The sequence below is a fragment of the Mucilaginibacter sp. MD40 genome, assembly GCF_002288635.1.
GTDB lineage: Bacteria > Bacteroidota > Bacteroidia > Sphingobacteriales > Sphingobacteriaceae > Mucilaginibacter.
Map to the genome: position 1 here is coordinate 3,196,237 of NZ_NRSW01000001.1, position 461,373 is coordinate 3,657,609.

Below are 461,373 nucleotides of genomic sequence, written 5' to 3' on the forward strand. Positions count from 1 at the left end.
TCCGTACGCCTATTATTAACCAATACCCTAAACTATCGCTGGAATATACCGCCGGTTTAAAGGTGCTTGACGGGCAATACCGCTACCATAAACTTGATTTCAGGGGCGAGAAACGCTTTTATGAAGCTCCGTTCGGTTTTTCGGACGTGATACTGGAAGCTTCACGTACTTTCGGGCAGGTGCCTTATCCGCTGCTGAACATATCGCGTGGTAACCAGACCTTCGCTTATGTAATAGACCAGTATAACCTTATGAACTTCCTGGAGTTTGTGAGCGATAAATCGGCCAGTATCATTGTCGACCATCACTTTGGCGGTTTCTTCTTTAACAAGATACCTTTGTTTAAAAGGCTTAAATGGCGCGAAACCGCTTCAGTTAAAGCTTTATGGGGAGGACTGAGCCGGGAAAATACACCTGCATTTAATGGAAACCTTTACCAGTTCCCGGTAGATAACAAAGGTGTACCTATCACTTATGCCTTAGGTAACAAACCTTATACAGAAATTAGCTTTGGTGTCGAAAACATTTTTAAATTCATTAGGTTAGACTACGTTAAACGCTTAACTTATCTGGAAAACCCCGATGTAGCTAAATGGGGTGTCCGTGTGAAAATCAAATTTGACTTTTAAGCGATAATAGTTAATTTAGGTTTATCTACATTTACCTTTGAAATGGCACAACAAACAACATCACTACGCACTAATCTACAACTGGGTATATATAAGGTAATTGATCCATTTGTTAAATTACTTATTAAACTGGGTTTAACGCCCAACGCCGTTACTTCAATAGGTTTTGTATTAAATGTAGGTGTGGCGGCAATTTTTATTGTTGGCTCTGAACACGGTAACCGTGGCGATTTCAGCTACATTGGCTGGGCCGGGGGCCTTATCCTGTTCGCGGGGCTGTTTGATATGCTTGATGGGCAGGTAGCCCGCTTAGGCAACATGAAATCGGTATTTGGTGCCCTTTATGACTCTGTTTTAGACCGCTACAGCGAACTGATCATGTTCCTGGGTATATGTTATTACCTCGTTGCTCATCATTACTTCCTGAGCTCTATATTCGCTTTCATTGCCCTTATCGGTTCTATGATGGTAAGCTACGTACGTGCCCGCGCGGAAGGTTTAGGTGTGGAGTGTAAAGGCGGCTTGATGCAGCGCCCCGAGCGTGTAATTACCATAGGCCTGTTCGCTATTGCCTGCGGTATCAGTTCATCGTACATTGGTGGAGATTATAAGTTGTTTATCCCGGGGATAAAGTACCATGTGTTTGAAACCATGTCTATCTTCACCTTCCCTATAGCCATACTGGCCGTATTAACTAACCTAACTGCTTTTGGCAGGTTAATGGATGCTAAAAAAGCTTTGTCTGATAACGAAGAATGAATAAAATACTGCTAAGGTTTTTGTTAATTTTTTGCTTATTTACAGCAACAGCTTACAAAGCCCATGCAAGCATACCGGTAACTTGTGATACACTGAGTACGGATACTGTTCCGCCGGCCTACAAAACTCAGGATGGCAAGGTCTATCCTCCCGTACCGGATAACCCTAACAGGCTTTTTTATCTGCAACGCTCTAAAAACATCAATGCTGTTTGTTATGATGTAAACATCAACCCCGAAACAGGCCTGGCAGATGAAAAATCGCCGATAAACATTTACTGGTTAAGGTTTGCCGAGGCCAATGGTGAAAAAGAAGAGTTAACCTATATACAGCGCAAGTTTGCCTATGGTATCAACTCCAAATCGCTGGGTAATGGCAGTTTCGATATCAGGTTAGTGTCATACGATAAAATTCCGTTTAAATTGATGCAGGGCACCGACGGAAAATATCATATCTTCGCAATTGTTTCAAAAAAGCGCATACTGCTTAAAAGTATTTTTATTAAGACAGACGGTGGCTCTATGTGGTCGCCAAATGTTATTTTTGTAGAAATGAAGGGTACCGATCCTGAAACCGGAAAAGAGGTGACCGAACGTTTTAAACCCTGATGATTATGGCTAAGAAAAATTTTGTTTCCAACTCCACCGAATCGGTGAGGATGTTTAAAAGCGATTTCCTGGAAAGTTTATCAAAAGTACACTACTTTGTACCTATTATAGTTTTTGTACCGGTTATACTGGCTTGCGGTTATTTCGCGTATGAGAAAAACATTGGTTTAGTTAATTTCATATGGCTTTTCGCAGCCGGTCTTTTTGTGTGGACCTTTACCGAGTACGTATTACACCGCTATGTGTTCCATTTTGTACCTAAAGCCAAATGGGCTTTAAGGTTACACTTTATTTTCCACGGTGTACACCACGATTATCCAAGTGATGCCAAACGTTTGGTAATGCCGCCATCGGCAAGCATCCCATTGGCTACCGGCTTTTACTTTTTGTTTAACGCCCTCCTGCCTGCAAACTATGTACTTGGTTTTTTCCCTGGCTTTATTTTGGGTTACCTGGTGTATGATATATCGCATTACGCTATCCACCATTTTAACTTTAAAGGCAGTTTCTGGAAAAAGATCAAACAGCACCATATGCTGCACCATTACCAGGACCCTACCAAAGGTTACGGTGTAAGCTCTCCAATGTGGGACAAGGTGTTTAACTCAGATTTCATTAAAAAACAGAATGACTAATGCGCATAGCAATGATATCCGTATCAATGCCAAAAGCGTCAGCATTGTTACCGGTGTATCTGTTGCCTACCTGATCCTCTCCTCCCTGCTGGTTGGCTTTAAAACAGACCAGCTGGTACTCATAGGTATTTTTAACGTACTCTTTTACGCCTCTGTAGTTACCCGGAAGTTTATCCTGGGCTTTACCATATTTATTGTATACTGGATCATTTTTGATTACATGAAGGCCTTCCCTAACTACAACTACAATGATGTAGCTGTGGGTGGGCTTTACGGCGCCGAAAAAGATATTTTCGGCATCAGCGTTCAGGGTAAAACCGTTACCCCTAACGAGTACCTGCGCATGCAAAGCACCGACTTTCTGGATGCTATTACCGGCTTCTTTTATCTATGCTGGATACCGGTACCTCTTGCCTTCGCTGCTTATTTATTTTTTAAGAACAAACGCCAGTTCCTGTATTTCTCGTTAACCTTTGTACTGGTTAACCTGCTGGGCTTCATAGTATATTATGCGTACCCTGCTGCACCGCCCTGGTATGTCCAATACCATGGCTTAAATTTTCATCCGTTAACACAAGGTAGTACAGCCGGCCTCTCGAGATTTGACAGGCTCTTCCATATCTCGCTGTTTAAATCTATCTACGAGAAAGGCTCCAATGTGTTTGCCGCTATGCCTTCACTGCATTCATCATACCCAATTGTGGTATTGTATTACGGCATTAAAAACCGCTTGGGCTGGGTTAATATTTTCTTTGGATTAGTAATGATAGGGATTTGGTTTACAGCGGTTTATGCAAGCCATCATTATGTACTGGACGTACTGGCAGGTATATTATGTGCCACTATAGGTATTTTACTCTTCAACTGGATCTTATCGGCATCAAAAAAATTCAGGGATTTTTTGGGCAGATACGAGGCCGTTATCCGCTAAATTGTATAGTAAAATATACTTCTTACCGGATTATTGCTTCCTAAGCAATCTTCATTAATACTTCTACATTATCCTGTAAATACTTATTAATCAATACAATTAGGTATTTATATTAGTTTATTGTAATTTGCGCCTCCCCTGCAACATCAATAATTAATCGGGGCACGCATTTTGAATAAGTTGTTCTACATACTTATCCGGAATCAAATCACCAGATGAAGAAGATTATTACACTTATTTGTTTAGTAGCCGTTACATTTGTTTGTAAAGCCAATAACGATGCGTTAGACAGCTTGAAGCACAAGCTGCAAACCACTACAAATGACACACTTAAGGGCCCTATCTATACCCAGATTGCAGCTGAATACCTTAAGTTCGACACGATCATCAACCGTAACCTGCGTAATTATTATCAGACTGAAGCCATACACTGGTCACTACAGGCACTGCACAACTATTCTTTTTATGAAGACACATTAGGCATGAGGCGTTGCTTTGACGACCTGGCCAAGGTTTACACTGCTCAGCACCGTTACAGCCAGGCTAAATGGTTCCTGCTGCAATCAAAAAACATTTCACGCAAGCGCAATGATGTAGCATCAGTAGTGATGACCCTGGTGAAACTGGCCAACGTAAAAATGGATAACAAAGAAGCCAAACTTGCTATGCGCGACCTTAACGACGCGCTAAATCTCTCCGTAAAAAATAACCTGCTTAGAGAAGAGGCTTTAGTACAGCAAAGCTATGCCTTCCTGTATAACCGGCTTAACCAGAATGATAAAGGCGATATCGCTTCCAAACGTGTGGCCGAGATCAACGAAAAGCTACAGCAGATACAGGCCGAAAAACAACTGGCCGAAACAATGCCTAAAGATTCGGTGATCATCAAAAAAACTGAACCTGTTAAGAAAAAGAAGGCAACTCCCGCCAAAAAGCTCGCTAAGCTAAATACCATTAACACTACTTCGGTACGTAAGCTGGCTGTAGTGTATCCTGCACAAGCTAAGCTGTAATTTAAACCTACGGGCGGGTAAAGCGTCATATACCGGTATGAAGCGATACACCAGCATATTTTGTATAGTAGCCGCCGCGTTTACTTTATCGTTACTGGCTTTCAGGCAGGACGACGACGGATATTCCTCTTTCAAGGACAGATTCCTACAACTCATCAACCAAACCCGTACAAGGGGTTGTAACTGCGGTGGTACCTGGTACCCGCCGGCCCCACCATTGGTGTGGAATAACCAATTGGAAGATGCCGCCCGTGGGCATGCCAAAGACATGGCCCGCAGAAATTACTTCAGCCACGATAGCAAAGATGGACGCAGCATGACCACCCGCATCGTGCAGGCCGGTTACCACTTCAAAGGGTGGAAAAGCTTTATGAGCGGCGAAAATATCGCTTTTGGGCAACAAACTATAGAGGAAGTACAGGCCGGCTGGTTCAAAAGCGAAGGCCATTGTAAGAACCTCATGAACCCCGGCTTTAAAGAAGTGGGCGTAGCCGAGAAAGACCACTTTTGGGTGCAGGATTTTGGCGGCCGTGAGCCCTTTAGTCCCGAACAGCAAAGGCTGATGAAAGAAGGCAAGCTACGTTTGATACAGCGCGATTAGTTTGAAGGTCAAACTATCCTATGAGATTGCCACGCTGGCGCTCGCAATGACATTTTATTCTGACTTTCTATTTTTGACTTTTTAATTTTGACTTTTGACTTCCGTTTTAGGCGGCATAGGGCCGCGTAAGTGGATCACCAAGCCATTCAGAAAATTACGCAATAACTGATCCTTGCATTTCACAAAGTTGGGGTGGTCTTCGGCACGGAAGATAGCGCTTAGCTCGGTTTTAGTGGTGCGGAAATTCACCAGCGCCAGGATATTGATGATATCCTCATCGCGCAGTTTTAGGGCCACGCGCAGCTTTTTCATGATCTCGTTATTGCTCATAGTGCAAATATACATTATTACCAACCATCGTTGCTCCAACCCATTAATTGCATTACGGCATTAAACTGGGGCTGCAAAGCAGCGGAGATATGGGTTTCAACCCCGCTAACCGGATGGATGAAACTGAGTTCAAGCGCGTGCAGCAACATGGTTTCCATCTCCCATTTATCTTTAAACAGCTTGTTCTGCTTATTACAGCCGTGGGTGCGGTCGCCAATTATGGGGTGGAACACATGCGCGAAGTGTTTACGTAACTGGTGCATGCGGCCTGTTTCGGGTTTAGCTAAAACCAGTGAATATCTGGAGGTATCGTGCTTACCCAAAGGCACATTTAGCTCGGCTCTTTTGAGTGTTTGGTAGCGGGTTAAGGCATCCTGTAAAGTGCCGTTCTCCTTACGCAGCGGGTAATCAATGGTTTCCTCATCAGGCGTAAAACCGCGTACTACAGCCAGGTATTTTTTATTGACCTGGTTATTCATAAACATTTGCTGCATAGCCACTTCTGCTTCCTTATTTAAAGCGAAAATAAGTACACCGCCGGTCTTGCGGTCGATACGATGGGCCGGATAAACCTTCTGGCCTATCTGGTCGCGCAAGAGCTGTATGGCAAATTCTGAAACATCAGCAGCTATGGATGACCGGTGTACCAGTAAGCCGTGCGGCTTGTTAATAGCGACGAGATGTTCGTCGCGGTAAATGATCTCCAACATTAGCTTAAAGCAAATTGGAACTGGCCGGTTACCTGGTTAATGGTGTGGCTTTCGCCGGGTGCCAGCGGTGGTGGGTCTATCACAAAAACCTCGCTCTCCTCGTATCTCGATGCCACACTCACATGAGTAGCACCTGCATGTTCGGCAAAGAGCCGTACAGCCAGCTCGGGGTTGTTGTTATCTTTGGAGAGGTGCGCCAGCAGCACATGGCTCATGTACGGCGGCCTATGTTCAATAAACATCTCCAATGCCTGCCTGTTGGAAAGGTGGCCCTTGCCCCCACGTATGCGCTTCTTTAAAAAATACGGGTATCTGCCCTGCTCCAGCATATCTTCATCGTAGTTAGCCTCCAGGAAAACCGCGTGGCACTGTGTAAAATGGCGTATGAGGTGTTCGCAGGGCGCGCCGATATCGGTAAACACACCTATACGTGTTTCACCATTGGTGATCATGAAACTGTGCGGCTCCACCGCGTCATGGTGTTTAGGAAATGGCATTACTTGTAAATTACCTATCTGTACACACTCGTATGATCTTAAGCTAAAGCAAAGCTCACGCGGCACATCGCCGCAATGGTGTACGGTGCCATCGGTAACATAAACGGGCAAACTGTATTTTTTTGCCAGCACGGCTAAACCACGTATGTGATCGCTATGCTCGTGAGAAATAAAAATGGCTTTAACTTTTTTGATGGAAAGACCCAGGCGCAGCATGCGCTTTTCTGTTTCGCGGCAGGAGATGCCAGCATCTATCAATACTGCTTCATGCTCGTTACCAACATAATAACAGTTGCCGTTACTCCCCGAATTCAATGACGCTATATACACCGGCATAAGCTGCAAGTTAAGGGTTTATCATCAAATACTAAAAGTTTTAGTTAATAGATTTTTCAACACAGGATTAATCATCAAAACTGTATCACATTAACGAGGCAGGGCTTGCAGCCGACAGATTATGAGTATAATTGTATAGAAAAACAATACCTATGCTCTCAGAACCTACGTATTTACCGGCCCGCATAGTGGCCCCAAAAATAGAAGCGCATTTCACTACACATCAGCAGGCGGCAAGGGGAAGCAATGGCGATAATGTAGCCAGCGCGCCCCAGCTGGAAGTTATTGAGGCGGTAATTGATGTTGCCTTTTGGGCAAGCATGCGCCGCGAGGAAGGCCGGTCGCCCAATATTTCCCTGGCTTTGCTGCAACCCTCACAGTCTGATAAACCGCTGCTGTTTGGCGAAAAGCTGCGCCTTACTCCACAAAACCTCATAAAACTGGCACCAGCTGTTGAACAGCCCGGCATACACCTGGGCGTTTGGCCCGATGGCGACGACCTGTGCATATGGGGCACCACACACAGCGTACCTGCGCTTTGCTTTGTGTTGGAAGTGGTTGAACCGGGTTTGCTGGTGGTTAAGCACCGCCGGGTGGGTGGCTTTGGTAAATATGTGAACGTTGCCGTATTACAGGGCGACCAGATAAAGGTATTGGACGAAAACACCATGGGCATTGCCGATTGCCCGCAGCTGATAAAATCATTACAGGCCATGCCGCTGCCGGCTTACATGGGCGAATCATTTAACATACTGGTGCAACTGGCCGCGTCAATGCGCCTGCATAAAAGGGGCGGACTGGTATTTATTGTGCCGACGGGTACCGAAAAGTGGCGCGAATCTATTGTACAGCCGGTAAAATACCCGGTTGAGCCGCCCTACACCGCTATTGACGACCTGATGAAAAGCAAGGCCAGCGCTGCCGATAAACTGGAATGGCGCGAATCGTTACTGGAAGCGATTGACCTGATTGGCGGCTTTACCGCTGTTGATGGCGCTACGGTTATTACCGATAAGTACGACCTGCTGGCCTTTGGCGCAAAGGCGGCAAGGGCCGCGAACAGCCAGCCGGTGGGCGAAATTATTATGACGGAGCCTGTAGCTGATGGCCGCGCGAGGCGTGTACACCCTGCCCAGAGTGGCGGAAGCAGGCACCTGGCCGCCGCCCAGTTTGTAAGCGACCAGCACGATGCCATTGCCCTGGTAGCCTCACAGGACGGGCAGTTTACGGTGTTCGCCTGGTCTGAACAGGTTGGGCGGGTACACGCGCACCGGATAGATGTGTTGTTGTTGTGATCTCTAAAAATTCAACAAGTAATTTTAATAGAGCTGTTACATAAAGTGTGACAGCTTTTTTTTTAACAGTGTTTGAAAACAACAGTAGCGTATTTTATGAATGATTAGTTATATTTATTGTTAATAACTTAAATCTATATCATGAAAAATCTCGATGTCTTCTCAAAACGCATTATGTCTTTGTCAATCGCATTAGGCATTGTACTTTCAACGGCAAGCCTTTTTGTCTTTTCCCTTTCTACTATTTCAAAATCGTATGCTCAACCGCAAGGGCAACATCCCGTACAGCCAACGCCTACATACAAGGGATATGCCATCGTAGGAGTATATCCGGCAAACGGCAATGTTTATCTCGTAGGCGTTAATGAAAAAAACGTAATCAGCCCTATCGCAATATTTAAAAAAGACAATTAATAATATTGGTAAGAATACGACGATAATGTATAGAGCTATATACCCAAAGTTGATAGGTTTGGCCAATAATGGCTATATCTTCTGCTCAACTCAATGTTAAGCACCCACTTCTTTCGTTTGTCTAAATAAAATATGGCTTATACTATCGAATTTTCGACCGTGAGGAAATAACAATAAAAAGCCGCGAGGAATTACTCCCTGCGGCTTTTATCATCATCAAACTCAACCTAAGCTACTACTCTGTTCCACTCAGGGTGTTTCTTTAAAAATATTTGTACGTAAGCGCAAAGCGGAACCACTTTTAGCCCTTTGCTTTCAATGTAAGTAAAAGCCTTATCTACCAAAGCCTCCGCTACGCCTCGGCCCTGTAGCGCTTCGGGCACTTCGGTATGGATCAGATAAATTTTCTCACCACGCACCTGGTAATCAATAAACGAGCGGTGGCCATCTACCATCAATTCAAAATTGTGTATGGCTTCGTTATTCACCAGTTCAATATCTTCAAATTTCATATCGTTTTTTATTTCGATTTAACTATCAGTTCGTTAGCCAGTTTAAGCTCATCATAGGTAATGGTGTGCGGCCTGCCGGGATATACTTTCAGGGTAACATCCGCGCCCAGGTTTTTCAAAACCTCCACGCTCTCCTCTACCCTGCTTAAGGGCACATGCGGATCCGGGTTACCGGTAGCGATTAGAACCGGCGTGTTATTGAAATCGCCTTTGTAATGGCTTAAATCCAGTTGCTCACCTATCAGCCCACCTGTAAAAGCAGCCACGCCGCCATATTGTTTGGCATTGCGGGCAACATACTCTAAACACAGGCACGCGCCCTGCGAAAAACCGGTAAAATAGATATTTTCCGGGGCGATACCGTCGGCTATTGCCTGCTTAACGGTTTCATCTACCAAAGCCAAAGCTGATGATAAAGCGGGCTCGTTTTGTTCAACAGGGGCCATAAAACTATAGGGGTACCAGCTGTTATTAGTGGCCTGCGGGGCGTATATGGCGGCGTTAGCTATTTTAAGTTCTTTGGCCAGCCCTGTAATATCCTGCGCGCCGCCTCCCCTGCCATGCAGGGCGATGATGGCTGCAGTTGCACCGGCGACTGGCGCGCCGCCGGTGTATATCTGTTTGCTATGGTTGTACATATCAGTCTAATTTGGGTAAAACGGTTACCAGTTTATCACGGTACTGCTCGTATTGGGCAGGTAATTTTAAATGGCTGCCTAATTCTTCCACGCTTTCGTCAACCGCGAAGCCGGGGTTATCGGTAGCTATCTCAAACAACACGCCACCCGGTTCACGGAAGTATAATGAATAGAAATAGTTACGGTCGATCTTTTCGGTGATATGTAAGCCAAGCGCAGCTATCTTATCACGATATTGCATCAATACCTCTTCATTTTTAACCCTGAAGGCTACGTGGTGTACAGAGCCACCTGCTACGTGTCCGGCAATTTCGCCCGCAACTTCTACCAGGTCAACAATGTTAGCGTTATCTACAGCGTCGGTTACAAAGCGGTAACGATTAACGTTCTGCTCCAGTAATTTATAGCCGAACACATTGGTGAGTATATCCGCCGTAGGCTGCATTTTGTTGGTGGTGATAGTCACATTATGGAAGCCTTTAGTGGCGTTTTCCGCTTTGATCTCGTCAGTTTCCCATGGCAGGCGGTTATCAGCTATTTTTGAAACGATCAGTTCCAGCTTTAAACCGTCGGGGTCAAGAAAAGTAAGGTATTCCTCGCCAAACTTCTCGGCCGGTTTGTTATAGATCACGTTATGTTTCTCAAAGCGGTTGATCCAGAAATCCAAGCTTCCCTGTGGTACAGAATAGCCAATTTCGGTAGCCTGCCTTGCCCCCCTGCGGCCGGCGCTGATGCCTTCCCATGGGAAAAATGTTAATATGCTGCCGGGGGTACCTACCTTATCGCCGTAATAAAAGTGATAAGTTTCGGGGTCGTCAAAATTTACCGTTTTCTTCACCAGCCTTAAGCCAAGTGTTTTGGTGTAAAAGTCGTAGTTACGTTTTGCGTTACCGGCTATCGCGGTAATGTGGTGGATGCCGTTTATGGTGTTATTTTCCATGATATTTAAATGTTATGTTTATGAGTAAATGTTATGTGTAAATTAATATTCAAGTGTGCCAAAAACGCCTTCCCGGTAATCCTGCATAGCCTGCTTTACTTCTTCGGGCGTGTTCATTACAAAGTTATCCTTTGCCGCAACGGGCTCATTAATGGGCTCGGCCGATAAATAAAGCAGTTGCGTGTCTTCATTGGCGGTTATAATTATTTCTTCGTTATCCTGTTCAAATACAACCAAATGGTGCTCGCTTATCTCCTCCTGGTTGATCATTACCCTGCCTTTGGCAATATAAAGAAGTGTCCAGTAACCGGGGGTAGCCATTAACTGTACCTGCCTGCCCTGTTCTATCTCGCCGGATATGGACACCAGGGGTGTAAAGCTTTTAAGCGGACCAACTTTACCATCGTAATTACCGCTTGCCAGTCGTAAACTTACACCCGGCTGCTGTAATACCTCCGGCTGTTGCTGTTTGGTAGCCGATTGGTAAAAAGGCTCATCCCATTTTTTCGCTTTGGGTACATTTATCCAAAGTTGTATCAGCTCTTGCGTGCCACCGGTCTTCAGCATGTCTTCAGAAGGGCCTTCGCTGTGCAGTATGCCTTTACCGGCAAACATCCACTGCACATCGCCCGCCTTAATGGTGCCTTTGTGGCCGGCGCTATCCATATGATAACCTTCGCCCTGCAACTGAAAGGTAACCGGCGCGAAACCCCTGTGCGGATGCGGATGGATACGCAGCTTTTGCCCCGGCTCAATTGGTTTGGCCTGCAGGTGATGCAGCACGATGATGGGGTTGGCAAACCTGAAATCGATATGCGGAAGGGGCTGCAAAACGCTCTCCTCTTTGGTGATCTGCTTTTCGCGACCTTTAAGGATATGCCTGATCTTCTTTTTCATACTTCTTTTCCGTTTGGTATGATACAAAGGTAGCGGCAATGTGCAGGCGGCCCAATAATGTAGATTAAGGCAAAAACTTAATGTAGATTAATAAAACTGTGGAGAAAGAAAGGCGTTCCGAAAGCGTTCCGAAACAGTTTCCAAAAGCGTTCCGCATGGAACGCTCTCTTAAATCCAATTATCTGCTGAAAAACAGCATGATACAAGCATTATATAAACAAATTCACTACTCAGTTATAGAAGTCAACTATTTGATTAACAGCGTGTTCTGTCCGTCCCATTCCAGTATATACTCACAGTGGAACGGTGGTTATTTAACCAGGGTGGTGTTTAACATTTTACTCAAAAATTCGGGGGTAACACCGATATACGACGCCACCTGTTTCTGGGGTAAACTAAGAATGAGCGAGGGATATAATTCGCAAAAATTACTGTAGCGCTCCATGGCGGCCAGTACGCTGTTATCTATCTGCCGGTGCTGGTAAGTGGCCAATGCCTTTTGGGCCAGCACCCTATTAAAATGCTCAAATTTAGGGATGCGTGTGTTGAGTTCCTCAAAGTCGGCTTTACTCACATAGAGCACTTCTGTTTCTTCGATGGCGTCAATGCTTAGGCGGGCAGGCTCGCCGGTAAGATAGCTGCGCATGTCGGTTATCCACCAGCCGGCAGGGGCAAACTGCAGCACATGTTCGGTACCGTTTTTATCTACGGCATAGCTGCGCAAACATCCGGAGATCACAAAAATAGAGCGGTTGCTTACATCACCGGCCTCCAATAAAAACTGCTTCTTCTTTATTTTTTTATAATGAAAGCGCGAGACGATCTCCTGCTGTTCATCGGCAGTAAGCGATACGTATTTGGCGATATTATCTAACAAAAGCTGGTGCTGCATGCACGAATATACGCATTTACGCTTTTTTGAATACCGCTATACCATTATGCCCTCCAAAACCAAAGGTATTGCTCAACGCAACATTCACCTGCTTATCTATGGCCTCTTTGGTAACAATATGCAAACTGGCAGGTACTTCAGGGTCTATTGTGTGTGTATTAATGGTTGGTGGTATAATGTTATCCTGTATAGCTTTAACAGCAACTATGGCCTCTATAGCACCCGCAGCCCCTAACAAATGGCCGGTCATGGATTTAGTTGCGCTTATCGCGAAGTTTTTATTATCACCGAATACCGCGTTAATAGCTCTTGCCTCGCTCAGATCGCCTACAGGGGTTGAGGTAGCATGTGCGTTTACATAATTTACATCATCGGCATTAAGTCCGCCATCTTCAAGAGCGAGTTTCATGCCACGGATAGCCCCCTTGCCTTGCGGATGAGTGGCGGTGATATGGTAAGCGTCAGACGTCATGGCGGCACCGGCAACTTCCGCGTATATCTTAGCGCCGCGGGCTTTGGCGTGTTCGTACTCTTCCAGTATTAAAACGCCTGCACCCTCGCCCATCACAAAACCATCGCGCTCCACATCAAAAGGGCGTGATGCAGTCTGTGGTGAGTCGTTACGGGTTGATAAGGCTTTAAGCGCGTTATACCCGCCAATAGAGCCTTCACTGATAGGCGCATCGGCACCACCGGTTACTATGATCTTGGCCTTGCCCCAGCGGATGTAATTGAACGCGTCCATTATGGCAGTATTAGCCGATGCGCAAGCGGAAACGGCCGAAAAGTTTACTCCCATAAAACCAAACTTAATGGAGATAAGGCCGGAGGCCATATTCACCAGTGTTTTGGGTATAAAAAATGGGTTAAAATGCGGTGTATGGTCTGTTGCGGCATATTCTTTCAACTGCTGCTCAAAGGTTTCGAAACCACCCTGTGCAGACCCCATGATAACGCCTATATCAAACGGATCAACGCTGTTGGTATCAAAGCCGGAGTCTTCTACCGCCTGCTTGGCAGCTACCAGTGCATATTGGCTGTATAAGTCGCTGCGTTTTATTTCGTTACGATCGAGGTGATCAGCAGATTTAAATTCTTTGATCTCGCAAGCAAAATGTGTTTTAAAATGCTCAGCGTTAAAATGTGTAATAGTGGCGGCATTACTACGGCCATTAACTATGTTAGTCCAAAAACTTTTGATATCGTTGCCGGCCGGGGATACAACACCCATGCCCGTAATAACCACTCTCTTCATATAAATTAGCGTTGCTAAAATTCGGCCATAATAAAGGCAGCCGTAGCAATTTGCGGCGCAAAGGTAAATAAGTATGTAAATAAATTCACATCCTTGTGCCAAACTTTATTTACAAGTTAAACTGCTTAACGTAAAATGGTAAATTGCGCACAAATACTAAAACTATGCAAGAACCATTTGACGTACTGGTTGGCGGTGTTGTTTACTCCGTTTTCCCGGAAGAAGATAATGTATATACCATTTTTAAGGCAGGCAGTGAGTTTGGCAAAATTGAAAAAGACACGGACAATGTATGGATAATGCTGAACCCCGAAACCGAAACGCCCATGTTTGGCGATATCCCGGAGGTGGATGCCATTGGCCAGGCCATTATGAACTATGTGCCGGAAGAAGAAGTCGAAGATGACGATGACGACGAAGAATAATCGTTTGTATATTTAACCAATAAACTCAATTATGAAAAGACGTTCTTTTGTTAAACAATCCATCATCGGCGGCGCGGTTGCTGCTGTTACGCCGGCTGTAGCCATGTCGCAAGCCAAAACTACCGCTGTTGAGTACTACGAGTTGCGCGTTTACACCTTTAAGGATGAGCGCCAGCAAAAACTTACCGAAGATTTTTACCGCGATGTTTTCATCCCGACAACAAAAAAGCTCACTAAAGAGCCAGTTGGTGTATTTGCTGAGTTAAGCCCTGTCGGCCAAAGCAAACTCTTTGTGCTGATACCTTATTCCAACTTTGCACAGATAGACCTCCTTTTTGATCAATTGGAAAACGATAAGGCCTATTGGACAAAAGGTTCGGCCTATCTTAATGCGCCAGCGAGCGACCCGGCGTTTGAGCAGTTGGATACATCCATTTTAAAAGCCTTTGAACATTCTCCGGTTAAAGAGTTGCCTGCAAAAGAAGAGAGGATATTTGAGCTGCGCCAATATAAAAGCGCCAGCGAAGCAGCGGGTAAAAAGAAAATAGAGATGTTTAATGATAAAGGCGAGGTAGACATTTTTAAACGCCTCGGCTTTAAACCTGTATTCTTTGGCGAAACAGTTATAGGCGATAATCGCCCTAACCTTACCTACATGGTTACTTTTAAGAATATGGACGATAAGGCCGCTCACTGGAAAGCTTTCGGTGCCGACCCTGAATGGAAGAAAATAAGCGCCCCGGCAGATTATGCTGATGCCCTGCTGGTATCAAAGATCACCTCTACTATGCTTAAGCCGACTGCGTATTCGTTAATATAGATCTTTACAAACACTTCCATTAGCCAAAGGTTATTTAATAAATAACTTGCTGATGAAAGAGATAAGATTAACAGGGAAAACCATAGTTATAACCGGCGCATCAAGCGGTGCCGGACGCGCGGCTGCCTTTGAGTTTGCACAGTATCAGCCTAATCTGGTACTGGCTTCACGCAACATTACCGCACTTGAAGAAGTTGCCGATGAGTGCCGTGAATTTGGGGCTGAAGTACTTACCGTAGAAACAGATGTAACCGACCCTAAAGCGGTAATTGCCTTAGCCAACGCCGCTAATGATTGGTATAACCGTATTGATGTTTGGATAAACAATGCAGGCGTATTAGCCGCAGGTGATTTTGATACTACCCCCATGGAAGTACACGAGCAGGTGATTAAAACCAACTTGCTGGGCTACATGAACGGGGCACATGCCGTAATGCCGTTCTTTAAATCACAGCATTATGGTACGCTCATTAATAATATTTCTGTTGGTGGTTTTACCGCGGTGCCTTATGGTGCGGGCTACTCCGCCAGTAAATTTGGATTAACCGGATTTTCGGAAGCATTAAGGGGCGAACTTACTAATTGGCCTTGTATTCATGTTTGTGACCTTTACCCTGCATTTCTGGACACGCCAGGTATACAGCATGCAGGCAATTATACAGGCAAGCAGCTTAAACCCGCCCCACCCGTTTACGACCCCAAACGCCTTGCCGAGGCTATAGTTAAAGTTGCCGACGATCCAAAAACGAGCACCTATGTTGGTAGTACTTCATTATTATTGAAAGTGTCACATGCGTTATTCCCGGAGTTGACTACCAAACTGACCGGCGCCATCATGCGCAGGTATTTTAAAAATGCAGCGCCTATATCTTCGACCAGTGGTAATTTATTCAATACCGTAAATTACGGCATGGCACCATACGGAGGCTTCGGCTTACCGGGTAAGCCGAAGGCGCATCGCAAATACATAGCAGGCGCGTTAGCCACCGGGTTGATTGCCGGGGTTTGTTTAACGCTTTTTAGAAAATGATATAAAAAAGGGTTGGGAGCTACACTCCCAACCCTTTTTATTTACTTAGTACATACCCTAATATGGGTTTGCGCGTTTTAAAACCAACGCGTTCGTAAACCTTTATCGCCCCTGTGTTTTCCTGTAATACATGCAGAAAAGGAATTTTGCCTGCGGCGATGATGCGCCTCGCCTGTTCCAGTAGCAATTTAGCGGCATGCCCTTTGCCGGTATGCTCAGGGTGTGTACAAACGGCGCTAATCTCCACGTAAGGTAAAGGCCGCATTCTATGCCCTGCCATCGCAACTAAAGTACCATCAGTAAACACGCCGGTATAATTACTGAACTCGATTGTACGCTGTAAAAACGGGCCGGGGTTTGTCAGTTTGGTTAATGCCAGCATTTCTTCAACATGTTGGTCATCAAGGCTGGTTAGCGAACTGTCCATTTCATTCATATGGCCATTTCCTTCATAGATCATCTGGAACATTTTAAAATGCCTTAACACTTTTAACTCATCAGGAATATTAAGTTTAACAGGGGTAAAAAGCACATATACCCTATCATCAGACATATGCTCAACAAACGCTTCAAGATCTGCTAATGAATTATCTTTCGTGCCGGCGAATGGCGCTACATCGTTCTCAAAATGAAAGGCACCTCCGGCCTCAACTGCTAAGTGTTTGTTACCGGTTGTTAAAGCATTATAGATAGGATTATCGAGTACATGTGTCATAGTGTAAAGATGCGTAAACTCATTCAAATCACGCTAACAACAATATCACCTGAATGCCAATTTTACTTGAAATATAACACAACGCGTTACTTTTTTAAATAAAACAATGTTTACAAATACTTTACATTTACTACCTTTATTTGCACAGAAAGGAATTAAAGTTTAGTTAAACTAAACTGTATTATAAGTATTTTATGAGTAACACAATTAAAATGGTGGTTTTTGATATGGCTGGTACCACCATTAATGAGGACAACCTGGTATACAAAACGCTTTTAACCGCAATTAATAACGCGGGATATACGCTTAACCTTGAGCAGGTTTTGGCAGAAGGCGCGGGTAAAGAAAAAAAACAGGCTATCCGGTCTATACTGTTGGTATATCTGAACATCGTGGACGAAAAACTGATTAATCAGATATATAATAATTTTATTGAACAATTAGGTGCTGCCTACAAACACTTTGAAGTTAAACCACAACCCAATGCTGCAGAACTCTTCAATAAATTAAAAGAGCAAAACATTCTTACCGTGCTCAATACAGGGTATAACCGCGAAACAGCCGAATTATTATTAGCCAAGCTGGAGTGGAAAGAAGGACAAACATTTAATACCCTGGTAACCGCTTCTGATGTGCCAAACAACAGGCCCAATCCGGATATGATTTTTCATGCGATGCAAAAGTTTGGAATAAATGATGGTAGTTTAGTAGCCAAGGTAGGCGACTCCATTATTGATATTGAAGAAGGAAAAAATGCAGGGTGTGGCTTAACCGTTGGTATTACCACCGGGGCACATACTAAAACCCAATTGCAGCAGGCTAACCCCGATGCTATAATTGATAACTTATCGCAGTTATCAGCTTTAGTTATTCATTAACATTCTCTGAGGGTTTGATTTAAGCGCAAGCGGCGTTGTACTTTCAACGCCGCTTGCGCTTTATAATTATCTTACACCCAACTCGGCGATAGTAGGTTTGCTACCGCTGATAAGTGTATTGGCAATTAATTTAAAATAACGCGCGGTAACAGGTTTTTCCAAAGCTACTACCTGCTGCACCGGGCTGGATCTAATATTGGAAAACTCGCCTTTAGCCGCAATTTCCCAATGGCTGCCGTCACTACTTACCATGTAAGTATAACCGCTGATGATACCTTCTACACGCTTATCCTGCCTTGGTAAATAAGTAAACGAGTGAATAGTATGTTGCTGCCCCATGTCTACCATCAACACCGCGCTTCCATTTGCCTGCTCCTTCATGGTAACAAAGGTTAACGGATTGTCATCTATCGCTTCCATCAGCGCCGGATAAGCATCTTCACCATCGGTAATTTTCCAGCCTTTTTTGCTGATATCGAATACAGCCGTGGTTACGGTACTTTGTTTACCGCCATCCTCGAATGCCAGGGCTTTTACAGTCCCACCGAGTGGCATTTCAAACGGACCGGAATATAATGCTGATTGGGCGCCTGGCTGTGAGCCATTGGTAGTGTATCGTAATGCTTTTACAGGTGCCTCGGTCATTATCTCCACTCTACCCTGTTTATCCTTTTTTATAACCGGAGCGGTTAAATGAGCCGGTTCTTTAAACAAACCAAAATCGCTCAGTGCAATACAAACAGGCGCATATATAGTAAAGCGAAGACGCGCGGCGGTAATGTTCCGCTCGAGCCTGATAAGTCTGTTGGCACCTATAGATGTTGCATGCGCGATAGTTTCCCACTTACCGCCTATCATGGCCTGTACTTTTACCGAATCGATCCGTTGCCCAAGTTTAATATTCTCCCGGAAACGGATAATGTTAAATGTTTGCGGCTTTGCCAGATCAACGGTTACATCCGCCTGCTTTACCTTATCATCAGTTGCCCAATAGCTGTAGCGGTCATTATCAATAAGTTTGGCAGCCCCGTATAAAAGCTTGTTTTTGCCACGGATATTGGCAGGAATAAACGTTGCCCCCTTAGCCAGGTTCTTCACGAATGTTGCCTTTAATATATCTCCAAAAGCTTTTAGGTTGCCTATATCTTCGCTGGTTAACTGGCCTTCGGCATTGGGTGATAAGCCCAGATCCAGGCATGCTCCACGTCCTACACTTTCATAATAAAGCCTAAGCAATTGATAAGGTGTTTTAGATTGACCATCCTGCGACTTATGGTAAAACCATCCGGGCCTTAGTGCCACATCGCACTCAGCAGGTATCCAAAATTTACCATTACGTGTACCATTTATACTTTCAATATAATTAACGTTTCCGTTGGTCGGTATGCTGCCTTCCGCGGCGTGTGGTGTAAAGGTTTCCCAGCATGGGTCGCCTGCGGTACCGTCCTCGTTGCCCACCCATCTAACGTCAGGCCCTGCATCGCCGAATATAGCGGCACCCGGCTGCATGGTGCGGGTTATTTTCCAGGTATCTTCCCAGCCATAGTAATTTTCTTTATTGATCTTTCTAAGCTCCCTCTTGCCGCCGTAATATCCATCCCCTCCGTTAGCGCCATCGTGCCACGACATAAACAGCGGGCCGTAATTGCTATACAATTCGCGCAGCTGTTCACGGTAAACATCCTTCACGTACTTATCCGTTCCGTAGTATTCGTTATTCCTGTCCCAGGGAGAGCAGTAAATACCAAGCTTTAACCCCAGCTTTTTACAGGCCAGCTCATATTCCTTCACAATATCGCCTTTCCCATTTTTATAAGGACTGTTAGCGATATTATGAGCGGTGGTTTTAGTAGGCCAAAGACAAAAACCATCGTGGTGCTTGGCCACCACTACAATACCTTTTATACCGGCTGCTTTAGCGGCACTTAGCAACTGTACCGCATTAAAGTTCGATGGATTAAAGATGGCTGGTTTCTCGTCGCCATAGCCCCACTCCTTATCAGTAAAGGTTGCCATGCTAAAATGTATAATGCTATACATTTCGGTTTCCTGCCAGTATAATTGCCTTTCGGTAGGCAACATGCCATAAGGCTTGGGTGCAGGCTGGGCAAAAAGTGTATGAACTATTAACAGAAAGCTTGCTAACAGGCTTAATCTCTTCTTCATTATAGGTAATTTAGTTTACGGGTATATACTGTGGGGTATGATACTAATAAACACCAAAAAACAGAGAATAAAAACACCCGGTATTGCCTTTGCAAAGATGGCTTAATAGCCTGCAAACAAACTTTACTGGTTATATAAAAAAAATGCCGGCTCTTAGCCGGCATTTAAAGATCAGTATGTGGGTTGAGGATTGTTTTTCTGGACAGACATCACACTGTCTACCACAAACGAACTTACCCCTCTCCAAGGTAAGGTATGCAGGTATTCTTTGTAATGCAACTCGAGGTACGCACCCGCATTCTCGTTTAGTTTCTGTGCTACTTTTTCATCAGTAACAGAAAACATAAACTCGTTTGACTGCACTGTACCACCTGTAGGCGTTTTTATACCTGCCTGTATCAGCCTGCCTTCATAAGTTTTAAATAAATAGCCCTTTTTAACAAAATAGTTCATACTTCCGGCTTTTACGCCTTCGCCAAAAACGTAATAATAGCGGTAATAAACTATTCCAATTATCGCAAATACGACAACTACTAAAGCGATAAGACCAATTTTTCTCTTCATGGGGTATATGTTATTCTATAATTTTTGAACAGCATTATCACCGTATAAGTTTTAGTCAACTTACAATTAAACAGAGTAAACACAAGGTTACAAGTTATGCTATCAACGCCAGATAATAAAAGTGAATAAACTGCAAGTTTAAGAGATGATTGCCTAAAGATTTAATCTGAACTTGTATATGTCACTAAAGTTAATCAAGCTCTAAAACACCTATACCTATAATTAACCCCCAATAATATCCCGCACTTCCTGGGCAATAAACCTTTTGAAACCAAATTTAAACCACTAATACAGTAATTATGAGAAATCAATCCAAATTTACCCATTTGCTTATCGGCGGCATGGCATTGCTGGCTGTAGCCTGTAAAAAGGAGAACGCGTTAACCAGCCAAACCGCCAACAGTGCCGATGCTTTAAGCGCGGCGAAAACTGCTAATCTATCCATGGCGGCACTACCAGCCTCCGGCCAAAACAAAGTTGCTTATTATGCCTTTGACGTTACCCCGGCCAACCAGGGTGTACTGCCCCTAACCACCTTTACCGATAAAGCCAACATTGTGGTTATTTTTGAAGGCACGCTTTGGGAACTGGCTGATACCGTACATTATAATTCCGGCTGGATGCAAAACGCTTATTACAAAAACAAAAGGCAAGTATTGGCTGATATACAAACTTTAAGAGCAAGGGGTGTTAAGGTTTTAATGAATGTAGATGACGCCTCCTCTTGGAGTACGGCTACACCATTTACCACCTATAATGGCACTGCCTATAATTATACTCAATTTGCATCATTCATTAATGATTGTGTAAATACAGTTGGCCTTGATGGCATTTCGCTTGACGTAGAGCATAACGCTACAGACAATACCAATTACCGTAACCTCATCACAGAACTGGGCAAATACTTTGGCCCACTTTCAGCCAACAGCACTTCTAAAATATATACCGGTGCCTTTTATGATGGTGGCGCCCCAGGCCCAATCTTCCGGGAAACCGCTTTAAGCCAATACCTCAACTTTATAATGGATATGGGATATTTTGAAGACAACACCACACGTTTTAATTATTGGGCAAACACACTCGGCAATGCCAAAGTAATGTTGGGCATGTCATACGATTACAACAGCCAGGCGAGTGCCATAACCCAGGCGCAGTGGCATCCTACGCCTGACAAGGCCGGTATTATGGTATTTGCCGCAAACAAAAACAAAAGTTATACTGATGCCATCTTTGCGGCGCTGGATAATGGCGGCACTACCACCACCCCTCCGAGTGGTGCCGATATTACCGATTATGCAGGCGTACTTACCGCACAATACCAAACAGGGTCACCATCGGGCGAAGAATACACCAAGATCATTGATAACAATGCATCAACCAAGTACCTTACCCAGCACGCTTCGGGATGGGTACAATTTAAACCCAATACCGCAGCTACAGTGGTAAGCTACACTATTACTTCGGCTAATGACGTTCCTGCACGTGACCCAAAGAGCTGGACCTTACAGGGCTCCAATAATGGCAGCACCTGGACAACACTGGATACACGCGCCAACCAATCATTCGCTTCACGCTTGCTGAAGAAAACCTATACGGTTAGCAACACAACAAGCTATGCTTATTACAGGCTAAATATTTCGGCGGTGCAATCTGGCAGCATATTACAATTTGCCGAGTGGGAACTCTTTCGCAACTAAAGCTTAACTAACAAAAAGAGCGCTTTTAAAAGCGCTCTTTTTGTTTAAGTATGTACCAAACTGGTAGGCCGTCCGCTTATTCTTTGTTGAAATACAAGCGGTGTAGTGCCTTTAAGTTTTTTAAACGACTTATGGAAACTGTTCAAATTACCGAAACCTGCTTCGTGGGCAATTTGCTTAATGCTCATCCCTCCCCGGCTAATTAGTTTACAGGCATGGCCTACACGCATTTTCTCGATGAAAGAGGATATACTCTCGTTCATCCGGGCTTTAAAATACCGGCATAACGAGGTGGGGTTCATGGCTGCAATGTCAGACAGATCATCCAAACATATATTGTTTTGCAGATTACGCGATACGTAGTTAATAATTAACTGTATACGTTTGTCGTCATGTGACGAGGCATCGGTAAAACCCTCGCTCACCAAGTAACGCGAACTGCTGTCACCGGCAATAATTCCCAGTACAGATATGAGTAAGGCCAGGCGTTCATAGTTGCCTGAAGTAACCATTGCGGTAAGGCAACGGGCAATTTGTGGAGCACCACTACCCACCTGTACACCTCGTTTTGATGTTTCTAAAAGTTTCAATACATCATTACATTCCGGCAGGTTAAAAAATGTATTGCCACAGAAGTTACGTTCGAAATGTATAACATAAGCTTCCGCGCCATGCAAAATACCCGGTTGAAAGTAGTGTTCATCAAACTGCCAGTAATGCTCCAGATGCGGGCCTATCAGTATTACATCACCATCAGAAAACCTAGTAATGCTATCTCCAACGTACTGTGTTCCGCTTCCTTTTTTAAAATAAACAAGTTCATATTCCTGGTGGTAATGCCAGCGACTATTGATACCGGGGTTGTGATCAACCCGGAAACTGAACGATGCTTCGTTCTCGTTACCAGATTTTATAAAATTTGGCTTCACTTATAGGGGTATAATTTTACACTAATTAATAAATTATTTTAAATTTTATCAATACTTAATAAAAAAATTTAAGAATGACGGAATACAGAGATGGACACTGCCAGTTTTGGGAAAAGACTTGTAGTTTTGAAGAATTACATGAATGAAAACCTGAAGGCATTTCTTGATGATAAGGCCGCACAATATAATCGCCCTGAATTTATTGCTAAGGACCCCGTGTGCATTCCTCATCTGTTCAGCAAAAAACAGGACATTGAAATAATGGGCTTTTGGGCAGCTACCTTGGCATGGGGGCAGCGTGTAACCATTATCAATAAATGCAGGGAACTGATTGAATTGATGGATGGCGCTCCTTATGATTTTATCATGAACCATGAAGAGCCCGATCTTAAAAAGCTATTGACTTTTAAGCACCGCACTTTTAATGATATTGATACGCTGTATTTTATATCATTTTTCAGATGGCATTATGAGCATCATGACAGTCTGGAGGATGCTTTTCTACCACAACTCTCCCTTCAGGGGGCTGGCGGACTTGTTGAAGCGGCCTTAAACCATTTCCGCTCCTATTTTTTTTCACTGCCTGATTACCCGCATCGTACCAAAAAGCACGTATCATCACCCCAACAGAAATCGACATGTAAAAGACTGAATATGTTTTTGCGATGGATGGTTCGTAAGGATAATAAAGGCGTAGATTTTGGCATTTGGAATAAGCTATCGCCTGCCGATTTGATTTGCCCATGCGACTTACATGTGGACCGCGTGGCCCGGAAGTTAAAGCTCATCAACCGCAAACAAAATGACTGGCAAACCGCAGTTGAACTAACGGAACATTTACGCCGGCTCGATCCGACAGACCCTGTTAAATATGACTTTGCCTTGTTTGGACTTGGGATAGAAGAAAGATGGGGCATTGAGGGAATATTGCCCGAATTATAAGACTAATTTAAACGATATGGCATCAGAAGAGTATCAACTATCCGGTTTCACTAACGGGAAAAGCGAAACAACCCTTGCACTTTTTAATCGTTTCACAGAAGAATTTGCAAAAGTTGGAGTAATAGAAGTAGTGCCTTTAAAAAGCATGATAGCCATTGATAACGGCCAAAAGCGCATCGCCTGGATCACCCAATTAGGCAAAAATTTTGTACATGTAATTTTCCCATTTAGAAAAGAATATGCGGATAACCTTTGCTTTCAGAAAATAGCGCAGGTGCCCGGGCAGCAGCAATTTAACCATCATCTAAGATTATTTAATATAGATGATGTGAATGAAGAAGTTAAAGCGTTTATGCAACTTGCCTACCGCCAGGAAAACTTTTAATAAGCAAGCTGCAGTTTCCGGTTTAATACGTTCCGTTAACACGCTCAATAACAACATTTGGTTGGAGCTGCCCTTCATCAATACGTACCAATTTTTCATCAACAAAATAGTAATAAAGATAACTGTTGCCCGGAAGCGTCTTTTTATAAACCGTTCTTTGAGACGATTTTTCAGCCACTTCAATAAACATTTTGTTCTTTTTAGTAAACTCCGCCTCTGATGTTCCTAAGGGGTAATTATTTTGTAATGAACAACCAAAAGCAAAAACAGAAACGAATAAAACAATGATAGATTTTCTCATAAAGTTGTAGGTATATACAGATATGACCACACCTTAAAGAAATGGTTTAAACGCAAAAAAGATTATATTCTGCTAAGCTTCCTGGTTAAAATAAACCTTGTAGTAATTCATGGCTTTACCATCATCAAAGCCCTTCTCTATCAGTTCTTTATTACCATGTATGTAGATATGGAAGTTCTTATCCAGCTTTAGAACGCTTTTGTAAACCCTCGCCTGCTTTTTAACGGCATTGTCTGATATTTCAAATGTGTCGGCTATCCTGGTATCAAATTCCTCTTCATAATTGTTTTTAAAAATCTTGAATGATTCAATTGCCTCAGGGTTACTGATTACTTCCTCCGCGAACTCATCCAGGTCGAAAGTTTCCTTCTCCTTAAAATACTTCATTGACCGGTTGAGCAGGTCTATCTTGTCGGCTTTGGTCATTTCAAACTCTTCGTCGAGCTTATTGGTTACAAAATTTTTATAAACGCCCAAAGCGTTGCTGGTTTGGTTAAAGCTATCGTTACGGATCTTTAGCTGCAAAAAATCGTCCTTCCAGTAAACTGCAGCGTCCTGCCCTGCGGTAGTTTTATCCACTACAACCACTTTGTAGCCGTTTTCTTTTTCCACGTTAAAAACCAGCACCCCTTTATCCAGTTTATTGATATTGATGGCATCCTGCTCGTAATCTACTGCGAAGCCGCCTGCATCCGGGTATACCTTAAGGTAGGTTTCTTTATTTTCTGATTTGAATATACCTATGGCGTCCAAAAGCTCCCCCTCTATCTGCACCTGGTTAAAATACACCACGTACAATTCGCCCCCTTTAATGTTAGGATGCGTGCCTGATGCATGCAGGTGTTTAGCTATCTGTTCAGATGTGGCATGAAACTTTGTTTTATCATCAAAAACTTCACTTACAAAATGATGGATCTCGTTCAGTGCGAGGTCTCCGCTGCTATGCATCAGGTGGTAAACCTCGTTCACCTTTTCAAAAGGTTTCAAAAAATACTGGAGCAGCAACGCGGGTATCACATCGTCCTTTAGATTAAGAGGTTGTTGCGAAAGCGCGTACATTTCGCCTTGAGACTGGTTACCTACATGATGAACGGATATGGTGTCGAGCGAAGCTTCAAAAAATGTGATCATAACTGTACGAAGGTAAAACTTTTGATGAAAGGTTTATGGCACATCAACAACATAACATTCAACGGAAATACCGAAATTCGCACAGCCGAATATTATATTACCGGCCACGCTCATGACCAATAACGAAGATACCATTGTAGCCCTTGCCACCCCCAGCGGCGCTGGCGCCATAGGAGTTATACGCCTCTCCGGACCGGATGCCATACATATTGCCAACAGTGTTTTTAAGGGAAAAGACCTTACCAAACAGGCCACCCACACACTGCATTACGGCGCTATTACCGATGGTGAACTGATACTGGATGAGGTGGTGGTAGCGCTATTTGTAGGGCCTAAATCCTATACCCGAGAGAATGTGGTGGAGATATCCTGCCATGGTTCTAACTATATCATTGAATCTATTATTAAATTGTTGATCAAGAAAGGCGCACGGGCAGCAAAAGCGGGTGAATTTACCCTACGCGCATTCCTAAACGGACAGTTGGATCTGTCACAGGCCGAAGCAGTGGCCGATCTGATCGCCTCTAACTCTAAGGCCTCTCAGCAAGTAGCCCTGCAACAATTACGTGGTGGTTTTAGTAACCAGTTAGCCCAGTTGCGCGAGCAATTGGTACAATTTGCCTCACTTATTGAACTGGAGTTGGACTTTGCCGAAGAAGATGTGGAGTTTGCCAATCGTGATCAGCTAAAGCAACTCATCCATACCATCATCCGCATCATCAGCAGCCTTATACAATCGTTTGAGTTAGGCAATGCTATTAAAAACGGGGTGAATACAGTAATAGCCGGCAGGCCCAATGCGGGTAAATCTACCCTGCTGAACGCCCTGCTGAACGAAGAACGTGCTATTGTGAGCCACATCGCCGGCACCACTCGGGATACCATTGAGGAGGTGCTGAACATACAGGGCATTAACTTCCGGCTGATTGACACCGCAGGTATCCGCGAAGCCACAGATACCATCGAGCAAATAGGCGTACAACGCACCATGGAAAAAATCAGGCAGTCGGCATTGTTGCTTTACGTGTTTGATGCCGTGCAAATTACCATAGAAGAATTAAACAATGACCTGGAAAGCCTGCAGCACCCCGGCGTAACCATGCTGGTAATAGCCAACAAGGCCGACCTGCTGAACCAGGAGCAATTATTAAGCCTTCCGCACACCGACAAGGCGATCATTATATCCGCCAAAGAAAAACAGCATATTGATGAACTAAAGGCCAGTATATACAGCGCGGCGATTAAAGACCAGCTAAGCGGGAACGAAACACTGGTAACTAATATACGCCACCTGGAAGCCCTGCAAAAAACGGAGGAAGCCCTCACCCGTGTACTCAATGGAATAAACGATGTCACTTCCGATTTCCTGGCAATGGACATTAAGCAAGCGCTGCACTACTTAGGAGAAATCACCGGCGCTGTTACTACAGACGATCTGTTGGAGAATATATTTAGTAAGTTTTGTATCGGCAAGTAGACCCTCCAAACAACCCAAAAAACCGACAACTCAATAAAATTAAATATCTGATTGTTAATAACTTATGAAATTATAATTTGTCCAAATTCTTGGATAATTGGCAATGTATTTCTTGTTTTTGGTACTATCTTGTTATTCAAAACAGAAAAATTTTGAGTGGACAATTTTAGGGAGAAATTAAGTCGCTTATATACCCTTATTTCCGCTTATTGCGTCTTATATACGCTTAATTACCCTTAAAGTTGGGGACTTAACAACTGATGACAGAATTTAAAATACATCTGTAGTTAAGACCTCGGTTATCTCCCCTTCATGGGGTAATAATTTGATTATTAATGCTTTTATAAAAAGGGAAATTATCCCGTGGAATTATTTTGCCTAAATTCTGGGAAATGGATTAATGAATATTTTTAGAATGAGTTCAAATTTTACGGTAAATAGGTTATGCGAGCAATGCGGGAATGTTTTTGAAGCAAAGACAACAGTGACCCGGTTTTGCAGTAAACTATGTAACAAACGTTCTTATAAGGCTAAGGAAAGAGGTCAGAAAATGGCGTCGATAGATCAGGTTGTTAAAAAGGTACTGGAGGGTACCCCTTCTAAGCAGATCAACGCAGATTATCTTGATGTCAAAACTGCGGCAAAATTACTTCGCGCATCTGATAAGATGATCTACAGTATGATCAACTTGGGTAAACTAAATGCCGTTAACCTATCAAAAAGAAAAACACTTGTCGCGCGAAAGGATATCGATAAGTTATTTGAACTGCCTCAGGTGGTTCAGCTAAAGGAGCTCAAACCTCCACCTATCTCGGAATGCTACAATATGGGCGAAGCACAAAAGAAATTTAATATTTCTGAGAAAGCCCTGTTCGAGATCATTAAACGAAATAACCTGTTCAAGTTTCAGGAAGGCAAATTCGTATATGTCGCCAAATCAGAGCTGGACAGGGTATTGAATCCCGGATCATAAAATGCCTAAGGTTCACATTAGAAAAAAAGCTTTAACAAGAGGTCGTCATTCCATTTATCTTGATTTTTCACCGCCGATCAGAAATAAGAGAACCGGCAAACCTCAGCGATTTGAATTTCTGGATATCTTTGTTTACGATAAACCGGAAAATAACATTGAACGTCGCCATAATTCGGAGACCATGGAGCTGGTCGAAAACCTGAGGGCGAACAGGCTGCTTGATATTCAAAACAGGAATTATGGCTTTATTTCCAACCGTGACCGCTCTGCGAGCTTTGTTGATTACTTCAAAGAATTCATCAATACGAAAACAAGGTCAGACTGCGACAACAATGCGATGTCCTATCGTTATTTCGTGGCCTTTGCCGGTCAGGACGTCATCTTTAACGACCTTGACGGATTTCTTTGTGAAGACTACAAGAACTTTATGCTTAGTGGCCCTGGCATCAGCCGCCGTGGTCGACCGATCAGCAGGAACACAGCGGCAAACTATTATGCAAAATTCAGAAGCGCGTTGGAAAGAGCTTACAAGCAGGGATTGATCACAGTTGACCTTAAAAGCCAGACTTCCCCGATCAAATTAAAGGAAACACACCGGGAGCAACTCGAATTGGAAGAATTTCAGTTATTAGTTGATACACCGGCCAAATCTGATTTGGTTAAACGGGCAGCGATATTTTCAGGGTTAACGGGGCTCCGCTTTTCAGATGTCAAAACTCTTACCTGGGGGGAAGTGAGAGGATCTGCTGGCAAATATTATCTGCAATTTACACAGGAAAAAACTGAAGGAGCAGAAATCCTACCAGTGTCTGATCAGGCAATTGCAGTATTGGGTGAACGTGAGGAGGGTCATCAGCGTTGTTTCAATAATTTGCACTACTCTAACGTCAAGCCGGTATTTAACGACTGGCTTGAAAGCGCCGGTATTGGAAAAAATATAACCTTTCACAGTTTCCGGCACACTTTTGCAACACTGCAATTGGAATTTGGTACCGACATTTTAACTGTCTCTAAATTACTTGGTCACAAGGTTATTAAAACAACATTGATCTACACCAAAGTCAAAGATAAAATGAAAATCGAAGCGACCGGAAGAATTAAACTGAACTTGAAGAACATGAGAAAGAACAACGGTAAAACCAAAAATCCTAAATAAACCTGTTGTTAAACTTAGCATTTGATTTATTTAACTGCGAACGGATCTCATTCGCAGTTTTATGCCGGGCCTTGCTGATCCACTCCTGAAGTTCCGTCCTGCTGAAGTATAGCCTCTTGCCTGGTTTAGAAAATGGGATTTCTTTCCGACTTACTTTGGTATATAGGGATGCTTCTGAAATTTTAAGAAATGCTGCTGCCTCTTCTAAGTTTAATAGATCATCTTTCACTGCCGGCTCCGGTTTAAGCTTAAGTACGATCTGTTCGATCGATTCGACTTTTTCAAAAAGCATGCGAACTACCTTTGGCAATTCATTAAATTCAAATGGCTCCATATCGCAAAGCTTAGATTTTCTGAGCGTAGGAGTTCTTTAGTATTTCTGTACTACCGAAAATTATTACGGCAACTGAGGTCCGACAAGTCAGTGATGCGTGTATCCAAAGAGCCGACGGTGTTATAAACCTCGCGTAAATGATAACAATCGGTCATTATACCTAAAAATCTATATGGAATTACTCGTTACTTGCATCGGCCTTTTCCATGATCTTAGCTCTCATCCTATCGATAAAGTGAGTGATGGTAAGCCTTTTCCTGGCAGAAATTTCAGTAAACCGGCGCTGGGCGATACCAATCTTGACCTGGAGGTTCGATTCAAGCCAGGTAACGATTTGGTTAAGGCTCGCGTTGCCGTTGTTTAATTGACCGGTAAGCCATATGCCGTAAGCCAGTTCAACCAGATTCACGACTTCACCCGTCCAGCGCAGTCCCATGTTTCGTTCTGCAGGGTCTTGTTCTTTTGAAAGATGGTCAGACTGATCCAGTTCCTTCACTAGCATGACCTGCATAGCTTCATATGCGATAAATTTGGCGAACAACCCACTCATGGGTGTGGACGTATCCCTCTCGTTGGGAATGTATTCCGTTATCGGTAGCAATATCGAATTTGAAGAACGTGTGAAATAGGCGTAATCCATTTCCGTATCCCGGCGTTTATAATATTGATAGTAAAAGAAATTCATTAGGATAAAACTTTGCAATCCTTTTAAATTCTCTTTCAAATAGTCATTAAGACCATCTTTCGTTCCGATCGGCCTGTTCAGGTACAAATTATAACGAAGACAGGCCTCGATACGTAGCGCCGCCATTGGCGGATAAATGGTTTTAAAGAACAGTACTTCTTCTGACAACTCTGCGAAGCCTGTCTTTGCGACGTGTTCATTTAGTAACTTTAATCCGGAATCGATAATGGTGAGGGATTCACGGAATCTTTCCACCTCACCGGAGGCGTCTAAGGTATTCAATTGATTTTCAACATCCTTTTGTATACTTCGCATTTCATCAGCCATGACAGTCAGTTTTAATTGAATCATATGAATATTTTCCTGTTAATTATGACGACATCCGCATATCATATCAATCGGCTACATAACAGCCCTTATCAGGTAAATTCTCATTGAATAATAAAATTTCAATTTTAAAGTTAATTATTAAGCAATTTGTGATTAATCACAAAGTAAAACGCTAAACAGCGATGTTGCTTTGATTATTGTCAAAATAGATGGTGCAGTTACTATGAATGTAGATTTGCTGATACAGACGCTGAATTTCATATCACCTTTGTCCGCCGCACTCGATCAGCGCTTCAGAGAAACGCTGAAGGAAGAACATTGGCCGCGTAAACACCATTTACTCCGCGAGGGACAGAAATCGCAAAAAATTTATTTTATCAATAAAGGCTTTGCCAGAGCCTATTACTTCACCCGGGAAGGTAGGGAATGCACCTCCTGGTTCATGGGTAAAGGCGAACTGATGATCTCCGTTTACAGCTTTTATACGCAGCAATCAGCCGCGGAAAATATAGAATTATTGGAGGAAAGTGAATTGCTGTCGATGACATGGAACCAATTACAGGGCATTTACGCTGACTTTCCCGAATACAATTACACGGGCCGTATCGTCACCGAAAAATATTATCAGCTGTCAGAAGAAAGAGCGGTACTCTTACGCACATTGACAGCAAGGGAAAGGTACGAGCGGCTGTTGGAAACACATCCCGGTATCCTTCAAAAAGCTTCCCTCGGCCAGATCGCATCTTACCTCGGAATCAGCCAGGAAACATTAAGCAGGGTACGGGGGATACGGGGCGATTTGACAAATGTCAAAAAAACGATCAATCCTCAGATCTGACATCTATTTATGAGACACTTAAAAAAATTGATAATTCTATCGGTGATCGGTATAGCAGGGTGTAAAAAAGAAAATGACCATACAGAGATGACCGGCACAAAATATCAGGAGTTAACCGTCGCAGAAGCAAAGTCCTGGTATCAAAAGCACGCACCTATTGCTTATCAGCAAAATCAAGAAACGGTTAACAAAAAAGCCGCTGCGATTCCCGGCCTGGGTATTCCATGGGAAAGATTTACATCCGTAGCTAATGAGCAAATTAATTACGGCCTTGTCGGATTAGATGGCACACCGACATTCGAAGGCTACTCGCTGGGCTACCGGAAGTTGCTCATCACCAAAACTTCAGCTGATACATTGTCCGGAAATATCCTGGAAGTGATCCCCGATGCGCTCTACCTGCAAAGTCATTCGAAGGTGAAAAGAGCTGATTTCTATGGAAGGATCTTTTTTTACGACCTCTCTTATAAGTTACTAAAAGGGTTTGTCTATGCAAATGGCCAGATCATCGGCAAGATCAGGCCGGCTGAAATAAACAAAATAAAAACCACATCGCTACCAATTGATTTAAAGCCAATTACGGAAACCTGCAGTTGGAATGATGAGAATTATGTGAACGCGCAAGGTGAGGTCGTCATCTACTCAGAACAACAGTGTACATATTCCAGCAATAATGATGGCCTGTCTGATGGCGGCGCAATAGCGCCGGGAGGCGACTACGCAGGAGGTGGCGGCGGAAGCGGAGGCTCCTCTGAATCCGCTCCGCCGGTAGCAAATCTGCCTGGTGAAAATAGCATCAGGATTGACCCTAAGTCCTATATGAATTGCTTTAGCACCTTGCCGGATATTGGTTCCAAGATGACCATAACCGTTTATGTCGTTGAGGCGGAACCGGGCCTGCCATTCAACATCGGCACCAATTCCGTCGGGCATACAGCGATCGGCCTGACAAAGACCTACCAGGGACAGACCATCACCCAGGTCGTTGGCTTTTACCCGGATTGTTATTACTCATAAACGCGGCAATTTCACTTGGATCACGTGTTATAAGTGCCGTTAATGATAGGCTACCGGGGTGCTGGTTGTACATTCTTAGATCTGCCTAATCTTGCCGACGACTACCCTGTATTGGTATTGACCGTAATCGGCAGGTGTTAAAACCTCCAGAAATATGGCTGCTTCTACAGCACTGGCAGCTCGTTAGGGTTGGTCAGTTTAGCGCGGAACCGGTGGTGAGTTTACAATAAAATCAGTTGTTTGACATCCGCGAATCCATTAATTATGAATATAAATTTTAAGATTTAAACATCTTGGTGGTCATCAGGTAATACCGTTCCAGCAAGGAGTAAATTAATAGCTCTTGCTTACGTTGATCGGTGCTGTACAATCTGTTAATTGCCATATGGATTTAGCTCGGAAGCAAGTCGAAAAGAAGCAGCTTTCTTTCTTTTCCTGATGCTAAGATCGCCTGTTCAAATTGATCAATTACTGACGCGTTAGAGGATGACCGTTGTTTCAGTAAACGCTCTAACCATTCGTTCTCCTAATTCAAAGAAAACGCAAGGCCGATGTCACTTTTTAAAAGTCTGAATTGGGCATTAAGCTGTTTCTTCAGTATTTCGTGGCCGCCAAATTCCTTGAAAAATTAACCTTGCATTTTCTTAAGCAGATCAAACCGATCAATCAATGAAAAATTCAAAAGGCCTTTTCCACTGAAAAAAGTTTCTCTGAAGATTCCGTAGTAACGGCAAGCCTGAGCGATGTTTCCGTTCTCTTTTGAGTAATTCAGTACTTTAAGCTTACGACGAACATCTCACTGGGCTTTAGCATTCGTTTGAAAATCAACATTAATTTTAAACAATTCATAACTTGATGTATAAAAATTCAATCCCAGTCCTGATTTTCATAATTAAGAATTGCTTAACGCTAGAATTTCATCAATTTCCTTTTTTATAAAATATGCACAAGCTTCCTCGCGGCTCGAAAATAATTTTTCATTTGCTCCATCATTTAATGAAAGGAAACCGACGCTGTAGATTCCATCAGTTTCAGTAAAAAAATAACCGCTGCTAACACGTTTATTCTCAGAGTATCTCAACCAATCATTTACAAAATTGGGACCATCTCTTAAAATCTCCAGAAAGTCATCTTCGCTTATTTTATTAAAATAGGTCATATAACCACTTTCTTTTAATAACTCATATATAGATTTATTGCCATCTTGAATTTTTTTTGGCAATAAAACTATATTTCTTAGAATACCTATCTTTTCCATATTTCTATTTCTAAATCTACCTTACCATTTTTAATCCATCGGAACTAATTTTATATCCTTTTTTTATTAAATAATCTAATTCCTTTCTAAACGCCCCACTTACTTCTTCTAAATTGGTAACACGATTTGCCAGTACAATGTTATCCCCCCTTGCTATCATTCGGTCTAAAAACTTCACGTTTGCTTGCCATTGCTCCGCCTGCGACATTTTATTCCAAATGTTAATAGGTATACTAAATCTTTTCGCATTTAATTGATTAGCCAAGTTTATATATTCTGGATATTTACCCAAAACAGTAGTCCCTATTTCGACTCCGCCCTTTACGGATTGGCTGGCAAATATTTTTGCTACAGTTTTTTCGATAGCACTTACACCGAGCTTTTCCAACATCGACAGATCAACCACACCTGATATCCAATTTAAAAAGAATTTTACAGGATCTTTTTCTTGTATCGCATCAGTCATGGCCCCCGCTTGTTGCCACACTGGTATCCAGTCCCAACTGATGTTTCTTCCATATTTATTATATTTGGGGCCGCTTTCCTTGTGTTTTCCTTTTTCTTCTTTACCCCCTTTGTTCTTTCCACCTCCATTATAATAATTTGAGTAATGCGCTGTTCCTTCTAATTGTTGCTCTGTAGCCTCAATTGCTTTATCCATAGCCCACTGTTGGAGGTCTCTGGTCACATTGTCATCCTCTGATTGTGCGCCATCGCGCGTGCTTGAGGTCATCCCATCTGGATCAATCAATCTGATCGGATTATTTTCAACATAGTTGTACGGTGACCATCGCCGATTAACCTCGGACATCGGATCAATCACATTCCACCTACCGATAACCGCATCATAAAACCGTGCACCATAATCATATTCAGCAAGATCAGATTGATATTCCTTACCGTTATATTTATACTTGTTGTCAGGGGATGGTATCAAATTTGCCGAATATTGCATTTCCCGACCAAATGGATAATAGTCCGAAATCTGAACAATCTCATCATTTGACAACACTCCGTTGTTGTTTTTGTCGCCGTAGATAGCCCTGATGTTCCCCAGATGATCCTGTGCGGTATATTCGTATAAGTAAGAGCCTGTCGAAGGAAGAGCTCTACCTTCCTGCATTTGTACCAGATCAATATTATTTCCATTATATTCGATACCCGAGTCATAAAAACGATCTTCGGACGTCGTCGTGCCTGTGACAACTTTGCGCTCCAGCTTGATCCCGACCGCATCATAAACATAATTGATCGTTTTGCCTCCTACATTTACAGTAGCGGGTAAATTTAATTCATTGTAAAAAATATTGGTCACCCCTTTCTTGGTGTCGCTTACCAGACTTCCATTCAAATTGTAACTGTAAATGGTTGCCTGGCTTTCACTAACGTTTCCGTTATCTGTAACCGATATCAGACGGTGACTCCTATTGGCACCATCCATATAATTATAGGTCATGTAGTTCAGGATCGCAGCATTTTTTCGACGAAGCAAGGAGGTGATGTTACCTGCCTCATCATATGATGTATATTCGGTAAACTGACCGTCGCCAGAGGTCGTTCCCCGTCCATAGGCACCCGTCAGTCTGTTCAAAGGGTCATACGTATATGTGTAGCCTTTTTGCTCCTGTGGTAAGTTGCTTGCCAAAGCACTTGGGGTAATAGTCTGCCACTTAACAGCGGAGATATTTCCATTATAATTTGGCGTCAGTGTATAACCCGTATTATTCTGCTCATAGTCCAGTTGTTCGCTAAACACATCCAAAGTACTTGCGTAGTTAGGATCGGTGGTACTTAACGGATCGTTGATCCTGCTCAACCAGCCCCTGCTATTGTAGCGAAAATCAAAATGTTGTAAAAAGGAATTATTGGCAGGATTAGCAGTTATGTCGGTGCTATGCTGATGTTTTGTTTTTAATTGCCCGAGCTCGTTGTATTCACTTTTGGAGGCTGTGATGATCGCGCCCGTGTTCGTTGGCGAAATGATTTGTTGTTTACTCGTAATCGGCCTGTTGCTCTGATCATAAGCGGCCCAGGTATTGATCGTCAGTTGAGGGGTAGCGGATGACGGTTGGTAATGTTTACGTACAGTCTGCAAGGGCAATCCCTGAAAGCTGTAGCTGCTTTCCTGCGTATCGTATTTGTTATAAGCTACCGTACCTCCCTGATAATGCTGCGTTATCGCTTTGGAAATCCTTCCGTCTTTGTCGTAATGCATGACGCTGAACAAATAATTATCTGTACCCAGCACATTGGTTAAACTTGCAACGGGCAAGTTTTGAGGGAACTGTTCCAAGCTATCTACAGCGGTAGATGGTGGGGCGTAGATTGTGCTGTTGGGATTAACAGCTGTATTGCCAAGCACATTGTAACTATCAAAATAATGGACAGTCAAAACCCGATTATTCATCCCTGAGCTGATGTCCGGCCAGGTCAGATGCGTGTAGCCGTAAAAGGCACTGGCATTTGTGAAAGTTTCGTATAAGTACGTACTGGTATCAACGCTCGCCTGCAACGCGCCGCGAGTAGCTGTTGTAGAATACTTACCGGTGATCACCACCCTTCCCAAGACATCATATTTGGTCACCAGCCAGATGTTGCTCAACCTTTGATTCGCGTCCTGAGTCATTACCAATTGATCGCGGCTATTGTAAACCATATACTGCCAGCCCTGGCCTGGAATTTTCTTTTCGATCTGTCGGCCCAACCCGTCATAATGATAAGCGTAGAAATAATTTAAAAATACCGCGTCCGCTTCAGAAAAACTTGTTGGTACTGCAACCGCGCTATTACTTCCATTTGCGGAAGGTAGAGGTGGCACGACGTAGCACAGCTGTTCCATATCGTTGTAAATGTAATCCGTCGTCAAAAAGACGTCGGCCGCCTGTTCTACTTTACGGGATACCGTATGGCCTTCTTTATCTTTATATTCAACGATTCTGAAACCGTTCTCATTGGTCGTCGTAGTTTCAGTCAATGTATTGGCATCGTAGTTTTTACTATAAGATGCCCCTCCGCTCGGGTTCACTTCCCATTGCTTAACTGCATCTGATGCGGTATTCACTTCGTAAGTAATTCGAACCGTATGGCCGCCACCTATTTTCCAGCTTGCACCTGGAAACCCTTGCTCCTGAGCGCGACTTAATGGCGAAGACTCCAGTTTCGTTTCATGGTAAGTCACGGAACCTGAGCCGATCTGTGTCACCCCGGGAGGTGGTGTGCTGTAAAATGCCAATTGGTCAGCCAATGCATTTGCTCTATAACTGCCGCTATTATCAGAAGCCGTATACGGCAAATATTTTAAAGCCTCTCGCCCATACGGGTCATAGGCAACCGGTTGAATTACGTCGTTACTTTGGGGACTTGCCTGAACCTGTACTGTTTGTACCGGTCGTCCAAGACCGTCGTAATATGCGATCTGCTCCGAAATTTCACAACTATTTCTTCCAGTCAAGTCAGTCCTGGTCTTTAATCCACTGAGCCTTGACGTAATGGTTAGGACATAATTTCGATTAAGTGACGGACTTGCCGGTAATGGTAAACATCCGGGTGCGATATACAGCGTCAAGGATTGTCCTGAAGAGGCAGTGAATGAAAAATTAGGACTAAGCTGTATGGCGCTGGGATGATAATAGTCGCCGGGTGCAGGCGTGCCTGTCATCGGTGAGGTGACCAATATCTGTGCCGCTAGCTGATCGCTGAGTAAAACCAATGAACAGTAAAGAACCAGGCAATAGTACTTGATATGGCAAGGCTTAAACATATCCTAAATCTTAGTTTTTCCGTTTTTTGTTTCAAGTTTGTTCCACTTGGCCTTGGCCACTGCCGGCAAGCATAAAATAAGGACAAATACTAATTTTTTCATTATCAAGTAATAAGGATGGTTAATTTAATATATGGTTAGGGTGAGTGCCGGACCGGCGGCGCTGACATTTACGTTATTGAAAGTAGCAGTACGGCCTGTAACGGTTGAATAACCTGTTAAACTGAAGTTTTTGCTCTGCGTTCCTACAGCATTGATCTGCAATGTATAGGTTCCGGCAGGCACCTGCTTGGTCGAATTTCCGCTAGGGATGTTGTAAGTGACGTTACTCGCCCCTGAAAAAACCGCCTGATAGGTTCCCAGGCCTGTTTGGTCTTTAAAACTAATGGTCACGTATTGTATCGGACACCCGCACACCGCAGGATCATTTGCCCTTTTTTGTCCTTCTTGCTGAAGGTAATATTGCGCCAATGCATTGGCCGAGGCCTTACTGGAAGAATAAAAACTATTGGCGGCAATGGCATAGGTTGTCGATTGCGGGCTCGTACCTGCCGGACAATTATCCCGCGTGAAGGTCGTAGAAGCGATGGCATCATTTCCAAAAGTCATATCATAATTATGATAGTCATACGCCTTTATGATGTTATTCTGCCAATCGCGCGCAAATTGTAACCTTTGAGACGGATCATATTCAAATTTGGAAATTTGATCTTTCTCATCGGTAATGGCGGACAAACCGTCGGCATCAAAGGTGTAGGTATTCATCTGTGCGTCCGCCGGGTAAGTTTTCAGCTCGTCGATATTGCCAGAACCTGAAATCGAAATATTGATGCCCGCTCCCGCAGCGGGTAGATCATGCCGGTAAAGCGTCCATCCGTTAACCGTTCGAAGCGCCTTACCAGGAACTGCGCTGCTTGCATAAACATTTGCGGCGCCGTTATCACTCCAGTAACTAAGGATATGGGGCTTGGAGAGATCGAATCCGTTGGCGCTGATATTACCTTGTGAGAGCGGAAAAACTAATTTTCCGGTTGGCGCATATCTCGCGGTTACCGGCTTAGCGGTATACGTCCAATTCCCGCCATTGTTAGTTTCAAAACTGGTATAAGCACTGGCTTTATTGCCCGTCAGTGTCGAGTAAATAGCATTTTTAATCTGCGCGGAAGGATATTCACCGTTATAATCCCAGATGACAGATGTAGGCCCAGCATTCCGTGATGTGTACTGAAGCAAGGCATTGTCCCCAATAGCATAATTATCAAAAGCAATCATTTGCACATAGCGGCTGTCGCTGGTAATATTTCCTGATACGACTGTTGCTGGTGAAAAATTAGTGATCGGCGAAGGAATATTTAACTTTTTGATCGATGCAGGCAGCACAGTCTGGCTGTTCGACTGGTAAAGATCAAGTTGCGCACTGACGACACCGTTGAGGGAAGTAGTCACGTTTTTGACGCTATCCCATTTTTCTATGGGTTCCGCCTGCATGTTTGCTGCCAGCATAGCATCCAACGTACTATTACCTGTAGTTGCAGTATTAATTTGAATATAATCGGCAGGATATTTATTAACAGCTATCTTCAGGTTGCCCTTGCTGTCAGTTGTACGTGTCCTGGAAACCTGCTGATGCATAAAGTTATCGTATTTATATTCTACAGTTGTCGATGTGAATTTTGAAGGATCATTCTGATCATAAAACTTGGTCGTAGTTGAGACGGGATAACTGTCCCCTGTTTTTATGGCGTATCCAACGGGCTGATACGAGTTCCTGTCATCGCCTGCGCTTGCACCATTGGGCAGCAAATACAATTGCGGCACACCGTTGCCGTCTTCACACTGCCTGACTTGCCTGATTAATACTCCTACGTTATCGTAAGTACTGTCCGCGAAAGCGACATAATCGTAGCTTTCCGACTTGACGGGCTGATAGGTATTATTGGGAAGTTTCACATAATCAGTTTTGCTCAGGAGATGTCCTCGTTTATGAGAATAATCATCGATGACCGGTGTTCCTGAATATGTGGCGGAGGATAACAGATCTGAGTTACTTTGATAAATGTAGACACTTTTGCCAATATTGTTAATCAGGTCACCTTGATATTCTGTAACATTTGTGTAAGCCAAAGGATTACCGTCAGCTCCGGTAAAAGCGTTAGCCGCCTCCGAGGAAAATGTCCTGACGGTCTTAGCAGCGATCAAACCAGTTCCGCCGGATTGCCTTAATCTTCCAACACGCACACTAGATTGAAAAAAGCCGTATCCGAGAAAGCTTCCTCCCGAGGGGAAATTTGGCGAGGCAGAATTATATTGAAATGATCGGACAACGGGTATTGCGCCAATACCGTAAAAGCTCTGTATGGATTTAATCCTCAACCCACCGACAAAACGGGTTACCCCGTTATAAAAGTACCGGTTTGTTTCGAAATTAAATACTGTGTAGCCGCCGGTAGGATAATCGATGCGTTTCAGAATACCGGCCTGCATCTTGAGCGTATCAGGATTTCTGCTCGTGGAATCGTCCGCGCCGATATATCTGGAATAGATCGTACCCATCGCATCACCCATATTGACGTCGACTTTTGTTCTCGGTATAAGCGTTCGATTGGTCATATTGGGATCGTCCATCTTACCGTTGTAATACCCCCAAAAATCTTTCGAATATGAAAAATAGGCCGGCAAGGGCGTGCTATCATAGGTAAAGCGATAGGTTTGCAGTAAGCTTTGCGCTTTATCTAGTATCTGAACACTGTCCAGACGCATCCTTGCAGTCCCGCCTGACATTACCGGGAAAGAACTTCGTTTAAATATAATCGTTTTCTGAGCGCGGCTTTCATAGTTTTTTCTTGCGAAATCATAAGCATACACCAGAATGGTATCCAGCGCATAGGAACTGTTTCCGCTAGGCAGATCCGTGCGCAAGCTTGGCGAAAGTTTAAAGACAACCTTACCGTTTTTAAAGAAAATTTCTTTAGGATCCTGCTCATTAACGCTTGAAGACACATTGCTGGCAAAGGCCGTCCAGTTGTTTGTAGCATAAGTGCCCCCACCGTAAGTGTTGTCAACCGTTTCATTATCCTCGACTTGAAGTGACTGTCCTGTCTGTTCCGGTAATCTTATACCCTGCAGTTGATAGGTGAAGCGAATAGTATCATGTTTATTCTGAGATACCATACTTTCCAGCATCCAATTAGTGGTCGCATCTTTACTTGGGCGGCTGGATGTCGTCGTTGTAGATGTTACTTCTCTATATTGGTATCCAAGACGAAAAATAGTCCCTTTCGTATCAGTAATAGTAAATTTAGCTGTATCATAACCAATGTGAGCGGCAGTATTCTGGATCCTTACGGGCGAATAAGGGATCATTTTCACGCGGTAGTTTTCCAACGCATTAAAAAAAACTTTCCGCTTAAGCCGCCGGGAAGGTTATAGGAAAACATGTCGGGCCTGGAGTCTTTGTTCTGCCGGACCCGGATACTGAACATATCATTCATATCCTGATCGCTGCTAGTATTGTAGCTATACGGATGCTTGTAATTATAAAAGTATCCATAAGCATCATCTGGAAGACCATTTACAGTTCTATTCACGTTACCACCAGCCTGAATGCTCCATCCTAGACCGACCCAAGTTGAGGCTTGATCGACTTTGATGCCGCCCGCATGATAGGACAGTGTGATGGGTACTTGCAAACTTCCTGATTCTGCGGTATATAATGGAATCGAAATATCAGGTAACCCGCTGAACAGGTTAGTAGGGTAATCCCCAAACTTTTGAACAGCAGCCGCGTTGGGTGATTTTGAAAAAACGTTTGGAATGAAACTTTCATAATGCGTTTGTGCAAACGCCGAAAATGCGCCACATAGGCACAAGGATAGTAAAATTATCCGTAGTCGAGGTATCATCGTGTAAGGTTGTAGAACAAGCCATAAACTGATCCAGTTAATTGTGATTCATTTTATGCCTAAATTTATCAATGTATCCTTGGTAAAAGCAAATTATTATTTAGAATCCATGAGTTGTTACATGGTTTGATGTAAAAGTGCGAAATCGGCTGTTTTCCGAATCTGCACTTCATCCCATCCACCTGAACGCATTATAAAGGGTTAATCAGGGAGACGCATTAGAACTTTCTACCTTTGATTAACCTTAGTGACTTTTTAACTATTGATACACTTCTCTCCAGTTTTTTGATTTCTTTTTCTTTTTCAATGAGGTGAAGCGTCAACTCCTCTACTTTTTTAAGCAACAAAAGGTTCATCTTACCAACATCCATTCCCTTGTTTTCCATCTCTGCAGCTGAAGGAATTTCCGGTAAATGATGATTTTTGTTAATGTAAGATGCTAAAGCCGATAGATCGGTCAGCTTATAGTCCCTTTGAAAAACATAGTCAGGAACCGGAATATTGGTATCTACCTTTACGCTGCTGGCATGGATCATGCCGTTGACCGTCAGCTTTTGATCAGGTTTAGTCGTACCAATACCAACATTGTTGTTCGTGATGCTCATCACCATGGTTGCACCTGTGGAACTATCATAGGGATTGGGATATCCCTGATTGTAAAAGCGGATACCACCGTAATAGGAGTTAGCGGAAAAAGTGATCCCCGTGTGGTAATTGATCATCATGGTTCCATTCGCGTTGCCCGGATTCGGTCGAACGTCGATTGTACTGCTGCTGTTCTCACCCCAGCCAAATAAGCTATTGGCGCCGACGCCTCTGGGAACGCTGGAACTGTAAGCGGTAGTGGAGAAGAAACCCTGCGAATAGGCGTGTAGACCAGTACTGAGCAGGAGCAAAAAAAGAAGGGTTCGTTTCATCTGTTTAATATTAAAGGTCGTTATAAATTAAATGGTTGGTAATGGAAAAAAGCTTGTCATGCAGAACCAAACATCTTAAACCCCACTTGACCGAGAGGGTCCCTAGGATGATGCCCCGTGAAAAGCAGAAACATGATGCTGACCTTGATAACAGGGCTTTCATGGGTTAAAATTTGTTGATATGGCTGATCAACTTAAGCTTTTTAATAAAGATTCGCTATAACCTGATTAGCTGAGAATAATCAACTTCCCTTTTTAACGGTTTTGGCCCGGGATTGGACTTTCGGCAAAGGCTCGGTTACTGCAACGAAGTACAGGTAAAACGTAAACCGGAGTGCTGACGACTGTTTGGTCTAAAACTTTTGCTGTAGGCAAAGGACGGTTTGAACGGTGAGCACGTAAAGGAAGGCAAAACGGTAATGGCAGAAATGGCAAAAGAGTATTCATGTAATTGTGATCGTTATGATTAGTAAAGGCAGTGCTAATATAGATATTATTATAAATGCAGAAATATTTTTTAATAATATTTATCTTTAATATCCTATTCGCGATAGGAATAATTTATGGCTGAGCACCTAAAAGGAAATTATACCCGAAATTTTGTTGATGATTTCATCAACAAAATCTATATTTAGGGCAGTATTTTATGAAACCTCATCACAGATTTAAACGATTTAAGGTCAAAGCCTTCACCCTCACTGAAGTATTAGTGGTCCTGGTGATCATTGGTATCCTCATTTTTCTGGCGCTACCGTCATTCATGCCACTGATCACCCGTTCGAAAAGTACCGAAGCCAAGACCCAGCTGGCCTATTTGCAAACCCTCGAGGAAAGCTATTTTTTTGAGCATTCCCGGTATTCATCTGATCTTACAGAAATCGGATTTCAACAGCGAAAACTTGTTTCTGACGATAAGACCGGTACCGCTAATTATCGGATAGAGATCACGCAAGCGGATAATGCGGGGTTTGTCGCGCGCGCGACCTCCGTAACAGATTTTAATGGCGATGGCAAGTTTAACGTGTGGGAAATTACCCAGGACAAAGCAATTAAAGAAGTTACCCCGGATTAGTGTGCTAGTACTTAAACTCTTTACCGTTTTCATCCTGATCACCATGTTTGTGCAGGATTTACAAAGCCGTTCCATATCATGGTTGCTGTTTCCATTCCTCGCTTTATGCGGCCTGGTCATGCAGCTACGCCTTGCCTATCCTCCGGCAGAAATCTTTCAGTTCGGTTTACTGAACTTGGCTTTCCTGATCATACAATATCTTTGTATCCGGCTTTATTTCCGTCTGGCCCGCGGCCCGCAGACGAAGGTCATTGACGCGCTGATCGGATGGGGAGACCTTTTGTTCCTGCTTTGTGTAGCCTGTATATTGCCTACGGCAACCTTCATTCTGTTCTACGCGGCGTCCCTGCTCTTCATTTTGATCGGTTGGGCGTTATATCGATCGTTAAGATCAAAAGCGACCTTACAGATTCCCCTTGCCGGGCTGCAGGCGTTGATCCTGTTAATTTTCGCGTCCGGCGATTGGTTGTTTGGCTGGTATCGACTGTTTGATGATCCATTTATTTTCTTATTTACGAATTGACATGGAAGATATTCTGATCCGGACAGACGCCCTTCATCAGTTAAAAGCAGCAACCGCCTGGCATTACTGGGTTTTGCCTAAGGAAAAAAAACAAGGGGTATTTCATCTGTATTGCAGCGATACCCAACCCGTTGAAGAATACGAAGAAGAACTGCAACTATTACTGAATACCCCGCTCTGCTTTCATCCGGTCAGCGATGGTGAGATCCGTCGCTTACTACATAAATATTATCAGCAGGGAGAAAATCGCTCAACGGAAGTTTCAGGCGCTTTGTCTGATAATTTCCTGCAAAAGATCATCCAGGAAGCAAGGTCGCTCCGTAGCAGCGATATCCATATCGAGATATACGAAGACAAATGCCGTGTGCGCATGCGTATCGACGGTCAGCTCGTCGAGCGGCACCTCATCAGTCACCAGGATTACCCGATGCTCGTCAATGTGATCAAAGTAGAGGCGCACCTGGACATTGCTGAAAAACGCTTACCGCAGGATGGCCGGATGAGTTTTGCAAGGGGTGCTGAAAAATTTGATATCCGCGTTTCCGTCCTGCCGACCCTGCGCGGAGAAAAGATCGTCCTGCGTCTGCTGAACAATGACGCGGCCAACATCAGCCTGGACAAGCTCGGCTTTTCAGATCATGACCGGCAAAATTACCTGCAGGGGGTGAGACGTCCTAACGGACTTTTACTCATTAGTGGCCCTACCGGATCCGGAAAGACCACTACGCTATATGCGACCCTAAAATTGCTCAACCAGGAAACCCGCAACGTTATGACGATAGAGGACCCCGTAGAATATACCCTTGATGGTATTAACCAGGCCCAACTGAAAGAATCTATCGGTCTTACGTTCGGCGCCGCCCTCCGGTCTTTTCTGCGTCAGGATCCCGATGTGATCATGGTTGGCGAGATACGAGACCCGGATACTGCTGAAATGGCGATCCGGGCGGCCATTACCGGCCACCTGGTGCTCTCCACCATCCATACCAATTCGGCATGGGGTACTGTCAACCGTTTAACAGATATGGGCGTGGATCCGTTCCTGGTTTCCGACACCCTGACGACGACCGTCGCGCAGCGTCTGGTGCGTTTGCTCTGCCCGGAATGCAAAAAGAAAATAGCTTTCGACAAAACTTTTTTTCCGCCTCACTTTTATCCGCCAACAGAAATTAGGGATTGCTACGCGCCGGTAGGTTGCAATGCCTGTTATCAAACCGGTTACAAAGGTCGAAAAGCCATCTATGAGGTCATTCCGATCGACAGGGAATTGGCCCAGGAGATCAAAAAGCGAACCCTGCATATCAGCGAATTGTTAACGGCGCGCGGCATTAAAACGCTTTCGGTAAACGCTTTTGAACTTTTCCAAAAAGGTGACACCTCGGCGGAAGAGATCTACCCCCTATTATTTAACTATTGAACTATGCTCAAACTTATCCTGCGGCTGTGTGGTCTGCTGATCGTGTTAGGATCGGTCAAAGGACTGGCCCAAGTACCAACCGCTGATCGCATTAAAGTCATTGAAACAAACCTCTCCCTGCTCGCCGGCCAGTCACCCGGGCTTAAACAGAAAGTGCAACTGAATGTCAGCGGCCTACCGATGCGCGATTACCTGAACGCGCTGGCGCGTGCCACCGGTGTTAATATCAGTACAGACCCTTCCCTGACCGGACCGGTATTCGACACGTTCAATGGTGTTACGGCGGCTGAAGTGCTCGCCTTCCTGGCGTATAAGTATAGCCTGGATATCAATGTGACCGGATCGATAATCTTGGTAACGCCCTACAATCCACCGGTATCCGTCCTGCCTCTTCTGCCGCGAAACATCAATGCATCCTACGACAAGATCGCCGGTACGCTATCCCTGGAGTTGAATAATGACAGCTTACGGTCCGTAGCCAGGCGTATTACCGCTATCTCCGGAAAAAATGTGGTCGTTCCCGTTCCCTTACAGGAAAAAACGCTAAGCGGCTTTATCGCTGCCGCGCCATTTGATGCCGCCCTGGATAAGATTGCCTTTGTCAATAACTTAAAAGTTTCCAGAACCGCCGACGGCTTCTATGTTTTCCAGGCACTGGAAGAGAACGAAGAAAATTACATCAACGGAGAAAAAAACACCGCCACCCGCAGGTTTGCCCGTTCCCCACAAGGCAAGCCACAAAGCGCGGGCGTCTTCGCGCGCATGAGCGGCGGCAAAAAACTACTCTCCGCGGAAGCCTTCAACACCCCCATTGACGACCTCTTGCGGCAGGCATCTTCCGAAGCCGGGAAAAACTATGTCCTCTATACCGATCTGAAAGGCTCCATTACCCTTCACGTCAATGATGTCAGCTACGAGACCTTTTTAAGTATGCTGCTCAAAAATACCGAATACAGTTTCCGCCAGGATGACGGGGTGTATTTTATCGGCGACCGTAAGGTCACCGGGGTCGCCACTTTTAAAACGGTCAAGCTCAGGCGGCGAGCCGTTGATTCCACCCTGATGCGCAGCCTACCCTCCGAAATCACCAATGGACTGCAGATCCAGCCTTTTCGGGAGCTCAATGCCATCCTGTTGTCAGGCTCCGCGATGAAGGTCAACGAAGCGGAAGCTGTGATCAGACAACTGGATGAATTGGTGCCTGTTGTGCTGATCGAATTGACCATGATCGATGTCCACAAGAACCGTGTGGTATCGACCGGCATTACGGCCGGCATCGCGGACAGTGTAAAAACCGGCGGCAAGATTCTTCCGGGTATCAACTATACGTTCGGTTCCAAATCGATCAATGACTTTTTAGGAAGCGTAGGTAAATTGACCTCCTTAAATCTGGGGCATGTCACTCCGAATTTTTATGCCTCCGTCAACGCGCTGGAAAGCCAGGGCAATGTAGAGGTCCGTTCGGTACCCAAACTATCGTCATTGAACGGCCATCCGGCCAGCTTCAGCATCGGCAAGCGGGCCTATTATAAAGATGTGACCCAAAGTATTTACCCCGGACTGAGCAACCCCACCTCCCAGTTCACCAATGTTTATAAGGAGGTAAATGCCGATCTGTCGGTAAATATCAATCCGGTGGTTTCCGACAATGAACAGGTCACGCTCAGTATCAAGATCAATATTTCCGACTTCCTGAACCTGCCAACCGACGGCTCGCCGCCCCCGCAGGCCATCAGTAAATACGAAACCAGTTTACGCGTCAAGTCGGAAGATACGATCCTGTTAGGCGGTATCGAACGCACAGAAAGCAACGAGAGCGCTTCTGGCATCCCGCTGTTATCCCGCATCCCGGTTCTTAAATGGATATTCAGCAGCCGGACGAAAACCAATGATAAAGTCGTGACCCTTTTATTGATCAAATCCACCATTATCCGTTAAACCATGCTGGAGGCACTCACCCGTATCAACCACTGCATCGGCATTTCGGTTCGGCGCCATGCCGACGGATCCCGTATTTCCGCGCTCAGCCTGTCCAGAAAAGGTAATCAACTGGACCTGCTGAAACGACTTAAAAATGCCACAACGCTAAAGCGTATCGGAGAAGAATTTGAAAAAGGCAGCTTTGTAGCGCTCACCATCTCCGGCAAAGGCATCGTCACTAAAATGATGGACAAGCAAGGCGACAAGGTTGCTTATGATTTCAGCGAACTCATGCCAGGCGCCGATCCGGCTGATTTTTATATACAGGAATATGATGCCGGTTTACGCCGCTTCGTCTCCATGATCCGGAAACCGGAAGCCGACCTGATCATCGCTTCTATCACAGCCCAGGGCTTTCAGGTGGTGATGCTGACCCTTGCCGCATTTCCGGTTGCGAGAATCAGCGAACAACTGAACCAGTATGACTCGACAATACGCTTCGACGGATATGAAATTACCCGCGACGAACAGGGCCATTGGCTCGACCATAAATTTAAAGAAGGCATGGCTGACGGTTATCCGATCAAGATCGGCCCGGAAACCATAGACGAGCAGTTGGTTCTGCCCTATGCCGCTGCTTTTCAGGCCATGCTATATGAGCAGATTGACCCCGTACAAACGGCCCATCCGCAGGTGAACGAGCACATGCGGAATTTTTCACGCGGCGCCGCCTTGAAAAAGAGAGGGATCGTTTTACTGGCGGCATTCTTCCTTCTGCTGCTGATCAATACCATCTGCTTTCTGGAATTGAACCGATCGAATAGCGCCTTACAGGACCAACTCAGCAGGGAGTCGACACAAGCCGCGGATCTTGACGCGATCGCGAAAAAAATAAATGCCGCGGAGAAACTGGCGGGCTTGATGGGATATGGCAAAGGCCAAAAAAAATCCATCATGATCGATCAGTTAGCTGCGTTGATGCCCTCTGAGATCAGGTTGACGAGGATCAGCGTCGATCCGCCAACCACCAACCGCCCCGGCAGCAAAAAGGTTCTGAACTTTCAAGACCTCACTATACTGATCAACGGCCATTGTCCCTCGATCCTGCCGGTCAACGAATGGCTGGCCCGCGTCCGTACACTCCCCTGGCTCAAGCAGGCAGAGCTCAAGGACTACGGCCTGGCCAGTGCTGATACAGAAGGCGCTTTCAACATTATCATCCGTTACTAACCATGCTGATCAAATTTTTTTCCAGACCTTACGCCGTTCCCGCCGCCGCGATCCTTTTCCTATTCATCTGCTACCAGCTGGCTTTCAAAAAAACGCTGGAAGCCTGGCAGCTCCACCGTCAGTTCCAGCAGCAATTGTCCACCGCGCAGGGTATCGGATCGACACCGGCACTGATGATCAGGAAGCAGCGAAACCTGGATCGCATCGTTCAACATTACCGTTGGGATACGACTGCCTACAGGTCCTCTATCATCGAACAGATAAGCAAGCTTTCCGCCACACAAGGGGTAGGCTTCCCTACCCTTCCCCAAAGGGAGCCCGCGTTACAGTCTGACCAACTACAGGTGGAACGCGTTGTACTCAACGGAAAGTTTACCGATCTGCTGAAGACACTTCACACCATGGAGCAGACCAGCAGCCTGGGCGTAGTCCGGTCCGTCAGGCTGTCATCGCCGGATGAACGTACCGGAAAAAAAGGAAATTCGCTCGAAATGAGTGTATACCTGATGTCAGTGCGGAAATAAGCTATTGAATAGTATTACTGATCTCGAACATTGGCAGATAGATCGCGATCACAATGATGCCAACGATAATGCCCAAAACAACAATGATCACATGCTGCATGACCCGGCTGAACGCCGTCATCTTTAATTCCGTTTCGGTAAGGTATTGCTGGCCGATCCATTCAAAAAAACTATCCAGCTGGTTCGTCCGCTCGCCTACTTTGATGATCTGTACCATCTTAGCCGGGAAAATAGCGAAAGCCGCCATGGACTGATGCAATGGCAACCCTCTGAGCACATCTGCTTCCACTACCGCCAGCGCCTTCTCCAGGGGATAATAACCGATCATCTGGCGGCAAAGCGCCAAGGCCCTCAAAAGCGGTAGTTTCGCGTTGATCAGCAGCCTCATGGCATTGCTGAGCCTGGCCAGGTAAATATGCCGGACAAGCGTACCTGCCAGCGGCAATCGCAAAACCAGCCTGGACGCATAATCCCGGAAGACATCGGATCGACGAAAATACACCGAGCTTCCTATCAGGAGGGTCAGCAGCAATGTAGCCGCACCGCCATAGGTCCCGAAGCCATCGCTGACCGCGATCATCTGTCGCGTGATCCAGGGCAGTTCGCTACCTGAGCGCCGAAAAATGTCACTAAACATCGGGATCACAAATCGCATCAGGAAAAACATCGCGCCAAAAGACGCGCTAAGGACGACTGCCGGGTAGGTCAAAGCGGAGATCAGAGTCCGCCGCTGGTTGATCTTCGTCTTGAAAAAATGCGCCAGGTCCACCAGTACCTCCTGCAATTTCCCGGTTTCCTCCCCGATAGCGATACTGTAGACCTCATAGAGCGTAAATTTTCCCGTACTCCTCAGCGCTTCCGAAAAATTCGCGCCGTCAATCACTTTTTGCAGGATTGACTGATACAACCTTGCGTCCTGGGCATTTGACTGGCCCTCTGCCACCAATTCAAAAGCACTCTTAAAATCCACACCGGCTTTTAACAGTGCGCCGAGTTCAAGATACAGGTATTCCTTCTTCTCGTCCTGAAGTCCGCTACCCCGCAAGGAGATCTCCCGGGAAAACAGTTCTCCGATCCTGCTGGTCTTTTCGCTTTTGACGTCGACCGGCTTTCGTTTCTTCGTCTTAATATTACTGATGTCTATCGATGGCATCTGTTAGTTCCATTAATTGTTCAGCACTATACCATTTGGTCAGTATCTCCGGTATCTTTTCATTATCCAGCACGATACTAAAATTTAACTGATCAACAGGCGTCCGGACCAACGTATCCACAGCCTGATGTTGAAAATAGGCATATAGGTTTTGTTGCCTGATGCGGAACGTATCCATACGCCCCTTCTCCCTTAAAATCAAGGCGTCCGTAAATAAGTACCGGGTGGAATCCCGGGAACCTTTCAGGATGAGCACATGGTGATCCAGGTAAATAAAAGAGGCCTTCAGGCAGTCCCGCCGCAGCCACTCCTCCAACCGTTCCGCATCATTGACGCGCCCGTTCTTTCCATTGAAATTGCTATAGGTTTTGGCCACCAGCTGAAAGACCGTATAGGCCATACCCAAAACAATGACCGTGATCAGCATCACCACGATCATCTCCGTTAGGGTAAACGCCTTTATGGATTTAATTTTCATGCTTGATCAAGATTTGGTCCCATACGGCTACCGTGTCAGACCGCCCGTCCAATGCAGCCAGGTGCAGATGACAGGCATCTGTATTATCAATCGCATATTGCGTGCGAATGATCCGGAAATCATCTACAGCGGTGTCTTCCATATTCACACACGGATGTTCCCTCAACGCTTCTGCCACGCTGCGTAATATCGCTTCTGCTTTTACTTTTTTTACCGGGCGCGAAGTCCTGGTTACATTGCTCACCACCATCATCGCCACGCCGAAGATCAATACGACCAAAATGGCTGCGATGATCACCTCCAGCAGACTATCGGCTTTAATCCGGTTTCCCCGGTAACCTATTCCAGCCATCGGATAACTTTTTGTGTCCCGGAACGCACAACCGGTACCAGGCTGCTGCCCAGGTAAAAAGGCGACAATGCGTCCGCGTCAAGCCGCGCGTTCACCAGATAGTTTTCGTATAAGCCAAAACCGGACCGGAGGTAAAAACGCTTGCACATAACCTGGCCGATGACCGTTGTATTTTCCGGTATACCGATCAGCGCGCCATAATACTGTCCCGTATACTTCCCGCCGGAACCCAGGTAAACAGCGGCGGGTGTTTGCATCCGCTCCTTATCCCATACCATGACCAATCCGCTAAAACGGCTTTTCGACCCGAACCGGATAAATCCGCCCTGCACCTGCATGGCTTTCGGCTTTCCGTTCAAAAGAGCTACAGAAGGATACCGCAGTTCGCAGCGGTCACCGATGACAATGGAGTCCCGTGCAAATAACTGACAACGGCCTGTAAAACCCGGGCGGATGACTATGGCCCTGGCAAAGACCGTTACATCTTCCAGTGTCGTTGTACTGTCAATGGTCAAGACGGAATCGCAACGCAGAATGACCCTGCCCTTGATATATTTATGCATGAGTGCTGAACTCACCTTTGACCGGTACGTAGCCCCTTTACCGCAAAAGCTCACGATCAGGGTGTCTGTCTCAGGCATACGCAAACCGCTTTCTTCATCTGCCAGCTGGTCCAAGGCGTTTATCCTGGCCAGGTCCGGAGCAGGTAATTCCCGCTGGCTGTTCTTCCTGGCGCCTTTAAAAAGGCTGGCACTTCCTTGATAGCCGTTGTTATTGAAGTAAGCCGTTCTTATCCCTGATCTGGGCAAAAAAACATTCCCGTTGATCCGGGTGTCACCGCTTACAGAAAGCGGGCGGTCTTCATCCGCCAGATAAAGCGCTCCTGACTTCGCGCTGTCGATGGGTAGGCCCATCAGGATAGAAGTTACCGAGGAATCTTTGCCCCATACGGCCTTGCTGACCCCCACGTCGAACGCGCCCCATGAGTATTTGCTCAAGTGGATCGTATCCCGGTCATCGCTGCTTAAAGCAACCGCTTTATCCTCGTAATCCAACCTGGATGGATCCGACCGGATAAGCTGCAAACCTGAAAACATATGATTATCCAGCCGTGCCTTTCTTGCCCGGTATTGATGGAATGTCCGGTAATAATAAGCGGTCGCGATCATGGCTTCACACGACAGGGCCACAACCACAGCAATGATGATCACCACATATAGAGAAGCTGACTTTAAGCGTTTCATTTACGGTTTTCCGAATTTCGCTGTGCTATCACGATCGCGCTTTTTAAATATATTTACCCTTTTCCAAAGGGAGCGGTGATAAACGGGTTTGCCCTCATCATACCAAACGGCGCGGCTTGAATCCGGCCCTGAATAACTCTTGATCTTTCCCTGCAACCGGTCTTCGTCATAGTTGCCGCTTTGCAGCAACGATCCGTCGGGCTGATAAACTGCAAAACGGCCTTGCCTCCAACCATTTCGATAGGTCAGTAGCTGACTGATAGCGCCATTACTATTCCACGAACGCCATATGCCCTCTTTCAAGCCCCCCCTAAATGTCCCGCTTTCCTTCAGGGAACCATCTTCATAAAAAGACCGGTAGAGGCCATTGAGCAATTTTCCGCTGAAACCGCCCTGTGTCCGGCGTATATCATTGCCGCCAACCCAATAATACCATCGTGCGGGGTCAGGCCTGGCAGGTGGTTCCACCGGCAGAATCTCCGCTTCCAGGGTCTCTCCGGGGCGGTCGATATGGATGCGATGCCGCCCGCCGTCAGGTATCTTTTGACCAAAAGCGGTCAGAGTGGATGCTAACAAAAAAGAGAAAAAAAGACCAGGAATCTCATGACCATTTGGGGAGTAAACTGATATGTGAACGATATAAGATTTTGACCGATTCTTTGGTGATTTTGATCACTTTGACCCCCTCCGCGCTTTCCCCTTCCTGCAAAGAGACCGTTTTACCATTGATCATCAACAAAACCAGCGTTTTCCCGGAGCCGGGATTAGTGATATAGCCCGCATATTTGATCATACTGACATCCAGAGTAACCGGTGCGACCGCGGTAGACAGCACTGGTTGTTTCTTCACAGAAGATCGATGCTTGAGCGTGTCGATCACCGTCACTTTCGGTGTGACGCCGAAAGGATCGCTATAGTTAAGCTTTAGCGACGCGGTATCCCGCTGTTCCGCAAAGTCATCAATGGAATGTATTGCCGCAGGCGCAGCTACTGGCAAGTCTTCCTTTTCGCCCATCAAAGCCGGAATCACCCGGTAGCCGATACCGCCATAGATGGCCAGGCTGGCCACACCTAAAATTATATTTAAGGTCTTCTTTTTCATTTTTAACGGACGATGAAACTTCTGGCTGCGCTTGCTACCCCGACATTGCCAGCGGCATCTATCGCGGCCACTTTCCAGTAGATCCGCTCATTACTGTTACCTGACTGAAAATTGTAGATATTATCAGTGGTGATCACCGGAAATGTATCGTTATAATTTGTCACAGAATCCGCTTTCATGACATATAACTGATAACGAGTGGCGCCATTTGTCTTTTCCCATTGCAAGGTAACCGGCTTGGTCACCGATGCGTTATCCGACGGAGAAAGGGCTTTAACACGTTGTGGAGGAATCCGGTCCACCGTAAATTGATTAATGGCAGACCAACGCGCCTGCGCGGTATCATTTTCCGCCCTTACCCGCCATTGGTAAACCTGATCCCTGGGAGGGGTAAACGTAATCGTCGTGCCCGGAAAAGCCTGGTTGAACACGAGGCTGGATTCGCTAATAAAATTATTCGTATCGATTTGAACGCGATATTGTGTAGCGCCATAAAGCGTACCCCAGGAAAGGTTGAGCCGGCTGCTATTCGTCAGCAGTCCATTCGCCGGCTGGATCAGTTCCACGGATTGACCTTTGATAGAGGATTGCAACACCTCAAAACTTCTGGGCGCACTGTAAGCCGTCGCCGAACTGCCATTTTCAGCGCGCAAACGCCACTGGTACTTTCCCGGATCAACGTTGACACTAAACTTGTTGCCCGCCACCAACGTATCCAGTACCAACCGGTCTGGCTGAGTGAATCCCGGATTCGTGATCTGCAGACGGTATTTCAACGCGTCTTCCACTTCCTCCCACCAGAAATTTACTTTGTAAAGCGGTGTTTTAAAACCATCTGATGGCGCCTCCACGGTTATCTGGCGCTTAGTGATAGAAGGTTCGATAAAATCTTTGCAACTTAATATTACCAAACAGATCATGCAAAATAAAAGAAGCGTGAGGTCCAGGCGTTTCATCGCTACTAATTTAAATAAAATATTACCTTTTTATTTATAAATTTCTGACTACCATTTAATTTTTTTGTAACCTGTAACCCCTCCTAAAACAGGATTGTGTAAGAGACGAAAAATCTTAACTTTAAACAGTCAAACGATAAGACTCAATCATTACCGAAGCACAGATTGTCAAGGCCATCAGGGAATATTAAGGTGGCCGTGAGTTTATAGATGTATGTCACTAATTGCGCGTACACAAATCAACCTTTTTACAACTGGCGTAAAAAGCACGCCAATATGGATAGCTAGGAATAGAAGCGGCTTAAGGAAGAAACCGGTAAGCGGAAGCACATATATGCGGAGCTGGCTTTAGATCATAGCCTTTTAAAAGACATGCTCTCAAAAAGTCATGAAGCCCTGCCGGCGCAAGGATATGGTTGCTAACTTAATGAAGTCAGTCAGGTAAGTATCAGTAGGGCCTGCTTGCTGAATTTTCCTTGAATGTGTTAGTCAAATATGTGAGAAACCTTAACGCGTCATTCAAAAATTTAGAATCATCGAATTAGCATCTTAACAGTCCATTGTGTTTTTGTGGAATTCTTTAATTTGCTATTGCAGATCAATGCTTAATATCGCCAAGTTTTTCACACTATTCACACTATCAGTAACAAAAACAGCCTAAAAGGACAAATAATTGTTTTTGATTTGGTACTAAAATCCTATAAATAAGCGAAACAACACTTGCTATATCGAAAGTAAAAATTGTATCCTACTTTTTATAATTGTAGCTAATTTATAAGTATAATAACTTAACATTAACTACAATTATAGTTGTAAATATTCACTCGACTCTAAAAGGTATGGGCTGTTCATTGAGAAAAGTGAAAAAGTTCTTTTATTTTGTTTTTTTATTGATGATACTGGTTTTGAACGTTTTTCACACAATAGAAGCGGCAAGCATGCTACTGAATATTTTACAGAAAACGTTTCATTTACAAATCACAAGAAAAAGGAGGACACCATGGAGACAGCTAAAACTAAATCCGCAAACCAAACAATTAATCAGAACCAAGTACAACATTCAAACCAGAACGGATCCCATTATAAATTAAAAGGATGCTTATAATGAGCATCCTTTTAACTTTTAACCATTAGTCTATGAGTTTTGTACGGTAAGTAAGCTGATGCAAGATTCTAAAAATCCTGCATCAGAATCTATATATAAGTTTATGCCAAAGCTTGTTTAAGGTCTTCCAGCAGGTCTTCGATATCTTCTACGCCTACGCTTAGGCGCAAAAGATTGTCTACCACGCCGGCTTTGTCGCGTTCGGCTTTGGGGATGGAGCCGTGGGTCATGCTAACCGGGTGGTTAATCAATGACTCTACCCCACCTAACGACTCGGCCAGTGAGAATACTTTAAAAGACGACGCTATACGGAAAGTTTCCTGCAGATCGGCGTCTTTTAAAACAATGGATATCATCCCTCCAAAATCGCGCATTTGTTTTTTAGCCACTTCGTGGTTTGGCGAGTCCGGGAAACCCGGCCAGTATATTTTTTCTACTCGTGGATGATCTTTCAGAAATTCGGCTACCTGCCTGCCGTTCTCGCAATGCGCTTTCATACGCAGGTGCAGGGTTTTAATACCACGTAACACCAGGAAGCTGTCCATAGGGCCCGGTGTGGCGCCGCAAGCATTGTAAATGAACCACAATTGCTTGTACAATTCTTCGTCGTTCATCATCAAAGCGCCCATTACCACATCGCTGTGACCGCCAATATATTTGGTTACGGAGTGCATCACAATGTCGGCACCCATATCAATGGGGTTTTGCAGGTATGGCGACGCGAAAGTGTTATCCACCACAAAAAGCAAATTACTTGCCTTGGCTATCTTACCTACCGCTTCAATATCCACCACCTGCATGGTGGGGTTTGTTGGTGTTTCTATCCAAACCAAGCGTGTTTTATCATTGATGTATTCTTTGATGATCTCCGGATCCTTCAGATCAAGGAAATGGAACTTGATGCCGTAATTAGCATAAACCTTGGTAAATATACGGTATGAGCCACCATACAGGTCATTACCGGTGATCACTTCGTCGCCGGGCTTAAGCAACTTCATTACAGCGTCAGTAGCACCCATACCGCTGGAGAACGCTAAACCATATTTAGCATTTTCAAGCGTGGCAAGGCAATCTTCCAAAGCCTTGCGGGTTGGGTTGGTACCACGAGAGTACTCATAACCTTTATTATCTCCCGGCGATTTTTGCCAGTAGGTAGAGGTTTGGTAGATCGGCGTCATTACAGCGCCGGTAGTTGGGTCGGGCTCCTGCCCTGCGTGTATTGCTTTAGTTGCGAATTTCATAGCGTGCTTTCAGCTCGGTCCATAGTCGATAGTCAATGGACCATAAAATTTAATATTTCCCAGCCATGGACTATCGACCATCGACTATGGACTAACTTAATATGCCCTTGCAAACAGCACCCGCTGTGTCGAAGGTTTGCCCGTTCTGATACAAGTGCCTTGCTCCTGCTTATTGTTCAAAGGTATACAACGTATTGTAGCCTTAGTTTCATCTTTTATCAGTTGCTCGGTTTCGGCAGTGCCATCCCAATGGGCGGAAAGGAAGCCGGGCTTCTCATCTAATAAACGTTTAAACTCTTCGTAATCGTTTACCTCTGTTGTATTTTCTGTACGGAAATCTGCCGCCTTGTTGTAAATATTGGCTTGTATCTCCTCCAGCAAAGCCTCAATTTTAGCAGCCAGGCCTTCCTGGGCAACGGTTTCCTTGGTTTTAGTATCACGGCGGGCCAGCTCAACGGTTCCGTTCTGCATATCACGGCTGCCTATGGCTACACGTACCGGTACACCCTTTAATTCGTACTCGGCAAACTTAGCTCCCGGGCGATGCGTATCGCGGTTATCAAATTTGATGGAAATACCTTTAGCCACCAGTTCTTTTTTAAGCGCGTTTACGAAGGTGGTGATATTTGCCAACTCTTCATCGTGCTTGTATATAGGTACCACTACCACTTGTATTGGAGCCAGCTTTGGAGGTAATACTAACCCGGCATCATCAGAGTGCGACATGATGAGCGCGCCGATCAACCTGGTGGATACGCCCCATGAGGTAGCCCAAACATAGTCCTGCACGTTCTCTTTTGTAGTAAACTTTACATCAAATGCTTTGGCAAAGTTTTGTCCTAAAAAGTGCGATGTGCCCGCCTGGAGTGCTTTACCATCCTGCATCAATGCTTCTATACAATAAGTATCTAAAGCACCTGCAAAACGCTCGTTAGGTGTTTTGCGGCCGCGTATTACCGGCAATGCCATAAAGTTCTCAGCAAAATCTGCATATACCTCCAACATTTGTTCGGTTTCGGCTATAGCCTCCTCTGCGGTAGCATGGGCGGTATGTCCCTCCTGCCACAAAAACTCGCTTGTACGGAGAAATAAACGGGTACGCATTTCCCAGCGCATTACGTTGGCCCATTGGTTAACCAAGATAGGCAGATCGCGGTAGCTTTGGATCCAGCCGCGGTAGGTATTCCAGATAATGGTTTCTGATGTTGGGCGGATGATGAGTTCTTCTTCTAATTTTGCTTCATCATCCACAATAATATTACCATCTCCATCGTTCTTGAGCCTGTAATGTGTTACAACGGCACATTCTTTAGCGAAGCCTTCTACGTGGCTGGCCTCTTTTGAGAAAAAAGATTTAGGAATGAGCAATGGAAAATAGGCATTTACGTGCCCGGTATCCTTAAACATTTTGTCGAGCGTAGCCTGTATTTTTTCCCATATAGAATAGCCATACGGCTTAATGATCATACATCCTCTCACGGGCGAATACTCGGCCATGTCAGATTTAATTATTAAGTCGTTAAACCATTGCGAATAATCTTCGTCTTTACTGATAACACCTTTGCTCATATATTGATTTTGGAATAGAATTTGACCTTAAATTTTAACATTTAGCAGGTGCCAAATTTATAAATTTATACGTTTATTTGAACCGAACTTTTATACTCCACAAAATGAAAAGGAACCTTGTCTTCGGAATACTCATCAGCGGCGCCGTCGCGTTGAGTTCATGTTCCGTTAACCGAACCGCGTCCACAGTCAAAAACGGCGATGACATGTACTACACAAAGGCTAAAGCCGTTGAAGCGCCCGAGTATGTTGCTTACCAGCAGCAAGTGGAAAATGATCAATATAATGACGATGATGATTACTTCTATTATGATGACTATTCATCGCGCATTAACCGTTTCAGTTACTATTCGCCATTTGGCTATTACGATACCGGCTACTGGGGTTACGGCTATCCATACTATGGTAGCCGCTGGAGCTTAGGCCTTAACTATGGCTGGGGTTCTTCCTGGGCATGGAATTTAGGCTTTGGCTGGGGCGACCCTTTCGGATATGGTTACGGCTGGGGTTCGCCGTGGGGTTATTCACCATGGGGCTACGGAGGTTTTTACTCACCTTACTCCTATTGGGGTACAGGTATAGGTTATGGCGGTGGTTACTGGGGTGGCTACTCTGCCTATAACCGGGGTGTTGCACGCCCATACCGCGGTAACGGCACAGCCGGTATGGGTTCTTCGGCAGCTAATTTTGGCAACAATAATGTTCGTGGCGCGTATGGCGCAAATAATGGAATTGGCTATATACCTGAACGCGGCATGCGCGGAGCAAGGGGTAATACCGGCTATTCGAGCAGCAGGCCTGCTTACAACGGTGGCGGACAAAGTTACCGCCCTGAACGTAGCGACAGGCCAACTTATCAGCCTCAGGTAGAACGTTCGGCTCCTCCTGCACAACCTGCTCCAAGCAGCTATGGCGGCGGTGGCCGTGGTTACTCCGGTGGCGGCGGCGGCGGTGGCGGCGGCAGACCTGTAAGAAACTAATTCATTTACATCAACCTTAATCATTTTATGAAACTCAGATATATTCTCAGCGTAACTGCTATAGTAGCATTTACACAAAATACCTTTGCCCAATATTCGCAGGACGCTATCAGGTTTTCTACAGGTTCGCCCGGCTCAACATCACGTATCAAAGCTGTTGGCAACGCGGGTACCGCGTTGGGTGGCGATTTGAGCAACCTAACAGGTAACCCCGCAGGTCTTGGCTTTTTTACCCGTTCAGAGCTAAGCATCACGCCTGAACTGGACGGCGCAAAAACTAATTCTACTTATTTTGGCCAGGCCAATACCGATAGTAAAAACACTTTCAATTTAGCTCATGCAGGGGTGGTTGTCTACAATCCGTTAACCAAAGCACGCGGGGCCGATAAAAATAAGGGATGGCTTAGTGTAAACTACGGCGTTGGTTTCGCACGAACTAACGATTTATATAGCAACTTCCGTTATAGTGGCAACAATAACCGCAACTCCATCACCAATTATTTTGCTGACCAGGCTAACCAGTTTGGCGATTCGCAGGGTTCATTGGGCGGCATGGCGGCAGATCAAAATCTGATAAGCCTTTACCAGGGCAATTTTACCAGTTACGCCTTACAGGGTGTTGGACAGGAGTACTACGCCGAAAGACAGGGCGGCCAATCGGCTGTTGACTTTTCATTGGGTGCCAACTACAGCAATAAGCTTTACTTAGGTTTGGCATTAAGCTTTACCGACCTGCGCTACAACGCATATAATACCTTCTACGAGGATGGTACATTAACCGTACAACAAGGCGTAAACCAACCTTACACGGCGGCTTACTCACAGGCTCAGGTTACAAGAGGTACAGGCTTCTCAGCGCGTGTAGGTGCTATTTATAAACCTGTTGAGGCTTTACGTTTAGGTTTAACGGTATCATCCCCTACGTTTTATAATATAGATGATACCTTTAGCGAAGGTTTGTCATCAAGTATTAATAAAGGTACCACCCTGCGCGATGGCTCTGGCGATTACAGCCTTAACTACAATCTGCGCACTCCGTGGAAAGTTGCAGGTGGCGCAGCGGTATTCATAAAAAATATCGGCTTTATCACCGGCGATGTGGAATATCTTGATTATTCTACCGCTCACCTGAGCAGCAATGATTCATACAATGCCGATTACCGCGATAACCCGGATATCAAAAGCCTTTACCGCTCGGCCATTAACGCGCGCATAGGTGCCGAGATAAAAGCTACCAGCTTTTTAGCTATACGTGGTGGTTACGGCATTATGGGCAGCACTAATAACGATAAGTCTATCGCCAGCGATATTAAAACCGTGAGCGGTGGTTTAGGTTTCCGTTTTGGCAGCTATTATGTAGATGCTACCTATACGCATTCATCAGGCAACCGTACTATTTATGCCTATGACTTAGGAGCATCAAGCCCGGCAGCTTATTTACGCAATTATAACAACAACGGTTATTTAACTTTAGGATACCGTTTCTAAGTAGAGATCACATACCCGATTTTAAGGTATAAGAAAGGCGATGAATTATTCATCGCCTTTTGTTTTATATTCATTGTTAACTGACGTAAGATTTACTAATCTATCATCACCAATATCCCAATCACTAAAATTTAATCTTCATTCACGAATGAACGCAGCATCCAGGTATTTTTCTCTTTAAACTGCATAAAGCGGTTTACCATATCATTAGTACCATCATCACCTGCTTCTGCAGTAATATCCAGAATAGTGCGCTCCATTTCAATAAGCGTAGCCATATCTTCAATCAGCGCTTTTACCATTTTAGTATCTTTCATACCTATGGTGTTGATCTCTTTGATGGTTGATTGGGTAACATAATCCTGAAAAGTGCTGTACGGTGGTTTACCCAAAGTAAGGATACGTTCGGCCAGTTCATCAATGGTAGTTAAAGCTTCGGTATACAATTCTTCAAATTTCAGGTGCAGGGTAAAAAAATTATTTCCCTTGATATTCCAATGGCAACCGCGCAGTTTTTGGTAGTGAATATGATAGTTAGCCAACAGATCATTAAGATGATCAACTACAGGTTTTACTTTGCTTTCTTCGAGGCTTATTTTTTCAGCGTCCATGTTTTTATAATTTATTGTTGTGATAACAGCCGCTTATGGGCTTTGTTTATCAAAGTTACTCCCATTTTAAAATATTTAGACATATTTGACGCTTAATGACAATGCTACAACCATTTGTTTCGGAAACATACAACGGCCTTATCTGGCGGCTGCAAATAGATAGTTTTAACGATATTTTAGCTTTAGAAATACGTAATGAGCAGGATAAGCAAACCAGCTTCAGTACCATTAACCTGCAAAGCGGAGAACTATATTTTAAAGACTTTACATTACCCGAGCGCTGGCTTACAGGGATCGAGGCTGCCTGGCAAAGTGTGCTGTTGCTGCATTACTATAAACATGAGGGTAGCCCCGAACATCAGTCGGTAATAGCTATTGACGCTAAAACTGGAGAAGAACTATGGGCCAACTATCGTATTGCGTTTGACCACCTCAGCAACAATGGCCTGGTAGTTTATTATGCTGGTATACAACCCCAAAAGCTCCAGCTGGTTAGCGTATCTGACGGTAAATTGCTCAGAAATTTCTCCGCTATGGAAGATAAACCTTTAAGCACCACTATCGTCATACCTGATATGCTCTCCGTTGAGGAATTACATGATGTGGGGCTTCCGTTAGTACCATACGGAAATATGGTGCATTACCTAAGCTATAATAATTACAGAATTGTATCTTTGCACGCGCTAAAAAACGGAAGGCTGCAGCAGCACCTCTATGTTTTGGATGACACCGGAATTCTTTATCACGATTTATTGAACAGTAATATACAAAAGTTACAGCCCGAGGCGTTTGTAGTACATAAAAACGTACTGATCTACGTGAAAGAAAGAGCTGGTATTGTGGCCCTGAAACTATAAGTGATACGGATAAGAATTGATTATGAGATTTAAAATACTGTTATTATCATCGGCCTTGATGGCTTTTTCCGCAAAGCTATTTGCAGGTATTATGCCTGCAGACTCTATTGGCGTTGAAAACAACAATGGTAAAAAAGTGATCTTGCATAAACTAGATCCAAAAGATAATTACTATTCATTAGGTCGTAAATATGGCGTTAACCCCAAAGTTATACAGCAGTTTAATAATAACGCGAACCTACAAATTGGGCATATTATAAAAGTACCTACCGAGCGTTCCATTGTAGAAAATGTGCCTGCTCAGCCTAAGACTGAAACACCTGCGCAGACGCAGGTTAAAGCGCCGGCGAACCCTCCTGTTGTTCCGCAACAACAAACCCCTAAAAAGGATGAGGCTAAAAACACCCCTGCAAATAACCAGCAGACGAATGTACAGACCTCGCCAACTCAACAGCCGGCAGCTTCTCAACAGCAATACAAAGTATCGGCACATGAAACTTTATACGCTATTGCCAAACGTTTTAACACCACGGTAGATGCCATTACCAGCCTAAATAAGCTTACCTCTACCAATTTAACGCCTGGCCAGGTTTTACTGGTTCCTAATGGCGTGCAGCCAGCCCAGGCGCAACAAGATGCTACTGCAACTGCCGCCACCCATACAGATACCGTAAAACAAGACAGCAGCCATTTGGCAGCTGATAGCCTTAACCGCCACATTGCTTCTAAGTACGGCTTATACGAAAAAAACGAACGCGGTGTGGCCACTTGGATCGACGATGCCAGCCTTGACGCGAACAAGCAACTCATACTACACCGCACGGCACCTATTGGTACTGTAATGCGTATTACCAACCCTATGAACGGTAAAAGCACCTTCGCCAAGGTGGTTGGCCGCTTTACAGACAGCGAATCAACCAGGGATGCCATTGTGGTAATGACAAAAAATACAGCAAAGGCCTTAGGAGCTTTAGATAAACGTTTCCAGGTAAACATCAGCTACGGCACCCCAAATGAATAAACCATATGTTATTGGCATTGCCGGCGGAAGCGGATCCGGCAAAACTTTTTTCTTGAAATGCTTTTTGGAACACTTTACACCAGATGAGGTGTGCCTGGTATCGCAGGATGATTATTATTTTCCGGTTGGCCATACCATGACCAAGGAGGAGAATAAACTCTATAATTTTGACCTCCCTTCAACCATTGATCACGAACACTTTGAAAGTGACATATTCAAGCTGTTGAACGGACAATCTTTCACCAAGGAAGAATATACATTTAACAACCCCGACGCGCCCAAAAAGCTGCTGGAGATCAAACCCGCACCTATTATTATGGTAGAAGGTTTATTTATCCTTCACTTTAAAAAAATAGCCGAGGTATTGGATATGACCATCTTTATTGACGCGGACGAAGAAGTTGCCCTGGAACGCCGTTTAAAGCGCGATTTGTTAGAACGCGGCTACTCTAATGAAGATGCCTTTTATAAATGGGTTAACCACGTAGTACCCTCCTATAAAGAGTATCTACTACCCTACCGCGAAAGCTGCGACAAAATTGTGATCAACAACACACATAATGCAGCAGATATTATCAGGGTAACCGACGAAATTTCTGAGGAGCTAAGAGAAAAGGTATTTGGAGAAGTTTAGTAATTACTGAGCTACCGAATACTACCCAATTTAATGTCATCAATCGCAGTTAAGCAGCAGATCGTAGTATTTTTTCATTAGTACCACATCGTAATTTACCAGAGAGTTATAAGCTTCGGTAACCAATTCGTTCAAAATAGAAGAGCCAAGTTGTCCCGCTCCATCCGGAATGGAATCATAGTATGCAATAAGTTCTTTAACCCTGATGATCTCGTACAGTAGCTTTTGGATAAGGTCGGTTTGCGGGCCGCCCGTTATTCCTTTTGCATTGCTCAGAAAATCGAGAGGGTCGTTATTTGTGGTAGACATTTTCAGAATCTTGGCCCCGGCGTTATTTTCAAAAACAATTATTGTTAATTAGATAAAACCAGTTGCAACATATTTTGTTTGCATTAAATTTCATTTTTTTCTAACCAAAAAAAGGCCCTCATTCTGAGGGCCTTTTAATATATTTAATTACTATTATTTGCTTTCAGCCGGTTTGTTATTCTCCGGCTTTGGCAACAAAGCTTTACGCGAAAGCTTTAGTTTACCTTGCTTGTCAATATCCAGCAGTTTCACACGAACTTCGTCGCCAACCTGGAAGATACCATCCATGCTCTCGAAACGTTTGTGATCAATCTCTGAGATGTGCAATAAGCCATCTTTACCCGGCATAATTTCAACAAATGCACCAAATGGCATAATTGATTTTACTTTACCTTCGTATATCTCGCCCACTTCCGGTTTAGCGGCAATAGCGCGGATACGGCCTAAAGCGGCATCAATAGATGCTTTATTATCGGCAAATATTTGTACGACACCCACGTTGTTAACTTCCTCGATCGAGATAGTAGCACCGGTTTCGCGTTGCATTTCCTGGATAATTTTACCACCGGGACCAATAACAGCGCCAATGTATTCTTTATCAATTTTGATAGATACGATACGTGGAGCATGTGGTTTGTAATCCTCACGAGGCGCGCTGATGGTTTTAGCCATTTCGCCAAGGATGTGTAAACGGCCGTCTTTAGCCTGGTTAAGCGCGTTGGTTAACACTTCGTATGAAAGACCTTTAATTTTAAGGTCCATCTGTACCGCAACAATACCATTTTTGGTACCGGTTACTTTAAAGTCCATATCGCCTAAGTGGTCTTCATCACCTAAAATATCAGAAAGGATAGCATATTTGGTACCCATTTCATTAGTGATCAAACCCATTGCAATACCTGAAACCGGGCTGGAAATTTTAACACCAGCATCCATCAAAGCCAATGTACCGGCACAAACCGTAGCCATTGATGATGAACCGTTTGATTCCAAAATATCTGATACGATACGAATAGTGTATGGATTTTCATCCTCAGAAGGTAATACACGTTTTAATGAACGCATAGCCAGGTTACCATGGCCGATCTCACGACGGCCTGCACCCCTGTTAGGACGAACTTCGCCGGTTGAAAAACCTGGGAAGTTGTAGTGTAACAGGAATTTTTGGTATCCGTTGATGAAAGCACCATCAATCATTTGCTCATCGTCTTTAGAACCTAAAGTAACGGTGGTTAATGATTGCGTTTCGCCACGGGTAAATATGGCAGAACCGTGTGCCGATGGAAGGTAACCAACCTCGCTCCATATTGGGCGTATCTGGGTAGTGGTACGGCCGTCAAGGCGCTTGCCTTCGTCTAATACCAGGTTACGGATAGCATCATACTCCACATCGTGGTAGTATTTTTTCGCTAATGATTTAGTGATATCATCAATTTCGCCTAAGCTCTCGATGTACTCATCGCGGATAGCTTTAAATTTAGCGGCACGCTCGTCTTTTGAAGAAGCTTCGCTTGCAGTAGCGTAAACCTTGTCGTAAGTAGCAGCGTAGATAGCTTTTTCAAGCTCATCGTTGCTGTGCTCATGGCAGTAAACACGTTTTTCGGTTTTACCGGTTTCAATGGTAAGTTCCTTTTGGGCAAGGCACTGTAGTTTGATAGCAGTATGTGCAAACTTAATAGCCTCTACCAGCTCTTCCTCCTGTATCTCGGCGCTTTCACCTTCCACCATATTGATATCGTGCTCGTTACCGGCAACAATAAACTCAAGGGTAGCATTGGCTAATTCGCTAAGGCGCGGGTTAATCACCAGTTGGCCATCAATTTTAGCAACACGTACTTCTGATATTGGTCCGTTGAAAGGGATGTCAGAAACCGCAAGCGCTGCAGATGCAGCTAAACCTGCAAGGGCATCAGGCATAATATCTTTATCTGCACTGATCAGGCTGATCATTACCTGTGTATCGGCATGATAATCTTCAGGGAACATTGGGCGCAAAGCACGGTCAACCAAACGTGAGATCAATACCTCATAGTCTGATAAACGGGCCTCGCGGCGTAAAAAACCACCCGGGATACGGCCTGTAGAGGCATATTTCTCCTGGTAGTCAACAGATAGCGGAAGGAAATCAACGCCTTCTTTTGCCTCTGGTGATGATACTACTGTAGCCAGTAACATGGTATCACCCATTTTTACTACTACAGAACCATCTGCTTGTTTGGCCAGTTTACCGGTTTCGATCTCAATGGTGCGGCCGTCACCTAAATCAATAACCTTTTTAATTACGTTTAAACTCATCTTTTTTGTGTTGTGGATTGCTTTTCATCTTCAGGAGCAACCCGATTTTTTATGTGTGTAAAATTAGATGCAAAATTAAAAAAGCCATCCAGACATGCGGACGGCTTTTTATTAAAAACTTATAAAAGTTATTTGATGATATCCCTAAGCTGTAAAGCTTTGATGATAGCACGATATCTTTCAATGTCTTTGTTGTAAAGGTATGCTAATAATGCACGGCGTTTACCTACTAATTTTTGCAGTGATAACTGGGTTGAAAAATCTTTTTTGTTGTTTTTCAAGTGACCGGTTAAATGTGCGATACGAGTGGTAAACAATGCTACCTGACCTTCGGCAGAACCTGTGTCAGTTGCGCCTTTACCATGTTTTGCAAAGATCTCAGCCTTTGCTTCTTTACTTAAATACATTACCTGAATAATATTAAAGCGTGTATAACTTTGTTAATTGTGGTGCAAAGATACGCTTTAAAATCAAAAGTAAAAATTCAAAATTCAAAAGTTTAACTTGAGCTATCTCACTATTAATCAGATAATTTTTTATTTCTGCTATCAAATTTTTGACGTTCTATTTTGTCGGAATTAACCCTTCAATATGTCATTATCAGACTGCTTTGGGTAAAACTTTCGTGATAATTTTGCTGAAGTTACGTTTTACTGCACTGCGCCGTAAAGCTTATATTTATTGACTCAAACAAAAACTATGTCAGCAGTAGCTGCCGCAAAGGACAAGGCAAATTCATTTTTCAAGGTGCTGAAACAATCACTAAAAGGCGAACATGTTGATCTTACCTCTATCAGCATCAAACGGGCTATCGTGCTTTTGGCCATCCCCATGATGCTGGAAATGGCCATGGAATCTGTTTTTGCATTGGTAGATCTTTACTTTGTAGGGCACTTGCCCAACAGCAGTCTTGCCATACAAACGGTTGGATTAACAGAATCCGTACTCACGGTAATTTATTCTTTAGCTATCGGATTAAGTATGGCAGCCACAGCCGTAGTTGCCCGTCGCATAGGCGAGAAAAATCCTGAAGCGGCATCCAAAGCTGGTATGCAAACCGTTGTAATAGCCGTAATTGTAAATGTCGTGATCAGCATAGTCGGCCTGCTGCACGGCCGGGACCTGCTATTATTAATGGGAGCATCCGCAGAAACTGCCAACCACGGGCAAACTTTTGTGCGCGTTATGATGGGCGGCAGTGTTATTATCGTTTTGCTTTTTTTGATCAATGGTATCTTCCGCGGGGCGGGCAATGCAGCCATTGCTATGCGCAGCCTATGGATAGCTAATATAGCTAACATTATCCTTTGCCCTATTTTTATCAGAGGCTTGGGGCCAATTCCCGCTTTTGGTTTAACAGGGGCGGCCATAGCTACTACCGTTGGCCGTAGTTTAGGGGTATTGTACCAGGTTTACAATTTATTTAATAATAAAAACGCAATTACCATTAAGTTAAGTTACCTGATGCCGGATTGGGAGCAGATAAAAGCCATTATTAAAGTGGCGGCGCCGGGGATATTGCAATTTATTATAGCCAGTTGCAGCTGGATATTTTTGGCTGAACTTGTAGCTACCACAGGCGGCGACAAAGGATCGGCAGGTTACCAGACCGCGCTGAGGTTAATGATGTTTTTTATGCTGCCTGCCTGGGGCTTAAGCAATGCTGCCGCCACGCTTGTTGGCCAAAATCTTGGTGCAGGGCGGGTTGACCGAGCCGAGCGATCTGTTTTTCAAACCATCAGGTATACGGCAGTTTTCCTGGGCATAGTAACCGTTTTATTTCTCACCTGCGGGCATTTGTTTGCATCCTTTTTCACTGAGGACGAACAAGTGAAAAGCGTTGCTGCAAAAGCGTTAAAGATCATTAGCGGAGCATTCATCATTTACGGCATGGGCATGGTTTTCACCAGCGCGTTCAATGGCGCAGGCGACACCTGGACACCCACCAAGATCAACTTCTTTACGTTTTGGCTTTTCCAAATACCGCTCGCTTATCTGCTGGCTAAGTATTTCGCCATGGGCCCGACGGGAGTTTTTATATCCCTGCCTGTTTCAGAGATCGGTTTAACTATTGCTGCCTATGTGCTGTTCAAAAAAGGGAAATGGAAAACTAAGCAGGTTTGATGATGTGCAGATGTGCAGATGTGCAGATGTGCAGATGTGCAGATGTGCAGATGTGCAGATGTGCAGATAAGTTAATTTTTTTGATGATTGATTTGTTTCAGTATAAAACAAGAAAAGCAGCCAAGTTCATCGATGAAACAATAACTCCCGATTTTACTTTTTACTTTTGACTTTTAACTTTTTGAATTAATGCCATACAGCACATTTGAAACCGAACACCGTGTACGCCCCGATGATATAGATATGTTTCAGCACGTGCATAACAGCCGCTACTTTGATTATGTATTGGCCGCACGCTACGAGCAAATGGACCGCTTTTATGGCATGAGCATGGAAAAGTTTATGGAGCGCGGCTTTGGCTGGGTGGTACGCACCGCCCATGTTGATTATAAACGCGCCCTTACAATGGGCGAATACTTTACCGTACGTACTGGCATAGAAAGCATTAACGATAAAGGCTGCCGGGTAGCTTTTACCCTAACCAGCAAAAATACCGGCAAGGTATGCTGCGATGGTTATTTTGATTATGTGATGATTGACATGGCTACCGGCCGCGGCACCAAAGTACCCGAAGATGTGATTGCACATTACGGGATTTAATTGGCTACTTATTAACTTCCGGCGTTATAAAATGAAGTTTCCTGTCTCGATAATTTTCGAAAGAAAATTGAATATCACCTTAAATGATGAAAATATTCCTGAGATATTGGAGTATATAAAAACGGAGATTATAAAACGAAAAGCGAATAATGTTTTGATAGAAGGCGACACTATTTCCTACGAAGGATCTACATCTTCTGCAAGACATGATCTATTTGAATATATTGTAGGCAAATTCAGCATTTGTTATCACAATTCGGAATGGCGCCTGCGGTATCGGATCAATTTAAGCAAGCTTTTTAAAGTCGGACTTATCTTGTCAATGGCTTTAACCCTATTTATTATAATTAGCGATGGATGGGAATTTTGGTGGATAGGTATTCTCGTATTTATATGGCCCGTGGGAGCTGGTTGGGTAACCGAAAATATCAGGCATGGTACGTTAGCATCAGATTTGGCTGAAGGTATTGATGGATTAATAGGTTGGAAAAAGCCAGAACCTGAAGAAAAAGACGAAAGCCTTAAAAGCTGGTTTTGAAACGATTAAGCTCACTTGTAAGTATTTATTGCACTTATTTAATTTAAGCCTAATCAAAAATCAACTGCGTACCGTGTAGATACCCTCAAATAAGGGTAGCGCTTGTTCACATCGGGGTGGTCGTCATACTTGCCTCTCAGGAAAAAATAGCCGGGCTCGGCAGCGAGCGATATCTTCTTACTGAACGCGTACCTGAACTCGCTGGTAACCGTATGCAGAAAATAATGAGATTTATTACCATTAACCGTATACAGCCATCCTCCGCGATAGTCAATACTGGCAAAAAGCCTGTCCATAATATTTAATCCTGCTCCGCCATTGATACCAAAGCCGGAGGTGTAATCATAATTACGTCCCCTGGCCATGTACGTATTAGGCACAGCTGCCAATAGTATAGGGCCGGTACCGATATTAGTATTTAAGGTGATTTTCTTGCTCAAATCGAAAGTGGAATACAAATTTGCTTTAACACTCTGCGCCCCGTAAAAGAAAGCCTCATTGCTGATATAATCATAATTCGCAGAAAGAATCACGAGATGTTTCAGGTCGCGGTTTGATTCTATCTCCCAACCCGCGAGTGAGCCGTATACACTCAGTAAGTTCACCATGGAGCTATCGTCCTGCCCCAGTTCCACATTAATGAAGATATTACTGAATGGTGTTTTGTAATCCTTGTAACGGCTACCGTACATCAGTTTGGCACGGCCAAATAAACCGGTTTTGCCCTTTCCTGATCCATTCCCCGTAATACTGCTAAAACGACGCACACCAAGGTCAAACTCCGCGGATACCTGTGTAGAATCGCGGTCCTTAGGGTTGCCGTATACTTTACCCCATTTACCATCCAACAGGCGGTTAAGGCCGTTCATGGGGTTAGCCAGAAAAGCCGCGACCTCTTCCATTTGCCTGCCAAAACCACTGTGCCGGTTGTTTACAATTTTGTTGGACAGGCGATAGCTCATTTCGCCCAGCACTACACCACCAAAACTGGTGTTAATGAAATCATTGGGAGATGGGCGCTCATTTTCACCAAAAGTTTCCCAAAAATAACTGCCTGCCACCGATGCCGGGGCAGATTGCCAAAAGCTGTAGCCGTTACTTCTGAAAGCGCTAAAGTATAAGCTCCCCTGGTAAGGGTGCCCAAACTGGTTAGTACGGAATATATCCTTATCCCACTGCCAGCTGCCCGGGTTAAGGTTTCGCCAAATAGTGGCACCAGTTACGTTTGAATAAGGCGCATGCGCAATAAATTTACCGTAACTAAACGGTATAACCTGCGCCAGCCCCCATTCGGCAGCTGCCCTACCAAAACGTTTGGTATCAGGGGGTACTGGGCCAAAAAATGGGGTGTGTTTTTTTGCCGGCTTGGGTACAGAATCAACCAGGAGTTTTTGCGCATCCTGGGCGGTTTGCGAAAAAGCCACACCCGGTAAAATTAAACCGGCAACAATAATAAACGGGCGTAAACGGCTGAGTAAAAATTTCAATATATCTGCATTTAAGGTTAAGCCGGCAATAAATTATATTGCCTTAATAATATCATAACCTATAATCGTAAATCGCCTTAAATGGTTTTTAATATTTATTAATAATATCACTCTTTTTCGGCGTAATCAGCGTATATATTGGTGAGATATCGTTCGGTATAAATAACCTTATTATAATACGTGCCATTTGTTTTAAGGGGCAGAAAACAAAAGTTTTAAATTAAATTTTTATCCTAAAACACAACGTATTGGGGTAATAACATAGATTTTTATATTTTTGAGAACAAGGAAATCAATCACCGCTTCATTTTGGACCCATCAGAAAGCACGTTTAGGGACATTGTAAACTTGTCGCCTTTCCCCGTATATGTATGCACCGGCGATAACATGATCGTTTCTGTTGCTAATGATGCTACGTTAAAAGCATGGGACAGAGATAGCTCCGTCATAGGCATGCCGTTCGCGGAGGCTTTACCAGAACTGCACGACCAGCCTTTTCTGGGTTACTTACAACAGGTTTACAGAACAGGGATACCCTATAATAGCGATATTTCACGGGTTGATATTTTAAATGCGGGCGTCATACAAACCGTTTACTACAAGTTTACTTATCTGCCCATGCGTAACCAGGCCGGTGAGATATACGGTGTTGCCGCTTTTAACACAGAAGTAACCGAGCTGGAACGTGCCAAACAACAAGCGGAAGAAAGCCGTATGATCTTGTATAACCTGGTACGCCAGGCACCTGTTGGTATTTGCATTATACGCTCTGGCGATCTCGTTGTGGATGAGGTGAATGAATCGTACCTGGAACTGGTTGGTAAAAAACGAATCGAATTAGATAACCGCAACATATGGGAGGCCATACCCGAAGCCAAAGCGTATTACGCCCCTATAATGGATAATGTAATTGCCACAGGCGAACCCTTTGTAGCTAAAGAGGCTGAGGTGCTGCTGATCCGTAACGGAAACCCTGAAACTGTTTTTGTTGATTTTGTTTATGAGCCTATCCGATATTTTGATGGCAGCATCAACGCGATAATGGTTATTGCCATAGATGTTACCGACAAAGTAATTGCCCGTCGCAATATTGAGGATATAGAGGAACGTAGCAGGCTGGCTATTGATGCCGCGGAAATAGGAACGTTCGACCTTAATCTATCAGACGAAACCACCATAACCTCAGACAGGTTCAACCACATATTTGGCTTTGACCAGCCTGTACCGCACAAACGGCTACTGGATACTTTCCATCCCGACGATTTACAGATCAGGCATAATGCACATGCCGAAGCGCTAAAAACAGGTAAATTATATTACGAGGCCCGTATTATACATACTGATGACAGCCTGCACTGGATACGTATACAGGGGAAAGTATTTTATAATAAAAAGGAAGAACCCGTGCGCATGCTGGGCACTGTACTGGATATTACCGAATTTAAACGCCTCCAGCAGCAAAAAGACGACTTTATAAGCGTAGCCAGCCACGAGCTAAAAACACCGATGACCTCTATAAAGGCTTCGATACAAATACTGGATAAACTGATAAAAAGCAATAACAACCCCGATAAGGTTACCGCTTTTATTGAAAAGGCCAATACCAGCCTCAATAAAATGCAGCACCTGGTAGAGAGTTTACTCAATGTATCACGCATAAGTGCCGGGCAGTTAGAACTAAATTATTCTACATTTAACGTTGCCGCCATGATCAATGAATGCTGCGATTATGTAAGGGCAGCAGGCGACCATGACATTGTAATAACCGGCGATAACAACCTCGAGGCTTTTGCTGATAAACAAAAAACAGAACAGGTGTTGGTTAACTTCATCAACAACGCCGTTAAGTACGCGCCTGATGCTAAAAAGATCAATATTAATTTTAGCGCACGGGCCGGAGCTGTGAAAATTGCCGTACAAGATTTTGGTGAAGGTATACCTGCTGATAAAATACCCCACTTGTTTGAACGCTATTACCGTGTAGATTCATCTGGCGTGCAATACTCCGGGTTGGGCCTCGGGCTTTACATTTGCGCCGAAATTGTAGAGCGGCATGGCGGCAAAATTGGTGTTAACAGCCAGCTTGGCCAGGGCAGCACCTTTTGGTTTACTTTACCGGCTCCCCGCTAAGGTTAATTCCATATGCCATTTAGTGCCGTAAAAATATACGGCTGCCCGTCTGTCACCATAATAGTGTGTTCATGCTGTGCCACATAGCCGCCCTTATTACCTGTAAGCGTCCATCCATCAGCACCGGTATTGGCAATAGTGGAACGTGTTGAAATAAAGGTTTCGATAGCTACTACGGAGTTTTTCCTGAACCTGGTGGTGTTGAACCTATCGGGATAATTAGCAATTTCGTGTGGCTCTTCGTGCAAACTGCGGCCTATGCCATGCCCGGTGAGATTTTTGATCACCGTATATCCGGCCTTTTTCGCTTCATTTTCAATCAATCCGCCTATCTCTGATATTCTAACACCGCCTTTTATATTACTAATGGCCTTTTTAAGAATAGCCTTAGAAGCATTTACCAATTTATTGTGCCCATGCACATCCTCCCCTAAAACAAATGAGCCACCATTATCAGACCAATAGCCGTTCAGTTCTGCTGATACATCTACATTTATTAAGTCGCCTTCCTGTAAGATGGTCTTGTCAGACGGGATGCCGTGCGCTACTTCGTTATTTACGCTTATACAGGTATAACCCGGAAATTTGTAGGTGAGGAAAGGAGCCGAATTAGCGCCGAGCTTGTTGAGTATGGCCGCGCCAAAATCATCCAGTTGTTTGGTAGTTATCCCCGGCCTGGCATACTCGCGCATTTCTTTAAGCGTAATAGCCACGGCATCACTTATTTTTTGCATTCCTGCACGCTCTTCATCAGTTGATATTGACATTTGATATGGGTTTATGCAAAAATACAAGTTTAAAAATCATACCTGTATTATTACATTAAGCTCACACTAATATGGTGAATGTATGACAGGGTATCTGCACTGTTGATTTAAATTTGTGAGATATGCCGAAAAAATTACTACTCCCCATCATATTATTATTTATAAGTACCGGCGCATTCTCGCAAACTGATTGGGTGCTCAAGTCAAATACTGATGGTATTAAGGTTTACACAGCCCATGTACCCGAATCTAAATTTAAAGCATTAAGAGTTGAATGTACTTTTGATGCTACTCCTGCACAATTGGTTAGCGTACTGCTTGATGTGAATACCTGTACAGAATGGGTTTTTCATACTAAATCCATTAAGCTACTTAAAAAACCGGCGGATAATGAGGTATACTATTACTCTGAAGTGAGCCTGCCCTGGCCCGCAGCCAACCGCGACTTTGTAGCACATTTAACCGCCACTCAAAACCCCGAAACAGGAGTTATAACTGTAGACGGACCTGCTGTAAACGGTATGGAACCACTCAAAGATGGCATTGTGAGGGTAACCGAATCAAAAGGAAAATGGGTAATAACGCCTGTTGGCCACCATGAAGTTAAGGTAGAATATACCCTGCATGTAAACCCGGCGGGCAGCCTTCCTGCGTGGCTGGTTAACCTGTTTGCTACAGACGGGCCTATGCAAAGTTTTAAAGGATTAAGGCAGCAGCTAAAAAAACCGCAATACCGTAACGCGACCCTGGCTTTTATAAAAAATTAGGCTTCTCACACGTTTTCAATTTTCCTGATCACACGGGCCGGGTTGCCTACAACCAGTGAATCATCTGGTATGTCGCGCGTTACTACTGAGCCCGCTCCTATCACGCAACGGTTACCTATGGTTACCCCCGGGCAAATAATAGCGCCTCCCCCTATCCAGCAATCGTCGCCAATGGTTACGGGTTTGCCATTCTCCTTACTGCGCCGTAAAACAGCACCCAACGGATGTGTAGCCGTATACACTTGCACTGCAGGGGCGAAAAATACATTACTACCGATTTTCACCTCGCAGACATCAAGCACCACGCAATGCACATTAAAATACACATTATCGCCGGTGATGATATTATACCCGTAATCAGCATGAAATGGTGGTTCTATATAAATGTTCTTACCAGCTTTTGGCAACAGCTTTGCCAAAAGCTTATCCGTTTCTTCGCCGGTAACAAAATGGTCTACATTTAGCTGCTTTAATAATTGTTTACAGTGTTTGCGTTCGGCTGCTAATACAGGGTCATTAGCGAGGTAGTATTCGCCGGCTATCATTTTTTCTTTTTCGGTCATGGTAGTAAATAGAGTTCAATATAAACAAAATTTACTACCTGAAATGCGGAATGTTTTTACGTAACGCTTGTGATAATCACTATCCAAAAGGGGTTCTCCCACGCATTTACTATTGTGGCTAAGCATAAGCTCTTATTGGTTTGTATTTAACAAAAAAAGGCGGACAACCTACTCGATCATCCGCCCGGTATTAATTAAAACAATAAGACTTACAGTGTAGCCATATCAATTACAAAACGGTAGCGTACGTCGCCTTTTTCCATGCGCTCGTATGATGCTGTGATGTCTTTAATATCAATTAGTTCAATATCTGAAACAATGTTATGCTCGGCACAAAAATCAAGCATTTCCTGAGTTTCTTTTATGCCGCCAATGCCCGAACCGGCAACACTCTTGCGGCCGCCGATCAATGAAAATGGATGGATAGCATACGGTTTTGATGGTACGCCCACGCACATCATTACACCATTTGTTTTTAGCAAGCCCAGGTACGCGTTCATATCATGCTCGGCAGATACCGTATCCAGGATAAAATCAAAACTGCCCTGCGCGGCCTTCATTTGTTCAGGATCTTTAGTTACCACAAAGTGATGAGCCCCCAGTTTCTTGGCATCTTCCTCTTTTGAGGGAGAGGTACTTAAAACGGTTACTTCAGCACCAAATGCTACACCAAATTTTACACCCATGTGGCCTAAACCTCCCAAGCCCAGAACGGCAAGTTTGTGGCCTTTACCCACTTTCCAGTGCCTTAAAGGCGAATAGGTAGTAATACCTGCGCACAGCAAAGGCGCAGTAGCGGCAAGGTCCAGCTTGTCTGATATATGCAGTACAAATTCTTCGCGTACAACTATGGTATTAGAATAACCACCATAGGTTGGGCGTGAGCCATCGCGCTCCATACTGTTGTAGGTTTGCGTATTTCCTTCCAGGCAGTACTGTTCCAGCCCTTCTTTACAGTTTTCACAAACCTGGCAAGAGTCAACCATACATCCGGTACCTGCAAGGTCGCCAACTTTAAATTTTGTTACATGGTCACCTACCTTAACAACACGGCCCACTATCTCATGGCCCGGCACCATCGGGAATATACCCTCAAACCAGTCGTTCTTTATCTGGTGAAGATCCGAATGGCAAACACCGCAGTATAATATATCAAACTGTACATCATGCGGGCCTACTTCGCGGCGCTCAAAATCCCAGGGTGCAAGATCGGTTTTCGGGTCTTGTGCAGCCCATCCTTTTGCTTGAATCATAATAAATTTTGTTTATTTTAATGAGTTTTTTCGTAACACTATTTAGCACAAATTTAAACTGTGCGAAGTTAAGAAACAGTAATAAGCAGTGGTTTGTTTATAAAGGTATTGTAACTTTTATGCCATTTCTTTGGCAAAACCAGTTGTGGTACCCACACTTCTCCAGCTTTCCAGATCCTTGGTCACAGCGCCCATTTTCTGGTAGGCCAGGTCGTAAGCGTCCTGTCCCAGAAACAAATGTACCGGCGCGTTCTCTGCTTCGGCAACTGTTATCATGGCGTTTGCCGCTTTTTCAGGATCGCCCGGTTGGTTACCGTTGATCTGGTTTTGGTGCGCAGCCTGTATCTCACGTACTTCGGCATAAGCGGCCAACTCATTTTGAGGTGTACTTAATGAATCTGCCGCCAGGAAATTAGTACGGAAATAACCGGGCGAAACCACAGTTGCCTTAATACCAAAACCTTTTATCTCTGCCGCTAATGACTCGGTAAAACCATGCACCGCAAATTTAGTAGCGCAGTAGATGCCAAAGCCAGGGAAACTGCCCGTAAAACCGCCAATAGAAGCGATGTTAAATATATGCCCGGAACCCTGCTTACGCAAATGAGGCATTACCGAACGGATCACGTTGAGCGATCCGAATACGTTTACATCAAAATTTTGTCGGGCTTCGGCATCTGTTAATTCCTCCAGGCTGCCCGCAAGTCCATAGCCGGCGTTGTTCACGACCACATCCACACTACCGAAATGGCCTATTGTTTTAGTGATAGCTTCTGCCACGCTTGCCTCGTTTTGCAGATCCATCGCCAGAGGTAGAAAATTGGAGTGCGCACCAACAGCCTCCTCCAACTGGTTTAAAGAACGTGATGTTGCCGCCACCGAATATCCTTTTTCAAGTAATTGTTTTACCAGTGTAAGCCCCAAACCTTTTGAGGCCCCGGTTACAAACCAAACTTTATTGCTTTCCATAGTTATTGTTTATTAAAAGTGAATAATTAAGCGCTGTAAGCCATTGAGCGGCTCAGCTCTTCGTTGAGTTTAAATTCTTTTTCCATCCTGTCCAGCTTGCTCATGGCCCGGTCATACGCGTCAGAGCCGAGTAAAAGATATAATGGTGGGTTCTCTTCCCCAACCACATCTATAATGGCTTTAGCCGCTTTTTCGGGGTCGCCGGGCTGTTGGCCATTCATGTTAAGGTAACGGGCATGCGCCTCGCGCACTTCACGATATTCGTTAATAGGGTTTTCGGCAATCACCAGCGACTCCTTGCTCAGGAAACTGGTACGGAACGCTCCCGGCGCAACAACGGTTACTTTTACGCCAAATGCCCGCACATCATCAGCCAGCACTTCTGACAAACCAACAACCGAAAATTTGGCAGCCGCGTAAACTGCCCAGCCGCTTACACCAGTGATACCTGCAATAGATGCGATGTTGATGATATGGCCCGACTGCTGTGCACGCATAATAGGCATTACCTTACGGATAACGTTAATGGTACCAAATACATTTACATCAAAACTATCGCGGGTTTCGCGGTCGGTAAGTTCTTCTATGCTGCCGCCAATACCGTAACCGGCGTTATTGATCACTACATCAACAGAGCCGAATTGGTGATGAGCCGCCGTTACAGCAGCAGCAACACTATCTTCATTAGTGAGATCAACCTGCAGAGGCAAAAAGTTTTCTCCGGGGTTTCCGACTGCCGCTATGAGTTCAGTAAGGTTTCTGGAGGTAGCAACCACATGCTCACCGGCTATCAACAACTGCCTAACAAGGCATAAACCAAACCCCTTCGAAGCACCTGTAATTAACCATGTTTTTTTGCTTTCCATCATAATTTGTGATTTTTAATAGCACAAAATTATGGTTGAAACAGGCCGTACCGTTTGCGTCAATCAAACCAATACTTACAAAATTCAAACAATCCTGAAAGAAGTAGGCGTTGTTTTAGTTCGCTTTTTAAAGAAATTATTAAAATGCGCCGGCTCATCAAAACCCAGGCTGTAACTTATCTCAGATACATTCCAGTTGGTATGCCTCAATAAAGCCTTGGCTTCGGTTATCAGCCGTTCCGTAATATGGTGAGTAGTGGTTTTGCCTGTGGTTTGGCGTATAGCACGATTAAGGTGGTTCACATGCACAGAAAGCTGCTCTGCAAAATCCTTAGCCGAGCGCAGGTTAAACCGCTGCGAAGGGGTTTCAATAGGAAATTGCCGCTCCAGCAACTCAGTGAACACAGCCGTGATGCGTGAATTAGCATCGGGGTGTTTATACAAAACTTCGGTGGGCTGTATCTTTAAAGCGTAATGAATCAGTTCGGTAACATAATTACGCAACAGGTCATATTTAAAACGGTAGTCGGAGTTGATTTCAGCGAGCATCTTGCCAAATATCTCTCCGGCGTTAACCCGTTGTTCATCAGTTAGCATGTAAGCCGGATGCCCGCCAAGGGTAAACATAGGCAGGTCATGAACATTACTGCGCAGGTTCTCGGTTAAAAAAGCTTCTGTAAATATGCAAAAGAAACCTTTCCGCGCTTCGCCGAACATTTCTATGGTATAAGGCACATTAGGACTAAAGAACAACAGCGTGTTCCCATCAACCTCAATACTTTTATCGGCATAATGCACAATGGTACGCCCCGCAGAAAGGCTTATTTTATAAAACTCCCGGCGGCTGTACTGTACAGGAGCAGCACCCGGCTGATGACAATCTTCAATCCGGAAAACATTAAAATGCCCGATATTCTGGCTCAGATTATCGGGCAGCCAGTTAAACTTTTGCTGATAAAATTCTTCAAGTGTTTCTGTGGTTGCCATACACAAAATTACATAATTCAAACCAAATAGAAATACCCGGCAAAGCAACCACTTTTACTGCCCCGGTATTAGGCTTTAATAGCGTCTTCTATTAGCTGTCCGTAAAATTCGATCAGATCCATACCAGCGGCACGCACTTGTTGTGGTATCAGGCTATTTGCAGATTGCCCCGGAGTGGTATTGATCTCTATAAAATAGAACTCGTTTGTGTTATCGAGCAAAATAAAATCAACCCGGCACATACCGCGGCAGTTAAGCCTTAGGTACGCTTGAGTAACAATATCAGCTATCTCGCGGATCTTTTCAGCTGGCAGGTCGGCAGGTGTTACCTCTTTAGTTATACCCGGAGTATATTTAGCCTCGTAATCAAAAAAGTCTTTCGTACTAATGATCTCTGTGGCCGGCAAAACCACAATTTTACCATTTAGCCTGGCTATACCGATGCTAAACTCGCGCCCCTTGATAAACTCTTCAATTAATATCTGGCTATCCTCTTTAAAGGCTTTTTCAATAGCATCATGCAGGCCACCTACATTATAAACCTTACTCATACCCACACTGCTGCCACCATTATTGGGTTTTACAAACAGCGGAAACTTTAAAGCGGAAGCGATGGTAGCCGTATCATGCTCATCCTTACGGTGGAGTTGTACTGATTTGGCCGTATGTAAACCATGTATACCATTTACAATCGCTTTAGTGTAAGCCTTATTCATCGTTATAGCCGATGTGGTTGAATCGCAGGTATTATATGGTATACCTATCATATCCAGGTAGCCTTGTAGTTTGCCATCCTCGCCAGGGGTACCGTGTACCGTAATAAAAGCAAAGTCAAACTTCACCTTTTCACCGTTAAGTACAAGACTAAAATCGTTCTTATCAACATTAACAACTTCGTGGCCATTGTGGTAAACCCAGCTATCCTTATTAATAAGAATAGTATATACTTTATACTTACTGGCGTCTAAACTGTTGGCTATATTTTTAGCACTGTTGATAGAAACTTCGTACTCGCCGGTGTAACCGCCGGCCAAAAGGGCTACATTGATGATTTTCATGATAGCCAAATATAGCTTATTGGCGCAAATGCTAAAGCATGGTTATCAAATCGGTAATTGCTCAACATGAGTTTACCTCACTAACAAAAGGCTTTGCAAAAGCCAAAACCAATTAATACATTTATGGTGCAATCCTAAACACATGGCAATTAGAACTTTACTATTAGCCGGGGCACTTTTAGTTAGCTCCGCAAGCTTTGGGCAGCAAAAAGGCTACTATCGTACCCCTGCCCTTCACGGAAACACAGTAGTTTTTACCGCCGAAGGCGATCTGTGGAAGTATGACATCAGCAGCAAACAATGCAGCCGTTTAACCTCTGATGACGGCGTTGAATTAAACCCCGCCATATCGCCTGATGGCAAAATGGTAGCTTTTCTCGGACAATACGAGGGTAGCACAGAAATATACATAATGGACATTAACGGCGGAGTTCCCCGCCGCCTTACTTACGAGTTAACCAATGGGCAACTCATATCCGGTTGGACTAAAGACGGCAAAATATTATACCGGAGCAAAGGCAACACTGTGTTACCACAGCCACAGCTCATTAAGCTGGATCCCGCAAACTTAAAAAAGGAAACCTTGCCTCTATGGCAGGCATCATTAGGCAGCTTTGACGACGAAGGCGTACTTTACTTTACCCGCTTTCCTAACCAAGGCAGTAAGACCAAGCGATACAAAGGCGGATTAATAGAACAATTATGGAAATTTAACGGCAGGCAGGAAGCTACCAGCCTTACCGGCGATTTTGACGGTACCAGCACCAGCCCGATGTATTACAATGGCCGGGTTTATTTCCTGTCAGACCGCGACGGCACTATGAACCTGTGGTCGATAGATAAGAACGGCAAGGACCTCAAACAAAAAACTCACTCGAAAGGATGGGACCTGCAAATGCCATCGCTTGATGCGGGGCGTATAGTTTACCAAAAAGGCGCAGATATTTACCTGTATGATATTGCTGCTGATGATGAAAAGTTGCTCAATATTAATCTGGTATCAGACTTTGACCAGCGCAAGCTTAAATGGATACAAAAACCCATTAACTCCATCAGTTTCTCAAATGTTTCGCCCAAAGGCACGTATGTTGCCATTGTAAGCCGCGGCAGGTTGTTTGTATCACCCGCAAAAAGCGACCGCTGGGTGGAGATTACCCGCAAAAGCGGCATCAGAGTAAAAGATGTACATTTTATTAATGATAAAACCATAGCAGCGCTATCAGACGAGGGCGGTGAATATGAAGTGTGGAAAGTGAACGCTGATGGCAGTGGTGAAGCCCGGCCGATAACCAAAGGAAGTAAAGTCATCATTTCATCATTCGCGGTGTCACCTAACGGAAAATATATCGCATATCTTGACAAAAATGATGTATTAAGAATAGCGGAAACAGCTACCGGCGACATTAAATTTACTTATGATAAGTCTTACGGGGGCATCAACGAAATATCATGGTCGCCCAATAGTACCTTTCTCAACATATCGCAAAACCTGGAAAACCTAAATGCCCAGATCAACGTGATAGATACCCGCAGCATGAAAATGACGCCGGTTACCACTAGCAGGACCAACAGTTATAACCCGGCCTGGTCTGCCGATGGTAAATGGCTTTACTTTTTAAGCGACAGAAACCTGCATTCGGTTACACGCTCGCCTTGGGGACCAAGGCAGCCGGAACCTTACTACACTAAAACTACCAATATTTACGCCATGGCGCTGGACAGCGCCGCTAAATTTCCTTTTTTACAAACCGACTCCTGGCTTAGCGACTCGGTATTTACTACCATAGATAAACAGGGCGTGGCTAAAACCAAAAAAGTAGAAAAGAAGAAACCAGCTTTGCAGCCCGCGCAAATGTACAATTGGGATGCAGCACAGCGGCAACTGTACCAGGTACCGGTTAAAAGTGCCAATATAAATTCGCTTAGTATACTTAACGGGTACCTTTACTGGGTGGATACCGGTGATGATGGCGATGAGGGCGGCAACAAAATATACGCGCTTAAGATCACTGAAAGTAAAAAGCATGACCCTACAGAAGTAGCTAAGGGCGTACGCGATTTTACACCGTCTACAAACGGCAAAAAAATCCTGATACGGTATACCGATAAATCGCTTGCTGTTGCCGATGCTGATGGCAGCAAAGCCGATGCTGAGAAAAATAAGGTTGAATTAAATAACTGGAGTTTCGCTATTAACCCGCAGCAAGACTGGCAGGAAATGTTTAACGATGCCTGGCGCATGATGCGTGATTATTTTTACGACCGCGACCTGCACAAGGTTGATTGGGTAGCCGTGAAAAAGCAATACGAGCCTTTACTGCCACGGGTTACCGACCGCTATGAGCTGGACGACCTGTTGAGCCAGATGGTTGGAGAACTATCGGCACTGCACACTTTTGTATATGGTGGCGATAAGCGTACACCTGCCAGCAAAGTACAAACGGGTATGCTGGGCGCTTCGCTTACTAAATTAGAAAACGGTTTCCGCATCGATCATATTTACAAAGCCGACCCCGATTTTGAGAACAACTCTCCCCTTTCCCGGCCCGAGTTGAGAATAAAAGAGGGCGACGTGATCACTGAAATTAATAACGTACCATTAAAAGATGTAAACGATGTTGGCGAACTATTATCCAATAAAGTAAATATACCCGTTAAGCTCACGCTTACAGATAGGGCTAAAAAACGCTATGAGCAGGTGGTAAAACCCATCTCATCTCGCGATTTTTATGACCTGCGTTATGGCGAATGGGAGTATTCCAGGCGTTTAAAAGTTGATAGCGAAAGCAATAACGAAATTGGGTACGTACACCTGAAAGCCATGGGCGGCGAGGATATGGATGATTTTGTTAAACAGTTTTATCCCGTATTTAACCGCAAAGGTTTAGTTATTGATGTACGCCAGAACTTTGGCGGCAATATTGACAGTTGGGTACTGGAAAAATTATTACGTAAAGCCTGGATGTACTGGCAGGGCCGCACCGGAGGGCCTACCTGGAATATGCAATACGCTTTCAGGGGACATATGGTGTTACTTTGCGACCAGCAAACCGCCTCAGATGGCGAAGCCGTATCTGAGGGTTTCAGGAGGCTTGGCTTAGGCAAGGTAATAGGCATGCGTACATGGGGCGGCGAGATATGGTTATCGTCAGATAACAAACTGGTTGATGATGGTATAGCCACCGCTGCAGAAACAGGCGTTTTTGGCCCGGAGGGTAAATGGCTTATTGAAGGCCGCGGTGTTGAGCCGGATATTGAGGTAGATAACCTTCCTTACGAAAGCTTTAAAGGAAAAGACGCGCAGTTAGATGCCGCGATAAAATATCTTCAGCAACAAATAAAGGAACATCCTATTGTAAACCCTGTATCGCCACAGCACCCGGATAAATCATTTAAATACCAGTAAGCCACAAGCTGCGGAACAAGTCGGGTAATTAAACTACTTGTTCCGCAGATAATAATATCATCACCTAAGCAAAAACGCCCCATCGGTACCGCCTGCAGGTGCAATTGCCAAATCAAATTGTTATGTTTGACCCAGAAATTTCTTAACCATAAGCATGAGTAATTTTTGGGAATATTTAAAAACCAGGCAATTCAGGAACACCATACTTTTAGTAATAGCTACTACTATTGGTATTGTGTTGATCGCTTTTTTTAGCCTTAGTTATTATACCCGCCATGGCGAAGGCATACCTGTGCCGAAATTAAAAGGGCTTGACGTGAACAAAGCCATGGAAACACTTAAAGAGCAAGGCTTTAATTATAAAATAGATTCGGTTTTTGTGCCCGACCAGGCACCGGGTACCATTGTTGAACAGGACCCTGACGCTGGCACCAATGTAAAGGAAAACCGCACCATATACCTCACTATGGTTACTCAGCAGGCGCCAAATGTATCGCTGCCTGATATTATTACCGAGCAAAGCATCTACCGCGAAGCTGTGGCGGTATTATCTAACAGTGGCTTAAAGGTAGGCGATACTTCGTATGTATCAGACATTGCCCGTGACCGGGTACTGGAAGTACGCTTTGGCGGACAGGTAATAAAGCCTGGGACTAAAATACCTAAAGGATCACGAGTGGATCTGGTATTGGGTAACGGTGAGGGTGCAAGCGAGGTAGATATACCAGAACTGGTTAATCTTGACCTTGACGCGGCTAAATTCGCTATTCGCGGTGCTAAACTAACCGTAGGTACCATTACATATGAAGGAGCCATAACCGATTCGGCTAATGTGGTTGTAGTTTCACAATCGCCCATGAAAACTGATTCACTGAGCAAAACCAGTATTGGCACCCGTATTAATTTAACCGTAAAACAAGGCCAGCCTACTGATGTGCCAAATTAATGCCGGCCAGCTAAACGAATTACTCAACAATGGCACACCTATAAACTTACTGGATGTGCGTGAGGCTATTGAATTTAATACCTTTAACATAGGGGGTGTTAATATACCGGTTAACCGTTTGGCAGCCAATATCAATAAGTTAAGTTACAACAAAACCGACCAGATCATCGTTATTTGCAGTGCAGGTATACGCAGTAAAACCGCACAGGAAATCTTAACAGAAAATGGCTTCAAAAACGTTTTGAACCTGAAAGGCGGCCTATTGGCACTGCAAAAATTAAAACAGATTTAAAAAACTCCTACTATATCATATGAAAAAATTTTGGATAGCACTGGCAGTAATCATTGTGCTTTCGCTATTAGGTACCGGCGTATTTTATTACCTGCGCTTTTTTGGTCCTAACGTTACGGATAAGCAGCAATACTTGTATATAAAAACCGGTTCAAACTTTGATGATGTGTACAAAACTATTAGCAGCGAGGGCATTGTAAACGATACCACATCTTTTCTGCAGGCTGCACATAGCATGAAATATCTGAATGTTAAGCCCGGTAAATACCGCCTTAAACCAGGTATGAGTAACCGTAACTTTATTAACATGCTAAAATCGGGCAACCAGGAGCCGGTTAATTTTTCGTTCCATAACATCAGGCTAAAAGAACAATTTGCAGGATTAGTAGGCAAAAACCTTGAACCTGATTCAGCATCTATGCTGCGCCTGCTTGATTCGGCAAAGTTTGCTGAACAATATGGCCTTACCATCGATAATATTTACACAGTATTTATACCCAACACTTATCAGATCTATTGGAACACTACGCCCGAAAAGCTTTTTAAACGCTTGTATGCTAACTATGAAAAGTTCTGGACGCCCGAACGTAAACAGAAGGCAGCTGCGTTAAACCTAAGTCCGCAGCAAGTTTCTATACTGGCCTCTATTGTTGATGCCGAAGCTCTGCATGACGATGAAATGCCTACCATTGCAGGCTTGTACCTTAACCGCCTTAATAAAGGGATGAAACTACAATCAGACCCAACCGTAATTTTCGCTACAAAGGATTTTACCATTAAGCGGGTACTTAACCGCGACTTGCTTACGAACTCGCCTTACAATACTTATATGTACAAAGGTTTGCCTCCAGGCCCTATCATGATGCCATCAGTTGCAGCCATTAACGCGGTGTTAGATCATAAAAGTACCGATTACCTGTATATGTGCGCAAAGGCTGATTTCAGCGGCTATCATGCTTTTGCTACCAACGAGGCCGAACATAAAATTAATGCGAAAGCATTTCAGCAGGCACTTAACGAAAGGAATATCAAACGCTAATGTTCCAGAACGCTACTAAACTACGTGTCCGTTATGGTGAAACAGACCAGATGGGCTATATGTACTATGGTAACTACGCCGAATTTTTTGAGGTAGGCCGTGTGGAAATGCTGCGTAGCCTCGGTTTAACATACAGCGGCATGGAAGCGCAAGGTGTAATGATGCCTGTACTTGAAATGAAGTGCAAATATCTGAAGCCGGCACGTTACGATGAGGAGATCACCATCAACGTCATCATGGATAAAATGCCTGGCGTAAAGATCCATTTCCGCTATGAGCTTTTTAACGATAGGGATGAGTTGATACATATTGGCGAAACTCTGCTGGCGTTCATCAATATGAAAACCAACCGCCCATGCCTGCCCCCTACCGATTTTCTTGAGAAATTAAAACCATTTTTTGAGTAATTTTAAGCTTGATGAAATGGTTGCATCGCTTTTTACTGCATTTTAAATTTTACCAATACTTTACAGACTGGACTAAAACCGTATATATACCAGGTTTCAGGCCGTTGCCATTACATACGGTTTTGGTTTTCTTTGCTTCAGAAATACAGAAGTCATCACTCACTAACCGTGCTGCTGCTCTGGCATATAATTTTATGCTGGCGCTTTTTCCCTCCATCATCTTTTTGTTTACGCTGATCGCCTATATCCCGATAAAAAATTTTCAGGACTACCTGCTTAACCTTATAGAATTAATACTGCCCAATAACGCTTATAACGCGTTTGAAGCTACCATAAAGGATATTATTAAGATACAGCACGGGCAGTTATTATCTATCGGCGTGATCACCGCATTGTACTTTGCCACAAACGGCGTAAGTAACCTCATGCAGGCTTTCAATAAATCATCGTTGGTATTAGAAACACGTAGCTGGATAAAAAGACGGTTGGTGGCCATTGTACTTACCATAGTAATAAGTATTGCCCTGCTTATCGCTATCATTATTATGATAGCCGGGCAAGCGGCTATACATTATGTGCAATTGAAATTGGATAGCAAGGGCTATTTCTGGGGGCTGTTGATCGCGCTGCTGAGATGGCTTATCATATTGGTGATATTCTTCGTCAGTATTAGCATCCTGTATAGGTACGGGCCGGCCAACAAAAACCGATGGAAATTTGTAAACCCGGGGTCTATACTGGCTACCTCTCTGGCTATACTTACATCTATAGCATTTACCTACTATACGAACAACTTCTCATCATACAACACTGTTTATGGAGCAATTGGTACGCTGATAGTAGTAATGATATGGCTATATCTCAATTCACTCGTTTTGCTTATCGGGTTTGAGTTAAACGCGTCTGTCGACCTTTCTAAGCGCACAATTCGTATAGCGAAACCCCGTTACAACACCTTTAAAGCCCAAAAAAACAGCCAAAATCAATAATAATAATTTGGCTTTCAGTAGCTTACAATTATTTTAAAAAAAGTTAACATCAAATTTGCCAATTCGCCCCGGATTTGTACTTTTGTCCCCGGAGAGATGGCAGAGTGGTCGATTGCGGCGGTCTTGAAAACCGTTGACTGTTAAAGGTCCGGGGGTTCGAATCCCTCTCTCTCCGCTGAAAGAATTAGAATATTAAAAAGGCTCAATCATCCGATTTGAGCCTTTTTCATTTATCCATATTTACCGTGGGTCGCAGATCCAAACCTGCGAGAAATTAACGTAATCTCCTTTATAAAGCGTAATGGTATTTTCGGCTATCCAGTACCCAAACTGGTCTTTGAGGGCTGAGTAATTAAAGTTTTTGATGTCTTCTGCTCTTTGGCCGGTATAGATCACCATTGCCTTATGCGCATTAAACGGACTAACCCATGAAGTAACAACTTGTAAGTGCCCACCCTTAATTATTTTATTGGTCAGAACACTATCTTTTAAAATAGTGATAGGCAGCTTGTTTAAGTATCTTCCAATCATAGAGTTACCGGAGCGAGTTCCAAAAAGGACAATATCACTATTGGTCAGGTCCATTTTTAGCGCGTCCTCATCTGTTATAATTGGGCTTTCCCTCGAAATCATATCACGGTACTGTTTAACCCAGTCAAGCATTTTCGCCTGTATTTGTTTATCCGGCTCATGAGTACTAACAATAAAATAGGTTGTGCTGTCATGCGCAAACTCATAGGGTTTAGGTATTTTCAAAATATCCGGTTTGCGAATGTTCGCAACCTTTTGCTGCAAGCTTAAAATATACGAAGGAGTGATGTGGTCGAAAACGGTTAATAGATCAGGAACAAAGGTTTTAAAATGAGGATATTGGCGCCGGTGTGATTCATACCACTCAAGCCTTGCAAGTAAAGTATCCAGATAAATGAACCTTTTACCCATTTCAAACTTGTAAAAGTTCTTTTCGGTAAACGCTTTACCATAATATTGTTCCGCCATACGGATCACCACGGCCGGTACAATGGTTTCATATACAGTAGATCGCCAGGAATAATAACCTGATGCCTGCATGGCAGTTTTAATTGGCTCATAAAGGCTTACATTTTTATCCAGACGGCTTGCATAGGGGTCAATTGATGGGTTAATAAAGCCATGGCTGAATTCATGAATAATTAAGGTAAACAGTTCTATTGTAGGTGAAAATACGGGTACTTCCGCCGAAGAAGTGCTGGTAGCCACTACTGCATACAACTTAGAGTGCCCGTTTGGCAATGGGTAAGCCTTACCGAAATTACCGTATCCGCCCATCAAATTAAGGTCAACCACATAACTATGCTGCTCCCCAAAATAATTTTCCATTAAAGGCACCACTTTAAAGTCTCTGAAGTTATAGGCAGTTTGCGTTATAACCTGGTTATAAAATGCCGCTTGCTTAGTATTAAAGTATGCATAGAAGTTCGCTTTTATACAAAAATCGGCAAACAGTTTAGCGAGCTTCTCCAAACGGTACCTGCCGCCTCCGCGGCTGACGATTCCGGCATCCAGCCCGCTGCGGATATGGAAATGCTCGTCCAATGCGAGCATAAAAAATATTGGGTCATCTACGCCCCAGCCATAGCGATAACTTGCCAATAGGGAGTCAACAACGGGGTGCTGCCGGTAAGCCCGAAAGTATTCCAACGTTTGTTGTTTGTAAGGTATGTTGGACGGCGTCATGCCGTTATGCCCAAAAAGCATGGCTACAGCATTCAATAATTCTATCCGTGGATCAATTTGATACTCGATCCCATTTACTTTTATCTGATAGCTTTTAAATTTCTGAGCCTGAACCTGGTTGCTGAATACAAGGCACAGCAAGGCCATTGCGCTAAGCGTTTTCGCAAAAAATTTCATAGGAATAAGGTTTAATTGGATTTTAAGAAGTACGATTCAACTTCCGTGAAACAAACATGTAAGTTAGCAAGCCTGCAGCTATGCATATGATTTCTATTCCATAAGGAAGCGTAGATTCCGGTTGGTAAGGGATGTAGTGAAGCAGCACCAATCCGATGCCTGCAAAGAGTAATATGAGCCCCCATTTAAGTGCGTCAATATTAATATCGAATTGAAGCTTGTTAAGTGATTTTATGGCATTTTCATCTGCAAGCCCTGAGCGTATCAGCCTGTTTTTAATTCGATAATTCATTAGAGCGATGATCAGTATAGTGAACGCTACAACTATTGTGACAAACATGAGGGCGACTGCAAGATTTTGTTCCATTTTGTATTTTTATTATACCCCATTAGACAAGGAGGCTATTTGAAATGTTGCAATTATTCTCACTGCAACATTTAGGCAGGAAGAACTGTCTAACGGGCAAATGCTGACTGAAGAGGAACTCGTAACCCGCATACTTAATGGCAACCTGCATGCTTTTCAGCTACTGGTTAAACAACATACTAAGCTGGTTAACTCTATGGTTTCCCGCATGGTACAAAACGAGGAGGATGTACAGGATATTTGTCAGGATGTGTTTATTAAAGTTTACAAGCATCTTGATAGTTTCAAATTCAATTCCAAATTATCTACATGGATAGGCCGCATCGCATACAGCACATCGATCAACCATCTAAAAAAGGTTTCCGGTAAAGCGACAATGACTTTGGATATAGCCGGATTTGAAAACATGTTTCAAACCAATGAAGATCCGGAAACAATTCTTACCCAAAAAAACACATCAGCATATATTCAGATGCAAATCAACAAGCTACCGGTACAATACCGGGTAGTATTAACATTATATCACTTAAATGAACTATCGTACCTGGAAATTGAAGAAATAACAGGAATGCCTGAAGGAACGGTTAAAAGTTATTTGTTTCGGGCGAGAAAGTTACTAAAAGATAAACTGGAAAATTATTTCAAGCAACAGCGATGAAAAAAAAGGACGAGGAAGCGATTCAAGCATTAATAGAAGCTCAAATAAACGGATCAAATACTGCAGAGCCGCTCAACGATAGTAAAGAAGAACAATTATATCGCACCTTATTTAAGGAGCTTTCGCACGATCCGTTTTGGGTAGATGATATAAAATTAGCAGATACTTTGCTTCTTGAAATACAAAAGCGACAGGATAATAAGGATAAGATATATTACAACCTGGTTATTGCTGCAATGGTTACTGTAGCTATCTTCTTGTCCTGCCTGGCAATTACAATGGTTAACAGCAGTCTTTTAGATATGATGCTATCACTGTTGAAAAATAATGAGCAAATAGTTTTATTTCTGGTGTCTACTGTAGTAATAATTCAAATAAGTGATCATTTATTCAAAAAACATACATTGAAAAAAGTAACATCCTATTAAGGTTAACTCAATTTACTTAAAGCGTATTGCTAACTTTTGAGATAAGGTATTTTAAATAAAGTATTGGGTTTCCAGTAAATACAGTCATGCTTAAAGTCCATAATCATATTAAACCGCTTAAGCAGGTCGCCGCCTAAGTTATTGACGATAAAACCTGCCGGATTACGTGTGCCAAGGATCAAGGTAGGGACATTGTTAAGTTCAAAGCCATTTATTAAAAAGCACGGTGCAAGTACCACCTTCGTTTCAAATTTGACACCCCTCGGATTAGTTAAAGAGATGGTTTTTATTAACTTCAAACCTTTTGAAAAATCAGTCTGTGCCGCCCATGTGCTATCTAAAATAATAGCACTCTCTGCTCCGCTATCCATCAAAAAGTCGCCATTGTAGATTTGACCGCTTTTTTTCATAGCTCCTTTAACGATCATAAAGGAGTTCTTAAATGCTAAAGCTGACTTAATGTAGCCTTTTGGCGCTTTCATCAATTTTCCTGAATGGACGATCATTAAGCTCCGATCAAAATCAAGCTCTACCTGTTTGCCCTCGAAGAGGTTCCAGCCAAAACGACCATCCATTTCATGAGCGGTAAAATCTGTAGCTGAAAATCCCGGATCATTAAAAATAAGCTTACCAATCTGCAACTTGAAGACCTTACCGAGCTTTTTAAAATTTGGTTTGGCTTTACCAGCCAAATAGTCGGCCTGATCAGACAACAGGTGCGTTTTTTTGACAATTGCATCTTTAGTTAGCCTGAAATCCCATGAACCGGTATCAAAATGTAAGATCACGGTATCTGTTCCGTTAACCACGGCTTTAAAACTAATAGCTTCATGTGAAGTAAGTTTAAATGAAATGGTATCGGATATGGCGATATCCTGTCGCGCATTGTCTTCAGGCGGTATGGCACTTTCAATTCGGGTGTAGCAGGAATCCTTGCCATTTAAAAGAACAACAAAATCATATGTCGACCCTGGCTTAACCTTTACCCTTATCGAATCAATATCTGTGTAAAAGACCACATACTTAGTTTTTCGTGTTCTTTCTGCAGTGAAAACATCCGGCCTGATACCTGGCGAAAGTGTCCAGGCATTTTTATCCAGTTCATTGCCGTCTTTAATAGCCACCTTGTTTGAAGTTGCCTTAATTACTTTAAGTTTTGCCTGCCCGGCAGCCATTAAACTTAAAAATATAAGGCTTAGAAAAGTTAATATCTTCATGGATATTTTTTTTCTTGAAAGTAAGAATTTGTAAAGCATTATAACACCCACCAATGGGAAATAATCAAACTGCTTACTATAACCTCAGGGTTTAAGTTTCTCTAAAACGAATTTTTCAAATGAATTTACCGCGATGTTTTGATCGTGGTGTTTGAGTAGGGAGATATGCGTATCATCCAGGTTAGGGAAAATTCCATTTGTCCTGATCACCTGAAGATCTGGCGGAACCATATTACGCGGTAACACCGTAAATCCCATACCTGCCTTTACCGCTGCTATGGTACCCGCATAGCTGTGGCTGGAAAAAACAATACGCCATTTGCGTTTCATGTGCTCAAGCGCGTAAATAGCTCTCGCCCTGTAAACACAGGGCTGAGGAGATAATACCAGCGGTATGGGCTGATCCTGATCAAATTCAGTGATATGCTTATTTCCTATCCATTCTAACGTTTCAGACCATACATCCAGCCCGTTAGGAAAATCCTCCGGCCTGTTCATTTTCACCAAAACCAAATCAAAATCCTTTTTCTTAAAACGCGCAAAAAGGTTAAGCGTAAGGTCACATTCCACATTAAGCATAATACGCGGGTGCAGCGAGGCAAATTCTGTAAGTACATCGGAAAGAAAAACGCTGGCAAAATCTTCCGGCAAACCAAATCGCACTTCACCCTGCAGTTCAGGATGCTTAAATCTATCTTCCACATCACGGTTCAATTGCACAATCTTCCTGGCATAGGTAATTAAAATTTCACCGTCAGGAGTGAGTGATAGCTGCCTGTTTCTCAGAAAAAGCGGCTTCCCTATCTGTTGCTCAAGCTTGGTAATCTGCTGACTTACTGCTGATTGTGTTCGATGTATCTTATGGGCGGCACGGGTGAAACTACCTGTTTCGGCAACGGCTATAAAGCATTCGAGATTTAACGCGTCCAAATACATTATTAGAAAATCTTATTATATATATTAAAATTATTCGTTTTTCTTATATACAAACATACAATAAGTTTGCGGCAACAAAAAACGTTAAAATGATTATAGCATTACACTTCTTTATTCAACTTTTCAATTTAGACAGGCTTAGCGCAATAATGATAAGCCTTGTGTTGTTTGTTGCCATATGCATCGGCTCATTCTCGTTACGCTACCTAAGGGGCGACAGCAATAGAAAGACATTCTTTGTAAACCTTACAATCATGGTAACAACTGTGATAGTAATGGTAAGTGCAGACAACATATTTTTGCTATGGTCAGCATGGGTAATTAGTAATGTTTTCCTAACCAGACTAATGCTGCACAAGGCAGAATGGAAAGCAGCCAAAGCATCTGCCGTTCTTGCACAAAAAAACTTCGCTTTAGGTGCCCTATTTCTTGGTACCGCTTTAATGATATTGTACAACCTTACCGGCGAAACCTCCATACAAACTATCCTTACCAAACCTTTAAACAGCGAATGGCAAGCAGTTGTTGGTCTTCTGCTCCTAATGGCAGCTATGTCGCAATCGGCATTATGGCCATTCCATAAATGGCTTACCAGTTCGTTAAACTCGCCAACGCCGGTATCAGCTATCATGCATGCCGGTTTAGTTAATGGTGGCGGGTTTTTACTCGCACGTTTTGCTCCGATGCTGTTAGGACAGCCGCAAATACTCAACCTGATATTTATTATGGGAATAGTTACCGCATTATTGGGAACACTATGGAAATTAATGCAAAGCGATGTAAAACGGATGCTCGCCTGTTCCACAATGGGGCAAATGGGCTTCATGATTGCCCAATGTGGTTTAGGTTTATTCCCGGCCGCTGTTGCCCACCTGTGCTGGCACGGCTTATTTAAAGCCTATTTATTCCTGTCATCGGGCTCGGCCGCCAAAGAGAAACGGCTCGATCTTGACTACCCGCCATCCTTTAAAGATTTTGCCAAGGCTTTGTTTTGCGGTGTGTTAGCTGCCGCTACGTTTTCAATAACCAGCGAAAAGCACTTATTAGTAGCAGACACATCGTTATTCCTTACCTTTCTTTCGCTGATAGCAGGTACTCAATTCGCCCTTCCGATCGTAAGAGGTCAGTCCGGAATAAAATTTTTGGCGGGTGCAGGCGCCGGTATATTGATGGGCGCATTTTACGGCCTAAACGTGTACATCATCGAATGGGTACTCGCACCGCTTCATTTATCAATTCCTCAACCTTTAAATTTTGTACACTTTACAGGTGGAGGATTATTATTCGTTTCCTGGCTATACATGTTGTTTATGCCTGATCCGAACAAGCGCGCGCTTCCTGAATGGTTGCTCAAAGGGTATGTTAAAATGCTAAATGCCAGCCAACCACACCGTAAAACAATTACCGCCAACCGTAACGAATACCAGTTCTAAAACATTAAACCTACAAACAATGCAAAAACAAGATTTTGGGGACGAAACCCTTGAACTTCCGTTGATTGACGACTGCGCTACAGTTGAAAGCGCGGTTGAAAAGAGCTGGTCAAAAATAGCACCTTTCTGGCCGCTTAAAAACCTTATCGCTGTAAACCCTATTGCTGGCTTTGAAGACCTGCCATTTAAAGAAGCACTTGTACAAGCCAAGGCTTATTTCCAGCAAACAGAAATGCCGGCTGGTATGCAAGAGGTAAACAGGCAAAGCATCAAATGGCTGCAAGCATTTTTTGATGAGGGCCAGGCCACCATAAAAATGCCATTTAAAAATGCCGGTTTATTTAAAAGTACGCTATCCTTAATACGCTTCGATAGCCAGATCCATCAAAATGATGAGCATAAAATAAACTGGATTAAACAGCAACCCAATGAACCCGAAGCTTTCATTGCCAGCGCACTCTCCTACCTAAAAATTGAGCAGCATGATTGGGATTTGTTTCTCTCCCTTATGCTGACGACTTTACCCGGCTGGGCGGCTCACATACAGTACAAGGCTAATTGGGCTGCAGGTTCATCTTCAGCAGAACAAAGCGAATACCTCGCTTTCAGGTTAGCCCTCACCTGCCTCATTTGGCCTGATGCCAAAAAACTAATAAACTGGCATAAAAATGCTTTGAACAGCGCCAATCAAGAGAATACCTATAACGATATTTTCAGTGCGGAGCTATCATACCAATACAAGCTACTAAAACAGTTCGGTGATTACGCACCGCCGCAAGAACAGAAAAAGCCCAAAGCGCAAATGGTTTTTTGTATTGATGTAAGGTCAGAGCCTTTCAGGCGGGCTATAGAAGCACAGGGCAATTACGCCACTTACGGTTTCGCGGGCTTTTTTGGCTTGCCGGTTTCCATTTCTAACCCGGTTACCCACGAGAGCTATGCATCATGCCCGGTGTTGCTTAAACCTGCCTATAATGTAGCACAAACGCCTGATGAGGCAAATCAATCAAATGTGCACAAACACAATCGGCTAACTTTACTAAAAAAACTTTATCAATCACTTAAATACACATTTACTACTCCATTTAACCTGGTAGAAACCGTTGGTTCAACAACGGGGTTATGGATGTTTGCCCGCACTCTTGCCCCAAGGGCGGCCGATGCTATGCAGGCCGGACTGAAGAAAACCATAGCACCTGATTTTCACACAAAGACAGATGTACGTAACATCCCTTTATCACAGCAAATAGGGATAAGCGCCAACGCCTTAAAAATGATAGGGCTTACAGAGAACTTTTCGCCGATGGTAGTTTTCTGCGGCCACGGTAGCGCAACGGTAAACAATACATTTTCTACCGCCCTTGACTGTGGCGCATGTGGTGGCAGGCATGGCGGCCCTAATGCCAGGGCACTTGCCGAAATATTAAACAGTAAGGCCGTAAGGTTCGGGCTTTCAGAACAAGGGATAAACATTCCTGACGAAACGTTTTTTGCTGCAGCAGAGCATAATACCACCACCGACGATGTAGAAATATACATAAACGAAAAAGACCTGTCGCCTACGCTTTCAGGCCATCTCAAAAAATTGAGAGAGGCGCTTAAGGCTGCGCAGATCAGCGCTGTTCAATACAGGGGCGGGCAAATACCTGCAGAAACCGCCAATGGGAGCAATTTACGTAAATCTGTAGCCAGACGGTCTACAGACTGGGCCGAGGTGCGCCCGGAATGGGGACTTGCCGGAAACGCCAGCTTTATTATTGGCCCGAGATGGCTTACCGAAAACATTAACCTGGAAGGCCGCTCATTCCTGCATTCTTACGAGTGGCAAACAGACAATAACGGGAGCCTGCTAACTTCCATACTCACCGCGCCAATGGTTGTAGGGCAATGGATAAACGCCCAGTATTTGTTCTCTACCCTTGACAATGTAGCCTTTGGCGCCGGGAGCAAGATAACCAACAACATAACCGGGAAAATCGGCGTTATGCAGGGAAATGCCAGCGACCTGATGCATGGCTTGCCACTGCAGTCGGTGTTTGCTACTGATACCACGCCATACCATACCACCCTGAGGTTGACTGTAGTAGTATACGCGCCCAAAGAGACCATTTCAGGGATAATTGCGCAGCAAGCCATATTACAGAAACTTTTTGGAAACGGGTGGCTACATATGATATGCCTTGACCCTACCGACCATAAAAAGTACCGGCTTGTTCGCGACTTGGGTTGGACGCATATCAATTAGGCTTTGAACCTTTAAACTTAAGAACGTGGTTGCGTTAGTCCACAGCACTTATTAACAACAGTATGGGATTCTCTGACAGTATTTTTTTTCGGCGCGATTTCCTGATTGCTACCCATCATCGTAAAGAAGATGCGATTGGGCCTGTATTCAGGGAAAAGTTCGAGGCAAACATCATAGTGCCTGAAAATTTCAATACTGATGTTTTCGGCACCTTTAGCGGTGAGATAGAAAGAACCGGTACTCCCCTTGAAACAGCCAGGCGAAAATCAAAAGCCGCTTCAGAGGCTTTCAACGCTAACCTGGTTATTGCCAGCGAGGGGTCTTTTGGTCCTCATCCGTCACTATATTTTATACCTGCAGACGATGAAATATTGTTGTTAACCGACTATGAAAATAACCTGGAGATAGCGGTAAGAGAAGTTTCTACGAAGACAAATTTCGCGGGCAAAGAAGTAAAGACCCGGGATGAATTGAAGAGCTTTTGCGAAACTTCCGGCTTTCCTGATCACAAAGTAATTTTAAAAACCGTGGATGAGGGTCATTCAACTATCATTAAGGACATCCAAAGCTGGGACGAGTTACAGTCAACCGCGGAAATGCTACTGGCAATATACGGAAAGCTTTTAATAGAAACGGATATGCGGGCAATGAACAACCCGACCAGGATGTCGGTAATTGCGCAAGCCGCCGAAAAACTGGCCAACCTCATGAACTCCAAATGCCCTCGTTGTAAAACTCCCGGGTTTGATGTAGGTAAAAGTGAGCCGGGCCTGCCGTGCAGTTTATGTAAGCTACCTACTGAAAGTACTTTAAAACATGTTTACATATGCAAAAAATGCGGCTATCATGAGGATTTGTATTATCCCTATAAAAAAACGTTTGAAGACCCTCAATACTGTCAATGGTGTAACCCATAATTAATTAAACAATGGCTCAAATAGAAACAGCAATAGGAAACGATATTTATAAAGCGGCAGAATTACTGCGCGCCAATGAACTGGTAGCTATACCTACCGAAACAGTTTACGGACTGGCCGGTAACGCGTTTTCAGAAACGGCCGTTAAACAAATATTCCATGTTAAACAACGGCCGGCCAGTAACCCGCTCATCGTACATGTACATCATGCGGATGCTTTAAATGAATTTGTAAAGGAAATACCCGCCGAAGCTAAATTATTACTTGATGCATTTACCCCAGGGCCTTTAACTTTCCTGTTGCCTAAAAGAAATAACGTACCCGATCTGGTAACCGCCGGATTACCGGATGTGGCCATAAGGATACCCAACCATAAACTTACCCTGGCTTTGTTAAAGGAAGCGACGCTGCCCATAGCCGCGCCAAGCGCAAACCCTTATACCTATATAAGCCCCACAAGCGCGGAACATGTATACAAGATGCTGCATGGAAAAATACCTTACATCCTTGATGGTGGGCCTTGCACCTTAGGGCTTGAATCAACCATTATTGGATTCCCGGAAGGCGTGCCTACCCTGTACCGGAAAGGCGCTATCACTATTGAAGAAATTGAGGCTCAAATAGGCAAAGTAAGGCTTGCAACAACAGAAAAGATAGTTGCACCGGGCATGCATCTGAAACATTACAGCCCTAAAACAAAGCTTATTTTAAGTGATGATCCCGAACAGGATATCTACAACTATCGGCATCAAAGAACAGGGCTTATCACTTACAATACTTACTCGAATGCATTGGCGACTGAAGATCAGGTATTGTTATGCCAGCATGATGATTTTAAAATAGCCGGAGCTAATTTATATGCGGCCATGCATCTGATGGATAGCCGTAATTATGATGTCATCATCGCACGCAAATTTCCGGAAACAGGTATTGGCTTGTCAATAAATGACCGCCTAAACCGAGCAAAGACTTAGCCAGAAAACGCTATAAAAACATACTACTCACACTGAAATACTAATTAAAAACAAATATTAAGCAGATAGAAAAATGAAAAAGCAAGCAAACGAATTTACACTCATTGACGGTACTTTTTCTGTATCGGAAGCAAACGAACTGTTACTAACGCTCTTCCAGAACAAGCTTCGTTTCCACAGGTTAAAAAGCTTTAGTCATCAGGAAATGTGGGGTATACCTGATGCAAAATCTGAAAAACGTATACAGCAATTGGAACAAGAGATCGAAAGAATATCGCATTTCTTAAAAGATAAGGACCAGGACGAAGATTTTGAGATACATGCTAATATTAAAATAGAATACGTGCGCGAACAGAACAAGTTATTGCAGCAAACCGCCTAATCTTTAACTATGATAAATTGATATAGATACTTCAAAGTCCTTTTTGGATAGATACCAAAGTACAAACTCACCCCCGCTTTATCGTTTTAAATAGCATTAAGCGGGGGTATTTAATTGCCTGCCAATTGGTATATTCGTTCATGTATTTTGTGTTCGGGCTTCGCAGTTCGTTACTTCTTGCCTTTTTTATTCATTTGGTTGTTTACGCAGTACTTTTTTTAAAGCGGAGCGTACAACGAGGCAGGTTATCCGAACGGTTAATCGGGATTTTCTTTTTACTGGCTGCATTGTTTATTGCTCCCTGGATGCTGGGCTTTGGCGGCTGGTACGATACCCAACCCTACCGGGATATCTTATTCTACGTACCCTTTTTACAGCCTTTGTTTTTTGGCCCGCTCCTGTATTTCTACGTAAAAACACTTACCAACGTAAATTATCGGCTCACTAAAACCGACTTATTACATTTTATACCAGGATCAGTTTACTTGTTATGGACAATCGCTGTATTCGTTGTAGATAAACTATTACTCAAGCGCTATTACATGATGAATGGCAGAACAGATCCCGATTTTGACCCGTGGTTTAGTTGGATATGGCTGGGCAGCGTTCTTGTTTATCTTATTCTTACAATAAAGCATTATCGGAAGTATAAATTATACAGTAGGGCGGAGTTTTCTTTTGCAGATATAGTAAGCTTTCATTGGCTCAGAAACTTCCTTTACGCGTTCACCACCTTAAGTGCGCTCTTTTTATTTGAACATATACTATCACTCATCGTAGAACTCCATTACGGACAAGCCTGGTATTATTTTTTAGCATTCGCCATTATCTGTTATTATATGGCAATTAGTGCTTACGGAAATAATTTCGTCCCGGAATCTAAACTTAATTTTCAGCCGGAGAACTTAGAAGCTTACCAGGAGGCCATGACAACAGAAATACCCCTCCCCTCCGCAGATCATTCCTGGATGATACCCTGGAAACAAAAACTCGAACAAGCCATGGCTGATCGTATCTTTCTTTCCGAAGATCTTACCCTCTCGGACCTGGCCCAGCAGCTCGAAACAAATGCATCATTACTCAGTAAAGTGATCAATAGCAGTTACGGACAATCATTCAATGACTTTATTAATTCGGCAAGGGTTAATGAGGCTATTCGCCTTATGAAAGATCCTTACTATCAAAACTACAGTTTGCATGCCATTGCGTTAGAAGCAGGCTTTTATTCAAAAGCCACCTTTAACAGGGCGTTTAAAAAGTTTACCGGGACTAACCCAAGCGAGTATTTTTGAAAATGAGCTAATTTAGTTGACTCATAACATGATTTGAGGCGATGCAACAGCAACAAGTGCGGAAATTGCACCAAAAACTCAAATCATGACAAATTATTTCAAGTCTTTTACCCGGCCACATGTGTTACCGCACTGGTACCAGGACCTCCTTACAGCAATACCGCGCATAGTGTGCGGGTACTTACTCACATCCGATTTTGGCTCCTCCAAATTTGGCCTGCCATGGAGCCCTGCGGATAGCAACCTTCATTTGTTTGAAGTATCCTTTTGGTTCCCGGGTGATGTAGCCGAATATGGCGGTATTTTTAAAATGTTCCCGGTATTCTTTGCCTGGATGGGCGCTTTTAGCGAAGCTGTTGGCGGGCTTTTTATTGTATTCGGATTTCAAACAAGGCTTTTTAGTATATTAATATTGTTGACCATGCTTGTAGCTGTGTTTTTGCAACAGTGGCATAACGGAATGTGGAGCATGTTGCCGGCACTGGGCTTTGCCTGGGTGGCAATGTATAGCAGCGTATTAGGCAGCGGGCGTTTCGGTATCGATTATTTAATTACACGATCAAGCAAATGAAAAAGATAATAACAATCTGCATGTTCACTGCTTTCGCGGTGTTGCAATTTAGCTGTGTTCAAAAAACAAAAAAGGTGATTATTCACTTGAAACTACACGTTACCGGCATAAAAGACATCAAAAGTGCAGGGATAAGGGGCGATGGAAAACCATTAAGCTGGGATAAGGACTTAGAGATGAAACCTTTGATTAAAGACTCGCTATATATAGCCACTTTTACTACGGTTACAGGCTATAATTTTGTAGAATGCAAATTCACGGTTAACGGCCAAACGGAATTAAACGGGCAACCTAATCGAAGAATCAATTTTAAAGACAGGAATGAAGTAAACTACGAGGCAACTTTTAATCAACCATAATATGCTCAATAATAAAGGGTGCCTGTTATGGCACCCTTTATTATTGTTTATGCTTTATCTCTTGATTAGTCTTTTTTCTGATATACCCTGATGTAATCAATCTCGTATTTACGCGGAAACGTGGTATGGCTGGGGTCTCCTCCGTTATCACCCCCTAAAGCTAAGTTCACAAGAATATAATGTGGCTGTTTGAATGGATTTATCCCGGTACCGTCCTGGTTAACCAGGTCCTTTAATTCAACCCGGTTAAGCAAACTATCATCAACAAATAAACTAATGGCGGTAGAGTCCCAGTCCATCCGCCAGGTATGGAACGTCTTGCTCCAGTTTTTCCCTTTCAGATTTTTAATTGGCGTAGTGTTACTGTACCATTTTGCTTTATACGCCGTACTGGTACCACATGCAATATTGGCCAGTAATTTACCACGGTAGTATTCCATAATATCAATTTCGCCGTTTGATGGCCATTGGCCTTTTTCCCCAAGCGTCCAAAAGGCTGGCCATAGGCCGGCAGCGGTATCAATACGCGCCCGCATTTCCATACGGCCATAAAGCCATTTTTTTGCATGCGCGGTGTTTAAACTCGCCGATGTATAATCAATGTATTTCCTGTTGGTACGCCAGTCGGTACTTTCAGCCTGATAACCCGGATTTAATACATGTTCCTTTCTGGCCTCAATGATGAGTTTACCGTCTTTACAGTAAGCATTTTCAGGCTGATACCACTGTAATTCGTGGTTGCGTACAAAGCCTTTCTCAAACTGCCAGTTAGCGGTATCAGGTGCGCCATCCTTATCAAACTCATCGCTCCAAACCAACTCATATGATCCGTTAGAACCTTTATCCTGAGCCTTTGTAATCATAATATTAATGCAGTTAATGAAAAAAATGGTGGTCAGAAGCTTTTTAATGATTTTCATTTAAGAATGCCTTTAATTGAATTGTTATACTTTTCCTGTTTTTACAGGTACACCTGGCTTAGCGTAAGGAAGCCTTTCAAGCAAGCCGGGTAAAAAATAACTATCGAGCCCGGTACCTGCTGCTGTACCAACACCAACATGGTCTATAGTACCATCCGGTAATACCGCGGCATCATCAAGAATGAGGTGTTGTATTTTACCGATAACAATGGTAGTGCCGTTTAGATCTATATCTAATATTTGTTCAGGAATCAGCCCTATCTTAACAGATGATTCGCCAACAAAAGGCGCTTTAAAATCCTCAAGATAATATTCATTAAAACCACACTCCTTAAATTCCGACACACCCGAAGGGTAGCTCGCGCTGGTTTGATGCGCATTAACGTAGAAATTCTCCTGAACGTTATTAAGTGTATACTGCTTAACCGACCTGATATTTTTGAGACTATCATTATGTGGCCTTGCCGGGCGTATGACCATGCCTAAAAGCGGGGGATTCGAGCCCATATGAAAAACAGAACTCACCACACACAAGTTCGGCTTTCCATCGTCACTTATGGTTCCTAATAAGTTGATGGGTTTGTAACCGCTTATGCTATTCATCATAGCTGTGCGGTATGATTTTTCCATTTCCGCTATTTGCTCACTGCTGATGACTTTCATCCTAAAAAGTTTTAATGTTACCCATGCCACCATCAACAGCTATAACTTGCCCCGTTATCCATCCGGCGTTATCAGACAGCAGAAATTCTATAGCACTACTAATATCCTGTGGCTGCCCATAACGGCCCAAAGGATGCCTTTTTGCCGAGGCCTCCTTCTTTTCATCGGTACTGAGCAGATTAGCTGCCAAAGGGGTATTAGTAAGCGAGGGCGCTACAACATTTACACGAATGTGCTGGCCGGCCGTTTCTGCAGCTAAAGCCAATGCAAAGCCTTCTAACGCGCCTTTAGCAGCGCTTACACTGGTATGGTAGGGCATACCGGTTTTGGCCGCCACAGAGCTGATATATACTACAGATGCGTTACCTGACGCTTTGAGTAAAGGCAAAGCCTGCCGTGTAATCCTAATTGCACCGAGGGTGTTGATCTGGTAGTCGTTAATAAAATCATCATCAGAGAGCCTGCTAAATGGTTTAAGGTTAATACTTCCGGCGCAATAGATCAACCCGTGTAATTGCTGAGGTAAAAAGGAAGCGAGCTCATCAATATTTTTTGTCAGATCGGCTTCTAAATATTTTACACCCGATGGCCAGTTATCACCAGCTTTGCGGGATATGGCATAAATATTGGCTCCTTCCGCGGCAAGTGATGTTAGCAGATGCGTACCTATAGCAGATGCCGCACCTGCAATCAGATAATTTTTGTTCTCAAAGCTCATATTGATCAAGTACAATTATGTTAAAAAACTAAGCAATTCAATAATATCTTTCCCTGTATTTTGTTTGAGGCGCGATATTTTATTGAGCGAAGATCTGCACTTATAAATTGTAAAAGTAATAAAAAAGCACCCTGCATGGCAGTGGTGCTTTAATCAACTAAACTAACTTATTAACAGGCGTACAAAAAATTCTTAAGAGTAAATTTTAATTGGCAACATTGGCCAACTCGTCGGTATTCCTGGCGGGTGGCTCGGCCTTAAGCAAATGCTTTACAAAGAAATCGCGTTTCTTTTTACGTCCATAAGGACCGCCATCGCTATGCCCCATGCCGGGCACCACCAAAAAATCAAACATCTTATTGCTTTTTATCAACGCGTCCGCAAAGCGATAGGTAGATTCGGGCGGCACATTTGTATCTGCCTCGCCAACTATCAGCAGCAGATCGCCCTGCAGCTTGCCGGCATTAGTAATGTTTGATTGCTCGCCATAGTGCGGTCCTACGGGGTAGCCCATCCATTGCTCGTTCCACCACTGTTTATCAATACGGTTATCATGGCAACCGCATGCTGAAACCGCTGCTTTATAAAATTCGGGGTGAAATAGCAGTGCGCCTGATGAATTTTGGCCACCTGCTGAAGTGCCGTACACACCTACCCTGCTGATATCTACCTGCGGATATTTGGCAGCAAGCGCCTTCATCCATAATATCCGGTCGGGGAAGCCAGCATCGGCAAGATTGTGCCAGCAAACATCATGAAAAGCTTTTGACCGGTTGGCTGTTCCCATGCCATCAATTTGCACTACTATGAAACCCAATTGAGCTATGCCTTCCATCTCGTTTACCGCCGAAAAGCTTTTTGGCACAAATGAGTCCTGTGGCCCGGCATAGATATTTTCAATTACCGGGTAGCTTTTGTTAGGATCCATGTTTGCCGGGCGGTAAACTACACCCCATATATCGGTTTTCCCATCCCTTGCTTTTGCTACAAATACTTCAGGTAGTTTAATCCCTGTGGCCAGCAACCCGGTCAGGTCAGCCTGCTCTATATCCATTAACTTTTTACCGTTTATAGTGTTTTTAAGCACGATTTTCGGAGCAATATTCACCTCAGAATAAGTATCAATAAAATACTTCCTGTCCGGCGAGAAACTTACGCTGTGGTTTCCTTTCTCGGGTGTGAGATCAACCATATTCTTACCATCCATACCAATACGATAGTAATGGATATTGTAGGGGTCTTCTCCGGCATTTTTACCACTTCCCCTAAACCATATTTCTCGCTTTTTAACATCCACACTATCCACATCACGTACTACCCAGTTGCCTTTAGTTACCAATTTTTCTTTGCCAGTTATCGCATCAACCGTATATATATGGCGCCATCCGTCTTTTTCCGTTACCCAAACTATTTCGTGGGTTTGAGGCATGTAAAAAGTGTATATGCGTTGCTCGTAAATGAAGGTATTTGTTTTTTCATCTATAACATTACGTGTCTTACCATTGGTTACATCAACCTCTATCACCCTAAAGCGCTGGTGACCACGGTCGGCCTTTTCGTAGGTGAAATACCGGCTGTTGTTATGTCTCCATTGCAAGCGAGGTGCCCCAAAAAAATCTATTTTTTCAGCATCGGTTTTTATACTGCTTTTATCAGCAATGTTAAATATGTATTGCTCGTAACTGGTAAACTCATCGCCAGGCTGTGCATACTCATGTGATTTAAGCACGGCCCGTGTTGTTCCTTCAACGGAACTCAGAAGATAATAAACGTTCTTTTCCTTTTTAGGGTCAATACGGTACCCTATCAAATGCTTGCTATCCGGCGACCAGGTGAGCTCGCCATAAGGCTTGTCCAAACTGCCATCGGTAGTTAGCGTAACCTCAGTTTTGTTTTTTAAGGATTTTACAACAATGTTTCCGCCCTTAACTGTAGCCTCCCATTGTTTATCAGGCGATACCGGGTCATTGTTCGCACCTTCCCAACGATAATGGCGTTTTTGTAATGGCTTATCATTATCAACTTTTTTGTAAACCGTGTCAGTTGTTTTTAAACAAACATGTGTTTCAAGGTTGTAATTATACCACTCGCGGTCTGTTTTAAAAATCGCTTGTTTCTTATCATCCGTAAAGAATAGCTGGTCAATTTTAAAATCGTTATCCTTTGTGTTTTTACCGGTAACGCTATTCACTTTACCGTTCAGTTCGGCACGATTAAATACTACTTTGCGACTGGTTTTTTCAGGATCTACCGCTATATAGTCTACCTGGTTATCCCCGCTTCTCTTGCTATACCAAAAAAAGTTATTCCCTGCCTGCCAGTTTGGGCGTATACCGGTAACATAAGTAACCTTTTTTAATGCGGAATCTAACGCGTCAGCATTCTTATAATTTTGCAGTATTTCGGTATGGGTGGGATAATATGGAGATGCTTTTACTCCCTGTGCATGAACGACATTAACTGCCAGGAGCAAAAAAGGGATAAGCGCGAATTGATTGTACTTTGCCATAATTGTGTTAGGTAAATTTACTTAACACGCACGCGTTAAATTTCACATATATTAACACATCATAGCACGCATTTAACTAATTCGCATTATATACAGTTTTACAATGGATAAGTTAACCCGCGGCCCTGCTCAGGCTAACCATATTGTTATTGTATGAATCAAGATAACCACGGGGCGAATTACCAATGACCGTTTTAAAGACCCGGTTAAAGTTGGTTATACTTTTAAAACCACATTTATAGGCCACGGTATTAATACTTTCAAATTTATGCGATATAAGTTTTTTGCAAGCCTCATTAATACGTACATCATTAAGAAACGATACGAAAGTATGGCCTGTATGCTTTTTAAAATACCGGCAAAAAGATTCAGGTGTCATAAAAGCTACCTTGGCAACATCTTCAAGCGTGATAGGTTCACTGTAGTGCTGCATAATATAGTTATATATATTACCTATTCTTATACCTTCGCTTTCGGTAATACCCGGCAAGTTGCCGTAAGTAGATAATGGTGCCAACTTAGTTTTAATACCGGTAAGCACCTGAAGCATTTGAAAGAACTGGATCAGTTGATCGGCGCCGGAAGCGGCCTGGAGTGCCAGCACAATATCACCTATTTGATCAACCACGCTATTCGGAACCTGAAATCCCTTTTGATGTTGCTGCAAAAAGGTAAGGCTTGATTTTAATTCAGGTAAATTGAACAGTGAAGCAAGTGAACCGTCGATATTGAAAAAAACAGATATCGCTTCGACCTTTTTGTTGTTATTGACTACAAAATATTCAGGATTGCTTTTAAATACGTGCGGCAGGTTAGCACCAATAAGAAACATATCGCCGGCAGAATAATCGTGCATATTATTTCCGGCTATAAGAGTTCCTTCGCCTTGTTGTATCCAGGTAAGCTGTATCTCGTTATGGCGATGCAAATAAGGATAATGATAAGGCTGGGAAACCTTTGACACCATAACACTTTTATCGTGTGGCACGGAAATAGTGAACTGTAAAACCTTCATTTTGCTCTGGAATTAAACTCCCCTGAATTTATCGTTTTTTATCTTAAAAGCCCAACTAAAATTATAAATAGGATAATATAGGACTATAACATGATAAAATATGACCGTTGCTTTACAAACAAAAACCGCCCGCCTTTGTAGGCGAGCGGTTAGTAATTCACTATATTAACTTACTTATTTTTTTGTTACGTCAGGAAACTGGACCTGAATTACATAAGTACCCTCCAGTTTTAACTGCCATGACCATCTTGGGTTTACAGAGAAACCAACATTGGTAGGGAAGTTATCAATCTTAGCATATGTACTTGGTATACGGTAGTACATTAAAAAGCCCCAGTCTGTTGTAGGTGTAACATATTTGGTAAGCGGGAATGGCGCTATTTCAAAATCACAGATCATAGCTGTATCCGTTTTTATAACAGGGTTAAATTTGGCGTAATTCTCAAATGTTGGTCGGTCGCCACGTTTAATGATCTCACCATTTTTAGGGTTAAATGTACGACCATTCTTGTCAACCATTTTTAATATTACACGCGCACCATTATTGTTTACTTTAGTACAGGTAATAATTGGGTTACGCATTGGTGTAACAGAGCCTGTAACATCATTAAAACCATTTGCTACGTCATCGGTAATAACAAATAAATCGTCTGTAGTAGGGTCTACCACATTTATGGTTGCCAGGCTTTTGTATAACTTGGTACCAGTTGGGTTAGTCATCTGCACATCAAAAACATACTGGCCAAGTGGTAAATTGGCTGATGCCTTGTTAAAAGTAAGCTGCCCACTGGTTTCGTTAAAGTACATTGGCAAAGCACTTATTTTTTCACGCTTTTTATTCAAAAGCTCTACGGTAGTATCTGTTGTTGCATCAAAAGACTGCCCGGCTTTGAAAACCGTAATGTCATATGACGTTTTAAACTCTACCGGCGCCGGAGAACCATCAGCCTTACGCAAGTTGAGCATTTTGTAAGTGTAAGGCGGCGTTGAACCATCAGCGTTAATACGGTCTGACTGATACAAGATCAGGCCGCGCTTGGCATACAGATTATTATCCTTATAACGGATAAAATCGCTCTGAAAACCGTTCTGTATTTTTTTACAAGCTGCAAGGCTAACCACTGCAGCTAATAGTATGATATATCCTTTTTTCATTTTCTTAAAGCTTTTAAAATATCCATTAATTGCCTAATGGCTGCGCATTAAAGAATAGTCTGTGGTATCCTGAAAGCACATGCACTACCCCTGTTTTTGTAATGATACCTGAAGTTTGCACATCGTCAGATAAATCCTTTTGATCTTTAGGTATCGCATCCTGATTAGGTTCCTGATCGTCACGCGTTCCTCTCACTTTAGTGTAAGTTACATAGTCAACATGATCAAGATAGCTATTGTACTCAAACGAGCGCCTAAATTTGATCAGGTATTGCACGTTTGGTATAGGACCAAGCAAGCTGTTGTATAACTTGCCGTCAAGCGTTATTTGGTCACGGTTGATTACTCCCTGGAACATATAGGTTTTAAGTGAGTCACTTAACTCTTGGGCAGGAATATCTTTGATGCCAAAGTTAAAGTTCTCGTTACCAGTTTGTATAGCTACCTGGTTCTTCTTAGCCGCTACATAAGGCACTATGCTGTAATTTGTAGTTGCAAAAAAAGTAATGTTGCTGTTAACTACATCTTTTAAGCCGGCACGGTCTATAACCTTTACAAGCGAATCAAACTGCGGGTTTGATTTTAAGTAATCGTACGTAGTCATATTCACATACGGGTTACTCTTACCACCGTCATTCTTATAATCGTTCTTCTTGCATCCGCTGATCGCTATCGCTGATACTAAGAATGCTGCCAGTACTATTATGATATTATTCTTCATATTTTCTTTGAATTTAATTTTGATTGGCTTTTATGAAAGCTAATACTTGTTTAAACTTTACCCAACCAATAAGTAGTTTGCTTAAGTAATGGGTTCTGCCTGAATAATGCTGGGTCAACCGGCCAGTAGAAACCTTCCTGTCTGAAACGGCTTGTAGTTAACCAGTCTATTACGTTTCCATAGCGGCGTGTACGCAGTAAATCATAATATAAATGGCCCTCCAGATACATTTCACGGCCGCGTTCAATAATGTACTCATCCATTACATCGCTCGCGCTTTCGCTTGCATCAACCAGCGTAGGATTAACATTATGCCTGGTTCTTGAAGCGTTAATAATATTACGGGCAGTGGCAACATCGCCCTTGTAAAGTGCTATCTCAGCTTTAAGCAGTATCATATCGCTCAGGCGGAAAACAACCATGTTATTACTCAAATACGCATTTAATTTTTGAGCTGGGTTACGGTAAATCACATTAGCGTACTTAAAGCATACCGGTTTCTCAGGATTGCTTGCATCAAAGTTCTTTTTATACCTTACGTCTAAGGTGTCATTATCTGCAAAGTTTTGTGAAAGGAAACGCGGCACAGTGTAAAACCTAGGATTATTACCGTATTGGTTTATGTAGCTGCCATTTAAAAAATAAGTACCAATATGGTCATACGAACCTTCAAGCGTATTTTCACTCATGTTAACCTCAAAGATACTTTCAGATGAGCGGCCAATAAAGATACTTTTGTAGTTAGCGGTATCTGTTAATGTATAGCCCCCTTTTGCAACCAGTGTAGTAATGGTTGTATCCGCGCTGTTTACATCCGTCATATTAGGAGCATCTGTAGCTACGTTAGACATGGTGGCCCTCCACAGGTAAAGGTGCGCCAACAAAGCGTAAACCGATCCTTTATTAGCCATTACGTGCGCATCGCCTTGATCCGTATAACCCCAGCTAAGCATATTTATAGCATTGTGGCAATCAGTCTCAATTTGCTTCATGATATCAGCCTTAGGGCTTCTTGGCAATTGAGGAGCATTGATAGGATCATCATATGCAACGGTAACCAAAGGTACATCACCCCAAACACGGGTCATCATAAAATAGCTTAACGCGCGTATAAACAGTGCCTGCCCAAGTATATTGTTTCGGAATTTACCAGGGTTATCCACGTCTTTTAATTGCGCGTCTGTCATTTTAGATACGTTGGCTATAACAATGTTTGACATTGCTATAGTTTTGTAATACAGCGTGTAATTAGCCAGCGAATTAAGGTTATACTGGAAAGTAAAGTCGCCATTTTGTATACCTTCTAAACCATCACCGGTGTATTGTATAGTGAAGTAGTTTTTGGCAATAGCATCACCGTACATGTAATAACGGTTATTCTTGTCCAGCATAGCCGTTCTTAACAAACCATAGTTACCGGCTATGGCACTGCGCGCATCAGCGGCGGTTTTCCAGAATGCTTCCTGGTAGGTAGAGTTCTTAGGCTCCTGCTCAAGCAATTTTTTACAGGAGAACAAGCTTGTAGCCGCTAAAAGCATTAAGCCTGATAAGATATATTGATTGATCTTTTTCATATAATTTTTTTTGTCAGGGAAATTTATTTCTCTAAATGTTACAACTAATCAATTACAATTGCAATTCAAGACCTATAGTGTATTTTTTAGGGATTGGATAACCTGCACCGTTATATTCACCGTATGGATTTACCGCTTCAGCATCAGGCAACCTTTTTGATTGCTGGAACATGAACAAGTTGTCGGCAATAGCAAATACCTTCAGTTTATTAACTTTAAGCTTTCTTAATACCTGAGGTGAGAAAGTATAACCTAAGTTAACGCTTTTCACACGGAAATACCCCCCTTTTTCGAGGAAGAAGGTTTGAGCGCCAGTATAATAGTAACGGTATGTACCTAAATCATATTTAGCGTACTGAGCGTTATCACCAGGGTTCTTCCAGATATTAATTTTGCTCAGGTCGGGAGTTGATGTGCTGGCAAAGTTATATACAGCATTAGCGTCTGTTGAGTTTGAGAAACGATCAGACTCGAACAGGTTTAATACGTCCCTGTCAAAAGTGAAGGTACAGAAAACACCTAAAGTCCAGTTTTTGTACGTAAAGTTGTTCGTCCAACCACCGGTATATTTAGGGTTAGGGTCACCAGAAGGCTTTTTGTCAGGGTTAATACCATCATTAAAAATATCTATGAAACCGTCACCATCAAGGTCGGCAAGGTAAAAATCACCTGCCTGGTAGGTTCCATTACTGTTTTTATACAGTTCACCTGTGTATGGATTAACCGGGATATCGCTTGTTTTTGAGAAAACGCCTTTAGTTTGATATAAGTAAAACGCGTTAATAGGGCTGCCTATAGATAGAATGTGCGATTTATCAAAACGGTCGCCACTCATCACCAGGTCGCGGCCGCCATTAGGCAAGCTGGTGATCTGGTTTTTGTTATAAGAAACGTTCAATCGTGTAAACCAACGGAATTGGCCCTCTAACGGGTTAGCCGATATAGAAAGCTCAACACCCGCGTTACGTACACCAATAGAGTTGGTAAGCGCATAATCGTAACCAGTAGTAACCGGCAGGTTCACACTGAAAAGTTGCAGTGAAGACTGCTTGTTGTAAACGTCAAACTGTAATGCGTATTTACCGTTTTTAATTTCTATATCGGTACCGATGTTCCATTGGGTTGAACGCTCCCAGCTTAGGCCTTTTTGCGCCGCACCGTTAACAAAGTTTGGTGTAATTGCGCTTACACCATTGTAAGTGGTTGCCCCGGGGCTGGTAATATTACCGTTACCATCTCTAACCTGATAGTTACCGTTAAAAGGCACGGAGTTAACATTATAGAGATTGTACTGTAAATAGTTATTATTCGGCAAGCTACCAGATGTACCTATACTGGCACGTAATTTTAACAAGGTGAATGGATTGTTATCAATATCCTTCATGAATTTCTCTTCAGAAACTAACCAACCGGCTGATGCTGAGGGGAAGAAACCCCATTTGTTATTTGCACCGAAACGGGATGAACCATCTGTACGTGCGCTAACCGAAACCAGGTAACGGCCTTGATAGTCATAAGCCAGACGACCATAATAAGAAAGCAATCCGTAAGCCTGGTAATCTGATGTACCTGATACTTTACCTTGCTGGAAGCCCTGCACTACCTGCACATTGTCTGTAGCACCATTATAACCGTATGCCGAAGTATATTGATACTGGTTGTACAATATATCCTGGCCTGCTACAACGCTAAGGTTGTGCTTACCAAACTGGTTGGTGTAGTTAATAAAGTTAGATATAGAAATATTTACGCCATTATCTGCAAAACTGTAAGCCGAGTTACCCTGGCCATTGTTTAACAGCGTACCTCTACTCAAATCACGACGAGCGGTATTTAATAAATATGAACTTTGTGAATTTAATACCAAATGCTTGTTCACATTGTAAGATAAGTTCAAGTTCATGGTAAGCTGGTTGCTTACGTTACGGTCCAGATTTTGATCGTAACTACCCAGGTAGTACGCTTTCTTATCATCATCTAATGTTAACAGTGATGAAGGCATGTTACCTGCACCTAAACTAATTGGACTGCTGTTGTCTCCGTTACCACGAGCGCGGTCTGACCTCGAGAACGCAAACATCGGGTTAATCATCAGTTTTTTATTTAAAGCCCAACTGGTTAAGTTTAAACGAGTAGAAAGGCGTTTAAAACCTGTAGCCTTAATAATACCATCCTCATCATAGTACCCACCGCTAAAACGGTAAACGGTACCATCGCTATTACCACCACTAATGCTTAGGTCGCCGTTGGCAATCCTTCCGGTTTGGTAAAACAGGTCCTGCCAATCTGTATTGCCATTAAAGGCCGGGTTAAGGCTGTCTGTTAATATATATGGCAGCTGTGTTTTTTGTGCATAACTTAACTGGCGATTTAATACATCCAATTTTTGCCTGCGCTCGGTTGCACCCAAAGTAACATCGCGTAGTTTAGGGCGTTGGGTAATACCTGCGTAGCTGTTAAAAATGATACGAGGTTCGCCGCTTAATCCTTTTTTGGTAGTGATCAAGATTACACCATTAGCTGCACGTGAGCCATAAATAGCTGCTGCTGAGGCATCTTTCAGTACGTCGATGGTTTCAATATCAGTCGGGTTAATACCTGCCAGGTAGTTAGTACCTGTACCTACACCCGGGCCAATATAATCTTCGTTAGGCTGAGGCACACCGTCAACTACATATAACGGAGAGTTAACAACGTTATACACATCATAACCACGGCTAACCAGCGAATTACCACGTACAGATACCGTAGGCGCAACACCAGGCTGGCCGCTAAAGTTTTGTACGTTAACACCGGATACCCTACCCTGCAAAAGCTGGTCAAAACTGGCCGCAGGGATATCAGCCAATTCTTTTGCAGAAAGACTGGAGATAGCCGCGGTAGTTTTTTTACGGGCAATTTTTTGGTAACCGATAAGCACAACTTCTTTTAAGCCTTGAACATCATCGGCTAAAGAAAAATTGAGTACAGAACGGCCCTTAACCTGTAATTCCTGGGCTACAAAGCCTACCATAGTGGCTACCACTACAGATTGGTCTGATTTTACCGTTAAGGTAAATTTACCCTGGGCATTGGTTAATGTACCGTTTTGGGTACCTTTTTCAACAATTGATACACCGGGTAATGGGAGGTTGGTTTTGTCCAATACCGTACCCGTGATCTTGGTCTGCGCTAAAGCAGTAGTTGGCATAATCATCCGGGAGAGGATAATTATGATCAATAGGGAGTAACATTTAGTAAAGTTTAGCTTCATAAAAAATTTACATTTGTTTGTAACAATTTTATGATTTCTACTAAACTAATTCGTTGCAGATTTTAACCTATATCAGTTGTATATTAACGACTTGCATGTTATTTAATGATAATATCTTATAAATTATTATCAAAAGTTGTAAAAATGATTATTTAACATGCAATAAATTATCATTTAAAACGTATTCGAATTTCCCGCGTTTAAATGTCCATTTAACATAAAAAGGCAGCCCTAATCGGATATCGGGGCTGCCTCACTATAATTATACTTAGTTATTTTTGAAATAGTTGTATTTCTGCCGACTTCAAGCCCAGGCCCAAGGCTGTTAGCTTAAGCTCACCTACGTTTGTACCAGCCCCAACAATTAACTGGGCTTTACCGCCAAATAAACTACGTTGCCATTGTCCCGGGGGGCATTTGTCTGCTTCATGGCTGCTTGGATCGCCGTTACCTACACCTAAGATATCTGCTGGCCCGTGCAAGTCAAAGCGGATCAGGTTACCGGCATCAGGCACCTCTCTTCCTTTTTTATCAAGTACTGTTACGTTTACCACAACGGCATCCTGCCCGTTAGCCAGCAATACCTTTTTTGAAGGCGATAGTACTATCCGGTCAGCCGCGGTAGTCGTTTCTACTTTAGCTTTTATTATACGGCCTTTTTTATGCGCTACTGCAGCAAGCGTCCCCGGCTGATAGTTTACAGACCAAACTAAGTGCCCATTGCGAGGCATATCTTTTTTACCGAGGCTTTTTCCATTCAGGAATAGCTCAACATTATCAGCATTAGTATTAACCCATACATCAATAGGTTTACCTTCCTTACCTGGCCAGTTCCAATGAGGGGCGATATGTAAAACATCCTTATCCGTCCACCAGGATTGATAATAGTAATAAACCGTTTTAGGAAACCCGCACATATCCATAATACCAAAATGTGAGTTAATATTAGGCCAGCGGTATGGTGTTGGTTCTCCGCGGTAATCAAATCCAGTCCATGCGAAGCCCCCCATAAACCATGGCCTGTCCTGCGTTATTTTCCACCAAATCTCGGCAGTACTTGCCCAGCTCGGATACGTAAGATCATAATCGGGCACGTAGGCATGCACTGTGTCCTTGGCAAAAATACTGCGCGTGGTAACTGTGCTGGCTACCTCGGTTCCTATAACCGGTTGCTCCGGATGAGCGGCATGGTAAGCATCCGCGCCATTTAAATTATAGTTGAAACCCCTTACCGGTATCACCTCATTCACACCCCGGTAGTAATTACCCTGGTTGGCTGCATAAGTGCTTGTACGCGTAGGATCCAGTTGTTGTTGAAGCAATATCTGGTTTTGAGCTATTCGTTTGCCAATATCTGTATGGTGTGTAGCGTATTCTTCATTGCCGATAGACCACATGAAAATACTGGCGTGATTACGATCGCGCAGTATCAGGTTACGGTATTGCTGCTCATATTCTTTACCACTGGTAAGCAAACGTGTTTCATCCATCACCAGCATGCCCAGGCTGTCGCAGGCATCAAGCAACTCAGGAGTTGGCGGATTATGCGTGGTGCGGTAAGCGTTTACCCCCATCTCTTTTAGCAAGCGGATACGGTAATACTGCAACTCATCAGGCAGGGCCGAACCCACGCCTGCATGATCCTGGTGGCAACTTACGCCCTGTACTCTAATATTACGCCCATTGAGGAAAAAGCCTTTATTACTATCAAATTTAAAGGTGCGCACACCAAAACGGGCCTGTACACTATCTATAGTGCGGCCATTCTGTTTCACAATAGAAAATGCCTTGTATAAATAAGGGTCTGTAACGTCCCATAAGTGGGCATTATTAATAGTAAGGTTAGTGCTTATTTTATTTTCCTGGCGTATAGCCAAATCAAAAGGCACTTCTTTGCTTTTGGTAAGCACTTTTCCATTTCTATCAGTAACGTAACTATAAACGGTAGCAGAAGCGGCATTAATGCCTCTATTCTCTAAAGTAGTTTCAACCGTTACATCGGCATTGTTACCATTAACAGCCGCATGTACAAACAAACCGCCATCAGATTTAACATGTACATTGTTGTAGGTATTTAGCCATGCATGGCGGTAAATACCGGCCCCTTCATAAAACCAACCTTCAAATTGGGTGGCATCAGCCCTTACCACAATCTCATTCTTTTTACCGAAGCGTATAAAGTCTGTGATGTCATAAGCGGCACTATTGTAACCACTAAAGTTACCACCTACATAATAGCCGTTGATCCATATTTTACTATCACGGTAAATCCCGTCAAACTGGATCTCAAAACGTTTACCGGAATCAGCCCTGGCAATTTCAAAAGCTTTTCGGTACCAGCCTATACTATTCTCCGGAAATAAAGCGCCTACGGGCTTATACCCATGCGAATCAATATCATCATTGTTCACATAGGTAAAGGGCAATGCCACCACCCAATCATGGGGCAACTTTACATTATCCCAATTCTTATCATTATAATCTATGGCAATACACGTACCGGCGGTTTCGCCCGATTTTGAGAAAATATTACCGAAACCATAATTAAAATCACGGGTAAAATCGGTAGCATGGCCTGCGTGAAATTTCCAGCCATCATCAAAATGCTGATGCGTGCGTACAGGTTGTGCTAACGCAAGCCTAGTACTGATTATCAGAATAAGGATACTTAAGGTAAATAGTTTATTCATGTATGTTAGGAGATATTGTTTAAATGCATTTTTGAGGAAGTCATTATCTGCTGTAATTTGTTTTATGGAACAAACAGCGCCATTCAGCGGCGAAAGATAGATAATTAACAAGCATTTAACAGGTGTTAAAATGACATTAAATGAGGGAATTTTATTTTTCATTATTCTGCGGCGCTAAACACATGCTTATCCCGGCTACACAAATAAACTTAAATGAAATAAATTTTACTAATAAGCGTTATTTCTGGCATACATGAAGAGATACGGATTGTTGTTTGCAATAACTACTGCAATCATACTTGTTTTTTCTATAGGTTGTAGATTTGTAAAATCGGTGGGGCAAAACCCGAAGGGCGCATCGTTAGCCGAGCTCGAGAAATTACCTAATTACAAAAATGGCGCTTTTGAAAATGCTGCCGAAGAAGCTGATTCAACAAAAAAGCATAAGTGGTTATTTTTGCGCAGTCGCCCCAAAACGGTAAGGCCATCACAACCATTACCTTGGGTTAAAACCGATCTGAATACCTTACCTACCCCTACTCCTGCTGTGGTATGGTTCGGGCATTCGTCCATGCTTATTAAAACCGGTAAGGAAAATATATTGATAGACCCCATCTTCAGTAACTACGCGGGGCCGATAGCAGGGTTGATACGTGCTTTCCCGGGTACCAACCATTACCATGCAGAGGATATGCCGCCTATTGACGTATTACTGATATCACATGACCATTACGACCACCTTGACTATCAAACCTTTAAAAAACTAAAAAATAAAATAAAATTAGCTATAGTACCAATGGGCGTTGGATCTGATCTGGTTTATTGGGGGTTTGAACGAAAAAAGATCGTTGAGCTTAACTGGGACCAGTCTGTAACGCTGCCTACAGGTTTACAGATAACGGCTACACCAGCCCAACATAAAAGTAACCGCACTTACAGCCAGGAGAATAAAACCCTTTGGGCATCATTTGTAATCAATACCGGAAGTTACCGTATGTACTACAGCGGCGATAGCGGTTATGGGCCGCATTTTAAACAAATAGGCGAAAAATATGGCCCCTTTGATATTGCCTTTTTAGAATGCGGACAATACAGCCCCAACTGGCCCTGGGCGCATTTATGGATAGGGCAAGCAGCGCAAGCTGCTGCTGATTTAAATGCCCGTTTACTACAACCCGTTCATTGGGCCAAATTTGTAGCTGCCAACCATCCCTGGAATGAGCCTGTTAATAAATTGCTGCCTGCTGCTGCCAAATCAGGCATTCCGGTAAGTGTACCGCGTATAGGTGAGCCATATTATTTAGGCGAACCTCCTAAAACTTATGTGTGGTGGAATTTTAAATAGCACTGATTCAGTTCAGTTAACTCTTTTATTCGCGCTGTTTTTCATAGGTGTTTTGTGGTTTTTCTATCATACTTATAGAGTATGATTTAGTAGTAATATCTGCCACGATATTATCCAGTTCTGTAACAGATTCGTTCATGTATCGCACTGCCATATCAAAATCCTCATCTGTTGTTGGTTGTTGTATTATTTGAAGCAAGCCCAATAAGCGGGCAACTGGTGCCCGTACAATATGCGACTGTATCCAGGCTATCTCACGGAAAACTTTATTCTGATCTTCAATCTTCTGTATATAATTTTTTGTTGAAGTAATATCCCTGCCGGTTATACATATACCCGAAATATTGTCATCTGTGTAAACCGGGTTTAATGTATAATATATCCACAAAGAGTTTTTACCGGTTCTGTAATGGCGGTCATAAGCGATGGTTTCGCCGGCTTTAACGCGCTCAAGCATACTTAAAAAATCCGCATGCTGAACGGCTGGAATATAAGTGAGAATATTCCGGCCAATGGTAAATCCTCCCGACCTGGGATTTATACGTAAATATTCGGTAGCTTTTTGATTAAACTGCTTTATAGCATAATCACTATCGATAAGCACCAATCCATCAACACTGCTTTCAAATATAGCTCTTAAGTCAGCTTCAGACCGCCGTAACAGCTGATGAGCCTGCTGCAGCTCCAATTCATTTTTCTTAAGCTCGGTGATATCGTTAGCTAAAACCAGGCGTAAGATCTTCCCATCAATTTCTATCAGGTTACTTTCAATGCTTACGTTGATCAGTTCGCCATCTCTCTTGTAATGAAAAGTCTGTTGATTATGATACAACCCGGTTTGCCGGTTTAACTTAACAATCTCTTCTATCTTTGACTGTTCTGTTTGCGGCCGTATATCCGTTATCTTTAAACGCATAAACTCCTCACGCGTATATCCGTAATGTCGTATCGCCGCCTCATTTACGTCAATAAAATGAAGTGTTACCGTATCAAACAGCCACATTGGCAAAGGGCTCTTTTCAAAAAGTAAACGATAACGACGCTTAAGCTGCATCTCATTTTTTAGCACTTTTTCGAGCCTGTCCATTATCCGGTGAATTAATACAACGGTAATAACACTGATAAACAAAAAATTGGCTGTTAATATAATACGGCTTCCGAGGCTGATATGCAACTGATTATTTACCATACCGGCCTGCACAGGGAGAATAACTGCTATAGCAAACAGAACAACCATATTCAGCACAATAGAATACCATGCCGCATATTTGGGTAGAATAAGCGCGCTAATTATTGTAAGGCCAAACAAATAAAACACACCAGGACCAGTATATCCCATGGAAATAATGAGATATATCGCAAGTGGATAAAATACAGCCAGAAATAAAAACTTACGTGCTATAAGTGTTAATCCTGTGGTAAAGGAAATAAGAGCGAAACCAATAAAGGTTACCCCTTCCAAAATTCCCAGTGTTAAATCATTACTAAAAAAAGAATATAACAACCCCGGAAATGCAGCCAGGAAGCTCACCGGAAGGCCATACATAATTAAGGTAATAAACAGCTGCGCTTTCCAGTAGGCTAAAGTCGACTCATGACCGGCATCAGAATAGACTTGTAAGTTACGGACAAACTGCTCATACTTCAAAAGCCATTTCTTCATGTTCAGGCGCGGGGGATATATTGGTATTAAGTCGACATAATATAGGAAAAATATTTCCCCGGAACGCCAAAACATTAAAAAACTAAGAAAAAAATTATTTACTAAGAAAAGCCGAAAGAAAACATACGGCAAAAAGAGCCAAAAAAACTTAACAGATTTAAGATACGCTGCCCTTGCTATGCTCTTATTTATTGTTTAATGGTAGTGTATAATAAAATGTAGTTCCTTTTCCCGGCTCGCTTGATACATTAATAGTGCCTTTAAGTTTCTCCAGCAACTCCCGGGCAATGGTCATGGCCATACCTGCCCCACCTACACTGCCATTTGTTGCCGTTTTGCGAAAAAAGAATATTTGCGATAGCTGAGCAGGCGACATGCCCGGCCCTTTATCAATTACCGATACTGTTACGTTAATATGATCTACCCTTGCCTTTATGTAAATAATTGCGCCTGCCGGAGAATACTTTACGGCATTATGCAGCAGGTTACGGTTAACAAACTGGAGTATTTCTTTATCCGTATTCAAATGCAGCATCGGGTCAATATCATATTCAATGCTTAAGCGCGAAGCTGAAAGCATTGAGGTAAAAAAAGATCCGGTTTCTTTCCAAGCCTTCAATAGCGGTATATCATCGCTGCTAAAATGGTATCCATCTGAATGCTCTTTTATCCAAACGAGTAAATTATCAAAAGTGAGCAGCACATGGCGCAGATCATTTTCCAAGCCAGCAAACAGTTCAGCAGCCTCTTCTTTATCTAAGCTGTCATCGCGAAGGAGTTCGATCATGCCCAAGGTTGCGCTTAACGGCGAACGGAAATCATGTGCAAGTACGGATATTAAACGGTTTTTAAACCGATCATTATCTGCCAGTTGCAGACCTGTAATTTTAGCTTTCCTGTATTGTATAACGGTTATTACTAATAATACGCACATAATTACTGCAAGCCCGACAAGCGAGGCGATCCACCTGGATTTGATTGCATTTTTGGCCTCGAGCAAACGTAAACCAGATTGAGCAGAAGTGTAATTCAGGTAATCTCCTATAAAACGGTCATAACCGGCATTTTCCTTTTCCAGTTCTTTAACCAATAGTTTGTGATAATACAACGAACTGTCGTTATTGTGCTTTACTTCATAGGCATTGATCAGATCGCCGAGTACTTCCTTTTTCCAAAAAGAATATTCGTTACGGCTGGCCACTTCATATATCCTGCGGTTGACATTTAAAGCGCTATCCGTAAGTTTAAGCGCTTTGTAATAACGTGATCTTAGCCCAAGTGCTTCCAGGTAATGATAATCCCAACCCTTGCTTACTGCTGTTTGCTGCACGCTGTCTATAAAACGCCGGGCTTCCTTAAGTTTATTTTGGCTTAGCAAGCGATCTGCCTTTTGTTGTTGTATAGCCAGCAAAGCTCTTTCGTCTTTAAAACGCCTGGCCACAGCCGTTGCCTTTTGGAGATAATAATTAACAGAATCATCAGACAAACCGGGGTTAAGCGCCGCGTAGTTTATATATGTCATGGAGGTAACCGAATCTGTAGCCACTCGCTGTGATAACTTAAGCGATTTACGCGTAAATGCGGTACGTTTTATGCTATCACCTAAAAAATCATAAACTATGGCCTGGTTCATTAATGACTCCATCATGTTAGCGGTATCAGGCATAGAAGCGAACAACTGGTAGGATTTGGCGTAATTACTTAAAGCCTGGCTATACAATCCTTTTAAAAGCAAACCCGCGCCCAGGTTAGAGTATGCAAACGCCATCCCCTTTTTATAATGGAGACGTGTTGCTATCTGTAAGCCTTTTATACCATATGATAGCGTACTATCGGCACTATTCAGATGTAACTGGAAACCCAGATTATTATAAGTATCTATATATTTAAGAGAATCTTTTGCCGAAGCCAGTTGAGAACGCAAGAATGTTATATCCTTTCTTTGAGCAAGCGCCCCATTGCCATTCAGAAATAGTGATACGGATATTAATAACGTAATGATAAGGGGGCTTCTTTTCATCTTACTAATATAACAGTATTCATTTTGGCGTAAAAGTTAATATAACGAATTACACTTACCGCTTCAAAAACTGATGATAAAACAATGAAGGCCATTATTAAACTCATAGCTAAGCCGCCAACCGTACAGGTTACATATGTTTTTAACAAGAGTTAACCCCAACCCTGTACCATCAGAATTTTTAGACTTTTCAAACCTGTTAAATATGGCATCTCCATTGAGTGGGTTTGCGGCGCCAGTATTACAAAACACCAATTCATCTTTGTTTAGTTTAATTTGAATATGGCCACCTTTAATATTATGCCTTATAGCATTACTGTACAGGTTATTGAGCAATATATCCAACAGATATGTGCTGGCTTTTAATTGCTTATTACTAATTTCGGTATCAGCAGTAAGCTCACGCTCCGAAAACATATCCTGAAATTGCCTGTATTTTTCATTCACGAAGTAATTAAAATTCACTAATTCCGCTTCCGGGACCAGGTCATTCTCAATCTTTACCAGTAAAAGCAAAGTTTCATTAAGGCGCGATAGTTTATTGGCTGCACTGTATATATCCTGTATCTGTTCATACTGCTCACTTACAAGTCTTTCGTCCTGTATCAGGGTATCGAGTTTTGAAGTGATCACTGATAGCGGGGTAAGCATTTCATGTGAAGCATTCTCCGTAAAAAGTTTAAGATTATGGTATTCACCACTCACTCTTTTGGTCATGAGTTCAACAGCTTTGTCTAACTCGTTAAATTCATCAACCTTGCTTTTTACAGGTGTGAATGTATTTTGATCTGAAACATTAAATGCCTTTAAATGATCAAGCACCACATAAAAAGGCCTCCACAGATCACTTAACAAATACCGGTTTACAATAAACAACACAATAAATAAACCCAGCATCAGCACGATAGTTATGGTAGCGATGGTCTGTAAAAGAGATTGTGTACTTTCTTTAGAGATGATGATCACGAACCGGTAATGCGATCCATTAAAAGTTAAGGTCCCCTCTACTCCCCTGCCTTCATGTTCGGTTTTAAGCTTTGGTGCAACATATACGGTATCAAAAAATCGTGTGGGTATAGGTTTGCCTTTAAGCCGCTCAAATGATGTACGGTCATCGTCCATATCAGTTGGCGTAGGGAATTGACTATGAAGGTGTACATATTCCGTTACCTCGGCCACTTCTTCTGACAGATGGTCGTCAAGCAAAGCAGATGCTATCCGGTTAATGGCAAAAAAGTAAACAATAGCGCCAATAATAAGCACCGATAATGTAACTACAATGGTAACCCGGTTATATCGAGCAGCTAACTTCATGCGTCAGTAAATTTGTAACCTATTCCGTAAACCGAGTGCAGGTAATCATTAGCAGTGAGTTCCAGGAGTTTTTTGCGCAGATTTTTAATGTGTGAATACAAGAAATCGAAATTATCATGAACGTCTATCTCATCGCCCCACAAATGTTCGGCAAGTGCTGTTTTTGCTACTACTTTTCCTTTATTGGCCATAAAGTACAAAAGCATGTCAAACTCTTTACGCGTAAGTATTACATGGCTGCCATTTACGGTTACCGTACGTTCTATTAAGTTAAGCACAATTTCATTAAAAACCAAGTTGTTATTACCCTTGGCTAACTTACGCCTGTAAATGGCTACCATCCTCGCTTTTAGCTCAGCAAGGTGGAATGGTTTTACCATGTAATCATCGGCACCTATATTTAGCCCTTTTAAACGGTCGTCGAGCGAATTTCGGGCCGAAATAATGATCACCGCTTCGTTACGGCGCTCTGTTCTGAGATAGTTAAGCAGTTCAAATCCCTCACCATCCGGCAGTCCTATGTCCAGCAAAATAAAATCATACTGGTAACAAGCCAGCTTAGCAAGTGCGCCATTCAGATCGCTGCTGCTTTCGCAAACATTATTATCCTCGTTCAGATAGCTGAGCATATTTTCCCTCAGGCCCTGCTCATCTTCAACAACTAATATTTTCACTTTAACTTATATGTGTTTGCCAAGGCTTAAAAATACAGTAAAAAATAAGCTTTGCTTTAGTAAACATTTATTACCTGTACAGTATTTCTACAGTATCAGTTGCTATTTTAGCTATACATATACTTATATACCATGACAGTTATTGAACCTACTAATAAAGAAGCACAGGAAACCCCTAAAAATAAGCGTTACTCGGTATCTATCCGGCTTTGGCACTGGCTAAACTTTATTGTTGTTAGCGGTTCACTGCTTACTGTGCTGATTAATGCTACGATCACCGATGACCGAAACGTAAACGGTATCATCAGTACCGAACTTCAAAAAAACGGCGTAAGCTTAACAGCCAAACAGGGCAAAAGCGCCGCGCATGCCCTTAGCGATAGCGTATGGGCTGTACATATTTATTTTGGCTATGTGTTAGCGGCTTTGTTCTTATTCAGGATCATACTGGAATTTTTTGAACTTGCCGACCAAAAACTTATCAGAAAGATAAAGGCAGCCTACCATCAATATCACGTAATTAAGCAAAACCGCATGGTAGCAAGGCATGAGTTAACGGTTAAAAGCCTTTACGCGACATTCTATGTATTGCTGTTTATTATGGTAATTACCGGTTTGTTCCTGGCTTTTGAGGATGCATTGGTGGCTTACCGTTCTATTCGCCATTCCGTTAAAGAGGTACATGGCTTTTGCATGTACCTCATTCTGGCTTTTATATTTGTGCACCTGTTAGGTGTTATTCTGGCCGAGCAAAAAGACGGTCGCGGTATTGTATCAGACATGATCAACGGCGGCGACAGCTCTAAAGCTTAAACTATTTAAACTTTAAGGCCAGCGTTATAATATTTGAATTTAACCCGGTTGACCGCATGTAATGGCCCGCACGCAGTTCTAACGAGGTAAAGTGAGCGTTGCCAAATACACCGTTAGGTGGCGACAAACGCAAATTAGCACCAACAAAATTACTATGCAGGGTAGATAGGTCGTAATCGCTGGTATAAAATTCAGCTGAAGGGTCATGCTGCCCGTAAGGAGCAAAATACTTTGTACCCACCTGAGTATTATACCGGTAAAATGGACTAACCGACACGAACGACGAAAATTTAACCGGTATCTCTATTTCAGCCGTGTTCGCTCGTATACCCCAGTTATCCATGTAATAGCGGTAAAAGGCACGGATAATAAAATGATCGTCAAGGAAGTAATTCATTCGTAAGCCAATAGGTAGCTTATAACGGCTATCGGGTAGGTTTTCCACCCTCTCAGTACCATCAGTGAAGTAATCGCGCTGGTACCTGGTAGCCAGCAAACCGTGCTGATATGATGGCTCAACAATCAAAGCGGCCTGCAGGCGCGTACTTAGCACCTGCGACAGGGAGAATGAGGTGCTGTAAGAGTCACGCGGTTTGTAATCTACGGGGCGCTTATCATGCTCAGAGCCTGAACCATAACCCTCCGGACGCAGCTCAACAGGCAGGATAACTTTCCAGGTATCCAGGAAAACCTGTGCTTTAAAGTCGAACTGCGTATTCTTATCCTTTGATAGGCGCGTAAAGTTGATACCACCGCCGAATGACTGATAGTCAAACTCGTGAGAGTATGACGCGGTTAAACCAAAAGCGTTACCAGTTTTGTCGTTTGATACCGTCCAGTTTAATGACGGATAAATACGGGTGTCCTGCATAGATGCTGATGACACACTGCTAGGATCGATCTTGTCTGACGATGCCGAGGTATAGTGGTCAACACCTAACTCAAAGTTAAAGGTATGCTTCTTACCAGACTGGCTGTATTTCGACATTTGCAGATCAAACGTGTTGGCAAAATCCGTCAGCTTTTCGGTTCCTATACCGCCGGTTACAGCGGAGTTGTTTCCATTTTGATGGTAATATGCCGATATAAAATTGATCTCATCGATCTTCAGCTTTCTACGTTCGTAGCTGCTTGAGTCTTCCTTAACCGGTTGGGGCGGGTTGGTTTGGGCATGTGATGCCAGTATACCCAAATACATGGCTATAACACCTAAATATAATTTTTTCATCCTGCTTTATCCGGTTAATTAATTACAACCGCAGCCACCGCCGCTTTTACCACCATTAGCACCAGAACCACCTTCGCGGTAGAGCTGGAAACTTTGCTCAAATTTTTGTGATTTACGTGCCGTAAGATCCATCTCGGCATCGTTAAGCCGGTTTTTCTGGTAAGGTTTTACTGATACGCAGGCCGTAAGGCTGCATGCTGCTAAAAGGCAAATAGCAGCAGTTATACGCAGGGGCTTTTTTATCATGCTTATTTTATATTTATATTTTTAGAAGTGTACAGCTTATTATCATCTGTAATAATTATGCAGGCAATATGCTGGAGCTGGTTAATCAGATCAAGCCCTACGTAAGCACCCATTACAGTTACAGGCGTGGCCATAGCATCGGCAAATTCAGCGCTCGGGCTTATAATACTTACGCTTTTGATGCCACTCACGGGCAGGCCTGTTTTAGGGTCAATAGTATGGGAATACCGTTTTCCGTCAATAACCACATACTTAGCGTAGTTGCCTGACGTAGCTATAGCCATGTTGCTAATATTAAGTGTAGAAAAAGGTAGGCTAGCCTGGTCGGGGTCGGCAATAGCAATTGTCCAGGGCTTGCCACCAGGTTGTGTTCCCCAGGTAATCAGGTCGCCGGCGGCATTCACAATACCGCTTTTAACACCCCGGGCCGTTAAAAGAGCTTTAGCTTTGTCTGCCGCGTAACCTTTGCCAATACCGCCAAAACCAATACGCATACCCTTTTCTTTCAGAAACACAGTACAACGCCTTGCATCAAGCCCTACATTTTTGTAATTAATAAGCCTAACCGCGTTTTTAGCTGTTTCGGCATCGGGCAAGGCTTTCATATTAAGATCAAAGTTCCAAAGGCTTTTATCAATTGAGCCGTAGGTAATATCAAAAGCGCCCTGTGTAAGCTCACTTATCCTCAGAGCTCTTTCAATCAGTTCAAATACCTCCTTGTCAACCTCAACAGGTGCTATACCAGCCATGGCGTTTATCCTGTTGGTTTGGCTGCTCTCATCATAGGTGGTAAGCAAACGCTCTATCCGCCTTATCTCCTCAACGGCGGCATCAATATGCGCTTCAGCGGTAATCTTGTCAGTATCAACAACGGTGATCTCAAACCGATTGCCCATCAGTTTAAGCACACTCTTGTGCACGGTTTCGGCTATTGTGCCGTCAGTTACCTGCATGTGTGGTTTCGGTGATTTGTGCTACAAACTTTTCCGGGCTAACGTTAGGGAAGCCTTCCCAGGTTTTAACCACTTTTCCATTTTCATCAACCAGTAAAGTAAGCGGGAATTCTCCGTTAGGGTTGTATTTATCGGCCAGCGCCTCGTTACGTTTTACCTGATCTTTAGGTAGTTGGTTCTTCTTTTGCCTCGGGAAATCGGCCCTTACCAGCAAAAGGTGGTCAGCAGCATAATCTTCAAATGTTTTGGTTTCTAAAATTTCCTTACGGGTACGTATGCAAGGCCCGCACCAGTCGCTGCCCGAAAAATTAATGAGAATATATTTATGTGTGCGCTGCGCTTCCTTTTGTGTTTCATTAAAATCGCCCGACCAGTTTACAACGGGCGCAGACAACCAAAAAAGAGCAATAACAAGTAGATTTTTCATTTAATGCAATGATTTATAGTTATGAATAAACCCTTAACGATGTACCGGTAACCGTAGTATTGTATACTGTTAAAGATCTGTTGGTTGGGCCGCTGGTTACCGTACCGTTTTCAGTAAATGTGGCGCCGTGGTTGTTGCAATAAAACTGATGGTTACCGGACTGGTAAACTAAAGGGTAGCTTTCATGTGTGCAGGATTGTTGCACTGCTATATAAGCGCCGGTTGTGGTACGTGCTACTAAAACACCATTTGAAACCAGGTAACCGCCATTAGTGCCCAATGCCGCATTAGCCGACGCGCTCAAATCAAGTGTAAAATCTACATTGGCAGGCGCCGAGGACGAAGGCCCATTACCAGAACCTTTACTGCAGCCAATACAACTCAATACCGATAAAGCTACCGCACCTGCGCCTATGGCTGAGAAGAACTCCTTCCTGTCCATTGTTTTTTTTACTTCCATATCAAACCGCGACTGTTTTATTATTGCAAATACAACTATTTGTAAGTGCCGCACCAGCAATACAAGTTTAAACGTCAATTCTGTATTAAATATGAAATTCCCCTTTTAAAGGTTCTTTTAACAGATTTTAACACTTCTATGATCAGTAGCTCCTGCGCTTATTTTATGAGGTCTATTGCTCCAAAAATTCCGGTTAAGTTTCCTTTACACCTGGATATTTTTTACTTATATACCTGGTACCGAAAAATGCACAATAGCGCGCCAACAGAATAATCATTTTGATGAATTTCATCACTCAATAATAGAAAATTAGTACGTTCTTAATAGTTTCTAATAACTTTCTAATAAAGTAACTGCTTATTTTAAATTTTTGTATAAAAACAGTCAATTTTTTATCAATTCCAACCTTTTATAAGACTTTTCCCCACTCATTGGCATCATTAATGGTTATATTTGCCCCGATGCGAATAATTAATTTTTTAAGAAGAACGCCTGTTAAAGGGATATTGGGACTACTGCTGATAACAGTACTCGCGGTAAAATCCTGCGATCTTTTTATTGATCATTATTTTGCTTTTAGCAAGGCGGTTTCTGTAGAAAACAGTACTGATGACAACCACCATTGCACCGGCGAAGACTCTTTTGAAAAGAGTACTAAAAAGCTATATTCATGTTTTGGAAGTACCGATCTGTTTCCGTCTTTTACCTGGGTAACCGCGGCATCTGTACACTGGGACGTATATAGCTTCAGTATTTTTACCGAGCCGCTACGCGTAGTACTTACGCCCCCGCCCAACCTGGCATAATCTCTTATTAAGCCGTTCTAAAATTCTATAAAACTCTGTATAATAGCATAAAACATTTACACTGATTTATAGTTAAAGCAAGCGCTGTTTGTGTATACTTTCAATTTTCACAGCGCCTGTGTGAGCGGTTAAAAAATTTAATAATCACCTACTTTAACTTTTATCTGTTTTTATGAAAAAAACAAAACATGTTGATGCTATTACCCCCTGGCAGAGACTGGTGCGGATACTGCATTACGAACGAGATACTATAAATTATATTTTTGTTTACGCTATACTCATTGGCCTTATAGGACTTACCCTACCCTTAGGTACTACAGCGGTTTTTAACCTGCTTTCCAATGGTGCCATGTATAGTTCTACTTACATATTAATAGCGGTAGTGCTAATTGGTGTGGTTATAGGCGGTACACTGTTAATAGCACAATTTACGCTGGTTGAGTTTCTGGAGCAGAAAATTTTCGCCAAGTCGGCTATGGAGTTTGCTTACAGGCTGCCACGTATAAAAAAGAAAGAACTTGAAGGAGAGAATCCGCCAGAATTGGTAAACCGTTTTTTTGATGTACTTACCATTCAAAAAGGGCTAACTAAGTTGCTGATTGATATTGTTGCGGCAGCTGTACAGATCTTCTTTAGTGCGATACTACTATCTTTCTATCATCCGGTGTTCATGGCCGTAGGCTTATTCGCTATCATCGCTATCGTACTAATTATTCTATTCTATTATAAGCAAGGGGTTGAAACCAGCCTTGATGAATCAGGACATAAATATGAACTGGTGGCACATCTTGAAGAAGTTGCAGGCGACCTGGACAATTACCGTGGTCAACCGGATAAAATGAACGAGATTGTAAACACTACAGATCACATTACCGCTAAATACCTGTCGGCCCGTAATGATCACTTTAGCGTACTGAGGAAATTTTTAATGAGTTCGGTAACCTTGCGTACTATTTTAATGGGCGCCTTATTGCTCATGGGCTCTTTCTTTGTGGTAGAGCGCGAAATGACCTTTGGACAATTTGTGGCAGCAGAGGTGATCATTGTGCAGATCAGCTATGCTGTAGAAAAACTATTAACCAACATGAACACTGTTTTTGATATGGTAACCGGCAGCGAAAAGCTGGCGGTAGTAACCGACCTGGAATTAGAGGAGGAAGTGCAACATGGGTAAACTTTCGAAAAACGGGCTGCATAACCAGCACATGGAAGACCTGGCAGTACAATCAAAAGGAGAACTGCTGGATTCCAAACGGGCACGTATCCTTGGCCGTATCATGACCATTTGCCTTATACTGTTTGTTATTATCCTTTTTCTGCCCTGGCGGCAAACCATTTCGGGCCGGGGTACGGTAACGGCGCTTCGCCCTGAAGACAGGCCGCAAACCATACAAAACCAGATAGGTGGCCGTATTGAACGCTGGGCTGTACGCGATGGGCAGGAAGTTAAAAAAGGCGATACCATACTGGTACTTTCGGAAACCAGCCAATCATACTTTGACCCCGAGTTGCCACAGCGCCTTAATGAGCAGTTGGAGGCTAAAAGGAACAGCGAACAGGCCTCCCTACAAAAAATAAATGCTACTAATGCACAAATAAAAGCGCTTAGTAACGGATTACGCTACCAGTTAGCCGCGGCTGAAAACAAAGTGGACCAGGCTGTAAACTATGTTAAGATAGACAGTGCCGACCTGGTTGCCATTAAAAATTTTTACGAAACCTCTAAGGCACGTTTAGCGCGCTATGAGGCTGGTTACCGTAATGGTTTGTTCTCCCTTACAGATATTGAAAGCCGCAGGCTAAAACTGCAGGAAGACAATGCCAAGGTAATTGTACAGCAAAACAAACTCAGTAACTCAAGGCAGGCGCTTATAAACGCCCGTATTGAGCTGGATAACATTCGGGCCAAATACCAGGAATCACTGGCTAAGGCACAGTCAGACTTGGGTTCGGCTATTTCCGGCAGAGCAACTACACAGGGCGAAATCGCGAAATTACGCAACGATATATCTAACATCGCCGTACGCCGTAACTTGTATGTGGTGCGTGCACCACAGGATGGTTTTGTGGTAAAAACGCTGAAAGCAGGTATTGGCGAAAACATTAAAGAGGGCGAATCTATCGTAACGCTGCAGCCGCTGCACCCTAAAATAGCAGCCGAACTATATGTAAACGCGATGGATGTACCATTGATATTAGATACCAGCGATGTACGCCTGCAATTTGAAGGTTGGCCTTCGGTGCAGTTCTCTGGCTGGCCTTCAGTAGCCATAGGTACGTTTGCCGGAAAAGTTTGGGCTATTGACCGCGTAAGCAGCAGCGGTGGTAAATACCGCGTGCTGATAAGACCGGCCGACCCGCTTCCTAAAAAAGACGAACCATGGCCGGTGCAGTTAAGGCAAGGATCAGGCGTATATGGCCGTATCATCCTCCGTTCCGTTCCACTTTGGTACGAGATATGGCGGCAACTGAACGGTTTCCCTCCAAGCCTGGAGAAAGAGCCTGCTGAAAAGATCACGGATGGTAAGAAAGGATAACGGAAGTATGAGATTGAAAAGTTTTTTAACCGGTATACTTATCGTGCTTTTATGGCCTGTAACAGCCACGCTTGCCCAAAATAAACCGGCGGCGGCTGATACCGGGAAGGTATTTTCTCTTGATGACCTTGAAGGTATCGTATTTAAGAACCACCCCATTGTTAAACAGGCAGCCTTGTTGAGCGAGGCGGCAAAAGCCAATGTATTACAGTCGTTAGGTTATTTTGATCCTGCGCTGAAGGCTTCGTTCGGGCGTAAGTTGTTTGGCAATACCGAATATTACAATAATTGGAGCAACGAACTTAAGATACCGCTTTACGTAGCCGGCGCCGATCTTAAAATTGGCTACGACCGCTTTGTGGGTACTTACACCAACCCAGAAACCCGTACAGGTACAGACGGACTTACCGCTGTTGGCCTAAGTATACCTTTGGGTCAGGGCTTATTGATTGATGCCCGCAGGAGCACTTTATGGCAGGCTAAAGCTATGGTAAGCTATGCCGAGGCGGATAAAGTAAAGCAAATTAACACGGTTTGGTACACCGCCGTTAAGGACTACTGGAACTGGTACTATGCTTACCGGGAATATACGCTGGTTAAAGAAGGGCTTGACCTTGCACGCACACGTTTTACAGCAGTAAGGAACCAAACACTGGTGGGCGACAAACCGCCCATAGACTCGGTTGAGGCCAGCATAACCGTACAGGACAGGGAAATACAACTGGCCAAAAGTGCCATTGAGCTGCAAAACACCTTGCTGGTACTTTCCAACCACTTATGGAACGAGCAGGGTTCGCCATTGGAACTCCCCCGGAATGCAGTACCTCAAACCGTGAGTGAGAAAATTACTTTACCAAGCACCCTCGCGTTGGATACACTGCTGGGGCAGGCTAACAGCCATCCGGAATTAGTTAAACTGAGGGCAAAAGGCACACAACTGGATATTGAGAGGCGTTACCGGCAGGAGCAACTAAAACCCAAGATTAATATCAGCGGCGCGTTGATATCATCGCGCAGAGATTTTAATTCTTATGTGCCCGATTATTATGATTTTAACTGGCGTAATTATAAGGTGGGCATTGAATTCGCTTTCCCGTTATTCCTGCGTGCCGAAAGAGGTAAACTCAAAGAAGTTAAGATAAAACAGCAACAATTGGATTACGACTTGCAGCAATCGGGCCGTGAGATCAATAACAATGTACGTACCGCGTATAATAGCCTTAACGCTTACAAAGCGCAGCTAAATATCCAGATACAGAGTATCACCAATCAGCAATTGCTGCTAAAAGGCGAACTGCAAAAATTTGAGCTTGGCGAAAGCACGCTATTCCTTATCAATAGCCGCGAAAGCAAACTGATTGACATGAAGATTAAGCGGGAAAGCATTGTAGCCGGCTATCAGAAAAGCCTTGCGGAGCTATACTATAAAGCAGGCACCAGGCAATCGCAAACAAATTAAAAAACAATAAACTAACACCCTTAAGCCTCATACTGTAATGGTATGAGGCTTTAATTTTTACTGCAATTCATCAACGATCATTTTTTCGTTCTTTATCGTCCGTTTATACGATCATAAAAACGACAAAAGCACACTATTAAAGTGTGCCTTGTCGCATTATAACCAATAGAACCCCAAAAAACAATCTTTATATTAACACTACCTCGTAGTTGGATCTTTTTTACGGTAAGCCCATCCAAATATGAGCGGGAACACCCAAAGGCTAAATAGCATTGCGCAGAGTATTCCTCCTATTACCACACGTGCCAGCGGCCTTGAACTTTCGGAACCAATACCGTGAGATATAGCCGCCGGGAACAAGCCTATAGCTGCCATCAGTGCGGTCATCATTACGGGGCGTATACGCGAATTAACACCCAGTTTCATGGCATTGTAGAGCGATTGCTGCTGCCCCTCAAACTTTTCGAGGTTCTGTTTAAAAATGGTAATTAACAATACCCCATCCTGTATACAAATACCAAACAGCGCTATAAAACCTATACCAGCTGATATACTAAAATTGGTACCCGTGATAAACAGTGCCATAATACCTCCTACGATAGCGAAAGGCACGTTGAGGAATATCAGCGCGGCATCCTTAAAATTGCCGAACATGATAAACAGTAACAGGAAGATAAGCGCCAAACTAATAGGAACCACTTGTGCCAAACGCTTTTCAGCACGTTGCTGGTTCTCAAAATCACCTTGCCATGCCAACCGGTAGCCATGTTTAACTGACACAGCGGCCTTCACTTTTTCCTGAGCTTCTTTTATAGTACTACCCATATCACGCCCGCGAACGGAAAACTTCAGGGTAGCAAAACGCTCATTACCATCTCTAAAAATAAGGCACGGCCCGGTTTTCTGTGTGATGTTAGCCACCTCTCTTATTGGCACTTTACTGCCGCTTTGCGTAGGCACCATCAGGTTACCGATCTGGTCTGGTGTTTGCCTGAACGATTCAGGGAAACGCACCCTGATATCAAACGTCTTTATGCCCTCGTACAAAGTTGACGCCGCCTCACCACCTATCGCCATAGCGATAACCGAGTTGGCATCTGAGGTAGAAACGCCATATTGAGCCATCTTTTGCTGATCGAGCGTGATATCCAATTCAGGCAAGCCAATGCTTTTTAACACACCAAGGTCGGTTATCCCCTTCACTTTTTTCAGTACGTTATACACCTCATGGGTTTTACCTTCCATATAATTGAGCGAGTCGCCATAAACTTTTACCACAATTGAGCCCTTAACGCCCGATACTGCTTCTTCCACGTTATCACTAATAGGCTGCGAAAAGTTGAGTTCCGCACCAGGCAAAACTGAAAGACTTTTATTCATTTGCGCGATCAGTTCTTCCTTTGATACTTTGGGATGCCAATCTTCCTCGGGGTACATCAATACGTCAAACTCATTGTTATAAAAACCGGCTACGTCGGTACCGTTATCAGGCCGCCCTGTTTGCGAAGCAACACATTTTACCTGCGGGTATTTCATTAATATCTTACGCACCTGCCTGGCAGTGGCTACAGATTTATCAAGCGATATGCTATAAGGCAATTGTACACGTAACCATATCGACCCTTCGTCTAATTCAGGTAAAAACTCACTACCGAGAAACTTAAAGGATAGTAAACCCAGGACCATGGCTATTAAAGCTACGGTAACTACCGTCTTTTTATAGCGGAAAGCCTTAATAAAGCCAAACAGCATTACACTGGTGAGCTTATGAACAAATGGGTTGTGCTTTTCATGTACATCCTTTTTAAGCAACATACTAATGAGCACCGGAACGAGCGTAAGCGTGGTGATAAGCGCGCCGAGTAACGCAAAGCCAAGGGTGTAAGCCAACGGCGAAAAGAGCTTACCCTCCACCTTCTGGAAGGCAAAGATGGGGAGCAACCCGGTGATGATGATGAGCTTTGCAAAAAATATAGCCTTACCCAACTGCGCGCCTTGGTTTTTAATGAGGCCGCCTTTTGCAATTTTGTTAAAGCGATCCATACCCAGTTCAATAGCCTTATGGTCGAGTATCACAAACATGCCCTCAACCATTACCACAGCCCCGTCTATGATGATACCAAAATCTACCGCGCCTAATGACAACAGGTTGGCAGACATACCCATCATGTGCAGACATATAAAGGCGAACAATAAAGCCATCGGGATAATGATGGATACAATAAGCGTGGTACGCCAGTTGAACATGAACACAGACACCAGCAAGGTAACCAATAATATACCCTCTATCAGGTTATGCAGTACGGTATGGGTAGCGTAACCTATCAGGTCAGACCGGTCGTAGTAAGGCACAATTTTGGTATCGGGCGGCAAAACATCATCGTTAAGCTTTTTTACCTCCGCTTTAAGCGCTTTTACCACATCAGAAGGATTCTCGCCTTTACGCATCACAATGATGGCTTCTACCACATCGTCCTCGTCATGCACTGTTCGTTTACCGTCTTTATCCTTCGTGGCGGTAGTACGGCCTACCCAGCCTAACCGGGGCAGGTTGGATATGGAAACCGTGGCCACATCACTCACCAGCAGCGGCACACCATTATTATTACTTATTACAATGTTGCGTATCTGGTTAATATCGCGCAGTAAACCAATGCCCCTCACAGCAAAGGCTTGGTTGTTCTGTACGATCATATCGCCGCCAACGTTAATATTGGTTTTTTGTATGGCTGTAAAAACGTCCAGCGGGGTTAGGCCAAATGTAGCTATGCGGCCCGGGTCAACTGTTATCTCGAAAGTTTTGGTTTTACCGCCAAAGCTGTTCACGTCCGCAATACCGGGAATGGCACGCAGGCGGCGGTCTATCACCCAATCCTGTATGGTCTTAAGTTCACGCACATCCCTAAAAGTGCTTTGAAGCGTGTATCTGAATATTTCGCCGGTTGGGCCCGTAGGCGGCTGTACCGATGGGCTAACGCCATTAGGCAAGTTGGCGTTGTTAAGCAGGAACATCACCTGCTGCCGGGCCTCGGCATCCTTCACGTTATCATCAAAAATTACCTTTACATAGCTAAGGCCGAATATAGTTGAGGAACGCAGGCTTATTTTTTTCTGAACCGGGTTAAGCGCAATCTCAATAGGTATGGTAACCAGTTTCTCTACCTCCTCGGCGCTTTGGCCGGGCCATTGGGTAATTACCACTATCTCGGTATTAGTAACATCCGGGAATGCCTCAATAGGCATTTGGGTAAAAGTATATATCCCTGTAAGTATCAGCACCCCGCCCAGGGTGATGATGAGGTATTTATTTTTCAGCGAAAATCCAATGATCGCTTTCAAAAATTTAATCATGTCGGTTTGTTTTAAGCGCTTTCCGCTAATTGTTCAGTGAGCCATAAATAAGCAAAACGTTTGACGCGATCACGCGTTCGCCGGTTTGCAAACCCGATGCGATATAGGCCGTTTGCCCGTTATTACTTAGTAAAGTAACAGGGCGTATCTGTATATCCTTTTTGTCTTTCAACACCAGCACGTAGTACTGGCTGTTATCAAACACAAGGGCCTTTGAAGATATGGCAGGTGCCTGGCGCTTTTCCCTGTCGCTTAGGGTAACGGTGGCAAACATCTGGGGCTTCAGCAAATAATCAGGGTTTGATAGCACTATTCGCATCTTCATGGCCTTTGTATTGGCATCCAGTACATCCATCAGCTTATCCACACGGCCGTTAAATATTTTATCCGGGTATGATGCCGTGGTTACGGTAACCGAATCGCCCTGGTGTACCTTACTGATATTTTGCTCATAAACGTTGGCTTGTACCCATACGTTATTAAGATCGGCAATGGTAAGAAGGCCGGTATTGTTATCGCTACGAATAGCCATACCGCTGGCAAGGTTCATTTGCACAATGAAACCACTTACCGGCGCTTTGATCATGTATTCGCCCTGGCGGTTATTACCGTTTATACTCAATACCTTTTGCGCAGCTACCTGTGCGGCCACTGCCTGGTCATAAGCGGTTTCGGCGTTGGTGATATCCACTTCGGAGGCTAAACCACTTTTATACAAGTCCTTTTGCTGGGCCAGCTGCCTTGCTGTTTGGCGCACAGTAGCTTGGGCGGCTACCAGCGCGGCGTTAAAATTAGCAACCTCGGCACTTTTTACTACGGCCAGCACTTGCCCCGCCTTTACAAAATCGCCAACGGCGATGTTTACCCCCTGCACATTACCGGTTACCAGCGGGAAAACAGTTACCGTTTTTTCGGCATTATAATCAACCATTCCATTCAACTTTATGGCATTGGTTACAATTTTCTGCTTTACTGTGTCAATGCTGAGCGTACGAAAAAGCGAGTCTGAAACGGTATAGGGCTGGCGCTCATCGGTATCCTTTTCGCCGGAACTGCAGGCTTGCAGCATGGCAAACCCGGCAATACCTGTAATAAGCAACAGCGGAAATTTTAACTTTATCATGGTTATTGGAGAGAGTTATATTATTTAAAGAAAGTGGTGCCTGTAACAAAATTGAGCTGCTCTAATGAAGTTACCCTGCCCAATTGCAGGTTGTTGTACTGCAGCGTATTGGTTTTAAATGAGTCATAAAAATCCAGGAACTCCAGCAGGCTGATGTTGTGTTTCTCGTAATTCTTGTACACTTCACCTATCAATCGCGTAAAATCATCTTTGAACTTAGGGTCATAATTCGCGTAAAGCGTTTCGTAACGCAAGGCGCTGCGGTAGTTGTTGGCCACATCGCTTTCAATACCATCCTGCTGGCTCTGCAGCTGTGCCTTACTCTCATCAATAGCTAAACGCGCCTGCTTAATGGCCCCCTGGTTACGGTTAAAAAAAGGCAATGAAAAAGCGAGGCCGGCACTGGTGTAATCGCGTACATATCCCCCCTGCTTATCGTAAGCAAGTTGTACGGTTACATCAGGTACGGCCATGGCCTTTTGCAACTTAAGATTAACGTTATTATAGTCTACAACCGACCGGGCGATCTTAAGATCGCTCCGGTTCGTGTATGCAGAGTCCAGCAGATGCTGGTAAGGGGTATTGCGAACGATATCACTGTCTTTTGCAACAGCTACGCCATCGGCTACAACATAAGCACCGGCCGGGGCGCGTATAAGCAGTTTAAACTCACTTTGCGTGTCATCGATCTGCTCAAGCAGATCATTTTGCTCTGATAATAAAGAGTATAGTTCAGACTGTATGCGTAGCACCTCTTTAAGCGCGATATTGCCTTTAGTATACTGCTGCTTAAATACTTTAAGCGTGTTGCTTAATGAGGTAATTTCCAGGCGGTAAACCTGTGCTGATTGCTCCTGAAAGTATATCTTATAAAAATCACTATGCAGTGTAAACTTCAACGTGCGCATCAAGTCGTAAAACTGATACTGGGCCTGCTGTGCTGTAATTTTTGCCAGCTGAATGTTTTTATTTCGCTTGCCGGCAGTAAGGAATAGTTGAGATAATTGCGCGGTATACTCTCCCCCGTTTCTGCTTACATCAAAAAACTTTTTTGTGTTAGGGTTATATAGTACGTTGCCAAAACTGAATTCGGGGTTATCAAACAGTTTTGCGGTAATGATGCCCGCCTGCGCCTCATCAATATTGTAACGCTGAACAATAAGATCGAGGTTATTTTTGAGGAAGCGCTCCTCGGCCTGCTGCATGTTTATCTTTAAAGTATCTGTTGCAGCTGTTTGAGCGAACGTATTTGCGGCACTCCAAATGATCAAAGCCATGATGCCGGATACCCTTGTCGCTAACATTAACTTACGAAGCATATATGGTATAGTGTATTTGGTACAAAGGTACCCCGGCCTTATTAGGCGGCCCTTAAATTGGCATTAGAGGCGAATTAGAAGTTGATTAAAAAAAAGCTAATCCGGTTAAAATGAAGATGAGATTGCTAAAATAAGCGGAAATCAATGTAAAAATTGTCCTAAACAGCGAAAGTGATATGGAAAGTAGTACCCTGCCCCAGTATGGAATGGATACTGATAGTACCATTATGCAGTTTGATAATCTTATCGGTAAGGGATAGCCCGATGCCGAAGCCATCATAACCAAGCGCGTTATTAGCCCGGTAAAACGGCTGAAATAGATTGGCGATATCTTTCTCTGCTATACCTATGCCTTTATCACTTATTTGCAGATGGATGCCCTCCACATCGTGATAAAGCAAACATTTAACAGGCTGGCCGGCAGAGAATTTCAGGCCATTTTTGATCACGTTATTTATGGCCATGTACAATAGCTGTACGTTACCGTTAATCACCATGTTTGTATCGCTTTCATCTGTCGAGAGATGTTCAATCTTTACTTTGTCGCGCTCGTAGTCGCCAGCTATATCCAGCAAAAGTTTATATAGATCAACATCCTGAAAGCCCGATGGCATTGCGGTGGTTTGTATCAGTTCCATCAGGCTTTGGATGATCATGCTCAACCTGTCGGCTTCTTTAACTACTACAGTAAGCACATCGCGATATTGTTCCTCTGTACGACGGCTAATGAGCGCCACTTCGGCCTCGCCCATAATAGTGGTGATAGGTGTACGCAACTCATGCGAGGCATTAGCGATAAACCTCTGCTGCCCTTCAAATGACTGCTGCAGGTGTTCCAGTAACTGATTAATGGTTAATGAAAGGTTGTCTATCTCGTCGTGTTTGGGGGGCGATACAAACAAGCGCTGGTCAAGGTTGGAGGCTCTTACCCTTTTGAGGTTATTGGTAATATCCACAATAGGCTCCAATGCCATTTTTGAAAACACCCTGCCCAGTAAGTAGTTAATCATCAGCAATATCAGAAACGAGGCTACCATCATCAGGCGCAGATCGCCCAGGTAACGGTACCCCGCCTCGTCGGCAGCGGTGATCATGATAATGAAGTTGCCCGAATTATCCACATAATAAATACCCGTAGTGTAGCGGTTACCATCTTTTAAATGGACCTTCTTTTTAGCAATTACTGCCTGTAATACGGATTTAGGCCATTTAACACTGCCTTCAGAAATAAATTGGGGAACAAACTGGTCGGTGTAGATCCTGATCACCTCCCGGTTTAATGATTGCGGGTATTTTTTTACTACACTCTGGAAGTTATCTTTTGATAAGTTATCCTCCGCCAGATAAAACTGCGCGGTAGTAATAGCCCTTTCGTCGAGTTTTTCGTAGAAAGATCTTGTGCGGTACCTTGCTGTAAATAAATAAATGGCCACCATTACTACAAGCAGCAGTACGGCAAGGGTAAGCGTTAGTTGTAAGGATAACTTTTCTTTAAACTTCACTTCAGGTTTGGTCTGATATCATATAACCCATACCTACAACGGTTTGGATAAGTTGCTGACTATGGCCTTTATCAATTTTAGCACGCAGGTAATTGATATATACGTCAATAAGGTTGGTACCGCGATCGAAATTTATACCCCATACAGATTCGGCTATGTAAGTGCGTGACAGTACCCTGTTTTTATTATACACCAGTGTTTCCAGCAATGTATACTCCTTTACCGTAAGCATAATGAGTTTATCGCCACGTGTTACCGTTTTCTTAAAGCTGTCTATTTCGAGGTCGGCTACACGATAAACGGTACCCGGGAGTATGTTTTGCCTCCGGCGATCCAATGCACGCACCCGGGCCAGCAATTCCTCAAAGTGGAAGGGTTTGGTAAGGTAATCATCGGCGCCATTTTCGAGTCCCAGTACTTTATCTTTAACCGTACCTAATGCGCTGAGCATTAATATGGGCAGTTCCCTTTTAAATTGCCTTATTTGCTTGCATACATCAAAACCATTTACCTCGGGGAGTATACCGTCCAGTATCACTAACTGGAAATCGTTTTCCAGAGCCAGCCTGACACCCATTTTGCCATCATAGGCTGAAATGACATTGTACGACTGCTCCTCTAACCCGCGTTTGATAAAGGCTGACACTTTAGCCTCGTCCTCAACTAATAAAATATTCATATGAACGGCAATTATGAGGACAAAATTAGAGCACAGCTTTTTCATACCGTGCTGCTTAACGCAATTTTAATTGAACTTTAATCTCGTGGTTTTTAGCGGCTTGTGGTTTTCAGAAGAAATTTTGCAGCCTTAACGGAGGTGCGTTGTACCAAAACGTATATCTACAATCTGAAAAAAATATCTTAACAAGCTGAAAACAAATATTTTATAAAAAATTTAACAACATCAACCTTATAAATACCCTATACAATAGCCGTGAACATTTATTGGCTTATCCGGTATTGCCGGGCAAAAACTATATGATTAGAATTTTTTTAAAGTTGGCCTGTAGAAACAATGCCGTACCTATCCGGTTAGCATCGCCAGCCATACGGTAGCTTGTGCTTATTTTTCCATCCGTTCCGCTCAGGATAATACAAAAGCGAGACAAACGGAACACACTGAAATACAGATTTTTATCACTGACAATATTTTGGCAGCAATCCCTATTGGGAATTATACATAACTTATTTACAACACTTTACATAATTAAAAAAGCGTTCCGTGCGGAACGCTTTTGGAAACTATAAACGGAACGGATCCGGAACACTTGTAAAGACCACTTAGCCGTTTATTGAAGTTTGATCCCGTCTATATTTAAATCGCGGCAACTGATAGAAAGGATCGATGAAGCATAAGTGTCGCCATAATTGACAGCAGAGAACTGATCAGAATAGGACGATAACATACCCTTTTTAAACCGCAGTGTCTTTAGCGTTTTTTGTGTGGACGGGTCGGTAACCGTAATGGTTCCTTCAAATTTAGTTTTCGCTTTAGCCACTACCCTAAGCATTTCAGCACTGAGCGCCTTAGCCTCAAGCGTGAGGTAACAAACGCCGCCTGGACGGGCTGTTTTATCGGCCGCCTTTACTCCCGAGGAATCGTTACTTGCAGCGGGTTCTTCCAATTCGTTTTCATACCGGTTAAAGGCCAGGTTTACCGAATTAAGCTCGGTAACAATGGTTTTACCGGCATCTACAACGGTCAGTATCACCTTGTTTCGCTTCTCCTCGGTTTGTGCCCGGGTTTGGGATACTGCAAACACAGCGCTGCATAGTATCAAAAAAAATATCTTTTTCATTTGGTCATTTTTTAACGGGTTAAACCATAAGTAACTATTTATCTGAGCCGGCCATTAATAATTGCTCTAAAATTTCTGTATAGCCACGCTCACCGGCAAAGTCCATAGCGCTTTTGCCGTTGTTATCTACCGCGGTAACGTCAGCGCCTTTTTCTATCAACAGGGCAGTAAAATCGTTAAACCCGCATTGGGCTGCTACGATCAATGGCGTTTCGCTAAAGCTGTTGCGCGAATTAACATCGGCTCCGGCTTCAATAAGTATTTTACCTAAATGCAGGCTGCCCATACCGGCTGCATAATGCAAAGCCGAATTACCATTAAGCACATGCAGATTTACATCGGCGCCATTTTTTATCAATTGTTCAGTCAGGTGAACATTAGAATTGTTTATTGCCAGTATCAGCGCGCTCACGCCCTGGTTATTCACCTCATTGATGTTAACACTGCCGTTTCGCAATAATGATGTTACCGTTTCCACCTGGTTGTTATAAACCGCCTGGTGCAAAGGTGTATTGCCATGGTCGTCTTTTTTGCCGGTCTCGGTCCCGTCAGACAACGCCGCAACCAGGTCGCGCATACCGTTTGCGGTAGCATGGTCTAACAAAGTGTAGCCCCCGTTATCTTTTACGGTAGCATCGGCCCCAAGCTCCAATAAGTATAAAGCGGTTTCAGTTTTCCCTGCAAGTACCGCGTAAAATATGGGGGTTTGTCCTGAGTTGTTCGCCGTGTTTACATCGGCACCGGCTTCTGTAAGCAGTTTTATTAACTCCTTGCTGCCTGTACGGGCTGCACCATGTAATGGCACTTCGCTTAAGTTATTGGCTAAATTCACATCAGCCCCATTATCAATCAGCAGCTTGGCAATGTCTTTGGCACTTTTTAAGCAAAGATAATACAAAGGCGTATTACCCAACTCATCGCGTTTGTTTACATTGATGCCCCCTTTCTTAAGAAACACCTGTACTATACTTTTCTGCGCGTTTTTACACGCGTTTAAAAACATGTTATCCATAGTTATTTATTTACGCCAGCATTTGTTTCAATACCGCCTCGTTACCATGCTGTATGGCAACGTCCATAGCGGTTTGGCCGGCATTATTTACTTTTTCCATAGTTGATGTATCCTTATCCAGTATGAGCGATACCAGTTTCTTTGCTGACATCTGATCGGGGTTGCCGGCAGCATATATCAGTGCTGTATTGCCTGCATTATCTACATTGGTGGTATCAGCATTATTATCCAACAGTAACTCGGCTATTCCATACTTCTGTTCGTTTCCCCGCTGGGCGAATGACATCAACGGGGTTTTACCGTATTGGTTAGGCTTGTTTATATCGCAACCTGCTTCGATCAGCTCTTCGGCCAACAGGCTATTCAGATCAGCAAGGTAACCGGCCTGGCATATCACGTTAATGGCCGTATCACCTTCGTTAGTGATACCTGCATCAATTTCCAGGTCATGATCAATAAGTTCCCTGAGTATTTTAACCACATCTTTAAGGTCGGTACTCATGCCCCTGCCAAAATTGCTGATGGCTTTGGTTAGCAAAATATAAACAGCTGTTTCGCCTGTACCCGTGCGATAATTAACATTAGCGCCGGCTTCAATGAGCAGATCAACAAGCGGCTTCGAGGGGTATTCACAAGCCAGCATCAATGGCGTACGGCGGTATTGGTCTGATAATTCGTCTAAATCCGCTCCATTTTCAATAATTTTCTTCAGCGCTTCCGTATCACGGTTTAGCACAGCCTCATGGATAGTCATCCCACCGGTAAGGGCATCTCCCTCTTCGCCGGATAGTATGGCAGCAAGTTCCTTAACTCCGCTGCGTTGCGCGTAAGTTATAGGGGTGGTACCAAAAATATCTTTATCCGCCACATCAATGCCGCCCTTTTCAACCAGTACTTTTATTGTTTTGGCCGCGGCATCCACAGCGCCGGGTATATCTTTGCGGTGTGCCATTTTTTCGCAGATGGAATGAAGTAGATTTTTACCTTCACTATCGGTGGCATCCATTTTAATGCCGGCATCGCCAAGCGCGTCAAGCATAGGATACATATACAACAGTCCAGCATCAACATAAGCTATTTTGCCGGCGTCATTTTTCTTTTTCGGGTTGATACCGGCATCTAACAAGGCCTTAGTGGTATCATGTATCCGCTTAGCCTGTACATCTGTATGGTTTAAGTCGAACTTAGCCGAGGCGAGCGCGTGAAAAGCCGTATTTCCATACTTATCCGCAACAGGGCGCAAGCCTTTTTCTTTCAAAAACCGTATCGCTTCAGCATCAGCATATCTTGCGGCCAAATGATAGAGCGTTTCATCATATTCTCCCTGAATATTTAAATTGGTTAACGCCCTATACAAAGCCAACACATCTGTTTTAGCTTTATCATCGGCAAAAAGATTTCGCAGATAGGCGTCTTTTATTTGATTATATTCTGTATTCATTGGTTCAAGTGCTTTTTAGCTACCGCCAAAGCTTCCGTTACATTGCGATACTGTTTGTAGGCTATAGGGGTAGCGGTTTCTAATATTTTAGCATAGTTTCCCAGTTGCATCCAGCAGTCTGTTTTTAGCCGGATAATACCATCGGTCACTTTTTGTGGCAGTAATTGCAGGTGTTTGTCTGTTATGGCAAAAAAATGATTGTTCAACTGGTTTTGATTATCGAGCAGGGCCTTGTAAAACCCGTTGTTTATTGCATTTTTATTATTTTGGTTTACAGGCAGGTATGCCTGCGCTTTATCCAGGCACATAAGGGCCTCATTAAAATAACCCGCTGTGTAAAAGCATAGCGCCAGGTTATACTGTGTGACGGTTTGATCGGCCGGCTCCTGTATTAACAAAGCATATGCCTCGGCGTATTGCGACCTGCCGATAAGCTGTTCTATAAAATCCTGTACAGCGGTGCTTGAACGGTTTTGTACCGCCTGGTTTGAGCCTAACAACATAATACTTGTTTGAGAGTTACTTTTCAGGTTTACCACAAGGTAACCGCTACCTGAAACAGGCAGCGGTACCGGGTTTGGAAAAGGTTAGGTTCAATAATTAAAGAGTGCCGGTGAGTTCTTTACGACCTGATGTCAACGCCGTTAGCGAAGTTGAAACGGCCTTCGAAAAATTTCCCTACCAGTGGCAATGGTTTCATTATACCATTATTGGCGGTTACAATTCCTAACAGTAATAGAATCAACGTAGCCGCGCTTAGTATATAGCCTATAAAATAAAGTGATGGCACAATGGCTACCACAATGGATAGCACAATACCCAGCACGAAAGACGACAGAATAAGGCCGATTGATTGGCCTAAGTGATAGTTAACCAATGCGCTTTTTTCATCGCGTTTTTTAAACTCCAGATACGATACTACCCATCCGATGATGGTAATGTAGGCCACTACGGCCATTCCTTTGTTTGACATAGTTTTTACTTTTAAGGTTAAACGATAAGATGTTAACCCAAAAGTAGCAGGGTCGTTTCTGTAACCCAAAAAAGCAGCAACTACAAGCTGTCTACACGCGTTACGCCAAACGTCTACAAATCATCTACAACAATTCGTTAACTTTCTATGTTACAGGTATAATTATTAGTTAATATATGGCTCATATAACTCTACTAATGATAGCAACTACCTGAACATTATGCTTTTAAAAAAAACGTATTTCATCTTCTCTGCTTATTTAGCATTTTTCATGCAGCTAATGTTTGCGCGCAATCAACTGTTATAGATTCCCTTAACCGGGTAATTAATAGCGCCTCAGCTATTGAAAAGCCCGTAGCAATAGCTGAACTTGCACGTGCAACACTTGAAAAGAATGCGGATGATGCCGTAAAAAACGGTTTACGTGCAGTTGTACTCGCTAAAGCAACCGGAAAGGCTGGCGTAAAAGCTTTCTGCTATGCTACTATGGGTCATCTATATATGCAAAAGGGCCAGGAAAAACGGGCGGCCTTGTACATAGACAGCGCTGTAAGTTGCGCACATAAAAGCACCGATAAAACACTCGCCGCTTTTGCCTGGCTAAGAAAAGGCTGGCTGGAATTAGTGAGAAATAACAACGAAAAGGCAATGGCCGGCTTATTAAAGGCCGACAGCATGTTAGAGAATATAAATGAAAAAAGGGCTTACAGTTATCGTACCCTTGCTAATCATTACATCTCCAGTATGTATGCCTACGGCAGCGATACGCTTAAACAACATCGCTATGCGGTAACATGCCTTTCTATGGCAAAGAAAAGCGGCGTACCGGATGATATCCAGATAGGCTATAACACCATCGCACATAGCTTTTTTTCGGCCTTTGAGCATAATAAGCAACACCATGCATTACTGGACTCCAGCATGCGTTATTACCGCCTTTCCATGAACTTTTATCTGCGTAACCACGATAAGATATTTTTGCAAAGCAATGCTTCGCTCTGTGCATTGAATACAGCTAACGCTTATTTCAAATACTATCCTTCAAGTTATAAAGACAGTGCGCAGCATTATATCAACATCGCCTTAAATATTGGCCGTAAAACCAACGGAAGGGAAATAATAGCCAACTGCTATGGCATGCTTAGCGAATATGCATTAAGGCAAAAGAATTACAAAGCCGCTGAGCAATACCTGCTAACAGGCATCAGCGAGTTGGAAAACGCTGCCCCGGCAGTTGATATTACCCGGTCAAGATTAATGCTTGGGCTGGCTAACGTGGCCGAGCAGCAGGGCGATAAACAAAAAGCCCTCAACTATTATAAACAGTACATAGCCTATTACAGTAAAGTTTTTGACGCTCAAAAACTGGCCACCGTGCAGCAATTAGAAGAAGAGTACCATGCCGCCCAGCGGGATAATGAAATTGCCCGGCTACGCGAACGCGATAGTTATAATAAACGCCTTAACTGGCTGTACATTGCCATAGGATCAATAAGCATATTGTTGCTTGGGCTCTTGTTGAGTTCTTATCATTACAAGCTAAAAGCATCTGAACAGCAAAAACAAATAGCCGACCAGGAAAACGAAGAAATGAGCCTGATAGCAGAGCTGCAGCAGGCGGAAGCACAAAGGTTACGGTTAGAAAAGCAAGAGGCGGAACTGCAGGCTAATTTGCGCGAAGAGGAACGTACACGCGCAGAAGCACAGCAAGCTCTGTTGCAAGACCGAGCCGAGTGGCTGGAAAAGGAGCTATTGGCTGGCACGCTAAAAATAGAGGAAAAGAACGCGATACTGGAACTGTTAAAGCAAAAATCAAATGATGCCCGGCAAATAGGGCGTATTATTAACCAAAACCTGCGAATGGATAAAAACCTTGATGAGCAACAGGCGTTAAGTAATATCCACCCCTCATTTTTTAATTCTTTACAGGAGAGAGCCGGCAATACACTTACCAGGTTAGACCTCAAGCATTGCGCCTATATATTGATGGGCTTTGATAATAAGGAGATAGCCGGGCGGCTTGGCGTAGAACCTAAAAGTATACGAATGGCGCGTTACCGGTTAAAGCAAAAATTAGGGTTGGATAGGGATGAGAACCTTGATCAGGTGATTCGCGATATACACTAACATATCATTATCTACTACTATCTGATAAGTTGTAGGATAAAAATACATGTACATTATACACTTAATACTTTATTAATTAAATTAGCCGGAGGTCTTGCGCTGTATGAACAAAAGAATCCCGATCAGTAATTTTCTTGAAAAATCGCAGCTCTTTTATACCATTATTATCGGGTTAGATGGTAACTATATGTATGTAAGCCCCAGTTACGACCAGAATTTTGGCACCAATAAAGGTTCATTAACAGGCCAACACTTCTCTGTAACCCTCCATCCCGATGATGTGGAAATATGTGAAAAGGTAGGGCCGCTGTGCTTTGTTAACCCCGAAAAGTTGTTTCCGGTTACTTTAAGAAAACACGATGGTAAAGGCGGCTATGTAATTACCAAATGGGAAATGCAAGCCATGCCCGATGAAAATGGTAATGCGCTGGGCATATTCTGTGTGGGCTATAACATTACTACTTATGTGGATATACAGGAAAAGTTAGAACAGGCCACTTCCAACCTCGATGATATCAGTTACATGCAATCGCATGGGGTAAGAAAGCCACTGGCCAATATCATGGGCCTTGCAGATCTGTTGAACGAAACAGAAGATCCGGCGCATTATAAACGCATTGCCCAAATGCTGCAGGAAAGCACGGCCGAACTTGATAACATTATAAAAGAAATATCCAACAAGCGTATTTGAACACTATACTAATAAACTATTGATGAAATCCTTTACACTCCCTACTATCCTCAAATTATTCCTCACCTGTCTTTTCTTTACAACTGTAACAACTGTTTGCCAGGCACAGCAAAAGGCCTTTTATCCCGGGCAATTATGGCCCGATAATAATGGCGTACATATAAACGCGCATGGCGGCGGTATGCTGTATAATAACGGAAAATACTATTGGTTTGGTGAGCATAAGATTGAAGGCGGGGCGGGAAATCGGGCCATGGTTGGTGTGCATTGCTATTCATCAACAGACCTTTATAATTGGAAAGATGAAGGGATAGCCCTTAGCGTTTCTAACGACCCCGCAAGCGATATCGCTAAAGGCTGCATCCTTGAGCGCCCAAAGGTGATCTACAATAAAAAGACAAAAAAATATGTAATGTGGTTCCACCTGGAATTGCTGGATAAGGGGTATGCTGCCGCAAGAGCCGGGGTAGCCACAGCCGATAAGATCACCGGGCCTTATACTTTTATCAGAAGCTACCGCCCCAACCCAGGCCATCTGCCATTTTATCCGCAGGGCACTCCTGAAAATGAGAAAGTTAATTGTGCTAAGCCACAAAACGAAGCCGACAGTATCTTTTGCCGCGACCTACCTGGTGGCCAAATGGCCCGCGACATGACCGTTTTTGTTGATGACGACGGCAAGGCTTACCACATTTTTTCATCAGAAGAGAACCTTACCCTGGATGTGGCCGAACTATCGGCTGATTATACCGGCCATACCGGTAAATTTTCAAGGGTATACATCGGTCACCAAACCGAAGCACCTGCGGTGTTTAAGCGAAACGGCCTCTACTATATGATAGGCTCCGGCTGCACCGGTTGGGCACCTAACGCTGCACGCTGGTTCACGGCTAAAAACATCTTTGGCCCGTGGACTTATCACGGTAACCCTTGCACAGGCCCCGGCGCTAATATTACTTTTGGCGGCCAAAGCACTTACGTACTGCCGGTTACCGGCAAAAAGGACGCTTTTATTTTTATGGCAGATAAATGGACACCCAAAAACGCCATTGACGGGCGATACCTTTGGCTCCCCATCGTATTTGATGGCAACGATATCAAGATCAGCTGGAAAGATAACTGGACGCTGGACGAATTTAAAAAATAACCCAATCCATTAACCGGCTGTTGGTTTAACCGGCACCACCTGTATGGGGCTACCTGTCCAGCTGGTGCCGGCGGCCAGTTGCTCGCCTTTCATTACCAACGAGAGCGGCTCTAAAGAAACATCGCTTTCCATATGGGTATCATAAAGGATAATGCTTCTGCTGCCTACAGAGCAGCGATCGCCAATTTTTATAGCGCCTACCTTCATTACCCTGTCTTCAAAAAGGTGGGTTTGGGGGCCGCAATCTTCGTTCAGCGCGGCATCGTCGCCAATGCTCACCATATCATATTCGGTTATATCTGTGGTATTGAGCCAAACCCTTTTACCCGTTTTAACGCCAAACAACCTTAATACAACCGGCAGGAAAGGCGTACCCTTCAAAAACTCCAGCAGGAATGGTACGGCCAGTGCCTCGTAGGTGGTAGTAATGGCTTCGCTGCGCCATACAAAGTTGGTCCACATAGGCCATTGTCCGCTACGGTACTTACCTACCAATACCCATTTCAGCAGCAGCGTAACAAATAAAGCCGGGAAACCCATAAAAAACAGGTAATAAAATGGCACTTTGGGTAACTCAACTACCACTTCCCAAAAGCTGCGCTCTTTTATCAGATCGTGGCAGTAGGCGATGAATAATACACTGCAGCAAATAATTACCGTTTCGGGCAGGATGATCCTGATGGCTTCAATTATTCCGCGTGCCAGCCGCCTGCCTGCAGAGGGCGTTGTGGTTAATGATGCCGGGTAATCACCGCTCGACTGGCGCTTGGGTAAAGCAATAGCCGGGGAACCAAACCAATCGACTTTGGGATGTTCCTGCTGCTGTTGAAGCGTTGGCGGTACCGACAGTACGCCTACCAGCATTTGATCGGGCAGATGGGTGCCTTGCGGAATAAGCGCGCTGTTACCCACAAATGTGCTGTTACCCACAGTAGTACGATCGAGTATCAAACGCTGAGCGCGGATGTCTTCTTCGCCCAAGGTAACGGCGTCGGCGATGAACGATTCATCACCTATTTCCAGCATGGTATGGGTAACGTTACTCGCGGTAGATATCTCGGTGTTACGCCCTATTTTGGCCCCCAACAGCCTGAAGAACATAGACACGAATACTGTTGCATAAACCGGGTGCAGCACAATAAGCGCCATGGAGATGAGCTGATCTGACAGCCATTTACGCACATAAGTTGAACTATAAACCGAGTAAGTGCCGGGTTTAATATTATATAACAGCAACCTGGACAACAACACCGTTTCGAACGCGTAGAGGATAATGTAACCGAGTGTTAAAAGCGGCACATGTATAAAATAGCTAAAATCGTAGTCGGGGGTGCCTAAGTCCAGTCTGTTGAGGATGATCAGCACGGGCAGCAAAGGCAGTAATACCACGATAGGGAAAGCCACCAGCAATACGCTGAAAAGGAACCCGTAGGTTTTGGTCTTAATATATTTGGTTGGCACAGGCACCGGTATTTCCTCAGGCGCTGCTGTTCTTACTTTTTCAGCAGGGCTGCCCTTCCATACCTCATATGCGGCAATAGTTTTGCCCTCCTGCAAATGGCTCAGGTCCTGTAGTTCGCCGGCTTCTTCAATAACACTGCCGCCAGAGATCACCGCCGCGCTGCCGATGTAAGCATGCGCACCAATTTTTATTTTCCGGAAACTGATCTTTCCGTTACCCACACTAACGTTATCAAGTACCACGCCCGAACTCAAGCTGGCATCCGCGCCTACTTCCAGCAGGTCATGAGCGCCGATAGTTACCGAGCTTACCTGGGCGTCTTTAGCTATCCTGGTGCCCAGCAAGCGCAGGTATAAGGGATAAATAGGGGTACCATTCAAAAACTGCGCTGGCGCCAGTTTCAAGAGGGTGTTTACCAGCCAGTACCTGAAATAATAACTCCCCCAAAGCGGGTATTCACCCTCTTTAACCTTGCCCAAAATAAGCCATTTAGCACCGATACCCAATATAGAGAACAACGGTGGGATAAGGCAGTAGAGCAGCAAAGCTGTGATGATAGCAATATCATGGTCGCCATGGCCGCTTTCGCTGCGGGCCACAACGTAATAATAACCCAGGTAGGGTACAAATATCTGCACCGCGAATAACCCGTAAATGATAATAAGCGAGAAGAACTGCGCTATGCCACATAAAGCATGGCGCCAAAAAGGTACTTTCTCAAACGCCGAGGCTTCCGCAGCTACAGCATCACCGCTCGTATTGTCGGTCTGCTCCCATACATTGATCAGCTTGCTCACCGGCCTGTTGGTGTAAATATCGCGCAGCGAGGCCTGTTTCAACCCGGCATTGTTACGCAACCACGATGAAAAACTGGCCGCTAACAGCGAATGCCCGCCCAGATCGGTAAAAAAATCGGTTTCGGGGTGTATCTCCTGTCCCGGGAAAAAGTGCCGCAGGCCGGCCATCACTTTTTCAGATACGGATGCATCGGCACTTACCTCTATCTCGCCTGTGGCAACCGGTACCAGCAACTGTTCTGGTACGGGCAGGCTTTTACGGTCTATTTTACCACTGGTTAGCCTGGGCAGCGTATCCATTTGCATAATGGCCAGCGGCACCATGTATACCGGTAAAAACGTACCCAGTTCGCGGCGCATAGCCTGCTCATCAAAAAGAGAATCCTTTTTAAGCGTTACATAACCCACCAACTGATCCTGCCCGGCTGTGTCTTTTTTTACTGCTACAGCGGCAGTGCTGACGTTTTCAAGCGCGTTTAACCGGGTTTCAATCTCTCCGAGTTCAATCCTGTATCCGCGCACCTTTACCTGGTCGTCCAAACGGCCAAAGAAGCGTAAAGTGCCGTCGGGCTGTATCGCTACCGCGTCGCCGGTAAGATAAATATGGCTGCCCGGCAGGTCTGCTAATGACGCGGGCTTTACCAAAAATTTGGCGGCGGTAAGCTCCGGCCTGTTCACATAGCCTTTGCTTAAGCCGGGCCCCGAAATCACCAGCTCGCCCTGCTGCCCTACCGGTACAACGTTAAAAGCCTCATCAACAACGGCAAGGTTATAGTTAGGCAGCGGGCCGCTAATGGTAATAGGATCATCGGGACCAAGCGCTATCATGGTTGACGTTACGGTAGTTTCTGTAGGGCCGTAACTATTATAAAAAACATTTTTACCGGGTTTGCTCCATCTTTTTAATACCGCGGCAGTGCAGGCTTCGCCACCCGCGTTAATAATGCGCAGCGTCGGTATATCGTCGTCCATTACCGCCAATAAACTGGGCACGGCGTGCAATACGGTTATCTTGTTACGTCGCAGCACATCGGCCAGTTCATCAATTGATTTTGCGGTAGTGGCATCGGCTACAATGATGGTAGCACCCGCATGCAAACTTATCCAGGTTTCCTCGCACCACATATCAAACGACACCGAAAAGCCCTGGTATACCCTGTCTGTTTCCCGCAAGCCCAGCACCTGCTGCTCCGACCGTATGAGGTGGCAAATATTTCTGTGAGAAATAGGAATACCCTTAGGCTTACCTGTACTGCCCGATGTATATAAGATATAAGCGATATCATCAGGCTCGGGGCCGGGTGGAGATACGATTGATGTATTATTGGCATCGAAGGCCGGCACCTGCCAAACGGGTGCATTAATATCAGGCGTACTATCGCTAAAACATGCCGCGGCCTGTGCCTCATCTAATATTACCTGTAACCTTTCCTCGGGTATTTCCCTGTCTACCGGTACATAAGTTGCCCCGGCCTTGCATATACCTAATATAACGGCATGTAATTGCAAACCCCTGCTGTGCCACACCCCTACTGCCTGGCCGCGGCCAACGCCTTTTGCGGCTATGTAGGCTGCTATCTGGTCGCTCCAAAGATCTAATTCTTTGTAACTTAATTGCCTTGGGCCGAATATAAGCGCGGTTTTATCGACAAATTTAAGCGCCGAAGCTCTGTATAGGGATGCTAAGGATTCTTCCTTTAGTAGTTCGGGGTTATGAGGTCCTGTTAATATACTGGTAGATAACATGTAGGGGCTGTTTAACGGCAAGGCTTACAATAACTATTGGCTAAACCGAATATAGGTTATCGCACGCGTGTTTCGCAACAACGCGGATGCTATTTATCACAAATATCATCCACGCCAAAATGCCAACACTTTAACGTTGGTTATGGCTGTTTGTGTTAAGCCCCTAAAAAATTTATTTGGCTTTTAATTTTACCGGTTTTATGCCCTTTAAGGTAGGTGTAACCCTGTTGATCATCCCTTTTGCATCAAACGTAAGGCTATCTATACATACCTCACGGTTCCAGCCGGCAGCATCGCCCATTTTAATCCCGTCAGGGTAATTGAAACGATGATACACCAGGTACCATTCGTCCCGGCCGGGTATTTGCAATACCGAATTATGGCCGGTTCCGTAAATACCTGCGCGTGTATCTTTGGCTATCACGATATTATTAGCAGGAATAGTGATTTTTTCTAATGGACTGTTAGCTATACCATAACGCACCTTGTAGTTTTCGCTGCGTGTATCATCTTCAGACCACATAAAGTAATATTTACCATTGCGGTAAAACACGTAGGTACCTTCGCGGTAGGTATCATCGGGCGTGAGTACCACGGTGGTTTCCGGTTTTATAGATACCATATCGTCGGCCAATTCGGCGCCTGCCATGTACCCGTTACCCCAATACAAATAACTTTTGCCGGTTTTAGGGTCGGTAAACACATCCGCGTCAATTTGCTGGCCACCATTTACACCTTTAGGCAATTTGTCTATCAGCGGTTTGCCGCTATCTTTAAATGGCCCCAGCGGATCATCGGCTACAGCCACGCCTATTTTTTGGGCCGCGCAGAAATAATAGAAATATTTATATTGGCCGTTAATTTTTTTCTCGATGATACATGGCGCCCAGGCATTGCGCTTTGCCCAACTTACATCTTTTGCCAGATCGAGCATGACGCCGTTATCCGCCCAATGTACCAGATCGGGCGAGGAGAATACTTTAAAGTAAGTACCCGACCAACCGGTAAAACCATCTGATGTAGGATAGATATAAAATTTGCCTGTCTTTTGGGCATACAATACTTCCGGGTCGGCATAATAGCCATTCAATACCGGGTTGTGTTCTTCGATCAGGGTCAACTTATAATCCACCGGTTGGTGCCCGGCAATGCTTACACGGTACTTTACGCTGCCTTTAGAAAAATCTAAAGGCGTAAGTGGCTTAACTGTTGTACCCGGTATGTTGGCAAATACCGGCTTTATAGCCTTCTTATCAGCCCCGGGTACCAGAGGCAGATACAATATCGAAGTAGCCGAATCCAGGCGAATATTATTCACCTTGATGCCTTTGGCCTGTATGGTTTGTACTACTTCCGCGGGCGACATCCACTTACTTACCAGGCGCTGCGCTTCGGCCGTAGTAATAGGCATAACGGTACCATGCCTGGGGTGAAAGTTCATGCTTACATCGGCATCTACCACTTTGAAGTTCTTTAAGTCGGTTGTTTTGGTGAATTGGTAACGACCGCTGGTGTACATATCATACATGAGGATATACCCGCTGCCATCATTCAATTTAAAAGTTCCTGCGCCCTCTACCGGTAATTTGGTTTGCTGTACATAATCCTGGCTTTGCATTACATAACCGCCGGTGAGATGGTCTGATACGGCGATCTTTATGCCCGGCTGGCGATCTTCCGTTTTAAAGAAAAGATAATATTTACCGCCTTTTTCTACAATATCGCCATCAATACAGGCCGCGTTATCCGGGTTATAGAACAACTGTTTGGGGGTTGTTTCCAGCGCGGTAAAATCCTTATTGGCATAAGCGTAATAGATCTTATCGGGCTGGTTACCATGTTTCAGGGAAAAATAGACCATGTACTTCCCGGCAGCCGGGTCATAAATGGTTTGAGGGGCCCATACCCGCAGCAGGCTATCCTGCCCCGAATAGCTTTTTTGAATATTAACTTTACTCGATTTCCAGTGGATCAGGTCGGTTGAGGTCATGAGTACCATTCCCCTGTTTGAGCTCCAGCCTTTGGCCGAAACCATGTCCGTAGCTACCATGTAAAAAGTCTTGCCATCATGCCCGCGCAGGATATGCGGGTCGCGCACACCACCGGTTTCGCTGATTTCGGCGCTATTAATTATCGGTTGATCATGGTTAAGCGCACGGAAGTGATAGCCATCGGCACTTATAGCGTAGTGTATGGCTTCCTCGGCTTTATCATTCCCTGTAAAGTAAACAAACAGGTAGGCCTGGTAAGGCGTTTTATTTTGCGCTTTTACTATAAAACTGGTGCAGCAGAAAAGCCCAAACAGCAACAACGCTGTTTTTTTTAAAATTTCAGATACCGATATATTCATACGTAAATGCTGCGGACTAAGCCGTTGTTATTCTATTACTATTATTCAAAAATCCTATAGCTGTACCATTGCCTTTATTACGCCGTTCTTAGGATCGAGCCAATCCGGAAACGCCGATGCCACTTCATCAAAATCCACTCGATGGGTAATGTAATTAGCCGGATCGACCTTTCCATCCTTTATCGTGGCAATAACCTGTTCAAAATCTTCCCTGGTAGCGTTACGGCTGCTCATGAGTGTGGCCTCGCGCTTATGAAATTCGGGGTGGCTCACCACTATCTCGTTCTTTTGCAAACCTACCAGCACGTAACGGCCGCCATGTGCCAGGTATTGAAAGCCATTATTGATGGCTTTTTGGCTGCCGGTAGCATCAATCACCACGGTTGGGAAATCATTATTGGTGATCTGCTTTAATGCCTCATTAACATCCTGTGTAGAGGCATTGATGATGTGAGGTATGCCGAGCCTGTTCTTACAAAACTCCAGCCGCTGCGCGTTTATATCCATTGCTATGACGTCGGCACCCGCTATGCGGGCAAACTCCATGATGCCTAAACCAATTGGCCCCGCTCCTATTACCAGTACAAACTCGCCCGGTGTAACCCCTGCTCTGCGCACACCATGGGCGCCAATAGCTAATGGCTCCACTAATGCCAGTTCATCAGCGCTAAGACCCTGCCCATGCAGTAATGCCGATGACGGCACTTGTACATACTCGGCCATGCCACCATCAATATGTACACCAAATACACGTATATCCGTACAGCAATTGGGTTTACCGTTACGGCAGGCAATACATCTGCCACAGCTGAAGTATGGAATAAACGTTACTATTTCGCCCGGCTCAAAACCCGGTGCCCCGCCCGCATCAACCAATTCTCCGGCAAGCTCATGACCCAATATGCGCGGGTAGTTAAAATAAGGTTGCGTACCCTCAAACGCATGCAGATCGGTACCGCAAATACCTATGCGTTTTATTTTGATAATGGCCATACCTTCGGCAGGTGTAGGCATTTCCCTATTGCTGTATGTAAATTGGCCTGGTTGAGCACAAACCAATGTTTTTATTGCTGTAGACATATATTTTAGATCCTGATACATATGCAGGTTTATTTACCGGCTAATTTTAACCTGATCACATTAAAAGAATACGGTTTCACATCCAACACCAGGTTTTTACCATTCACTGTTAAAGTTTGTGTATGGGGCTTTACAGCCGAAGGGTTGCTCATGGTATTTTCGGTATACAGATCGTCGCTTTGTAAAACGGTGAGGAGTCCGTCTTTTTTCAAACTGCCCGCGCCTGTAATGTCAAAAGCAGCTTCCATTTTATCCTTCCCGGTATTAATTATTTTAATGATAAGTTCATTGTTCTTTTTATCCAGCACCGCCGAGGCAAACTGCCCGTCCTGACCTGTCACAGCCTTCCCGTTTAGGGTTAAGGGGACCACGTCTGTACCTTTATTAAGCGAATAAAGCTGCTGCACATAATAATTTGGCGTAGCGTATGAGTTAAGGTTATCAAACCATATCAGGTCGGGTTTCCACTGCCAGGCATCTACCTTGGCTAATAATGGCGCGTATGATGCCATCAGCACCACATCGGCGTTACGTTCCAGGCCTGTCATGAAAGCTGCCTCGGCTATCGCGCTTTGCCAGTTATTGGCATTCTCGGTACCGGCCTTGTTAGGACTGTGTGCGGCATACTCGCCTGCAAATATTTTGGTTCCCTTACGGTCGTAATTATCATAGCGGGTTACGCTTTTAAAGAACCAGTCGGGGTCGCGGTAATAATGTTCGTCTAAAATATCTGCTTTAAAGCCCCGCAAGGTAGCGTTCAGATAATCGAACTTATCGCCGCTTGGATCGGGGCCAGCGCTTGAGATGAGCTGTATCTGTGGATATTTATCCTTAAGGGCCTTTTCAAAAACTTTCCAGCGCTCTATGTATTGCTCTCCCCATTGCTCATTTCCTACCCCCATCATTTTAAGATTGAAGGGTTTGGGGTGCCCCAAGGCTATACGTAGCTTACCCCATTTGGTATCTGCCGAGCCATTAGCAAATTCTATCAGGTCAAGCGCGTCCTGTATGTAAGGATCTATCTGGTTAAGTGGCACCAACTGTCCGGTATTATACTGGCAGGCCATGCCACAGTTAAGAATAGGCAGCGGCTCGGCGCCAATATCCTCAGCCAGCATGAAGTATTCCATAAAGCCGAGGCCGAAGGTCTGGTAGTAATCGGGCGTACGGCGTTTCTCAAATTCCACGTTCCAGCGGTTCATGATGTTCTCGCGCTGATCAACATCACCAATGGTTTTTTTCCACTGGTAACGGTTGGCCAGATCACGTCCCTCAACAATACAGCCGCCGGGGAAACGTAAAAAGCCGGGCTTAAGATCATAGAGCTTCTGTACCAGATCGGCACGCAAGCCACCGGGGCGGTTCTTCCAGGTGTGGGTAGGGAAAAGTGAGATCATATCCAGGTCAATACTGCCCTTATTTGTTGCCCAAACATATAGCTTTGCCTTTGGAGTGGTGGTATTGGCTTGTATAGTGGCGTGGTAACGCTTCCATTCCGTTCCCTGCGGCGATAACGTAGTTTTCCCGATAATAGCCCCTGTTGAATCATGCAGTTCGAGCAATAAACTGATCTTACTGCCTGCATGCTGGCGGGCAAATACCGAAAAATTATACATTTCTCCCTTACGTATGCCCATACCGCCAAAACCTTCGTTAGATAAACCGTAATAACCTTTGGGGGTATTTACGTTTAATGTTAAATAATGAGGATTTTCCGGGCGCTCGGTTTTACGGTCAACAACCGATACTGTTCCGTTGCCGCCGTCCTTTCGTTGCTCGGCCCAACCCATTAAGTTCGTATTGAACTCGAATGAGCGGTTTTTTACGAGTTCGGCATATACGCCACCATCGGCGGCCATGTTAATATCTTCAAAAAATATCCCGTACATGGTTGGCTGCACATGCGCCTTTATGCTATCGGCTTTTACTGTAAAATTTAGACGTTTAGCGGTTTGTGCATTGGCTAAACCCAGCGTGCATAGTAGTAAGCCGGAAAGGAAGAAGTATCTCATTTTTGAATTAATTAAGTGTAAGTACCGCTACAGATATGGCAGGTAAGGTAACCTCCAGCGTGTTACCCTTTAACACCGCACCATTAAAAGCCACGGCTTTTATTTTATCAGGCGCGTTAAAGGTATTGCAATCGCCGGTTTTAGCCGAGGTGAGGATGCGGCCACTTACACCTTTAAAGTTTTGACCATTAAGCTTAAGCGTTATTTTTTGCTTTTTAGACGGATCAATATTGGTTAAAGAAATATGCACAACGCCTGCCTTGTCCTTTGATGCTGACGCCGAAACGGCAGGCAGCTTTTCATTACCAAAGGCATAATCTGTTTCGCTTACTTTGGTAGGTAGTAAGGTAGCATCCTGGTGCACGTTGTACATCTCCATTACATAATAAGTAGGCGTCAGGATCATTTTTTGCTTATTGGTGAGTATTACCGCCTGCAATACGTTGATACATTGCGCCAGATTCGCCATCCGCACACGATCCGCATGGTTGTTAAAAATATTCAGGGTGGTACCGGCTATCATGGCATCGCGCATGGTGTTTTGCTGATACAGGAAGCCGGGATTGGTACCCGGTTCTACATCGTACCATCCACCCCATTCATCAACCACAAGGGCTATCTGCTTTTTAGGGTCATACTTATCCATAATGCGGGCATGGCGGGTAACCAGCGTATCCATTTGCAGTGCGCGCTGCATGGTAGTAAAATACTGCTCCTCGGTAAAGCCGGTAGCCGGGCCTTTTTTCTCCCAGCCAATTACCGCGTAATGGTGTACCGCCACGCCCTCAATAAGGTGATGCGGTATATTCTTCATCAGGGTTTCGGTCCAGTTGTAGTCATCGTCGCTGGCACCGGAAGCCACCCTGAACAGCTTTGTTTTTCCCTCCGAACTACCCATAAAAGTAGCGTACTTACGAAACTCGTTGGCATAATATTCTGGCGTCATGTTACCGCCGCAGCCCCAGGCCTCGTTGCCCACACCCCAGAATTTTACGCTCCAGGGTTTATCGCGGCCATTGGCCTTGCGGAGGTCAGACATGGGGTTTTTATTATCCGACCCGGTGTACTGTATCCAGTCGGCCAGTTCCTGCACTGTACCGCTGCCTACGTTACCTGATACATATGGTTCTGCGCCCAGCAGTTCACACATATTCAAAAAATCATGCGTACCAAAGCTGTTATCTTCCACTACACCACCCCACCATTTATTCACAATGGCAGGCCTTTTATCTTTGGGACCAATGCCGTCGCGCCAGTGGTAAGTATCGGCAAAACAACCGCCGGGCCAGCGTAAAGAAGGTATCTTCATTTTACGCAGCGCGGCCACAACATCATTACGCACCCCGTTTGTATTAGGTATCTTAGACGTATCGCCAACATAAAAACCATCGTAAATGCCGCGACCTAAGTGCTCGGCAAAGTGGCTGTATATGTATTTGCTGATGGTGGGATTAGCCGACGTATTGTTCAGATCAACTGTTATGGTAGTTTGCGCTACCGCAGAGCCTGAACAAATAAGCAATGCTCCTAATACTTTTAAAAGGGATGATCTCATGAGGGCTTTCAGAATTATTTACTTACCGAAAATTTGTAGATAGTTGTGGTATGATAGGTTTGCCCCGGGTTAAGCGTTGTGCCGGGAAAAGATAACTGGTTAGGCGAATCGGGGAAGTGCTGTGTTTCCAGGCACATTGCCGAACGGTAACCATAAGCCGCGCCACCTTTGCCGTCTTTTTCTTTACCGGTAAGGAAATTGCCACTGTAGAATTGCAATCCCGGCTCTTCGGTATATATATCCATCACAATGCCTGTTACCGGGCTTTTAACAGTAGCCACAGATGTGTTAAGATCATGCTTGTTCAGCACAAAATTATGATCGTAACCTTTGCCATTTTTTAATTGCTCATCCTGTTTGTTAATATCCTGCCCTATTGGTTTCAACGACGTAAAATCAAAAGGAGTGCCTTTAACATCTTTTAACTGACCGGTAGGTATCAGCGTAGTATCAACCGGGGTAAACTGGTCGGCTTTTATCTGTAACAGATCATTTAAAATGGTCTCGCTGCCCGCGCCGTTAAGGTTAAAGTACGCGTGGTTGGTAAGGTTAACAATGGTTGGCTTATCGGTAGTTGCGGTGTAGTCTATTTTAAGGGCGTTATCATCCTGCAAGGTATAGGTTACCTTAACTTTCAGATTGCCGGGATAGCCACCTTCGCCATCAGGCGAGATAAAGGTAAGTTCCAAAGTGTTGTTATTGAGCTGTTTTGCATCCCAAACCTGTGCATAAAAACCTTTAAAACCGCCGTGAAGAGTATTAACGCCATCATTAATATCCAGCTGGTATTTCTTACCGTTAAGTGTAAATTTCCCCCTGGCTATCCTGTTGCCGTAACGGCCTATAATGGCGCCAAAAAATGGCTCCTTTGGTTTTTGATAAGTGCCAACACTGTCGTAACCCAAAACCACATCTTTTAAAGCACCGTCCTTATCAGGTACCAGCAGGCTTACTATCCTGCCGCCATAATTGGTTATAGCCGCTTTAGCGCCTTTGGAATTGGTTAACACATACAAACGTGTTTGCTTACCGTTAACGGTTTTAATAAATTTTGAGCTGTCAGGCAAAACCGCCGTTTTAACTGATGCACTGTCGGCAGTATTTGCTTTTTTACCGGCAGGGCTTTGGCAAGCCTGGTTCATTAATGCTACTGCCGCTATAAAAGCAGGCAAAAGTGTCTTTGCAGATTTTCTCATCATAGTTAATGTGTTGATGCAGCTTTTAAGCTGATCGGTTTCTTTTTCAGGAATATAATTGGTTAATTGGCAAGATTTATATTAAATCCTGAACAAGATAGGAAGAATTTTTAATTGTTATAATAACAATTAAAAAAATACCATAAAATCAGTCGCTTGCATGCCTTGCCTGTTTCAGGGGTGGACAACTGTTTGAAAAATAATTTTTATGCAACAGGAATTAATTACGCGTCACTGTAGTATCTTTAACTAATCATCATACATAACTATGAAAATTGCCGGCGTACCGATCATATCCATTATACTCTTAGTTACCTGCTGCGCCAGAATACTTATCAAAATACTGCTGCCGCATGCGGCCAGATCATACTCCTTGTTTTTTGATGGTATATTAATTGGTGCTGTAGCTTATAACTTTCTTGACTACATGAATATTTATTTAAAAGCAAGGCTTAATAACAGTAAGCAACAATAAGCCTTAAAAAAATAAAATGGCCCGATGTTTAATTACACGGGCCATTTGCATTATGATTAGGTTGAGGAGAAAATTATTGCTTTACCTGGTCAAGTATGGGTTTATCTACCGATACGATGGTGTTACCCGGTTTTATCATATCAAATACAACTAATTCATTCCTGCCTTTTTTTAGCCATTCTGCCGGAACGTATAGTGTTTGCTGAGGGCCTACCCGCCAATAACGGCCAAGATTATGCCCGTTTATCCAAACAACACCTTTGCCCCAATCGCTCATGTTGAAGTAGGTATCCTCTACTTTACTAAGGTTAAAAGTTCCTTTCTGTAATGTTGGTGAAGTGTAGTTAACACCTGTGCTGCCAAATTTAACCTGGTTGATGTTAGCCATTGGCAGGCTGTACATTTGCCAGCCTTTTAGCTCGCTGTTATTGAACATTACCGAACCGGTAATGCCCTTTTTATTCTGGAGTAAATATTTACCGAAGTTGATACGGCCCAAATTTTCTACCAGTATATCCAGCGTAACGCTGCCCTTCGGCAGGGTTAAATTAAGGCTGTCCTGGTTTAGGCGCCTGTCTAAAGTACCGGCGGTTTTGCCATTTACCAGTACCACAGCATAATCACGTAAGCCTTTTATGGTTAACTTTCCGTTACCTTTTACCTGCGTACGGTACAGCACGTAGCCATAATCTTGCTGAAGGTCTTCAAAAGTTAAGGGCGTGGTACTACTCACCGGCTTAGGTAAATTTTGTAAAATACTAACAGCCGCGGTAAGTTTTACAGCCGGTATTGCCATGGCAGGTTTAGCTGCCGGTACAGCCGGCAGGGCTACACCGGGTGCCAGGTGCTTTTGAATAACATTCCTGAAAGCGATAAACTTGGGCGTCGGGTTTCCGGCCTCATCCAATGGCGCGTCATAATCATAGCTGCTGATCTGGGGCTCGTACGGTGTGCCGTCTTTATAGTTGGCACCGTTCATGAAATCGCGCGTAGTACCGCCATGAAACATATACATGTTGATGGAAATGCCTGCCGCGAGTACCGAATCAAGCCTACCGGCATACTTTTCGGCAGGTACGGTATGGTGTGGCGTTCCCCACCAATCAAACCAGGCCGGGTACCATTCGGCAATATAAAAAGGACCTTTGCCATTGTGATTTTCGCGTACCAATTGCTTTACCTTTTTAGGATCGTCCAAACCATTTACAGCAGGCAATAGTCCGGGTAAATAACCTTTGGTCAGATCTGCCGCAGGGTCACAGGTATATAATAACCCATCAAAACCCGCTTCTTTAAACATTTTCTGATTGATGGCCAGATAATCCTTATCGCTTCCGAATGAACCGTATTCGTTTTCTATCTGCACCATCAGCACGTTACCACCGTGGTTTATTTGCAGCGGGGCCAATATTTTACCTACTTGTTTGATGTAGGTTTCATACTCCTTTAGGTACTGCGCTTCTTTGCTGCGTACTACCAACCCTTTCTCCTTCTGTAACCAGTAAGGGTAGCCGCCAAATTCCCATTCGGCACATACATAAGGGCTTGGCCTCAATATCACCCATAAGCCTTCCTGCTGGGCAATTTTTACAAACTCAGCTATATCATTATTTCCGCTGAAGTCAAACTTTCCTTTCTGGGGCTCGTGCAGGTTCCAAAAAACATAGGTACCAATGGTATTAAGCCCCATGGCTTTGGCCATTTTCATACGGGCGCGCCATGCTTCACGAGGGATGCGCGGATAATGCATTTCTCCGCTGATCATTTGGAAGGGCTTACCATCAAGCAGGAAAACAGAGTCGGCCAATGCAAAGGTATGTTTAGCCTGCTGGGCTTTAATATTCCTAGCTATCAATAGTGATAAAAGTAAAAGGTAGTACTTAAATTTATGCATTAGTTTATGGTTAAGGCTTAATTACTTCACGCTGATGTTAACTTCACACGGCTTTAAACCTGCAGATGAGCACTTCACTACTACAGGCCCCGGCTGTCCGTTGGTTTCAACATAAAGCAGTATTTTTCCGTGTAGGGCCTTGTGTTTAGGTGACTGGTAGTTTTCATGGCTGGTAGTGCTGCCGTTCTCCATACCCAACAAGCGGGCTTTACCGGTAATAGCTACGGCTATTTCGTTTTCAGCGGCATAAACCGGTACGCCGTTTTTATCGGTTACCGTTACCTCTATCTGTGAAAGGTGTTTTCCCGGTCCTTGAAAGGTAATATTGTCTGCTACGGCTTTTAAGGCAGCCGCTTCACCGGCTGTTTTTAATACATAAGTAGCCGCTATTTTACCATTCTTGTAACCTTTCACCAATACCTCACCCGGCTCGTAGCTTACATTCCATGCAGGCATATGATTGGCCGCCGTGTCGCGCAATTGTTTACCCAACGATTTGCCGTTAATAAACAACTCCGCTTCAGGGCAATTGGTAAAGCACTCTAAGCGTAAACGGCTACCTGTTTCCCAGTTCCATGTAGGCAGTACGCTGCGGTGGCTCCATATACCGTTATCCTGGTTTTGCTTTAATTCTCTCGCGGCGACATAAACCATTGGCTTTTCGGCCCAAAGGCTCTGGCGATAAAAATATTCCGGTTTTTTAAAGCCCGCAAGGTCCATTAAGCCCGCGCCGTTACTACGTTGCGGCCATTTACCGGCTTCGCCCAGGTAGTCGATACCTGTCCATAAATATTGCGCGGATATATATTTATTGGAATCGACCGCGTTCCAGGCTTTAAGGGCCATTCCATTCTCACTTCCGTAAATTACACGGTTAGGATATTTTTTGTGGTCATCAGCATAGCGGTATTCCTGGTAATTGTAACCAACCACATCCAAAGCATCAGGATAACCTACCTCATTTGACATTACCACGCCTGCCAGTGCAGCTGTAACGGGGCGGGTAAGGTCTATCTCTTTAACTACTTTTACCAGATCGGCAGCGATGCGCCCTAAGGCTGTTGCTGATGGATGATTAGCCATGTAACCCCTACCATATATTTGCGGGTTACGACCGGTATTAAGCACTTCATGGGTGTAAGGGTCGTTAGGATAATCAATCTCGTTACCTATGCTCCACATGATTATGGACGGGTGGTTCCTGCTGCGCTTAACCATATCAGCAAGGTCGCGATGCGCCCATTCTTTAAAATATTCATGGTAGCCATCTTTTGACGGAGTGCCTTCGTTCCAGCCTTTAACCCACTTATTTTTTCCTAATTCCCACTCATCAAACGCCTCATCCATTACCAGGAACCCCATTTCATCGCAAAGGTCATACAAATAGCCTGCGTGCGGGTTATGGCTTAATCTTAGTGAATTTACACCTGCCTCTTTCAAAATAGCCAGCCTACGTACCCATACCTCGCGGGATACCGCTACGCCAAGCGCACCAGCGTCATCATGGATGCAAACGCCCTTGAGCTTCATGGTAGTCCCGTTAAGGAAAAATCCGTTATCCTTATCAAACCGGATGCTGCGGATACCCACCATTTGGTTTACCTGGTTCACCGTTTTACCGTTACGCATTACTTGTAATTGCATGTGGTATAACTCAGGATGATCTACGCTCCACAATTGTGGTGAAGTAAGTGCTTGTTGAAAGACTATCGGATTTTTCCCGGGCTTAGCGTTTAAGGTAACTGTTTTTGAAAATGCCAGGCCTCCCGCTTTTTTAAACAGGTTTAGTTTTACCGTCACGGGCTGATTGGCTGCCAGTGTATTGGTTACATCCGCGTTTACAAGGATAGTTGCCTTTGATGAGTTTACCTCAGGTGTAGAGAAAGCTACATCCCAGGGATGAATATTTACCACATCGCGTGTGATGAGATAAACATTACGGTATATGCCGCTGCCGGTATACCAGCGCGAATCGGCAAACTCGGTATGGTCGGCCTTTACTTTTATGGTATTGGCTTTACCCCATAACAAGTATGGTGTAATATCGTACTCGAAGGCTATAAAACCATTAGGGCGCTTGCCCAGGTAATGCCCGTTTATCCAAACCTCACTGTTCTTATAAACCCCATCAAAGTAAATACTTACTTTTTGCCCCCTCCACTTCGTCTCGGGCGTAAATGTTTTCTGATACCAGCCTATACCACCCGGCAAATACGCGGTAGCGCTGGCCCACTCCTCGCTAAAAGGTTGCTCAATGCTCCAGTCATGCGGAAGCGACAATGTCCGCCATTTGTTGTTAGTAGCGGTAGTATCACCTAAATGAAACTGCCAATTATCATTAAAAAGCCTTCCGCCATCTATGGCTTGCGCGTGCAGCTTTACCGGCATCTGCATAAATAAAAAAGCCGCGTAGATCAAGTACTTGTATAATTTCACGCTATAAATGTTTGATTGACAATTACAGGCTAATATAATGCTATTTCATCACAATAAAACCTGTAAAGGCGCCAATTATCAGTTTTTACCCCTTATTGTAAACAAAAAACACCTGCATAGGATAAGCATTCATTGTTTTGAGGGTCGACAATATTGAGGATCTGTTACGGATATCTGTTTAATAATTGTTATTACAACACTAAAATATCTTATAAGTCATTAGCATGTTTAACAGTCGTTTGTTAGCTCCCGCAATATTCTTTTGCAGAACGTTTTTTGGTAGAAAGTGTTATTTTTACAATCAATACCAATCTAAATTATTTGATGACCGGTTATACTAACGAAGCCCGTATTGTGCAGGCTATTGATTGCCTTGTTTTTGGCTTTGATGGCGAAACCCTGAAGATATTATTAATTAAACGAGGTTTCCAGCCGGAACAGGGCAAGTGGAGCCTAATGGGCGGCTTTGCCAAACTTACCGAAAGCCTTGAACAGGCCTCAAACCGTGTATTAAAGCAATTAACCGGACTGGATGGTATGTATCTTGAACAATTGCACACCTTTAGCGACCCTAACCGTGACCCGCTCGAGCGTACCATATCTACAGCGTATTTCGCACTGATCGATATTAACAAATACCAGCAGCAGTTAAATGCCGACTATCACGCCGAGTGGTTTCCGCTTAAACGGATGCCCAAACTTATTTTTGACCAGCAGGAAATGGTTGAAATGGCATTAAAACGAATCAGGTACAAGGCTGCGCTGCACCCCATTTTGTTTGAGCTGCTGCCGGGAAGGTTTACCATTCCGCAGTTACAAACTTTATACGAAAGCGTTTATAACACCAAAATTGATAAGCGTAATTTCAGCAAGCGTGTTTTAGCTACCGGCCTGTTAATTAAGCAGGGCGAAAAAGATAAATCGGGCTCAAAGCGCGGGGCTTTTTATTACCATGTGAATATGCAAAATTACTATGCTAAGTTCCAGGCCTTCCTGAACTTTATACCCAATCCCACCAACCTGATCAGTTAAATATTAACAAAGTACTATAAACAAAAGAGGGATGGGCTTACGCCCATCCCTCTTTTGTTTATGAAATAACCGTATTTACCAGAAAATGGTATAAACAGCTACTAAGATACCGGCTACAATTAATGAACCGGCCGCGAACGCGCGCGACATCCTGAACATGCTGGAATCAACTTCCAATCCGTTCGGCTGCACGCCGTTTCTGGTTTCTATTTTTGAAATAATGTACATGCCCGTTACGCAAATAAGGAACACAAAGCCCATGCGATCTAAAAACGGAATCTCGTAAACTTTATCGGCATTGAGCTTGGCGAAACCAAACGGCACCAGGAACTTTAAGTTAGCAAAGTTAGGCAGGAACTTAAAGAATACCGAGAAAACAAAGCCCCCTACTGTGGAGAACAAGGCCGCGTTTGAGGTGGCTTTTTTCCAGAAGAAACCTAACAGGAACATGGCTAAAATACCCGGCGATACAAAGCCGGTATACTCCTGAATGTATTGGAAGCCCTGTTTACCCTCGCCCATCAGCTGCTCACCTATCAGTAATGACATGATCACACCTAAAAACATAGCTACCACAACAGATATTTTACCAAGGTTTACCAACTGACGGTCATTAGCCTGGGGGTTAATAGCCTTTTTGTAAATATCCAGCGTAAATATGGTGGCAATACTATTGGCTTTACCCGCAAGCGAAGCCACTATAGCCGCGGTAAGCGCCGCGAAAGATAAGCCCTTTAAACCCGAAGGAAGCAAGTCAAGCAGGGATGGATAGGCCTTGTTTACATCCAGCACACCTTTTGAGCTCAGCATTTCCTGGTGGAACATCCCCTTTTGGTACAGTACATAAGCTGCTATACCCGGTATAACCACAATAACCGGCATCAGGATCTTTAAGAACGCGCCGAACAATAAACCGCCACGTGCGGTTTTAAGGTTGGCACCCAAAGCCCTTTGAGTAATGTACTGGTTACAACCCCAATAGTTCAGGTTAACGATCCACATACCGCCAATCAGCACCGAAAGTCCCGGAAGATCCAGATAATTAGGATTATCTTTCTTGAATATCATGTGGAAATGGTCGCCGGCTTCACGTTTCATGATCGCCAGGCCATTTAAAATACCCGTGGTACCCGATTTTTCGCTCAGCAAATTCAAGGCGATGTAGCTGGCAACCAGGCCGCCTAAAACCAGGAAGAAAACCTGGATAACATCGGTATAGCCTATCACCTTCATACCGCCGAGGGTGATGATGATGGCGAATACAGCAAGGAAACCGATACAAATATTGATATCAATACCCGATATACCGCTGATGGCTAAAGCCCCCAGGTACAGGATTGACATCAGGTTAACCACAATGTACAGCAACAGCCAGAAAACCGCCATGATCATGGCCACCGTACCATTGTAACGCTCATGCAGGAACTGCGGCATGGTAAATATTTTATTGCGCAGGTACACCGGGATAAAAAATATACCCACGATAATAAGGGTTAACCCTCCCATTAATTCATAGGTGGATATGGCCAGGCCCATTTTGAAGCCCGAGCCGCTCATACCTATCATCTGCTCGGCAGATATATTGGAAGCGATTAACGATGCGCCTATGGCCCACCATGTGAGGGAGCCCTCGGCAAGGAAATAATCCTTTGATGTTGCATCAGCATTACGTTTCCTGCGGTATACCCACAAGCCGTACAAGGCAACAATAACAAAGTACACCAGGAAAACGGTGTAATCAGCTGAAGTTAGTTTACTCATTGTGTTTCTTCTCTAAATTATAATCGGCAAATAGTTGGTTGTTAATTAGGTTATTGGTTTATACAGTGCGGTAATAGTTATCGTTCCAGCGCAGTTCGTTCAATAAATGCGGTATAGTGGTATCTTTTCCTATGCGGATAAACTCCAGCCCGGCGATTTCCGCAAAGTCATGCATATGCTCGGCTGTAAGGTTCTGGCTGTAAACGGTATGGTGCGCGCCGCCAGCGTATATCCATGCGGCACAACCTGTTTTCATATCCGGAAGGGGTTTCCATAAAACACGTGCTACCGGTAGTTTAGGCAGGTCTTCTACCGGCTCTACAGCTTCTACTTCGTTTACGATGAGCCTGAAGCGGTTACCCATATCTACCAAAGAGGCATTAAAAGCGGGGCCTGCCGCAACATTAAATACTAAACGCGCGGGATCTGCCTTGCCACCGATACCTAATGGGTGTACTTCAAGACTTGCTTTTCCGTTACTCAATGAAGCATCTATCTCCAGCATGTGCGAGCCCAATACCAATGAATTATTCGGGTCAAAGTGGTAAGTGTAATCTTCCATAAATGCGTTACCACCCTCCAAACCGGCACCCATTACTTTACAGGCACGCACTAACGCAGCAGTTTTCCAGTCGCCTTCACCGGCAAAGCCGAAGCCATCAGCCATTAAACGCTGGGCGGCAATACCAGGCAACTGTACCATGCCATGCAGGTCTTCAAAAGTATCGGTAAAGCCTTTAAAGCCACCATCAACCAAAAATTTACGCAGGCCAAGTTCAATACGTGCCGCTTCGTAAACAGATGAATGTTTTTCACCGCCTTTCTTCAACGACGCATCCATCGTGTAAAGCGTTTCATATTCGGTAACCAGTTGGTCTATTTCAGCCTCGCTGATTTCGTTGATCACCTTTACAAGGTCGCCTACACCGTAGGTATTTACAGAGTAACCAAATTTTACTTCGGCCTCTACCTTATCACCTTCGGTTACAGCCACGTAACGCATGTTATCGCCAAAACGGGCGAATTTAGCTCCCTGCCAATCGTGCCAGCCTGCCGCCGCACGGCTCCAGGCGTTGATCTGGCCAAGTACTTCTTCATCCTGCCAGTGGCCTACCACTACCTTACGGTTCTTGCGCAGGCGCGATACCATAAAACCAAACTCACGGTCGCCATGAGCGCTTTGGTTGAGGTTCATGAAATCCATATCAATGGAGCTCCATGGGATATCGCGGTTGTATTGCGTATGCAGGTGAAGCATTGGCTTTTGCAAAATATTTAAGCCGCGCACCCACATTTTGGCCGGCGAAAAAGTATGCATCCAGGTAATGATACCGATACAATTTTCGGCGGTATTAGCCGCCAATAAAGTGCTGTATATTTCTTCGGGGGTTTTTACAACGGGTTTATACACTACCGTTACGGGTATTTGGCCCGCGCTGTTCAGCCCTTCGGCAATATGCTGTGAGTGTTCTGCTACCAGTTTTAAGGTTTCTTCGCCGTATAAATGCTGGCTGCCGGTAATAAACCAAACTTCAAAAGTCTTTAAATTGATCATGCGTATGTTAATGATTAAATGTTATTGTTTAATAGGCGACAGCCTGTAAAGCGCCGCGCCATGTGCGTTAATTTTTTGCTGATAAGTGTTTTGATAAGTCCCCTTGTTTTGCCTGGCCCAAAGGTCGCGGACGGTTACCCGGCCGTTAAAGCCCATAGCGGCCAGATCAAGCGATACTTCGGCATTAGCATCCTTTAAGTTGAATACGGCCACGTACATATCTTTTGAACCAGGCATCGCCGAATACCATACCATGCTTTCATTATTATGGTAAAGTTCTTTAGGGTTGATACCACGCTGGTTTATAGCCAGCACTTCGGGATTATTAAGCAGTTTGAGATCAAAAGGGCGATTCTCCGGCATGTTGCCGCCCATCATTAACGGCGACCGGAAAATGCACCAGAACGTCATGTGCGAGAGCAGCTCATCATCGGTAAACTTGCTGTAGCGCTCCGGCCCTACCGGGCCACGTTTAGATAGTTTGCCTATTTGCAGCATATCACAATCGGGCCAGTGGCCGGGGCCACCTGTTCCCTGCCATTTACGCGCGTAGGCAAACATATTCAGCAGTTCCTGCCAGCTATCCCAAAAGTCATCGGCCATGCGCCATTGGTTGGCATAGCGTGCTACGTGTGCCGCTTCTTTAACAGGGGTTTCGCCGGGTGATATACTCAATACCACGGGCCTTTTACAATGTACGATGGCCTTGTGGTACCCTTCAATTTCGGCAGTATGATAAGGACGGGAAATATCATCAACCTTAATAAAATCAACACCCCATGAGGCGTAAAGATCAAGTATCGAGTTCAGATATTCCTGGGCGCCCGGCTTGCTCATATCCAGGCCATACATATGGTTCATCCACTCACATTTAGAGCTGGTATCGGCTATCATATCGGCAGTAATGCCCTTTGCGCCCAATACCGGAGATTTTGCCCAAACCGCCTGCCTGGGTATACCACGCATTACGTGTATACCAAACTTTAAACCCAGGCTATGCACATAATCGCCCAGTGATTTAAATCCTTTACCGCCAAGGGCCGATGGAAACTTATTTGGCTGCGGCAGCAAACGGCCCCATTTATCCATGGTTAACCACGGGATGTACGAACCATCCTCCAGCCTTTTTTGAAAGGGGTTACCTATGTGGCTACCCGGAGGGTTATCATAAGACCATAAAAAGTCCACCACTACGTACTGCCACCCGAAAGGCTTTAAGTTTTTAGCCATGTACTGCGCGTTGGCCTTCACTTCGCTCTCATGCACCGCGGAGCCAAAGCAATTGTAACTATTCCAACCCATAGGCGGCGTAGCAGCCACCTGTTGAGCCGAGGCTACCTGCGAACCGGCTATAAAAGCAACTAACGCCAGGAAGCTTAAGATTAATTTGATCTTATTGACCATAGTAGGAATCCGGACCATGTTTACGTTGGTAATGTTTATTGATCAAGGCGTCTTTTAACCTCGGTGCCGAAGCGTTGATCTGCTCGGTTAAATAGGCCATTTGCGCCACGGTTTCCAGCACCGCGCTGTTATAAACAGCCTTTTCGGCGGTTTTACCCCAGGTGAACGGGGCGTGGTTGCCCACCAGTACCATTTCTACCTCTTTATAATCTAAACCCGCTTCCTTAAAGTGATCCATGATCTGAAAACCGGTCTGGTATTCGTAGTTACCTTTTATCAGTTCGTCGCTCATAGGCGGCGCGCAGGGGATGTCGGCAGTTAAATGGTCGGCGTGGGTGGTACCAAATATGGGTATGCAACGCTGCGATTGTGCCCATGCGGTAGCGTAAGTGGAGTGGGTATGCACTATGCCGTTTATCCCCTCCCAATGCTTGTACAGCACCGCGTGGGTTAAGGTATCTGATGAAGGCCTCAGGTCGCCCTCGATAGTGTTACCGTCGAAATCAACGATCACCATTTTCTCGGGAGTAAGTTGAGCGTAGGGCACACCGCTTGGCTTAATAGCGAAAACGCCCAGGTCGCGGTCGGCAGCGCTTACATTACCGAAGGTGAATAAGACTAAACCCAATTGCGGTAACTGCATATTGGTTTCATAGGCCGTTTGCCTGATGTGTTGGTATTTACTCATAGCTTACGCGATTTTTTCGGTTTGTTCTTCTTTGGCCGAAGCGATCTGCCATGCCACAAACTCGCCTAACCCTTTGTATTGGGCATAGCGCTTATTGTATATCTCGTGGTTTGCTTCGTTAGGCTCGTAGGACACATCAAAACCACCACCCATGGCGTGCATAGCTTCCTCGACGTTTGGATAAATGCCGGCAACTACCGCCGCAAACATGGCCGCGCCCAAAGCGCAGGTATGTTTAAACTGATGGATGCGGATAGGCATGCCCAGTACATCGGCCATGGTTTGCATTACAAAAGCCGATTTTTTGGCCACACCGCCAATGCCTATAATACCTTTTACCGGAATGCCTTCCTGTATAAAGCGGTCGACTATGCTTTTAGCGCCAAAGCAGGTAGCTTCTACCAAAGCCCTGAAAACACGCGGGGCATCAGAACCCAGGCTTAAACCGGTGATGGCGCCCTTAAGCGTTTGGTCGGCATCCGGCGTGCGGCGGCCGTTAAACCAGTCTATCGCCAGCTCATTCACCTCATCAATTGGCAATGAAGCGGCCTGGCGGCTCAACTCGGGTATAATTTCTTCCGCTAATTCCGCTTTTAACGCCTCGGCTACTTCAGGACTGATCACTTTGGAATTGGCCAGCAGGTTGTTTAAAGGCCACGACAGGATATTCTTAAACCAGGCATAGGTATCGCCAAAGGCCGACTGCCCTGCTTCCAAACCTACCATGCCCGGTATTACCGAACCGTTTACCTGGCCGCATATGCCTTTAACCAGTTTATTATCTATATCATGGGTTGGCGCTACCAAAATATCACAGGTTGAAGTACCCATCACCTTACTTAAATGGTAAGGCTCTATTTGCCCGCCTACTGCGCCCATGTGCGCGTCAAAAGCGCCTACGCCTACTTTCACATCGGCAGGTAAGCCCAGGCGTTGTGCCCACTCGTTACTCAGCGTACCGGCTGCTACATCAGAGGTGTAGGTATCACGGAACAGCCTGTCAGTAAACCCTTTCAGGAGCGGATCAAGCGAGGAAAAGAATTCATCGGGAGGTAAGCCACCAAAAGCCTCGGCCCATAACGCCTTATGACCAGCCGCGCAGCGGCTGCGTTTCATTTCGGCGGAACGGCTGCCACCGGTAAGCAGGAAAGGGATCCAGTCGCAATGTTCTACCCATGAGTAGCAGGCTTCGCGTACTATTTCGTCTACCTTTAATATATGCAGCAATTTGGCCCAGAACCATTCTGATGAGTAGATACCGCCAACATATTGCAGGTAATTGATATCGAATCTGGCGGCATGTTCATTAATAGCGGCGGCTTCTTTTACCGAGGTATGGTCTTTCCATAAAATGAACATGGCGTTGGGGTTCTCCTCAAAGCCGGGTAGTAATGCCAGCGGTACACCAGCCTCATTTACGGCCACCGGCGTCGAGCCAGTGGTATCAACCGAAATACCTTTTACCTGACGTGCTATCTCATCGCCACCGGCAAGCCTTATACATTCCTTAACCGTTAATTCCAGCCCCTCAATATAATCGAGCGGATGCTGCCTGAACTGATTGGCAGCAGGCTTGCAGAAAAGGCCTTTTTTCCAGCGTGTATATTCATGTACGGATGAGGCAAGCTCCTTCCCGTTTGCGGCATCGACAATTACAGAACGAACAGAATCAGATCCGTAATCGATCCCAATCACATATTGATTTGAACCCATAATTTATTATTGTTGTAACAACACTTATTTTACAAGAAAAATTTGATCAGGGTAATGGCTATATGCCGTTTTGCTTACCTGATATTTATAATTGGTCAATCCGTACCCAGGCCATGCCCGCGGCTTTGGCGGCAGTAACACCGGGTTCGGCATCTTCAAACACTATACATTCGGCAGGAGCTACACCCAGCTCAGCAGCCGCTTTTAAAAACGGATCAGGGAAAGGCTTTCCGTGGAAAGTTTCGCCCGCGCACACCATTACCTCTACCTTATCGGCAATATTGAGGATGTTAAGCGTTTTTTCAACCGCTTCCCTGCTTCCGCCGGATACTACTCCGATACGAACCTTACCCGCGTGTAATTTAAGGTGTTCAACTACCGGTACGATGGGCTGGGTAAGATGTATATAATCATCCAGAAACAACTTGTACTTTTTCTGATTAAATTCTTCAGGATCAAGCGAGGTATTGTAGCGCCTGTTAATTTCCTCAACCACCTTTACAGTAGGCCATCCGGCAAGTTCGTATACAATATCGCCATCAAAATCAAGCCCATGTTCCGCGGCAACCTTAACATAAGTAAGGCGATGCGCTTCCATATTATCAGCCAGCGTACCATCGCAATCATATAAAAACGCCTTATACCCCTCACTTATATTGTTGAGCTTTTCAAGCGCTTCCATTTCTGTTTGTTGCATAAATAATTATCGCAGCCTCATCAGCTACCTCTATTAAACAGGCTGTAATATGTAATTGGTTATAATTGGTTGGTTAGCCAAATGCTAACACCATATCACAAATATAAATTTTATTTTATAATTGTAAATAGCACACTTAATAATTGTTATTAAAATTATCCACAATCCGATAGATGGTCTAAATACTCCACTATCATGAAGATAATAGTTGATTATATAGGTCTGTCTGAAGAAACTAAATTGTAAAAAAAATGGCCGGTTAAACCGGCCATTGATGTATTACTTTGCTGCTTTTATCAGCTCATAATTACTTAAACCTGTACCAAGCGGCAGTACAAATGCACCGCGTTGTTTTTGGTATTTGCCTTTAACCACATAATCAGCTGCTGTATTATGCTGATCTTCGATATGCAGGTAAGCCTTTGGTGTATATTGATCACGCGCATTAAGGGTAATTTGTAATTGACCTGTTGTGGTATTGTAAGCGATAGCGTTAAACGTACCTGCATCAAGTGTTAACCATAATTGCAGCGGTGCTACAAATACTCTTGATTTAGCGGCTGTTGTCAGTTTAACTTTTACCCAGTTCTTTTCGGTTGTTAAGTTACCGCCAAAAGCCAGCCAGCCGAGTGTATCGTTATGCATCACGTAGGTGGCGGTATTCATGGCATAACCAAAAAAGTTAGGGCCATAATCGCCGGAGTATGCATCGATATCCAAAGTTGAAGGGAAAGAATGGAAAGCGGCAGAACCAAATCCTTCCTGGGTAATGTTTGAAACAGCGCCCATAGTACCACCGTAACCTACGCGCAGCATGTACAGATCATCGGGGTGATTGCGGTACTCATTTAACACCGGTATGGCATTTATACCCGACCCATAGTGATGCAACTGGCGCTCTATCCTCGATAACTTACCGCCATAAAGGAAATCCCAGTAACGCCTTGCCGAACCGTTATAACCCCAGTGTGGTATAGTAGGCATATAGGCCAGTATAGCATCAATGGTCACATTTGCCTTATCATCATAACCAAAGTATTTGGACCACACATACACTTCTTCCTGGCCGGTTGAGTCCCAGGGCATTTCGCTCCCGAATGGATATTGCAGGGTGCGCCAGTGGTCGGCACGCTTTTTCATAGCGGCTTCTAAAGTCCTGGCAGGTACTATCCAGCCCTCAGCCTTCAGGTCCTTTAATATAAAGTAGAAAACAGAACCTTCCATTTGCCCAAACTGCACATAATAAGGCGCCAGGTTAACCATAGCCATTGCCGTACTGTAAGCATTATTTAAATGCCACTGCCAGGGCTTCTCAGTTACCAGGCCTACATGGTTGCGTGCCAACCTGTATAGCACCCAATGCGCCGCGGCAACATGCGGATAGTTATACGAGCGGCCAATATCATTAGCTGATTTGTGATCCCATGCTGCCCATGTTTTGTAGTTGATCTTAGGGTCGTAAGTACCGGCAGGCAATGAATCGGGCTGGTAGTAGAACATGCTTTTCTTAACCCCGTACATTTCTTTGCCGCTGCTGTGCTGCAAACCACCCCACAAGGTGTGGTTTGCAAACAGTTGCAGTTTATCTATTTCGGCCTTATCGGGTTCTAAAAATTCCTTCATCATTGCGCCCAGCCAGCTGCCTGCACCAGCCTCGTCACTTAAACCGGCAATCCATGCACGACTTTCCTGTGTTACTTGCTGCTTTTTCTCATCATCATAACTTATCACGGAGTTGTTGCGACCAAACGGATCCTGGGGGTTATGGTACCATTGTTTGGTAGTTAAAAAATGCCCAAAATCTTTTACCATTTCGCTTTCGGGCTTTATCACCTTGTAGTTAATAGTTTGCTTTAGCCCATCAGCGTAGGTTACGGTTAAACGTGCCCTACCCCATGTTTTGCCTTTTACGGCATAAGCATACATCCCTGCTTTGGGAGCAGCTATTTTGCTGAGCTCCAAAGCACCCGCTGGCTCTACAGCTATATTTTCAACCGGTTTAGCGTAGTTTAAAAATAAACGGCCATTTACATCCTGTGGCAATACATAACCCGGTATGCCAACGGCTACTGGACGGTTAACTCCGGCTAAAGTTTGTTCAATGTTTTTTACCGACGGCGAAAGCACAAAGCCAAGGCCTACCGTGTAAGTCTGACCCGGTTTTAGCACCTGCGCGGTTGGTGTGTTCCAGGGTTTGGCAGCTTTCCATTCTTTGGCAGCGGCAGCCTTGCTGTGTACCATCCATTCGTAAAAGCCCTCAAAGGTAATTCCGCGCGGCGTTGGGTCATCAAGCAAGGGATTGTAAGCCTCAAACGGTGTACGCCCGGATGGGATAACCAACAAAACAGGCCCATGGCCGCTCAAACGTGCTACCTGCAAATAACCGGCATCGGCACCAATATAGGGGTCATAGAAAACGTTAGTGGCATGCGCCTCTTCAAGCGTTTTGCCCTCCATAATATTGTTAAATATTACGGGCATACCCAAGTCGCCAATTTCAATATCCGTGTTAGATTTATTGGTGATGGTAAACTCCATGGTGAGCCTGCCATCGATATTTTTCCAGTAACGCTCAATTTTTAACGGAATATCTGCAGGCAGCGTTCCCGCAAGATCAGCAGCGGCCAATGTATTTTCGGTTACCGGTAAGGCCATTACTGCGCCACGTTTAGCCGCGGTTGAACAACGTACCCATGTGGTATCGCCGGCTGCTTTATACCGCAGGTTGATATCGCCTAACTGGTACATACCATCTTTGCTGCGCAAAGCAAGCCTGTCGGCAGGGGTAAAATCAAAAGCCTTATCTTCATCAGGCACCAGGGCGGCTACCGTTTGTGACGACTTTACCAGTTTTAGGGTAAGTTTACCGGTGTGAAAGCTTAGCGTACCTGATGCCAGATCAAGCGTTGACGGGCGCTTGGCCAGTTTTTCCCATGGCGATTGCGCGTTAACTACAGACGGTACTATAACCGGACCAAGCAACAATGCAGTAAATAAGGCTGGTAAAAGTTTTTTAATTTTCACTGAAGTATATATCATTTTAGAATTAGGGCTTATTTAGTTTTTGCCTGTAGCGCTGTTTTTATTGAGGTCATAAAAGCGCCAGCTGGTAGTAAAATCAGGGGTAAGTTGCTGATTGGTGAGCGTAGCGCGCACCATCTCAATAGGGATGAGGTTCTCTTTTATTACAGCATCATGAAATTGCTTAAAGGTCATCTTGCCGCTATCCACAAGCTCCTGCTTAAGCCCCCACAACTGCAGGCCACCTACTAAATAGGCTACCTGGTAAAGCGGGCTGTACCCACCTGCGAAAGACCTTCTCACCTCCCCTTCGGCATTGGCACGCTCGTGGCCAACACGGTCAACCAGGAAATTGATACACTGTTGAGGCGTCCAGTTACCTAAATGATAGTTTAAAGAGAAGATAATGCGTGCGCAACGGTGCATGCGCCAGAACAACATACCCACACGTTCTTCGGGCGTTTTGGCGAAGCCTTTGTTATAAAGCAATAGTTCCCAGTAAAGCGGCCAGCCTTCAACCGCGAACGGTGTACCGAAATCGCCGCGATAAGCTTTGTAGCGGCTGTTCATGAAATATTGCAGGTTATGGCCGGGTATCAATTCGTGCTGTACCGTACCCCTTGAAAAATAAGGATTGTTGCCGCGCATGCTCATCAGCTTATCCTGCTCACTCATGGTATTGGTAGGGTATGATACGCTGATCTCTTTACCACCTGTAAAGAACGGATTAACCAATTGCCTTTCAGGCGTCATCATGATCATACCCCAGGTTTCCTCGGCCAATGGCGGAATAGTGATCAGGTCATTGGCTTTGATAAAGTTGATGGCATCATCATATAACTTGGTGATCAGTTCCGGCTGGTGCCCGGCGGGGACGTAGCTGTTCTTTACTTTTTCCAATGCCGCTTTCCAGTTATTGCCAAAGCCCATTTCCTGCGATGCTTTCAGCATCTCCTTATCGCACCAGGCAAATTCTTTGTTGGCAAGCGCTATCAGTTCCTCAGGTGTGTACGGGATCATCTCCGCCTTTAGCTGACTGATCAGCTCATCACGACCAATAGGTACACCTTTTATACCGCTGCTATCAGGCTTTTGGGTGGTTATTACTTTTGCTTTGCTACGTAATAAGTTGGCATAATTAGCCAGCGCGGTATCCAGTTGCAGGTAAGTTTGCGGCACCCACCAGGTAAACATAGGGTCGTAACCGCTATAGAAATCAACCACATTTTTAAGCCTCCTTTGTATGCCGAATACAGCGTTACTGCTCATGCGCGCCAGCGAACCTTCTATGTAGTCGGCTTTTTTTACTTTTAGAGAAGCGGCCTTAAGATCGCGGATGATATTGTTTAGTTGCCCCGCTACATCCTGCCCGTTCAGGAAAACGCCCCTTCTGCGTTGCTTTTCCATTGTGTAAATGGTTTCGGCAAAGGGAATATAGGAGGTTATTTGTGCATATTTCTGTTCCTCGTTCTTTAATGATAGCAGATCAGAATTGATCTCTTTTTTCAGTAAGATATAATCTACCTTACCGTAAATGCTCATGCCGTTAAAGTCGGCGCTCTTTAATTTTTGCAGGTAATCATTAGCTACCTCATTTAACCTTTTTCGCTCTTCGGGTGTGTTCAGTACATAATACTTACCCTGGTCTTCACCTTTGTCGTTTAAGTTGTATGGGGCGTAAAAGTCGCGGATAGCACCCATGTCCTGCTGGTACTGTATTACCCAACCCGAAACTTCGCTGGCCTGTTCATACATGGCCTTGGGCGCGTTTTGGGCCGATGCTTTACCCGGCAACAACATAAGGCTGCCCATGCAAACGGCTACAGCCGCAGATGATCGGAATAGTGATTTGATAAAACGATAGTTACTCATAGCCTGTTAAAATAGGGATATACTTTTTTCCTGGTTTTTGAAAATACCGGAAAAGGCCTCAAAACCATGTTTGATGCGAGCTATAAATATCTGTGTTGAAAATGGGAAACCGGTAATTAAAATTACCTGATATTGATTATATTTTAACTTATTACACCGCTAATAGTTAATACCGATGCTAAAAAAGTAGTGAATAAGCCGAAAAGGGTTTGATCTTTCTGCTACCGGGCGATATCAAAAAAAACGGGCAGCTGGTAAGCTGCCCGTTTAAGTATACTAAAAACGATCAGGGGAAAATGCGGAGATGTTGATAGCGGTATTCTTTTCAGAAACCACTTCGTTTACCAGGTAACCGGTGGCGGGGCCTAAACTCAAGCCCATCATTCCGTGCCCGGTAGCAACAATCAGGTTATCATATTTAGCGGAACGACCTATGTAAGGTAAGCCATCAGGCGAAGCCGGGCGGAAACCATACCATATATCTTTAACGGCAGGTACCTGCGGGTGCAAGTCAGGGAAGTATTTCGGAACCGATTCCACTATCCCTTCCACACGTTTCATGTTGATACGGTTATTGATCTTGTCCAGCTCCATGGTACCACCATAACGCAGATGGCCATTCATAGGCGTAATAGCTACTCTGGCCTCGGCAAGCAAAGCCGGAATAGTCATGCGGTTTTGAGGCTCGGGAACCATAAAAGAGTAACCTTTACCCGGCATAAGCGGCGCTTTTATATCCACCATTTTAGCCACAGCCGGCGACCACGAGCCACCTGCTATTACATATTGGTCTGCTGTCCACTCCTTGTCACCTGTAAAGACCTTGGTTATCTTTTTCCCGGATCTTTCTATACGGGTAACCATCTGGTTCCAGTGGATCTGCACCCCGTGCTCCTGCAAATATTTAATTAAACCTTGTATGAGCGCGTTGGGGTAAATATGCCCGTCGCAACGGTAATGCACCGCGCCTAAAACATCCAGGTTAAGTTCCGGTTGGAGTGCTTTGCATTGTTCAGGGGTCAGCACATCCATATCAAGGCCAAGCTCCTTTGCCTTATGGGCCAAATGTGCTTCTTCTTCGGCGGCCTGTTCTGTTTTATAGAACATCAATATCCCTTTATCACTCAGGCCAAAATCAATACCGGTCTCCGCGCCAAGCGTGCTGTAAAGCTTTTTACTCAACAGCGACAGGTCGCGCAGAGGAACGGCTGAATTTTGAACATGCTTATCATTGGCATGTTTCATAAACTTTAGTCCCCAGGAGATCAATTGCGGGTTTAAAGATGGTTTTACGTAAAAAGGACTTTTACTATCAAACATCCACCTTATGCCCTGTTTAATCATTCCCGGGGCTGCAAGGGGTATAAAATGACTTGGAACGATCATACCGGCATTGCCCGATGAGCAATTATCGGTGAGATCGCCTTTATCTAATAAGGTTACCTTATGACCGGCTTTTTGTAAATAATAAGCGGAACTTAAGCCAATGATTCCGCCGCCTATAATAAGTACGTGAGGCATGTGTTTTTTAATTAAAGCACCTGGAAACCATGTGCATAAGGATCATCTTCGTCATCAATCTTAATGGTATTGTAACCATAAACCTTGGCCCATCCTTCTATGCTGGGGATAATGGCGTCAAAATCATTCAGCTTTACCACATCCTCTACCTTACCGGTAAACTTACTGCCAATGATGCTTTCATGTACGAAAGTGTCGCCTTTTTTAAGCTTACCCTTGGCAAACCATTGTGCCATACGCGCCGAGGTACCGGTACCACATGGCGAACGGTCAATAGCTTTATCGCCATAGAAAACGGCGTTACGCGCGGTAGCATCTTCTGACAGGGTTTTACCTGCCCAAAGGATGTGCGTACAAGTATTGATGGTAGGGTTTTGCGGGTGTACAAAAGTATATAACTCGTTTATACGTTCGCGCAATACTCGGCTCCAGGCAATAAGCTGGCCCGCGCTGTAATTTTCAAGCCCGGCAAAGTTAGGTTGAGGGTCAACAATGGCATAATAGTTACCACCGTAAGCTACATCAATGGTTAGGGTACCCAGATCAGGGCATTCTACCGTAAGGTTTTCTGCCGCAAGGTAGGCCGGCACGTTGGTTAACTTAACCGATTTTACTTTTGTACCTTCCTGCTTATACTCTATCATCACCAGACCAGCCGGTGCTTCCATACGTACAATACCAGGCGTTTTAGGCTTAATAAGTCCTTCCTCGATAGCTATGGTGATGGTACCAATAGTACCGTGGCCGCACATAGGCAGGCATCCGCTGGTTTCAATAAACAGCACCGCTACATCATTATCGGGATTATGCGGCGGATACAGTATACTGCCCGACATCATATCATGCCCGCGGGGTTCAAACATCAGCCCGGTGCGTATCCAGTCATATTCCTTCAGGAAATGCTGGCGCTTCTCGCTCATGTTATCTCCCTTTAATACAGGGCCTCCACCGGCAACCAGCCTTACAGGATTACCACAGGTATGGGCGTCAACACAAAAAAAAGTTTTGTTTGCCATATTATTCTTTAGTCCACTGGTTGTCTACAATTCTCCAGATATTTAGCGGGTTGGCGTTTTGCAGTTCGGCCGGTAGCAAGGCATCGTCCCAATCCTGCCAGGCCAGCGGCCTTACAAAACGGTATACGGCACCGGTACCTACTGAAGTAAAGCGGCTATCGCTGGTAGCCGGGAATGGCCCACCATGCTGCATAGCGGCACAAACCTCTACACCCGTAGGTACGCCATTTAAAATAAGCCTGCCGGTTATATCACTTAGCTTGCTCAGCAGCTGGCTGTATGCAGGTAGTTCTTCCTTTTCAGCCATTACCGTTACAGTAAGCTGTCCGTGTAATTTACCTGCTATTTGCTCCAGTTGTTCGGCATTTTCAGCTACCACCAATACCGACATGGGGCCAAATATCTCTTCCTGGAACTTAGGGTTTGCCAGGAAATCGGCACCGCTAACTTTTATTACAGCAGCGGCAGACTGGTTAACGCACTCCTGATTGATCGCCTTTGATTGTGCCATTACCGTAACACCGGCTTCGGCCATAACCCCTTCAGAAAGAGTTTGGTAATTTTTCCAGATACCGGCGGTAAGCATAGTGGCCGACGGCGCGTTTTCTATCGCGGCAGCAAGTGCCCCGGTAAAGCGGTCTAAACCTTCGCCTTGTACAGCCAGCATTAAGCCCGGGTTGGTACAGAACTGCCCCGCGCCCAATGTAATGGAGGCGGCGTATTTAGCAGCCAGTTCTTCGGGTTTGTTGCGGATGGCCTCCGGTAATAATAATACCGGGTTAATGCTTCCCATTTCCGTAAATACCGGGATAACATCATTACGGCGGCGGGCCAGGTCAACCAAAGCCATACCACCTTTATATGAACCGGTAAAGGCAACTGCCTTGGTAGCCGGGTGGGTTACCAATTGTTCGCCCACGGCATAACCGCTATCAAATAATAGTGAAAACACACCTTTTGGCATGCCTGTGCTTTCGGCTGCTTTGCAAATAGCCTCGCCTACCAGCGCGCTTGTGCCGGGGTGTGCCGGGTGCGCTTTAACCACAACAGGGCAGCCTGCCGCGAACGCAGAAGCGGTATCGCCACCGGCTACAGAAAATGCCAGCGGGAAGTTACTTGCGCCAAACACCACTACAGGGCCAACCGCTACCGACATTTTTCGAATATCAGACTTAGGCAATGGTGTACGCTCCGGCTGAGCGGTATCAATAACCGCGTTTACCCATGAGCCTTCCTCAACCAGGTCTGCAAACATGCGCAGCTGGCCGGTTGTACGCCCCATTTCGCCCATGATACGGGCTTGCGGCAAACCGCTTTCAGCAACGGCACGGTCTACAAGGGTACTACCAAGTTCTGTGATCTCGGTAGCAATAGCTCTTAAGAAGGCAGCCTTTTTAGCGCCGCCTATATTTTTATATTGCGCAAAAGCCTGCTGTGCAGCCTCTAAAGCAGCCTGCACGGCAGTGCTATCCGCAACTTCAAACTCACCTGTTAAAACGGCGCCTGTTGACGCGCTTAAGGCAGTAAACCTCTCGCCGCTAACAGGCACCTGTTCACAGGCAATAATATTTTTTCCAGTCATTTATCTATATTAATATGCTGCTGTTTCCAATTTACCCCAGCTGCCTTCCGGTAACTCAGGGCGTACGGCCAATGCATCAGCAATTACTTTTTGCACACGTTCTCTCTCTTCGCCGCTCAATGGTAAACGAGGTGCGCGTACACGCTCGGTACCTATCCCTGTGGCAACTTCGGCTAATTTAATGTATTGTACCAGTTTTGGATGAATATCCAGCTCTAATAATGGCAGGAACCAACGGTGAATAGCACGGGCCTCATCATAACGGCCGGCTTTAACCAGGCGGTAAATAGCAACAGTTTCACGCGGGAAAGCATCAACCAAACCTGCAACCCAGCCATCAGCGCCCATCATTAAGCTTTCTGTGGCGATAGGGTCAACACCTGTAAATATTTTAAAGCGGTTGCCAAAACGGTTAAACATCCTGGTTACGTTAATTACATCGCGGGTTGATTCTTTAACAGCCTGTATGTTCTCCACTTCTGCAAGTTGCTCAAACATATCAAGCGTAACTTCAATTTTATAATCAACCGGGTTGTTATAGATCATGATAGGCAGCGGAGTGCTTTTAGCTACTTCTTTAAAGAAAGTAACGGTTTCAAGCTCATCAGCCTTATAACGCATAGGTGGCAGCAACATTAAGCCATCAGCACCGTACTCGTAGGCTTTCTTAGCGAAAGCGATAGCGGCTTTAGTAGTTTGTTCGGCAATATTTAAGATCACCGGCACCTTACCTTCTACTAATGCCAGTGTATGTTTAAGCAACGTAAATTTCTCTTCTTCTGTTAAAACGCTGGCCTCACCTAAAGAGCCTCCTAAGATGATACCTTCCGCACCGGCTTCAAGCTGTGCTGCTATGTTTTTATCAAATGCTGCAAGGTCCAGTTCATCATCCGGGCCAAACTTTGTGGTAACTGCCGGGAATACGCCGGTCCATTCAAAATTGATCATATCCGTAATAAAAATTTTTTCTCAAAAATAAGTATGTAACATAAAGCTATCGCTATCTATTTTAGCCTATAATTACCGTATTTTAACATTAAACACTTTTTAATACCTAAATTAAGGGTAAAATAGAACAAGTTTACCTTGAACTGCAACAGCTTATTGCACTAAATTATCCGTGTAAATTAGACTATTTGGGCCAGTAAGGATAAAATACGGCTGCATTGTTACAATATGAGTAAGATATTAACATCAGGTATTCATAAACTTAACTTCTGCACCCTCATGTAAACGATGCAACCACAAAAGATTGTGGCTTAACAGTAATAATGTTATTACTATGCATTAAAGCGCATTTCCATTACTCAAAAATCTTTTAAATTAAACATCATCCTGTAAAGTCTGTTGTATACTATATATTTGGTTACATTTATAGTAACCCTTCAGGCGCTTGCGCTCATCTACTATGGCAAAACAAGACTCAAAAACAACCGATAATCTTAACGAAAGCAAACTTGTAAAAACTGTGAAGAAAAAGGCTTCGCCACCGGTCGAAACCAATACCACATGGCCGCAGAGCGAAGATATTACAGTTGAAACGCCTAAAGCCAAACGTACTGCAAAGCCAAAGCCTGTAACTGATACCATAGCCGATAAACCTGCTAAATCAAAGGCTAAAAAGCTGGAAGTACTACAAAACACCTCGGGTATAAAAGCCGTTGAGCCATATAGCCGCTTTACCGATTTTGACATTGACCTGTTTAAAGCCGGGAAGCATTATAAACTGTATGAAAAGCTGGGTTCACATGTAGTGGAGCATCATGGCGTAGTGGGTACATACTTTGCCGTATGGGCGCCTAACGCGCAGTATGTATCGGTTATTGGTAATTTTAACGGGTGGAACAGCGGCTCGCACTCGCTGAATTATCGCTGGGATGCTTCGGGGATATGGGAAGGGTTTATTCCGCATATTGGTGTTGGCGAAACCTATAAATATTTCATTAAATCATCAACCGGCGAAAACCTCGAGAAAAGTGACCCATTCGCTTTGCGATGGGAAATACCGCCGCATACCGCGTCCATAGTAGCGGATACCTATTATGAATGGAACGACCGCGAATGGATGGTTAACCGCCACCAGCATAACGCGCTCGACAAGCCCTATTCGGTTTATGAAATGCACCTGGGATCATGGGCCAGGAGCCCGGAAAGCCCCGACGACTTTTTAAATTATCGCCAGGTGGCCGATAAACTGGTACCTTATATTTTAGAAATGGGTTTCACGCATGTGGAATTTATGCCGCTGATGGAGCACCCTTACTATCCGAGCTGGGGTTACCAGATCACAGGGTTCTTTGCCGCATCATCACGCTATGGCAGTCCGCAGGACTTGATGTACCTGGTAGAGGAGCTGCATAAAGCCGGCATAGGCGTGATATTTGACTGGGTACCTTCACATTTCCCGGGTGATGCGCACGCGCTGTATAACTTTGATGGCACACACCTTTATGAGCACGCGGATGTACGCAAAGGCTTCCATCCCGACTGGAAATCATACATCTTTAACTACGGCCGTAACGAAGTACGCGCTTTCCTGATCAGCAACGCGCTTTTCTGGCTGGACAGGTACCATATTGACGGATTACGTGTGGACGCAGTAGCTTCTATGCTCTACCTGGATTATTCGCGCAACCATGGCGAATGGGAACCTAATATTTTCGGTGGGAACGAGAACCTGGAAGCCATTGAATTTTTAAAGGAATTTAACGCTACCGTTTACAGTAATTTTCCTGATGTACAAACCATTGCCGAGGAATCAACCTCATTTTCAGGCGTAAGCAGGCCCGTTTATTCTGGCGGATTGGGTTTTGGAATGAAGTGGATGATGGGCTGGATGCACGATACGCTTAAATATTTTGCCCGCGACCCTATTTACCGCAAATACCACCAGGACCAGCTAACCTTTAGCCTGGTTTATGCCTTTACAGAAAACTTTATGCTGCCATTTTCTCATGACGAGGTGGTGTATGGTAAAGGTTCCATGATAGGCAAAATGCCGGGCGACGATTGGCAGCGCTTTGCTAACCTGCGCGTTCTGTACAGCTTTATGTTTACCCACCCTGGCACCAAATTATTATTCATGGGTAGCGAATTCGCGCAAAGCGAGGAATGGAACTTTCAGCATTCGCTGGACTGGCACCTGCTGCAATACGAAAGCCATAATGGCATAAAAGAAACGGTTAAGGCACTTAATCATCTTTACAAAACGGAACCCGCTTTATATGAAAAAGCTTTTGATTCATCGGGTTTTGAATGGATAGACGCTGGTAATTACGAAAACTCTATCCTCATCTTCACGCGCAAAGGTAATGACCCATCAAATGACCTGGTAGTTGTACTTAACATGACCCCTGCCCCACATCACAACTACCGTGTTGGTGTACCAGCCGAGGGCACCTGGCAAGAGGTATTTAATTCTGACAAAAAAGAATACTGGGGCGGCGGCGTAGGAAATTTTGAGTCTTTAAATACTGAAAAGAATAAATGGCACGGCCGCGAAGACTCTATCAGCATTACCATACCACCACTTGCAGCAGTAATATTTAAACGTAGCAGCGATAATGCTCTAACTATAGATAAAGCTAAAAAAACAATTAAAAGCAGCTCAAAAGGAGGCAAGATATGAGCAGCGGCCGTGGTAAATTCTTTTACCTGTATCTGATAGGCGGTACAGTAGCACTTATATTGCTACTGTACAGTTTGACAACAGCTTACCCCAACATTAACCATGGCGGGGCGCTGTTTTATATTATACCTACCCTGGCCTTGTACTACATGGCTTACAAAACCTACCATGTAAAAAAAGACGGAGAGCTGATGTAAAGCCGGGCAAAGCTTACGGCTACAGCGCTAAATCTTTAACAAGAAAGTCCAGGTTATGAGTAGCAGCCTGATATTCTTTCAGTAACCTGAACTGGTTTCTGGCACGGGTTAAATTGTGTCCCTCGTATCTGGCGCCGTAGTAGGTGTCGTTGTTTAAGAAATCTGTTAAAAAGCGCAGGGCCTGCATGTATATCATCATTTCGCCTGAATAGAGGAACTGCTCTTTTTCTTCTTCATGGAGTATATCGCCCATTTCGCTCATGTAGCCGGCATATATTTCCTTGAGAAATTCCTTGCGCACTTTAATTCTATCCAGGTCCTGTTCTTCCTCATCGGCAGCCGCTATGTAGGTGCGCATCATATCGCCTACATCACTCATGTAATAGCCGGGCATAACCGTATCCAGATCAACCAGGCATAACGCGTTACCTTCCTCATCAAATAACACGTTATTAATTTTAGTGTCGTGGTGCACCACCCGTAAACGGAAGTTTTTGTTATTTACTATCTGCTTATAGGTATCTACAATATGCATGTTGCTTTCCGCATCAGCTATCGCATCCCTCGCCTGCTCTTGTTTGTTTGAAAGACTATCCTGTAACGCCTGTTGAAATTGCCGGTAACGCAGGTCGAGGTTATGAAAATCGGTAAGTGTGTAGGCCAGTTTGCCTACCTCGAAGCTATCAAGCAAACGGGTAAATCTGCCAAATTGGGCGGCCGCGTTGTACGCCTCATGCGGATGCTGCAAATGATTTACCGTGCGCGAACCTTCAATAAATGGAAACAAACGGTAAAAGCTGCCATTTGAAGCTTCGATGACAGATTTGCCCGAAGCATTTTTAAGCGGCGCTACAAAAAGATAGCCGGTATGGTGCTTATGCAGGTAGTCCTGAATTAAACCAAGGTTCCGGTCAATAGCGTAAGGATCCGTAAATACATCCGTGTTGATCCGCTGCAATATAAACGCATTTAAACCCTTAGTTACTTTATAAGTTTTATTAATAAGGCCCGAACCAAATGGAACCACCTGGCATTCAGAAGCGTTAATACCGAAACTATCAAGGATCTCGTTAAACATAAAAACAATTGGCGTTTGCTAAGATCAAACATAGCTAAATGCCGCATGAAAGTTTAACGCAAACGTTTGAGCAATTTTAAACATTCGTTATCTTTTGTTCTCTACCAGTTGCGACTCGATGATAACCTTGTAAAACGCTCCTGGTTCACTGGCCGCGGTAGATTTATGATGAAGCAGGTCCATCAAAATATCGGTCGCTTTTTGGCCTTGCAGATAAGGAAATTGCTCAACAGAGGCTACCGGGATATTATCCATATAATTAATAAGGGGCAAATTGGCATAGCTTACCAACTCAAGTTCCTCATTGATTTTCACGTTTAGCTTTTTAGCATGCTTTAAGGCGAAGAGCGCCACATAATCATTAAAGGTTACAATAGCTGTAGGCCTGCGCTTATTGTTGAGTAATTGCTCAAGTGCTCTTTGGGTATCGTGTTCTGTTAAGTCACAGGAAACGATGAGTGATGGATCATACTTTAACCTGTTTTTGGTCATCGCGCTAATGTAACCCTCTCTTCGTTCGCCGGTTGCTACCATTGCCTGCGGCCCGTTGATCATCCCGATTACACGGTGACCTTTTCTTAGCAGGTAATTAACAGCCTCTATGGTACCGGTTTCCATGTTACAGGCTACGTAATGGATATTTGGGATGCCGGGAATCCTGTCAAAATACACCACAGGAATGTTGTACTTTTTAAGGTCTTCAAAATGCTGGTAAGAGGATGTATTTTTACCTACCGACACTAATAAACCCTCAACCCGGTGACTTTTCATTTTTTCTACCAGGAGCTTTTCCTTTGCTTCATCGTCATGCGATTGCGCTATCAGAACCGTATAGTTTTTTTTGTAAGCGGTATCTTCAATAGCGCTTACAGCCGTGGAGAAAAAATCTTCGGCCAATTCGGGCAGTATGACACCTATCGTATGTGTTTTTCCTTTTTGAAGAAATATGGCGGTCTGATTAGGCTCATAATTCAACTCTTCGGCCAGCTTTTTAACTTTTGCCTTAGTAGTTAACCCTATACTGGCATGGTCATGCAGGGCTCGTGATACGGTAGATGCCGAAATACCCAAAATTTGCGCTATGGCCTTTATAGTTGCCGGTTTTGATTGCATCAGAGTTCCTTTATGTATGCTTAAAGTTAGCCTATTTCGCTTACATAGACATATAACAAACGATTGCGTAATTTTTTAATTTTACCATAGCGATAAAAAAATACACCCTGAGTTAATACGTTATTCACCCATCATTGCAGTTACTTATTATTTATGGCGCATTTAAAACGTTTGCGTAAAGAACAGAACATCCATTTTGTTCCTAATACATTTCGCGCTTGTATTTTTAACCTAAATTGGTCCTTTTAAATTTAGCAAATGAATAAAATCGTTTCAAACATTGTTCTGCAGCTTTCCCTATTTATCATAACGTCTGCTGCATTGGCGCAAAACCCGGCTATTAATGTAAAACAACTACAGCATATCATCCCGCTGGGAGGCAATGCCTGGATCAATCGCCCCGATTCCATAACTGATAACGGGCTGTTTAACTGGTCGGGCAGGAATACAACTGCGAATATCTATTTCAGGATAGGCCAACCACAGGATATTAAACTTTCCTTGAGAATAAGGGTACCAAAAGGGACCAGTACCATCCGGGTGAATGTTGCTCAGACAACCTTTACCAAAAAGTTAAGTAACCCTCAATTTGATACCGTTTACCTGGGTAAGGTACATGTGGATAAGCCGGGCAATATTAAAGTTGCTTTAAAGGGGATAAATAAAACAGGACAAATATTTGGCGATGTATCTGACCTTATTGTGGGCTTGCAACAGCCGGATGCTGATATTGCTTACGTTCCCCGTGGCAGTTCTTTTCATTTCGGCAGAAGAGGCCCTTCTGTGCATTTGAGCTTCCAGGTGCCTGAAGATAAGCGCGCATCTGTAAAATATTTCTATAACGAAATTATGGTACCCGAGGGAGAGGATGTCATCGGCTCATATTTTATGGCTGACGGCTTTGGAGAAGGCTATTTTGGTATGCAGGTAAATTCCGCTTCGGAACGCCGGGTGCTTTTTTCTGTATGGAGCCCTTACAGCACCGATAACCCTGAAAGTATACCCGATAGCCTGCGTATAAAAATGATAAAGCGTGGTGCAGGGGTACATACCGGCGAGTTTGGAAACGAAGGTTCGGGCGGCCAAAGCTACATGAGGTATCCCTGGAAAGCGGGCAAGGTATATGGCTTCTTGCTAAGTGCCGAACCCGACTTTGCTAAAAAGACGACTACTTATACGGCATATTTTAAAGACATAGCGGCCGGCAAATGGCTTTTGGTTGCCAGCTTTTCTCGCCCGCAAAAAGCTACATACTTAACGCACCTGCATTCGTTTTTAGAGAACTTTGAGCCTGAGAACGGAAACATTACGCGCAAAGCTTACTACACAAACGAATGGATAAGCGATGTGAATGGCGATTGGACTGAACTGAGCCAGGCTATTTTTACCGGCGATGCTACCGCCAATGCCAATTACCGTAAAGACTATGCCGGTGGCGCTGATGGAAGTAAGTTCTTTCTGCAAAATGGTGGCTTTTTTAACGATTTCACAAAATTGAAGATCCCTGTAAGCCGTAAACCTACCCATATCAAACCCGCTATAGATATTAAAAACCTTCCGGAGAAATAAAATTAACAGTCTCCTTTTTTGCAACCCATGCCGTGTTGATGTAATTATATACAACATAGCATGGGTTTCTTTTTTCACTCTCTACCTGCATTCTTTTAGGCACTTGCTTCCCGTGGTAGACGGTCAGTAACTGCAAGAGATATCCCGCCATTTCCTGCTCCATTTTACTGCAAAACAAACGTTTGCGCTGTGTTTGAGGCCTTTAATCTTTGGTTTCTGTACCGGTCTGTGCATAACTTTCAACAACAATCAACACAACTAACCATAACAAAAAACTAATGATTAATTAATACAAACTCCCGCAGTATGATGAAAATTTACTCCACTATCCGTCGGCAGGCATTAACTGATCTGAACAGGGCGATGATCCGTCTGTTCAGATTTGCCTGTTGTATCATCTTTTTAGCGCTACCATTTATGGCCAGCGCGCAAACGGTTATAACAGGCATTGTAAAAGATAAGGACGGGCCTATTATCGGCGCCACCGTAACACAAAAAGGCGTTAAAAACACCACATCAACCGATGTAAACGGCAAATTTCAATTCACCTTAAAGGAAGGGCCGGCTATCCTCACCGTTTCATACATCGGTTACCGCACTTTAGAGGTTGATGTAACCAACCGCAGCAACGTAACCATTACCTTACAGGATGATGTAAATAAACTCAACGAAGTAGTGGTGGTAGGTTACGGTACCGTAAAAAAAGGCGACCTCACCGGCTCGGTAAGCTCTGTAAAGAGTGACAACCTCATCCTTGGAGGTACTACCACCAACATAGGCCAGGCCATACAAGGCAAGGCCGCGGGTGTGCAGGTACAACAATCGAGCTTTGCGCCGGGCGCAGGTATTAATATAACGGTAAGGGGTGGTAACTCCATTAATACGTCAACTTCGCCTTTATACGTAGTTGACGGCTTTATCAGCGACAATGGTAACCAGGTAAACCCTAATGATGTTGAAGACATACAGGTTTTAAAAGATGCATCAGCTACGGCGATATATGGCGCCAGGGGTGGTAACGGTGTGGTTTTAATTACTACCAAGAAAGGGAAGAATGGGAAAGTGGCGCTGGATGTTGATGTATCAGGCGGTACGCAACGCCTCACTTACCAGCCCAGTTTGTTAACAGGCCAGCAATACACCGATATACAAAACGCTACGGCCCTTGAGGACGGTAAACCACAACCCTATCCCTCAAGTTTCCAGGTGGCCAATACCAACTGGCTTAAACTGGCAACGCAAAATGCCAGTGTACAAAATCAAAGCATCAGCTTAAGCTCCGGCGACCAAAACTCTAAACTATACATTTCGGGTAACCACATCAAACAAGTGGGTGTGCTAAAACATACCGGCTTTGAGCGTTACACGGCACGTATAGGTACCGAAAAAACGGTTAACGAAAACCTGAAGATCAGCGCCAATTTCTATGGGGCAAGTTCCGCTGCAACACTTCAATCTTACTCGGGTGATATTACCGCCCCATTGTTCAGCTTGTTAACTGCCCCTCCAAATGTTGCGCCATACAATCCCGATGGCACCTACAACTACTACATTACCCAGGGCACCAAAACCAACGCCCTTTCCGGCTTGCTGGAACCCACTAATAACAGCGCCAACAAGTTAGTGAACGCTAATGTGGGCTTGGATTATAAAATTTTAAAAAGCCTTACTTACCACCTTACCGCCGGTACAGAATACAGCCAGACCACTGCCGGCCAGTACTTGCCTACCACAACCATCGCGGGGGCTAAACAAGGTGGCGTGGCCAGCGAGCAGTCATCATCTGCTTTCAGATGGGTGGTTGAAAACTACCTGACGTATAAATTTAATTTGGCCAAGGTGCATGATTTCACCGTGTTGCTGGGTACCTCAAACCAAAAAGACGTTACCGACGGTTTAAACGCAGGTTCAAAGGGTTTCTCTACCGATGCTTTTTTATACTACAACCTTGGCGCGGGCTCGTTGCCTAACGGATATGGCAGTAACAAAGCTGAAGCTTTCTTAACCTCATACTTCACCAGGTTAAATTATGCTTATAATGATAAGTTACTGGCATCGTTCTCCTTCCGTGACGACCGCTCATCCAACTTCGGGCCTAACAAGCGTTCTGGGTTTTTCCCTGCGGGCGCTATCGCCTATAAACTTACCGATGAGGATTTTGTAAAGAACCTTAACACTTTCTCCAATTTAAAAGCCCGTGTGAGCTATGGTATTACCGGTAACGACCGCATACCCGCCAGTTTATACCTTTCAACATTTGGCCCTTACGGTACCGTGCTTAACCAAAGCGGCAACCTGCAAACCGGTATCGAACCTAAAACACTGGCCAACCCCAACCTGAAATGGGAAGCAACACGCCAGTTTGATGTGGGTTTGGATATGGGCTTTGCCAATGGCCGGGTTAACGCCAGTATTGATTACTACGCCAAAAAAACCACCGACCTGCTCATTCAGATACCTATTGGCCAGGAATGGGGCTTTAGCAGCCAGTGGGTAAACGGTGGGTCGATACAAAACAGGGGTATTGAGGTATCGGTAAATACCGCCAATATTAAAACCAGCGATTTCTCATGGAATACCACCGTCACCTTTGCCTACAACAAGCAAAAAGCGCTGGACCTGGGCCCGGGTGTTAACGTGATCAGCACCAATACAGCCAACCCGAGTGGTACGGTATCCGGACAGGAATTTACCAGGGTGGTACCGGGCGTTGAACTGGGTGAGCTATATGGCTATGTTTATGAAGGCGTGATAAAAACCGGCGAGAAATACGCGCCGCAGCCCAACTCCAAACCAGGCGATCCTAAATACAAAGATGTTGACGGTAACGGCGTCATCACCCCTGCCGATCGTACTTACCTCGGTAACTCCAACCCGCATTACATGGCCGGTTTCGGTAACGATTTCCATTACAAAGGCATTGACCTGGGCATATTTTTCCAGGGCGCTTTTGACTACTACCTGTATAACATGAATGCTATGGTATTGGAATCAACCACAGGCGCGGCAGCATTAAACAGGTTTGTAGCCGGCACCAATGAAAATACTAACATCCCACGCGAAGGCTATTACCTGAGCACTTATGGTAGCTATGTAAATTCACGCTTTGTTGAAAATGCTTCTTATGTACGCTTAAAATCCTTAACCCTGGGCTATAACTTCCCGCAAACCTGGTTCCGGAACATGAAAATATTGCAAGGCGTAAAAGTTTATGCCGAGGCACAAAACCTGCTCACCATTACCGGCTACAAAGGCACCGACCCAGAAGTTAACGTACACACTGGCGCACTTGGTGGTGGTTTAGATTTTAACTCATTCCCCGCCTTTAAAACCATCACATTTGGCATTAAGGCATCTATCCATTAATCGTATCGGGAATCTTAAAAAAACAATTCAAATGAAAAGATATATCATACCAGCGCTCATTATGGCAGCTTTTATGCAAACTGCCTGTAACAAAACCAGTTTGGAGCCTAAAATATACAGCAGCCTAACCAGCCAAAACGCTTTCCTTACCAAATCTGACGCGGTAGCAGCCGTTAACGCGGTTTACGCGCGACTGAAAGGCCCGGCCGTAGGCGACAATTTCGATTACTGGACCGTAAGACACTTTGCCCTTACCGACCTTACTACCGATGTTGGGCACTGCAGTTACGCGGGCGACCCGGGGCAATTATCACAAGTGCAGTGGAACTCTGCCAACGGCCTCATTGCGGAGGATTATAAGCAAATTTACAAGCTGATAGCCAACGCTAACAACGCTATCTACAACATCTCGGCAATGACTAGCATTTCAGCTACGGAAAAGAACCAGTTTCTTGCCGAAATGAAATTCTTGCGGGCCATAGCCTACTCAGACCTTACGGATGCCTGGGGGCCGGTGATCCTGAATACTGAAAAAGATATTGCCAACCCGGACTATAAGGCAAAATCAACCCCAAGCCCTGTAGCCGAAGTTGACGCCCTGATGATAGCCGACCTGGAAAACGCCATGAGCGTTTTACCTACAGACTATAGCAAAAACAGTATTTACTCAACAAACGATGTTGGACGTGCTACCAAAGGCGCGGCCATGTTCCTGCTGGCAAAAATTTATCTGCGCCAGCACCAGTGGCAAAAAGCGGCAGACCTTACCAAACAGGTAATGGACCTGGGCATCTATCAGCTTTACCCCTCTTACGAAGGTTTGTTTAAGGAATCAAATACCTGGTGCTCCGAAAACATCTTTTCGGTATTAAGCGATGCCAACGTTAACGGCACCGAATTGCTTAATCACTTTGGCCCGCTGAGCCACCCTGTGCTTACCGACAGGTGGCAGTATTACGCCGTAACCTGGGACTTCTATAACAGCTATGGCGACGAAGATGATCGTAAAAAAATGTTCTTTACCGAATATAAGGGTGTTGACGGGCTGATACACAAGCAAGCGCCAACTCAGGGAGCAACCGCCCCTAACGGCTTTTTATATATGCCCGATGTAGCCACCATGAAATATGCCGACCCTAACGGTGCCAACACCTATTATGACGGCCATAGTGTTGACATATTACGCTACGCCGATGTTTTACTAAGCCGTGCCGAGGCCCTTAACGAACTTAACGGCCCAACTACAGAGGCCGTAAACCTGGTGAACCAGGTAAAGGCAAGGTCGCATGCTAAACAATTGGTACAGTCGCAGTTAACGCAGGCAACCTTCCGCGATCTGTTATTGCAGGAGCGCGGCTGGGAACTGTATTACGAAGGTAAAAGGCGTGCCGATCTTAAACGCTTTGGTAAATATGATGTGATTGTAAACGGCTACCTGAAAAGAACCGGGCAAACCAACACCGTACAAATGCCGCGTGATGAGTATTTCCCCTACCCACTTAACCAGACTACCATTAACCCTAATCTGAATAATTCCGGAAGACAACAATAAATACAATTAACCAATGGTAAGGAGTTGGATAGCTACAGCTCCAACTCTTTACCATTTATCAAAATTATGGTTAAAGTAAAAAAACACCTGTTTACAGTTTTTACCCTCGTAATGCTATCAGGCCTGTATAGCTGTACTGATAGCAATGCGATAAAAGAAGTTCGCCTTGGGCTGTATAATAACAACGAGCTAAAGATAAAACTCGATGTTATTACCGGCCAGAAAGCCAACGTTTTTGCCGAATACTGGATAAAAGGTAGCGGCCCAAAATTCCGTTCGGTAGGTAGCCATAAAGCTACGGGGCATCAATTGGTGCTCGCTAATATCCTGCCAGATACTACTTACAATTATCATATCGTATCGGTTGCTAATGGAGATACCGCCATCAGTAAGAACTATACTTTTAAATCACACGCGTTGCCTTTGTTCCTGCAGGAACAGTTTAAGGCAAAAACTGCGGCAAATACACAGCTTCCTCCGGAATTTGGTAACGGCTTAATGCTGATCAATAAACGCTACGCTCCCGGTGTAGCCTACCTGGTAGATGATCGCGGGCGTATACGATGGTACCACATGATAGACAGACTGGGCTTTAAGGTGATCCACTTCACCGGTGATAAAACGCTGATATCCATATTGGGCCGAAACGATGAGCCGACGAGTTACGGAAGCGAGATATTGGAGCTCAATTTATTGGGCGATACCCTATTACACCTCAAAAAAGGGCAGGGCGATTTTAAACAAACCATCCATCACGAAATATTGAAGAATAGCAAGGGCCAATTGGTAACCATTTTTGTAGATAAAAGACCAATGGACCTTTCGGCCATAGGCGGATCAAAAACCGATACCGTTAACGGCGATGGCATACTGGTAATGGATAAAACGGGCAGACAAATAAAAAGGTGGAGTGTGTTTGATGTGATGGACCCGAAAAAAGACCAGAAAATTTTGAAAACTAAAAAGGACTGGATGCATGCCAACAGCCTGAGCTATGATAGAGATGGTAATTACCTGTTATCGTTTTTCAACAACGGACAGATCTGGAAAATAGATCAAAACACAGGTAAGGTTATTTACAAATTTGGTAAGGGTGGTACTATAGCCATGCCGGCCAATTGCAGATTTACACAGGCGCACGCGGCCCATATTAACCAGCACGGCGATCTGATGTTTTTTGATAACGGAACAGAGAAACACCAGTCGGGCGTTTATGCTATTAAAATAAATGAGCAGGACAAATCCGCGACGGTTACTTCGCACCTGATACTGCCTAAAGAAATATTTAATGGCCGCATGGGCAGCGCTTATCTCATTAACGATACCAGCACCCTGGTTTGCTGCTCCAAAAGGCACATTATTGTTTTAGCAGACCAGCAAGGGCACCTGCAATGGACCATGGAAACATCAGTGCCCACGTACCGGTCAGAATTTATTAAATACAGCAACCTCGCCCCTTATTTAAAGCCTTTAACAGATCATGAGTAAAATAATTCGTTATACCTGCATCCTGCTGCCCTTTTTCGCCTTTGTCGCGGCTATGCAGCTTACATCATGCGGCAGCGAAAAAGAAACTTCCGGAGATGATGAAGCAACCAATGCCGATACCATAGTGGCTATTGACACCACCAAAATACCTATAGGCAAATACGGCGCCTCCGTACGTTATGGCCGGCAGCTGATGCTGCACACGGCTTATTACATAGGGCCAAATGGCATTAACGGGCACTACACAGGCAACAAAATGAATTGCACCAACTGCCACCGCGACGCGGGCACAAGGCCATACGCTTTTAACCTCATGCGCTCTTTTAAGGACTATCCGCAATACCGGGCAAGAGAAGGAAGAATACTATCATTAGCGGAGCGGATCAATAACTGCGTAATGCGCCCTAACCTGGGCAAACCGTTACCATTAAATAGCAGGGAAATGGTTTCCATAATGGCTTACCTGAAATTTTTAAGCGATTCATCAAACGTTTCACGCGTAACCAAAGGACTTAAAAACATGGAGGTAGCATTACCTGACGAGGCAGCATCTTCAGACAGAGGCGAAGCGTTATACAAAAGTTATTGCGAACGCTGCCATGCCGCCAACGGCGAAGGCAAAATGCGGTTTGACAATGTTACATACGAATATCCACCGGTTTGGGGGCTGTTAGCCTACCGCCCGGGTTCGAGCATGCATAGGGTAATTAAACTGGCTCAATGGCTTAAAGCCAATATGCCTTATGACAAGGCAACAATAGGCAACCCGGTGCTTAGCGACGCGGAAGCCCTTGACATAGCCGCCTTTATTAATGACGACAGGAAGCATAAACGCCCGCTATCCAAAACATCAAACGAAGTTGATTATCCAAATTACGAGGAAAAGGCTGTAGACTATGATAAAGGCCCTTTTAAAGACCCGTTTTCTGAAAATCAACATAAATACGGTCCGTATAAGCCGATTATTGAGTATTGGAAAAGCCATGGTGTAACACCCACCATATAAAATCACGGGAAAGGTAACAGCCTTGCTTTTCCGACAAAAGAATAAGTATCTTCAAAAAAAGTATCCATGAAACAAGTTTTAGTTTTCGCGTTCCTTTTGTTTACCATAAAAGCTACCGCTCAAAACATCCCATACACTAACTGCAACAATTGCTGGCTGGCCGATTCTTTAGGCAACCACCGCGTAGTATTATCCTTTAACGGTACAGGCAAAGTAGCTAAAGCAGTGATCAACTGGCGCAGAAGGGATAACGATCCTCAAAGCAAACGCGTCATTATTGAAGATGCTAAAACCCATCAAAGGGTAAAAAATGTAAAAGTGGTTTCCATCACCCGCGAAACGGGCGAACTGCTTTTTGAGCCGGTATCTGGTAATGGTGAATACAATGTTTATTACCTGCCCTACAAAAACGAAGGCCGTTCCAACTATCCCAAAGGTGTATATCTTAAATCTGATAACCAAGCAGATAGTGAATGGCTTGGCTCACTCAACAATAACAAGAGCTATCCTTTAGCAACGGTAAAGGAATTTCAGTCGATAGATGCGTTTAACAGCTTTTACCCAATGGAGGTAATTGCTACACAGGCTGAAACAGAGGCCCTGATAAAGAAATACCCGAACGAGGATTTCCTGGTTTTTCCTGAAGACAGGATGTATTCGATCCGAATGACCAAAGACCTCCCCCAACGCTGGATAGCCAACGGCCCCCAGGCTAAATACTTGGGTAAAGCGGTTCGCGGCGAACATTTCGCCTTTCAGTTAGGGGTATACGCCTTGCGCGATATCAGCGGTTTACAGGTGAACTTCAGCGACCTGAGATCAGCAAGCGGAAAATCCATTCCAGCCACCAAAGCTTTTTGTATCAACAACAACCTGGTTACATATGATGCCCACCGTTTAACAAAAAGCGTTGATGTTAAGCAGCATGACATACAGCCGCTATGGTGCCAGGTAGATGTACCCGTAGAAACTACTCCGGCCTTATACAAAGGGAAGATCACCATTAGCCAGAATGGTAAGGCGGTTAAAACTTTGGATCTGGCGATTGAGGTAAGCAACCAGTTGCTTAAAGATGGCGGTGTAAGCGAACCAGTTAAAATGACGCGACTTGGTTGGTTAAACTCTACCATGGCACAGCAAAATACAGTGATAGCGCCTTACACCCCACTGGTAGTGAACGGCAAAACCATCAGTTTGCTCGGGCGCAAAGTAGAGATAGGCAGCAATGGTTTCCCTGCGCAAATTCAAACCTACTTTACACCCGAAATGACAGGATATGCCACGGCACCCAATAACCTGCTTTCGCAAGCCCTGCATTTCAATATTGTTGACGTGGATGGTAAAAATATCATCCTTAAAGACAAAGGATTAGTGTTTACCAAAAAAGAAGCCGGTACCGTTTCCTGGACATCAATAAGCGCCAACGATAACCTGCAAATGGATGTAAGCGCTTCTTTAGAGTTTGACGGTTTTGTCGCTTACACCGTAAAAATAAAAGCGCTGCGAGATATTGCCCTTAAAGATATTGGCATGCAGATCCCGTTAAAAAAGGAGTTTGCCAAATATATGATGGGCCTTGGTCTTAAGGGTGGCTATCGCCCCGAAACGTTTGAGTGGAAATGGGATGTGGCACACAAAAACCAGGACGGCGCCTGGGTAGGAAACGTAAATGGTGGTTTACAATACTCGCTTAGAGATGAACGCTATGTACGCCCTTTAAACACCAACTTTTACCTGCAAAAGCCTTTACTGCTCCCTACTTCATGGGGTAATGCTGACAAGGGCGGCATAGCGGTAACCACCGGGAACACAGGCGTATTGGTGAACAATTACAGCGGAGCACGTACCCTAAAAAAAGGCGATGAACTGTATTACAACTTTAATTTGCTAATTACACCCTTCCACCCTATTAACACCGACTTCCAGTGGCAAACCCGGTTTTACCACGCTTACAAACCTATTGATACCGTTAAGCAAGCTGGCGCCACGGTGATCAATATCCACCACGCTACGGCCATTAACCCTAATATCAACTATCCTTTTATAGCCTGGCGTGAGATGAAAGCGTATGACGACTCCGCGCACGCGGCAGGATTAAAAGTGAAAATTTATAATACCATACGCGAGCTATCCAACCATGCCTATGAAACTTTCGCGTTGCGCAGTTTAGGGCATGAGATATTTTCACCGGGTAAAGGCGGCGGCTTTAGCTGGCTGCAGGAGCATTTGGGTGACGATTATATTGCCGCGTGGTTTGTACCCGAAATTAAGGATGCTGCCATCATCAACAGCGGCATGAACCGCTGGCATAACTACTATGTAGAGGGCATGAACTGGCTTACAGAAAATGTGGGTATTGACGGCATCTACCTGGATGACGTTGCCTTTGACCGTGTTACCATGAAACGCATAAAACGGGTACTGACTAAAAACGGGCATCCCGGTATCATAGACCTGCATTCGGCCAACCAGTATAACAAAAGTGATGGCTTTAATAACAGCGCCAACCTGTATATGGAGCATTTCCCGTACCTCAACAGGCTTTGGTTTGGTGAGTATTTCGATTATGAAAAGAACGACCCCGATTTTTTCCTGACCGAAGTTAGCGGTATTCCGTTTGGGTTGATGGGCGAAATGCTGCAGGGCGGCGGCAACAAATGGCGCGGAATGGTTTACGGCATGACCAACCGCATGCCCTGGAGCGACGGCGCCGACCCACGACCTATATGGAAAGCCTGGGACGACTTTGGCATGAAAGGCACCAAAATGATCGGCTATTGGGTAGAAAACAGCCCTGTTAAAACAGATAAAGCCAAAGTTTTAGCTACAGTTTACAAGAAAGATGGAGCGGCCATGGTATCAATAGCCAGTTGGGAAAATGATAATACAGACATTAAGCTAAAGATCGATTGGAAACAGTTGGGCATAAACCCGACAAAAGCTACTATTACGGCCCCGGCAATTAAAGATTTTCAGCCCGGCAGAGCTTTTAAATTAAATGATGCCATCCCGGTTGAAAAAGGTAAAGGTTGGTTACTGATTATTAAGTAACCCGGCTTTATTTAGCCTTCAGCTTAGGTCATTGAATAAGACAATAGCCCGTTAAAGATATCTTTAACGGGCTATTTAATTTGTAGCCAAATGTAAGTGCGGATAAGCCCTTGCGTTATGTCGCTAAGTTTTTTATTAATAACTAAACGTACATTTCATAATATTTTACTGTAAATAACGTATTATAAATAACCTCTCTCTTAGCGATAGCTTCCAAAAAGGCACCCATCGCTTTCCCTGCAGGCCTGTATTTAATTAAAATCATTATGAAAAAGCTAAGTATTTTTATGATCGCGGCAGGATTACTACTGATCATCTGTGGTAATGTATTCTACAAACAACATCTAAACCCTGATGATAGCGGAGGCTCTGCTTCAATAACTACACTAAACGGCAATTGGTCCGTAAAAATCCCGGCGTTTATGGGTGGCGTAGTATTTCTTTTTGGAGCGATATTTTTGTATGTAGATGCTAATACAAAAACAAAAAAGAATGGTCTGGCCTAATAGTGATACTATAGTATTTCTGTTCTGAAAGACTGAGCAGAAGTAACGAAACAACATAGATTTAGGAATCGGAACATTTTAAGCTATTGTTCCCTTTTACTTAGATCCATTAAAACAGAGTCGTTTTAGTCTTTACGATAATTAACAAAAAAACCCTTAAATAAGCTATTTAAGGGTTTTTCGTATATACAGAAAGTACACTAAGTGATCCCGTTTGGATTCGAACCAAAGACCTACTGCTTAGAAGGCAGTTGCTCTATCCAGCTGAGCTACGGGACCATCGCGATTTTTTCGCGGTGCAAATATGCACATTTATTAGCTATCAGGCAATAGCCATCTTCACAAAGCACTACAATGTAAGGTTGATATAATTTTATTTTATTAATTGTAAAATATGTAATATTTCAATTAAATGGTTAACATTACGCTACCATTATGAGTTTAAAAATAAAAGTTTATAAACTGTGTATCAGTTTATTACTTTTTTAAATAAATTAGTGTTTTATTTACAATATGTTAATCATACTTTTAGCCAATTTTTAAAACTTATTTTATGATCATAATTGCTGACGGTGGCTCAACCAAAACCAATTGGTGCTTAGTTACCGAAGATGGTAAAAAGGTGTATTTCAATACTGAAGGTTACAACCCGTACTTTTCTAATACAGAATACATTATTCAATCGTTAAATGAGAGCCTGCCTACCGACCTTGAAAAGGATAACATTACCGAAGTAAACTACTACGGTGCCGGCTGCTCCACCCCGGAAATGCGCAAGGTAGTAGAAGATGCCATGCAAGCGGTTTTCACCAAATCAAAAGTAAACATTGGGCACGATCTGCTGGCAGCAGCAAGAGCCCTCCTGGGAAATACTGAAGGCTTTGCCGCTATACTGGGTACAGGTACCAATACCTGCCTTTACAATGGCCGCGAAATTACCCACAACATTGATTCTGGTGCTTATATCCTTGGCGACGAGGGTAGCGGTTGCTATATAGGTAAAAAATTGTTGATCGATTACCTGCGTGGTTATATGCCGGAAGCCGTACGTAAAATATTCTGGGAAGAATTTAAACTTACGCCAGACGATATTAACGAGATTGTTTACACCCAGCCACGTGCTAATCGTTTTTGCGCAAGCTTCAGCAAGTTTGTTTATGATAACAACGTAAACATCGAATATTCGCGTAACCTGGTACGCACTTCATTTGAAGACTTCTTTAGAAACCTGGTTACCCACTACCCTGATTATCAGAAATATACATTCAACTGTATTGGTTCCGTAGGTTACAACTTCCGCAATGTGCTGGAAGAAGTAGCGGTAGAGAATGGCATGAAAGTAGGTAACATCATCCGCTCTCCTATAGATAACCTGGTAAAATATCACCTGGAGTTGGCACCAAGCCAGGCGTAGTCTTTAGAACTAAGAGACAAGAATCAAGAGTCAAGACAAAATAAAAGGGCCGCATGTTCATCACATGCGGCCCTTTGTTTATGCTTCTAAAATCTGGGGCTTGAGTCTTATATCTTGTCTCTTGACTCTTACTTCTTGACTCTTACTTCTTGTCTCTTGATTCTCTTCAAACTATCCTTCCACGCTCAGTTCATTCTGGAATATCTTGGTGTATTTGCGGCGGTCGAACTTATAAAGTTTGGCAGCCCTGTATGATACGCCTTTTTGCTTTTCATCCAGCTCTTTAAGGAACCCATAACTCAGCATTTTCTTACGGAAGTTACGCTTATCAAGTTTTTTGTTCAAAACAGCCTCGTACAGCGATTGTAGCTGCGTAAGTGTAAATTTCTCCGGTAAAAGCTCAAACGCAATTGGCTGATAGTTTAAACGGCGGCGTAATTTGTTAAAGCCTGTCTGGAATATCTCGCTATGGTCAAAAGCCAGTTTAGGTAATTCATTAACCGGGTGCCAGAAAGCGCTTTTAGCATATTGGGTAATAGGCTTTAGTTCTTTTTGCCCGTTAATGCGAATAAGCGCATAATAGGCTACAGTGATCACACGCCCCTGAGGGTGGCGGTTAACTTCGCCAAACGTATGAAACTGCTGCATATGCAGATCGCGCAGGCCGGTAAGTTCATAAAGGATACGTTCGGCAGCGTTATCAATGCTTTCGTCCTGCTCAACAATATAGCCGGGCAACGCGAGCCAGTCTTTGTAAGGCTCCTCGTTACGCTCAATAAGTAATATCTTCAGTTCTCCTGCTTCAAAGCCAAAAATGACACAGTCGACAGAAAAAACCGAATTAAATGTTGGTAACTTTGTTTCCAATGGATCGGAATATTTAGGTTTATTGGCCTAATATAAATCTTATATCTTATTGTAAAAATAAAAAATAAATTTAATGGTGTAAATCTCACACAGTATATTCGCACCTACAATTTACTTGGGTAAAGATGCAGAAAATTTCAAAGATCGCAGTTCTTACATCAGGTGGTGATGCCCCGGGCATGAATCCTTGTATAAGAGCTGTAGTACGTACCGCAATTTACAATGGCCTGCATGTAGCAGGCGTTCGCCAGGGTTACCAGGGGCTTATTGACAATAACATGTACGATATGGATCCCCGCTCGGTAAGTAACATCCTTAACCTGGGCGGTACCATTCTTAAAACCGCAAGGTGCCTTCCCTTCCGTACCGAAGAAGGTATGGAAACGGCCTACCAAAACCTGAAAGCAAATGGTATTGATGGTTTGGTGGTAATTGGCGGCGACGGTACATTTACAGGCGCTTTACGCTTCTCTAAAAAATACCCCGACATTGCTGTTATAGGCGTACCGGGCACTATTGATAACGACCTTTACGGCTCTACTTATACCTTGGGTTTTGATACCGCTACCAACACGGTAATTGAGGCTATTGACAAGATACGTGATACCGCCGACGCGCACGACCGCTTATTTTTTATAGAAGTGATGGGCCGCGACTCGGGTGCTATTGCCTTGCGTGCAGGTATCTCCTGCGGAGCAGAAGCTATTTTATTGCCTGAACGCGATACCGCTATTGATACGCTGATAGAAAACCTGAAAGCCGGGCAGTACAATAAAAAATCATCGAGCATTGTAATTGTTGCCGAAGGCGACAAGCGCGGCGCTTATGACCTTGCCGAGGCGGTAAGGAAGCAGATAAAGTTTTACGATATAAAAGTTACTATATTAGGCCACCTGCAGCGTGGCGGTAGCCCATCGGCGTTTGACCGCATTTTGGGCAGCAGGCTTGGATTTGCTGCGGTAAACGCCCTTATTAAGGGCGAAACACAAAAAATGGTGGGCCTGGAAGCCAACCACATCAAGCTAACCGACCTGGAGGAAGCCTTAACACAGCACCAGTTTAAGTTGGAAGATGACCTGATGCAGATGGCCGACATACTATCGATATAAATGATTGCAGTTGTATATAGTGGATCAAACAATGCCGGGTGGCGGTTGGCTTACAAAGGCCGAACAGTAGCATCGTTTAATACCAATGCGATAAACCCTTACTTTAACGACGAAAAGCACATTATACAACTGTTTAACAAAAATATTAACCTTATACACCATGCCGAAGAAATTAAACGTGTTTATTTTTTCGGTGCAGGTGCATCAACCCCGCAGTTACAGCAAATAGTACATAATGCTTTTACCGCGTTTTTTAAATTTGCTAAAATAACTGTAGGGCACGATATTGAGGGGGCGGCTATAGCCTGCTGCCGTAATCAACCCGGTATTGTTAGCATTTGCGGTAGCGGTACCAATGCCGCATGGTATGATGGCAAAAAGGTAAAGCCTAACAACTACGGCCTGGGTTATGTACTGGCTGATGAAGGATCGGGTAACTGGCTGGGGAGGCAATTGATAAAAGGTTTTATGAACGAAACTTTACCCGATGGGATACAGAAAAAGTTTGTAAAGCGCTATGATGCCGACCGAAAAACACTGCTGGAGAAAGTGTACAGGCAAAAACAACCGGCTTTGTTTTTAAGTTCTTTCAGTGAGTTTTTTTTAGAGAACAAAAACGAGGCTTACGTAAAGGATACTGTAACCGCAGGATTTAACAAACTGCTGGCCAATTATATTATACCATTACAGGAGCAGCACCCCGAAGCGGCCATTTATTTTACCGGTTCGGTAGCGGCTAACTTTCGTGAATATCTGCACGAGGCGGCGGCTGATAACCATATTCAGATAACAGATATTATTAAAGAGCCTATCAATCACTTGTTGACATATTATTCAAACAAAAATTAAAAAATCATGAAAATAGGAATCAACGGCTTCGGCCGTATCGGTCGCTTAGCTTTCAGAGCGGCTATTGAAAGACCAGATGTTGAAGTAGTAGGTATCAATGACCTTGTTGAGCCTGACTACATGGCGTACATGTTAAAGTACGACTCAACCCACGGTCAGTTTAAAGGTACTATCGCTGTAGAAGGCGGCCACCTGGTAGTAAACGGTAAAACTATCCGTGTAACTGCAGAAAAAGACCCTGCTAACCTTAAATGGAATGAAGTAGGTGCCGAAGTGATCATCGAATCAACCGGTTTATTCCTTACCCAGGAAACCGCTCAAAAACATATTGATGCCGGTGCTAAAAAAGTAGTAATGAGCGCGCCTGCAAAAGACGATACCCCTACATTTGTTATGGGTGTTAACCACAAGCAATTAAAGGCAGACCAGAACATTGTTTCAAACGCTTCATGTACTACCAACTGTTTAGCGCCTATCGCTAAAGTACTGGATGATAAATTCGGTATCGAAGAAGGTTTAATGAGCACTATCCACGCGGTAACTGCAACTCAGAAAACAGTTGACGGCCCATCGGCTAAAGACTGGAGAGGCGGCCGTGGCGCTTACCAGAACATCATCCCTTCATCAACCGGTGCTGCTAAAGCAGTAGGTTTAGTATTACCTCAGTTAAAAGGTAAATTAACCGGTATGTCATTCCGCGTTCCGGTTGCCGACGTATCTGTTGTTGACTTAACTGCACGCTTAAAAACTCCTGCTACTTACGAGCAAATTAAAGCGGCTATGAAAGAAGCTTCAGAAGGCGAATTAAAAGGCATCCTTGGTTACACTGAAGACGAAGTTGTATCAGAAGACTTTAAAGGTGATGCACGCACATCAATATTTGATGCTAAAGCTGGCATCGCGCTTAGCGACACTTTTGTTAAAGTTGTTTCTTGGTACGATAACGAGTGGGGTTACTCAAACAAACTGATCGACCTTGTTCAGGAAATTGGTAAACTGTAAGTTTTAACCATTTTATAAGAAAGCGCCCCGCAAATGCGGGGCGCTTTTGTTTTTATAGCTGCGAAAACATTCTGCCCGCTCTCCTGCTTTTATAGGACGATGAAAGACATTGTTAAACGCTTTAAGGTTACCGATCCCGAAAATTTTTCACTGGAAGATTTTAGTACAGATGATACACTTGGCTATAAAAAACATAAAGCTGAAGATATACTGAAGCAACTGATAGCGGAAACTGCCACACTGCAAACAGAACTTTACGCGGCCAAGAGTAAGTCTTTGTTGATCATCTTTCAGGCGATGGACGCGGCGGGTAAAGACAGCGCCATCGCGCATACCATGTCGGGCCTTAATCCGCAGGGGTGCCAGGTGTTTAGCTTTAAGCAACCCAGCGCGGAAGATTACGAACATGATTTTTTGTGGCGCCATTACAAAGCTCTTCCCGAGCGTGGGCGTATAGGCATACACAACCGCTCTCACTATGAGAATGTACTGGTAACCAAGGTTCATCCTGAGTTTATATTGAAAGAAAATTTGCCGGGGATAACCGACGTTAAGGACATAGGCCATCATTTTTGGGAACACCGTTATGAAAGTATACGCGATTTTGAGAAGCATCTTTATCGCCAGGGAACGGTGATCATCAAATTTTTCCTTTATTTATCAAAGAAAGAACAAAAGAAGCGTTTTCTGGATCGTATCAATGAACCGGATAAGAACTGGAAATTTGCGAGTAATGATATAAAAGAGCGCGAACGTTGGCCCGATTACATGAAAGCTTACCAAAAGGCCATAAGGGAAACCAGCACCCCTCATTGCCCCTGGTATGTAATACCTGCCGATAAGAAATGGTTTACAAGGATAGCCATATCAACCATTATATTACAAACACTAAAAGACCTAAAACTGGATTACCCGGTATTACCTAAAAAGGAAGAAGTGCAACTGAAAGAAGCTAAGCAGTTGTTGAAAAGCGAATAACTTTAAAATAATAAAACCGGCCATAACAGGCCGGTTTTGTATGATGATAAGGTCTAAAATAATTTAGCTTTTATCAATTGAAAGTATACGTTAAGGTAGCCAGGTAATTTGATGGCGCGCCGGGGAATAACCTGATATAATCATAACCGCCTACCCAATATTTTTTACCTGTAATGTTGTTAGCGTTAAACTGCAATTGAAGTTTCCCTACCGTGTAATATACCGCGGCGTTCACCAGCATATATTCCGGAATACTTTGGGCAGTGTTAATAGATAAATTTCGCTTACCAACGTAATTGGTACCTGCCCCTACTCCCAACCCTTTAAAAGTACCACGCGCAATGTTGTAACGGGTCCAGATATTTGCCAGGCTGCGTGGCGCGTTAGGGTTTTGCTGGCCCACTTCAGACGCTACAGGACTGCTGGAAATATACGAGCGGTTATAGGCGTAAGAAACAATGAGGCTCCAGGTTGGCGTAATGCGGCCGGTAACATCAAATTCAAACCCCTTAGAGAGTACCGCGCCAACCTGGCGCAACAGATCTGGCTGCCCGGCAACATTAGCGTTGTAAAGCACATTGCTTTGCTTAATGCGATAAACAGATGTAGTAACTCCCAATCGGCCATTTAAGAAATCACCTTTCATACCTATCTCTTTCATATCGCTTTTTAGTGGGTCAAATGGCCCGCCGGCATTCGGGTTAGCAAGTGTTGCCGCGCTTTGGGGGTTGTACCCCGTTACGTATGATCCGTAAATGTTAAGGTTATCTATAATACTGTAAACAACTCCCAAACGGGGCAACCAGGCATGTGAATGTGTTTTAGCTTCATTAGTAGCAGCATAGTTGCTAAAATCAGTGTAATATTCATACCGTAAGCCAAGTAACAGTTGCAGTCTTTTCCATCGTAGCTGATCCTGCACGTAGCCGGCGTTGAGGTAGTAATATGCCGGCGCTATGGAAGCTACTGAAAAGAACGCCTTGCTGTCATCCTGCAATTGCTGCGAGGCACGGATATTATTAAGATCAAAACTGGGAACGTTAGGCACCGGGTTTCCGTTTTTATCAAGCAGGTAATTGGCCTTGTTAGCAGGATTGTATGACGCGATGAAGCCGTTGTTTGCCGCGTTCCGGTAACCGCTTGCTGTAAGTTGGGAAGCCCCTACCGGTGTTTTCTCGCTGCCAAAATCATAGCCTGCCACTAACTTATGTTCTACCGGGCCGGTATTTCCGGTATAATTAAGATATCCCGAAAAATTATCAATGTAGCGTTTGCGCTGGCGGGTAAATATTTGCATGGCTACCAAATTGCCTATGGTTTTACCGGCCCCATCAACCGCGTAGGCATTTGCACTGCGGTGTTCATACAGGTCCTCGCTGTAACCCGTTTTTAAATAGGACGCGCTTAAGTTCAGTTTATCTGTTAACTGCCTGCTTAATGAAAAAGAAACGGTGTAGGTGTTCTCATTGAGGCGGTCATTCGGGGTACTCAACGCTAAGGTTATCGGGGTCGAATTAAGATCATTACCGATTACAGATTGCCCCCTGTCTAACCTGCTGCGCGAGCTATTATAAACCATATCGAAATTAATGCGGGTTTTATCATCAGGTATAAACGATAGCGAGGGCGCTATCACCACATTTTTATCAAACTGCAGATCACGGAAAGAGTTAGCGTCCTCATAGCCTAAGTTTAAACGGTACAACAATGTACTGTCTTTAGTGGCAGGGCCGGTAAAATCTGCAAGGCCTCTAAAGGTGTTAAAACTTCCTAATGACAAGCTGATGGATTTACGCGTTTCATCAAGCGGCTTTTTAGTAACCCTGTTTACCACACCTCCCGGGCTGGCATTGCCATACAATGCAGAAGCAGGTCCTTTCAATACCTCCACACGTTCCAGGTAATTGGCGAGCGGCTGCTTCCAAAAACCTGTACTGGTGCGCAATCCATTGAGTAATTGGGTATTGCTTTGCCCATTTACACGGAAACCTCTGATGGTTAGATCATCATAAAACGTAAACTGGGTAACGCCACTAAAGTTCTTTACTACATCGCCAATACGAACATCGCCCTGGTCGGCCATCAGTTCTTTGCTGGCATAGGATACAGATTGCGGAAGATCTAAAATATCAGTCTGTGTTTTATTCCCTATAAAGGTAGATTTTGTTTTGTAGGTACGTTCCTTACGGCCGGTCACCTCTACAGATTGCAGCTGCTGGTGATTTTCGGTTAGGGTAAAATCAGCCTTCGTTACCTCCCCGGCTGTAACCCTCACCTCTTTGGTTGCGGTATTAAACCCAACGCCGGAAACAACTATCACATAGGTGCCAGGTGCAACTTGCTTAAGCTCATAGTTACCCTTAGCATCCGTCATGGTGCCACGCTGACTATTCTGTACGGATACGCTGATGAATTCTACCGCTTTATGATCCTGATCTTCCAAATGCCCATAAATACTGCCACTTTGCTGAGCATGCGCAGTACCAGAAACCATCAGAAATAATAGAGTAATTGCCGAGTATAAAAGTGCTTTCATTAATTGTGTCGGTTAAATATGCGGCAAAAGTATAATTTTATTTATAATTAGTCTAAATAAATAAAAGATTATAAACTGCCTATTAGCAGCCCCAACACTTTGTGTAAAAAAAATTGGCTGTGTTGATACTATCAACACAGCCAATGAAAACGTACATACTTATCGAATCGGATGTTTCTCTCACCCTTAAATGATCAAACACATATTTTTATTGGGTAAAACCATTAAAGGTACATGCGTTTCTGACACCAGCTTTTCGCAATGGCTTTGGGTAAGGAACGCGTCTTTCCGGTGTGTCATTACCAGCATATCTATTTGTCCGTGAGCGCTAAGCCATTCTAAACCGTCGGTTACTTTATCCATTTTTACTGCCCTAAAGTAAATTTTGTTGTATTGAGTACGGGTGGTTACTTCTGTAAGAAATTCTTTTACCTGCTTTTTCTCCGCATCATGGGTACCTTCAACATGGCTTATTAATAATTCGGCATTAAAATAACTCGCCAAACCGGCCAGGGCGTTAATGGTATTAATATCTTCATGATGAAGATCGGTTGCAAAAGCTATTTTTTTGATCGGCTTATATACATAGTTTTTAGGTATCAGCAATAAAGGGAAATCTGCTTTAGAGATCAGTTCGCGGCTTACACTACCTAATAAAAACCGGCTAAACAGGTTAGCTCCAGACATGCCCATAACCACCAACGATATATGATCATCGCTCACCACGTTCCTTATGTAATCCACGGTGTCGCCCACACCAATGGAATGATCAACGCCTGGCTTAAAGCCGGAGTGTTGTGAGGGGCTGTTTTGTTCTATATGGAGTGTCAGGAATTTCATTTCAGCCTCGGCACCTTCTGTGAGGTGGCTAATATCTTCCAGTGGCCAGGCTACCTGCGCGGCATATATGGATTCGGCAGGTACTTTTAGTGCATGGCATAATTTAATATCCGCCTTAGTAACCTTTGCCATCTCAAAGGCATAAGCGGCAGCGTTATTTGCCGAGGGCGAAAAGTCGGTTGGTACAAGAATCGTTTTCATAACATCGTTAGTTTAATTGAAATGTTTATAATTCTGTAGAAGTTAATTCTCACTTAGTTTTAGTGTGGCATCATTTTTTTGATACATCAACTGGTCAAGGCTGTTATCCAGTCCATATATGTCATCATAATACACCAGCGCTCCGTTTTTCACTTCACATGTGATGTAGGTAATGGCCAATGAAACAGGCTTTTTCAGATAAAAGCTTTTAGTGATACCGGCCAGCAAATTTTTCTGGAATATTTTGGTTGACTGACCATCGTTAATTAACAGCAGTTTCGCCAGTTGGGTAGCGTTCTGTACCCTTACACAACCGTGGCTTAACGCGCGTTTGCTTTTCGCGAACAGGCTTTGGTCGGGCGTATCATGCATGTAAATATCAAACGGATTAGCAAACCTAAAAACAATCTGCCCTAAAGCATTATCACACCCGGCAGATTGCTGGGCGTAATACAGTTTAGGTGATTTGGCAATTTTTAAAAGACCGGGGCTGCTTACATCTGCCAACAGCCCTTTATTAGTATAAACACTATAATGATGTTCGTTTAAGTAGGCACTGTCACGCATTGCCTTGGGTAATATTTCTTTAGTAAATATTTGGTTTGGCACTTTCCAGGCGGGTGCTGTGGTAAAAAACTTCACTGCACTGTTAAGCGTTGGTGTTGGGTTCTTAGGAGTACCTGTAATTACTTTAAATGTATCGCTGATATTGTGGTGCCTGAAAGTTAAAGTGTACGATGGGATGTTTACCATAATGAAAGTTGAGGTATCTGCAGCACTCCATCTTAACCGCTCCATATTAAGGGCCATTTTCCTGACATCCTTTTCGGGAAATTCATAACAGTCGCCAAGCTGTACACCGGCTACCGTATGCAAACGGGCTTGCAGGTATTGATATAAAGCACCTTGCGGTTGGGCCGTAAGTACAACCGCCATAAGATCGTTGCTTTTTATAGCACTATCTAATAAGCGGGTGGCATTAAAATCTGTTATTCCTTTATCAATTTTAGCGGCCGGCAGCGATGGGTTGTACTTACCATAATGTATATAATTGATAAATGTAACCAGCGCGTCAGTAAGCATGATCTCAAAACGGGCCTGTTTAACAGGGGATATTTGCCCGGGTTGCTCCAGTATATCATGCAGGGTGGTGTATAGCAATTCATTGGCATGATAGTCAGCTTTATTAAGGCCAAACTGTAACACGCAATCTAACATGAGCATAGCCGCCCATGTATTTTGCACCTGCGGTTCTTTAACAAGCCATATCGGGGTATATTGCCTGGAGGTGTAATAATTGTGCACTGTTTTGGGGAAGTGAAGCGCCAGGTTGCCACTTTTCAGTTGCTCCTCTATCTCCTGATTAAGGCTTTGTGGCTGCTTTGCATCAAGTGCTGTAGCCCCTGCCCTGAACACGGCCAGCAGCAATATCAGTATACACGCCGCTCCTATGAAAAACGTACGCGTATGATAACGTGCACGGTAATAAGCTGTTGTTGGTTGCTTTTTCATAACTTATTGTTTGTACTGTAAAGGTCAGCAACTTAACTCCCCTGTAGAATGACCATTATCATTTACTAAACTGACGCAGGCATCTAAACACTACACACTTATAAGCCTCTTTAATGGTTAAAAAAGCACGAAAACAATAAAAGAATGATGGGGATCACTTTTTTGGGCGACTTTTTGCCACTGTTTGAACCATACAATCTCACCACATTTGAGAATGTCGGCTATTAGAGCTTAATTTGAAGTATGGAAAACACAGCGCTGCTTAAAGCGATCATACAAAACGCCATTGATGGCATTATCACCATTGATGATAAGGGATTGGTTGAAAGCATTAACCCGGCCGCGTGTACCCTGTTTGGCTACCAGCCTGATGAGGTAATAGGCAAGAACATTTCTTTTTTAATGCCACCGCCAGATCGCGACAGGCATGATGAATATATTAGCCGTTACCAGCATACCCGGGTACCGCATATTATAGGTATAGGCCGCGAGGTTACCGGGTTAAGAAAGGATGGCAGCATGTTTCCGTTCCGGTTGGCAGTAAGCGAGGTGGAGTACTCGGGCAGGAGAATATATACAGGGTTTATACACGACTTGAGCCGCCAGAAAGATGCCGAGGAGCAGCTCAGAAAACACGCTTTGCACCTGGAGGAACTGGTAGAAGAACGCACCCAATCGCTCAAAGAAACAGTACTTGCCCTGCAGGATGCCAAAGAAGAGGTGAGCCTGTCCTTAGAAAAAGAAAAAGAGCTTGGCCAGCTCAAGAGCCGATTTGTATCCATGGCTTCGCATGAGTTTCGTACCCCATTAAGCGCCATACAACTTTCCGCTTCGCTGATCGATAAGTATGCTCAACCTTATAACAGCGAAAACATTGCTAAACATGTGGGCAAAATTAAGAATGCGGTAAGCAACCTCACCACCATTCTTAACGATTTCCTGTCACTGGAAAAACTGGAAGCTGGTAAGGTAGAACCCAGTTTTGCCCCTTTTGACCTGGTAAAACTGGCAGAAGAAATAACAGAAGAGATGCAACTGGTTGCCAAGCAAAACCAGCATATCATTTACCAGCATACCGGTAAGCAACGCTTGGTTAACCTGGACCAGAACCTATTGAAGAACTGTATTTTCAACCTTATTGCCAATGCCATCAAATACTCGGGCGAGAATACTTTTATTGAATTTAATACGGAGTTAGCTGATGATGTTTGTGCCGTGATAGTGAAGGACAACGGTATAGGCATACCCGAAAAAGATCAAAAAAACCTTTTTGAACCCTTCTTCAGGGCGCATAATACCGGCAATATACCGGGTACGGGGTTGGGTCTTAATATTGTTGCACGATATACGCAATTAATGGGCGGCAAAATCTCATTTAGCAGTGTAGTTAACCAGGGCACATCATTTACCATAATTTTTAAGCATTTATGAGCAAGCAGGTATTAATTATTGAAGACAATAGCGACATCCGCGAAAATGTAGTGGAAATATTGGAGCTGGCCGATTTTAGCGTGCTGCAAGCCGATAATGGCAAAACCGGTGTTGAACTTGCTTTCAAACATAAGCCCGATATTATTTTATGCGATATTATGATGCCCGACCTGGACGGCTACGGGGTTTTATACCTGCTTAATAAAAACCCGGATACGGCCGCCATTCCATTCATCTTCCTGACGGCTAAGGCCGAGCGCGTAGACCTGCGCAAAGGCATGGAAATGGGCGCCGATGATTACCTTACCAAGCCATTTGATGATATGGAGTTGTTGAATGCCATTGAAACAAGGTTAAAAAAGAAAACACAGCAGGAAAGCCATTACAGCCGTTCACTTGAACAGCTCGATCAACTGGTATCGCGTAACAACGGCCTCGCCGAACTGAAACAGATCATCAGCGAACGTAAGAGCCGTCTTTTTAAAAAGAACCAGGTAATTTATTACGATGGAGATAAAGGAAACGGCTTATACGTAGTTTTAAGTGGTAAAGTAAAAACCGTTAAACTGGCCGAAGACGGACGCGAATTAATGACCGGTATCTACCAGACTGATGATTACCTGGGTGCTAATGCCTTATTGGCCAATGAACCATACGCAGATACGGCAACAGCTCTTGAAGATACTTTATTATGCCTTATCCCTAAAGACCAGTTGGATGAACTGATTAACCAGTATCCGGATGTAGCGAGGGGATTTATAAAACTACTGGCCAATGATGTACGCGACAGGGAAGAACAACTGTTACACCTCGCTTATAATTCGGTAAGAAAACGCATGGCCGGAGCATTGATAAAACTAAGCAGACAGGCAGGTAATACGGATGGATTTAAAATAAGCCGTGAAGACCTCGCGGCGCTGGCAGGTATGGCTACAGAAACGGTGAGCCGTACCTTAACAGATTTCAAGGAAGAGGGCCTGATAGATAAAAAAGGCAGCCACATTAGCGTACTTGACGAAAAACGCCTTACCCGGATGAAAAACTGACGAAAGTCATATTTCCTGCTGATAAAGCGCACCCGGTAACACCTGCATCCGCGATAATTTTGAACATTAAAAACATCGCGGATGAAAGTAGTAGCGTACAGCATTAAGCCGTTTGAAAAGGAATATCTTTCAAAGGCCAATCAAAAAAAGCACGACATCACACTGATCTCAAACCCTCTGAGCGAGGAAACTACCATTTTTGCCGAAGGGAAGGATGCTGTGCTGGTATTTACCGGTGATGATGTGTCTGAAAAGGTTATTGGCAAACTCAACAGCCTGGGTGTTAAATATATTGCCACACGCTCTGCCGACACCAGCCATATCGATGTGGCCGCTACAGGCCGCTATGGGATCAAAGTGGCCAATGTTCCGGATGCTGAATATGCCAACCCGGCTATCGAGTTGCAGGCCATTGCCGATCAAACCATTAAAAACCTCGATCTGTGGCAGCTAAACAAATGTGTGGGAAATGCCTGTGCATGCGCTAAAAATTGCAGGGCAATTCCATCACCTAACATCCATCCTCATGAGTCAGCAACTTCATCAGAAATATAACGTAGCGGCGCCGCGTTACACCAGCTATCCTACCATGCCCTATTGGGATACTGCTTCTTTTAGCACGAATAAGTGGGAACAGGCTGTAAGCACCTCATTTCAGACAAGCAATGCCACAGATGGCATTAGTATATACATACACCTGCCCTTTTGCGAGAACCTTTGTACCTATTGCGGATGCAATACCCGTATTACAAAAAATCACAGGGTAGAACTCCCTTACATTGAGGCCGTATTAAAGGAATGGGAGATGTATAAAAGCCTGATGGCAGGCGACCCCATCATTCGCGAATTGCACCTGGGAGGCGGCACGCCCACTTTTTTTTCAGCAGAACATTTAGCTTTACTGATACGGGGTATTTTGAAAGGCGCCTATCTGCACCCCGAGGCAGAGTTTAGTTTTGAAGCGCATCCGGCCAATACCACTGCAGAACATTTGCAAACGTTATACAATTTAGGTTTCAGGCGGTTAAGCCTTGGTATACAGGATTTTGATCCGGCTGTACAGCTCATCATTAACCGTCACCAAACGCTTGAGCAGGTGCGCGATGTTACCCACACAGCGCGTGCTATAGGTTATACCTCTGTTAATTACGACCTTATTTACGGGTTGCCCCTGCAAACGCTCAACAGCCTGGTAAAAACCATGCACCTCGTAAGCGAGCTAATGCCTGATAGAATTGCATTTTACAGTTACGCGCATGTACCGTGGGTAAAACCCGGCCAGCGAAAGTTTACCGAGAAAGATCTTCCGGATGCGGATACCAAATTTAAACTTTACGAAGTAGGCCGTAGCCTGCTCCAAAGTTATGGATATAAGGAAATAGGAATGGACCATTTTGCACTCCCCGGCGACCAGCTGCTCAAGGCGGCGAAAAATGGCACTCTGCATCGTAATTTTATGGGCTACACCCATCAGCATACACAATTGCTTATTGGTTTGGGAGTATCAGCCATTAGTGATTCATGGGGAGCATTCGCGCAGAATGAGAAGAAACTGGAGGACTATATTAAAGCCGTTGATATGGGTATACTCCCGGTATTTAAAGGGCACCTCCTTTCCCCTACAGACCTGGCCATCAGAAAACATATCCTTGAGATCATGTGTGCAGGAAAAACCAACTGGAACGGCCACACTGAACCCTACGAGGAACTGGCTACAGGCATTGAGCGGCTGGAGCCATTAGCCAATGATGGATTAATTGAGCTTTGCTCCTGGGGCTTAAAGGTTACCGAAACCGGGCAGCGCTTTCTGCGCAATATTTGTATGGCACTTGATGCCCGCCTATGGGCCGATCAGCCGGCCACACAATTATTTAGTATGGCCATCTAATAAAAAAGCCACCTAAAAGGTGGCTTTTTTATTCAGTACGGGCTCTGTTATTATTTCGCTATTTCTATTACCACGCGGCCATTAATATCACCCTTCCTTAACTTATCCAGCACCAGGTTAATATCATCCAGAGATGACTTGTGTATCGTAGCTTTTACTTTGCCCTCTAAAGCGAAGGCTATGGCTTCCTGCATATCCTTACGTGTACCTACTATTGATCCTCTTACGGTGTACCGGTTAAGCACGGTATCGAATATCGAAAGGTCAAAACTACCCTTAGGTAAGCCCACCAAAGCGATGGTGCCTTTACGGCGAAGCATGCTTATTCCCTGCTCAAAAGCGATGGGAGAAACAGCCGTAACCAAAACCCCATGCATCCCTCCGGTACTTTTTTTAATAGCTTGTGCAGGGTTTTCTTTTTTCGCATTAATAGTGATATCGGCGCCGAGCTGTTTTGCCAGTCCGAGCTTGTCATCGGCCACATCAATAGCGGCTACGTGCATCCCCATAGCCTTGGCGTATTGTATAGCCAAATGCCCCAAACCGCCAACACCCGATATAGCTACCCATTCGCCGGGCTTTACTTCAGTTTCTTTCAACCCTTTGTATACGGTTACGCCGGCGCAAATAATGGGTGCCATAGCGGCAAAATCAATCCCGGCAGGAAAATGCGCAACATAGCGCGAATCGGCTATTACATATTCGGCAAAGCCGCCGTTCACACTATAGCCGCCATTCTTTTGGTCGGCGCACAAGGTTTCCCAGCCAGTGATACAATATTCGCAGCAGCCGCAAGCACTATGTAACCAGGGGGCGCCTACAATATCGCCTTCCTTAACACCTGTAACATTATCGCCCATTGCTACTACGTAGCCAATGGCTTCGTGGCCGGGTATAAAAGGTAAAGTTGGTTTAACCGGCCAATCGCCGTCGGCGGCATGGAGGTCGGTATGGCACACACCGCAAACCAGTACCTTCACTAATAACTGGTATGGCCCTGGGGCAGGTACGGGTACATCCTCAATAACCAGCGGTTGTCCAAACTCGTGTACTACCGCCGCTTTCATGGTTTCTGGTATCATATACATTATAGTGTAAATACAACAATCATTAATAAATGAGCAATTATGCTAAAGGCAAACAGGCCCAGTAAGGTACGGATGCTTGCACCGCCCATGCCGGCGATAATGTTAGAGAAGAATAAACCCAGCGTAATAGCCAGTATACCGATAGGCGCGTCAAAGTAATACAATAATGCCGCCGGCACCGGCAAGAACAATATGCCTTGTGCTATTAGTGATACCATGAACCACATGGTGCGGTTAGGCGCTTGTTTATCGGCCCAGTTAATTACTTTTTTAAATACGTTGGTTTTGGTGTTTGTTGGTGCTAACCATGTGGTTGTGGTATTTGCTATAGTTGCCATAGTGTTAATATTTTTATAACACAAAATTGGCTTAAGTACCGCCCAATAGCCATGATTTAAGGCCCTGTAAAGTGTGACGGTGGACACATTTTTGCGTTAATGACAAACGCTTACCCCAACAGTTTTTACCTGCGGGCTTAGATAAGGGATATTTAAACCCGCCCCGCGTAACATAAACCAGGCGCCCAGTAAAATAATAAGAAAGGGCATGGTATAATTAAGGCGCCTACGCACAGCCGGGCCAAGCGCTTTAACGCTCAACGCCGCTGTTAACATCAACGGGATAGTGCCTAAACCAAAAAACAGCATAAACAATGCTGCATGCGAAGGCTGCGTAGTATTTAAAGCGCCAAATAACGCTATGTATACAAAGCCACAAGGTAAAAGACCGTTAAGCATGCCTAATAACAGGTGACCCGCATGGCGTTTAATTGCAAAATTGATGAGTTTATAAAAAGGCAGGCTAACATCCGGAAGGTATTTAGCACCCTTTAGTTTTACTAACCTGACCACTCCTGCAATAATTACGATGATACCGCTGGTGATGCTCAATGCCTGTTGCATGCCCGCAAGCCAGGCTAAGCGGCCTAACTGGCCTAACAGAAAACCAAGAAAAGTATAAGTGATAACCCTGCCCAGGTTATATAATAATTTGTCAGCCACAAACAGCCGCCAGCTTTTGCCGGCCGATGGGATACCAAATGCAAGCGGGCCGCACATGCCTACACAATGCACACTGCCCGACAGGCCTATTAACAGCGCAACCAGGTAATTACCGGTTAACATACAGATTTTGCTTATACAAGTAATTGTGATTTCCGCTCGCCCAGTTAATTACAACGCTGTACCTGCCTGCCAATAGTTTTTCGGCAGGAATTGTGGCCATATTTTCTTTATCGGTACGCAGCTCAAAAACACGGTCGTTAGTTTTCCCAACATTACTTGTGAAATTCACTTTACCAGCTGATGGTGCAATAAATTGTATATAGATAAGTCCTTTTGCCTGTGTGATCAATGGTTGTGCGTGATCAATAGTTACCTGGCGCTCTAAACGGTATTCGTGGTCAAAAGCAAGGCCCTTTTCATAATACTGTTTATCATATTCATCGGCAGGTACTTTAAACATTAAACAGCTTAGTGTTACAATAAACGTAACAAAGGCTATCATACCTATCACTATTCCTTTTCCCCAGTTCATATCTTTAATTGTTTACGGGGCCGATAAAAGAAGTGGTGACTGTTTCGATCACACTTTTACCCGACACCAGGTTTAATTGAATATCCGTTTTCGGTTTGCTGATTGAAGCGGCAGGTTTCAGTACGAAAAAAACCACTTTAATTGATCCCCCTGCCGCTATGGCGGCTGGCGGCTGTATAAATTTTACTTTCACATTAGCATCTGCCGCCTGCAGGCTGATCTGTTGCGACCGGTTGGTTTTATTGATGATCTCCGCGTTATAAATATTGCTGATGCTACCATCCGGCTGCTGCTGATATAACATACCTGCGCTACGCATTACGGTAATATCCATATCCTTCCTGCTGAAAATGAACCACGACAGAACACCTACCAGAACCGCCATTACCACGCTGTAACCCGCCATGCGCCATGTAAATGATGGCTTACTATTCTGTTTGATCATGTTTTCAGAATAATAGCCAATAAGGTTAAGCGGCTTATTGATCTTTGCCATTACATCATTACAGGCATCAATACAGGCGGTACAATTAGTACACTCCAACTGCGTGCCTTTCCTGATATCGATACCGGTGGGGCAAACCGCTACACATAAATTACAGTCTACACAGTCCCCCTGGTTCAACTGCTCTTTATCCTTTCTCAACTTTCCACGCGGCTCGCCCCTGGTATCATTGTAGGCAACCACTACCGTATCTTTATCAATTAAAACACCCTGTAACCTGCCATAAGGGCATATAACGGTGCAAACCAGTTCACGTACCTGGCTGTAAACCAGGTAAAACACCATGGTAAACACCCATATACTCGCGAAACCAATAACATGCGCAGCAATAGATTCGGTCATTATCTTCAGCAGGTTTTCGCTGCCTATGATGTAGGCTAAAAATGTATTTGCTATCAGGAAGGAGAGCAAAATAAATAACAGATGCTTTGATCCTTTCTTTAACAACTTTTCGTTTGTCCATGGCCCGGCATCCAGCTTGCGGCGCTTGTTGGCGTCACCTTCTATCCATATCTCTATCTTGCGGAAAACCATTTCCATAAAAATGGTTTGCGGGCATATCCATCCACAGAAAACCCGCCCGAAGGCAATAGTAAAAAGTGTAACAAACACTACGAACACCAGCGTAGCCAAAACGAACAAGAAAATATCCTGCGGCCAAAAAACCTGCCCCAGAAGTACAAACTTCCGTTCCATGAAGTTTAATAAAAGGGCTGGCTGCCCTTTTATCCGGATGAAAGGCCCGGCAAAAAATACGATCAGATAAACGTAGCTTATTGCTGATCGCCAGCGATAGTACATCCCCTTTCGTATAGCCGGATACAGCCACTGCCTCTTCGCCGGTCCGCTCTTCAATGTGGCATTCGCGTCCATATCTCTTTATTTTGATGCTAATTTAGATGCTGCTTCCTTCTCGCCCTGTGGCTCTTTAGCGCCTGCCGGGTGCGAGCCCTGTAAAGACAGCACATAGTTGGCTACATCCGCTATCTGTTTAGGCGAAAGCTGCTTTTCCCAGGTAGGCATTCCTTTGGCCTGCACACCGTATTTAATGGTTTTAAATACTTCGTTTATCTTGCCGCCATGCAGCCAGTACTCATCAGTTAAGTTAGGGCCTACCATACCTTGCGCGTTTTCTCCGTGGCATGGGGCGCAGCTGGCTTTAAACACCGTTTTACCTTGCGCCAATGCAGCCTGGTCGGTAGTTAATTTTACCGTATTCTCGTCAACCAGGTTAGCGGCTTTGCTCAGGTATATCTTTTTTTCGATCTCGGCCTGCGCCATTTCTGTTTTATACTCCGCGTATTGCAATTGACCTACGCCAAAAACGTGGTATATTAAAAGATACCCTACGGCAAAGGCTATGGTAACGTAAAACAGCCACATAAACCAGGCTGGAGTAGGGTTATCCAGCTCCTGTATGCCATCATAATCATGCGGTATCAAAAGATCCTTCTCTGCCGACATTGGCTTTAACGAGAGCAGTTTTTGCCATACTTCGCCTTTTGGTTTAGCCGCCTTTTTAGCCGGCTGCATTTTTTTAGCGATCTCGGCTTCGGTAAGCCCCTGGTCGCGCAGTATTACCCGCGCCAGGGTACGAAAGGTTCTTAACAGAACCAGCATTACCACCAGGAACAAGGCAACCATAGCCAGTATAACACCCAGGCCAATGTAATTTTTAATATCAGCCGCTGAGCTACCGCCATCTTCTGCAAAGGCAGTAGCGCTCAGCATAAATAAAGCTATCAGTGTAATCAGTTTTTTCATGGCAGCAGGTTGTTAGCGTTTTTTAACTGTTCACTATCCAGCGGAAGCTGGCTCATGTGTGCCACATGGCCTTTATTGAGTTTAAAAAGGATGACAGCTACCACAATAAAAAATACCAGGAAGATGCCCAATGAACACAACAGATATACCTGGTGCCCATTTATATTTTCGGTAAATTGCTTAAACATATACTTATTATTTGTTTGCGGTTTTGTTGGCTTTTATATCAGTACCCAGGCGTTGCAGGTAGGCGATGATGGCAATGATCTCCTTATCATTTTTTACCTTGATCTTATCTTTTGCCAGGTTATCGGCAATGCTTGCAGCCTGATCATTTAAATCGCGGTTGGCTATACGTTCGTAACCTGCGGGATACGGAACACCAAGTTTACGCATGGCATTGATCTTGGCCGCTGTAGTGGTGGTATCCAGTTTCTGCGTGATCAGCCAATCATAATTAGGCATGATACTACCCGGCGACATCAATCGCGGATCCATCAGGTGGTTATAGTGCCATGCGTTACCATATTTCTGGCCTTCGCGCGCCAGATCAGGACCGGTACGTTTTGATCCCCACAGGAACGGGTGGTCATAAACAAACTCCCCTGCTTTGCTGTACTCTCCATAGCGTTCTGTTTCAGAGCGGAACGGCCTTACTGTTTGTGAGTGGCAGTTAGAACAGCCTTCTCTTATGTAAATATCCCTGCCCTGCAACTCAAGCGGTGTATAAGGTTTAACGCTTGCAATGGTAGGCACGTTAGATGAAATGGTTAAGGTTGGCATCAATTCTATGATAGAGCCGATAAGGATCACGATAAGCGCTGCTATCATTAACCGGATAGGCCTGCGCTCCAAACGGCGGTGCCAGCCATGCTCTGTTGCGGGGTCTAATGGCGCAAGTGGTAATGATTCGGCACCCTCGTTAGCTACCAGCTTACCTTGCAACATGGTACGTGCCAGGTTATAAGCCATTACAATAACACCCAGCAGGTACAGGGTACCTCCTATTGAACGCATAACGTGCATAGGGATAATGCGCAGGGTAGTTTCTAAAAAATTGGGGTATTTGAGCATCCCTTCAGGAGTAAATTCCTTCAGCATAAGCCCTTGTGTAAAACCGGCCCAATACATGGGTATGGCATAAAACAGTATACCCAATGTGCCTATCCAGAAATGGAAAGCGGCCATTTTCTTTGAGTAAAGCTGAGTTTTGTATATCCTTGGTACCAACCAGTAAAGGATGGCGAAAGTTAAAAAGCCGTTCCAGCCTAAAGCGCCTACGTGTACGTGAGCCACTATCCAGTCGCTAAAGTGTGCTATACCGTTTATTTGCTTGAGCGACAGCATAGGCCCTTCAAAAGTGGCCATACCATAAGCGGTTAAGCCTACTACCATAAACTTCAGCACTACATCGTCGCGCACCTTATCCCAGGCGCCGCGCAGGGTAAGCAAACCGTTGATCATACCACCCCAACTTGGCGCTATCAGCATAATAGAGAACACTACCCCTAATGACTGTGCCCAGCCCGGTAAGGTGGTATATAGCAAATGGTGAGGGCCTGCCCATATATAAATAAATATCAGCGCCCAAAAGTGCAGGATACTTAACTTGTAGGAGTAAATAGGCCGGTTAGCCATTTTAGGCAAGAAATAATACATCATACCCAGGTATGGCGTTGTTAGGAAGAACGCTACCGCGTTGTGGCCATACCACCATTGCACCAGCGCGTCCTGCACACCGGCATAAACCATATAGCTTTTGAAAGCTGATACCGGCAATTCAAATGAATTTACAATATGCAATACGGCAATGGTTACAAACGTGGCGATGTAAAACCAGATAGCCACATATAAATGCCTTTCGCGGCGTTTAAATATGGTACCGAACATATTGATACCAAATACCACCCATATAAGGGTTATCGCAATATCAATAGGCCACTCCAGCTCGGCATATTCATGCGAGGTGGTTAAACCCAGCGGAAGGGTGATAACCGCGGATATGATGATAAGCTGCCATCCCCAGAAATGGATCTTGCTGAGCACATCACTAAACATGCGGGCTTTAAGCAAGCGTTGCAATGAATAGTATACCCCCATAAATATGGCATTACCCACAAAAGCGAAAATCACCGCGTTGGTGTGCAATGGGCGTATGCGGCCAAACGTGGTATACTGGTTACCCATGTTCATGCCGGGTTTAAATAATTGTATGGCGGCTATGAGGCCAACCGTCATACCGATAATGCCCCAAACAATGGTTGCCAGGCCAAAGTTGCGGACGATCTTGTTGTCGTAGTAAAATTTTTCGGGCTGCATATGTTATCAAAAAAATTATGGTGTAAAACTACCCCGGCTACCGTGGCGGAGGAATGATGGCTGTTGTTTAAAAACATGACCGCCGTCACTTATCTTCGACCGCCTCCTGCTCATCATCAAGCAGTATCCGTACGGAGGGGGTATATAGGTCATCATTTTGCCCTGAGCGCTGCGCCCAGAAAAATGCCGACAGAAAGGCCAGTGCCAACAGCACACTACAGCCAATGAGAAAGTAAATAATGCTCATAACAGGTTTCTTTTTTTAGCGACTATATGGGTAGCTATGCTGGTAAACGAAATGATAGTAGCGGTACTTAATGGCATCAGCACCGCTGCCGTTAATGGCGATAATAAACCGGTGATGGCGTAACTAAGCCCTATTAAATTGTAGGTAAGTGAAATGAGGAACGATATGTGAATAATGCTCACTGTGTTTTTGGCAAACCGCAAAAACTGTGGCAACTTGTCAAAGGCACGGCCATCCAGTATGGCATCGCAGCCAGGCGAAAAGTTATTTACATTGTCAGTCACGGCTATGCCCAGGTCGCTTTGTTTTAAGGCCCCGGCATCATTCAGGCCATCGCCTACCATCATTACCCTGGCATTCATTTGATGTAGCAAGCGTATAAAATCAAGCTTATCCTGCGGCGACTGGTTAAAATTCATCCGCTCGGCTTGTTTAAATACACTTAGCAGTTCGTCTTTCTCGTGATTACTATCTCCTGATAGGAGAAATAGCTTATAATCATCCCCCAGTTGAGCGATACGTTTTAAACCGTTCCTGTAACGCTGCCTGAAAGTAAAATAGCCGAGATAAACACCATCTACCATCAGCAATACCTTTGTGGCATCGGCTTCGCCATCATCCTTATGAAACAATAAACGGCCGCCACCTATTTTAACTTCATGGCTGCCTACACTTGCCATGATACCCATACCGGCCACTTCTCGATAATTAACTACAGGCAGTTTTTCCAGGTTACCTAAGTAGTGGCATATCATGCGCGATAAGGGGTGGTTAGAATTACTGCAAACGCTATAGATCAATTGTTTTTGATGATCGGTGAGATAACCATTTAGGCCTACATGGCTATCTGCAGGCGCGGTGATGGTGCCTGTTTTATCAAATACAATAGTGTTGATGCCTGCCAGTTGCTCTACCACCGCTGTATTTTTAAGATAAAACAGATTTTTATCAAAAATGCTCAGCGCAGCCGACATGGTGAAGGGCGTACTTAAGGCCAGCGCGCAAGGGCAGGCTACAATTAGTACGGCTGTAAAAGCCGCTAAACCACGTTGCCAGTTGGGCAGCCACACCAGCAAAGAGGCTATGGCAATAACCAATAATACAATGGTGAAGTACTTGCTAACCCGTTGGTTAAAAGTTTCCATGCGGTTGTTTCCGCTGCGGGTAAATACTTCATTGTTCCATAGTTGAGTAAGGTAACTTTGCGATACCGGCTTTACCACCTCCAGTTCAATAGCCTCGCTGGTTTGGCGCCCCCCCGCGTAAATAATTTCGCCAAGGGTCTTACTCACAGGCACCGATTCGCCGGTTACAAAGCTAAAGTCGATAAGCGCTTCACCTTTTAAAAGAATGGCATCAGCCGGGATGATCTCGTTATGGCGTAACAAGATACGCTGCCCTACCTTAAGCTCTGCGATTGGCACGGGCTTTTCGCCATTATCGGTAATTACCTGCACGGCAACCGGAAAAAATGAACGGTAATCACGCTCAAATGAAATATGATGATAGGTTTTACGCTGCACAAACTTCCCTACCAACAGGAAAAATACCAGTCCGCAAAGGGTATCGGCAAAACCGGCACCTGTATGGGTGATTACCTCTGTAACTGTGCGTAAAAACAATACGGCAATACCCAAGGCCAGCGGAAAATCAATATTCAGTACCCGGTTTTTGAGATTACTGTACGCCGAATTAAAATATTCCCAGCCGCTGTAAAAAACCGCGGGCATGCAGAAAAGAATATTCAGCCAGCCAAAAAAATGTTTGAAAGATTGCTCAAACGCCGATAACCCCAGATACTCAGGAAAACTAAGCAGCATTACATTCCCAAAGCAAAAACCGGCCACGGCAATACGTTGTACCAGATTATCTTTCGGCTCGGCATTTTGCTTCTTGATCACATCCTGCAGGCTGATCAGCGGCTCATAGCCGATATCATAAAGCAGTTCTACCAGTTCCCTTAATGAAATAGCCGCCGGGTTAAACTTAACATTCAGCTGCTTTTTCAGAAAATCAATACGGCTGTAGTAAATAGCCGGGTTAAACTTGTTAAGTTTTTCCAGCAACCATATGCAAGAACTGCAGTGTATGTGAGGGATATATAAGGTAACTATAGTGAGCTGGTCATCGGTATAATCAACCAGTTCTTTCATAATACCCGGTTCATCAAGGTATTGAAAACGCTTATCTAACCGGTTACGATTAGCGCCCGGATGATCATTAAAATTATAGTAGTTGCAAAGGTTATTATCAGCCAGTATGGTATAAACGGCCTTGCAGCCCTGGCAGCAAAATTGTTTTTCGGCAATGGTGTAGCGCGTAGTAAGGCACGTTTCGCCGCAATGGTAACAAACTGTTTTTTCGCTTAAAATGCTTCGGGTCATTTTTATATTTTCTATGATCCAAAAATGCGGCTTGATATACGGGCCGGGAATGACGATAAACGGCATAAAATATGACCACCGTCAGTTTTTATACCAATAGGCTAACATACTTTTGGCGGCATGAGCCATACTTTTCATATACCCGTTTTAGGTTTAGGATTTTCTATTGATACGCCGCTTAAAGTAGCACGCTATGGGATATCGTCAGTTATGTCTATTGTTGATGATGAATTAACCGAGCGTATGCGTGAGTACCATTGCAGGCAAAATAATTTACCCTACAAGCCTATTCATAAAAACGAGGCAGACCATCGAGCTAAACGTATTACTGCTTACCTCAACCTGGTGAAACAACTGGCCGACGCCCAATTTGAAGCTTTAAAAAAACAGGAATTTAAAGCAGGTACAGATATTACCCGGTATTTTGAGTTGCTGCCAGATACCTCGCAGCTTAAGCAGGGTTATGATCTGATGATGGAATTCCCGGAAGGTGATAGTAAAACCATATTTGAAAATATCCTGCGCAGAAAAATGGTACAGGGTACCATTGATGTTAATATTATGGCCAAGGTAGATAAGATGAACTTTGATGCCGACGGCAATTATTACGGCGACGAGTATACTGATGCTATTGCCGCTTTAAGAGGCTTTGCCAACAGCGATCTGTCGTCATCAGTAGTGCTGTCTGCCGGCATGAACCCGAAACTTTACAGTTATCTGGAGCATTGCGCAGATTTCTTTCCTGACCAGGATGGCAACATCAAAAAGAAAGTCATACTTAAAGTAAGTGATTTCCGTTCGGCATTTATACAAGCTAAGTTTTTGGCTAAAAAGGGCTTATGGGTATCTGAGTTTAGGATCGAATCCGGCTTGAACTGTGGTGGGCATGCTTTCGCTACGGAAGGATATTTATTAGGCCCCATACTCGAAGAGTTTAAATTGCGACGTGCCTCTATGCAAACGGAGCTGTTTGAAATGATGCGAACCGCTTTAACAGCAAAAAGCATTGACATGGATGCTGCGCCTAAACAACGTATTACGGTACAGGGCGGCATTGGTACTGCCGAAGAAAACAACTTTCTGATGAGTTATTATCAACTGGATGGTACCGGATGGGGCAGCCCATTTTTACTGGTACCCGAGGCTACCAATGTTGACAACCATACGCTGGAAAAATTAGCTGCTTCAACAGAAGATGATTATTATACCAGTAATGCCTCGCCGTTGGGCGTACTATTTAATAACTTCAGGGGTAGTACTATTGAAGATTTACGCTTACAACGTATTGATAAAGGCAGGCCCGGAAGCCCATGCACCAAAAAATTTTTGTTAACCAATACAGAGTTTACCGAACAGCCTATATGTACGGCATCGCGTGAATACCAGCGCTTAAAAATAGCCGAGCTTGACAGCCAGGTTATTACCAGCAGCGAAACATATGAACACAAACTGGCGGAAATAACCGAAAAAATATGCCTATGCGAAGGTTTATGCGCGTCGGCTTATTTAAAATATGATATCATTAAACCTAAAGAAAGTACAGCGGTTGCGGTTTGCCCCGGCCCTAACCTGGCTTACTTTGATAAAGTACATTCGCTTGATGAGATGGTCGGACATATTTACGGCAAAATAAACCTGTTACACCATAGCCAACGCCCGCACATGTTTTTGAAAGAGCTACAGCTATATACACAATACTGGCTAAACGACATGAAGCGTAATATTGCAGAACTTACCGACAAGAAAAAAGTGCATCTGCATAAATTTAAAGAACAACTACTTTCGGGTATAAGCTATTATCAAAACCTTTTCCAGGACAACCAAATGCTGTTAGCCGAATTGGATAACTACCTTAATCAACTAAAAGAAAGCCTGTCGCTTACCTATCAGCTTTAGTAAAACATTCTTTCAACCTAACCTTATCACATACCTTATTCCCTCATCCTCCTCTTTTATCCAAATAGCGCGATAACTTCTACACCCTAAATGTTATGGTGTAAAAATTGTACACCTATCCCCTAATCTTTGCACTCCCACCACTCACCTGCCAGCCCACCAGGGCTTAACTTTACATTAATCACGATCAAATATTCTGCTTAATAATTAACATTCGCGCGCATTTATTAACCAATTTGGGTATCTGTTACAGTATGCCCTTAACTAAAAACCAATATATGATGAAAGAGAAACTAAGTACTTACCTGCGTTTTAAATTAGCCCTGGTATGTTTAACGGTTGTGGCTGCAGGCTGTAAAAAAGCAGACAACCGTATTAACGGCCCTGCTCCAGATGAGGGCAATGCCGCCGCAAAAACTACCAAGCTAAAAATTAACACCGTACCCTCATCAGAACCATTGCAGACTGCCGCGAACGGAACATTTTGTATTGTTAACAAACTAAGCGGCAAGGTGCTGGATGTAAACGGGTTACAAACGGCCGATGGCAGTACAGTTAGCCAATATGGCGCAACAGGCGGGGCAAATGAGAAATGGACCTTAAAGCAACTAACCGGCGGATATTACTCTATAACTGACAGCAATAGCGGTAAAGCACTTCAGATTAACCAGGCCGGCACAGCCGACGGTAATATCACCACTATTGGTACGTATGCCAGCCAGGCCCACCAACAGTGGCAATTTACAGCTCTTGGTAATGGCTATTACCGCATTGTAAACCGTAACAGCGGCAAAGATCTTGATGTTGACGGCCAGTCATTAGACGATTTAGGGAAAGTTCAGCAATGGAGCTATTGGGGTGGAGATAACCAGCAGTGGGCCTTATTAAGGGTAAAAGCCAGTGGAAAGTTAACCTGGACGCTCACAAGTACTAATGTACCGCAGGATGTAAAACAAAGGATAACCGCCGCTATGAATGATGCCTGCGCACGATACAACGCAGGGGCAGACTGGCCCGCACGCACGCTAACAGTTGAATACAATACCGATGTGCCAACTGCCGACGGTAGCAGCAGTAATGGTAACATCCGGTTTGGAGCTAATGCCAGCTACCAGGCTACCAGAACTGCCATGCATGAAATTGCACATACCTGGGGTGTTGGCCAAAGCGGCGGATGGTATAACAATACCACCAGTGGCGATTTTACGGGCACTAATACGGTAACAACTATACATGCCTTTGAAACCCCAACAACGGCTATACACACTGGAGGAGGGCACTTTTGGGATTATGGTTTAAATTACGATAACGAATGGTCTGAAACCAATGCCTTCAGGCATGTAAAAATTGTGTGGGCAATGCGGGCTGATGGAATGTAAGATCAATTACCTGATTTATAATTTATCGAACAGGTCGGCTGTTATATAACACCGGCTTGTTCGATAATTATAGCTATCTACCAAGGTGCAGCGATATCTTCTTGGAGAATGGCGCCCGGTAAGTTTTGATATATTCTGATGGGTTAAGCCCAAATAACTGGAAAAATTGCTCCCTGAAATATTTAACGTCCTTAAAACCCACAAGCATAGCTACCTCGTTCACATTATGCGCGGTGCTGATAAACAACTCAGCTGCCCTACGCAAACGAACGTATTTTACAAAGTTGTTAGGCGTTTGGTTGCATACGGCCTTTATCTTCTTGAACAAGTTAGAGCGGCTCATGTGTAGAGCCTCTGCCAGGTCATCCACCCCAAAGGCTTCATCTTCAAGCCTGCTTTCTATAATGGAAATACATTTATCAATAAACTGCTGTTCTTCTTCAGATATTTTGATGTTATTTTCATTTAAAGTAACCTTTCTGTAGAAATAGGTTTGCAGGTTATTGCGGTTTTGGAGCAGCGTATCAATGCGTGCCTTTAACAACTCTTTATTGATAGGTTTGGTAATGTAATCGTCCGCCCCATTCTTGATACCGGTTAGCCTCAGCTCATTAGATGAACTGGCCGTAATTAATATAATAGGGATATGCGTTAGTGATGGATTTTGCTTTATATCATAACATAGTTCAAGCCCATTCTTTCCATCCATCATAATATCACTTAAAATAATATCGGGGATGTATTCTTTCGCGATTTTTATCCCCTCTTCACCGTTACCTGCCTCAAGTAAAATAAACTGATCTCTGAAAATCTGCTTAATATAATTACGCACATCGGGATGGTCGTCAATCACCAGCATGGTTTTTTTAGAATAAGTGATTTGCCCCACATTACCATTACACTCGTGACCCTTTTCTGGCACTGCATTATGTTTATCTGCCGTATTGCCAGCCTTATCCTTATATGTGATCACAGCCTGTTCACCCGCAAGTTCCGACAGGAATACCGTTCCCTCCGTTGATGTTTCGTCGATGGGAGCACTCCCAAAATGCTCTTTACCCTTAAACAGATTTATGGAAAATTCGGTGCCTTCACCCTTAATGCTTTTATAACTGATACGCCCTTTGTGTAACTCTACAAACTGGCGCACCAAGTATAAACCTATCCCAAAACCTGCTTTTTGTGTCGACTGCTGATCCGACGCACGGTAAAATTTCTCGAAGATATTATCGCCCACATCCGGTGCAATACCGGCCCCGTTATCATAAATAGTAATTAGTACATTATCCGTACGGTTTTCCAAAGCGAAAGATATACTACCTTCGGGCCTAACAAACTTAAATGCGTTAGAAAGCAGATTGTATAATATCACCTCAAGCTTAGCCTTATCGCCGTATATCCATATTGCTTCGTCAGGATCGCAACGAAACTCGTAGTTTATTTTACGGTTTCCGGCCTGGTAAGCAAAGCTTTCAAAGGCGGTTTTACACAAATCGAGTAAATCAATCTTGCTGATCTGCATATCAGTTTGCCTTGCTTCCGTTTTGTTGAACAACAAAAGCTGATCAATTAAGCTAAGCAAGCGCCGCGCGTTACGGTACACTACATTAAGCTCGGGATAGGATTTGCTATCCATACGTTCAATAACTTCCTGTAACGGATTAATAATGAGCATCAATTGGGTCCTGAATTCGTGAGACACATAAGTAAAAAATGAAGTTTTCCTGATGTTGATCTCATGTTCACGCTCGCTGTTCATCCGCTCCATCGCTATCTGGTATTTGAGCTTTTGCTGGCTTACCCTATAATTGATAAACACATAAGCAGCAGAAGCAATAACAGCTATGTAAATGAGGTAGGCCCACCAGGTACGGAACCACGGTGGCAAAATAATTACCGATAAAGAACGCTGGTTGTTACTCCATTCGCCGGCCGCGTTGGTTGATTTCACCTTTAACGTATAATTCCCTTCCGGCAGGTTATTATAGTTGATGGTACGCTGTTCACCGGCTACAACCCAGTCTTTGTCCCATCCATCAAGGTAATAAGCATAACGTATGTGCTCGGGAGAGGAGTAATCAAGGCCGGCAAACGAAAACGACAGTACGGCATCTTTATAAGGCACTCTTATCCCGGTAACATCATTTTTATTATCCGTTATGAGATTAGTTCTTTTTATGTCTTTACTGTTGATATCGATATCCGTAAAAACAATCTCGGGAGCTATGTGGCGTGTATGTATAGAGTCGGGAGAAAAAATATTGAAACCTTTTATCCCACCAAAGGCCAGTTCACCTGTGCTTAGCTTTAAAGCCGCGCTAAATGAAAACTGATTACTTTGCAGGCCGTCGCTTTGATAAAAATTATTAAAGTGGAGCCGTTTATAATCAAAACAGGCCAACCCATGAAAAGTACTTAACCAAATTTTCCCTTTATCATCTTCCAGGATGTTTAACACCGCGTTATTAGGCAATCCCTGCCCTTCTGTAAAACGCTGTTGCACGGCACCCGTTGTTCTGTTAAATAAACATAGCCCGCCCCCTTCGGTACCAATCCAGAATCGCCCGGCTTTATCCTCAAAAATGGCTCTTACGGGTTTATCTAATCGGTAAAATATGTGCGATCGCTTTTGGGTGGTATCAATTTTTATTAATGACTCCGCCGTGCCGCACCACAACTGGCCTTTACTATCTTCATAAAAAGAGTACGGATCACTAATATTTTGATCAAAAACATTGAATTTGTTCAACTTTCTATCAAATATGTAAAGCCGGCCTTCGCCATAAGTACCGGCCCACAGCCTTTTTTTGCCATCTTCAAATAATAACCACACATCTTTATTCACCGTTCCGGTAGAAATGTTTTTACATTGCAGATGCTCAAAGTTATTAGCAGAGGCATTATACCGGTCAACCCCGCCGGAAAATGAGGCTACCCATACCTGGCCGGTGTGGTCTTTTAAAATAGACGTGACATAATTACTGCTTAAAGAACCGCTATTTGCAGCCGAATGGGAAAAATTACAGAACTGCCCTGTCTGACGGTTCCATACAGAAATACCACCATCTTCGGTACCTATCCAGAGTGTTGCTTTTGATACCTCACAAAACGCGGATACAAAATTATTTGCAAGGGTGTTTTGTTGGCCATAAAGCTGTGTAACTGTATGGAAATTTGCCTTGCTGGCATCAATAATATCTATACCGTTGCGCATGGTAGCCACCCAAATACGTTTGTCACGGTCCTGGTAAGCATCCAGTATTACTTTATGTGTGATGATGCCGTTTGTTTGCTGCCCAAAACTGCTGATTTTATTTGCCGACAGATCGAATATATTGAGCCCACCTCCGTCAGTCCCAATGTAAATTTTATGATCATTGCTGATCAGCAAACTGGTAATATTGTCTGAGGTAAGGCCCTGCCTGCGGGCAGAGTAATTTTGTATAATTCTTTTTTCTGTGATGGAATATTTTAACAGGCCTTTGTTAGTACCAAGCCACACAAATCCATCATCAGCCGCGCTTATGCAATTTGCATGGTGTATACTATTATCCACTAATATCAGTTCGCGCTTTTGATAATCGTACTTGCAAAGACCTACGCCTTCCATAAAAGCCCATGTTGTATTATCTTTACCAAAAGCTATTCCCTGGCAAATGAGCATGTTTTGCCCTGTGCTTTTAAGGGCAAGAGGTAATTGTATACACAGATCTGTGTTACGCGGCTTAAAATATACTCCCGCGTTATTGGTCCCTATAAATAAATTTCCACTTCTATCAGCTTTAATACAAGTAACACTATAATTGAATCTGGATATCTTTTTGTTATAGCTATTGCGGTAATAAGCACTGCTAAAAGCATCCAGTTCAGGATCCAGTATATTAAGCCCCTGGCCGCTGCCTATCCAAATTTGCTGTTTAGCATCTTCTGCTATCGCATATATATAATTATGCAAAAGAGAGGTTGAGTCATTAAAGCGATTACGGAAGATCTTAAAATTATAACCGTCATAACGGTTTAGCCCGTCAAAAGTACCAAACCACATAAAGCCCTTCTTATCCTGAAAAATACACCTCACTGAATTGTTAGATAAACCCTGCGTAATAGATAGAGATGTAGTGTAATCGGGTATTTGCGAAAATATATCATTAACACAACAGGTAATAAAAAATATGGCAAATAATATGGCACGATACATTAAACGCATAAAATTACGTGTGGCATTAATTAGTATAAATCGGTTATTTTAATAACTGGTGACTAAATATATTAAGTTTTAATACCTGTTACAACCTTGTGGAAAAATAAAATGTAAAAAATACAGGTATTCATAATTTAGTAAGCTTTAAATACTACTGTTACCATTATACTCTTACGTTAAGTCTGTAGCGCCCAGGGCAGATTTTCCTAAAAAGGCATCCGCTTTGTACAATCCCCCCCTCTTTTAGCGACAATTATCGCCCGCCATTTTGCGCATATCCCTTTAATTTTAGGATACAACTAAACCTTATCGCAATGACATACATAACTGTTAATTAAACCAATTTAAACTATGAGACAATTTTTACACACTTTAACGGTCAGCTACGAGTCGGTAATTGAAGGCCGCCCGTTAATGCCATTACAGGGATGTACCTCTCTCCATTATCACAACGAGCTTGAAATTCTACTTATATTAGAAGGTAGCGGAGAATGCTTTATAGGTAACTACGCGGGTACTTTTGAGCCGGGCGATATTTTCATGATAGGCTCAGGCGTAGCACACGCGTTTGAAGGTTTAAGCGAAAATAAAACCAAAGCAACCTCAATAGGGTTCCGTTCTGACTTTTTGGGCAAAGAGTTTATTGACCTGCCTGAATTTCACAAGATAAGGTCACTATTTGAACGGGCTAAAAGCGGGCTAAAGTTTAAAAATAAATTAAACACCGAATTAGGTAACCGTGTAAACGAACTGGAAGAGCAAGCTAATATCAACCGCATTATCAGCCTTTGTAATTGTTTAGATATGATCGCCTCTGAGGAAGATTATCAAACACTATCTACTTTGGATACCATTAATTTAAACAGTAAGGTACATCATAAACTTAACAAGATACTTGAATATACGGCCAACAATTTCAACAGGGTAATTACTTTACAGGAAATAGCCGAGTATGCTAATATGAGTATACCATCCTTTTGCGATCATTTTAAAAGGTATGTTAATAAAACCTTTATTGAGTTTCTTAATGAATTTAGATTAAGCTACGCCTGCAAACTGCTTATTGAATCGGAGCTGTCCATATGCGACATTTATTTGAGGTGCGGCTATAATACACCTGCTAACTTTAACAAGCAGTTCCTGAAATACAAGGAAATGTCTCCTACCCAGTACCGTAAAAAATTCAACACCCTATATAAACTAAAAAACAGTATAAGCGATGCGGCATAAGCCGGGCTTGTACCTTAAATCCCCCTGCGTTCAATGACAGAGGGCGGCTCCTTTATGGAGCCGCCCTCTTTTTTTATATACCCTGATAATTAATTAGCATCAGGCAGGCCATCTTTTTTCATGCCCTGTACAATGAGGCAGTGAATAATGTAATCCATATCCTTACCGGTATCTTCCCAGTTACCGTTAAAGCCATACGGCCAGGAATGCATACCGTCGCCATAAAGTACTGCATTGGGGTTTCTGGTCATAAACTGGAGTATTTGGTTGGTATGCTTACCTACACAAACACCGTTTACAATTAATTTAGGCCAAAACCAACTGGTGCCGCCACCAAGCGTATGTTCTATTTCATGCAATACTGTACCTACCTGCTGATACCCCGGGTTAGCACCCATATTTATCCAACCCGAGTTCACAGCATCTGCGGTAGGTGTACCGGGAGAATAGTTTACTGATAAAGCTTTAACCGATGATGTAAAGTTGTTTTGATATTCAACCGCCCTGGCAAACGCGGCGTTGATGCGGCTGTAAGCCGCTTTAGTGTCCGCGTCAGCATTAGGATCCTGGTTAACCATGGTATAGGTAACCCTTCCGCGTGCAATGGTTGATATTGTTACGTCCTTTCCATAGTTGACAGTTCCGAATTTGGAGATAGAGTATGCCCTGATATGGTAATTAGAAGCTTCTTTTAAGCTATCTATCCTTACAAAAATACTCAGGTCGTTTTTGCCGGGCGTAATTACTTTTCTGCCGGTTACTACGGGGTTAACCTTATCACTAATACAAATGCCGGTTTCTTTAATGCCTTCGCCTAAACTGTCTTTCACTGTACCGGCCGCGAAAGCGGTGTAGGCACCAGCTGCAAACATAGTATCTGTAACAACGCCTACGTAGTTAGGCGCTGATAAAGTTGTAAACTTACGATCTTCACTATAGGTGGTTTTATTACCGTTTACAAGATAACTCCTTACCCAGTAAGTTGTATTTGGCTGTAAGCCGGAAAGTTCAACCTTATATGTGGCAGCACCTGATGAGTAGGAGTTGGCGCTTGTTTTATTACCGGTGGGGTGTTCGGTAAGCCCCCAGTAAACACCAACTTCTGACGCACCTGTAATAGGTTTGGCATTGCCATGTACTGTTGCCGTAGCAAATGATAAGCTGCCAATACTATCAATTGCGGTTTGTGATGAACTTGTTGTGTTAGTAGGCTGCCCATTATCAGGCGCAGGCAAGCTGTTCCTTTTACAGCCTAACGCAATTACACCTGTTGCCAGTAAACCGGCACAGAGAACACTGAAAATTTTGATATTCTTCATAACTATGATAATTATTGTGAAAAGTGACATGGAAATCTGCCTGATATTTTAAGCCGATTTTTTATAACAAATGGCGTAAGCAATACGCCGGGCAACATCAATTGCCCGGCATGTACTCACTATATATTACTGATAAGATTGCTTGTACAGCCTTACACTGCCAATTTTGATGTACTGGCCCGAGTCATCAATTGTTACGGCAAACCCGATAGATACTGTTTTTGGAGCAGTAAGCGTAAAGTCAAGCCTGCCTGATGATATTTCCGACGAGGCAATGGCACTACCAACATTATTTACATCCGGCAGGGTGTTTCCTTCGGCAACTACAATAAACCTGCTTCCGCCTGAGTTTTGGTCAATATCACTTAGCTGGAAACTATAGGTACCCGCAGGTAAATTAATGGTTTGGTAAATAAGCCCGTTATTAAGTGCCGGCAGGCCCCAACCCGCCTCGAAGGAAATTACGCCCGTACCGCTACGGTTTTCATAACCGCCGTATCTGCCATTACTGATGTTTTTAGCACCCGCGTTACTTGTCCAATCGGCCAGTGTACCCCAGCGGCCGCCGTCATACGCCGCTCGGTTTATTGGCGCGCCGGCATTTTTTAAATAAAGGCTTGTTACATCCTGCTGGATAAATTGAGGTACATATCGCGTATCATAGTCAGTACTGAATGTATCTATAGCAACCGTATCAGGCAAAAAAAGCGTTCGGTAGCGTATGTTTGAACTTGGCTTAAAATCAGCTATCCTCGTTACTGCTGAGTCTATCGGCGTACGCACTTTAACCGTTTTACCACCGGTATTGGTATACTCAACTTCTGTAGCGAAAACGCCGGTAAGGCGATCCATACCCAACCAATTAATGGTGGTTTTGCCATCGCTGCCTGTAAGGGCTGCAGATATACCCCTGTTCTGAAGCGAAGACTGATACCTGTCGCCATAAGATTTACCTGTACGATAAACCGGAATAGACTTATTACCATCCTTATCATAGGTAAAGAGTACAAAATTTTGTACACCTTCTTCAACCTTCTCAACAAAGTAGGATAAGCTATCTACCGTATTTTTGCGGGTAACAGGTATGGTTACCGAATCCTTAAAATTATTCCAGAATATCTTAAGGCTGGTAACCTTAGGATCGGCAAGAAATAAACCCTTCACCAACACCCTGTTACGTCCGGAGAGTATCTTTACAGAATCGATCTTACCGGTATAAGATATCTCTCCTCCTTTAATATATTGTTTATAATCGTCCATCTTTCTGCACGAGGTAATCAGCGCGAGCGCTACCAGGCATACAGCAAGTGAAGCCATGTTAAATTTCTTTCTCATATGATTATTAATTACAAATGAATTTACCTTGGATCGCCATACACCTGTACCTCAGAAATACTCATAAATGAGGTGCCCTGCCAGTTCTTTATTGACTTGATGCGCAGGTAGCGTACTTTTTTTGAAACTGATTTAAAGGTGTAGTTGATACCGGCGTTTGCAAAAGCATAATCTTCGCTGGTTTGCACACCATAGGCACTACCTGATGGTTTTTTGGAAGTAAACGATCCCAATAGCACCCAGTTAGCAAAACTGCCATCAGGTGTTGGGTTATCGGTTCCCCATACTTCAAACTCTTTAAGATCGCCTCCATAAAAATAAGTACGGCCCTGGTTCATGTACTCGGGGTAGTCCCATATGGTGATCCGGCTTAGTGTAGCCAATTTACCCACATCAAATGTTATCCATTGAGGATCAACAGTTGAGGTGCTTGTTAAAACGCAACTTGGCCAATCCATTATATTACCATCCCATAATTGAGGTATACTGGTACCATCGTACTGCTGCTTGGTATCCGTTGGTAAAATCACTTCCTTGTAGCCACTCTTAGGTATGATGGTTTCATACAGTGGCTTTACATTCACAAACAGGGTATCGGTATGGTTTAGCCAGCGATCACGAATGGTAATGCCCAATTTTTGCGTAACGGTATCTAAACCCCGTATAGACTGGTCTACCTCTGTTGTAGAGGTGTAGATGTTTTTACCGGTTGACACCAGCTTACCTTTCGACTGGATAAACAACTCTATGGTCAGATCGGCTTTTGCCGGGTTGGTAGCTTTGAAATTAACACCACCAAAATCAGGAGATACTTTCAAACTCCTGTAAACGCCCCAAATTGGGTTTTCAAGCGGCTTTACTTTTACTGAAACCGGCGCCGACGCTTTCTCACTGCGGTTTACAGCATACAGCAATACTTCGTGTTCATTGGTATCGCCAAAGCCCTCTACTACCAGTTTATTACCATAATAAGAAGCTTTCACTTCCATACTTTGCCCATTGGCCAGCTTATACACCGCTTTAATATACAACAGGTCCTTATCTGTTGGCAAAATGTACGTTAGGGTGGCATTACCGGGCCCGTTCTGTACTGATACATTTGATACCGGGCCAGGTGGGGTATTATTGTTTTCAAGCGGGCCGGTCTTGTCCTGCTTACAACCGCTAAGTATTACCGCAACAAGCAATGTTGCGGTAAAAAGTCGTATAATGATATTTTTCATGTATTTACTATTTATGAGTTTCAGTTTACCAACCCGGGTTCTGTACTAAGTTTGGATTAACAGTGAGATCATAGGTTTTCAACGGCCACAGATAATCTCGCGGAGCTATAAAGCTTTGCGAGAAAATGGTTCGCACCCTGTAATAATCAGCGGTAGTACCCTGGTAAATGCTCCAGCCGGTTATCGCCTGGTTAAACATTTCGGAAGCTTTTTTCCAGCGCAGGATATCCCAGTACCGGCTACCCTCAAAAGCCATTTCAATTAAGCGCTCCTGTTGTATAATGCTGCGCATACCCTCTTTAGTGGTATATTTTGTAGGGTTGTTTGAATAAGCAGACCAAGCCGCTTGTACAGTAGGTATGCCGGCACGTGTACGTATACGGTTCACATAATCATAAACAGTTCCATTTGGCGCAGATAAAGTTTCGTTCAAGGCCTCGGCGTACATCAAATAAAGATCGGCAAGCCTCACCTGTGGCCATGGATAATCGCGGTATTGGGCACCGTTGGTACCATTGGTCATGTTCCAGTCAACCACCTTCTTTACAAAATAACCAGTTTCGTTGTACCAGCCGAAGTTATTGGCACCCGCCACGTCGGTTGATTTTGCCTGTACATAAAATGTACCTTCATCAGAGTTAGTAGGGCTGTCGTACTTATACCAGATACCGCCATCAAAACCCAGGTCGGCATAAAAACGTGGCTCGCGGTCAAAGTTGATACGCGCTGTAGTAAAACCGTTCTTGATGTAAAAACGCTCATCATAAGTCGCTTTCCTTAACGAATACTTATCACTAAAGTCAAGCGTTTTATCCTCACTTATGGGCACGCCGTTTTTGGTGTAAAACATTTCAGCTATTTTAAGCGGTGGCGCCAACTGCTCGCGGGCGCTTCCTACTGTAATACTGCTGGTTAAGCGCGGCATAGCATACATCTGCAGGTCACCGGTGCGGCTGTTGGGGTTAGCCCAAACCTGCTCGGTATTTGCTCCAAAACGTTCTGTTACCGCCCCTTTAATGGTAAGCTGCGTAAGAGTAGTATCTGATAATTTAAACGGAGAGCCTGGAAACTTATACAATGCAAAGCCTGCAGATTCGGCTGCATCAATAGCCGCCTTAGCGGCATCTGCTGCCTTTGTCCATTTACTTTGGTCAAATGCCGGGTTAAAGAGTTGCTTACCGTCTTTATCTGTAAAACCGGTATAATCGGGGTTACCATTAAACAATGGGCTTGCTGCCATAAGCAATAACTTTGCTTTTATTGCAAGGGCAATAGGTTTAGTTATACGCCCCAGTTCGGTTCCCTTGTCAGTAATCAAATTAGGAAGGCCAGGCAAAGCTTCGTCTATAAGCCCCGAAGCATAATTAACACAATCATCAAAAGGAGCTCTTTTTACCCTAACCTGGCTTTCAGGCGCACTTATTTCCAGGTTTTTATCAATAATAGGTATAGGCCCATACATACGTATCAGGTAAAAATTGTAGTAAGCCTTCAGCACTTTTACTTCGGCCAGCCAGCGCGTACGTTCATTTAAAGAAAGGTCAGGTACTTTGGATTTATCCTCCAGGTTTTGGATGAATATATTACAGTTACGTATAGCTTTAAAAAGGCCATAATTATCGCCCGGGCCGCCACCACTGTATAAACCATTCCAGGCATCGAAGTAAGGCTGCGCGGCATTTTGCCCACCACGGGCAACGTGCCAGCCATTTGAAATAAACTCGCGTTCGTCAAGCGAGGTCCATACCTCATCTCCGGTCATGTAGCCTGCGTTAAACAGCGGGTTACCATCTTTAGGCAGATATGAGTAACAGGTAAATAAAAACTTTTCGGCTTCGCTCCTAAGTGTAAAGGCATTGTCTATTGTTGCCACGTTATCGGGTACAATATCCAGATATTTTTTGCACGAACTCAGGCTTAGCAATTCACACATGAGCATAACAAGAAATCCTAAACTGATCTTCTTGAATCTCGTTACTTGCATTTTCTTTTTCATAATTCTGTTCAGTTTGGGTATTACAATGAAACACTTACACCAAGGTTATACACGGTTTGTACCGGGTAACCTAAACCGTTACCCCCCATTTCCGGATCCCAAAGCTTGAAGCTGCTAAAGGCATTTAAGTTGGTAGCGTTTACATATACACGAAGATTTTTAACGGCTATACGTCTGAGTGCTTTGGGCTGCAGGTTATAACCAATCTCAACGCTTTTCAAGCGAAGGAACGCACCGTTACGCATCCACCAGGTTGATGGCTGAAGGTTATTGTTCACAAACGTAGGGCCCAGCCTCGGCCAGAAAGCATAGCTGTCGCGATTCTGCTCAGACCAATGACTATCGGCTATTACTTTGAGCAATCCGTTTTGCGGAACGTTAGGGTTCCCCTGCTCCGTACCAAAGGCAAACGGGGTTATATTACCAGGATTGATAAAGAAGGATGAACGTGCCGACCCTTGCAAGAAGGCCGAGAAATCGAAACCTTTGTAACCAACCGTACCACCAAAACCATAAATTATTTCGGGCGAAGTTGGCAGGCCAATAGGAACCATATCGGCATCACTGATCACACCATCTTTATTTACATCCCGGTATTTGATATCCCCGCCGCCATAGTCGGTTCCCGGGGTACCACCAAACTGTACGGGAGAGTTTTTGGCTTCGTTGTCATCAACAAATAAGCGTTCGGCTATATAGCCAAAAGTTTGTGTGGTAGGCAGGCCAACGTGATAACGATAGCCCTCATTAACAGGATAGGTAGGCTCGTCATATATCAACACCTTGTTGGTAGCATAGGTAAAATTACCCCTTGCCTGTATATATAATGAATTGTTGAAAGAACGATTATAGTTCATGGAAACGTCAATACCGCGGCTTTCGGCTTTATTGGTATTGGCCTGTATGGCAGCCTGTAAACCCATGGTACTTGGTATATAAGTACGCGGTGTAAGGATGTTTGAGCGTTGCTGCTTATAAATGTCGAAGGTAAAGCTCAGGTCATTGAATACGGTTACGTCCAAACCAAGGTTGATCTGCCTGGAGCGCTCCCAGGTTATCTGATCATTAGGATAACGAGATATCGAAATACCCGATCTGCCATAACCACCTTGTTCGCCAAAAACGGCACCATATCTGTCATTATTCATATTTACCTCAGACAGGTAAAAGAAACGATCGCCGGCATTACCGATCTGATCGTTACCGGCCAAACCATAAGTAGCACGCAACTTCATGGTATTGATCACATTGGTTAAAGGTTTAAAGAAACTTTCGTTAGAAATTACGTAGCCTAAACCAATTGAAGGGAAAAAGCCATACCTGCCGCTTGCCGCAAAGCGTTCGGAACCATTGTAACCAAAGTTAAACTCGGCCAGGTAACGACTATCGTACCCATAAGTAGCACGACCAGATACCCCCTGGTTGCGTGCAGGCAATGATAATTGTAATGAGCCCGGGTTACCTGCAATATAATTACGCATGGTACTGATAACCATTGCACTAACCGCATGCTTATTGGCGAATGTGCGATTGTAGTTGGCCGCAAGTTCCGCGTAAAATATCGCGTTTACATCCTTTTTACCCTCTGAATAGTTGAGGTATTCGGTACCCACAGTTCCTGTTGATATCTGGCCGCCGCCGTTGAGCAAGGTAAGACCGGTAGAACCATCGGGCTGCTCACTCGCACTGTAGTAAAAAGGATTATATGAACGCGATATGTCAAAATAAGCATAGCGGCGCACATAACTCATCAGCCTCAGATCCAAACCGGGGGTAATGCTCTTCAGATCCTGTTTAAGCTCAAGCTGTGTTTGTATAGTTGAGGCATTACCTTCCTGATAGCCTTTAACCATTTCGGCATAAGGGTTAATGTACAAAGCGCCGGTAGGCGAAATAGCGTTACCAAATAAGGGGTGTTTTGTATATGGTGAAAGACTTGCCGGGTAAATAGCCGGAAACATTACAGGGTTTGACCAAATGGCACGATTAAAGGTAGTAGCTCCACCACCTATAGGGCCATTATAATCGTCAAACTGCCCGTATAACCTTACTGCTGCTGTAGTAGTACGGGTGAGGTTGATATCAACGTTGGAACGAATAGAATAATTTTTCAGCTTGATATTGCTGTTAAAATTATTCAGGTCGGCTACCTTTAGTACACCGTTATCAATATTATAAGTACCCGCAATGTAATACCTTGCTTTATCGCCACCGCCACTCACGTTTAAGTTAAAACGCTGATTTAGTGTATAGTCTTTTATAAGCTGTTTAATCCAGTCGTTATTAGGGTAAAGCAATTCATTATCGCCACGTGCTGTAGCGTCAATTTTAGTTTGCAAATAGGGTAGCACAGCAAGCCTGTTCCTGGTAAGCGCGGCCTCATTGGCCAGTTCCATATAGGTTACGTTATCGGCAAACCTGAAGTTTTTAGTATTGGATGAAACCGAGTTTTCCGCACGGAAAAAGAACTGCGTAGCTCCGGCCTTACCAGTTTTGGTAATAATCAACAACACACCGTTGGCACCACGCGCGCCGTATACGGCGGTAGCGGTAGCATCTTTTAATACGTTAAACGACGCGATATCATCAGGCTGTAGCCTTGCCAGGTCTGTTTGGGTAGATTCGATACCGTCTATCAGGATCAGTGGGTCCTGCTTACCTGCACCAAATGAACCCAACCCTCTAATGAAGAATTGCGCGTTATCGGCACCGGGCTCACCGCTGCGCTGGTAAGCGATCATACCCGCTACCCTGCCCGCCAGCATAGTGGTTAAGTTACTTGTAGGCCCTTTAAGTTCCTTGGGGCTAATAGTAGTAATAGAGCTTACAAGGCTGGCTTTCTTTTGGGTACCGTAACCTACTACGGCTACCTCGTTAAGCGCGTTCTCACTTTCATTTAAAGTAACATCAATTACGTATGTACCATTACTAAGTGGGTTAATGTTTTTTAACGATATTTTCTGCGCTTCGTACCCAATAGAACTGAATGTCAGCTGGGCATTTTTGGGAACGTCCAACCGGTAGCGCCCGTTTACATCGGTCATTTTTCCGATGGTGGTTCCTCTACTTTAACGCTAACACCGGGCAGGGGGCCTTTCTTATCAGATACCACCCCTTCAACATGCACTTGCGCAAGTGAAACAAAATTCATTAGCAGCAAGGTTAATAGCGGCATTAAACGCCTTATAGTACTTAATTTTTTGTAGTTTTTTTCCATATATTTTTGCTTGTTCTTGTAAGTGCCAGAGTATTTACTCACCAAGGTTTTATCACCTCATCCTTATCATCTTCAGCTTTGTTTTCTCATAATTTGGGGTTTAATTAATTAGTGTATAAAAGACATTTATTAAATTTTAAACTAAGCATGCGTTCCGGCGCCTGATGACGACGGTTACTTGATTTTCATGATTTCAATTTTTTTAAAGGTTAACTGGCTTGCCGCTGTTTATAAAATTCTGGCAAATCGAGCGAATAAGTGTTTACTGATCATGTAAATACCGTGACATAAACACGATATTAAACTTTCAATAAACTAATTGCTGATAAACAATATTAAGCATATGGCTATGCAAGAATTACCACTATCTTATGAATTTGTAATATTATCATTACAATAAAATAATATACAGTAGGTAAAGGGATGTAATGTAGGTTCCTATTTAGGTAGGATTTGCTAAGCCGATGGCCAATTATCGGGGGTGGATATAAACGGCTTATACAAGCGTACGTAGTCCATACACATAGTTTAAACTTATATTTGGCTAAAATGTAAGTACGCCTGATATAGGCTCAGCGGGAAGTATTATTGATTGGCTGTTTTGAAAGTGGGACGCTGAACCAAAAATCAGATCCTTTACCCGGTTCGCTTTGTACACCTACGGTGCCACCATGATGTTCAATGATCTCTTTACAGATATACAAGCCAATACCAAAACCCGATATCATTTTCACATGGGTATTCTCTACCCGGTAAAAACGATCAAATATGTAAGGGATGTCTGCCGCGGGGATACCTATACCTCTATCACTTACGGTAACAAGCGCATTATCTCCGGCCTTAGTACAAGTGATGGTTACCTCCGGCTCGTCCGCTGAATATTTAATGGCATTATTGATAAAATTGATCAGCACCTGCTCCATTTTATCCTTGTCACCGTTTATGAGCAAACTATCGCATAACCTGAAAGTAATATTAGCACCTTTACAGCTAACGCTGAACTCGTCTTCGGCAGCCCTCATTACATCATTAATGTCAAACACATCGTTATTAAGCTGTATCTTGCCCTCTGTTATGCGTGCTACATCCAGGAAACCGGTTACCAACGCCTGCATCTTATCAGCCTGGCGTTGCGTTTTTTTGGTAAAATCAGCAATTGGCGCATCACCTAATTTATTGGCACGCTGCCCTATGATCTGTAAATAACCTTTCATAGAAGTTAAAGGTGTTTTCAGTTCATGGCTAACCATGCCTATGAAATCGTTTTTACGCTGCTCATCCTGCTTGCGTTCAGTGATATCTGAAAGCGTACCCGAAAATAACGCGGCCTTACTATCGTCAGCAGCATAAAGTTTACCGGTAGCCCTCACCCAGCGCAGTTTACCATCATGCAGGCCGGTAATGGCATACTCCATATCAAAGCCCCTGTTTTCCTTAATGGCAGTTTCAACGGTACTGTTTACTTTATCCCGATATTCTTCGGTTATCTGATTTACAGCCGACTCATAGGTAATATCCTCATCCGGTAAAAAGCCAAAAAGCTCCTTTGTGCGGTCAGAAGCATTAAATTCATATGTATCAGCATTAATGCTCCAGGTACCTAATTGGGCAGACTGTACAGCCAGCCGCAATTGCTCCTCGGCCCGTTCAACCGCAATGCGGCTTTTAACAATATCTGTTACATCAACCGCCGTATTGAGCACGCCCCAAACCGATCCATCAGAAAGTTTTAAGGGAGTAAAAGCATAATTGTAATAAAACTCCTTTAGTTTACCGTAATGCATATATAGCATGTGAGCTTCTTTTTGCTCGTAATGAATACCTTTCCGGTAAACCTGCCGCATAGTTGTCGGAAAATCAAGCTTATCAAGCTCGGGTAAGGCGTCTTTAAAATTCATACCAAATACCCGCTCATCTTTTCCCCAGGCACCTAACATCATTTTATTGGCAAAACGTATCTCCATATCTTCGCCAACATGCAGGGCCATGGCGGTGGGCGTGTGTTCTATGATCTGCGTGGCTTCACGCTCTTTAGCCAGTAAAAGTTCGTTAAGCCGCTTTATACGTTTACGGGAATTATCCAGCTCTAATACTTTTTTTCGCAGCTCGAGTTTATCTATTACCTGGCGTGCAAGTGTCTTGAGGGCTTTGCGCTGGCTGGAGTTTAGTTTATGCTGAACAGAATCAATAACACAGAGTGAGCCCAATGCAGCCCCGCTGATATCAACCAACGGAACACCAGCGTAAAAAGTAATGTCCATTGGGCCGGTAACCAGCTCATTATCCATAAAACGCTTATCTTCCTTAGCGTTCTCTACTTCCAGTATTTCTGTGGGGGAGTTAATGGCATGCGCGCAAAACGATAAGGCTCTGTCTGTTTCCGTAACATCCAGGCCATGCCGCGATTTAAACCACTGGCGATCTTTATCAACAAAACTAATTAAGGCTATAGGCGTACTGCATATAGCCGAAGCCAGTTCGGTAAGCTCATCAAAATCTTCTTCAGTAGCGGTATCTAAAATATTATATGAGCGAAGAGCCGCCAAGCGTTTGCTTTCGTTCGGGGTAGTAGGGGCTGCCGGCATTCAGATCAAAAAGTTACGAGTAAAAAAACATCAACTTTAACAGCAATTAAATATGACCTTATGTGCTTATACTACATTTCGCAGATGCACCGTGAAATATAATTATATCAAATTGTGAAACGTGTTATTTTTAAAAATGTTCTTTTAGATAAAAGTTTACCTTGTATTAAACACTTTGATAAGGAATTACAAACTCAACAGTTGAGCCTTCACCCAGTTTGCTTTTTAACCCGATACTTCCACCCTGCAGTTCTATTAAACGCCGGCAAAGATATAGCCCTAAGCCGGTACCTGGTTTATACTCATCTTTACCTCCCTGGTAGTATCTCGTAAACAGTTTGCTTTGCTCGGTGGCATCAATACCTATTCCTGTATCTGTGATAGTAACCAACAAAGTTGGTTGCTGTACTTGGTTATTTAACTTACCGTTAATAGTTATGCCACCTGCCTTAGTGAACTTAATGGCATTACCCATAATATTAATGACTACCTGTTTCAGACGAAGCGCATCGCCATTAACAACCTGTTCTTCGTCGCCCAGCAGGTTCAGTGTGGTTTCAAGCCCATTCTTTTCAGCCGAGAAACGCATAGCCTCAACCGCTTCTTTCAGCGCCTCAAGCGGGCGAAATGGCTGGTTCCGCAATATCTCTGTGCTACCATGCTCTATCTTACTTACATCCAGCACATTATTTACAGTTTCAAGCAATAGCGACGATGAGTAACCTACCGATTCTACTTTTTTAAGTTGCTCGGGCTGCAGGTTACTCCGTTTCAGCATAAAAATAGCGCCGTTAATGGCAGTAAGCTTGTTCCTTATCTCATGGCTCATAATGGCCAGTATCTCTGATTTTTGCCCGGCAAGCAATACTGTACGTTCGTTTTCAAGTAGATATTCCCTCTCGGCACGCATGGTGCTTTGTATATAAAATATAAGCAGGAGCGTAAAAAGCAGTAACAGCGCCAGCCCTATATTTGTAAACCTATCCATATCTGTATTGGCAGCATTATATTGCTGCAGGATGCTTTTTTGTAGTTTTTGCCTTGCTTCGGACTCCGCCTTACGTACCTGTTCTGTCATCTGGCGCAGTTCAGAAAGCATTTGCAAATTATTGGCAATCAATTGCTGTGATGACCTGCCCATTAAAGTATATTGTTTATTGAGCGATCTTACCGCCCGCTGCAGGGTTGCTTGCTGTGCAGGGCTCAAACCGGCAGGATTTGCACCTGCTTTTTCACGAATGGTCATCACCTTTACTGTGGTCTTATTGCGGATAGCATCTTTAAGGCGGGTAAAAAATCCGGCCTTACTGCTTTCGTCTTTAGTTGACACCAGCGTATCTGCCTTGTAACGCTGCAAACGCGGTTGATGGGTATCAGTGTTGACGATGCCTAATGATGCAGCAGTGGTAGCTTTCATTAAAGAGTCGAAAAGCTGACGAAGCCTGAACAATTGTTGCGAAAAAGCGATCCTTTGATTGAGTGAGACTACCAAAGCTCCTCCCGCTTTTTTCCCCTGGCTACTCTGTTTTAATATCCTGTCAACCTGTGTTAAGCTTTGGCCAACAGCCTGTTTATAAGAATTTAAAGAAGCGGCGTCGCCGTTAAGACAAGCCTTTTGAAAATCGTTTTCGGCACTGTTTAAAGCCAGCAGCACACTGTCTATTTCTACAGGCGCCGAAATAAGGTTAAGCTGTCCGTTAAGGGCTGAAAGTTTTTTTGAGAGATTACTTTTTAGAATAAAGGCACCGGCAACCAACACCAAAATAAGTACAAGAAAAGCGATCAATAGCTGCTGAAGTTGAGAGGCTATTTTTCTTTTTACTACAGGGGATTTATGCATGGGGTTTGTATCGGATCATCCAAAGATAACCATCAGAAATGAAATCGAATAGATAGTTAATTGTTTTGACTCGATTGTTTTTTAGACATACGATATAAAGTGGCTACAACAAGGTAGCACTATTAATAACATACGTGCCGCCATGAAGCTTGATGGTGTATTTGCCTTTACCTTGCCAATTTTTGTTAACAGGTGTGTACCCGGCCGCTTGTTTATCATTGATCGTAATTCCGGGCCTTTCAGGCAACCGGACTATCGCTGTTAAGTTTTGAGGGACCAAAACCTTCATCCGGAAACCTTTATCAGTGTTGTTAAATGATACCGTTATTTTGCCATTAATGGTTGGCACTGTCAATGTTCCTGATGCAAAAGTTGCCGGATCCGGCTCAATTAAAAAGGTTTTATATCCAGCATCAAGGGGCTTTATACCAAACAGGTAAGATGCAATAACAATTTGTGCTCCGCCGCTCCAGGCGTGGTTGGTTGTACCGCCGCCATACCCCTTTTCACCTATCCCCCAGCCTTCAAACAATGTTGTATGATCAGCATCTGCAACCATATCGTTAAATCTGCTTTTGGCTCTTTCCAGCGCGTACTTTCCCTCTCCCATTTTAAATAATGCTTCCATTACATATTTTTCCATATAAGGGCTTGCAAATTGCTGGGTATGTAATGTTGAGGTAATTGCGCTGTACTTTGACGAGTCGGCTATGCCCGACAGAACGGCCAGCGCCTGGACTCTGTCATCAGTTGCGCCATTGTATGAGGCATGCCGGTATGCGGTACCGTTCCAACATTTATTATAACCGGTTTTCACTTGCTGCATCATATCATGGTAAGCGGCTTCATCCTCTTTCTTGCCGAGTAAACCGGCCATCCGGGCGGCTCCGTCTAAAGCTAAGTAATGCCAGCCCGCAATAATCAGGTGTATGTCCTTATTTTCACCCCAATCTCCCCATAACCAATCGCCTTTGCGAAGTTCGGTAAGTCCGGTTTCATCTGTTCGCCATAAAGCCAGATAATCTTTTACTGCCGGATAAACCTCTTCCATCAGTTTTCGGTCCCCTGTGTTCATGTAGTAATTCCAAAAACCATAATAACCAATACTCGTAAGCATCTGATCGGGCAGTTCCTGGTTAAAATTGCCGGGCACAGGTGAAAATAGCACCCCGTTTGCCCGCCTCCATGATGTTAGCTCACGTATAGCTTTACGCATTAACGGATGCGTAGATGGCGAATACGTATAAAAACATTCGCCCATCAGCAACACCACATCTCCCCACCATTGGGCCCGCTCTCTGTCGGGGCAATCAAAGAAGTTATCGCGCATATTCAGGTACAGGGTACGCCGGGCCTTTTTCCAGTATTTGTTGTAAAATTCATCACTGCAAACAAAAGCTCCCGTTGGCTCGGTATTATAACCCGTTTCACGGTATTTTAAACCCGTTACCTTAACCTGGTGCGGAACGGTAAGGATAATTTTTTCTCCGTTCATCCAGCCGTAAGATTCATATTCCTGTAAACCTTTTCTGGTAATATATGCCGCACGCACATTATCGGTACCGCCGGCCACGCTGTGGTCGGTAGCTATATTTATCAGGTGGCCTCCTTCGTTATCCTTAACTGTAATAACAGGGGTCATCTGCATATTGTAGGGCAGGCCGGCAATAATGGTATCTACAGCAATGCCCGCAATGCGTTTAAATCCGGCCTGCTTAATTCCGTAGTCTTTCCATTGTGGAATAGGCCTATCGTGCAAGGCGTTCCATGGTGCGCCCCCACCCATACCTATTTGCACAGCGTTCTGAAAATCATAAAGTTTAGCTTTTGATGCCGTTTGCCAGCCGGGCATATCCTTACGTGCATCAAAAAGGATGTTCGATTCTGGCAAGCGGTAATTAGGTGGCGCACCATCGGCAGTGCTGTAAGCAGGGTGTATACGGCAAAGCCAATTACTATCGCTGTAAAGTTTTACATGGATACCCTCCATCGAAAAAAACAGCCCGGACCGGCCACTATTCACATGCGAGAACCCGTCTTTCCCAAAATGCCAAAGCAAAACAGCGATCTGGTTATTACCCCTGCGCAAATACGGGGCGAGATCAACTTTATCAGCATACGTATCTTTGGGTGTTGGCCCTCTCTTAAGCCCGCCTTCAAATACTACCATTCTGCCATTTATCCACAACCAGTATTTAGTGTCTGCGGCGATAGTAGCTATAGCGTGTATTGGCTTGCGTTTAATATTTACGTTTCTCCTAAAGGCTATCCAAGTATTGGGTTTATTGGCATCCTTGCTGTTTACTGAGATCCAATAAGGCACATCCATGGTTATAGAAAATGCAGGCCGCACCCAGATGGTCGCCATTAACATTACACCTAATAGCAATGATCTTTTATAAAAACTCAAGCGCATGATGTATGAGTATTGAGGAAATTATTTTGAGTGATTGAAGCCAAAGCCATTATTTCATTGGTTTGGTAAGCTGCAATTGCTTTTTTATGTCATTATTGCTTAAAGCATAATCATACATTTTTAATGATGCCAGGTAACCGTTATAATTTTCGCCTTCATCAGAAGCCCCTATAATAAACTTAGCACCGTTAATGGCCGACGAAAGCGTCATCATCTGCGCGTTATCTTCTACGCCATCAACATAAATACGTTCGGTCATGCCGTCAAAAGTGAGTACCAGGTAATGCCATTCGTTAGCTGTGGGAACATGATTGTACTTCATATCAAAATGGTAATCCAAGTGCCCTGCCGCGCCGTAACCGCCGCTATTGAAATACATGGCATTGTATGAATTGGCCAGCCTCATGGCATTCCTGTTACACCACGACATAAGGCAAGAGCCTTCCTTGGCCACCACAGGTGTTTTTACCCATGCCGCTACCGTGTAAGAGCCATTCCATGCCAGCGTTTGCGGTACCGGCTTGTCAGTACTCAGCGCCCCCTTTACAAACCTGAAGGCAGTGACACCGACCTCATCCTTTTCAATGGTAATATTTCCCGTTTTATTGAATAATCCGCCAAAGATTCCTTTGTTTTTAACGGAGGTGAAAGGTTTGCCTGCAGGCATATTCTTAGCATTAATGTCCAGCAACATACTATTGCTACTATTTAAAGCAGGGCCCGTTACCGAATTTTTATTTTTTATGGGCAGCGGAAGCTCAAAAAGTCGATCATAAACTTTCATGTTCCACACCGCGGCGTATAGCCCCTGCTTTTCGGTGCCGGTAACCGTTAGTTTAATAAACCGGGTTTTCACATCGTTATCATCAATCATGGGACTACTGGGCATTCGATTTGATGACCTGTCTGCAAAGAGTTTCCAGGTTTTTCCATCGGCAGAGTATCGCAATATATACTGATAGTAAAATGACGGAAACTCGAACTGCGTAAACACGCGCCTGATGCGCTTTACGCTACCCAAATCTATGGTAAGTGATTGCGGCAAAGTATTGTTACCGGCCTTCCATAAGGTAGCGTTATTGCCGTCCGTAGCCAACACTGCTGCATACTGATAATCGGTACCGGGCATTTTTAAATGATAGGCTGATGAAGCAGTGGCTGTAGCGTTTAAAGCAATATTTTGGGGTGGCTTTATTTTAGAAGGATTGATGTAGCCCGTATTTGAAGGCACTACCGCCTTAATGGTAGAGTCGTTTTCAAATACCAGTTTATCTATACATACCTGGCGCGAAAGCCCGCCGCGGGTCATGGGGTAATCGTGCTTATGGTAAACAATATAGTAATCCTCGCCATCCTGCAATACCGAGTGGTGACCGGGCCCATGGACTGTTTTATCGGCATTGGTACTTAGTACAGGGTTGTTAGCCCCTTCTTTAAACGGCCCGTAAGGTGTGGAGGCGTAGCTGTAGCGAACGTTGTAAGTTTCATCATGGCAGGAACCTCCCGAATACATCAGGATATACTTGTTTCCCTTTTTGATCATGTATGGCGCTTCAAAAGGCCTTGGTGTTTGTACCAGTGGGATATTTTTGGCATGTTGCATACTATCCATACCCGGAGTAATGAGCTCGCCAACGGCATAACCGCCATTATAATGCACCCAGGTACCCCAATAGCCATACACCCTGTTATCGGTATCGGTAAAAAATTGTGCATCCAATGATGGGAAACCTTCACGGGGATAGTTATGAGGGATAACAGGTTTATCCTGATCATTCAACTTTCTCCAGGGACCAACAGGTGTATCTGAAACATATCCGTAGATATTGCATCCCATTTCGCAGTTGCCAAAATAGAGGTAGTATTTGTTATTCCTCTGGATGATATCAGGCGCCCAGAAGTTAACCAAAGGTTCGGCTGTAAACGCGGGCACGTCCATTTTATAGTTATACCAGTTCTCAAAATCCTTACTGTACCAAACCGTTGGTGCGCCGGAGGCCAGCATGATATTGTCTGTTGTAGCGTAGATATAATAAGTATCACCAAACTTTTTTATGGTTGGGTCGGCAAAGTACCCAGGCAACAACGGGTTGAGTTTTTTTCCGTTTGCAGCACCAGGCACAACAACCTGAGCGTTGACTTGGGTGAAACAACACACCAGCATGATTACTGCGGCCATCAGGCTCAATTGATTTTTAAAATAAGGTTTCATTAAATTAATCGTTTCCGTAGGTAACACATATGGCACATAAACCTACTTTAATAAACGCACATCAAATACACCACCCGCCAGCGAGCCTTTATCCGCTTCAAATTTCACCGTTAGCACACTACCAGCCGATATGATATCTTTGGGGATAGGATATTCCTCAGAAAAAAAGGTATCTCCTTTACTGCCATCTAACACCACGTGTTTTAATAAACGGTTATTAATATACACATTAAAAGCCCGGCCAGTATCGCCACCATAATAGGTTACCCGCAAAGTTTTGACAGATGGGTTCACCCGCATCTGATAGCTAAAATACCCTTTCGCGTCGCGCCAGTGCCTGTTGTTAAATATACCTGTTTGTGAATCAGCAAATTGCATAAAATGGTCCGACTCCGGCTGCTGCTCGCCCGGCGAAACCTGGTCTACCGTTCTTTCGGCCAGTTCCAGCATATCATCTCCGCCAGCCAACTGCCTTTCTCTTTGCGCTACTTCACCGGGCTTTGCCACCGGCCAGTACAACATATAACGAGCATCGTGCAGTTCAAAAAATGGTATCAACTGCAGCTTTTTGTACTGCGGCTGCTCAATCATACCTGCCATACTAAAAGTAAGTGGCTTACCGGCTAATGGCTTTAACTGTGTTGAAAGCTGCTCGTCATTATTAACCAACAAAGGCGACTGTTCAAGGCTATACAGCGGGCCGCCTGCAATATGACCATAACGGCTACCATCGGCCCAAAGGCCGGTAAGCTTTGCTGTATCTGTAGCGGCTGCTAATACAACAGGCCCATGAACTATAGCCGCCCATTCAGAATGATCGGGCAGGTACTCCAGTTTGTCGGCCATTGGCAATAAGATGGTTACCTTGTCGCCCGGTTTCCAAACTCTGTTTACTGACGCGTATCCGTTTGAAATTTTTATATCCTGTACTTTGCGGCCGTTTACCTGTATCTCATACCGACTACTTTTTACCCAGGCCGGCTGTCGGATGTATAGGGTAAACTGCTTGGGTTTGCTCACATCCAAACGTAATTCAGACCGTTCAGTAAATGGAAAATTATTAATCTGTGTCAGCTTCAGGCCTTCAGCCTTCCAATTGAGTACAGAAGGTATAAAAAGGTTTACGTAAACATCTTTGCCCGTGTGCGAATAAATAAGCTCACCATATTTACCATGGTTTTCCATACCTGTGCCAACGCAGCACCAAAAGTCTTCATCAGGCTGAGAATATACCCGGTAATGCTGAGGCCGTATAGGGGTAAAATATACAAAGCCGCCCTTGCCGGGTTGCTGCGACGACAGTATATGGTTATATAACGTGCGTTCGTAGTAATCGGTGTATTTAGCATCGGGTTTAGTAAGGAACAGCATCCTGGTAAGCTTGAGCATATTGTAGCTGTTGCACGTTTCAGGCCCCTGTTCAGATTCGATCATTGACGTGAAATCATTTGAAGGATTAAAATGCTCCCTCACACTATTACCGCCAATGGCTATTGAACGGTTGGTTACCACCGTTTCCCAAAAGAAACGGGCGGCATCATCAAGCCGCTTATCGGCATCCAGTTCGGCTATACGCTCAAAACCAATTACTTTGGGTATTTGTGTATTGGCATGCAAACCGTTTAATTTGTCTTCGCGCTTTTCTAATGGCGTAAGTATAGCCTGATGATCAAATCTTTTAGCCAGGGCAAGGTATTTCTTTTGCCCGGTGATCATGGTGACATCGGCAAAAACTTCGTTCATGCCTCCGTGCTCGGTGTTCAGCATACTTTGCATTTGCTGTTCTGTTAAGCCGGAAGTTTCATCAGCGGCCCAGTCGGTAAGTTTTACCAATACTTCTTTTGCCTGTTTATTACCGGCTATCAAATAGGCGTCGCGCAGGCCGGCAAACAACTTATGCAAATTGTACCAGGGCACCCACTTTTTGTCGAACAAGCTAAAATCACCATTTTTCAATTTTGCCCACATTTCCATGCTGCCGGGGACACCGCCTACATAGCCGTCTTTGTTATTATCCTGGCAGCGTTTCAGTTCGCTCACCATGTAATCGAGCCTGGTTTTGAAAACCGGTTTACCTGTAGCGGCATACATTTGCGCTAAAGCGGTTAAATAATGCCCGGCAGTATGGCCGTCCAACCCTTCATTTTCCCAATTGCCGTAACTTTTGGCCTTAGGCTGCAACCCCGCTTCGCGCAGAAAGGGAGCCAGCAAACGATCCGGATCAAGCTTGAGCATGTAATTCATATCGGTTTGCTCGGCATCCAGAAAGGGGCTTTGCAATAACCTAACGTCACTTAACGGAAAAGCCTGCATAGCCGTTTGAGCAACAGCCATTTGTTTAAACAAGGCACAAGCAATTAAGCATGCTAATTGATAAGGCTTTTTTATCATGGCCGTCTACAATAATGTTTTACAGATATCAGTAATAAAGACAGTTATGTACCGCTAAATATAAGTGTAATAAAAACACTTATATGGCAATAAACTAAATTTATTTATGGTTTAATTGGCAATTTCCATACACTTATATCCTTCCGTCTTGCCAACGGTTTAAAAATAAGTGTCAATCAAACGCTAATATAAACTAATATTATCCAATATTTATCACTTATTGTTTCTTAGCTGGATTACCGCCTACAGCAAAGCAAAAAAAAGCGTGATGATCAACACCACGCTTCTAAATTAACTATTATGGATGCGCACTAACGCTTAAGCGCCTTTTTTAGCCATTTCGATCATCATGGACAACTCATCAACGGCAGCCTCATTACTGCCATCAAAACCGGTGAGTTTAAACCTTATGTTACCATTAGGATCAATAATGAATTTAGCAGGGATACCGTTCACATTGTAGCTGCTTACTACGTTATTCTTTTTGGAGTCCTTATCGCGGAGGTCCATCAGCACTTCAAAATTATATTTATGCTGTGTAACATAGTCGCGCGCCTCGGCAGTAGCATCACCAGAGCGCTCCCATGTATGGATGAACAGGAACTGTACATTAGGGTCTTTGGCGTATTTATTCTGTGCCATTTGCATTGCCGGGAACGATGCTTTACAAGGGCCACACCAGGTAGCCCAAAAATCCAGCACAATTACTTTACCCTTGTAATCGCTCAATGAAACCTTTTTACCATCGAGATCGGTTAAAGTAAAGCCGGGCGCCTGCTCTTTAAGCATTTCATTATTTAAGCGTGCCTGCAGGTTATTTACATAGGATTTGCGTAATTCTGCTGCATATTTTTCATACCCGGCATCGCTGCCATGTGTTTTTATGTATAGTTCTTTAAACTCCTTCATCATTTCAGGAGTTGCCTTGCCTGTTTTTACTACTTCCTCCAATTTAGGGTAAGCCTCAGCAGGCCTGTTCAGCGCCATAAGTATTTGCGCGTACCGGTAGCTGATATCAGGGTTAACGGTTTTAGCATTCTGATAGGCTCTTTCGGCATACTTTAAAGCCTCAGCATATTTCTTTTCCTCAAAAAGGATGTTACCATACCGGCTGGCGAGGCCAGGATAGCCGGATGCGGCAAACTTGGCTGCATTACTTGTACCCTTCTTGCCATCCATATATGACTCGGCATTTTCCATGGCCAGGCGGGCGTAGGTTTCGGCATGTGGCAGGTCGCCATTTTTATAAAACGCTTCCGATAGGCCGAAGTAAGCATTACCTTTCCAAAAATCAACCATTAAGCTATTGATGTAAGCAATTGCCTTGGGCGTATTTTTTTCTTTAGCGTAAAGGTTAGCTATCGCCGATATGGCATAATCATATATCAGATCATCATCCACAGCACCTGTCCGGAATTTTTCCGGCGGGAAAGCAGCTTTCCATTTTAAATAAGCTTTTTCCATACCGGCGGCGGTAGTTTCTTTGAATACCGGCTGCTGCGCTTCACGGCGGGCGGTAATACCTTGCGGGAACTTAGTAAGTTGTGCCTGGTATAACGAATCGCTCACTTTGGTACGGCCCAACTGATAATAAAAGTTGGAAGCCATCATCATATCCTGTTCTTTATTGCTGGCCGCCAGTTGATGAAGCTCTTTATATAAAACCTGTTTATCTGCCGAGTCTTTTGAAGCAACCAGTTTAGATAGGCGTTCACGCATTTGCTGGTCGTTCGTACTTTGCGCTAAAGCGGGCTTAGCCACAAAGGCAGCCCCAATTGTTAAACCCATTAGCGCAACACCTTTTATAGCTGCAGCTCTGTTTCTTTTCTTATTCATAACAACACTTATTTAATTGATACTAATTATTATATCCGGGATTTTGCTTAAGTGCCTGGTTAAGCAGCAGCTGGCTATTAGGTATAGGAAATAACGCTGATGTAGATTTCCAGGTGCTTTTAAGCGGCCCCAGCACGGCATCGGCCTGCCCGGTACGTTTAAGATCGAACCAGCGATGGGCCAGCTCGCCAAAAAGTTCTAATTTACGTTCGGCGGCTACCGCTGCAAGCAGATCAGGTTGAATGGCTGCCTGTGTGTTTGGCAAGCCCGCGCGGGTACGTATGGCGTTAATATCTGCCTGGGCACCCGAGATATTTCCCTGCTGAGCCCTTGCCTCTGCACGGATAAGGTACTGCTCGGCCATGCGTAATATTACGTTATACTCGTTACCACTTGTAGCGGTAGCCAGCTTGTACTTGGCTACACGGTAGTATTTTGTGCCGTTTAAAGTAAGCGAATCAACCCAGTTGGTTTTACGGGTATCACCTTTCTCAAATAATTTGGTAAAGTTAGGGTACAGCGCGTAGGTAGGTAAGAACACATTGGTGCTGGTATTGGCCGCGCCATACGGAGAACCAAAAACCGAGAAACCATTTAAAGTAGCCAGTTGAAAAATCACTTCGGAACTGGTATTAATAAACGCGTTTGCCGGGGCAGGTAAACTATATGTACCAGAACCTATTACCTGTGTGGAAAGCGCTTCGGCATTTGCATAGTCTTTTGTGTATAAATAAACCCTTGCCAGCAGTGCGGCGGCAGCCCATTTGTTTGGTCTGGCTTTAAGCGCCGGGTTACCTGCATAAGCAGCGGGCAGTAAACTAACCGCGTCTTTAAGGTCGGTTATGATTTGATTGTATACTGCCTGGGTACTGGCACGGGGTAGTGTAGCGTTATTAATTTCCACCGGATCAAGCGAAAGCGGTACATCCCCGTAGAAATTAACCAGATAAAAATAGGTGAAGGCCCGCATAAATTTGGCCTCGCCAATTAACTGGTTCTTAGTATTGGCGCTAATGGCTGCCGAATTATTAACACCATTAATAGCCAGGTTGGTCGCCCTTATTACCTGGTAGGGGTAGTTATACAAATAGTTTTCATTATAGGTGTTGGTGCTTAATAAAGCATTTTGTGCAAACTGCTGCACGCTCGCATCAAAGTTGGTATATAGTAATTCGTCTGAGGATATACCGCCAAGCACGGTACCATACCTTACACTTAAGACTGTAGGATAATATGAATACAACGATATTACGGCGCTTGTAGCTGACGCATCTGAACTGAATGCCTGCGTGGGAGATACGAGACTTGGCGACAGCCCAACATCTACATACTTTTTGCATGACGAACCAAATAAAGACAGTAGCACAACCAGTGAAAATATTGTAGCAGAATGATATATGTATCTTAATTTCATGATGTTTACTTTTTATAATGAGCAATTTAGGCCTATAACAACTGTGCGTAACTGAGGTAATGCCATAAACTGACCGGTTCCTAATCCCTGCCCTGTGCCCGGCAGCGTTGTTTCCGGGTCATAGGTATATTTCTGTTTTGCCCAAGTGTAAAGGTTTTGGCCCTGCACATAAACAGATGCCGCCGCTACGTGTATGCGATTTAGCCACTGTTTAGGCAAAGCATAACTTAAACTGGCTGTTTTCAGTTTAATATACGAGGCATCGCCCCAATTGTAATCAGAACTGTAAAGAGGACTGTAAAGAGGGTTGCTACTTACAGAAGCCGCTGGGAAAAATCCGGTGCTGCCAGGTTGGGTCCACCTATCCAGGATGGCCATACTTTGGTTGGTAATGTTAGACCCAAAAGGAGCGAAATTGGTTGATAATGTACCGTTTTTATAACCATTACGATGGTTGTACTGGAAAGTAAAATCAAGCTGGAAACCTTTGTAGCTAAAGCTGTTGGTTATACCTCCGTAGTATGGGTTGCCATATGGTGCAACATACCTGTCGGTAGGAAAGGTAATTGCTCCATCGTTGTTTTTATCCTGGAAAGTTGGCTGCCCGGTTTTAGGATCGGGACCGGTATAATGATATAAGAAATTGATATCAGTAGGCTGACCAATGATATAACTGTTGGCATAAGTAGAAGTTGCCAAACCTTTGAAAGCAATAAGCTTATTGCGCCGTATCGTAAGATTGAATGATGTATTCCAGCGGAAAGATTTATTGGTAACATTCACTGTATTCAGCTCAAACTCCCAGCCCTTGTTCTGTATAGTGGCATCGAGGTTACCCAAATAAGATGTTGTACCCGTTTGCGATGGCAGTGGTACATAATTAAGCGGGTTAGAGGTACGGTTGCGATAGTAATCGGCCTTCAGCAATATGCGGTCATGGATAAACCCGAGCTCGAGTGCCACATCCAGCTTTTTAGTTGTCTCCCATTTCAGGTCAGGATTGGCAACATTGGTAGGGTATAATACCGGAGAGCCGCTGTAACTATAGTTGTTACCTGCCACCGCGTATAATGAGTAATACTGGTAATCGGGTATTTGATCGTTACCGGTAATACCATAACTGCTGCGCAGCTTACCAAAGCTTAGTATATGCTGGTCTTTCATGAAATTTTCCTGTGTAAAGATCCATGAAGCACCGAGGGCTCCGAAATTACCGAACCGGTTATTTTGGCCAAAGCGCGATGAGCCGTCACGGCGGAAGGTTCCGTCAATAATATACTTGTCCTCCCAATTATAATTTAAACGGCCAAAAGCAGCTGTGTATTTATAGGTGGAATTATTAGTATAATTAGTGGTTACTGTACCTGCTGCCATTAACGAATAGATGAGGGATTCGTTAGCATATCCGCTACCCGTTAAATATAGCCCTGTTGCTCTTGTTTGCTGAAAAGTGCCACCCAGCAAGGCCTGCAACCTGCCTTTACCTATTTGTTTAAGATATTCCAGTTGCGGTTCTATAATGTAGTTACTATTATCATTATCTGTATAGGCAAGCGTGCTATTACTAAAATTGTTCGGGCTTTGCGCGCTTGCCGGGTTGGCTTGCTGCTGCTTTAAGCGGGTAAGGGTATAACCCAGATTAGCCCTTGCGGTAAGGCCGGTTGCCAACTTATAGCTTAAGTTTATATTAGTAATGAGATTAGTAGTTTGAGCTTTAGTATTTAACTGGTAATAGGAAAGCGGGCTGGTTAATGTCCAGTTTTTAGATCCGTCGGGATTGTAAATAGGGTAATTCGGCGGAAGGTTGTATAACGATGCCAGATCGGTTGTTGGTAACGTTGTACCCATGTAAGAATAATTAACCGCCCCATCAATGCTAAAGCGGCCGTTAGCACTTTTATGACCGGCATTCATGCGGCCCGAAAATGTAGTAGCGCCATAATTGCTACCGTACACTGTACCCTGTTTCCTGTACGTAGAGGTAAACAAAAAGTTATTTAAAGCGTCGCCGCCAGATACCGAAGAATTGATATTACTGGTATGGGCTGTATGACCTAAAAAATATTTTTGCCAGTCGGTATTATCTGTCTGGCTCCAGGTTACCAGGTCTGGGGCGTTTTGGGCATTAGGGGTTACATTGGCATATGCAAAAGCCGATTTGCGCATATTCAGGTAATCATCAATTCCCATCATAGGTATGTAATGGTTAATTTTTGAGGTACCTGTGTAAGCGTTAATATTAACTGTAGTACGGCCTGCACGGCCTTTTTTAGTAGTGATCAATATCACACCATTTGAACCACGCGAACCGTAAATGGCTGTAGCATCTGCATCTTTTAATACGTCAATACGCTCAATATCTTCAGGAGCGATCATGCTGAACGGGCTAACACCGCCATTAGCGCCTGATGTGCCGTAAGCATTAAGATTATCTGTAGCCGGCACACCACCATTAAACAGTGTAAAAGGAACGCCATCGATTATATAAAGTGGTAAAAAACCAGCGCTTGATACACCACCTACACCCGCGCCACGTATACTTGTACGCACGCCTGAACCGGGCAGGCCATTGTCCTGCGTAATTTGTACACCGGGTAAACGGCCCTGTAAAGCGGTAAGAGGATTATCAACAGTTTGCTTACCAAGCTCGCGCGAAGTAATAGAACTTACGGCTCCGGTATTATCGCGCCTGGTGGTAGTACCGTAGGCAATAACCTGTACCTCATCCAATGAACCGGTTGCCGGCAGCAGTTGTACCTCAATAGAAGTTTTGCCTTTTACGGAGATCTCCTGCGTTTTGAAACCTATAAAATTGAATATCAGTACATCCTCGCCTTCGGCCAGATCAATATGAAAATGCCCGTTAGCGTCAGTAGCCGTGCTTGTGCTGTTATTATTTTTTACACGCACAGTTACACCGGGCAATGGTTGGCGGTTATCGTCGGTTACTATACCGGTTACACGGCGGGTTTGCTGCGCTACTGCGGAAGCTTGTTGCTGAACCTTTCTTTCAAACAAAATGATCTTACCGTTTTCCTGCTGATATTGAAGACCGGTATTTTGAAGAAGAATATCAAGCGCCTCTGCCACGGTATGTTTACCCGCAGGCAGGGAAACCTGCTGGTAAGGCGCAATCTTATTTGACGGATAAAATATACTTACGCCTGAGGCATCCTGTAGCTTCTGCAAGGCAGCCTTGAGGCTGATATTTTGAACAGACAGGGTTATTTTCGCATCGGTAACAGACTGGCCAGAGCTGCGACCCGAGGCAAGCACCTGTAAACTAATCATTAAAGCAGTGGCACAAAAAAAACTTAATCTCATGATAAAGAGCAGTTTACTTTTTAAATATCTATTGGGAAGGGTACAGAACATCCCCTTTGCAAAAGCAGTGTTTTTTTGCATTATTTGTGTAGTTTAAAAATGTTTAGAGAATATTTTTTTACCAACTCCTCATTGCTTACCAGGGCCGGAGGAGTTTTTTTTATTATCTGCCGGCTTCCAGCCGGTTAGATATTGGGTATCGCATTTTAATTGGGGTAAATTTTCAGCATAGTTAATTAGGGGTTAAGGGTTTATTATGAACAACCATTACCATCAATGGTAATTTTGTTGCCGTTAGTTAAGTAATTAGTTCCCATGGTTTGTGAAATAATCTGCAAAACCTGCTCAAGCGGTTCAGTGCCGGTAAACCGGCCAGTAATAAGGCAATTTTTAACCGCCGGGTTTTTAAATTCTATTTCAACGCCATATCGCCTGCTCAGCCGCTCCGCGAGCTGCCCATAAGGCATATCAGAAAATTGCATATCTGTGTTGGCCCATTCAACAAGGCCAATAGCCCGCACCACCTGGGGCGTCATGGATTTTACGGCAGGCGAGTATACCAGCTGCTGGTTAGGCGTTAAAATGCTTAGCTTGTGTAAGGCTTTGTCCATTACACTTACTTTGCCTCTTGTAACAGAAACGGCAACAGCTTTACCGGGTAAAGCCTTAATGTTAAATGAAGTACCCAACACGGTGGTAATTAAATTACCGGTATGCACTACAAACGGATGATCTTGCTGGTGCCTAACATCAAAATAAGCCTCGCCGCTGAGCTGTAATTCGCGAGTGTGGCCATTATAGGAATAACTTAAAGTACTGCCTTGCCGCAAAACCACTACGCTGCTATCCGGCAAATACACATACCTGTTCTCGTTAAGGTTTTGCGGAGCCGAAAAATGTACGGCGGCAACCTTACGGTTCACTGCTTTATTATTAAAAAAATAATAACCGCCGGTAAATAATATCAGGCCCATCGCCAAAGCCGCAACCACTTTACGGTATGGCTTGTTGCGCTGAGCAGGTATTTGGTTATGACGTATATGCTGATGTAATTTATTAAGCATCCGCTTTTTTACCTCAGCCTGTTCGTTTGGCAAACCATCGGGCCAGTAAACGTCCTGATCGTTTTGCTGCCTGTACCAGGTATTCAGTTTCTCCTGTTCGGCCTCGCTGGCCGTTTCGGAAAAAACTTTACTGATCAGGTCTTGTATTTCTTCTTTGTCCACTTAAAAAATTGGTGCTTTTAAATGACAGTGACATGAAACCCTGGTTTACCCTTAGTCTTCAATAAAAAAATGTAAAAAAATAAATGGAAGTACTTCGTGAAATACCGGCGGGAAGTAATGCTTATTTAAAAAGCCAATAAGGGAGTATAAGAGCGAGTAATAAACCGGCCTGACGCAAAGAGTATTTAATAAATTTAAGCGCTTTGGTAAGATGCGCTTCTACTGTTTTTTCGGCAACATTAAGTTCGCGGGCAATTTCACGGATATTCATGCCCTCATAACGGCTATACCTGAATACAAGGCGGCATTTTTCAGGCAATTGCTCCACTAAGCCATTAAGGTGGTCTTCTAAGAAACGGGCATATATTCGCTCATCATCAAAATCGCGTTCTCCATGCAACTGGTAAACTTCGTTTACCAGTTCCGCTTTACGTTTTTGGCGATAAAGCTCCCTGAACACGCTGTATTTTACCGCCGTTGCAAGATAATTGGGAAGAGAATTTATGGATAGGTTTTCGCGCCGATCCCACAGGTTAATAAATACCTGCTGTACCACTTCTTCGGCCGCGTTTTTGTCTTTTAAATGATTATAAGCAATGGCAAGCATTTTTTGCCAGTAGCGTTCGTAAATTTCGGTAATAGCATCCTCACTCCCATTCTTGAGGGATTTAATTAACTGCCATTCACTTAAATTTATTACCACTCTGCTTAATTACGCATGGGCAATATATAAATTTTCAACAGGTTTACAATATTTTAATACCAGGTATAGCTACAAATAATAAACCGTATTATTTAAAAAGAGCCTTTATTTTATTGAATATTTCGCTATTACTGTATACTCCACGAAAATCAAGTGAGTGCGGACCATAGGCAAATACCGGCACCGGGGTACCCGTGTGGTCATTGGTGCTAAAATCGCCCCACACATACCCTTTACTGATATCGCCATCCAGCAAAGTTAAACCTCCTGTTTCATGGTCGGCAGTAACAATTACCAGTGTTTCGCCATCTTCGTCGGCAAATTTGAGGGCGTTGCCTACAACACGGTCAAAATCGGCGTTTTCAGTGATCACCTGCTGAAGGTTATTGGCATGGCCGCCATGGTCTATCTGCGAACCTTCTACCATCATAAAAAAACCTTTGGGAGCGCCTTTAAAAGCTTTAGTTACTTTATTGAATGCCAGCGGCAAATAATCGCCCCTGCCCTGCATTTTTGGCCGGATTACACTATCATCCATCAGCGCCAATATTTTGGGTGCCGGGGTTGCTAAAAAATCATCAAAATTACGAATAACGGTGTAACCACGTTTTTTCATTTTGTCGATAGTGGTTTCGCCACCAACCGGCTGATTAAATTCTTTATAACCGGAACCCAGGAAAATATCAACCGGCGATGAGGTGATCTGCGCCGCGATAGCGCCCCAGTGGCTGCGTTCTTTATCATGCGCGTAAAATGCCGCGGGTGTAGCATCGGTAAGTTCGCAGGCTACGATATCAGCTGTTTTCTTGCCTGCCGCGGCACTGTAGTCGGCCAGTGATTTTAACGGCCGCCCCTCTGGGTCAACACCTACTGCCCTGTCATCTGTCTTTTGGCCCGAGGCAAAAGCAGTAGCCCCCGCCGCCGAATCGGTAATATAAGCATCGGCTGAATTGGTTACGGAGAAACCAATATTCAGCATTTTAAAGATGTTGAGCTGACCATGATTAGCCGTGTAAGTAGCGTATATCTGCGACAAACCCATCCCATCGCCGATGCATAAAATAATGTTCTTTACTTTTTTCACAGCGCCATCGGCCCGGTAAGTGGGCTGGTAAACCTGATAAGTAGCGGTCGATATATATTCGTCAGCAGGTTTTTTGTTCAGGAAATCGCCAAGCTCTTCAACCTTGTCTGTACCAATAACATCAACGCCCAAGCGTATCAATGCCAGCCAGCTGCTTTTGGTATCCGGCGTTTCCCAGAAACGGATCCTTTTACCTGCCTGGTGCACACTGTCTATACCAGCTTTCACCCTTGCAATTTCATCCCTGTTTAGTACACCTTTGCCATTCCACCGCACATACTTGCTGAACGGGTAGCTTACCTGGCCAACTTTAGCCCATTGAGCAGGAGTAAAACCATCCATATGGTCAACATCAAATAACATCCAGGCTGGGTAACCGGTCATTTCCGCGGGCTTAGGCACAGCCCCCGTCATGATGATGGAAAGCCTTCCCGGATGGCCCTCGTAATTCAGATATTGTTCAAGCGGGGCCAGTTCCTTTATCACCAGTGGCAATACAGCCGCTGCATTTTCTTTTATTTCTAAAAGCAGTGTTAAACGACGTTTGGTATCCTGCTGAAACTTTTGGGCTAATGGCTCAAGGTATAAAGCCTTCAACGTCCGTTTCAGATCTATTTCTTGTTTGGTATGCGCCACTATTAGTTGCCCGTCAACAGCAAAGCAGTCCGCCTCTATGGAACCGAACCCCTTTTCATAGGCACGGAAAAACGGTATGCTATTTTTATAATCGTTATGTGAGTGAGCATCAGCAACCGTATAGTTCCTGTTTTGGGCGTTACTATTAATGGCTGTGAGTAAGCCTAATGTAGTTAAAGTAAATAGTGTGATGATCTTATTCATATTAATGTAGCAACCCTATGTTATATAAGTAAATGCCCTGCCATTGGGCCGTTTAAAGAAAGGCCAAAATAAACTGGGCTGTGTTAAGTTAAATTTAAAAACAGATTAACCCTTTAGTATAAACGGGTATAAAAATAATGGTTAGGGCATTATCAGATGCAACCATAAAACAAGAAAGGCCGCTACGCGGCCCTTCTTGTTTATAAAGGTGTTGATTTTAAAGGCTGATCTCGTACTTAAAGCTGGTTTTGCGGCCATACACGTGGTATTGCTCCAACGGGCGGGGGCCACAACCGTTTGAGCCTGCACCTAAAGTTTTATGGCTGATCACCAGCACCGTATTACGGCTTTCAGGCAGATCGATCTTGTAAGCTACAGGTGCCATTTCTTCATCGGTATAAGGTAAGGCCGAAACCTGCATCAGGGAAGTATCTGCCTTAATATGCAATTTAAGACCATCTGAAGCAGTAAGATTAGCCCAGCGCACATCCTCATGGTTGCCGCATTCCATTGGCTTTTCATAAGGGGTCATTTGCTGCATTACCGTGCTGGTATAATGCCCTACATCAGAACCGCGCTTACGGTCGGCATAGTTTTCCATAGGCCCCCGGCCAAAGTAATCAAACCGGTTAAGTTTACGGTCTAAAAGTATACGTACGCCCATTCGCGCCAGCGCAAATGTGGAATCATTGGTATTGACCAAGTTATCCACTGTAATTTTACCGGCGGGGCTAATAGTATAAACCGCCTTATGGTCAACTTTAAAGTTTTGCCTTCCGTAACCAGTCATATCAGCCGTAAATTGGATGCTACCGTTGCTTTGCTTGCTATAATTGGCAGCATTTAACTTCCATTTTAAGCGTGTAAGGCCTTTCTTGTCCCAATTCTCATAAGCCCACATATCGTCTATCTGGTGCGGAGCACGCCACAGGTGCAGGTGGGGACCACCATTTTCTGTAAGCAGGTTATGGCCGTTCTCTTCTATACTGGTAAATGTACCCTGCGTTTTATCAAAAGTGATGGCAAAACCATTTCCTTTTACTGTTACCAGGTTACCGTTCTCTATAGTGGTCAGCATTCCCTTTGGCTCGGCTGTTTTGCGTATAGCCGTGTTGTTAGGCACTGCGAGTTGCTGTGCGGCAACCTCATAACCTTTCGGTGCCCAGTTTTGCTCAGTACCAAGATTTAATGCTACCCTGATGAAATATTCACTGCCGGCTTTTGCCTTAAAAGGGAACGTAATATGCACTACCTTTTCCTGACCCGGCGCTATAGCTCCCGGTGAAAATGAGCCTGTGGCTATTTTATCACCATTTTCGGTAAGTACCCATCTACCGGTAAATGCGTTTAGATTAGTAAACTGATACCTGTTCTTAATTAAGAAATCACCTTTTTGGGGATTTACAGCCGTTATAGTAACCCATTGGTAAGCATGTTTTAATTCGGGGTAATGAGGCTTTAAGCCACGGTCAGAAAATACCACACCTTTATGAATAAAATATTTATCATTAGGATATTCGCCAAAGCCGCCGCCATAAGCGGTAATAGGGTGTTTAGGGTCGCGATTATTATAAATACCCTGATCCTGCCACTCCCATATAGCGCCGCCCATTAAAGAGGGGTACTTATCAAACAGGTCGTTATACAGATCAACCGAGCCCATGGAGTTAAACATGGCATGGGCGTATTCGCACAAATAAAAAGGCTTGGTAAGCTTGTCATCTTTGGCATTACGTTCCACATCATCAATCTGTGTATACATTTCGCTGTCAATATCAGCCGGATTATTGTTACCAATGCCAAAACCTTGGTAATGCGTAGGCCGCGTGTTATCAATTACCCTGATCACATCAAGTATCGCTCTGAAATTTGAACCGCCAGAACCACACTCATTACCCAAAGACCATATCACCACCGATGCATGGTTTTTAAAATTCTCTACGTTTGCACGGTTGCGTTCAATCAAAGCGGCCTTTATCCGGGGTTCCTCATTAAATTCGTCCCATGCGCCATGGCTTTCCAAATTGGCTTCGGCTACCAAGTACAGGCCGTATTCGTCGCACAGCTCATACCAACGCGGGTCGTCAGAATAATGGCAGGTACGTACATGGTTGCAATTTGCCTGTTTGATCAGCAAGATATCTTTGATCATCTGCTCTTCTGTAATCGCATGGCCATCGTCCGGCCAGTTCTCGTGGCGATTCACTCCTTTCAGTTTCACGGGCACGCCGTTAACGGTAAATAAGCGGCCTTTTATCTCCACCTGCCTGAAACCTGTTTTTGATGAAATTTGCTCGACACTCTTCGCGCCTTCCTGAAGCGTAAGTACGGTGGTGTATAGCTTTGGTGTTTCCGCCGTCCATTTCTTCGGAGATCTCACGGGAATGTCCGCATTAATGATTAACTCTTCTCCCGGTTGAAGAGCGGATACTTCGCGCTCGGCTTTTACGCCTGTTAAGGGCGTGCTGCCATCATACAGATCAATATTCAATTTTCGTGCAGGTATTGCTGTTGATCCATAGTTTTTCACTTTGGCAGTCACATGCAATACCGCGTTATTATACTGAGGATCAAAAGTAGTCTTGATAAAATAATCGCGGATATGCTCCTTAGGCGAACTCCATAAAGTAACATTCCTGAAAATACCACTCAGCCTGAACATGTCCTGGTCTTCCAGATAACTGCCGGTGGTAAAGCGGTAAACTTCTACCGCTATCATATTATTTCCTGGCTTTACGTATTTGGTAATATCAAATTCGGCCGCGTTACGGCTGTTCACGCTATAACCAACCTTTTTGCCGTTCACCCACAAAAAGAAACCTGCATCCACCCCATCAAAGGTGACGAAGATCTGCCTGCCGTCCCAGTTCGCAGGTACTTCAAAGTTTCTGCGATAGCTGCCTACCGGGTTGCGTTCCTGGTATGCGGTAAAACTAACCGGCGGTGTACTCATCACCCGCGGAAAATTTTTTTGAAAAATATAGTTGTAATTACTGTAATAAGGTGTACCATATCCTTCTATCTGCCAGCAGGAAGGCACCCTGATTTCGCGCCATTGTGAAACATCATAATCGGCTTTGTAAAAGTTTACCGGGCGCTTCTGTGGCCAGTCGACCCAGTTAAACTTCCACATACCATTTAAACTACGCGCATAGGATGAGGCATGCCTGTTTGCAGCAAGCGCCTCTTTGAGCGATGCATAGGGCATCAAAGTAGCATGGTTAAGCTCTTTGTTGATGCCGATGCATTCAGGATCTTCTATTTCCTTAGGGACTGTTGCGGTATCTTTACCGGAGAAAAGATGAGAGATACCTGTTGATTGCGCCATCACACCAGTTGCACAAAATAGCATTGCGGCACCAATAAATAGCGATTTTAAATTTTTGATCATAGTACTTAGTTAGTAGCACCTATTTATGCCTGTTAGTTGCAGGCAAATTTAACATACTACTCCTATCGTATTTGTTGACACTGTGTGCATTTAAATTGCCCTTACGTACACCGGTAGTAACATTTTAGTTACTTTTTACTTTAGCAGCCTGCTAATACCTACGCACTACCCAATTGCCCACACTATCGCCCTGAACAAGGCCTTTCTCAATAGCATCGGCAAAGTGTATACCACCATAGAACCTTGATACGGCTGCTTCTTTAGCCGCTTGTTTAAACGAGCTGTAGCTACGTGGTGGTATGCCGTATGAAGCTTCGACATTATCAGTATAATGGAAATTATCGCCCAGGAAATGCGTTAGAATAACGGCTGATGTAGCTGATACTACCGAGTGCCCACTCAGGTATTCGGGGAATGGTGGTGTTTGCAGAAACGGTTTCCAACCGGCATCAATGTATTTCCTTACCGCGGTTTCGGGGCGTATGCGGTTAGTTTTAAATTTGTTATCCCAGCAGGAAATAAAGCCATCCATCAACCCTATAGAAACCAACGTGTGTACCTGTAAGGCTTTAGCAAAACCTGTTTTTTGCTTATTGCATGCAACAGAAGTTATACCCAGCCAGTGCGCGCCCGGCGATATTTTCTTTAACCCTACCATTAAATGCCCTGTAGTTTGCACGGCAAAGGGATTACAATCCCAAAAATTGGCAATGTTCTTTTCCTCGGCAGACAAATCACTGGCTCCCTTATGATAATTATCAAGCAAGAGCTTATAAAAAACCGATTTTTTATTGGTAGAGAAAGGTATAGGCAATGTACCAAAGAATTGCCCGGCAGAATCTAAAGTAAGCGGCCGTATAGTATTAAAGTATGGCTCAACAGGCGCCATGTAAGATGGCGGCGTAGGATCCCATGAGCCATCGGTATTAGCCGGTGTATAACGTTTGTAATTACTAATACGATTATACTTATCAGACTTTGCATAAGCCAGTATAGCTTTGCTTATGTACCCGGCATACTCGTCAGACTGGCGGGCTGCATCATCACCTAAACCTAAGTTTTTACAGGAGTCGATAAATCTTTTTTCCGCATCTTTTAAAAGGTAGCCCGACGGTTGCAGCGTTTCTGCTGTTTTGTACATGGCTAAAACTGCACTTACATCAGTGTTATAGCCTGTTATCAGCCGAGGCGCCTTAATTAAAGGATATTGGTTAAGCACGCCGGCCATAGGTTTTAAGCCGGTTTTATTTTGTGATAACACCTCATAACCTGACAGGCATGCATACGAATAAAACCGTGCTGCCAGTGGTGGGTTGGTAACATCATGTACCATCACAGCTGTAAACTGATGGATCACCCTTGCCACATCGCGCTCTGTTAAATTCAGATTTTGCTTGTTGCGGCAAGCACCTAACGCTACTATGCAGCATAGCAATAGTATAACTCGTTTCATTATTTTACTTGTTTGTAAGCGACAACACCTTTTCCGTTAACGCCGAAGAGTAACTCATTATTCAGCTCGATCACACTCCTGATATCGCCTTTTAAATTAAACCCAGAATGTACCTGATCTACATAGTTAAACCCACCTCTATCTGCTTCAAGTAAAACGCCGTAGTTCGCGTCGTATTTACCAAAGTGTATACGCTCCTTTGAGATATTTCCGCATAAAAGCACGCCCGGCTTATTATTCATATTAAAGGTGCTGATGGTATATACCGGCGAGTATTGCGCCTGTGCAGGAAGACTGATCTTACTTAAATACCCCTGCTTGTTACTCATAAAACAGCTTGTTTCGAGGCAATTTGCCGTTAAATGACCAGCACTCTTTAATTCGTCAGGAGTAAAAATATCATTGATGGTTACATCGGCATAGCTTTTATAATCGGGGTAACGCGCGCGCATTTTACTCAACTGGTCAAGCAGTTCATCGCGGGTTACACAAGGGTAACTTTTATGCTGTATGTAAAAACATAAAACAGGGTCAACAGAACCATTATCATCAAAATCCTTGTAATACATTTCGGCAGGCTCCTTATCAGATGCCTTGCATTGCGAATTGGTGCCCAGGTTACCCACAAACAAATCCGGGTGGCCATCATGGTTAAAGTCGGCCACGGTGAGCACATTCCACCAGCCGCGGTAATCCTTATCTAAATATTTGCTGGTTTGGTTAACCAGTTTGTTGCCGGTATTGATCAATACGGTAACCGGCATCCATTCGCCTACTACTACCAGATCGGGCTTGCCATCGGCGTTCATATCTGCAAAAGCGGCATCGGTTACCATTCCAATTTTGCCAAGGCCGGCATTATAAGTATTGGTTTGATCAATAAAGTGCCCCTTTGTATCATTAATAAGCACATAGCTCCTTGGTGTTTCAGGGTATCTGCCGGGTATAACGCGGCCGCCAACAAACAGGTCGGCATAGCCATCGCCGTTGATATCTGCCGCTTTAATGCAGCCTTTACTTACCAGCATACGGGGCAATGCGTTAGCCGCTAATGTGAGGTGCCCTTTGCCATCGTTCAGATACAAACGGTCCTGTAGCTTAGGGTCATCCGGAGCAAGGTCTCCATACCCACCGGTGGCCACATACAGGTCTGGTTTACCGTCTTTATTGGCATCAAAAAATATAGCGGAAGCATCTGTAAGTCCTTTAGTATCCTTAAAAGCAGCTTGTGGTGATAACTTAAACTGGTGGTTAGCCTGTTGTAAATACAACGTACCTTCCGTGCCATGATCGGCGCCAATATACAGGTCTTCGAGGCCGTCACCATTGATATCAGCCTTTGCCATACAAGGCCCCGAAAAGGAGAGCGGATTAACCAGCAACGGCTGCCTTTTATAATCGTTTACATCCGCACCAACGTAATTCAACTTTACAGGCGACTCTGCCGGCTTAAACAAAGGTTGCACAGTGTTTGAAGGCTGAACAGACTGACCAGCGTTTTTTTCCTCAAAAACAACTTGGCCGTTCGCCTTTACATTTTTCAATACCTGCACCCCACCGCGTTGCCATATCACTTTTACAGAATCAATAGTACCCGCTTTCCCTACACCAAAATTCAATATCGGCGAAACGCTGGATTGGTAGCCCCTTGCAGGCATCTGCTCCTGGTACTGGTGGTTAGGCCCGCAATAAATAAAAACCTTTGCACCTATGCCCTGTGTATTTTTGCCTGCCCCTTTTAAATTTACTTTTATGTAATGATTATTGCTTATCCCTGAGCTTTGGTTGTGGTATATAAACGCAGGTTTGTTGATGTTGTTCACCACCATATCCAGGTAGCCATCATTATCCAGATCGGCAAAGGCGGCGCCATTACTGTTTGAGGGTTGCGAAATACCCCATGAGGCACTCACATTGCTAAAGCTGCTCCCGTTATTATTCTTAAAGAAATAACTTTTTATGTCTGATACCGGTATCTGTTTTACCAGGTTAAGCAGATCTTCCCGCACCACCTTACGGTTCATCAACTGATCTCCTGCAAATTTCAGGAAATCCATATTGGTGTAGTCGCGGGTGTAGCCGTTGGTAACAAACAGGTCTTTCCAGCCATCATTATCGTAGTCGGCAAAAAGCGGCGACCAACTCCAGTCGGTATTAGAGATGCCTAATTGCTGCCCGATCTCGCTAAAAGTGCCGTTACCATTGTTCAGTTGCAGCATATTACGCATATACTGGTAGTAAAACCCCGACCGGATATTCAGGTCAAACGCCTCGTAGTTATCAGCGCCGAACAACAGTTTCTGGCGATGATTATCTTCGGGCAGCATATCCAGCGTGTAGATATCAGGTAAGAGGTCGTTATTGATATCCGCGATATCATTCCCCATAGAGTAAAAAGAGGTATGCCCTATTTGCTGTGGTAGCTCATCTTTAAATTTTCCGTTCCCTTTGTTTATATACAAACGGTCGGGCACGTTGTAATCATTAGAAATATAGATATCAGGTAAACCATCACCGTTAATGTCTGAAATACCTGCGGCTAAACCATAGGATAGTGTGGTATTGATAATGCCCGATCCTTTGGTAACGTCAGTAAAATGGTCGTTATCGTTTTTAAGTAAGCGTATGCCTGATGCCGCATCCTCCTTTGCCATCAAGCCTGCAACGGTAGTCATATCCGCTACGTTTAGCCTTTCGGGGTTATGGTTAACCATCAGCAGGTCCAGGTCGCCATCGCGGTCATAGTCAAAAAAGTAGGCTTGGGTAGCGTATGAGGGGGCGTTAAGGCCATAATCGGCGGCCATATCTTTAAAATGCGGAACACCCTGCGCGTCATTCCCCTGGTTAATGAACAGCTGAGGCACTCGCTTTTCGGCACGTACGTGGCCGGAGTAACTCAAAAATATATCCAGTTTACCATCCCCGTTAATATCTACCAGTGTCACCCCTGTTTTCCAGGGGCCCGTGCGGCCACCTGCATCGGTCGTGGCAGTAACATCCGCAAAACGCATATCCCCTTTATTCAAATACAGCTTATTATCAGCCATATTAGCCGAGAAATAAATATCTTCCATACCATCCCCGTTCAAATCGCCAACGGCAACGCCCCCGCCATTATAAAAATACTGGTACAACAGCACATTGGTATTTAGCCCTTCGGTTAAGGTATCCGAAAAGCTGATGCCCGTACGCGCGGTATCAAGTAATTTAAACATGCTGTTATCCGGGGTGCTATCCGGAGATGAGTGCCCGCAACTAAAAAACAGCAGAAGCGCAGCTGCCGTAACCGACAGCGAAAAGGCACTTTTGAAGGGTAAGTTCATACTAAAAAGGGGACGCGTAAATTATTTGCTCATATTTAATAAAAAAGCACGATCCCGACAAATGCCGGGACCGCGCAACCAATTAATAAAACTCAAATCAAAATCAATATCCCGGGTTTTGTTTAAGCTTCTTGTTCTGCTCTATAACTCCTTGCGGTATAGGCAGCCAGTTCATATACTCTGAGAACGAGTTCTTAAAGATCTGAACCGGAGTATAAATCAATTTTTTAGTACTTGGGTCAATAGTGATCTGCATACCATATTCAGGCGAGGTTAACACAGCCGGGCCTTTGGTAGTAATATCCCAGCGGCGTATATCATACCAGCGCTTGTCTTCAAACGCGAATTCGATACGGCGCTCACGACGGATGATCGTACGCATATCTGCCTGTGAAAGACCTGCCGGAAGAGCAGGTAATGACACCCTCGCTCTTACCTTATTTACCGCGGTATATACTGATTGATCAGGACCAACGGCTTCGTTCTGTGCCTCGGCATAGCTTAACAATACTTCGGCATAACGATAGAATATGTAGTTGGAAGTACCCGGTGAAATGCCTAAACTGGTTTGGCCTTTGATAGATTCATCAAGCGTTTTTTTGGCATTATAGCCGGTATTGGAAATGTCGCTTGAAGAGCCAAGGTCGATCTGGTTGTTACCACCTGTGCGCGACAACCAGGTATCGCCCTGCCAGATTGAACCATCATATACAATAGACTGGTAGAAACGTTTTTCCCTGCCTACATATGGGTTTTGCGGGTCGTAACCTGATGTTGGATCACTAATAGGCTTACCATTATCCATCTCGTAATCATCAACCAGGTTTTGAGTTGGCGCCAGGTTGCCCCATGCCTGCTGCACACCGTTCACAATTACCGGGCCCAGTGTTCCTTCACGATTGTGGCCTTTATTTGGCACTGCGTAACCGCGCGCGAATATGGTTTCAGAATTCCAGTTATTTGACGATAAAAACTGCGCACCGTAATCAGGGAATAATGAATATGTATTAGCATTCATAACCTGCAAATTGGTAGCAGCGGCTTTAGCCCACCTGCCGGCATCATTGCTTGGGTTTGATAACGGACTGGCTGCGAAAAGTTCTACCCAACCTTTAAGCGTTAATGCCGCACCTTTGGTAGCACGACCCGACTGCGAAGCTTGAGCAGGTAAAACCGCTGCCGCGGCATCACAATCCGCCTCAATAAAGGCAAGAGTTTGGTCGGCAGTGCTGCGCTCCACAAAAATATCGGTACCATCTGCATTATTTAATGGTGCAGTGATCAATGGAAGGCCACCGTAATTAGTGTACAGGATAGAGTAAAAGAACGCTCTCAGGAAAGTAACCTCCGCCACACGCTGGTTATACCAATCGGCAGAAAAATTAGCCTTGTTTTTTGCAGCCTGCTGCAGAAAAACGTTGCATTTACGGATGTTACCATATTGAGTTGTCCAGTTGAATGAACCCGCAGGGCCTCCCGGAACATTTGATGGGTTAATACCATTGGCCCTTACGGTGGTTTGGCCGGTCATCCAGGCGGCGCCGGGGAAATCGTTATCTGTATACTGATCTAATACCTGGTACTCGTTGTTCATATCAGGCAATTGGTTGTAGATATCATTTACAAACAGGTCGGCGTTTGATTCGGAACTAAAGGTTGTGGCATCAGTAAGCGAACCTTTCGGCGGTACATCCAAAAAATTATCCTTTTTACATGCCGACGTACTCCATATCAGCACAAGAAAAAGAGGAATATAAAGTCTATTTAGATATTTATTTTTCATGTCGTTATCAATTAAAATGTTGCGTTTACACCAAAAGAAAATACCCTTTGCTGGAAATAATTCTGGTTATTACCACCCTGTTCCGGATCAAAGGTTTCTTTGATATGAGGCGTCCAGGTGAAAACATTTTGGCCGGCAGCGTAAACACGCAATGATTTAATGGTACGACCTAACAATTTGTTGGAGAAGGTATAACCAACTTCAAAACTTCTCAAACGCAGGTAGCTGGTATTGCGCAGCCACCAGCTGGATGTTTGCGTATTGTTGGGTGTAGGTGTACCGGTAAGCCTTGGATACAGTGCATTTGTATTGCTTGGTGTCCAGTGGTCTTTATAAGCAAGCTCAGTAGCTGAACCGGAAGCCTGGAATGGCCAAACAAAGTAGTTATTAAAGAAGATACTGCTTTTACCCGATCCCTGGAATAACAGATCCAGATCAAAGTTCTTGTAAGTAAGGCGTGGCTCTATACCGTAAATAATTTGTGGTGTGCTTGGCGGGCCAAGGTCGGTAATATCATTAGCGTCAATTTTACCATCACCATTTAAATCGGCATACTGCAGATCGCCCGGCCTAACCGTACCAAAGCTTGGTACCGGTATACCTTGTTTTAATACCGGCGAAGCAGCGTTAGGATCTACGAAATCATTAGGCGTAAAATAACCAAGGGCTTTTAAGCCAAATTGCTCGCCGAGCGGCCTTCCTGTTTGGCGTCTGTTGGGGTTATTAAACGTGGCACTGTTCTCATAAACTTGTAACAGTTTATTTTTAGCATAAGTGAAAGTTCCCTTAACATCCAGGCGGAGGTCGTTACTAAATTGCTTAAAGGTGGTTAAGGTAAGGTCTATACCTTTATTCTGCATAATACCACCATTCACCAAGCCTACCCCAATGCCATATTCTGCCGGTAATGAGTTACCAACACCAACCAGCATGTTAGAGCGTTTTTCATAGAAATAATCCGCTTCAATTCCTAAAGCGCCTTTCCATAAAGTAGCCTCGAAACCTACATCTGTTTTGTTTGCTTTTTCCCAGGTAATATTAGGGTTACCCTGTAAAGCCTCATAAATACCCTGGGTAGTGGTGCCACCTAAAACAGCCGAATTACCGTACGCGTTATAAGGGCTCAGGTATTGGTAAGTTTGGATGCTTCCGCCAACACTTGGATATGCACCTGACTGGCCCCATGACGCGCGCAGTTTAAGGTTGTCAATCCAGTTGATGCTCTTCATGAATTTTTCTTCTGATAGCCTCCAACCTGCTGAAAACGCCGGGAAAAACCCAAAACGGTTACCGGGGCCAAACAGGTAGCTACCATCATAACGGCCCGCCGCTTCAAAAAGATAACGGTTATCATAAGCGTACCCTACACGGTATACATAACCTATTTGCTTTTGGCCGCTCGAAAAACCTCCATTTGTAGCGTCAGATGGTGCCGGACCACCGTAATTTAACTCATCAATATTCAGGTTGTAATTAATACGTTGTGCGCTAAATGTTTGATAGTTAATGTTACGATACTCAACTACCGCTAAACCGGTGATGGCGTTTTTACCGAAGTTTTTGGCATAGTTAAGCTGGCCTTGATAAGTTAAGCTGATGTTTTGTGCATAGGCTTCGTAAAAACTTGCCTTAGAGTTACCCTGTATACCCGGAGTGAATGTATATGGTGGTGTATTACCTGTACGGGTCCAGAAAGGTACCGGGGTGCTATACCTGCGTGTAAAAGAAGTATTGTTGCCAAATAAAGGGTCGGGGCCGCTATCATAACTGACAGTACCCTTAACACTTAAACCATCTATCGGTAATTTTTGGTCGATATACAACTGGGTATATAATACCGTATTATGATTGGTTTGGTAGCCACTGTGATAAATTTCGCCTATAAGTGACTGACCAATATAGCCAGACCATAAGCCATTACTGTAATAGATTGGTGTGGTTGGCGCCTGGCGCATAGCCTGGTCAATTATAGTACCCGCACCAAATGACGGGAAATGCTGATCCTCAACAGAACTGTTTACCGACAGGCCAACATTGGTAGTTGAAGTAGCTTTAGCCGTAACGTTTAAGGCACCATTATATTTATTCAGGTAAGTTGGGTCCCACATACCGGCCTGGTGCGTATACGCGATAGATGCAAAATACTTCACATCATCATTACCACCTGATAGCGTGATATTATGGTTGGTAATCGGCCTATTGGGCTTGATGATATCTTTCAGCGGGTGGCCGTCAGAGTATCTGTCCGGATCTGAATGGTCTTTGTATTTCTGCAGCTCCGCATCTGTCGCAAAAGGTACATAAGCAATGCCTTGGTCATGCGCATCATTAGCATTAGCCTCGTTACGCATTAAAGCGTATTCATATGAATTTACAAAATCAGGTACTTTAGTTGGGTTTTGAAAACCATAGTAACCATTATAGGTAAGCGTAGGCTTGCCCTGTTTACCTTGCTTGGTTGTAATTAAAATTACACCGTTAGCACCGGCCACACCATAAGGCGCAACGGCCGCGGCATCTTTCAGGATACTGATATTGGCGATAGAGTTAGGGTCGATACGGCTGAAATCGCGCGGTACACCATCAACAATAGTTAAAGGCGCGCTACGGCCAATAGAACTGGTACCCCTGATCTGAATATTGGACCCATCATAACCCGGCTCACCGCTACCCTGGGTAATAATAAGGCCCGAAGCACGGCCCACCAGGCTGTTGGTTACGTTTACTACCGGCTTTTGTGTAATTTCCTGGGTATTAATGGTTGATACCGATGCCGTTGTTGAGGTTTTTTTCTGGGTACCGTAACCTACCACAACCACCTCGTTGAGGTTTTTTGATACCGATGGCTGCAGCTTAACGTCAATATAATTTTTGCCGCTTACAGCAATTTCAATAGGGTCATACCCTAAGTAAGAAAACTGCAATACGTCGTTCTCTTCAACATTGATACTGAAATTACCATTAGCGTCTGTAACGGTACCTGCACCCGATCCTTTTATTTTAACCGTAACACCGGGTAATGTTTGGCCATTAGCGGCATCTTTAATATTACCCTTGATAGGGCGTGCCGCCAGATTATTAACGGCAAAGGCATGAGCGCCTGTACCGGCAGCAAAGGAAGGCTGCACGGTGTGCGCGAAAAGGCCTATCGCGACAGCGCTTAGGTACAATTTGGGCCTTTTTAAAAAATGATCTTTTCTGAGTAAAGTCTTCTTCATAGCGGAGGTTTAATTGAACTGGTAATTAATTAGGAGCTTACAAGTATAGAATGCCCACTTTTTTTCTTCATAGAATGGTAAAGTAACTGGTTAATAATTATGGTTATTTAGTGTTTAGTATGCTATGGCACAAGCTACGAGGGCTTATCCGGCACAGCATATCTTTGGTTTAAAAGTTTACGATTGGTTTATACAAATAAGCCGCTTAACAAGGGATTTATGTTTGCCATAACATTCATTTTTTTTGACAAAATGTACTTTTGACAGTTTTTTTATTCACGTACACGTAATAAGGTTTGGATGAATGCGACAGAGTTATATATTTGGAAAAGATGTATTAAATTGATAGAAAAGATACCATTGCTACGTATTTGCAGGGAATAATACTGGCTTTAACTTAAAAATCGCTGTTGGGCTTTTTTGACCTATTGTTCATATGCAATTAAACAAAGCTGATTGCGCTTAATACGTAATGTCAAATTCGTCGCTACATCACATAACCAATTGTAAACTATTTCAGCGGCCTGAAACAACCGTGCTGAAGCTTCATGACTGTTAAAAATTATCGTATAAAAACATATCGGTACTTATTGGCCTTCGCCATAGTGTATATTGGCATACTACCGTTAAGGGTTTTCGCCCAACCGGAAAACTATCCATACCGGATAAAATATCTTACGGTTGACGAAGGTTTATCACACGTTGATGCCAATGACATTACCCAGGATAATAAAGGCTTTATATGGGTAGCAACTTATTTTGGGCTTGACCGGTTCGACGGCAATTCCATCAAACGATTTTATAACAGTAACGACCCGCTAAAAAATGCTTACAGAAATCGCATAACCTCTGTATATGCTGATAACAATGACGATATATGGCTGGGCACCGAAGGCGGCCTGCAACGTTTTGAGGTTAGAACAGAACGTTACATAGATTACCATTGTGATAATCAGTTACTCAACGATTTTAAAAAGATATATAAACCTTCGGCAAACAGGATCTATGTACAGGGTACTAATCAAATACGATTATTTGAAATAAAGGGCACCAAGCTTACAGAACTAAAACTGCCGCTGCATAACAGTATTAACGTTGCCGATTTTGCTGTTGCCGCTAACGGAAATCTGTTACTGGCTACCAACAAAGGCGTTTGGGAGATCGATCATAAAGAGCGGATAAGGCAGGTACAAATTAATGGCCTTGACGATAAGGCCGTAAATCACTTATCCATAAATGAATACAACGAATTGATGCTGGTAATTGATGATAAATTTGTGCTGGCATCACCCGGCAACTCGCATCAAAATGTAAATTCTGTTTACACTATAGGTAAAACCTACACATCGCCCTATCGTCACAAAATAAAGAGCGTAATAAGTGATGGCAAGTGCGATTACTGGATAAATGAAAGCAGCAGGCTTATACATCTGGATAAAAACTTACAACTCAAGCAGGAGATCAGCAATAAAAGCCCGCAGCAAACCCTTAACTCACACTCGCTGATAAAGATATTTATTGATCGCTCACAATGCATGTGGATATGTATGTTTGGCGGCGGAGTTAACTATTTCGACCTTAATGAAAAACCATTTTATACTTTGCAGCACCTTCCCGGGGAAAAAAACTCATTATCCGGAAGTTATATACGGTCTGTTTTGGCTATGGGCGATGAGCTTTGGATAGGTACTTATGAAAACGGTTTAAACCTATACAATTTAAAAACGCGTAGGTTTAGCTATTACAATAGCTACAACACTCCGGTAAAATTAAAAAATGATGTTGTAAACGCGCTCACACCAGACCGCAGTGGCAACTTATGGATTGGTACCGATGCAGGAATAGATATTCTGGATGCGGCAAGGCAAGCTGTTATCAGGCCAACTGGTTCACAAAATTTCCCGTCTTACTCTATTGAAAGCCTAGCTACCGATTATTTCGGTAATATATGGTTTGGTAACCACACCAACAAGTGCGGAGTAATATACCGTGACGATGACGGTACTTTTAAAGTAAAATATTATGGTCAGGGCTTATTTATATTAGCTGAAACCAATCGCCCCTATATAATGATATCCAGTACACATGGTTTAAGACGATTGATTGTAGATAAGTATGGCAATACAACCGCTAAACACACCTTTACGGCAACTAACAGTCCTAATAGCCTCAGTTCAGATTATACTTATCCTATTGTTAAACAAACTGATAGCGTTTATTGGATAGGCACCATTGGCGGCGGCCTCAATCGCCTAATTATTAAGGGAAACACTTATTCTATTACCCAGTTTTCGCGCTACAATATGTTTAAAGATGTGGAGAGCATGGAGCTGGATAATAAAGGTAATATATGGATGGGTGGCAACGGCCTGGAACGCTTCAACCCTGTTAGCAAAACCCTTATCCGCTACGATAAAAACGATGGTTTGCAGGGCAACAGCTTTAAAGTTGGCGCCTCTTACAAAGGCAGCGACGGGCGGCTATACTTTGGCGGACTAAACGGCCTTAATTACTTTTACCCTGATCAGATACATGAAAATACCATACCTGCCATACCACGTATTACCGATATCATTATTAACAACCAGCATCCGGCTATCGGGCATGATAAAAGCGGTGATAATAACATAAGTCAGTCGATTACCTATAGTAACAAGCTAAAGATCAATTACCTGCAAAACAATTTTGTCATATACTTCTCGGCCATGCACTTTGCCAACCCGTCGAAATGTAAATACCGTTACAAATTGTTAGGCTTCGATAACGACTGGCGTTACACTGACGGAAAAAACCCAAGTGCATCATATAATAATATTGACTACGCCGATTATACCTTTATAGTTGAAGCATCCAACCATGATGGTATATGGAGTCACCAGACTGCTGCCTTAAACATAACAGTTACCCCACCCTGGTGGAAATCGTGGCCGGCCAAATTATTTTACGCCCTACTGCTTCTTTCTGGGCTTGCCGGTATTTATCTGTACCAGGCAAGATGGTATAAACTTAAACGCGATATCGAAGTTGGCCGTGTAAACGAAAAAAAGCGCGAAGAAATACATCGCCAGAGAGAAGAATTACATCAACAGCAACTGGTTTTCTTTACCAATATCTCACATGAGTTCCGCACTCCTTTAACGCTTATTGTTGGGCCGTTGGAGCACCTGATACATGAAAACAAGGATGTTCATCTGAACAGTTCATATCAGCTCATCTTACGCAACGCAAGGCGCCTGATGAACTTGATCACTGAACTAATGAACTTTAAGAAAGTGGCCGATAGCGTAATTAAACTACAGGTACAACAATTGGATATATACCGGTTTTGCACGGGCTTATTTACTGATTTTGAAAACATAGCGCTTAGCAAGGATATTAAATATCGCCTTATTAACCATGCAGGCGATAACTACAAGGGTTGGTTTGATGTGCAGGTACTTGAGAAAATAGTATTTAACCTGCTTAATAACGCTTTTAAATACACCGATAATAATGGCGAGGTTAAACTTGAACTTTTTACCGATCTTGAAAATTTCAAACCATCTTTTCGCAGTGGTTTTAAACTCCTGCATGACCGGCGCGCAGAAAATTATTTTTATATACGAGTTGCAGATACCGGCATAGGGATCTCGCCCGAATCTATAGGGAACATTTTTGAAAGATACTACCGCATAAGCAGCAATCATATAGGCTCTGGGGTGGGTTTGGCACTGGTGAAAAGCCTTACACAGTTACATAAGGGAGATATTTATGTTTACAGCGAACGTATGGCCGGTACTGAAATTATTATTGGTATACCTGTAAGCGAGCATGATTATACTATCGGCGAAAAAATTGCTTACAACACCGAAGTAAGAAACCGCCTGGAGCCCATTGATAAAGCCATAGTAACTACCGCGGAACATCACATTCAGCAACCAGAATTGATACCTGAAGCGGACAAGAGAATACTGATTGTTGAAGATAACATTGAGTTACGGAGGTTTTTAAAGCAGGTTTTTGACAAATACTACCAGGTAATTGAGGCGGAAGATGGTGAAAAGGGTTTAAAACTGGCCATTGAAAACACACCGGATATTATTATAAGCGATGTGATGATGCCGAAAATGAATGGGATTGAGCTTTGTAAACTGATAAAGGAAAAATTTGAAACAAGGCATATCCCCTTCATTATCCTATCAGCTAACAACGCTATGGACTCGAGAATTGAAGGTGTGGAATACGGTGCCGATTATTATTTTGCCAAACCGCTAAGCGTTGACCTTTTGCTACTCACCATCAGAAATATATTCGCGCAAAGGGAAATAGTTAAACAACGATTCTTAAACAATTACCTCTCCAGCGCAACAGATCTGGTAAAATCTGAAGTAGATAAAGAGTTTTTTGAAAAATTAATAGAAGTAATTGAAAAAGACATCCAGCGTTTAGATCTGGACGTTGACTACCTGTGCCGTAATTTGTTTGTTAGCCGCACCAAGCTTTATCAAAAAATTAAAAGCATATCCGGGCAATCCGTAGGTGAATTTATAAGAACTATACGGCTTAAGAAATCTATAGAGATCATGACACATGAAAACGTGTCTATGAATGAAGTGGCCGATCGTATTGGCATGCAAAGCAGCTCAAATTTTTCGCGGGCCTTTAAAAAAGAATATGGCAAATCGCCATTGCAGTTTATGCAGGCGCTGCGTAAGAACGAAAGTGCAAGCCACTAACTCAGCAAATTATTGATAAGCGACAGCTTTCTTATAAAAACAAAAGCAGCCCAATAATATGGGCTGCTTTTGTTTTTTATGGGCTATTTAACCGCTTATTTAAATATCTCTATTAATTTAAAGTTCTTGGTAAACTTAAATTCATAAGTTTTATCGGCATTGGCGCTTATGCTGTCTATCTCCTTACCATCGGCTACAACTTTAGATGGCACAAACGGTAGTCCATTTATCTTAAAATGATAACCCTCATATCTCGGGGTATACAGGCCTTCCATACTTTGCTTGATAGTAAGCTTGTCGGCATCGCCTTTTACTACAAACTTCTTCTCGAGATAAATATCCTGCTCATAGGCAAACGTTTCGCCATAGTCCTCAAACAGGAAAGAATTAACCTCGTAGTCGCTATAGTAAATGTTCAGTTTTACTTCTTCAATTTCCTTTTCGCCGGTGTATTGCATCACCGGATATTCAGGTATTACCGAGCCGGCTTTTACAAATATGGGTAACAGATCTAATGGTGTTGGTACAGCTATCTCTTGTCCCCCTTCGATAGCTTCCAGCGTCCAGAAATCATACCAGGTACCTTTAGGCAAATATACCTTACGACTTTTTTGCCCTGGCTCCAATACCGGGCAAACCAGTATTTTATCACCAAAGGTAAATTCATCCTGCCTGAAATGGTTGGATAATACCTCCTGCTCATGCATCAATACAGGCCTTAATATAGGGAACCCATAGCGGTGATGCTCCCAAAAACTGGAATACAAATATGGGATAAGCCTGTAACGCAGCTCAATAAATTTACGGTTGATAGAAGTAAATGGTTCGCCAAAGCTCCATGGCTCGCGCTCCTTGGTATCACCTGCTGAGTGTGCGCGCATAAACGGCGAGAACGTTCCCATCTGTATCCAGCGGGTAAACAGCTCACCATCCGGTTCGCCACTAAAACCGCCAATGTCCGTACCGCAGAAAGAAATACCTGAAACTGATAAGCGCTGTAACTGAATATTACCCAGTTTCAGGTGCTCCCATGATGCTACGTTATCGCCCGTCCAAACAGATGAATAACGCTGCACGCCTGCATAACCTGCGCGGGTAATGGTGAACGGCCGCTTGTTTTTCATTTGCTTACGTAAGCCCTCATAAGTGGCGCGCACCATTTGCATGCCATAAACGTTATGTGCCTTACGGTGAGAACCACGGTAACCATCGTACTGGTGGCGAACATCATCCGGGAAGGTACCCGAGCCGAAAACAGCAGGCTCGTTCATGTCATTCCATACACCTGCAACCCCTGTTTCGACCAGACCTTCAAACAGGTCGCCCCACCAGGCGCGAACTTCCGGGTTGGTAAAATCAGGGAACTGGCAGCGGCCCGGCCATACGTGGCCTTCCATAAAGTAATCGTCGCAGCGGCGGCAGAAGTATTTCTTCTCTTTGCCTTCCTTAAACACCCAATAATTATCATCCACACGAATACCCGGGTCAATAATCACGACAGTTTTAAAGCCGTTCTCGGCCAGGTCGGCAATCATCTTCTTAGGGTTAGGGAAATATTTAGGGCTCCAGGTAAAGCAACGGTAGCCATCCATATAGTCAATGTCCAGGTAAATACCATCGCACGGAATACGATTTTTCCTGAAACCATTGGCGATCACCCTTACCTTGTTTTCGGGATAGTAGCTCCAGCGGCACTGGTGGTAGCCCAGTGCCCAAAGCGGCGGCATGGGATGCGTACCGGTAAGCAGGTGGTAGTTTTTCACCACATCCATCATATGCGGACCATGAATGTAGTAGTATTGCAATTCGCCGCCATCCGCCCAGAAACTGGTTTTGGTACGATCTTCGGCACCAAAATCAAAATGGGCTTTAAAGGTATTATCAAAGAAAATACCATGGGCTATACCATCATTTAAACTGATGTAGAAAGGGATAGCACGGTAAAGGGGATCCTGGTTAAAACCGAAAGAATAAGCGTCGGTATTCCAGTTCTTTAACCGTTTCCCGCGTAGATTAAATTCGGTCGCTTTATCGCCCAGGCCAAAAAAGCTTTCCTGCTCCTGACAGGTTTTAGTACAATAAACATAATAACCGCCAAACTGGGTATTCTCTTCCCAGTGCATAGATACCGCATCGGCATCTGTTACATGATGGTTTTTATCTGAAAAAGAGATAAAGAAATCGGCCTTACGGATGTGGCAGTTGATCTCGGGTGTGGAAACCCTGTATTCCTTTTCATTTTCGAGTAGTTTAAACTCCACCGCTTTCTGGGGTAGCCGAGGTACCGCGTATGAAAACTCCTCCAGGAAAACACTATGCGGGGCCAGGCGCACACGGATGATCTCGTTGGTAACCACCACGATCTCTACTTTAGCGTCGCCATCGCTAAAAAATATTCTATTACCCATTGTTTCGGCTTTATTGGGTGTGCCGAGATATTTTTTTACAATGGGTTTAATACTCTCTGCCGGATTGTTGAGGTGATGAAACTCTTCCTCATCAATCGCAATTTCTTCCACCTGCAGTAACTTGGCCGTTATCAGTTCAGGATTTGGGTCAGGTACATTTTCTGCCATATTCTTTCAAAATAATCAATAAATTTCGCTACGCTCTACACCGGCGAAACTTGATACCACGATCAGCTAATTAATTGGTAACAGCTAATAAACGATAAATAATTGAAACTTCATGCTATAATTGCGCCAAACGACAGCAATGTGTAAAGATTTACGATTTTAATAACAGTCCGTGCATAGCGTTGACAGTAACCGAAATACCCGCATTAATATCATGTGTATAAAACACACTATCCGTTAACATATCCGTAAAAGTTACTGCGCCATTCATTTCCCATTTTTGCAACAGATCTGCAGGGAGTTGTATGGTAACATGGCGTTCCTCGTTGTTAAAGTTGACTGCAACCACCACTTTTTCGTGGGCAGTGTAGCGTGCATAGATATATAACTTGGTATCAAAACCCGGCTGGCGCTCATTAGCGATCATCAGTTCATAAAACTCACCATTACTCAGAGCATCGCTTTGGGCGGTTACGTTTAGCAGCTTGATATAAAACTCCCGTAATTGCTGTTGATTGGCTAATAGCCCGGCACCATCATAAGTGCCATTATTCACCCACTTTTGCAGTTCGGGTAAGCTCCAATAATCAAATATAGTGGTGCGGCCGTCATCGCCGCTAAAACCCTGCGCGCCAAGTGCAGGTTCGCCTACCTCCTGCCCTGCATAGATCATTACCGGCCCTTTGTTCAATGTAGCGCTAACGATCATCCCGGGAATAGCCAGCATGGCATCGCCTGCGAAAAAGCGACTGGCAATGCGTTGTTCGTCGTGGTTTTCCATAAAGCGGAGCATATGCTCATCAATACCTTGAGTCTGGTGGTTCCAAACCGCGTTGATCTCCCAGGTATTGGCACCGTAATCATCACGGGTTAACCGACGGATGGCATCATACAGGCCAACCTTATCATATAAGTAGTCAAAGCCGCCGTTATGAATGTAGTTGCCATACTGGTTCTTATCATAAGCTTCGCCAATAAATATCATGCCCGGATAAGCCTGTTTCATTTGCGGCGTAAGCCAGGCCCAAAATTCAACCGGCACCATCTCTATCATATCACAGCGAAAACCATCCACACCCATATCGGCCCAGTAGCTTAGAATATGCTTCATTTTTTGCCACAAGGGCGGTGGTTCACTAAGATCATTCTTTTGCCCGTCCGGGCGATATACACCATAATTGAGTTTTATAGTCTCGAACCAATCATTTATGGATGGTGCTGCGCTGAACACATCATTTCCGGTAGCTTTGGCGGGGTACTCGTCAAACTTACCATCTTTTAGTGGCGATGTAAACCCATCGCCCCCGGGATTATAACCCTGAGGTACCTGAAAATGCTGGCCGGGGATATAGTAAAAATCGTTTACAGGACTGTAAGCAACCGATGTATCATCATCCGCTCCAATATCGCGCACGCCATCAGGCTTCACATCAGAGCCGTAAGTACGGGCTACGTGGTTGGGCACAAAATCAATGATCACCTTCATGCCGGCCTTATGGGTACGCCCCACCAGTTCCTTAAATTCGGATATGCGGAACTCCGGATCTACCGCGAGGTCAGTAGCTATATCATAATAATCTTTAATAGCATATGGCGATCCGGCACGCCCTTTCACCACATCAGGGTCGTCCGGCTTTATGCCTATTGCAGAATGATCCGTCATGGTGGCATGTTCAATAACGCCGGTATACCATATATGGGTATAGCCCATAGCCTTTATTGCGGCCAGGGCTTTACCATTAATATCCTTTAGCTTGCCAACGCCATTTTCCTCAACCGAACCATAAAATTTATTGTTGGTATTACGGTTACCGAACAAGCGAGGCAGCAGCTGGTATATGATCAATTTGTTGCTCATCAATAGTTGTTCTTGGTAGGAATTGCGGTACTGCTGCCTGCCGCTACTGTGTAGCTTTGGCCGTATACGCTTACCTCAACATCTTCATCAGCAGCTTCGTTCTTTATTTCCACCTGGCTTTGCGATACTCTTATACTAAGTGGTATGCCCCTGAAACCTATCCTGAAAGCGAAGGCATTCCATTGAGCAGGCAACAGCGGATCAAAGGATACCTTTCCGTCTTTTACCCGCATACCGCCAAAACCCTGTACCACACTCATCCAGGTACCAGCCATAGAGGTAGTATGGCAACCATCTTCAGTATCGTTATTGTAATCGTCAATATCCAGCCTGGATGTACGCAGGTAAAACTGGTAAGCCCGTTCAATATCACCCAGCTTAGCAGCTATAATAGAGTGTACGCATGGCGATAGCGACGACTCGTGAACCGTTCTTGGTTCATAAAAATCGTAATTGCGGCGAATGGTATCTATATCATACTCATCCTCAAAAAAGTAAAGCCCCTGCAATACATCCGCCTGTTTGATAAATGGCGAGCGCAATATCCTGTCCCAACTCCATTTTTGTACCAGCGGGCGATCGGTCGCTGGCAGGTCTTTCACCAATATTTGCTCCTTATCGAGGTAACCATCCTGCTGCAAAAATATTTGGAGATTATCATCATAAGGGAAATGCATCTTGCTGATGATATCCTTAAAACGGCCTGTTTCCGTTTCCTCGTTAAAATGGATACGGCCTGTCAGCTCTTTATATTTATCCGGCGATGCCGCTTTTACCTTTTCAATTACTTCCAGCGTATAGCGCATGCACCACACCGAAATGGTATTGGTGTACCAGTTGTTGTTTACGTTGTTCTCATACTCGTTAGGGCCGGTTACGCCCAGCATTACATACCGCTGCCTGTCAGCCGACCAGTTAACCCGCTGCGCCCAGAAACGTGCTATAGCGATAAGTACTTCCAAACCATAATCGGCCAGGTATTGCTCGTCGCCGGTGTAGTTCACATAATTGAAAATAGCATAGGCGATGGCGCCGTTACGGTGTATCTCTTCAAAGGTGATCTCCCACTCATTATGGCATTCGGTACCATCCATGGTAACCATGGGGTATAGCGCCGCGCCATCTTTAAAGCCCAACAGCTTGGCATTTTCAATAGCCTTACCCAGTTGCTTGTAACGGTACAACAACAAATTGCGCGATACGCTTTGGTCGGCGGTGGCGAGGTAAAACGGTACGCAATAAGCCTCGGTATCCCAGTAGGTAGAGCCGCCGTATTTTTCGCCGGTGAAGCCTTTGGGGCCAATGTTCAGGCGGTCGTCCTGCCCGGTGTACGTTTGGTTCAGCTGAAATATGTTAAAGCGAATGCCCTGCTGTGCGGCAGCATCGCCTTCTATGATAATATCGTTCAACTGCCATTTGGCTGCCCATGCGGCGGCTTGCTCGGCCAGCATAGCATCAAATCCTTTATGGCACACCTTTTCAAGTAGTTGCTGGGTTAGCTCGAGCATATCAGACGCCGGGTGGTTTTGTGACGACAAATTAGCGGCGTATTTACACAAAGTTACCCGCTGCCCTTGCTTCACTTCCATCCGGATCTCGGTGCCGATGTATTTTTCGCGTGTTACAGGCTCAGCCTCAATGTGCTCCGGTTCGCCGTCAACAGTTATATGGTACTTCATGCCGGTAGCTACCTCAAAGCCGGTTTTTTTGGTACGCATTTGCAATACGCCACCATCATTCCAGGTATGTTTAGCTACTTCGTCCCAAAACTTTTCATCGTAGTTGGCATCTTTATTTACTACATCGCCATCAATAAACGGTGTAAGCTTAATGTAGCCGCCAAAATTTACGGGCTTTATGGTATAACTGATGGCCGCCGCCTCATCATCGGCCAGGCTGGTAAAGCGGATGGTCTCCACCTCAACCTCGCGACCAGAGGCTGTTACCGCCCTGAAATTCCTTTTCAGGTGGCCTTCCTTCATATTCAGCTCCCGCCTGAAGCTTAATACCTTGCACTTGGCCAGGTCAAGCTGCTCGCCATTAAGCGATACATCAATGCCTACCCAGTTAGCGGCATTTAGCACCTTAGCGAAGTACTCGGGATAGCCGTTTTTCCACCAGCCTACACGGGTTTTATCCGGATAGTAAACCCCGGCAACGTAGTTACCCTGCAAAGTTTCGCCACTGTAAGCTTCTTCAAAATTGGCACGGCCACCCATGCGGCCATTGCCCAAACTAAAAACGCTTTCAGCAATTTTATTATAGTGAGAGTTAAAGCCCTCTTCAATTATTCTCCACTCATCAACCTTAAAATACTGTTTCATTACACTAATGGTTTGGCGCTAAATTAATACAAAAAGATATATACGACAGGATTAAAGCTTTATTTAAACTTAACGTTGATTACCTGCTACTTGCATCTTACAACTATTAGGTTTAACTTGCAAAATCCTATCTATGAAAAATACTGTTCTCATTATCGGGGCCGGCGCAGCAGGGCTCATGGCTGCGTATACTTTAAGCAAAGCAGGCAAAAAGGTAACTGTTCTGGAAGCCCGGAAACGCACAGGCGGCCGCATATTCACCGTAAACAACGAGTTATTTTTTAATAATACCGAACTTGGCGCCGAGTTTATCCACGGCAACCTGCCTGTTACCCTCGGTTTGCTGAAAGAAGCCGGCATAACCCACCGAAGCGCCGATACCGAAATGTGGCGTTACCGGAATGGCTGTTTTGAGGAAAACCAAACGGTGATCGATGACTGGAACCTGCTCACCAGGCGCATGGACGAACTGGAGCAGGATGTGCCGGTTTGGGATTTTATGCAACAACATTTCTCGGAGGATAAGTATGCGGAACTACGCGCTGCTGTATGGTCGTTCGTTTCCGGTTATGATACGGCCGACCCGCGCGATGCCAGCACCTTTGCCCTACGTAAGGAATGGGAAAATGAGGACTACGAAGCTCAGAGCCGGGTGGATGGCGGGTATTGCCATATGATCAGCTATCTGGCCAATAGTTGCCGTAACCATGGCGGCGATGTTTTCCTGAACGCGGTTGTACAAAATATTAGCTGGCAACCGGGCCATGTTACCGCTACCCTTGCTGACGGCAGCACCTACCAGGCCGAACAAATAGTAATAGCTGTACCGCTTGGCGTACTTAAAGCTGATACCGGGGTAACCGGCGCCATCAAATTTGAGCCACCGCTAACCCAACACCAAACCGCTATTGGGCAGATGGGGTTTGGCGCCGTAATAAAACTGCTGTTTGCTTTTGACGATGCTTTTTGGCTGGATGACAAAACCCGCAGCATGACCGGCAACAAGGTTGACCAGATGGGTTACCTGTTTAGCGATGAGGAAATACCTACCTGGTGGACACAAGCCCCGGACCATTCTAAAGTATTGACCGGCTGGATAGGCGGGCCGGGCGCTCAGGAAAAGGCCGGCAGATCTGACAATGAACTGCGCGACGAAGGTTTACGATCATTAGCTGTAATTTTTAAGCGGAATGTGGATGAACTAAAGGCTAAACTTACCGCCTGCAGGATCATGAACTGGATAGCCGACCCTTTTACACGCGGTTCCTACGCTTATGATAAGGTGGAAACCCCGCAAGGACGTGATGTCTTAACTACACCGGTTGAAAATACGATATTTTTTGCCGGGGAATACCTGTACAATGGTACCGCAATGGGCACTGTTGAAGCCGCGTTAAGCAGCGGTAAAGAAGCTGCTGAAAAGGTTATAAAAGCCACTCTGTAATAGCGTTCCATTATAAATGTATAGGGGTGCGGAACAAACGGAACACTTTGTTAATCAATATCTTAAAAATCAAACACTCAACAACCAACACTTTACAACAAGGCCGTAAATACCTGTCAGCCAGTGAAAAATATACTTTCAACAGGTGTTCCGAACGGACCGCTTTTGGAAACTATAACGGAACGCTTTTGGAACGGATATTTAAAGCCTCAGAAAAACAAAAGATCATTCATGATGAAGAGCATCCATTAATTCCATTCGCGCTACAGCAACAGGCGCTCGTTTAACAGTTACCTGATAACTTTCGGCCACACATTCAAAGGTGCTATCATGAAATGTGATGATGAAATGCCTTGCAGCTTCGTAAAGCTCTTTGTTGTAATACGGGTGTACGCTGTTAATTGCCTTGAGATCATCTATCAGCGGCGAGCCTTTCACTTCAAAAAGTCCATACGAATTTAAGCCATGTTTATAAAGAGGATGGCCACTTAGCGTTTCATCATTAGGACTTCCGAGCGAAAATTTTAAGCACTTGCTAAACTTCGATATTACGAGTAATGGCAAATATGCCGTGGCGGTGTTCAGATATTCATCTTCTTCTGCTGCATGAAAAAGCAAACCAACCTTGTTTTCATTTGAAACTAAAAAAGGTTCAGGCGCACCTGTATCCATACTAAAGGCACCTGTTATTTCAACTATCTGCATACAGTTATTTTGTTTACACCGCCGGGCTTGCCAGTTTTGGTAAAGTACCGACATCGGGTGCTTTATATTAACCAGCAACTCTCCAGGCTTCCTGATAAAAATATATTTAAAATCAGGATTAGTTCGTAAAAATATCAGCGGCCGTAAGGCGCTTCAGTTTGCGTTCAGATAAGTTCCATATGATGATGCAAAGCAAAGCACCCGTCGTGAAGCCGATACCCCAACACTTTACCATCCAGTTAATCATATCAGAAAACTCGGGGAATTGCCTGCCTCCGCTTGGAGCCGTAGGAAAGAATGCAAAGGATAGTGCCAGGAAAAATATCGAACCGAGTAGCAAGCCTCCATTAAAAAGAACATACTTTAAAAAACCTGCACCACGCCTTTCAGTCCAACTCTTTACAAAGTTAATATTATTTATATCAGCTCTCGTGAGCCCTTTTTTGCTTAATTGCTCCTCCTCTTTCTTTAGAGCCACTTTATCATCATAATACTTACCCGAATGGGCTATGAGTAATAATGTAGCGAATAATAGAAATCCTTTATTAGAAAGTATATTATCGATGATGTTGTGGTGGTTAATTACTCCATGAATCGCTATAATGACTATCATGAATGATATCCAAAACAGCACATATAATATGCTGCTTTTTGTTTTGCCGCGGCTAATCAACCATTCATTTAACCTTCTCATAATTGCTTACACCGCCTGGCCGGCCAGCAGGTAAAGTACTGCCATGCGGATGGCTACGCCGTTTTCTACCTGGTCGAGTATAATGGATTGTTTGCTGTCGGCCACATCGCTGGTAATTTCCACACCACGGTTGATGGGGCCCGGGTGCATTACGGTTATCTCTTTATCCAGGCTGTCCAGTATCTGTTTGTTTAAACCAAACATCATGGTGTATTCGCGCAGCGATGGGAAGTATTTAATGTCCTGGCGTTCTAACTGTATGCGCAGCATGTTAGCCACATCGCACCAGTTAAGGGCCTTGCGCAGGTCGTGCTCCACCTTTACGCCTAATGAGCCAATGTATTTAGGGATAAGCGTAGTCGGGCCGCATACCATCACCTCTGCACCCAATTGTTTCAGGCATAATATGTTTGATAATGCCACACGCGAGTGCAGGATATCCCCTACGATCACTACCTTTTTACCTGCTACATCACCGTAACGTTCGCGGATAGAGAAAGCATCCAGAAGGGCCTGCGTAGGGTGCTCATGCGCGCCGTCGCCGGCATTCACGATCTGGGCATTAACATGTTTAGACAGGAAGATACCGGCACCCGCGTACGGATGGCGCATCACCACCATATCCACCTTCATGGCCAGGATATTGTTAACCGTATCTATCAGGGTTTCGCCCTTGCTTACCGATGAAGAAGAAGCCGCGAAGTTCACTACATCAGCAGACAGCCTTTTTTCGGCCAGCTCAAACGACAGGCGTGTACGGGTTGAATTTTCGAAAAAGATATTGGCGATGGTCACATCGCGCAGCGAAGGCACCTTTTTAATGGGTCGGTTTAGCACGGTTTTAAAATTATCGGCCGTTTCAAATATCTTTTCAATATCGTTACGGTTCAAATCCTTAATTCCTAAAAGGTGACGTGTGCTTAGTCCTGCCATTTGTTTGCCTTATCAACTTATTTATACCATGTCATTGCGAGCGATAGCGTGGCAATCTCTTCGCGTTCACGGCGTATATATACATTTCTATGAGATTGCCGCGTCGCTCCCGCTCCTGCAATGACATATTATTTTTAATCCTCTTTACTGTCTGATACCAGTACAATTTTGTCTTCGCCGTCGGTTTCTTTCCAGCTTACCACTACCTTTTGTGAGGCGATGGAATCTACCTCTATGCCGACATAATCGGCAGATACCGGGATATGGCGCGAGTAACGGCGATCAACCAGCGCAAGCAGCTCTACCTTTTCGGGCCTGCCAAAAGCCTGCATGGCGTCCATAGCGGCGCGCACGGTGCGGCCTGTCCACAGTACATCGTCCATCATGATCACTTTTTTACCTTCAATAATAAAATCAATACGGGTTTGGTTGGGCACCAGCGGCGAGCCCTGCCTGCGGAAATCATCACGGTAAAAGGTAATATCCAGGTCACCCTGTTGTATATTGCTTTCGGGTAGTATTTTCCTGAGTTCTTCGGCCACGCGTTTGGCCAGGTAAATACCACGTGGTTGTACGCCAATTAAAACAGAGTTTGAGAAATCGTTATGATTTTCAATTAACTGACGACATAAACGCTGAATAGTGATCTGAAATTTTTGTCCGTCGAGCAGCGTCAGATTTTGCATCGTTTGGTTGGATTTGGGCAAAGGTAAATTTTTTTGGCGATTATAAGAACACCGCAATGGATTTTAGATCGCTTTCAGCCTTTATGCAAGGCCATAAAAAAAGCCCTTCCGGTTAACGGAAGGGCTTAATATGATGAACTGTCAACTTAGCTTATGCCTCGTCTTCAGATTCTGTAGCTTCGGTTTCAGCTTTTTTAGCAGCAGGCTTTTTAGCCGCTTTGCTTTCCGCGCCTTCCATTTGCTCTTTTAACTGAGCAAGAACGCTAAGATCGCCTAAAGTTGATTTCTCTACTGATTCTTTCACTTTCTTCACCGCGTTGCTGGCGGTTTTTGCCTCTTTTTTACGGTTTTCGAAATCCTGTACACGAGCATCAGCGCGAGCTTCTTCCCATATACGTGAGTGTGAAATTACGATACGTTTGTTCTCTTTGTTGAACTCGATGATCTTGAACTCGGCAGTTTCATCAGCTTTGATTGATTTGCCATCCTCTTTAACCAGGTGTTTGGTTGGGCAGAAGCCTTCAACACCGTAAGGTAAAGCTACGATAGCACCTTTATCAGTTACTTTTAATACGGTACCTTCATGTATTGAGTCAATAGTGAAGATGGTTTCAAAAGTATCCCAAGGGTTTTCTTCCAGCTGTTTGTGGCCTAAGCTCAGTTTGCGGTTTTCAACATCAAGTTCTAATACCACTACATCTAACTTCTCGCCTACTTTAGTAAACTCGTTAGGGTGGTTAACTTTTTTAGACCATGAAAGGTCAGAGATGTGAATTAAACCATCAATACCGTCTTCCAGTTCAACAAACACACCAAAGTTGGTCATGTTTTTAACGGTAGCAACGTGCTGAGTGCCTGTAGCATATTTCTCAGCGGCATGCTGCCATGGATCAGGCGTTAATTGTTTAATACCCAGGCTCATTTTGCGCTCGTCGCGGTCTAAAGTTAAAACCTGAGCTTCAACTTCGTCACCTACTTTCAGGAACTCTTGTGGGTTGCGCAGGTTTTGTGACCATGACATTTCTGATACGTGGATCAAACCTTCAACACCAGGGATGATCTCTAAGAACGCGCCGTAATCTGCAACAGTAACAATTTTACCTTTTACTTTTGAACCTACCTGGATGTTCTCGTCAAGCGACTGCCAAGGGTGTGGAGTAAGTTGTTTTAAACCAAGAGCGATACGTTTTTTCTCGTCATCAAAGTCAAGAACAACCACGTTGATCTTTTGATCCAATGACAACACTTCGCGTGGATGCTCGATACGGCCCCAAGATATATCTGTAATGTGCAACAAGCCGTCAACACCACCAAGGTCAATGAATACACCGAAATCAGTAATGTTTTTAACAGTACCTTCCAGTACCTGGCCTTTTTCAAGTTTGGCAACAATTTCAGTTTTTTGGTTTTCCAGATCGTCTTCGATCAGCACTTTGTGCGATACCACTACGTTTTTAAACTCGTGGTTGATCTTAACAACTTTGAATTCCATTGTTTTACCAACGTACACATCGTAATCACGAATAGGTTTGATATCGATCTGTGAACCTGGTAAGAAGGCTTCAACGCCCATGATATCAACAATTAAACCACCTTTGGTACGGCTTTTTACAAAACCGGTGATGATCTCATCGTTATCTAAAGCTGAATTAATGCGCTCCCATGATTTTTGTGTTTTAGCACGTTTGCGTGAAAGTACTAACTGGCCGTTAGCATCTTCCTGCGACTCAACAAATACTTCAACAGTGTCGCCTACTTTAAGTTCAGGCATATCACGGAATTCAGAAACTGATACCAAACCGTCAGATTTAAAGCCGATGTTTAATACCACGTCTTTGTTGTTGATGCTTACAACGGTACCGCTGATAATTTCGCCTTTTGTGATAGAGCTGAAAGTGCCATCATAAAGTTTTTCGAATTTCTCACGGTCGCTATCGCTGTAGTTACCAAATTTCTTTTCATCAGCATCCCAGTCAAAATCCTGATCTGGTGTTGCTGCGATCTGCGACTTGATGTCTTCGATCGAGATTGAATCTGCTTCTGATTCAACAGTTTCCTTTTGAGCACCAGATACTGTCTCCAGCTCTGCCTGCTTCGCTTTTAATTCTTTTTCTGCTTCTTGTTTTTTTGCCATTAAAAATTTATTCTCCTTTTTCCCAATACAATTGGGACTGCAAAGGTACAGATATATTTTTGGTATATAAAAGAAAAATTTAGGTTAAATATTGGCTTTTAAGCACTTTGGATGAGAAAGTTATGCACAAAAGCGAATATTGGCGGCGTATACACGGCTCCTTCACCGGCAGTTTTTCAATTTTTGTCCGGCAAAGCCAGTTTAGCTGATATGCTATTGAATACCTCCATAAAGCCATCCATCAGCCCCAGCCGGTAGTTAAGTAAAATGGTGGTCATACTGGCCTCCTGCCCGGCGGTAAAAGGATTTGGCCAAACCCGCATGCAGATGCGTTTGAGCGCATAGGTGATCTGGTCGATATTAATATAGGTGTGCAGGTAACGGCTTTTCCTGAACTCACGGTAAAAGCGCAGGAACTTTTCGGGGTCTTTCATCTCCGCGAACTTCAGAAACTCAGTTATGGTTTCTTCCCGGCAGCTATCCAGGTGGTCGTAAAATTCGTTAATGCCTATTTCACCGGTGGTGATAAGCAGGTTATCCAGTATCAATTCAATAGCGATATGCCCTAAAAAGAAGGGCTTAACCGGCGAGCCTATGATAGCGGGTGTAAGTTCTTTTTTAAGCTGATGCGAGTGGGTAAGAAAAAAATCATCGCTATGGAAATGCCTGTCAACCTCGAGGTGCTTGTTCCAACCGGCAATAATATGGTTAACGTTTTTATCCGGGTGTTTTAGCTTTTCGGGGTGCAGTATCACGTTCTTATCCGCATTCTTTAACAGATCGGGCAGTACGGTACCCAATACAAAGTAACAGTTATCGGTATCACGGTCGAAATAGTAATGCGATAGAAAGTTCATACAGATAGAACGTAAAATAGGAAAAAATGTGCAGATGAGTACATTTTAGATTTACGATTTTAGATGTACGATTTTTAAATGTATAGGGCAATTCTTCGCTAATGTATCACATGGGAGATAATGTAAAGATCAGCGTATTAGAATGGTATATCCTAAATCGTAAATCTAAAATCCTATATTGTACATTTAAAATCCTATATCGTACATCCAAAATAGTAAATCGTAAATCTAAAATCCCATATCGTACATCTGAAATCGTAAATCGTACATCTATAGAATATTTTTAGCTTTGCACCTCGCATATTTGCTCATTATATTATTGTTATGAATTTTGTTGAAGAACTACGCTGGAGAGGCATGCTGCATGATATTATGCCCGGAACCGAAGAATTACTAAATAAAGGTATGGCATCGGGCTATATCGGTTTCGACCCTACGGCTGATTCGCTGCATGTAGGCCACCTTACCCAGATCATGACGCTGATACACTTTCAGCGCGCGGGCCACAAGCCTTACGCGTTGGTTGGCGGCGCAACCGGCATGGTAGGCGATCCGTCTGGTAAATCTGCCGAGCGTAACCTGCTTTCAGAAGATGTTCTGCAGCATAACTTAAACTGCGTAAGGGAACAGCTTAAAAACTTTCTTGATTTTAACAGCGGCGCCAACAGCGCCGAAATGGTGAATAACTACGACTGGTTCAAGAATTTCACTTTTCTTGATTTTATCCGCGATGTAGGCAAGCACATCACCGTGAATTATATGATGGCGAAAGATTCTGTTAAAAAACGCCTGGAGGGCGACACGGGTATGTCTTTCACCGAGTTCACTTACCAGTTAGTGCAGGGCTACGATTTTTACTACCTCTGGAAACATAAAAGCTGCGTACTGCAGATGGGTGGCAGCGACCAGTGGGGTAATATTGTTACCGGTACTGAGATGATTCGCCGTAAAGAAGGTGGCGAAGCTTTCGCGTTAACTACCCAGCTCATCAAAAAAGCGGATGGTACCAAATTCGGCAAAACCGAGAGCGGCGCGGTTTGGCTTGATCCGGCGCGCACGTCGCCTTACCAGTTCTACCAATTCTGGTTAAACACTACCGATGCTGACGCGAAATCATACATCAGGATCTTCACCCTGTTTGACCGCCATACCATTGAGGCCATGGAAGCCGAGCATGATGCGGCCCCACACCTGCGCGTGCTGCAAAAAGCTCTGGCTAAAGATATTACCATACGCGTACACGGCGAGGCCGAGTTCCTGAAAGCGATAAAATCGTCGGAGTTTTTGTTTGGTAACGCTGGCATCGAGTTTTTAAATGAGCTGAACGATGGCGAAGTGCTCGACTTGTTCAACGGCGTACCTAACTTCAGCGTTGCTAAAAGCGAATTTAAAGCCGGTATTAACGCCACCGAGTTGCTTGCCGGAAAATCTGCCGTATTCCCATCAAAAGGTGAAGCCAAGAAAATGATACAGGGCGGCGGTGTATCGGTTAACCGCGTAAAAGTAAATACCCCTGAAGATGTGTATACCAGCGCCCAATTGATCAACGGTAAGTTCCTGGTGGTACAAAAAGGGAAGAAGAATTATTTTTTAATTGTTGCTGAATAATTTGATAATACGACATTTTGTATTTATTTTTGGATAAATGTCGTACAAAACAAAACATACATCAAAAAACGAGGTTAATGAACCAATGGCTATGTATATTACCCAAAGTTCGGTAACCCCGTTTTATGATTTGCTAAGCACCAAGCCTGCAAAATCATCTTCAGAGTTTGATATTATTAAACTGGCAAGGCAGGGTTTCCCTAAAAAAACGTTGCTGGCGCTGGCTAAAAAAATATCATTAACCATACAGGAGTTAGCCAACATTCTGCATATATCAGAGCGTACCCTGCAACGCTATGAGGATGATGCCATCCTTAAAACCGAATACGCCGAAAAGGCCGTTGAACTGGCACGTTTATATGCCCGCGGCGAAGAAGTATTCGGCTCAATGGATAAGTTCAAACTTTGGATAAAAACCCCAAGCCTTGTGTTCAACGGCGAGGCACCGGTTACCATATTAGATACTTCCGCGGGTTTTGATATGGTTTTTAAAGAGCTTGGCCGCATTGAGTACGGTATTTTCGCTTAATGATACTCTACCGCATCAGCAACTGCCGCTACATTAATGACCTTACCGGTACCGGCGCCCGTTTGTACGGCGGCCGCTGGAACAGCGAAGGCCGGTCAATGGTTTACCTGGCATCGAGCAGGGCACTTGCCGTGCTGGAGGTACTGGTACACATACAGCCGCTGGTTACGCCGGCTAACTTTTGTATAGCCGAGGTGAAGGTACCCGAACATAGTATTCTTACACTGGACACCACCACACTTCCCCCAAACTGGCAGGACGCGTCATCACCGGCGGAGTTAAAACAGATAGGCAACCAGTTTATACAGGAAACCAGATACCTGATGATGAAGGTACCCTCGGCCATTGTACCGCAGGAATACAATTATCTCATTAATCCCTGGCACCCCGACATAAAAAAGGTGAGCATTATCAATACCCACCCATTTAGCTTTGATGATCGTTTAATTTAGTGATTAGAGATTGGGTAATTAGAGATTAGTTAATAGATAGCTTCCTAATCTCTGGTCAACTAATCTCCAATCTCTAACCTAAAAATCACTCAGCAGCTCTAACTTCTTGTTGTTATATTCTTCCTGAGAGATTAAACCGCTTTCAAATAGTGTTTTGAGGCGTTTTAATTTTTCGGTGAGTTCGTCTTTTTTAGGCTCTTCCGGGGCTGGGGCTGGCGCCTGTAACGGCGGTTGCTGCACTACCGGGGCCGACGGCTGGAACACCGCTTGTGCAGGATGATCTACCTGTATGGAGCCCGATTCGGCACGCTTTTCTTCCAGTTCGCGCTGGCGACGTAGTTCGCGCTCTGCTTCCTTACGCTCCTGGGCATACTGGTATAATTTGCGGGCTTGTACCTTTGGCAGGTAATCAACCCCCATTTCGGCACCGCCGGTGGTTTTTATGCTGAATACCGCCCCGATGATCTCTTCCTTGGTAAATACATCAACCACATCCTTCCATACAAAATCAACAAACTTAATGGAAAGGCCCAGGTTAGCCGGTGTAAAAAATAAAATACGTTTGTTAGTAATGGCAATACAATCCGGGAAAAGGTTTACCAAAGGCTTTTTTTGCACCGCTATGTAAATAATCTCCTCGCTGGTGGTTAACAGGTCAACCAGGCGGCTGTATACTTTTTCAACCGCTTTAGGGTCTTGCTCTTCGTTTAAAAATTTGTCAATCATGATGTTGATGTATTGATGCCGGCAAAAATAATATTATTATACGTGAAAATGGCAAATCAAATGTAACGCCATTATCTTACCAGCGTAACCCATCCTTTTTTACTCACGGTAACGAAATCGCCCATTGTGTAGGTACATACCCAATAATAAACCCCGGCGGGAACTGCAGCGCCTTTAAATGTACCATCCCAACCAAGGAGGATATTATTGGTTTGAAACATTTGCTGCCCGTTACGAGCAAAAACCATCATGCTGTACTTAATAGGGTTGCTATCCTGATTGGGCCTGAAAATATCATTAGCACCATCATTATTAGGCGTAAAGGCATTAGGGAAGTCAACCGGGTCGCATTTATCTTCGTTTACCTGCAGGTCAACCTCATCTAAAATGCAATCCTGCTCGGTTAGGATGGTAAAATGATACGAGCCTACCGGCAGATCAGGTATCAACTGCCCTATTTTATAGGTAGTATTGTTATATAATACCTTGGCAGCACCTTTTATATCGCCGTTGGGCATAAATTTTATATTTCCGTTAGCGGTACATATAGCGTTTTTTACTACCGGCAGCAGGTTGGGCTTATTTACAATTTTAAAATCGGGCACCACTACTGTAGTCTCCTTCTTATCTGCCGATGATACTATAACCAGTTTATACGTACCGGGCAACAAATCGGTAAATGTACCGTCAATATTAGTTGTACCCGCTAAAGTATAGCTGTATTTATCCGGATGCGGTAGCGTTGATACGTTAACTACCGCTAAACCATACTTTTTACACTCGGCATCAACATTGATGGCAGTTATAGTGATGGGCGGGCAAACATTCTGCACAAGGGTATAGTCCTTTTCATCTATCACACAACCCTGCTCGTTAACTATAGTAAAATGATAGGCACCCGGCAATAGGTCCGCAAATAAGTAGCCGCTATCGTAAAGCGCATTATTATACTTAATGCGATAACCATTGGTGCTGATCTTTAATTGTATGCTTCCTTTAATATCACAAACCGGGTTTACCAAAACCGGCACTATCGTTGGCGCGGTAAGGTTGTAATCGGGTATAGTAAAGCCCTGGACTTTTTCTGGCTGCCCTTCTGCTTTAACCGTTACTGTATAATTACCCGGCGCAAGGTTGGTAAATAAACCTGTAGTGTTGCTCGCGCCATTATTAAGCGTGTAGGTATATTCACTCGCGTGTACATCGGTTACCACCTCGGCGGTACCCTTGTTAGGCTTATCGCAATCCCTGGTCACTTTCACCTCTTTTATTTGCAGCGGCGGCTCAACAGCTGTTTCAACCGGGCTGCCCGCGTCGTAAACAACATAGGGTAATGTACCAATACTTCCTACTACCTGCCTTTTATTGAGGTCGAGCTCAAGCACGTTGGTGCCGCCGGAAACACCGGTAAACGCGTAGGCCTTTATCAAATTGCCTACTTTAACGGTTGCCAGCCCGTAAATAGACGCATCGGGTATAGGCAGCCACAAAAAAGCCTTTGAGGGGTCGTTCAGGGGTATCTTAACGATACCTGCGTAGTTGGCCATGTATAATTCGTTGTTGTAAAACACCAGATCGCCGGATGGGCCATAAGGCATAACACCCAATGATTTAGCCGCGCCGGTTGCCGGGTTCACCACCATTAATTCCGTGCCATAGCCATAAACATAATAAACCCCATCTTTCCCAACAGTTAAAGCATTACCCGGGGCAGATGTGATGTACTTACAGTTGGTGACCGTTGTTGTATTACCGGTAGTAACCAGGTCGGCGCTATATAAACCCGCGTTGATATCATTGTAATACAGCTTGGTGTTATCTACGGCGATAGAAAAAAACGTTCCATTACCGCAGCCTTCAACCTGTTGGGTTTGTAAACCATTTGGCGTAAAGGTTACTTTCTGGAGACGAAAATTGCTGGTACATACATAAAAGCTTTGTGCATGTAAAGCAATATGCAGGCACGATAAGAAAAGTATGATCCCAAAAGCAACCAGCGCTTTTGGGTTTAAATTGTTATAGGGTTTAGTCACGATATATTGGGATAAAGATACCCAATATCATGATACCAGCAAATTACAACCGCGAATATCTGAATTATCAAACCGGCCCAATATTTCAAAGGAACCATCAGCATATACCTTACCGAGGTCCTGCGTGGCGATAAAGGAGCAGGAATGGATATTGGCCAGGTCAATAATATTCACGCCACCGGTTTTGCCGGTTTCTACAAGGCTGAGCGGATCATTAGTGTCACGTGTAATAATGCGCATCCAGGGCGGGCAGTTAAATATACCTTCGCCAATAGAGTAAGCCTGCGATAAAAGCTCCGTCATCCCATACTCGGAATGGATGTGCTGTACGCCAAAGCCCGTGCAAAGCGCGGCATGCAGTTCTTCACGTATCATTTCTTTACGGCGGCCCTTCATGCCACCGGTTTCCATCACAATGAGTTCCGGGAAGCTGAGCTGATAGGTGTCGATAAAATCCAGTAAAGCAAAGGTTACCCCTATTAGTAAAGTGGGCTTGTTTTCCGCCTGTTGTTTAAGCAGGGTTTGGTAAAGGTCCTGGTGATTATAAAGGTAGAAGCCGCTATCAGAATTACCAGATTGGTTGATCATGTCCTGCGCCATGTAGATCAGCGATGAACCCTCACGTTCCAGGTAAGCTGGCAGCAAAGCTAAAACGGTATAGCTTTTTATGTCGCCATAGAATAGTTCAAATGCCTTGCGGAAGCTCTCTTCATACCAGCTTACATCATTTACGTAATGACTGCTGGTGACCATACCCGTAGTGCCTGAACTTGTGAAGATGATCTGCGGTGATCCGCTACCGGCAACCACCTGGTGCGCCTTAAAAAACTCCACTGGCAAAAAAGGTATCTGCTCTATAGACGCAACCGCCGCCACATCTACCCCTAAACCATCTACAAACTGCTTATAAACGGCATTATTTTCTGACTGGTATCTAAACACCTGCAACGCCGTTGATAAGAATTGTTCCTCGTTATTAATAGAAAATACCTGTTGCTTACCCGGCTGTATCATGTAAGCGCAAAGATAATGGTGATGTACGATTTTAGATTAATTGATTTTAGAATTACGATTTTAGATTTACGAATTCAAAATAGTAAACTAAAAACGTCGGTTTATTTACAAGCGATGTAATAGAACCTGCATATCTGAAATCTGCACATTGCACATATAACGTGTTAAATAATCCATCTAAATCGTAAATCTGGAACCCTAAATCTAAAATCGTACATCGTAAATCTAAAATCACAAATCGTACATCCTCAATCGTAAATCTAAAATCATTTTATCCTCCTTCCGCAACAAATATTCTGTAAGGGAGTTATAATTGCACAAGAAAACATCGTTATGAAAAATTTAAAATTTTTAGGCTTACCCCTACTGTTAAGCATGTTTATGATGCTTACACCGGCCGCCTGGGCACAGGAAAAAGGAATTAAAAAAATAAACGAGGCTACCGTTGTGCTGAAAGATTTTAGCAAGATGAAAGAAACCATCCCTCACCAACTATTAGAGGAGTACGAGGGCATCGTGATCATTCCGAAACTGATAAACGCCGGTTTTGGTATTGGCGGCAAACGCGGACAAGGACTTGCCATGGTTAAACTGCCCGATGGCAAATGGAGCGACCCGGTGTTTATTACCCTTACAGGTGGCAGCATTGGTTTCCAGATAGGCGTACAGTCTGTTGATATGGTGTTGGTTTTCCACCACAAAGGCGTACTTACCGAAGTGAAGGATGGTGACTTTACCATTGGTGGCGACATCTCCGCGGCAGCAGGTCCGGTGGGTCGCAGTTCTACGGCCAGCACAGATTACAAACTGGAAGCTGAAGTTTACAGCTATTCGCGCAGTAAAGGTTTATTCGCAGGTATCAGCATAAACGGCTCTAACCTGGCCATTAACAAATCGGCCAATGCTGATTTTTATGGTGCCGATGCCGACTCAGGTGAGATCTTCAATCGCGCTACCAGCACCAACGCGGCTATAGCTAAATTGAAAGCCACTTTGGAAAGTTTTAAATAAGCGTAATGGCTTCTTAAATAAAATGCCCGAACTTAATGGTTCGGGCATTTTTTGTTTAAGCTGAAAGCTTAATGTATTTTAGGTGGAAGTGAGAAACTTCGACTAACGATAATTTTTATTATTTAGACAAATTTTAATATTATTGTTAATCTAAATCATATCAATTATAGATGAAAAGTCTTAAAATAATTTTCTCAATTTTAATTTTGTGTTCCTCTGCATGCGTACAAAGAACTCAACAGGTCTCACCTAATATTAAGCCAAAAGATAGGACAGCAAATTGGCCTAAATCTGAAAGAGAATTATTGAAAGAATTTAATAAATGGCTATATAAATACAGCTCCAGTGGTAGCGATATAGAGAAAGAAGAAATTTCACAGGCTGCAATGACTGACGTAAACAATTATGTGCAAAAGGTTATGCCGCAAAGCTTCTCAAAGTGGGTAGTCGTAGTAGGAGAAACTAAAATATTAGGTTCAACTGATAAGATAGCCGAAACGGAGTTCTATGTAATTAGGGATGATAATCCGGATGATAAATATCCAGAGTTTGATAACATCATTCTTACGGCACGTGTTCCCATGAGTGACAAAGCTTCTTTGAATTGGCTTAAAAAAGTAAGTCAGGGAGAAACAGTTTTATTATCCGGAACATTCGTGCCTTTAGAAAAAGATGATAAAATATACAGTAATGGAGTTAGTTCTGAACCATATAATGTTCTAACTAACCCCGAACTATTTATCACAATTACAGACGTTGCCCAATCAAAATAGTACCGCGCTACCAGCACCAACGCGGCTATAGTTAAATTGAAAGCTACTTTGGAAAGTTTTAAATAAGTACAACCGTTTTAAATGAAATGCCCGAACTTAACAGTTCGGGCATTTTTTTAAGTGTAAGCTTAATATATTTAAAGGTGGAAGTGAGAAACTTTGACTACACTATTTTTACAATTTCTTTTCTTCTTCTTTTATAATAAGCTTAGCAAGCTCCACAATTTTCGAAATCTTTTGTTTGAATTCATCTAATTTTGAACTAGAAAATTTTGTTACGAATATGTTAAATTTTGCTATCTCATTAGTTAATTCTAAATGACTTTTTCGTCGATCATCCAATAACATTAACACAAAAAATCCACTTTTTGATAATTCATGTAAAGTGTCAATATTTTTAGGGTCGATACGACTTGACAAAGAAATAAAAGATGCTATTTCAGATCGAAAATCTTCAATCCATTTGCTCCTTTTATTTTTTATTGTTTGTCTTGACGCTAACCAATGAGACGACACCACAGTTACCAACAGTACTATTAAGGTTATATAATCTCGAATTTCCATTATTAAATATTAAATTTCGCGAAGAGTTATCAACTGTTCTCAAACACCTTCTTCACCAAAAGCCCTGATAAGGCCGAAAAACCTCCCACTACACCGCCTATTAAGACGGTAACCGCCAGCATGGCCCACCAGTATTTTAAGTGGAATACCTGCGCTACGCGGGTGGCCAGTAAGTGATCGTTGGGGATGCTTTTTAACAAAGCCAGGGCCGCCCATGCAATGGCCAAACCGCCAAAGCCCGACCAAAACGCCTGCCGGGATGTTCTGCCAAGGATAATGGCCGCGATAAATGCCAACGCGCAGGCCGCCCACCAGGGGATCAGGTAGCCGCAAACAAAGGCCAGTAAGAGTATCATTCCGAATAACATATCTTTTTATTTGATTAGGGTTAGCGTCGTTTTAATGCGCGGCGATTTCTCTGCTGAGGTGTGCAGGTAGAGCAAATGGTTCAGCTTCCCCTGCTGCCAGGTCTTTAACATATCATCATAATAAAAACTGCCGGGATTGCCTGATTGCCCGCCCGGTAATATGCCGTAGCCCTGAGGCTGTGGCCCTAACTGCACCACCATACGCCAAGATGGGCCATGCCCGTCTATCAGGGCGTTTACCGTAGAACCCGCGCCGCCCGATTCAAAATTACCTGAACCCAAACCAGGCACATGCCCCAAATGGGCCACTTCAAAAGCTTTTATCTTACCCCATTGCCATGAAGCGCCCACTTTGCCGTATTTGCGCGTTAGCTCATCAACCGTAGCAGTGAAAGAGGCCATTACCACATCCGTAGCGGTTTCTACTACCGGTGTACGTTTATTATCAAACCAAACCGAGTTAGGCTGTTTCATCAGCAAAGCCTCGGTGCGGTCCATGGTGGGGTAATCGTAAACCGTATCTTTACTGCCGAAATTATCGCGCCAGGTAAAATCATATAATTTATGCCACCAGTTCTCAAATATGGTTGCCCTTATCGAGTTTACTTTGTAGAACTTATCCCATTTTTTCAGGGCATTCAGGGCAGCCAACTGACTATCATCCAGCTTGGAGGCATCCAGGTATTTGAGCATGGTAGGCAAAATATCCTGTGCACGTATACTGTAATCGTCCATCTGTAACAAACGCAGGCTATCCACCGTGACTTTTTTCATGGCGCCAAGCCGGTCGTTAATGCGCTTGCCGCGTTCATAACCCTCAAACTTCCAGTTGATATAGTAAGGATAAGTTGGGTCTGTAGATGATTGGTTGGCCGAACTCACAAAACCACGAGGCGGATTTTTCACCGTTGGGTTTTGGTCATAAGGGATCCAACCCTGCCAGTCATTCGCGGGGTTGCTGCCGTCTAAGATAAACTTACCCTGGTCTTTGTACTTGAGCGGCAGTTTACCATTAGGCGTAATGGCGATATCGTTATCTGCCGAGGCGAACACAAAATTTTGCGCCGGAGCGGTGTAATAGGTTAAAGCCTTACGGTAATCGGCATAATTGGCCGCCCGGTTAAGCAGGTAGAAGGTTTTAAACTCGTCGCTTTCGTCGTGCGCTATCCAGCGCAGCGCGTTTCCGGCAGGTACATTGGAGCGGCCCTTTTTACGCATCTCTTCATTATCGTACACCACCGGACCATGATGGGTGTACAGTACCGTATCTATTACATCGGCCTGCCCCCTTACCTTTATCACTTCAACCTTGCGGGTAACTTTATTCCATTTGTTATTATACCAGTACTCATTACGGCCGGCATCTTTAAATTTCACCTGGTACCAGTCCAGCACGTCGGCATCTACATTGGTAACTCCCCAGCTTATTTTCTGGTTATAACCTATCACCACGCAGGGCGCGCCGGGCAGGGTAACGCCGTAAACATTTACTCCCGGCCCAACCATTTGCACCTGGTACCATATGGATGGGAAGGTTAGGTTCAAATGCGGGTCATTAGCCAGCATGGGGTAACCTGTAGCCGTTTTGGAGCCGCTTACCGCCCAGTTATTACTGCCTATGCCCTCTACCTTTTCCTTGTTTTGCATAGCCGCCATCAGCTGCGCCTTAAAAGCCGGGGGCGGTTGCGGTATGGGCAACGGTTTAAAATCCCATTTTGTACCTGCGGGGATAATGGGATCCTCATGCATAGGGTAATCAGGAAAAAGATCATTGGTGACCTTCGCGCCAAACTTATTGAGCACGTTGGTAAGCCCCAACTCGTTTGAGCCACCGGCCAAAGTTTCCGACATCAACTTCAGCAAGTAGGCCGAATTAATGGGTTTCCACTCTTCGGGCGCATAACCCAGCAGTTTAAACTCCAAAGGATAGCCACCGGGTTTAAGGTGTTTAATATAGGCATTTACACCATCGCTATAAGCTTGTATTACTTTACCCATTACCGGGTCTTTCATGATGCCCTGTAAAGTATGCTCGGCGCCGTAGGTCATGCCCATGCGGCGGTGGTAGCGGTCAAGTTCCAGTGCCTTAGGGCCAACCACCTCTGATAGCCTGCCCGCCGCACTGCGGGTTTGGATATCCATTTGCCACAGGCGCGCCTTGGCGGTAAGGTAGCCTTGCACGTAGTACAGGTCATGGTCGTTTTTAGCGAAGATGTGCGGAATGCGGTTATCATCAAACTGTACGGTAACCTCATCCTGCAGATCGCTTAATTTAAGTTTCTCTTGCGGGAGAATATTTTTGCTTTCGGCGTTTTGCCAAAACCCGGTTGAAGGGTTCAGGAAATTGCCCAGCGGGGGTATATCGCCAAACTTGGTTTGCAGCGCCCAGATGAGCGCACCGGTAAATACGAGGCAGATGATCGCTTTAAATACTTTCATTTTTGAGTGTGAGGTATTTGCAGGAAAGATAAGTATTGTACAGCGTTTTAAAAAGCCAGCGTATCCAAGTGTTTGCGGCGGCGCTTACGATAAGTACGTTTCTTTTTAGGCTTGTCCTGCTTTTTGTCGAGCCGCTGTTCCCGCTCACCTTTGCGGAAGTTCCAGGGTGGTGTAGGGTTGGCATCCTGCCATAAGCCGAGGCGGCTTTGGCGGGCCTGCTGCTCCAGCATGGCCAGCTCCATACTTTTTGAATAGGCGCGGTATTGCCAGGCATAACCATTCTTAACCAGCTGCTTATTTACGCTTGTGCCATCCTCCAGTTCAACCCAGCCTACGGTACGGCCGTAGCGGTCGGTGTTATTAACGATTAGCCGCACCATTTTACCAAAGCACAGGTCTGAGGTAAATTGCTTTGCGGCCTGCCCATAGGCCTGACTTTTCTCCGGGCAATCTACCTCGGCCAGCCTTACCGTTACCTGTTGGTTTTGGGGCGAGAGCAGCACCATGGTGTCGCCATCTTTTACACCAACCACTTTATACAGGTCGGTTTTGCGGTTACAACTCAGCGCGAAACAAAAAACGAGCACACAAAACAACAATAGCTTTTTTAGCATGGCAACGAAGATACATAATAGTGATTTGGTCAATAGCTAAAATACCATCAGCCTGTAAAATAAAGCAGCCGGCAAACTAAAGCTTTACTTTATAAGTTTAATCTAAAAACGAGAAACATGGGTAAATTTCCTGTACCGGATAAAACATTATTTATATGCACAGGCAGCAAATGCGCCAAGCGCGGCGGTAAGGATATGTACAAAGCGGCAAAGCGTTTTGCCAAATACAGCGGCCAGGATATTGAAGTGATACGTATAGAATGCACAGACCGGTGCGATTGGGCACCGGTCTGTACGTTATCGCCCGGCAATATCTGGTTAAAAGAATACGCCGAGAAAGATGTGATCAAGCTGTTAATGGAAGATTAGCTGGCGTCGCTTTCGTATTTGATCTTGCCTACATGGCGGTCAATTTCCCAGTGGCCTGTACCTTCTTCGCCAATTACCTCAAACAGTTCCAGCGCGCGGCGTGCTTTGTATTCTTCTTCACGCTGCTCTTTCAAAAACCAGTTCAAAAATTCGTTGGTGATATAATCCTGCTCACTGAGGCAGCGCGCGTATATCTTTTTAATAGATTGCGTAACGCTGATCTCCTGGTCGAGCGCGTCCTCAAACACTTCGCGGAAAGAGTTATATTCCTGCTTAATGCCGGTAACATCCGGTGAAATGGCGTTGCCACCCATGTCCAGTATATATTTGTAGAATTTAAGCTGATGCTGCCTTTCTTCTTCGGCCTGCTTAAAGAAATATTCTGACGAATAATCGAAACCATTACGGTTACACCATGATGCCATGGCCAGGTAAATGGATGACGACATGGCCTCTTTTTTTACCTGCTGGTTCAACAGTTCTTCTACCTCGGTTGATAACAGGCTTTTTATACGGATAAGATCTTTCATTGTGGTATTTGTTTAATTAACAAAGGGCAACAAACGTGCCGATTTAATAATTATACAATATACGCTTCACCTGTACCGGGTGCTAAAAATAAAAGCAATATAAATTCAGTCTAAATTATTAGCAGGCAGTACGATAGAGTTTATCGTGCAGGATGGAGTTAAGCTCCAGCATCACAAATGTACCCTGCAGCAGCTCTTTTAAGGCGATCACCTGCAGCAGCGTAAGGATGTAGGTATGATCGCAGGCACAGATGAAAATGATTTCCACATCCGGGTCTTTCGAGGTATCCAGCAGCTTGGCCTCAATATCAATATGGTATATCGCCTTTTTCAGCTTTTGCAGACAGCGGTAATTAAACCCGGCTACCTTACCGGCAAAATCAATGTACCAGCAGTTTTCTGCATCGCACTGGTAAACCGCGCCGGATGCCGTGCTGAATACATTTTCCCAGGTGGGGGTTGATGGTGAAGTAAGCGTTGTAACCATTTGCAAAACAAAAATCCCATTTATTTATAATTAATCCAAATAATGTTAACAATTATTTATAATGATTATTAACAAGCATCTTACCTTTATCGCATGGATGTTAAAGCTTGCATTTTTGACCTCGACGGGGTTATTGTTGATACGGCCGTTTATCATTACCGCGCATGGAAGCGCCTGGCCAACGAACTTGGGTTTGATTTTACAGAAGAACAGAACGAGCAGTTAAAGGGCGTGAGCCGTATGGCTTCGCTTAAGCTGATACTGGGCTGGGGGAACATAGGGCACCTGAGCGATGAGGAAATGAATAAACTGGCCAATAAAAAAAACGACTGGTATGTGGATATGATCACCCATATGACACCTGCCGAAATACTGCCTGGAGCGAAAGAATTTGTAAGCGCCTGCCGCCAGGCCGGTATTAAAACCGCTATTGGCTCGGCCAGTAAGAATACGCCGGTGATATTGGAAAAGCTCGGCCTTACTCCGCTGTTTGATGCTATAGTAGATGGCAACAGCGTAAGCGCCCCTAAGCCCGACCCGGAAGTTTTTGTAAAAGGCGCCAGCCTACTTGGCGTTGCACCCGCCAATTGTATTGTATTTGAAGATGCGGTTGCCGGTATTGAGGCCGCCCGTAACGGCGGCATGAAGGCCATTGGCATTGGGCAGCCCGAAGTATTAACCAAAGCCGATAAGGTGATCAGCGGATTGGACCAGATCAGTGTAGATCAACTTCAATATATCTAAAAAATGCCGGTAACCCTCGCGGCACCGGCATTTACACACTCAAATTGAAACTAAATTTTAAAGCGCTAACGCCTTAGTTTGGCGCGTGCGCTTATAACGGTTTTTACCGCGTGGGCTAAAAATTCCTTTTGTTCTGCCGATAACTGGTTTACAAAGCTGTCCCCATCAAAACTGTAAACTACCTGGTTTTTATCGCCGTTCTCAGCCCTCAGCTTTTTGCCGTCTTCATCAAAAAATAAATACCCCTCTTTAGAGATTTGAGCTATACCTGTTGAGTCGGGCGTAAATACCACACTTCCCGAATACTTGATCTCCTGACGGTGACCATCAGTAGAATTATCAATACTGGTGGTGCGGCCCCTGTTACAGCCTGCCATTGAGGCTATTGCGCCTATGGCTATAATTAAAATGCGTATTTGTTTATTCATGACCTTTCATTATTTACACAAATATACACATCGCATAGTATCATGCAATACATAGTACTATTTATTTTAAAATTTTCTCCAGATTTATTTCTCTTTGATTGTAACGAAATACTTACAACTCAAAACGAGGCATAACCAATGAATATGGCTATCATTAGTTAATAAAATTTCGCTACCTAAATGAAGTCCAGGTATTTGGTTATGTGCGCCGTTTTTTTGCTGCCGGTACTCCTCATTATATCGCAATGCAGCACCAGCACTACCAAAGCCGACCCGCGGGGGGCTGATTACGCCGGTGCCAAAACCTGCATCAGCTGCCATAAAAACTTAGATAAGGATTACCTGCATACCGCACACTACCAATCATCGGCATTCGCTACGGAAAACGCTGTACATGGCATTTTCGCAGGCGCTAAAAGCGAAATGAACTACAACAACCACTCCAGGGTAAAAATGCTAAAGACCGATAGCGGCATGTACCAGGTGAACTACATTAACGGGCAGGAAGCCCAAAAAGCCCGCATGGACCTGGTAATGGGGGGCGTAAAGGGCGAAACCTATCTTTACTGGAAGGAAAACGAGCTGTTTCAGTTACCCGTATCTTTTGATTACGCGCAAAATAAATGGATTGTAAGCCCGGGTTATGATACCGTTATGGCCAGTTATGACCGCGCCGTTAATGTACGCTGCTTAGAGTGCCACGCTACTTACGCGGCAACGGAACCCGGGAAAGCGCCAAGTTTTGGCGGCGAGGTGACTGGTTTTAACAAGGCATCAATGGTCTTACGGATCGATTGCGAACGTTGCCACGGCCCGGGAAGGGAACATGCCGAATACCAGCTATCGCACCCGCAGGAAAAAACTGGCCGTTACATCACAGATATCAGCAAGCTTACCCGCACACAGCAAACCGATCTGTGCGGCACCTGCCACTCGGGTACTCAAACAGATAACAAACAATCGATATTTAATTTTAAGCCGGGCGACAAATTAACCGATTACAAAACCCGCGCTGCCGATGCCGGTCCGCCGGATCTGGAACATATTGACGTACACGGCAATCAGTTGGAAATGCTCAAAACCAGCCGCTGCTTTACCGCCAGCCAAATGAACTGCTCCAGCTGCCATGCCCCGCATACCGATCAGCATAAGCAAACCGCAATATTCGCGGCGCGCTGCGGCACCTGCCACAAAGCAACCAACCATAACCTTTGCAAACTTACCGGCCGGGTAAGCGACGAGGTACTCAAAACAAAATGTGTAGACTGCCACATGCCTATGCTGCCATCAAAAGCCATTATTAACGAGCAGCACCCGGTATTGATACGTACCCACCATATTGCCGTTTACCCTGACAAGGCAAAGCAGATACTCGCCTACCTGAAAAAACTATAATTATTTGCCTCCACGGTTATTCTGTAAGATGATAAACGGCAAATGTTCATCCCAGTTAGGACGAAAATCGGGCTGGAAAAGGAAACCGCTGGCATAGTTGCCTAACAAAATATCCGGTTTACCGTCCCCGTTCCAGTCGGCCACCTGCATATTCATCCACCTGCCGTACTGGCTCACGGGTATAGCGTGTGGCGTAAACTGCATAGGCTTCACCTGGTCAAAGTATATACATTCTTCAGCCGGGTTATTCTTCATATCCGCAAAAAAGGCTGTGGTGGCAATATCCAGGTCGCCATCGGCATCAAAATCAGCGGCTATGGCTTTTGTCGCCCCATTGATCGGGTAAAACCATTGCTGTTTGAAATTGAAATTGCCGGTATTTTTGTAGATATACAACCCGTGATAAGGTTTCAGTATCCTCGAGTCGTGGTAATTATAGCCACAGGTATAAATTAGGTCGGGGTTACCATCATGGTCGATATCACTCAACTGAAAACTGGTTGAGCCATATACCGGCGGGAATTGCAGCAGCTCCCTCGTGATGAACCCACCCTTTTTATCATTGATATACATGGCCAGGCCTTCGTTACCGGTACCGAAGAGTACCATCAGGTCCGTCCAGCCGTCCTTGTTAAAATCCTGCGCCAAAGCTTGTACCGCTCCCGGTCTATCAGTGATCACATTCTTCTTTAGTACCGACTGGTTATCGCCCATTTTATACAGGTATATACCACCTTTGGTAAAACCTTGTCCACAAACCACCATTTCGTCGCGGCCGTCCTTATCAAAATCGGCTTTGAGTATCTGTACCGGCCTGGGCAGGTCTGCGGCCACATCTTTTACATTACCGGTACCGGGATTTACCGCTACTATCCTGCCACTGGGGTAATCAACCGCGTCAATACGCCCTATGCATGATAACATTATATTCCCTGCGCCTTTCTGTTTGTCGAATTGCGCGTCAACAGCAGCAGACGGAAGTATGGCTATTTGTTTACCATTTAAATCTTTATCCCAGGCCGTTAGTTCGGTAGTTACCAGGTCGCTGGTGTATATTTTACCGTTAGCAGTATCTGCAGCCACCATCGTGGTAAAACTTACATTGGTTACCGGCTGTGGTTTCTTCAAACCAAACACCGCCCAATCCTTTTGAAGGGCAGCAGGTGCCTTGGCTGGTTTTAGTTCAACAGGCGCTACTTTGTTGTAATAATTGACTATTGCCTGCCAGTTAACAATAGATATGCCGCCTGTATCTTCAGGCTTCTTATAAAAATCGCTGCCATAGGTAGATATCTTTAAATAATGCGCCATTGAGGGCAGCGTGTGCATGCGCCATACATCGCGGGTGAGCATATCGGGCTCGGTTTCGGCATGGCAGCCGGTGCAGTATTGTTTTACCAGGTATTTGCCATCGGCAATGGTATCGCCGGTGAGTTGGTAGTCATCCGCCCCTTTATGCCTGCAACCATCCAGCGAAGCGGTAACCAATACCAGCACTGCTGATGATAACAGGCAAAAAATGCCATAAAATTTACGGTTTACTTTCATGTTGATAAGCCCCAATTTTAATTCTCCAGCTTTAAATTATTCCAGATATATTCACCTATTTCGCGGCCTTGCTTAGCAGCTGCATCCACACTTACACGGTAATGTATACCACCATAAAAACGGCTGATGGATGTTTCGTCGGAAGCTTGCAAAAATGATTTAAAATGCCGCTGCATGCCTATGTAACGCAGATCACTGGTGTCCTGAAAATCAAAGTTATCGCCAAACAGATGGGTAAGCACAACAGCAGAGGCGGCGCTGATATCGCTATGGCCGCTGGGGTATTCGGGGAATGGCGGCGTTTGCAGCATGGGCTGCCATTTGGGGTCTATTTTTTCATTTATCACCGTAATAGGCCTGATGTACTCTGTAACATATTTTACCTGCCAGCCGCAAATAAAGGCATCATACAGGGCAATGGCCGTCATGGCGTAGGCCTGTGCGGTTTTAACAGCGTCGGCTTTGGCTTTTTTACAGGCGATAGCCGTAATGCCTATCCAATGGCCCCCGGGTGTAATTTTCTTGTTTACAAACATCATGTGCCCGTTATGCTGTATCACAAACGGGTTATCGTCCCAAAATTTGGCTATTTCTATCTGCTCGGGTGTATTCTTTTTGCTCTGCTCATATACTTCTACGTTTTGCTTGAAGTAGGTACTGTTCTTATCCTCGCTATACGGCGCAGGCGGCGGCAGCGGAAAATCTGATGATGATTTTACTACAAAGGTTTCCATAGTACCCCAGCAAAACTCAACGCCGTCCAGGTAGTCGGGCGCGGTGGGGCGCCATTTACCGTTATCATGGCTGCCCAGGAAACGGGGTTTGCCACGGGTTTTGGCATAATTATCAAACTTGGCACGTGAGAGTATAGCTTTGCCGATGGTATCGCCAAAAGCCATAGAGCGGGTGTAAGTGGCTTCGTCCAGGTTATCCTTGTACATGGCAAACACCTTGTCTTCATACTTCTTAAGGGTATCGATAGAAAAAGTAACCTTGTGCGCAACGGTAAAGAACGCTTTGGTAGCGGCAAGCGTGTAATTATAATTTTGCCCCTTTTGCGGCAACGGCATAGGTTTAAAACCTTTTAACTGGTTAGCAATAGAGTTATACCCCGGGTTTTGGAAACGCATAGCCTCATACGCCGCCAGCGTAGTATAACCATAAATGCGGCTGGCCACAGGTGGGCTAAACGCATCGTAAATGATTACCTGGGTAAGCCTGTCCACATTCTCGTGGAGAACATCGGTATCTTTAAGGAGTTTGGTTTTGGGCTTGTTATGGCAACCGATAGCCAGCATACCGGCAACAACTAAACCGGCTGTAATAAACCTAAGGTATCTCATGATCAGCAATAAAAATTAATTTAAGGGAATATTTCTGGTTTGGCCCGCGTTGTTGGTTACTGTTACCGAAGCCATTGTTTGGTCAATATTAAAAAATCTGCCCGACTGTGACAAGAACGAACCGCCATTATAAAATTCAAGCCGGGTTGTTCTGCCATTTTTGTACCGGATGCTGGCATACATATCCATAGGCGATAGCGGAACCATCCCTACTTTCCTTTTCAGCTCAAACACTTTTAGCGGGCCTTTATGCTGACTCGCGGCCACCAGGTATTTATCGCCCGCGCCGCGCAGTTTTACCAATCCCTTGCCATCGCCGGGGATGTAAATACCGCTTTGCAGAATACTCAGCGGTTTAAAATTACCCCTGCCATCCCCTTTTAGCACCAGCCCGTTAAAGGCATCGTAACGGCCTGTGCTTACATCAGTACCGTAATCATTACCGTTCAGTACCGCGTCGAGGTTGCCATCGCCGTCAACATCATCAATGATGATACCCGAAAGCTGTGACAACTGCGCCTCAATAGGTAAAGGCATCAGCGTAAATTTGCCGTTACCATCGTTACGCATATAGCACGATTTGAGGTTGGTGGCTTTTAGCCTGATAGCACCTTTGCGCATCTCAGGCGTAATTACGCTGTCCATGGTAGCTACTGCGAACGACTTATAGTTCTGGAACTTGATACGCATGCTGATCATCTGCTTCACAATATCATCACGCGTGTGCGCAGGAAACTCTTTCATCTCGCCATTTCGGTCCTTTAAAAACAGCGAAGGGAAAGCGTCATAACTTTCATTATTATCGAAATCCTTGGCGGTAATGTACATGGGGTATTTTTCGCTGGCCTGGTAAAAGGTATTAAGGCCTGTGTTACCCACTATGTAGTCGATATCACCGTCGTGGTCAAAATCGCCGCCAGCAATGGTATTCCACCAGCCCATTTCGCCTGCTATTTGGGTATCAGCGGTTACATCTTTAAATGTGCCGTGGTCGTTTTTCAGGAAGGTAACGGGCATCCATTCGCCGGTGATCACCAGGTCGGGCCAGCCATCATTATTATAATCGGTAAAAGAAGCGTCGCACACCAGTCCCAGGTTAACCAGGCTCTTGGCTACTGTCGGGGTAACGTCGGTGAATTTTATCTGCCCGTTGCGGCTATCATTTCTTAATATAAAGCTCGATACCGGTTTAGGATAGTTCCAGGGGTTTACCCTACCGGATACAAACAGGTCGAGCTTGCCGTTCTTATCATAATCAACTGCCTTTACGCATAGCTTGCTGGTAAAGTTGGCTGGCAAAGCATTGGCTTGCAGGGTAAAGTTTCCCTTACCATCATTGGCGTATACCCTGTCCTGATAGTTTTTTGAGCCCGGCTCCTGCTCGTAACCACCACTGGCGGCGTACAGGTCAAGGTCGCCGTCGCCATCGGCATCAAACAGCAGCAAGCCTTCGTCCTTAAATGCCAGGGTTGAGTTAGGCTGATATAAAGCACGCTGGGTAAACTTTCCGTTTGCCTGCTGCAAAAACACCTGTGCGGGATATTTGGAGGTGCCTCCTACTACCATATCGTCAAAGCCGTTGCCATCCATATCGCCAACGGCAATGGCCGGGGTATACTCCGAAAACTTATGCGGCAGCAGTTTTTGTACGTTAAAGTCGATATAATCATCGTCTTGGTTGGTGTAGCGGATGCCCACATCATGGGTAACCTCGCTGAAAAGCGCCTGCTTAGCAATACCGCCGTTTTTGAGTGTATATGGCTTTTGCGCATCTTTTTCATTTACGGTAAGCAGCTGGTTAGTTTTTACATTCCGCAGCACCTGCTCTTTACCATTTTGCCATTTAATTACTACCGAATCGACCCGTGTAACATTCCCCAGGCCAAAGTGGGCTATATTTTGTATGGTAGACAAGTACCCCCTGAAAGGTGTATTCTCGTATACCTGGTGTTTTCCTTTTCCGTAATAAATATCTGCCCAGGCGCCTATCCCGTCCTTGTTTCCGGCGCCGCCTTTAAATTGTATGTGCAGATAATTGTTGTCCGCCTTATCCTTATCGCGGGCGGTATTTCGGTACACAAATGCCTCGTCATCAATATTATTGATCACCACATCCATGTCGCCGTCGTTATCCAGGTCGGCATAGGCGCAACCGTTGGAGAAAGAAGGGATATCCATGCCCCAGCTTTTGGTAACATCCTCAAACTGCAGCTTACCATTGTTGCGGAACGCGTAATTGGGGATCTTCACAATAGGTATCTGGCTCAATACCTGTTTTTTGGAAGCCACCGCGAACGACTCGTTCCTGAAGGCGATAAAATCATGGTCGGTAACATCACGCGGGTAACCATTGGTCACCACAATATCCCTGAACCCGTCGTTATCAAAGTCGGTTATCATAGGCCCCCAGCTCCAGTCGGTTTGGGCCACGCCACTCATAAAGGCTATCTCGCTGAATACCGGCGCGCCTATAGAATCGTTTTGCCCTAACCGCGGACCTTGGTTAAGCTGTAAAGCGTTGTGGTTATACTGGTATTGGTAACCGTAATTATCAAAATTCTGATACAGCTGATAGGAAATACCCGGCATAAACATCTTTTTACGATAGTTATCTTCCGGGTCCATATCCAGCTCAAAAACATCCGCGAGGCCATCATTATTAATATCCTGCACGTCCTGACCCATGGCACTGGTGGCAGTATGCTTAAAATACTCCTGCGACCTGTCGGTAAAAGTACCGTCGTGGTTATTAATGTACAGGATGTTGTTAGGTAAAAAGTCGTTAGTTACGTAAATATCTTTCCAGCCATCGCGGTTAAAATCGGCTATGCTGGTAGCATGGCCGTAGCCCTCGATGAGTATCCCTGCTTCTTTAGAAACGTCTTTAAAAACCGGGTGCTTCAAGATGGGGTCATAATCATTACGATAAAGCCGACCCGTGCTGCGTGCAGAACCATCCTTAATAATAGGCCTGAAAGCGCTGGTATTATCATTTGCCTGCACCTCGTTAATGGTGAGGTACATATCCAGATCGCCATCGTTATCATAATCAAAAAACGACGCCATGGTAGAGTGCGCGTTGATCTGCAATCCATACTCCGCAGCCGACTCTTTAAAATGGGGTACCCCATTTTTATCGGGACCGGTATTAATGTACAGCAGGTTGGTGCGTTTCTTAGGGTCGTTTAATAAAGTATAGCAAACATAAATATCCTTTAGCCCATCGTTGTTAATATCCACAACGGCTACGCCACGGCCCCAGCCGCCGCTACCGCCCACACCGGCGGCTTGTGTAACATCATCAAACTTAAAGTCCCCTTTGTTAATGTACAGTTTGTTGGCAACCTGGTTTCCTACAAAGTAAATATCCTGCAAGCCATCATTATTAAAATCGCCGATGCCTACGCCGCCTCCATTGTAAATATTGAGCTTATCAAGCGGGTTAATGCTATCATTTTCGGTAACCTCATTATTAAACTTAATGCCTGATTGTGAAGAAGATACGCGCTCAAACAAAGTAGCTTTCCTGCATGAGAAAAATAGCAACGGAGCAGCCGCGATGAACAGGAATTTAAGGGGTTTCATGAACACTATATTAAACAATATTTTAAAAATAAAAGAGGGAAAGACATTACATCTTTCCCTCTTTTTAAAAAATGCAAGCTTTTAATTAATAGCCCGGATTTTGTTTCAAAGTACCTTTCGATAAGTCGATCTGGGTTTGAGGAATAGGGAACAGCTCATTTTTATTTGAACCGAATTTCGCTACTTTCATTACCGCAGAGGTAAATTTGTCGCCAAAATCACGTGTATTTTTCAGGAACTTCTCGATCTCTGTGGTCATGATGTTTCCGGCAGGGCCGCCGTTAACCGCATCCCAACGAGAAAGGTCAAAGAAACGATGGCCTTCCATACCCAGTTCCAGCTTACGCTCAAAGTATACCGCTTTGCGTGCCCATGCCTGGCCATTTGCCAGGAATTGGCCGCTGTACAAGCCTACTTTGTAGTTTGCCGCGAATTGAGAGTTATCTACAATTGGTTTGGTAGCGTCAGGGTTGCCTTTATCGTCAAGGCCGTAACCGGTAAGTTTACCTTTAACCCAACCGCTCTGGTCGGCAGCGCGTGCCCTTACCTGGTTTACATAACCTTCGGCAGCCGGCAGGTCACTGGTTTCAACCGCGCACTCTGCAGCCCAAAGCAATACATCAGCATAACGGATAGCATTGTAGCTGTTTGAAGTAGCCTGGTTTGCAGCCCAACCACCGTAGCTATCAGAAGTAGTTGATTGTGCCGCTTTGTAATAAACGTTTTTAATTGGCAGGTACGGACCACCGTTTGGCTGGTCACGTGCCCATGCAGCACCCGGGCAAATACCCCAGTCTAAGTATGGGATACCACGGCGACCTACTGACCAATCTAACCTGGCATCAAGCAGTTCGTTACCTGGAGTAAACACAGTACCGGCAGGTACACCCTGGTCATTAGTGATATAACCATTCTGGTAGCTGTCGATCAATGGTAAACCATTCGCATCTACTTTAAACGAGTTAACAAAATCAAATGTAGGCTGGAAGAACCCGCAGCAGCCTGCAGGGCCACCTGACGGGAAGTTCAATACGCTACCCGCGTTACCGTTTAAGCCGTTGGCACCATCATGTACTGATGTTTGTACCACAAATACACCCTCAGGACCGTTTTTAGTTGATGGGTTAAAGTTATCGGCATATTTACCTAAAGCGTATTTAGCGCCTGATGCGGTTACACCATTAGCAATTACGTTTTTAAGGATGGTATACGCATCAGCATATTTATGATTAAACATCAGCGTTTTTGCCTCAAAAGCCAGTGCAGCCCATTTGTTAGCACGACCAACCTGTGGTTGTGTGTTAGGCAGGTCCGCGGCAGCTGCTGCAAAATCGGCCGCTATTTTATCCCATATCGGGCCGCTGTTAGGTACGTTGTAGTTATTGGCACCGTAAGTGATAGTTTCATCAATATAAGGTACATTTTTCCACAACTTAGCTGCCTCCAGGTGGAAGAAACCACGCAGGAAACGTGCTTCAGCAATGTATTGCTTTTGCTGATCGGCAGTTACCGAACCATCTTTTACCTGTGGCAATAACCTTAACACGTCATTTGCACGCTGTACACCGGCATAGCAAACACGCCATTTATCATTAAGGTAGTCATTGGCGCCTGTAGCAGAAAACGCTTCCAGGTTGGCCGCGGCCGGCTGGTCGCCCGGGTTAGAGCCCTTAAAGGCGTCACCCGCTACAACGCTACCATATATCCAGTTATCGGTACCGGTTTCCCATGGGCTACCCGCCTGCCCGTCAAACACCCCATCAACTACGGAGTAAGCACCTATCAATACACCATCAACACCCGCACGGGTTGCAAGTACCTCCGGGATCAGAGCCCCGATAGGCGCCTGGTCCAGGTATTTCTTACAAGAGTAAGTCGCTCCAAGCAAAACAAGTGTTGCCGGGATGATGACCTTCAATTTAAAGCTTTTTTTCATAACTATTATCTTTATATCTTCTGTTAGTTATTTTAGAATGTTACGTTAACGCCGAATATAAACCTGCGCTCGTTGTTAGGGTAGTTACCCAGGTCAACACCGTAGCTATTACGGTCAACAGATTGCAACTCCGGATCCAGACCGCTGTATTTGGTAGCGGTGAACAGGTTAGTACCCTGTACATAAGCACGCAGCTTATCAATACCTACTTTTTTCAGCATGCTTGGGTTAAAGGTATAACCGATCTGTACTGATCTTAATTTCAGGAACGAAGCATTCTCTACGTAGTAAGAGCTGATCGCGTCCGCTGTACTGAAATTGGTAGTTTTCTCGGCGATCGGTGTTTTAGCATTGGCGTTTTGTGCCGGTGTTTTAGCCGGGTCCCATGCATTGTTTAACAGGTCTAAGCTTTTGTTACCGGTTTGTGAACCGTAAAAGTTAGTCCAGTACTTAATTGAGTTATACACCTGGTTACCATATGAACCGTAGAATACGGCGTTCATGTCAAAGTTTTTGTATGACAGGTTAAGGTTTACACCGTAAGTAAAGTCAGGCAGTGGTTTACCAATTTTGGTACGGTCGGCATCGGTGATGCGGCCATCGCCATTAACATCGGCATAACGGAAACGGCCCGGGGCAGCATCGGTCTGGTAAACCGGGGTTGAACCGAAGATATCCGGTTTTTGCTGCGCGTTAAGCGCGTCGATCTCTGCCTGGTTGTTCCAGTAGCCAATTACTTTGTATCCGTAGAAATCACCTATACCACCACCTACTTGGTTGTAGCCTACGCTACCGTTACGAATACCGGTAGTAAAGAATGGAGCACCCAATTGAGTGATCTTGTTATTGATGGTGGTGATGTTAGCGCCAATTGAGTATTTGAAATCACCTGCTGATGCATGGTAGTTAGCGGTAATATCAAAACCCTTGTTAACTACTGTACCATTGTTCACAAATGGGAACGCCGCATCTAAACCACCCACGGTAGCAGGCAGTGGTACGTTTACCAATAGTTTGGTGATGGTTTTTTTGTAGTACTCCACAGTCACATCCAAATGGTTAAATAACGATGCATCAAAACCTACGTTGAAGATCTTATCGTTTTCCCAGGTAGTGTAAGGGTTACCAAGAGAGTTGCTGTAATAACCAGGAATTACCGAGCTTGAAGAACCATCAATTGGGTATGATGAACCACCCGCGCTGCTGCCGTAAGCCGCGTAAGCGCTGTTAACCGCTACGTTGGCGTTGTAACCGGCAGTACCATAACTACCGCGGATCTTCAGGTCGTTTAACCATTTAACATCTTTCAGGAAATCTTCCTGTGATGCGCGCCATGCCGCAGATACGGCAGGGAAAGTACCCCATTTTTGGCCAGGTGCGAACAGTGAGCTACCATCACGACGGATAGTGGCACCCAGGATGTACCTGTCATTAAAGGTATAATCTACACGGCCAAAGAATGAAAGGATACGGTTAAGGCCATTAAATGAGCTGTTAGCTGTAGTTTGGCCTGGCTGTCCGTTGGTGATGTTGGCATAGAATGGATCAAGCGAGAAAAGGTTTTTAGCAGTGGCGTTAATGTAACGGCCGGTGTAACCTCTTTGCTCAAAACCTGCCAACACGTTAATGTTGTGTTTGCCAAATATTTGTTTGTAGTTTAAGGTATTACTCCAGTTAAAGTTACTGTTGTATGATGAACCTTCGTTGTAGCTGTTGTTACCACCATGGGCTTCACCGCTATCATATTGGCGGTAGCCAATGTTGTAGTAGTAGTTGTTATTGATATCTGCACTGAATGCTGTACGAGCTGTAAAGTGTTTCAGCAGGTCAACCTCAGCAAAAACAGTACCTTGTATACCATAATTGTTGGTATGGGTAGTGCTTTGGCGTTGTTGTATACCCACCGGGTTAAGCGCGTTACCTAAAGCGGCAGGGCCTGCATAGGTACCACCTAAATTACCGGCGATATCATATACCGGGATAATTGGCAGTGTACGGTAGGTTTCAGAAATAGGGTTACCCTCGTTCTGGTTACCACCGTTAGCTAAACCACCGCCACCGTTTGGCGAATTAATGTAGTAAAAGCTGATGTTTTCGCCTAAACGCACATGGTCTTTAACGTTAAATGTAGTATTAACACGGGCCTGGTACCTTTTAAAGTAGGTGTTAATTAATGTACCCTGTTGATTAGTGTAACCTAATGACAGGTAATAAGCGCTTTTATCGCTCGCGCCGCTTGCGCTTAATGAGTGCTGCTGTATAGGGGCAGCTTTAAAAATTTCGTGGAACCAATCTGTACCCGCGCCTTTTACAAATTTTTGTATCAGGTAGTCTTTTGCCGGGTCGTTATCCAGGTGATAGTTAGGAAGGAAATTAGATGCCTGATCCTGGTTAAATACACCTTTAGCACCAGCACCAGACTGGTAACCATAATCATAGAACACTTTGCCGTTAGGGTTACCCTTCATTAAATCGTTATCAGGGTCAACCTTGGCAACCAGTTGCTGGAACTGGTCAGCATTCAGCAGATTAAATACGTTGCCGCTCAATGGCTGTGTTGTGCCATAAAAAGCATCGTAAGTAATAGTGGCTTTACCCGATTTACCTTTTTTAGTAGTTACTACTACTACACCGTTACCACCGCTTACACCGTAGATGGCAGCGGCGCCGGCATCTTTCAACACCGAGATAGACTCGATATCATTAGGGTTGATGTTAGAAATGCTGCTGGTCTGTAATCCGTCAACTACATATAATGGAGATGAGTTACCAAAGTTACCAATACCGCGGATGTTTACCTGCGCGCCAGCACCGGGAGCACCCTGTGTAACAACGCTAACACCGGCAGCCTGGCCTTGCAGCAAGCTTTCTGTACTAACAGTTGGTACCGATTTAGCATCGTTTACGTTAACCGTGGTTACCGAACCGGCAATGTCTTTTTTGCGCTGTGCGGTATAACCGGTTACTACTACTTCGCTAAGGCTGTTATTGGCTGATTGTAAAACAACGTTAATTGTTTCGCTCTGGCCAACGGTAACCTCCTTTGTAGTGTAACCCAAATAAGTGAACACAAGCACATCGCCCGGTTTTACAGAAATACTGTAATTACCGTTTACGTCTGTTTGTGTACCAATGGTAGTACCCTTTAACAAAACAGAGGCGCCAACTACGGGCAACTTGTCATCGCTGCCTGTAACCTTACCTGAGTGTTTAGTTTGAGCTGTAACTACCAACGAAGAAACCATGCAGCACAAGAGCAGGCATAGCGTTCTTCCTTTAAGGAGTAAACTTTTAAACATGAGATTTGAGATTTAGTTGATTAATATATTTGATTTAAGATCTTGTTCTTAGTGAGATATGGGAAACAGGACCGGCAAGGGCGTTCGCGTTTGGCCGCGCGGGTACGCCGTTAGGTGCATGGCTGCACAATTTCCTCTTTCGGTAAAAAGCAGTTGCTTTTTATTGGTGAGATATGAAATAAGAAATTGTAAAAATTTAACCATATGGTACACTATCCCCGGTATTTTAATTTGCTATTGTGCCACGCCATCTTCGTGATTTTGCGGCCTCAATTATTTTAATATGTTCTTAAATATGCGCTCCTGTTAAAAAAGAGCTGGTTTTATAATGGTATTGACCTAATATAAATAGTGTGTATTTGATACACAAGGAGTTAATTACGATTTATAATATTTTTCACAAAAAGAATATTCATTTAACAATTCTTGCAAAATCATCAACAATATTTGCAAGCCTTTTAAAAAAGAAAATATTCTAATAATATTTTAACAATTCGAAAATCTCAAAAAGAAGACATTTCAACAAAAAAACGGAGTATCGGATGCCTGCCAACCACTTATATTTCTCTACCCCGTAAAAAAATTAAAAAATACGGCGCCAATAGTTTAAAAAGCGCCCATTTTATATTAAATAACTGTTAAAATAACATTAATCTGCGTTTTTAGCGGATATTGTTACACCACTCATTCGCGTTGTTTTACACCAAGTACATGCACCCTTTACATTCATGAGTTATATAAAAGCAAACGGCCTTTGCGTTATGCAAAGGCCGTTTAAGCAGTAATTTATTTAAAAAATATTTAAGCTATTTGTTCCAGATTACCCTAGTGCTGCCAGTGGTTGCAGAGTTGGTACCTATCTCAATAACAAACTCACCGGGCTCCCAATCGTAACGCAGGTCGCTGTTGTAAAATTTGAGCTTATCGGTAGTAATATTAAAGGTAACCGTTTTCTGTTCGCCGGGTTGAAGTGCTATCTTTTTAAAATCCTTCAGTTCCTTAACAGGGCGGCTAATGCTGGCTACCGGGTCCTTTATATACAACTGTACTACCTCTTCGCCGGCGTATTTCCCGGTGTTGCTTACCGTTACCGAAGCTGTAAGCGTTTCGTTACCTACCAATACAGACTTGTTGAGTTTAATATCGCTATAGCTGAATTTGGTATAGCTTAAACCATAACCGAAAGGATATAATGGATCATTGCTGATGTCCAGGTAATCAGACCGGAATTTGGTTGGCCCTGATGTATAAGGTCGGCCTGTATTCAGGTGGTTATAATATAAAGGTATTTGCCCTACGCTGCGCGGGAAGGTGGTAGTTAACTTACCCGATGGATTATAATTACCGAACAGCACATTGGCAATGGCATTACCGGCTTCGGTACCTGGCGCCCAAACATCCAGTATGGCGGCGGCGTTATCGTTTTCCCATTGCAGGGTAAGCGGCCGTCCGTTAAATAACACCAGTACCATTGGCTTGCCTAACTTAGCCAATTCTTTAAGCATTTTCTGCTGACTTTCGGGTATGCTGATATCCGAACGGCTTGATGATTCGCCGCTCATGCTTTGCGACTCGCCAACTACCGCCACAATAATATCTGATTTTTTGGCCGCCTTAACCGCGTCATCTATCATTTCATCAGGCGATTGTTTATCCAACCATACCATACCCGGGCCAAAGTTAAGGCGTTTCATAAAGGTGGTATCATCGGTAATATTGCTGCCCCTGGCATAGTTGATCTTTACATTATCACCAACTACCTTTTTAATACCCTCCATTACGCTTACGGACTTTTCCCACTCGCCGCCTATTACCCAGGTACCCAGCATATCACGTTTGTTATCGGCCAGCGGGCCAACCAGGGCTATACTACCACCTGATTTTTTAAGCGGCAGTATCTGGTTATCATTTTTAAGCAATACAAATGAGTGCTCAGCGGTAATACGAGCTGCTGCACGGTTCTCCGCGGTCATGATATCGGTTTTCTCGCGGCGTGGGTCGATAGACTTATAAGGATCGGCAAACAAGCCCAGTTTGTATTTAGCTTCAAGGATAAGGCGGCAGGCGCGATCAATATCATTAATAGATATCTTCTTTTCCTGTAACGATTGCTTTAGCGTTTTTAGGTAGCCCTCGCCCACCATATCCATATCCAGGCCGGCATTAATGGCACGTGCGGATACAGTTTGCAGGTCGCCCAGGCCGTGCTCGGTTACCTCGTTCAGCGAAGTATAATCTGATACCACAAAGCCTTTAAAGCCCCATTGTTTACGCAGCAGATCGGTAAGCAGCCATTTATTCACAGTTGAAGGCACGCCATCAACCACGTTAAATGAACTCATGATGCTGCCCGCGCCCGCGTCAACAGCGGCTCTGTAGGGCGGCAGGTAATAATTATACATGGCCAGGCGGCTCATATCCACCGTATTATATTCGCGGCCGGCTTCGGCGCCACCGTACAGGGCAAAGTGTTTAACGCACGCCATTACAGCGTCGGGCGCTTTAAGATTGTTGTGCTGATAACCACGCACCATGGCGGCGGCTATTTTACCACCCAGGTAAGGGTCCTCGCCGCTGCCTTCGGAGATACGGCCCCAGCGGGCGTCACGCGCGATATCTACCATCGGCGAAAAAACCCAGTTAAGGCCCTCGGCTGTAGCTTCTTTAGCAGCGATACGTGCCGACTGCTCAATTAAGCCCAGGTCCCACGTGGCCGACATGCCCAGCGGTATAGGGAATATGGTGCGGTGCCCGTGTATCACATCCAAACCAAATATCAGCGGGATGTGCAGGCGGGTACCCTTAACGGCGGCCTCCTGCATCTTGCGTACATCTGACGTGCCGTACAAACCAAAAATTCCGCCTATGGAGCCGTTCTTAACGCCCTCGCCTATTCCATTATTGGTAACCGAACCCGTGATGGCCATGCCACCGGTTACGAGATTTAACTGACCGATCTTTTCATCAATGGTCATTTTTTTCATCAGCGCGCTTACGTAAGCGTTCATCCGGGCTGTTTCGGCCGGTGTTTGCGCCATGGCACGGCCAAACGGCAGGCAAAACAATAAGGCCGCGCTTACATAAAGCACCCTTTTACGAGAGAAAATATTTTTCATACAAAAAGCTGTTTAATGATCATAAGCTTCAACATGAATAAAATGTTAATTAGCTTTTATTAAATTCTGTGAAACTTATTAGTATAATTGGCATTAATTACCCCCGGTAACATGGTGTAATTGATACACAATTGTAAATATTAAATTTAAACATTCAAAGGATTTATTTTATACAATAGCATCATGTTAACAAAACAGGAGCTGGAAAAATACTGGGCCGAAGCGAGCAAGATATATTTGAATCACGTATCAATAGACTGTGTGGTTTTTGGCTTTCATGAAGGGCAGATGAAAGTATTGATGCTAAAAAGCAACAATGAGGAGGCCTGGTACCTGCCCGGCGGTTTTGTTTTAAATGAAGAACCTATTGAAACTGCCGCCAACCGCATACTGAAAGAGCGTACCGGAATTGACGAGATATTTTTGCAGCAGTTCCATGTGTTTGGCGACCCTGACCGCTCCAAATTCCATAATGACATTTACCGCGACATGCTGCCCAAGGAAAAGAACTTCTTTAACCAGCGTTTTATTTCTATTGGTTATTACGCGCTGGTTGATTTTGTAAATGTTACCCCAACGCCCGACGCGTTCTCTGAGATATGTACCTGGCGTGACCTGGACGACTTGCCACAGTTTCAACTGGACCATGAACTTATCTTCCGCACCGCGCTGGACACACTGCGGCTGCAATTAAATTACCAGCCCATTGGCTATAATTTAATGCCTAAAGAGTTTACCATGCCCGAGCTGCAGAAGCTTTATGAAACCATTTTAGATAAAAAACTCGACCGCAGAAACTTCCAGCGGCGCATACTGGCGTTCGGCATCCTGAACAAGTTGCAGGAAACCCGTAAGGGCGGCGCCCACAAAGCCCCCTACCTGTACGAGTTTAACCTCGAAAACTACCGCGCCGCGCTCACTGAGGGCTTGCAGGGTGGCTGGTAAATTAGGCCGTTAAGGCATTTTTTACTATCTTAAGCCCATCTGCTAAGCACTTTCTACTATGAAGATTAAAAACGTATTGGTTGACACCGCTTTACTGTTTTGCGGCATCCTGTCGGCTGGTTTCGGGTTAAAGGGATTTTTATTGTCCAGCCATTTTATTGATGGAGGCGTTACCGGTATATCCATGCTGGTGGCCGATATTACGCATACGCCGTTAGCCATCCTTATTTTCATTATCAACATCCCGTTTTTATATTTAGGTTATCGTAAGCTGGGGTTAAAGTTTTCCATTAAGAGTGCTGCTGCCATAGCCGGCCTTTCGCTTTGCCTTGCCTTTGTACATTTCCCGGATGTAACGCATGATAAATTGTTAACAGCGGTTTTTGGCGGCGTATTTATTGGCGCGGGTATTGGTATGGCCATACGTGGCGGTGCCGTGCTTGATGGCACCGAAATAGCGGCCCTTTTAGTGAGTAAAAAAGCGCAGATTGTACGCGTGAGCGACGTTATCCTGATACTGAACGTGGTGATCTTCGCCGTAGCTGTTTTCCAGTTAGGTGTTGAATCTGGCTTATACTCCATCCTCACCTATCTTTCGGCCTCTAAAATGATCGATTTTATCCTGAACGGTTTGGAGCAATATACCGGCATGACGGTGGTATCAACAAAAGGAGAGCAGATACGCATAGCTATTACCCAGAGCCTTGGTCGTGGTGTTACTGTATACGAAGGCCGAAGCGGTTACGGCAAGGACGGGCACATCAACTCGCCCCGCGAAATTATTTTCACCGTAGCTACCCGCCTGGAAGTGCCCTTAATTAAGCGGGAGATCTTAAAGATAGACCCATCGGCATTTATCGTACAAACCAGTGTTGACGATACAACAGGTGGCCTGCTCAAACGAAAAAAGAGCCATTAATCTGTTCGGCTTAATATTTGTTCGGGTTGGCATAAACCAATTGATATGCCTGAAGGGCCAAGCATCCTCATCCTGAAAGAAAAAGCACAGCAGTTTAAAGGCAAAACCATTGCGGAGGCAACCTGCAACAACGGTGCTATTGACGCTACCCTGCTCAATAATAAACGCATTATTGATTTTAAAACCTGGGGCAAACACTTCCTCATCTGCTTTGACGACTTTACCGTGCGCATACACCTAATGATGTTTGGCACCTATCGCATTAATGAGCATACCGCAAAAACCCCAAGGCTCGGCCTAACCTTTACCGACGATACCGAACTCAACTTTTACGCCTGCCAGCTGCAATTAATTACCGAACCACTTGATGGGGTTTACGACTGGGAGGCCGACATCATGAGCGACAAATGGAACACCCGTAAGGCCAAAAAGAAAATGAAAGCCCACCCACAGCTGCTGGCCTGCGACGCGCTGATGGACCAGCACATATTCTCGGGCGTGGGCAACATCATTAAAAACGAAGCTCTTTTCAGGGCGCGTATACACCCCGAAAGTTTGGTGGCTAACATCCCAACCGCTAAACTTACCGAACTGATACATGAGGCCATTAAATACAGTTTTGAATTTTTAGAACAGCGCAAAGCCGGCACGCTCAAACGCAACTGGCAGGCCTACCATAAAAAGGAGTGCCCGCGGAACCATGTGCCGTTTATACGCCGTGATACCGGAACATCCAAACGTGCCAGCTTTTACTGCGAAGTTTGCCAGAAGCGATATTGACTCACCCATGCCCCTCACTGCTGCGCAAAGAGGGGTTACTTCAGTTATATTTGTTTTCTAACCCTCTTTTCACGTTAGACTCACTCCCGCCCCTTTTCTGCTATGCAAAAAGTGGTGTTAGTTTATTAGACCTATAATTTCTCACCCTCTTTTCGCGCAGCGAAGAGAGGGTCGGCGAGCGGAGCGATGCCGGGGTGAGTCGGCCTAAACCATTTCCTGAGTTTGACTCACCCCTGCCCCTCTCTGCTACGCAAAGAGGGGTGTTAGTTTATTAGATCTATAATTCCTTACCCTCTTTTCGCGCAGCGAAGAGAGGGTCGGCGAGCGGAGCGATGCCGGGGTGAGTCGGCCTAAACCATTTGCTTTACCCGTTGTTATGCTAAAAGTAAAATTTAAAAGCTATGAGAACCATTCATGTAACCGGCAACCCTGAAACACTTACCGCCATAATGATCCCTAAAACCGAACCTGAGTTTCACGATCATGAGGTGGTGCGTATCGTATCAACAGACCATAACGCAACTGTAGAAAAGGCTATCTTCCGAATTGTTGATGGCGGCGAGGATAAATGGGAACTGCAATTTGAATAGTACAGCACTCAAAGAAACATAAACAATTAAGGGGCCTACCAAGCCCCTTTTATATTTAATTAAAAACCGGCTGGCTATTCCTCCTCAATTTTGGAGTGCTTCTGGGTATCCTTCATTAGCCAGTATACGCTCAACGAGATACCGATACACAGCGTTACATACCAGTAGAACCATTCCTCATGGTGCTGCTCTTTAAACAGCAGGGCGATATATTCTGCCGAACCTCCGAAAACCGATACCGCTATAGCATAAGGGAAGCCAACGCCCAAAGCCCGGATATGCGCGGGAAAAAGCTCCGCCTTTACCACCGCGTTAATGGCGGTATAATTACTCACTACCATCAGCGCCAGCATAATTAATGTAAAAGCCAGCCAGAAATTGAGTGTATTACTTAAAAAAGTAAGGATAGGTATGGTGGTAAGCACTCCTAAAACGCCAAACGCTTTAAGCATAGGCTTACGCCCGATGCGGTCTGATACATATCCATACAACGGCTGCAGCAGCATAAACACCACAAGCGTTAGGGTAGATATCAGCGTGGCATCTGTTTTACTGAACCCGCTGGTGTTTACCAGAAACTTTTGCATGTATGTAGTAAAGGTATAAAAGGCAATGGTGCCACCCAGTGTAAGCCCTATTACAGTCAACACCTCTCGCGGGTGCCCGGCAAGCGCTTTTAAAGTCCCGCGCAATTCAGGGCGTTTGGCCTCCGCGCTAAACGTGGCCGATTCCTGCAAGTTACGTCGCAGGTACATCACCACAATGGCTAAAACAGCCCCTATGGCAAAAGGAATGCGCCAGCCCCAGCTATGCAGCTGCTCCTCGGTTAAAAATACCCTTTGCAGCAATACCAATACGCCTAAGGCCAGCAACTGCCCCATTATGAGCGTAACATACTGAAAACTGGAGTAAAAGCCACGGTTCTTTTTATCGGCCATCTCGCTCAGGTAGGTAGCGCTGGTGCCATATTCGCCGCCCACACTTATACCTTGCAGCATGCGTGCCAGCACCAGTATAATGGGCGCGGCTATACTGATCTGCTTATAGCCGGGCGTGATAGCGATTATTAAAGAGCCGGCGCTCATTAGTAATACCGAAAAGGTAAGCGCCTTTTTGCGTCCGTATTTATCGGCGAAGGTACCCATGAGCCATCCGCCAATGGGGCGCATCAGGAAACCGAGGGCGAATATGCCCGCGGTGTTCAGCAGTTGCGCGGTTTGGCTTCCTTTGGGAAAGAACGCCCCGGCAAAGTACAGGGAGAACGCCGAATATACATACCAGTCATACCACTCAACCAGGTTGCCCAGCGAGCCGCCAATGATGGACCATATTCGGCTTTGCGTACTTGGATTGGAAGCGGACATATAATTGGTGGTTTAAGCCGCAAGATAGAAATCATTCCGTCAATTTAGTCCATTACGGTTAACACATTTTGCTTATATTACCTCATGCTTTTTACCGAGGACTTTTTGCATTACGTTTGGCAGTTCAGGCTGTTTAACCGTATTAACCTGCGCACCACCGAGGGCGAAGAACTCGAGATATTATCCGTAGGCCTGCATAACACCCATTCCGGGCCCGATTTCCAGAACGCCCGCGTGCGTATTGGCGATACCGTATGGGCAGGCAACGCCGAACTGCATATATCCTCATCGGCATGGGAAAAACACGGGCATAGCGCTGATGGCGCTTACGATAACGTGATATTGCATGTGGTGTATAACGATGATATGCCCCTGCTGCGCGCTGATGGCAAACGGGTACCCACACTGGAATTGAAAGACCGCATATCGGCAGAGTTGTATAACCGCTACCACGGCCTGGTATTTGGTAACCAAAGCATTATCCCCTGTGAGGGATCCATCAAATATGTTGACGGGCTTACCCTGCAAAACTGGCTCACCCGCATATTGGTTGAGCGACTGGAAAAACGTTCGCAGGCGGTAATAGCCACCCTGCAACATAACCGGGGCGATTGGGAGGAAACTTTTTACCAGTACCTCGCGGCAAATTTCGGTTTTAAAGTAAACGCGCTACCTTTTGAGCTGCTGGCAAAATCGCTGCCGCAGCAGTTGCTGGCTAAGCATAAGAACAGCCCTCTGCAAATAGAAGCCCTCATTTTTGGACAGGCGGGTTTTCTGGAAACAGAACAGCAGGATGATTACCCGCGCGGTTTGCAAACGGAGTACCAGTTCCTGCGGAAGAAATACCAGCTCACCCCTGTTGACAACCACCTTTGGAAATTCCTGCGGATGCGCCCGCAAAATTTCCCTACCATAAGGCTGGCACAATTCGCGGCATTGGTGGTAAAATCAAACCATTTATTCTCGGGGATATTGGAGGCCAAGGAGATAAGTGAATTAAGAGGCCTGTTTGCCAACATACAAGTGAACCCCTATTGGGAAACGCGCTACCGCTTTAACAAAGAAAGTAAAGCGGCTGCTAAAACCCTGGGCGCATCATCCATTGATACGCTGCTGCTCAATACGGTGGCGTTGTTCCTGTTTTGCTATGGCAAGCATTTATCCTTGCAGCACTACGTAAGCCGTGCCTTAAAATTGCTGGAAAGTTTACCCGCCGAACAAAACAATATTACCGATGATTTTGTTAACTTAGGATTGAAAATAGGTTCGGCGTTTGAATCACAGGCACTGCTCGAACTAAAAAACAACTACTGCAATCATAAGAAATGCCTGCAGTGCGGCGTTGGTATTAAAATATTAAAACCGGCATAATATGTTACAGCAGATCATTACCTTTTTTGAGCGTTACTCTTTTGGGGTATGTACTTACCTCGGTGAGCGCTTTAACGTATCTATAGCTAAAATAAGGCTGTTTTTTATTTACTCCTCCTTTTTGGCCGTGGGTTTCCCGCTGGTATTTTATTTCTTTGCCGGCATTGTGCTGGATATCCGCAACTACGTAAAACGCAAACGTACCCGCGTGCTGGATATGTAAGTCCAGCAAATTATCCTGTCAGCACTTATCTCAGGTCAACCAGTTCGGCTTTAGGATAGGCCTTTTTATTAAAGGTGAAAGCATTATCGGCCACCTTAACGTTCGGCGTAAAACCACGCAAAGTGTAAGTGTACTTGCTGCCGTTTTTATCAAATATCTGAGCGCTGTATAACTGGTTCTTCACTTTATCAATCATCAGCCTTACCTTAAAGTAGCTCGATTTTTCGCTGGTAGGTGTAAGATCAACCACCTGGTAGGTTTTGCCACCTGCTTTCTGCAAACCGGTGTAAATATACTTATAGCCATTCTCGTAAATAGTGAACAGCTTACCCGGGTTAAAGCCTTCATCGCTATTATCGGCATTGCTTAGCTGTACCTCATTAGCATCTTTAAGATAGGTCCACTGGCTTTTACCATCGCTGATGATTTCCTGGCTAATGTTTCTTGTGCCGGGCTCATAGATCGTCACCTTATACTGGTTAGTTTTTGAGCGGGATACCAGCGTACCGTTCTGCGTTTGCTTAATGTTCGCCTGCTGATTATCCACGGTTAGCGAAAAATCAGTTTTAACCGCGTCATAAGAACGATATTGTTTACTTAATTTATTGAGGATCACCTTAGCGTCGGCATCTTTTTGAGCGAATGCGGCGGTGACAGACAGGGCCGATATAAACAGGCAGAAGAAAAACTTTTTCATGTTTGGTAAATTAAAAAGCATACTGATAACCGCTATGCTTTGTAATAGTTTAGAGCCGTAACAGATTAATTGGTTTAATCGCGCGGTTTTTGCAATTCTTCCAGGTGGCGCTCCAGGCTGTACTCATCAGGGAACAGCACATCGCGGGCTTTACTCCCTTCAAACGGACCAACTATACCAGCGGCTTCCAACTGGTCAATGATACGGCCGGCACGGTTATAGCCCAACTTCATTTTACGCTGAATTAACGATGTGGAGCCCTGTTGGTGCAGCACTATCAGCCTCGCCGCGTCTTCAAACATCGGGTCGCGGTCATCAGGGTCATATTCTTTAGGGCTGCTTCCGGCTTCGCCGTCGCCTACATATTCGGGCAGCATCAAAGCGGTAGGATAGCCGCGCTGGTTGCCAATAAAGTCGGATATTTTTTCTACTTCCGGCGTATCTACAAAGGCGCACTGCAAACGGATCAGGTCGCTGCCGGTTGAGAGCAGCATATCACCACGACCAATTAACTGGTCGGCTCCTCCGGCATCCAAAATGGTGCGCGAGTCGATCTTGGACAATACCCTGAATGCCAGCCTTGCCGGGAAGTTAGCTTTTATCGTACCTGTAATTACGTTAACGGATGGCCTCTGCGTAGCAATAACCAGGTGAATACCCACCGCACGGGCCAGCTGCGCCAAACGGGCTATAGGCTGCTCTACCTCTTTACCGGCAGTCATCATCAGGTCGGCAAACTCGTCGATCACCAGCACGATGAATGGCAGGTAACGGTGTTTTTCCGGGTCGCTTATTTTGCGGTTTACAAACTTGCTGTTATATTCTTTAAGGTTACGTACCTGCGCGTCTTTAAGCAGGTCGTAGCGCTGGTCCATCTCAATACAAAGCGAGTTAAGGGTGTTCACCACTTTTTTTGTATCGGTGATGATAGCGTCGCTTTCATCGGGCAGTTTAGCCAGAAAGTGGCGCTCTATCTTGCGGAAAAGCGTTAACTCTACCTTTTTAGGGTCAACCAGTACAAATTTTAACTCCGCGGGGTGGCGCTTGTACAGTAACGATACCAATATAGCGTTAATACCTACCGACTTACCCTGGCCGGTAGCACCCGCAACCAATAAGTGGGGCATTTTAGCCAAATCGGCAATAAATACCTCGTTAGATATGGTTTTACCCAGGGCTATAGGCAGGTCCATGGTGTTGCTCTGCCATTTCTCGGTAGCCAGTACCGAGCGCATGGAAACCATTTCGGGGTTTTGGTTAGGCACCTCAATACCAATGGTACCCTTACCCGGCATAGGTGCTATGATACGTATACCCAAAGCGGCAAGGCTCAGCGCGATATCGTCCTCCAGGTTCTTGATCTTGGAGATACGTACTCCCGGCGCAGGAATAATCTCATAAAGCGTAACCGTTGGGCCTATGGTGGCCTTTATCTTGTCGATCTCAATATTGTAATGGTTAAGCGTTTCAACAATTTTGTTCTTGTTGGCTTCCAGTTCGTCGGCGTTAACGGAGATCTTGGCCGAACCGTGGTTCTCCAGCAGGTCAAGGGTTGGTAGTTTATAGGAAGACAGTTCCAGTTTATGATCATAAGTGCCAAACTGCTCTACCAGGCTTTTCGCTTTATCATCATCGCTTTTCTCAATGTTCATTACTGGCGTAGGCCGTTCCACATCAATGGTAAGCGGTATTTCTGTTTCCTCTTCTACCTCCTGCTCGGCAGTTACCGTGGGCGTAAGCACCACGGGCTCATGTAGTACATTGGCCGCTACTGGCACTATCTGCTGCTGCCTTACCGGCTCAACCACTGCCTCGGCAGCGGCTTCGGCGGCCAGCATATCTTTGATGCGGTTATTAGCGCCATTGCGAGGCCACTCCACTGGAATGGATATTTCCTCATCAACCAGTTCAACCGGCTCGGGGGCTATCACAGGCGCTACATCCTGGTTGAGTTTTTCTTTACGTGCAGGCAGTTTAAAATCGATATTGTAAGCGATCACCAGCACGGTAAGCGCCAGGAAGATGAGCAGGAAACCCGTGCCCGACTGCCCTATCTGCGCGGCCAGCAAACGGTTGGTCCAGAAACCGAAGTTACCTTCCAGAAAATGCGGATAATCAATAATAAAAGCGTGTACAAAACCAATAGCTACCGACAGGAACACAATGCTGAACAAGGTATAAGCCAGCATTTTACTCACCGAGAACAGCCTGATCTTGAACAACAGGCGATAACCGATGATAAAGAAGATAAATACAAACAGGAAAGACGCTACCCCAAACCACTCAAAAATGAACTGGTTGGAGAGCAGCGCGCCAAACTTGCCCAGCCAGTTGTCTACCATAGGGTTGGTAACGCCGTTCTCCATGAGCTCTTTGGTGGTTTTAAACAGGTTGCCCCAGCCGCCGTTGGCTTTTGATACATAGCTTTGATCCTGCTGCCAGGTAAACAGATACGAAGTAAAAGCGATAAGAAAGAAAACAGACAACACCAGGAAGAATAGCCCCAATATTTTTACGGCGCGGCCATCGCGCAGGTTAAATAGCGGCAAACGCTCGGAAGGCTGCTGCCTTGCCTGGCGCTCACGCGGTGCTTTTTCGCCGGGTTTACGTGGCTGATTTTCGTCCTTGAAGCTGTTTGATCTAAATTGATTTCCTTTAACCGGCATCCTTCACTCGTGGTTTTTCGCAAATATAAAGTTATTAGATAAAACAGATATTTTTTAATATTATTGAGATTAAATGAGCATCGAAGCGCTTGAAGCCTACATAGCCAATGCAGATATTGCTGCCCTCGAGGGCCTGCTTGAACAGCAGCCCGAACTGGCCGTTGCCAAAACCGCCCTCAATGTTTCGCCGCTCATGCTATCCTGTTATTACAAAAAGCCGGGGGTAACCCGGTTACTGCTCAGGTATATACCTTCGCCCAATTTGTTTGAAGCCGCCGCTGCCGGCTTGTTTGACGCGGTGGCCTACCTCGTAACCACCCACCCCGATCAGGCTGATGACTATAACGACGATGGCTTTACCACCCTTGGCCTGGCCTGCTACTTTGGCCATTATGATATTGCCCGTTACCTGGTACTCAAAGGTGCCGATGTGAACAAACCATCCAACAACGGCTTTAATGTTTATCCTTTACACTCGGCGGCGGCTGGTAATTATACCAGTACCGCACGTATGCTGATAGAGAACGGCGCCAATGTAAACGTAAGGCAGGTATCGGGCACTACACCACTGCACTCAGCGGCGCAGAACGGGAACCTCGAACTGCTGATCCTGTTGCTGGAAAACGGCGCACAGGTGGATATCCGTATGGAAGGAGGCAAACTCCCCGCCGACCTGGCCCGCGATAAAGGTTTCGACGAAATAGCCGAAATATTGAGTTAAGCCAATACTCTATACCCAACTACAACCATCATAATAATTTCCCTTATTGCCGTAACAGGATCCTGTTACGGCACTCTAACTCTTAAACATAAACTTATCATGCTCAAAAAAACACTCGTTTTACTTAGCTTATCCGCGTCTGTTATGATCGCTAAAGCACAAAATATTAACAAAGACCGCCTGGACAGCTTGCTGAATACGCTTTCGGCACATGACAAAAGCATGGGCAGCCTGGCCATTATGCAAAACGGACAACTGGTATATCAAAAAAGTATAGGTTACGCCGCTGTTGACAGCCCATCCACCATACCGGCATCGGCTAAAACCAAATACCGAATCGGCTCCATCAGTAAAATGTTTACCGGGGTAATGGTGATGCAGCTGATCGAGGAAGGCAAACTTTCGCTGGAAACACCACTTGCGAAATTTTATCCGCAAATACCAAACGCCGAAAAAATCACCATCGGCATGATGCTGAGCCACCACAGCGGCCTGCATAATTTTACTAATGACCCTGCCTATTTGAGTTACATGACCAGCCCGCAAACGCATGAACAAATGCTGGCCCGTATAGCGGCTATGCCGTCAGATTTTGAACCGGGTGCCATAGGCAAATACAGCAATACCAACTTTGTGCTGCTGAGTTATATCATAGAAAAGATCAGCAATAAACCTTATGCCGACCTGGTGAAACAGCGCGTTATCAACAAAGCCGGATTAAAAGACACTTATTACGGCGTTAAAACCAACCCGGCTAACAACGAGGCTTATTCTTATAACTATAGCGGCAAATGGAAAAAGTTTTCGGAAACGGATATGAGCATCCCATCCGGCGCGGGCGCAATAGTATCTACCCCGGCAGATCTGGATAGGTTCATCACCGCCCTGTTCAACGGAAAACTGGTTAAACCGGCCAGCCTTGCGTTGATGCAAAATGTAAAAGACGGTTTTGGCCTGGCTATGTTTTCAACCGTGATAGAAGGCCAAACTTATTATGGCCACGGAGGCGCTATTGACGCTTACCGTTCCGAACTGGCTTATTTCCCTCAGCAAAAGCTGGCGGTAAGTTACACCGGGAATGGCGGCAGTTTCGATCCCTCGAATATAATGCAGGGCGTGCTTAAAATTTGTTTAAATGCCCCATACACCATTCCAAACTTTGTTGAAGCTAAGGGGCTGGATAAATATGCGGGCGTTTACGCGAGCAAACAACTACCTATCAAAGTCACCATAAAAAACGAAGGCAATACCTTAACCGCCCAAGCTACCGGCCAATCGGCCTTCCCGCTGGACGCTACGACTACCGCTGATAAATTTGAATTTGAAAACGCCGGGATTGTAATGGAATTTCGCCCTGAAAAGGGCGAGTTCACCCTTAAACAAGGCGGTAAAGAATTTTTATTTGTGAAGGAATAAACTTATCAACTGCCTTTAAACAACAAAGCGATCATGGATAATGGCCATGATCGCTTTGTTGTTATATAATATTGAGCTGTTAAAGCTTAACGGCCTGCTGTGGCTGTGGTATTACCAGGCTGTGGTTAAATTTGGGGAATATCTGGTCGATAGCTTTTATTGAGCCACCGTTAAGGTCAAGGAACGACCAGCTTTTACCATTATCGCCGCTAACCGCCAATAGGTTGCTGCTACCGGAAAAGCGGCCTTGTTTAGTTTTCATCACAATGGTTTGCGGTAATAAGCAATGTATTTCTGTGCCTGCCTTGTAAAACTTACCGGGCGTACCCACCGTAATTTTTTCAAACTGAAACCCCTCAGAATGCATCTGATTAAGCCCGGTGGTCATCATCTGCAACATTTTGGTTTTACCGCCACCCATTTCTACCGCTTTGGGATAGGTGTGGTCTAATACGGTTTTGTAATCGCCTGTGAGCAGGGCGTTGGCAACTGTTTGCGCCTGTTTTTTAACAACCGCCGGGCTTTGCGCGGCAACCGACAAAGGCAAAACGAGCAGGATAACCGCTCTAAGTAAGTACTTCATTTATTTTGGGGTATATTAATTAACACCTCACGGGCCAGTTCATCCGTCCCATCAATTTTGCCGGTATGTTGTATACCCAGTATATCACTTACCAGGTTAAATACCGCCACATTGTGGAAAGGTACAACATTTAAATGCTTTTTAAAAGCAGGGCCCCAGGCATAAAAAGTGGCATGCATATCTTTAATGGTGTATGGGTCATACCCATGCCAGCCGGGGTGTAGTTCCCTATTGCTGTGCCACAGGTTAAATACTTTGGGGTAACGAGGTATCAGCAATATATCGCCAATGCGGTTATGCCAGTCGTCGGCCTGGCCATAATGCAGCCTTGCCGGCACATTAGTTTTTAAATACACATCGTAATCTTTAGCCTCCTGTTTTAAAGCACGGTAAGTTGCCGGTACATCCGCTTTATCCTTGGCATAGAGTTCTACCAGTATACCATCTCCGGATATCACGTACTTACTGGTATCAATAGCGGCAGGTATACCCAATGGGTGCTGGTTATCTACCTTCGTCATCCCGTGGTCTGATACGAATACATAGTTAACATTCTTAAGCCCGGTGGTTTTAACCGCTTTCTGTAATTCATTAACAGCCGAGTCGATAAAATGTACCTCCTTTTCGGCCTCCGGCGATTCCGGGCCAAACAGGTGCGCCGCATGATCAACCTGCGGGAAATAAAACGTGATAAAATGCGGGCGTTTGGCAGGCGGGAGTTTCAACCAGTCAACCACCGCTTGTATACGATTATGGATAGCTATCTTTTGATTGTAGACATAATAATAGGTGGGCTTTACACCCTGTATAGCGGCTTCTGAAGCTACCCAGTAAAAGCTGGCCGAAAGCATTTTCTGTTCCTCGGCAAGCACCCATAGTGGCTTACCACCATACCAGCTGCTATCCGCCACTTTATCCTTATCGTTCATGGAGTAAAAATTTTTACGGGTGCGGTCGTAAAAGGCGTTGTTCACCAGGCCGGAGTGCGATGGGTATAACCCACTCACTATAGCGTAATGATTAGGAAAAGTTACCGAAGGGTATGAAGGGATCATGGACGAGGCGCTCACTCCCTCTCCTGCCAAACGCAGTAAATTATCGGCATGGTAGCGTTTAGCAAAATCATACCGGAAACCATCGGCAGAAATGAGGATCACGTAGGGCTTTTGTTGCTGCCTGGCGCTGTTCTCACGCCCGGGTATTACTTTCTGTGTGGTATCCGCCACTTTTTGTGCGTAGCTGTTGATGGAATAAAAAACCAAAACCAGCAGGAATGAGCAGTATTTCTTCATGTGTAAAATAAGTACGCGAAATTATCAATAGCGGATTAAGGTATTGATAATCTATCGTTATTGTTGCAAACCTTAAACGCAAAAAAGAGTATATTTATTTATGCTTCGCCAAAGGCTTTATTTATTTGTGTTACTTATACCGCTTTTTACCTGTTGTAAAAAACACATGAGCCGTATTTATACCAGCGAATGCGCCAACAACATACAGTTAAAAAAAATAAGCTACCGCAACCTGATGGATAGCCTTCAATTTTATCAGAACCGTTATGTACAGGTGAGCGGCGAGTACAGGCAGGGCAAAGAGCTATCGGCCCTGGTGAGCGATAGCAGCAGCTTTAGCAGCGATACCGGGCAATCTTTATGGGTAAATTTTGTGCCCGACTGCCCTTTGTTTGAGAAGCATACCCACGTTGGCCTTTTCCAGTCTACAGATGGCGAATACCTTAATTTTGATAAAACGCGGATGGTAATAGGCGGCCGCCTGGAAATGCAAAAAACAAAAGCCCGTGGTGTATACAGGCCAACTTTAAACAACGTTTGCTATATAGAGCTTAAATAATGCTAAAACATTTAGCACAGCGTAGTGGTTATTAAAATAAATAATAACACTATGGACCAGGAAAATAATAACGGAATAAAAGGGTCAAACACGGTTAAAGACCCTGATGAGTGGACAACCGGCAACGAACCCATGACCGGCGCACAGCACTCCTACCTCAAAACGCTATCTGACGAAGCAGGTGAAGACTTTGATGAAACCTTATCAAAAGCCGATGCATCAAAAAAAATTGAAGAACTGCAGCACAAAACCGGCCGAGGACTCGAAGAAAACAATGTTGATTAGATCTCGATCTTAAGACCGTCGTAAGCCAGCTCAATGCCCTGTGGCAGTAGCGGGTTTACGTCGGCATGTTTACCCAACCTGTGGCTAATGTGGGTAAAATAAGTTTTCTCCGCCCCAATCTCCTGCGCGAACGCTATGGCCTCATCCAGCGTAAAGTGCGATATGTGGGGTTGCCTTTGCAAGGCATTGATCACCAGCACCTTGCTACCTTTTATCTTTTCCTTCTCCGCGTCTGTCACCGTTTTGGCATCGGTAATGTAAGTGAAATCATTAATACGGTATCCCAATACCGGCAATTTATAATGCATCACTTCAATAGGTATCAACTTTACACTGCCGATATGAAACGGCTCAGTAACTATGGTGTGCATATTTACCTGGGGTATACCCGGATATTTAAATTCATCGAAAATGTAGGAGAACTCGCGCCTTAACCCCTCCTGTACCCGGCTGGTGGCATAAATATCCATTGCCGCGTCCTGCTTGTAATTAAAGGCGCGGATATCATCCATACCGGCCACATGGTCTTTATGCTCATGGGTAAAAACAATGGCATCCAGGTGCATTACGTGCTCACGCAGCATCTGGTACCTGAAATCAGGCCCTGAATCGATCACGATAACTTTATCCTCTGCCTCTATCATGATAGAGGTGCGCAGGCGCTTATCGTGCTTGTCTGCAGAGGTGCAAACCTCGCAGGTGCAGGCAATAACGGGTACTCCCTGTGATGTTCCGGTGCCTAAGAAAGTAATGATCACAGCTGCAATTGGGTTTGTTTTAACTGGTGTAAAAATGCAGCTTGCTTATCATCAAGCAGGTTATAATCCATCTCCAGGGTTCGGGCCAGTTCGGCTACGGCGGCTATCTTGCTTTCCAGGTTGGCAAATTTATTTACCACCACCACTTTACTGTTTTGCAGCAAACAGGCGCCGGTTTTAAAGTTTCCTTTCTCATACCTCACCTTGTAGCCGCTTGTTTTAAGCAGCATTTCCAGCTTTTCGAGGGTATGGGCAGTCATGGTGAGCATCGTTCAAAAATAATAACAATTGCTTATAACTCCGGTTTAAATACTTTTTAAAAAAGTTTATAAAGATTGCCGAAGGCTTTGCAAGTAAGCTGATTATTTGCATATATTGTGATACCATTTTCTCTCACCTTAATTATGCATTGATATGACCCAAAAACCTGAAAGGTTTTTATCGCTGGATGTTTTCCGCGGGATGACCATTTGTTTTATGATCATTGTGAACACGCCCGGGAGCGGAGCCACCGCTTTTGCGCCGCTCGAACACGCTAAATGGTTTGGCTTTACCCCTACCGACCTGGTGTTTCCGTCGTTTTTATTTGCCGTGGGTAACGCCATGAGCTTTACCATGAAAAAGTTTGACAGCCTAAGTACCGGCGATGTACTCTACCGGGTACTTAAACGCGGCTTGATCATTTGCCTTATCGGTTACCTTATGTCGTGGTTCCCGTTCTTTGACCATACACCTACCGGTTGGGTAATGCGCCCTATAAGCGGCACCCGTATTATGGGTGTATTGCAACGGATTGGGCTTTGCTACATATTCGCTTCACTAATTATCTATTTTGTAAAAAACCGTACTTCGGTATTTATTATCAGCGCGCTGCTGCTGGTAGGTTACTGGGTATTGTTATTGATTTTTGGCGACAAAGCCGCTCCTTATGGAATGCTTACCAACGCAGGCACTTACCTGGATAAATATATACTCGGCGACCCGCACCTGTACAAAGGCGAGGGGGTACCGTTTGACCCGGAAGGGATACTAAGCACCCTACCCGCCATTGTGAACGTGATTTGCGGTTATTACGCCGGTAAATTCATCCAGGAAAAAGGCAAGGGTTACGAAACCATTGCACGCCTTACCCTTATGGGAGCGCTGTTTATATTTATGGCCTTATGCTGGGGTATGGTATTCCCGATAGGTAAAAAACTATGGTCGAGCCCATTTACGCTGCTTACCGTGGGGATTGATATGGTGATCATTTCGGCGCTCATTTACCTGGTAGAGATTAAAGCCAGCCGTGGTAGCTGGACATCCTTCTTTACCACTGTAGGTAAAAACCCGCTCATCATCTATGTATTATCGGAAGTATTGGTGATCATCTTTTGGATGATAAAAATTGGCGACCAAAACTTTTACGGATGGATCAACACCGTATTGTTCCAAAAGGTAGCGCCGGGGCCAATAGGTTCATTGCTGTTTGCGGTGAGCTTTATGCTGCTGTGCTGGTGCGTAGGTAAAATACTCGACAAGAATAAGATCTATATAAGGGTATAAACAACAAGATACATCAAACAGAAAAGGGCTTAATCAAACAAGCCCTTTTTTGTTTCAATAAATTGCGGTCGTTTTATGCTCAGGCCCAGACGGGCGTTAAGATTTTCTATCACGTAATCACTCAACTGGGGCGAGTATCTTTCATCGTGCTGGTGCATAAAGAACCACACGGTTTGCAGCCCCTTATCGCGCCATTGGGCAATACGGTCTATCCATTCATCGCAGCGGGCATAATCGGTTGGGTGCAAGCCATTGCCCACAAAGCGTATAAACGCGTTAGGCGTAGGCAACATCATGTGTACACAATCGCGCCGACCGGTAGCATCGGTAATCACCGAACCGATATGCAGTCGCTTAAACAAGTTAAATACCGCGTCGCGCGTATCCGGTTCGGCAAACCAGTTCTTATGCCTTAGTTCTACATAAACGGGTATATCTGTTGGCAGGTGTTCGAGGTAGGCGGTAAGTTCGGGCAGGCTTTTGGGCGTAAAGTTATCGCTTAGCTGCAAAAACAGCGGCCCCAGCTTTTCGCCAAAGGCTGTTATGCCTTCGTAAAAACTGGTGGTAATATCCTCCGCGTTCTTTAAACGACGGATATGGCTGATACTCTGCGAAAACTTGGGGCAAAATTTAAAGTCGGGGTTGGCAGCCGCTTTCTCTTTCCACTTGCCAATGGTATCGGGCCCGTAAACCTGGTAAAAGGTAGCGTTCAGCTCTATACAGTTAAAGTGTTTTACATATTCGTCCAAAAAGTTGGCATCCTTTGTTTTTGGCGGATAGATCTGCCCTACCCACTCTTTACGGCCCCATTTGGCGCAGCCTACATGCACCTCAAATGACGAGGCTTTACCGGCTTCCAAGAGGGTTTGCAGGGTGAAACCCGTATCAGGCGGTAGGGTAAAATCAACCGTGGGCAATTCATGTTCGGGTACGCGGCCAAATTCCATAGCAGTAAACTTTTAAGTTGGAAAGATAGTAATTAGCTCAACAAAAAGAGGCGATTACCAATGGTAACCGCCTTCTTATTATCGTTTATCTTGATAGATAGTTTTATTACAGGAACATACCGCCCGATGCCTCAATACGCTGCGCGTTTATCCAGCGGGCATCATCGGTACACAGGAAAGCGATGATACCGCCAATATCATCAGGCACGCCTGGGCGGCCCAATGATGTGATAGATGAAATGAATTGGTGCATGTTGGGATGGCTGTCAAACGCTTTCTTGGTAAAATCAGTTTCAATGATACCGGGAGCTATCAAATTGGCCGCTATACCACGGCTGCCCAATTCTTTTGCCAGGTATTTGGTAAAAACTTCTATAGCGCCTTTCATGGAAGCGTAAGCGGCATAACCCGGTGTGGCAAAGCGGGTAAGCCCGGTTGAAAGGTTAATGATACGGCCACCATCGGCAATAGTTCCCAGCAGTTTTTGTGTAAGGAAGTATACGCCCTTAAAATGTACATTGAATAAATTATCAAAGTCCTCCTCGGTGGTTTGGGCGAATGGCGAAGCGGCATCAATACCGGCGTTATTCACCAGGAAATCAAAATTAGGGCGGCCCCATTTACTTTGCAGTGTTTGGCTCAACTGCTGCTGAAATTCGCCAAAGGAAGCAACTTTACCAGTATCTAACTGAAGTGCAACGGCATGTTGCCCCAATGCCTCTATCTGCTTAACTACCTCTTCAGCCTCTTCCTGTTTGCTGCGGTAAGTAATAATTACATCTATGCCTTTCAAGGCCACCTTAAGCGCGGCGTTTTTGCCGAGTCCGCGGCTTCCGCCTGTTATTAACGCGATCTTATTTGTGCTCATTATTGTAGTGTTTTAAATTGATACAAATTTGAGCACGTACGGTTGTTAAAAAATGGTGATTGTTACAGATAAAATGGTGAGCAGCACAGTATTTTACCAGGTCTTATGCTGTTTGCGGCACAGCGCTCAAAACCCTGTCGCGGTATTCTTTAGGTGTCATGCCCTCAAAACGCTTAAAGAACTTGGTAAAGTTCGATGCGTCAAACGTGAGGCGGAAGGCGATCTCTTTAACCGGAATATTCTTTTGAAGCATGTCTTTAGCAATGGCCATGATCTTATCTTCAAAGAACCAGCAGGGCGATTTCCCGGTAAGTTCTTTAATGGTATTGGTTAAATGCTTAGGGTGGATATGTAAGATCCCGGCTATATCGCGTATCTCGAACATTTCATTAGTGCGCTCGTTCAGTATATCGTCAAGGTGCTTATCCAGTTCCTTGAGGTAGTCGGCAAATATTTCATGCCTGCGGGCGAATATCTTTTTGGGTACAGGTGCGGGCATAATTTTTAACCGTTTTAAGGCAAATTAAATCAATAAAAACGGTTTTAGCAATCAGTCTTCCTGAGCGGGAAAAAATGTAGGTGGTGTTGGCGCAGGTATTTCCAAAGCGCTATTAAAATCGGGCAGCAGGCGCAGCAGCACGTTTTTGGGCATATTGCCTACATCCATAAAGGTCCAGGTTTTACCTTTATCATTACTGATGGCCAATAAGTAAGAATGGCTGATGTACACTCCGTTAAGCACCTTCATCTTCACGGTTTCGGGCAGCAGGCAAAGCAGTTGTGTACCTGCCCTATAAAAAGGACCAGGCGCGTTTACCCAGCCATCAAAAGCGATAACGCCGCGCGCTCTCAAAGCATCAATACGCTCGTTGATCAGTTTCGCCATGGCCTCGCGTCCGCCGGATAGTTTTACTAATCCGGGGTAGCTCATGTCCAGCACGGTTTTGGTATCGGAGCTAAAGGTAGATTTGGCAAACCTGCTTGCCAGCTTTTTTACCAGGAGGCTGTCCTGCGCCTTCACGGTAAAGCTAAACAACACCAACATCGCCATGGCTAATATCCTCATTATGCTATATATAACGCGCATAGGCTCTGTTTATTTAGATACCAGGCCCGATATCACGTTGATACTCAACGCTACAATGGCGGTATTAAAGGCAAAGGATATGAGGCCATGCATCCAGGCGAGGCGGCGTATATGGCGCGAGGATATTTCCACATCGGATACCTGGAAAGTCATGCCGATAACAAACGAGAAATACACGAAGTCCAGGTAATCAGGGTCCTTGGTATCGCCCGGGAATTCAAGTCCTCCTATCATCTCGCGTTCATCGGTGCGGGTGTAATAAAGATGGGCGTAACGTAACGTAAAAACGGTATGCACCAACCACCACGATATGATAACCGCGACCATAGCCAGTATAACATAACCTGCGGCAGTATCTTCAGATACGCCTTTTGATGATTTTAACAGCAGGTAAATAGCCACCAGGCTTACCAGCGAAGCCCCGAGTACAAACAGAAAAATGATGACCCGGCTGGAATCTTCCAGGCTGGCAATTTTACGTATTTCGCGGGGGTGGGCTTTAAATATGATAAACCAATCGAGTACGATGATGGTAGCCGCGATAGCTATCCAGGTAATGAGTACGATCTCAGGGATGGAATCTATCTGCCTGGATAAAAAAAATGCTACCAGGCCTGCTCCAAGCGAGATGAGCAGGCGGTAATGCGCGTCAATACGCAGCAGAAAGTTCTTGTTGGTTTTATTAGCAGGCATTTACGCAGTAGTTACAGCAGGAGTAATAAATTGTTTGTAAGCGTGTAAGATAGTTGTCTTAAACGCTGTATCGTTAATCTTCCTCTACAATATTAGCTACACGGCCTATCTGCCCATCTTCCAAACGTACTTTGATACCACGCGAATGGTAAGTGGCGCTGGTAAGCAGATCTTTTACTACACCTCGGGTAAATTTACCGCTGCGCTGATCTTTTTTAAGGATGATATCTACTTCCAGTCCGGGATATATGTCTGCTCTGTTACGTCCGTGCATGGGATTATGTGTCTTGTAATTCAAGGTCGGATGGTAAAATCCAAAGTGAGTTAATTATAGGATTATGATTGGCAACGCCAAACTGATCGAGATCTTTATCAAATAACACTAAAACTCTTTCGTTAAAGCGTTCGCCATTTATAATTTCCCCTTTTTGGCCTATCAACTTCCAATAGTTGTTTTGAGGTTCGGTACTTTTCTTCGGAGTTGTAGTTCCGGAAAAAGATATCAGTCTTACTTTAGTTTTTTTAGCAATTTCCATACTCACCTCACCAGCCAGCTAATCGCTTCTTCTACTTTTCTGAAATTAAAACTGCCGATCACCTTATCCATAGCCGCGCTGATCTGCTCGTTCTGCAAATTGCCTATGCTGCCCTCGTGCGTATGGTTAACTGCTTTTTCGGGGTTAAAATTACCTTGCTCAATATCTAAACCTATTTGTTTGTAGGCATCGCGGAACGGTGTACCGTTCAACACCGCTTTGTTCACTTCCTCTACGCTAAACAGATAAGCATACTTAGGATCATCCAATATATTTTTGTTCACCGTAATATGCTGCAACATAAAGTTGGCCATATGAAGGCAGTTTAGCAGTTCGGTAAAGGCCGGGAACAGCAGTTCCTTTAACAGTTGCAACTCGCGGTGATAGCCTGATGGTAAGTTAGTCGTCATCATGGCCACATCATTTGGCAGGGCTTGCAGCCGATTACATTTACCACGCATAATTTCCCACACGTCCGGGTTCTTCTTATGCGGCATTATGCTGCTGCCGGTGGTTAGGTTCTCCGGATAGCTTACGAACGCGAAGTTCTGACTAAGGTACAGGCATTGGTCCATGGCCATTTTTGCCAGTGTGGCGGCAATTGATGATAAAGCCTGCGCAATCACACGTTCCGTTTTACCACGCCCCATTTGCGCGTACACTACGTTATGGGCAAGGCTGTCAAAACCAAGCAACTCGGTGGTCATGGTACGGTTAAGCGGGAAAGACGACCCATAGCCGGCTGCCGAGCCCAATGGGTTTTTATTGGTGATCTTCCAGGCGGCCAATACCATTTCCAGGTCATCAACCAAACTTTCAGCGTATGCGCCAAACCATAACCCGAACGACGAGGGCATAGCCACCTGTAAATGCGTATAACCCGGTAACAATACATCCTTATGTTCCTCGCTTAGCTGTATCAGCAAGCGGAAAAGGTTATCGGTTTCGGTTACTACTTCCTGTATCTTGTGGCGGAAAAATAGTTTCAGATCAAGCAATACCTGGTCGTTCCGAGAACGGCCGCTGTGTATCTTTTTACCGGCGTCGCCAATGCGGCGGGTAAGCAGCATTTCAACTTGTGAGTGAACATCCTCAACATCATCCTCAATGCTAAACTTGCCGGCTTCAATATCGTTATAGATCTGTTTGAGTTCGCGCTGCACCAGGGCGAGGTCCTCTCCGCTCATCAAGCCTATCGACTCCAGCATGCGCGTGTGGGCAAGCGAACCCAATACATCAAAGGCGGCCATCTGGTTATCCAGCTCACGGTCGCGGCCCACTGTAAAGTTCTCTACCAGTTTATCAACGTTGGTGGTTTTTTGCCACAGTTTACTCATTGTGATTTTGGATTTTGTGATTTACGATTGCTTCGATATACGATTTTGTGATTTACGATTTTAGATTGATGCTTTCTATTTATGATTTATTTGCGCGGGATGTGTTGATTGACGAAACAATTATAGAAAGAAGTTCATTAGCTTCACGATAAATAGGGGTAATTTTTTCTTTGAGGTCTGGGTTAAGTTCCACTAAAAGTTCAAGAAAAAACATACTTTCATCCAGCTCCTCTTCAACGATTTTCAGTTTATTAATAAAATCCGGGGTTGATTTTGCCCGGCAGGCTGCCCTGTAATTAGCACCGGTTGAACTTGCACTACGCGCAAGCTGACCGCAATAGTTTTTATTAACCACATTTAATGGTACACTTAAAACCAACTTTGCATTTTCAATAGCAAATTGCTTGGTTCTGTGCATCATTTCCTGTTTAGTCATTTTGATTTACGATTTTTGATTTACGATTTTTTGATTTACGATTTTAGATTGCACCTTTTTTATCGAAGAACAAATTTCGACTTTGCTTATTTAGGTTAAGTAAATCTAAAATCCGATTAATTAAATCTAAAATCGTAAATCGAGATAATCGTAAATCAACTAACTATTGCGTCAAGCATTTTAATGTACAGTTCAATGCCCTCGCCTATTTCCTCTACATAAATATATTCATCGGCCATGTGTGAGCGTGCCGAATCGCCGGGACCAACTTTGATGGACGGGATATCCAGCAGGGATTGGTCTGACGTGGTGGGCGAACCATAGGTTTTACGGCCCAGCGCCACACCGGCCTGCACAAACGGATGATTTTTATCTATTGATGATGGTTTTAAACGGATGCTGCGCGGCCTTACTTCGCAGCTAACATGTTCGCGGATAATGTCCAGTACTTCCTCGTTACGGTAAGCATCGGTAACCCTCACATCGACCGTGAAGGTACAGGTGGCAGGCACTACATTGTGCTGCGAACCGGCATTAATAATGGTTACCGACATTTTGATAGGGCCGAATACTTCCGACTCTTTAGGGAACCTGTAATTACGGAACCACTCGATGTCTTTCAGCGCTTTATAAATAGCGTTTTCGCCTTCTTCACGCGCGGCATGGCCGGCTATGCCAAAGGCGGTACAATCCAGCACCATAAGGCCGCGCTCTGCAATGGCGAGGTCCATCAGCGTAGGTTCTCCCACTATACCAAAATCGAGTTTTCCTAATTCGGGGATGATGAGTTCCAGGCCATTAACGCCTGATATCTCCTCCTCGGCAGTAGTAGCCAGGCAAAAATTATATTTAAGCCCGGTTTGCTGATAGTAGTGCAGGAACACATGTATGAGCGATACCAGGCAGCCGCCCGCGTCATTACTGCCCAGGCCATAGAGCTTGCCATCCTCAATCTTGGCATCGTACGGGTCGCGGGTATAGCCGCTGTTGGGCTTAACCGTATCATGGTGCGAGTTAAGTAGAATGGTTGGCTTGGCCGGGTCGAAATGCGCGTTCCAGGCCCAGATATTATTGAGTTTGCGATGGGTTTTTACCCCATGCGTTTGAAGGGTTTGCTCAATGAGGTCGGCCGTGCGGTCTTCTTCTTTACTGAACGATTGTATTGAAATTAATTGCTGCAGCAAAGCCAGCGCCTGCTGCGACAATGTAGTGATATCTGCCATAATAAACGGGTTTTAACCCAGTAATACCTGCGGCAAAATTAAGCTTTTTGCCGCAAGTACAAACGATAAACATTAGCTGCTTATTGTTTATTCGATCAGCAGGGCATCATCATCGTCGCCCAGGCTTAGCTGTATCATATCATTACCGGCAATACCTTCAATAGAGCCTTTGATATGAGCGGCATTCAATAAAACTTTCTCCAGTTGCTTTTCGCGCGCTTTCCATAGTTTTTCCATGGCGTCGCGCTCTTTTTGTATGGAGATGCGCATGCTCATGTAACCTTCACGTATGGCTTTCCACTGTTCGGAGAATTCGCTGCTCGTTAAATAATCATACAGCAAGTGCATTTTATCACCCTTATTTTCCTGCGCCTTGGCCAGATTAGCCAGTTTAATTACCCCATCGCGCAGGATGTATGACACGGCCTTTACTTCATCAAAACTGCATATCCAAACACCGTCGCGCTCACCAAAGCAATCCATCCCTTTAGGATAGCACTGGGTAACAATAACGGCCACATCAACGCCCATGGCGCGCATATCTTTTTTGAGCTTTTCTATCCACTCGTTCGAGAAGCTGGTGGTGCGCTTACTCTCGTAGATGATACGGCCGCACTCCTGCCCAAACTGGTTGCGTACGGTTTGTACACAATCGGCACCGCGCACACCTTTGCCTACTTCGGCTATCACATCAAACGGAAAATAATTGCGCAGCTGCTCTTCCAGTATCAGTTCCTGCGCCTCGCCCTGTAGCTGCATGGAGCCCTGCTCGGCCCGGCGCTTCATTTCATCGGCCAGGCGTTTCTGGTCTTCCAGCTGCTTTTCCAGTTCCTTTACCTTTAGCTGGTATTCGGTATCCTTCAGGTTATGCTTTTCGGCTTCCTGCTTACGTACCTGCTCGGCAATATCCGCCCGCTGCTCCTGCAATTTGCGTTGCAGGGCTATTTCCATCTCTTCTTCCTTTTGCTTGAGCGCCTGTTCGCGCTGTAGGTATTCCAGCTCCTTCTGGCGCGATTCTTTTAGTTTCTCCGTGCTGGCGTTCACAGAATTTTGCAGCATGGTTAGCTGCGTTTCAAAATCGGCGGTAATAGATTTACGAAGGTTTTCTTCCAGCGTTAGCTGCAATTGCTTTTTCTCGCCGGCAAGACGCTGCTCAAACTCGGCCTGCTGCTGCCTGGCCTTAGCGCTGAATTCCTCCTCTTTACGCTTAAACTCCTCCTCTTTCTGGCGGGTATAATCCTGCATCTTCAGCCGCAGCTGCTGCTTATACTCTTCGGCCATAACTTCCTCAATAGGGAAGCCATGCCCACAGCTCGGACACTTAACTTCTGTAGCCATAATTTGTAGTGAATACCAAAGGTAATGAATTTTGCCTCAGACAAACCGCTTTTATAATGCTCAATTTATTCAACAGTCAACTAACTTTCCACCCTCTTTGCGCAGCAGAGAGGGTCGGCCAGCGAAGCGTAGCCGGGTGAGTCAGAAAACGCCCGTTAAAAATCGTGGTACAAGTTCCTGAAGCTGCTCTTGATACCAAATGTAAGCACGCTGGCATTTTTAGTGCCCAATGAGTTGGTTTCATGGCGGTACAGCGCGCCCAGCTCAAAACGTAAGTTATATTTAGGGTTTAGCAGAAAAGCTACCGTACCTTCGGCATAATATAAGTTGGTGTTTAAGCCCTGACCCACTTTATTACTTGCATAAGTAGGTATAAGCGGCTTGGTAACATCACGGCCGGCGTTATCGGCAGCGTTAAGATCCAGACCGTATTTAGCGTACATTAACTGCCCCTGGAAATCAAACCTCTTGTAAGTATAGTTCATAATACCTACCAGTTCCCTAAAGTTAGCGCCAAGCGGGTCGCCCAAAGGCTGGCTGTAATAGCTGTAGGCGCTGATCACCTGCCTGTTTGAATAAGTATAAGGCTTCACGGCATCATACTCTAACAGGTAGTTGAGGTTTTGCACCCCAAAAATGTCCGCTCCGCGGATACCCAGTTGTACACCGCCGCTGTTATCCACGTTGTCTGTCTGGAAGTAGTTTTTGCCGTTAAAGCGGTCAAACAATAACTGCCCGTAAATGGCCGATTTGTCAAATACTTTATACTTACCTGTAAAACCTACCAGCGCGTTACCCGGCTGGGATGACGGGCCAAGGCCGCTGGCAAATATTACCGGGTTAACAAAATTCACGTCGAAACCTCTGCGGTTGCCCTGGTCATCGGCTTCGGGAGCAATGTAGGCGTTGAAGAAACCAAACGACAGGCTGTTGTTCACATTCCAGTCGAGGTAATGGAACAGGCCCCATTTACGGCGATTGTTGCCAAAGCTATCAAACTTCACCAGATTTTGGTCTTGCAGGTAGGTCCACATCATCATGTACTGTACCTTACCTACATTGGCTGTTACACGCAGTAAAGGATAGTTAGCCGAGTAATCTGATAACAGGATAGAGCGGTAACCATCACCTATAAAGGTTTTATCTTGCCCCAGCGTGATATTGATCTGCTTGATAGGCGTATAGGATAATATGGCCGTGGCATATGAATAATCGCGGTAGGTTTTGGTTTTACCACGGTCATACGCCTGGCCGGGTACAAAACCTATCTGCTTTACATAGTCGGTATAGTATTGCGGGAAAGCGGCCTGGTTCTCGTAACCGCTGGTGTAGAACGAGAATTTGCTGCCTACCGTACCCCCAAACTGGAAACCACGGGTGTTGGTACCAATACGGGTAGTAAAGCCAAAGCCTAATGGCTTAAAGTGTACTTCGGTATTGCTGTGGTCCGAGAAATCGTGCCCTATGGTGTTATCCTGCAAATAATCGGCGTAAAAGGTATAATCCTTTTTATTTACCTCTATGAGGTGTTCGTTAAATATCTTGCGCAGGAACCAGTTATGGCGGTTACTATCAACCCCCATTTGCATTAACTGGTTATACCTGTTGCTGATGGCACTATCTATCAAAAAAGGCCTTAAAGAAGTATGCATACTGCTGCTTTTGGAGTAAATATCAGCGTTAAATTTTTGGTAGAACTGATACGATTGCGGCAGATAAACAGATTGCGCCTTACCAATAGTGGCTGTTAAAACAAATACCGAAAATAGGATAAGCTTACCGGCAAGCCTGTTGTAGTTTTTTTGCATACGCAACAAAATAAACGTTAATTATTGTAACATAAAAATTTATCCGCTTAGCTTACAGCTCCGGCGGCATTATCCGTTTACCACCTGTAACATTCATTGTATTATACCATGGCGTTTATTGCCCGCATACAGCGTTAAAATGTGTTAAAAGTGTTAAACTATAAACGGCATCATAAAAAAACAAGCTTTTAAATATTCATATTTGCCCTGCTAAACTTTACTCTTAGAGGCATGCAATACAACAAAATAAACAACCTGCTTGGCTGGCTTTGCTTTTTTATAGCGGCAGCAACGTACATGTTAACGTTAGAACCCTCTGTAAGTTTTTGGGACTGCGGCGAATTTATTTCGTGCGCGTACCGCTTGCAGGTGTCGCACCAGCCGGGTTATCCTTTATTTGCCATGCTGGGGAAGGTTTTCTCGCTGCTGTCCATGGGCGATAATACTAAAGTACCGTACTTTACCAACTCCATGGCAGCGCTGGCCAGCGCCGCTACCGTCATGTTCCTGTTTTGGACCATTACCGCCCTGGCTAAAAAACTGGTGGCTGGCCGCGAAAAGGAATTTGGCAACGCCCAAACCATCGTTATCATGGGCTCCGGCCTGGTAGGTGCCCTTGCTTTTACCTATACCGATACCTTTTGGTTCTCGGCTGTTGAAACCATCGTGTTCGCGCTTTCCTCATTATGCATAGCTATCGTATTCTGGGCTATTTTAAAATGGGATGCCCATGCCGATGAGCCCGGAGCTGATAAATGGATCGTGTTTATCGCTTACGTGATAGGCCTTTCCATAGGCATACACCTGCTTAATTTACTTACCATCCCTGCGCTTGCGCTGGTGTATTATTTCCGCAGGTATAAAAACATCACGTGGAAAAGCGGGCTGGTTTCCTTCCTCATCAGTATTGTGATACTCGGGCTGGTGCAATATGGTATACGCGGTTATACCATTAAGTTCGCGGCCTATTTTGATCTGTTCTTTGTTAACTCACTGGGGCTGGGTTTTGGCAGCGGCGCTATTGTTTTCTTCCTGCTGCTGATCGCGGCTATTGTGGGCGGGCTGGTTTACAGCAAACGCAAAAACAAACCCGTGCTTAACCTGGCTTTGCTGTGTGTGGCGTTTATTTATTTCGGATACGGATCATTCGCTTATATCCCCATCCGTGCTACCGCCAACCCCGACCTTAATAACTCGCACCCGGATAACGCGTTTACCATGTACGGTTACCTTAACCGTATACAATACGGCGAAAATCCGCTGCTTGTTGGCCCCTACTTTGACGCCCAGATAACCGACCAGGTTGAGGGCAGCAATATTTACCGCAAGGGCGACAAAAAATATGAACTCGCAGGCAAAAGCCTTAGTTATAAATACGACCATACTACCATATTCCCCCGCATGTACAGCACCGATGCCAGCGATGTGCAATTTTATCGCGGCTGGGGACAGATACCTGAAGGGCAAGCGCCAAACTTTGCTGATAACATCAAGTGGATGGCCAGCTGGCAGGTTTACCAAATGTACTTCAGGTACTTTTTATGGAATTTTGTAGGGCGGTATAATGATGCCGACGGGCAGCAAAGCACCGAAAGTATTGATGGCAACTGGACCAGCGGCATACTGGACGGCGGCCGCCACCTGCCTAAAAATGTGGTGAACAACCCATCATATACACCGCTATACGCCATACCGTTTATCTTAGGTGTTATTGGCCTTATTTACCAGGCCGAGCGCCGCAAGCGCGATGCCCTTATTATAGGCCTATTGTGGTTTTTTACCGGTTTAGCAGTAGTGTTTTATGTAAACCAGCCTTCTGTGCAGCCAAGAGAGCGCGATTATTCTTACGTGGGTTCTTTTTACGCGTTCGCTATATGGATAGGTTTATCTGTTGTGGCCTTAACTGATGTTTTGCGCCGGAAAATGAATGCCCGTACCGCCGCCTATATAGTTACCGGCGTTTGCTTGCTAATAGCCCCCGTGCTGATGGCTAAACAGGAATGGCGCGGACACGACCGTTCTACCAAAATGGTGGCGCATGATATGGCTTATAACTACCTCATATCCTGCCCGCCCAACGCTATCTTATTTACCTATGGTGATAACGATACCTACTCGCTCTGGTATGATCAGGAAGTAGAAGGTATACGCCCCGATGTGCGCATTGTAAACCTCAGCTTATTTAGCGGCAGCTGGTACATCAGACAAATGCAGCGACCCATGAACGCTTCGGCACCGCTGCCCATTACCATGCCTTATGATAAATACAAGGATGGCGTAAGGGATGTGATCTATTACAACGATGGCGGCATTAAAGACCCGGTTGAGCTAAAGGATATTTTCAACTTTATTACCTCTGACGACCGCAGCATGCAGGGCCAAAACCAGGGCGGCGAATATGTAAACTACCTGCCGACCAAGAATTTTAAAATCACGGTAAATCCTGCCGATGTAGTTAAAAACCATGTGGTATCGGCAGAGCAAATGAAACAGCTAACGCCCACTATGGAATGGAAATATAACTCCAACTATGTGACCAAGGACGATTTGGCGCTGATAGATATACTGGCCCATAACGACTGGAAAAGGCCCATTTGCTTTACCACCACTATAGGTACCAGCAACCTGGTAGGCTTGCAGCCTTATTTATACAAAGAAGGTTTTACCTACCGCCTGTTACCACTTAAACAGGATACTTCACGCCGCGATCAGCTAAGCAAGGTGAACGATAGCGTGATGTACGATAATGTGATGAACAAGTTTAAGTTTGGCCGCTACAAAACCGCCAGATACCTCGACCCGGAATCGACAGGTATGTTTTTCCCGGTGATGATGACCACTTTTCTTGACCTGGCTACCAGCCTTAACCAAAACGGTCACCCGGATATGGCCTTAAAAGTATTGCACAAATACGATAATGAAATGCCCGGTGGCTTATACCCTTTTATTGATATTGCCGCCCGTAAAATGTTTATGGCGCAAATGGCCTACGACCTTAACGACAACCAACTGGGCAATAAATTCACTGAAGATATTAACCAGTACCTGATGGACCAGTTCGGCTACTTTTACCACTTACTGCAAACGGATAGCAGGCGCATGCCCGCCCGCGATGTACAAATTGGTATGGAAGTACTTACCGGCCTGGTTAAATACACGGATAAGGCCCACCAAACGGCGCTTAACCAAAAGCTCAGCGCCGAGTTAAAAGAATACAGCGCCAAGTTTGCCCCGGTGATAGGGCAACCCTAAGCAAACAAAACGGCCCGTTAAATAACGGGCCGTTTTGTTTATATATCTTTTATCAGACAGGCATCAGGCAGCCAGCGCTTCGTTCTCCTTTTTAATACGTACGTGTAACATGGCAGCGTTTAAGAGGCTAAATACCACAAGGGTGTAATACAGGCTAAATGCCAGGGGTATCACCGCTATCTCGGCAATCACAATGATGTAATTGGGGTGCTTTATGTATTTATAGATGCCGGTAGCCACCGGCGGTGTGCCGGGCACCCGGTAAATGCGGGTATTCCAGTAAGGACCCAGATTGGCTATTACCAGCGCTTTAAGGCAGGTAAGCAATACAAACAACGCTATAAGGTAATAGTTAACGGTAACGTACGGCCGCAAATTATATTCGGCTATTAATGAGATAATGAAAGCGGTATGCAGCGCAACCATGTAAGGATAATGCTCCCGGCCGTATTCCACAGCGCCGTGCTGCAGCAGCCACTTTTTATTACGCGCCGCCACATATAATTCCGAAAGCCTTTGCGTGATCAAAAAAGCGATAAAGATGGTAAAGGTCATGGTTATTAGTTTTGCATATCCAATAATAACATTTCGCTGCTAAAGCCCGGGCCCATGGCCAACATCAGCCCATAACCACTGTTATAACCCTGCTTTAAAAACTGCTCCAGCACATAAAGTACAGTAACGCTGCTCATGTTGCCGTTTTCGCTCATTACCTGCCGGGTATATTCCAGTTCATCCTGCCCCAGCTCAAGGGCTGCGTTGTAAGCATCTATTACCTTACGGCCGCCGGGATGAAAAATAAAGTTCTTAATATCATGCACCGTCAACCCCTGCTTTTGCAGAAAAGCGTCCACATCGTGCTTAATATGCTTGTTAATAATAGCAGGTATATCTTTAGAAAAGATCACCTTAAAGCCATCGTCATTAAAATCCCAACCCATTACATCAAGCGCGTCATAATACAACTTACTGCTGCCGGCTTTTACCTTCACCGGGCCTCGATGCTCCGTGGCCTCATCACCTGTAACAATACAGGCAGCCGCGCCATCAGAAAACAGGCTCGACCCAATAAAATTACTTTTGCTGTAATCGCTTTTAACGAGCGTGAGCGAACAAAGTTCCACGGCTACGAGCAGCACTACTGCCTCCGGGTTGGCTTTTGCTATGGTAGCTGCCTTTGCTAAACCGGCCACTCCACCCGCGCAACCCAGGCCCCATACAGGTGTGCGGCTCACATGCTTCGGCAGCCGCATATGGTTAATGAGCAATGCATCAATACTGGGGGTTGACAGGCCCGAGGTGGAAACAAATACCACATCAGTAACCGCTTCCTTCGAAATACCTGCCTCACTTAAAGCCTTTTCGGCTACCTCAGTGGCGTATTGCAGCGCCAGTTTAATGTATTCGTCGTTACGCTCCTTAAAGGAGGTGTTACCTGCATACCAGTTTAGCGGCTTGGCAAAGTTACGCGTAACAATGCCGGTATTGTCAAAAGCCTGCAGCAGGCGTTCGGCATGTTCCACTTTGCCGGAAAATAAGGTTCGTACCTGCTCTTTTACTTCGGGCTGGGGTACTTTATAGGGTAAACTAAGGCCGCTGGCGGCTGCTATGTTTGGCATGTTAAAGTGGTTAATATATAGACATACGTATAGAACAGGCTTTGGTTGTCAACTATTCATCATAATCGGTGTTTTATTTTAAATCGCTTTGTACATTAGTAAGCATTAAACAGCAACGCCATGCCCGAACTACCCGATCTGGAGGTTTTTAGCCATAACCTGCAAAAGCAATTAAAAGGCAAAACCCTTAAACATATCACTGTACACAGCCAAAAGCTCAATGTATCTGAAAAAACGTTACAAGGAGCCTTAACAGGACAAAAATTAGCAGCCATTTACCGCGAAGGCAAAGAGCTATATTTTAAATGGAGCAATGGCGACATACTGGCGCTGCACCTGATGCTGCATGGTAAGCTTTTTTATTTTCAGGATAAAAACGACCAGAAATTCTCAATAATTGAATTACTGTTTACCGACGGCAGCGGGCTGGTGCTCACCGATTTCCAAAAGGCGGCTACACCTACCCTTAACCCGGAACCTAAAACCGCGCCGGACGCGCTTTCTGACGAAGCCGATGCCGATTATTTTAAAACCATACTGGCTAAAAAGAAAACAACCATTAAAGCCATATTGCTGGACCAGAAAATAGTAAGAGGTATAGGAAATGCCTACGCCGATGAGATCTTGTGGCACGCGCGTATATCTCCTTTCTCTGTAGCCAACAAAATACCTGAGCAAAAACTTAAAGAGCTGGTAAAAGCTATACACAAAGTTTTAACGGAAGCGCAACAGCAGATCATTAAACACAACCCGGATATTATTGCCGGCGAGGTGAGGGATTTTATGCTCATCCATCACCCCAAAAAACAAACCAGCCCGGGCGGGGCGCCTATTCAAATAGATAACGGTACACGCAAAACTTACTATACCGAGGAGCAAGAGTTGTTTGATTAATGAGGCATACACCTGTTTGCTATAATATGGCTAACAGCAGTTGTATGAAAAAACATTTGGCTGAACCGCACTGTTCACATAGTACATCTAATATAACGAAATACTATGGGAACATTACAACACATACAACACCAGATATCGGCGCTGAACGATCTGATAAAAGTGAACAACGATCGCATAGCCGGCTATCAGAAAGCGGCTGAGGGTACTGACGAGGCAGGCCTTAAAACAGTTTTTGAAGGTTACATAGACCAAAGCCGCGGTTACGTGAACGAGTTGAACGATTATATTCATCACCTTGGCGGTTCGCCTGCGGATGGCACTACCTTATCAGGTAAGTTTTACCATGCATGGATGGACGTTAAGGCGGCCTTCACTAAAAAAGACAACCACTCCGTACTATCTGATTGTGAGTACGGTGAAGACGTAGCCAAAAGCGCATACCGCAAAGCCCTTGACGATAAGGAACTGATATGGGAAGATGCGAAGGTGGTAGCGCTGCTAAACAGCCACCTCAACGGCCTAAAAATATCGCATGATGCCATTAAGGCCCTGCGCGATTCGCTTAAACAGGAAGCTTAAAAAGCAACCACTCAACAAAACAACAAACCCTGCCAGTGTAGCAGGGTTTGTTGTTTTATAAGGCCATAAAGTAATTAACCAGCGAAGGGAAGTCATCAAACTTCACATCATAATCATCGGTAGTGCCAAAGCCGTAGCTTACAAATACAAATGGCACGCCCGCCATGCGGCTTTGCTCGCCATCACCGGCGGTATCGCCAATGTATACAGGCTGCTGTAGGCCATGCTTATCCATCAGTAATTTAATATTATGGTTCTTGGGCATAAAATTCACGCCATGCGCCAACTCGTCTTTAATCAAGTCATCAATGCCGGCCCAGTCAATAAACTGCCTGATAATGCCTTTGGCGCAATTGCTCAGTATAAACAGCGGATACTTTTCGGCAAGCTGTTTTAAACCATCCTTTACACCGGGGTATAACGTTCCACCCTTCTCGCGGATAAGGTTATGGCGCTTATCATTCACGGTGCTATATATCTCTACCCGCTTATCGTGGTCAAACTCGGGCATTAATACCTCTATTACTTTTTTACCTTCCCACCCCACCATTCCGGCTAAAGTATCGCGGGTAATGGTCTTGTCTATTCCTTTCTCCCTGAATACTTCATTCCACGAGTAAGCGTAGGTGTCCACAGCATCCCAAAGGGTGCCATCCATGTCAAAAATTAAACTATCCGGTTTTTGCATGTGGTGAAGTTAATCATTTAATGTTTATTGCTGCTTGCCTGATAAAACACGTATGGTATTTTTCAATTATCAGTAAATTATACCACAAGTTCTGTGATTTACACCACTCCTGTGTTTAATACTTCAGGTATATTTGCCTTATGAAAAAGGCGTTCCCGGTATATGATATATGTTCATTGGCTGATAATCAGCACCATGATCTGCTTATCAGCCGTTTTGCGCCTTATTTGCAAAAACACCACAACCTGGCTTTGGCGCACAAGCATAGTTTTTACCATGTGGTTTTATTTACCCAGGGTGGCGGCAAACACGCTATTGATTTTAAACAGTTTGATGTAAAGCCTTACCAGGTATATTTTATGGCCCCGGGGCAAGTACACAGCTGGAGTTTTGAGGGCCCGGTTGATGGGTATATCATTAATTTCTCGGCGGAGTTCTTTCAGTCGTTTTTACTGAGGCCCGATTACCTGGACGGTTTTGTGTTTTTTACGGGAGCTGTAAACGAGCAGGTAATAGAATTAGACGGGACGGTGCGGCAGGATATCAACCGGCTTTTTGAGCAGCTTATCAGCGAAAGTGCGCAACTCTCCCGCTTAAATATGGATATGATACGCGCCCTGATGCTGCAATTATTTATCACCGTAGCACGGGAAAAAACGGAAGGTTCAACCTTAGGTGTACCGGGATACAATTATACGCTGTTGCAAAGTTTCAGGAAGCTGGTAGATAAGCATTTCGCTACGCTGCGCTTACCAAAAGATTATGCCGTGCTGCTGTATATTACCCCAAACCATTTGAACGCTTTATGTAACGATATACTTGGCATACCTGCCGGAGAACTGATACGCGACCGGGTGGTACTGGAAGCCAAGCGCCTGCTGATCAACCACGACATGAACATCAACGAAATTGCCGGTAAATTAAACTTTGCCGACAACTCCTACTTTACCAAATTCTTTAAAAAATATACAGGCCAAACACCTGAGGACTTTAGAAAAACCCAATACCGAAATGAACAATCCAGATAACAAACCCAACGGCTACGTGCCTGTGCTTACCGGCCTGATTAACGCTAAGTGCCCCCGTTGCCGCCGGGGCGATATTTTTGCATCAAGCACCTATAGCTTTACCGGGCAAAAAATGCACGAACGATGCTCACACTGTAACCTGTATTATGAGCGCGAACCCGGTTACTGGTATGTGGCCATGTTTGTGAGCTATGCCTTAAATGTAGCCGAAATGGTGACTTTTGCTGTGGCACTGCATGTGCTTACCGGCTCCGATTCGCCATGGGTATATGTAGGTGTGTTACTGGGGGTAATATTTATTTTATCGCCGTTTAATTACCGGTATTCGAGGGTAATATTGCTGTACTGGTTAACCCCAGGCCTGAGGTATGACCCGGAAAGAGCCAAAGACCATGTAAATTAGGAAAAGCAGCCTGCCGAATAAGCGGGCTCTTTTTATTTTACTACAAAAAGTTCAATTTTTTTCAATAAAGTATCCATCTCAAATGGCTTTGCCAAAAAATCATCGGCTCCGGAGTCGCGTGCTGAAGTCTCGATATCGCGGCTGGCCGATATCATAATAATGGGTATACCTTTAGTTTCGGGTAAGGATTTTAGTTTCCGGCAAATGTCGCGCCCGTCCTCGCCGCTCATCCAAATATCCAGCAGTAGCAGGTCGGGCAGGTTTTCTTTCATATCCAGCACAGTTGCGCCATCAACCGTGCTGCTCACCTGGTAGCCCTCAAATTCCAGCATCATTTCTATAGCATCAACAATCCCCGGATCGTCATCGGCTACCATTATTCGTTTTAGTCGCTCGCTCATTTTCACTCTCCCGTATTTATGAGTAATAAAATACGGGCAGGTTTAATTAAAAATTTAATTTGTTGGTAAATCTCTTTTACCAACAGGAATTGAGAAACAAAAAACAGACCCTTTTCCAACTTCGCTGTTTACCCACATTTTTCCGCCTTCGCGGCGAATGATCTCATTGGAGATGTACAAACCAAGCCCCAAACCGGGGAAAGTATGCTGCTTGCTGCCACCTACACGGTAAAACTGTTCAAACACCTTTTCTTTTTTATCTTCGGGTATACCTATACCAAAATCTTGTACGCTTACTACCGCTTCGCCGTTCTCCAGCCGGGTATTTACTACTACCCTATTGGCATGAGGCGAGTATTTTATGGCATTAGTGATAAGGTTAGTTAACACCTGGCCCAAACGCTCCTTATCGGCATATATATGGCCGGTTTCTTCAAAATCCATTACCAGCAGGTGCTTATTGGTAGTATGCTGTATGTCCTGCACCACGTCCTGCACGGCAGTATTTAAATTGAACCATGTTTTGTTAAACATGATTTTGCCGGAGTTAATTTTGGTAACATCCAGCAGGTCGCCAATGAGGTTGGTAAGCCTGTTTAGCTGCGAATCCATTTTCATCACCATAGCCGCTTTTTTCTCTTCGCCCTCGCGGCTAAGCATAGCGCCAAGCACCTGGGCATAGGCTTTTACACTGGTTACCGGCGTTTTAAGTTCGTGGCTGGCAATACCCAAAAAATCGTCCTTCTGGCGCTGCAGTTGCTTCTGCTCGTCAATATCCGTATTGGTGCCAAACCACTTAATTATTTCTCCTTCTGAAGTAAACGGCAGAGCCCGTGAAAGGTGCCACTTGTATTCGCCCGCGCTATTCCTTAGCCTAAACTCGCATTCAAACAGGCTGCCATGCTCCAACGCGTATTGCCAGGCGGCAAGGCATCCCTCCTTATCGTCAGTATGCAGGTAGTTAAGCCATTGGTTACCTACTATGGCAGCCATAGGCAAACCAAAAAAATGCTCGGTTTGCCGGTTTACATAGTCGAGTTCGCCATCGGTACTAAACGTCCACAACTGGGCGGGCATAAAGTCGGTTACGAATTCAAACTGCCTTATCTGGTTGTTGAGCTCATGGTTTTTAAGCTGAAGGGCAATGTCTGCTATGGTTTTTTCGGTAACATCTGTACATGCGCCCACGTAGCCGGTAAAAACGCCATCGGCGTTATATTGTGGGTTACCGGTAGCAATGCAACGCCGCACCTCACCATCGTAACGCCGCACACGGAAATCAACTTCATAAGCGCGTTGCTTGTTCAGGTCATGGATAAATTTACGGGCTGCCCTATCGCGGTCTTCCGGTAATATAGATTGTAACCAACCGGTGCCCAGCAATTCTTCGTTGCTCTGGCCTGTCCAGTCGGTCCAGGTCTTGTTAGCGTAAATGATCATCCCCTCGGCATCAGTCATCCATAGAGCCGCAGGCGAGGCGCTGGTAATGGTTTGCAGCAACTGCTCACTTTGCATGAGTGCCTGGCGGTCGGCTATCTCACGGCGCAGATCGCGCGCGATGGTAGCCCTGCCTTGTGGCTGCCCGTCGGCATCAAACACCATGATAGACGTTACCTGCGCAGGTATGGCCTCGCCGGTAACAAAGTGCTTTAACATCACCTGCCCACTCCACCTACCCAGCTTTACCAGGGCGGCATTCGCTTCATGGATCAGCCTGTCGGTTTCATGGGGCATAACAAATGCCGAAACATGGGGTAAATTTACATCTGCACCAATCCCCAGCATGGCACGACCTGCAGCGTTTACATGGGTAACCGTACCATCAGGGTTAGATAGCGTGATCAGATCCGAAGTATTATCGATCAGCGTGATGAGCCGTTTCTGCTCATCGCGTTCGGTTACCTCATGGCTCATATCCTGCGCGGTACCGGCAAAACGGGTACATACGCCATCGGTATTAAAGTAAGCCTTTCCCTTAGAACGCACCCAGCGCACTTCTTTATCCGCCGCTCGAATGGTCCTGTATTCGGTATGGTACAGGCCATTACCCTCAGGATCAAGCGCCTTTTTTACCGCTTCATCAACCCGCTGTTTGTCTGCCGGGTGAATGTGTGTCAACAAACAATCGTAGTTTATTGGGTCGGTTTCCGTAAAACCAAATAATTGCCTGCAGCGGTCGTCCCAGCGTACCTGGCCGCTTTGTGGGTTTAGTTCCCAGGTACCCAATTGAGCTGAGTTAAGCGCGAACTGCACCCGTTCTTCGGCTTCAGCAAGCTTTTGGCGGGTAATCACCAGTTCGGTAACGTCTGAGGCGGTGTTTAATATTCCCCATACCTTTCCTTCAGCATCGCGGAGGGGCTGGTAGTTAAAATTAAAATAGTAGGTTTGCAGGCGCCCGTCAACAAAAAGTTTAACCTTTTCGGCATAAGCTTCATAAGGCACACCAGTGTTGTAAACGTTTTTAAGAATGGCCACAAACGGCTGGTCTTCCATTTCGGGGAGGGCCTCTAAAAAGGTTTTACCCAAAACTGTTTCGTCCTTGCCCCACACTTTTAATATCGATTTATTCACCAGGGTGATGACCTGATCAGGGCCTACATACAATCCTACAGGTGATGGAGAATCGGCTATAAGTTGTTTAAATATATTTTCATCCTGCACGGATCCCTGATGGCTGTAGTACATTTAACCGTAGTGGCAGTTTTATATATGTTGCAAGGTAGTTTACAACACAACCGCTATTGTACAAGTATAAAATTTATGCCTCATTATTCCTATCGTAGTTTTTCATAAAAAGTTATTTTTTATTTATTACTTAAGTTAATTACATACTATAAACACTTAAATGTTGCTTGCTGAGGTTATTTTGCCCTATATTGGCTTGATCATTATTTACCATTATGAGCACAATAAACGAAGGAAATGTAAGCTGCACCATAAGCGTGGAGGGCATTGCTACCATCAGTTTTTTCCATCCGGCGCAAAATTCGTTACCATCGCACCTGTTAAAGCAACTGGCAGATACTATTACCGGTTGCGGTAATAACCCCGATGCCAGGGTAATTGTGCTGCAAAGCGGCGGCGACCGTACCTTCTGCCCGGGCGCCAGTTTTGATGAGTTACTGGCCATAAAAGATGAGCAAACCGGCGCGGCATTTTTCTCGGGCTTTGCCAACGTGATTAATGCCTGCCGTAAATGCGGCAAGATCATCATCGCACGGGTGCAGGGAAAAGCGGTAGGCGGCGGCGTGGGCCTTGCCGCTGCGGCCGACTACTGCCTGGCAACAGAAACCGCTTCTGTGAAATTGAGCGAGCTGGCCATTGGCATAGGGCCTTTTGTAATATCGCCCACTGTTACCCGCAAAATAGGGTTACCGGCTTTTTCGCAGCTTACCATACGTGCTACTGATTTCCAGAGCGCGCAGTGGGCACAGGAAAAAGGATTGTTTAATGATGTGTATGATGATATATCCGCGCTAAACGAGGCCGTACTGGCCTTAAGCCGAAAACTGGCTGCTTACCACCCCGAGGCTTTGGCAAACCTTAAGCAAATATTATGGGAGGGCACCGAAAACTGGGACACCCTGCTTAGCGAACGCGCGGCCATTAGCGGCAAACTGGTACTATCTGAGTTTACACAGCAGGCCCTGCAACAGTTCCTGAACAAATAAATGGCAACGGCTATAAACAAAAAAACCTCCCGCTGCTTGGGAGGTTTTTTTGGTGAACTATATATATTGACTACCACCTGCGGCCGTAATGGTGGCCACGGTCATGATAGAAGCGTTCTCTGTAAACCACCTGGGTTACTACCGGGCGGCGATAAAAACGAGGAGCATAATAAGCAGGGCGATAATACCTTCGCACTACAACAGGGCGTTCGTAATAAACCGAAGCTGGTGGTGGCGGCGGGCAATAAGCTGGTGGTGGCGGCGGGCAATAAGCCGGTGCTGGATCATAATAAACAGGTGCCGGTGCTGGTTCGTAATAAACCCTGTGTATGGGAGTGCCAATGTGTACCCCTATGCCAACACTTACCTGGGCCTTTGCCAATTGTACCGCACCAGTTAGTAAGAGCGCTATAATTGAAATTTTCATCAGTTTCATAACAGTAGATTTAATTACCATTTATTGTTCATACGGGTATATGACCATGCAAACCGATGAGGGTTTAAAAATAAATTTTACTTTTTGGCTGATTATGCCTCGTAAATACGCAGGCGGCTTCTTAAGTAGCTCATTTCCTGCTGCATATTTTCTATCTTTTGCAGTAAATTATTGATGGTAGCTACCCCCGCTTCGTTTATTTCTAACTGGGTATGCAGCCTTACCATGCGTTCCAAACCGCTTATTTCCTCAATGGGGATGCATCGTACCTCATTTATCCGGGTGATATTCACTAAACCGGCTTCGGCCAGGTAGTCAACAAAGGTATACTCAACATTGTGGTAAACGCAAAAGTCATCTACACTAATTACTTGTTCTGCTTTCATAAGGGTTATAGTTTAGCTAGTTGTTCAAATAGTTCGCGTTGCTTATCGGTAAGGTTGGTGGGGAGGGTAATGTTATAGGTCAGATAAAGGTCGCCGTGCTGGCCCTCTTTTTTATAAACGGGCACGCCTTTGCCTTTTAATTTCACCCTGGTATTATTTTGTGTACCGGGCGATACCTTAAGTTTCACCTTGCCGGTGAGGGTATCGGCAGTGATCTCCCCGCCCAGCACAGCGGTATACAGGTCAATATTCAGCGTTTTATGCAGATCACTGCCCGTGCGCTTAAATTCAGGGTCTTCCGGAATGTTGAAGGTGATATACAGGTCGCCGGCAGGCGCGCCATTGGCCCCGGGGCCGCCATGCCCTGCAATTTTTATGGTTTGGCCATTCTCTATCCCTGCGGGTATGGTGAGCCTTATATTTTTCCCATTTACGGTAAGCGTTTGCTTTTTTGACTCCATGATGTCGCGCAGGTTCAGCTGCAATTCCGCGTTAAAATCCTGCCCGCGATAGCGTGCCGACTGCCGGCCACTCTTACCTCCACCACCGCCGCCAAACATGGAGTTAAAGAAGTCGGAAAAATCTCCACCGCCGCCGCCAAAATCAAAACTTCCGAAATCCTGGGCCGAACCACCCTCATAAGTATAGCCCCTTTGTTGCTGTTGTTGCTGCCTGGCCTGCTCATAAGCCTCGCCGTGCTGCCAGTTCTCTCCGTACTTATCGTATTTTTTTCGCTTTTCCGGATCGCTTAATACTTCGTTGGCTTCGTTAACCTGCTTAAACTGCTTTTCGGCCTCCGGGTCATTAGGATTAACATCCGGGTGGTATTTGCGCGCCAGCTTACGGTACGCGCTTTTAATATCTTTTTCGGTAGCGTTTTTATCTACTCCAAGTACCTTATAGTAATCAATAAATGCCATAGTTGTGATATGTATTTACTAAACCTATAAAATTAAAAAATGTGTGTGAGTGATGCACATCAGGTTTATCCGGTTTGGATATCATTTAAAAACAACCTGATATAGCAGGGAGATTAGGCAGCCCGGGTTATCCCAGCCACTTTCCAAACTCGTGGTATTTTTTTATGCTGACGCTTACCTTGCTGCCTACCGGATATTTATTTAACGCGAAGTTGAAAGCTCGCAACGTTACCTCGTCGCGTTCAACAATTAACTCCTCGTAAAAGCCTTTGTAGAGCACCTGTTTTACCTGCCATTTATTACCTAAAGGTTTTGATGATACCTGCACATGCTCGGCATACACCACTACCGTACCCCGTTTTGATTTGATGTTACATACCCTGGCCTCGGCGGCGGTAAGCTCGCTGCAACTCACCAATACATTGGCCGTATAAAGCAATTTTGGCGACTGATACAATTTTTCCGGCGACCCATGCTCAACAATTTCGCCCTCCTTTATCACGATCAGTTCATCGGCCATGGATAACAGTTCGGCAGGGTCATGAGATACCAGGATAACCGTTACGCCCCATTCCTTAACTATTTGCCTGATATCGTGCTGCAAGCCCTCGCGATAATTGGCATCCACCTGGTTAAAGGGCTCATCCAGCATCAATACTTCGGGGCGGTTAATGAGCGCGCGGGCAATGGTTACCCGTTGTTTTTCGCCACCGCTTAATTTACCAAAAGGCAGCTCACGCAGTTCATCAATCCCGAGCAGGTTGAGCGCCTGTGTAATTTTCTGGATCTTGTAATTCACATCCTCGGCCGGTAAGGAACGGCCCAGGTTATCCCACACGGTGGCCTGCATATCCATGTCAGCATTATCCTGGCTTACCATGGCAATGGCGGCATGTTCAGGCTGCAGATTATGCCCTCTTACGGGTAAAGGTTTGCCATGAAAGAACACATCGCCCGCATCAGGCTTTATATGGCCCGAAAGCAGCCTGAGCAGGGTGGTTTTACCACTCCCGCTTTCTCCAACAATACCGGTAATTTTCCCTTTGGGTACAAACAGGGTAATATTGTTTACACCTGATGATTTATCACCAAAAAAATTTTTGGTAACGGTAATGGTTTCCAGTATCAGCTCCTCGGTCATTGCTTGGGGTCGGTATTTACCTTCAAACCTAACCTATAAATCGCTATCAGCCAAAAAAAAGTGGAAGTATGACAGTGTTCCATCCGTGAGGCAAAACAATTACACGCTAAATGCTATTAAAGTATTTTACTTAACCATTTAATTACAACCATGAACAGAACCATAGGAATTGTATTGATTGTTTTAGGCGCGGCCATGCTGATATGGACCGGCTTTACTTACACCAAAAAGGAAAAGATAATTGATGCGGGACCCATACAAGTTTCTGCCGACAGGGAGAAAAGCGTAAACTGGCCGCCTTACCTTGGCGGGATATTACTGGTTGGGGGTATTGTAATTGTGGCCTCGTCAAAAAAAGCGTAATAGTGTAATATTACGGATGGTTTTAGACCGCTTTCTCAAACTTAAGCATCTCAAGCGGTTGTTTAACAATACCATTATGCTCGGGGATATTAAAAGGTATTACCTCGCCTGTTTTGCTGAATCCTCGCCGCTCATACCAGGCAATTAATTCGGTACGGTTGGAAATCACGGTCATGGTAATGGCCTTGAGATGGTTTTGGCGCGCGAAATCTTCTGCCGCCTGCAATAACTGCCTGCCCAAACCATTCGCCTGCAGATCGGGCGATACGGTAAGCATTCCCAGATACAGCTTTTCGCCTTGCTTTTGCAGGTAAACACAACCGGTAATTGCGCCTTCGTTGTTGAGGTGCTTTAATATGGTTACACAGGGGGTATTAAAATCATCTGTTAAGCCCTGTTCATTTGTGCGTGTGCCATCAATGAGGTCGGCCTCGGTTGTCCATCCTTTTTTAGAGCTCTCGCCACGATAGGCAGAATTTATAAGCGCCACCAGTTCGGGCACGTCATTTAAATTAGCAGGTATAATTGGCATAAAGCAAATGTATCAAATACCGCCAAAACAAAAAACAAACTGTTCACGCGCCTACGCCTGCCTTTTTTTAAGTGTGATCACTGTTATCTCGGGCCATATCCCCAGCCTGCCCGAAAACGCCAGGAACCCAAAGCCCCTGTTAACATATAAATGCCTGTTATTTTGCTTTACTAAACCGGCCCAGTCCAGGTAACGGTACTGTACAGGGCTCCAGCGGAAACCGGCTGTTTCTACACCGAACTGCGCGCCGTGGGTATGACCTGAAAGTGTTAAATGTATATCCGTTTTATGGTAACGCACTTTGTCTTCCCAGTGGGTAGGGTCATGCGAAAGGAGTACTTTAAACGCTTTATCATCAACGCCCTGCAAGGCTTTTTCGAGGTTACCTATCTGTATAAAACCGCGCCCCCAGTTTTGCACGCCTATCAGCGCTATCTTCTGGCCGTTCTTTTCCAGCTGCACGTTTTCATCGAGTAGTAAACGGTAGCCCAATTCGGCGTGGTGGCGTTTTAATTTTTCCAGGTTATCGCGCTTAGCCTGTTCGCTGTCCCACTGTATGTAATCGCCGTAATCGTGGTTGCCTAAGATGGAGAACTGGCCAAAAGGCGCTTTTATCTGGCTAAAACGATCTATATATTGTTCAATTTCCCATGCGGCGTTGTTTACCAGGTCGCCGGTAAATACAAACAGGTCGCTTTTTTGAGCCTTAGCCAGGTCGATCCCCCGTTGCATGGCATCCACATTATCAAAACTGCCGGAATGTATGTCTGATAGTTGTGTAATAGTGAAGCCGTCAAACGCCTCAGGCAGTTCATCGTAATAAATAGTTTGGCGGTGGACCTTATAATCATACTTACCCCTGAACATGGCATAAAAGAACGATGCGAACGGAATGGCAGCAAGCAAAACTGCTATCTCGCTGATAAACTTTCGCCTGGCCGGAAAGTAGGGCTCACCCGGCTTTCGTTCGCTGCTGATATTGTGCGATATGCCGTAAATAAAACGACCGAGATCGCCCAAAGAAAGTACAATGCAAAATACCAGCTTGGTTACAAAAAAGGTAAGAAAGAGGCTGAGCATCCACTCATGGAAGGGTGTCATACCCCGAGCGGAGTTAAGGCTGTTTATCCCCAGCAGGAAAACTACCGTTACCCCTACTGATATGATCAGGAAGCCCCAGGGTAAAGCCAAACGAGCCACGCGCGACTGCCAGTCGGCCGTTAGCGTACGCAAGCCGTTAAAAACGTACCAGTCCATCAGCAGGGTTACAGCTGATATAATGAGAAATATTTTGAATAAACCACCTCTATGCATAAATATCTTAAAGCTTAAGCCGCAATATAAACAGCATAGGGTAATTGGTTTGTAAAACTTTGCTGCTGTATGTTACGCCGCTTAATAACGGGGTATAATGGGCTATTGTTTGCAGCGGCCGATAAACAAAAAAATCCGCCCCTGCATGGCAGGGAGCGGATCCAAATCAAATCAACAACACATTAATTAATAATGCCTTCTTACCACTACCACCCGGCGCGGGCCGTGGTGATAAACCGGCCTGGCAATAACTACCGGCCTGCGGTAATACCTGCGATGATAATGCCTGTTAACCACTACTACCCTTCTGGGTTCGCGGTAATATGCCTGGCGATTAACGTAAACCGGCCTGTTATAAGCCACCGGTGTACCTATTTGAGCATTTATGGAAACCTGGGCTTTAGCGGTATTAAAACCCAGTAGGGCAACAACTGCTATGGCGAAAATTTTTAAGTATTTCATATCTCATTCGTTTTACTTGTTCAACAATTTGTTCTGATACATTAATAGTTCCGGTAATACCCATCGTTATTATAGCGATCGTGGTGCCAGTGATGGTAACGATCGTACCGGTTATACCTGTCGTACCTGCTATAATAACCCCTGTTCCCGACAGAGCAGCTTGATAACGCAACGGTTCCTAACAGTACCAGTGCCATTATCTTCAACATTCCTTTTTCCATATTTTTATCTTCCTTTCCGGGTGCTTATTTATTGTTATTGTTTAAATATTAAACTACAACTACAAGCATGCGTTTAATGCTCCTATACCACTATAACTAACTTGTTACAATGCCGGGCGTAGGTTAAGGTGAAAAAGGAAGTACTGCGAAAGCAGATTTACCGCTGGAAAGTTTACTTTAGCGCTAATAACCAATTACTACCATTTAATTACAGGAATGAAAAAGATATTTTACCCCATGCTGGTTTTGGCGGCGTTATTTTGCCTGCCGATGATAAGCAAAGCCCAGGCAGTGTTTAACCACGTAGCGCTTTGCTCAAAAGATCTTAAGCAAAGCAATGAATTTTACACCTCGGTACTAAAGCTTAAAATTATCCCCAATCCTTTTAAGGATACCGTACATACCTGGTATAGTATAGCGCCCCATACCGCCATGCACGTAATACAGGGCAATTGCTCTACTGCGCCCAAAGTTATTGGCGACCATATTTGCTTCAGCGTCCCTTCGATAGCTGAATTCATCGCGCTGCTAAAAAGCCGTAACATTACCTATTGCAACTGGAAACAAGTACCGGGGCAGGTAGAGCACCGGGTTGACGGTGTATCGCAGGTATACATACAGGACCCTGACGGCTATTGGATAGAAGTGAACGACGCGAAATAAACACGCTGATAATGTAACAGGTTATCTTTTGTGAAATATTGCTTTTAAACCTTTGTAACAAGGCATGGTCACAGGTATAGAAATTACAACCTGTATACCATGAAAAAAGCAATTAACACCATTTTATCAGACTTTAACCATGTGTTTGTTAAAGGCCAGTCGAGCAAGACAGAACAGGCAAGGGTATTCGCTTTGCTCATTTTCCCTACCATGATCGCGTTGTTTGGTATTGGCAGGTTTCCTTTCTAAGCATATCCATAGCCGCGGCTCGTAAATAAAGTTTACTTTTGCGGCACGCGAAGTACTATGGAAAGTTTAAAAGGAAAATTCGACAGCATAATTTTTGATCTTGATGGCACCCTCTGGGACAGCACCGGCACTGTAGCCCATGCATGGCAAACGGCCATAAACAAAGTACCCTTTATGGCCAATGAAGTAATGACCCGCGAGCGCGTGCGTTCTATTACCGGCATGGCTTATGACGCCATTTTTAAAAAACTGTTTCCTAATCTTACAGACGAACAACGGGCCGAAGTACAGCAACAATGCTCCATTGCTGAACTGGATATTTTACACCGCCTGGGTGGCGAACTTTATGCGGGCCTCGCAGATACCCTCGCTTACCTGGCACAGCATTACCAGCTTTATATTGTAAGTAATTGCCAAAGCGGCTACATAGAGCTATTCCTGGACCAGCACCAAATGCATACCTACTTTTTAGGGCACCAGTGCTATGGCACCAAAGGCAACCCCAAAGCCGATAATATACGCGACATTGTGAACGACCACAGCCTGAAAGCCCCCGTTTATGTGGGCGATACCACCGGCGATCATGAGGCTGCTACCAAGGCTGGTGTGCCTTTTATATTCGCGGCATATGGTTTTGGCCGGGTTGAGGAAGGCCAGATTGCCACCATTAATCAGTTTACTGAGCTTCAGCAATTGCTGTAATTATTCGGCTTAAAACCTTTAAAAGCGTTTACCGTTCTAAAATTAAAACTGCAAACATGAGAATTTACAAGTTCATGCACTCGTGCCTTGTTTTTGAAGATAACGGTTTTAAACTGCTGTTTGACCCCGGTAAGTTTACCTTCGCGGAGGGTTTGGTTAAACCTGATGATTTTGCCGATGTGAACGCAATAATTATCAGCCATATCCACCCCGACCATTTGGATACTGATCACCTTAAAACCATTACCAGTTTAAGCAATGCTACGGTATATGCCAATAGCCAGGTTGGCGAAGCATTGCAGAAAGAGGGCATCGCCTTTGAATTGATGGAACAAGGTAAATACACCGTAGGGCCTTTTACCATAGACGCGTTTGATGTGCAGCATGAGCCTTTGCTGAATGCGCCCATACCACAAATGACGGGCTACATCATCAACGGAAAAATACTGCACCCGATAGATTCCATGGAGGCTAAGCTCACCGAGATACCGGGTATTGAATTACTGTTGATGGTAACCATGGCCCCTTTCGCCAATGAACTGCGCATAGCCGCCTTTGCCGAAAGCTTAAAACCCAAGCAGATACTACCTGTGCATGATGGTTACGTGAAAGAGTTTTTCCTGAGATCGAGATATGATAACTATGCCCGGTACTTTGAAAAAGCAGGCATACAATTTCACCAGGTTTACAAACCGGGCGACTATATAGAATTTTAAGCAGGTTACCTGTCTTTATCAAAATTTTCCATTACCAGTACCGCGGCGCCTATCAGCTCGGCATCAAAACCCAGTGACGAGATCAGCAGTTCCGTTCCCGAGGAAAGCCGGGGGATGCAATATTTATGTAATGACTGCTGTATAGTAGCCATGAGTATATGCCCAACTTTTGCCCCCCGCCCGCTCAAAACAATATAAGCCGGGTTCATGATATGGATGAGTATGGCCAGCGCCTTGCCTATTTTATAGCCCGCGTCCGTTAGCAGTTCCAGCGCGAATTGGTCGCCCTGGTTAGCGGCCTCCATCAGCGCGTCGCCCATTAATTTAGATTGGCCGTGGTGAGGCTGCAAGCTGGTAACTCGACCATTTTTTATACCCTCCTCAGCTTTTTCGGCCACCACCAGCATTGAGGCTTCAGCTTCCAGGCAGCCACGTTTACCGCAGAGGCACAAGGCACCATCATCAGACAAAGGGATATGGCTTAGCTCACCGGCAAAACCATTATAACCCCTAAATATCTTTCCGTCAATAATCATCCCGAGGCCTATACCCCAGCCCAGGTTAATTACCATTACTTCCTGCTGAGAGCGCGCTATCCCGAATTTCTGCTCGGCAAGCGCTATCAGGCTCGAGTCGTTATCAATATAAGTAGTAATACCTGTAGCGCGCTCAATATGCCGGGTAAGGCTTTCGCCCCCTGCATCCAAATAGGTGTAGTTAATGCCTTCCACTACGTTAATAAAGCCGGGCATACCAATACCTATGCCCGCAATTTTATCTTTAGGGATGCCTGTACCCGCAATATATCCGTTAAGACTTTCCGTTAACTGGTGCAAAGCATCGTTGTTATTATGCAGCTTCAGCTCAACGGTGCTCATTTCCGCTACCGGGCTGTTATTAAGATCAAGTAATTGTATACGGGCTGACAGCTGATCCATCGCCACTGCAAGGATAAACATGGCCCGCGCATTGATGGCATACATGAGCGGCCTGCGCCCGCCGCTGGAGGGGGCATAGCCCTGTTCAACAACAAAACCTTCTTTAATAAGCTCGTTAATAGCTTTGGCTATTGAGGGTATACTTTTATCAAAAAGCTGGCTTAGCGCTGCGCATGACATGGCTTTATCAAAATACAACCGCTTGATGATCATATTCTTAAGCCAGCTGCTTTTTACGCCGGTGCTCTTAATTTCCATGGAAAGATGAGAGGTGTTTAATTAGTTTTTGCCAAAATTACCCTATAAATATAGTATTTTTGGATAACACCTCAATAAGTTGAAAAACTTTTTAAAATACGTGTAAATGGGAAGTGTTTACTCATTATCCATTCGCATTTGCAAAAGATACGGCTTAAATCCGAATTTTTCATATGCCTTAATAGCCGGGGCGTTTTGAGTATATACCTCTAACCTCAATTCGGTAATGTTACGGGTAAGCGCCCATTGCTTAAGTGAGTTGATGATTAAAGCATTTACACCTTTACCCCGGTAAGCAGGTATCACGTACATAAAACCCAGGTAAGCTTCGTGCGTGTGGTGTAAATACGGTTTGGATTCGTTGATGCGGGCGTACCCGCTCGCGATCAGTTCACCATTAAGTTCGGCCACTGCGAGGTAAGCATCGGGCGAGGTAAGCAGCCAGTCAAAGTCATAGTAGGATTGTTCGCCTGCTTTCATACGCGGTGTAAAAGGCCGTTCGGCCTCCACCACCCCTTGCTCAAATTGGCGTAAAACAGGCATATCCTCAGCAGTCGCCCTGCGGATAACGGGAAGATCATTATTGGCATATGCCGAAGGTATCCATTCTGTACGGATCATAGTGTTGCTTATTCAATAGTAAAAGTCGTCTTTAATTTAATATCCTGAGATGAACTGCCTATCCATGCCTGAAAAGTGCCTGGCTCTACTGTCCAGTTCATGTTCTTATCCAGCAGGGCAAGGTCATCCGGGGTTAGTTTAAAGGTAACTGTTTTGGTTTCGCCGGCATTAAGCGTTACGCGCTCAAACCCACGCAGGTCATACTCATAGGTGGTTACGCTGCTTACATCGTCTTTAATGTATAGCTGCACCACGTCGTCGCCTTTGCGCTGGCCGGTATTGGTTACATCAACCGTTACGGTAACAATGCCCTGTGAGTTGCCTTTATCAGGCGATACCTGCAGGTTACTGTAAGCGAACGTGGTATAACTTAAACCATAGCCAAACGGATATAGCGCGCCGTTAACACTGGTTTTTCCCCAGCTGTTAGAACCACCCTGGCCTGCCTGTGAGCCGGGTTTGAAAGGGAAATTAAACTCAATCTGCCCCACCGTTTTCGGGAAGGTAATGGGCAGCTTTCCGCCGGGGTTATTACCACCAAACAGGGTTTCGGCTATCACCTGACCGCTTTGCACGCTCGGGAACCATGCTTCCAGTATTGCCGGCACATATTTGTTTTCCCAGTTAATGGTAAGCGGTTGGCCGTTTATCAATACCATTACTACCGGTTTACCTGTTGCCTGCAAAGCCTGTATCAGCTTTAGCTGCCTGCCCGGCAGGTTAAGCCCGGTGCGTGAAAGGCTTTCACCCACCCTGTCCACATCTTCGCCTACAACGGCAACCACCAGGTCCGATTGTTTGGCCTGTGCCACTGCCGAATCAATGCCGGCCTGCTCGTCCGCTGTCAATGGCGTTTCTATGATCTCACTTTCCGGCCAGCTGGCATCTATGATATTGCAGCCTTTAACATAACTTACTTTAGCGCTGCTGCCCACATAGTTCTTAATACCATCCAGAACATTGGTAACCGGGTTATGCGATGGGCCGTACCTACTGATGGCATAATTGGTTTCGGCCGCAAGCGGACCGGTAACCAGTATATTTTTGTATTTGCCTTTATCCAGCGGGAGCAGGTTATTGTCATTTTTGAGCAGCACCATGCTTTCGCGGTTCATTTTGAGGCTCATCTGCTTATCAGCAGCGGTATGCACCACTTTGTCGGCCGCTTTGGTATCTTTTACATAAGGGCTATCAAATAAACCCAGCCTGAATTTTACGCGCAATACCTCGGCCACACGGGTATCAATTACCTTCATGGATATGCGGTTCTCCTTTATCAACTCACGCAGCGGGAGTATAAAGGTTTGCGGCATGGTAAAGTTAGTGCGTACGTTTAGCCCGGCCTCTACAGCCTGTCTTACCGCTTCCTTATAATCAGCCGCTACATGGTGTTTGCTGTACAGATATTCTACGGCCTCACTGTCGGACACCACATAGCCATTGAAACCGAACTTTTGCCTTAGCAGTTCGGTAAGGAAGTAATAACTGCCGGTAATGGGTACACCGTCCCAATCATTATAGCTGCTCATCACCCCCATAGGGTGCGCCTCTTGCACCACCCGCCTGAAGGGATAGAGATATAACTGGTGCATTTCTCGTGGGGCCACATGCGGGTCGGTACGGGCAGCGCCATCGCGCCCGCCTTTAGGCACACTGTAAACCGCGTAATGTTTAAGCGTTGATGCCACCCCCTCTTCCTGTATTCCCAGTACCATTTGTTTACCCAGTTCTGCTATGAGGTAAGGGTCTTCGCCATAACATTCCACCACACGACCCCAGCGCTGGTCGCGCGCGGGATCCAGTATTGGCGCGTAAACGTTGGTATAACCTAAAGCCTTGGCTTCGCGACCAACCGTTTGGCCGGCCTGCCTTACCAAGGTCTTATCCCAGGTACTGCCAATGCCAATAGGCGCGGGTAATGGCGTAGCCCTGTCGTGGTTTAAGCCGTGTATACCCTCGTTGGTAAAATCAACCGGTATACCCATGCGTGTTTCTTCAACAAACCATTTTTGTATGGTATTAATAGCGGCTGCATGCTTGCTAAAAGGGTAAGAATATTGTGTGGGCGCATCATCTGTATGCGAAGTAAGGTTATTCAGTTCCTCATCAATATTAGCGATGCCATCTTTCCATATTTCATTTTTCCAATTGGGTACCGGCATCTCATCCTTTAAAACCCTTTTATAACCATATAAGGTAGCCATCTGGCAGGTTTTTTCTTCAACGGTCATCTGGCTTAGCAGATCGGTAATGCGCTTTTCAATATCCTGTTTAGAATCTTCAAACACATCCATACGGCCGTTTTTGTTAAAATCTATCCAGCCTTTATGGTAAATACTTTTTTGTTGAGCGGATGCGGATATAGCCAGCCCCAATAAAGGCAACAGCAATGGCAGCTTTTTCATGCGGATGAGAGATGCTTATTAGTTAAGGCCAAATATATAAAGTGAACTCACACCATAGCTATTTATGACGGATAATTTATCTGTTACCTGCAAACAATATCATCTTTTAGCGTTATTGATTGCATTGTACTTATCTTGCCCTTATATTATTGTTAACTATGCGTCTGCTATCCATTCTCATCTTATCGCTCACCTGTCTACTAAAGCCCGCTTATGGGCCCGATACGGATACACCTGCCAACCGTATATGCGGCAAGTGGGAATCAAGCGAAAAGAACCTGGTGGTTGAGGTGTACCCGTATAAGAACACATTCCGCGCTAAAATGATCAGGTTCACGGGCGGCGTAAGCAAAGCCCAGCCGATGGAAAGCATTACGGATAAAAAAAATCCCGACCCTGCGTTACGCAACCGAAAGGTGTTAGGGATGGATGTGGTGGAAAACCTGGTTTACAACCCGAAATCCGATTCATGGGAGAACGGGCGCATATATGAAATACAAAGTGGCAAGACATGGAGTGCCGCAGCCTATCTCGAAAATGAAAACACCCTCAAAGTAAAAGGCTACTGGAAGGTTAAACTGTTAGGTAAAACCATGACTTTCCACCGGCTATAATACCGGCTTGATTAATTGGCATCGCTATTGCCTGTATAACAATACAAATGGCAATAGTATGACAAAACAGTTTCTTTTCAGTTTTTTTGCATTAATGCTGTACAGTGGTATCAATTATAGTACACCCCGTACTACAGCAGCCGAAGACATGGTTTGCGGCAAGTGGCAAATGGTAGATGGTTCGCTGGTAGTACAAGTATACCGTGAGGAGGGAGAATTCAGGGCCAAGATCGTATACTTTGACGACCACGATAATACCAAACCACTTGATTATTGGACCGACGACCTTAACCCTAACCCCGCCTTACGCAGCCGAAAAATTTTAGGGATGAATGTGGTGGAGAAACTTACCTATAACCCATCAACTAACAGCTGGGAAGACGGCATGATCTACGACGCTAAACATGGCCGCTATTGGAATTCATCGGCCTACCTCACCAAAGATGGCTTACTTAAAGTTAAAGGCTACTGGCATATTAAACTTATAGGCAAAACACTGACTTTCAAACGAGTATAGTCAGACGCGTAAGAAAATAATTTTCAAAATATTTGGATTGTAACATTACTGTTGCATATATTTATGTCATAGCAATGTCAAACCAATTATGTCTAAAGTAATCAGAATTTCAGTTATAGCTTTATTGTTTACCGTATGGTCGCAAGCTGCGACTGTGGTAAGGATGGATGAAGTAATATGCGGCAGGTGGATGTCTGAAGACAAGGACCTGATGATAAACATCTCTAAACAAAACACCGAGTATACAGCTACCATAGTTTGGTTTGACGACCGCGACGAAACCAAGAAGATGGAAGAGCATGTTGACGGATTGAACCCCGACCCTTCTTTACGCAACCGTAAACTGGTTGGTATAAACATGATTGAGAAATTGGAATACGCGCCTGAAAGCAATACCTGGGAAAACGGCGTGATGTATGACGCCCACCAGGGCCGCCAGTGGAACTCATGCGCTTACATCAATGAAAAAGGTGAATTAAAGGTTAAAACCTACTGGCACCTAAAATTTCTGGGCAAAACCAGAACGTTCAAACGGATATAAAATAAAAGCGGCGCTCATAATGAGCGCCGCTTTTGTTTTATATATATATTGTTGAAAATTACTGTTTCATGAACTCGCCGCTGGCGTTAAGTTCAACTTCGTCGCTCAGCATAGGCGCGCCGTATTTGCTGCCAAAGCCAAAATCAGAACGTTTGATAGTACCGGTAATTTTAAAACCAGCATCAGGAGCTTTAGTCATTGGGTTAGTGATAGTACCACGGTAAGCCACATCTAAAGTTACCGGTTTGGTTACACCATGCAGGGTTAAGTTACCGGTTACTTTGTATTTGTTAGTGCCATTAGGTTTAACAGAAGTACTGGTAAAACTTAATGTAGGGAATTTTTCTGAATCAAAGAATTCAGCAGATTTAAGGTGACCGTCACGACGCTCGTTATCTGTATTTACAGAAGCGGTTTTAGCGGTAAAAGTATATTTAGCATCGCTAAAGTCAGGCTTTGCAGCTACGATAGAAGCGTCAAAATCTTTAAAAGTACCATCAACATCAGACACGGCTAAGTGGGTGATGGTAAATGTTACGTGTGAGTGTGCTTTGTCAACCGTCCAGGTGCTTTGCGCCGAAGCAGCGGTAGCAAATAAAGCTACAGTTAGTAAGGTGAAGATCTTTTTCATGTTATGTTCTTATTATTTTAGTGATGCAAATGTAAAAAAGGTTTTCAATAAAAGATGTTTAAACATCTTTTATTGAAAAGTAATGACAAACTATTTCCCCTTAAAGAAATCATCTACCCGCTTATTAAACTCGTCGGCCTTTTCAATCAGGGTGCCATGGCCCGATCCCTTTACTATCCAAAGCTTTGAATGAGGGATGTTGGCCTGTATCAACCGTGTATGCTTGTCGGCTATCACATCATGCTCGCCGGCTATGATAAAAGCAGGGCATGTTATTTTGTGCAGTTGGCTAAGGCTGATATTTGGCTGCTCCCAATCGAGCATAAACATTTTGAAGTTATTTTTTTCAGCAGCGGTTTTCCAGTGCGTGTTCTTATTCTTCTCGTAGTATTTTTTGGAATTTGCCCAGCCTTTAGGGTCGGCAAAGGATGAAGCATCAGGCGTGATATTAGCCCCCGTCGACGCGAAACTGATCACCTTATCGGGGTGCCGTATCGCCATCAATATGGCATTGATACCCCCATCGCTCCAACCCAGCACATAGGCTTTAGGCACATGCAACACATCAAGCAGATTCGCGAAATCATCAGCCATTTGCTCAAAAGTGATCTTGGGGTTTGGGTCAACCGATTTTCCCTGCGAACGGCTGTCAACCAGTATCACATGGTAATGTTTGGCAAAATAAGGCACATTATGGCTAAAGGCGCTCATGTCGCCCGCGTTACCGTGTATCATTAACAAAGCCGGGCCGCTGCCATACTCCTCTACATATAGCTTTATGCCATTAACCTGGTAGTATTTGCCAACGGCCTCATTTTTACCATAAGGTATATTTTGGCCATAGCCGAAAAAGGACAGGAACTGAGGGATAATGGCTAATAAAATCACAGCTTTCATATACTACGGTTTTGCCTAAAGGTAGTAAATGAATTTAAATGTATATAGCCAAACTTAGCCGATGTTTTCCCATTTACCGCTATCCAGGCTGCGGTAAATAGCATCGATCACTTTCATATCTTTCTCCCCTTCTTCGCCCGGCACACGGCTCTGCTTACCCAAACGTACACAAGTAGCGAAATCATCCATCTGTGCGGCTTGCTGATTAATGTTGGGGATATTCATAGGCTTGCCGTTCACTTTACCGTCAAGCCCGTCATAACCATAGGCGGGTTCCAGTTCAAAACTGCCCTTATCTGCCTTTGCCCGTAAAAAGCCCCAGTTATTATTATAGCTCGATTTCCCGGTCACTTTTTGCCCTCCCGGGAATTTGAGTTCCCAAAAAACGGTTTCATCAACTTCACTGAACAGCTCGGGCCGGGTTTTCTCCTGTGTAGCCCTTACTGCCAAAGGTTCCTGCCCTAAAGTATAACGGGCACCCTGTATGGCATAAATACCCATATCCATTAAGCCACCACCGCCGGCCAAAGCCTTTTTTAACCTCCAGGCGTTAGGGTCGCCCGTATATTTGAAACCATTGCCAGTTGCTATTTCCGTTACTTTCCCCAAAATTTGCTTTTGCCCCAGGCGCATTACTTCCTGAGTATGGGGCTCAAAATGCAATCTGTAGCCTATTGATAAAAGCCGGTTGGCCTTTTTACAGGCGGCGATCATCTCACGGCAGTCTGCAGCGTTCAGGGCCATTGGTTTTTCACATATCACGTGCTTACCCGCCCTGGCAGCCCTTATAGTGTATTCCTTGTGCATGGATACGGGTAACACCACGTATATAATATCTATATCAGGGTTATCGGCAATGCTGTCGAAAGTTTGGTAATTATAAATGTTTTTTTGAGGAATGTTGTATTTAGCTGCCCACTCGGTGGCTTTTGAAGGTGTACCGGTAACTATACCTGCCAGGTAGCAGTTTTTGGTTTGCTGCAATGCCGGCGCCAGTTGCCCGCCCGCGTAACCACCCAAGCCAACCAAAGCTATGCCCAGTTTTTTACCGGGTTGTAAACAGGCCGCCGATAATATGGCCGGACTAACAGCAAGCGCCCCTGCCAATACGGAGCTTTTGCGTATAAAATCTCTCCTTGATGTTTTCGGTGCCTGTTTCATAGTATGCTATTTTAATGGTTTACCCTAATCAAACCCCTGCCGGTACTTTTTAACGGCATTGGTAATGGAGCGCGCTATGGCGTTTTGCCCTTCGTCGGAATTGAGGTATTTTTCATCGGAAGGGTTATTAATAAAACCCGTTTCCACCAGCAGGCCGGGCATCCCGCTTTGCTGCAAAATAAGCACGCCCTGCTCCTTAACGCCTAAACTGTGCCTGCCGTCTTTTTCCTTAAATTCCTGGTTAAGCAAGTTGCCAAAATGGATACTCTGCTTACGAAAACGCTGCTGAAACGCCCCTAAAACAATGGCGTTAACCGCATCATCCTCTCCATAACCACTGTATTTTTTTTGTAGTCTTTCTCAATAAATATGGCGGCATTCTCACGCAGGGCTTCCATTTGTTCCTGTTTGCGGTGAAACCCGTAAACCAGCAGCAAAACGCCCTTGCTTGTGCCAACTTTTTCCGGCGATGAATTACAGTGTATAGATATGAACAAGTTAGCCTTGTTTTCGTTTGCGATTTCCGCACGTTTATGCAGCTCTATAAACTTATCCGTGCTGCGCGTCATCAATACCTCAACTGCGGGCATCTCTTCTTTAAGCATCGTTCTCAACTTTTTCGCAATGGCAAGCGCCACCGTTTTTTCGTTGGAGTAAGCCCCGTGCGAACCGGGGTCCTTACCGCCATGCCCGGCATCAATAACGATCTTCTGAAAACTATAGGCCTTTCTCTGCGCAAAAAGGCTTGGGCTGCATGCGGTAATGATTAAAAATATGGCGAGTGAAGCGATAGTTAAAGGCTTGTGTAACATCATGCAAAGGTAGGCGGATTGTTTAAAACCTTTAAGCTTAATGTTTAAACAATCCGCATGTTGATAAAATATACGCTAAACGAATATTTTTTTCTGAAATAGCCGTAACCTATAATTAAACGCCCTCGTACAAAACGGTATATTATAAATTGCATTGTAGCGGATAATTTATATGGAAACAGCGTTATCATCCTCAACACAAACATTCATCCTTTTCCTCATAGCAGGGTCGGTATTGGTATATCTCATTCTTTTATTTGATAAAAAGAACCGCCAGAAGCTCAACAAGGTACTTAAGCAAGCCAGCGACACACCACCTATGCTAATGCAAAAAGCCGCCGCGTACAAAGTACAAAACCTTAAAGCCGTTTGCGCAGAGGCCGGTCCCGATCGCACCGCCATTGCCAAAGAACTGGACCAACTGGTAGCTGATTATGATAAAGGGCTGATTCCCCTGCCCGATTATTGCAGCAAACTCAACAGCCTGCTGGCTATGAGCGCCTGATTCGGCTTTCCCAACCACGCTTTTTAATCCGTGCTTTTATTTGTTTGTTTGCAGTTATGAATAACGCGCAGGCCAACCAGCATTTAAGTATTGTTACTACCGCCGACGGCTCAAAAACTATTTACAACGCGCTCGTGGGCGAAAATTACCACTCCAAACACGGGGCATTGCAAGAGAGCCTGCACGTATTTGTACATTCGGGCTTAGAGTTTTTTTTAGAGAAAAGCGGCCAAAGTACGGCGAATGTTTTAGAAGTGGGTTTCGGTACGGGGCTTAATTTCTTGCTTAGCGCCGACTACTGTAACCAGCATAAAGCCTCGATAAATTACACAGGCATTGAGGCTTACCCACTTACCCAGGAGTTGATCGCGGCCACTGGTTACGAACAGTATGTTACACCTGCAAGCTGGCAAAGTTTCCTGGAAAACTATGAGTCTGCCCTGCAAAAACCGGTGGATATTAACAACGCTAAACTCCGCGTAGCGCAAAGTACCCTGGCTAACTTTACTACTGACGACCTATTTGACGTGATCTATTTTGACGCGTTCGCTGCCATACACCAGCCGGAAATGTGGAGCGATGAGGCCATTAAACATACCCTGCAATTTTTAAAACCTGGGGGCATATTTGTCACTTATGCCATAACGGGCAACCTCAAACGCTGTATAAAAGCCCTTGGCCTGAAGGTTGAAAAAGCGCCCGGCGCGCCCGGTAAACGAGAGATGCTAAGAGCGATTTCTGTGTAGTAGGCAGACAAGCCTGAGCTGGGGATCTTTAAGACCGTCAATCTGCCATTACCCGCTCACAACTGCAAACTAACTGCTACCTTTGTAAAAATAGATAAACATGGCTTTAACTCCTCCCATTACCGCACATAACCCTGCCGACGCTTTTAATCGCCTGCTCACCATTATGGATGACCTGCGTACCAATTGCCCCTGGGATAAAAAACAAACGCTGGAAAGTTTACGCCATTTAACCATTGAAGAAACCTATGAGCTGTCTGACGCTATTTTGAGCGGCGATATGGACGAGATAAGGAAAGAACTTGGCGATATTATGCTGCACATGGTGTTTTATTCCCGCATCGCCTCAGAAACCAACGACTTTACGATTACCGACGTATTGAACGGCATTTGCGATAAACTCATTAACCGCCATCCGCATATTTACAGCGATACCCATGTGAATGATGAGGCTGATGTTAAACGCAACTGGGAGCAAATTAAACTAAAAGAAGGTAATAAATCTGTCTTAGGAGGTGTCCCTGCATCGCTGCCAGCCCTGGTTAAAGCTTCGCGTATACAGGAGAAAGCACGCGGGGTAGGTTTTGATTGGGATAACCGTGAGCAGGTATGGGCCAAAGTGGAGGAAGAGCTGCAGGAGTTTAAAGACGAATATAATACCGCTGACGAGCATACCATTGATACGGAAAAAGCCGAAGCTGAATTTGGCGACCTGATGTTCTCGCTTATTAATTACGCGCGCTTTATTAACATCAACCCCGAAGACGCGTTGGAAAAAACCAACCGCAAGTTCATCAAACGTTTTCAATACCTGGAGCAAAAAGCACGCGAAAATGGCAAGCAACTGCATGATATGAGCCTGGCTGAAATGGATGTTTTTTGGGAGGAAGCGAAAAAAGTTTAAATACCTGTTTCGCGCCTGTAGCGTTTGCCCTGTTTATTACGTAACACAAAGTAATTACATAATAAAATGAAAGCAATTAAATATATGATCCTGCTGGCGGTAGGCGCCATCTTTATTGCGGGATGCTTAAAAACCAGCGATGCGCCGCCTTTTACTTACCCAACAGGTAATTTTAGCGGCGAATTCAGGCGAATTACCAAAACCAGTAAACAGACTAAACCTGATACATTAAAAGCCAACATAAAACTATTGCTTGATGTTAAAACCGGCTACGCCGTTACCGGCGATACTGTTACCCTGCACGCAGGCAGCAAGGGCGACTATGCTATCAATCAAAGCAACATCATTTTTGCAGACAGAACCATACCTACCACTACCACCACTACCCCTTCAAACGTACCGCCGCAAAAAGTGCGACTGAACGGGCAGTACATTTACTTGTATAGTGGCGATGTTTTCCAAATGTTAAAGGTAGTGGGCGATACCGTGAGGTATGAGTACGACTTGAAAAAAACGAACTAAGAGGCCGGAATAAAAGCGCTTAGCCAATACCACCGGGTAACACCGAGTGGTAGTTGATTAAGCCGTATACTACTAAATGCATTTACTTAAACGTATTACTGATGAAGAGATCATCAGTAAGTGTATGTCGGGCAGCGTAAAGCACCAGGAACTGCTGTATAAGCAGTTTTATGGCTATGCTATGGGCATAAGCATGCGATACAGCCTTAATGAGGACGACGCGCTCGAAGTGGTAAATGATGCATTTATAAAGGTATTTAACAATATAGCCAATTATAAAACCGATAAACCTTTTAAAGCCTGGCTGCGCACTATTGTAGTAAATACTGCTATTGACAGGCGCCGCCGCGAACTGAAACACCAGGGTAATACCGATATTGAGGATGCCTATAATGTTGGCAGCAGCGCGCAGGCTATTGAAACACTCAACGCTAAGGATATTTTAAAGCTGATGAAGCAATTGCCGCATATACAGCTTACTATTTTTAATATGTACGAAATTGATGGGTACAACCACGATGAGATAGGCCGGATACTTAACCTTCCCGCAAGCTCATCGAGGGTTTATTTGAGCAGGGCCAAAGAGAAGCTTAGGCTACTGTTAACAACAGAAACACTAAAACCATGAACGAGCAGTTTGATGATAAAATAGCAAGCCGCATCAGGGAGGTGTTTGAAGATTATCAATCGCCCCCGGCAGCGCATGGATGGGCCGAACTAAAAAAACAGCTACCTGCAGAAAAGCATAAGCGTGGCATGGCCTGGCTGTGGTGGTCAAGCGCGGCCGCCGCGGTGATATTGCTTGCGCTGGGGCTGGGCATGTGGTTTACTCATCAGGAATCCACGGTAAATAACATGGTTGCAAAACCTGCTGTTAAACAAACCCATGCCATAACAGCCGATACCGGCAATCAAAAGCAAACAAACGAAGTGCCTGCATTGGCACAAAATGCACCTGTAATTGACCCAGCCGTCCGTCAGCATAACTGGTTAAACGGCATGGGCACACCAACTGCTCAACACGGGAAAAGCCCGGTTGTTCCGACTTCTGTACCAACAGGAGAGGCTTACACACAACCGGCATCTACTTCTATAGCTGCCGCGACTGTTAAAACAGAGCCTGCTAACGGACCCGATAGTGCTAAAAATACACCTGACATAGCAGCGCAGCAGCAAATCGCCCAGAACAACCCTGTTGTGCTAAGCACTCCCCCCGCCGTATCACAAAAAGCTACGGATAATGGCGCCAATGCCAAGGTGTCTGCCCATATGATGGATATGCTGGAGCAGGATAAGGCGGCCAGACAAGCGAAAAAGAATACTGAAAATAGCAACATCGACAAAAAAGTAACCTTTAGTATTTACGCGGCCACCTATTTTAACTATGCTGAAGGCAGCAGCAACCAGGTAAATGCCGGTGCGGGCGTAAGTTCTGATTTCAGGCTGAGTAAACGGTTAAAACTTTCAACCGGCGTTGCCCTTGCTCAAAATTCGTTAAACTACAACGCCATTACATCGTTGCCGCAAACGGTATCCGCGGCGTCGTTCGTATCCAGTGCGCCGGTGCTCAAACAGGAAACCCTTTTTGCCATGTCGGCGGCGGCGCCTGTATTCAGGAACTATAATGTAAGTATGGTTGGCCTTGATGTGCCTATCAATTTAAAATATGAGTTTAACCCGGATAAGTCAGACGCGTTCATCTCAGCCGGGTTGAGCTCAGGTACCTTTATCGACGAAAACTACACCTACAGATATACCTACAGCAATGGTTTTCTTGCCGATAGCCAAGGTGCGGGTGAAGATCAAAAGCAATCGGCACATAACAGCTTTAGTAATTTTTACTTCGCCCGCATGCTTAACTTCTCTTTTGGAGTAGGCTACCCGGTTGGCAAAAACAGGTTAGTTATCGAGCCGTTTGTAAAATATCCCCTTGGTGGCCTCGGCGCTCAGGACATCAGGTTTGGGTCGGGTGGTGTTAACCTGAAATTTAGTTTTAAAAACAGTAAAAAATAAGGTGGACCAAAGGGCTGCCCTAATTGAACATCGGAAATAGTCTATTTAAATCTGATAGCTTTAACCGGCGTAATGCGGGTTACCAGCATTGATGGTACAATAAGTACCAGTAAACAAACAATCAGCGTACCGGCATTGAGCAGTATCACATCCATTACTTCCAGCTTAATAGGTACAAAGCTCATGTAATAGGATGCCTGGTTAAGCTTAAAAAAATGCGTGTAATGCTGAAACAAGCCCAGGCCCAAACCCAAAGCATTACCCAGCAATAACCCCAAACCTATGAGATATGCGGCGTTGTATAAAAACACTTTCTGGATAAGCCAGTTACCCGCACCCATGGCCTTTAACATGCCGATCATAGAAGTACGCTCCAATATCATAATAAGCAAGGCCGATATCATGTTTATGACCGCTACGGCAATCATCAAAACCAGCATCACCACAATGTTAACATCCAGCATGTTCAACCACTCAAAAATGGTGGGATAGTTATCTTGTAAGGTATATGATCTTAGAGTAATGGGTATATGGCTGTCTATCCCGTCGGCTGTTTGTGCCATGTCATCAAAGTTTTTAATGCGCACTTCATAGCCACCAATTTGCCCGTCGTTCCAGTCGTTAAGGCGCTGTACCAGGTTCAGGTCGCCTACAACAAACGTTTTATCCACTTCCTCCACGCCAACATCAAAAATCCCGGTGATCTTTAATTTTCGCTTGCGGATGGGCTCCTGTACAAAATACATCCACAAGTCGTCGCCTGCTTTTAGCTTAAGGCGATTAGCCGTAACCTGCGATATCATGATCTGCCGCATCGCTTCTGCCGAGTCGCGAAAATCAATGACCTTACCCTGCACCAGCGCCGATTGTAAAAAGCTCCAGTTATAATTTTTATCTACACCCTTTAAAATTACACCCTCAATTTCGCTATTGGCTTTAATGATACCAGGTTTTGTAGCATAAGGGTGTACATCTGTAACACCGCCGGTAGCTTTAATACCTTTTACATACTGCACGCTATCAATAAATGCCGAGCGCTCGTAAGAAACATTGTTATCCGTTTTAACTACCTGTATATCGCCGGTGAAACCTCTTACCTTTTCACGTATCTCCTGTTTAAATCCCCTTATCACCGCTACAGAAAGTATCATTACGCCAAGCCCCAGCATAATGCCTGCTATGGCAATGCGCACAATAAGTTTGGAAAAAGTACGCTTACTTTTAAACGTGATACGACTTGATATAAAACCGGCGAAATTCAATACAGAAATGTTTTTTACCTTCGCAAAGATGCGTTTTTACCCTTAAACATAGTGCCACAAAATTTGCTAAATTACCGCCACCTATGAAAAGTATACAACCATACACCCTATTGTTAGCCATTAGCCTGCTGTTATACAGTTGCGACGATTTTGCCCAGGCCAATAAAAAAATTACTAACCAGGGTAAAAACCCGGCAACCACGCAAAAAACCGCTTCGCGGATTACTCCTGCTGCTGACCGTACCGAATTATACCTGCCTTACCTTAAGGGCCGTAAAGTGGGAATGCTTATCAACCAGACATCTATTATTGGCGATCATAAAAAACCACTTGTTGATAGTTTGCTTAAACTGGGTGTAGATGTGAAAAAGATATACGGCCCCGAGCATGGATTCAGGGGCAATGCCAGCAATGGCGCTACAGTAGGCAACTCACGCGACGCGTTAACCGGGCTGCCCGTTATTTCCCTTTATGGCAAGCACTACAAACCTACTAAAGAAGACCTGAGCGGCATCGATCTCATGATCTTCGACGTGCAGGATGTGGGCACTCGGTTTTACACTTATATCTCAACCCTGCACTATTTGATGGAGGCCTGCGCCGAAAATGATATTGAACTGATGGTACTTGACCGACCCAACCCGAACGGAATGTATGTTGACGGGCCCATATTAGATACCACCCGTTTCCGCTCTTTTGTGGGCATGCACCCTATACCCGTTTTGCACGGCATGACCATTGCCGAATACGCTCAAATGATCAACGGCGAAGGGTGGTTAAAAAACAAGGTGAAGTGTAAACTAAAAATTGTTAAGGTGGCTAACTATAACCGCGATATGGATTACGTACTGCCGGTTAACCCATCACCTAATCTTAATACGCCACAATCCATAGTGCTTTACCCGCATATCTGCTTTTTTGAGGGCACCAAACTTAGCCTGGGAAGGGGCACCCTGTTTCCTTTCCAGATAGTGGGCAGCCCGTTACTAAAAGATAAATACGCATTTTCGTTTAAACCGTTGAGTATGCCGGGAATGAGCGAAAATCCGCCACTTAAAGATACCGTTTGTTTCGGTATCGACCTTAAAAATTACAATATGCAAACCATCCGCAAAAGCGGAAAACTTAACTTGGCATGGTTAATAGACATGTACAGGATATATCCTGATAAGGCGCATTTTTTTATAGGTTATTTTAACAGACTGGCCGGTACTGATGTATTGCAGAAACAAATTATTGCCGGAACAAGCGAGGCGGAGATACACAAGAGCTGGGAGCCGGGTTTAGAAAAATTCAGGGCTATGCGCGCTAAATATTTATTGTACAACTAACCTGTGTTTAATATTAAGTTTTTATACGATGAGAATAGTTTTTATGGGCACGCCTGCCTTTGCCGTAGCCTCGTTAGACGCGCTGATAACTGCCGGATGTGACATAGTTGGCGTGGTAACCGCGCCTGATAAGCCGGCTGGCCGTGGAAAAAAGTTGAGCGAATCGGCAGTGAAGCAATATGCCGTAGCTAACGGCCTTAAATTGCTGCAGCCCGTAAAATTGAAAGACCCTGAATTTATTGCCAGCCTGAAAGCTTTAAAGGCCGACCTGCAAGTGGTTGTAGCTTTCCGCATGCTGCCCGAAGTAGTTTGGAATATGCCGCCTAAAGGTACTATTAACTTACATGCTTCGCTATTGCCGCAATACCGCGGTGCGGCACCTATCAACTGGGCCATTATCAACGGCGAAAAAGAAACAGGCGTTACTACCTTTTTCCTGAAACATGAAATTGATACCGGGGATATCCTGTTTACTGAAAAGGTTACCCTTACCGGTACTGAAACAGCGGGTGAGCTGCATGACCGCCTCATGCAGAAGGGCGCCGGCTTACTGGTAAAAACCGTAAAAGGAGTTGAGGGTGGCAAATACAACGAGCATCCGCAGGAACAACTGGCCGAAGGTGTCGAACTTAAACACGCCCCCAAAATATTTAAGGAGGATTGCCTGATAGATTTTAACCAACCGGTTGAACAAGTATATAACCTCATACGCGGACTTAGCCCCTCACCCGCGGCATTTACCATGCTTAATGATAAAGTACTTAAAATATACAATGCCACTTATGAACCCGGAGAAACCGGTATATCAGCAGGGGGCTTTGTTACCAACCACAAAACACACCTGAAATTTGCCGCACGGGATGGATTCATCTGCGTTACCGACCTTCAACTGGAAGGTAAAAAACGTATGGGTATAGAGGAGTTTTTACGCGGAGTAAGGCTTTAACTTAATACGGTACCATAAACAATAAAGGCTGCTTTAACGGGCAGCCTTTAATGTTTAATCCATCACATATTCAAAGCGGTTGTTATCGTGATTGCGCTCGCGGCGCAGTTTGTTCTCTTTAGATAATTTGAGCAGTATGCCTGAAAGTTCGGAGGTTTTAAAGTCTGAATTGAATTTTTCCCTGCAATAGTCGGCTATGGCCGAAATAGTGTGAGGTGTTTTAAAAAAATCGCTGCTAAGCAATTGATTCAGCACTTTGGTAGCACCCGGTTTTTTACGCCCGGCATCCCGGCTTTCATTTGCCTGGGTGTCGGCCTCGATCTTGCCGGCTCGCTTATTCACGTTTTCTTTTGCTTCCGGTTCCGACTTTTCCGAATCTATGATCTCATCAAGAAGCCGCTCTACTACCTTCACCTGTACCGCCTCAGACTGGAAAGCGTTCACTACTTCCGCAAGCTCTGTTAATTGCTTCTTTAATTTTTCAATATGCCTGTTCATCTCGTATAATGTGCTTCTGTTCAGTGTTTATCTATATACGCTGCTAAAGCTTAATTAATAACAGTTATTATTAAATATATTACTATAACGATATTACACGATTATAGTACTTAATAAACCAAAAAAGCGCCTTTTTGATTAAAAAAAGGCGCTTGTAGCAATATTATTACAGAAAATTATAATTGCGGCAATATCGCTTCCATTACATCCAATCCCTCATCAATATGGGCCTTTTGAATTACCAGCGCCGGCCTGAAACGGATAGTACGTTCGCCGCAGCCCAAAAACATAATGTTATGTTGCAGGCCCATATCCATAAAGGTATTACGGGTTTGCGTATCAGGGAAATCAAATGCGGTTAACAAGCCCTTACCCCGCACATTGCTCACGATATTGTTTTTGGTTGCGATCGCTTTTAAACGGTTTTGCAGATGCTCACCCGTTTCGGCAGCCTGTTGGCAAAGGTTATCTTCTTCCATGATCTCCATGATCTTTGATGACCGTACCATATCCACCAGGCTACCACCCCAGGTAGAGTTAATGCGCGATGAAACATTAAATACGTTATGCTCAATTTCGTCAATACGTTTGCCTGCCAGCACACCGCAAACCTGCATTTTTTTCCCAAAAGCGATCATGTCCGGGCGGGCTTTTTCGCCAAAGTGCTGGTGCAGCCAGAATTTACCGCTAAGGCCTACCCCGGTTTGCACTTCATCGTATATCAGCATAGCCTCGTTCTCATCGGCCAGTATGCGCAACTGCTCTAAAAACTCCTGGCGTACATGCTTGTCGCCCCCTTCAGAAAGTACCGGCTCAATAATAATGGCGCATATATCATCCTTGTTATCGGCGAAAGCTTGTTTTATTTGCACTACAGAACGGTTTTCCCTTTCGATAAGATCCTGCAGCTTATCATCCGTAAGCGGGAAATGTATTTCGGGTAATGATACGCGCGGCCAGTCAAACTTGGCAAACCATTTGGTTTTAACAGGCTGCGTATTGGTTAAACTAAGCGTGTAACCCGAGCGGCCATGAAAAGCATGCTCAAAATGCAGCACTTTATGTCCCTTCTCGGTAGTGTAGCCTTTGGCAAAGTTCTTTTGTACCTTCCAGTCCATAGCTGCCTTCAGCGCGTTCTCTATAGCCAGCGAACCGCCCGAGATAAAAAAAGCGTGCGGCAGGTAATCGGGTATGCCTACACGGCTAAAGGTATCAACAAACTGGGCGTATTGCTCGGTATAAATATCCGAGTTAGATGGGTTGGTTAAAGCCGCAAGCATCAGGTTTTTTTTAAAACCCTCATCGTTTAACATTTTAGGGTGGTTATAACCCAATGGTACCGATGCGAAACAGGTAAAAAAATCAAGCAGGGTACGGTTGTTCTTGGCATCGTAAATGTGTACCCCCCGGCTCTTTTCCATATCAAAGGTTAGGTCAAATCCATCGGCTAAAATATGCCTGCTCAGTGTATCATGAACAGTTTGCGGAGTTACATTTAATTGGTACATAAAGGTATATCTGGTTTAAGCAAATATAGCCAAAAGCCCTCAAAAACGGTAATTTTGCCGTTTTTGAACCAAAGGGCCTAAAAGTCACTTTAAATTAACTAAACCTATTTTTTGTACCGAACGCTTAAACAGTATGAGAATTTTTTTTTGAAAAAATATTAAAAATGCGGCTGGTTATTGAAGCATCCGGGTCACTTAAACTTATTCTGCATACCCAGTAAACCCCACATGCCGCCGGTGTGTATGGCCAATATCTTGCTGCCCGGCGCAAAGTGATCTTTAGCGGCAAGGTCATGCAACGCGTAAAGCATTTTCCCGGTGTATACAGGGTCAATCAGTACACCGGTATTGCTCACAAAATCTTTGATAAAAGCAATAAGGGCCGGAGTGGTTTTGGCATAACCACCAAAGTGGTAGTCGGTATGTAAATGGTAGGGCAAAGGTCTGCTCAGCATCCCATCAATATCGGCACGTAAAAAATCGCCGTTCTTTAACACGGGTATGCCGTTAAAAACGGTTTGCAATCCTTTCGAGGAAATACCTTCAATAATCCCGGCGGCTGTAGTCCCTGTTCCACAGGCACAAAATATGTGATCATAGCTTTCCGGCAGTTCATCAACCAGTTCGGCAACGCCCTTTACCCCTTCGGCAGATGCGCCACCCTCATCAATAAAAAACGCCTGTTCGTCATTACCAAAATATTCGGCAAAAAGCGCTGGCTTATCGCGATAGCTTTCCCTATCCACAAACAACAATTGCATGCCGTGAAGCATGCACATAAAAAGCATCTGGTTATCAACAGCCTCGCCACGCACCATACCGGTGGCTTTAAAACCAAATTTAGCAGCCGCTGCCGCTGTAGCTATCAAGTGGTTGGAGTATGCCCCGCCGAAGGTTACCACGTGCGTTTTTCGATCGTTTGCAGCCCGCTGTAACACATACTTTAACTTACGCCATTTATTGCCGGAGATCACCGGGTGTATGAGGTCGTCGCGCTTAATAGATACTGTTAAGCCCTTATCATCAAATATCTTGCTGCGGATAGGTTGTATCGGGCTAAAAATATCTAAATGCATATCCATGATTGAAGTGGCTTACCTTGCAGGAATGATAATACGGTGCCGTTTCAAAAATATCATTATCACATCACACTATAAACATTAATTTTGCCGGATGGCTGATGATGCTAATTTAATAGAAAGCGACGAGCAGGACCTGTACGAACACCTGCGGGTAGTGGTTGACAAGGGCCAGTCGCTGCTGCGTATTGATAAATTTTTGATGCACCGTGTGGAGAACGCGTCGCGCAACCGCATACAAAACGCCATTGATGCCGGCAACGTGCTGGTGAATGACAAGATCATCAAAGCCAGCTATAAGGTAAAGCCGCAGGACGTTATATCCGTGGTGTTACCACGTCCTCCCCGTGATACTGAGGTTTATCCTGAAAACATCCCGCTGGAAATTGTTTATGAAGATGACGATGTGCTCATCGTAAATAAACCGGCAGGCATGGTGGTGCATCCGGGTTATAATAACTATACCGGCACACTTGTTAACGCCCTGGTATACCATTTTCAGCAATTACCTACCCTGCCAGGTAATGACGGACGGCCGGGCCTGGTACACCGTATTGATAAGGATACCAGCGGACTGCTACTCATCAGTAAAAACGAGCGCAGCATGAATTACCTGGCCAAACAGTTTTTTGACCATACCATAAACCGCCGCTACCTGGCCCTGGTTTGGGGCGATATTGAGCAGGATGGCACCGTGACCGGCTACATAGGCCGTAGCGTTGCCGACCGGCGTGTAATGAGTATTTATGACGACCCTGAAAAAGGCAAATGGGCGGTAACCCACTATAAGGTACTGGAACGCATGGGTTATGTTACCCTGATAGAGTGTAAACTGGAAACCGGCCGTACCCACCAGATAAGGGCGCATATGAAACATATTGGGCACCCCCTGTTTAGCGATGCTACTTATGGCGGCGATAAAATATTAAAGGGTACTACTTTTAATAAGTACCGCCAGTTTGTGGAGAATTGTTTTGCCCTGATGCCACGGCAGGCCCTCCACGCGCAATCACTTGGTTTTTTACACCCTTCGCTTAAAAAGAATATTTACTTTGAAGCGCCGCTGCCCGCCGACTTTGAAGCCGTGCTGGAAAAATGGCGAAGATATACCCAGGCGGATAACGAAAGTTAAATGGCATAAACAAAAACGTTGTACCACCCGTTTCAAAAAGATAATTGCACGCCCCGATCAATAATTTTTTCTGTTAAAAAGTGTTCATATAAGATAATTTGTCCAATAGTTTATATACCATACACCGTTCACCAATGCCTGCTTTTATAAATTTTAACGGAGAACTTTTGCCTGAGGACGATAAGTTGCTAACTATTGGCAACAGGGCGTTCAGGTATGGAGACGGGCTTTTTGAGAGTATGCGGCTGATGAAGGGTAAACTAAAGTTTCCCGAGCTACATGCCGAACGCCTGCAAAAAGGCATGAAAGCGTTAAAAATTGATGGCTACTCGCAAACCGACAGCTGGTTTTTAAAAGATAAGGTTGAAGAACTTGCCCGCCGTAACAAGTTGAAACATGGCCGGGTACGGCTTACGGTTTACCGTAATGCCGAAGGCCTCTACACCCCATCACAAAACAAGATGGGGTATTGTATAGAAATAAGCCCGCTGGACGAGCCAAGATACTATCTTAATGAGAAGGGCCTGATCATGGATGTGTACAGCGAACTGAAAAAGCCGTTCAACTATCTGTCTAACATTAAAACCTGCAATTCGCTTATTTACGTAATGGCTGGCCTGTTTAAGCAGCAAAACCGGCTGGATGATATTTTTTTACTGAATGATAACAGCAACCTTTGCGAAGCCGGCAGCTCCAATATTTTTGTGTGGTACCAAAACCATTTGTATACACCCGCATTAAGCGAGGGCTGCGTAGAGGGCGTAATGCGCCGGGTGGTGATACAACTGGCACGGGAAAATAACATACCGGTAACAGAAGCACAAATTAACGCCGAAGTATTAAATGAAGCCGATGAGGTTTTCCTGACCAACGCCACCAAAGGCATACAATGGGTAATGGGCTATGGCGTAAAACGCTACTTTAACCGCCTGAGCAAAGCACTCATGGATGAATTAAATAAATTATAACTGAAAAAGCGTGCTTTACGCAGGCTTTTTCAGTTAAGTTTTTAGATTATATCGTAGTCACCATTATTCCTTCCAATATCCCATCCCATAAATTAATGCGGGATTGCAGCGCCTGTTTTACGGCAATGGTAGCTTCGGCCCATTTGGTATCATCGGTGCCGCATAGTTCGGCGGTCATTTCGTAGGCCAGGTTAGAGTGGTGATCGCCGTCTACTTCAATATGGCGTTCCAGGTAGTACACAAATATGTCCAGCTTACCGGCGGTCTGGCCGTTCAGCTTTTTTACGATGCTGGTGAAGATACCGGGAATAAGATCCTCACGGCCAAAGGTGAATACAGCGGCCTGCAAATGTGTTTTACCGCTTTCAATTACTTCAAAGGTATGCTTTACAAACTCACGTGCCGAACCGGGAATACTTGCTATCTTTAACGCTTTATAAATGTCATCCTGCACGCCTAACTCGGCAAACAAATCCACAATGGCCGCCGCGCTGCAGCCGGCCTGGTTCATGGCTTGTAAATAGAGCTCAAAGTGGCTGGTTCGGTTACCGCGTTCGTCCACATCACTTTCCTCACCAGTTACTATCTCATTAATGAGGTAACGGGTATTGGCATTACCCACAGGCATCCACGGTAATGTAGTACAGGTAAGGTTTTGTTGCAGCACTTTAAGTAACGACATAAAATCCCATACGGCGAAAACATGGTGCTGCATAAAAAGGTGCAACTCGTCAAGGCTGTTTACATGATCATACAATGGGTGGTTGATCAATTGCTGGCGTAACGGATCTATCTCCTGCTTCAATTGCGCAATGCGCTCATTCTGTTCGGGCTTCATCATATCAATTATGATGTAAAAATAAGGGTTACATGTAAGTTGCCCGAACACATTGCATATTATGACGTTTGATTGATAACTATACAACCAACAGTGATGTTTGCAGCCATATTACCGCCCGATGGTGGCCTGGTTTACACTGAAACCAACCTCCATCATTTTTTCCCGGAGCCCTGGAACATGGTATCGTCCGCCCTGTTTCTCATACCGGGTATTTATTGGCTTATTAAGCTTAAAGGCTTTAACCGGCAATACACCTTCCTGAGCATAGCTACCTGGCTGTTGCTCACAGGATGTGTGGGGAGCACCGTTTACCACGGCCTGCGCAAATGGCATATTTTTATTATGATGGATTGGTTACCCATAGCTATCCTCTGCCTGCTGGCCAGCGTGTATTTTTGGATAAAATTTAGCGGGCGCAGGTATGTTGGAGCAATAACGCTGGTAGTTTTCCTGGCGTTAACATTTGGTATCAGAAAACTCATGCCTCGTTATGATATTCAATTGCTCATCAGCCTTAATTATACGGTGATGGTGTTGATGATAGTTTTGCCGCTTATGCTGCTGTTATGGCGGCTACACTGGCAAAACAGTGAGCTTGTTTTTGGCGCGCTGCTGGCATTTGGCATTGCCATAGGTTTTAGGATATACGATAAATATACTACCCTAAGCATAGGCACGCACTTTCTGTGGCACACCTTTGGGGCAATAGCCACATCATTAATATTTGTATTTATTTACCGCATAAACGGCATCAAAACGCAAAGTTGAGTTTAACGAAGATCGAACAGGTTATCTACACCAAGAATTTTACGTGAGGTAAAACCCTCACCGTATTTGGCCCCAATGCTTTTACCATATTCGCGGCCGCGGCCATTTACCTGCTCAATAAAATCAGGTGAGGATATGTAAGTCTGAGGCTCATCATCATTCCAGTCGGGGTTGTGAAATTGTGAGCCGTAGGCATAAATGCTCTCTATCTTTTTATCCCAAAACTCGGTTACATCAACAATTATATCAGGTTTAATATACCTGTCCTGTATAAAATGTAGCACCTGTTTTGGGCGCCATGCTTCCTGCGGCTGGCCGTCGGTATCTAAAGTTTCTATCCTTCGTAGTCCGGCTAAAAAAGCCGATGCCTCCACCAATTCATTGGCCCGGCCATGATCGGGGTGGCGGTCATGATACGCGTTGGTGATCACAATTTCAGGCTGGTATTTCCTGATAGCCGCGATAACTTTTAGTTGATACTCCTGCGAGTTCTGAAAAAAGCCATCGGGCAGCGCCAGGTTATCGCGTACGGTTAAGCCCAGTATTTCGGCTGCTTTAGCGGCTTCTTTGTCGCGTATCTCGGCAGAGCCGCGCGTGCCAAGTTCGCCCCGGGTAAGGTCGGCAATGCCTACTTTATGCCCTAATTTAATGTGTTTTAAAATGGTACCGGCACAACCCAGTTCAGCATCATCGGGATGCACTGGTAAAACTAATATGTCTAATTTCATTTATTGGTAACTTTATCAGCCCCGGCTGCCAGCAGGCGTTGTATCTTCTTCTTAATTTTTGAAGATGTTGGCTTGGTGAACGGATAAAAAAAGTCGATCACGCGGCCTTCTTTATCAATAAGATACTTGTGAAAATTCCAGCGGGGTTTGGCGTTTACTTTTCCGTTGGCTTTTTTATCGGCCAGGAACTTGTATAGCGGGTGGGCATGCGGCCCGCGTACCCGCATTTTTTCAAATACGTTAAAGTTGGTGCCGTAATTATGGCAAAATGCTTCAATGGCTGCGCCATCAAGCGGCTCCTGCTGCCCAAAATCATTTGAAGGGAAAGCGAGTACTTCAAAATCGGTATCGGCAAAAATGGTTTTCAGTTCTGCCAGGTCCTGCAGCTGAGGGGTAAAACCACACTGCGAGGCGGTATTAACAATTAAAAGTACTTTATTGCTGTATTGAGATAACGGAACGGTTTCACCGTTGATCTTGTTAACGGTAAACTGGTAGATGTTACTGGTATTCATTTAATTATAGTTAGAAACATATCCCATTTGGTTAAGGATAGCTTCAATATCACGCTCCTCCGATGCATCATAGTTCTCTTTCAGGTTGTGGCCAAATATGCGCGCCACCGATTGAAACAGAAAGGCGTTAAAACCGCCTTTGAGTTCTTTAGCCAGCGCATAGCTTGTGGTACCGGTTTCACGGCTCACCAGCTTTATCAACACTTCGCCCTGGCTTATAGTAAGGTTCTTAATATCCTTGTTAAAAATATTTTTCACATCAATCTCACAGGCCTTCATCAATTCTTTCTGCTTCTTTTTATCGGCAGTAAGGGCAAGTTCGCGCTGTAGCTGTATATAACGCTGGGCGGCAAAACGCGCGTAAGGCAACACCTTCATCACGTTGTATTTGAGCCTGCGGTATGCCAGCCTGTCGGCATCGCTGGCAAATATGCGGGTATCCACAATATTTACCTGCGGTGCTACTATCCAGGGCACCAGTTCGCCGTCAAGCTTGGTCATATATACCTTAGTGGTATCGTTTTTGCCCAGGTGTACAGGAGGCGCGGGTTTATCGTCCTGCGCTTTAGCAACACCAATTGCCAAACAAAATAACAGCAGAGGTAATATTAATTTCATATTTTTACTAACATACAAAATTAAAGCATTTTATTTTGTTATTTTATGATTAACCAACAATAAAAAATATTGTTACATGGTTATGAAAATAAGCCGGTAAACGCCAACAGATGAAAGATTTAGTGATTGACCTTGAAGCCGAAAAGAAAGAAATATTAAAACGCTACCGGGCATTGCTGCGCGCCAGTAAATCAACCCTGCAAAAGGGCGATAAACGACTGATACGCAAAGCTTTTGAAATGGCTCTGGAAAGCCATAAAGATATGCGCCGTAAAAGCGGCGAGCCATACATATACCACCCTATAGCCGTTGCGCAGATAGCCGCCGAAGAAATTGGCCTGGGTACTACCTCTATTGTTTGTGCCCTGCTGCATGACGTGGTAGAGGATACCGATGTTACCCTGGAGGACATTGAGCTTGAATTTGGTAAAAAAGTGGCCAAAATAATTGATGGCCTTACCAAAATATCAGGCGTTTTTGATACCAATAGTTCTTTACAGGCCGAAAACTTCCGTAAGATGCTGCTTACCCTTGCTGATGATGTAAGGGTGATACTCATTAAACTGGCCGACCGCCTGCATAACATGCGTACGATGGAGTTTATGCCGCGCGATAAGCAGCTCAAACTCTCATCTGAAACGGTATACCTGTACGCCCCCCTGGCACACCGCCTGGGTTTATATGCCATCAAATCCGAACTGGAAGACCTTTCCATGAAGTACATGGAGCGCGAAACTTACCAGTTCATCAAAAACAAGCTGAACGAAAAGAAAGCCGAACGGGAGAAATTCATCGCCGATTTTATTAAGCCCGTACAAAAAATACTGGAAGGCCAGGATCTGCACGGCGAGGTTTTCGGCAGGCCAAAATCCATCCACTCCATTTGGAACAAGATGAAGAAAAAGGCCATCCCTTTTGAGGAAGTATATGACCTTTTCGCCATCCGTATCATCCTGGATAGCGCGCCCGAAAACGAAAAGGCCGAATGCTGGAAAGCCTACTCCATCGTTACGGATCTTTACCGCCCCAATCCTGACCGGCTTCGCGACTGGATATCATCGCCAAAAGCCAACGGTTACGAATCATTACACACCACGGTAATGGGCCCGCGCGGGCAGTGGGTAGAGGTGCAGATACGTACCAAACGCATGAACGAGATTGCCGAGAAAGGTTTCGCCGCGCACTGGAAATATAAAGAGTCATCAACAGATAGCGGCCTGGACCAATGGGTGCAAAAGGTACGCGATATGCTTAAAAACCCGGACTCTAACGCGCTGGACTTCCTGGACGACTTTAAGATGAACCTCTTTAGTGATGAAATATTCATCTTTACGCCTAAGGGGGCGCTTATTCAGCTTCCGCTCAATGCCACCGCGCTTGATTTTGCCTTTGAGATACATACCGACGTGGGTGCCAGTTGTATTGGCGCTAAGGTGAACCATAAACTGGTACCGCTGAGCTATAAATTGCAAAACGGCGACCAGGTAGAGATCATTACATCCGGCAAGCAAACCCCTAAGGAAGACTGGCTGAACTTTGTTGTAACCGCCAAGGCCAAAGCCAAGATAAAATCGGCACTTAAAGAGGAAAAACGAAAGATTGCCGAAGATGGCAAGGAAATACTGGAGCGTAAGATGAAGTCGATAAAACTTACTTACAACTCCGAAAACCTGCAGAAGCTCAGCTATTTCTTTAAGCTACAATCCACACAGGATCTTTTTTACAACGTAGCCAAAGGGCTTATTGATATGAAGGACCTGAAGGACTACCAGGCGTCAGAAAAAATTATTGAGAATAAGCCGCAGGATAAAATTGAGGCCGACCAGCTGCATAACCTGGTTAAAAGCATTAAAGCCAAAGACAGCGACATATTGCTGATAGGCGAGGATATGCAAAAGATAGATTACAAGCTGGCTGCCTGCTGTAACCCTATCCCTGGCGACGATGTGTTTGGCTTTATTACCGTTGGCGATGGTATTAAGATACACCGCACCAACTGCCCTAACGCCGCTAAGTTAATGGCCAATTATGGCTACCGTATTGTAAAAGCCCGCTGGACCAACCAGCAGGAACTGGCTTTTCTTACCGGCCTGCGCATTACCGGTATTGACGATGTTGGCCTTATCAACAAACTCACTACCGTTATATCACATGATTTTAAGGTAAATATCCGCTCTATCACCGTTGATAGCGATAACGGCATATTTGAGGGATCAATAATGGTTTATGTGAACGATACAGATCATCTCGAAAACCTGATCAAAAAACTCAACCAGGTAAAGGGAATCACGCAAGTTGTCCGGTTTGACTCTGCGATAGAGAAAGCATCGTAGTAGAGAGAGTTTAGAATCAGGAGTCAAGAATCAAGACATCAACACAACTGTCTTGACTCTTGATTCTCGTTTCTTGATTCTCGTATAAAAATATTTAATACATTTGTATTGTTAACATAACATTATGCCTGCACAGGAAACCATCGCTATGGTTAAAAAGATTTTCGAGGCCTATCTCGAAAACAAGAGCCTCAGGAAAACACCCGAGCGCTTTGCCATACTCGAAGAAATTTACTCCAGAAATGATCATTTCGATGTGGAATCGTTGTATATCCACATGAAAAACAAAAAGTACAGGGTAAGCCGTGCTACTGTTTATAACACACTTGAACTACTGGTATCATGTGACCTGGTAACCAAGCATCAGTTTGGTAAAAACATGGCCCAGTTCGAAAAATCATACGGATACAAGCAGCACGATCATATTATCTGCATAGACTGCGGCAAGGTTGTGGAATTTTGCGACCCGCGTATCCAGCAGATACAGAGCATGATGGGCGATATCCTCAAGTTTGATATCAAACACCACTCGCTTAATTTATATGGCAATTGCACCAAATTGCGTGATGGTGTTTGCGACCGTAAAGTATCATAATTATGAATACTCCCCTTTTAAGCAAACAGGCATTCTGGGATGTTGATATGTCTACTATCGACTATGAAAAAAATGCCGTACATGTAGTTGAAAAGGTAATTGAACGAGGCAAAGCCGAGGATTTTGAGAACTTACTTAAATTTTACGGTTTTAAACGCGTTGGCGAATTAGCCAAACAAGCGCACTGGTTATCAGATATAAGCATCAATTTTTGCTGCACGCTGTTTAAGATTAAACTTACCGATTTTAAATGCTACGAAAAGAAACAGTTGAACCAGCAACACTGGAACTTCTAACTAAACTTGTTTCCTTATCTCAACTTCAACAATTCAGACTGGTAGGGGGTACTGCACTTTCACTTTTATATGGCCACAGAAAATCAATTGATTTAGACCTTTTTACAGATGCGCCATTTGATAAAGATTTGCTGATTGAAACGCTTAATGATGCATTTGGCCTGATCATAACAACTAATGACAGATCTAAATCGATATATCAATGCATCATCAATGATGTAAAAGTTGATTTTGTAAGCTTAAAAGATCCTTTTCTTTATCCGGCTCAGGTTATTGAAGATGTTCCTTTGGCTGATGTTAAAGATCTGATAGCACTTAAACTGAATGCGGTAAAAGGCCGTGGCGTTAAAAAAGATTTCTGGGACCTGGCAAAATTACTGCAGTACTTTTCCTTTAAAGAACTTTTTCAATTTTATCATGATAGATATCCATATGATGATACCTTTGCAGTAATTAGGTCTGTGGTGTACTTTGCTGACGCAGAAGATACTATTGAACCGCAATCCTTAGATGGAATGACCTGGGAAAAGGTTAAAGATATTATTACTAAAGCATTTGACTACTACTATAAAGATAAAATTTAATGGCTGTTGACGTATTATTGGGCCTCCAGTGGGGCGACGAAGGTAAAGGCAAAATTGTTGATGTACTAAGTAAAGGTTATGACCTTATTGCCCGTTTCCAGGGTGGGCCTAACGCGGGCCATACGCTTGAGTTTGAAGGCAAAAAATTTGTATTGAACACTATTCCTTCAGGTATTTTCTTTGATAATACACTTAACCTTATCGGCAACGGTGTGGTGATCGATCCTATCACCCTTAAAAAAGAATTAGATAAGTTAAAAGATGCCGGCCACGACCTTTTAGCTAAAGGTAACCTGGTGATAGGTAAAAAAGCGCATTTGATCCTGCCAACTCACCAATTGCTTGACGCGGCTTCTGAAAAGAAAATGGGCGATGGCAAAATTGGCTCTACCCTTAAAGGCATCGGCCCAACTTACATGGATAAAACCGGTCGTAATGGTTTGCGTATCGGCGATATAACCCTGCCTAACTTTAAAGAAAAATACCAGAAACTGGTTGATAAGCATACCTCGATGTTGCAATCGCTTTACGGCGAAGTAGCCGATTTTAGCGAGCGTGAGGCTGCCTTTTTTGAAGCTATTGAACTCATCAAACAATTTGAGCTGGTTGATTCTGAACAACTGGTAAATAATTACCTTAAAGAAGGCAGAAAAGTATTAGCAGAAGGTGCACAGGGCACCATGCTGGATATCGACTTTGGCTCGTATCCGTTTGTTACTTCATCAAACACCACCACAGCAGGTGCTTGTACCGGCTTAGGTATAGCGCCCAATAAGATAGGCGATGTGATAGGCATCTTTAAAGCTTACTGCACACGCGTTGGCGGTGGCCCCTTCCCTACTGAACTGCATGATGAAACCGGTGAAGAACTCCGTAAAATTGGCCATGAATTTGGCGCAACTACCGGCAGGCCACGCCGTACCGGCTGGATCGACCTACCGGCGCTTAAATATGCTATTATGCTTAACGGTGTTACCCAACTGGTAATGACCAAAGCCGACGTACTAAGTGGTTTTGATAAAATTTACGCTTGTACTCACTATAATTACTTAGGCGAAACCATTGATTACATGCCTTATGATATTTGCTCGGTTGAGGCTGTGCCGGTATTAAAAGAGATTGATGGCTGGAATGAAGACCTTACCGGTATTACCGAATTAAGCGAGATCCCTGCAAAACTGCAATCTTATATCGATTACCTGGAAGCTGAATTGGGTGTACCGGTTAAATACCTTTCTGTAGGCCCCGACAGGAAACAGACTTTGGTATTGCACTAAACTCATTTCAAAAATTATAGATAAAGGCTCTGCTTTGCGGAGCCTTTATATTTTGATACCTATTTTTGCCTCGTGAAAATCCAGGTTACAGATATTGAAAGCTTCAAACAAAAAGCCCTGCAATGGGCGCCAGCGTATGATACCTGCTGCTATTTGGATAGCCATAGCTTTATAGACCCGTATGGCAAATACGACCTGCTGATAGCCGTTGGTACCAAAGCCGCTTTAAAAGTGAATAGTGGCAGCGCTTTTGAGCAATTAGAAGCCTTCCGGCAAACGCATACCGGCTGGGTACTGGGTTTCTTTGGGTATGATCTGAAGAACGAAACAGAAAACCTTTCATCAGCCAATACGGATGGCCTTGGGTTTCCCGACCTGTATTTTTTTGTCCCTGAAATAGTGATCACTATCAAGGGTGACGAATTAAGTATTGAAGGAGCTGATGAGCATATACTACAAACTATCCAGAGGCTGCCTTTGGTTGTAGAGAAACAACAAAAGCCTGTTAATTTTACACCCCGCTTTAATAAGCAGGAATATGTGGCTACTGTTGAGCATATTAAACGGCATATCACACGTGGTGATATTTATGTAACCAATTTTTGCCAGGAGTTTTATGCCGATAAGGCAATAATTGACCCTCTTTTTACTTACCGACAATTAAAAGACATATCCCCCACTCCTTTTTCCACATTTTTTAAGTGGCAAGGGAATTATATTCTCTCCGCCTCGCCCGAGCGCTTCCTGGCCAAACGCGACAATAAGCTGCTATCACAACCTATAAAGGGCACCGCACGACGCGACAGCAACCCAATTATGGACCAGATCCTGGTAGAACAGCTACGCAACCACCCTAAAGAACTACAGGAAAATGTAATGATAGTTGACCTGGTACGTAATGATCTTACCCGTTCGGCCATTGAAGGTACAGTTCATGCGGAAGAATTGTATGCTATACAGAGCTTTGCCCAGGTACATCAGATGGTATCAACCGTGGCCTGCGACAAACGCCACGACATAAGTGATATAAACGCAATTAAAAACACTTTTCCAATGGGCAGCATGACCGGCGCGCCTAAGGTTAGCGCCATGCAGCTCATGGAAAAATACGAGCGCAGTAAGCGTGGCGTATATTCAGGTGCTTTGGGCTATTTCGCCCCTGATGGTGATTTTGATTTTAATGTAATCATTCGCACCCTGTTATATAACTCAACTAAAAATTACCTATCTTTCCATGTAGGCAGTGCCATTACCTACCATGCCGATGCCGAAAAAGAATATGAGGAATGTTTGCTGAAAGCAAAGGCCATATTACAGGCGCTTTCTTAATACACAAACCCTATGGACAGTTACCTGGAAAGTAGCATAAAGCAGTTTAATTATTATAAGATACTTGCGGAAAAAGCTGTTGAACAGCTTACAGATGAGCAACTGTTTTGGCAACCTGATGCCGAAAGTAATAGCGTTGCCATTATCATGAACCATATTGCCGGTAACATGCTGAGCCGGTTTACCGATTTTTTAACAACCGATGGAGAGAAACCGTGGCGTAACCGGGATACTGAATTTGAAGCTACAGAACAAAGCAGGGCGGCAATTTTTGAAAATTGGAACAAAGCCTGGGAATGCCTTTTCAACTCTATTAACGCGCTCAAACAAGAAGATCTGGAAAGCATAGTGTACATTCGTAACGACGGACATACTGTAATGGAAGCCATCAACAGGCAATTGGCACACTACCCTTACCATGTAGGGCAAATAGTATACATAGCCAAAATGCAGCAAGGAGGTTCATGGCAATCGTTATCTATTCCTAAAAACAGCTCTGCCAGCTATAATGCCAATAAATTTAATAACGAAAAAGGGCGCCGGCATTTTACAGATGATCTGTAGCAGCATCGGGCAGCACCGGTGCAAACAATAATTTATTGGCTATACGTACTGATACTTCTGAACCATTGGCCCAAAAAGCCGAATAGGGCCTTTCACTCAAGTAAGGCACAAAAGCTTCGCCGTAAAGTTCCTTTATATCGGCCTCAAAAATATAATCCCTTACCTCGGCTACCTGCCAGGATATATGTTCCACCTCGTATTGCATGGTCTTGTAATCATTAATACGATTATATCCCCAGTAATGCTCAAAAATAAACTCCTCGGCACTGCCCGGCACAATAGGCTTTAGGCTGTTAGCTACGGTTGCCCCTATTTTGTTCCACCTGTCTTTTACTTTCCACTCATATAGGAACTGTGTTTGGTCGGCACCTGTTTTGGTAACACTGTGTCGCATAGGTAAAGCCCTATAATGCTCATTATATAAATTATTGGCAATAAGCGCTATCACTGGTTTGGGGACTATCTCGCTTACAAATACCGCCCCTCGTTTCCATTGTTTACCATCAAAATGCCTTACATAAAAGCGCAGGTTTACTTCCTCGAAGTTGACGTGCCAAGGCCACTTTACACCTAATACCCGCGTTTCGCGAAACATAAAGCCTACCATACTTACCAGGCATTTGCCCTGCCAAAGGTCAAGTTCGGTAAAAGCAGGCAAATTTGGTTTCAGTATGTCGGGGTCTACCAGGTAATTAAGCATTACCAGGTTGCGCCACTCGGCAGTAAGAAAACGGGTTTTAGAATTCGGCATATCTCTAATTTACTACGGCAAATACATGCACATAACTCTCTTAATACGTATATGTTTGGCCATAGTTATTAACAAAGGCCACACAGATTGTCCTGCATGGCCTCAGCTTATATTATTAATAATTATCTTCCACCTTTGTAGTATTTCATGGCTTCAGGTATAAGGCTCTGTATATTGGCTATACGTGTAGCATCTGAAGGGTGAGTACTCAAAAACTCAGGTGGCGTGCCGCCTTTATTTTGGGCAGCCATACGTTGCCAAAAGTACACCGCCTGGTGAGGGTCATAACCGGCCATAGCCATAAAGGTAAGCCCAAGCCTATCAGCCTCAGACTCCTGCGCCCTTGAATATTTTAACAGCGCCAGTTGCCCGCCAACACCATACAAGGAGCTAATAATGTTTTGCGCTGCTGATGATTGCCCGTTTGAAGCCACGCCAACCGCCGCGCCGCCAGCCTGCAAGGCCAGTTGCTGCGACATACGCTCGGCAGAGTGCCGGGCTATAGCATGGCCAATTTCATGGCCCATTACTGTAGCCAAACCTGCATCGGTTTGGGTAACCGGTAAAATACCGCTGTACACAGCTACTTTACCGCCAGGCATACACCACGCATTTACTTCGGGGCTTTGTATTAAATTAAATTCCCAGGCAAACTGGTATTTGCCCGCATAACCATTTTGCTGCAAATACTGCTCAATAGCGGTAGCCAATTGGTTACCAATGCGTTTTACACGTTGCGCATCGGTGCCGCTGGCAATCACTTTTGTTTTAGGATCTGATAATAACTGCCTGTAACTGGCCGCCGCGGCAGGGTTTACCTGGTCGTCGCCTACGAGGCTAAGTTGTGAGCGGCCTGTTAAAGGCACAGTAGAACATGCGTAAAGGCCAACGGCTGCGATAGCCGCTGCAAGTGTGAGTTTTAAGTTTTTCATGGTAAGTCAGGCGTTTTTCTTCTTAAATAAATTTACTTTAGACTCCTTACCCTTCAATAAGCGTTCAATATTTTTTTGATGCGTTACCAATACCAGTATAAATATACACATACCATATATAATGACTGATTTAACATTCACATGGAAAACAAATGTTATTCCGATAGGATATATAAATCCGGCCAGTATAGATGATAATGATACATAGCGGGTTATTAGCAACGTTACAATAAATACTGATACGCAAAGTAAGGCAGCCGGCAAGTTAATAGCCAAAATCATTCCAAAAAGTGTAGCTATACCTTTACCGCCCCTAAAGCCGGCAAATACCGGGAACAGGTGGCCCATAACCGCGGCTATACCTAAAGCAAGTTGTAAGTTGGTAAAACCAACGGAATGATAAGCGCCTGTTGTACTCACGCCAACCATGTAAGCCAGGTTAGTGGCTGTCCAGCCTTTTAAAATATCCAGCAGCATTACCGGTATACCTGCTTTTTTACCCAGCACCCTGAATGTGTTGGTAGCACCGGCATTGCCGCTACCATATTCCCTTACATCAATGTTGTAAAAGGCCTGCCCTATCCAAACCGCTGTTGGGATAGAACCGAAAAGATAAGCAAGAATAAGCGCCGAAATCGAGTAGATTGATAGCATCTGCCTGCAATAATATTAATTTGCCTTTAACTACCGCAATATAGTTATTATAAAGTTTTTGTTACTTCCTAAAGCTCTTGTTAACCCAGCTCATTGTGAGGACAGTGTTAAGCCTATACAGCTTTTAAACTTAAGTCGAGGCTTTTAACCGAGTGTGTTAATGCGCCCACTGATATATAATCAACACCGCAATCGGCATAATCCCTGATGTTATCAATGGTAATGCCGCCCGAAGCTTCGGTAATATACCGGCCATGTATCATACTTATGGCCTGGCGCAGGGTGTCAAAATCAAAATTATCAAGCATTATGCGGTTTACCTTACCGGTTTGCAGCACTTGCTCCAATTCGTCAAGGTTTCGTACCTCAATTTCAATAGCCAGTTTTTTACCGGTATCCTGCAAATAATTGTTAGCATTTTCAATAGCCTGCCGTATACCACCGGAATAATCTACATGGTTATCCTTTATCAGGATCATGTCATACAAACCAATACGGTGGTTAACACCGCCGCCAATACGCACCGCCCATTTTTCGAGGTAGCGCATACCCGGTGTAGTTTTGCGGGTGTCTAAGACTTTGGTATTTGTTCCTTCCAGCAGCTTTACAATAGCGTGGGTTTTGGTGGCAATGCCGCTCATTCGCTGCATACAGTTAAGTACTAAACGCTCAGCCTTCAATATGCTTTGCGCGTCGCCTTCCACCTCAAAGGCTATGTCTCCGGGCTTTACTTCGTCGCCATCGTTCAGGAATACGTTAAGCCGCAGTTGAGGGTCAACTTCATCAAATATTTGCCGGGCAAGTTCAACACCGGCAAGTATACCGGTATCTTTAACTAACAATTTAGCTTTGCCGAGCGTTCCGGCTTCAATGGTAGCAAGAGATGTATGGTCGCCATCGCCAACATCTTCGCTTAAAGCATTAAGTATAAATTGGTGTAAAATTTCTTTGTCCAAACTTTAATTTTTTGAGTTTCAAAAGTAAGAACAATTGGCAATTAATTAGGTTTTTTCAGTTTCAATACGCATCTCAATGATTTCCATCATTTTACCTACTTCACGCAAGGTATAGGCAACCCTGTATTTACCTTTATCGGTACTCAGTATAAGTACGCCGTAGTTATAATTGGCATTTGAACTTACCTTATGCAGCAATTTTACCTCTTGAGGCTTGTGTTCCTTAAAAAACTTATCCAGTATCAACTCCGCCTGCGCCTTTGAATAAATTCCGGCGTCTTTCATCATGGTAAAATCAACACTTGCCGAAAAATAGGTGGCCACTTCATGCGCGTTACCGCGTTTGATGAGCTCGGCTATGGTTTCAATGGGGCCGGCCTTTACTATCACAGGCAGCAGAAAAAGCAGGGTAAGTAAAGGGAGTCGGTGTAGTTTCATATCATGTAGATGACAATTGAAATTACAATTAATTGCATCAATTACAAATAAAAAACACGTTTTGGGGTATAATGTTTAAACGTTGACTTTATATTTGCATTGTGGAAAGCAATAAAAAAGTTGTATTAATAATACTTGATGGCTGGGGCTATGGCCGAAATGATAGCTCAAACGCTATAGTGGCCGCTAACACGCCTTTTTTTGATGAGGCTATACAAAAATATCCTAATTCAAAATTAGAAGCATCGGGCCTGGCAGTAGGTTTACCTGAGGGGCAAATGGGCAACTCAGAAGTAGGACATATGAACCTGGGCGCGGGTCGTGTGGTCTATCAGGAGCTTGGCCGTATCAACAAAGCTGTACAGGATAACGAATTTGTGCAAAATCAAACGCTTGTTGATGCCTTTAATTATGCCAAAGAAAACAACAAAGACCTGCACTTTATAGGTTTGGTGAGCGATGGCGGCGTACACGCGCACATTAACCACTTAAAGGGTTTAACTGATGCTACAAAAGCGCTAAACCTTGAAAAAGTGTTTATACACGCCTTTTTAGATGGCCGTGATACCGATCCAAATTCAGGTTTAAAGTTTATAACCGAACTGGAACATCATATTGCCGATTCACCGGCGCGTTTGGCTTCGGCAGTGGGCCGTTATTACGCTATGGACCGCGATAACCGTTGGGAACGTGTTAAGCTGGCTTACGACCTGATGGTTAAGGGCGAAGGCGCGCCAACTAACGATATTTTGGCATCAATAGAAAAATCTTACGCCGAAGGTGTTACCGACGAGTTTATTAAACCCATAGTAAAAGTTGATGAAGACGGCCAGCCGGTAGCTGTTATAAAAGATGGCGACGTGGTGATCTGCTTCAACTTCCGCACCGATAGAGGACGTGAAATATCACAGGCACTTACGCAAAAGGAATTCCCGGAGTATGATATGAAACCGCTGGATATCCATTACGTTACTATGACCTCGTATGACGAGACGTTTAAAAACGTAAAGGTGGTTTTTATAAAGGACGACCTAACAAAAACGCTTGGTGAAGTGCTGGAAAGTGCCGGTAAAAAACAGATACGTATTGCCGAAACAGAAAAATATCCGCACGTAACATTCTTCTTTTCAGGCGGCCGCGAAAAAGAATTTGAAGGTGAAAAACGCCTGCTGATCCCCTCGCCAAAGGTGGCCACTTATGACTTACAGCCAGAAATGAGCGCCGAAGGTATACGCGATGCCATTTTACCGGAGCTGGAGCATCAATGGCCCGATTTTGTATGCCTTAACTTTGCCAATACCGATATGGTTGGCCATACCGGTGTTTTTGGCGCTGTGGTAAAAGCCGCCGAAACTGCTGATGCGTGTACTAAGGCTGTAGTTGAAACCGGCCTGCGTAATGGCTACTCATTCATTATCATTGCCGACCATGGCAATGCCGATTACATGATCAACGAAGATGGCTCGCCAAATACCGCGCACACCACCAACCTGGTACCCTGCATTATTATTGATAAAGATATTCAGCAGGTGAAGGATGGAAAGCTTGGTGACATCGCCCCTACTGTATTAAGCATATTAGGTGTGCCTATCCCGGCAGAAATGACTGGTGATGTATTGGTGTAAAACACAAAAGATATCCTGTTACTTTGGCGTGCTGCTGCTTATAGCCGGCAGCACTGCCTGTAACAAGCCCGAAATAAAGGAAACAGGCGCACAGATCAAATATTTTGATCTGAAAGGTTATTTTGCCAAAGAAGCGGCCAAATTAACCACACTTAACCCGGTTGTAAATAAAACCGTCACTCACAACGGCGCATCAGAAAGCAAAAACATAGCTATTAAAGCCTGGAAACAGGAACTTAACCTGTTTACCGAAAGCGACATTAACAAACCCGCCTGGCGCAACAGTTATAAGGTTACTACCACGCCCGATAGCACTGTTTATACAGCCATTGAACCAGATTTAAAAACGAGACGCATAACCATTGTAAAGAATGGTGAAAGCATCAACGCCGTGTACATACTTAACAGCACACATAATTTCCTCTACAGCACTACAGACCAGCTCACTTACCTGCCAGGTAAAAGCTATTCCATACAGAAAGAGCAGCACGTAAAAATTATAGGCGATAATAATTACCAGATCAAAGGTAATTTTAATGATGGCCGGTAGCTGTAGCCAGCTTTTCTTTAGATAGTTCTATCAGAGAGGCAATATCGGCCCGGTTAGGGTTTTCGGCAAGTACCTTTTCCAGGTCATTGATGGACGCTTTTAAGGAGCTGATGCCTCTTGCCTTATCATAGCTATGCGTATTGGGCTGAAGCTTAAATTCGGCGTACTCACGATAAGTAATACCGCGTGTCTGGTAACATTTGACATGTTCGGATGGATCAACCGCGATGGATTTGGTGAGGTCAAATATCGCCCCCAAAAGGTATTTCTCTCTTTCTGCAGGTGACAAATAGGTATCTTTACCCATATAAGCCTTAGCCCTGGCCCGGTAATAATAAGCGGAAGCATCGGCAGGGTTAATATAAATTACCTTATCATAAGCGGAAATAGACTTACGGTAGTTTTGGCTATGATAATAGGAGTAGCCCAGCATCCAGTAGGCATTGGCATTGGTGGAGTCAACCATACAGGCTTTCTCCAACTGCTTTACTGCTGATTTAAAATTACCATCCATAAACGCCTGCTGCCCCAGACGTACATAAGCATTCTGAGCCATCGATGCTTCAACCGAGGTAAGTAAAATAAGCGATACAATAGCCGATAGCCTCATTTAATTTGATGGTTTTATCCGGTAACTCTACATTAACTAATTACCTGCTAAATTATTATCCGGTAAGGGCAATTTGTTAATAATTTAGTCATACTTACAACTATTTGCGATAAAATTTTTGCGCAGCCAAAAGCAATTAATGCCAAACAACATATTTTAATTATAAGCTAATACAGCCCGGTAGATATCAAAAACTATCACTTCGAGATCATCACGCATTACAATCATCAAATCTGATTTGTTTTCAATAGTGTTAATAGATATAAATTATGACCCGACTATGGCTTTTCAATTTTTTTGAGTTAATTACGTTGTAATTATACCCCCTTTCTAATAAACCAATTTTATAACTATGGATTTTTTAAAAGCTATAGGCAACGAGTTCACGGGTTTTTGGGGCCTTGGGGCACTAACCGATATCCTGAAGTCAGGCAATTACAGTAAGTTTCTCACTTATGAGGGTGTAGTATCTTTGCTGGTACCCATAACGCCATTTTTACTACTTTTTGAGATCATCAGAGCTGCTTTTTACAAACGTTTTAAGGTAATTGACTATAAAATACCCTTTTTCACCTATGTGTTAAACGCTTTTGTGGGCAGGGTAATCTCTATTGCCATGATTGGCCTGTGCATTAAATGGTTCTTACCTCTGGCGCTTTTCAAGGCCACTTTTACCTGGTATTGGTTTATATACGGCTATGTAATATGGGAGCTCGCGCACTTTGTGTATCACTACCTGGCGCACAAAGTAAGGTTGTTGTGGTGCCTGCACTCTACCCACCATGCGCCCGAAACCATGAACCTTTCTGTTACCTATGCCCACTTCTTTTTAGAAGGCCCTTATGCCGATCTGATACGTACCAGTATCTGCATATTGCTGGGTGTGCCTCCGGCTATGCTTTTCGTGATCATGTTTATTGACGGTTTCTGGGGATCGCTCATCCATGTAGGCGAAAACGTGATGAAGGACGCCCGCTTAGGTTTCCTGAATAATATTATCCTTACCCCATCACACCACAGGGTACACCATGCACGCAACATTGTGTACATGGATACTAATTTTTGCAACCTGCTCAATATTTGGGATCGCGCCTTTGGCACTTATTATTCCGAGGACAGGAACATACCCATAGAATATGGTATTAGCAGGCCTATGCTTAAAAACAGCTTCCTGGATGCTTATTTTGGCGAAATAGTGGCCCTGGCTAAAGATGTTTACCGCGCGCCGGGTATCAAAAATAAGGTGTTATATATTTTTATGCCTCCCGGATGGAGCCATACCGGCGACCATAAAATGACCAGTGTAGTCCGCAAAAAATACTTTGAAGAATTAAGCAAACACCAAACCAGCCCTCAGGAAACTATACCGCAAAATAGCCCTATGCTGGGTGCCTGAACTTGTACCGGTTCCTGACTTTTTTTCATAGTGCATTAATGGTGCGATAATTTTAATCTATCAAGGCACATTTCAAATAGCTGAAATTCAATATTTTATTACTAAAACCGCAAACTGTTTGTAATTACTGTGGATATGGCATAGCTCTTGAAACAGTATATTTGCAAATTAAACTGTGCTATTAAGCCTTGCCGCATGACTATATTAGCTATATAGCCCTGCCATAATGGCGCTTACCGCACATACACACGAAAGGTGATTAATGAGTTACGATCCGTTTGATTTTAAAAATACTATGCCTTCTATTAATGAAGATTCCGAATTTTTCCCGCTGATGTCATCAGAGGACGAAGAGGAAATGAATAATGAGCAGGTACCCGATATTGTTTCTATACTTCCACTGCGCAACACGGTATTATTCCCTGGCGTGGTTATTCCTATTACTGTTGGCCGCGATAAATCAATAAAATTAATACGCGATGCCAATAAAGGCAACCGCCTTATTGGAGTGGTAGCTCAACAGGATTTAAATATCGAAGACCCTTCTTTTGATCAATTGCACAAAGTGGGTACGGTAGCGCTAATTATCAAAATGTTGCAAATGCCGGATGGTAACACTACCGTTATTTTGCAAGGTAAAAAGCGTTTTAAGCTACAGGAAGAGATACAAAGTGAGCCTTATATTAAAGCCACTATTGAACCGTTTAAGGAAACCAAACCCAAAGAAGACAAGGAATTTAAAGCGATGGCCGCCTCTATTAAAGATATGGCCATGAGCATTATCCAGCTGTCGCCCAACATACCCAGCGAAGCTGGTATAGCTATCCGTAATATCGAAAGCACATCGTTCCTGATCAATTTTATTGCCTCGAACATGAACGCCGATGTTACGGCCAAGCAAAAGCTGCTGGAAACCCTTAACCTGCGCGACCGCATGAACATGGTGCTGGAACACCTTACGCTTGACTTGCAGATGCTGGAGCTGAAGAACCAGATACAAACCAAAGTAAGGGTTGACCTTGACAAGCAGCAGCGTGATTATTTCCTTAATCAGCAACTTAAAACCATACAGGAAGAATTGGGCGGCTCATCGCCTGACCTGGAAATGGATAACCTGCGCCAGCGTGCTGCCAAAAAGAAGTGGAATGCCGATGTTAAAAAACATTTCGACAAGGAACTGGAGAAACTGGGCCGTACCAATCCCGCGGCGGCTGATTACTCTGTACAGATCAATTACCTTGAGCTATTGCTTGATCTGCCTTGGAACGAGTTTACCAAAGATAATTTTGACCTGAAACGTGCGCAAAAAGTACTGGATAAAGACCATTTCGGTCTGGATAAGGTAAAGCAGCGCATTGTAGAATATCTGGCCGTATTGAAGCTTAAACGCAACATGAAAGCGCCAATACTTTGCCTGGTTGGCCCTCCGGGTGTGGGTAAAACATCGCTGGGTAAATCCATTGCAAAGGCCCTGGGCCGTAAGTATGTGCGCATGGCCTTAGGCGGCGTACGCGATGAGGCCGAGATACGCGGTCACCGTAAAACGTATATCGGCGCCATGCCGGGCCGGGTGATACAGTCGATAAAGAAAGCCGGCGCGGCCAACCCGGTATTTATACTGGATGAGATAGATAAAGTAAGCAACGATTTTCGCGGCGACCCTTCATCTGCCTTGCTGGAAGTATTGGACCCCGAACAGAACAGTTCGTTTTATGATAATTATGTGGAGATGGATTTTGACCTTTCCAACGTAATGTTCATAGCCACAGCAAATTCGCTCAGCAGCATACAACCCGCCTTGTTAGACAGGATGGAGATCATCGAGGTGAACGGCTACACTATTGAGGAAAAAACCGAGATAGCCAAACGTCACCTGGTGCCGAAACAGCGCGAAGCACACGGCCTTAGCAATAAGGATGTATCTATAAAAAACGATGTACTGGAAAAGATCATTGAAGATTACACCCGGGAATCTGGCGTGCGCTCATTAGAGAAAAAGATCGGTTCGGTAGTACGCGGTGTTGCCAAAAGCATTGCTATGGAAGAACCTTACAATACCCAGGTAAGCAAAAAAGATGTCGAAAAGATATTAGGTGCTCCGGTATTTGATAAAGACCTGTACGAAAATAACAATACCGCAGGCGTAGTAACAGGTTTAGCCTGGACTTCCGTAGGCGGCGATATCCTTTTTATAGAGGCAAGCTTAAGCCCCGGCAATGGCAAATTAACTCTTACCGGTAGCCTTGGTGATGTAATGAAAGAGTCGGTAAGTATTGCGCTGGGTTACCTGCGTGCGCATGCAGCCGATTTTGGTATCAATTATAAGCTTTTTGAACAGTGGGATGTGCACGTACACGTACCTGCCGGCGCAACGCCTAAAGACGGCCCTTCTGCCGGTATCACGATGTTGACGGCGCTGGTATCAGCCTTTACACAACGTAAGGTAAAACCAAACCTGGCCATGACCGGTGAGATCACCCTGCGCGGACGCGTGCTGCCGGTAGGTGGTATCAAGGAAAAAATATTAGCAGCTAAGCGTGCTAATATTAAAGAGATCATCCTCTGCAAATCAAACCAAAAGGATATATTGGAAATTAAGGAGGATTACATCCGCGACCTGCAGTTCCACTACGTAACAGACATGGGCGACGTAATAAAACTGGCGCTTTTGAACGAGAAAGTGAAAAATCCGATAGACCTTACGGTAAGGGATAAAACAACGCCTCCGCAGGCAACAACGATACAATAGATAAAAAGCCACCTTTTGGTGGCTTTTTTATTTTAACTCTTATCGATTAAAGGAATTTTGTATTTTCGGAATCCTCTAATTATATCATGAACCAAACCTTATTTAAAGTAGCTGCAACATTTTTAATTGTAATAATTGCGCAAACTGCACGCGCGCAAAGTAAAAAGGCTGATACATCAAAAAAAGCCAAAGCTGATTCCGTTTACAAAGCTCTTTTTAACAGTCGGGGTAAAACTTTGTGCCTGGAGCTTTTGGGTGCAGGCATTTATTATTCTATCAATTATGATATGCGTTTTGCCCGCAAACAAAACGGTTTAGGCGCACGTGCCGGTGTCGTGTATTTCAAAAGCCAGGGGGAAGGAGAAACATTTGCCATACCCGTGCTCATCAATTACTTAATTGGTAAACATTCACACTATTTTGAAACAGGAGTAGGAGCGTTATTTTATTATCATAGAAACAGGTATGATGAGGAGTTTGACAGCTATCGATTTGAAAGCGATATCATAAAAAATCCTAATATTGATCTGGGAGATTATTACATTAAGCCAAACCCTTACGGAGCATATTTAACAGGATCAGTAGGTTACCGTTATCAGCCGTTAAAAGGTGGGATTAGTTTTCGATTAGGTACAAACATAATTTCAAAATTTTCTGGAAGATCAGTACTTTGGCCATATTTGAGTATTGGCTACGCACTTAAAAATAAAGCGAAGCTGAATAATAAAACAAAGTGATATACTTACATTAGCGTTTATTATCCCAGTTGATTTAAATGAAGAAATTTATTTTTCTTGCTGTTGCTGGCTTGTTTAGCGCAATAGCATTGCAAGCCCAAACCCGTACGGCCGAGGCTGGTTTCCGCTCTGAGAACGATTCGTTCCTGGCACAGGGTTCCGACCGTTATTACACCAATGGTTTCTTTCTGTATTACAACAAAGCGTTGGATACGGCAGGTATCAAGAATAAAAATATCGCCAATAAGGTTTTTGGCTTAGAACTGGGCCAAAAGATCTACAACGCGCAATCGGGCCGTTTACCATCTGTTGATTACGTAGACAGGCCAATAGCGGGGTACCTTTATCTCGGCGCATCGCTTAACATGCTGTATAAGGACGAAAGTAACATAAAGCTTACGGGCAGGCTGGGTGTTGTTGGCCCGGCGGCAGGCGGATATCCTATCCAGAAGTTCATTCATAAAACCTTTGGCTTTTATGAACTCAACACCTGGCAGTACCAGATACGCAATGATGTGGAAATTAACCTGAGTGCCGAAGCCAATAAACTACTGGCCAGGGCATCATGGATAGATGTAACCTTATCGGGCTACGCTAACCTGGGCAATGGCTTTACCGGAGCAGGTGCCGGCCCTATGTTACGTTTGGGCAATTTTAATCAGTTATTTCAGTCCGTAAGTACGCAAAGTACCGCCAGCTATTATGGCGATACCCGTTTGCTGCACAAGCATGAGCTGTTTTTCTATTACAAGCCTATGGCCAATGTGGTTGCCTATGATGCTACCATACAAGGCAGTTTATTTAAGGACCATCCCGTTGCCGGTACGCAGGAAATAACGCTGGATAAAAAGCCATTTATATTCAGCAACCAGTTTGGTGTAAGCTATGCCAGCAACCGCATCGTGCTTGATCTTGGCGTGTTCGTACAAACACGAGATACCAAACAAATGGTTAAATCAACGCACCAGTGGGGTTCAATAGGGTTGCTTTACCGGTTTAATTAATCATCAAAGCCGCGTTGGCGACCGGCCTTCTTGGCCGACAACTTCTTTTTACTATCCAAACGGGCCGCGTTAGCGGCCTTGCTTATTTTGGTGGGCTTCCTAACCTTTGGTTTGTGCAACGCTTGTTTAAGCAAAGCAATTAATCTTTCCAAGGCCATTTCTTTATTGAGGAACTGGCTGCGCTCCTCATCACAGATCACCTGCACCAAGCCATCTTTATTGAACCGAGACTGCAACTTTTCGTTAAGCATTACCTTTTGTTCATCGTTAAATAAAGCAGACTCATTTACAGCGAAAAGCAGCTCTACCTTGGTAGATACCTTGTTTACGTTTTGCCCGCCCTTGCCCCCGCTCCTTGAGGTTTTATATTGTACTTCGCGCTGTAAGTCAGCTTTATTAAGGTTCATGGGGGCAAAGATAGTAATTGATTAATTTGTTGATTAATGATTGGTGTATCGTGTCGACACTACTTATGCATACAACGAACAGATAACTGCAAACTATAAACTGCAAACTGAAAACCGTATCTTCGCGGTAGTTATGAGCAAAAATATTGTCGTGGCCATTGATGGCTATTCGTCATGCGGAAAAAGTACGCTGGCCAAAGCATTAGCAAAAAAACTGCATTATATTTATGTTGATAGCGGGGCGATGTACCGCGCGGTTGCCCTTTATTTCCTTCGGAATAATATTGATATCCATAACCACGAACAAGTAGAGGAAGCCTTAAAGAATATTCACCTCAACTTTCACTCACGTGATTACCAGACCCATATTACCCTTAACGACGAAGAAGTATCTGAAGAGATACGCCAAATGCCGGTTTCTGAAAAGGTAAGCGAGGTATCGGCTGTTAAGGAAGTGCGCCGCGAAATGGTTAAACAACAGCAGCGCATGGGCAAATCAAAAAACATCGTGATGGATGGCCGCGATATTGGTACGGCTGTTTTCCCGGATGCAACGCTTAAAATATTCATGACCGCCGATCCGGCCGTACGCGCTAAACGCCGTTACGATGAGATACATGCCAAAAATCCCGGCATAACGCTTGAGGATATTTACGAAAACCTCGCTCACCGCGATTACCAGGACACTACCCGCGAAGAAAGCCCGCTGGTACGCGCGCATGACGCCATTATCCTGGATAATACAGAGCTTACGCAAGAACAGCAGCTCCAGTTTGCCCTGGACAAGCTGGAAGCACTGACTAAGAATGCTTAGTTTTTGTAAGCCTGTCATTTCTCCTCGTACCTCGTTCGAAATGACAGATGGGTTAACTTTATTTCTGTACCTCTTCTGCCGTAAACTGCACGGCCTTTACACCAAACATATTCAGGAAGTCAACCCCTTCGTCGCTTGGCAGACCTTTGTATTGCGCGTAGGATTTATCAAAGAACACCTGCTTAATACCAGCCGAGAAAATAAGCCTGGCGCATGGCAGGCATGGCGATAATGTTGTGTACAGGGTTGCACCTTCGAGATTAGCTCCATTTTTTACAGCGTAAAGTATAGCATTTTCCTCGGCATGCAGGGCAAGGGAACAACTACCCTTTGAATCGCGGGCGCAGCCGGTTTCGGGCCATTCCTCGTCGCAATTGTGGGTACCGGCAGGCGGGCCGTTATATCCTATGGAAATAATACGGGTGTCCTTAGCTAAAACGGCACCGACCTGGGCCTTAACGCAATGTGAGCGTTGGGCCAGGTCGGTTGCCAGGTTCATAAAAATATGTTCGAAACTGGGTTTCATGTTGTTCATTGGGTCATTCGCTTCGCTGTCATTGGGTCATTGGATTTGTATTAATGACTCAATGACCTAATGACTCAATGACGAAAAATTCTTAGTGTCCCCCTGATGCTTCCAGGTTATCTACATCAATACCTTGCTTTTTAAGTATAGCACCTGCTTTAAAGGCAAAGAATGCCAGGTAAGCAAAACCAATAACAGGTATAATGTATGATTTATGTATACCGATACCATCAGCAAGTATACCTTGCACCGGAGGAATGATAGAACCACCCAGGATCATCATGATCAAGAATGCTGAACCCTGGCTGGTATATTTGCCCAAACCTGTAACAGATAAGGAGAAGATGGAAGGCCACATGATTGAGCAGCATAAACCACCTGCTGTGAAAGCGAATATGGCTACCATGCCTGATGATAATAACCCTATCACCATAAATATAGCACCAAGTATACCAAACAAGGCCAGTGTACGCACAGGTTTTTGATCGCCTATTAAGAAACCGATCACAAGGATAGCTACACAAGCCGCGTAAGGGTAAAGTATGCTCACATCGGTTCCACTGATGCGGTTAACCAATAATACCACACCGAATGCTACAAAAGGCACAATAACGGTAAGGATAAATTTAGTAGATTTTGAAAGATTGAACGCAGCGATGGCACCAGTCCAACGGCCGATCATTAAGCTGCCCCAATAAAGAGAGATGAAAGGCGCAACCTGGTCTGTTTTAAAGCTACCAAACACCGGCGATTCCAATAACGACCCCATGTTACTTTGAATGGTTACTTCAACACCCACATAAGTGAATATTGCCAGCATACCATATACCAACTGTGGGTATTGCATAGCGCCCCAACCACTTTCCTTGCTTTTACCGGCTGCTGATGCAGAACCCATAAGAGTAACCAGTATGATAAACAATGCCGCATAAACAAACCACGATTTTTCTACTCCTGTAGCCTGCGCTAAAGGCGTTGCCGCCAGGATAAGCAGGAACGCAACGAATATAATAGCCAAAGGTTTATTGGCTTTGTTGCTGGGTTCAATTTTTTCATCGCTGGTTACGCTCGGTAATTTTGAAATCCAGAAAAATGCCGCCACAGCAATGAAAAGCCCGGCAAGTATCATATACAGCGTATTCACAGAAGCTATCTTAACTTCTGAAGCAGGGATTTTTGCTGAGGCTGAGCCAAATAATACAAAGCCTACAATTACCGGCCCCCAGATACTACCAAAGTTATTTACACCACCTGCGAAGTTTAAGCGGTGGGTACCTGTTTCAGGGCTCCCCAACGCAACTACAAATGGGTTGGCAGCAGTTTGTTGTAACGAGAAACCTAAAGCGATAACAAAGAAGGTAAATAATATAAACGCGAATGAACCAGAGTTGATAGCCGGTATCATGATCAAAGCGCCTACGGCAGAAATTAATAGGCCGTAAATGATACCATTTTTGTAACCTATCTTATTCAGGATATCAACTTTAGAGGCCGCAGAAGCAAAATATAACAACAGTGAGCCTATAAAATAACCTCCATAGAATGTAAAGTCTATCAATTGAGATTCAAATTGACTTAAGTTAAAATGCGCTTTACAGAATGGAATAAAAATACCGTTTGAGGCCGCTAAAAAGCCCCAGAAGAAAAACACAGTAATAATGGTGTATAACGCCGAACTATTACTTTTTGAGTTACCTTGTGCCATTTTTTAATATCAGGTTATTATAAGGGTTTTATTTAAAGCTTTAAACTTAAATTTATTTTTTGTAATTCGGGGCCAAATTTTTCAAAATCTAAATCACAATGTAAGTTTTGTTGTTAAACAGATTAAAAATTGCATATTAGCGTCCTGATTTTTATCAGTCAGGGCAAATTAGGAACATAAACCTAAATAATGATAGACGCTATTATTTCGGGGATTGGTTTTGGATTAGTGCTTACGTTTCTTACAGGCCCCGTTTTTTTCGCTTTAATAAAAACCAGTATTGATAAAGGCTTTCATGCAGGTGTTGCCCTTGCCCTGGGGGTGGTATGCAGCGATATGGTTTTTGTTGGTGCCATACTCTTCGGCTCGCAATACTTTGATGTAACCGCCCATGATAAAACCCTCGCCGGCATCATAGGAAGTATTATCCTCTTCTCCATAGGCATCTATTACATTTTTAAGAAAACCGACGTTAATTACAAAACTGCCGTACCAGCCAAAGTAAATAAAGCAGGATACTTCTTTAAAGGGTTCCTGATGTGCATATTTAACCCCACTATCCTATTCCACTGGACGGTGGTAATTGGTGTGGCCAGCACCGCTTACCATGAAGGTGTGCCAAATCGCTCGCTGAAAATAGCCGTCATGTTCCTTACCGTGCTAATAGTGCAGTTTGGGTTGGATACGGTTAAAGCGTTTTACGCCAATAAACTCCGCGAAAAGATATCACCTAAGTTAGTACACCGTTTAAATGAAGTGGCGGGCGTGGCGCTAATTATTGCCGCGCTGGTACTGTTAGATCGCCTGGTAACACACTTCTTCTTTTCTACGCATCCGGCGTAAAGCGCCCCGCGTGGCATGCGGTTCGACGAGCTCACCATGACAAAGAATAGCGTCAGTCTGAGATTGTCGAAGACCTCTTAAAGCGAGAATGGTTCCACAAGTTCACCATAGTATAACGAAACAAAAAATCCCTCTCTGCATAAGCAAAGAGGGATTATATTATAAAGCTTTGGACTTTTAGCTTTCGCCTCAGGATTACATATAAGCCCTTTGGTTGTTACCTTCCATCCAGTTAACAAAGGCGCGGTTAACTACCTTGTTACCACCCGGGGTTGGATAATCACCGCTGAAATACCAGTCGCCCAGGTGATCAGGGCAGGCTTTATGCAGGTTATCCAATGTTTGGTAAAGCACTTTAACTTCTGCCTTAATGTTAGCCGGGGTGATGATCCTGGCAATACGGTCTGATATTTCCTGATCGGTAAACGGTGCATAAATAGCCTTCACATAGTTCTCTACCTCTTCTTTAGGCAGGCTTGCACTGGCTTTACATTTGTTGTACACATCAATAATCACATCTTCCTTGCCCTGCTCTTTTAAGAGGCTGATAGCCGCTTCAAAGGCAACAAACTCACCCATGCGCGACATATCAATACCGTAACAGTCGGGGTAACGGATCTGCGGGGCGGATGATACCACCACCACCTTTTTAGGACCAAGGCGATCTAATATCTTGAGGATACTTTGCTTTAACGTAGTACCACGTACAATAGAGTCGTCCAATACCACCAGTGTATCGGCATCGCGTTTTATTAAACCGTAAGTGCTATCATAAACGTGTGCCACCATCTCGCTGCGGTCAGCATCCTGTGTAATAAAGGTACGCAGTTTAACATCTTTAATGGCTATCTTCTCCACACGTGGAGCAAGCGCCAATACTTCAGAAAGTTCCTCCTCGCTTATTTTATCGGCGCGGTTAAGCAGTCGGTCGCGCTGGTATTGTTTAATGTATTTGTGTATGCCCTCAACCATTCCATAAAACGCCACTTCGGCAGTGTTAGGGATGTAGGAGAATACCGTGTTCTTAATATCGTTGTTTACTACATCCAATATCTGCGGGCATAATAAACGGCCCAATTGCTTACGCTCACGATAGATAGAACTATCGCTACCGCGCGAGAAGTAAATACGCTCAAATGAACATGATTTTTTCTCTTTGGGCTCGCTGAACTGGTCTTCGGTAATTTTACCGTTCTTTTTAACAATTAGTGCATGGCCGGGTTTAATTTCCTTGATCTCCTCAACCGGGATATTGAATGCCGTTTGCAAAGCAGGGCGCTCTGAGGCAGCTACTACTATCTCGTCATTCTGGAAATAATATGCCGGGCGTATACCAGCCGGGTCGCGCATTACAAACGCATCGCCATGCCCCATAATACCTACAATGGTGTAACCACCGTCCCAGTTCTTGGCAGACTTGGTCAATATCTTGGCAACGTCAAGGTCGTTCGCTATCATCTTACTGATCTCGCGGTTATCATTCATGCCCTCGCGTTTGTACTGATCAAACAAGCCCTGGTTCTCCGTATCCAAAAAGTGCCCTATCTTTTCCAGCACGGTAACTGTATCAGCCTGCTCTTTAGGGTGCTGGCCAAGTTCGTACAGCTGTTGCAGCAACTCATCAACATTGGTCATGTTAAAGTTACCGGCAATCACCAGGTTACGGGTCATCCAGTTGTTCTGGCGCAGAAAAGGGTGGCAACTTTCTATACTGTTTTTACCGTGCGTACCATAACGCAAATGGCCCAATAACACTTCGCCGGTAAAGCTTACGTGCTCTTTGAGCCATTCGGTATCAGCCATTTTCTCGGGCATCTCCTTCTGTATCTCAGCAAACTTCTTCTGTATATATTCAAAGATGTCTGCAACAGCATTTGACGCCATCGATCGGTGTCGGCTTATGTAGCGTTTACCGGGCTCAATATCCAGTTTAATGGTAGCAACACCCGCACCGTCTTGCCCGCGGTTATGCTGTTTTTCCATTAAAAGGTAAAGCTTGTTTAGTCCGTACAGCGCAGTGCCGTACTTTTTCTGATAATAAGAGAGTGGCTTTAATAAGCGGATAAACGCCACACCGCATTCATGTTTAATCTGATCGCTCATGATTGGGAATGAGCACGCAAAATTACGACTTTAATTTAAATTGTGTTTAAACGCATGTCATTAAATAGTACTTTTTTTACTCACCCCCTGCCCCCTCTCTGCTTTGCAGAGAGGGGGTGTAAATTATTGCTGTAGTGAACTCACTCTGCTCTCCTTGCTGCTCGGAAAAAGCCTCACCCCAAACCCCTCTCCAAAGGAGAGGGACTTAGAGCTTATGCTCTTTGCGCAGCAGAGAGAGTCGACAAGCGTAGTGATGTCCGGGTGAGTAAAGCGGGCGTTACCTGTGGCGCGCGCTATCCGCTCATACGCGCACCGGCTTTAGGCGCAAGGCCGGTATCCGCTGCTATCGCTAACGCATTTGGTCTGAACTCTAATTTTAAGAATTTGGAAACTTATGTTTTAATGCACACACACCATAAATGCAGTAATCTTGCTTAAACAAACAATCAACACGTCATGCCGAATTTATTTCGGCATCCCACATGCTAAGCAATTCTTAGTCTAATTCGTGCTTTAAGTTCTTCATCTCGGGATTTATTGACTTGATAAGATTGATTTTCCAATCCCGATGCCAATTCTTTAACTGTTTCTCTCTGTCAATAGCATCTGTAATTCGATCAAAAGATTCGTAATACATTAAATCAAATAATCGATACTTTTTCACAAACAAAGAACCTTCGTTATTTAGATGCTGCCAAATGCGAGCACGAAGATCAGATGTAACCCCAATATAGAAGGTTGTACGATATGCATTTGTCATGATGTAAACATAGGGTTGCTTAATTAGCATATCGCGTGTGTGGGTATGCTTCTAATGTAAACCATTCTTGTGGGATGCCGAAATAAATTCGGCATGACGTTTTGGAAGCGCGTGTACGTTCGCAAGAGTTGGATGGCTCGAACGTGAACTCTTTATAGCTTTTTATTAAATTTACCTGTATGAAAATCGCTCTTGCCACGCCTCACTTTCCCAAATCCATTACCGACGGATTAAACAAAGTAGCAAAACTTGCTGCCGAAGCTGCAAAGCAGGGTGCTGTTATCGTGTGTTTCCCGGAAACGTTCATCCCCGGTTATCCTTTAGTTGAGGTTGAAGTTCCGCAGGCATCGCAAGAACAGTTAAGAGAAGCATTAGCACAGGTTTGCGAAATAGCGAAAGCCAAAAATATTGCCATCATTATCCCAATGGATTGGTATGAGGGCAACCAGTTTTACAATGTAGCCCAGGTAATATCCGCCGAAGGCGAAGTACTGGGTTACCAGACCAAAAACCAGTTAGACCCGTCTGAGGACCAGCAATGGCAGCCTGGCACCGAACGCCGGTTATTTGAAGTGAGCGGATTAAAATTTGGTATCACCATCTGCCACGAAGGTTTTCGCTACCCCGAGTCAGTGCGTTGGGCAGCGCGCGAGGGTGCGCATGTGGTGTTCCACCCTTACCTGAGCGGCAGCGACGTAAAAGGCAAGCAAATAACCGAATGGTGCAGCCCAAGCAGCCCATATTACGAGAAAGCCATAATGATGCGGGCATTGGAGAACACCATCTACTTTGCCAGCGTAGGTTATGCCATGAAATACCAGGAATCAACCTCGGCCATTATCGCGCCCAACGGCGAATGCCTCGCCTACCAACCATACGGCCAGGAAGGTGTCATTGTAGCGGATGCAGATCTGGAAAAAGCAACCGGATATTTAGCTAAACGGTTTAAGCCGGAGTTATATGGGTAAAGGCATTCCCCACCCCTGTCATTATGAGCGATAGCGAAGAATCTGATTATTAATAAACTTTGCATGTAGTCTGATAGATGCCTCACATACGTTCAGCATGACAAATTCCGATTATTTGGCGATCAGGTTACTTACTAAACCCAACCATTTTATGCAGCACCGCAGGGTTGTAAACCTTGCCGCCTTTAATGATCGTCTTTACATTCCTTACCGCGCTGATGTTAGTGAGCGGATCACCGTCTATAATAACCATATCAGCGTTTTTACCCGTAGTTATAGATCCTGTCTTTTGTGATAAGCCCATTACCTGTGCCGGTATTATGGTAGCCGTTTTTAAAGCCTGTGCAGGCGTTAAGCCACCCTCAACGTAAAGCTCCAATTCGTGCGCTACGCTAAATCCGGGGAAACCCATATCCGTACCGGCAACAACTGGAACGCCTTCGTCATACAACTTTTTCACCAGCACCTTCATGCTGTTCAGCATGGGCATCAGCATGGCATGTGTAGCAGAGTCTTCTCCGGTATTAATAAATTGGGTTTGCAAAGGCAACGGCAGCGTGTAAAAAGCCGGCTCCATTTTGGTAATATCGCTTTTAACATCGCGCAGAGCAAGGTCATAAACGCCAATGGTGGGGTCTATTACTGTTTGGTGATCTTTAATAAACTTTATAGCAGCCTTGCTCACCGAATCATCGAAATTGATTGAACGATCCTTGTTACGCTTCATTAGGCTGTACACATACTGGATGTGGTTCACCATGTTCATACCGGAGTCTACCCCCGCCCTGAGCGTCATGTTGTTGGGGATATGCCCGGTTACGGTAAAGCCCTGCTTATGCGCTTCGTCGCAAATGATCTTTAATATGGCGGGCTTAACCGAACTGTAAACTTTTATCTGGTCAAAACCTTTGGCTTTATAAGTGTCAACCGCCTTTATGGCTTCCTCTTTTGTATCAGCTTGTATAATGCCTAAAGCCATTGGGCCCTTACCATCAATAATGCCCGCCAGCAATATTTTCGGGCCAATCCCTTTGCCCGCGTCTATGGCATTTCTCACGGCATCAATAAAACCTAATTCGTTACCGCAATCGCGTACCGTGGTTACGCCTGCAGCCAGGTAAGCCGGTCCCCATTCAGTTTGCTCAAAATGGGCGTGCATATCCCACAAGCCCGGCATAATGGTTTTACCGGCAGCATCTATCACCGTTGCATTCTTGGGTATGGCGATACCTTTTCCCATTTTGGCGATTAAGCCGTTCTCCACTAATAAAACATCATTGGGCACAGCTTTCCCCGTTTCCACATCAATGATGTTTCCCCCCTTAATAGCAACAACCCCGGAAGCCGCTTTTTGAGGTGGCGCCACCTTTGCAAACGCGGCCATGCCATAGCCGGCAGCACGGTTGATCAACTCTGGCAGCAGGCTTTCGTATTCCTGCCGCATCATTTCGGTTTTGTCGCCCTCGGCATCAATGGTGAGGATACAGATCAATTTGCCTTTAGCATCCGTCCAAACCAGTTCATTGCCCCAAATCAATCCGCTGATGAGGTAGCGGTTAAAAGTTAGTGGTTTACCATTAAAAGACAGGTTATCAATACCATCCTTTTTAATTTGCAGCGCACCAAATGGTAACGTGGTGATGTTAGCCGGCTGCTTTTGCTTATTCCAATATTGTAACAGCAGTTGCTGCACCGTAGCCGGAGAGTAACCCGCGATAGGGAAAGTATTAGGCCCTACAGCTTTGGTTTTCGACTCGCCGTTCACACGCACCAGGGCCGAGTTGCCTTTTATCGCTATAGAATCATTTACGGTTGACATACGGGAGGTATTCCCTTTGATCACCAGCTCTACAGGATCGCCAACCGGGTTTACCTTAATAGTGGCCTTTAGCGGCACAGGCGTACCCCTGTCTACAAATTTAAAATCAACCACATATTTCTTTTGATCCTTATAGTTATAAACCTTGTAGGTTTCCTTGCCTATATTTTGCTGAAACTTGTGCAGTAAAAAGGTCCCGCTATCAGCAGGCATTTCCTGCGCCTGAGCCTGGCAAAATAACAAGGACAAAAGAGAAAGAGCGAATAACTTTTTCATTGTGAAATGGGTTTACCCAAATATAGTAAAGAGGCCTCAGCAATTGATATTGAATGAGTAATATCGGATAAAAAAAAAGAGACGCAAGATATTGCGTCTCTTCCATATGATTTACCCAGATTAACCTTATAATTTTTCCCCGTGCTGGCTGATATCCAGGCCCAGTTCTTCTTCTTCTTTGGAAACACGCAGTGGCGATATCATATCCGTGATCTTAAGTAACACTACCGAACCTACAAAAGCGAATAAAGAGGTAGCTACCAGTGCCAATAATTGAATCAGGAACAAATGGGTATGACCAAAGAATAAGCCCTCCCCTGTGGTATTATTAGGGTTTACATTCTGACTTGCAAATACGCCGGTAAGCAACATACCTACCATACCGCCTACCCCGTGGCAAGGGAAAACGTCCAGCGTATCATCAATTGATGTACGGGTACGCCATTCTACCACCAGGTTACTTACCACGGCCGAAATAATGCCTATAGCCAGCGAGTGTGGTACACTTACGAAACCTGCCGCCGGGGTAATGGCTACCAAACCCACTACCGCGCCAATACAGGTACCCATTGCCGATGGCTTACGGCCACGCAGCATATCAAAAAATATCCAGGTGATACCAGCAGCGGCTGATGCTGTAGTACTGGTTGCCAGGGCGGTTACCGCCAAATGGTTGGCGCCGAAAGCCGAGCCGGCGTTAAAACCGAACCAGCCAAACCATAACAAACCGGTACCGATCATCACATAAGTGATACGGGCAGGCGAATGGTTAGCCTCGTTACGGCGTTTAAGGAACAAGGCCGAAGCCAGGGCCGCCCAACCGGCCGACATATGCACCACCGTACCACCCGCAAAATCAAGCACGCCTAATTTAGCCAGGATGCCGTCCGGATGCCAGGTGGCGTGTGCCAGTGGTGAAAAAATAAATATGGAAAACAGCACCAGGAAGATGATGTACGAATTGAAACGGATGCGCTCCGCGAATGCGCCGGTGATCAAAGCGGGAGTAATGATAGCAAACTTTAACTGATACATGGCAAATAGCAGCAGCGGGATAGTGGGCGCTAATTTCCAGCTGGCATTACCCAGCATTCCCTTCATCATAAAATAGGTACCTGGGTTACCAATTACCCCGCCTATACTGTCGCCAAACGCTAAACTGAAACCAAATATCCCCCACATCACGGTGATGATCACCATACACACGATGCTTTGCAGCATGGTAGAGATCACGTTCTTTTTATTTACCATTCCCCCATAAAAGAAGGCCAAGCCGGGTGTCATGATCAAAACCAGCGCGGTTGACATCAGCATCCAGGCAATATCCCCGGTATTGAAATTAGGATTAGCCGACTTATCGAACTCAACCGACGGAAAAATAAACGTTAAGGCTAAAATGACAAGAATAAGGATGAAGGGAAAATAGCGTTTCATGTTTAAATTGGTATCGTTTAGTTAAAACGGCCTCAATTTATACATTTTATCAATACTATTTGAAAAAATTTGAAATTATGGAAATTATCAAAGCACTTTGGTTAACAAATTTGGTAAAACACCAAAAATAATTAGCAATAATGCAATTACAGTAGAAAAAACTACTAAATTAGTAGATTTTGAGCTTTCGTCCGGGATAAACTCCACCCGTTTCAGGAACAGGTTAAGCGGAATTTTAATATAATAGAACAAGCCTACAACTGTAGTAACAGCCCCGGTAGCCATTAACGCCATGAGCCATGCACTATGCGTTTGCTGATAAACATCGTAAACCGCCGAAAAAACCAACACCTTTCCTGTAAAACCTGCGCTAACGGGGATACCTGTCAACGATATCATGACTACCACAAACGCTACCGATACCAGCGGATATTTAAAACCCAGCCCCTTGTAATCATTGATGTTTGTGATGTTTTCAGTATTCTCGAAATAATTGGCCAGCATCAGCGCGGCTATATTGGCTAAGCCATAAACAAACAGATAATAGGTTAATGCCGACAGACCAGTTGCGCTAAAAGTTGCCACAGCCATTAACGCGAAACCGGTATGCCCTATACCCGAATACGCCAGCATACGCTTTACATTGGATTGCCATAACGCGGCAAAGTTTCCCGCTATCATCGTGATGATGCCGAGAACAGAAAGTACTATCCGCAGATCGACACCAGACCAGTTGACAAAATTTTGCCCCGAAACAATAACAGGGGTAATAACATTTATCAACAGCGCGAAACCTGCTATCTTTGGCAGGGTAGACAGGTAAGCCGTTACCGGCGTAGCCGCGCCTTCATAAACATCGGGTACATAAAAATGAGCAGGTACGGCTGATATCTTAAACGCGATACCCAGCATGAGCAAAGCCAGCGCGAACGTTATACTCAATGGATTTATATGCAATAAAGCGGCAGCCATTTGCGGCGAAAACAGATCAAGCGTACCACTAAAGGCGTAAAGTAAGGATATACCATAAAGCATTACCGCCGAAGCCGCCGCGCCAAACAGCACATATTTTAGGCCGGCCTCGCTGCTACGCGCATTGCCTGTACGGTAGGCGGCCAGCAGGTAAGAAGCGATGGATACCATTTCCACACCAAGATAAACAGCCAGGAGGTTGATGGCCATAGCCATCATATGCAGCCCGAGCACCGAGCCAATAACTATGGTGTAAAGGTCGGAAAGACCCTTAGGGTGCCGCCTGAGCTGATCGTCCCAGGCAAAATACATCAGCAAGATCAGCGCAAGTACATCAGTGATCAGCTTAAAACTTATGGCCGTATGGTGCAGTACCAGCATACCGCCAAAAACCGTTACCGCGTTACCGGCGGCTAAGGTTACTTGCTGGTTTATTACCTGCACAATTACCAGTAACATGCCACCGGTAGCTACCAGGCGGCACATCTTAACAGAACGCCTGCCAAATAAAAGATCTGTTACCAGAACAATAATGAACAGCGCGGTTAAGTAAAGCTCGGGCACAAAAAGGTGCAAGCTTTGCAATATATCATTTAACTGAGCGGTAATATTTGGTAACAGATCCTTCATTTATTAGTCTACAATTACTCCCTGGTTCTTAGGGTATTTCACCTGGTATTTTATACGCAGTTTTTTCTCTTCATGCGGGTTAACAGCAAGGCTGTATGATAGCCTTCCGGTTTCTTTATCGAGCTTTGCCCCGCTTATCTCCTGGGTTTCCACATCAATTCCCGAATTTTGCGATACCGGTATCTGATCCTCCACCAGTAAAGCTGCCGGCTGGCTCTTACGATTCTTAACCGTGATCAACCAATCACGTATTTCCTTACGGTTTGAGCTTAGCGCCTGTTTGGCCGTCATATCTTTTTGCAAGGTACGGGTTACCACAATATTTTTATCAACTCCCAGCGATAAATTGAGCGTATCACCTGTGGCATGGGTATCAATTAAAGATTTGCCTATAAAAGTATCTTCAAAGAACAGGTTAGCCTCGCCCGAAAGGAAATTATATTTGTTCCAATCGGTAAGCTGCGCGGTAAGGAAAACATCGGTGCTTAACTTGGGCGCTACATAGTATTGGTAAGTGGCGTTCGTGCTTACCTCATTTATCGCGACAGAATACTGCTTACCATCACTCGGTATAGTGTATGGGTTGGCTATATTAAATTCTATATTGGTTTGGTTTTCGGTTTGCTGAACTTCAACCGGCACAGAGGACAGAGTGGATTTTCCTCTTATTTGTATACCTGCTACCCTATCCTGTAACTCCTGTTTCATTTGTATTCGTTCAGAACTGTACGCAACAACTGCCACTTCATTCAATTGCCGGGCCGATGGCTGTAAGGTAGCATACATTACGGGTGATGTAACCGGCAGTTCCTGCGTTTCATACCCTATATAAGAAAACTCCAGAACAGGATTGCCCGCCGGTAGTTGCAAGGAGAAATCGCCCGTAGTATTGGTTACGGTACCAATTGATGTACCTTTTACTTTAACGGTAACGCCCGGTAACGCCTGCCGGTCATTCGCGCCGGTAACCTTGCCGCTAACTTTGGTAATGCTTACCTGCTTATCGGCATAGTACATATTATAGTTAAGGAAATAAGGCTTCAACTCCGGTTTGCCGCCACTTACAGAAGGGTTGCCGGTGGATAGGGTGAGTTTGATATTCTTCCAATCCTCCCCACTTTGCTGAGTTACGTTTGCTTTGTAAGATATAGCGATGGGGCTGTTAACATCTTTAGCCCTGATATCATAGGTGGGGTACCAACTGGCATTATTTACTAAATAAGTTAACGAAAAAGCAGATAACACCGGAGCTTTTGCGCTCACCGTAACCAGGATATCACTGGTGGCATCAGTGTTTCCTTTGCTTTTCAGGATATCGGCTACTTGCCTCTCGTATTGGCGCAGTTGCTTACCTACTTCGGCTACCTGGTTATTGATCAACTGTTCTTTCTTTTTATTTTCGGTAAGCCTGGCGGTTTGGAAATCAAGCGCCTGCTTAAGCTTTTGCACATCGAGGCTGGCGTTTTGCCCTGTAATGGTTTGGTTTTTCACCAGCATATTATATTCTTCCTGGTTAATTACCAGTGAGGCATTCAGCAATGCCAGCTTATCTCTCAGTATTTTTTGCTGCACCTGCAAGGCTTCCACCTGTTTTTGCTTGTCCTGCTGTTTAAGATAATTCATCTCATGCTTTACCGCCAGTATGGTAAAATTTCCGGCACCCTTTACTTGTATGCTTTGCACATCAATATTAGGGGAGATATTTTCAAAAACCAGGGTTGAGTTACCGGCGGGTATGCTAACTATGCTGGTACGGGTTACCTGAGCCCCATTTAAAAACAGTGTGACCTTTTGCACCTGTGAAATTACTTTCTGAGGATCATCGGCATGGACAATAATTTTTGAGCCCATTACAAGGCAAGCGATAAGTAATAATTTCTTGATCATGATTATTCAGATTTATTACCTACAGGATGCAGCCGGGGAGCAGATTCCATACAGTCACTCAAAAAAAATTATTTCACCTGCAGAAAACTAACGAGGGCAAGTACCGCGTCGTTCACTTTGCCAAATACCAGCGATGGCATTAAACCAAGGGCAAGGGCCATTAGTGCAAGCGGCAGTAATGCCAGTGTTTCGCGTAAGCCAATATCGATAAGAGCTATTTTCCATATCTCTCCGCCCTTTAAGCTGGTAGTGCCAAAAAACATGCGTTGTAATGTCCATAACAGATAGGCAGCCCCAAGCAATATACCCACTGCGCCGCAAACGGCCATCCATTGCGGCAACAGGCCATTTGCCGATGATGATTTAAAAGCGCCGGCTAAAGAAAAAGCTTCTGCCACAAAAGCCGAGAACCCGGGTAAGCCAAGCGAGGCGAAAAAGGCTATCATTACGTAAACCGTGTAGCGAGGCATTAATGAAGCTAAGCCCCGGAAATGATAGATATCCCTGTCGTGCACACGACCATAAACAACCCCTACCAGGAAGAACAGCATTGCCGACAGGAAACCGTGGCTAACCATTTGCATCATGGCGCCGCTAATGCCCTCGGCCGTAGCCGATGCGATACCCAGCAGCACAAAGCCCATATGCGATACAGATGAATAAGCGATAAGGCGTTTAAGATCGCGCTGGGCAAGGGCGTTAAATGCGCCATACAAAATAGAAATCACGCCTAATAAACCTAACCAAAAGGCCGATGACAGGGCAGCGTCAGGAAAGATGCCCATACAAATGCGGATGATACCATATCCGCCTATTTTCAACAACACACCGGCCAGGATAATAGATACGGGCGTAGGTGCTTCTACGTGCGCATCAGGCAGCCAGGTATGCAGCGGCACTACCGGTACTTTAATGGCAAAAGCTATAAATAACACTACAAAACCCACCATACGCGCAGGCATACCCAAAATTGTGGTATGGCTCAAGGTAGAAAATACCGAACCCGCCGCATAATTTTTAGGGTTCATCATCTGGATGATGTTAAATGTATGGTTGCCCGTGGCAGGGTCGGTTACGGATAGGTATAAGCCCACCATTACCAGCAGCATAAATACCGAACCAAACAGCGTATACAGGAAAAACTTGATAGCGGCGTATTCTCGCCTTGCGCCACCCCACATGCCTATCAGGAAATAAAGCGGCAACAGCATCAACTCGTAAAACGTGTAGAACAGGAAAAAATCAAGCGCGCAAAAAACGCCCATCACGGCCATATCCAACAGCAGGAACAAGGCGAAAAAGCCCTTCAGGTTACTGCTGATCTCCCATGATGAGATAGCAGCTACCACCATTACCAGCGCCGACATCACCAGAATAGTTACCGAAATACCATCAATACCCACAAAATAATCTATCTGTAACTTACCGGCACTGCCAAGATCGAGGTTTATCCACGGGAGTTTTTGCACCAGTTGAAACTGGTCTTCATGATTAATACCGGCAAAGCCCGGCCCTGTTTTAAAGTGCAGGTAAATAGCAATGCTGATAACCAGTTGCACTAAAGTGGCGGCCAATGTAAGATATTTATAACTGGCACGCATGCTTGATGGCAATATGAGTATGATGATGCCAAAAAGTACCGGGGTAAATATAAGCAGCGATAACAAGTTCATCAGGTCCAGATCAATTTAAAGATAAAAACAACAGCCACCACCAGCAGCATACTGTATAAATAGTATTGTACCTTACCGCTCTGAAAACGGCGGGCAAAGTTTCCTATAGTTTGTACTACACTGGTTACCAGATGCAAAAATCCGTCAACAATATACCTGTCAAACCAGTCGGTTATTTTTGATAAAGCGATGCCTGCGCCGGCTAAACTATCTACCAGGCCATCAACCACTTTTCTGTCAAACGCGTACAACAGTCGGCTAAACAAAAGCACGGCTTTCACCACCACGGGGTTATAAAAACGGTCGATATACCATTCGTTATAAGAAAGGCGATACAGCAGCCCCCTTTGCGGAAATGACCAACTATTGCGCCTGCCATAAATGGCAAAAGCCGCGTAGATAACCACCACCGCTAAGATGTTCACTAAAACAGGAACAATGGTATGGTAAATATTTTCGCGGGCCAGGAAATTTGACGGCAGGAAGCTTTTGTATATCCATGCGTCCTCATAAAACACCGGGCTTTTGGAGAACAAAGGAAATAAACTGCAAGCCGCAAGTAACAGCAGCGGCGCTTTGTAGAGCCAGTTGCCATCGCCGATATGAATGTGGATATGCGGATTAACTTTTTGCAACCTGAAATCGCCGAAAAACACTTTTACCACCAGCCTTGCCACATAGAAAGCGGTTAGCCAACTTGTGAGTAAGGCCACATACGGTATAATACTGAATACCGCTCCTTTACTTTCGGCCCAAACAAAGGCCTGTATTAATATGCCATCTTTTGAGAGATAGCCTGATGTTAAAGGCAAACCTATCAGCGCCAGCGCGCCAATAAGTGTAATTATAAAAGTAAGTGGTAGTTTTTTGCGCAATCCACCCATATGCAGGATATTCTGCGGATCGATATCCAGGTTGTTATCCTCCTTGATATGTTTCATCTGGTGGATAACAATACCCGCCACCAAAAACAACAGGCATTTAAAAAACGCGTGCGTTACCAGGTGAAATAACGACGAGGCGTATGCCCCTACACCCATGGCCAACACCATAAAGCCCAATTGCGAGATGGTAGAATAAGCCAGTATACGTTTAAGATCATTTTGGGTAAGGGCGATGGTGGCCGCCATAAACGCGGTAAAGCAACCCACAACAGCCAGTATGGTTAACTCGGTAGCGTTAAATAAAGGATAAACCCTGCCCAGCAAAAAAACGCCGGCTGCCACCATGGTAGCCGCATGTATTAAGGCCGAAACTGAAGTTGGGCCTTCCATAGCGTCAGGCAACCAGGTATGCAGCGGAAACTGTGCCGACTTAGCGGCTACCGCCAAAAATATCCCCCCAAAGGCTACATATTGCCACACCTCGGGCATAGCACTGTGCGGACCGGCCCACATACCCGCCGCCATGGTAGATAATGGCACCAAACCATCCGCACCAAACAAAGCGCTGATATCAAATGTACCGTATTGCGTAAACAAGATAACAATGGCCGTTAGTAAACCTATATCGCCTATACGGTTCATAATAAAGGCTTTTTTATTGGCCAATACCGCACTTTGCCGGGTAAACCAAAAACCGATGAGCAGGTATGATGAAAAGCCTACCAGCTCCCAAAAAGCATAGAGCAGTACCAGGTTATCTACCACAACCAAACCCAGCATACTAAAGCAAAACAAGCTTAAGTACCGGAAATAGCGGCTATAGCCGTTATCGTCCTTCATATAAGCTATGGAGTAAATGTGTACCGGCAGCGCTATTACAGGCACCAGCAACAGCATCAATGCAGAAAGGTTATTAAGCAGTATACCCAACGGTACCTTTGCAGTGCCTACGGTAAACCAAACCGTTTGCGCATGTATCACCGGTGCATTCCATACCGCAAAAAATACCTTTACTGCCAGTATAAGCGAAGCTAATATAGCTGCGGTTGATACCAGCGCGGCTATGCGACTCCTGAATAATAACAGAAGGTTAACAGCAAACGCCACAAAAGGCAGAGCTACCGCCCAAATGGCGAAGCTTACGGTTTGTGCGTCGGTATGTGATAGGGCCTTTATCAAATTAGTTTTTAGCTTTTTGTTTTTTCGAACCACTTTTCGTGGTTACCAGTATTACGCCATTAGTTCCCTCTAAACCGTATATAGCCGTAGCGGAAGCATCCTTTAAAACGCTCACGCTCTCAATTTCATCAGGGTTTAGCTTTTTCAACATTGCCTTATCAACTTTCACCCCATCAATTATATAAAGCGCGCCTTTAAAAGTATTGGTAGCTAATGAATCTTTTTTGATTAATGCCAAAGTGCCTTTTGTGCCTGCTTTGGTTGCTATAATTATTACACCATTTGCCCCCTCTGATCCGTACAAAGCTGTCGCGGAAGCACCTTTTAAAACGCTTATGCTTTCAATATTATCAGGTTTTATTTTCCTAAAAATATGGTCATTCGCCTTATATCCATCTATAACATAAAGCGGCTCAGGGCGCTTGGCCATATCTTCGTCAATTGTAACAGATTTTACCGTTTTTTTAACAGTATCCTGAGCAAACGTGCTTACCGAAGCAAACAGGCAAATGATCATTGCTATTTTTTTCATTGCTGAGTAGTGCCTGGGTTAAGTACTATGGTTAGTTTGGCCGGTACCCGATTTTTACGTGTGCCATGCGGGCCGGTAAATTCTACTGATTGTATATCCGCGCTGTAGAGTTTAAAGAGTTTAAGCAGGTCGTCCTCGTTACCACCTTCAAGTGTAGTGCCATCGCTTACTTCATAAACTACACCCTTATCATTACCCCTTCTGCTACGGATGTATCTTTTATAGGCTTTGGACAAGGTACCGAATTTGTATTGATACAGTTTACGGCCATACACTTTAGAGGTGACACTAATGGTGGTATCCATCTCTTTTGCCCCCATAAATTTAGGCTGTATCAAGGTATCAATGCTTAATATCTTTTCAGCCGCAATATCGCTTACATTTCCGTAAGTAACCTCTTCATTATAAATGAATGATTTGCGGGGCACACTTTGTACCGTGGCCTGTGGCTGTAACTGCGTAACCGGCGTACCTGTTAAGCCGGCAGGTAACCGCCTGGCTTTTATTAATACCGCACCGGCAGAAGCTTTGGGGCCGTACATAGCCCTGGCACTTTTACGGTTTACTACCGAGGCCTCTATCACATCGTTTACATTAATATCGCGTAGGTTGCCTGTATAGGGTATATCGTTAATTAACACGTAAGGTTTGGGCTCGCCCTCGGGTGGGTCATTAAAAACCATGCGTTTATCGGCACCCATGGTTACATATTGCAGTGTTTCTTCCGGTTCGGGTTCAGGCTCACTGTAATGGGTAGCTCTGTGATGCCTTCCTTTTGAGCGCCTTACAGAAGTGTGTTTAGCTTTTTTCTTTGTACGGCTCTTTTTCCGTTGCGCGTCAGCGCTGGTCACAGACAGCAGTACAAGTAATATGATCAATAGCCGTTTCATTAATCTTTCAACTGGTTTATTTGGTCAGGATCAATTGTTTTATATCGGCGATATACGTTTAGGACTATAGCCAGCGCCACAGCAGTGGTTGCCGCGGCAAGCACAATAGCAAAAAGGGCAAAAACCTGCCCGGCGTTGTTGGCACGGTCAAAGCGGCCAAAAGCCACCAGGTTGAGTATTGCAGCATTCAGCATCAGCTCTATCCCAATTAAAACCTGTATAGCATTCCTTTTAGCAAGGATAATATACAGGCCTATGCAGAATAGCACCACGCTTACCATTAAAAAATCATTCAGCGTGATCATACTTCATCCTCCTTCGGTTTCCGTGAAAGATGAGCGGCGCCAACCAGTGCCAGCATTAACAATATAGAAATTACCTCGAAAGGTAGTAAATACCGTGTCATGAGGTTGACACCAATATGGTTAATACCTGTACCGTTAACCGGCATAATATTCTGATTGCTGATAGCGGCCTGCACCCATGGCAGGTTATCAGCCTGCGCCTTAAACACCACATTAAACATGATGACCAGGAACAAGCCGGCAAGCAATAAAGCAGGCGCATTCTTTAAAGAGATAAAACCATCTGCTTGTACACTCACTTTATTTAAAGCCTCTTTGCCCGAAAGCATAAACGCGAACAGTATCAATACCAGTATCCCCCCCACATAGATCACTATCTGGGTAACGGCCACAAAATCGGCCAGTGCCAACACATATAAGCCGGCCAGGCCAAACAAGGTAACGAAAAACATGAAGAGGCTGCGAACGAGATTTTTGCCCGCGGCTACAACCAGTGCCGATGCCAGGGTGATAAAGGCCATTAAATAAAAGAATACTTTTATCATCAGGATGCCCCTCCTTCTTTGGCCTTTAGCGCGGCTGCTTTTGCCGCGGCTTTGGCGGCCTGCTGCTCATCAAGCAAACGGCGCTTCTCAGCTGCTTCTTCGGGCGCCATATCTGAAAACTGGTATGTCAACTGCCCCAGGTCAAACACGGTACGATCATATTGATTGGTCATGGTGATGCATTCCGTAGGGCACACAATGGTGCATAAGCCACAGTACATGCACTTGGCCATATCAATATCAAATTTGGCCGCGTACAACATTTTCTTGGAGCCGTCAGAAGTTTCGCCGATAACACCCTGGGTTGATTTGATCGACTCGATATCGATACAGTTCACCGGGCATATCTTGGCACAAAGGTCGCAAACTATGCAGTCGTCAATCTCCACATCCAACTGGTAACGGCCTACCTCCGGTACAGGTAAAGCCTGTTTAGGATATTGAATGGTATTGGTACTTTCCTGGAGCTTAAAGTAATTGTTATCCGTTACGGCAACTACCTTACGCTTTTTATTTGACGCAAAAAGAGCTTTGATGGTAAGGGTGAGTCCCTTCCATGCAGTGGTTAATCCTTTTATTGTCTGTTTAATCATTTATTTGTTTTGAACCATGATCTGCCTGATTGAAGGATTTTCATGATCTCTCTTCTTGATTCCTGATTCTTGTATCTTAATTCTCTTTCCAAACTACATTACCCATAACCGCCATATACCGGATATCAGCATACATAAAAATGCCAGTGGTGTAAGTACTTTCCAGCAAAGGTTCATGAGCTGGTCAACACGCAGGCGCGGCAAAGTCCACCGTATCCACATCTGTACACCAACTAACCCCAGCGATTTTAACAGTATCCATAATATACCCCATAGCGGCCCGGTTGTCCAGTTGGCCAGCTTTACGGCCCCCAAATTTGGCAGCGGTGTATTCCATGCTCCCAAAAACAGCACTACACCTATCATAGATACCAGGAACATCATGGAATATTCTGCCAGGAAAACCAGCGCGAATTGTAGCCCGGTAAATTCTGTATGGAAACCGGCCACCAGTTCTGATTCGGCCTCGGGTATATCAAAAGGCGCCCGGTTACTTTCGGCCAGCGAGGCAATAAAATAGATAACAAAAGCCACCAGCAAATGCGGCGCTTTAAATATATTCCATGATAGCAGGCCTCCGGTATGTGTTACGTCCCACAAGCCCAAAAACTTCACCTTCTCTGCCGATAATACGCCTTGCTGGGTAGCTATATCCTGTAAATTGAGCGTTTGCGCCACCATCACTACAGCGATAATAGCAAACCCTGCGGGGATCTCATAAGAAATGATCTGCGCGGCCGAACGCATAGCTCCCAATATGGAGTATTTGTTGTTTGAACCCCAACCGGCCATTAAAATACCGAGAGTTTCTATCGAGATAATAGCGAAGACATAGTATAAACCAATGTTGATGTTTGCCGGTACTAAACCCGGCCCCCAGGGTAATGCCACAAAACCAAGATACACCCCAATAAAAATGATCACGGGGGCAGCCAAGAATAAAATCTTATCGGCAGCAGCGGGAATAATGATCTCCTTTTGAGCCATTTTAAGCATATCCGCCAATACCTGCAGCGTACCATATTTACCGGTTTCTGTAGGGCCAAGGCGGTGCTGTATAAAAGCGCTTACCTTACGCTCGGCATAAACGCCAAACATGGTAAAAACCGCCACGAAAGCAAATAAACCTGCCGCGACAATAAAATATGTGAGGTATAAACTCAAATTGGTTTTGCTTAGGCTGCAAACTTACTAAATGCTTAGGATAGTTGACTGTTTTGGTAGGGCTTTTTTAGCGCTTATTTAGAATGCTTCTACCATTACAACCCATGTGTTTCAGCATTTGCGCACATCAGTGTAGACACTTTGTATGGAGGTACCAAAAAAAGCCGAGGCATGTTTATCAAACTCTGGCGTATCATCCATAGTGGTGAAGAACTGGCGGCTACCTGCCTTAGCCAGGCGTTGCTCCATTTCGGGATGGCGCGACAGATAATCTTTGAGGCTATGGGCTACAATATCGCCCTGGCCTACTACCTTAATATCTTCCGGCAAATGCTGCTTTATTTTTTGCAGTAGCAGCGGGTAATGCGTACAGGCCAGTAAGATGGTATCAATATCAGCGGATTGTTTCAGTAATTCGTCCAGGTACTGTTTCACATAATAATCAGCACCGGGCTTTAGGTACTCGCCGCTTTCAATAATGGGTACCCACAGCGGGCAGGCTTGCTGATAAACTTTCAGCTCGGGAAAAAAATGTTCGATCTCCAACAGGTAAGAGCCAGATTGTACCGTACCGGTTGTGCCTAATACGCCAATATGGTTTGTTTTAGTGTAATTGCCTATCACTTCTGCCGTTGGGCGTATTACGCCTAATACGCGCTCATCGGGATGCCGTCCGGGCATGTCCTGCTGCTGAATAGTTCGTAAGGCCTTGGCCGATGCAGTATTACAGGCCAATATCACTAACGGGCAGCCTTGAGCAAACATCCATTGCACGCACTCCCAGGTGTATTGGTGTATGGTGTTAAAAGAACGGTTACCGTAAGGAGCCCGGCCATTATCGCCCAGATACAAATAATCATACTGGGGCAGTTGCTCAACAATAGAGCGCAATACCGTTAAACCACCTATTCCCGAATCAAATACGCCTATAGGCCCTTTTTGCTTCATATATACCAAAAATAAAAAAAGCGCCCTGTATAGAGGGCGCTTTTCAATTATTTAACGTTTAAATTATTTTAAACCCAATTTTGCTTTTACAGCCGGCATCAGATCATCAGCTGCTGGTGATACAACTAAATAATCGTTAGTGGTATCTAAAACATAGCCGTAACCTTTTTCTTTAGCTACCTGCTCAACAGCACCGCGTGCTTTATCAATCAAAGGCTTGGTAAGCTCGTTACCTTTAGCCTCTACTTGTTGCTGTGCAGTGTTTTGGTAATCCTGGAAACGTTTACCTAAATCCTGTAGTTCGTTTTCTTTCTCGATACGGGTAGCATCATTCATAGACGCTCTTTTGTCCTGGTATTCTTTACTTTTGGTTTGCAGTTCGGTGTTCATGGCAGTAAGCCTGTCAATAAACGTTTTTTTGTAGATATCAAGCTGGCTGCTCAGTGTTTTAGCTTCAGGCATCAGGCCGATCAACTGCTGAAAGTTGATGTGGCCAATTTTAGACTGAGCCTGGGCAAAGTTGCCTGCAAATAACATCCCCGCTGCAACTAACGCAACTCTAAATAGTTTTTTCATTTGTTGTTTTTCCTGTGTTTAATAATAGTTCTAAATATATAATCTTTATCTGGCAAGTACACCCGGTTTAAGGCCCAGGCGTGTAATTACCGCATCGCTTTTGTTGTAACGCGGGTTGGCATAAAGCATAATTACCTCGCTGTTCTTATCAAATATCATATCAAGGTTTTCGCTCTCGGCAATTGCCTGTACAGCTTTAGACACCTTGTCTTGTATTGGTTTAATGAGGGCATTGCTTTTTTTAGCAAGGTCGCCATCCGGACCGAAAATCTGGCGCTGATAATCCTTAGCCGCTTTTTCCTTATCCACTATTTCCTGTTCGCGGCGTTTGCGCTGCTCAGGCGTCATTAAAACCTGATCGGCCTGGTAAGCTTTGTAAAGGCGTTCAATTTCCTGAAAACGGCCATCCACATCTTTCTGCCATGATTCTGATAAAGCTGCCAACTGCTTTTGTGATGAAGCATACTCGGGCATGTGCTTTAATATGTAATCAGAATCAACATAAGCGAAACGCTGTGCCAGCGCCGCTGTAAATGCACTGAACGTAAAAATCAATACTAAAATTATCTTCTTCATAACTTGCTATGCAAAATTAATTAAATCCGCCATTCAAACTCTGTGAAATTGTAAAATGGAAGTGACCTTTGTTGGCATCAGGCTGACCGGGTATCTGATCGAAACCATAACCGTAATCCAAACCAAGTAAACCAAATATAGGTAAGAATATTCTTGCACCCACACCTACTGAACGCCTAACATTAAACGGATTGAACTGACTAAAATTATCCCATACGTTACCACCCTCAGCAAATGCCTCCAGGAAGATAGTTGCCGACTGGCTGGCAATTACCGGATGCCTTAATTCAAACGTGTATTTGTTGTATATAGCGTTACCCTGGTTGGTGTTGGCATTTTGGTTTGAACCTACAGGCACTATAGAGAAGTTCTCATAACCGCGCAAACCAATAATGTCTGTACCTTGTAGGAACTGGTAAGTTTGCATACCATCACCACCCAATTTAAAACGCTCGAAAGGAGACGGACCAACCAGTTTGTTATACTGGCCAAGGTAACCGAAACGCACCTGCGACATTAATACCAGCTTACCGGTGATACGGCTGAACCATTGCGCATCAAATTTCCATTTGTAGTACTCCACAAAATGGTAACGCTCTTCCGGAGTGGCTATCCTGTAGTTAACATTATTGAATAACGAGTATGGCGGTGTCGCCTGTAAGGTTAACCTGATGTTTGAACCTGATGTTGGATAAATAGGCGCGTCAACCGAGTTACGGCTTAACTCCTGTGTTAACTTGATGTTGTATGATGTACCGTTCTGGAACAAATACCCGCTGTAGTTATCCAGGTTATAGTGGTCAAAGTTTAGCGAGTAGTTTAACTGGAAGTAGTTATCCGGCCAGTTTAACTTTTTACCTAAAGTTACACCCACACCGTTAATGCGCAATTTGTTATAGTAAGGGCTTGATTTTGGATAATACTGCCCTGTCGAGCTACCCTGCGTATAGGCAGAAAGTGCAAAGTAAATAGGCTTTTTACCACCCAGCCAAGGCTCACTAAAGGTGAAGGAGAAGTTTTGGTAAGTACGCCCGCTTGACTGGCCACGTAAGCTCAGCTTTTGACCATCGCCTTTTGGCAGTGGTTTGTAGGCTTTAAGGTTAAATATGTTACGTAACGAGAAGTTGTTGAAGGTTAAACCTAAAGTACCTACCAACTGGCCGCCACCAAAACCACCCGAAAGCTCGATCTGGTCTGATGGCTTTTCAACTACGTTATACACCAGATCAACCGTACCATCAACAGGGTTAATATTGGTTGGGCGCGGTTCCGTTTTTTGCTCGTCAAAGTTACCCAACTGGCCAATTTCACGGGCACTACGTATCAACAGTTCCTTGTTAAATTTCTGGCCCGGCTTGGTACGTATCTCACGCCTTACCACTTTATCGTTGGTAACATCGTTACCTTTTAATATAACACGGTTAATGGTGTATTGTGGACCTTCGTAAATACGGATATCCAGGTCAACCGTATCATTATGAATGTTGGTTTGTACCGGATCAGCCTGGAAGGTAAGGTAACCATTGTTCAAGTACAGCGATGAAACATCATCATTATTTGGCGTAGGGCCTGTTAAACGCTTATTTAGTTCTTCCTCGCTAAATACCTGTCCTTTTTCGATAGAAAGTATCTTGGTCAATAATTCGGCTGAATACGTTGCATTACCAGAAAACTTAACGTTACCGAAATAATATTTAGGGCCTTCGTAAACTTTGATCTTTACGTCAACCGTTTTGTCATCATGCCGTGTTACGGTATCGCTTATGATCTCAGCATCGCGGTAACCACGGTCCTGCATTTTTTCAACAAGCGTTTGCTTATCCTCGTCGTATTTATCCTGCTTAAATTTCTTTGAACCGAATATATTGTAGAAACGTTTACGGCGGGTGTTTTTAAGGAAACCACGTAAGGTAGCGTCAGACAGTGCCTTATTACCTTCAAAAGTAACGCTGTTGATCTTTACCTTGTTCCTTTTATTAACCGCAACATCCAGTATAACACTATTGGCATCGCCGGGGTCTTTGGTTTGCTTAATATCAACAGTAGTATTAAGGTAACCTTTCTCGTTAAAGTGCTTTTTGATAATAGCGGTAGTAGTACTTAAAAGGTTTTCGTTAACAATTTTACCGGTTTTATCGTTCAGTTTCTTGTTCAGATCCTCTATTTCGCCTTTGCGTAGCCCGGTGATGTGCAGTCGCGACAAACGTGGCCGCTCGGCAACCACAATTTCCAGGAAAACGGTATCCGCGTGTATGCCGGTAACGTTCAGCTGCACATCATCAAACAAACCCTGCTTATACAGGTCTTTGATGACGTTGGCATTTTGCTCGCCAGGAAGTGTTATTTTATCGCCCTTGTTAAGTTTTGATATGGTAAGGATAATATCCTTGTCGAGGTGTTTGATACCCGAAACAGTAATACCTCCTATAATATAGTCCTTAGGGTTAAGATAGCTGAGCGTATCGGTAATTTTAGACCCGCCCGACAGCATGCTTTGCTGCCTGCCGCCCGTTATTTGCGCCGATGCCGCTGTACTTATAATTGTGAAGAGAAGGGCAAAAAAAACTTTATTCATCCGAATGTTTTAGTGGGCTAAAAATAATTTATACAGTTGTTAAAAAGTGTTAAAAGTAAAATTTAATTTACCTGTTCGCTCGTTTTGCCAAATCTGCGTTCGCGTTTCTGATAATCCAGTATGGCCTCAAACAGGTCTTCCCGCCTGAAATCGGGCCAGAGCTTATCTGTAAAATACAGCTCCGCGTAAGCTATTTGCCATAGCAGGTAATTGCTGATGCGGTACTCGCCGCTTGTACGTATCAGCAGCTCGGGGTTAGGAATGCCCGCTGTGTATAAATTATCTTCAAACATTTGTTCATCAATTTCATGCGGCTGTATAAGACCGTCGCGCACTTTTTGCGCCAATTGCCTTGCCGCATGTACTATTTCATCGCGCGAGCCATAGCTTAACGCCAGGGTGAGTACCAAGCCTGTATTGCCCGATGTTTTTTCAATGGCGCCCAGCAGTTCGCGGTGGCATTTGCCGGGTAGCTTATCCAGATCGCCTATGGCGTTTAAACGCACGTTATTTTTCATCAGCTTGGCAATCTCCTTATTGAGGGTACTGATGAGCAGTTCCATAATGGCGGTAACCTCCAGCTTGGGGCGGTTCCAGTTTTCGGCGCTAAAGGTATATAAGGTAAGGTACTGGATGCCTAACTCGCCGGCACCTTCCACCACATCACGCACAGAGAGCACCCCGTTGTGATGGCCAAAAACCCTTAATTTGCCTTTACCTTTTGCCCATCGCCCGTTCCCATCCATAATAACTGCAATGTGACGGGGTAATTTCTGAAGATCTACCTGGTCTTTATAACTCATTTCCCTTACGGTTTTTTACAGCTCCGTAATGCTGGTGTACCGCTTTACACGGGCAATGTAGTTACCATATAGTAAAGCACTCAATAACTTATGTTATTTTCAGCTGACAAAGGTAAAAACTTAGTTTGTATTATTTTAGTATGCGTTAAAAAAGAAATAAGTACCGGTTTGATGACTATTATAGCCGATAGTGCTGTATATCAACAAAAAGCGCCGTTGCATAATTACAACAGCGCGTAAGCAAGCTTTAGGAGTATGCTTTTCAATAAACGCTTTTCGCTTTCATCATATCAATGTCGGCTTTGTCAATACGGGCTATGGCATACTGCTCAATATTACCAATGCTCATTTCGTCAATAGTGTTTACCAAATTATCATAAACAGAAGTCTCTGCCGGTTTTATTACCACAATCATATCCTTACCGGTTTCTGTACGCACTTTATTTCGCGCTTTGGCTATTTCCCTACGTAAGCCGTCGCGGCTAAAATTGGTCACGGTGGCAGCTACAGAAGGATTTGTCAGTTGGCCCAGATACCAAACGGCGTGGTTATCCTTGCCGAGGCAAATGGTTAGGGTGCGTGATTGTGGCACGGGGCTACTCTCCCCTACTGGCATGGTTATTTTCATTGCCCTGGGTTTACTTAAGGTAGTGGTAAGCATAAAAAATGTGATCAGCAAAAAAGCGAGATCAACCATAGCGGTTAAATCTACTCTTAGGGCGGCTTTTTTGGCACGCACTTTTTTATCGCTGTTTTGTGGGTGTGAATTAAGTTCGGCCATGATATTTATATTTAAGGGTGAATAAATTGGTTACTTACATTACCAATAAATATAAACAAATGTTTTATAAAACAAAATATAATTTTGTTTTATAAAATTATTAAGAATTAAATTCTTAATAATAACACTTTGAGGTTACAAAAGTATAACTAAATGTTAAGCCAAAAAAGCTATAAAAATCACGGGGTTTAAGGTCTCCGCGCTGGGAGCCGGGTGTGCCAATATTTACACCGCCGTTTATTTCGCCCGAGCGGTCGGCCAGGCGCCTGGCGGTATCATTGGTAAATACGCCTTTGTAAACACCGCTTACATCGTCCAGGTAATCGGTATTGGTGTAGCGGTAACCCAGTTCGGCACCCAACGTCCATTTACCACCTATATTATATTTAAAACCCGCGCCAAATGGTATTACTAAAGTTTTGCTGCCGTAAGCAACCCCTTCTGTTTGCAGGTAACGCAAGCTAAACAACTGCCCGTTATACCAGGCACGCGGCGCGTAACCGGTTATACCTCCGCCCAAAAACACATAAGGTGTATACTTATTTTTACCGGCATCGGGCACGTAACTCATAAAGTTAAACTCCAGCACCATGCTCAATTCCTTAAGCGGGTCAATAAAACTGAGGTTACGCTGCCTTAACTGTTGTACGCTCGAAGTACTATCTGCGCCGCTTATTTGCCCGTAAACATAATTTAAACGGATAGCCAGGTAAGGGTTAAAATTTCGTTTTATAAACACGCCGCCATAACCGCCGCCGGGCTTAAGATAATTATTGGTATTGAGGTCACCAATGTAGCCCGTACCCCCTACGCTGCCGCCAATTTCCCAGGTTTGGGCACTTGCGCCAAGCCACAACATACAAAGCAATAGTAAAGTAAAGTATTTTGGCATTAAGTAAAGTTAATAATTACGGGCATCCAGTCCCCATAATAACTTTTTCCTTAACGTAGACAGATAGCTTTCATTATTAAGGCGGATGAGATTAAGTTTAAAATCGGCCTTGTAAACCCTGAATTGCATGGGCTTATTTACTATAACGGTACGACTATCGCAAGATACAATGTAGTTGTTTCCCCGGTAATCCACATCAACAGACAACCTGCTGCTATCAGGCAGCACAACAGGGCGCACATTTAAATTATGTGGCGCTACGGGAGTAAGCGCTATGCTATTTGACTGCGGGAATATAATAGGACCATTACAACTTAGCGAATAAGCCGTTGAGCCGGTTGGTGTAGAAATAATAATGCCATCACCCCAGTAAGAATTCAGGAATTCGCCATCGAGCGCTACGTGTGAGGTGATCATGGCCGAATCGTCGCGCTTGTGTATGGTAACATCGTTAAGCGCAAAGTTATTGTCGCCAAACACTTTTTCGTCTGAGTCTATCACCAGCAGTTCACGGCTGTCTATCGTATACTCTCCGGCCATCAGCGCGTGTATGGCCGCGGCTATATCGCTTTTATTAACACTGGCTAAAAAGCCAAGCCGACCAAAATTAATACCGATAACGGGTATGCCCGAATCGCGGATAACAGTTACCATATCCAACAGCGTACCATCGCCGCCAAGGGTAAGGAAAGCGTCAACTTCGTTATTGGCGTTAACACAGTCGAGCAGTTTACAGGCCGATGTATCTACATTGCCCTGCAGGTTCTCTTTAAGCTGAGGATGTATACAGATCTCGGCATTATGCTGCCTCAGGCTATCAAACACCTGGCGTATATAAGGAAATACCGATGCATCATTAAATTGCCTGCCGTATACTGCTATTCTCATGTAGGGTGCTAAATATTGAGGTAGTTCATAAACGAATCATACCTGTCTAAAGAGTTATTGTTATGGTCGGTAAAATTAAAAGTAGCTTTAACCTCGTAATTATAACGCTGAAAAGTGGCGAGTATATTGGAGATATCCTGTTTGTTAACTTTAAGCGTTACTTCCATACGTGTAGAATCGGGGAAGGTGCGTGTGTATGAACTTAATACCTGCGCGTTATCAGATTCCACCACCTGCGACATATGCGCCAGCGAATTATTGCGTATATCTACCTCCAGCACAATAATACCACCAGGATCGGTAACCGATGTGAGCTTGGCAAAGTACTCAGCCAGGCAATTAATACTGATGAGGCCCTGGTAATCTTTTTTTTGGTTAAGTACCGGCACTACCGTGAGTTGTTGCTCATAAAACAGGCGAATTACATCATAAACATGCTGGTCTTCCAAAACATAAGGATTAACCAGCGAAAGAGCCAGCGCGCCTATGGACGTGTTATAGTCTGGCTCCTCGATCAGGTCGTCCTCACTGATCAGACCGAGGAATTGCTCTTCGTTAACAATTGGCAAATGGCTTACACGGAACTCTGCCATGCGGTCAAAAACTTTCTGTATGGTATCAGAAGTATGTACCGGGGGTATCGCGTCCTCTATCAGCTCAATTGCAATCATCTTTACTTTTTTAGTTTATCCAGGAACAATTTAAGGTAGTGATTAAATTCTTCAGGACGCTCCATCATTGGCGCATGCCCGCATTTATCAATCCAGTGTAGCTCCGAGTTAGGCAAAAGCTCGTTAAACTCAACAGCTACCTCAGGCGGGGTTATTTTATCGTTACGCCCCCATATGAGTGCTACCGGCATAGTTATTTTACGCAGGTCATCTTTCATATTGTGGCGTATGGCTGATTTTGCCATGGCCAGTATGCGTATTACCTTTGCCCTGTCATTTATAGTTACAAAAACCTCATCAACCAATTCATCTGTGGCAATAGCAGGGTCATAAAAGGTATATTGTACTTTTTCGCGCACAAAATCCTTGCTTTCTCTGCGTGGGAATGAGCCTCCGAAAGCATTTTCATACAGGCCGGAGCTACCGGTTAATACCAGCGCCTTTACGTAACCCGGATGCGCAAGCACATATATTAAACCTACATGGCCGCCAAGCGAATTACCCAGCAATACCACATTTGACAGCTTTTTAAATTTTATAAACTTATGCACAAATTTAGAAAGCGCGCGTACACCGGTAGTCAGGATAGGCAGATCATAAATAGGCAGCATAGGTATCAATACCTTGTAATTTTTGCTGAACTGCTCTACCACATCGTGCCAATTGCTTAAAGCGCCCATTAAGCCATGCAAAAGTAAAAGCGGTTCGCCTTCGCCTTCTTCTATGTAGCTAAATCCATGTTCTTCCTTAAGCACCAAGTCCATATAAATTGTGTGTGAGTTCGTTGAAAAAAATACACCGGGCGCATTACCAATTTTTGCCCGATGCTGTAAAAATATAATTATAAAAACAGTTTACCAGCTTTTGTACAGATTTATTACGGCAGCCTTAGCCGAGGAGTTGTTTAACTACCTCAGATACCGTTTTACCATCTGCACGGCCGGCCAGTTCCTTATTGGCTACACCCATTACCCTGCCCATATCTTTTACAGATGTAACACCTAACCGGGTTATCAGCTCTTGTATATACCCCTCTATCTCAAAACGGGTCATTTGCTGCGGCAGGTAGGGTTCTATTACGTACATCTCGGCCATTTCGATATCGTAAAGATCTTCGCGGCCCTGGGCTTTGTAAATATCAGCCGATTCTTTACGCTGTTTAATGAGCTTTTGCAGCACTTTAATCTCAGCTTCCTGCGTAAGCTCTTCGGCTGCACCCTTTTCGGTTTTAGCCAGCAACAAGGCCGACTTAATGGCACGTAAGCCACGCAGCCTGTCGGCCTGCTTGCTTAACATTGCCTGTTTAATATCCTGGTCTATTTGTGATATAAGTGACATGGTATTTAGTTTTTAGGATTGCCCTATTGTTAAATGTTGTATTATTATTTGTTTACACGTGTTATTTGCACATCTGCACATTTAAAATCTGCACATCTATTTCTTTAACACATTAGTTGCCGTGGCCTGCGCGGTTGGCATTATTAATAAATCGTTAATATTAACATGCGCCGGCCGCGATACTACAAACCAGATAGTTTCGGCTATATCCTCTGCCTTTAGTGGCTCAAAGCCTTCATAAACTTTTTTAGCGCGGTCTTTATCGCCTTTAAAACGCACTTCGGAAAACTCCGTTTCTACCATACCCGGGTGTATAGCGGTAACTTTAATGCCGTGCTGCAATAGATCAACGCGCATAGCTTTGTTCAGCGCATCTACAGCGTGTTTGGTAGCGCAATAAACATTTCCGTTTGGATAAACCTCTTTACCGGCTATTGAGCCGATGTTTATAATATGCCCATGGCCGTTAGAGATCATCCAGTTAGATACTATTTTGCTTACATATAGTAAACCTTTAATGTTAGTATCTATCATGGTATCCCAGTCATCGTAGCTACCCTGGTTTAATGGGTCGAGTCCCTGGCTAAGCCCGGCGTTATTAATTAATACATCAACCTCGCGCCACCTGCTGGGTAAGCCATCCAGGCTGCGCGTAACCTCTTCACGGTTGCGCACATCAAATGACGAAACCGCGATTTCTACATTGTATTTATCATTAAGATGATGTGCCAGTTTCTCCAGCCGGTCTAATCGGCGGCCGGTAAGTATCAGATCATACCCCTGCTGGGCGAACGTGTGTGCACAGGCCTCGCCAATGCCGGCGGTAGCACCTGTTATTAAAGCTATTTTTGCCATAATAGATGTAACTATCGGCAGCGAAATTATGTTTTTATACCGAATAAATCAGCCTTAAAACATACTGCGATCTTTTTAGGATTCGTTTTATGGTATTGGCATGATACTTTCTTTAAATCAATCCGCGAAATTTGAATAATTGCTGGTGCGCAGCGTCAGTAAATAATAAACTACATTTAACGCATATGGAAAACAGACAATTGGGTGCATCGGGATTACATGTACCGGTACTGAGTTTTGGTACGGCAACCTTTGGCGGACAAGGCGACTTTTTTAAAGCATGGGGTAACACCCAATTGGCAGATGCCAAAAAACTGGTGAATTTATGCCTTGATGCCGGTGTAAATTTCTTTGATACTGCTAATGTTTACTCACACGGCGTATCTGAGGAAATATTAGGCCTGGCACTGGAAGGGCTGCGCAACCGCGTGTTAATTTCTACCAAGGCCACCTTTACCATGGGCGATGGGCCTAACGATTTTGGATCATCGAGGTTTCACCTCATCACTTCTGTTGAGGCAAGCCTGCGCAGATTGAAAACCGATTATATTGATATTTTTCACCTGCACGGCTTTGATGCCAACACGCCGGTGGAGGAAACCCTGCGCACGCTTGACGACTTAATAACCGCCGGAAAGATACGCTATATAGCCTGTTCAAACTTTTCGGGCTGGCATTTAATGAAATCGCTTTCGGCGTCTGAGCGTTACGGCTGGGCAAAATACGTGGCACACCAGGCATATTATTCTTTACTGGACCGTGAGTTTGAATGGGAACTGATGCCGCTGGGCATTGATCAAAAAGTAAGCACCATTGTATGGAGCCCGTTGGCATCGGGCCAATTAGGCGGCAAATACCGAAGAGGGCAACCTATACCGCAGGATAACCGCCGGGCACAAGGCGGAAGCCATGGCCCCGAAACTGACTACGAACGACTTTACAAAATTGTTGACGCACTGGATGAAGTTGCCGAAGAAACCGGGAAAACGGTTGCACAGGTAGCCATTAACTGGCTGCTGCAACGCCCAACGATTGCTAACATCATTATAGGCGCACGCAATGAGGAACAGTTAAAACAAAACCTTGACGCTGTAGGCTGGAACCTGACGGTTGACCAGGTGAAAAAGCTTGACGCCGCCAGCGACCGCGACCCTATTTACCCATACTGGCACCAAAGGCAAAACTTAAAGTTGAACCCTTTGCCAAAGTTTTATTAAAATAAGAAGGCCCGCAATGCGGGCCTTCTTATTTTAATGTGATATGACATATCAAGCGATAGCGTGGCCATCAAAGAGGACGATCAATCGTAAATTGCCGATGAGATTGCCGCGTCGCTTTCGCTCCTCGCAATGACACGTGTCGACTACAACTCTTTTATCCTGATATTTTTGTAGTAGGCTTTGTGTCCGTGATCCTGCAAAGCGATATGGCCGGTTTTGGCAAGGCCATATTCCGGGTGGTCTTTCCATTTGCCTTCGGCTTTACGTTTTTCCCAGTCGGCGTCCCAGGCGGTAAACTCAACAATTTTTTTACCGTTTAACCAATGCTCTACATGGCCATTGTTAAAAATGATCTTGCTGGTATTCCACTCCCCTACCGGCTTCAGTTTTTTATCACCATTGGCAATATGCATGGCATAATCAGCACCGGTTTTTTGCCAGTCTTCCAATTTATCAGGCACCCAGCCTATATCATCAATTATCTGGTATTCGGGGCCGGTAACATAAGTACCGCTATATTTAGGGTCTTCAACCACGTGGTAAAGTACACCACTGTTACTCCCTTTATCAATCTTCCACTCCCATGATAACTCAAAGTTGCCGTACTCCTTATCGGTAACAATATCGCCGCCTGTATCAGTACCCTGTACGGCACCCAGGCAAACCAGCGCGCCATTTTCTACCTCCCAGTTTTTCACCGGGCCGGTTTTATTAAAGCCGTGCCATCCCTTTAAATCTTTTCCGTCAAACAGGTTTACCCATGCGCCTTTTTTAGCCTGGGCGAAAGATGTAGAGCCCGCGGCACACACCAGTGCGGCAAAGCTCAAGGTTATGAAATGCTTTTTCATTACGCCTTTTTGATCATTTTCATGTTTTCAGGATCCCAGAACATAGGGCTGTTCTTGTAGTAACTATCGTTACATAACAGCGCCGGAGCCGCTGCACGGTAACCAAATACAGCATCCTCAGTAACTTTACCGTTGTTACGTATAGCGGTTATCCAGTTATTCATATGGTCATAAGGGCCACCCAGGTAACCTTTTTCGGCATTGAAAGTTATTTCTTCCGGAGGGAGTATTTGCTTGCGGGCGCTGTTGGTTTGGCCTGCTTTGCGCAATTTCTCCAGGTAAAATGGATCATCAGAAGCAATTACCTTGTTACGCTTGAGCGTAACGCTATCCCAGGTAATATCCATAGAGCCTTCGCTACCTACCAGTTTCAGATACGTTGTACCGCTGGTGCCATCAACAAAGTTGCAGCGCAGCGATAGGTTAAATGCCGGGTGAGCAGCGGTTTTCCCATAATCAAAAGTACCTAATAATACGTCGGGCACTTCGCGGCCATCATTCCAATAACGTAAACCACCGGAAGCATAAATTTTATTAGGCCCCATGGAATCGGTAATAAAGTGCAGGCTGCTAAACAGGTGAACAAACAAGTCGCCTGCCATACCGGTACCGTAGTCGGTATAATTTCTCCAGCGGAAAAATCTTTTGGAATCATATGGGCGTTTCTGGGTATTACTTATATAGGTTTCCCAGTCAACAGTTTGTGGTGAAGCGTCATCTGGTATAGGATACTGCCAAACCTCAATAGGCGCACGGCGGGCCCAGAAGCCTTCGGCGTAGTTAAGCTCACCTATGGCGCCGCTTTTTAATAATTCATGCGCTTTCTCGTTACCTAATGAGGATACGCCCTGGCTACCTACCTGGAATACTTTTCCGGTTTCTTTTTGCGCCTTTATCACTGCCGGCCCTTCGGCTACAGAATGCACCATCGGCTTTTCGCAATACACGTGCTTGCCGGCATGCATGGCGTCAACAGAAATTTGCTGATGCCAGTGATCGGGCGTGGCGATAATTACAGCGTCAACATCTTTACGGTTAAGGATCTCTTTATAAACCCTCGTAGTAAAAATATCACTACCCCAACGCTTTTTAGCTTCAGCCAAACGGCCATCATACAGGTCGCACACCGCTACCAGCTTTACGCCGGGCACTTGCAGGGCTACAATGGTATCCTGGGTACCCATACCTCCGGCGCCTATCAGGGCTACGTTTACCTGATCATTAGGGCCAAACGGCTTATACTCTTTTTTTAGATAAAAAAAGGAAGGGGTGTTTTTGTTGGCAGCGATAAGGCTGCTACCGGCGGCAACTGCAGCGGTTGTGGTGGCGAGTTTTTTTAAAAAGCCTCTGCGCGACGCTTCAGAATTTTCTTTCATGGTTTATCAGTGTAGTTTAGTTTTGATGTTGGTTATCAGGGCAGGGGCGGCCCAGAGGTGAAGATAGAATTTTATGTTAAAAGCGCATAGAAAATAGTTTAATTGGTTAA

At 44.5% G+C, this 461,373-nt stretch carries 394 protein-coding genes, 2 tRNA genes and 1 pseudogene (1 of these 397 only partly in view); 150 read left to right on the forward strand and 247 right to left on the reverse strand.

All coding sequences use genetic code 11. From position 1 onward, the window contains the following. The 7 genes from CKK33_RS14350 to CKK33_RS14380 form a co-directional block, all read left to right on the forward strand. On the forward strand, positions 1-629 hold the 3' end of the coding sequence (locus CKK33_RS14350) for a DUF5686 and carboxypeptidase-like regulatory domain-containing protein (RefSeq protein ID WP_095704765.1). The gene continues 1,918 nt to the left of window position 1, outside the view; 629 of the gene's 2,547 nt are visible here — the last part of the coding sequence; the start codon falls outside the window, past its left edge; its stop codon occupies positions 627-629. 42 nt (positions 630-671) lie between these two features. Then, positions 672-1,388, forward strand: coding sequence for a CDP-alcohol phosphatidyltransferase family protein (locus CKK33_RS14355; RefSeq protein ID WP_095704766.1), 717 nt, complete (start codon positions 672-674; stop codon positions 1,386-1,388). Beyond that, a complete protein-coding gene (locus CKK33_RS14360; protein ID WP_095704767.1) occupies positions 1,385-1,996 on the forward strand; it encodes a DUF4833 domain-containing protein in 612 nt (203 codons plus the stop codon). The genes CKK33_RS14355 and CKK33_RS14360 overlap by 4 nt, the downstream gene beginning before the upstream one ends. A 5-nt stretch (positions 1,997-2,001) precedes the next feature. Next, positions 2,002-2,631: a sterol desaturase family protein gene (locus tag CKK33_RS14365; RefSeq protein ID WP_233138223.1), complete on the forward strand. Its 630-nt coding sequence runs from the start codon at positions 2,002-2,004 to the stop codon at positions 2,629-2,631. Continuing rightward, on the forward strand, positions 2,624-3,562 hold the full coding sequence (locus CKK33_RS14370; RefSeq protein ID WP_095704768.1) for a phosphatase PAP2 family protein: 939 nt from the start codon (positions 2,624-2,626) through the stop codon (positions 3,560-3,562). The genes CKK33_RS14365 and CKK33_RS14370 overlap by 8 nt, the downstream gene beginning before the upstream one ends. Before the next feature lie 215 nt (positions 3,563-3,777). Continuing rightward, the gene (locus CKK33_RS14375; protein WP_095704769.1) at positions 3,778-4,575 is read left to right on the forward strand and encodes a hypothetical protein; all 798 of its coding nucleotides are present in this window, start codon (positions 3,778-3,780) and stop codon (positions 4,573-4,575) included. A 37-nt stretch (positions 4,576-4,612) separates the two neighbouring features. Continuing rightward, the gene (locus CKK33_RS14380; protein WP_095704770.1) at positions 4,613-5,176 is read left to right on the forward strand and encodes a CAP domain-containing protein; all 564 of its coding nucleotides are present in this window, start codon (positions 4,613-4,615) and stop codon (positions 5,174-5,176) included. 81 nt (positions 5,177-5,257) lie between these two features. Here the strand turns inward: CKK33_RS14380 and CKK33_RS14385 are convergent, their stop codons facing one another. Genes CKK33_RS14385 through CKK33_RS14395 form a run of 3 tightly spaced genes read right to left on the reverse strand, consistent with a single transcriptional unit; the run spans position 5,258 to position 7,049 of the window. Next, positions 5,258-5,506: a DUF1456 family protein gene (locus CKK33_RS14385; protein ID WP_095704771.1), complete on the reverse strand. Its 249-nt coding sequence runs from the start codon at positions 5,504-5,506 to the stop codon at positions 5,258-5,260. Positions 5,507-5,523: 17 nt separating this feature from the next. Further along, positions 5,524-6,216: a pseudouridine synthase gene (locus tag CKK33_RS14390; RefSeq protein ID WP_095704772.1), complete on the reverse strand. Its 693-nt coding sequence runs from the start codon at positions 6,214-6,216 to the stop codon at positions 5,524-5,526. Further along, positions 6,216-7,049 (reverse strand): MBL fold metallo-hydrolase, encoded by an 834-nt coding sequence (locus CKK33_RS14395; RefSeq protein ID WP_095704773.1) that lies wholly within the window; start codon positions 7,047-7,049, stop codon positions 6,216-6,218. The genes CKK33_RS14390 and CKK33_RS14395 overlap by 1 nt, the downstream gene beginning before the upstream one ends. Before the next feature lie 152 nt (positions 7,050-7,201). Here CKK33_RS14395 and CKK33_RS14400 point away from each other — a divergent pair, with 152 nt between their 5' ends. Both CKK33_RS14400 and CKK33_RS14405 read left to right on the forward strand, forming a co-directional pair. Next, a complete protein-coding gene (locus tag CKK33_RS14400) occupies positions 7,202-8,344 on the forward strand; it encodes a putative sensor domain DACNV-containing protein (RefSeq protein ID WP_095704774.1) in 1,143 nt (380 codons plus the stop codon). A 141-nt stretch (positions 8,345-8,485) separates the two neighbouring features. Next, entirely contained in the window at positions 8,486-8,758 is a 273-nt protein-coding gene (locus tag CKK33_RS14405; RefSeq protein ID WP_095704775.1) for a hypothetical protein, read from the forward strand. 227 nt (positions 8,759-8,985) lie between these two features. On the opposite strand, the gene CKK33_RS14410 is transcribed toward CKK33_RS14405, so the two are convergent. The 6 genes from CKK33_RS14410 to fabF form a co-directional block, all read right to left on the reverse strand. Next, on the reverse strand, positions 8,986-9,270 hold the full coding sequence (locus tag CKK33_RS14410) for a GNAT family N-acetyltransferase (RefSeq protein ID WP_095704776.1): 285 nt from the start codon (positions 9,268-9,270) through the stop codon (positions 8,986-8,988). Between the two features lie 8 nt (positions 9,271-9,278). Next, a complete protein-coding gene (locus CKK33_RS14415) occupies positions 9,279-9,908 on the reverse strand; it encodes an alpha/beta hydrolase (protein WP_095704777.1) in 630 nt (209 codons plus the stop codon). A 1-nt stretch (position 9,909) separates the two neighbouring features. Further along, the gene (locus CKK33_RS14420) at positions 9,910-10,848 is read right to left on the reverse strand and encodes a ring-cleaving dioxygenase (protein ID WP_095704778.1); all 939 of its coding nucleotides are present in this window, start codon (positions 10,846-10,848) and stop codon (positions 9,910-9,912) included. A 42-nt stretch (positions 10,849-10,890) separates the two neighbouring features. Further along, positions 10,891-11,745 (reverse strand): pirin family protein, encoded by an 855-nt coding sequence (locus CKK33_RS14425; RefSeq protein WP_095704779.1) that lies wholly within the window; start codon positions 11,743-11,745, stop codon positions 10,891-10,893. A gap of 310 nt (positions 11,746-12,055) precedes the next feature. Further along, a complete protein-coding gene (locus CKK33_RS14430; RefSeq protein WP_095704780.1) occupies positions 12,056-12,637 on the reverse strand; it encodes a Crp/Fnr family transcriptional regulator in 582 nt (193 codons plus the stop codon). 16 nt (positions 12,638-12,653) lie between these two features. Continuing rightward, on the reverse strand, positions 12,654-13,892 hold the full coding sequence (fabF, locus tag CKK33_RS14435) for a beta-ketoacyl-ACP synthase II (RefSeq protein ID WP_095704781.1): 1,239 nt from the start codon (positions 13,890-13,892) through the stop codon (positions 12,654-12,656). Between the two features lie 164 nt (positions 13,893-14,056). On the opposite strand from fabF, the gene CKK33_RS14440 reads away from it, so the two are divergent. The 3 genes from CKK33_RS14440 to CKK33_RS14450 are packed head-to-tail and all read left to right on the forward strand — an operon-like array spanning position 14,057 to position 16,167. After that, on the forward strand, positions 14,057-14,317 hold the full coding sequence (locus tag CKK33_RS14440; protein WP_095705868.1) for a hypothetical protein: 261 nt from the start codon (positions 14,057-14,059) through the stop codon (positions 14,315-14,317). A gap of 31 nt (positions 14,318-14,348) precedes the next feature. Then, entirely contained in the window at positions 14,349-15,137 is a 789-nt protein-coding gene (locus tag CKK33_RS14445) for an NIPSNAP family protein (protein ID WP_095704782.1), read from the forward strand. Between the two features lie 52 nt (positions 15,138-15,189). Beyond that, the gene (locus tag CKK33_RS14450) at positions 15,190-16,167 is read left to right on the forward strand and encodes an SDR family oxidoreductase (RefSeq protein WP_095704783.1); all 978 of its coding nucleotides are present in this window, start codon (positions 15,190-15,192) and stop codon (positions 16,165-16,167) included. A gap of 37 nt (positions 16,168-16,204) precedes the next feature. On the opposite strand, the gene CKK33_RS14455 is transcribed toward CKK33_RS14450, so the two are convergent. Beyond that, on the reverse strand, positions 16,205-16,882 hold the full coding sequence (locus CKK33_RS14455; RefSeq protein ID WP_095704784.1) for a GNAT family N-acetyltransferase: 678 nt from the start codon (positions 16,880-16,882) through the stop codon (positions 16,205-16,207). Positions 16,883-17,076: 194 nt separating this feature from the next. Here CKK33_RS14455 and CKK33_RS14460 point away from each other — a divergent pair, with 194 nt between their 5' ends. Then, positions 17,077-17,760, forward strand: coding sequence for a phosphonatase-like hydrolase (locus CKK33_RS14460; protein ID WP_095704785.1), 684 nt, complete (start codon positions 17,077-17,079; stop codon positions 17,758-17,760). Between the two features lie 66 nt (positions 17,761-17,826). Here the strand turns inward: CKK33_RS14460 and CKK33_RS14465 are convergent, their stop codons facing one another. Together CKK33_RS14465 and CKK33_RS14470 are read right to left on the reverse strand one after the other, a co-directional pair. Then, entirely contained in the window at positions 17,827-19,926 is a 2,100-nt protein-coding gene (locus CKK33_RS14465; protein WP_095704786.1) for an alpha-L-fucosidase, read from the reverse strand. Positions 19,927-20,097: 171 nt separating this feature from the next. After that, a complete protein-coding gene (locus CKK33_RS14470; RefSeq protein WP_095704787.1) occupies positions 20,098-20,490 on the reverse strand; it encodes a hypothetical protein in 393 nt (130 codons plus the stop codon). Between the two features lie 299 nt (positions 20,491-20,789). Between CKK33_RS14470 and CKK33_RS14475 the strand changes: the two genes are divergently transcribed. Then, positions 20,790-22,187 carry a glycosyl hydrolase family 18 protein gene (locus CKK33_RS14475; RefSeq protein WP_095704788.1) on the forward strand — a complete coding sequence of 466 codons (1,398 nt, stop codon included), beginning with the start codon at positions 20,790-20,792 and terminating at the stop codon, positions 22,185-22,187. 44 nt (positions 22,188-22,231) lie between these two features. Here the strand turns inward: CKK33_RS14475 and CKK33_RS14480 are convergent, their stop codons facing one another. After that, positions 22,232-23,116 (reverse strand): AraC family transcriptional regulator, encoded by an 885-nt coding sequence (locus tag CKK33_RS14480; protein ID WP_095704789.1) that lies wholly within the window; start codon positions 23,114-23,116, stop codon positions 22,232-22,234. 138 nt (positions 23,117-23,254) lie between these two features. Between CKK33_RS14480 and CKK33_RS14485 the strand changes: the two genes are divergently transcribed. Continuing rightward, positions 23,255-24,058, forward strand: a complete 804-nt coding sequence (locus CKK33_RS14485; protein WP_095704790.1) for a TIGR02757 family protein — start codon at positions 23,255-23,257, stop codon at positions 24,056-24,058. A 16-nt stretch (positions 24,059-24,074) separates the two neighbouring features. After that, positions 24,075-24,443: a DUF5655 domain-containing protein gene (locus CKK33_RS14490; RefSeq protein WP_095704791.1), complete on the forward strand. Its 369-nt coding sequence runs from the start codon at positions 24,075-24,077 to the stop codon at positions 24,441-24,443. 22 nt (positions 24,444-24,465) lie between these two features. Here the strand turns inward: CKK33_RS14490 and CKK33_RS14495 are convergent, their stop codons facing one another. Then, positions 24,466-24,744 (reverse strand): hypothetical protein, encoded by a 279-nt coding sequence (locus tag CKK33_RS14495; protein ID WP_095704792.1) that lies wholly within the window; start codon positions 24,742-24,744, stop codon positions 24,466-24,468. A gap of 72 nt (positions 24,745-24,816) precedes the next feature. Then, positions 24,817-25,875, reverse strand: a complete 1,059-nt coding sequence (locus CKK33_RS14500; RefSeq protein WP_095704793.1) for a nucleoid-associated protein — start codon at positions 25,873-25,875, stop codon at positions 24,817-24,819. A gap of 112 nt (positions 25,876-25,987) precedes the next feature. Here CKK33_RS14500 and mnmE point away from each other — a divergent pair, with 112 nt between their 5' ends. The 3 genes from mnmE (at position 25,988) to CKK33_RS14515 (ending at position 29,481) form a co-directional block, all read left to right on the forward strand. Beyond that, the gene (gene mnmE, locus CKK33_RS14505; protein WP_095704794.1) at positions 25,988-27,352 is read left to right on the forward strand and encodes a tRNA uridine-5-carboxymethylaminomethyl(34) synthesis GTPase MnmE; all 1,365 of its coding nucleotides are present in this window, start codon (positions 25,988-25,990) and stop codon (positions 27,350-27,352) included. Between the two features lie 550 nt (positions 27,353-27,902). Further along, entirely contained in the window at positions 27,903-28,325 is a 423-nt protein-coding gene (locus tag CKK33_RS14510; RefSeq protein ID WP_158223441.1) for a helix-turn-helix domain-containing protein, read from the forward strand. A gap of 1 nt (position 28,326) precedes the next feature. Then, positions 28,327-29,481: a site-specific integrase gene (locus CKK33_RS14515; protein ID WP_095704796.1), complete on the forward strand. Its 1,155-nt coding sequence runs from the start codon at positions 28,327-28,329 to the stop codon at positions 29,479-29,481. Here CKK33_RS14515 and CKK33_RS14520 read toward each other — a convergent pair. After that, entirely contained in the window at positions 29,474-29,815 is a 342-nt protein-coding gene (locus CKK33_RS14520; protein WP_095704797.1) for a helix-turn-helix domain-containing protein, read from the reverse strand. The genes CKK33_RS14515 and CKK33_RS14520 overlap by 8 nt on opposite strands. A gap of 178 nt (positions 29,816-29,993) precedes the next feature. Continuing rightward, complete coding sequence (locus tag CKK33_RS14525; RefSeq protein WP_158223442.1) at positions 29,994-30,827, reverse strand: RteC domain-containing protein; 834 nt, start codon at positions 30,825-30,827, stop codon at positions 29,994-29,996. Positions 30,828-31,053: 226 nt separating this feature from the next. Here CKK33_RS14525 and CKK33_RS14530 point away from each other — a divergent pair, with 226 nt between their 5' ends. Together CKK33_RS14530 and CKK33_RS14535 are read left to right on the forward strand one after the other, a co-directional pair. Then, positions 31,054-31,668, forward strand: coding sequence for a Crp/Fnr family transcriptional regulator (locus CKK33_RS14530; protein ID WP_095704799.1), 615 nt, complete (start codon positions 31,054-31,056; stop codon positions 31,666-31,668). Between the two features lie 9 nt (positions 31,669-31,677). After that, a complete protein-coding gene (locus CKK33_RS14535) occupies positions 31,678-32,685 on the forward strand; it encodes a hypothetical protein (RefSeq protein WP_143822965.1) in 1,008 nt (335 codons plus the stop codon). Positions 32,686-32,962: 277 nt separating this feature from the next. On the opposite strand, the gene CKK33_RS19905 is transcribed toward CKK33_RS14535, so the two are convergent. The 6 genes from CKK33_RS19905 to CKK33_RS14560 all read right to left on the reverse strand — a co-directional run bounded on the left by CKK33_RS19905 (position 32,963) and on the right by CKK33_RS14560 (position 42,522). Further along, the gene (locus CKK33_RS19905) at positions 32,963-33,070 is read right to left on the reverse strand and encodes a hypothetical protein (RefSeq protein ID WP_369803572.1); all 108 of its coding nucleotides are present in this window, start codon (positions 33,068-33,070) and stop codon (positions 32,963-32,965) included. A gap of 507 nt (positions 33,071-33,577) precedes the next feature. Next, positions 33,578-33,943, reverse strand: a complete 366-nt coding sequence (locus CKK33_RS14540; protein ID WP_095704801.1) for a hypothetical protein — start codon at positions 33,941-33,943, stop codon at positions 33,578-33,580. A gap of 16 nt (positions 33,944-33,959) precedes the next feature. After that, on the reverse strand, positions 33,960-37,616 hold the full coding sequence (locus CKK33_RS14545; protein WP_233138224.1) for a DUF6443 domain-containing protein: 3,657 nt from the start codon (positions 37,614-37,616) through the stop codon (positions 33,960-33,962). 213 nt (positions 37,617-37,829) lie between these two features. Further along, positions 37,830-41,087: a DUF5977 domain-containing protein gene (locus CKK33_RS14550; protein ID WP_143822966.1), complete on the reverse strand. Its 3,258-nt coding sequence runs from the start codon at positions 41,085-41,087 to the stop codon at positions 37,830-37,832. Beyond that, on the reverse strand, positions 41,069-41,605 hold the full coding sequence (locus CKK33_RS14555; RefSeq protein ID WP_095704804.1) for a hypothetical protein: 537 nt from the start codon (positions 41,603-41,605) through the stop codon (positions 41,069-41,071). The genes CKK33_RS14550 and CKK33_RS14555 overlap by 19 nt, the downstream gene beginning before the upstream one ends. 218 nt (positions 41,606-41,823) lie before the next feature. Further along, positions 41,824-42,522 (reverse strand): hypothetical protein, encoded by a 699-nt coding sequence (locus CKK33_RS14560; RefSeq protein WP_095704805.1) that lies wholly within the window; start codon positions 42,520-42,522, stop codon positions 41,824-41,826. Positions 42,523-43,168: 646 nt separating this feature from the next. Here CKK33_RS14560 and CKK33_RS14565 point away from each other — a divergent pair. The 6 genes from CKK33_RS14565 to CKK33_RS14590 are packed head-to-tail and all read left to right on the forward strand — an operon-like array spanning position 43,169 to position 49,208. Then, positions 43,169-43,594 (forward strand): type IV pilin protein, encoded by a 426-nt coding sequence (locus CKK33_RS14565; protein ID WP_095704806.1) that lies wholly within the window; start codon positions 43,169-43,171, stop codon positions 43,592-43,594. Between the two features lie 43 nt (positions 43,595-43,637). After that, positions 43,638-44,117 (forward strand): hypothetical protein, encoded by a 480-nt coding sequence (locus tag CKK33_RS14570; protein WP_095704807.1) that lies wholly within the window; start codon positions 43,638-43,640, stop codon positions 44,115-44,117. A 1-nt stretch (position 44,118) separates the two neighbouring features. Further along, entirely contained in the window at positions 44,119-45,534 is a 1,416-nt protein-coding gene (locus tag CKK33_RS14575) for a GspE/PulE family protein (RefSeq protein WP_095704808.1), read from the forward strand. A gap of 3 nt (positions 45,535-45,537) precedes the next feature. Continuing rightward, positions 45,538-47,472, forward strand: coding sequence for a secretin and TonB N-terminal domain-containing protein (locus tag CKK33_RS14580; protein WP_095704809.1), 1,935 nt, complete (start codon positions 45,538-45,540; stop codon positions 47,470-47,472). Between the two features lie 3 nt (positions 47,473-47,475). Continuing rightward, on the forward strand, positions 47,476-48,684 hold the full coding sequence (locus tag CKK33_RS14585) for a hypothetical protein (protein ID WP_095704810.1): 1,209 nt from the start codon (positions 47,476-47,478) through the stop codon (positions 48,682-48,684). Positions 48,685-48,686: 2 nt separating this feature from the next. Next, positions 48,687-49,208 carry a hypothetical protein gene (locus tag CKK33_RS14590; protein WP_095704811.1) on the forward strand — a complete coding sequence of 174 codons (522 nt, stop codon included), beginning with the start codon at positions 48,687-48,689 and terminating at the stop codon, positions 49,206-49,208. A gap of 1 nt (position 49,209) precedes the next feature. Here the strand turns inward: CKK33_RS14590 and CKK33_RS14595 are convergent, their stop codons facing one another. The 9 genes from CKK33_RS14595 to proS form a co-directional block, all read right to left on the reverse strand. Next, positions 49,210-50,361: a type II secretion system F family protein gene (locus CKK33_RS14595; RefSeq protein ID WP_095704812.1), complete on the reverse strand. Its 1,152-nt coding sequence runs from the start codon at positions 50,359-50,361 to the stop codon at positions 49,210-49,212. Continuing rightward, on the reverse strand, positions 50,339-50,839 hold the full coding sequence (locus tag CKK33_RS14600) for a type II secretion system protein J (protein WP_095704813.1): 501 nt from the start codon (positions 50,837-50,839) through the stop codon (positions 50,339-50,341). The genes CKK33_RS14595 and CKK33_RS14600 overlap by 23 nt, the downstream gene beginning before the upstream one ends. Next, complete coding sequence (locus tag CKK33_RS14605; RefSeq protein WP_095704814.1) at positions 50,829-51,191, reverse strand: hypothetical protein; 363 nt, start codon at positions 51,189-51,191, stop codon at positions 50,829-50,831. Before CKK33_RS14605 ends, CKK33_RS14600 begins: the two co-directional genes overlap by 11 nt. After that, the gene (locus CKK33_RS14610; RefSeq protein WP_143822968.1) at positions 51,179-52,360 is read right to left on the reverse strand and encodes a hypothetical protein; all 1,182 of its coding nucleotides are present in this window, start codon (positions 52,358-52,360) and stop codon (positions 51,179-51,181) included. Before CKK33_RS14610 ends, CKK33_RS14605 begins: the two co-directional genes overlap by 13 nt. A 75-nt stretch (positions 52,361-52,435) precedes the next feature. Beyond that, on the reverse strand, positions 52,436-53,011 hold the full coding sequence (locus CKK33_RS14615) for a toxin-antitoxin system YwqK family antitoxin (protein ID WP_095704816.1): 576 nt from the start codon (positions 53,009-53,011) through the stop codon (positions 52,436-52,438). 25 nt (positions 53,012-53,036) lie between these two features. Continuing rightward, a complete protein-coding gene (locus tag CKK33_RS14620; RefSeq protein WP_095704817.1) occupies positions 53,037-53,537 on the reverse strand; it encodes a hypothetical protein in 501 nt (166 codons plus the stop codon). A 2-nt stretch (positions 53,538-53,539) separates the two neighbouring features. Next, the gene (locus CKK33_RS14625; protein WP_095704818.1) at positions 53,540-54,493 is read right to left on the reverse strand and encodes a hypothetical protein; all 954 of its coding nucleotides are present in this window, start codon (positions 54,491-54,493) and stop codon (positions 53,540-53,542) included. Positions 54,494-55,699: 1,206 nt separating this feature from the next. Further along, positions 55,700-56,839, reverse strand: a complete 1,140-nt coding sequence (locus tag CKK33_RS14635; RefSeq protein WP_095704820.1) for a cystathionine gamma-synthase — start codon at positions 56,837-56,839, stop codon at positions 55,700-55,702. A 96-nt stretch (positions 56,840-56,935) separates the two neighbouring features. Then, positions 56,936-58,408: a proline--tRNA ligase gene (proS, locus tag CKK33_RS14640; protein ID WP_095704821.1), complete on the reverse strand. Its 1,473-nt coding sequence runs from the start codon at positions 58,406-58,408 to the stop codon at positions 56,936-56,938. A gap of 104 nt (positions 58,409-58,512) precedes the next feature. On the opposite strand from proS, the gene CKK33_RS14645 reads away from it, so the two are divergent. Further along, positions 58,513-59,388, forward strand: a complete 876-nt coding sequence (locus tag CKK33_RS14645) for a hypothetical protein (RefSeq protein ID WP_143822969.1) — start codon at positions 58,513-58,515, stop codon at positions 59,386-59,388. Between the two features lie 27 nt (positions 59,389-59,415). Further along, entirely contained in the window at positions 59,416-60,876 is a 1,461-nt protein-coding gene (locus CKK33_RS14650) for an OmpP1/FadL family transporter (RefSeq protein ID WP_095704823.1), read from the forward strand. A gap of 131 nt (positions 60,877-61,007) precedes the next feature. Here CKK33_RS14650 and CKK33_RS14655 read toward each other — a convergent pair whose 3' ends face one another. Next, positions 61,008-61,487, reverse strand: coding sequence for a Dps family protein (locus CKK33_RS14655; RefSeq protein ID WP_095704824.1), 480 nt, complete (start codon positions 61,485-61,487; stop codon positions 61,008-61,010). A 101-nt stretch (positions 61,488-61,588) separates the two neighbouring features. Here CKK33_RS14655 and CKK33_RS14660 point away from each other — a divergent pair, with 101 nt between their 5' ends. The 3 genes from CKK33_RS14660 to CKK33_RS14670 are packed head-to-tail and all read left to right on the forward strand — an operon-like array spanning position 61,589 to position 63,999. Then, positions 61,589-62,344, forward strand: a complete 756-nt coding sequence (locus tag CKK33_RS14660) for a DUF4905 domain-containing protein (protein WP_158223445.1) — start codon at positions 61,589-61,591, stop codon at positions 62,342-62,344. A 22-nt stretch (positions 62,345-62,366) separates the two neighbouring features. After that, positions 62,367-63,365: a LysM peptidoglycan-binding domain-containing protein gene (locus CKK33_RS14665; protein ID WP_095704826.1), complete on the forward strand. Its 999-nt coding sequence runs from the start codon at positions 62,367-62,369 to the stop codon at positions 63,363-63,365. Beyond that, a complete protein-coding gene (locus CKK33_RS14670) occupies positions 63,358-63,999 on the forward strand; it encodes a uridine kinase (RefSeq protein WP_095704827.1) in 642 nt (213 codons plus the stop codon). Before CKK33_RS14665 ends, CKK33_RS14670 begins: the two co-directional genes overlap by 8 nt. 39 nt (positions 64,000-64,038) lie before the next feature. Here CKK33_RS14670 and CKK33_RS14675 read toward each other — a convergent pair whose 3' ends face one another. The 3 genes from CKK33_RS14675 to rpsO form a co-directional block, all read right to left on the reverse strand. Further along, positions 64,039-64,308 (reverse strand): hypothetical protein, encoded by a 270-nt coding sequence (locus CKK33_RS14675; protein WP_095704828.1) that lies wholly within the window; start codon positions 64,306-64,308, stop codon positions 64,039-64,041. Between the two features lie 153 nt (positions 64,309-64,461). After that, entirely contained in the window at positions 64,462-66,603 is a 2,142-nt protein-coding gene (pnp, locus tag CKK33_RS14680) for a polyribonucleotide nucleotidyltransferase (RefSeq protein ID WP_095704829.1), read from the reverse strand. A 128-nt stretch (positions 66,604-66,731) separates the two neighbouring features. After that, positions 66,732-67,010, reverse strand: coding sequence for a 30S ribosomal protein S15 (gene rpsO / locus CKK33_RS14685; RefSeq protein WP_095704830.1), 279 nt, complete (start codon positions 67,008-67,010; stop codon positions 66,732-66,734). Between the two features lie 292 nt (positions 67,011-67,302). On the opposite strand from rpsO, the gene CKK33_RS14690 reads away from it, so the two are divergent. The 3 genes from CKK33_RS14690 (at position 67,303) to CKK33_RS14700 (ending at position 69,865) form a co-directional block, all read left to right on the forward strand. Continuing rightward, positions 67,303-68,727 carry an MATE family efflux transporter gene (locus CKK33_RS14690; protein WP_095704831.1) on the forward strand — a complete coding sequence of 475 codons (1,425 nt, stop codon included), beginning with the start codon at positions 67,303-67,305 and terminating at the stop codon, positions 68,725-68,727. Between the two features lie 189 nt (positions 68,728-68,916). Next, positions 68,917-69,327: a thioesterase family protein gene (locus CKK33_RS14695; RefSeq protein WP_095704832.1), complete on the forward strand. Its 411-nt coding sequence runs from the start codon at positions 68,917-68,919 to the stop codon at positions 69,325-69,327. 67 nt (positions 69,328-69,394) lie between these two features. Further along, a complete protein-coding gene (locus CKK33_RS14700) occupies positions 69,395-69,865 on the forward strand; it encodes a hypothetical protein (protein WP_233138225.1) in 471 nt (156 codons plus the stop codon). Between the two features lie 53 nt (positions 69,866-69,918). Here CKK33_RS14700 and CKK33_RS14705 read toward each other — a convergent pair whose 3' ends face one another. Beyond that, positions 69,919-71,352 carry a DUF3943 domain-containing protein gene (locus tag CKK33_RS14705; RefSeq protein ID WP_158223446.1) on the reverse strand — a complete coding sequence of 478 codons (1,434 nt, stop codon included), beginning with the start codon at positions 71,350-71,352 and terminating at the stop codon, positions 69,919-69,921. 309 nt (positions 71,353-71,661) lie between these two features. On the opposite strand from CKK33_RS14705, the gene CKK33_RS14710 reads away from it, so the two are divergent. Beyond that, on the forward strand, positions 71,662-73,482 hold the full coding sequence (locus tag CKK33_RS14710) for an ATP-binding protein (RefSeq protein WP_095704835.1): 1,821 nt from the start codon (positions 71,662-71,664) through the stop codon (positions 73,480-73,482). A gap of 2 nt (positions 73,483-73,484) precedes the next feature. Here the strand turns inward: CKK33_RS14710 and map are convergent, their stop codons facing one another. Continuing rightward, positions 73,485-74,249, reverse strand: a complete 765-nt coding sequence (gene map / locus CKK33_RS14715) for a type I methionyl aminopeptidase (protein WP_095704836.1) — start codon at positions 74,247-74,249, stop codon at positions 73,485-73,487. A 122-nt stretch (positions 74,250-74,371) separates the two neighbouring features. Here map and CKK33_RS14720 point away from each other — a divergent pair, with 122 nt between their 5' ends. Continuing rightward, entirely contained in the window at positions 74,372-75,016 is a 645-nt protein-coding gene (locus CKK33_RS14720) for an START domain-containing protein (protein ID WP_095704837.1), read from the forward strand. A 5-nt stretch (positions 75,017-75,021) separates the two neighbouring features. Here the strand turns inward: CKK33_RS14720 and CKK33_RS14725 are convergent, their stop codons facing one another. The 6 genes from CKK33_RS14725 to CKK33_RS14750 form a co-directional block, all read right to left on the reverse strand. Beyond that, positions 75,022-75,579, reverse strand: coding sequence for a sugar O-acetyltransferase (locus tag CKK33_RS14725; RefSeq protein WP_095704838.1), 558 nt, complete (start codon positions 75,577-75,579; stop codon positions 75,022-75,024). Between the two features lie 209 nt (positions 75,580-75,788). Then, positions 75,789-76,832 carry an NAD(P)-dependent alcohol dehydrogenase gene (locus CKK33_RS14730; protein WP_095704839.1) on the reverse strand — a complete coding sequence of 348 codons (1,044 nt, stop codon included), beginning with the start codon at positions 76,830-76,832 and terminating at the stop codon, positions 75,789-75,791. 117 nt (positions 76,833-76,949) lie between these two features. Next, on the reverse strand, positions 76,950-77,801 hold the full coding sequence (locus tag CKK33_RS14735) for an SDR family NAD(P)-dependent oxidoreductase (RefSeq protein ID WP_095704840.1): 852 nt from the start codon (positions 77,799-77,801) through the stop codon (positions 76,950-76,952). Between the two features lie 26 nt (positions 77,802-77,827). Then, on the reverse strand, positions 77,828-78,670 hold the full coding sequence (locus CKK33_RS14740) for an oxidoreductase (protein ID WP_233138226.1): 843 nt from the start codon (positions 78,668-78,670) through the stop codon (positions 77,828-77,830). An 81-nt stretch (positions 78,671-78,751) separates the two neighbouring features. Then, on the reverse strand, positions 78,752-79,654 hold the full coding sequence (locus tag CKK33_RS14745) for an AraC family transcriptional regulator (RefSeq protein WP_095704841.1): 903 nt from the start codon (positions 79,652-79,654) through the stop codon (positions 78,752-78,754). A gap of 68 nt (positions 79,655-79,722) precedes the next feature. Beyond that, on the reverse strand, positions 79,723-80,712 hold the full coding sequence (locus CKK33_RS14750) for a D-alanine--D-alanine ligase (protein WP_095704842.1): 990 nt from the start codon (positions 80,710-80,712) through the stop codon (positions 79,723-79,725). A gap of 142 nt (positions 80,713-80,854) precedes the next feature. On the opposite strand from CKK33_RS14750, the gene CKK33_RS14755 reads away from it, so the two are divergent. From CKK33_RS14755 to CKK33_RS14785, 7 genes are all read left to right on the forward strand, one after another. Then, on the forward strand, positions 80,855-84,118 hold the full coding sequence (locus CKK33_RS14755) for a S41 family peptidase (protein ID WP_095704843.1): 3,264 nt from the start codon (positions 80,855-80,857) through the stop codon (positions 84,116-84,118). Between the two features lie 154 nt (positions 84,119-84,272). Beyond that, the gene (locus CKK33_RS14760; protein ID WP_095704844.1) at positions 84,273-85,064 is read left to right on the forward strand and encodes a PASTA domain-containing protein; all 792 of its coding nucleotides are present in this window, start codon (positions 84,273-84,275) and stop codon (positions 85,062-85,064) included. Beyond that, the gene (locus CKK33_RS14765; protein WP_095704845.1) at positions 85,051-85,356 is read left to right on the forward strand and encodes a rhodanese-like domain-containing protein; all 306 of its coding nucleotides are present in this window, start codon (positions 85,051-85,053) and stop codon (positions 85,354-85,356) included. Before CKK33_RS14760 ends, CKK33_RS14765 begins: the two co-directional genes overlap by 14 nt. Before the next feature lie 19 nt (positions 85,357-85,375). Beyond that, positions 85,376-86,395: an endolytic transglycosylase MltG gene (gene mltG, locus CKK33_RS14770; RefSeq protein WP_095704846.1), complete on the forward strand. Its 1,020-nt coding sequence runs from the start codon at positions 85,376-85,378 to the stop codon at positions 86,393-86,395. After that, a complete protein-coding gene (locus CKK33_RS14775) occupies positions 86,395-86,802 on the forward strand; it encodes a thioesterase family protein (protein ID WP_095704847.1) in 408 nt (135 codons plus the stop codon). The genes mltG and CKK33_RS14775 overlap by 1 nt, the downstream gene beginning before the upstream one ends. An 11-nt stretch (positions 86,803-86,813) precedes the next feature. Further along, positions 86,814-87,791, forward strand: coding sequence for a YihY/virulence factor BrkB family protein (locus CKK33_RS14780; RefSeq protein ID WP_095704848.1), 978 nt, complete (start codon positions 86,814-86,816; stop codon positions 87,789-87,791). Positions 87,792-87,881: 90 nt separating this feature from the next. Further along, positions 87,882-87,966 (forward strand) — tRNA-Ser (locus CKK33_RS14785). A 65-nt stretch (positions 87,967-88,031) separates the two neighbouring features. On the opposite strand, the gene CKK33_RS14790 is transcribed toward CKK33_RS14785, so the two are convergent. Beyond that, entirely contained in the window at positions 88,032-89,684 is a 1,653-nt protein-coding gene (locus CKK33_RS14790; protein ID WP_095704849.1) for a DUF4932 domain-containing protein, read from the reverse strand. Between the two features lie 22 nt (positions 89,685-89,706). Then, on the reverse strand, positions 89,707-90,051 hold the full coding sequence (locus CKK33_RS14795) for a DUF6249 domain-containing protein (protein ID WP_095704850.1): 345 nt from the start codon (positions 90,049-90,051) through the stop codon (positions 89,707-89,709). Positions 90,052-90,151: 100 nt separating this feature from the next. Here CKK33_RS14795 and CKK33_RS14800 point away from each other — a divergent pair, with 100 nt between their 5' ends. Continuing rightward, the gene (locus CKK33_RS14800) at positions 90,152-90,709 is read left to right on the forward strand and encodes an RNA polymerase sigma factor (protein ID WP_095704851.1); all 558 of its coding nucleotides are present in this window, start codon (positions 90,152-90,154) and stop codon (positions 90,707-90,709) included. Next, on the forward strand, positions 90,706-91,137 hold the full coding sequence (locus CKK33_RS14805) for a hypothetical protein (protein ID WP_095704852.1): 432 nt from the start codon (positions 90,706-90,708) through the stop codon (positions 91,135-91,137). Before CKK33_RS14800 ends, CKK33_RS14805 begins: the two co-directional genes overlap by 4 nt. A gap of 29 nt (positions 91,138-91,166) precedes the next feature. Here the strand turns inward: CKK33_RS14805 and CKK33_RS14810 are convergent, their stop codons facing one another. Together CKK33_RS14810 and CKK33_RS14815 are read right to left on the reverse strand one after the other, a co-directional pair. Beyond that, the gene (locus CKK33_RS14810; RefSeq protein WP_095704853.1) at positions 91,167-92,354 is read right to left on the reverse strand and encodes a hypothetical protein; all 1,188 of its coding nucleotides are present in this window, start codon (positions 92,352-92,354) and stop codon (positions 91,167-91,169) included. 84 nt (positions 92,355-92,438) lie between these two features. After that, complete coding sequence (locus CKK33_RS14815; protein ID WP_095704854.1) at positions 92,439-93,290, reverse strand: LysR family transcriptional regulator; 852 nt, start codon at positions 93,288-93,290, stop codon at positions 92,439-92,441. A gap of 89 nt (positions 93,291-93,379) precedes the next feature. Between CKK33_RS14815 and CKK33_RS19910 the strand changes: the two are divergent. The 9 genes and pseudogenes from CKK33_RS19910 to CKK33_RS14855 all read left to right on the forward strand — a co-directional run. Further along, a pseudogene (locus CKK33_RS19910) lies at positions 93,380-93,517 on the forward strand (hypothetical protein); the annotation flags it as partial. A 27-nt stretch (positions 93,518-93,544) separates the two neighbouring features. Beyond that, positions 93,545-94,723, forward strand: a complete 1,179-nt coding sequence (locus CKK33_RS14820; RefSeq protein ID WP_233138227.1) for a proton-conducting transporter membrane subunit — start codon at positions 93,545-93,547, stop codon at positions 94,721-94,723. 19 nt (positions 94,724-94,742) lie between these two features. Then, on the forward strand, positions 94,743-96,968 hold the full coding sequence (locus tag CKK33_RS14825) for a DUF2309 domain-containing protein (RefSeq protein ID WP_158223447.1): 2,226 nt from the start codon (positions 94,743-94,745) through the stop codon (positions 96,966-96,968). Positions 96,969-97,030: 62 nt separating this feature from the next. Next, a complete protein-coding gene (locus tag CKK33_RS14830) occupies positions 97,031-97,885 on the forward strand; it encodes a DUF6671 family protein (protein ID WP_095704857.1) in 855 nt (284 codons plus the stop codon). A gap of 11 nt (positions 97,886-97,896) precedes the next feature. Continuing rightward, positions 97,897-98,859 carry an L-threonylcarbamoyladenylate synthase gene (locus CKK33_RS14835; protein WP_095704858.1) on the forward strand — a complete coding sequence of 321 codons (963 nt, stop codon included), beginning with the start codon at positions 97,897-97,899 and terminating at the stop codon, positions 98,857-98,859. A gap of 73 nt (positions 98,860-98,932) precedes the next feature. Beyond that, positions 98,933-99,241: a hypothetical protein gene (locus CKK33_RS14840; RefSeq protein WP_095704859.1), complete on the forward strand. Its 309-nt coding sequence runs from the start codon at positions 98,933-98,935 to the stop codon at positions 99,239-99,241. Between the two features lie 287 nt (positions 99,242-99,528). Beyond that, positions 99,529-100,533 carry an AraC family transcriptional regulator gene (locus CKK33_RS14845; RefSeq protein WP_158223448.1) on the forward strand — a complete coding sequence of 335 codons (1,005 nt, stop codon included), beginning with the start codon at positions 99,529-99,531 and terminating at the stop codon, positions 100,531-100,533. Positions 100,534-100,618: 85 nt separating this feature from the next. Next, positions 100,619-101,104 carry a DoxX family protein gene (locus tag CKK33_RS14850; protein ID WP_095704861.1) on the forward strand — a complete coding sequence of 162 codons (486 nt, stop codon included), beginning with the start codon at positions 100,619-100,621 and terminating at the stop codon, positions 101,102-101,104. Next, positions 101,101-101,463: a hypothetical protein gene (locus CKK33_RS14855; RefSeq protein ID WP_095704862.1), complete on the forward strand. Its 363-nt coding sequence runs from the start codon at positions 101,101-101,103 to the stop codon at positions 101,461-101,463. Before CKK33_RS14850 ends, CKK33_RS14855 begins: the two co-directional genes overlap by 4 nt. Positions 101,464-101,528: 65 nt before the next feature. Here the strand turns inward: CKK33_RS14855 and CKK33_RS14860 are convergent, their stop codons facing one another. From CKK33_RS14860 to galA, 10 genes are all read right to left on the reverse strand, one after another. Beyond that, positions 101,529-102,326 (reverse strand): family 16 glycosylhydrolase, encoded by a 798-nt coding sequence (locus tag CKK33_RS14860; RefSeq protein WP_233138228.1) that lies wholly within the window; start codon positions 102,324-102,326, stop codon positions 101,529-101,531. An 81-nt stretch (positions 102,327-102,407) separates the two neighbouring features. After that, the gene (locus tag CKK33_RS14865; RefSeq protein WP_095704864.1) at positions 102,408-103,046 is read right to left on the reverse strand and encodes a flavin reductase family protein; all 639 of its coding nucleotides are present in this window, start codon (positions 103,044-103,046) and stop codon (positions 102,408-102,410) included. A 1-nt stretch (position 103,047) separates the two neighbouring features. Further along, complete coding sequence (locus CKK33_RS14870; RefSeq protein WP_095704865.1) at positions 103,048-103,764, reverse strand: SDR family NAD(P)-dependent oxidoreductase; 717 nt, start codon at positions 103,762-103,764, stop codon at positions 103,048-103,050. A gap of 205 nt (positions 103,765-103,969) precedes the next feature. Then, positions 103,970-106,273: a S9 family peptidase gene (locus tag CKK33_RS14875; protein ID WP_095704866.1), complete on the reverse strand. Its 2,304-nt coding sequence runs from the start codon at positions 106,271-106,273 to the stop codon at positions 103,970-103,972. A 112-nt stretch (positions 106,274-106,385) separates the two neighbouring features. Continuing rightward, the gene (locus tag CKK33_RS14880; RefSeq protein ID WP_095704867.1) at positions 106,386-107,288 is read right to left on the reverse strand and encodes an AraC family transcriptional regulator; all 903 of its coding nucleotides are present in this window, start codon (positions 107,286-107,288) and stop codon (positions 106,386-106,388) included. 174 nt (positions 107,289-107,462) lie between these two features. After that, positions 107,463-108,443 carry a DUF5007 domain-containing protein gene (locus CKK33_RS14885; RefSeq protein ID WP_095704868.1) on the reverse strand — a complete coding sequence of 327 codons (981 nt, stop codon included), beginning with the start codon at positions 108,441-108,443 and terminating at the stop codon, positions 107,463-107,465. 25 nt (positions 108,444-108,468) lie between these two features. Beyond that, on the reverse strand, positions 108,469-109,164 hold the full coding sequence (locus CKK33_RS14890) for a hypothetical protein (protein WP_095704869.1): 696 nt from the start codon (positions 109,162-109,164) through the stop codon (positions 108,469-108,471). A 50-nt stretch (positions 109,165-109,214) separates the two neighbouring features. After that, positions 109,215-110,738, reverse strand: a complete 1,524-nt coding sequence (locus CKK33_RS14895; protein ID WP_095704870.1) for a RagB/SusD family nutrient uptake outer membrane protein — start codon at positions 110,736-110,738, stop codon at positions 109,215-109,217. A gap of 52 nt (positions 110,739-110,790) precedes the next feature. Continuing rightward, positions 110,791-113,928 carry a SusC/RagA family TonB-linked outer membrane protein gene (locus CKK33_RS14900; protein ID WP_158223449.1) on the reverse strand — a complete coding sequence of 1,046 codons (3,138 nt, stop codon included), beginning with the start codon at positions 113,926-113,928 and terminating at the stop codon, positions 110,791-110,793. A 335-nt stretch (positions 113,929-114,263) separates the two neighbouring features. Beyond that, positions 114,264-116,681: a beta-galactosidase GalA gene (gene galA / locus CKK33_RS14905; protein ID WP_095705870.1), complete on the reverse strand. Its 2,418-nt coding sequence runs from the start codon at positions 116,679-116,681 to the stop codon at positions 114,264-114,266. Between the two features lie 253 nt (positions 116,682-116,934). On the opposite strand from galA, the gene CKK33_RS14910 reads away from it, so the two are divergent. Beyond that, positions 116,935-118,026: an MBL fold metallo-hydrolase gene (locus CKK33_RS14910; RefSeq protein WP_095704872.1), complete on the forward strand. Its 1,092-nt coding sequence runs from the start codon at positions 116,935-116,937 to the stop codon at positions 118,024-118,026. 25 nt (positions 118,027-118,051) lie between these two features. Here CKK33_RS14910 and CKK33_RS14915 read toward each other — a convergent pair whose 3' ends face one another. The 4 genes from CKK33_RS14915 to CKK33_RS14930 form a co-directional block, all read right to left on the reverse strand. Beyond that, complete coding sequence (locus CKK33_RS14915; protein WP_158223450.1) at positions 118,052-119,689, reverse strand: PAS domain-containing protein; 1,638 nt, start codon at positions 119,687-119,689, stop codon at positions 118,052-118,054. Positions 119,690-119,873: 184 nt separating this feature from the next. Further along, positions 119,874-121,709 (reverse strand): sensor histidine kinase KdpD, encoded by a 1,836-nt coding sequence (locus tag CKK33_RS14920; protein ID WP_095704874.1) that lies wholly within the window; start codon positions 121,707-121,709, stop codon positions 119,874-119,876. Between the two features lie 63 nt (positions 121,710-121,772). Further along, on the reverse strand, positions 121,773-123,023 hold the full coding sequence (locus CKK33_RS14925; protein WP_095704875.1) for a HAMP domain-containing sensor histidine kinase: 1,251 nt from the start codon (positions 123,021-123,023) through the stop codon (positions 121,773-121,775). Continuing rightward, complete coding sequence (locus tag CKK33_RS14930; protein WP_095704876.1) at positions 123,020-123,697, reverse strand: response regulator transcription factor; 678 nt, start codon at positions 123,695-123,697, stop codon at positions 123,020-123,022. Before CKK33_RS14930 ends, CKK33_RS14925 begins: the two co-directional genes overlap by 4 nt. A gap of 132 nt (positions 123,698-123,829) precedes the next feature. Between CKK33_RS14930 and CKK33_RS14935 the strand changes: the two genes are divergently transcribed. Then, on the forward strand, positions 123,830-124,510 hold the full coding sequence (locus CKK33_RS14935; protein ID WP_095704877.1) for a cytochrome b/b6 domain-containing protein: 681 nt from the start codon (positions 123,830-123,832) through the stop codon (positions 124,508-124,510). A gap of 1 nt (position 124,511) precedes the next feature. On the opposite strand, the gene CKK33_RS14940 is transcribed toward CKK33_RS14935, so the two are convergent. From CKK33_RS14940 to CKK33_RS14960, 5 genes are read right to left on the reverse strand one after another with little or no spacing between them, the layout of a single operon-like run. Next, on the reverse strand, positions 124,512-125,738 hold the full coding sequence (locus CKK33_RS14940; RefSeq protein WP_095704878.1) for a DUF3570 domain-containing protein: 1,227 nt from the start codon (positions 125,736-125,738) through the stop codon (positions 124,512-124,514). Between the two features lie 18 nt (positions 125,739-125,756). Continuing rightward, positions 125,757-125,984 carry a DUF4266 domain-containing protein gene (locus tag CKK33_RS14945; RefSeq protein ID WP_095704879.1) on the reverse strand — a complete coding sequence of 76 codons (228 nt, stop codon included), beginning with the start codon at positions 125,982-125,984 and terminating at the stop codon, positions 125,757-125,759. Positions 125,985-125,986: 2 nt separating this feature from the next. Continuing rightward, a complete protein-coding gene (locus tag CKK33_RS14950) occupies positions 125,987-126,937 on the reverse strand; it encodes an FAD:protein FMN transferase (RefSeq protein WP_095704880.1) in 951 nt (316 codons plus the stop codon). Next, positions 126,924-127,364 (reverse strand): thioredoxin family protein, encoded by a 441-nt coding sequence (locus CKK33_RS14955; RefSeq protein WP_095704881.1) that lies wholly within the window; start codon positions 127,362-127,364, stop codon positions 126,924-126,926. The genes CKK33_RS14950 and CKK33_RS14955 overlap by 14 nt, the downstream gene beginning before the upstream one ends. Positions 127,365-127,383: 19 nt before the next feature. After that, a complete protein-coding gene (locus CKK33_RS14960) occupies positions 127,384-127,824 on the reverse strand; it encodes a ubiquinol-cytochrome c reductase iron-sulfur subunit (protein ID WP_233138229.1) in 441 nt (146 codons plus the stop codon). A gap of 461 nt (positions 127,825-128,285) precedes the next feature. Here CKK33_RS14960 and CKK33_RS14965 point away from each other — a divergent pair, with 461 nt between their 5' ends. From CKK33_RS14965 to CKK33_RS14980, 4 genes are all read left to right on the forward strand, one after another. Continuing rightward, positions 128,286-128,630 carry a hypothetical protein gene (locus tag CKK33_RS14965; RefSeq protein ID WP_143822970.1) on the forward strand — a complete coding sequence of 115 codons (345 nt, stop codon included), beginning with the start codon at positions 128,286-128,288 and terminating at the stop codon, positions 128,628-128,630. Positions 128,631-128,802: 172 nt separating this feature from the next. After that, entirely contained in the window at positions 128,803-129,804 is a 1,002-nt protein-coding gene (locus CKK33_RS14970; RefSeq protein WP_095704883.1) for an ABC transporter transmembrane domain-containing protein, read from the forward strand. Further along, positions 129,797-131,167: an HlyD family secretion protein gene (locus CKK33_RS14975; protein WP_095704884.1), complete on the forward strand. Its 1,371-nt coding sequence runs from the start codon at positions 129,797-129,799 to the stop codon at positions 131,165-131,167. Before CKK33_RS14970 ends, CKK33_RS14975 begins: the two co-directional genes overlap by 8 nt. A gap of 7 nt (positions 131,168-131,174) precedes the next feature. Next, on the forward strand, positions 131,175-132,626 hold the full coding sequence (locus CKK33_RS14980) for a TolC family protein (protein WP_095705872.1): 1,452 nt from the start codon (positions 131,175-131,177) through the stop codon (positions 132,624-132,626). 198 nt (positions 132,627-132,824) lie between these two features. On the opposite strand, the gene CKK33_RS14985 is transcribed toward CKK33_RS14980, so the two are convergent. From CKK33_RS14985 to CKK33_RS15030, 10 genes are all read right to left on the reverse strand, one after another. Continuing rightward, on the reverse strand, positions 132,825-135,977 hold the full coding sequence (locus CKK33_RS14985; protein WP_095704885.1) for an efflux RND transporter permease subunit: 3,153 nt from the start codon (positions 135,975-135,977) through the stop codon (positions 132,825-132,827). A gap of 25 nt (positions 135,978-136,002) precedes the next feature. Further along, on the reverse strand, positions 136,003-137,100 hold the full coding sequence (locus tag CKK33_RS14990) for an efflux RND transporter periplasmic adaptor subunit (RefSeq protein WP_095704886.1): 1,098 nt from the start codon (positions 137,098-137,100) through the stop codon (positions 136,003-136,005). A gap of 20 nt (positions 137,101-137,120) precedes the next feature. Continuing rightward, entirely contained in the window at positions 137,121-138,377 is a 1,257-nt protein-coding gene (locus CKK33_RS14995) for a TolC family protein (protein WP_158223451.1), read from the reverse strand. A gap of 200 nt (positions 138,378-138,577) precedes the next feature. After that, positions 138,578-139,921, reverse strand: coding sequence for a HAMP domain-containing sensor histidine kinase (locus CKK33_RS15000; RefSeq protein ID WP_095704888.1), 1,344 nt, complete (start codon positions 139,919-139,921; stop codon positions 138,578-138,580). Between the two features lies 1 nt (position 139,922). After that, a complete protein-coding gene (locus CKK33_RS15005; RefSeq protein WP_095704889.1) occupies positions 139,923-140,600 on the reverse strand; it encodes a response regulator transcription factor in 678 nt (225 codons plus the stop codon). A gap of 610 nt (positions 140,601-141,210) precedes the next feature. Beyond that, positions 141,211-141,720, reverse strand: a complete 510-nt coding sequence (gene tssD / locus CKK33_RS15010) for a type VI secretion system tube protein TssD (RefSeq protein WP_095704890.1) — start codon at positions 141,718-141,720, stop codon at positions 141,211-141,213. 34 nt (positions 141,721-141,754) lie between these two features. Continuing rightward, positions 141,755-142,732: an ankyrin repeat domain-containing protein gene (locus CKK33_RS15015; RefSeq protein WP_095704891.1), complete on the reverse strand. Its 978-nt coding sequence runs from the start codon at positions 142,730-142,732 to the stop codon at positions 141,755-141,757. Positions 142,733-142,742: 10 nt separating this feature from the next. Continuing rightward, on the reverse strand, positions 142,743-144,173 hold the full coding sequence (locus tag CKK33_RS15020; protein ID WP_095704892.1) for an ankyrin repeat domain-containing protein: 1,431 nt from the start codon (positions 144,171-144,173) through the stop codon (positions 142,743-142,745). Continuing rightward, the gene (locus CKK33_RS15025; RefSeq protein WP_095704893.1) at positions 144,170-144,676 is read right to left on the reverse strand and encodes a hypothetical protein; all 507 of its coding nucleotides are present in this window, start codon (positions 144,674-144,676) and stop codon (positions 144,170-144,172) included. The genes CKK33_RS15020 and CKK33_RS15025 overlap by 4 nt, the downstream gene beginning before the upstream one ends. Before the next feature lie 119 nt (positions 144,677-144,795). Further along, a complete protein-coding gene (locus CKK33_RS15030) occupies positions 144,796-145,146 on the reverse strand; it encodes an import component protein (RefSeq protein WP_095704894.1) in 351 nt (116 codons plus the stop codon). Positions 145,147-145,632: 486 nt separating this feature from the next. Here CKK33_RS15030 and CKK33_RS15035 point away from each other — a divergent pair, with 486 nt between their 5' ends. The 3 genes from CKK33_RS15035 to CKK33_RS15045 all read left to right on the forward strand — a co-directional run bounded on the left by CKK33_RS15035 (position 145,633) and on the right by CKK33_RS15045 (position 149,111). After that, the gene (locus tag CKK33_RS15035; protein WP_143822971.1) at positions 145,633-147,273 is read left to right on the forward strand and encodes a LuxR family transcriptional regulator; all 1,641 of its coding nucleotides are present in this window, start codon (positions 145,633-145,635) and stop codon (positions 147,271-147,273) included. 103 nt (positions 147,274-147,376) lie between these two features. Beyond that, on the forward strand, positions 147,377-147,964 hold the full coding sequence (locus CKK33_RS15040; protein ID WP_095704896.1) for a PAS domain S-box protein: 588 nt from the start codon (positions 147,377-147,379) through the stop codon (positions 147,962-147,964). Between the two features lie 22 nt (positions 147,965-147,986). Further along, the gene (locus CKK33_RS15045; RefSeq protein ID WP_095704897.1) at positions 147,987-149,111 is read left to right on the forward strand and encodes a glycoside hydrolase family 43 protein; all 1,125 of its coding nucleotides are present in this window, start codon (positions 147,987-147,989) and stop codon (positions 149,109-149,111) included. Positions 149,112-149,120: 9 nt separating this feature from the next. Here CKK33_RS15045 and CKK33_RS15050 read toward each other — a convergent pair whose 3' ends face one another. From CKK33_RS15050 to CKK33_RS15075, 6 genes are all read right to left on the reverse strand, one after another. Continuing rightward, positions 149,121-153,116, reverse strand: coding sequence for a Pls/PosA family non-ribosomal peptide synthetase (locus CKK33_RS15050; protein ID WP_095704898.1), 3,996 nt, complete (start codon positions 153,114-153,116; stop codon positions 149,121-149,123). A 172-nt stretch (positions 153,117-153,288) separates the two neighbouring features. Next, on the reverse strand, positions 153,289-155,466 hold the full coding sequence (locus CKK33_RS15055) for a family 43 glycosylhydrolase (RefSeq protein WP_095704899.1): 2,178 nt from the start codon (positions 155,464-155,466) through the stop codon (positions 153,289-153,291). A 54-nt stretch (positions 155,467-155,520) separates the two neighbouring features. Further along, complete coding sequence (locus CKK33_RS15060) at positions 155,521-156,546, reverse strand: zinc-binding alcohol dehydrogenase family protein (RefSeq protein ID WP_233138230.1); 1,026 nt, start codon at positions 156,544-156,546, stop codon at positions 155,521-155,523. A 29-nt stretch (positions 156,547-156,575) separates the two neighbouring features. Continuing rightward, positions 156,576-158,558, reverse strand: a complete 1,983-nt coding sequence (locus tag CKK33_RS15065; RefSeq protein ID WP_095704900.1) for an alpha-L-arabinofuranosidase C-terminal domain-containing protein — start codon at positions 158,556-158,558, stop codon at positions 156,576-156,578. 7 nt (positions 158,559-158,565) lie between these two features. Continuing rightward, on the reverse strand, positions 158,566-160,113 hold the full coding sequence (locus tag CKK33_RS15070; RefSeq protein WP_095704901.1) for an alpha-N-arabinofuranosidase: 1,548 nt from the start codon (positions 160,111-160,113) through the stop codon (positions 158,566-158,568). 14 nt (positions 160,114-160,127) lie between these two features. Further along, on the reverse strand, positions 160,128-161,312 hold the full coding sequence (locus tag CKK33_RS15075) for an aldose epimerase family protein (protein WP_369803575.1): 1,185 nt from the start codon (positions 161,310-161,312) through the stop codon (positions 160,128-160,130). A 265-nt stretch (positions 161,313-161,577) separates the two neighbouring features. On the opposite strand from CKK33_RS15075, the gene CKK33_RS15080 reads away from it, so the two are divergent. Then, positions 161,578-161,784: a hypothetical protein gene (locus tag CKK33_RS15080; protein ID WP_095704903.1), complete on the forward strand. Its 207-nt coding sequence runs from the start codon at positions 161,578-161,580 to the stop codon at positions 161,782-161,784. A 73-nt stretch (positions 161,785-161,857) separates the two neighbouring features. Here the strand turns inward: CKK33_RS15080 and CKK33_RS15085 are convergent, their stop codons facing one another. Further along, entirely contained in the window at positions 161,858-163,678 is a 1,821-nt protein-coding gene (locus CKK33_RS15085) for a beta-galactosidase family protein (protein WP_095704904.1), read from the reverse strand. Between the two features lie 21 nt (positions 163,679-163,699). Further along, positions 163,700-166,114 carry a sugar-binding domain-containing protein gene (locus CKK33_RS15090; protein ID WP_233138231.1) on the reverse strand — a complete coding sequence of 805 codons (2,415 nt, stop codon included), beginning with the start codon at positions 166,112-166,114 and terminating at the stop codon, positions 163,700-163,702. Positions 166,115-166,438: 324 nt separating this feature from the next. On the opposite strand from CKK33_RS15090, the gene CKK33_RS15095 reads away from it, so the two are divergent. After that, the gene (locus CKK33_RS15095; protein ID WP_095704905.1) at positions 166,439-167,146 is read left to right on the forward strand and encodes an NUDIX domain-containing protein; all 708 of its coding nucleotides are present in this window, start codon (positions 166,439-166,441) and stop codon (positions 167,144-167,146) included. A 75-nt stretch (positions 167,147-167,221) separates the two neighbouring features. Here the strand turns inward: CKK33_RS15095 and CKK33_RS15100 are convergent, their stop codons facing one another. The 12 genes from CKK33_RS15100 to CKK33_RS15155 all read right to left on the reverse strand — a co-directional run bounded on the left by CKK33_RS15100 (position 167,222) and on the right by CKK33_RS15155 (position 184,924). Continuing rightward, positions 167,222-168,907: a sodium/sugar symporter gene (locus CKK33_RS15100; RefSeq protein WP_095704906.1), complete on the reverse strand. Its 1,686-nt coding sequence runs from the start codon at positions 168,905-168,907 to the stop codon at positions 167,222-167,224. A 58-nt stretch (positions 168,908-168,965) separates the two neighbouring features. Continuing rightward, the gene (gene araA / locus CKK33_RS15105) at positions 168,966-170,462 is read right to left on the reverse strand and encodes an L-arabinose isomerase (protein WP_095704907.1); all 1,497 of its coding nucleotides are present in this window, start codon (positions 170,460-170,462) and stop codon (positions 168,966-168,968) included. 21 nt (positions 170,463-170,483) lie between these two features. After that, positions 170,484-171,884 carry a glycoside hydrolase family 27 protein gene (locus CKK33_RS15110; protein ID WP_198952477.1) on the reverse strand — a complete coding sequence of 467 codons (1,401 nt, stop codon included), beginning with the start codon at positions 171,882-171,884 and terminating at the stop codon, positions 170,484-170,486. Then, complete coding sequence (locus CKK33_RS15115; RefSeq protein ID WP_095704909.1) at positions 171,856-172,554, reverse strand: L-ribulose-5-phosphate 4-epimerase; 699 nt, start codon at positions 172,552-172,554, stop codon at positions 171,856-171,858. The genes CKK33_RS15110 and CKK33_RS15115 overlap by 29 nt, the downstream gene beginning before the upstream one ends. Before the next feature lie 3 nt (positions 172,555-172,557). Beyond that, positions 172,558-174,267, reverse strand: coding sequence for a ribulokinase (locus CKK33_RS15120; protein ID WP_095704910.1), 1,710 nt, complete (start codon positions 174,265-174,267; stop codon positions 172,558-172,560). An 85-nt stretch (positions 174,268-174,352) separates the two neighbouring features. Continuing rightward, positions 174,353-174,964 carry an HAD family phosphatase gene (locus CKK33_RS15125; protein ID WP_095704911.1) on the reverse strand — a complete coding sequence of 204 codons (612 nt, stop codon included), beginning with the start codon at positions 174,962-174,964 and terminating at the stop codon, positions 174,353-174,355. Between the two features lie 279 nt (positions 174,965-175,243). After that, positions 175,244-178,003 (reverse strand): DUF5695 domain-containing protein, encoded by a 2,760-nt coding sequence (locus tag CKK33_RS15130; RefSeq protein WP_095704912.1) that lies wholly within the window; start codon positions 178,001-178,003, stop codon positions 175,244-175,246. Between the two features lie 18 nt (positions 178,004-178,021). Next, on the reverse strand, positions 178,022-179,857 hold the full coding sequence (locus CKK33_RS15135; RefSeq protein ID WP_095704913.1) for a DUF885 family protein: 1,836 nt from the start codon (positions 179,855-179,857) through the stop codon (positions 178,022-178,024). A gap of 276 nt (positions 179,858-180,133) precedes the next feature. Then, positions 180,134-181,378: an FAD-binding oxidoreductase gene (locus tag CKK33_RS15140; RefSeq protein ID WP_095704914.1), complete on the reverse strand. Its 1,245-nt coding sequence runs from the start codon at positions 181,376-181,378 to the stop codon at positions 180,134-180,136. 11 nt (positions 181,379-181,389) lie between these two features. Continuing rightward, entirely contained in the window at positions 181,390-182,394 is a 1,005-nt protein-coding gene (locus CKK33_RS15145) for a 4-hydroxyproline epimerase (RefSeq protein WP_095704915.1), read from the reverse strand. A gap of 1 nt (position 182,395) precedes the next feature. Next, a complete protein-coding gene (locus CKK33_RS15150) occupies positions 182,396-183,976 on the reverse strand; it encodes an aldehyde dehydrogenase (NADP(+)) (RefSeq protein WP_095704916.1) in 1,581 nt (526 codons plus the stop codon). 9 nt (positions 183,977-183,985) lie between these two features. Continuing rightward, positions 183,986-184,924, reverse strand: coding sequence for a dihydrodipicolinate synthase family protein (locus tag CKK33_RS15155; protein ID WP_095704917.1), 939 nt, complete (start codon positions 184,922-184,924; stop codon positions 183,986-183,988). Positions 184,925-185,384: 460 nt separating this feature from the next. Between CKK33_RS15155 and glgB the strand changes: the two genes are divergently transcribed. Continuing rightward, on the forward strand, positions 185,385-187,604 hold the full coding sequence (glgB, locus tag CKK33_RS15160) for a 1,4-alpha-glucan branching protein GlgB (protein ID WP_095704918.1): 2,220 nt from the start codon (positions 185,385-185,387) through the stop codon (positions 187,602-187,604). Beyond that, the gene (locus CKK33_RS15165) at positions 187,601-187,801 is read left to right on the forward strand and encodes a hypothetical protein (protein WP_095704919.1); all 201 of its coding nucleotides are present in this window, start codon (positions 187,601-187,603) and stop codon (positions 187,799-187,801) included. Before glgB ends, CKK33_RS15165 begins: the two co-directional genes overlap by 4 nt. Before the next feature lie 19 nt (positions 187,802-187,820). On the opposite strand, the gene CKK33_RS15170 is transcribed toward CKK33_RS15165, so the two are convergent. Then, positions 187,821-188,879, reverse strand: a complete 1,059-nt coding sequence (locus tag CKK33_RS15170) for a phosphotransferase enzyme family protein (protein WP_095704920.1) — start codon at positions 188,877-188,879, stop codon at positions 187,821-187,823. Positions 188,880-188,966: 87 nt separating this feature from the next. Beyond that, positions 188,967-189,992 (reverse strand): LacI family DNA-binding transcriptional regulator, encoded by a 1,026-nt coding sequence (locus tag CKK33_RS15175; RefSeq protein ID WP_095704921.1) that lies wholly within the window; start codon positions 189,990-189,992, stop codon positions 188,967-188,969. A 258-nt stretch (positions 189,993-190,250) separates the two neighbouring features. Here CKK33_RS15175 and CKK33_RS15180 point away from each other — a divergent pair, with 258 nt between their 5' ends. The 7 genes from CKK33_RS15180 to CKK33_RS15215 all read left to right on the forward strand — a co-directional run bounded on the left by CKK33_RS15180 (position 190,251) and on the right by CKK33_RS15215 (position 202,530). Next, a complete protein-coding gene (locus CKK33_RS15180) occupies positions 190,251-191,561 on the forward strand; it encodes a DUF3472 domain-containing protein (RefSeq protein ID WP_095704922.1) in 1,311 nt (436 codons plus the stop codon). A 306-nt stretch (positions 191,562-191,867) separates the two neighbouring features. Next, a complete protein-coding gene (locus tag CKK33_RS15190; RefSeq protein WP_095704924.1) occupies positions 191,868-194,927 on the forward strand; it encodes a TonB-dependent receptor in 3,060 nt (1,019 codons plus the stop codon). Positions 194,928-194,958: 31 nt separating this feature from the next. Further along, on the forward strand, positions 194,959-196,479 hold the full coding sequence (locus tag CKK33_RS15195) for a RagB/SusD family nutrient uptake outer membrane protein (protein WP_095704925.1): 1,521 nt from the start codon (positions 194,959-194,961) through the stop codon (positions 196,477-196,479). 66 nt (positions 196,480-196,545) lie between these two features. Then, positions 196,546-197,967 (forward strand): aryl-sulfate sulfotransferase, encoded by a 1,422-nt coding sequence (locus tag CKK33_RS15200; protein WP_095704926.1) that lies wholly within the window; start codon positions 196,546-196,548, stop codon positions 197,965-197,967. Then, positions 197,960-198,973 carry a c-type cytochrome gene (locus CKK33_RS15205; RefSeq protein ID WP_198952478.1) on the forward strand — a complete coding sequence of 338 codons (1,014 nt, stop codon included), beginning with the start codon at positions 197,960-197,962 and terminating at the stop codon, positions 198,971-198,973. Before CKK33_RS15200 ends, CKK33_RS15205 begins: the two co-directional genes overlap by 8 nt. Positions 198,974-199,039: 66 nt before the next feature. Continuing rightward, entirely contained in the window at positions 199,040-202,024 is a 2,985-nt protein-coding gene (locus tag CKK33_RS15210; RefSeq protein ID WP_095704927.1) for a glycoside hydrolase domain-containing protein, read from the forward strand. Positions 202,025-202,290: 266 nt separating this feature from the next. Next, complete coding sequence (locus CKK33_RS15215) at positions 202,291-202,530, forward strand: hypothetical protein (protein ID WP_095704928.1); 240 nt, start codon at positions 202,291-202,293, stop codon at positions 202,528-202,530. A gap of 205 nt (positions 202,531-202,735) precedes the next feature. Here the strand turns inward: CKK33_RS15215 and CKK33_RS15220 are convergent. Further along, positions 202,736-202,809, reverse strand: a tRNA-Arg gene (locus CKK33_RS15220). A 274-nt stretch (positions 202,810-203,083) separates the two neighbouring features. Between CKK33_RS15220 and CKK33_RS15225 the strand changes: the two genes are divergently transcribed. After that, positions 203,084-203,944, forward strand: a complete 861-nt coding sequence (locus CKK33_RS15225) for an N-acetylglucosamine kinase (protein WP_095704929.1) — start codon at positions 203,084-203,086, stop codon at positions 203,942-203,944. Between the two features lie 171 nt (positions 203,945-204,115). On the opposite strand, the gene CKK33_RS15230 is transcribed toward CKK33_RS15225, so the two are convergent. After that, a complete protein-coding gene (locus tag CKK33_RS15230; protein ID WP_095704930.1) occupies positions 204,116-204,811 on the reverse strand; it encodes an NUDIX domain-containing protein in 696 nt (231 codons plus the stop codon). A 125-nt stretch (positions 204,812-204,936) separates the two neighbouring features. Here CKK33_RS15230 and pfkA point away from each other — a divergent pair, with 125 nt between their 5' ends. The 4 genes from pfkA (at position 204,937) to CKK33_RS15250 (ending at position 208,749) form a co-directional block, all read left to right on the forward strand. Then, a complete protein-coding gene (gene pfkA, locus CKK33_RS15235; RefSeq protein ID WP_095704931.1) occupies positions 204,937-205,920 on the forward strand; it encodes a 6-phosphofructokinase in 984 nt (327 codons plus the stop codon). Then, positions 205,921-206,769: a BadF/BadG/BcrA/BcrD ATPase family protein gene (locus tag CKK33_RS15240; RefSeq protein WP_095704932.1), complete on the forward strand. Its 849-nt coding sequence runs from the start codon at positions 205,921-205,923 to the stop codon at positions 206,767-206,769. A 6-nt stretch (positions 206,770-206,775) separates the two neighbouring features. Next, positions 206,776-207,771 carry a type I glyceraldehyde-3-phosphate dehydrogenase gene (gene gap / locus CKK33_RS15245; RefSeq protein ID WP_095704933.1) on the forward strand — a complete coding sequence of 332 codons (996 nt, stop codon included), beginning with the start codon at positions 206,776-206,778 and terminating at the stop codon, positions 207,769-207,771. A gap of 99 nt (positions 207,772-207,870) precedes the next feature. Then, positions 207,871-208,749, forward strand: coding sequence for a polyphosphate kinase 2 family protein (locus tag CKK33_RS15250; protein ID WP_095704934.1), 879 nt, complete (start codon positions 207,871-207,873; stop codon positions 208,747-208,749). Between the two features lie 73 nt (positions 208,750-208,822). Here CKK33_RS15250 and CKK33_RS15255 read toward each other — a convergent pair whose 3' ends face one another. The 3 genes from CKK33_RS15255 to CKK33_RS15265 all read right to left on the reverse strand — a co-directional run bounded on the left by CKK33_RS15255 (position 208,823) and on the right by CKK33_RS15265 (position 213,838). Then, positions 208,823-211,285, reverse strand: a complete 2,463-nt coding sequence (locus tag CKK33_RS15255; protein WP_095704935.1) for a TonB-dependent receptor — start codon at positions 211,283-211,285, stop codon at positions 208,823-208,825. 186 nt (positions 211,286-211,471) lie between these two features. Then, positions 211,472-212,326 carry a universal stress protein gene (locus tag CKK33_RS15260; protein WP_095704936.1) on the reverse strand — a complete coding sequence of 285 codons (855 nt, stop codon included), beginning with the start codon at positions 212,324-212,326 and terminating at the stop codon, positions 211,472-211,474. A 42-nt stretch (positions 212,327-212,368) separates the two neighbouring features. Further along, on the reverse strand, positions 212,369-213,838 hold the full coding sequence (locus CKK33_RS15265) for a L,D-transpeptidase family protein (RefSeq protein ID WP_095704937.1): 1,470 nt from the start codon (positions 213,836-213,838) through the stop codon (positions 212,369-212,371). A 243-nt stretch (positions 213,839-214,081) separates the two neighbouring features. Here CKK33_RS15265 and CKK33_RS15270 point away from each other — a divergent pair, with 243 nt between their 5' ends. The 4 genes from CKK33_RS15270 (at position 214,082) to hemN (ending at position 218,203) form a co-directional block, all read left to right on the forward strand. Continuing rightward, positions 214,082-215,269 carry a PAS domain-containing sensor histidine kinase gene (locus CKK33_RS15270; RefSeq protein WP_095704938.1) on the forward strand — a complete coding sequence of 396 codons (1,188 nt, stop codon included), beginning with the start codon at positions 214,082-214,084 and terminating at the stop codon, positions 215,267-215,269. Further along, positions 215,266-216,315: a response regulator gene (locus CKK33_RS15275; RefSeq protein WP_095704939.1), complete on the forward strand. Its 1,050-nt coding sequence runs from the start codon at positions 215,266-215,268 to the stop codon at positions 216,313-216,315. The genes CKK33_RS15270 and CKK33_RS15275 overlap by 4 nt, the downstream gene beginning before the upstream one ends. 81 nt (positions 216,316-216,396) lie before the next feature. Beyond that, on the forward strand, positions 216,397-216,870 hold the full coding sequence (locus CKK33_RS15280) for a lactate dehydrogenase (RefSeq protein WP_095704940.1): 474 nt from the start codon (positions 216,397-216,399) through the stop codon (positions 216,868-216,870). Beyond that, positions 216,842-218,203, forward strand: a complete 1,362-nt coding sequence (hemN, locus tag CKK33_RS15285; protein WP_095704941.1) for an oxygen-independent coproporphyrinogen III oxidase — start codon at positions 216,842-216,844, stop codon at positions 218,201-218,203. The genes CKK33_RS15280 and hemN overlap by 29 nt, the downstream gene beginning before the upstream one ends. A 50-nt stretch (positions 218,204-218,253) precedes the next feature. Here the strand turns inward: hemN and adhP are convergent, their stop codons facing one another. From adhP to CKK33_RS15335, 10 genes are all read right to left on the reverse strand, one after another. Continuing rightward, positions 218,254-219,285, reverse strand: coding sequence for an alcohol dehydrogenase AdhP (gene adhP / locus CKK33_RS15290; RefSeq protein WP_095705876.1), 1,032 nt, complete (start codon positions 219,283-219,285; stop codon positions 218,254-218,256). A 5-nt stretch (positions 219,286-219,290) separates the two neighbouring features. Then, on the reverse strand, positions 219,291-219,629 hold the full coding sequence (locus CKK33_RS15295) for a hypothetical protein (protein ID WP_095704942.1): 339 nt from the start codon (positions 219,627-219,629) through the stop codon (positions 219,291-219,293). A 96-nt stretch (positions 219,630-219,725) separates the two neighbouring features. Continuing rightward, complete coding sequence (locus tag CKK33_RS15300) at positions 219,726-220,415, reverse strand: sulfite exporter TauE/SafE family protein (protein WP_095704943.1); 690 nt, start codon at positions 220,413-220,415, stop codon at positions 219,726-219,728. Further along, entirely contained in the window at positions 220,402-220,827 is a 426-nt protein-coding gene (locus tag CKK33_RS15305) for a FixH family protein (protein WP_095704944.1), read from the reverse strand. The genes CKK33_RS15300 and CKK33_RS15305 overlap by 14 nt, the downstream gene beginning before the upstream one ends. A gap of 4 nt (positions 220,828-220,831) precedes the next feature. Next, positions 220,832-222,205, reverse strand: a complete 1,374-nt coding sequence (gene ccoG, locus CKK33_RS15310; protein ID WP_095704945.1) for a cytochrome c oxidase accessory protein CcoG — start codon at positions 222,203-222,205, stop codon at positions 220,832-220,834. Positions 222,206-222,211: 6 nt separating this feature from the next. Next, entirely contained in the window at positions 222,212-223,096 is an 885-nt protein-coding gene (locus tag CKK33_RS15315) for a cbb3-type cytochrome c oxidase N-terminal domain-containing protein (protein ID WP_095704946.1), read from the reverse strand. Then, positions 223,093-223,284, reverse strand: coding sequence for a hypothetical protein (locus tag CKK33_RS15320; RefSeq protein WP_095704947.1), 192 nt, complete (start codon positions 223,282-223,284; stop codon positions 223,093-223,095). The genes CKK33_RS15315 and CKK33_RS15320 overlap by 4 nt, the downstream gene beginning before the upstream one ends. 7 nt (positions 223,285-223,291) lie before the next feature. Next, a complete protein-coding gene (ccoN, locus tag CKK33_RS15325) occupies positions 223,292-225,415 on the reverse strand; it encodes a cytochrome-c oxidase, cbb3-type subunit I (RefSeq protein WP_095704948.1) in 2,124 nt (707 codons plus the stop codon). A gap of 85 nt (positions 225,416-225,500) precedes the next feature. Further along, positions 225,501-225,662 (reverse strand): cbb3-type cytochrome oxidase assembly protein CcoS, encoded by a 162-nt coding sequence (gene ccoS, locus CKK33_RS15330; protein ID WP_095704949.1) that lies wholly within the window; start codon positions 225,660-225,662, stop codon positions 225,501-225,503. Then, positions 225,659-228,046, reverse strand: coding sequence for a heavy metal translocating P-type ATPase metal-binding domain-containing protein (locus CKK33_RS15335; RefSeq protein WP_095705877.1), 2,388 nt, complete (start codon positions 228,044-228,046; stop codon positions 225,659-225,661). Before CKK33_RS15335 ends, ccoS begins: the two co-directional genes overlap by 4 nt. Positions 228,047-228,166: 120 nt before the next feature. On the opposite strand from CKK33_RS15335, the gene CKK33_RS15340 reads away from it, so the two are divergent. Both CKK33_RS15340 and CKK33_RS15345 read left to right on the forward strand, forming a co-directional pair. Next, positions 228,167-229,942, forward strand: coding sequence for a hypothetical protein (locus CKK33_RS15340; protein ID WP_095704950.1), 1,776 nt, complete (start codon positions 228,167-228,169; stop codon positions 229,940-229,942). A gap of 278 nt (positions 229,943-230,220) precedes the next feature. Then, positions 230,221-231,321 carry an RICIN domain-containing protein gene (locus CKK33_RS15345; protein ID WP_158223452.1) on the forward strand — a complete coding sequence of 367 codons (1,101 nt, stop codon included), beginning with the start codon at positions 230,221-230,223 and terminating at the stop codon, positions 231,319-231,321. Positions 231,322-231,394: 73 nt separating this feature from the next. Here the strand turns inward: CKK33_RS15345 and CKK33_RS15350 are convergent, their stop codons facing one another. Continuing rightward, positions 231,395-235,528: a two-component regulator propeller domain-containing protein gene (locus CKK33_RS15350; protein ID WP_095704952.1), complete on the reverse strand. Its 4,134-nt coding sequence runs from the start codon at positions 235,526-235,528 to the stop codon at positions 231,395-231,397. 345 nt (positions 235,529-235,873) lie between these two features. On the opposite strand from CKK33_RS15350, the gene CKK33_RS15355 reads away from it, so the two are divergent. Beyond that, the gene (locus CKK33_RS15355; RefSeq protein ID WP_095704953.1) at positions 235,874-236,752 is read left to right on the forward strand and encodes an AraC family transcriptional regulator; all 879 of its coding nucleotides are present in this window, start codon (positions 235,874-235,876) and stop codon (positions 236,750-236,752) included. Positions 236,753-236,841: 89 nt separating this feature from the next. Here the strand turns inward: CKK33_RS15355 and CKK33_RS15360 are convergent, their stop codons facing one another. The 22 genes from CKK33_RS15360 to CKK33_RS15460 all read right to left on the reverse strand — a co-directional run bounded on the left by CKK33_RS15360 (position 236,842) and on the right by CKK33_RS15460 (position 280,881). Next, positions 236,842-238,071, reverse strand: coding sequence for a fibronectin type III domain-containing protein (locus CKK33_RS15360; protein ID WP_095704954.1), 1,230 nt, complete (start codon positions 238,069-238,071; stop codon positions 236,842-236,844). 126 nt (positions 238,072-238,197) lie between these two features. After that, positions 238,198-239,406, reverse strand: coding sequence for a DUF4998 domain-containing protein (locus CKK33_RS15365; RefSeq protein WP_095704955.1), 1,209 nt, complete (start codon positions 239,404-239,406; stop codon positions 238,198-238,200). Between the two features lie 23 nt (positions 239,407-239,429). Beyond that, positions 239,430-240,629, reverse strand: a complete 1,200-nt coding sequence (locus CKK33_RS15370; RefSeq protein ID WP_095704956.1) for a DUF4959 domain-containing protein — start codon at positions 240,627-240,629, stop codon at positions 239,430-239,432. A 25-nt stretch (positions 240,630-240,654) separates the two neighbouring features. After that, positions 240,655-242,625 carry a RagB/SusD family nutrient uptake outer membrane protein gene (locus CKK33_RS15375; RefSeq protein ID WP_233138232.1) on the reverse strand — a complete coding sequence of 657 codons (1,971 nt, stop codon included), beginning with the start codon at positions 242,623-242,625 and terminating at the stop codon, positions 240,655-240,657. 20 nt (positions 242,626-242,645) lie between these two features. Further along, positions 242,646-245,669, reverse strand: a complete 3,024-nt coding sequence (locus tag CKK33_RS15380) for a TonB-dependent receptor (RefSeq protein WP_198952479.1) — start codon at positions 245,667-245,669, stop codon at positions 242,646-242,648. After that, positions 245,666-245,842, reverse strand: a complete 177-nt coding sequence (locus CKK33_RS19630; RefSeq protein ID WP_198952480.1) for a hypothetical protein — start codon at positions 245,840-245,842, stop codon at positions 245,666-245,668. The genes CKK33_RS15380 and CKK33_RS19630 overlap by 4 nt, the downstream gene beginning before the upstream one ends. Before the next feature lie 572 nt (positions 245,843-246,414). Further along, positions 246,415-248,427 (reverse strand): ATP-binding protein, encoded by a 2,013-nt coding sequence (locus tag CKK33_RS15385; protein ID WP_095704957.1) that lies wholly within the window; start codon positions 248,425-248,427, stop codon positions 246,415-246,417. A 166-nt stretch (positions 248,428-248,593) separates the two neighbouring features. Next, entirely contained in the window at positions 248,594-250,267 is a 1,674-nt protein-coding gene (locus CKK33_RS15390) for a HAMP domain-containing sensor histidine kinase (protein WP_095704958.1), read from the reverse strand. A gap of 103 nt (positions 250,268-250,370) precedes the next feature. Next, positions 250,371-252,635, reverse strand: coding sequence for an alpha-L-rhamnosidase C-terminal domain-containing protein (locus CKK33_RS15395; protein WP_198952481.1), 2,265 nt, complete (start codon positions 252,633-252,635; stop codon positions 250,371-250,373). Positions 252,636-252,732: 97 nt separating this feature from the next. Then, positions 252,733-254,862 carry a family 43 glycosylhydrolase gene (locus tag CKK33_RS15400; protein ID WP_095705880.1) on the reverse strand — a complete coding sequence of 710 codons (2,130 nt, stop codon included), beginning with the start codon at positions 254,860-254,862 and terminating at the stop codon, positions 252,733-252,735. A gap of 75 nt (positions 254,863-254,937) precedes the next feature. Then, positions 254,938-257,229, reverse strand: coding sequence for a glycoside hydrolase family 127 protein (locus CKK33_RS15405; RefSeq protein ID WP_233138233.1), 2,292 nt, complete (start codon positions 257,227-257,229; stop codon positions 254,938-254,940). A 375-nt stretch (positions 257,230-257,604) separates the two neighbouring features. After that, positions 257,605-259,122 (reverse strand): redoxin domain-containing protein, encoded by a 1,518-nt coding sequence (locus CKK33_RS15410; protein ID WP_095704960.1) that lies wholly within the window; start codon positions 259,120-259,122, stop codon positions 257,605-257,607. A gap of 22 nt (positions 259,123-259,144) precedes the next feature. Next, complete coding sequence (locus CKK33_RS15415) at positions 259,145-260,536, reverse strand: RagB/SusD family nutrient uptake outer membrane protein (protein ID WP_095704961.1); 1,392 nt, start codon at positions 260,534-260,536, stop codon at positions 259,145-259,147. 12 nt (positions 260,537-260,548) lie between these two features. Further along, the gene (locus CKK33_RS15420; RefSeq protein WP_158223453.1) at positions 260,549-263,860 is read right to left on the reverse strand and encodes a SusC/RagA family TonB-linked outer membrane protein; all 3,312 of its coding nucleotides are present in this window, start codon (positions 263,858-263,860) and stop codon (positions 260,549-260,551) included. Between the two features lie 254 nt (positions 263,861-264,114). Next, positions 264,115-265,086: a FecR family protein gene (locus tag CKK33_RS15425; RefSeq protein WP_095704963.1), complete on the reverse strand. Its 972-nt coding sequence runs from the start codon at positions 265,084-265,086 to the stop codon at positions 264,115-264,117. Positions 265,087-265,207: 121 nt separating this feature from the next. Next, positions 265,208-265,789, reverse strand: a complete 582-nt coding sequence (locus CKK33_RS15430) for an RNA polymerase sigma-70 factor (RefSeq protein WP_095704964.1) — start codon at positions 265,787-265,789, stop codon at positions 265,208-265,210. Between the two features lie 88 nt (positions 265,790-265,877). Further along, on the reverse strand, positions 265,878-267,713 hold the full coding sequence (locus CKK33_RS15435; RefSeq protein ID WP_095704965.1) for an alkaline phosphatase: 1,836 nt from the start codon (positions 267,711-267,713) through the stop codon (positions 265,878-265,880). 217 nt (positions 267,714-267,930) lie between these two features. Next, positions 267,931-271,104 (reverse strand): glycoside hydrolase family 2 TIM barrel-domain containing protein, encoded by a 3,174-nt coding sequence (locus CKK33_RS15440; RefSeq protein ID WP_095704966.1) that lies wholly within the window; start codon positions 271,102-271,104, stop codon positions 267,931-267,933. Positions 271,105-271,255: 151 nt separating this feature from the next. Next, a complete protein-coding gene (locus CKK33_RS15445; RefSeq protein WP_095704967.1) occupies positions 271,256-272,557 on the reverse strand; it encodes a vanadium-dependent haloperoxidase in 1,302 nt (433 codons plus the stop codon). Next, positions 272,557-275,880 (reverse strand): VCBS repeat-containing protein, encoded by a 3,324-nt coding sequence (locus CKK33_RS15450; protein ID WP_095704968.1) that lies wholly within the window; start codon positions 275,878-275,880, stop codon positions 272,557-272,559. Before CKK33_RS15450 ends, CKK33_RS15445 begins: the two co-directional genes overlap by 1 nt. Before the next feature lie 103 nt (positions 275,881-275,983). After that, positions 275,984-277,663: a RagB/SusD family nutrient uptake outer membrane protein gene (locus CKK33_RS15455; protein WP_198952482.1), complete on the reverse strand. Its 1,680-nt coding sequence runs from the start codon at positions 277,661-277,663 to the stop codon at positions 275,984-275,986. Between the two features lie 11 nt (positions 277,664-277,674). Then, positions 277,675-280,881 carry a TonB-dependent receptor gene (locus CKK33_RS15460; protein WP_095704970.1) on the reverse strand — a complete coding sequence of 1,069 codons (3,207 nt, stop codon included), beginning with the start codon at positions 280,879-280,881 and terminating at the stop codon, positions 277,675-277,677. A 548-nt stretch (positions 280,882-281,429) separates the two neighbouring features. On the opposite strand from CKK33_RS15460, the gene CKK33_RS15465 reads away from it, so the two are divergent. After that, positions 281,430-285,596 carry a response regulator gene (locus CKK33_RS15465; RefSeq protein WP_095704971.1) on the forward strand — a complete coding sequence of 1,389 codons (4,167 nt, stop codon included), beginning with the start codon at positions 281,430-281,432 and terminating at the stop codon, positions 285,594-285,596. A gap of 95 nt (positions 285,597-285,691) precedes the next feature. Here CKK33_RS15465 and CKK33_RS15470 read toward each other — a convergent pair whose 3' ends face one another. From CKK33_RS15470 to CKK33_RS15480, 3 genes are all read right to left on the reverse strand, one after another. Further along, on the reverse strand, positions 285,692-288,172 hold the full coding sequence (locus CKK33_RS15470; RefSeq protein ID WP_095704972.1) for a glycoside hydrolase family 31 protein: 2,481 nt from the start codon (positions 288,170-288,172) through the stop codon (positions 285,692-285,694). Between the two features lie 151 nt (positions 288,173-288,323). Continuing rightward, positions 288,324-290,030, reverse strand: a complete 1,707-nt coding sequence (locus CKK33_RS15475) for an alpha-amylase family protein (RefSeq protein ID WP_095704973.1) — start codon at positions 290,028-290,030, stop codon at positions 288,324-288,326. Beyond that, a complete protein-coding gene (locus tag CKK33_RS15480) occupies positions 290,030-292,354 on the reverse strand; it encodes a family 65 glycosyl hydrolase domain-containing protein (RefSeq protein WP_095704974.1) in 2,325 nt (774 codons plus the stop codon). Before CKK33_RS15480 ends, CKK33_RS15475 begins: the two co-directional genes overlap by 1 nt. Positions 292,355-292,487: 133 nt before the next feature. Between CKK33_RS15480 and CKK33_RS15485 the strand changes: the two genes are divergently transcribed. Next, on the forward strand, positions 292,488-293,798 hold the full coding sequence (locus tag CKK33_RS15485; RefSeq protein ID WP_095704975.1) for an NAD(P)/FAD-dependent oxidoreductase: 1,311 nt from the start codon (positions 292,488-292,490) through the stop codon (positions 293,796-293,798). Between the two features lie 225 nt (positions 293,799-294,023). On the opposite strand, the gene CKK33_RS15490 is transcribed toward CKK33_RS15485, so the two are convergent. The 6 genes from CKK33_RS15490 to CKK33_RS15515 all read right to left on the reverse strand — a co-directional run bounded on the left by CKK33_RS15490 (position 294,024) and on the right by CKK33_RS15515 (position 299,807). Next, positions 294,024-294,503: a hypothetical protein gene (locus CKK33_RS15490; protein WP_143822972.1), complete on the reverse strand. Its 480-nt coding sequence runs from the start codon at positions 294,501-294,503 to the stop codon at positions 294,024-294,026. A gap of 118 nt (positions 294,504-294,621) precedes the next feature. After that, positions 294,622-295,197, reverse strand: a complete 576-nt coding sequence (locus tag CKK33_RS15495) for a hypothetical protein (RefSeq protein ID WP_095704977.1) — start codon at positions 295,195-295,197, stop codon at positions 294,622-294,624. Positions 295,198-295,203: 6 nt separating this feature from the next. Further along, a complete protein-coding gene (locus CKK33_RS15500; RefSeq protein WP_095704978.1) occupies positions 295,204-296,130 on the reverse strand; it encodes an aspartate carbamoyltransferase catalytic subunit in 927 nt (308 codons plus the stop codon). Between the two features lie 134 nt (positions 296,131-296,264). Then, positions 296,265-296,816: a bifunctional pyr operon transcriptional regulator/uracil phosphoribosyltransferase PyrR gene (gene pyrR, locus CKK33_RS15505; RefSeq protein ID WP_095704979.1), complete on the reverse strand. Its 552-nt coding sequence runs from the start codon at positions 296,814-296,816 to the stop codon at positions 296,265-296,267. Positions 296,817-296,967: 151 nt separating this feature from the next. Continuing rightward, the gene (rpsA, locus tag CKK33_RS15510; protein ID WP_095704980.1) at positions 296,968-298,950 is read right to left on the reverse strand and encodes a 30S ribosomal protein S1; all 1,983 of its coding nucleotides are present in this window, start codon (positions 298,948-298,950) and stop codon (positions 296,968-296,970) included. A 176-nt stretch (positions 298,951-299,126) separates the two neighbouring features. Beyond that, entirely contained in the window at positions 299,127-299,807 is a 681-nt protein-coding gene (locus CKK33_RS15515; protein ID WP_095704981.1) for a hypothetical protein, read from the reverse strand. 324 nt (positions 299,808-300,131) lie between these two features. On the opposite strand from CKK33_RS15515, the gene tyrS reads away from it, so the two are divergent. The 3 genes from tyrS to CKK33_RS15530 are packed head-to-tail and all read left to right on the forward strand — an operon-like array spanning position 300,132 to position 302,396. After that, the gene (gene tyrS, locus CKK33_RS15520) at positions 300,132-301,415 is read left to right on the forward strand and encodes a tyrosine--tRNA ligase (RefSeq protein ID WP_095704982.1); all 1,284 of its coding nucleotides are present in this window, start codon (positions 300,132-300,134) and stop codon (positions 301,413-301,415) included. A 37-nt stretch (positions 301,416-301,452) separates the two neighbouring features. Continuing rightward, positions 301,453-301,944 carry an antitoxin Xre-like helix-turn-helix domain-containing protein gene (locus CKK33_RS15525; RefSeq protein ID WP_095704983.1) on the forward strand — a complete coding sequence of 164 codons (492 nt, stop codon included), beginning with the start codon at positions 301,453-301,455 and terminating at the stop codon, positions 301,942-301,944. After that, positions 301,944-302,396, forward strand: a complete 453-nt coding sequence (locus CKK33_RS15530; protein ID WP_095704984.1) for an RES family NAD+ phosphorylase — start codon at positions 301,944-301,946, stop codon at positions 302,394-302,396. The genes CKK33_RS15525 and CKK33_RS15530 overlap by 1 nt, the downstream gene beginning before the upstream one ends. A gap of 78 nt (positions 302,397-302,474) precedes the next feature. On the opposite strand, the gene CKK33_RS15535 is transcribed toward CKK33_RS15530, so the two are convergent. The 3 genes from CKK33_RS15535 to CKK33_RS15545 form a co-directional block, all read right to left on the reverse strand. Next, complete coding sequence (locus CKK33_RS15535; RefSeq protein WP_095704985.1) at positions 302,475-303,122, reverse strand: PH domain-containing protein; 648 nt, start codon at positions 303,120-303,122, stop codon at positions 302,475-302,477. Positions 303,123-303,193: 71 nt separating this feature from the next. Beyond that, a complete protein-coding gene (locus CKK33_RS15540; protein WP_095704986.1) occupies positions 303,194-305,155 on the reverse strand; it encodes a gliding motility-associated C-terminal domain-containing protein in 1,962 nt (653 codons plus the stop codon). Positions 305,156-305,182: 27 nt separating this feature from the next. Next, the gene (locus CKK33_RS15545; protein ID WP_095704987.1) at positions 305,183-306,169 is read right to left on the reverse strand and encodes an acyl transferase; all 987 of its coding nucleotides are present in this window, start codon (positions 306,167-306,169) and stop codon (positions 305,183-305,185) included. Between the two features lie 333 nt (positions 306,170-306,502). Between CKK33_RS15545 and CKK33_RS15550 the strand changes: the two genes are divergently transcribed. Both CKK33_RS15550 and CKK33_RS15555 read left to right on the forward strand, forming a co-directional pair. Beyond that, positions 306,503-307,180 (forward strand): lipid-binding SYLF domain-containing protein, encoded by a 678-nt coding sequence (locus CKK33_RS15550; RefSeq protein WP_095704988.1) that lies wholly within the window; start codon positions 306,503-306,505, stop codon positions 307,178-307,180. A 170-nt stretch (positions 307,181-307,350) separates the two neighbouring features. Continuing rightward, complete coding sequence (locus CKK33_RS15555; protein WP_095704989.1) at positions 307,351-307,953, forward strand: hypothetical protein; 603 nt, start codon at positions 307,351-307,353, stop codon at positions 307,951-307,953. 174 nt (positions 307,954-308,127) lie between these two features. Here CKK33_RS15555 and CKK33_RS15560 read toward each other — a convergent pair whose 3' ends face one another. The 4 genes from CKK33_RS15560 to CKK33_RS15575 are packed head-to-tail and all read right to left on the reverse strand — an operon-like array spanning position 308,128 to position 311,938. Continuing rightward, on the reverse strand, positions 308,128-308,517 hold the full coding sequence (locus tag CKK33_RS15560) for a hypothetical protein (protein WP_095704990.1): 390 nt from the start codon (positions 308,515-308,517) through the stop codon (positions 308,128-308,130). 29 nt (positions 308,518-308,546) lie between these two features. Next, positions 308,547-308,885 (reverse strand): hypothetical protein, encoded by a 339-nt coding sequence (locus CKK33_RS15565; RefSeq protein ID WP_095704991.1) that lies wholly within the window; start codon positions 308,883-308,885, stop codon positions 308,547-308,549. A 6-nt stretch (positions 308,886-308,891) separates the two neighbouring features. Beyond that, positions 308,892-311,324, reverse strand: a complete 2,433-nt coding sequence (locus tag CKK33_RS15570; RefSeq protein WP_095704992.1) for a penicillin acylase family protein — start codon at positions 311,322-311,324, stop codon at positions 308,892-308,894. Positions 311,325-311,371: 47 nt separating this feature from the next. After that, on the reverse strand, positions 311,372-311,938 hold the full coding sequence (locus CKK33_RS15575; RefSeq protein ID WP_095704993.1) for a thermonuclease family protein: 567 nt from the start codon (positions 311,936-311,938) through the stop codon (positions 311,372-311,374). A 117-nt stretch (positions 311,939-312,055) separates the two neighbouring features. On the opposite strand from CKK33_RS15575, the gene CKK33_RS15580 reads away from it, so the two are divergent. Further along, complete coding sequence (locus CKK33_RS15580) at positions 312,056-312,307, forward strand: (2Fe-2S) ferredoxin domain-containing protein (RefSeq protein WP_095704994.1); 252 nt, start codon at positions 312,056-312,058, stop codon at positions 312,305-312,307. Here CKK33_RS15580 and CKK33_RS15585 read toward each other — a convergent pair. Together CKK33_RS15585 and CKK33_RS15590 are read right to left on the reverse strand one after the other, a co-directional pair. Continuing rightward, on the reverse strand, positions 312,304-312,837 hold the full coding sequence (locus CKK33_RS15585) for a ferritin (RefSeq protein WP_095704995.1): 534 nt from the start codon (positions 312,835-312,837) through the stop codon (positions 312,304-312,306). The genes CKK33_RS15580 and CKK33_RS15585 overlap by 4 nt on opposite strands. A 118-nt stretch (positions 312,838-312,955) precedes the next feature. Beyond that, positions 312,956-313,324 carry a hypothetical protein gene (locus CKK33_RS15590; RefSeq protein ID WP_095704996.1) on the reverse strand — a complete coding sequence of 123 codons (369 nt, stop codon included), beginning with the start codon at positions 313,322-313,324 and terminating at the stop codon, positions 312,956-312,958. Between the two features lie 93 nt (positions 313,325-313,417). Here CKK33_RS15590 and pgmB point away from each other — a divergent pair, with 93 nt between their 5' ends. After that, complete coding sequence (gene pgmB, locus CKK33_RS15595) at positions 313,418-314,068, forward strand: beta-phosphoglucomutase (protein WP_095704997.1); 651 nt, start codon at positions 313,418-313,420, stop codon at positions 314,066-314,068. A gap of 65 nt (positions 314,069-314,133) precedes the next feature. Here the strand turns inward: pgmB and CKK33_RS15600 are convergent, their stop codons facing one another. Then, positions 314,134-314,496, reverse strand: a complete 363-nt coding sequence (locus tag CKK33_RS15600; RefSeq protein WP_095704998.1) for a hypothetical protein — start codon at positions 314,494-314,496, stop codon at positions 314,134-314,136. Between the two features lie 180 nt (positions 314,497-314,676). Here CKK33_RS15600 and CKK33_RS15605 point away from each other — a divergent pair, with 180 nt between their 5' ends. Then, positions 314,677-315,891 carry a multiheme c-type cytochrome gene (locus tag CKK33_RS15605; protein ID WP_143822973.1) on the forward strand — a complete coding sequence of 405 codons (1,215 nt, stop codon included), beginning with the start codon at positions 314,677-314,679 and terminating at the stop codon, positions 315,889-315,891. Here CKK33_RS15605 and CKK33_RS15610 read toward each other — a convergent pair whose 3' ends face one another. The 6 genes from CKK33_RS15610 to bglX form a co-directional block, all read right to left on the reverse strand. Continuing rightward, positions 315,892-317,439 carry a VCBS repeat-containing protein gene (locus CKK33_RS15610; protein WP_095705000.1) on the reverse strand — a complete coding sequence of 516 codons (1,548 nt, stop codon included), beginning with the start codon at positions 317,437-317,439 and terminating at the stop codon, positions 315,892-315,894. A gap of 17 nt (positions 317,440-317,456) precedes the next feature. Beyond that, complete coding sequence (locus CKK33_RS15615) at positions 317,457-318,782, reverse strand: vanadium-dependent haloperoxidase (protein ID WP_233138234.1); 1,326 nt, start codon at positions 318,780-318,782, stop codon at positions 317,457-317,459. A gap of 15 nt (positions 318,783-318,797) precedes the next feature. Continuing rightward, positions 318,798-322,367 carry a VCBS repeat-containing protein gene (locus tag CKK33_RS15620; protein ID WP_095705001.1) on the reverse strand — a complete coding sequence of 1,190 codons (3,570 nt, stop codon included), beginning with the start codon at positions 322,365-322,367 and terminating at the stop codon, positions 318,798-318,800. Positions 322,368-322,452: 85 nt separating this feature from the next. Next, positions 322,453-324,303 carry a RagB/SusD family nutrient uptake outer membrane protein gene (locus CKK33_RS15625; protein ID WP_095705002.1) on the reverse strand — a complete coding sequence of 617 codons (1,851 nt, stop codon included), beginning with the start codon at positions 324,301-324,303 and terminating at the stop codon, positions 322,453-322,455. 32 nt (positions 324,304-324,335) lie between these two features. Then, entirely contained in the window at positions 324,336-327,602 is a 3,267-nt protein-coding gene (locus CKK33_RS15630) for a TonB-dependent receptor (protein ID WP_198952483.1), read from the reverse strand. An 806-nt stretch (positions 327,603-328,408) separates the two neighbouring features. Continuing rightward, positions 328,409-330,718: a beta-glucosidase BglX gene (gene bglX, locus CKK33_RS15635; RefSeq protein ID WP_095705004.1), complete on the reverse strand. Its 2,310-nt coding sequence runs from the start codon at positions 330,716-330,718 to the stop codon at positions 328,409-328,411. A gap of 183 nt (positions 330,719-330,901) precedes the next feature. Here bglX and CKK33_RS15640 point away from each other — a divergent pair, with 183 nt between their 5' ends. The 4 genes from CKK33_RS15640 to CKK33_RS15655 all read left to right on the forward strand — a co-directional run bounded on the left by CKK33_RS15640 (position 330,902) and on the right by CKK33_RS15655 (position 333,952). After that, a complete protein-coding gene (locus CKK33_RS15640; RefSeq protein ID WP_095705005.1) occupies positions 330,902-331,663 on the forward strand; it encodes an NUDIX domain-containing protein in 762 nt (253 codons plus the stop codon). Positions 331,664-331,721: 58 nt separating this feature from the next. Next, positions 331,722-332,582 (forward strand): YitT family protein, encoded by an 861-nt coding sequence (locus CKK33_RS15645; protein WP_095705006.1) that lies wholly within the window; start codon positions 331,722-331,724, stop codon positions 332,580-332,582. A 45-nt stretch (positions 332,583-332,627) separates the two neighbouring features. Next, the gene (locus tag CKK33_RS15650) at positions 332,628-333,362 is read left to right on the forward strand and encodes a DNA-formamidopyrimidine glycosylase family protein (protein WP_095705007.1); all 735 of its coding nucleotides are present in this window, start codon (positions 332,628-332,630) and stop codon (positions 333,360-333,362) included. A 401-nt stretch (positions 333,363-333,763) separates the two neighbouring features. Next, on the forward strand, positions 333,764-333,952 hold the full coding sequence (locus CKK33_RS15655; protein ID WP_095705008.1) for a hypothetical protein: 189 nt from the start codon (positions 333,764-333,766) through the stop codon (positions 333,950-333,952). A 74-nt stretch (positions 333,953-334,026) separates the two neighbouring features. Here the strand turns inward: CKK33_RS15655 and CKK33_RS15660 are convergent, their stop codons facing one another. Then, the gene (locus CKK33_RS15660) at positions 334,027-335,316 is read right to left on the reverse strand and encodes an MFS transporter (RefSeq protein WP_095705009.1); all 1,290 of its coding nucleotides are present in this window, start codon (positions 335,314-335,316) and stop codon (positions 334,027-334,029) included. An 84-nt stretch (positions 335,317-335,400) separates the two neighbouring features. Between CKK33_RS15660 and CKK33_RS15665 the strand changes: the two genes are divergently transcribed. Together CKK33_RS15665 and CKK33_RS15670 are read left to right on the forward strand one after the other, a co-directional pair. Next, entirely contained in the window at positions 335,401-336,687 is a 1,287-nt protein-coding gene (locus tag CKK33_RS15665; protein WP_095705010.1) for a DUF2851 family protein, read from the forward strand. A gap of 1 nt (position 336,688) precedes the next feature. Next, complete coding sequence (locus tag CKK33_RS15670; RefSeq protein ID WP_095705011.1) at positions 336,689-336,910, forward strand: PspC domain-containing protein; 222 nt, start codon at positions 336,689-336,691, stop codon at positions 336,908-336,910. 25 nt (positions 336,911-336,935) lie between these two features. Here CKK33_RS15670 and CKK33_RS15675 read toward each other — a convergent pair whose 3' ends face one another. Both CKK33_RS15675 and CKK33_RS15680 read right to left on the reverse strand, forming a co-directional pair. After that, positions 336,936-337,607: an outer membrane lipoprotein carrier protein LolA gene (locus tag CKK33_RS15675; RefSeq protein WP_095705012.1), complete on the reverse strand. Its 672-nt coding sequence runs from the start codon at positions 337,605-337,607 to the stop codon at positions 336,936-336,938. 74 nt (positions 337,608-337,681) lie between these two features. Beyond that, the gene (locus tag CKK33_RS15680; protein ID WP_095705013.1) at positions 337,682-340,273 is read right to left on the reverse strand and encodes a DNA translocase FtsK 4TM domain-containing protein; all 2,592 of its coding nucleotides are present in this window, start codon (positions 340,271-340,273) and stop codon (positions 337,682-337,684) included. Positions 340,274-340,346: 73 nt separating this feature from the next. Between CKK33_RS15680 and CKK33_RS15685 the strand changes: the two genes are divergently transcribed. Together CKK33_RS15685 and CKK33_RS15690 are read left to right on the forward strand one after the other, a co-directional pair. Continuing rightward, a complete protein-coding gene (locus CKK33_RS15685; RefSeq protein WP_095705014.1) occupies positions 340,347-340,994 on the forward strand; it encodes an ankyrin repeat domain-containing protein in 648 nt (215 codons plus the stop codon). 99 nt (positions 340,995-341,093) lie between these two features. Next, positions 341,094-342,410 (forward strand): serine hydrolase, encoded by a 1,317-nt coding sequence (locus tag CKK33_RS15690; protein WP_095705015.1) that lies wholly within the window; start codon positions 341,094-341,096, stop codon positions 342,408-342,410. A gap of 79 nt (positions 342,411-342,489) precedes the next feature. Here CKK33_RS15690 and CKK33_RS15695 read toward each other — a convergent pair whose 3' ends face one another. Next, the gene (locus CKK33_RS15695; protein ID WP_095705016.1) at positions 342,490-342,993 is read right to left on the reverse strand and encodes a hypothetical protein; all 504 of its coding nucleotides are present in this window, start codon (positions 342,991-342,993) and stop codon (positions 342,490-342,492) included. Next, positions 342,990-344,285: an ectonucleotide pyrophosphatase/phosphodiesterase gene (locus CKK33_RS15700; protein ID WP_095705017.1), complete on the reverse strand. Its 1,296-nt coding sequence runs from the start codon at positions 344,283-344,285 to the stop codon at positions 342,990-342,992. Before CKK33_RS15700 ends, CKK33_RS15695 begins: the two co-directional genes overlap by 4 nt. A 166-nt stretch (positions 344,286-344,451) precedes the next feature. Here CKK33_RS15700 and CKK33_RS15705 point away from each other — a divergent pair, with 166 nt between their 5' ends. Together CKK33_RS15705 and CKK33_RS15710 are read left to right on the forward strand one after the other, a co-directional pair. Continuing rightward, positions 344,452-344,844, forward strand: coding sequence for a hypothetical protein (locus CKK33_RS15705; RefSeq protein WP_143822974.1), 393 nt, complete (start codon positions 344,452-344,454; stop codon positions 344,842-344,844). A gap of 51 nt (positions 344,845-344,895) precedes the next feature. Further along, on the forward strand, positions 344,896-345,129 hold the full coding sequence (locus CKK33_RS15710; RefSeq protein ID WP_095705019.1) for a DUF3072 domain-containing protein: 234 nt from the start codon (positions 344,896-344,898) through the stop codon (positions 345,127-345,129). Here the strand turns inward: CKK33_RS15710 and CKK33_RS15715 are convergent. Further along, on the reverse strand, positions 345,126-345,887 hold the full coding sequence (locus CKK33_RS15715) for an MBL fold metallo-hydrolase (protein ID WP_095705020.1): 762 nt from the start codon (positions 345,885-345,887) through the stop codon (positions 345,126-345,128). The genes CKK33_RS15710 and CKK33_RS15715 overlap by 4 nt on opposite strands. Continuing rightward, complete coding sequence (locus CKK33_RS15720; RefSeq protein ID WP_095705021.1) at positions 345,884-346,156, reverse strand: hypothetical protein; 273 nt, start codon at positions 346,154-346,156, stop codon at positions 345,884-345,886. Before CKK33_RS15720 ends, CKK33_RS15715 begins: the two co-directional genes overlap by 4 nt. Positions 346,157-346,301: 145 nt before the next feature. On the opposite strand from CKK33_RS15720, the gene CKK33_RS15725 reads away from it, so the two are divergent. Continuing rightward, the gene (locus tag CKK33_RS15725) at positions 346,302-347,432 is read left to right on the forward strand and encodes an acyltransferase family protein (RefSeq protein WP_095705022.1); all 1,131 of its coding nucleotides are present in this window, start codon (positions 346,302-346,304) and stop codon (positions 347,430-347,432) included. Between the two features lie 29 nt (positions 347,433-347,461). On the opposite strand, the gene CKK33_RS15730 is transcribed toward CKK33_RS15725, so the two are convergent. The 12 genes from CKK33_RS15730 to CKK33_RS15785 form a co-directional block, all read right to left on the reverse strand. Next, complete coding sequence (locus tag CKK33_RS15730) at positions 347,462-348,379, reverse strand: DUF72 domain-containing protein (RefSeq protein WP_095705023.1); 918 nt, start codon at positions 348,377-348,379, stop codon at positions 347,462-347,464. Positions 348,380-348,485: 106 nt separating this feature from the next. Then, complete coding sequence (locus CKK33_RS15735; RefSeq protein WP_369803593.1) at positions 348,486-349,250, reverse strand: SDR family oxidoreductase; 765 nt, start codon at positions 349,248-349,250, stop codon at positions 348,486-348,488. 100 nt (positions 349,251-349,350) lie between these two features. Continuing rightward, on the reverse strand, positions 349,351-349,746 hold the full coding sequence (locus tag CKK33_RS15740; protein ID WP_095705025.1) for an AraC family transcriptional regulator: 396 nt from the start codon (positions 349,744-349,746) through the stop codon (positions 349,351-349,353). Between the two features lie 51 nt (positions 349,747-349,797). Then, the gene (locus CKK33_RS15745) at positions 349,798-350,313 is read right to left on the reverse strand and encodes a hypothetical protein (RefSeq protein ID WP_143822975.1); all 516 of its coding nucleotides are present in this window, start codon (positions 350,311-350,313) and stop codon (positions 349,798-349,800) included. Positions 350,314-350,343: 30 nt separating this feature from the next. Continuing rightward, on the reverse strand, positions 350,344-351,027 hold the full coding sequence (locus CKK33_RS15750) for a DUF1345 domain-containing protein (RefSeq protein WP_095705027.1): 684 nt from the start codon (positions 351,025-351,027) through the stop codon (positions 350,344-350,346). 73 nt (positions 351,028-351,100) lie between these two features. After that, a complete protein-coding gene (locus CKK33_RS15755) occupies positions 351,101-351,301 on the reverse strand; it encodes a YwbE family protein (RefSeq protein ID WP_095705028.1) in 201 nt (66 codons plus the stop codon). 4 nt (positions 351,302-351,305) lie between these two features. Continuing rightward, positions 351,306-351,563: a hypothetical protein gene (locus CKK33_RS15760; protein WP_095705029.1), complete on the reverse strand. Its 258-nt coding sequence runs from the start codon at positions 351,561-351,563 to the stop codon at positions 351,306-351,308. A gap of 2 nt (positions 351,564-351,565) precedes the next feature. Next, positions 351,566-352,900: an argininosuccinate lyase gene (gene argH, locus CKK33_RS15765; RefSeq protein ID WP_095705030.1), complete on the reverse strand. Its 1,335-nt coding sequence runs from the start codon at positions 352,898-352,900 to the stop codon at positions 351,566-351,568. A gap of 79 nt (positions 352,901-352,979) precedes the next feature. Continuing rightward, positions 352,980-353,336, reverse strand: a complete 357-nt coding sequence (locus CKK33_RS15770; protein ID WP_095705031.1) for a four helix bundle protein — start codon at positions 353,334-353,336, stop codon at positions 352,980-352,982. Between the two features lie 155 nt (positions 353,337-353,491). Then, positions 353,492-354,559: a M20 family metallo-hydrolase gene (locus CKK33_RS15775; protein WP_095705032.1), complete on the reverse strand. Its 1,068-nt coding sequence runs from the start codon at positions 354,557-354,559 to the stop codon at positions 353,492-353,494. An 87-nt stretch (positions 354,560-354,646) separates the two neighbouring features. Next, a complete protein-coding gene (locus CKK33_RS15780; protein ID WP_233138235.1) occupies positions 354,647-355,897 on the reverse strand; it encodes a DUF2130 domain-containing protein in 1,251 nt (416 codons plus the stop codon). A 155-nt stretch (positions 355,898-356,052) separates the two neighbouring features. Further along, on the reverse strand, positions 356,053-357,705 hold the full coding sequence (locus CKK33_RS15785; protein ID WP_233138236.1) for a gliding motility protein RemB: 1,653 nt from the start codon (positions 357,703-357,705) through the stop codon (positions 356,053-356,055). Positions 357,706-357,936: 231 nt separating this feature from the next. Here CKK33_RS15785 and CKK33_RS15790 point away from each other — a divergent pair, with 231 nt between their 5' ends. Then, the gene (locus CKK33_RS15790; protein WP_095705034.1) at positions 357,937-360,957 is read left to right on the forward strand and encodes a DUF2723 domain-containing protein; all 3,021 of its coding nucleotides are present in this window, start codon (positions 357,937-357,939) and stop codon (positions 360,955-360,957) included. A 63-nt stretch (positions 360,958-361,020) separates the two neighbouring features. On the opposite strand, the gene CKK33_RS15795 is transcribed toward CKK33_RS15790, so the two are convergent. Both CKK33_RS15795 and CKK33_RS15800 read right to left on the reverse strand, forming a co-directional pair. Then, a complete protein-coding gene (locus tag CKK33_RS15795; protein WP_095705035.1) occupies positions 361,021-361,512 on the reverse strand; it encodes an isoprenylcysteine carboxyl methyltransferase family protein in 492 nt (163 codons plus the stop codon). A gap of 5 nt (positions 361,513-361,517) precedes the next feature. After that, positions 361,518-362,576: a type III polyketide synthase gene (locus tag CKK33_RS15800; protein WP_095705036.1), complete on the reverse strand. Its 1,059-nt coding sequence runs from the start codon at positions 362,574-362,576 to the stop codon at positions 361,518-361,520. Positions 362,577-362,696: 120 nt separating this feature from the next. On the opposite strand from CKK33_RS15800, the gene CKK33_RS15805 reads away from it, so the two are divergent. Both CKK33_RS15805 and CKK33_RS15810 read left to right on the forward strand, forming a co-directional pair. Next, a complete protein-coding gene (locus CKK33_RS15805; RefSeq protein ID WP_095705037.1) occupies positions 362,697-363,470 on the forward strand; it encodes an Fpg/Nei family DNA glycosylase in 774 nt (257 codons plus the stop codon). A 105-nt stretch (positions 363,471-363,575) separates the two neighbouring features. After that, positions 363,576-364,052, forward strand: a complete 477-nt coding sequence (locus tag CKK33_RS15810) for a PA2169 family four-helix-bundle protein (RefSeq protein WP_095705038.1) — start codon at positions 363,576-363,578, stop codon at positions 364,050-364,052. Positions 364,053-364,107: 55 nt separating this feature from the next. On the opposite strand, the gene CKK33_RS15815 is transcribed toward CKK33_RS15810, so the two are convergent. Continuing rightward, positions 364,108-364,740 carry an HAD family hydrolase gene (locus CKK33_RS15815; RefSeq protein WP_095705039.1) on the reverse strand — a complete coding sequence of 211 codons (633 nt, stop codon included), beginning with the start codon at positions 364,738-364,740 and terminating at the stop codon, positions 364,108-364,110. 140 nt (positions 364,741-364,880) lie between these two features. On the opposite strand from CKK33_RS15815, the gene CKK33_RS15820 reads away from it, so the two are divergent. Beyond that, complete coding sequence (locus CKK33_RS15820; protein ID WP_095705040.1) at positions 364,881-365,768, forward strand: helix-turn-helix transcriptional regulator; 888 nt, start codon at positions 364,881-364,883, stop codon at positions 365,766-365,768. Next, complete coding sequence (locus tag CKK33_RS15825; RefSeq protein ID WP_095705041.1) at positions 365,752-366,171, forward strand: DUF983 domain-containing protein; 420 nt, start codon at positions 365,752-365,754, stop codon at positions 366,169-366,171. The genes CKK33_RS15820 and CKK33_RS15825 overlap by 17 nt, the downstream gene beginning before the upstream one ends. A gap of 32 nt (positions 366,172-366,203) precedes the next feature. On the opposite strand, the gene CKK33_RS15830 is transcribed toward CKK33_RS15825, so the two are convergent. Beyond that, positions 366,204-366,572, reverse strand: coding sequence for a PleD family two-component system response regulator (locus tag CKK33_RS15830; RefSeq protein ID WP_095705042.1), 369 nt, complete (start codon positions 366,570-366,572; stop codon positions 366,204-366,206). A gap of 54 nt (positions 366,573-366,626) precedes the next feature. Then, positions 366,627-369,257 (reverse strand): PAS domain-containing protein, encoded by a 2,631-nt coding sequence (locus CKK33_RS15835; protein WP_095705043.1) that lies wholly within the window; start codon positions 369,255-369,257, stop codon positions 366,627-366,629. A gap of 215 nt (positions 369,258-369,472) precedes the next feature. Between CKK33_RS15835 and CKK33_RS15840 the strand changes: the two genes are divergently transcribed. Further along, the gene (locus tag CKK33_RS15840) at positions 369,473-370,243 is read left to right on the forward strand and encodes an enoyl-CoA hydratase/isomerase family protein (protein ID WP_095705044.1); all 771 of its coding nucleotides are present in this window, start codon (positions 369,473-369,475) and stop codon (positions 370,241-370,243) included. A 70-nt stretch (positions 370,244-370,313) separates the two neighbouring features. On the opposite strand, the gene CKK33_RS15845 is transcribed toward CKK33_RS15840, so the two are convergent. From CKK33_RS15845 to CKK33_RS15860, 4 genes are all read right to left on the reverse strand, one after another. Continuing rightward, entirely contained in the window at positions 370,314-370,679 is a 366-nt protein-coding gene (locus CKK33_RS15845) for a hypothetical protein (protein ID WP_198952484.1), read from the reverse strand. Between the two features lie 92 nt (positions 370,680-370,771). Then, positions 370,772-371,065 carry a chaperone modulator CbpM gene (locus tag CKK33_RS15850; protein WP_095705045.1) on the reverse strand — a complete coding sequence of 98 codons (294 nt, stop codon included), beginning with the start codon at positions 371,063-371,065 and terminating at the stop codon, positions 370,772-370,774. Positions 371,066-371,070: 5 nt separating this feature from the next. Continuing rightward, a complete protein-coding gene (locus tag CKK33_RS15855) occupies positions 371,071-371,985 on the reverse strand; it encodes a DnaJ C-terminal domain-containing protein (protein WP_095705046.1) in 915 nt (304 codons plus the stop codon). A gap of 127 nt (positions 371,986-372,112) precedes the next feature. Further along, entirely contained in the window at positions 372,113-373,126 is a 1,014-nt protein-coding gene (locus CKK33_RS15860; RefSeq protein WP_095705047.1) for an ABC transporter ATP-binding protein, read from the reverse strand. A gap of 150 nt (positions 373,127-373,276) precedes the next feature. Here CKK33_RS15860 and CKK33_RS15865 point away from each other — a divergent pair, with 150 nt between their 5' ends. Continuing rightward, positions 373,277-373,489, forward strand: a complete 213-nt coding sequence (locus CKK33_RS15865; protein ID WP_095705048.1) for a hypothetical protein — start codon at positions 373,277-373,279, stop codon at positions 373,487-373,489. A gap of 22 nt (positions 373,490-373,511) precedes the next feature. Here the strand turns inward: CKK33_RS15865 and CKK33_RS15870 are convergent, their stop codons facing one another. The 4 genes from CKK33_RS15870 to CKK33_RS19435 form a co-directional block, all read right to left on the reverse strand. Then, positions 373,512-374,021 carry a GNAT family N-acetyltransferase gene (locus tag CKK33_RS15870; protein WP_095705049.1) on the reverse strand — a complete coding sequence of 170 codons (510 nt, stop codon included), beginning with the start codon at positions 374,019-374,021 and terminating at the stop codon, positions 373,512-373,514. 51 nt (positions 374,022-374,072) lie between these two features. Next, positions 374,073-375,278, reverse strand: a complete 1,206-nt coding sequence (locus CKK33_RS15875) for a metallophosphoesterase (protein WP_198952485.1) — start codon at positions 375,276-375,278, stop codon at positions 374,073-374,075. 243 nt (positions 375,279-375,521) lie between these two features. Then, positions 375,522-375,797, reverse strand: coding sequence for a hypothetical protein (locus CKK33_RS15880; RefSeq protein ID WP_095705051.1), 276 nt, complete (start codon positions 375,795-375,797; stop codon positions 375,522-375,524). A gap of 41 nt (positions 375,798-375,838) precedes the next feature. Next, positions 375,839-376,018, reverse strand: coding sequence for a hypothetical protein (locus CKK33_RS19435; RefSeq protein ID WP_143822976.1), 180 nt, complete (start codon positions 376,016-376,018; stop codon positions 375,839-375,841). Between the two features lie 216 nt (positions 376,019-376,234). Here CKK33_RS19435 and CKK33_RS15885 point away from each other — a divergent pair, with 216 nt between their 5' ends. The 4 genes from CKK33_RS15885 to CKK33_RS15895 all read left to right on the forward strand — a co-directional run bounded on the left by CKK33_RS15885 (position 376,235) and on the right by CKK33_RS15895 (position 378,348). Then, positions 376,235-376,681: a VOC family protein gene (locus tag CKK33_RS15885; RefSeq protein ID WP_233138237.1), complete on the forward strand. Its 447-nt coding sequence runs from the start codon at positions 376,235-376,237 to the stop codon at positions 376,679-376,681. Between the two features lie 99 nt (positions 376,682-376,780). Further along, positions 376,781-376,930 carry a hypothetical protein gene (locus tag CKK33_RS19540; protein ID WP_158223454.1) on the forward strand — a complete coding sequence of 50 codons (150 nt, stop codon included), beginning with the start codon at positions 376,781-376,783 and terminating at the stop codon, positions 376,928-376,930. Positions 376,931-376,987: 57 nt separating this feature from the next. Beyond that, the gene (locus tag CKK33_RS15890) at positions 376,988-377,632 is read left to right on the forward strand and encodes an HAD family hydrolase (RefSeq protein ID WP_095705052.1); all 645 of its coding nucleotides are present in this window, start codon (positions 376,988-376,990) and stop codon (positions 377,630-377,632) included. 56 nt (positions 377,633-377,688) lie between these two features. After that, positions 377,689-378,348: an MBL fold metallo-hydrolase gene (locus CKK33_RS15895; protein ID WP_095705053.1), complete on the forward strand. Its 660-nt coding sequence runs from the start codon at positions 377,689-377,691 to the stop codon at positions 378,346-378,348. A gap of 5 nt (positions 378,349-378,353) precedes the next feature. Here the strand turns inward: CKK33_RS15895 and CKK33_RS15900 are convergent, their stop codons facing one another. The 3 genes from CKK33_RS15900 to CKK33_RS15910 form a co-directional block, all read right to left on the reverse strand. Further along, positions 378,354-379,544 (reverse strand): ROK family protein, encoded by a 1,191-nt coding sequence (locus CKK33_RS15900; protein ID WP_095705054.1) that lies wholly within the window; start codon positions 379,542-379,544, stop codon positions 378,354-378,356. A 117-nt stretch (positions 379,545-379,661) separates the two neighbouring features. Then, the gene (locus tag CKK33_RS15905; protein ID WP_095705055.1) at positions 379,662-380,165 is read right to left on the reverse strand and encodes a GNAT family N-acetyltransferase; all 504 of its coding nucleotides are present in this window, start codon (positions 380,163-380,165) and stop codon (positions 379,662-379,664) included. Positions 380,166-380,173: 8 nt separating this feature from the next. Continuing rightward, positions 380,174-382,570 (reverse strand): glycoside hydrolase family 3 N-terminal domain-containing protein, encoded by a 2,397-nt coding sequence (locus CKK33_RS15910; RefSeq protein ID WP_095705056.1) that lies wholly within the window; start codon positions 382,568-382,570, stop codon positions 380,174-380,176. 158 nt (positions 382,571-382,728) lie between these two features. Between CKK33_RS15910 and CKK33_RS15915 the strand changes: the two genes are divergently transcribed. From CKK33_RS15915 to CKK33_RS15925, 3 genes are all read left to right on the forward strand, one after another. Next, a complete protein-coding gene (locus CKK33_RS15915) occupies positions 382,729-383,184 on the forward strand; it encodes a DUF2147 domain-containing protein (RefSeq protein ID WP_095705057.1) in 456 nt (151 codons plus the stop codon). A gap of 58 nt (positions 383,185-383,242) precedes the next feature. Then, positions 383,243-383,701: a DUF2147 domain-containing protein gene (locus CKK33_RS15920; protein WP_095705058.1), complete on the forward strand. Its 459-nt coding sequence runs from the start codon at positions 383,243-383,245 to the stop codon at positions 383,699-383,701. Positions 383,702-383,789: 88 nt separating this feature from the next. Next, entirely contained in the window at positions 383,790-384,242 is a 453-nt protein-coding gene (locus tag CKK33_RS15925; RefSeq protein ID WP_095705059.1) for a DUF2147 domain-containing protein, read from the forward strand. A 58-nt stretch (positions 384,243-384,300) separates the two neighbouring features. Here CKK33_RS15925 and CKK33_RS15930 read toward each other — a convergent pair whose 3' ends face one another. From CKK33_RS15930 to CKK33_RS15950, 5 genes are all read right to left on the reverse strand, one after another. After that, positions 384,301-384,873 (reverse strand): YceI family protein, encoded by a 573-nt coding sequence (locus tag CKK33_RS15930; RefSeq protein WP_095705060.1) that lies wholly within the window; start codon positions 384,871-384,873, stop codon positions 384,301-384,303. 90 nt (positions 384,874-384,963) lie between these two features. Then, positions 384,964-385,770, reverse strand: coding sequence for an alpha/beta fold hydrolase (locus CKK33_RS15935; RefSeq protein WP_095705061.1), 807 nt, complete (start codon positions 385,768-385,770; stop codon positions 384,964-384,966). 54 nt (positions 385,771-385,824) lie between these two features. Next, the gene (locus tag CKK33_RS15940; RefSeq protein WP_095705062.1) at positions 385,825-386,931 is read right to left on the reverse strand and encodes a Gfo/Idh/MocA family protein; all 1,107 of its coding nucleotides are present in this window, start codon (positions 386,929-386,931) and stop codon (positions 385,825-385,827) included. Between the two features lie 24 nt (positions 386,932-386,955). Then, positions 386,956-387,180 carry an N-acetylmuramoyl-L-alanine amidase gene (locus CKK33_RS15945; RefSeq protein WP_158223455.1) on the reverse strand — a complete coding sequence of 75 codons (225 nt, stop codon included), beginning with the start codon at positions 387,178-387,180 and terminating at the stop codon, positions 386,956-386,958. A 47-nt stretch (positions 387,181-387,227) separates the two neighbouring features. Further along, positions 387,228-387,743: an N-acetylmuramoyl-L-alanine amidase gene (locus CKK33_RS15950; protein ID WP_158223456.1), complete on the reverse strand. Its 516-nt coding sequence runs from the start codon at positions 387,741-387,743 to the stop codon at positions 387,228-387,230. A 172-nt stretch (positions 387,744-387,915) separates the two neighbouring features. Here CKK33_RS15950 and CKK33_RS15955 point away from each other — a divergent pair, with 172 nt between their 5' ends. The 6 genes from CKK33_RS15955 (at position 387,916) to CKK33_RS15980 (ending at position 392,433) form a co-directional block, all read left to right on the forward strand. Continuing rightward, a complete protein-coding gene (locus CKK33_RS15955; RefSeq protein WP_095705065.1) occupies positions 387,916-388,248 on the forward strand; it encodes a hypothetical protein in 333 nt (110 codons plus the stop codon). Between the two features lie 56 nt (positions 388,249-388,304). Then, on the forward strand, positions 388,305-388,994 hold the full coding sequence (gene mnmD, locus CKK33_RS15960; protein ID WP_095705066.1) for a tRNA (5-methylaminomethyl-2-thiouridine)(34)-methyltransferase MnmD: 690 nt from the start codon (positions 388,305-388,307) through the stop codon (positions 388,992-388,994). A gap of 100 nt (positions 388,995-389,094) precedes the next feature. After that, entirely contained in the window at positions 389,095-389,898 is an 804-nt protein-coding gene (gene mazG / locus CKK33_RS15965) for a nucleoside triphosphate pyrophosphohydrolase (protein ID WP_095705067.1), read from the forward strand. 66 nt (positions 389,899-389,964) lie between these two features. Then, on the forward strand, positions 389,965-390,420 hold the full coding sequence (locus tag CKK33_RS15970) for a hypothetical protein (protein ID WP_095705068.1): 456 nt from the start codon (positions 389,965-389,967) through the stop codon (positions 390,418-390,420). A gap of 76 nt (positions 390,421-390,496) precedes the next feature. After that, positions 390,497-391,048, forward strand: a complete 552-nt coding sequence (locus CKK33_RS15975; RefSeq protein ID WP_095705069.1) for an RNA polymerase sigma factor — start codon at positions 390,497-390,499, stop codon at positions 391,046-391,048. Further along, entirely contained in the window at positions 391,045-392,433 is a 1,389-nt protein-coding gene (locus CKK33_RS15980; RefSeq protein ID WP_095705070.1) for an outer membrane beta-barrel protein, read from the forward strand. Before CKK33_RS15975 ends, CKK33_RS15980 begins: the two co-directional genes overlap by 4 nt. A 41-nt stretch (positions 392,434-392,474) precedes the next feature. Here CKK33_RS15980 and CKK33_RS15985 read toward each other — a convergent pair whose 3' ends face one another. Beyond that, a complete protein-coding gene (locus CKK33_RS15985; RefSeq protein ID WP_095705071.1) occupies positions 392,475-393,695 on the reverse strand; it encodes an FtsX-like permease family protein in 1,221 nt (406 codons plus the stop codon). Between the two features lie 83 nt (positions 393,696-393,778). On the opposite strand from CKK33_RS15985, the gene CKK33_RS15990 reads away from it, so the two are divergent. Next, positions 393,779-395,026 carry an exo-beta-N-acetylmuramidase NamZ domain-containing protein gene (locus CKK33_RS15990; RefSeq protein WP_095705072.1) on the forward strand — a complete coding sequence of 416 codons (1,248 nt, stop codon included), beginning with the start codon at positions 393,779-393,781 and terminating at the stop codon, positions 395,024-395,026. A 28-nt stretch (positions 395,027-395,054) separates the two neighbouring features. Continuing rightward, entirely contained in the window at positions 395,055-395,972 is a 918-nt protein-coding gene (gene fmt, locus CKK33_RS15995) for a methionyl-tRNA formyltransferase (RefSeq protein WP_198952486.1), read from the forward strand. Between the two features lie 54 nt (positions 395,973-396,026). Here fmt and CKK33_RS16000 read toward each other — a convergent pair whose 3' ends face one another. From CKK33_RS16000 to CKK33_RS16010, 3 genes are all read right to left on the reverse strand, one after another. Beyond that, on the reverse strand, positions 396,027-396,470 hold the full coding sequence (locus CKK33_RS16000) for a hypothetical protein (protein ID WP_095705074.1): 444 nt from the start codon (positions 396,468-396,470) through the stop codon (positions 396,027-396,029). 176 nt (positions 396,471-396,646) lie between these two features. Next, positions 396,647-397,978 (reverse strand): L-lysine 6-transaminase, encoded by a 1,332-nt coding sequence (lat, locus tag CKK33_RS16005; protein WP_095705075.1) that lies wholly within the window; start codon positions 397,976-397,978, stop codon positions 396,647-396,649. Between the two features lie 191 nt (positions 397,979-398,169). Continuing rightward, the gene (locus CKK33_RS16010) at positions 398,170-399,060 is read right to left on the reverse strand and encodes a 1-aminocyclopropane-1-carboxylate deaminase/D-cysteine desulfhydrase (RefSeq protein ID WP_095705076.1); all 891 of its coding nucleotides are present in this window, start codon (positions 399,058-399,060) and stop codon (positions 398,170-398,172) included. A 91-nt stretch (positions 399,061-399,151) separates the two neighbouring features. On the opposite strand from CKK33_RS16010, the gene CKK33_RS16015 reads away from it, so the two are divergent. Then, on the forward strand, positions 399,152-400,189 hold the full coding sequence (locus CKK33_RS16015; RefSeq protein WP_095705077.1) for an RluA family pseudouridine synthase: 1,038 nt from the start codon (positions 399,152-399,154) through the stop codon (positions 400,187-400,189). Between the two features lie 134 nt (positions 400,190-400,323). Next, positions 400,324-401,157, forward strand: coding sequence for an aminotransferase class IV (locus tag CKK33_RS16020; RefSeq protein WP_095705078.1), 834 nt, complete (start codon positions 400,324-400,326; stop codon positions 401,155-401,157). A gap of 46 nt (positions 401,158-401,203) precedes the next feature. Here CKK33_RS16020 and CKK33_RS16025 read toward each other — a convergent pair whose 3' ends face one another. Further along, the gene (locus CKK33_RS16025) at positions 401,204-401,998 is read right to left on the reverse strand and encodes a DUF3050 domain-containing protein (protein WP_233138238.1); all 795 of its coding nucleotides are present in this window, start codon (positions 401,996-401,998) and stop codon (positions 401,204-401,206) included. A 93-nt stretch (positions 401,999-402,091) separates the two neighbouring features. Between CKK33_RS16025 and CKK33_RS16030 the strand changes: the two genes are divergently transcribed. Continuing rightward, positions 402,092-402,766, forward strand: coding sequence for a hypothetical protein (locus tag CKK33_RS16030; RefSeq protein ID WP_095705080.1), 675 nt, complete (start codon positions 402,092-402,094; stop codon positions 402,764-402,766). 2 nt (positions 402,767-402,768) lie between these two features. Here the strand turns inward: CKK33_RS16030 and bshB1 are convergent, their stop codons facing one another. Genes bshB1 through CKK33_RS16045 form a run of 3 tightly spaced genes read right to left on the reverse strand, consistent with a single transcriptional unit; the run spans position 402,769 to position 404,627 of the window. Continuing rightward, the gene (gene bshB1, locus CKK33_RS16035) at positions 402,769-403,494 is read right to left on the reverse strand and encodes a bacillithiol biosynthesis deacetylase BshB1 (RefSeq protein WP_095705081.1); all 726 of its coding nucleotides are present in this window, start codon (positions 403,492-403,494) and stop codon (positions 402,769-402,771) included. After that, a complete protein-coding gene (locus CKK33_RS16040) occupies positions 403,491-404,009 on the reverse strand; it encodes a glutathione peroxidase (RefSeq protein WP_095705082.1) in 519 nt (172 codons plus the stop codon). Before CKK33_RS16040 ends, bshB1 begins: the two co-directional genes overlap by 4 nt. Then, positions 404,010-404,627 carry a DUF4294 domain-containing protein gene (locus CKK33_RS16045; protein WP_095705083.1) on the reverse strand — a complete coding sequence of 206 codons (618 nt, stop codon included), beginning with the start codon at positions 404,625-404,627 and terminating at the stop codon, positions 404,010-404,012. A gap of 110 nt (positions 404,628-404,737) precedes the next feature. On the opposite strand from CKK33_RS16045, the gene CKK33_RS16050 reads away from it, so the two are divergent. From CKK33_RS16050 to CKK33_RS16080, 7 genes are all read left to right on the forward strand, one after another. Then, entirely contained in the window at positions 404,738-406,960 is a 2,223-nt protein-coding gene (locus CKK33_RS16050) for a bifunctional (p)ppGpp synthetase/guanosine-3',5'-bis(diphosphate) 3'-pyrophosphohydrolase (protein WP_095705084.1), read from the forward strand. A 124-nt stretch (positions 406,961-407,084) separates the two neighbouring features. Beyond that, entirely contained in the window at positions 407,085-407,555 is a 471-nt protein-coding gene (locus tag CKK33_RS16055; RefSeq protein ID WP_095705085.1) for a Fur family transcriptional regulator, read from the forward strand. A gap of 2 nt (positions 407,556-407,557) precedes the next feature. Further along, positions 407,558-407,851: a hypothetical protein gene (locus tag CKK33_RS16060; RefSeq protein WP_095705086.1), complete on the forward strand. Its 294-nt coding sequence runs from the start codon at positions 407,558-407,560 to the stop codon at positions 407,849-407,851. Further along, positions 407,806-408,435, forward strand: a complete 630-nt coding sequence (locus CKK33_RS16065; protein ID WP_095705087.1) for a nucleotidyl transferase AbiEii/AbiGii toxin family protein — start codon at positions 407,806-407,808, stop codon at positions 408,433-408,435. Before CKK33_RS16060 ends, CKK33_RS16065 begins: the two co-directional genes overlap by 46 nt. Further along, entirely contained in the window at positions 408,435-409,712 is a 1,278-nt protein-coding gene (locus tag CKK33_RS16070) for an adenylosuccinate synthase (RefSeq protein WP_095705088.1), read from the forward strand. The genes CKK33_RS16065 and CKK33_RS16070 overlap by 1 nt, the downstream gene beginning before the upstream one ends. A gap of 72 nt (positions 409,713-409,784) precedes the next feature. Then, positions 409,785-411,041 carry an anthranilate synthase component I family protein gene (locus CKK33_RS16075; protein ID WP_233138239.1) on the forward strand — a complete coding sequence of 419 codons (1,257 nt, stop codon included), beginning with the start codon at positions 409,785-409,787 and terminating at the stop codon, positions 411,039-411,041. Positions 411,042-411,053: 12 nt separating this feature from the next. Then, the gene (locus tag CKK33_RS16080; protein WP_095705089.1) at positions 411,054-411,605 is read left to right on the forward strand and encodes a DUF1572 family protein; all 552 of its coding nucleotides are present in this window, start codon (positions 411,054-411,056) and stop codon (positions 411,603-411,605) included. Here CKK33_RS16080 and CKK33_RS16085 read toward each other — a convergent pair. From CKK33_RS16085 to CKK33_RS16105, 5 genes are all read right to left on the reverse strand, one after another. Next, a complete protein-coding gene (locus tag CKK33_RS16085; protein WP_095705090.1) occupies positions 411,589-412,356 on the reverse strand; it encodes a YqjF family protein in 768 nt (255 codons plus the stop codon). The genes CKK33_RS16080 and CKK33_RS16085 overlap by 17 nt on opposite strands. A gap of 122 nt (positions 412,357-412,478) precedes the next feature. Beyond that, a complete protein-coding gene (locus tag CKK33_RS16090) occupies positions 412,479-413,288 on the reverse strand; it encodes a M48 family metallopeptidase (protein ID WP_095705091.1) in 810 nt (269 codons plus the stop codon). Between the two features lie 6 nt (positions 413,289-413,294). Further along, on the reverse strand, positions 413,295-413,942 hold the full coding sequence (gene plsY / locus CKK33_RS16095) for a glycerol-3-phosphate 1-O-acyltransferase PlsY (RefSeq protein WP_095705092.1): 648 nt from the start codon (positions 413,940-413,942) through the stop codon (positions 413,295-413,297). Between the two features lie 113 nt (positions 413,943-414,055). Then, complete coding sequence (gene nadC / locus CKK33_RS16100) at positions 414,056-414,898, reverse strand: carboxylating nicotinate-nucleotide diphosphorylase (protein WP_095705093.1); 843 nt, start codon at positions 414,896-414,898, stop codon at positions 414,056-414,058. Positions 414,899-414,943: 45 nt separating this feature from the next. Then, entirely contained in the window at positions 414,944-415,336 is a 393-nt protein-coding gene (locus CKK33_RS16105) for a DUF4783 domain-containing protein (RefSeq protein ID WP_095705094.1), read from the reverse strand. Positions 415,337-415,434: 98 nt separating this feature from the next. Here CKK33_RS16105 and gpmI point away from each other — a divergent pair, with 98 nt between their 5' ends. Next, positions 415,435-416,961 (forward strand): 2,3-bisphosphoglycerate-independent phosphoglycerate mutase, encoded by a 1,527-nt coding sequence (gpmI, locus tag CKK33_RS16110; protein ID WP_095705095.1) that lies wholly within the window; start codon positions 415,435-415,437, stop codon positions 416,959-416,961. Beyond that, a complete protein-coding gene (locus tag CKK33_RS16115) occupies positions 416,948-417,511 on the forward strand; it encodes a hypothetical protein (RefSeq protein WP_095705096.1) in 564 nt (187 codons plus the stop codon). Before gpmI ends, CKK33_RS16115 begins: the two co-directional genes overlap by 14 nt. On the opposite strand, the gene CKK33_RS16120 is transcribed toward CKK33_RS16115, so the two are convergent. Next, positions 417,495-418,121 carry a tetratricopeptide repeat protein gene (locus CKK33_RS16120; protein WP_095705097.1) on the reverse strand — a complete coding sequence of 209 codons (627 nt, stop codon included), beginning with the start codon at positions 418,119-418,121 and terminating at the stop codon, positions 417,495-417,497. The two genes, CKK33_RS16115 and CKK33_RS16120, sit on opposite strands and share 17 nt — an antisense overlap. Before the next feature lie 352 nt (positions 418,122-418,473). Between CKK33_RS16120 and CKK33_RS16125 the strand changes: the two genes are divergently transcribed. The 4 genes from CKK33_RS16125 to CKK33_RS16140 all read left to right on the forward strand — a co-directional run bounded on the left by CKK33_RS16125 (position 418,474) and on the right by CKK33_RS16140 (position 424,007). After that, positions 418,474-419,517 (forward strand): sterol desaturase family protein, encoded by a 1,044-nt coding sequence (locus CKK33_RS16125; protein WP_095705098.1) that lies wholly within the window; start codon positions 418,474-418,476, stop codon positions 419,515-419,517. 262 nt (positions 419,518-419,779) lie between these two features. Next, entirely contained in the window at positions 419,780-422,266 is a 2,487-nt protein-coding gene (gene lon / locus CKK33_RS16130) for an endopeptidase La (protein ID WP_095705099.1), read from the forward strand. Between the two features lie 86 nt (positions 422,267-422,352). After that, entirely contained in the window at positions 422,353-423,003 is a 651-nt protein-coding gene (locus CKK33_RS16135) for a hypothetical protein (RefSeq protein ID WP_095705100.1), read from the forward strand. A 38-nt stretch (positions 423,004-423,041) separates the two neighbouring features. Beyond that, complete coding sequence (locus CKK33_RS16140) at positions 423,042-424,007, forward strand: lipid A deacylase LpxR family protein (protein WP_095705101.1); 966 nt, start codon at positions 423,042-423,044, stop codon at positions 424,005-424,007. On the opposite strand, the gene arfB is transcribed toward CKK33_RS16140, so the two are convergent. Beyond that, positions 424,004-424,414, reverse strand: a complete 411-nt coding sequence (gene arfB, locus CKK33_RS16145) for an alternative ribosome rescue aminoacyl-tRNA hydrolase ArfB (protein WP_095705102.1) — start codon at positions 424,412-424,414, stop codon at positions 424,004-424,006. The genes CKK33_RS16140 and arfB overlap by 4 nt on opposite strands. Before the next feature lie 133 nt (positions 424,415-424,547). Here arfB and cmk point away from each other — a divergent pair, with 133 nt between their 5' ends. Further along, complete coding sequence (gene cmk, locus CKK33_RS16150) at positions 424,548-425,228, forward strand: (d)CMP kinase (protein WP_095705886.1); 681 nt, start codon at positions 424,548-424,550, stop codon at positions 425,226-425,228. A 58-nt stretch (positions 425,229-425,286) separates the two neighbouring features. Here cmk and CKK33_RS16155 read toward each other — a convergent pair whose 3' ends face one another. Both CKK33_RS16155 and CKK33_RS16160 read right to left on the reverse strand, forming a co-directional pair. Further along, positions 425,287-425,754: a dCMP deaminase family protein gene (locus CKK33_RS16155; RefSeq protein ID WP_233138240.1), complete on the reverse strand. Its 468-nt coding sequence runs from the start codon at positions 425,752-425,754 to the stop codon at positions 425,287-425,289. 91 nt (positions 425,755-425,845) lie between these two features. Continuing rightward, entirely contained in the window at positions 425,846-427,459 is a 1,614-nt protein-coding gene (locus CKK33_RS16160) for an MFS transporter (protein WP_095705104.1), read from the reverse strand. A 189-nt stretch (positions 427,460-427,648) separates the two neighbouring features. Here CKK33_RS16160 and CKK33_RS16165 point away from each other — a divergent pair, with 189 nt between their 5' ends. Beyond that, a complete protein-coding gene (locus tag CKK33_RS16165) occupies positions 427,649-428,302 on the forward strand; it encodes a LysE family translocator (RefSeq protein ID WP_095705105.1) in 654 nt (217 codons plus the stop codon). 195 nt (positions 428,303-428,497) lie between these two features. On the opposite strand, the gene CKK33_RS16170 is transcribed toward CKK33_RS16165, so the two are convergent. Further along, the gene (locus CKK33_RS16170) at positions 428,498-430,405 is read right to left on the reverse strand and encodes an amidophosphoribosyltransferase (RefSeq protein WP_095705106.1); all 1,908 of its coding nucleotides are present in this window, start codon (positions 430,403-430,405) and stop codon (positions 428,498-428,500) included. A 496-nt stretch (positions 430,406-430,901) separates the two neighbouring features. Then, a complete protein-coding gene (locus tag CKK33_RS16175; RefSeq protein ID WP_198952487.1) occupies positions 430,902-431,195 on the reverse strand; it encodes a GIY-YIG nuclease family protein in 294 nt (97 codons plus the stop codon). Positions 431,196-431,344: 149 nt separating this feature from the next. On the opposite strand from CKK33_RS16175, the gene CKK33_RS16180 reads away from it, so the two are divergent. After that, positions 431,345-432,133, forward strand: a complete 789-nt coding sequence (locus tag CKK33_RS16180; RefSeq protein ID WP_095705107.1) for a carbon-nitrogen hydrolase family protein — start codon at positions 431,345-431,347, stop codon at positions 432,131-432,133. Positions 432,134-432,260: 127 nt separating this feature from the next. On the opposite strand, the gene CKK33_RS16185 is transcribed toward CKK33_RS16180, so the two are convergent. The 24 genes from CKK33_RS16185 to CKK33_RS16300 all read right to left on the reverse strand — a co-directional run bounded on the left by CKK33_RS16185 (position 432,261) and on the right by CKK33_RS16300 (position 457,819). Beyond that, positions 432,261-434,228, reverse strand: coding sequence for an amidohydrolase family protein (locus CKK33_RS16185; protein ID WP_095705108.1), 1,968 nt, complete (start codon positions 434,226-434,228; stop codon positions 432,261-432,263). Between the two features lie 126 nt (positions 434,229-434,354). Further along, the gene (locus tag CKK33_RS16190; RefSeq protein ID WP_095705109.1) at positions 434,355-435,662 is read right to left on the reverse strand and encodes an ammonium transporter; all 1,308 of its coding nucleotides are present in this window, start codon (positions 435,660-435,662) and stop codon (positions 434,355-434,357) included. A gap of 87 nt (positions 435,663-435,749) precedes the next feature. After that, a complete protein-coding gene (locus CKK33_RS16195; RefSeq protein WP_095705110.1) occupies positions 435,750-437,264 on the reverse strand; it encodes an NADH-quinone oxidoreductase subunit N in 1,515 nt (504 codons plus the stop codon). 3 nt (positions 437,265-437,267) lie between these two features. Further along, the gene (locus tag CKK33_RS16200) at positions 437,268-439,151 is read right to left on the reverse strand and encodes a mucoidy inhibitor MuiA family protein (RefSeq protein ID WP_095705111.1); all 1,884 of its coding nucleotides are present in this window, start codon (positions 439,149-439,151) and stop codon (positions 437,268-437,270) included. A 68-nt stretch (positions 439,152-439,219) separates the two neighbouring features. Further along, positions 439,220-440,824, reverse strand: coding sequence for a NuoM family protein (locus tag CKK33_RS16205; RefSeq protein WP_095705112.1), 1,605 nt, complete (start codon positions 440,822-440,824; stop codon positions 439,220-439,222). Continuing rightward, the gene (nuoL, locus tag CKK33_RS16210) at positions 440,824-442,887 is read right to left on the reverse strand and encodes an NADH-quinone oxidoreductase subunit L (protein WP_233138242.1); all 2,064 of its coding nucleotides are present in this window, start codon (positions 442,885-442,887) and stop codon (positions 440,824-440,826) included. The genes CKK33_RS16205 and nuoL overlap by 1 nt, the downstream gene beginning before the upstream one ends. A 1-nt stretch (position 442,888) precedes the next feature. Next, on the reverse strand, positions 442,889-443,419 hold the full coding sequence (locus tag CKK33_RS19735; protein ID WP_095705113.1) for a TonB-dependent receptor plug domain-containing protein: 531 nt from the start codon (positions 443,417-443,419) through the stop codon (positions 442,889-442,891). After that, positions 443,416-444,309, reverse strand: a complete 894-nt coding sequence (locus CKK33_RS16220) for a hypothetical protein (protein ID WP_095705114.1) — start codon at positions 444,307-444,309, stop codon at positions 443,416-443,418. Before CKK33_RS16220 ends, CKK33_RS19735 begins: the two co-directional genes overlap by 4 nt. Further along, on the reverse strand, positions 444,309-444,614 hold the full coding sequence (nuoK, locus tag CKK33_RS16225; protein WP_095705115.1) for an NADH-quinone oxidoreductase subunit NuoK: 306 nt from the start codon (positions 444,612-444,614) through the stop codon (positions 444,309-444,311). Before nuoK ends, CKK33_RS16220 begins: the two co-directional genes overlap by 1 nt. Next, entirely contained in the window at positions 444,611-445,135 is a 525-nt protein-coding gene (locus tag CKK33_RS16230) for an NADH-quinone oxidoreductase subunit J (protein WP_233138243.1), read from the reverse strand. Before CKK33_RS16230 ends, nuoK begins: the two co-directional genes overlap by 4 nt. 23 nt (positions 445,136-445,158) lie before the next feature. Further along, positions 445,159-445,752, reverse strand: coding sequence for a 4Fe-4S dicluster domain-containing protein (locus CKK33_RS16235; RefSeq protein WP_095705117.1), 594 nt, complete (start codon positions 445,750-445,752; stop codon positions 445,159-445,161). Positions 445,753-445,845: 93 nt separating this feature from the next. Continuing rightward, entirely contained in the window at positions 445,846-446,916 is a 1,071-nt protein-coding gene (nuoH, locus tag CKK33_RS16240; RefSeq protein ID WP_095705118.1) for an NADH-quinone oxidoreductase subunit NuoH, read from the reverse strand. 111 nt (positions 446,917-447,027) lie between these two features. Beyond that, entirely contained in the window at positions 447,028-447,864 is an 837-nt protein-coding gene (gene murI, locus CKK33_RS16245; protein ID WP_095705119.1) for a glutamate racemase, read from the reverse strand. A gap of 63 nt (positions 447,865-447,927) precedes the next feature. Then, complete coding sequence (locus CKK33_RS16250; protein ID WP_095705120.1) at positions 447,928-448,440, reverse strand: OmpH family outer membrane protein; 513 nt, start codon at positions 448,438-448,440, stop codon at positions 447,928-447,930. Positions 448,441-448,485: 45 nt separating this feature from the next. Continuing rightward, positions 448,486-449,016, reverse strand: coding sequence for an OmpH family outer membrane protein (locus CKK33_RS16255; RefSeq protein ID WP_095705121.1), 531 nt, complete (start codon positions 449,014-449,016; stop codon positions 448,486-448,488). Positions 449,017-449,032: 16 nt separating this feature from the next. Continuing rightward, the gene (gene bamA / locus CKK33_RS16260) at positions 449,033-451,591 is read right to left on the reverse strand and encodes an outer membrane protein assembly factor BamA (protein WP_095705122.1); all 2,559 of its coding nucleotides are present in this window, start codon (positions 451,589-451,591) and stop codon (positions 449,033-449,035) included. A 62-nt stretch (positions 451,592-451,653) separates the two neighbouring features. Continuing rightward, positions 451,654-452,394, reverse strand: a complete 741-nt coding sequence (locus CKK33_RS16265) for an isoprenyl transferase (RefSeq protein ID WP_095705123.1) — start codon at positions 452,392-452,394, stop codon at positions 451,654-451,656. Between the two features lie 262 nt (positions 452,395-452,656). After that, on the reverse strand, positions 452,657-453,175 hold the full coding sequence (locus CKK33_RS16270; RefSeq protein ID WP_095705124.1) for a biopolymer transporter ExbD: 519 nt from the start codon (positions 453,173-453,175) through the stop codon (positions 452,657-452,659). Positions 453,176-453,290: 115 nt separating this feature from the next. After that, positions 453,291-454,067 carry a DUF6089 family protein gene (locus tag CKK33_RS16275; protein ID WP_095705125.1) on the reverse strand — a complete coding sequence of 259 codons (777 nt, stop codon included), beginning with the start codon at positions 454,065-454,067 and terminating at the stop codon, positions 453,291-453,293. A gap of 9 nt (positions 454,068-454,076) precedes the next feature. Further along, a complete protein-coding gene (locus CKK33_RS16280; protein ID WP_095705126.1) occupies positions 454,077-454,955 on the reverse strand; it encodes an NAD kinase in 879 nt (292 codons plus the stop codon). 8 nt (positions 454,956-454,963) lie between these two features. Beyond that, the gene (locus CKK33_RS16285) at positions 454,964-455,626 is read right to left on the reverse strand and encodes a CBS domain-containing protein (RefSeq protein ID WP_095705127.1); all 663 of its coding nucleotides are present in this window, start codon (positions 455,624-455,626) and stop codon (positions 454,964-454,966) included. A gap of 2 nt (positions 455,627-455,628) precedes the next feature. After that, positions 455,629-456,390: an alpha/beta fold hydrolase gene (locus CKK33_RS16290; RefSeq protein ID WP_095705128.1), complete on the reverse strand. Its 762-nt coding sequence runs from the start codon at positions 456,388-456,390 to the stop codon at positions 455,629-455,631. 124 nt (positions 456,391-456,514) lie between these two features. Continuing rightward, on the reverse strand, positions 456,515-456,964 hold the full coding sequence (locus CKK33_RS16295) for a GatB/YqeY domain-containing protein (RefSeq protein ID WP_095705129.1): 450 nt from the start codon (positions 456,962-456,964) through the stop codon (positions 456,515-456,517). Between the two features lie 96 nt (positions 456,965-457,060). Beyond that, entirely contained in the window at positions 457,061-457,819 is a 759-nt protein-coding gene (locus CKK33_RS16300; RefSeq protein WP_095705130.1) for an SDR family oxidoreductase, read from the reverse strand. 185 nt (positions 457,820-458,004) lie between these two features. Between CKK33_RS16300 and CKK33_RS16305 the strand changes: the two genes are divergently transcribed. Continuing rightward, positions 458,005-459,036 (forward strand): aldo/keto reductase, encoded by a 1,032-nt coding sequence (locus CKK33_RS16305; protein WP_095705131.1) that lies wholly within the window; start codon positions 458,005-458,007, stop codon positions 459,034-459,036. 146 nt (positions 459,037-459,182) lie between these two features. Here CKK33_RS16305 and CKK33_RS16310 read toward each other — a convergent pair whose 3' ends face one another. Beyond that, positions 459,183-459,887, reverse strand: a complete 705-nt coding sequence (locus CKK33_RS16310; protein WP_095705132.1) for a DUF1080 domain-containing protein — start codon at positions 459,885-459,887, stop codon at positions 459,183-459,185. Continuing rightward, the gene (locus CKK33_RS16315) at positions 459,887-461,263 is read right to left on the reverse strand and encodes a Gfo/Idh/MocA family protein (protein WP_095705133.1); all 1,377 of its coding nucleotides are present in this window, start codon (positions 461,261-461,263) and stop codon (positions 459,887-459,889) included. The genes CKK33_RS16310 and CKK33_RS16315 overlap by 1 nt, the downstream gene beginning before the upstream one ends. Positions 461,264-461,373: the final 110 nt, after the last annotated feature.

Coding starts and splice junctions, on each gene's coding strand:
- CKK33_RS15725 (WP_095705022.1), top strand. CDS start 346,302: ATGACCCAAAAACCTGAAAGGTTTTTATCGCTGGATGTTTTCCGCGGG.
- argH (WP_095705030.1), bottom strand. CDS start 352,900: ATGAGTAAACTGTGGCAAAAAACCACCAACGTTGATAAACTGGTAGAG.
- CKK33_RS15435 (WP_095704965.1), bottom strand. CDS start 267,713: ATGAATAAGATCATCACACTATTTACTTTAACTACATTAGGCTTACTC.
- CKK33_RS15915 (WP_095705057.1), top strand. CDS start 382,729: ATGCGTCTGCTATCCATTCTCATCTTATCGCTCACCTGTCTACTAAAG.
- CKK33_RS16015 (WP_095705077.1), top strand. CDS start 399,152: ATGGCTGATGATGCTAATTTAATAGAAAGCGACGAGCAGGACCTGTAC.
- CKK33_RS16175 (WP_198952487.1), bottom strand. CDS start 431,195: ATGCTAATTAAGCAACCCTATGTTTACATCATGACAAATGCATATCGT.
- CKK33_RS15400 (WP_095705880.1), bottom strand. CDS start 254,862: ATGGCCGCAGTAATCATGCTGGTGTGTTGTTTCACCCAAGTCAACGCT.
- CKK33_RS14625 (WP_095704818.1), bottom strand. CDS start 54,493: ATGAAACGCCTGGACCTCACGCTTCTTTTATTTTGCATGATCTGTTTG.
- CKK33_RS15080 (WP_095704903.1), top strand. CDS start 161,578: ATGAAAATTGCCGGCGTACCGATCATATCCATTATACTCTTAGTTACC.
- CKK33_RS15110 (WP_198952477.1), bottom strand. CDS start 171,884: ATGGTCCGGATTCCTACTATGGTCAATAAGATCAAATTAATCTTAAGC.
- CKK33_RS14610 (WP_143822968.1), bottom strand. CDS start 52,360: ATGATCGCGACCGCTTATTATTACCGGACATTCCATCAATACCGGGCA.
- lat (WP_095705075.1), bottom strand. CDS start 397,978: ATGTACCAATTAAATGTAACTCCGCAAACTGTTCATGATACACTGAGC.
- CKK33_RS15445 (WP_095704967.1), bottom strand. CDS start 272,557: ATGAAACGAGTTATACTATTGCTATGCTGCATAGTAGCGTTAGGTGCT.
- CKK33_RS15585 (WP_095704995.1), bottom strand. CDS start 312,837: ATGAAAGATCTTATCCGTATAAAAAGCCTGTTATCAACCGAGGTAGAA.
- CKK33_RS15410 (WP_095704960.1), bottom strand. CDS start 259,122: ATGAATAAGAAAAGAAACAGAGCTGCAGCTATAAAAGGTGTTGCGCTA.
- CKK33_RS14935 (WP_095704877.1), top strand. CDS start 123,830: ATGACAGTTATTGAACCTACTAATAAAGAAGCACAGGAAACCCCTAAA.
- CKK33_RS15560 (WP_095704990.1), bottom strand. CDS start 308,517: ATGGAAATTCGAGATTATATAACCTTAATAGTACTGTTGGTAACTGTG.
- cmk (WP_095705886.1), top strand. CDS start 424,548: ATGAGCAAAAATATTGTCGTGGCCATTGATGGCTATTCGTCATGCGGA.
- CKK33_RS14645 (WP_143822969.1), top strand. CDS start 58,513: ATGAAAAGGAACCTTGTCTTCGGAATACTCATCAGCGGCGCCGTCGCG.
- tyrS (WP_095704982.1), top strand. CDS start 300,132: ATGAATTTTGTTGAAGAACTACGCTGGAGAGGCATGCTGCATGATATT.
- CKK33_RS15045 (WP_095704897.1), top strand. CDS start 147,987: ATGAAATCCTTTACACTCCCTACTATCCTCAAATTATTCCTCACCTGT.
- CKK33_RS14570 (WP_095704807.1), top strand. CDS start 43,638: ATGTTTGTGCAGGATTTACAAAGCCGTTCCATATCATGGTTGCTGTTT.
- CKK33_RS14445 (WP_095704782.1), top strand. CDS start 14,349: ATGAAAAGACGTTCTTTTGTTAAACAATCCATCATCGGCGGCGCGGTT.
- CKK33_RS16305 (WP_095705131.1), top strand. CDS start 458,005: ATGGAAAACAGACAATTGGGTGCATCGGGATTACATGTACCGGTACTG.
- CKK33_RS15665 (WP_095705010.1), top strand. CDS start 335,401: ATGCTTTTTACCGAGGACTTTTTGCATTACGTTTGGCAGTTCAGGCTG.
- CKK33_RS19735 (WP_095705113.1), bottom strand. CDS start 443,419: ATGAAAAAAATAGCAATGATCATTTGCCTGTTTGCTTCGGTAAGCACG.
- CKK33_RS14915 (WP_158223450.1), bottom strand. CDS start 119,689: ATGAAGAAATGGCTTTTGAAGTATGAGCAGTTTGTCCGTAACTTACAA.
- glgB (WP_095704918.1), top strand. CDS start 185,385: ATGGCAAAACAAGACTCAAAAACAACCGATAATCTTAACGAAAGCAAA.
- CKK33_RS14960 (WP_233138229.1), bottom strand. CDS start 127,824: ATGGAAGTAAAAAAAACAATGGACAGGAAGGAGTTCTTCTCAGCCATA.
- CKK33_RS15950 (WP_158223456.1), bottom strand. CDS start 387,743: ATGTTACACAAGCCTTTAACTATCGCTTCACTCGCCATATTTTTAATC.
- CKK33_RS14385 (WP_095704771.1), bottom strand. CDS start 5,506: ATGAGCAATAACGAGATCATGAAAAAGCTGCGCGTGGCCCTAAAACTG.
- CKK33_RS14885 (WP_095704868.1), bottom strand. CDS start 108,443: ATGAAAAAAGGATATATCATACTATTAGCTGCAGTGGTTAGCCTTGCA.
- CKK33_RS14805 (WP_095704852.1), top strand. CDS start 90,706: ATGAAAAAAAAGGACGAGGAAGCGATTCAAGCATTAATAGAAGCTCAA.
- CKK33_RS15470 (WP_095704972.1), bottom strand. CDS start 288,172: ATGGCAGAAAATGTACCTGACCCAAATCCTGAACTGATAACGGCCAAG.
- CKK33_RS14405 (WP_095704775.1), top strand. CDS start 8,486: ATGAAAAATCTCGATGTCTTCTCAAAACGCATTATGTCTTTGTCAATC.
- CKK33_RS15990 (WP_095705072.1), top strand. CDS start 393,779: ATGAAAAGTATACAACCATACACCCTATTGTTAGCCATTAGCCTGCTG.
- CKK33_RS14515 (WP_095704796.1), top strand. CDS start 28,327: ATGCCTAAGGTTCACATTAGAAAAAAAGCTTTAACAAGAGGTCGTCAT.
- CKK33_RS15190 (WP_095704924.1), top strand. CDS start 191,868: ATGATGAAAATTTACTCCACTATCCGTCGGCAGGCATTAACTGATCTG.
- ccoN (WP_095704948.1), bottom strand. CDS start 225,415: ATGCAGCCCGAAAAATTTTACTACGACAACAAGATCGTCCGCAACTTT.
- CKK33_RS15165 (WP_095704919.1), top strand. CDS start 187,601: ATGAGCAGCGGCCGTGGTAAATTCTTTTACCTGTATCTGATAGGCGGT.
- CKK33_RS15555 (WP_095704989.1), top strand. CDS start 307,351: ATGAAAAGTCTTAAAATAATTTTCTCAATTTTAATTTTGTGTTCCTCT.
- CKK33_RS15395 (WP_198952481.1), bottom strand. CDS start 252,635: ATGGCGACCATCTGGGTGCGGCCTGCATTTTCTATAACCATGGATGTG.
- CKK33_RS15580 (WP_095704994.1), top strand. CDS start 312,056: ATGGGTAAATTTCCTGTACCGGATAAAACATTATTTATATGCACAGGC.
- CKK33_RS14380 (WP_095704770.1), top strand. CDS start 4,613: ATGAAGCGATACACCAGCATATTTTGTATAGTAGCCGCCGCGTTTACT.
- CKK33_RS14815 (WP_095704854.1), bottom strand. CDS start 93,290: ATGTATTTGGACGCGTTAAATCTCGAATGCTTTATAGCCGTTGCCGAA.
- CKK33_RS15300 (WP_095704943.1), bottom strand. CDS start 220,415: ATGTTAACCGGTAATTACCTGGTTGCGCTGTTAATAGGCCTGTCGGGC.
- CKK33_RS14980 (WP_095705872.1), top strand. CDS start 131,175: ATGAGATTGAAAAGTTTTTTAACCGGTATACTTATCGTGCTTTTATGG.
- CKK33_RS16235 (WP_095705117.1), bottom strand. CDS start 445,752: ATGATTAAACAGACAATAAAAGGATTAACCACTGCATGGAAGGGACTC.
- CKK33_RS15215 (WP_095704928.1), top strand. CDS start 202,291: ATGAAAAAGCTAAGTATTTTTATGATCGCGGCAGGATTACTACTGATC.
- CKK33_RS15040 (WP_095704896.1), top strand. CDS start 147,377: ATGAACAAAAGAATCCCGATCAGTAATTTTCTTGAAAAATCGCAGCTC.
- CKK33_RS14535 (WP_143822965.1), top strand. CDS start 31,678: ATGAGACACTTAAAAAAATTGATAATTCTATCGGTGATCGGTATAGCA.
- CKK33_RS14410 (WP_095704776.1), bottom strand. CDS start 9,270: ATGAAATTTGAAGATATTGAACTGGTGAATAACGAAGCCATACACAAT.
- CKK33_RS15630 (WP_198952483.1), bottom strand. CDS start 327,602: ATGTTTAAAAGTTTACTCCTTAAAGGAAGAACGCTATGCCTGCTCTTG.
- CKK33_RS14510 (WP_158223441.1), top strand. CDS start 27,903: ATGGCGTCGATAGATCAGGTTGTTAAAAAGGTACTGGAGGGTACCCCT.
- CKK33_RS15620 (WP_095705001.1), bottom strand. CDS start 322,367: ATGAAACCCCTTAAATTCCTGTTCATCGCGGCTGCTCCGTTGCTATTT.
- CKK33_RS16230 (WP_233138243.1), bottom strand. CDS start 445,135: ATGGCCTTTATCACCCTGGCATCGGCACTGGTTGTAGCCGCGGGCAAA.
- gap (WP_095704933.1), top strand. CDS start 206,776: ATGAAAATAGGAATCAACGGCTTCGGCCGTATCGGTCGCTTAGCTTTC.
- CKK33_RS15805 (WP_095705037.1), top strand. CDS start 362,697: ATGCCCGAACTACCCGATCTGGAGGTTTTTAGCCATAACCTGCAAAAG.
- CKK33_RS15600 (WP_095704998.1), bottom strand. CDS start 314,496: ATGAATAAACAAATACGCATTTTAATTATAGCCATAGGCGCAATAGCC.
- CKK33_RS14620 (WP_095704817.1), bottom strand. CDS start 53,537: ATGAAAAAGAAGACCTTAAATATAATTTTAGGTGTGGCCAGCCTGGCC.
- CKK33_RS14540 (WP_095704801.1), bottom strand. CDS start 33,943: ATGGAAAAGATAGGTATTCTAAGAAATATAGTTTTATTGCCAAAAAAA.
- CKK33_RS15745 (WP_143822975.1), bottom strand. CDS start 350,313: ATGAGGATATTAGCCATGGCGATGTTGGTGTTGTTTAGCTTTACCGTG.
- CKK33_RS14655 (WP_095704824.1), bottom strand. CDS start 61,487: ATGGACGCTGAAAAAATAAGCCTCGAAGAAAGCAAAGTAAAACCTGTA.
- CKK33_RS16160 (WP_095705104.1), bottom strand. CDS start 427,459: ATGGCACAAGGTAACTCAAAAAGTAATAGTTCGGCGTTATACACCATT.
- CKK33_RS15565 (WP_095704991.1), bottom strand. CDS start 308,885: ATGTTATTCGGAATGATACTCTTACTGGCCTTTGTTTGCGGCTACCTG.
- CKK33_RS14895 (WP_095704870.1), bottom strand. CDS start 110,738: ATGAAAAAGATCAATCAATATATCTTATCAGGCTTAATGCTTTTAGCG.
- CKK33_RS14800 (WP_095704851.1), top strand. CDS start 90,152: ATGCTGACTGAAGAGGAACTCGTAACCCGCATACTTAATGGCAACCTG.
- bamA (WP_095705122.1), bottom strand. CDS start 451,591: ATGAATAAAGTTTTTTTTGCCCTTCTCTTCACAATTATAAGTACAGCG.
- CKK33_RS15280 (WP_095704940.1), top strand. CDS start 216,397: ATGAAAGTAGTAGCGTACAGCATTAAGCCGTTTGAAAAGGAATATCTT.
- CKK33_RS14450 (WP_095704783.1), top strand. CDS start 15,190: ATGAAAGAGATAAGATTAACAGGGAAAACCATAGTTATAACCGGCGCA.
- CKK33_RS15760 (WP_095705029.1), bottom strand. CDS start 351,563: ATGGAAATTGCTAAAAAAACTAAAGTAAGACTGATATCTTTTTCCGGA.
- CKK33_RS16265 (WP_095705123.1), bottom strand. CDS start 452,394: ATGAGTTATAAAGACCAGGTAGATCTTCAGAAATTACCCCGTCACATT.
- CKK33_RS14870 (WP_095704865.1), bottom strand. CDS start 103,764: ATGAGCTTTGAGAACAAAAATTATCTGATTGCAGGTGCGGCATCTGCT.
- CKK33_RS14755 (WP_095704843.1), top strand. CDS start 80,855: ATGGCAATTAGAACTTTACTATTAGCCGGGGCACTTTTAGTTAGCTCC.
- CKK33_RS15155 (WP_095704917.1), bottom strand. CDS start 184,924: ATGATCAATTTTGAATGGACCGGCGTATTCCCGGCAGTTACCACAAAG.
- CKK33_RS15390 (WP_095704958.1), bottom strand. CDS start 250,267: ATGCATAAATCCCCTGTAGTAAAAAGAAAAATAGCCTCTCAACTTCAG.
- CKK33_RS15315 (WP_095704946.1), bottom strand. CDS start 223,096: ATGAAAAAACTGATTACACTGATAGCTTTATTTATGCTGAGCGCTACT.
- CKK33_RS15350 (WP_095704952.1), bottom strand. CDS start 235,528: ATGCGTTTAATGTATCGTGCCATATTATTTGCCATATTTTTTATTACC.
- CKK33_RS16090 (WP_095705091.1), bottom strand. CDS start 413,288: ATGAAAAACTTAAAACTCACACTTGCAGCGGCTATCGCAGCCGTTGGC.
- CKK33_RS15790 (WP_095705034.1), top strand. CDS start 357,937: ATGCAATACAACAAAATAAACAACCTGCTTGGCTGGCTTTGCTTTTTT.
- CKK33_RS14420 (WP_095704778.1), bottom strand. CDS start 10,848: ATGGAAAATAACACCATAAACGGCATCCACCACATTACCGCGATAGCC.
- CKK33_RS14985 (WP_095704885.1), bottom strand. CDS start 135,977: ATGATTAAATTTTTGAAAGCGATCATTGGATTTTCGCTGAAAAATAAA.
- CKK33_RS16045 (WP_095705083.1), bottom strand. CDS start 404,627: ATGAAATTAATATTACCTCTGCTGTTATTTTGTTTGGCAATTGGTGTT.
- CKK33_RS15870 (WP_095705049.1), bottom strand. CDS start 374,021: ATGCCAATTATACCTGCTAATTTAAATGACGTGCCCGAACTGGTGGCG.
- pfkA (WP_095704931.1), top strand. CDS start 204,937: ATGCAGAAAATTTCAAAGATCGCAGTTCTTACATCAGGTGGTGATGCC.
- CKK33_RS14390 (WP_095704772.1), bottom strand. CDS start 6,216: ATGTTGGAGATCATTTACCGCGACGAACATCTCGTCGCTATTAACAAG.
- CKK33_RS15265 (WP_095704937.1), bottom strand. CDS start 213,838: ATGAAAAAGCAACCAACAACAGCTTATTACCGTGCACGTTATCATACG.
- CKK33_RS14875 (WP_095704866.1), bottom strand. CDS start 106,273: ATGGCAAAGTACAATCAATTCGCGCTTATCCCTTTTTTGCTCCTGGCA.
- CKK33_RS14500 (WP_095704793.1), bottom strand. CDS start 25,875: ATGATCACATTTTTTGAAGCTTCGCTCGACACCATATCCGTTCATCAT.
- CKK33_RS14725 (WP_095704838.1), bottom strand. CDS start 75,579: ATGACCGAAAAAGAAAAAATGATAGCCGGCGAATACTACCTCGCTAAT.
- CKK33_RS16065 (WP_095705087.1), top strand. CDS start 407,806: ATGCTACGAAAAGAAACAGTTGAACCAGCAACACTGGAACTTCTAACT.
- CKK33_RS16250 (WP_095705120.1), bottom strand. CDS start 448,440: ATGAAAAAACTATTTAGAGTTGCGTTAGTTGCAGCGGGGATGTTATTT.
- CKK33_RS14860 (WP_233138228.1), bottom strand. CDS start 102,326: ATGATTACAAAGGCTCAGGATAAAGGTTCTAACGGATCATATGAGTTG.
- CKK33_RS15710 (WP_095705019.1), top strand. CDS start 344,896: ATGGACCAGGAAAATAATAACGGAATAAAAGGGTCAAACACGGTTAAA.
- CKK33_RS14825 (WP_158223447.1), top strand. CDS start 94,743: ATGCAAAAACAAGATTTTGGGGACGAAACCCTTGAACTTCCGTTGATT.
- CKK33_RS15115 (WP_095704909.1), bottom strand. CDS start 172,554: ATGAGTAAATACCAACACATCAGGCAAACGGCCTATGAAACCAATATG.
- CKK33_RS15680 (WP_095705013.1), bottom strand. CDS start 340,273: ATGCCGGTTAAAGGAAATCAATTTAGATCAAACAGCTTCAAGGACGAA.
- CKK33_RS14695 (WP_095704832.1), top strand. CDS start 68,917: ATGCCATACAGCACATTTGAAACCGAACACCGTGTACGCCCCGATGAT.
- CKK33_RS16135 (WP_095705100.1), top strand. CDS start 422,353: ATGAACCAAACCTTATTTAAAGTAGCTGCAACATTTTTAATTGTAATA.
- CKK33_RS15770 (WP_095705031.1), bottom strand. CDS start 353,336: ATGACTAAACAGGAAATGATGCACAGAACCAAGCAATTTGCTATTGAA.
- CKK33_RS19540 (WP_158223454.1), top strand. CDS start 376,781: ATGAAAAAAGCAATTAACACCATTTTATCAGACTTTAACCATGTGTTT.
- CKK33_RS15675 (WP_095705012.1), bottom strand. CDS start 337,607: ATGAAAAAGTTTTTCTTCTGCCTGTTTATATCGGCCCTGTCTGTCACC.
- proS (WP_095704821.1), bottom strand. CDS start 58,408: ATGAGCAAAGGTGTTATCAGTAAAGACGAAGATTATTCGCAATGGTTT.
- CKK33_RS14965 (WP_143822970.1), top strand. CDS start 128,286: ATGCGAATAATTAATTTTTTAAGAAGAACGCCTGTTAAAGGGATATTG.
- ccoG (WP_095704945.1), bottom strand. CDS start 222,205: ATGGACGCGAATGCCACATTGAAGAGCGGACCGGCGAAGAGGCAGTGG.
- CKK33_RS15860 (WP_095705047.1), bottom strand. CDS start 373,126: ATGACCGAGGAGCTGATACTGGAAACCATTACCGTTACCAAAAATTTT.
- CKK33_RS14530 (WP_095704799.1), top strand. CDS start 31,054: ATGAATGTAGATTTGCTGATACAGACGCTGAATTTCATATCACCTTTG.
- CKK33_RS16165 (WP_095705105.1), top strand. CDS start 427,649: ATGATAGACGCTATTATTTCGGGGATTGGTTTTGGATTAGTGCTTACG.
- CKK33_RS15670 (WP_095705011.1), top strand. CDS start 336,689: ATGTTACAGCAGATCATTACCTTTTTTGAGCGTTACTCTTTTGGGGTA.
- CKK33_RS16205 (WP_095705112.1), bottom strand. CDS start 440,824: ATGAACTTGTTATCGCTGCTTATATTTACCCCGGTACTTTTTGGCATC.
- CKK33_RS14955 (WP_095704881.1), bottom strand. CDS start 127,364: ATGAAAAATCTACTTGTTATTGCTCTTTTTTGGTTGTCTGCGCCCGTT.
- hemN (WP_095704941.1), top strand. CDS start 216,842: ATGAGTCAGCAACTTCATCAGAAATATAACGTAGCGGCGCCGCGTTAC.
- CKK33_RS15885 (WP_233138237.1), top strand. CDS start 376,235: ATGAAAAAGATATTTTACCCCATGCTGGTTTTGGCGGCGTTATTTTGC.
- CKK33_RS19435 (WP_143822976.1), bottom strand. CDS start 376,018: ATGGAAAAAGGAATGTTGAAGATAATGGCACTGGTACTGTTAGGAACC.
- lon (WP_095705099.1), top strand. CDS start 419,780: ATGAGTTACGATCCGTTTGATTTTAAAAATACTATGCCTTCTATTAAT.
- CKK33_RS16275 (WP_095705125.1), bottom strand. CDS start 454,067: ATGCCAAAATACTTTACTTTACTATTGCTTTGTATGTTGTGGCTTGGC.
- CKK33_RS14855 (WP_095704862.1), top strand. CDS start 101,101: ATGAAAAAGATAATAACAATCTGCATGTTCACTGCTTTCGCGGTGTTG.
- CKK33_RS15005 (WP_095704889.1), bottom strand. CDS start 140,600: ATGAATATTTTATTAGTTGAGGACGAGGCTAAAGTGTCAGCCTTTATC.
- CKK33_RS15060 (WP_233138230.1), bottom strand. CDS start 156,546: ATGTCTACAGCAATAAAAACATTGGTTTGTGCTCAACCAGGCCAATTT.
- CKK33_RS15225 (WP_095704929.1), top strand. CDS start 203,084: ATGATCATAATTGCTGACGGTGGCTCAACCAAAACCAATTGGTGCTTA.
- CKK33_RS14745 (WP_095704841.1), bottom strand. CDS start 79,654: ATGGCAACCACAGAAACACTTGAAGAATTTTATCAGCAAAAGTTTAAC.
- fabF (WP_095704781.1), bottom strand. CDS start 13,892: ATGAAGAGAGTGGTTATTACGGGCATGGGTGTTGTATCCCCGGCCGGC.
- CKK33_RS15125 (WP_095704911.1), bottom strand. CDS start 174,964: ATGCAACAAACAGAAATGGAAGCGCTTGAAAAGCTCAACAATATAAGT.
- bglX (WP_095705004.1), bottom strand. CDS start 330,718: ATGAAAAATATTTTCTCTCGTAAAAGGGTGCTTTATGTAAGCGCGGCC.
- CKK33_RS15650 (WP_095705007.1), top strand. CDS start 332,628: ATGCCTGAAGGGCCAAGCATCCTCATCCTGAAAGAAAAAGCACAGCAG.
- CKK33_RS15910 (WP_095705056.1), bottom strand. CDS start 382,570: ATGAAAAAGCTGCCATTGCTGTTGCCTTTATTGGGGCTGGCTATATCC.
- CKK33_RS14865 (WP_095704864.1), bottom strand. CDS start 103,046: ATGAAAGTCATCAGCAGTGAGCAAATAGCGGAAATGGAAAAATCATAC.
- CKK33_RS14880 (WP_095704867.1), bottom strand. CDS start 107,288: ATGAAGGTTTTACAGTTCACTATTTCCGTGCCACACGATAAAAGTGTT.
- CKK33_RS14455 (WP_095704784.1), bottom strand. CDS start 16,882: ATGACACATGTACTCGATAATCCTATCTATAATGCTTTAACAACCGGT.
- CKK33_RS16030 (WP_095705080.1), top strand. CDS start 402,092: ATGTTTGCAGCCATATTACCGCCCGATGGTGGCCTGGTTTACACTGAA.
- CKK33_RS15930 (WP_095705060.1), bottom strand. CDS start 384,873: ATGAAAAAGATCTTCACCTTACTAACTGTAGCTTTATTTGCTACCGCT.
- CKK33_RS14820 (WP_233138227.1), top strand. CDS start 93,545: ATGGTAACAACTGTGATAGTAATGGTAAGTGCAGACAACATATTTTTG.
- CKK33_RS16185 (WP_095705108.1), bottom strand. CDS start 434,228: ATGAAAAAGTTATTCGCTCTTTCTCTTTTGTCCTTGTTATTTTGCCAG.
- arfB (WP_095705102.1), bottom strand. CDS start 424,414: ATGAACCTTAATAAAGCTGACTTACAGCGCGAAGTACAATATAAAACC.
- CKK33_RS15260 (WP_095704936.1), bottom strand. CDS start 212,326: ATGAAAACGATTCTTGTACCAACCGACTTTTCGCCCTCGGCAAATAAC.
- CKK33_RS15795 (WP_095705035.1), bottom strand. CDS start 361,512: ATGACCTTTACCATCTTTATCGCTTTTTTGATCACGCAAAGGCTTTCG.
- CKK33_RS16115 (WP_095705096.1), top strand. CDS start 416,948: ATGTATTGGTGTAAAACACAAAAGATATCCTGTTACTTTGGCGTGCTG.
- CKK33_RS15250 (WP_095704934.1), top strand. CDS start 207,871: ATGAAAGACATTGTTAAACGCTTTAAGGTTACCGATCCCGAAAATTTT.
- CKK33_RS14600 (WP_095704813.1), bottom strand. CDS start 50,839: ATGAAAATTAAATCCATAAAGGCGTTTACCCTAACGGAGATGATCGTG.
- CKK33_RS14920 (WP_095704874.1), bottom strand. CDS start 121,709: ATGAAAAGAAGCCCCCTTATCATTACGTTATTAATATCCGTATCACTA.
- CKK33_RS15755 (WP_095705028.1), bottom strand. CDS start 351,301: ATGCACGGACGTAACAGAGCAGACATATATCCCGGACTGGAAGTAGAT.
- CKK33_RS15610 (WP_095705000.1), bottom strand. CDS start 317,439: ATGAAAGTAAACCGTAAATTTTATGGCATTTTTTGCCTGTTATCATCA.
- CKK33_RS15785 (WP_233138236.1), bottom strand. CDS start 357,705: ATGCAAAAAAACTACAACAGGCTTGCCGGTAAGCTTATCCTATTTTCG.
- CKK33_RS15130 (WP_095704912.1), bottom strand. CDS start 178,003: ATGATATATACTTCAGTGAAAATTAAAAAACTTTTACCAGCCTTATTT.
- CKK33_RS15240 (WP_095704932.1), top strand. CDS start 205,921: ATGATTGCAGTTGTATATAGTGGATCAAACAATGCCGGGTGGCGGTTG.
- CKK33_RS14765 (WP_095704845.1), top strand. CDS start 85,051: ATGTGCCAAATTAATGCCGGCCAGCTAAACGAATTACTCAACAATGGC.
- CKK33_RS14575 (WP_095704808.1), top strand. CDS start 44,119: ATGGAAGATATTCTGATCCGGACAGACGCCCTTCATCAGTTAAAAGCA.
- CKK33_RS15485 (WP_095704975.1), top strand. CDS start 292,488: ATGAAAAATACTGTTCTCATTATCGGGGCCGGCGCAGCAGGGCTCATG.
- CKK33_RS16085 (WP_095705090.1), bottom strand. CDS start 412,356: ATGCCGAATTCTAAAACCCGTTTTCTTACTGCCGAGTGGCGCAACCTG.
- CKK33_RS15570 (WP_095704992.1), bottom strand. CDS start 311,324: ATGAAAGTATTTAAAGCGATCATCTGCCTCGTATTTACCGGTGCGCTC.
- CKK33_RS16300 (WP_095705130.1), bottom strand. CDS start 457,819: ATGGCAAAAATAGCTTTAATAACAGGTGCTACCGCCGGCATTGGCGAG.
- CKK33_RS15840 (WP_095705044.1), top strand. CDS start 369,473: ATGAGCACAATAAACGAAGGAAATGTAAGCTGCACCATAAGCGTGGAG.
- CKK33_RS16195 (WP_095705110.1), bottom strand. CDS start 437,264: ATGAAGGATCTGTTACCAAATATTACCGCTCAGTTAAATGATATATTG.
- CKK33_RS15150 (WP_095704916.1), bottom strand. CDS start 183,976: ATGACTGGAAAAAATATTATTGCCTGTGAACAGGTGCCTGTTAGCGGC.
- CKK33_RS14475 (WP_095704788.1), top strand. CDS start 20,790: ATGAGAAATCAATCCAAATTTACCCATTTGCTTATCGGCGGCATGGCA.
- CKK33_RS14370 (WP_095704768.1), top strand. CDS start 2,624: ATGACTAATGCGCATAGCAATGATATCCGTATCAATGCCAAAAGCGTC.
- CKK33_RS15465 (WP_095704971.1), top strand. CDS start 281,430: ATGACTGTTAAAAATTATCGTATAAAAACATATCGGTACTTATTGGCC.
- CKK33_RS15535 (WP_095704985.1), bottom strand. CDS start 303,122: ATGATTGACAAATTTTTAAACGAAGAGCAAGACCCTAAAGCGGTTGAA.
- CKK33_RS15380 (WP_198952479.1), bottom strand. CDS start 245,669: ATGACCGATGTAAACGGGCGCTACCGGTTGGACGTTCCCAAAAATGCC.
- CKK33_RS15480 (WP_095704974.1), bottom strand. CDS start 292,354: ATGAAACAGTATTTTAAGGTTGATGAGTGGAGAATAATTGAAGAGGGC.
- CKK33_RS15275 (WP_095704939.1), top strand. CDS start 215,266: ATGAGCAAGCAGGTATTAATTATTGAAGACAATAGCGACATCCGCGAA.
- CKK33_RS15695 (WP_095705016.1), bottom strand. CDS start 342,993: ATGAAGTACTTACTTAGAGCGGTTATCCTGCTCGTTTTGCCTTTGTCG.
- CKK33_RS16200 (WP_095705111.1), bottom strand. CDS start 439,151: ATGATCAAGAAATTATTACTTATCGCTTGCCTTGTAATGGGCTCAAAA.
- CKK33_RS16295 (WP_095705129.1), bottom strand. CDS start 456,964: ATGTCACTTATATCACAAATAGACCAGGATATTAAACAGGCAATGTTA.
- CKK33_RS14810 (WP_095704853.1), bottom strand. CDS start 92,354: ATGAAGATATTAACTTTTCTAAGCCTTATATTTTTAAGTTTAATGGCT.
- CKK33_RS15720 (WP_095705021.1), bottom strand. CDS start 346,156: ATGCTCACCATGACTGCCCATACCCTCGAAAAGCTGGAAATGCTGCTT.
- CKK33_RS14750 (WP_095704842.1), bottom strand. CDS start 80,712: ATGAAAATCATCAATGTAGCCCTTTTGGCCGGCGGTTACACCGGCGAG.
- CKK33_RS15170 (WP_095704920.1), bottom strand. CDS start 188,879: ATGTTTAACGAGATCCTTGATAGTTTCGGTATTAACGCTTCTGAATGC.
- CKK33_RS16080 (WP_095705089.1), top strand. CDS start 411,054: ATGGACAGTTACCTGGAAAGTAGCATAAAGCAGTTTAATTATTATAAG.
- CKK33_RS15205 (WP_198952478.1), top strand. CDS start 197,960: ATGAGTAAAATAATTCGTTATACCTGCATCCTGCTGCCCTTTTTCGCC.
- CKK33_RS15625 (WP_095705002.1), bottom strand. CDS start 324,303: ATGAAAAAAAGCTTTAAATTGAAGGTCATCATCCCGGCAACACTTGTT.
- CKK33_RS15880 (WP_095705051.1), bottom strand. CDS start 375,797: ATGAAATACTTAAAAATTTTCGCCATAGCAGTTGTTGCCCTACTGGGT.
- CKK33_RS15140 (WP_095704914.1), bottom strand. CDS start 181,378: ATGCCTCACGTACTTATTATAGGCGGCGGAATCATTGGCTTAAGTTCC.
- CKK33_RS15145 (WP_095704915.1), bottom strand. CDS start 182,394: ATGGCAAACAAAACTTTTTTTTGTGTTGACGCCCATACCTGTGGTAAT.
- CKK33_RS14470 (WP_095704787.1), bottom strand. CDS start 20,490: ATGAAGAGAAAAATTGGTCTTATCGCTTTAGTAGTTGTCGTATTTGCG.
- CKK33_RS14490 (WP_095704791.1), top strand. CDS start 24,075: ATGGCATCAGAAGAGTATCAACTATCCGGTTTCACTAACGGGAAAAGC.
- CKK33_RS15525 (WP_095704983.1), top strand. CDS start 301,453: ATGTCGTACAAAACAAAACATACATCAAAAAACGAGGTTAATGAACCA.
- CKK33_RS15980 (WP_095705070.1), top strand. CDS start 391,045: ATGAACGAGCAGTTTGATGATAAAATAGCAAGCCGCATCAGGGAGGTG.
- CKK33_RS15210 (WP_095704927.1), top strand. CDS start 199,040: ATGAAACAAGTTTTAGTTTTCGCGTTCCTTTTGTTTACCATAAAAGCT.
- CKK33_RS14520 (WP_095704797.1), bottom strand. CDS start 29,815: ATGGAGCCATTTGAATTTAATGAATTGCCAAAGGTAGTTCGCATGCTT.
- CKK33_RS14735 (WP_095704840.1), bottom strand. CDS start 77,801: ATGGAAAGCAATAAAGTTTGGTTTGTAACCGGGGCCTCAAAAGGTTTG.
- CKK33_RS16060 (WP_095705086.1), top strand. CDS start 407,558: ATGAATACTCCCCTTTTAAGCAAACAGGCATTCTGGGATGTTGATATG.
- CKK33_RS15530 (WP_095704984.1), top strand. CDS start 301,944: ATGATACTCTACCGCATCAGCAACTGCCGCTACATTAATGACCTTACC.
- CKK33_RS15515 (WP_095704981.1), bottom strand. CDS start 299,807: ATGAACTTTCTATCGCATTACTATTTCGACCGTGATACCGATAACTGT.
- CKK33_RS14495 (WP_095704792.1), bottom strand. CDS start 24,744: ATGAGAAAATCTATCATTGTTTTATTCGTTTCTGTTTTTGCTTTTGGT.
- CKK33_RS15705 (WP_143822974.1), top strand. CDS start 344,452: ATGAGCCGTATTTATACCAGCGAATGCGCCAACAACATACAGTTAAAA.
- CKK33_RS15340 (WP_095704950.1), top strand. CDS start 228,167: ATGAGCCATACTTTTCATATACCCGTTTTAGGTTTAGGATTTTCTATT.
- CKK33_RS19630 (WP_198952480.1), bottom strand. CDS start 245,842: ATGGAAAAAAACTACAAAAAATTAAGTACTATAAGGCGTTTAATGCCG.
- CKK33_RS15195 (WP_095704925.1), top strand. CDS start 194,959: ATGAAAAGATATATCATACCAGCGCTCATTATGGCAGCTTTTATGCAA.
- CKK33_RS16125 (WP_095705098.1), top strand. CDS start 418,474: ATGGATTTTTTAAAAGCTATAGGCAACGAGTTCACGGGTTTTTGGGGC.
- CKK33_RS16040 (WP_095705082.1), bottom strand. CDS start 404,009: ATGAATACCAGTAACATCTACCAGTTTACCGTTAACAAGATCAACGGT.
- fmt (WP_198952486.1), top strand. CDS start 395,055: ATGAGAATAGTTTTTATGGGCACGCCTGCCTTTGCCGTAGCCTCGTTA.
- CKK33_RS15405 (WP_233138233.1), bottom strand. CDS start 257,229: ATGGCTGTTGCTCAAACGGCTATGCAGGCTTTTCCGTTAAGTGACGTT.
- CKK33_RS15865 (WP_095705048.1), top strand. CDS start 373,277: ATGAACAGAACCATAGGAATTGTATTGATTGTTTTAGGCGCGGCCATG.
- CKK33_RS15545 (WP_095704987.1), bottom strand. CDS start 306,169: ATGATACAGCCGGGTAAGCAACAGGTATTTTCTATTAATAACGAGGAA.
- CKK33_RS14460 (WP_095704785.1), top strand. CDS start 17,077: ATGAGTAACACAATTAAAATGGTGGTTTTTGATATGGCTGGTACCACC.
- CKK33_RS15855 (WP_095705046.1), bottom strand. CDS start 371,985: ATGGCATTTATTGATTACTATAAGGTACTTGGAGTAGATAAAAACGCT.
- CKK33_RS15825 (WP_095705041.1), top strand. CDS start 365,752: ATGAACAATCCAGATAACAAACCCAACGGCTACGTGCCTGTGCTTACC.
- mltG (WP_095704846.1), top strand. CDS start 85,376: ATGAAAAAATTTTGGATAGCACTGGCAGTAATCATTGTGCTTTCGCTA.
- CKK33_RS15845 (WP_198952484.1), bottom strand. CDS start 370,679: ATGAAACTGATGAAAATTTCAATTATAGCGCTCTTACTAACTGGTGCG.
- CKK33_RS15835 (WP_095705043.1), bottom strand. CDS start 369,257: ATGTACTACAGCCATCAGGGATCCGTGCAGGATGAAAATATATTTAAA.
- CKK33_RS16315 (WP_095705133.1), bottom strand. CDS start 461,263: ATGAAAGAAAATTCTGAAGCGTCGCGCAGAGGCTTTTTAAAAAAACTC.
- CKK33_RS14565 (WP_095704806.1), top strand. CDS start 43,169: ATGAAACCTCATCACAGATTTAAACGATTTAAGGTCAAAGCCTTCACC.
- CKK33_RS16140 (WP_095705101.1), top strand. CDS start 423,042: ATGAAGAAATTTATTTTTCTTGCTGTTGCTGGCTTGTTTAGCGCAATA.
- CKK33_RS14355 (WP_095704766.1), top strand. CDS start 672: ATGGCACAACAAACAACATCACTACGCACTAATCTACAACTGGGTATA.
- CKK33_RS14835 (WP_095704858.1), top strand. CDS start 97,897: ATGGCTCAAATAGAAACAGCAATAGGAAACGATATTTATAAAGCGGCA.
- CKK33_RS14670 (WP_095704827.1), top strand. CDS start 63,358: ATGAATAAACCATATGTTATTGGCATTGCCGGCGGAAGCGGATCCGGC.
- CKK33_RS15200 (WP_095704926.1), top strand. CDS start 196,546: ATGGTTAAAGTAAAAAAACACCTGTTTACAGTTTTTACCCTCGTAATG.
- ccoS (WP_095704949.1), bottom strand. CDS start 225,662: ATGAGCATTATTTACTTTCTCATTGGCTGTAGTGTGCTGTTGGCACTG.
- CKK33_RS15590 (WP_095704996.1), bottom strand. CDS start 313,324: ATGGTTACAACGCTTACTTCACCATCAACCCCCACCTGGGAAAATGTA.
- CKK33_RS16180 (WP_095705107.1), top strand. CDS start 431,345: ATGAAAATCGCTCTTGCCACGCCTCACTTTCCCAAATCCATTACCGAC.
- CKK33_RS15685 (WP_095705014.1), top strand. CDS start 340,347: ATGAGCATCGAAGCGCTTGAAGCCTACATAGCCAATGCAGATATTGCT.
- CKK33_RS15180 (WP_095704922.1), top strand. CDS start 190,251: ATGAATAAAATCGTTTCAAACATTGTTCTGCAGCTTTCCCTATTTATC.
- CKK33_RS14910 (WP_095704872.1), top strand. CDS start 116,935: ATGAAGAGATACGGATTGTTGTTTGCAATAACTACTGCAATCATACTT.
- CKK33_RS14585 (WP_095704810.1), top strand. CDS start 47,476: ATGCTGGAGGCACTCACCCGTATCAACCACTGCATCGGCATTTCGGTT.
- CKK33_RS14775 (WP_095704847.1), top strand. CDS start 86,395: ATGTTCCAGAACGCTACTAAACTACGTGTCCGTTATGGTGAAACAGAC.
- plsY (WP_095705092.1), bottom strand. CDS start 413,942: ATGCTATCAATCTACTCGATTTCGGCGCTTATTCTTGCTTATCTTTTC.
- pyrR (WP_095704979.1), bottom strand. CDS start 296,816: ATGCAAAATCTGACGCTGCTCGACGGACAAAAATTTCAGATCACTATT.
- CKK33_RS15375 (WP_233138232.1), bottom strand. CDS start 242,625: ATGAAAAAGAAAATGCAAGTAACGAGATTCAAGAAGATCAGTTTAGGA.
- CKK33_RS15700 (WP_095705017.1), bottom strand. CDS start 344,285: ATGAAGAAATACTGCTCATTCCTGCTGGTTTTGGTTTTTTATTCCATC.
- CKK33_RS14660 (WP_158223445.1), top strand. CDS start 61,589: ATGCTACAACCATTTGTTTCGGAAACATACAACGGCCTTATCTGGCGG.
- CKK33_RS16190 (WP_095705109.1), bottom strand. CDS start 435,662: ATGAAACGCTATTTTCCCTTCATCCTTATTCTTGTCATTTTAGCCTTA.
- CKK33_RS15100 (WP_095704906.1), bottom strand. CDS start 168,907: ATGAGTAAACTAACTTCAGCTGATTACACCGTTTTCCTGGTGTACTTT.
- CKK33_RS14790 (WP_095704849.1), bottom strand. CDS start 89,684: ATGAAATTTTTTGCGAAAACGCTTAGCGCAATGGCCTTGCTGTGCCTT.
- CKK33_RS14425 (WP_095704779.1), bottom strand. CDS start 11,745: ATGAAAAAGAAGATCAGGCATATCCTTAAAGGTCGCGAAAAGCAGATC.
- CKK33_RS15500 (WP_095704978.1), bottom strand. CDS start 296,130: ATGGCAGGACTAAGCACACGTCACCTTTTAGGAATTAAGGATTTGAAC.
- CKK33_RS16290 (WP_095705128.1), bottom strand. CDS start 456,390: ATGGACTTGGTGCTTAAGGAAGAACATGGATTTAGCTACATAGAAGAA.
- CKK33_RS15925 (WP_095705059.1), top strand. CDS start 383,790: ATGTCTAAAGTAATCAGAATTTCAGTTATAGCTTTATTGTTTACCGTA.
- CKK33_RS14990 (WP_095704886.1), bottom strand. CDS start 137,100: ATGATAAAGTTAAAATTTCCGCTGTTGCTTATTACAGGTATTGCCGGG.
- CKK33_RS15085 (WP_095704904.1), bottom strand. CDS start 163,678: ATGCATAAATTTAAGTACTACCTTTTACTTTTATCACTATTGATAGCT.
- pnp (WP_095704829.1), bottom strand. CDS start 66,603: ATGAGTTTAAACGTAATTAAAAAGGTTATTGATTTAGGTGACGGCCGC.
- CKK33_RS15730 (WP_095705023.1), bottom strand. CDS start 348,379: ATGGAATTTGGCCGCGTACCCGAACATGAATTGCCCACGGTTGATTTT.
- CKK33_RS14635 (WP_095704820.1), bottom strand. CDS start 56,839: ATGAAATTCGCAACTAAAGCAATACACGCAGGGCAGGAGCCCGACCCA.
- CKK33_RS15455 (WP_198952482.1), bottom strand. CDS start 277,663: ATGAAAAATAAATATCTAAATAGACTTTATATTCCTCTTTTTCTTGTG.
- CKK33_RS15780 (WP_233138235.1), bottom strand. CDS start 355,897: ATGGCTACAGAAGTTAAGTGTCCGAGCTGTGGGCATGGCTTCCCTATT.
- CKK33_RS14665 (WP_095704826.1), top strand. CDS start 62,367: ATGAGATTTAAAATACTGTTATTATCATCGGCCTTGATGGCTTTTTCC.
- CKK33_RS15495 (WP_095704977.1), bottom strand. CDS start 295,197: ATGAGAAGGTTAAATGAATGGTTGATTAGCCGCGGCAAAACAAAAAGC.
- mnmD (WP_095705066.1), top strand. CDS start 388,305: ATGAATAACGCGCAGGCCAACCAGCATTTAAGTATTGTTACTACCGCC.
- CKK33_RS15015 (WP_095704891.1), bottom strand. CDS start 142,732: ATGGATAACATGTTTTTAAACGCGTGTAAAAACGCGCAGAAAAGTATA.
- CKK33_RS14360 (WP_095704767.1), top strand. CDS start 1,385: ATGAATAAAATACTGCTAAGGTTTTTGTTAATTTTTTGCTTATTTACA.
- bshB1 (WP_095705081.1), bottom strand. CDS start 403,494: ATGAAATTAGACATATTAGTTTTACCAGTGCATCCCGATGATGCTGAA.
- CKK33_RS15820 (WP_095705040.1), top strand. CDS start 364,881: ATGAAAAAGGCGTTCCCGGTATATGATATATGTTCATTGGCTGATAAT.
- CKK33_RS15905 (WP_095705055.1), bottom strand. CDS start 380,165: ATGATCCGTACAGAATGGATACCTTCGGCATATGCCAATAATGATCTT.
- CKK33_RS15305 (WP_095704944.1), bottom strand. CDS start 220,827: ATGAACTGGGGAAAAGGAATAGTGATAGGTATGATAGCCTTTGTTACG.
- CKK33_RS16055 (WP_095705085.1), top strand. CDS start 407,085: ATGCCTGCACAGGAAACCATCGCTATGGTTAAAAAGATTTTCGAGGCC.
- CKK33_RS15810 (WP_095705038.1), top strand. CDS start 363,576: ATGGGAACATTACAACACATACAACACCAGATATCGGCGCTGAACGAT.
- CKK33_RS15255 (WP_095704935.1), bottom strand. CDS start 211,285: ATGAAAGCACTTTTATACTCGGCAATTACTCTATTATTTCTGATGGTT.
- CKK33_RS15025 (WP_095704893.1), bottom strand. CDS start 144,676: ATGTTGTTAGGCTCAAACCAGGCGGTACAAAACCGTTCAAGCACCGCT.
- CKK33_RS14690 (WP_095704831.1), top strand. CDS start 67,303: ATGTCAGCAGTAGCTGCCGCAAAGGACAAGGCAAATTCATTTTTCAAG.
- CKK33_RS14525 (WP_158223442.1), bottom strand. CDS start 30,827: ATGGCTGATGAAATGCGAAGTATACAAAAGGATGTTGAAAATCAATTG.
- CKK33_RS16155 (WP_233138240.1), bottom strand. CDS start 425,754: ATGAAACCCAGTTTCGAACATATTTTTATGAACCTGGCAACCGACCTG.
- CKK33_RS15070 (WP_095704901.1), bottom strand. CDS start 160,113: ATGAGATCATCCCTTTTAAAAGTATTAGGAGCATTGCTTATTTGTTCA.
- CKK33_RS15175 (WP_095704921.1), bottom strand. CDS start 189,992: ATGCAATCAAAACCGGCAACTATAAAGGCCATAGCGCAAATTTTGGGT.
- CKK33_RS14415 (WP_095704777.1), bottom strand. CDS start 9,908: ATGTACAACCATAGCAAACAGATATACACCGGCGGCGCGCCAGTCGCC.
- CKK33_RS15475 (WP_095704973.1), bottom strand. CDS start 290,030: ATGAGCAACAAATTGATCATATACCAGCTGCTGCCTCGCTTGTTCGGT.
- CKK33_RS16025 (WP_233138238.1), bottom strand. CDS start 401,998: ATGATGAAGCCCGAACAGAATGAGCGCATTGCGCAATTGAAGCAGGAG.
- CKK33_RS14580 (WP_095704809.1), top strand. CDS start 45,538: ATGCTCAAACTTATCCTGCGGCTGTGTGGTCTGCTGATCGTGTTAGGA.
- CKK33_RS14760 (WP_095704844.1), top strand. CDS start 84,273: ATGAGTAATTTTTGGGAATATTTAAAAACCAGGCAATTCAGGAACACC.
- CKK33_RS14595 (WP_095704812.1), bottom strand. CDS start 50,361: ATGCCATCGATAGACATCAGTAATATTAAGACGAAGAAACGAAAGCCG.
- CKK33_RS15030 (WP_095704894.1), bottom strand. CDS start 145,146: ATGTCAAACAAAGGAATGGCCGTAGTGGCCTACATTACCATCATCGGA.
- CKK33_RS14605 (WP_095704814.1), bottom strand. CDS start 51,191: ATGGCTGGAATAGGTTACCGGGGAAACCGGATTAAAGCCGATAGTCTG.
- CKK33_RS14365 (WP_233138223.1), top strand. CDS start 2,002: ATGGCTAAGAAAAATTTTGTTTCCAACTCCACCGAATCGGTGAGGATG.
- CKK33_RS15420 (WP_158223453.1), bottom strand. CDS start 263,860: ATGAGATTAAGTTTTTTTTGTGCCACTGCTTTAATGATTAGTTTACAG.
- CKK33_RS15460 (WP_095704970.1), bottom strand. CDS start 280,881: ATGAAGAAGACTTTACTCAGAAAAGATCATTTTTTAAAAAGGCCCAAA.
- araA (WP_095704907.1), bottom strand. CDS start 170,462: ATGATCAATTTAAAGACTTTTGAAGTTTGGTTTATTACCGGCAGCCAG.
- CKK33_RS14795 (WP_095704850.1), bottom strand. CDS start 90,051: ATGGAACAAAATCTTGCAGTCGCCCTCATGTTTGTCACAATAGTTGTA.
- CKK33_RS15370 (WP_095704956.1), bottom strand. CDS start 240,629: ATGAAAAATATCATTATACGACTTTTTACCGCAACATTGCTTGTTGCG.
- CKK33_RS16020 (WP_095705078.1), top strand. CDS start 400,324: ATGCCTGCTTTTATAAATTTTAACGGAGAACTTTTGCCTGAGGACGAT.
- CKK33_RS15935 (WP_095705061.1), bottom strand. CDS start 385,770: ATGAAAGCTGTGATTTTATTAGCCATTATCCCTCAGTTCCTGTCCTTT.
- CKK33_RS15065 (WP_095704900.1), bottom strand. CDS start 158,558: ATGAGATACTTCTTCCTTTCCGGCTTACTACTATGCACGCTGGGTTTA.
- CKK33_RS19905 (WP_369803572.1), bottom strand. CDS start 33,070: ATGGCAATTAACAGATTGTACAGCACCGATCAACGTAAGCAAGAGCTA.
- CKK33_RS14925 (WP_095704875.1), bottom strand. CDS start 123,023: ATGAAGTTAGCTGCTCGATATAACCGGGTTACCATTGTAGTTACATTA.
- CKK33_RS16000 (WP_095705074.1), bottom strand. CDS start 396,470: ATGAACAGGCATATTGAAAAATTAAAGAAGCAATTAACAGAGCTTGCG.
- galA (WP_095705870.1), bottom strand. CDS start 116,681: ATGAATAAACTATTTACCTTAAGTATCCTTATTCTGATAATCAGTACT.
- CKK33_RS15830 (WP_095705042.1), bottom strand. CDS start 366,572: ATGAGCGAGCGACTAAAACGAATAATGGTAGCCGATGACGATCCGGGG.
- murI (WP_095705119.1), bottom strand. CDS start 447,864: ATGAAGCAAAAAGGGCCTATAGGCGTATTTGATTCGGGAATAGGTGGT.
- CKK33_RS15035 (WP_143822971.1), top strand. CDS start 145,633: ATGGGTCATCTATATATGCAAAAGGGCCAGGAAAAACGGGCGGCCTTG.
- CKK33_RS15850 (WP_095705045.1), bottom strand. CDS start 371,065: ATGAAAGCAGAACAAGTAATTAGTGTAGATGACTTTTGCGTTTACCAC.
- nuoK (WP_095705115.1), bottom strand. CDS start 444,614: ATGATCACGCTGAATGATTTTTTAATGGTAAGCGTGGTGCTATTCTGC.
- CKK33_RS16310 (WP_095705132.1), bottom strand. CDS start 459,887: ATGAAAAAGCATTTCATAACCTTGAGCTTTGCCGCACTGGTGTGTGCC.
- CKK33_RS14675 (WP_095704828.1), bottom strand. CDS start 64,308: ATGTCTACCACAAATAACGACCCTCTCGATTTTCTGAGCAATGCAAAA.
- rpsO (WP_095704830.1), bottom strand. CDS start 67,010: ATGTATTTAAGTAAAGAAGCAAAGGCTGAGATCTTTGCAAAACATGGT.
- CKK33_RS15815 (WP_095705039.1), bottom strand. CDS start 364,740: ATGCAAAAACCGGATAGTTTAATTTTTGACATGGATGGCACCCTTTGG.
- map (WP_095704836.1), bottom strand. CDS start 74,249: ATGTCAATATCAACTGATGAAGAGCGTGCAGGAATGCAAAAAATAAGT.
- CKK33_RS16285 (WP_095705127.1), bottom strand. CDS start 455,626: ATGATTGCAATTGAGCTGATAGAGGACGCGATACCCCCGGTACATACT.
- CKK33_RS15135 (WP_095704913.1), bottom strand. CDS start 179,857: ATGAGTAACTATCGTTTTATCAAATCACTATTCCGATCATCTGCGGCT.
- CKK33_RS15895 (WP_095705053.1), top strand. CDS start 377,689: ATGAGAATTTACAAGTTCATGCACTCGTGCCTTGTTTTTGAAGATAAC.
- CKK33_RS14650 (WP_095704823.1), top strand. CDS start 59,416: ATGAAACTCAGATATATTCTCAGCGTAACTGCTATAGTAGCATTTACA.
- CKK33_RS15975 (WP_095705069.1), top strand. CDS start 390,497: ATGCATTTACTTAAACGTATTACTGATGAAGAGATCATCAGTAAGTGT.
- CKK33_RS14740 (WP_233138226.1), bottom strand. CDS start 78,670: ATGATGGAAAGCAAAAAAACATGGTTAATTACAGGTGCTTCGAAGGGG.
- CKK33_RS15690 (WP_095705015.1), top strand. CDS start 341,094: ATGCTCAAAAAAACACTCGTTTTACTTAGCTTATCCGCGTCTGTTATG.
- CKK33_RS15335 (WP_095705877.1), bottom strand. CDS start 228,046: ATGACCCGAAGCATTTTAAGCGAAAAAACAGTTTGTTACCATTGCGGC.
- CKK33_RS15270 (WP_095704938.1), top strand. CDS start 214,082: ATGGAAAACACAGCGCTGCTTAAAGCGATCATACAAAACGCCATTGAT.
- CKK33_RS15740 (WP_095705025.1), bottom strand. CDS start 349,746: ATGCCCGCACCTGTACCCAAAAAGATATTCGCCCGCAGGCATGAAATA.
- CKK33_RS14400 (WP_095704774.1), top strand. CDS start 7,202: ATGCTCTCAGAACCTACGTATTTACCGGCCCGCATAGTGGCCCCAAAA.
- CKK33_RS15655 (WP_095705008.1), top strand. CDS start 333,764: ATGAGAACCATTCATGTAACCGGCAACCCTGAAACACTTACCGCCATA.
- CKK33_RS15615 (WP_233138234.1), bottom strand. CDS start 318,782: ATGAGATACCTTAGGTTTATTACAGCCGGTTTAGTTGTTGCCGGTATG.
- CKK33_RS14395 (WP_095704773.1), bottom strand. CDS start 7,049: ATGCCGGTGTATATAGCGTCATTGAATTCGGGGAGTAACGGCAACTGT.
- CKK33_RS14430 (WP_095704780.1), bottom strand. CDS start 12,637: ATGCAGCACCAGCTTTTGTTAGATAATATCGCCAAATACGTATCGCTT.
- tssD (WP_095704890.1), bottom strand. CDS start 141,720: ATGAAAAAGATATTTTTTTTGATACTATGCAGCGCTGTGTTTGCAGTA.
- CKK33_RS16270 (WP_095705124.1), bottom strand. CDS start 453,175: ATGGCCGAACTTAATTCACACCCACAAAACAGCGATAAAAAAGTGCGT.
- rpsA (WP_095704980.1), bottom strand. CDS start 298,950: ATGGCAAAAAAACAAGAAGCAGAAAAAGAATTAAAAGCGAAGCAGGCA.
- mnmE (WP_095704794.1), top strand. CDS start 25,988: ATGACCAATAACGAAGATACCATTGTAGCCCTTGCCACCCCCAGCGGC.
- CKK33_RS15450 (WP_095704968.1), bottom strand. CDS start 275,880: ATGAACTTACCCTTCAAAAGTGCCTTTTCGCTGTCGGTTACGGCAGCT.
- CKK33_RS14560 (WP_095704805.1), bottom strand. CDS start 42,522: ATGAAACGAACCCTTCTTTTTTTGCTCCTGCTCAGTACTGGTCTACAC.
- CKK33_RS14890 (WP_095704869.1), bottom strand. CDS start 109,164: ATGAAGAATAATATCATAATAGTACTGGCAGCATTCTTAGTATCAGCG.
- CKK33_RS15900 (WP_095705054.1), bottom strand. CDS start 379,544: ATGGAAATTAAGAGCACCGGCGTAAAAAGCAGCTGGCTTAAGAATATG.
- CKK33_RS15940 (WP_095705062.1), bottom strand. CDS start 386,931: ATGAAACAGGCACCGAAAACATCAAGGAGAGATTTTATACGCAAAAGC.
- CKK33_RS14840 (WP_095704859.1), top strand. CDS start 98,933: ATGAAAAAGCAAGCAAACGAATTTACACTCATTGACGGTACTTTTTCT.
- CKK33_RS16050 (WP_095705084.1), top strand. CDS start 404,738: ATGAAAGATTTAGTGATTGACCTTGAAGCCGAAAAGAAAGAAATATTA.
- CKK33_RS16280 (WP_095705126.1), bottom strand. CDS start 454,955: ATGAGAATAGCAGTATACGGCAGGCAATTTAATGATGCATCGGTATTT.
- CKK33_RS14555 (WP_095704804.1), bottom strand. CDS start 41,605: ATGATACCTCGACTACGGATAATTTTACTATCCTTGTGCCTATGTGGC.
- CKK33_RS14780 (WP_095704848.1), top strand. CDS start 86,814: ATGAAATGGTTGCATCGCTTTTTACTGCATTTTAAATTTTACCAATAC.
- CKK33_RS16255 (WP_095705121.1), bottom strand. CDS start 449,016: ATGAAGAAGATAATTTTAGTATTGATTTTTACGTTCAGTGCATTTACA.
- CKK33_RS14720 (WP_095704837.1), top strand. CDS start 74,372: ATGCCGAAAAAATTACTACTCCCCATCATATTATTATTTATAAGTACC.
- CKK33_RS14485 (WP_095704790.1), top strand. CDS start 23,255: ATGAATGAAAACCTGAAGGCATTTCTTGATGATAAGGCCGCACAATAT.
- CKK33_RS15360 (WP_095704954.1), bottom strand. CDS start 238,071: ATGAAGAATATCAAAATTTTCAGTGTTCTCTGTGCCGGTTTACTGGCA.
- CKK33_RS14995 (WP_158223451.1), bottom strand. CDS start 138,377: ATGGCTTTGATCATTTGGAGTGCCGCAAATACGTTCGCTCAAACAGCT.
- CKK33_RS14440 (WP_095705868.1), top strand. CDS start 14,057: ATGCAAGAACCATTTGACGTACTGGTTGGCGGTGTTGTTTACTCCGTT.
- CKK33_RS15345 (WP_158223452.1), top strand. CDS start 230,221: ATGATGAAAGAGAAACTAAGTACTTACCTGCGTTTTAAATTAGCCCTG.
- CKK33_RS14945 (WP_095704879.1), bottom strand. CDS start 125,984: ATGATAAAAAAGCCCCTGCGTATAACTGCTGCTATTTGCCTTTTAGCA.
- CKK33_RS16220 (WP_095705114.1), bottom strand. CDS start 444,309: ATGAAACGGCTATTGATCATATTACTTGTACTGCTGTCTGTGACCAGC.
- CKK33_RS15050 (WP_095704898.1), bottom strand. CDS start 153,116: ATGTTATCTACCAGTATATTAACAGGACCTCATAACCCCGAACTACTA.
- CKK33_RS14975 (WP_095704884.1), top strand. CDS start 129,797: ATGGGTAAACTTTCGAAAAACGGGCTGCATAACCAGCACATGGAAGAC.
- CKK33_RS15295 (WP_095704942.1), bottom strand. CDS start 219,629: ATGGCAACTATAGCAAATACCACAACCACATGGTTAGCACCAACAAAC.
- CKK33_RS14830 (WP_095704857.1), top strand. CDS start 97,031: ATGGGATTCTCTGACAGTATTTTTTTTCGGCGCGATTTCCTGATTGCT.
- CKK33_RS15490 (WP_143822972.1), bottom strand. CDS start 294,503: ATGCAGATAGTTGAAATAACAGGTGCCTTTAGTATGGATACAGGTGCG.
- CKK33_RS15440 (WP_095704966.1), bottom strand. CDS start 271,104: ATGATCAAAAATTTAAAATCGCTATTTATTGGTGCCGCAATGCTATTT.
- CKK33_RS14850 (WP_095704861.1), top strand. CDS start 100,619: ATGACAAATTATTTCAAGTCTTTTACCCGGCCACATGTGTTACCGCAC.
- CKK33_RS14950 (WP_095704880.1), bottom strand. CDS start 126,937: ATGCAGGTAACTGACGGCACAATAGCCGAAACCGTGCACAAGAGTGTG.
- CKK33_RS15385 (WP_095704957.1), bottom strand. CDS start 248,427: ATGCCGGCAGCCCCTACTACCCCGAACGAAAGCAAACGCTTGGCGGCT.
- CKK33_RS15800 (WP_095705036.1), bottom strand. CDS start 362,576: ATGCCAAACATAGCAGCCGCCAGCGGCCTTAGTTTACCCTATAAAGTA.
- CKK33_RS16120 (WP_095705097.1), bottom strand. CDS start 418,121: ATGAGGCTATCGGCTATTGTATCGCTTATTTTACTTACCTCGGTTGAA.
- CKK33_RS15660 (WP_095705009.1), bottom strand. CDS start 335,316: ATGTCCGCTTCCAATCCAAGTACGCAAAGCCGAATATGGTCCATCATT.
- CKK33_RS14375 (WP_095704769.1), top strand. CDS start 3,778: ATGAAGAAGATTATTACACTTATTTGTTTAGTAGCCGTTACATTTGTT.
- CKK33_RS15320 (WP_095704947.1), bottom strand. CDS start 223,284: ATGTTTAAGCAATTTACCGAAAATATAAATGGGCACCAGGTATATCTG.
- CKK33_RS14590 (WP_095704811.1), top strand. CDS start 48,687: ATGCTGATCAAATTTTTTTCCAGACCTTACGCCGTTCCCGCCGCCGCG.
- adhP (WP_095705876.1), bottom strand. CDS start 219,285: ATGATACCAGAAACCATGAAAGCGGCGGTAGTACACGAGTTTGGACAA.
- CKK33_RS15955 (WP_095705065.1), top strand. CDS start 387,916: ATGGAAACAGCGTTATCATCCTCAACACAAACATTCATCCTTTTCCTC.
- CKK33_RS15055 (WP_095704899.1), bottom strand. CDS start 155,466: ATGAATATATCGGTATCTGAAATTTTAAAAAAAACAGCGTTGTTGCTG.
- CKK33_RS15750 (WP_095705027.1), bottom strand. CDS start 351,027: ATGCCTGCTAATAAAACCAACAAGAACTTTCTGCTGCGTATTGACGCG.
- CKK33_RS15645 (WP_095705006.1), top strand. CDS start 331,722: ATGAAGATTAAAAACGTATTGGTTGACACCGCTTTACTGTTTTGCGGC.
- CKK33_RS15415 (WP_095704961.1), bottom strand. CDS start 260,536: ATGAAATTAAGATACATATATCATTCTGCTACAATATTTTCACTGGTT.
- CKK33_RS15890 (WP_095705052.1), top strand. CDS start 376,988: ATGGAAAGTTTAAAAGGAAAATTCGACAGCATAATTTTTGATCTTGAT.
- CKK33_RS15095 (WP_095704905.1), top strand. CDS start 166,439: ATGACCGGTTATACTAACGAAGCCCGTATTGTGCAGGCTATTGATTGC.
- CKK33_RS16010 (WP_095705076.1), bottom strand. CDS start 399,060: ATGGATATGCATTTAGATATTTTTAGCCCGATACAACCTATCCGCAGC.
- CKK33_RS15875 (WP_198952485.1), bottom strand. CDS start 375,278: ATGGACTGGTACGTTTTTAACGGCTTGCGTACGCTAACGGCCGACTGG.
- CKK33_RS15640 (WP_095705005.1), top strand. CDS start 330,902: ATGTTAACAAAACAGGAGCTGGAAAAATACTGGGCCGAAGCGAGCAAG.
- CKK33_RS15550 (WP_095704988.1), top strand. CDS start 306,503: ATGAAAAATTTAAAATTTTTAGGCTTACCCCTACTGTTAAGCATGTTT.
- CKK33_RS16170 (WP_095705106.1), bottom strand. CDS start 430,405: ATGAGCGATCAGATTAAACATGAATGCGGTGTGGCGTTTATCCGCTTA.
- CKK33_RS16070 (WP_095705088.1), top strand. CDS start 408,435: ATGGCTGTTGACGTATTATTGGGCCTCCAGTGGGGCGACGAAGGTAAA.
- CKK33_RS15355 (WP_095704953.1), top strand. CDS start 235,874: ATGAGACAATTTTTACACACTTTAACGGTCAGCTACGAGTCGGTAATT.
- CKK33_RS14900 (WP_158223449.1), bottom strand. CDS start 113,928: ATGCCAACTACTGCTTTAGCGCAGACCAAGATCACGGGTACGGTATTG.
- CKK33_RS15120 (WP_095704910.1), bottom strand. CDS start 174,267: ATGGGTTCAAATCAATATGTGATTGGGATCGATTACGGATCTGATTCT.
- CKK33_RS15075 (WP_369803575.1), bottom strand. CDS start 161,312: ATGATGAGAAAATCTGCAAAGACACTTTTGCCTGCTTTTATAGCGGCA.
- CKK33_RS15920 (WP_095705058.1), top strand. CDS start 383,243: ATGACAAAACAGTTTCTTTTCAGTTTTTTTGCATTAATGCTGTACAGT.
- CKK33_RS14970 (WP_095704883.1), top strand. CDS start 128,803: ATGAAAAAAACAAAACATGTTGATGCTATTACCCCCTGGCAGAGACTG.
- CKK33_RS14465 (WP_095704786.1), bottom strand. CDS start 19,926: ATGAAGAAGAGATTAAGCCTGTTAGCAAGCTTTCTGTTAATAGTTCAT.
- CKK33_RS15365 (WP_095704955.1), bottom strand. CDS start 239,406: ATGAGAAAGAAATTTAACATGGCTTCACTTGCTGTATGCCTGGTAGCG.
- CKK33_RS14730 (WP_095704839.1), bottom strand. CDS start 76,832: ATGATTCAAGCAAAAGGATGGGCTGCACAAGACCCGAAAACCGATCTT.
- CKK33_RS15775 (WP_095705032.1), bottom strand. CDS start 354,559: ATGGCAGATATCACTACATTGTCGCAGCAGGCGCTGGCTTTGCTGCAG.
- CKK33_RS15020 (WP_095704892.1), bottom strand. CDS start 144,173: ATGAATACAGAATATAATCAAATAAAAGACGCCTATCTGCGAAATCTT.
- CKK33_RS15575 (WP_095704993.1), bottom strand. CDS start 311,938: ATGCTAAAAAAGCTATTGTTGTTTTGTGTGCTCGTTTTTTGTTTCGCG.
- CKK33_RS16105 (WP_095705094.1), bottom strand. CDS start 415,336: ATGAAACTACACCGACTCCCTTTACTTACCCTGCTTTTTCTGCTGCCT.
- mazG (WP_095705067.1), top strand. CDS start 389,095: ATGGCTTTAACTCCTCCCATTACCGCACATAACCCTGCCGACGCTTTT.
- CKK33_RS15605 (WP_143822973.1), top strand. CDS start 314,677: ATGAAGTCCAGGTATTTGGTTATGTGCGCCGTTTTTTTGCTGCCGGTA.
- CKK33_RS15970 (WP_095705068.1), top strand. CDS start 389,965: ATGAAAGCAATTAAATATATGATCCTGCTGGCGGTAGGCGCCATCTTT.
- pgmB (WP_095704997.1), top strand. CDS start 313,418: ATGGATGTTAAAGCTTGCATTTTTGACCTCGACGGGGTTATTGTTGAT.
- CKK33_RS14940 (WP_095704878.1), bottom strand. CDS start 125,738: ATGAAAAAATTATATTTAGGTGTTATAGCCATGTATTTGGGTATACTG.